General features: G+C 62.9%; 425 protein-coding genes, 4 tRNA genes, 1 other RNA gene, 4 pseudogenes and 1 riboswitch (2 of these 435 only partly in view). Of the genes and pseudogenes, 228 read left to right on the forward strand and 206 right to left on the reverse strand.

Annotated features, from left to right (window positions below; genetic code table 11):
• From D5400_RS00830 to D5400_RS00860, 7 genes are all read left to right on the forward strand, one after another.
• Positions 1-296, forward strand: the 3' portion of a protein-coding gene (locus tag D5400_RS00830) for a DUF2840 domain-containing protein (protein ID WP_126006738.1). The gene continues 199 nt to the left of window position 1, outside the view; 296 of the gene's 495 nt are visible here — the last part of the coding sequence; its start codon lies off the left edge, out of view; the stop codon is at positions 294-296.
• A complete protein-coding gene (locus D5400_RS00835; RefSeq protein ID WP_126006740.1) occupies positions 293-853 on the forward strand; it encodes a S26 family signal peptidase in 561 nt (186 codons plus the stop codon). Before D5400_RS00830 ends, D5400_RS00835 begins: the two co-directional genes overlap by 4 nt.
• A 35-nt stretch (positions 854-888) precedes the next feature.
• The gene (locus tag D5400_RS00840; RefSeq protein ID WP_126006742.1) at positions 889-1215 is read left to right on the forward strand and encodes a DUF736 domain-containing protein; all 327 of its coding nucleotides are present in this window, start codon (positions 889-891) and stop codon (positions 1213-1215) included.
• Between the two features lie 60 nt (positions 1216-1275).
• On the forward strand, positions 1276-2226 hold the full coding sequence (locus D5400_RS00845) for a lytic transglycosylase domain-containing protein (RefSeq protein WP_235897749.1): 951 nt from the start codon (positions 1276-1278) through the stop codon (positions 2224-2226).
• A 241-nt stretch (positions 2227-2467) separates the two neighbouring features.
• Positions 2468-4204: a relaxase/mobilization nuclease domain-containing protein gene (locus tag D5400_RS00850; RefSeq protein WP_126006746.1), complete on the forward strand. Its 1737-nt coding sequence runs from the start codon at positions 2468-2470 to the stop codon at positions 4202-4204.
• 150 nt (positions 4205-4354) lie between these two features.
• The gene (locus tag D5400_RS00855) at positions 4355-6412 is read left to right on the forward strand and encodes a conjugal transfer protein TraG (protein ID WP_126006748.1); all 2058 of its coding nucleotides are present in this window, start codon (positions 4355-4357) and stop codon (positions 6410-6412) included.
• A gap of 3 nt (positions 6413-6415) precedes the next feature.
• Complete coding sequence (locus tag D5400_RS00860; protein WP_126006750.1) at positions 6416-6832, forward strand: ribbon-helix-helix protein, CopG family; 417 nt, start codon at positions 6416-6418, stop codon at positions 6830-6832.
• Between the two features lie 109 nt (positions 6833-6941).
• Here D5400_RS00860 and lspA read toward each other — a convergent pair whose 3' ends face one another.
• Positions 6942-7433: a signal peptidase II gene (gene lspA / locus D5400_RS00865; protein WP_126006752.1), complete on the reverse strand. Its 492-nt coding sequence runs from the start codon at positions 7431-7433 to the stop codon at positions 6942-6944.
• A gap of 206 nt (positions 7434-7639) precedes the next feature.
• Here lspA and D5400_RS00870 point away from each other — a divergent pair, with 206 nt between their 5' ends.
• A complete protein-coding gene (locus D5400_RS00870; protein WP_235897751.1) occupies positions 7640-8245 on the forward strand; it encodes a transglutaminase-like cysteine peptidase in 606 nt (201 codons plus the stop codon).
• Here the strand turns inward: D5400_RS00870 and lnt are convergent.
• From lnt to D5400_RS21335, 4 genes are all read right to left on the reverse strand, one after another.
• Positions 8242-9774, reverse strand: a complete 1533-nt coding sequence (gene lnt / locus D5400_RS00875) for an apolipoprotein N-acyltransferase (RefSeq protein ID WP_245451597.1) — start codon at positions 9772-9774, stop codon at positions 8242-8244. The two genes, D5400_RS00870 and lnt, sit on opposite strands and share 4 nt — an antisense overlap.
• A gap of 80 nt (positions 9775-9854) precedes the next feature.
• Positions 9855-10583 carry a cytochrome c biogenesis CcdA family protein gene (locus D5400_RS00880; protein ID WP_126006758.1) on the reverse strand — a complete coding sequence of 243 codons (729 nt, stop codon included), beginning with the start codon at positions 10581-10583 and terminating at the stop codon, positions 9855-9857.
• Complete coding sequence (locus D5400_RS21030) at positions 10580-10750, reverse strand: hypothetical protein (RefSeq protein ID WP_161601181.1); 171 nt, start codon at positions 10748-10750, stop codon at positions 10580-10582. Before D5400_RS21030 ends, D5400_RS00880 begins: the two co-directional genes overlap by 4 nt.
• 87 nt (positions 10751-10837) lie before the next feature.
• Complete coding sequence (locus D5400_RS21335) at positions 10838-11386, reverse strand: hypothetical protein (RefSeq protein WP_205665502.1); 549 nt, start codon at positions 11384-11386, stop codon at positions 10838-10840.
• 414 nt (positions 11387-11800) lie between these two features.
• Between D5400_RS21335 and D5400_RS00890 the strand changes: the two genes are divergently transcribed.
• From D5400_RS00890 to D5400_RS00900, 3 genes are all read left to right on the forward strand, one after another.
• Positions 11801-13171: an Nramp family divalent metal transporter gene (locus tag D5400_RS00890; protein WP_126006760.1), complete on the forward strand. Its 1371-nt coding sequence runs from the start codon at positions 11801-11803 to the stop codon at positions 13169-13171.
• A gap of 494 nt (positions 13172-13665) precedes the next feature.
• Entirely contained in the window at positions 13666-14760 is a 1095-nt protein-coding gene (locus tag D5400_RS00895; protein ID WP_126006762.1) for a cell wall hydrolase, read from the forward strand.
• A 15-nt stretch (positions 14761-14775) separates the two neighbouring features.
• A complete protein-coding gene (locus D5400_RS00900) occupies positions 14776-15519 on the forward strand; it encodes a DsbA family protein (RefSeq protein WP_126006764.1) in 744 nt (247 codons plus the stop codon).
• 18 nt (positions 15520-15537) lie between these two features.
• Here D5400_RS00900 and D5400_RS00905 read toward each other — a convergent pair whose 3' ends face one another.
• The 7 genes from D5400_RS00905 to D5400_RS00935 form a co-directional block, all read right to left on the reverse strand.
• Positions 15538-16581, reverse strand: a complete 1044-nt coding sequence (locus D5400_RS00905; RefSeq protein ID WP_245451389.1) for a flavin-containing monooxygenase — start codon at positions 16579-16581, stop codon at positions 15538-15540.
• Positions 16582-16592: 11 nt separating this feature from the next.
• On the reverse strand, positions 16593-17156 hold the full coding sequence (locus D5400_RS00910; protein ID WP_126006768.1) for a L,D-transpeptidase: 564 nt from the start codon (positions 17154-17156) through the stop codon (positions 16593-16595).
• 33 nt (positions 17157-17189) lie between these two features.
• The gene (locus tag D5400_RS00915) at positions 17190-18062 is read right to left on the reverse strand and encodes a peptidylprolyl isomerase (protein WP_126006770.1); all 873 of its coding nucleotides are present in this window, start codon (positions 18060-18062) and stop codon (positions 17190-17192) included.
• Between the two features lie 11 nt (positions 18063-18073).
• Positions 18074-18706 (reverse strand): DsbA family protein, encoded by a 633-nt coding sequence (locus tag D5400_RS00920; protein ID WP_126006772.1) that lies wholly within the window; start codon positions 18704-18706, stop codon positions 18074-18076.
• Positions 18707-18775: 69 nt separating this feature from the next.
• The gene (locus D5400_RS00925) at positions 18776-19492 is read right to left on the reverse strand and encodes a L,D-transpeptidase (RefSeq protein ID WP_372493038.1); all 717 of its coding nucleotides are present in this window, start codon (positions 19490-19492) and stop codon (positions 18776-18778) included.
• A gap of 150 nt (positions 19493-19642) precedes the next feature.
• A complete protein-coding gene (locus D5400_RS00930) occupies positions 19643-19969 on the reverse strand; it encodes a hypothetical protein (RefSeq protein ID WP_126006774.1) in 327 nt (108 codons plus the stop codon).
• A 12-nt stretch (positions 19970-19981) separates the two neighbouring features.
• A complete protein-coding gene (locus D5400_RS00935) occupies positions 19982-20986 on the reverse strand; it encodes a L,D-transpeptidase family protein (protein WP_201744836.1) in 1005 nt (334 codons plus the stop codon).
• Positions 20987-21153: 167 nt separating this feature from the next.
• Between D5400_RS00935 and D5400_RS00940 the strand changes: the two genes are divergently transcribed.
• On the forward strand, positions 21154-21378 hold the full coding sequence (locus tag D5400_RS00940; RefSeq protein ID WP_126006776.1) for a hypothetical protein: 225 nt from the start codon (positions 21154-21156) through the stop codon (positions 21376-21378).
• A gap of 215 nt (positions 21379-21593) precedes the next feature.
• Here D5400_RS00940 and D5400_RS00945 read toward each other — a convergent pair whose 3' ends face one another.
• Together D5400_RS00945 and D5400_RS00950 are read right to left on the reverse strand one after the other, a co-directional pair.
• Positions 21594-22247, reverse strand: coding sequence for a transglutaminase-like cysteine peptidase (locus tag D5400_RS00945; RefSeq protein WP_126006778.1), 654 nt, complete (start codon positions 22245-22247; stop codon positions 21594-21596).
• A 152-nt stretch (positions 22248-22399) separates the two neighbouring features.
• Entirely contained in the window at positions 22400-22816 is a 417-nt protein-coding gene (locus D5400_RS00950; RefSeq protein WP_126006780.1) for a copper chaperone PCu(A)C, read from the reverse strand.
• A 187-nt stretch (positions 22817-23003) separates the two neighbouring features.
• Between D5400_RS00950 and D5400_RS00955 the strand changes: the two genes are divergently transcribed.
• Positions 23004-23417 (forward strand): MerR family transcriptional regulator, encoded by a 414-nt coding sequence (locus tag D5400_RS00955; RefSeq protein ID WP_126006782.1) that lies wholly within the window; start codon positions 23004-23006, stop codon positions 23415-23417.
• An 8-nt stretch (positions 23418-23425) separates the two neighbouring features.
• Here D5400_RS00955 and D5400_RS00960 read toward each other — a convergent pair whose 3' ends face one another.
• Together D5400_RS00960 and D5400_RS00965 are read right to left on the reverse strand one after the other, a co-directional pair.
• Positions 23426-23923, reverse strand: a complete 498-nt coding sequence (locus D5400_RS00960; RefSeq protein ID WP_126006784.1) for a hypothetical protein — start codon at positions 23921-23923, stop codon at positions 23426-23428.
• A gap of 56 nt (positions 23924-23979) precedes the next feature.
• Positions 23980-24963 carry an endonuclease/exonuclease/phosphatase family protein gene (locus tag D5400_RS00965; RefSeq protein WP_161601182.1) on the reverse strand — a complete coding sequence of 328 codons (984 nt, stop codon included), beginning with the start codon at positions 24961-24963 and terminating at the stop codon, positions 23980-23982.
• Between the two features lie 408 nt (positions 24964-25371).
• On the opposite strand from D5400_RS00965, the gene D5400_RS00970 reads away from it, so the two are divergent.
• From D5400_RS00970 to D5400_RS00990, 5 genes are read left to right on the forward strand one after another with little or no spacing between them, the layout of a single operon-like run.
• Positions 25372-27669 (forward strand): heavy metal translocating P-type ATPase, encoded by a 2298-nt coding sequence (locus D5400_RS00970; protein ID WP_126006787.1) that lies wholly within the window; start codon positions 25372-25374, stop codon positions 27667-27669.
• A gap of 43 nt (positions 27670-27712) precedes the next feature.
• Positions 27713-28264 carry a copper chaperone PCu(A)C gene (locus D5400_RS00975; RefSeq protein WP_235897755.1) on the forward strand — a complete coding sequence of 184 codons (552 nt, stop codon included), beginning with the start codon at positions 27713-27715 and terminating at the stop codon, positions 28262-28264.
• Positions 28261-28866 carry an SCO family protein gene (locus tag D5400_RS00980; protein ID WP_126006790.1) on the forward strand — a complete coding sequence of 202 codons (606 nt, stop codon included), beginning with the start codon at positions 28261-28263 and terminating at the stop codon, positions 28864-28866. The genes D5400_RS00975 and D5400_RS00980 overlap by 4 nt, the downstream gene beginning before the upstream one ends.
• 13 nt (positions 28867-28879) lie before the next feature.
• Positions 28880-29329 carry a disulfide bond formation protein B gene (locus tag D5400_RS00985; RefSeq protein ID WP_126006792.1) on the forward strand — a complete coding sequence of 150 codons (450 nt, stop codon included), beginning with the start codon at positions 28880-28882 and terminating at the stop codon, positions 29327-29329.
• The gene (locus D5400_RS00990; protein WP_126006794.1) at positions 29326-29973 is read left to right on the forward strand and encodes a DsbA family protein; all 648 of its coding nucleotides are present in this window, start codon (positions 29326-29328) and stop codon (positions 29971-29973) included. The genes D5400_RS00985 and D5400_RS00990 overlap by 4 nt, the downstream gene beginning before the upstream one ends.
• Before the next feature lie 22 nt (positions 29974-29995).
• Here D5400_RS00990 and D5400_RS00995 read toward each other — a convergent pair whose 3' ends face one another.
• From D5400_RS00995 to D5400_RS01010, 4 genes are all read right to left on the reverse strand, one after another.
• Positions 29996-30937: a cation diffusion facilitator family transporter gene (locus D5400_RS00995; RefSeq protein WP_235897757.1), complete on the reverse strand. Its 942-nt coding sequence runs from the start codon at positions 30935-30937 to the stop codon at positions 29996-29998.
• Between the two features lies 1 nt (position 30938).
• Positions 30939-31487, reverse strand: a complete 549-nt coding sequence (locus D5400_RS01000) for a hypothetical protein (RefSeq protein WP_126006796.1) — start codon at positions 31485-31487, stop codon at positions 30939-30941.
• Between the two features lie 911 nt (positions 31488-32398).
• The gene (locus D5400_RS01005) at positions 32399-34042 is read right to left on the reverse strand and encodes a winged helix-turn-helix domain-containing protein (protein ID WP_126006798.1); all 1644 of its coding nucleotides are present in this window, start codon (positions 34040-34042) and stop codon (positions 32399-32401) included.
• A 224-nt stretch (positions 34043-34266) separates the two neighbouring features.
• Positions 34267-35568 (reverse strand): cytochrome b, encoded by a 1302-nt coding sequence (locus D5400_RS01010; protein ID WP_126006801.1) that lies wholly within the window; start codon positions 35566-35568, stop codon positions 34267-34269.
• Between the two features lie 217 nt (positions 35569-35785).
• Between D5400_RS01010 and D5400_RS01015 the strand changes: the two genes are divergently transcribed.
• Positions 35786-36220 carry a MerR family transcriptional regulator gene (locus D5400_RS01015; RefSeq protein WP_126006803.1) on the forward strand — a complete coding sequence of 145 codons (435 nt, stop codon included), beginning with the start codon at positions 35786-35788 and terminating at the stop codon, positions 36218-36220.
• 28 nt (positions 36221-36248) lie between these two features.
• Here the strand turns inward: D5400_RS01015 and D5400_RS01020 are convergent, their stop codons facing one another.
• Positions 36249-36977 (reverse strand): heparan-alpha-glucosaminide N-acetyltransferase, encoded by a 729-nt coding sequence (locus D5400_RS01020; RefSeq protein WP_126006804.1) that lies wholly within the window; start codon positions 36975-36977, stop codon positions 36249-36251.
• A 146-nt stretch (positions 36978-37123) separates the two neighbouring features.
• On the reverse strand, positions 37124-37690 hold the full coding sequence (locus D5400_RS01025) for a class I SAM-dependent methyltransferase (RefSeq protein ID WP_126006806.1): 567 nt from the start codon (positions 37688-37690) through the stop codon (positions 37124-37126).
• A 713-nt stretch (positions 37691-38403) separates the two neighbouring features.
• Here D5400_RS01025 and D5400_RS01030 point away from each other — a divergent pair.
• Positions 38404-40356, forward strand: coding sequence for a M23 family metallopeptidase (locus D5400_RS01030; protein WP_126006809.1), 1953 nt, complete (start codon positions 38404-38406; stop codon positions 40354-40356).
• Positions 40357-40497: 141 nt separating this feature from the next.
• On the opposite strand, the gene D5400_RS01035 is transcribed toward D5400_RS01030, so the two are convergent.
• Positions 40498-40782 carry an HXXEE domain-containing protein gene (locus D5400_RS01035; RefSeq protein ID WP_126006811.1) on the reverse strand — a complete coding sequence of 95 codons (285 nt, stop codon included), beginning with the start codon at positions 40780-40782 and terminating at the stop codon, positions 40498-40500.
• A gap of 545 nt (positions 40783-41327) precedes the next feature.
• Between D5400_RS01035 and D5400_RS01040 the strand changes: the two genes are divergently transcribed.
• Together D5400_RS01040 and D5400_RS01045 are read left to right on the forward strand one after the other, a co-directional pair.
• The gene (locus D5400_RS01040; RefSeq protein WP_126006814.1) at positions 41328-42656 is read left to right on the forward strand and encodes an APC family permease; all 1329 of its coding nucleotides are present in this window, start codon (positions 41328-41330) and stop codon (positions 42654-42656) included.
• A 252-nt stretch (positions 42657-42908) separates the two neighbouring features.
• Positions 42909-44900, forward strand: a complete 1992-nt coding sequence (locus D5400_RS01045; protein WP_235897759.1) for a heme lyase CcmF/NrfE family subunit — start codon at positions 42909-42911, stop codon at positions 44898-44900.
• A 71-nt stretch (positions 44901-44971) separates the two neighbouring features.
• On the opposite strand, the gene tlpA is transcribed toward D5400_RS01045, so the two are convergent.
• From tlpA to D5400_RS21765, 3 genes are all read right to left on the reverse strand, one after another.
• Positions 44972-45637, reverse strand: coding sequence for a thiol:disulfide interchange protein TlpA (gene tlpA, locus D5400_RS01050; RefSeq protein ID WP_126006816.1), 666 nt, complete (start codon positions 45635-45637; stop codon positions 44972-44974).
• Positions 45638-45962: 325 nt separating this feature from the next.
• Positions 45963-46142, reverse strand: a complete 180-nt coding sequence (locus D5400_RS21760) for a plastocyanin/azurin family copper-binding protein (RefSeq protein ID WP_308206225.1) — start codon at positions 46140-46142, stop codon at positions 45963-45965.
• 6 nt (positions 46143-46148) lie between these two features.
• The gene (locus D5400_RS21765; protein ID WP_308206221.1) at positions 46149-46421 is read right to left on the reverse strand and encodes a cupredoxin domain-containing protein; all 273 of its coding nucleotides are present in this window, start codon (positions 46419-46421) and stop codon (positions 46149-46151) included.
• Positions 46422-46599: 178 nt separating this feature from the next.
• On the opposite strand from D5400_RS21765, the gene D5400_RS01060 reads away from it, so the two are divergent.
• The 12 genes from D5400_RS01060 to D5400_RS01115 all read left to right on the forward strand — a co-directional run bounded on the left by D5400_RS01060 (position 46600) and on the right by D5400_RS01115 (position 57472).
• Positions 46600-47481, forward strand: a complete 882-nt coding sequence (locus D5400_RS01060) for a LysR family transcriptional regulator (RefSeq protein WP_126006818.1) — start codon at positions 46600-46602, stop codon at positions 47479-47481.
• 196 nt (positions 47482-47677) lie between these two features.
• The gene (gene trbB, locus D5400_RS01065; RefSeq protein ID WP_126006820.1) at positions 47678-48688 is read left to right on the forward strand and encodes a P-type conjugative transfer ATPase TrbB; all 1011 of its coding nucleotides are present in this window, start codon (positions 47678-47680) and stop codon (positions 48686-48688) included.
• On the forward strand, positions 48685-49050 hold the full coding sequence (locus D5400_RS01070) for a TrbC/VirB2 family type IV secretion system protein (protein ID WP_126006822.1): 366 nt from the start codon (positions 48685-48687) through the stop codon (positions 49048-49050). Before trbB ends, D5400_RS01070 begins: the two co-directional genes overlap by 4 nt.
• Before the next feature lie 14 nt (positions 49051-49064).
• Positions 49065-49328 (forward strand): VirB3 family type IV secretion system protein, encoded by a 264-nt coding sequence (locus tag D5400_RS01075; protein ID WP_126006824.1) that lies wholly within the window; start codon positions 49065-49067, stop codon positions 49326-49328.
• Positions 49329-49335: 7 nt separating this feature from the next.
• Entirely contained in the window at positions 49336-51864 is a 2529-nt protein-coding gene (trbE, locus tag D5400_RS01080; RefSeq protein ID WP_126006826.1) for a conjugal transfer protein TrbE, read from the forward strand.
• A 2-nt stretch (positions 51865-51866) separates the two neighbouring features.
• Positions 51867-52643 carry a P-type conjugative transfer protein TrbJ gene (gene trbJ / locus D5400_RS01085; RefSeq protein ID WP_126006828.1) on the forward strand — a complete coding sequence of 259 codons (777 nt, stop codon included), beginning with the start codon at positions 51867-51869 and terminating at the stop codon, positions 52641-52643.
• Positions 52644-52656: 13 nt separating this feature from the next.
• Positions 52657-52926 carry a putative entry exclusion protein TrbK-alt gene (gene trbK-alt / locus D5400_RS01090; protein WP_126006830.1) on the forward strand — a complete coding sequence of 90 codons (270 nt, stop codon included), beginning with the start codon at positions 52657-52659 and terminating at the stop codon, positions 52924-52926.
• Positions 52923-54293 (forward strand): P-type conjugative transfer protein TrbL, encoded by a 1371-nt coding sequence (gene trbL, locus D5400_RS01095; RefSeq protein WP_126006832.1) that lies wholly within the window; start codon positions 52923-52925, stop codon positions 54291-54293. The genes trbK-alt and trbL overlap by 4 nt, the downstream gene beginning before the upstream one ends.
• Positions 54290-54979: a conjugal transfer protein TrbF gene (trbF, locus tag D5400_RS01100; RefSeq protein ID WP_126006834.1), complete on the forward strand. Its 690-nt coding sequence runs from the start codon at positions 54290-54292 to the stop codon at positions 54977-54979. Before trbL ends, trbF begins: the two co-directional genes overlap by 4 nt.
• On the forward strand, positions 54976-56016 hold the full coding sequence (trbG, locus tag D5400_RS01105; protein WP_126006836.1) for a P-type conjugative transfer protein TrbG: 1041 nt from the start codon (positions 54976-54978) through the stop codon (positions 56014-56016). Before trbF ends, trbG begins: the two co-directional genes overlap by 4 nt.
• Entirely contained in the window at positions 56013-57236 is a 1224-nt protein-coding gene (locus tag D5400_RS01110; RefSeq protein WP_126006838.1) for a TraB/TrbI/VirB10 family type IV secretion system protein, read from the forward strand. The genes trbG and D5400_RS01110 overlap by 4 nt, the downstream gene beginning before the upstream one ends.
• Positions 57233-57472: a DUF2274 domain-containing protein gene (locus D5400_RS01115; protein WP_126006840.1), complete on the forward strand. Its 240-nt coding sequence runs from the start codon at positions 57233-57235 to the stop codon at positions 57470-57472. Before D5400_RS01110 ends, D5400_RS01115 begins: the two co-directional genes overlap by 4 nt.
• Positions 57473-57518: 46 nt before the next feature.
• On the opposite strand, the gene D5400_RS01120 is transcribed toward D5400_RS01115, so the two are convergent.
• Positions 57519-58667: an AlbA family DNA-binding domain-containing protein gene (locus D5400_RS01120; protein ID WP_126006842.1), complete on the reverse strand. Its 1149-nt coding sequence runs from the start codon at positions 58665-58667 to the stop codon at positions 57519-57521.
• 319 nt (positions 58668-58986) lie between these two features.
• Here D5400_RS01120 and D5400_RS01125 point away from each other — a divergent pair, with 319 nt between their 5' ends.
• From D5400_RS01125 to D5400_RS01145, 5 genes are all read left to right on the forward strand, one after another.
• Positions 58987-59232: a type II toxin-antitoxin system Phd/YefM family antitoxin gene (locus D5400_RS01125; protein ID WP_126006844.1), complete on the forward strand. Its 246-nt coding sequence runs from the start codon at positions 58987-58989 to the stop codon at positions 59230-59232.
• A gap of 220 nt (positions 59233-59452) precedes the next feature.
• Entirely contained in the window at positions 59453-60463 is a 1011-nt protein-coding gene (locus tag D5400_RS01130) for an AAA family ATPase (RefSeq protein ID WP_126006846.1), read from the forward strand.
• 52 nt (positions 60464-60515) lie between these two features.
• Positions 60516-63059: a S8 family peptidase gene (locus tag D5400_RS01135; RefSeq protein WP_126006848.1), complete on the forward strand. Its 2544-nt coding sequence runs from the start codon at positions 60516-60518 to the stop codon at positions 63057-63059.
• A 41-nt stretch (positions 63060-63100) separates the two neighbouring features.
• On the forward strand, positions 63101-63946 hold the full coding sequence (locus D5400_RS01140) for an AbiJ-NTD4 domain-containing protein (RefSeq protein WP_205665503.1): 846 nt from the start codon (positions 63101-63103) through the stop codon (positions 63944-63946).
• A gap of 29 nt (positions 63947-63975) precedes the next feature.
• Positions 63976-64428, forward strand: a complete 453-nt coding sequence (locus D5400_RS01145) for a hypothetical protein (protein ID WP_126006850.1) — start codon at positions 63976-63978, stop codon at positions 64426-64428.
• A 215-nt stretch (positions 64429-64643) separates the two neighbouring features.
• On the opposite strand, the gene D5400_RS01150 is transcribed toward D5400_RS01145, so the two are convergent.
• Positions 64644-65933: an integrase arm-type DNA-binding domain-containing protein gene (locus D5400_RS01150; protein WP_126006852.1), complete on the reverse strand. Its 1290-nt coding sequence runs from the start codon at positions 65931-65933 to the stop codon at positions 64644-64646.
• Between the two features lie 342 nt (positions 65934-66275).
• On the opposite strand from D5400_RS01150, the gene D5400_RS01160 reads away from it, so the two are divergent.
• Positions 66276-66581, forward strand: a complete 306-nt coding sequence (locus tag D5400_RS01160) for a hypothetical protein (protein ID WP_126006854.1) — start codon at positions 66276-66278, stop codon at positions 66579-66581.
• A gap of 19 nt (positions 66582-66600) precedes the next feature.
• Here the strand turns inward: D5400_RS01160 and D5400_RS01165 are convergent, their stop codons facing one another.
• Positions 66601-67503, reverse strand: a complete 903-nt coding sequence (locus D5400_RS01165) for a LysR family transcriptional regulator (protein WP_126006856.1) — start codon at positions 67501-67503, stop codon at positions 66601-66603.
• A gap of 123 nt (positions 67504-67626) precedes the next feature.
• Between D5400_RS01165 and D5400_RS01170 the strand changes: the two genes are divergently transcribed.
• Entirely contained in the window at positions 67627-68703 is a 1077-nt protein-coding gene (locus tag D5400_RS01170) for a YeiH family protein (RefSeq protein WP_126006858.1), read from the forward strand.
• 15 nt (positions 68704-68718) lie between these two features.
• Here D5400_RS01170 and msrB read toward each other — a convergent pair whose 3' ends face one another.
• The 3 genes from msrB to D5400_RS01185 all read right to left on the reverse strand — a co-directional run bounded on the left by msrB (position 68719) and on the right by D5400_RS01185 (position 70815).
• Positions 68719-69231 (reverse strand): peptide-methionine (R)-S-oxide reductase MsrB, encoded by a 513-nt coding sequence (msrB, locus tag D5400_RS01175; RefSeq protein ID WP_126006860.1) that lies wholly within the window; start codon positions 69229-69231, stop codon positions 68719-68721.
• A gap of 319 nt (positions 69232-69550) precedes the next feature.
• Entirely contained in the window at positions 69551-70282 is a 732-nt protein-coding gene (locus tag D5400_RS01180) for an anti-sigma factor (protein WP_164527752.1), read from the reverse strand.
• On the reverse strand, positions 70279-70815 hold the full coding sequence (locus D5400_RS01185; RefSeq protein ID WP_126006865.1) for a sigma-70 family RNA polymerase sigma factor: 537 nt from the start codon (positions 70813-70815) through the stop codon (positions 70279-70281). Before D5400_RS01185 ends, D5400_RS01180 begins: the two co-directional genes overlap by 4 nt.
• A 172-nt stretch (positions 70816-70987) precedes the next feature.
• Between D5400_RS01185 and argB the strand changes: the two genes are divergently transcribed.
• Positions 70988-71881, forward strand: a complete 894-nt coding sequence (gene argB / locus D5400_RS01190) for an acetylglutamate kinase (RefSeq protein WP_126006867.1) — start codon at positions 70988-70990, stop codon at positions 71879-71881.
• Between the two features lie 19 nt (positions 71882-71900).
• Here argB and D5400_RS01195 read toward each other — a convergent pair whose 3' ends face one another.
• The gene (locus tag D5400_RS01195) at positions 71901-72905 is read right to left on the reverse strand and encodes a 2-hydroxyacid dehydrogenase (RefSeq protein WP_126006869.1); all 1005 of its coding nucleotides are present in this window, start codon (positions 72903-72905) and stop codon (positions 71901-71903) included.
• Between the two features lie 203 nt (positions 72906-73108).
• Here D5400_RS01195 and D5400_RS01200 point away from each other — a divergent pair, with 203 nt between their 5' ends.
• On the forward strand, positions 73109-73639 hold the full coding sequence (locus tag D5400_RS01200) for an SH3 domain-containing protein (RefSeq protein ID WP_126012563.1): 531 nt from the start codon (positions 73109-73111) through the stop codon (positions 73637-73639).
• A 60-nt stretch (positions 73640-73699) separates the two neighbouring features.
• On the opposite strand, the gene irrA is transcribed toward D5400_RS01200, so the two are convergent.
• Positions 73700-74143, reverse strand: a complete 444-nt coding sequence (gene irrA / locus D5400_RS01205; RefSeq protein WP_280988310.1) for an iron response transcriptional regulator IrrA — start codon at positions 74141-74143, stop codon at positions 73700-73702.
• Positions 74144-74405: 262 nt separating this feature from the next.
• Between irrA and fabA the strand changes: the two genes are divergently transcribed.
• From fabA to D5400_RS01225, 4 genes are all read left to right on the forward strand, one after another.
• The gene (fabA, locus tag D5400_RS01210) at positions 74406-74918 is read left to right on the forward strand and encodes a 3-hydroxyacyl-[acyl-carrier-protein] dehydratase FabA (RefSeq protein WP_126006871.1); all 513 of its coding nucleotides are present in this window, start codon (positions 74406-74408) and stop codon (positions 74916-74918) included.
• A 91-nt stretch (positions 74919-75009) separates the two neighbouring features.
• Positions 75010-76230 carry a beta-ketoacyl-ACP synthase I gene (gene fabB / locus D5400_RS01215; RefSeq protein WP_126006873.1) on the forward strand — a complete coding sequence of 407 codons (1221 nt, stop codon included), beginning with the start codon at positions 75010-75012 and terminating at the stop codon, positions 76228-76230.
• A 16-nt stretch (positions 76231-76246) separates the two neighbouring features.
• On the forward strand, positions 76247-77065 hold the full coding sequence (gene fabI, locus D5400_RS01220; RefSeq protein ID WP_126006875.1) for an enoyl-ACP reductase FabI: 819 nt from the start codon (positions 76247-76249) through the stop codon (positions 77063-77065).
• A 339-nt stretch (positions 77066-77404) separates the two neighbouring features.
• Entirely contained in the window at positions 77405-78802 is a 1398-nt protein-coding gene (locus D5400_RS01225) for a dipeptidase (protein ID WP_126006877.1), read from the forward strand.
• 13 nt (positions 78803-78815) lie between these two features.
• Here the strand turns inward: D5400_RS01225 and D5400_RS01230 are convergent, their stop codons facing one another.
• Both D5400_RS01230 and D5400_RS01235 read right to left on the reverse strand, forming a co-directional pair.
• A complete protein-coding gene (locus D5400_RS01230; protein ID WP_126006879.1) occupies positions 78816-79964 on the reverse strand; it encodes an acyltransferase family protein in 1149 nt (382 codons plus the stop codon).
• Between the two features lie 95 nt (positions 79965-80059).
• The gene (locus D5400_RS01235; RefSeq protein ID WP_164527753.1) at positions 80060-80875 is read right to left on the reverse strand and encodes a hypothetical protein; all 816 of its coding nucleotides are present in this window, start codon (positions 80873-80875) and stop codon (positions 80060-80062) included.
• Positions 80876-81070: 195 nt separating this feature from the next.
• Here D5400_RS01235 and D5400_RS01240 point away from each other — a divergent pair, with 195 nt between their 5' ends.
• The 9 genes from D5400_RS01240 (at position 81071) to D5400_RS01280 (ending at position 92271) form a co-directional block, all read left to right on the forward strand.
• Positions 81071-82735, forward strand: coding sequence for an alpha/beta hydrolase (locus D5400_RS01240; RefSeq protein WP_126006883.1), 1665 nt, complete (start codon positions 81071-81073; stop codon positions 82733-82735).
• A 335-nt stretch (positions 82736-83070) separates the two neighbouring features.
• Positions 83071-85347 (forward strand): transglycosylase domain-containing protein, encoded by a 2277-nt coding sequence (locus tag D5400_RS01245; RefSeq protein ID WP_126006885.1) that lies wholly within the window; start codon positions 83071-83073, stop codon positions 85345-85347.
• 232 nt (positions 85348-85579) lie between these two features.
• Entirely contained in the window at positions 85580-87505 is a 1926-nt protein-coding gene (gene dnaK / locus D5400_RS01250) for a molecular chaperone DnaK (protein ID WP_126006887.1), read from the forward strand.
• Between the two features lie 70 nt (positions 87506-87575).
• Positions 87576-88733: a molecular chaperone DnaJ gene (dnaJ, locus tag D5400_RS01255; RefSeq protein ID WP_126006889.1), complete on the forward strand. Its 1158-nt coding sequence runs from the start codon at positions 87576-87578 to the stop codon at positions 88731-88733.
• Positions 88734-88880: 147 nt separating this feature from the next.
• Complete coding sequence (gene pmtA / locus D5400_RS01260; RefSeq protein WP_126006891.1) at positions 88881-89477, forward strand: phospholipid N-methyltransferase PmtA; 597 nt, start codon at positions 88881-88883, stop codon at positions 89475-89477.
• A 21-nt stretch (positions 89478-89498) separates the two neighbouring features.
• On the forward strand, positions 89499-90080 hold the full coding sequence (locus tag D5400_RS01265) for an NADPH-dependent FMN reductase (protein ID WP_126006893.1): 582 nt from the start codon (positions 89499-89501) through the stop codon (positions 90078-90080).
• A gap of 70 nt (positions 90081-90150) precedes the next feature.
• Positions 90151-90894 carry an orotidine-5'-phosphate decarboxylase gene (gene pyrF, locus D5400_RS01270; protein ID WP_126006895.1) on the forward strand — a complete coding sequence of 248 codons (744 nt, stop codon included), beginning with the start codon at positions 90151-90153 and terminating at the stop codon, positions 90892-90894.
• A 34-nt stretch (positions 90895-90928) separates the two neighbouring features.
• On the forward strand, positions 90929-91222 hold the full coding sequence (locus tag D5400_RS01275) for a DUF1330 domain-containing protein (protein ID WP_126006897.1): 294 nt from the start codon (positions 90929-90931) through the stop codon (positions 91220-91222).
• A gap of 50 nt (positions 91223-91272) precedes the next feature.
• Entirely contained in the window at positions 91273-92271 is a 999-nt protein-coding gene (locus D5400_RS01280; RefSeq protein WP_126006899.1) for a complex I NDUFA9 subunit family protein, read from the forward strand.
• 43 nt (positions 92272-92314) lie between these two features.
• Here the strand turns inward: D5400_RS01280 and D5400_RS01285 are convergent, their stop codons facing one another.
• A complete protein-coding gene (locus tag D5400_RS01285; RefSeq protein ID WP_126006901.1) occupies positions 92315-93121 on the reverse strand; it encodes an undecaprenyl-diphosphate phosphatase in 807 nt (268 codons plus the stop codon).
• A gap of 173 nt (positions 93122-93294) precedes the next feature.
• On the opposite strand from D5400_RS01285, the gene D5400_RS01290 reads away from it, so the two are divergent.
• From D5400_RS01290 to D5400_RS01305, 4 genes are all read left to right on the forward strand, one after another.
• On the forward strand, positions 93295-93987 hold the full coding sequence (locus D5400_RS01290) for a glutathione S-transferase family protein (protein ID WP_126006903.1): 693 nt from the start codon (positions 93295-93297) through the stop codon (positions 93985-93987).
• A 97-nt stretch (positions 93988-94084) separates the two neighbouring features.
• The gene (gene queG, locus D5400_RS01295) at positions 94085-95281 is read left to right on the forward strand and encodes a tRNA epoxyqueuosine(34) reductase QueG (RefSeq protein WP_126006905.1); all 1197 of its coding nucleotides are present in this window, start codon (positions 94085-94087) and stop codon (positions 95279-95281) included.
• On the forward strand, positions 95281-96177 hold the full coding sequence (locus D5400_RS01300) for an SDR family NAD(P)-dependent oxidoreductase (protein ID WP_126006907.1): 897 nt from the start codon (positions 95281-95283) through the stop codon (positions 96175-96177). The genes queG and D5400_RS01300 overlap by 1 nt, the downstream gene beginning before the upstream one ends.
• Positions 96178-96262: 85 nt before the next feature.
• Positions 96263-96637, forward strand: a complete 375-nt coding sequence (locus D5400_RS01305) for a septal ring lytic transglycosylase RlpA family protein (RefSeq protein ID WP_126006909.1) — start codon at positions 96263-96265, stop codon at positions 96635-96637.
• Between the two features lie 15 nt (positions 96638-96652).
• On the opposite strand, the gene D5400_RS01310 is transcribed toward D5400_RS01305, so the two are convergent.
• The 7 genes from D5400_RS01310 to D5400_RS01340 form a co-directional block, all read right to left on the reverse strand.
• A complete protein-coding gene (locus D5400_RS01310; RefSeq protein WP_126006911.1) occupies positions 96653-98155 on the reverse strand; it encodes a globin-coupled sensor protein in 1503 nt (500 codons plus the stop codon).
• Between the two features lie 185 nt (positions 98156-98340).
• The gene (locus D5400_RS01315; RefSeq protein WP_126006913.1) at positions 98341-99996 is read right to left on the reverse strand and encodes an ABC transporter ATP-binding protein; all 1656 of its coding nucleotides are present in this window, start codon (positions 99994-99996) and stop codon (positions 98341-98343) included.
• Positions 99996-100850: an ABC transporter permease gene (locus D5400_RS01320; RefSeq protein ID WP_126006915.1), complete on the reverse strand. Its 855-nt coding sequence runs from the start codon at positions 100848-100850 to the stop codon at positions 99996-99998. Before D5400_RS01320 ends, D5400_RS01315 begins: the two co-directional genes overlap by 1 nt.
• Positions 100847-101797, reverse strand: a complete 951-nt coding sequence (locus D5400_RS01325; protein ID WP_126006917.1) for an ABC transporter permease — start codon at positions 101795-101797, stop codon at positions 100847-100849. Before D5400_RS01325 ends, D5400_RS01320 begins: the two co-directional genes overlap by 4 nt.
• Before the next feature lie 87 nt (positions 101798-101884).
• Positions 101885-103369, reverse strand: a complete 1485-nt coding sequence (locus D5400_RS01330) for an ABC transporter substrate-binding protein (RefSeq protein ID WP_126006919.1) — start codon at positions 103367-103369, stop codon at positions 101885-101887.
• Positions 103370-103409: 40 nt separating this feature from the next.
• Positions 103410-104723, reverse strand: coding sequence for an acetylornithine deacetylase/succinyl-diaminopimelate desuccinylase family protein (locus D5400_RS01335; protein ID WP_126006921.1), 1314 nt, complete (start codon positions 104721-104723; stop codon positions 103410-103412).
• Positions 104724-104792: 69 nt separating this feature from the next.
• Positions 104793-106031: a lytic murein transglycosylase gene (locus D5400_RS01340; RefSeq protein WP_126006923.1), complete on the reverse strand. Its 1239-nt coding sequence runs from the start codon at positions 106029-106031 to the stop codon at positions 104793-104795.
• 173 nt (positions 106032-106204) lie between these two features.
• Here D5400_RS01340 and D5400_RS01345 point away from each other — a divergent pair, with 173 nt between their 5' ends.
• Positions 106205-106885, forward strand: a complete 681-nt coding sequence (locus D5400_RS01345; RefSeq protein ID WP_126006925.1) for a DUF1236 domain-containing protein — start codon at positions 106205-106207, stop codon at positions 106883-106885.
• Between the two features lie 73 nt (positions 106886-106958).
• On the opposite strand, the gene recR is transcribed toward D5400_RS01345, so the two are convergent.
• From recR to ffs, 4 genes are all read right to left on the reverse strand, one after another.
• Entirely contained in the window at positions 106959-107564 is a 606-nt protein-coding gene (recR, locus tag D5400_RS01350; RefSeq protein WP_126006927.1) for a recombination mediator RecR, read from the reverse strand.
• 59 nt (positions 107565-107623) lie between these two features.
• The gene (locus D5400_RS01355; RefSeq protein ID WP_126006929.1) at positions 107624-107947 is read right to left on the reverse strand and encodes a YbaB/EbfC family nucleoid-associated protein; all 324 of its coding nucleotides are present in this window, start codon (positions 107945-107947) and stop codon (positions 107624-107626) included.
• A gap of 43 nt (positions 107948-107990) precedes the next feature.
• Positions 107991-109922, reverse strand: coding sequence for a DNA polymerase III subunit gamma/tau (locus tag D5400_RS01360; protein WP_425364896.1), 1932 nt, complete (start codon positions 109920-109922; stop codon positions 107991-107993).
• 179 nt (positions 109923-110101) lie between these two features.
• Positions 110102-110199: signal recognition particle sRNA small type (ffs, locus tag D5400_RS01365), an RNA gene on the reverse strand.
• Positions 110200-110302: 103 nt separating this feature from the next.
• On the opposite strand from ffs, the gene D5400_RS01370 reads away from it, so the two are divergent.
• Both D5400_RS01370 and nudC read left to right on the forward strand, forming a co-directional pair.
• Complete coding sequence (locus tag D5400_RS01370; RefSeq protein ID WP_126006931.1) at positions 110303-110707, forward strand: HIT domain-containing protein; 405 nt, start codon at positions 110303-110305, stop codon at positions 110705-110707.
• An 8-nt stretch (positions 110708-110715) separates the two neighbouring features.
• Entirely contained in the window at positions 110716-111669 is a 954-nt protein-coding gene (nudC, locus tag D5400_RS01375) for an NAD(+) diphosphatase (protein WP_126006933.1), read from the forward strand.
• A gap of 24 nt (positions 111670-111693) precedes the next feature.
• On the opposite strand, the gene D5400_RS01380 is transcribed toward nudC, so the two are convergent.
• Positions 111694-112593, reverse strand: a complete 900-nt coding sequence (locus tag D5400_RS01380) for a prephenate dehydratase (protein WP_126006935.1) — start codon at positions 112591-112593, stop codon at positions 111694-111696.
• Positions 112594-112605: 12 nt separating this feature from the next.
• Entirely contained in the window at positions 112606-113355 is a 750-nt protein-coding gene (locus tag D5400_RS01385; protein ID WP_126006937.1) for a 3-deoxy-manno-octulosonate cytidylyltransferase, read from the reverse strand.
• Positions 113356-113506: 151 nt separating this feature from the next.
• Between D5400_RS01385 and D5400_RS21770 the strand changes: the two genes are divergently transcribed.
• The 11 genes from D5400_RS21770 to D5400_RS01440 all read left to right on the forward strand — a co-directional run bounded on the left by D5400_RS21770 (position 113507) and on the right by D5400_RS01440 (position 125886).
• Positions 113507-115153: a c-type cytochrome gene (locus D5400_RS21770; protein WP_126006939.1), complete on the forward strand. Its 1647-nt coding sequence runs from the start codon at positions 113507-113509 to the stop codon at positions 115151-115153.
• A gap of 244 nt (positions 115154-115397) precedes the next feature.
• Positions 115398-117215, forward strand: a complete 1818-nt coding sequence (locus D5400_RS01395) for an extracellular solute-binding protein (RefSeq protein ID WP_126012572.1) — start codon at positions 115398-115400, stop codon at positions 117213-117215.
• Between the two features lie 4 nt (positions 117216-117219).
• Complete coding sequence (locus D5400_RS01400; protein ID WP_126006941.1) at positions 117220-119112, forward strand: extracellular solute-binding protein; 1893 nt, start codon at positions 117220-117222, stop codon at positions 119110-119112.
• A 42-nt stretch (positions 119113-119154) separates the two neighbouring features.
• Positions 119155-120258 carry a microcin C ABC transporter permease YejB gene (locus D5400_RS01405; protein WP_126006943.1) on the forward strand — a complete coding sequence of 368 codons (1104 nt, stop codon included), beginning with the start codon at positions 119155-119157 and terminating at the stop codon, positions 120256-120258.
• Between the two features lie 118 nt (positions 120259-120376).
• Positions 120377-121456, forward strand: a complete 1080-nt coding sequence (locus D5400_RS01410) for an ABC transporter permease (protein WP_245451506.1) — start codon at positions 120377-120379, stop codon at positions 121454-121456.
• Positions 121457-121512: 56 nt separating this feature from the next.
• Positions 121513-121755 (forward strand): type II toxin-antitoxin system VapB family antitoxin, encoded by a 243-nt coding sequence (locus tag D5400_RS01415; RefSeq protein WP_164527754.1) that lies wholly within the window; start codon positions 121513-121515, stop codon positions 121753-121755.
• Entirely contained in the window at positions 121752-122144 is a 393-nt protein-coding gene (locus D5400_RS01420) for a type II toxin-antitoxin system VapC family toxin (RefSeq protein WP_126006949.1), read from the forward strand. Before D5400_RS01415 ends, D5400_RS01420 begins: the two co-directional genes overlap by 4 nt.
• Positions 122141-123781 (forward strand): ABC transporter ATP-binding protein, encoded by a 1641-nt coding sequence (locus D5400_RS01425; RefSeq protein ID WP_126006951.1) that lies wholly within the window; start codon positions 122141-122143, stop codon positions 123779-123781. Before D5400_RS01420 ends, D5400_RS01425 begins: the two co-directional genes overlap by 4 nt.
• On the forward strand, positions 123778-124422 hold the full coding sequence (locus D5400_RS01430) for an NUDIX domain-containing protein (protein ID WP_164527755.1): 645 nt from the start codon (positions 123778-123780) through the stop codon (positions 124420-124422). Before D5400_RS01425 ends, D5400_RS01430 begins: the two co-directional genes overlap by 4 nt.
• Positions 124419-125390: a 2-hydroxyacid dehydrogenase gene (locus D5400_RS01435; protein WP_126006955.1), complete on the forward strand. Its 972-nt coding sequence runs from the start codon at positions 124419-124421 to the stop codon at positions 125388-125390. Before D5400_RS01430 ends, D5400_RS01435 begins: the two co-directional genes overlap by 4 nt.
• 55 nt (positions 125391-125445) lie before the next feature.
• Complete coding sequence (locus D5400_RS01440) at positions 125446-125886, forward strand: DUF1801 domain-containing protein (protein WP_126006957.1); 441 nt, start codon at positions 125446-125448, stop codon at positions 125884-125886.
• 12 nt (positions 125887-125898) lie between these two features.
• Here the strand turns inward: D5400_RS01440 and D5400_RS01445 are convergent, their stop codons facing one another.
• From D5400_RS01445 to D5400_RS01455, 3 genes are all read right to left on the reverse strand, one after another.
• Positions 125899-126747 (reverse strand): C40 family peptidase, encoded by an 849-nt coding sequence (locus D5400_RS01445; RefSeq protein WP_126006959.1) that lies wholly within the window; start codon positions 126745-126747, stop codon positions 125899-125901.
• Positions 126748-126756: 9 nt separating this feature from the next.
• Positions 126757-127104: a MarR family transcriptional regulator gene (locus D5400_RS01450; RefSeq protein ID WP_126006961.1), complete on the reverse strand. Its 348-nt coding sequence runs from the start codon at positions 127102-127104 to the stop codon at positions 126757-126759.
• A gap of 85 nt (positions 127105-127189) precedes the next feature.
• Positions 127190-128572 carry a leucyl aminopeptidase family protein gene (locus D5400_RS01455; RefSeq protein WP_126006963.1) on the reverse strand — a complete coding sequence of 461 codons (1383 nt, stop codon included), beginning with the start codon at positions 128570-128572 and terminating at the stop codon, positions 127190-127192.
• Between the two features lie 167 nt (positions 128573-128739).
• On the opposite strand from D5400_RS01455, the gene D5400_RS01460 reads away from it, so the two are divergent.
• The 5 genes from D5400_RS01460 (at position 128740) to D5400_RS01480 (ending at position 135175) form a co-directional block, all read left to right on the forward strand.
• Positions 128740-129564, forward strand: coding sequence for a tetratricopeptide repeat protein (locus tag D5400_RS01460; protein ID WP_126006965.1), 825 nt, complete (start codon positions 128740-128742; stop codon positions 129562-129564).
• Between the two features lie 72 nt (positions 129565-129636).
• Entirely contained in the window at positions 129637-131460 is a 1824-nt protein-coding gene (gene lepA, locus D5400_RS01465) for a translation elongation factor 4 (protein WP_245451391.1), read from the forward strand.
• A gap of 80 nt (positions 131461-131540) precedes the next feature.
• Positions 131541-132212, forward strand: a complete 672-nt coding sequence (locus tag D5400_RS01470; RefSeq protein WP_126006969.1) for a class I SAM-dependent methyltransferase — start codon at positions 131541-131543, stop codon at positions 132210-132212.
• A gap of 175 nt (positions 132213-132387) precedes the next feature.
• A complete protein-coding gene (locus D5400_RS01475) occupies positions 132388-133416 on the forward strand; it encodes a fatty acid desaturase (RefSeq protein WP_126006971.1) in 1029 nt (342 codons plus the stop codon).
• Positions 133417-133543: 127 nt separating this feature from the next.
• Entirely contained in the window at positions 133544-135175 is a 1632-nt protein-coding gene (locus D5400_RS01480; protein ID WP_126006973.1) for a BCCT family transporter, read from the forward strand.
• Between the two features lie 10 nt (positions 135176-135185).
• Here D5400_RS01480 and D5400_RS01485 read toward each other — a convergent pair whose 3' ends face one another.
• The 4 genes from D5400_RS01485 to D5400_RS01500 form a co-directional block, all read right to left on the reverse strand.
• On the reverse strand, positions 135186-136331 hold the full coding sequence (locus D5400_RS01485) for an aminotransferase class V-fold PLP-dependent enzyme (RefSeq protein ID WP_126006975.1): 1146 nt from the start codon (positions 136329-136331) through the stop codon (positions 135186-135188).
• Between the two features lie 35 nt (positions 136332-136366).
• The gene (locus D5400_RS01490) at positions 136367-137032 is read right to left on the reverse strand and encodes an amino acid ABC transporter permease (protein WP_126006977.1); all 666 of its coding nucleotides are present in this window, start codon (positions 137030-137032) and stop codon (positions 136367-136369) included.
• 79 nt (positions 137033-137111) lie between these two features.
• Complete coding sequence (locus tag D5400_RS01495) at positions 137112-137897, reverse strand: ABC transporter substrate-binding protein (RefSeq protein ID WP_126006979.1); 786 nt, start codon at positions 137895-137897, stop codon at positions 137112-137114.
• Positions 137894-138649, reverse strand: a complete 756-nt coding sequence (locus tag D5400_RS01500; protein ID WP_126006981.1) for a GntR family transcriptional regulator — start codon at positions 138647-138649, stop codon at positions 137894-137896. Before D5400_RS01500 ends, D5400_RS01495 begins: the two co-directional genes overlap by 4 nt.
• A 71-nt stretch (positions 138650-138720) precedes the next feature.
• Here D5400_RS01500 and D5400_RS01505 point away from each other — a divergent pair, with 71 nt between their 5' ends.
• Positions 138721-139458, forward strand: a complete 738-nt coding sequence (locus D5400_RS01505) for an SDR family NAD(P)-dependent oxidoreductase (RefSeq protein ID WP_126006983.1) — start codon at positions 138721-138723, stop codon at positions 139456-139458.
• Here the strand turns inward: D5400_RS01505 and D5400_RS01510 are convergent.
• On the reverse strand, positions 139455-140213 hold the full coding sequence (locus D5400_RS01510; RefSeq protein WP_126006985.1) for an N-acyl homoserine lactonase family protein: 759 nt from the start codon (positions 140211-140213) through the stop codon (positions 139455-139457). The genes D5400_RS01505 and D5400_RS01510 overlap by 4 nt on opposite strands.
• Positions 140214-140253: 40 nt before the next feature.
• Between D5400_RS01510 and D5400_RS01515 the strand changes: the two genes are divergently transcribed.
• From D5400_RS01515 to kynU, 3 genes are read left to right on the forward strand one after another with little or no spacing between them, the layout of a single operon-like run.
• Positions 140254-141417: an aminotransferase class I/II-fold pyridoxal phosphate-dependent enzyme gene (locus tag D5400_RS01515; RefSeq protein WP_126006988.1), complete on the forward strand. Its 1164-nt coding sequence runs from the start codon at positions 140254-140256 to the stop codon at positions 141415-141417.
• A gap of 3 nt (positions 141418-141420) precedes the next feature.
• The gene (locus tag D5400_RS01520; protein WP_126006990.1) at positions 141421-142521 is read left to right on the forward strand and encodes a cupin domain-containing protein; all 1101 of its coding nucleotides are present in this window, start codon (positions 141421-141423) and stop codon (positions 142519-142521) included.
• A gap of 23 nt (positions 142522-142544) precedes the next feature.
• A complete protein-coding gene (gene kynU / locus D5400_RS01525; RefSeq protein WP_126006993.1) occupies positions 142545-143738 on the forward strand; it encodes a kynureninase in 1194 nt (397 codons plus the stop codon).
• Positions 143739-143750: 12 nt separating this feature from the next.
• Here the strand turns inward: kynU and D5400_RS01530 are convergent, their stop codons facing one another.
• Positions 143751-144629 carry a DMT family transporter gene (locus D5400_RS01530; protein WP_245451392.1) on the reverse strand — a complete coding sequence of 293 codons (879 nt, stop codon included), beginning with the start codon at positions 144627-144629 and terminating at the stop codon, positions 143751-143753.
• Between the two features lie 143 nt (positions 144630-144772).
• Between D5400_RS01530 and D5400_RS01535 the strand changes: the two genes are divergently transcribed.
• The gene (locus D5400_RS01535; protein WP_126006995.1) at positions 144773-145483 is read left to right on the forward strand and encodes an SDR family oxidoreductase; all 711 of its coding nucleotides are present in this window, start codon (positions 144773-144775) and stop codon (positions 145481-145483) included.
• Between the two features lie 16 nt (positions 145484-145499).
• Here D5400_RS01535 and polA read toward each other — a convergent pair whose 3' ends face one another.
• Positions 145500-148517, reverse strand: coding sequence for a DNA polymerase I (polA, locus tag D5400_RS01540; RefSeq protein ID WP_126006997.1), 3018 nt, complete (start codon positions 148515-148517; stop codon positions 145500-145502).
• Between the two features lie 151 nt (positions 148518-148668).
• On the opposite strand from polA, the gene D5400_RS01545 reads away from it, so the two are divergent.
• The 3 genes from D5400_RS01545 to D5400_RS01555 all read left to right on the forward strand — a co-directional run bounded on the left by D5400_RS01545 (position 148669) and on the right by D5400_RS01555 (position 151427).
• Positions 148669-149337: a hypothetical protein gene (locus tag D5400_RS01545; protein ID WP_126006999.1), complete on the forward strand. Its 669-nt coding sequence runs from the start codon at positions 148669-148671 to the stop codon at positions 149335-149337.
• 26 nt (positions 149338-149363) lie between these two features.
• On the forward strand, positions 149364-149654 hold the full coding sequence (locus D5400_RS01550) for a hypothetical protein (RefSeq protein ID WP_126007001.1): 291 nt from the start codon (positions 149364-149366) through the stop codon (positions 149652-149654).
• A gap of 306 nt (positions 149655-149960) precedes the next feature.
• Entirely contained in the window at positions 149961-151427 is a 1467-nt protein-coding gene (locus tag D5400_RS01555; RefSeq protein WP_126007003.1) for an alanine/glycine:cation symporter family protein, read from the forward strand.
• A 35-nt stretch (positions 151428-151462) separates the two neighbouring features.
• On the opposite strand, the gene D5400_RS01560 is transcribed toward D5400_RS01555, so the two are convergent.
• The 14 genes from D5400_RS01560 to rimP form a co-directional block, all read right to left on the reverse strand.
• Complete coding sequence (locus D5400_RS01560) at positions 151463-151924, reverse strand: AAC(3)-I family aminoglycoside N-acetyltransferase (protein WP_126007005.1); 462 nt, start codon at positions 151922-151924, stop codon at positions 151463-151465.
• Between the two features lie 918 nt (positions 151925-152842).
• Entirely contained in the window at positions 152843-153709 is an 867-nt protein-coding gene (locus tag D5400_RS01565) for a hypothetical protein (protein ID WP_126007007.1), read from the reverse strand.
• Complete coding sequence (locus D5400_RS01570; protein ID WP_126007009.1) at positions 153709-154164, reverse strand: hypothetical protein; 456 nt, start codon at positions 154162-154164, stop codon at positions 153709-153711. The genes D5400_RS01565 and D5400_RS01570 overlap by 1 nt, the downstream gene beginning before the upstream one ends.
• 159 nt (positions 154165-154323) lie before the next feature.
• Positions 154324-154971, reverse strand: coding sequence for a DNA-binding transcriptional response regulator (locus tag D5400_RS01575; RefSeq protein ID WP_126007011.1), 648 nt, complete (start codon positions 154969-154971; stop codon positions 154324-154326).
• A gap of 252 nt (positions 154972-155223) precedes the next feature.
• Positions 155224-155469, reverse strand: coding sequence for a hypothetical protein (locus D5400_RS01580; protein WP_126007013.1), 246 nt, complete (start codon positions 155467-155469; stop codon positions 155224-155226).
• A 530-nt stretch (positions 155470-155999) separates the two neighbouring features.
• Entirely contained in the window at positions 156000-158123 is a 2124-nt protein-coding gene (pnp, locus tag D5400_RS01585; RefSeq protein WP_126007015.1) for a polyribonucleotide nucleotidyltransferase, read from the reverse strand.
• Positions 158124-158423: 300 nt separating this feature from the next.
• Entirely contained in the window at positions 158424-158693 is a 270-nt protein-coding gene (gene rpsO / locus D5400_RS01590; protein WP_126007017.1) for a 30S ribosomal protein S15, read from the reverse strand.
• A 202-nt stretch (positions 158694-158895) separates the two neighbouring features.
• Positions 158896-160608, reverse strand: a complete 1713-nt coding sequence (locus D5400_RS01595; RefSeq protein ID WP_126007019.1) for a sensor histidine kinase — start codon at positions 160606-160608, stop codon at positions 158896-158898.
• Positions 160609-160841: 233 nt separating this feature from the next.
• A complete protein-coding gene (truB, locus tag D5400_RS01600; protein ID WP_126007021.1) occupies positions 160842-161780 on the reverse strand; it encodes a tRNA pseudouridine(55) synthase TruB in 939 nt (312 codons plus the stop codon).
• The gene (rbfA, locus tag D5400_RS01605; protein WP_126007023.1) at positions 161780-162238 is read right to left on the reverse strand and encodes a 30S ribosome-binding factor RbfA; all 459 of its coding nucleotides are present in this window, start codon (positions 162236-162238) and stop codon (positions 161780-161782) included. The genes truB and rbfA overlap by 1 nt, the downstream gene beginning before the upstream one ends.
• Positions 162239-162368: 130 nt before the next feature.
• Positions 162369-165113 (reverse strand): translation initiation factor IF-2, encoded by a 2745-nt coding sequence (gene infB, locus D5400_RS01610; protein WP_126007025.1) that lies wholly within the window; start codon positions 165111-165113, stop codon positions 162369-162371.
• Between the two features lie 102 nt (positions 165114-165215).
• Complete coding sequence (locus D5400_RS01615; RefSeq protein ID WP_126012577.1) at positions 165216-165857, reverse strand: RNA-binding protein; 642 nt, start codon at positions 165855-165857, stop codon at positions 165216-165218.
• A gap of 59 nt (positions 165858-165916) precedes the next feature.
• The gene (nusA, locus tag D5400_RS01620; RefSeq protein ID WP_126007028.1) at positions 165917-167524 is read right to left on the reverse strand and encodes a transcription termination factor NusA; all 1608 of its coding nucleotides are present in this window, start codon (positions 167522-167524) and stop codon (positions 165917-165919) included.
• Positions 167525-167696: 172 nt separating this feature from the next.
• Positions 167697-168329, reverse strand: coding sequence for a ribosome maturation factor RimP (gene rimP, locus D5400_RS01625; RefSeq protein ID WP_126007030.1), 633 nt, complete (start codon positions 168327-168329; stop codon positions 167697-167699).
• A 327-nt stretch (positions 168330-168656) separates the two neighbouring features.
• Here rimP and D5400_RS01630 point away from each other — a divergent pair, with 327 nt between their 5' ends.
• Positions 168657-170492: an ABC transporter ATP-binding protein gene (locus tag D5400_RS01630; RefSeq protein ID WP_126007032.1), complete on the forward strand. Its 1836-nt coding sequence runs from the start codon at positions 168657-168659 to the stop codon at positions 170490-170492.
• Positions 170489-171319: a 4-hydroxy-tetrahydrodipicolinate reductase gene (dapB, locus tag D5400_RS01635; protein WP_126007034.1), complete on the forward strand. Its 831-nt coding sequence runs from the start codon at positions 170489-170491 to the stop codon at positions 171317-171319. The genes D5400_RS01630 and dapB overlap by 4 nt, the downstream gene beginning before the upstream one ends.
• Positions 171320-171341: 22 nt before the next feature.
• On the opposite strand, the gene D5400_RS01640 is transcribed toward dapB, so the two are convergent.
• Positions 171342-171554: a SlyX family protein gene (locus D5400_RS01640; RefSeq protein WP_126007036.1), complete on the reverse strand. Its 213-nt coding sequence runs from the start codon at positions 171552-171554 to the stop codon at positions 171342-171344.
• Positions 171551-171985, reverse strand: a complete 435-nt coding sequence (locus D5400_RS01645) for an acyl-CoA thioesterase (RefSeq protein ID WP_126007038.1) — start codon at positions 171983-171985, stop codon at positions 171551-171553. Before D5400_RS01645 ends, D5400_RS01640 begins: the two co-directional genes overlap by 4 nt.
• Positions 171986-172173: 188 nt before the next feature.
• On the opposite strand from D5400_RS01645, the gene D5400_RS01650 reads away from it, so the two are divergent.
• Genes D5400_RS01650 through deoA form a run of 7 tightly spaced genes read left to right on the forward strand, consistent with a single transcriptional unit; the run spans position 172174 to position 179092 of the window.
• Entirely contained in the window at positions 172174-173709 is a 1536-nt protein-coding gene (locus D5400_RS01650) for an ABC transporter ATP-binding protein (protein ID WP_126007040.1), read from the forward strand.
• 4 nt (positions 173710-173713) lie between these two features.
• The gene (locus D5400_RS01655; RefSeq protein ID WP_126007043.1) at positions 173714-174847 is read left to right on the forward strand and encodes an ABC transporter permease; all 1134 of its coding nucleotides are present in this window, start codon (positions 173714-173716) and stop codon (positions 174845-174847) included.
• Positions 174847-175809 carry an ABC transporter permease gene (locus tag D5400_RS01660; protein ID WP_126007045.1) on the forward strand — a complete coding sequence of 321 codons (963 nt, stop codon included), beginning with the start codon at positions 174847-174849 and terminating at the stop codon, positions 175807-175809. Before D5400_RS01655 ends, D5400_RS01660 begins: the two co-directional genes overlap by 1 nt.
• Before the next feature lie 4 nt (positions 175810-175813).
• The gene (locus D5400_RS01665) at positions 175814-176206 is read left to right on the forward strand and encodes a cytidine deaminase (protein WP_126007048.1); all 393 of its coding nucleotides are present in this window, start codon (positions 175814-175816) and stop codon (positions 176204-176206) included.
• A complete protein-coding gene (locus D5400_RS01670) occupies positions 176203-177000 on the forward strand; it encodes a purine-nucleoside phosphorylase (RefSeq protein ID WP_126007050.1) in 798 nt (265 codons plus the stop codon). The genes D5400_RS01665 and D5400_RS01670 overlap by 4 nt, the downstream gene beginning before the upstream one ends.
• Positions 177001-177002: 2 nt before the next feature.
• Positions 177003-177776 (forward strand): deoxyribose-phosphate aldolase, encoded by a 774-nt coding sequence (gene deoC, locus D5400_RS01675; RefSeq protein ID WP_126007053.1) that lies wholly within the window; start codon positions 177003-177005, stop codon positions 177774-177776.
• Positions 177773-179092, forward strand: a complete 1320-nt coding sequence (deoA, locus tag D5400_RS01680; protein WP_126007055.1) for a thymidine phosphorylase — start codon at positions 177773-177775, stop codon at positions 179090-179092. The genes deoC and deoA overlap by 4 nt, the downstream gene beginning before the upstream one ends.
• A 20-nt stretch (positions 179093-179112) precedes the next feature.
• Here deoA and D5400_RS01685 read toward each other — a convergent pair whose 3' ends face one another.
• The 9 genes from D5400_RS01685 to D5400_RS01725 all read right to left on the reverse strand — a co-directional run bounded on the left by D5400_RS01685 (position 179113) and on the right by D5400_RS01725 (position 188475).
• Positions 179113-179682, reverse strand: a complete 570-nt coding sequence (locus D5400_RS01685; protein WP_126007057.1) for a TIGR02281 family clan AA aspartic protease — start codon at positions 179680-179682, stop codon at positions 179113-179115.
• Between the two features lie 135 nt (positions 179683-179817).
• A complete protein-coding gene (gene upp, locus D5400_RS01690; RefSeq protein ID WP_126007059.1) occupies positions 179818-180447 on the reverse strand; it encodes a uracil phosphoribosyltransferase in 630 nt (209 codons plus the stop codon).
• 86 nt (positions 180448-180533) lie between these two features.
• A complete protein-coding gene (locus tag D5400_RS01695) occupies positions 180534-181691 on the reverse strand; it encodes an iron-containing alcohol dehydrogenase (RefSeq protein WP_126007061.1) in 1158 nt (385 codons plus the stop codon).
• Positions 181692-181700: 9 nt separating this feature from the next.
• Complete coding sequence (locus D5400_RS01700) at positions 181701-183083, reverse strand: aldehyde dehydrogenase family protein (RefSeq protein WP_126007063.1); 1383 nt, start codon at positions 183081-183083, stop codon at positions 181701-181703.
• A gap of 107 nt (positions 183084-183190) precedes the next feature.
• Positions 183191-184552 carry a glutamine synthetase family protein gene (locus tag D5400_RS01705; RefSeq protein WP_126007065.1) on the reverse strand — a complete coding sequence of 454 codons (1362 nt, stop codon included), beginning with the start codon at positions 184550-184552 and terminating at the stop codon, positions 183191-183193.
• Positions 184553-184647: 95 nt separating this feature from the next.
• Positions 184648-185715, reverse strand: a complete 1068-nt coding sequence (locus D5400_RS01710; RefSeq protein ID WP_126007067.1) for a TRAP transporter substrate-binding protein — start codon at positions 185713-185715, stop codon at positions 184648-184650.
• A 122-nt stretch (positions 185716-185837) separates the two neighbouring features.
• Positions 185838-187163, reverse strand: a complete 1326-nt coding sequence (locus tag D5400_RS01715) for a TRAP transporter large permease (protein WP_126007069.1) — start codon at positions 187161-187163, stop codon at positions 185838-185840.
• Complete coding sequence (locus D5400_RS01720) at positions 187160-187672, reverse strand: TRAP transporter small permease subunit (RefSeq protein ID WP_126007071.1); 513 nt, start codon at positions 187670-187672, stop codon at positions 187160-187162. Before D5400_RS01720 ends, D5400_RS01715 begins: the two co-directional genes overlap by 4 nt.
• Before the next feature lie 5 nt (positions 187673-187677).
• Positions 187678-188475, reverse strand: coding sequence for an N-formylglutamate amidohydrolase (locus D5400_RS01725; RefSeq protein WP_126007073.1), 798 nt, complete (start codon positions 188473-188475; stop codon positions 187678-187680).
• Positions 188476-188550: 75 nt separating this feature from the next.
• Between D5400_RS01725 and D5400_RS01730 the strand changes: the two genes are divergently transcribed.
• The 6 genes from D5400_RS01730 (at position 188551) to D5400_RS01755 (ending at position 194836) form a co-directional block, all read left to right on the forward strand.
• Complete coding sequence (locus D5400_RS01730) at positions 188551-189384, forward strand: MurR/RpiR family transcriptional regulator (RefSeq protein ID WP_126007075.1); 834 nt, start codon at positions 188551-188553, stop codon at positions 189382-189384.
• A 104-nt stretch (positions 189385-189488) separates the two neighbouring features.
• Positions 189489-190439, forward strand: a complete 951-nt coding sequence (gene rsmI / locus D5400_RS01735; RefSeq protein ID WP_126007077.1) for a 16S rRNA (cytidine(1402)-2'-O)-methyltransferase — start codon at positions 189489-189491, stop codon at positions 190437-190439.
• Between the two features lie 39 nt (positions 190440-190478).
• Positions 190479-190838: a YraN family protein gene (locus D5400_RS01740; RefSeq protein WP_164527989.1), complete on the forward strand. Its 360-nt coding sequence runs from the start codon at positions 190479-190481 to the stop codon at positions 190836-190838.
• A gap of 79 nt (positions 190839-190917) precedes the next feature.
• Positions 190918-191862 (forward strand): glutathione synthase, encoded by a 945-nt coding sequence (gshB, locus tag D5400_RS01745; RefSeq protein WP_126007081.1) that lies wholly within the window; start codon positions 190918-190920, stop codon positions 191860-191862.
• Positions 191863-192051: 189 nt separating this feature from the next.
• Entirely contained in the window at positions 192052-193584 is a 1533-nt protein-coding gene (locus D5400_RS01750; protein ID WP_126007083.1) for a YifB family Mg chelatase-like AAA ATPase, read from the forward strand.
• Positions 193585-193900: 316 nt separating this feature from the next.
• Entirely contained in the window at positions 193901-194836 is a 936-nt protein-coding gene (locus D5400_RS01755; protein ID WP_245451393.1) for a 5'-methylthioadenosine/S-adenosylhomocysteine nucleosidase, read from the forward strand.
• A gap of 25 nt (positions 194837-194861) precedes the next feature.
• Here D5400_RS01755 and phhA read toward each other — a convergent pair whose 3' ends face one another.
• Complete coding sequence (phhA, locus tag D5400_RS01760) at positions 194862-195704, reverse strand: phenylalanine 4-monooxygenase (RefSeq protein ID WP_126007085.1); 843 nt, start codon at positions 195702-195704, stop codon at positions 194862-194864.
• Between the two features lie 183 nt (positions 195705-195887).
• On the opposite strand from phhA, the gene D5400_RS01765 reads away from it, so the two are divergent.
• Positions 195888-196304: an Lrp/AsnC family transcriptional regulator gene (locus tag D5400_RS01765; protein ID WP_245451394.1), complete on the forward strand. Its 417-nt coding sequence runs from the start codon at positions 195888-195890 to the stop codon at positions 196302-196304.
• Positions 196305-196345: 41 nt separating this feature from the next.
• Here D5400_RS01765 and D5400_RS01770 read toward each other — a convergent pair whose 3' ends face one another.
• Together D5400_RS01770 and D5400_RS01775 are read right to left on the reverse strand one after the other, a co-directional pair.
• Positions 196346-197353: a cytochrome d ubiquinol oxidase subunit II gene (locus tag D5400_RS01770; RefSeq protein ID WP_126007089.1), complete on the reverse strand. Its 1008-nt coding sequence runs from the start codon at positions 197351-197353 to the stop codon at positions 196346-196348.
• Between the two features lie 11 nt (positions 197354-197364).
• Positions 197365-198759 carry a cytochrome ubiquinol oxidase subunit I gene (locus D5400_RS01775; protein ID WP_126007091.1) on the reverse strand — a complete coding sequence of 465 codons (1395 nt, stop codon included), beginning with the start codon at positions 198757-198759 and terminating at the stop codon, positions 197365-197367.
• Positions 198760-198968: 209 nt separating this feature from the next.
• Between D5400_RS01775 and D5400_RS01780 the strand changes: the two genes are divergently transcribed.
• On the forward strand, positions 198969-199238 hold the full coding sequence (locus D5400_RS01780; RefSeq protein WP_126007093.1) for a hypothetical protein: 270 nt from the start codon (positions 198969-198971) through the stop codon (positions 199236-199238).
• 133 nt (positions 199239-199371) lie between these two features.
• On the forward strand, positions 199372-200613 hold the full coding sequence (locus D5400_RS01785; RefSeq protein WP_126007095.1) for a DUF2254 domain-containing protein: 1242 nt from the start codon (positions 199372-199374) through the stop codon (positions 200611-200613).
• Positions 200614-200625: 12 nt separating this feature from the next.
• Here D5400_RS01785 and D5400_RS01790 read toward each other — a convergent pair whose 3' ends face one another.
• From D5400_RS01790 to D5400_RS01800, 3 genes are all read right to left on the reverse strand, one after another.
• Positions 200626-200835, reverse strand: a complete 210-nt coding sequence (locus tag D5400_RS01790; protein WP_126007097.1) for a hypothetical protein — start codon at positions 200833-200835, stop codon at positions 200626-200628.
• 238 nt (positions 200836-201073) lie between these two features.
• A complete protein-coding gene (locus D5400_RS01795; protein WP_245451395.1) occupies positions 201074-201652 on the reverse strand; it encodes a transglutaminase-like cysteine peptidase in 579 nt (192 codons plus the stop codon).
• 199 nt (positions 201653-201851) lie between these two features.
• Positions 201852-202655, reverse strand: a complete 804-nt coding sequence (locus D5400_RS01800; RefSeq protein ID WP_126007099.1) for an alpha/beta hydrolase — start codon at positions 202653-202655, stop codon at positions 201852-201854.
• Between the two features lie 185 nt (positions 202656-202840).
• Between D5400_RS01800 and infC the strand changes: the two genes are divergently transcribed.
• Together infC and D5400_RS01810 are read left to right on the forward strand one after the other, a co-directional pair.
• On the forward strand, positions 202841-203377 hold the full coding sequence (gene infC / locus D5400_RS01805) for a translation initiation factor IF-3 (RefSeq protein ID WP_245451508.1): 537 nt from the start codon (positions 202841-202843) through the stop codon (positions 203375-203377).
• Between the two features lie 111 nt (positions 203378-203488).
• Positions 203489-204115 (forward strand): methyltransferase family protein, encoded by a 627-nt coding sequence (locus D5400_RS01810; protein WP_126007103.1) that lies wholly within the window; start codon positions 203489-203491, stop codon positions 204113-204115.
• Positions 204116-204184: 69 nt separating this feature from the next.
• Here the strand turns inward: D5400_RS01810 and D5400_RS01815 are convergent, their stop codons facing one another.
• Positions 204185-205279 (reverse strand): alkene reductase, encoded by a 1095-nt coding sequence (locus D5400_RS01815; RefSeq protein ID WP_126007105.1) that lies wholly within the window; start codon positions 205277-205279, stop codon positions 204185-204187.
• A 409-nt stretch (positions 205280-205688) separates the two neighbouring features.
• On the opposite strand from D5400_RS01815, the gene rpmI reads away from it, so the two are divergent.
• From rpmI to D5400_RS01860, 9 genes are all read left to right on the forward strand, one after another.
• The gene (gene rpmI, locus D5400_RS01820; protein ID WP_126007107.1) at positions 205689-205889 is read left to right on the forward strand and encodes a 50S ribosomal protein L35; all 201 of its coding nucleotides are present in this window, start codon (positions 205689-205691) and stop codon (positions 205887-205889) included.
• Between the two features lie 37 nt (positions 205890-205926).
• On the forward strand, positions 205927-206328 hold the full coding sequence (rplT, locus tag D5400_RS01825) for a 50S ribosomal protein L20 (RefSeq protein ID WP_126007109.1): 402 nt from the start codon (positions 205927-205929) through the stop codon (positions 206326-206328).
• Between the two features lie 87 nt (positions 206329-206415).
• Entirely contained in the window at positions 206416-207333 is a 918-nt protein-coding gene (locus tag D5400_RS01830; RefSeq protein ID WP_126007111.1) for a BUD32 family EKC/KEOPS complex subunit, read from the forward strand.
• Positions 207317-208399: a phenylalanine--tRNA ligase subunit alpha gene (pheS, locus tag D5400_RS01835; RefSeq protein WP_126007113.1), complete on the forward strand. Its 1083-nt coding sequence runs from the start codon at positions 207317-207319 to the stop codon at positions 208397-208399. Before D5400_RS01830 ends, pheS begins: the two co-directional genes overlap by 17 nt.
• Before the next feature lie 6 nt (positions 208400-208405).
• Positions 208406-208639, forward strand: a complete 234-nt coding sequence (locus D5400_RS01840; RefSeq protein ID WP_126007115.1) for a DUF4160 domain-containing protein — start codon at positions 208406-208408, stop codon at positions 208637-208639.
• A complete protein-coding gene (locus D5400_RS01845) occupies positions 208623-208901 on the forward strand; it encodes a DUF2442 domain-containing protein (protein WP_126007117.1) in 279 nt (92 codons plus the stop codon). Before D5400_RS01840 ends, D5400_RS01845 begins: the two co-directional genes overlap by 17 nt.
• A gap of 3 nt (positions 208902-208904) precedes the next feature.
• A complete protein-coding gene (locus tag D5400_RS01850) occupies positions 208905-209300 on the forward strand; it encodes a GFA family protein (protein ID WP_126007119.1) in 396 nt (131 codons plus the stop codon).
• Between the two features lie 25 nt (positions 209301-209325).
• Positions 209326-211731 carry a phenylalanine--tRNA ligase subunit beta gene (pheT, locus tag D5400_RS01855; RefSeq protein WP_126007121.1) on the forward strand — a complete coding sequence of 802 codons (2406 nt, stop codon included), beginning with the start codon at positions 209326-209328 and terminating at the stop codon, positions 211729-211731.
• Positions 211732-211940: 209 nt separating this feature from the next.
• Positions 211941-213701, forward strand: coding sequence for a methyl-accepting chemotaxis protein (locus D5400_RS01860; RefSeq protein WP_126007123.1), 1761 nt, complete (start codon positions 211941-211943; stop codon positions 213699-213701).
• A 120-nt stretch (positions 213702-213821) separates the two neighbouring features.
• Here D5400_RS01860 and D5400_RS01865 read toward each other — a convergent pair whose 3' ends face one another.
• From D5400_RS01865 to D5400_RS01875, 3 genes are all read right to left on the reverse strand, one after another.
• Positions 213822-214820 carry a BMP family lipoprotein gene (locus D5400_RS01865; protein WP_126007125.1) on the reverse strand — a complete coding sequence of 333 codons (999 nt, stop codon included), beginning with the start codon at positions 214818-214820 and terminating at the stop codon, positions 213822-213824.
• Between the two features lie 302 nt (positions 214821-215122).
• Entirely contained in the window at positions 215123-215773 is a 651-nt protein-coding gene (gene msrA, locus D5400_RS01870; protein ID WP_126007127.1) for a peptide-methionine (S)-S-oxide reductase MsrA, read from the reverse strand.
• A 63-nt stretch (positions 215774-215836) separates the two neighbouring features.
• Entirely contained in the window at positions 215837-216151 is a 315-nt protein-coding gene (locus tag D5400_RS01875; RefSeq protein WP_126007129.1) for a hypothetical protein, read from the reverse strand.
• Between the two features lie 371 nt (positions 216152-216522).
• On the opposite strand from D5400_RS01875, the gene D5400_RS01880 reads away from it, so the two are divergent.
• Positions 216523-216612, forward strand: a tRNA-Ser gene (locus D5400_RS01880).
• Between the two features lie 89 nt (positions 216613-216701).
• Here D5400_RS01880 and D5400_RS01885 read toward each other — a convergent pair.
• A complete protein-coding gene (locus D5400_RS01885; protein ID WP_126007131.1) occupies positions 216702-217499 on the reverse strand; it encodes a phytanoyl-CoA dioxygenase family protein in 798 nt (265 codons plus the stop codon).
• 346 nt (positions 217500-217845) lie between these two features.
• On the opposite strand from D5400_RS01885, the gene D5400_RS01890 reads away from it, so the two are divergent.
• Positions 217846-219633: a gamma-glutamyltransferase family protein gene (locus D5400_RS01890; protein WP_126007133.1), complete on the forward strand. Its 1788-nt coding sequence runs from the start codon at positions 217846-217848 to the stop codon at positions 219631-219633.
• Between the two features lie 33 nt (positions 219634-219666).
• Here D5400_RS01890 and D5400_RS01895 read toward each other — a convergent pair whose 3' ends face one another.
• Positions 219667-221235 carry a phytoene desaturase family protein gene (locus D5400_RS01895; protein WP_126007135.1) on the reverse strand — a complete coding sequence of 523 codons (1569 nt, stop codon included), beginning with the start codon at positions 221233-221235 and terminating at the stop codon, positions 219667-219669.
• A 6-nt stretch (positions 221236-221241) separates the two neighbouring features.
• The gene (locus tag D5400_RS01900) at positions 221242-222033 is read right to left on the reverse strand and encodes a cyclase family protein (protein ID WP_126007136.1); all 792 of its coding nucleotides are present in this window, start codon (positions 222031-222033) and stop codon (positions 221242-221244) included.
• A 142-nt stretch (positions 222034-222175) separates the two neighbouring features.
• Here D5400_RS01900 and D5400_RS01905 point away from each other — a divergent pair, with 142 nt between their 5' ends.
• Genes D5400_RS01905 through D5400_RS01930 form a run of 6 tightly spaced genes read left to right on the forward strand, consistent with a single transcriptional unit; the run spans position 222176 to position 228893 of the window.
• The gene (locus D5400_RS01905; protein WP_126007138.1) at positions 222176-223744 is read left to right on the forward strand and encodes a phytoene desaturase family protein; all 1569 of its coding nucleotides are present in this window, start codon (positions 222176-222178) and stop codon (positions 223742-223744) included.
• A gap of 52 nt (positions 223745-223796) precedes the next feature.
• Positions 223797-225332 (forward strand): ABC transporter substrate-binding protein, encoded by a 1536-nt coding sequence (locus tag D5400_RS01910; RefSeq protein WP_126007140.1) that lies wholly within the window; start codon positions 223797-223799, stop codon positions 225330-225332.
• Between the two features lie 44 nt (positions 225333-225376).
• Entirely contained in the window at positions 225377-226387 is a 1011-nt protein-coding gene (locus D5400_RS01915; protein ID WP_126007142.1) for an ABC transporter permease, read from the forward strand.
• Entirely contained in the window at positions 226380-227231 is an 852-nt protein-coding gene (locus D5400_RS01920) for an ABC transporter permease (protein ID WP_126007144.1), read from the forward strand. Before D5400_RS01915 ends, D5400_RS01920 begins: the two co-directional genes overlap by 8 nt.
• A complete protein-coding gene (locus tag D5400_RS01925) occupies positions 227228-228109 on the forward strand; it encodes an ABC transporter ATP-binding protein (RefSeq protein WP_126007146.1) in 882 nt (293 codons plus the stop codon). The genes D5400_RS01920 and D5400_RS01925 overlap by 4 nt, the downstream gene beginning before the upstream one ends.
• Positions 228102-228893 carry an ATP-binding cassette domain-containing protein gene (locus tag D5400_RS01930; RefSeq protein ID WP_126007148.1) on the forward strand — a complete coding sequence of 264 codons (792 nt, stop codon included), beginning with the start codon at positions 228102-228104 and terminating at the stop codon, positions 228891-228893. Before D5400_RS01925 ends, D5400_RS01930 begins: the two co-directional genes overlap by 8 nt.
• 15 nt (positions 228894-228908) lie before the next feature.
• Here D5400_RS01930 and fdhD read toward each other — a convergent pair whose 3' ends face one another.
• Positions 228909-229688: a formate dehydrogenase accessory sulfurtransferase FdhD gene (gene fdhD / locus D5400_RS01935; protein ID WP_126007150.1), complete on the reverse strand. Its 780-nt coding sequence runs from the start codon at positions 229686-229688 to the stop codon at positions 228909-228911.
• 160 nt (positions 229689-229848) lie between these two features.
• Between fdhD and D5400_RS01940 the strand changes: the two genes are divergently transcribed.
• From D5400_RS01940 to trhA, 7 genes and pseudogenes are all read left to right on the forward strand, one after another.
• Positions 229849-232140, forward strand: coding sequence for an FdhF/YdeP family oxidoreductase (locus D5400_RS01940; protein WP_126007152.1), 2292 nt, complete (start codon positions 229849-229851; stop codon positions 232138-232140).
• Between the two features lie 126 nt (positions 232141-232266).
• A complete protein-coding gene (locus tag D5400_RS01945) occupies positions 232267-232998 on the forward strand; it encodes a helix-turn-helix transcriptional regulator (RefSeq protein WP_245451396.1) in 732 nt (243 codons plus the stop codon).
• Positions 232999-233106: 108 nt separating this feature from the next.
• Positions 233107-233751 carry an acyl-homoserine-lactone synthase gene (locus D5400_RS01950; RefSeq protein WP_126007154.1) on the forward strand — a complete coding sequence of 215 codons (645 nt, stop codon included), beginning with the start codon at positions 233107-233109 and terminating at the stop codon, positions 233749-233751.
• 39 nt (positions 233752-233790) lie between these two features.
• Positions 233791-234198 (forward strand): hypothetical protein, encoded by a 408-nt coding sequence (locus D5400_RS01955; RefSeq protein WP_126007156.1) that lies wholly within the window; start codon positions 233791-233793, stop codon positions 234196-234198.
• Between the two features lie 63 nt (positions 234199-234261).
• Positions 234262-234408: a hypothetical protein gene (locus D5400_RS21035; protein ID WP_164527756.1), complete on the forward strand. Its 147-nt coding sequence runs from the start codon at positions 234262-234264 to the stop codon at positions 234406-234408.
• 12 nt (positions 234409-234420) lie between these two features.
• Positions 234421-235787, forward strand: a pseudogene (locus D5400_RS01960) (PepSY-associated TM helix domain-containing protein).
• 118 nt (positions 235788-235905) lie between these two features.
• The gene (trhA, locus tag D5400_RS01965) at positions 235906-236562 is read left to right on the forward strand and encodes a PAQR family membrane homeostasis protein TrhA (RefSeq protein ID WP_126007158.1); all 657 of its coding nucleotides are present in this window, start codon (positions 235906-235908) and stop codon (positions 236560-236562) included.
• A gap of 9 nt (positions 236563-236571) precedes the next feature.
• Here trhA and D5400_RS01970 read toward each other — a convergent pair whose 3' ends face one another.
• The 7 genes from D5400_RS01970 to D5400_RS02000 all read right to left on the reverse strand — a co-directional run bounded on the left by D5400_RS01970 (position 236572) and on the right by D5400_RS02000 (position 244337).
• Positions 236572-237276 carry an FCD domain-containing protein gene (locus D5400_RS01970; RefSeq protein WP_245451397.1) on the reverse strand — a complete coding sequence of 235 codons (705 nt, stop codon included), beginning with the start codon at positions 237274-237276 and terminating at the stop codon, positions 236572-236574.
• A gap of 81 nt (positions 237277-237357) precedes the next feature.
• A complete protein-coding gene (locus D5400_RS01975) occupies positions 237358-238416 on the reverse strand; it encodes a tartrate dehydrogenase (RefSeq protein ID WP_126007160.1) in 1059 nt (352 codons plus the stop codon).
• Complete coding sequence (locus D5400_RS01980; RefSeq protein WP_245451398.1) at positions 238403-239506, reverse strand: isocitrate/isopropylmalate dehydrogenase family protein; 1104 nt, start codon at positions 239504-239506, stop codon at positions 238403-238405. Before D5400_RS01980 ends, D5400_RS01975 begins: the two co-directional genes overlap by 14 nt.
• Positions 239503-240903 carry an MmgE/PrpD family protein gene (locus D5400_RS01985; RefSeq protein WP_126007162.1) on the reverse strand — a complete coding sequence of 467 codons (1401 nt, stop codon included), beginning with the start codon at positions 240901-240903 and terminating at the stop codon, positions 239503-239505. Before D5400_RS01985 ends, D5400_RS01980 begins: the two co-directional genes overlap by 4 nt.
• 75 nt (positions 240904-240978) lie before the next feature.
• Positions 240979-241770, reverse strand: coding sequence for an SDR family NAD(P)-dependent oxidoreductase (locus tag D5400_RS01990; RefSeq protein ID WP_126007164.1), 792 nt, complete (start codon positions 241768-241770; stop codon positions 240979-240981).
• On the reverse strand, positions 241754-242881 hold the full coding sequence (locus D5400_RS01995) for an AbrB family transcriptional regulator (protein WP_245451399.1): 1128 nt from the start codon (positions 242879-242881) through the stop codon (positions 241754-241756). Before D5400_RS01995 ends, D5400_RS01990 begins: the two co-directional genes overlap by 17 nt.
• A gap of 31 nt (positions 242882-242912) precedes the next feature.
• Entirely contained in the window at positions 242913-244337 is a 1425-nt protein-coding gene (locus D5400_RS02000; protein WP_126007166.1) for an MmgE/PrpD family protein, read from the reverse strand.
• Positions 244338-244700: 363 nt separating this feature from the next.
• On the opposite strand from D5400_RS02000, the gene D5400_RS02005 reads away from it, so the two are divergent.
• The 3 genes from D5400_RS02005 to D5400_RS02015 all read left to right on the forward strand — a co-directional run bounded on the left by D5400_RS02005 (position 244701) and on the right by D5400_RS02015 (position 247788).
• The gene (locus D5400_RS02005) at positions 244701-245702 is read left to right on the forward strand and encodes a Bug family tripartite tricarboxylate transporter substrate binding protein (RefSeq protein ID WP_126007168.1); all 1002 of its coding nucleotides are present in this window, start codon (positions 244701-244703) and stop codon (positions 245700-245702) included.
• A 69-nt stretch (positions 245703-245771) separates the two neighbouring features.
• Entirely contained in the window at positions 245772-246239 is a 468-nt protein-coding gene (locus tag D5400_RS02010) for a tripartite tricarboxylate transporter TctB family protein (protein WP_126007170.1), read from the forward strand.
• A gap of 10 nt (positions 246240-246249) precedes the next feature.
• Positions 246250-247788 (forward strand): tripartite tricarboxylate transporter permease, encoded by a 1539-nt coding sequence (locus D5400_RS02015; protein WP_126007172.1) that lies wholly within the window; start codon positions 246250-246252, stop codon positions 247786-247788.
• A 156-nt stretch (positions 247789-247944) separates the two neighbouring features.
• Here D5400_RS02015 and D5400_RS02020 read toward each other — a convergent pair whose 3' ends face one another.
• Complete coding sequence (locus D5400_RS02020) at positions 247945-249567, reverse strand: rhodanese-like domain-containing protein (protein WP_126007174.1); 1623 nt, start codon at positions 249565-249567, stop codon at positions 247945-247947.
• Positions 249564-250511 (reverse strand): alpha/beta fold hydrolase, encoded by a 948-nt coding sequence (locus D5400_RS02025; protein ID WP_245451400.1) that lies wholly within the window; start codon positions 250509-250511, stop codon positions 249564-249566. Before D5400_RS02025 ends, D5400_RS02020 begins: the two co-directional genes overlap by 4 nt.
• Before the next feature lie 82 nt (positions 250512-250593).
• Here D5400_RS02025 and D5400_RS02030 point away from each other — a divergent pair, with 82 nt between their 5' ends.
• The 12 genes from D5400_RS02030 to D5400_RS02085 all read left to right on the forward strand — a co-directional run bounded on the left by D5400_RS02030 (position 250594) and on the right by D5400_RS02085 (position 266086).
• Complete coding sequence (locus D5400_RS02030; RefSeq protein WP_126007176.1) at positions 250594-251709, forward strand: mandelate racemase/muconate lactonizing enzyme family protein; 1116 nt, start codon at positions 250594-250596, stop codon at positions 251707-251709.
• 155 nt (positions 251710-251864) lie between these two features.
• Positions 251865-252815: a Bug family tripartite tricarboxylate transporter substrate binding protein gene (locus D5400_RS02035; RefSeq protein WP_126007178.1), complete on the forward strand. Its 951-nt coding sequence runs from the start codon at positions 251865-251867 to the stop codon at positions 252813-252815.
• Between the two features lie 78 nt (positions 252816-252893).
• The gene (locus tag D5400_RS02040; RefSeq protein ID WP_126007180.1) at positions 252894-253385 is read left to right on the forward strand and encodes a tripartite tricarboxylate transporter TctB family protein; all 492 of its coding nucleotides are present in this window, start codon (positions 252894-252896) and stop codon (positions 253383-253385) included.
• A 22-nt stretch (positions 253386-253407) separates the two neighbouring features.
• Positions 253408-254910: a tripartite tricarboxylate transporter permease gene (locus D5400_RS02045; protein ID WP_126007182.1), complete on the forward strand. Its 1503-nt coding sequence runs from the start codon at positions 253408-253410 to the stop codon at positions 254908-254910.
• A 4-nt stretch (positions 254911-254914) separates the two neighbouring features.
• Complete coding sequence (locus D5400_RS02050; RefSeq protein ID WP_126007184.1) at positions 254915-256288, forward strand: MmgE/PrpD family protein; 1374 nt, start codon at positions 254915-254917, stop codon at positions 256286-256288.
• Positions 256285-257040, forward strand: a complete 756-nt coding sequence (locus tag D5400_RS02055; protein WP_126007186.1) for an SDR family NAD(P)-dependent oxidoreductase — start codon at positions 256285-256287, stop codon at positions 257038-257040. The genes D5400_RS02050 and D5400_RS02055 overlap by 4 nt, the downstream gene beginning before the upstream one ends.
• Complete coding sequence (locus D5400_RS02060; protein ID WP_126007188.1) at positions 257037-258080, forward strand: AbrB family transcriptional regulator; 1044 nt, start codon at positions 257037-257039, stop codon at positions 258078-258080. Before D5400_RS02055 ends, D5400_RS02060 begins: the two co-directional genes overlap by 4 nt.
• A complete protein-coding gene (locus tag D5400_RS02065; RefSeq protein WP_126007190.1) occupies positions 258077-259246 on the forward strand; it encodes a mandelate racemase/muconate lactonizing enzyme family protein in 1170 nt (389 codons plus the stop codon). Before D5400_RS02060 ends, D5400_RS02065 begins: the two co-directional genes overlap by 4 nt.
• A gap of 154 nt (positions 259247-259400) precedes the next feature.
• Positions 259401-260882, forward strand: a complete 1482-nt coding sequence (locus D5400_RS02070; protein WP_126007192.1) for an MmgE/PrpD family protein — start codon at positions 259401-259403, stop codon at positions 260880-260882.
• A gap of 370 nt (positions 260883-261252) precedes the next feature.
• On the forward strand, positions 261253-262650 hold the full coding sequence (locus tag D5400_RS02075) for an HlyD family secretion protein (RefSeq protein ID WP_164527757.1): 1398 nt from the start codon (positions 261253-261255) through the stop codon (positions 262648-262650).
• A gap of 11 nt (positions 262651-262661) precedes the next feature.
• Positions 262662-264041: a hypothetical protein gene (locus D5400_RS02080; RefSeq protein ID WP_126007196.1), complete on the forward strand. Its 1380-nt coding sequence runs from the start codon at positions 262662-262664 to the stop codon at positions 264039-264041.
• The gene (locus D5400_RS02085) at positions 264023-266086 is read left to right on the forward strand and encodes a glycosyltransferase family 2 protein (protein WP_126007198.1); all 2064 of its coding nucleotides are present in this window, start codon (positions 264023-264025) and stop codon (positions 266084-266086) included. Before D5400_RS02080 ends, D5400_RS02085 begins: the two co-directional genes overlap by 19 nt.
• A gap of 4 nt (positions 266087-266090) precedes the next feature.
• Here D5400_RS02085 and D5400_RS02090 read toward each other — a convergent pair whose 3' ends face one another.
• Genes D5400_RS02090 through D5400_RS02105 form a run of 4 tightly spaced genes read right to left on the reverse strand, consistent with a single transcriptional unit; the run spans position 266091 to position 270641 of the window.
• The gene (locus D5400_RS02090; RefSeq protein ID WP_126007200.1) at positions 266091-266930 is read right to left on the reverse strand and encodes an HTD2 family dehydratase; all 840 of its coding nucleotides are present in this window, start codon (positions 266928-266930) and stop codon (positions 266091-266093) included.
• Positions 266930-268048 (reverse strand): CaiB/BaiF CoA transferase family protein, encoded by a 1119-nt coding sequence (locus D5400_RS02095; RefSeq protein ID WP_164527758.1) that lies wholly within the window; start codon positions 268046-268048, stop codon positions 266930-266932. Before D5400_RS02095 ends, D5400_RS02090 begins: the two co-directional genes overlap by 1 nt.
• A gap of 17 nt (positions 268049-268065) precedes the next feature.
• A complete protein-coding gene (locus tag D5400_RS02100) occupies positions 268066-269238 on the reverse strand; it encodes an acyl-CoA dehydrogenase family protein (RefSeq protein ID WP_126007204.1) in 1173 nt (390 codons plus the stop codon).
• Positions 269239-269252: 14 nt separating this feature from the next.
• Positions 269253-270641, reverse strand: coding sequence for an MmgE/PrpD family protein (locus D5400_RS02105; RefSeq protein WP_126007206.1), 1389 nt, complete (start codon positions 270639-270641; stop codon positions 269253-269255).
• Between the two features lie 127 nt (positions 270642-270768).
• Between D5400_RS02105 and D5400_RS02110 the strand changes: the two genes are divergently transcribed.
• From D5400_RS02110 to D5400_RS02120, 3 genes are all read left to right on the forward strand, one after another.
• Positions 270769-271686: a LysR family transcriptional regulator gene (locus tag D5400_RS02110; RefSeq protein ID WP_126007208.1), complete on the forward strand. Its 918-nt coding sequence runs from the start codon at positions 270769-270771 to the stop codon at positions 271684-271686.
• Between the two features lie 75 nt (positions 271687-271761).
• Positions 271762-272388: a ribonuclease D gene (locus tag D5400_RS02115; RefSeq protein WP_126007210.1), complete on the forward strand. Its 627-nt coding sequence runs from the start codon at positions 271762-271764 to the stop codon at positions 272386-272388.
• Between the two features lie 21 nt (positions 272389-272409).
• Complete coding sequence (locus D5400_RS02120) at positions 272410-272997, forward strand: deaminase (RefSeq protein WP_126007212.1); 588 nt, start codon at positions 272410-272412, stop codon at positions 272995-272997.
• Positions 272998-273087: 90 nt separating this feature from the next.
• Here D5400_RS02120 and rpsA read toward each other — a convergent pair whose 3' ends face one another.
• The 3 genes from rpsA to aroA all read right to left on the reverse strand — a co-directional run bounded on the left by rpsA (position 273088) and on the right by aroA (position 276955).
• Positions 273088-274794: a 30S ribosomal protein S1 gene (gene rpsA / locus D5400_RS02125; RefSeq protein WP_126007214.1), complete on the reverse strand. Its 1707-nt coding sequence runs from the start codon at positions 274792-274794 to the stop codon at positions 273088-273090.
• A 146-nt stretch (positions 274795-274940) separates the two neighbouring features.
• A complete protein-coding gene (cmk, locus tag D5400_RS02130) occupies positions 274941-275585 on the reverse strand; it encodes a (d)CMP kinase (protein WP_126007216.1) in 645 nt (214 codons plus the stop codon).
• Positions 275585-276955, reverse strand: coding sequence for a 3-phosphoshikimate 1-carboxyvinyltransferase (gene aroA / locus D5400_RS02135; RefSeq protein ID WP_126007218.1), 1371 nt, complete (start codon positions 276953-276955; stop codon positions 275585-275587). The genes cmk and aroA overlap by 1 nt, the downstream gene beginning before the upstream one ends.
• 231 nt (positions 276956-277186) lie before the next feature.
• Between aroA and D5400_RS02140 the strand changes: the two genes are divergently transcribed.
• From D5400_RS02140 to D5400_RS02150, 3 genes are all read left to right on the forward strand, one after another.
• Entirely contained in the window at positions 277187-277588 is a 402-nt protein-coding gene (locus D5400_RS02140; RefSeq protein WP_126007220.1) for a TIGR02300 family protein, read from the forward strand.
• Positions 277589-277705: 117 nt separating this feature from the next.
• Positions 277706-277781 (forward strand) — tRNA-Ala (locus D5400_RS02145).
• 188 nt (positions 277782-277969) lie between these two features.
• Positions 277970-278272 (forward strand): hypothetical protein, encoded by a 303-nt coding sequence (locus tag D5400_RS02150; RefSeq protein WP_126007222.1) that lies wholly within the window; start codon positions 277970-277972, stop codon positions 278270-278272.
• Between the two features lie 31 nt (positions 278273-278303).
• Here D5400_RS02150 and D5400_RS02155 read toward each other — a convergent pair whose 3' ends face one another.
• Complete coding sequence (locus D5400_RS02155; RefSeq protein WP_164527759.1) at positions 278304-279059, reverse strand: SDR family NAD(P)-dependent oxidoreductase; 756 nt, start codon at positions 279057-279059, stop codon at positions 278304-278306.
• A gap of 74 nt (positions 279060-279133) precedes the next feature.
• Positions 279134-279853: a FadR/GntR family transcriptional regulator gene (locus D5400_RS02160; protein ID WP_245451401.1), complete on the reverse strand. Its 720-nt coding sequence runs from the start codon at positions 279851-279853 to the stop codon at positions 279134-279136.
• Positions 279854-280120: 267 nt separating this feature from the next.
• Between D5400_RS02160 and D5400_RS02165 the strand changes: the two genes are divergently transcribed.
• The 9 genes from D5400_RS02165 to arsJ all read left to right on the forward strand — a co-directional run bounded on the left by D5400_RS02165 (position 280121) and on the right by arsJ (position 288425).
• Entirely contained in the window at positions 280121-281110 is a 990-nt protein-coding gene (locus D5400_RS02165) for an ABC transporter substrate-binding protein (protein WP_126007228.1), read from the forward strand.
• A gap of 121 nt (positions 281111-281231) precedes the next feature.
• On the forward strand, positions 281232-282059 hold the full coding sequence (locus D5400_RS02170) for an ABC transporter permease (protein WP_126007230.1): 828 nt from the start codon (positions 281232-281234) through the stop codon (positions 282057-282059).
• Positions 282056-282868, forward strand: coding sequence for an ABC transporter ATP-binding protein (locus tag D5400_RS02175; protein WP_126007232.1), 813 nt, complete (start codon positions 282056-282058; stop codon positions 282866-282868). The genes D5400_RS02170 and D5400_RS02175 overlap by 4 nt, the downstream gene beginning before the upstream one ends.
• 3 nt (positions 282869-282871) lie before the next feature.
• Complete coding sequence (locus D5400_RS02180) at positions 282872-283624, forward strand: ABC transporter permease (protein ID WP_126007234.1); 753 nt, start codon at positions 282872-282874, stop codon at positions 283622-283624.
• Positions 283625-283626: 2 nt separating this feature from the next.
• Positions 283627-284343: a fumarylacetoacetate hydrolase family protein gene (locus tag D5400_RS02185; RefSeq protein ID WP_126007236.1), complete on the forward strand. Its 717-nt coding sequence runs from the start codon at positions 283627-283629 to the stop codon at positions 284341-284343.
• 89 nt (positions 284344-284432) lie between these two features.
• Complete coding sequence (locus tag D5400_RS02190; protein ID WP_126007237.1) at positions 284433-285257, forward strand: sulfite exporter TauE/SafE family protein; 825 nt, start codon at positions 284433-284435, stop codon at positions 285255-285257.
• 77 nt (positions 285258-285334) lie between these two features.
• Positions 285335-286024, forward strand: coding sequence for a phosphatase PAP2 family protein (locus tag D5400_RS02195; protein WP_126007239.1), 690 nt, complete (start codon positions 285335-285337; stop codon positions 286022-286024).
• Positions 286025-286140: 116 nt separating this feature from the next.
• Positions 286141-287151, forward strand: coding sequence for an ArsJ-associated glyceraldehyde-3-phosphate dehydrogenase (locus tag D5400_RS02200; RefSeq protein WP_126007241.1), 1011 nt, complete (start codon positions 286141-286143; stop codon positions 287149-287151).
• A gap of 14 nt (positions 287152-287165) precedes the next feature.
• Positions 287166-288425, forward strand: coding sequence for an organoarsenical effux MFS transporter ArsJ (gene arsJ, locus D5400_RS02205; RefSeq protein WP_126007243.1), 1260 nt, complete (start codon positions 287166-287168; stop codon positions 288423-288425).
• A gap of 33 nt (positions 288426-288458) precedes the next feature.
• Here the strand turns inward: arsJ and D5400_RS02210 are convergent, their stop codons facing one another.
• Positions 288459-288857, reverse strand: a complete 399-nt coding sequence (locus D5400_RS02210; RefSeq protein WP_126007245.1) for a RidA family protein — start codon at positions 288855-288857, stop codon at positions 288459-288461.
• A gap of 130 nt (positions 288858-288987) precedes the next feature.
• Between D5400_RS02210 and D5400_RS02215 the strand changes: the two genes are divergently transcribed.
• A complete protein-coding gene (locus D5400_RS02215) occupies positions 288988-289578 on the forward strand; it encodes a TetR/AcrR family transcriptional regulator (RefSeq protein WP_245451402.1) in 591 nt (196 codons plus the stop codon).
• A 46-nt stretch (positions 289579-289624) separates the two neighbouring features.
• On the opposite strand, the gene bla is transcribed toward D5400_RS02215, so the two are convergent.
• On the reverse strand, positions 289625-290509 hold the full coding sequence (bla, locus tag D5400_RS02220) for a class A beta-lactamase (RefSeq protein ID WP_126007247.1): 885 nt from the start codon (positions 290507-290509) through the stop codon (positions 289625-289627).
• A gap of 148 nt (positions 290510-290657) precedes the next feature.
• On the opposite strand from bla, the gene D5400_RS02225 reads away from it, so the two are divergent.
• A complete protein-coding gene (locus D5400_RS02225) occupies positions 290658-291539 on the forward strand; it encodes a LysR family transcriptional regulator (protein WP_126007248.1) in 882 nt (293 codons plus the stop codon).
• A 3-nt stretch (positions 291540-291542) separates the two neighbouring features.
• Here D5400_RS02225 and D5400_RS02230 read toward each other — a convergent pair whose 3' ends face one another.
• The 7 genes from D5400_RS02230 to D5400_RS02260 all read right to left on the reverse strand — a co-directional run bounded on the left by D5400_RS02230 (position 291543) and on the right by D5400_RS02260 (position 298492).
• Positions 291543-292253 carry a glutathione S-transferase gene (locus tag D5400_RS02230; RefSeq protein WP_126007250.1) on the reverse strand — a complete coding sequence of 237 codons (711 nt, stop codon included), beginning with the start codon at positions 292251-292253 and terminating at the stop codon, positions 291543-291545.
• A gap of 41 nt (positions 292254-292294) precedes the next feature.
• On the reverse strand, positions 292295-293689 hold the full coding sequence (gene uxaC / locus D5400_RS02235; protein WP_126007252.1) for a glucuronate isomerase: 1395 nt from the start codon (positions 293687-293689) through the stop codon (positions 292295-292297).
• The gene (locus D5400_RS02240; protein WP_126007254.1) at positions 293689-294975 is read right to left on the reverse strand and encodes a TRAP transporter large permease; all 1287 of its coding nucleotides are present in this window, start codon (positions 294973-294975) and stop codon (positions 293689-293691) included. Before D5400_RS02240 ends, uxaC begins: the two co-directional genes overlap by 1 nt.
• Positions 294972-295472 carry a TRAP transporter small permease gene (locus D5400_RS02245; RefSeq protein WP_164527760.1) on the reverse strand — a complete coding sequence of 167 codons (501 nt, stop codon included), beginning with the start codon at positions 295470-295472 and terminating at the stop codon, positions 294972-294974. The genes D5400_RS02240 and D5400_RS02245 overlap by 4 nt, the downstream gene beginning before the upstream one ends.
• Positions 295473-295546: 74 nt before the next feature.
• Positions 295547-296527: a C4-dicarboxylate TRAP transporter substrate-binding protein gene (locus tag D5400_RS02250; RefSeq protein WP_126007258.1), complete on the reverse strand. Its 981-nt coding sequence runs from the start codon at positions 296525-296527 to the stop codon at positions 295547-295549.
• Positions 296528-296549: 22 nt separating this feature from the next.
• Positions 296550-297779 carry an AGE family epimerase/isomerase gene (locus D5400_RS02255; protein ID WP_126007260.1) on the reverse strand — a complete coding sequence of 410 codons (1230 nt, stop codon included), beginning with the start codon at positions 297777-297779 and terminating at the stop codon, positions 296550-296552.
• Positions 297776-298492 (reverse strand): GntR family transcriptional regulator, encoded by a 717-nt coding sequence (locus D5400_RS02260; RefSeq protein ID WP_245451403.1) that lies wholly within the window; start codon positions 298490-298492, stop codon positions 297776-297778. The genes D5400_RS02255 and D5400_RS02260 overlap by 4 nt, the downstream gene beginning before the upstream one ends.
• 117 nt (positions 298493-298609) lie before the next feature.
• On the opposite strand from D5400_RS02260, the gene uxuA reads away from it, so the two are divergent.
• The 3 genes from uxuA to D5400_RS02275 are packed head-to-tail and all read left to right on the forward strand — an operon-like array spanning position 298610 to position 302237.
• The gene (gene uxuA / locus D5400_RS02265; protein ID WP_126007262.1) at positions 298610-299827 is read left to right on the forward strand and encodes a mannonate dehydratase; all 1218 of its coding nucleotides are present in this window, start codon (positions 298610-298612) and stop codon (positions 299825-299827) included.
• Entirely contained in the window at positions 299824-301305 is a 1482-nt protein-coding gene (locus D5400_RS02270; RefSeq protein WP_126007264.1) for a mannitol dehydrogenase family protein, read from the forward strand. Before uxuA ends, D5400_RS02270 begins: the two co-directional genes overlap by 4 nt.
• Positions 301302-302237, forward strand: a complete 936-nt coding sequence (locus D5400_RS02275; protein ID WP_126007266.1) for a sugar kinase — start codon at positions 301302-301304, stop codon at positions 302235-302237. Before D5400_RS02270 ends, D5400_RS02275 begins: the two co-directional genes overlap by 4 nt.
• A gap of 24 nt (positions 302238-302261) precedes the next feature.
• On the opposite strand, the gene D5400_RS02280 is transcribed toward D5400_RS02275, so the two are convergent.
• Positions 302262-303122, reverse strand: coding sequence for a LysR substrate-binding domain-containing protein (locus tag D5400_RS02280; protein ID WP_126007268.1), 861 nt, complete (start codon positions 303120-303122; stop codon positions 302262-302264).
• Between the two features lie 98 nt (positions 303123-303220).
• On the opposite strand from D5400_RS02280, the gene D5400_RS02285 reads away from it, so the two are divergent.
• A complete protein-coding gene (locus tag D5400_RS02285; protein WP_126007270.1) occupies positions 303221-304531 on the forward strand; it encodes an aspartate aminotransferase family protein in 1311 nt (436 codons plus the stop codon).
• A 57-nt stretch (positions 304532-304588) separates the two neighbouring features.
• Here D5400_RS02285 and D5400_RS02290 read toward each other — a convergent pair whose 3' ends face one another.
• The 3 genes and pseudogenes from D5400_RS02290 to D5400_RS02300 all read right to left on the reverse strand — a co-directional run.
• A complete protein-coding gene (locus D5400_RS02290; RefSeq protein WP_126007272.1) occupies positions 304589-305845 on the reverse strand; it encodes a DUF5996 family protein in 1257 nt (418 codons plus the stop codon).
• Positions 305846-305904: 59 nt separating this feature from the next.
• Positions 305905-306837 (reverse strand): pirin family protein, encoded by a 933-nt coding sequence (locus D5400_RS02295; RefSeq protein WP_126007274.1) that lies wholly within the window; start codon positions 306835-306837, stop codon positions 305905-305907.
• Between the two features lie 248 nt (positions 306838-307085).
• Positions 307086-307976 (reverse strand): annotated as a pseudogene (locus tag D5400_RS02300) (LysR family transcriptional regulator); the annotation flags it as partial.
• 185 nt (positions 307977-308161) lie between these two features.
• On the opposite strand from D5400_RS02300, the gene D5400_RS02305 reads away from it, so the two are divergent.
• Entirely contained in the window at positions 308162-309889 is a 1728-nt protein-coding gene (locus D5400_RS02305) for a pilus assembly protein (RefSeq protein WP_164527761.1), read from the forward strand.
• Between the two features lie 63 nt (positions 309890-309952).
• On the opposite strand, the gene D5400_RS02310 is transcribed toward D5400_RS02305, so the two are convergent.
• The 4 genes from D5400_RS02310 to ugpB form a co-directional block, all read right to left on the reverse strand.
• On the reverse strand, positions 309953-311011 hold the full coding sequence (locus D5400_RS02310; protein ID WP_126007280.1) for a sn-glycerol-3-phosphate import ATP-binding protein UgpC: 1059 nt from the start codon (positions 311009-311011) through the stop codon (positions 309953-309955).
• Between the two features lie 2 nt (positions 311012-311013).
• The gene (gene ugpE, locus D5400_RS02315) at positions 311014-311862 is read right to left on the reverse strand and encodes a sn-glycerol-3-phosphate ABC transporter permease UgpE (RefSeq protein WP_126007282.1); all 849 of its coding nucleotides are present in this window, start codon (positions 311860-311862) and stop codon (positions 311014-311016) included.
• A gap of 3 nt (positions 311863-311865) precedes the next feature.
• Entirely contained in the window at positions 311866-312750 is an 885-nt protein-coding gene (ugpA, locus tag D5400_RS02320; RefSeq protein ID WP_126007284.1) for a sn-glycerol-3-phosphate ABC transporter permease UgpA, read from the reverse strand.
• A 107-nt stretch (positions 312751-312857) separates the two neighbouring features.
• Positions 312858-314171: a sn-glycerol-3-phosphate ABC transporter substrate-binding protein UgpB gene (gene ugpB, locus D5400_RS02325; RefSeq protein ID WP_126007286.1), complete on the reverse strand. Its 1314-nt coding sequence runs from the start codon at positions 314169-314171 to the stop codon at positions 312858-312860.
• 297 nt (positions 314172-314468) lie between these two features.
• On the opposite strand from ugpB, the gene D5400_RS02330 reads away from it, so the two are divergent.
• The gene (locus tag D5400_RS02330; RefSeq protein ID WP_126007288.1) at positions 314469-315440 is read left to right on the forward strand and encodes an ABC transporter substrate-binding protein; all 972 of its coding nucleotides are present in this window, start codon (positions 314469-314471) and stop codon (positions 315438-315440) included.
• A 259-nt stretch (positions 315441-315699) separates the two neighbouring features.
• Positions 315700-317205, forward strand: a complete 1506-nt coding sequence (locus D5400_RS02335) for an ABC transporter permease (protein ID WP_245451404.1) — start codon at positions 315700-315702, stop codon at positions 317203-317205.
• A 9-nt stretch (positions 317206-317214) separates the two neighbouring features.
• On the opposite strand, the gene D5400_RS02340 is transcribed toward D5400_RS02335, so the two are convergent.
• Together D5400_RS02340 and D5400_RS02345 are read right to left on the reverse strand one after the other, a co-directional pair.
• Complete coding sequence (locus tag D5400_RS02340; RefSeq protein ID WP_126007292.1) at positions 317215-318258, reverse strand: ABC transporter ATP-binding protein; 1044 nt, start codon at positions 318256-318258, stop codon at positions 317215-317217.
• Positions 318259-318430: 172 nt separating this feature from the next.
• Positions 318431-319510: a LysR family transcriptional regulator gene (locus D5400_RS02345; protein WP_245451405.1), complete on the reverse strand. Its 1080-nt coding sequence runs from the start codon at positions 319508-319510 to the stop codon at positions 318431-318433.
• On the opposite strand from D5400_RS02345, the gene D5400_RS02350 reads away from it, so the two are divergent.
• Positions 319476-320252, forward strand: coding sequence for an SDR family oxidoreductase (locus tag D5400_RS02350; RefSeq protein WP_245451406.1), 777 nt, complete (start codon positions 319476-319478; stop codon positions 320250-320252). The two genes, D5400_RS02345 and D5400_RS02350, sit on opposite strands and share 35 nt — an antisense overlap.
• Positions 320253-320451: 199 nt before the next feature.
• Here D5400_RS02350 and D5400_RS02355 read toward each other — a convergent pair.
• Positions 320452-320538: transfer RNA gene (locus D5400_RS02355), tRNA-Leu, on the reverse strand.
• A 905-nt stretch (positions 320539-321443) separates the two neighbouring features.
• Between D5400_RS02355 and D5400_RS21340 the strand changes: the two genes are divergently transcribed.
• The 9 genes from D5400_RS21340 (at position 321444) to D5400_RS02400 (ending at position 330240) form a co-directional block, all read left to right on the forward strand.
• Positions 321444-321908, forward strand: coding sequence for a DUF2325 domain-containing protein (locus D5400_RS21340; protein WP_205665556.1), 465 nt, complete (start codon positions 321444-321446; stop codon positions 321906-321908).
• Between the two features lie 227 nt (positions 321909-322135).
• A complete protein-coding gene (locus tag D5400_RS02365; RefSeq protein ID WP_126007298.1) occupies positions 322136-323437 on the forward strand; it encodes a polyhydroxyalkanoate depolymerase in 1302 nt (433 codons plus the stop codon).
• 147 nt (positions 323438-323584) lie between these two features.
• Positions 323585-324034, forward strand: a complete 450-nt coding sequence (locus D5400_RS02370) for a DUF2852 domain-containing protein (RefSeq protein ID WP_126007300.1) — start codon at positions 323585-323587, stop codon at positions 324032-324034.
• A 150-nt stretch (positions 324035-324184) separates the two neighbouring features.
• Positions 324185-324949, forward strand: a complete 765-nt coding sequence (locus tag D5400_RS02375) for a M48 family metallopeptidase (RefSeq protein WP_126007302.1) — start codon at positions 324185-324187, stop codon at positions 324947-324949.
• A 52-nt stretch (positions 324950-325001) separates the two neighbouring features.
• Positions 325002-325691 (forward strand): phosphoribosylanthranilate isomerase, encoded by a 690-nt coding sequence (locus D5400_RS02380; protein WP_126012610.1) that lies wholly within the window; start codon positions 325002-325004, stop codon positions 325689-325691.
• Positions 325688-326908: a tryptophan synthase subunit beta gene (trpB, locus tag D5400_RS02385; RefSeq protein WP_126007304.1), complete on the forward strand. Its 1221-nt coding sequence runs from the start codon at positions 325688-325690 to the stop codon at positions 326906-326908. Before D5400_RS02380 ends, trpB begins: the two co-directional genes overlap by 4 nt.
• 7 nt (positions 326909-326915) lie before the next feature.
• Positions 326916-327755, forward strand: a complete 840-nt coding sequence (trpA, locus tag D5400_RS02390; RefSeq protein WP_126007306.1) for a tryptophan synthase subunit alpha — start codon at positions 326916-326918, stop codon at positions 327753-327755.
• 102 nt (positions 327756-327857) lie between these two features.
• Positions 327858-328865, forward strand: coding sequence for an acetyl-CoA carboxylase, carboxyltransferase subunit beta (accD, locus tag D5400_RS02395; RefSeq protein ID WP_126007308.1), 1008 nt, complete (start codon positions 327858-327860; stop codon positions 328863-328865).
• Positions 328866-328896: 31 nt separating this feature from the next.
• A complete protein-coding gene (locus D5400_RS02400) occupies positions 328897-330240 on the forward strand; it encodes a bifunctional folylpolyglutamate synthase/dihydrofolate synthase (protein WP_126007310.1) in 1344 nt (447 codons plus the stop codon).
• Between the two features lie 59 nt (positions 330241-330299).
• Here D5400_RS02400 and trxA (D5400_RS02405) read toward each other — a convergent pair whose 3' ends face one another.
• The 12 genes from trxA (D5400_RS02405) to D5400_RS02460 all read right to left on the reverse strand — a co-directional run bounded on the left by trxA (D5400_RS02405) (position 330300) and on the right by D5400_RS02460 (position 347847).
• On the reverse strand, positions 330300-330623 hold the full coding sequence (gene trxA, locus D5400_RS02405) for a thioredoxin (protein WP_126007312.1): 324 nt from the start codon (positions 330621-330623) through the stop codon (positions 330300-330302).
• Positions 330624-330697: 74 nt separating this feature from the next.
• On the reverse strand, positions 330698-334231 hold the full coding sequence (gene addA / locus D5400_RS02410; protein WP_126007314.1) for a double-strand break repair helicase AddA: 3534 nt from the start codon (positions 334229-334231) through the stop codon (positions 330698-330700).
• A complete protein-coding gene (gene addB / locus D5400_RS02415; RefSeq protein ID WP_245451407.1) occupies positions 334228-337398 on the reverse strand; it encodes a double-strand break repair protein AddB in 3171 nt (1056 codons plus the stop codon). Before addB ends, addA begins: the two co-directional genes overlap by 4 nt.
• A 13-nt stretch (positions 337399-337411) precedes the next feature.
• A complete protein-coding gene (locus tag D5400_RS02420) occupies positions 337412-338152 on the reverse strand; it encodes a nucleotidyltransferase family protein (protein WP_126007318.1) in 741 nt (246 codons plus the stop codon).
• On the reverse strand, positions 338136-339659 hold the full coding sequence (gene tsaE / locus D5400_RS02425) for a tRNA (adenosine(37)-N6)-threonylcarbamoyltransferase complex ATPase subunit type 1 TsaE (protein WP_126007320.1): 1524 nt from the start codon (positions 339657-339659) through the stop codon (positions 338136-338138). Before tsaE ends, D5400_RS02420 begins: the two co-directional genes overlap by 17 nt.
• Positions 339660-339671: 12 nt before the next feature.
• Positions 339672-342218, reverse strand: coding sequence for a sensor histidine kinase (locus D5400_RS02430; protein WP_126007322.1), 2547 nt, complete (start codon positions 342216-342218; stop codon positions 339672-339674).
• A gap of 225 nt (positions 342219-342443) precedes the next feature.
• On the reverse strand, positions 342444-343868 hold the full coding sequence (gene ahcY / locus D5400_RS02435; protein WP_425364897.1) for an adenosylhomocysteinase: 1425 nt from the start codon (positions 343866-343868) through the stop codon (positions 342444-342446).
• A 147-nt stretch (positions 343869-344015) separates the two neighbouring features.
• Positions 344016-344303: an HPr family phosphocarrier protein gene (locus D5400_RS02440; RefSeq protein ID WP_126007324.1), complete on the reverse strand. Its 288-nt coding sequence runs from the start codon at positions 344301-344303 to the stop codon at positions 344016-344018.
• Between the two features lies 1 nt (position 344304).
• Positions 344305-344706, reverse strand: coding sequence for a PTS sugar transporter subunit IIA (locus D5400_RS02445; RefSeq protein ID WP_126007326.1), 402 nt, complete (start codon positions 344704-344706; stop codon positions 344305-344307).
• Between the two features lie 146 nt (positions 344707-344852).
• A complete protein-coding gene (locus tag D5400_RS02450) occupies positions 344853-345290 on the reverse strand; it encodes an HPr kinase/phosphorylase (RefSeq protein WP_245451509.1) in 438 nt (145 codons plus the stop codon).
• A gap of 5 nt (positions 345291-345295) precedes the next feature.
• Entirely contained in the window at positions 345296-347086 is a 1791-nt protein-coding gene (locus D5400_RS02455; protein ID WP_126007330.1) for a sensor histidine kinase, read from the reverse strand.
• A gap of 47 nt (positions 347087-347133) precedes the next feature.
• Positions 347134-347847: a response regulator transcription factor gene (locus D5400_RS02460; protein WP_205665505.1), complete on the reverse strand. Its 714-nt coding sequence runs from the start codon at positions 347845-347847 to the stop codon at positions 347134-347136.
• A 381-nt stretch (positions 347848-348228) separates the two neighbouring features.
• Here D5400_RS02460 and D5400_RS02465 point away from each other — a divergent pair, with 381 nt between their 5' ends.
• The 4 genes from D5400_RS02465 (at position 348229) to D5400_RS02480 (ending at position 352147) form a co-directional block, all read left to right on the forward strand.
• Entirely contained in the window at positions 348229-349839 is a 1611-nt protein-coding gene (locus D5400_RS02465; RefSeq protein WP_126007334.1) for a phosphoenolpyruvate carboxykinase, read from the forward strand.
• A gap of 106 nt (positions 349840-349945) precedes the next feature.
• Positions 349946-350377: an alternative ribosome rescue aminoacyl-tRNA hydrolase ArfB gene (gene arfB, locus D5400_RS02470; RefSeq protein WP_126007337.1), complete on the forward strand. Its 432-nt coding sequence runs from the start codon at positions 349946-349948 to the stop codon at positions 350375-350377.
• Positions 350370-351026, forward strand: a complete 657-nt coding sequence (locus tag D5400_RS02475) for an alpha-ketoglutarate-dependent dioxygenase AlkB family protein (protein WP_126007339.1) — start codon at positions 350370-350372, stop codon at positions 351024-351026. Before arfB ends, D5400_RS02475 begins: the two co-directional genes overlap by 8 nt.
• A gap of 44 nt (positions 351027-351070) precedes the next feature.
• Positions 351071-352147 carry a phosphatase PAP2 family protein gene (locus D5400_RS02480; protein ID WP_126007341.1) on the forward strand — a complete coding sequence of 359 codons (1077 nt, stop codon included), beginning with the start codon at positions 351071-351073 and terminating at the stop codon, positions 352145-352147.
• Here the strand turns inward: D5400_RS02480 and coaA are convergent.
• The 7 genes from coaA to hisB form a co-directional block, all read right to left on the reverse strand.
• A complete protein-coding gene (gene coaA / locus D5400_RS02485) occupies positions 352134-353126 on the reverse strand; it encodes a type I pantothenate kinase (RefSeq protein ID WP_126007342.1) in 993 nt (330 codons plus the stop codon). The two genes, D5400_RS02480 and coaA, sit on opposite strands and share 14 nt — an antisense overlap.
• Entirely contained in the window at positions 353123-353458 is a 336-nt protein-coding gene (locus tag D5400_RS02490; protein WP_126007344.1) for a phosphoribosyl-ATP diphosphatase, read from the reverse strand. Before D5400_RS02490 ends, coaA begins: the two co-directional genes overlap by 4 nt.
• 121 nt (positions 353459-353579) lie before the next feature.
• A complete protein-coding gene (gene hisF / locus D5400_RS02495) occupies positions 353580-354356 on the reverse strand; it encodes an imidazole glycerol phosphate synthase subunit HisF (protein WP_126007346.1) in 777 nt (258 codons plus the stop codon).
• Positions 354353-355096 carry a 1-(5-phosphoribosyl)-5-[(5-phosphoribosylamino)methylideneamino]imidazole-4-carboxamide isomerase gene (gene hisA / locus D5400_RS02500; protein WP_126007348.1) on the reverse strand — a complete coding sequence of 248 codons (744 nt, stop codon included), beginning with the start codon at positions 355094-355096 and terminating at the stop codon, positions 354353-354355. Before hisA ends, hisF begins: the two co-directional genes overlap by 4 nt.
• Positions 355093-355743 carry an imidazole glycerol phosphate synthase subunit HisH gene (hisH, locus tag D5400_RS02505; RefSeq protein ID WP_126007350.1) on the reverse strand — a complete coding sequence of 217 codons (651 nt, stop codon included), beginning with the start codon at positions 355741-355743 and terminating at the stop codon, positions 355093-355095. The genes hisA and hisH overlap by 4 nt, the downstream gene beginning before the upstream one ends.
• A gap of 2 nt (positions 355744-355745) precedes the next feature.
• Positions 355746-356231 (reverse strand): DUF2628 domain-containing protein, encoded by a 486-nt coding sequence (locus tag D5400_RS02510; RefSeq protein WP_126007352.1) that lies wholly within the window; start codon positions 356229-356231, stop codon positions 355746-355748.
• Positions 356232-356263: 32 nt separating this feature from the next.
• Positions 356264-356884, reverse strand: a complete 621-nt coding sequence (gene hisB, locus D5400_RS02515) for an imidazoleglycerol-phosphate dehydratase HisB (RefSeq protein WP_126007354.1) — start codon at positions 356882-356884, stop codon at positions 356264-356266.
• Between the two features lie 197 nt (positions 356885-357081).
• Between hisB and hslV the strand changes: the two genes are divergently transcribed.
• The 3 genes from hslV (at position 357082) to D5400_RS02530 (ending at position 360104) form a co-directional block, all read left to right on the forward strand.
• Entirely contained in the window at positions 357082-357642 is a 561-nt protein-coding gene (gene hslV, locus D5400_RS02520; protein ID WP_126007356.1) for an ATP-dependent protease subunit HslV, read from the forward strand.
• 56 nt (positions 357643-357698) lie between these two features.
• On the forward strand, positions 357699-359003 hold the full coding sequence (gene hslU / locus D5400_RS02525) for an ATP-dependent protease ATPase subunit HslU (protein WP_126007358.1): 1305 nt from the start codon (positions 357699-357701) through the stop codon (positions 359001-359003).
• A gap of 135 nt (positions 359004-359138) precedes the next feature.
• Positions 359139-360104 (forward strand): DUF1402 family protein, encoded by a 966-nt coding sequence (locus D5400_RS02530; protein WP_126007360.1) that lies wholly within the window; start codon positions 359139-359141, stop codon positions 360102-360104.
• A 5-nt stretch (positions 360105-360109) separates the two neighbouring features.
• Here D5400_RS02530 and D5400_RS02535 read toward each other — a convergent pair whose 3' ends face one another.
• Genes D5400_RS02535 through D5400_RS02550 form a run of 4 tightly spaced genes read right to left on the reverse strand, consistent with a single transcriptional unit; the run spans position 360110 to position 362874 of the window.
• The gene (locus D5400_RS02535; RefSeq protein WP_126007362.1) at positions 360110-360469 is read right to left on the reverse strand and encodes a helix-turn-helix domain-containing protein; all 360 of its coding nucleotides are present in this window, start codon (positions 360467-360469) and stop codon (positions 360110-360112) included.
• On the reverse strand, positions 360466-361059 hold the full coding sequence (locus D5400_RS02540; RefSeq protein ID WP_126007364.1) for a Smr/MutS family protein: 594 nt from the start codon (positions 361057-361059) through the stop codon (positions 360466-360468). Before D5400_RS02540 ends, D5400_RS02535 begins: the two co-directional genes overlap by 4 nt.
• Positions 361056-362156 carry a murein transglycosylase A gene (mltA, locus tag D5400_RS02545; RefSeq protein WP_126007366.1) on the reverse strand — a complete coding sequence of 367 codons (1101 nt, stop codon included), beginning with the start codon at positions 362154-362156 and terminating at the stop codon, positions 361056-361058. Before mltA ends, D5400_RS02540 begins: the two co-directional genes overlap by 4 nt.
• Before the next feature lie 7 nt (positions 362157-362163).
• Positions 362164-362874, reverse strand: coding sequence for a Tim44/TimA family putative adaptor protein (locus D5400_RS02550; protein ID WP_126007368.1), 711 nt, complete (start codon positions 362872-362874; stop codon positions 362164-362166).
• Positions 362875-363063: 189 nt separating this feature from the next.
• On the opposite strand from D5400_RS02550, the gene D5400_RS02555 reads away from it, so the two are divergent.
• Both D5400_RS02555 and secB read left to right on the forward strand, forming a co-directional pair.
• Entirely contained in the window at positions 363064-363624 is a 561-nt protein-coding gene (locus D5400_RS02555; protein WP_126007370.1) for an FxsA family protein, read from the forward strand.
• A 100-nt stretch (positions 363625-363724) separates the two neighbouring features.
• On the forward strand, positions 363725-364249 hold the full coding sequence (gene secB / locus D5400_RS02560) for a protein-export chaperone SecB (RefSeq protein ID WP_126007372.1): 525 nt from the start codon (positions 363725-363727) through the stop codon (positions 364247-364249).
• Positions 364250-364321: 72 nt separating this feature from the next.
• Here the strand turns inward: secB and dnaQ are convergent, their stop codons facing one another.
• The 5 genes from dnaQ to D5400_RS02585 are packed head-to-tail and all read right to left on the reverse strand — an operon-like array spanning position 364322 to position 367929.
• Entirely contained in the window at positions 364322-365017 is a 696-nt protein-coding gene (gene dnaQ / locus D5400_RS02565; protein ID WP_126007374.1) for a DNA polymerase III subunit epsilon, read from the reverse strand.
• Between the two features lie 19 nt (positions 365018-365036).
• Entirely contained in the window at positions 365037-365630 is a 594-nt protein-coding gene (gene coaE, locus D5400_RS02570) for a dephospho-CoA kinase (RefSeq protein ID WP_126007376.1), read from the reverse strand.
• Positions 365627-366472 (reverse strand): shikimate dehydrogenase, encoded by an 846-nt coding sequence (locus tag D5400_RS02575; RefSeq protein ID WP_126007378.1) that lies wholly within the window; start codon positions 366470-366472, stop codon positions 365627-365629. The genes coaE and D5400_RS02575 overlap by 4 nt, the downstream gene beginning before the upstream one ends.
• A complete protein-coding gene (locus D5400_RS02580; protein ID WP_126007380.1) occupies positions 366469-367068 on the reverse strand; it encodes a Maf-like protein in 600 nt (199 codons plus the stop codon). The genes D5400_RS02575 and D5400_RS02580 overlap by 4 nt, the downstream gene beginning before the upstream one ends.
• Positions 367069-367107: 39 nt before the next feature.
• Positions 367108-367929 (reverse strand): pyruvate, water dikinase regulatory protein, encoded by an 822-nt coding sequence (locus tag D5400_RS02585; protein ID WP_126007382.1) that lies wholly within the window; start codon positions 367927-367929, stop codon positions 367108-367110.
• Between the two features lie 419 nt (positions 367930-368348).
• Here D5400_RS02585 and hemE point away from each other — a divergent pair, with 419 nt between their 5' ends.
• From hemE to D5400_RS02625, 8 genes are all read left to right on the forward strand, one after another.
• Positions 368349-369356: a uroporphyrinogen decarboxylase gene (gene hemE / locus D5400_RS02590; protein WP_164527991.1), complete on the forward strand. Its 1008-nt coding sequence runs from the start codon at positions 368349-368351 to the stop codon at positions 369354-369356.
• Positions 369343-369882, forward strand: coding sequence for a protoporphyrinogen oxidase HemJ (gene hemJ, locus D5400_RS02595; protein WP_126007386.1), 540 nt, complete (start codon positions 369343-369345; stop codon positions 369880-369882). Before hemE ends, hemJ begins: the two co-directional genes overlap by 14 nt.
• A gap of 221 nt (positions 369883-370103) precedes the next feature.
• A complete protein-coding gene (gene rho / locus D5400_RS02600) occupies positions 370104-371369 on the forward strand; it encodes a transcription termination factor Rho (RefSeq protein WP_126007388.1) in 1266 nt (421 codons plus the stop codon).
• A gap of 42 nt (positions 371370-371411) precedes the next feature.
• Positions 371412-372728, forward strand: a complete 1317-nt coding sequence (gene mnmE, locus D5400_RS02605) for a tRNA uridine-5-carboxymethylaminomethyl(34) synthesis GTPase MnmE (RefSeq protein ID WP_126007390.1) — start codon at positions 371412-371414, stop codon at positions 372726-372728.
• A 35-nt stretch (positions 372729-372763) separates the two neighbouring features.
• On the forward strand, positions 372764-374644 hold the full coding sequence (gene mnmG, locus D5400_RS02610) for a tRNA uridine-5-carboxymethylaminomethyl(34) synthesis enzyme MnmG (protein ID WP_126007392.1): 1881 nt from the start codon (positions 372764-372766) through the stop codon (positions 374642-374644).
• Positions 374641-375255, forward strand: coding sequence for a 16S rRNA (guanine(527)-N(7))-methyltransferase RsmG (gene rsmG / locus D5400_RS02615; RefSeq protein WP_126007394.1), 615 nt, complete (start codon positions 374641-374643; stop codon positions 375253-375255). Before mnmG ends, rsmG begins: the two co-directional genes overlap by 4 nt.
• A gap of 20 nt (positions 375256-375275) precedes the next feature.
• On the forward strand, positions 375276-376061 hold the full coding sequence (locus tag D5400_RS02620) for a ParA family protein (protein WP_126007396.1): 786 nt from the start codon (positions 375276-375278) through the stop codon (positions 376059-376061).
• Between the two features lie 27 nt (positions 376062-376088).
• A complete protein-coding gene (locus tag D5400_RS02625) occupies positions 376089-376970 on the forward strand; it encodes a ParB/RepB/Spo0J family partition protein (protein ID WP_126007398.1) in 882 nt (293 codons plus the stop codon).
• Between the two features lie 26 nt (positions 376971-376996).
• Here D5400_RS02625 and holA read toward each other — a convergent pair.
• The 3 genes and pseudogenes from holA to leuS form a co-directional block, all read right to left on the reverse strand.
• A pseudogene (gene holA / locus D5400_RS02630) lies at positions 376997-378048 on the reverse strand (DNA polymerase III subunit delta).
• Positions 378026-378595: an LPS assembly lipoprotein LptE gene (lptE, locus tag D5400_RS02635; RefSeq protein ID WP_126007400.1), complete on the reverse strand. Its 570-nt coding sequence runs from the start codon at positions 378593-378595 to the stop codon at positions 378026-378028. Before lptE ends, holA begins: the two are co-directional and overlap by 23 nt.
• The gene (gene leuS / locus D5400_RS02640) at positions 378582-381200 is read right to left on the reverse strand and encodes a leucine--tRNA ligase (protein ID WP_126007402.1); all 2619 of its coding nucleotides are present in this window, start codon (positions 381198-381200) and stop codon (positions 378582-378584) included. The genes lptE and leuS overlap by 14 nt, the downstream gene beginning before the upstream one ends.
• A gap of 161 nt (positions 381201-381361) precedes the next feature.
• Between leuS and D5400_RS02645 the strand changes: the two genes are divergently transcribed.
• Positions 381362-382021, forward strand: a complete 660-nt coding sequence (locus D5400_RS02645; RefSeq protein ID WP_126007404.1) for a YggS family pyridoxal phosphate-dependent enzyme — start codon at positions 381362-381364, stop codon at positions 382019-382021.
• 190 nt (positions 382022-382211) lie between these two features.
• Complete coding sequence (locus D5400_RS02650; protein ID WP_126012616.1) at positions 382212-383552, forward strand: MFS transporter; 1341 nt, start codon at positions 382212-382214, stop codon at positions 383550-383552.
• Positions 383553-383558: 6 nt separating this feature from the next.
• On the opposite strand, the gene purH is transcribed toward D5400_RS02650, so the two are convergent.
• The 4 genes from purH to htpX all read right to left on the reverse strand — a co-directional run bounded on the left by purH (position 383559) and on the right by htpX (position 389414).
• Positions 383559-385175, reverse strand: coding sequence for a bifunctional phosphoribosylaminoimidazolecarboxamide formyltransferase/IMP cyclohydrolase (purH, locus tag D5400_RS02655; protein WP_126007406.1), 1617 nt, complete (start codon positions 385173-385175; stop codon positions 383559-383561).
• Between the two features lie 107 nt (positions 385176-385282).
• On the reverse strand, positions 385283-386968 hold the full coding sequence (locus D5400_RS02660; RefSeq protein ID WP_126007408.1) for a heparinase II/III family protein: 1686 nt from the start codon (positions 386966-386968) through the stop codon (positions 385283-385285).
• Between the two features lie 131 nt (positions 386969-387099).
• Positions 387100-388491 carry an RsmB/NOP family class I SAM-dependent RNA methyltransferase gene (locus tag D5400_RS02665; protein WP_126007410.1) on the reverse strand — a complete coding sequence of 464 codons (1392 nt, stop codon included), beginning with the start codon at positions 388489-388491 and terminating at the stop codon, positions 387100-387102.
• On the reverse strand, positions 388482-389414 hold the full coding sequence (gene htpX, locus D5400_RS02670; RefSeq protein WP_126007412.1) for a zinc metalloprotease HtpX: 933 nt from the start codon (positions 389412-389414) through the stop codon (positions 388482-388484). Before htpX ends, D5400_RS02665 begins: the two co-directional genes overlap by 10 nt.
• Positions 389415-389527: 113 nt before the next feature.
• On the opposite strand from htpX, the gene D5400_RS02675 reads away from it, so the two are divergent.
• From D5400_RS02675 to D5400_RS02685, 3 genes are all read left to right on the forward strand, one after another.
• A complete protein-coding gene (locus D5400_RS02675) occupies positions 389528-389752 on the forward strand; it encodes a DUF1674 domain-containing protein (protein ID WP_126012619.1) in 225 nt (74 codons plus the stop codon).
• A 188-nt stretch (positions 389753-389940) separates the two neighbouring features.
• A complete protein-coding gene (locus D5400_RS02680) occupies positions 389941-391320 on the forward strand; it encodes a TadE/TadG family type IV pilus assembly protein (RefSeq protein WP_126007414.1) in 1380 nt (459 codons plus the stop codon).
• Positions 391321-391693: 373 nt separating this feature from the next.
• Positions 391694-392284, forward strand: coding sequence for a YqaA family protein (locus D5400_RS02685; protein WP_205665506.1), 591 nt, complete (start codon positions 391694-391696; stop codon positions 392282-392284).
• 24 nt (positions 392285-392308) lie between these two features.
• On the opposite strand, the gene acs is transcribed toward D5400_RS02685, so the two are convergent.
• The gene (gene acs / locus D5400_RS02690) at positions 392309-394261 is read right to left on the reverse strand and encodes an acetate--CoA ligase (protein ID WP_126007418.1); all 1953 of its coding nucleotides are present in this window, start codon (positions 394259-394261) and stop codon (positions 392309-392311) included.
• 271 nt (positions 394262-394532) lie between these two features.
• Here acs and D5400_RS02695 point away from each other — a divergent pair, with 271 nt between their 5' ends.
• Positions 394533-395246 carry a DUF1013 domain-containing protein gene (locus tag D5400_RS02695; RefSeq protein WP_126007420.1) on the forward strand — a complete coding sequence of 238 codons (714 nt, stop codon included), beginning with the start codon at positions 394533-394535 and terminating at the stop codon, positions 395244-395246.
• Between the two features lie 134 nt (positions 395247-395380).
• On the opposite strand, the gene D5400_RS02700 is transcribed toward D5400_RS02695, so the two are convergent.
• From D5400_RS02700 to D5400_RS02710, 3 genes are all read right to left on the reverse strand, one after another.
• A complete protein-coding gene (locus D5400_RS02700) occupies positions 395381-396169 on the reverse strand; it encodes an SDR family NAD(P)-dependent oxidoreductase (RefSeq protein WP_126007422.1) in 789 nt (262 codons plus the stop codon).
• A 169-nt stretch (positions 396170-396338) separates the two neighbouring features.
• Entirely contained in the window at positions 396339-398276 is a 1938-nt protein-coding gene (locus D5400_RS02705) for a propionyl-CoA synthetase (RefSeq protein ID WP_126007424.1), read from the reverse strand.
• Positions 398277-398375: 99 nt separating this feature from the next.
• Positions 398376-403175 carry an NAD-glutamate dehydrogenase gene (locus tag D5400_RS02710; protein WP_126007426.1) on the reverse strand — a complete coding sequence of 1600 codons (4800 nt, stop codon included), beginning with the start codon at positions 403173-403175 and terminating at the stop codon, positions 398376-398378.
• A gap of 111 nt (positions 403176-403286) precedes the next feature.
• Between D5400_RS02710 and D5400_RS02715 the strand changes: the two genes are divergently transcribed.
• The 4 genes from D5400_RS02715 (at position 403287) to D5400_RS02730 (ending at position 405758) form a co-directional block, all read left to right on the forward strand.
• On the forward strand, positions 403287-403859 hold the full coding sequence (locus D5400_RS02715; protein ID WP_126007429.1) for a peroxidase-related enzyme: 573 nt from the start codon (positions 403287-403289) through the stop codon (positions 403857-403859).
• Positions 403860-403885: 26 nt separating this feature from the next.
• Positions 403886-404128, forward strand: a complete 243-nt coding sequence (locus D5400_RS02720; RefSeq protein WP_126007431.1) for a hypothetical protein — start codon at positions 403886-403888, stop codon at positions 404126-404128.
• A gap of 5 nt (positions 404129-404133) precedes the next feature.
• Positions 404134-405018 carry a pyridoxal kinase PdxY gene (gene pdxY, locus D5400_RS02725; RefSeq protein ID WP_126007433.1) on the forward strand — a complete coding sequence of 295 codons (885 nt, stop codon included), beginning with the start codon at positions 404134-404136 and terminating at the stop codon, positions 405016-405018.
• A 98-nt stretch (positions 405019-405116) separates the two neighbouring features.
• Entirely contained in the window at positions 405117-405758 is a 642-nt protein-coding gene (locus tag D5400_RS02730) for a carbonic anhydrase (protein ID WP_126007435.1), read from the forward strand.
• A gap of 15 nt (positions 405759-405773) precedes the next feature.
• Here the strand turns inward: D5400_RS02730 and D5400_RS02735 are convergent, their stop codons facing one another.
• The 7 genes from D5400_RS02735 to tesB all read right to left on the reverse strand — a co-directional run bounded on the left by D5400_RS02735 (position 405774) and on the right by tesB (position 413544).
• A complete protein-coding gene (locus D5400_RS02735; RefSeq protein WP_164527763.1) occupies positions 405774-406598 on the reverse strand; it encodes a lytic murein transglycosylase in 825 nt (274 codons plus the stop codon).
• A 200-nt stretch (positions 406599-406798) separates the two neighbouring features.
• Complete coding sequence (locus D5400_RS02740; protein ID WP_126007439.1) at positions 406799-407833, reverse strand: aspartate-semialdehyde dehydrogenase; 1035 nt, start codon at positions 407831-407833, stop codon at positions 406799-406801.
• A gap of 279 nt (positions 407834-408112) precedes the next feature.
• Positions 408113-409279, reverse strand: a complete 1167-nt coding sequence (locus tag D5400_RS02745; protein ID WP_126007442.1) for a winged helix-turn-helix domain-containing protein — start codon at positions 409277-409279, stop codon at positions 408113-408115.
• 102 nt (positions 409280-409381) lie between these two features.
• Positions 409382-410494, reverse strand: a complete 1113-nt coding sequence (leuB, locus tag D5400_RS02750; protein WP_126007444.1) for a 3-isopropylmalate dehydrogenase — start codon at positions 410492-410494, stop codon at positions 409382-409384.
• A gap of 227 nt (positions 410495-410721) precedes the next feature.
• Positions 410722-412095 carry an ammonium transporter gene (locus D5400_RS02755; protein ID WP_126007446.1) on the reverse strand — a complete coding sequence of 458 codons (1374 nt, stop codon included), beginning with the start codon at positions 412093-412095 and terminating at the stop codon, positions 410722-410724.
• 22 nt (positions 412096-412117) lie between these two features.
• On the reverse strand, positions 412118-412456 hold the full coding sequence (locus tag D5400_RS02760) for a P-II family nitrogen regulator (protein WP_126007448.1): 339 nt from the start codon (positions 412454-412456) through the stop codon (positions 412118-412120).
• A gap of 236 nt (positions 412457-412692) precedes the next feature.
• Complete coding sequence (gene tesB, locus D5400_RS02765; protein ID WP_126012622.1) at positions 412693-413544, reverse strand: acyl-CoA thioesterase II; 852 nt, start codon at positions 413542-413544, stop codon at positions 412693-412695.
• 116 nt (positions 413545-413660) lie between these two features.
• Here tesB and D5400_RS02770 point away from each other — a divergent pair, with 116 nt between their 5' ends.
• Complete coding sequence (locus tag D5400_RS02770) at positions 413661-414905, forward strand: ubiquinone biosynthesis hydroxylase (protein WP_126007450.1); 1245 nt, start codon at positions 413661-413663, stop codon at positions 414903-414905.
• A gap of 43 nt (positions 414906-414948) precedes the next feature.
• On the opposite strand, the gene D5400_RS02775 is transcribed toward D5400_RS02770, so the two are convergent.
• From D5400_RS02775 to D5400_RS02790, 4 genes are all read right to left on the reverse strand, one after another.
• Positions 414949-415143, reverse strand: coding sequence for a Trm112 family protein (locus D5400_RS02775; protein WP_126007452.1), 195 nt, complete (start codon positions 415141-415143; stop codon positions 414949-414951).
• A 23-nt stretch (positions 415144-415166) separates the two neighbouring features.
• The gene (locus tag D5400_RS02780; protein ID WP_126007454.1) at positions 415167-415841 is read right to left on the reverse strand and encodes an LON peptidase substrate-binding domain-containing protein; all 675 of its coding nucleotides are present in this window, start codon (positions 415839-415841) and stop codon (positions 415167-415169) included.
• Positions 415842-415937: 96 nt separating this feature from the next.
• Entirely contained in the window at positions 415938-416927 is a 990-nt protein-coding gene (gene trxA, locus D5400_RS02785; RefSeq protein WP_126007456.1) for a thioredoxin, read from the reverse strand.
• A gap of 58 nt (positions 416928-416985) precedes the next feature.
• On the reverse strand, positions 416986-417495 hold the full coding sequence (locus D5400_RS02790; protein ID WP_425364898.1) for a prolyl-tRNA synthetase associated domain-containing protein: 510 nt from the start codon (positions 417493-417495) through the stop codon (positions 416986-416988).
• Positions 417496-417729: 234 nt separating this feature from the next.
• Here D5400_RS02790 and D5400_RS02795 point away from each other — a divergent pair.
• Positions 417730-417804 (forward strand) — tRNA-Gly (locus D5400_RS02795).
• A gap of 139 nt (positions 417805-417943) precedes the next feature.
• On the opposite strand, the gene gcvP is transcribed toward D5400_RS02795, so the two are convergent.
• The 5 genes from gcvP to D5400_RS02820 form a co-directional block, all read right to left on the reverse strand.
• Positions 417944-420793, reverse strand: a complete 2850-nt coding sequence (gcvP, locus tag D5400_RS02800; RefSeq protein ID WP_126007460.1) for an aminomethyl-transferring glycine dehydrogenase — start codon at positions 420791-420793, stop codon at positions 417944-417946.
• 6 nt (positions 420794-420799) lie between these two features.
• Positions 420800-421162, reverse strand: coding sequence for a glycine cleavage system protein GcvH (gene gcvH, locus D5400_RS02805; protein WP_126007462.1), 363 nt, complete (start codon positions 421160-421162; stop codon positions 420800-420802).
• A 26-nt stretch (positions 421163-421188) separates the two neighbouring features.
• Positions 421189-422286 (reverse strand): glycine cleavage system aminomethyltransferase GcvT, encoded by a 1098-nt coding sequence (gene gcvT, locus D5400_RS02810; RefSeq protein WP_126012625.1) that lies wholly within the window; start codon positions 422284-422286, stop codon positions 421189-421191.
• Positions 422287-422513: 227 nt separating this feature from the next.
• Positions 422514-422612, reverse strand: a riboswitch (glycine riboswitch).
• A 109-nt stretch (positions 422613-422721) separates the two neighbouring features.
• On the reverse strand, positions 422722-425436 hold the full coding sequence (locus D5400_RS02815) for a methyl-accepting chemotaxis protein (RefSeq protein ID WP_126007464.1): 2715 nt from the start codon (positions 425434-425436) through the stop codon (positions 422722-422724).
• A gap of 35 nt (positions 425437-425471) precedes the next feature.
• Positions 425472-426671 (reverse strand): ABC transporter substrate-binding protein, encoded by a 1200-nt coding sequence (locus D5400_RS02820; protein ID WP_126007466.1) that lies wholly within the window; start codon positions 426669-426671, stop codon positions 425472-425474.
• Positions 426672-426959: 288 nt separating this feature from the next.
• Between D5400_RS02820 and D5400_RS02825 the strand changes: the two genes are divergently transcribed.
• Entirely contained in the window at positions 426960-427382 is a 423-nt protein-coding gene (locus D5400_RS02825; RefSeq protein WP_126007468.1) for a metallopeptidase family protein, read from the forward strand.
• Between the two features lie 22 nt (positions 427383-427404).
• On the opposite strand, the gene D5400_RS02830 is transcribed toward D5400_RS02825, so the two are convergent.
• Complete coding sequence (locus D5400_RS02830) at positions 427405-427611, reverse strand: DUF1737 domain-containing protein (protein ID WP_126007470.1); 207 nt, start codon at positions 427609-427611, stop codon at positions 427405-427407.
• Entirely contained in the window at positions 427608-428534 is a 927-nt protein-coding gene (locus tag D5400_RS02835; protein WP_126007472.1) for an HpcH/HpaI aldolase/citrate lyase family protein, read from the reverse strand. Before D5400_RS02835 ends, D5400_RS02830 begins: the two co-directional genes overlap by 4 nt.
• A 119-nt stretch (positions 428535-428653) precedes the next feature.
• Between D5400_RS02835 and D5400_RS02840 the strand changes: the two genes are divergently transcribed.
• From D5400_RS02840 to D5400_RS21040, 9 genes are all read left to right on the forward strand, one after another.
• Positions 428654-429778, forward strand: a complete 1125-nt coding sequence (locus D5400_RS02840) for an NAD(P)/FAD-dependent oxidoreductase (protein WP_126007474.1) — start codon at positions 428654-428656, stop codon at positions 429776-429778.
• 80 nt (positions 429779-429858) lie between these two features.
• On the forward strand, positions 429859-430110 hold the full coding sequence (locus tag D5400_RS02845; protein ID WP_126007476.1) for a hypothetical protein: 252 nt from the start codon (positions 429859-429861) through the stop codon (positions 430108-430110).
• 111 nt (positions 430111-430221) lie between these two features.
• The gene (gene leuD / locus D5400_RS02850; protein WP_126007478.1) at positions 430222-430827 is read left to right on the forward strand and encodes a 3-isopropylmalate dehydratase small subunit; all 606 of its coding nucleotides are present in this window, start codon (positions 430222-430224) and stop codon (positions 430825-430827) included.
• Positions 430828-430871: 44 nt separating this feature from the next.
• Positions 430872-431105, forward strand: a complete 234-nt coding sequence (locus tag D5400_RS02855; protein ID WP_199864404.1) for a DUF2798 domain-containing protein — start codon at positions 430872-430874, stop codon at positions 431103-431105.
• Between the two features lie 116 nt (positions 431106-431221).
• Positions 431222-434032 (forward strand): FtsK/SpoIIIE family DNA translocase, encoded by a 2811-nt coding sequence (locus tag D5400_RS02860; protein WP_126007480.1) that lies wholly within the window; start codon positions 431222-431224, stop codon positions 434030-434032.
• A gap of 100 nt (positions 434033-434132) precedes the next feature.
• Positions 434133-434813, forward strand: a complete 681-nt coding sequence (locus D5400_RS02865) for an outer-membrane lipoprotein carrier protein LolA (RefSeq protein ID WP_126007482.1) — start codon at positions 434133-434135, stop codon at positions 434811-434813.
• 99 nt (positions 434814-434912) lie between these two features.
• Positions 434913-435722, forward strand: a complete 810-nt coding sequence (locus tag D5400_RS02870; protein WP_126007484.1) for an exodeoxyribonuclease III — start codon at positions 434913-434915, stop codon at positions 435720-435722.
• Between the two features lie 86 nt (positions 435723-435808).
• Positions 435809-436492: an exopolysaccharide biosynthesis protein gene (locus D5400_RS02875; RefSeq protein ID WP_126007486.1), complete on the forward strand. Its 684-nt coding sequence runs from the start codon at positions 435809-435811 to the stop codon at positions 436490-436492.
• Between the two features lie 77 nt (positions 436493-436569).
• Positions 436570-436740, forward strand: coding sequence for a hypothetical protein (locus tag D5400_RS21040; protein ID WP_164527764.1), 171 nt, complete (start codon positions 436570-436572; stop codon positions 436738-436740).
• Positions 436741-436806: 66 nt separating this feature from the next.
• Here D5400_RS21040 and D5400_RS02880 read toward each other — a convergent pair whose 3' ends face one another.
• From D5400_RS02880 to D5400_RS02890, 3 genes are all read right to left on the reverse strand, one after another.
• Positions 436807-437154, reverse strand: a complete 348-nt coding sequence (locus D5400_RS02880; RefSeq protein ID WP_126007488.1) for a hypothetical protein — start codon at positions 437152-437154, stop codon at positions 436807-436809.
• Positions 437155-437225: 71 nt separating this feature from the next.
• Positions 437226-437684 carry a cyclic nucleotide-binding domain-containing protein gene (locus D5400_RS02885; RefSeq protein ID WP_126007490.1) on the reverse strand — a complete coding sequence of 153 codons (459 nt, stop codon included), beginning with the start codon at positions 437682-437684 and terminating at the stop codon, positions 437226-437228.
• 25 nt (positions 437685-437709) lie between these two features.
• The gene (locus tag D5400_RS02890) at positions 437710-438393 is read right to left on the reverse strand and encodes a response regulator transcription factor (RefSeq protein ID WP_126007492.1); all 684 of its coding nucleotides are present in this window, start codon (positions 438391-438393) and stop codon (positions 437710-437712) included.
• Between the two features lie 122 nt (positions 438394-438515).
• Here D5400_RS02890 and D5400_RS02895 point away from each other — a divergent pair, with 122 nt between their 5' ends.
• A complete protein-coding gene (locus tag D5400_RS02895) occupies positions 438516-439058 on the forward strand; it encodes a L,D-transpeptidase family protein (protein ID WP_205665507.1) in 543 nt (180 codons plus the stop codon).
• A 4-nt stretch (positions 439059-439062) separates the two neighbouring features.
• On the opposite strand, the gene D5400_RS02900 is transcribed toward D5400_RS02895, so the two are convergent.
• The 5 genes from D5400_RS02900 to tsaD all read right to left on the reverse strand — a co-directional run bounded on the left by D5400_RS02900 (position 439063) and on the right by tsaD (position 442634).
• Positions 439063-439734 carry a class I SAM-dependent methyltransferase gene (locus D5400_RS02900; RefSeq protein WP_126007494.1) on the reverse strand — a complete coding sequence of 224 codons (672 nt, stop codon included), beginning with the start codon at positions 439732-439734 and terminating at the stop codon, positions 439063-439065.
• Complete coding sequence (locus D5400_RS02905; protein WP_126007496.1) at positions 439735-440163, reverse strand: EVE domain-containing protein; 429 nt, start codon at positions 440161-440163, stop codon at positions 439735-439737.
• A 1-nt stretch (position 440164) separates the two neighbouring features.
• Complete coding sequence (locus D5400_RS02910) at positions 440165-440461, reverse strand: YciI-like protein (protein WP_126012634.1); 297 nt, start codon at positions 440459-440461, stop codon at positions 440165-440167.
• Positions 440462-440529: 68 nt separating this feature from the next.
• A complete protein-coding gene (locus tag D5400_RS02915; RefSeq protein ID WP_126007498.1) occupies positions 440530-441555 on the reverse strand; it encodes an NAD(P)H-dependent glycerol-3-phosphate dehydrogenase in 1026 nt (341 codons plus the stop codon).
• Positions 441552-442634 carry a tRNA (adenosine(37)-N6)-threonylcarbamoyltransferase complex transferase subunit TsaD gene (tsaD, locus tag D5400_RS02920; RefSeq protein ID WP_205665557.1) on the reverse strand — a complete coding sequence of 361 codons (1083 nt, stop codon included), beginning with the start codon at positions 442632-442634 and terminating at the stop codon, positions 441552-441554. The genes D5400_RS02915 and tsaD overlap by 4 nt, the downstream gene beginning before the upstream one ends.
• A gap of 97 nt (positions 442635-442731) precedes the next feature.
• Between tsaD and hemC the strand changes: the two genes are divergently transcribed.
• From hemC to D5400_RS02955, 7 genes and pseudogenes are all read left to right on the forward strand, one after another.
• On the forward strand, positions 442732-443661 hold the full coding sequence (gene hemC / locus D5400_RS02925) for a hydroxymethylbilane synthase (protein ID WP_126007502.1): 930 nt from the start codon (positions 442732-442734) through the stop codon (positions 443659-443661).
• A 4-nt stretch (positions 443662-443665) separates the two neighbouring features.
• The gene (locus D5400_RS02930) at positions 443666-444361 is read left to right on the forward strand and encodes a uroporphyrinogen-III synthase (RefSeq protein ID WP_126007504.1); all 696 of its coding nucleotides are present in this window, start codon (positions 443666-443668) and stop codon (positions 444359-444361) included.
• 79 nt (positions 444362-444440) lie between these two features.
• Positions 444441-445706: a COG4223 family protein gene (locus D5400_RS02935; protein ID WP_126007506.1), complete on the forward strand. Its 1266-nt coding sequence runs from the start codon at positions 444441-444443 to the stop codon at positions 445704-445706.
• A gap of 33 nt (positions 445707-445739) precedes the next feature.
• Positions 445740-447308, forward strand: a pseudogene (locus D5400_RS21450) (heme biosynthesis HemY N-terminal domain-containing protein); the annotation flags it as partial.
• 656 nt (positions 447309-447964) lie between these two features.
• Positions 447965-448423: a tellurite resistance TerB family protein gene (locus tag D5400_RS02945; RefSeq protein WP_126007510.1), complete on the forward strand. Its 459-nt coding sequence runs from the start codon at positions 447965-447967 to the stop codon at positions 448421-448423.
• Positions 448424-448431: 8 nt separating this feature from the next.
• Complete coding sequence (locus D5400_RS02950) at positions 448432-449199, forward strand: glutamine amidotransferase (protein ID WP_126012637.1); 768 nt, start codon at positions 448432-448434, stop codon at positions 449197-449199.
• An 83-nt stretch (positions 449200-449282) separates the two neighbouring features.
• Positions 449283-449573 carry a YggT family protein gene (locus tag D5400_RS02955; RefSeq protein WP_126007512.1) on the forward strand — a complete coding sequence of 97 codons (291 nt, stop codon included), beginning with the start codon at positions 449283-449285 and terminating at the stop codon, positions 449571-449573.
• Positions 449574-449686: 113 nt separating this feature from the next.
• On the opposite strand, the gene ppa is transcribed toward D5400_RS02955, so the two are convergent.
• The 4 genes from ppa to D5400_RS02975 all read right to left on the reverse strand — a co-directional run bounded on the left by ppa (position 449687) and on the right by D5400_RS02975 (position 455137).
• Positions 449687-450214: an inorganic diphosphatase gene (gene ppa / locus D5400_RS02960; protein WP_126007514.1), complete on the reverse strand. Its 528-nt coding sequence runs from the start codon at positions 450212-450214 to the stop codon at positions 449687-449689.
• A gap of 147 nt (positions 450215-450361) precedes the next feature.
• Complete coding sequence (locus D5400_RS02965; protein WP_126007516.1) at positions 450362-450868, reverse strand: GNAT family N-acetyltransferase; 507 nt, start codon at positions 450866-450868, stop codon at positions 450362-450364.
• Positions 450869-451122: 254 nt separating this feature from the next.
• Positions 451123-452955 (reverse strand): translational GTPase TypA, encoded by a 1833-nt coding sequence (gene typA, locus D5400_RS02970; RefSeq protein WP_126007518.1) that lies wholly within the window; start codon positions 452953-452955, stop codon positions 451123-451125.
• Between the two features lie 124 nt (positions 452956-453079).
• Positions 453080-455137: a M3 family metallopeptidase gene (locus D5400_RS02975; RefSeq protein WP_126007520.1), complete on the reverse strand. Its 2058-nt coding sequence runs from the start codon at positions 455135-455137 to the stop codon at positions 453080-453082.
• A gap of 131 nt (positions 455138-455268) precedes the next feature.
• Here D5400_RS02975 and D5400_RS02980 point away from each other — a divergent pair, with 131 nt between their 5' ends.
• On the forward strand, positions 455269-455513 hold the 5' portion of the coding sequence (locus D5400_RS02980; protein ID WP_126007522.1) for a MarR family winged helix-turn-helix transcriptional regulator. It continues 232 nt past the right edge of the window; only the first 245 of its 477 coding nucleotides appear in the window; it begins with the start codon at positions 455269-455271; its stop codon lies beyond the right edge, outside the window.

Genomic DNA, 455513 nt, shown 5'->3' on the forward strand with positions numbered 1-455513 from the left:
GCACGATCATCTCGCGCATCGACATCGTGCGCGCCGTAGCAAGTGGCGAGCCTTTCCAGACGCTCCCGTTCGTGCGACCGGGCGGCGACATTCTCTTGCGCATCACCGGCTGGCCGAAGGTCGAGGCGGTGCTGAAGGTGGTCGATGCGATCGAGGCGCTTGGCATCGACCCCGCCGATGTGGCGCCGGATCACTGGCGTCACATCTACAACCGCATCAGCGTCAACGAGCCGTTCCGCGTCTATTCCGCCGAGCAGCACCGTGCCTGGCTCCGGCGCCGCGAGGTGACGCGATGATCGCGCGCCGCGTGACGCTCATCACCATGATCGCAGGCGCGGTGCTGGTCGCGGCTCCGGCATGGCATCGGCCCGATCTGCGCTTCATCTGGAACGCATCGGCCAGCGTGCCGGTCGGCCTCTACCGCATCGTCCCGGCCGACCGCATCGAGGTCACGGACCTCGCCGTCGTCATGCCGCCCGACGAGCTGGCGGACTTCCTCGCCGAACGCGGCTACCTGCCGCGCGGCCTGCCGCTCATCAAGCGCGTGCTGGCACTCGCCGGAACCGAGGTCTGCCGGCACGACAGCACCATCACCGCCTACGGCGCGACCTATGGTGACGCTCGCGCGCTCGACACGCACGGCCGCCCGCTACCTGTCTGGCAGGGCTGCCGCACGCTCGGCGAAGGCCAAGCCTTCTTCATGAACTGGGACAGCCCGGACAGCTTCGACAGCCGCTATTTCGGGCCGCTCCCCGTCGCAACCATAGTCGGCCGGGCGGTCCCCGTCTGGACAACCGACGACCCCGATCCGGACGCGGAATCCTTCCGTGAGCCGGTCCCCGACGAGCCATGACGGCTCGTTCTCCAACCTCGCGAAAGGAACATCGCATGGCCCAGATCGGCACCTTCACCCGCAACGATGATGGCTTCTTTGGCCGCGTCCGCACGCTCAAGCTCGATGTAGAAGTCGCCATCCTGCCGGCCGAGGAATCGGATGCCGAGAACGCGCCCGAGCATCGCGTCTTCCTCGACGGGCAGGAAGTCGGCGCGGCCTGGGACCGCACCGGCGACAAGGCCGGAAGCTATCTGTCCCTGACTATAGACGATCCGTCCTTCTTCGAGCCGATCCGCGCGCGCCTGTTCGAGTCCGACACAAAGAAGGGCGCGTGGAACCTGCTCTGGACGCGCCGGAAGAAGAACGACGGCGAGGCATGACCGATCATGCGCTGCCATCGTTCTCGTCATCCTTCAAGCTCACTCTCCTTGATCGGTCGAATGCCGGTCACTCCCCTCGACCCGATCGTCCATCGGGCGGCCGTCGCGCGCAGCGGAGGTCAAGGGCGGCGGCCTGTTTTCCGGGTTTCGGTCATATCGCCCGACGATGCCCGTCCGGAAAATGTCGGCCGCCGGCGAAGCCTCGCCCTTGGCCGCAGCGAGCACGATGGCAGGCTTGTCGCGCATCGGGACGGCGGTGCCTGCGCTGCCGTCCCGACCCTCATGACGATGCTGTTCGCATGCGCCATGATCGTCGTCATGGTGGCTCCTGCGTCGGCCGAGCCGCCGCCCGGCGAACCGCTCCCGGCCACCGTCTCGGCCGCTCCGCGATCCGATCCGTGGGCGCCCCATGTCGCCGCGGCCGCCCGCCGCTTCGCCATTCCCGAGCGATGGATACGCGCGGTCTTGGCCGTCGAGAGCGTTGGCGATCCCGCCGCGCTCTCGCCAAAGGGCGCCATCGGCCTCATGCAGGTCATGCCTGCGACATGGGAGGAGCTGCGCGCGAAGCATGGCCTCGGCGCGGACCCCTGGCAGCCGCGCGACAACATCCTCGCCGGCACCGCATATCTGCGCGCGATGCACGACCGCTATGGCTCGGTCGACGCCATGCTGGCCGCCTACAATGCCGGCCCCGGCCGCTATGACGAGCATCTCGCGAGCGGCCGCGCGCTGCCGGCCGAGACTGTCGATTACGTCGCGAAAATCGCGCCGATGATCGACGGCACCGCACCGATCACACGCACGGCTGGTTCATCGTCATCGCCGTCATGGCGTCGCGCTCCGCTCTTCTTCACGCGCTCCACTGACCGCGATCACGACGATGCGGACGACTCCCTCCCTCTTTCCGGCCGACCTTCCGACGACCCGCCGATCGTCGATCTGTCGGCGCTCGTGCCACCATCCGACGGTCTGTTCGTGGAACGGCCGGCAAGGGAAGGAGATCGGCGTTGAAGATCGCATTTCCTCGCTTCGCGTGGTGCGCAATCGCAGGGATTGCGGTGCGCTGCGGGACAGCGGCACATCAGGCCGAAGGAGGGCGGGATAAAAAGCGGCACATCGCCGCTCGGTTGGGGTGTTGTTTCGCTTGCGCTTTTCGGGTTTCCGCGCACATCGCGGATCAGGCGCGCGAGGTGCGCGCCAAGATATTCTCCTGCGATTTCCGCGGAAACCGCACATCGCACAGGAAGCGGCCATGAGCCGGGACGACGACTTCCGCGTCCGGCCGGGCCGCATCCGTTCGAGCCGGGCGCAGCGAGCGAAGCCCTTCGTCGCCCAGGCGCTCGCCGCCGCGCAGAAGGCAGGCGGCCGTATCTCCCGCTCCGGCAGGATCACCTCCGGCAACGGCTCGCGCTTTGGCCGCGGCCGTGTTGCGAGCGTGCGCGCCAACCGCCTCATATCCAGCCGCTCGCGCGGCGCCATCATCAAGACACGCGTGGTCCGGCATAGCGCGCGCTCCGCGCCGCTCACCGCCCACCTCAACTATCTGCGCCGCGACGGCGTGACCCGCGACGGCGAGAAGGCGCGCATGTTCAGCCCGGAGACCGACGACGCCGACGTGAAGGGCTTCGCCGAACGCTGCGAGGACGACCGGCATCATTTCCGCTTCATCGTCTCCCCGGACGACGCGACGGAAATGTCCGACCTGAAAACCTTCACCCGCGATCTGATGGCGAAGATGGAAAAGGACCTCGGCACGAAGCTCGACTGGGTGGCCGTCGATCACTGGAACACCGGGCATCCCCATGTCCACGTCATCCTGCGCGGCCGCGCCGATGACGGCTATGACCTCGTGATCGCTCGCGATTATATAAAGGAGGGCATGCGCAACCGCGCGCAGGATCTCATCACCCAGGAGCTCGGCCCGCGCACCGATCTCGACATCCGCCGCGCGCTGGAGCGGCAGGTCGAGGCCGAGCGCTGGACCCAGCTCGACAGCCAGCTTGCCCGCGACACCAACAAGCATGGGATCATCGACGTTGCCCCGTCGCCGGACAGGCAGCCCGACGAGTATGTGACGCTGAAGGTGGGCCGGCTTCGGCACCTCGAACGTCTCGGCCTCGCCGAGACCATCGGTCCCGGCCAATGGATCATGGCCGACGACGCCGAAGCCACCTTGCGCGAGCTGGGCGAGCGCGGCGACATCATCAAGCGCATGCACCGTGCGCTCACCGAAAGCGGCATAGATCGCGGCCTGACTGGCTACGTATTAGCCGGCGAAGCCGGTCCGGAGCCGGTCCTCGGCCGGCTGGTCGAGCGCGGTCTGGACGACGAGCTGCGCGGCACCGCCTATGCCGTGATCGACGGTATCGACGGCCACACCCATCACATCCGCTTCGACGATCTCGACGCGGCCGGCGATTCCGCACCGGGCTCCGTCGTCGAGCTGCGCCGCTATGAGGATAGCGGTGGCTGGACCCGTACCGCACTCGCCGTCCGCGCCGACCTCTCGATCGAGGCCCAGACCACGGCGACCGGCTCCACCTGGATCGACCGCCAGCTTATCGCCCGCGATCCCCTCGACACCGGCGGCGGCTTCGGCCTGGAGGTGAAGCAGGCGATGGAGGCCCGCGCCGATCATCTCGTAGCCGAGGGCCTCGCACGGCGCGAGGGCCAGCGTATCGTCTTCGCCCGCAACCTGCTCGCCACGCTGCGCGAGCGCGAGTTGGACGCGCTCGGCCAGAAGCTCGCGGCCGAGACAGGCACGTCCTTCCAGAAGGCGGCCGCAGGCGAATACGTCGCCGGCACCTACCGGCAGCGTTTCGCGCTCGCCTCCGGCCGCTTCGCCATGATTGACGACGGACTCGGCTTCAAGCTGGTGCCCTGGACCCCATCGGTCGAGAAGCACATCGGCCAGCACATCTCCGGCGTTGCCCGCTCCAATGGCGGCGTGGATTGGTCGTTCGGACGCAAGCGCGGGCTCGGGCTATGAGCAACGGCCGCGTTTGTCAGCCGCAACCCGCAAGTATTTTCCGCACCTTCTACGACCGGCTTCGAGCTGCCCTCAACCCGCCATTGAAACCCGTGTGCAGCGTGTTCTTCTTCGCGCTCTTGGACCGAAACGCGAGGGAGTTTCGCTGCCTTGTCTGCAAGCCGCGTCATGTGGGGCCAGATCGTCGTGGTGTTCTCGATCGTGCTCGTCGCGGTCTGGTCCGCGACGCAATGGACGGCGTGGCGGCTCGGCTTTCAGGCTCAGCTCGGACAGCCCTGGTTCGAGATTGCCGGCCTGCCGGTCTATCCGCCACCGGCCTTCTTCTGGTGGTGGTATTTCTACGACGCCTATGCGCCGACCATCTTCTACGGGGGCGCCGGCATCGCAGCTTCCGGCGGGCTGATCGCCATCGCGGCCGCCATCCTCATGTCGATCTATCGCGCGCGCGAGGCGAAAGACGTCAGAACCTTCGGCTCCGCGCGATGGGCCGAGCGCAAGGAGATCGCGGCCGCCGGCCTACTCGGCGAAGATGGCGTCGTCCTCGGCAAGCTCGACCGCGATTATCTCCGGCATGACGGTGCCGAGCATGTCCTGTGTTTCGCCCCAACGAGAAGCGGCAAGGGCGTCGGCCTCGTGGTGCCGACGCTGCTCACTTGGCCGGGCTCCGCCATCGTCCACGACATCAAGGGCGAGAACTGGGATCTGACTGCCGGCCTGCGCTCCTGCTTCGGCCGGGTGCTCCTGTTCGATCCGACCAATGCGCAGTCTGCCGCCTACAATCCGCTGCTGGAGGTGCGGCGCGGCGAATGGGAAGTGCGCGACGTGCAGAACGTTGCCGACGTGCTGGTCGATCCCGAGGGAAGCCTTGAGAAAAGGAACCATTGGGAGAAAACCAGCCACTCGCTGCTCGTCGGTGCGATCCTCCACGTACTCTATGCCGAGAAGGACAAGACCCTTGCCGGCGTCGCCGCCTTCCTCTCCGATCCACTTCGGCCGATCGAGTCGACGCTGGCTGCCATGATGAACACGCCGCATCTTGGCGAGAAGGGTCCGCATCCCGTCATCGCAAGTGCCGCCCGTGAGCTGCTCAATAAGTCTGATAACGAGCGCTCCGGCGTTCTCTCCACGGCGATGAGTTTCCTAGGTCTCTATCGCGATCCCGTTGTTGCCGCCGTCACCGCGCGCTGTGATTGGCGCATCGCCGACATCGTGTCCGGAGAACGCCCGACCACGCTCTATCTCGTCGTGCCGCCTTCGGACATATCTCGAACCAAGCCGCTGGTTCGTCTCGTGCTCAACCAGATCGGGCGCCGGCTGACCGAGGAACTGCACGCCAGCGGCCGCCGCCATCGCCTGTTGCTCATGCTCGACGAGTTCCCCGCGCTAGGCAGGCTCGACTTCTTTGAATCGGCGCTTGCCTTCATGGCCGGCTACGGCATCAAGGCGTTCCTGATTGCGCAGAGCCTCAACCAGATCGAAAAGGCATACGGAGCAAACAACTCCATCCTGGACAACTGCCATGTCCGCGTCAGCTTCGCGACCAACGACGAGCGCACCGCCAAGCGCGTTTCCGACGCCCTCGGCACCGCCACCGAGATGCGCGCCATGCAGAACTATGCCGGCCACCGTCTCGCGCCGTGGCTCGGCCATCTCATGATCTCGCGCTCCGAGACCGCCCGGCCGCTGCTTACCGCCGGCGAAGTGATGCAGCTTCCGCCCGACGACGAGATCGTCATGGTTGCCGGCATCCCGCCGATCCAGGCGAAGAAGGCGCGCTACTATGAGGATACCCGTCTAACGGAGCGCCTCCTTCCCGTTCCCGCGAACCCCCGCGCAGGTCTTGTCCAGCGGCCGGACGACTGGTCGACGCTGAAGCCGATCGTCGCGCCGATCCCGGAGCAAGCAAATGTCACTTCCGCAAATGGTCTGGCTCCCCACGCTGCTGCATCGGCTGCGAATCGCGTGGCAAAGCCCCCCACCAATGGCAAACAGGACGACGACCCCGCCAATGCCGGCCTGCGCCGAGAACCGGGCCTTGAGCCGCACAAGGACATCGCGCCGGAACCGCCGAAGCCGCCCGTCAACGAGTTCGATCCCGATCCTGAAGAACCAGACGGCGAAGCAGCGGCCAACCAGACGCTCGTCCGCAACATGCGGCAGATGGCGCGGCAGGTTTCGATGGACCCCGGCGACGGCATGGAGCTTTGAGCTATGATTGAGCGACCCGACAAGAAGAAGCGCCTTTCCGTCTATCTCGATCCGGATCTCATGCGCCGGCTGGCCGACTTCGCCGATCGGCGCCAGCAATCCCGCTCGCTGATAGCCGAGGCGGCAATTGCCTCCTTCCTGTCACCTGACGCAGATGAGCGGCAGGAGGCCGCTATCGTCAAGCGTCTCGACCGGATCGACCGAAACGTCCAGCGACTTGAACGTGATCTAAACATCGTGAATGAGGCTTTTGCCATCTTCATCCGCGCTTGGTTGACCTCGATTGCACCGTTGCCTGACGCTGCACAGGTCGCCGCACGCGCGAAGGGCGGCGAGCGCTACGACAAATTCCTCGAGGCGCTCGGACGGCGCCTAGCTAGGGGGCCAAGTCTGAGGCAGGAGGTGCCAAATGATGGCTGACCGATACGGAATTCCTCTCTGCTTTTGAGGGTCGTTCATACGATTCGTCTTTCACGTCCGCCGTCTGTGGGTGCCTTACGAAGTTGCGTTCGGACCGGTCCTTACATCGCTAGATCAACGACGAAGTGGATCGATGAGAACAGAGGATCAGGATGATGGCTCCACCTACAATTGCCACGTCTGCGATGTTGAACGTCGGCCAGTGCCATGAGCCGGCATGGAGATCAATGAAATCTGTTACTTTGCCCCGCTGTGCGCGGTCGAACACATTTCCAAGCGCGCCACCGGTCATCAGGCCCAGAGCCGCGGTCGTAACGACGCGATGGGAGAAGATCATCCAGACCAGCAACACCATTACCAGCGCCACCGTCATCCAGATCACTAGGGTCAATCGGTCTCTCAAAAAATCCGAGAACAACCCGAAGCTGATGCCCTGATTGTAACTGAGCGTGATGTTCAGAAATGACGTGACGTAGATTACACGAGGCGGCTGCATTACTATTTCCACGATCACGGCCTTCGTAAGTTGATCGATCGCGAATGCCGAAAGGATGCAGATAAAGCCAACCAGAATGCGCGTTGTGTTGGTGCCTCGCATCATCGCAGTCTCCCGTGGTTTGTAGACCACATATCGCTCGCACCTCTAGTTAGCTGAGCTTCAAGGGGGCGGCTGAAGGTGTCTGTGGAAAAACAGTTCTCGGGAGGAGGCGCGCACTCACGAGAATGTTACGGTGCTGCAATGGACCTTACGGCCTATTGCCGTTAGGCCTTTGGTAACAAAGTTTAACCGATTAAGTGGGGGCTCCGATGGGGGCATTGTGTTGGTCGCTGGCGACCTTCGCTATCGTGCTGTCAACGCTTGCCTCGACTTCTACGGTCCAAGCGCACCCATCGCCGATGATCACCGGCGGTTTCACGTCACAACCGATCGGGCACTATGAGTTCTGCAAGCGCAAGCCGGCGGAGTGCTCCATCAGAACACGCGACTTCGGCACGTTGCCGATGTCGGAGGAACTGCTTGCTCGGCTGGAGCGTCTTACAGTCAAGGTCAATCAGGCGATTAAGCCGAAAAGCGACCTTGAGATATATGGGGTCGACGAGTATTGGACCTATCCTGTAGATGCTGGAGATTGCGAGGATTACGCGCTGGCGAAACGTCGCATCCTGCTCAAGGAAGGCGTCTCGACCTCGAATCTCCTTTTGACTGTACTTCGGCGGCCGAACGGCGAAGGCCATGCTGTACTGACCGTGCGAACGGACATCGGCGACGTGGTCCTGGACAATCTCACCGATGCGGTTCTGAACTGGGATGAAACCGAGTATCTCTATCTCAAACGGCAGGCGACAACGCACACAGGCCGGTGGGTCACGATCCGTGAAGGCGATGCTCCCCTTGTAGGATCCCTGCACTAGGGATTTGTTTCGCTCTTAATCACTGCGTCACGCCTCCTTCTCCGGCAAAACGCCCCAATGCCGATCACGAGACCGACGACAATCAAAGTCGGCATGTCACCAAGTTTGCTGTAGAGCGTACGCTGCGGGGTGGGTCCAGGCAGGGCGGCGTCGAAAGCCCCCTCGACCGCCAACGGCAGCATCTGCTGAATCCGGCCATAGCCATCGACGACCGCGCTGATCCCGCTGTTCGCGGCGCGGATCATGGGCAGGCCCGATTCAATCGAGCGGACTCTTGCCGAAAGAAAATGCTGGTAGGGTCCCGCCGATACGCCGAACCAGGCGTCGTTCGTGACGTTGAGTAGCCATCGCTCCTCATCGACCTTCGGCGACGGGAAAATCGCCTCATAGCAGATCAGCACTCGAAAGGGCGGTACTGCCGGAAGGGTCATTGGTGAGCTGACCGAACCCGGCACGTAGTCGATATCGCCTGCCGTGAGCTTGCTGATGCCGGGCAAGCTTTTGAAAGGCGTGAACTCGCCGAACGGCACCAGCCTGATCTTGTCGTAGTCGGCAACGACCTTGCCTGTATGATCGACGGCGAGCAGGCTGTTCAGCAGCCCCCCAACCTCAGCGGTGTCCCCGGGGACAGCTCGTACCGCGCCGAACAGCAGCAATCCTCCTTCGGGAATGCTCCCAAGTAGGGCTTCAGGCAACCTGACGACCTCGGAAAAGAGATACGGATAAGCCGTTTCCGGCCATACTACGACGCGTGGCCGCCCGGCAGCGCCCGATGTGCTGAGGTCATGCAGCTTCTGAAGGTTCCGCGTTGCCGCGTCTGGATCCCATTTTTGATCCTGCGGGATGTTCGGCTGGACGACACGGATTCGGGGACCGGCGCCATCGGCGGTTTCGGCGTTTGCGAGCCGGACCGCTCCGAAAGCCCAGAAGAACCCTGCCCCGAGCATGGGCACTACGAGCATCGTCACCGCCAGAGCCCATGGTCCGAGACGGTATCGTTCCGCGAGCGCCAAAGGAACCATGCATAGGGTCGCGGTGACGAAACCAACTCCGTGAACGCCGATCGCCGACATAGGCTGGAGCGTCGCGTCGCTGAAACCCCAGACATATCCTGTCAGGTTCCAGGGAAAGCCGGTGAAGAGGACGCCGCGCGCCATTTCGGCAAGGGTCCAGAATCCGGGAAGTATGAGAAAGACGGTCGGTCCGCGTCCGCCAAGATAGCGCGTTGCCGCGGCTGCGAATGCCGGGAACAGGGCAAGGAAGCCGGAAAGGCCCAGCACTGCCGGCCAGGCGAGTGCGCCGAACCGATCCGCGTCGACGAAAAAGCTCTCGGATATCCACCGCAGGCCGACTGCGAACTGGCCGATGCCGAAGCCCCAGCCGATCAGGAAGGCGGCACACGAGCCACGGGCGTGACGGATGAACAGGGCGAAGGCGGCAAAGCCGACCAATACGAGCGGCAGAACGAAGTACGGAGCAAAAGCAAGGGCCGTGAGCGCGCCCATCAACGCGCATACCGGGAGCGACACGGCCAATCCCGAGTCCGGATACGTTATCCGGCCAAGGCCGCCTTCTTCCGGTTCGATCGCCCCCCGGTCCGTCATATCAGTCAGCCGATATAGGCAAGTCCTGGAAAGCGCTCCAGAAGCCAGAACGCGATCAGCGTCATGCGGCCGGTCATCATCAGCACGCCCATCGTGATCATGATCGCGCCGGCGGTAATGTTGAGGACATGGCCGGCGTAGCGCGCCCGTTTCATGAAGCCGGCAACCTTCCCGAACGCGAGCGCGACGACCAGGAACGGGATACCGAGGCCGAGGCTGTAGGCGGCGAGGAGTACCGCCCCGCTTCCGGACGACACCGCGGTCATCGTCAGAATCGAGCCCAGAACCGGGCCGATGCACGGCGTCCAGCCGAAGGCGAAGGCGAGGCCGAGAGTGTAGGCGCCGGCGGGGCCGGATACGGCTTGCGGTCCTTCTACGCGGTAATCCTGCATCACGAAGGGAAGCCTGATGAGGCCGGTCATCATCAGGCCGAACAGGACCAGCAGGCCGCCGCCCACGAGGTTGGCTTCGAAGCTGTAGCGAAGCAGCAGGCCGCCGAGGAACTGCGCGCCCAGCCCGAGAATGACGAAGATCGTCGTGAACCCGGCGATGAAGAACATCGCTGACCAGACGATCCGCAACCGGTCGGCGAGCTGCGCCGAATGCGGATTCACGCCGCTGGACACGAACGAGAGATACCCCGGCACGAGAGGCAGGACGCAGGGCGAGACGAACGACACCGCGCCGGCCACGACTGCCGTTGCGAGACCGACTGCCGAGACGTCGATCGTCATTTCATGTCCTCTTCTTTCGTCGGATTCGGTGTGGACGAACTCAGTGCCCATACATGCTCTGGCAACATGAGGTTCAAGGCCGGATCGAGGCTTGTCCCGCGTGACATTGCGCCGCGCCGCTCGATCGAGGCCGGGGCGCGGGCATTGAGCCCGCGTTCGTCGTGCAAGTCTTCTATCTTGCCTCTATCGCAGCAGCGTGCGGATCGCGTTGTTGGCCAGTTCGATCACGACGACGAACAGGACGACGACGATCGTCAGCGTGGCGACCTTTTCTTACTGGAAGGTGCGGACATAGGTTTTGATGTAGAAGCCGATCCCGCCGGCACCGACGAGGCCGAGGATGGGGATTCCCGCAGGTTCATCTCGAAGCGGAAAAGCGTGTCGCGCACGATGTCGGGCGCGATCTGTGGCCAGGCGCCAAAACGCCCCCCTGGCCCGCCAGCTAGGCAGAGGTGATCTCGGCGTCGGCCATTGAACAGCTTTTTCAACGTGCAGACGAACGTCGTCAGTTCCTTCCAGGCGAAGTGGAATACCGACCCCGGTCCCTCGAACTTCCGATAGGGCTCGTCGGCATTGCCAGCGGCCTCCGGGTAGGCCGTGAGGTCTGCGCGCTCGCCTTCCGTTAGAGCGAGCCGGTATCGGCTGTCGAACCAGTCATCACGCTTGCGGGCGTCGGCAGCGAGCGTCATGGAAGTAGGGGAGCGGTGAAGCGGTTCCAGAGCCGGGGTGAGCGTGTCGTAGGCGCCGTAGCGCGCGTTTTGCCGTAACCACGCGTAGGAAAATCGGCAGCAGGCCAACCGCATGCACCCAGCGTGAAAGTTTCAGCTGAATCACTGTGTCGGATCGTCTTCAGTCGCACCCATATTGATTTAACGCAGTTGCGATTTCAGCAGAATGAAAATGCCGGATGCCGCGCGCGATATTCGGCTGAGTCGTGGCTAGTGACTACCTAGAACTGCTCACCCCTGCCATTGAGCGCATGGGCGCAAAGCTGTTGTCAATCATTCGTCCCCTCACGTTTATCGAGCCTTGGTCGCACCAAGGGTTACGGTACCCGACACGCCACAATGCTGAAGCGGGGGCAGCTCTTTTCGCTATCATCAAAGCAACCTTGCCGACGAGTGAGACCTTACTGCAACCTGCCATGACAAACGCATTGACGACTGTCAGCGATATATCTATCTTGCAATTGAAAATCATTCGCAACAGACAGCCATATGTCTTCTCCATCCTTGGATTCGGAACCCTCGTTGTCCGTGGCCGGCCACAATGGCTGGCGTCGCACCAGCCCGACGCCGTCACTCTCCGAAGTCTTTGGCTCGATCGTCGTGCCGCGTGGCAGCACGGTGTTCCGAAGGTTTCTCGCCTTCGTCGGCCCAGGCTATCTGGTCGCAGTCGGCTATATGGACCCCGGCAACTGGGCGACTTCGCTCGCCGGCGGCGCCAAGTTCGGCTACACGCTCCTGTTCGTGGCGCTACTGTCCAACGTAATGGCGATCCTGCTGCAATCGCTGTGCGCGCGCCTCGCCATCGCGTCCAGGCGCGACCTAGCGCAGGCCTGCCGGGATGCCTATCCGTCATGGGTGTCGTGGCCGCTGTGGATTTTCGCGGAGGCCGCGATCATCGCCACCGACCTTGCCGAGGTCATCGGCGTGGCAATCGGTCTCAACCTGCTGTTCGGTATCCCGCTCGAAATCGGCGTCTTCATCACCGCCGCCGACGTGTTTCTGATCCTGTGGCTGCAGAACCGCGGCTTCCGTTGGGTTGAAGCATTTGTCATCACGCTTCTGGCGGTCATAACCGCCTGCTTCTTCGTGCAGATCGCCATGGCCGATCCGGACTGGGCAGGTGTGATCGCAGGCTTCGCGCCCTCGACCGATATCGTGACCAATCCGGAGATGCTCTACATCGCACTGGGCATCATCGGCGCCACCGTGATGCCCCACAATCTCTACCTCCACTCCGGCATCGTGCAGACGCGCAACTGGGAGACGACGCCGGCACGAAGGTTCGAGGCGTTGCGTATGGCGACCTGGGATTCGACCATCGCGCTGATGTTCGCCCTGACCATCAACGCTTCTATCCTGATCCTCGCTGCGGCAACCTTTCACGCGAGCGGCAACACCGAGATTGTCGAGATCGATCAGGCCCATGCGCTGCTAGCGCCTCTGCTCGGCGGTTCGCTCGCACCGACGATGTTCGGCATCGCACTGCTGTGCTCCGGCCTAAACGCCACCGTGACCGCCACAATGGCTGGCCAGATCGTCATGGAAGGCTTCATCAATTTCCGTATCAGTCCAGTGCTGCGCCGGCTCGTCACACGCTCGATCGCGATCGTCCCGGCGGTCATCGTGATTTTGATATGGGGGAGTTCAGGCACCGGCCAGTTGCTCATCCTCAGCCAGGTCGTGCTGAGCTTCCAGTTGCCTTTCGCCATCGTGCCGCTGGTCATGTTCACCGCGAGCAAGGCCAAGATGGGCGACATGGTCGCCCCGCTCTGGCTGACCGCGCTCTGCGCGCTGATCGCCGTCACCATCATCGCGCTCAACATCAACCTGCTCTGGTCCGTGGCCGTGATAGGATGGTAGCCGCTTGCGCATTTTGACCGCAGTCAGAGGCACGGACCATCGGAGAATTCACGAGATCTGCGGCCTGGTGATACGTCTCGTCAGGCGACAACCCTGTCGGGCAACAAAAGTCGCCTGGAAAGACCCTGTTGACACCACATGCCGCCCGTAAGGCTGATCATCGGAAAATCTACGTACGCAGTGGTGCAGGATGGTCTACCCGAAACCTTCGAAAGTCGCACAATGGGAATTGTAGCGCGTAGTTGCACCCGCGAGTTCTGACCGGTGAGAATAGGGCTGAAGCCCCTACCTCATGATTATCGAACAATCGGCCGCGCTCCCAGCCGTTCATGTCGGTCTATAGCGGACAAGCCGACCGATTATCTCTCAAACAGACGCCCCGTGTGCAGCGTCTTAACCGATCATCAAGGTTAACAATTCATTTTGCTTCCGAGACCACCTCAGGAGATCGGTCGTTGTCGTCGAAGCAAAGCCAAGGCTCGGAATCCACTTCCATGGCCCGCCGAGGTCGGATTCTGGCAATCCTGTTTGCAAGCTCGCTGACCTTCGGGTTCGCGTCGCCGACCGCCATCCAGGACATGCGTTCCGAGCTTGCGACCGGCACTGTTCTCGTACAGCGCAATGGTGTTCGGGGTGAGGATGCATGCTCCCATCTTCGGACGCTCAGACTTGGGTCGGCTACTGGGGTGGAAACGTTTGCGACCGGGCCGTCCGCGAGCCGGAGCGGCGATTTCTCCGATAACGCCTCAAAGCGAGATCTTCTGCAAAGCCAGACCTCCGATTCAGGCAAAACGGCAACGCTTTCCGTAACCGCCTCGAAAGGCGTTTTCGATGGAACGAGGCTGGCTGCCATCCTCTTCTCGAGCCGCCTTGACGCTCCGGAGGGCTTGCGCGGCTTCCTGCCGGAGGCAGCTCCGGGTGTCCGGAACGCAATAACGATCCTTCACCGCGCGGAGACTCACCGGCTTGAGGGCGTGCCTCCGATCCTGGCGGATCTCGTCAGCAACGACCGTGCCGACGTTCTGGCGACCGCCTACGCTCCGAGCGATCCATACCACGCAACGTCCGCACCCTTCGATGCGCTGCTTGGCGGTCAGGACGCCGGCGGCCGCTTCGTTCCGCCCATGGCGGAGGGTGACCACCCGTGGATGAGGGTGCCACTTCCAAAGATGGTGTTCTCCGCCGCCGAGCAGAAGTGCCTCGCGACCGGAATCTATTTCGAGGCGCGCGGCGAGAAATCGAGAGGGCAGGCGGCTGTCGCCCAGGTAATCTTGAACCGGGTTAGGAACCCGGCTTATCCCGACACCGTCTGCGATGTGGTTTATCAGAATCAGCACATGCTCAACAGATGCCAGTTCTCGTTCGCTTGCGACGGAGTCCCTGACGTGATTTCGGATCGCCGGGCCTATCGGCTCGCAAAGGATGTTGCGCTTGCCGTCACCGCGGGTAAGATTTTCCTGCCGGAAGTCGCGTCGTCGACACATTACAACGCCACCTACGTCCATCCTAAATGGGCTCAGTCGATGGAACGGATGACGCAGATCGGCAAGCACATCTTCTATCGCACGTTCGGCGGGGGCTGGAGCTAGCGCGGTGAGGAACCGATGAGAATCAAATTGTTGCGTGTTGCGCTGGTCCGAACCTTCGCCATTCTCCTGATGGCGACCCCGGCGGCGATCGCAGAGACGATTGATCGCTCGGAGGTCGAGAAAATCGTCCGCGAGTACATTCTCGAGAACCCCGAGATAATCAAGGAAGCGTTGCTCGAACTTGAGAACCGCTCGCAGAAGGCGCAAGAAGAAGCCAGGGCGGAGACGATCCGGGCCGAGCAGGACGTCCTGCTGCGGAGCGCCGCCGATCTCGTCCTCGGCAATCCCGATGGCGATGTGACGCTGGTCGAGTTCTTCGACTTCAACTGCGGCTACTGCAAAAGAGCTTTTCCAGACATAAAGGCATTGCTGGCCGAGGATGCACAATTGCGTGTCGTCCTGAAGGATTTCCCCATCCTCGGTCCGGGATCCATCGAGGCTGCGAAAGTCGCCCTCGCCGTGAAACGCCTGGGCGACGACGCGAGCGCGCGCGATTTCCATGCCCGGCTGATGGCCATGCAGGGTCAGGCCAACGCAGGCCGAGCTTTGTCGCTTGTAGAGGAAATGGGTCTTGATCGCGCGCGTGTCGAGGCAGAGATGGGGTCTCCAGAGATCGAGACGGTCATCGCTTCGAACCTGGCGCTGGCTCAGCTTCTTGGACTGACAGGAACCCCATCGTTCGTCGTGGGCGAACGAATCGTCGTTGGCGCCGTGGGCAAGGAGCCGCTGGCGGAGGCCGTGCGATCGGTGCGTGAGTGATCGACCGGTCGGCCGCGCTCATCCCCCCCGATCAGCCAGAAGCCTCTGGACGACAAGCTCGGCGTCGGGTCCTGCTCCCATGATCAGCGCCGAAGCCCTGTTTCGCTGCCAGGGTCGCCCGACGAAATAAAGGCCCTTGACCGGCGAAACCCCGGCTTCGTGGCGGAAGGAACCGTCTTCATTCACGGCAAGAGGAACGTCGAGCCAGGAACTGTCGTCGCGGTAGCCGACCGTCCAGACGACGGTTCGGACCTCGGCCGAGCTTCCGTCCGAAAACCGCGCTGTCGTCTCGTCTGCATTCACGAGCCGCGGCGCGATCCGTATGTCCTTTCTTTTCAGGCTTTCGAGGCTGCGGTCACGGTCGGGGAAGGCGTCGGTTGCCCTGACCCTGCTGCCTAGCAAGGAGTCCGGCGATGCCGTCAAAGCGCCGGTAAGATGAAGCCACCACCAGATCGACTTTCCCAGAATGCGTTCGGGCAGCAGCTTTCGAGGCTTTCCGGTCGCCAGGATCACCGGTTGAGTTCTTCTGCACTCGACAGCAATGTCGCGGCCGCTCGCACCATCCCCCACGATCAGCACAGGGCCGTCCGGCAACTGGTTGGCGTTGCGGAAGATGTCGGTCGTCAAATGGAGCACATCGCTGCCGAACTTCCCGGCGACAGTTGGAATTCTGGGGACCTGGAAGGCGCCAGCCGCCACGATGATCTCGCTCGCTTGCCGCTTTCCGCCGTCCTCAAATGTCGCCTCGAAACGTCCATCGTCGAGCCTGGAAAGGCGAACAACCCGTCTTCCGGTTTCGACCGGCAGCTTCAGGCGCGACGCATAGGCTTCCAGATAGTCGGCGAATTCGTCCCGGTTGGAGTAGCCCTCGCGATTTCCGGAAAGCTCCAGTCCGGGCAGCGCACTGAACTGGCGCGGCGTGAACAGGGTCAGCGCGTCGTAGCGCGCCCGCCAGCTGTCACCGACGCGCCGGTTCGCATCCGCGATGGAATAGTCGGCGCCGGCCCGGGCCAGGTGGTACGCGGCCGCGAGACCCGCCTGCCCGGCTCCGATGACCAGCACCGATCTTTCCATCAAACCACCACGACCCGGGCGCCGAGCGGCACACGCTCGTAGAGCTCTTCCACATGCTCGTTCACCATGCGGATGCAGCCGTTGGATACGGCCTGACCGATCGTCCATGGCTCGGTCGTGCCATGGATGCGGTAGTACGTGTCGCGACCGTCGCGGTAGAGGTAGAGCGCGCGGGAACCCAGCGGATTGCCCGGCCCGCCGGGGACGCCATTCGCGTATCTCGCGTATCTCGCGGGATCGCGTCTGATCATGTTGGCGGTCGGCCGCCAGGCGGGCCACTTCGCCTTGCGTTCGATGATCGCGGAGCCGGAGAATGCGAGACCCGCCTTGCCTACGCCAATCCCGTAGCGTCGTGCCGCACCTCTGCCCTCGATCAGGTACAGGAACCGGTCCCGCGGGGCGACCACGATCGTACCGGCTGGCTGAGCGTATGGCGAGACGACGGTTTGGGGAAGAAAGCGCGGGTCGAGTTCGACCCTTCTGTGAGCCAGCGCCGCGGTCGGCAGTTGGACTGCCGACAGCGCTGCGATCAACCCTGTTGCGAACGATCTGCGATCCATCATGGTAAGCCCCTCAATAGCTGCTGAAGTGTGCGATCAGTGATCGTGCCCGTCGTCCGCCTGTGGCGGCGTGACGTCGGGAACGAGCTTTTCGACCTGGGCGGCGGCGCGTAGCCCCGCGAGAAGCCGTTGCTCTTCGGCGGACGCGAGCGCCTGCCGGATCTGCGGTTCGACCGTCTCGAATGCAGGCGGCGGCCGATTGCGTGCTTCCTCCAGCATCACGACATGGAAGCCGAAGGCGGTGGCGACCGGCGACCGGGTGAACTGTCCCGGTTCGAGCTCGGCCGCGGCCTCCTCGACTTCCGGCATGATCTCCCCTTCCGCGACGAAGCCGAGATCCCCTCCCTTTGCCTTCGACACCGCATCGATGGAGCGTTCCTGCGCTAGATCGGCAAAGGACTGCCCGGCTTCCAGCGCGTTGATGATGTCTGTTGCCTCGTCTTCGGTGCCCACGAGGATATGCCGCAACTTCCGTTCGGCCACGGTCGGAAAGCTGCCTACCTGGCCATCATAGGCGGCCCTTATCGCCTCGTCCGTCACCGCATCGGCCACGCGCTGCTCTATGAACACGGATCGAAGCGTCTGGGCCTCGAAGAACGCCAGCTGACGCTTGAACGCGTCCTGTTCCGTGACGTTTGCCTCGCGAGCGGCGTCGGCCACGATGCGCAGCTCGATGAGCGCGTTCACGAGAACGGAACGCCTGGCGTCTTCCGGCATCTGGCCGAGCTGGGGTCCATACATTTCTTCGGCGATTGCGAGATCGGCGGCCGTGATCTCCTGGCCGTTGACGCGCGCGACGACTTCGTCATCCTGAGCGTGAGCCAGTGGCGGCAGCATCGCCGCCATCATCGCAACCGCAACGAACCCTTGGACCTTCAGCCGGAAAGTGAGAGAGCGAATTCCCATCATGCGCCCTCCCCCTATTGGCCGCTCGCCGCGATCAGCGGATCGACGATCTCGCTGAAGCGGTCGATGCTGAGGACGCCCTTGTACATCTCGCCATTGACGAAGAAGGTCGGCGTCGAATCGACGCCGAACTCACGACCTGCTTCGAATACAGCCTGCACTTGCTGCTGCAGTTCCTCGTTCCGCAGGCATGCCTCGAAGGCGGCCTCGTCCATCCCGGTCATGCCCATGACGGCCTTGAGCGAGCCTGAGCCGTCGGAGGACCGCGCCCAGTTGTCCTGGGTCCGGTAGAGCAGGTCGATGGTGGCGTACCATTTGTCGTCGCCGGCGCACCTGGCCAGCATGAATCCGGCCGAAGAGCGCGGATCGAACGGGAACTCGCGCATGATGAAGCGGACCTTGCCCGTATCGACGTATTTCTCCTTGAAGGCGGGCCAGACATTCAGATGGAAGTTGCGGCAGTGGCCGCAGGTCAGCGACGCGTACTCGATCACGGTGACCGGAGCATCTTCCGGACCGAAGCTTTTTTCCGCGAGCGCTCCCGGCGCGAGCAGGTCTTCGGGAGTCGGTTGGGCAAGCGTCAGAGCTGGAAAGGCGGCCGCCGCTCCGAGAGCGGACAGGCCATATAGAACGTTTCGACGTTTCATGGTCGTTTCCTTTGGTGAGCTTCTACTTTGCAAGCTCTAGCCCCTGGAGGAGCAAGCGCTAATTTGGCGTCAGGCGATCGCTCTCGGACCGCTGCGCACGATGATTGGCGAGGGGATCGAGACACGATCGTAGAGGTCGATGATGTCCTGGTTGATCAGACGGACGCAGCCGCTCGACACCGCGCGCCCTATGGTCCAGTACTCGGGCGAGCCGTGCAGGCGGTAGAGGGTGTCCTGCCCGTTCTGGAAGATGTAGAGCGCCCGCGCACCGAGAGGATTGTCGAGCCCGGGCGGCTGGCCCCCGTTCTCGGCGCTGAATTCTTCCAGCTCGGGCTGGCGCGCAATCATCTCCGCCGGCGGGGTCCAGACCGGCCAGGGCCGCTTCCACTGGATGACCCCTTCACCGGACCAGGTGAACCCCGCCCGCCCGAGGCCGACGCCGTATCTCATCGCCTTGCCGTCGGGCAGAACCAGATAGAGGAAAAAGGACTGCGTATCGACGACGACGGTTCCGGGACGTTCGCCCGTCGGGTCGTCGACGAACTGACGGTAGAACTGCCGGTCGACCCTTCTCAGGTCGACGGCGGGGATCGGGAAATCCTCTTCCGGCATCGCCCGGTACATGGAGACGAAGGAGGGATCGATGCTCGGCGTTTCCGGCACCACCGCGACGGGCTGGATATCGGTGGTCGTGCAGCCGGCCAGCGTCAAGGATGCGGCCGAGGATGCGGCAAGGGTCAGGACTTGCCGTCGGGACAGGCCTGTGCGTGATGGTGTGGTTGTCAATGCTTTGCTCCCAATACGGTCGTGGTCCATTGCTCCCCGCGGAAAGCAATTGGTGAGGACGAATTGCGACCGTCTGGATCGGAGCCGCCTTTCCTCGGGGCTGCGCCCGAAGAAACTCGATCTCCTACCGGCCGTTTCGCCTGCTCGACGCTATTGGGGCGGTGGGACGATGATGGGAATGAAGGCGAACGTCAGGTCCTGCTCCCGGCCGTGTATCGACAGCAGGCCCGCGCTGGCAGCGTGGGGTGAAAGCCAGATCGTCAATCCGGCGCAGTGGTCATGGCATTTCGTCGTGGCGTGCGGCGACAGTGGCAACGCATCATCGTTGCTATCGTTCGGCAGTTCGGAACCGCCGCTGCCAGCCATGATCTCGGCCGTCGCGAACTCCTGAAACGACATCTTCGCAGCCACGGCCGTGGGCGCCGCCATATGGACGGCGACCATGAAAGCCAGGAGGAATGCGAGGAATCGGATCATCGTGCTGTCGTTCTATTCCCTGGGCGAATGCGGGTCTGCAAGCGCCGCGGAAGGCCGGCTGATAGGGACGGAGCTCAGCGACGTTCTTTTTGCCAGTGTTTGCTCGCCGGAACGCTCCAGAAGACTACGGAAGCTTGGGTGCATTCCGCCGTCGACATAAGCATGAGCGCTGAGCGCCGTGCCGTTCTCCACCATGCTCTGCATCGCGAGGAGGTCGGCTTCCGTCCTGCGAGCGACGACGGGGTCGTCCCCTTTCACCGCCGGCGGACAGGCGGCAAGAGGATCGCGCGGCTCTCCACCCTGGAACTCCATGTCGAAGACGTAGCGGCGGCCGCAGTGGGAGACCCTGGGCTGGCGCCGGGTGACTTCAAAGATATCGTAGCCGCGCTTCAGGTCGGTCCAGAAAGAGAAGTTCGGGTCGTCGCGATGCTTCGCCATGTTCTGGGCGGTCATTCGGAATGGAAACGCCTGCACCTGGAAAGCAGGCTGGCCGCCCCTGAGGGCCTCGCGGGCCACGGCGTAGATCTCGGCCACGCCCTCATCCGTCAGGGCGAAGCATCCCGACGACGAACAGGCGCCATGCACCATGAGCGCTTCGCCCGTGTAGCCGAGCGCCGCCTCGAGGCGGTTGGGATAGCCAAGGTTGAAGGAGAGGTAATACTGCGAGTTCGGGTTAAGCATGCCCGCGTTGACGTGGTAGAACCCTTCGGGGGCCTGGCGGTCGCCCTCTCGCGTCTTGGGTCCGAGTTTTCCGGACCAGCGGCACATGGGATAGGTCTTGAGCAGGGCGAACTGGCCGCTGCGGTCGCGCTTCCAGATTTCGAGCTCGCTTTCCTGCTTGAAGATCCTGACGAGGATCGGGGCAGAGGGCGACATGGATTTGCGCGACATTTCGGCAAGGAGGGCGGCAGGGATGGGCTGCGACGCCTTGTTGTCGACGTCGAGAACTGTCGACACGCACCCGCTCGCCAAAAGGGCAAGCAAAACGACCACGCCTATCCTTATCGCTTGCAACATGTTCGCGCTTTCATGATCCTTCGCGCCGATCCGACCTCGGGATCGAGCCGTAAGTTTGGGGCTATCATAGTTAAGAAGATGTTGCCCCTAACATGTTTGCGAGCGGCAAAGAACCGCAGCACGTTCGACTATCCGTCCTCGGGGGAGAGCCGATAAGAAGGACGGAATTGAGGCTGCGCCGCCTTGTCAGGGCTTTTTGGATTGAGGATGCGATGAATTCGCTGGAGCAGATGACCCTGGAAGAATCTCGCGATTTTGTACGCAGGAGAGCGCGCAAGAACCTGTTGGTCGTCCTTCTGCTCGTCGGCTTTGTCGGCGCTGTGTTCTTCGCCAGCTTCGGCCATATCCTGGGCGAGATGCGCCCGGCCCAGGTGGAGACCCAACCGGAATAGCGGAATAGTCACATAGGGTTGAGTGGCGTCGGGAAGCCGACAATGAAAGAGTGGACCGGCATTTGTCCAATTGCCGGTCCACCAATGTTTTTGCGCCTGGTCTCTCTGCTGGCTGCTGGTTCGACAGCCTATATCACCCTTGCCACCATCTTCTGGCTTGTGTGTATCGGGATCGGGCACAACAGGATGGAGATGCTCTATGGAACGACCGCGCTCTATCTCCTGACCCTGGCCGCCGCCGTGGAGGGCGCGTGGTTGTTGCCGGAGGATATCAGGAGATCGTCCTCGTTCATGAGGCTGACCCACTGGTTGAGATCCCGCTGGGATTGACGCTTGAGGAAGTAGATTCTCGCCTCGCTCCAAAGCAGCACCTTCTGCTCGAGATTGTCGAGGATGAAGTCGCCAAGGCTCGTCACGACGGTGAGCACGGCGTGTCCCCCGCCCTGGGCGTCGCGAGCCGTTGTCAGCAGCAACGCGCCGAGCGGATAGCCCATTTCATTGAGGCGCTTGCGCTTCAGCAGCGCGTAGTCCTCACAGTCGGCTGCCGTCGTAGGGTATTCCCAGAACTCCTCGACGCCGTAGATTTCCATGTCGGTGAGCGCCTTGATAGTGTTTACCTTCGTGTTGACCCTGACGATGTCGCTCCAGGCCGCACGCGTCAGCTCGATCATCGTGCCGGCCGGAGCGCGAGCGCATCGGTCTCGATATCGACGGCAATACTCGTAGTATCCGACCGGCATCGAGGTCGTACCGAACGTCGCCATGTTCCGTGCGTTGTATGGTTGGGTGGGGTTGAACTGTGACGCACTCGCCCATGCGGACGTGCAGAAAACCAGGAGCGCGAGTGCGCTCATCCAAAGCTTTTTCATTGTTTGACTCTCCCCGAAGTGATGGGAAGAAGCCTAGCGTAGAAACCTCAAAATCGAAGAAAATCAATGGCTTGTATTCGATTCAAACTCGCTGCAAATCGCAGCGGTTTTCGCAATCCTTCCTTTACCAGGATCGGCGGGCTTGCTGCACGTTAGTTCGCGCTACGATCGGCCTCGCCGTGCCGGTGGCTGGTCAGCCGATCGGAGCTCGGCACGAGATAGGCTGACACTTCCACTTCCTGGCCATCGTCGAAGATCAGCATCAGGCGTTGGCTTTCCGATTGGTCGATCGGAGACGCGGGATCGGCAAGCAGGAGGTGGATGCCGCCAATACGCATCTGCAGTTCGGCGTGCGCGGGAACCAGAAGCGGGCCGCCGACCGGCCCAGCCGCGTCATCGTCGGAATTGAATGGTGTACGCATCAACCTGATGTTTGCAAAGGCTTCGCTGCTCACCTTAGCGAGATAGGCGTGAGTATCCGTGCCGTTCCAGATCGTCAGGAAGCCTCTGGCCGGGGAGCCGTCACCATCAGCAATCAAGATCTCGGCATGTTCGACTGTCAGCGTCAAGAGCGATTGGCAGCCGGCGAGAAATCCCTGTGTACATCGCTTATGTCCCCTCCACGATTAGTGGCCGTGAACGTCCGTGATGAATCGGGCAAGGCTGTGAACCGCGCCCGCCTTCGGGATGCGGCAATTCGGCACTGTTGCGGGACACCGATTCATCCTTCAATATCTATAAGAGCTGGAGGTAATCATGCTGACGATCGGAGAGCTGTCGCGCGTCACCGGGGTGAAAGTTCCGACCATCCGCTACTATGAGCAGATGGGTCTGTTGATGGCGCCGGGCCGCTCGGGCGGCAATCAAAGGCGTTATGAGCCTGGCGAACGGGAACGGTTGTCCTTCATCAAGCACGCTCGCGACCTCGGTTTCACGATCGGGGCCATTCGTGAACTGCTCGAGCTGAGCGAGCATCCGGAACGGCCATGCGCGGATGCCGACAACATCGCGGTTCGTCAGCTGCAGATTGTCCGGGACAAGATTGCAAAGCTCAGGCCCCTTGAGCGCGAACTCGAACGCATCGCGACCCGATGCCACGGCGATCAGATCAGGGACTGTTACGTCATTCAGTCTCTGGCCAACCACGAACTGTGCTCGAACGAGCACTGAGAGTCGGCTTAGACCTCGGTCTCGTCATCGAACCGGCAGTAGTGCGCTACCCTGTCGGCAGGGCCGTTCGTCGAGGGCACGTCGCGAAGGATGATGGTGACGGCCGAGCTATCCTTTGGCGCCACGATCGAGCCGGATATCGTGATCGTCGGATGATCCTCCGGAACCAGCTCGAACGTCGTTTCGTCGCCGATCGTTGGGCCCAGGCGCAATGTCCCGGTATCGTAGTCCCCTTCCGCGGAGAACGTCGTTTCCATCCGGTCCTTTGTAAGGAAGAGATAGAACTCCAGCTCCGACCCGAAGGGTGCGCGGCCCCAGAGCCAAGCTTCGGCCTTTTCCAGTGAGGGCCCGACACGCGCGACGATGTCGTCGCAGTCCTGCGATGTAGGCGTGCCTTGCTCCGGATACCAGAGAAACACGCCGGTCGGAGGGCTCGCCAGGGCATGACCCGCACCGGCCAGCCACAAGGCAGCTCCGAACGCATGTACTGTCAGGCGCGGTCGCATCTCATGTTCCCACACAGCCGGCGCGGCTGTCCTTCGTTTTCGCTTTTAGGTGGTCGTCAATCCGGGATAACCACGCGCGCCACGACTGGCAGATGATTGGAGCCAAATTTCGACCCCAGGGTCAGATCCTCCAGCCCCAATGTTGGCGACAAGACGATGCGGTCGATTGGCGTGCCGATCTGCGTGAGCGACCAGAGACGTATGCTGAAGCGTGTCGGCAGCGGCCACCACCGGGATTCGGTCGTCCGGTATCCCGTCGAGGACAGGAAGTCGAGAAAGAACGGAGACCAGGGTGGCGTGTTCCAATCGCCGGCGACGACGACCAGAGCGTCCGACGGCTCCGACTTCACGGCTGCTTCCAGATCCCGAAGGTACGCGGCGCGCGCTTCCCAAGCGCGGGGGCTGCGCGGAGTCTGTGGATGGACTGCATAGAGAACAACCGTCCTCCCTTCGACCGACAGCTCGAAGCGCACGGCGAACCTGCCGTATGTGTCGCCGCTCTCGGGAAAGACCGTCCGTTCGTCGAGGATCGGGAACCGGCTGAGAACCTTCATGTCGGTGTTGCCGGCAAGGTCGCGGCTGCTTTCGAAGGGCCAGCGCCCTCTGGCGATCAACGTGTTCTGCCAGAACGGCCTCACCTCCTGCAGCACCAGGATATCCGCCTCGCCGACCTCGGGAAGCGCAAGAAAGGGACGCGGATCCAGATTGTCGACCAGGACATTGGCGGAGACCACGGTGAACGTCGTTCCCGCCGCCGCGGGCGCCGGCGGCGGGAGGAAAAGATAGGGAACGCCGGCAGCCAGAAGCGCGATTGCTCCCGCGATCTTCGTGGAGCGCCGAGGAAGCGCGAAGCCTATGACGAAAAGAATGACGCCCGCCACGAGAAGGTGGGGACGGATGAAGTTTGCCAGGTCTGCAGCCCATAGATTTCGGGATAGCGCTACGGATACGAACTGTGCCGCGGCAAAGGCGAGCTGCGCCAGCAGCAAGACGGCGAGGAAAAGCTTCGGCGTGCGGCCGCTGGCTGAAGAGAAGGGCACCGGTGTCGATCCTGCTGAAAGCGCCGCGAGGAGCAGATTATTTCTGCGGTGCAGGTTTCGGCCAATGGGGCAATCTGGCGCATGGGGCTAGCGACAGGTTGGAAGTCCCGCATGAATTCGGCGCTTGTTGCGCGGCGGCCCAAAAAGGGCAGGGAAAAAGCGTACAAGGCAGAGGTCCGTGCATACTCAAGGTCTCCACTCCTGCGAGGTGAACGAGCACCTCATGACCGAGCTGGCGCTGGCCTTGCTAGACACGGTAACGAAACATCGCGCCGGCTCCAGCCGAAGCGCGATGTACTGACGGGAAGCACACGGCAGAGCGGGAACTGAAAAATCTGAAATTTCCTCTTGATCCTCTAGCTGCTCTAGGTCGTATGGAATTGCTCCTGACATACAGGAGTGTAGATTATGACGGTCCCGCAACGCCAGACGCGCTTTCGAGTGGAGGGGATGGATTGCGCGAGCTGCGCGGCCAAGATCGAGACAGCCGTTCGCCGCATTCCGGCCGTGACAGATGTAGGAGTTTCGGTCGTCGCCGGCACGATGACGGTGACACACGGGCCGGAAACCGACCTCGACGGTGTCGCGCGCAAGCTCGGCAGCCTTGGCTACAAGGCGTCCCCCCTGACGCGAACCGGAGAGAAGGCGCCCGCCTCCGGTCATGTCCACGGTCCGGAATGCCGTCACGAGGGGCATGAGCATTCGCACGACAACGATCACCATGCGCATGGCGGCGGTAACGCGCATGACGGTGTCCCTCCATCCAGGGCCTCGAATGTGCCGACCGGCGACTCGCTTCACGGCATGCACGGGCATGACCATGGGCCGATCGACGGTCCGTGGTGGAGCACATCGAAGGCGAAGCTGACCATCGTCTGCGGCGCGGCGCTCGCCATCGCCTTCGGGCTGTCGCAACTCTTTCCGCAAACGCAACCCTGGGGCTTCATCATCGCCATGGCCGTCGGGCTCGTGCCGATCGCGCGCCGGGCGCTGTTCGGGGCGATGAACGGCAGCCCGTTCTCGATCGAGACGCTTATGACCGTGGCGGCGGTGGGCGCCGTCATCATCGATGCTGCGGAGGAAGCCGCAGTCGTCGTCTTCCTGTTCCTTGTCGGCGAACTGCTGGAAGGCATCGCAACGGGACGGGCGCGAGCGTCGATCCGTGCGCTCTCGAACCTGATGCCTAAGACCGCGCTGCTTGAAAGCGAGGGAGGCACACGGACCGTTCCGGCGGACAGCCTCACGGTCGGTTCGATCGTGATGATCCGTCCGGGCGACCGGGTGCCGGCCGACGGCGTCGTGCTTTCCGGCGAAAGCGCGGTAGACGAAGCGCCGGTGACCGGTGAGTCGGTCCCCAAGCGAAAGGAGGAAGGCGACAAGGTGTTCGCCGGCACGGTGAACCAGGAAGGGGTGCTGCGCGTGCGCGTCACGGCGGCCGCGGCAGACAACACGATCGCTCGCATCATTGCGCTGGTCGAGGAGGCGCAGGAATCGAAGGCTCCGACCGAACGCTTCATCGACCGCTTTTCCAAATACTATACGCCAGGCGTGATGGTCGTGGCAGCGCTCGTGGCTATCCTGCCGCCGTTGCTGGGCGGAGCCGAGTGGAACACATGGATCTATCGCGGTCTCGCGGTTCTGCTGATCGGCTGCCCGTGCGCGCTCGTCATCTCGACGCCGGCCGCAATCGCGGCTGGGCTTTCCGCCGGCGCCCGGCGCGGCCTGCTGATGAAAGGTGGAGCCGTGCTGGAGAACCTCGGTAAGGTCGACAGCGTGGCTTTCGACAAGACCGGGACGCTGACCGAGGGCAAGCCGAAGGTGACGGACATCGTCGGCATAGGGCGCGACGAGCGCGAGACACTTCGCCTCGCCGCGTCGCTGGAGGTGGGCTCAAGCCATCCGCTTGCGGTCGCGATCCTCGCAAAAGCCGAAGCGGAGAATGTGCCAGTGGTCGCGGCATCGGAGGCGGGCGCTGTTGGCGGCAAGGGCGTTGTGGGGACGCTCGATGGTGTGAAGCTGTTCTTCGCCTCGCCACGTGCGGCGGGCCAGCAGGTCATGCTCGACGAGGCCCTTACCACACGCATTGCGTCGCTCAACGACGAGGGCAAGACCGTGTCGGTGCTGTTGGCAGGCGGACAGGTCGCCGGTTTGATAGCCATGCGCGACGAGCCACGCGATGACGCGAAGGCCGGCATCGCCGCGCTGCGCGAGTTGGGCGCCGACTCTGTGATGCTGACGGGCGACAACCAGCGCACGGCCAAGGCGATTGCCGCCTCGCTCGGGATGGAAGCGCGCGCCGAGCTCTTGCCTCAGGACAAGCAGAAGATCGTCGGCGAGATGCGGGCGACAGGCTCGTTCGTCGCCAAGGTCGGCGACGGAATCAACGATGCGCCCGCACTTGCCGCCGCCGACATCGGCATCGCCATGGGAAGCGGAACCGACGTCGCGCTGGAGACCGCGGACGCAGCGGTCTTGCACGGTCGTGTCAAGGATGTGGCGAACATGGTCTCGCTCTCGCGCGCAACCATGAGCAACATCTGGCAGAACATCGTCATGTCGCTTGGCCTCAAGGCGGTGTTCCTCGTCACGACCGTCCTTGGCGTGACCGGGTTGTGGCCCGCGATCCTGGCCGACACCGGCGCTACCGTTCTGGTCACCGCCAACGCCATGCGCTTGTTGGCCTGGCGCGGCATTCGCGATGCCTGACACATACATGCGGCGATGTGCATCCTGTTCCTGCAAGGCGGAGATGGCGCAGAACGCCTCATGTCGAGTGCGATATGGAGTGGAAAAATTGTTCAATGCTAACAAAGCCGTCGCCATGGCGACGCTGTTCATGTCCAGCTTGCTGATTGCCTCGCCCGCAGCGGCGCACGACTTTTCGGTCGGCGACATTGCGGTCGGCCATCCGTGGTCGCGTCTCGCACCGGCCAACGCTCCGGTCATAGGCGGCTATCTGACGCTGACCAACACAGGGTCGCAGCCCGATACGCTGGTCGGCGGAAGTGCCACGATCGCCGAACGCGTCGAGATCCACGAGATGCGTATCGAGGACGGGGTGGCCCGTATGCGGCCTCTTCCCGCTGGGCAGGAGATAGCTCCCGGAGCGACGGTCGAGCTCCAGCCGGGCGGTACCCATCTCATGTTCATCAATCCTGAACGTGCGTTCTCGGAAGGCGAGCGCTTCGAGGTGACGCTCGAGTTCGCGAATGCCGGTGAAGTGGCCGTCGAGTTCGTGGTGCAAAGGAACCCGGGTGGAAATGCGGGACAAGAGGATGAACATGGAGGCCATGCGCCATGAGCTTTGTCAGGCTGTTCCGCATCGGCGTTTGGGTCGCAATCGCGGTGCTGGGCACGTACCTGGTGGTGTCGACGCAGATGACCGCGCAGCGCCAGCCTGTGGAAGCTTCGACCGGGGCAGCGCGTGTGGGCGGCCCGTTCTCGCTCGTGTCGCATGAGGGAGAGCGGGTGGACAATCAGTCGCTGGCGGGGCGTCCCTACGTCGTGTTCTTCGGCTTCACCCATTGCCCCGAGATTTGTCCGACGACGCTGTTCGAGCTGACCGACCTGATGGGCGAACTGGGCCCGGATGCAGACAAGCTTGAAGTCCTGTTCGTCACCGTCGATCCGGAGCGGGACACGCAAGACATGCTCGCCGGCTACATGACCTCCTTTGACAGCCGCATCACCGCGCTGCGGGGGACGGCCGAAGAGACCGAGGCCGCACTGAACGCATTCTCGGCCTACGCGGCAAAGGTGCCTCTCGAAGCCGGCCAGTACACGATGGATCACACGGCCGGCGTCTTCCTCATGCGCGGCGACGGCAGCTTCGGTGGCGTTCTCGACATGCACGAACCCCGCGAGACGAGGCTGGAAAAACTGCGCCGTCTCGCGAGCGCCTGACCGGGACTAGACGATGCTCGACAAGGTGTCCAACAAATCGGCTGAAGACTGGAATTCCTGGTGGCTGTTAGTGGCCTGGCTGATCGCGGCCGGGTCGACGCTGGCAGCCTTGTTCATCGGTGAGATCGTGGGGCAGACCCCGTGCAACCTCTGCTGGTTCCAGCGGGTGTTCATGTTCCCGCTTGCCATTGTGCTCGGCATCGCGGCGTTCAGGCTGGATGTCGGTATCAGGATCTACGCCTTGCCGCTGGTGGCAATCGGCGCTGCAATCGCGGCATTTCACTCGCTGGTGTACTTCGGCCTCATTGATGAGGGCATAACGCCGTGCGCCCGCGACGGCCCGTCCTGCTCGGGAGCCGACATGACCATTTTCGGCGGCGTGCCGCTGCCGCTCGTGTCGCTGCTCGCGTTCATCGCGATCGGCGGCAGTCTTGCCTTGTGCCGACCTGGAGTTTTCAAATGAACCGTCGACAGGTGACCATCCTATCCGTTGGATTGGCCGCAGGAGCAATCTTCGGGGCGTCAGCGCTCTACTACAACCGCGCGCGCAGCCTCGATCCGTCCGGCGCCGAAGCTCTCGTGCGGGAGCATTCTCCCGTTATGGGGCCACCGGATGCTCCTGTGACGATCGTGGAGTTCTTCGATCCCTCCTGTGAAGCCTGCCGGGCCTTCCATCCCCTCGTGAAGAACATCCTTGCGCAGTATCCCGATGACGTCAGGGTCGTGTTCCGGTACGCGGCCTTCCACGACGGGTCGGATCAGGCGGTCGGGATCATCGAGGCGGCACGACGGCAGGACCTCTTCGTCCCGGTGCTCGAAGCACTTCTTGACGCGCAGCCGGAGTGGGCAATTCATGGCAACCCGAACCTCGACCGCGCCTGGCAGGCCGCCGCCGCAGCAGGCCTCGACCTCGAGCGCGCGCGCGAAGACGCAACCACGGCCGAGGTCGCGGCTGTGCTGCGGCAGGATACCAGCGATGTCGACGCTTTGGGGGTCAGACAGACGCCGACATTCTTCGTAAACGGCAAGAGCCTTCAGTCCTTCGGGCCGCAGCAGCTGATTGATCTTGTCTCCGCCGAAGTGCGATCCGCTCGCGAGAGCGGATGAGCCATCCGGCTGTGGGGCCGGATCACTCATGATTGGATTTGAGTTCGCCCCGTGGGTCGACCTGCACGGTGACGTGGTCGATCGCATAGCGCTCCTTGAGCCAGGCCGAGACGAGCGGCGGGAGGCTGAGCGGATCCGTTCCGGTCGCCGGGCTGACATGGACTGTGGCGACGCTCGTCTCGTCCGTCAGCGTCCAGGCATGAAAGTGCCCGGCCTCGGCGATGCCCGGTACGCCGGCGAGCCCGCGCTCCGCTTCGATCGCGTCCACACCACGCGGAACAGCTTGCAGCAGGACGCGGATCGAATCCGAGACCAGGCTCCATGCGGATCTGACGACGAGCCCCGCCACCAGCACGGACAGGATGGGGTCGAGTATCGTCCATCCGGTCAGCATGATCCCGATCGCCGCAGCGATCGCGCCGACGGAGCCGAGCAGGTCGCCGATGACGTGCAGGAAGGCGCCCCTGAGATTGCTGTCGCCCTTGTTGCCCGACCAGAGGATCCAGGCGCCGGCGACGTTCACGCCCAGGCCGATCACCGCGACGATCAGCATCGGGCCCGCCAGAATCTCCACCGGCGCGTTGATGCGCTGCACGGCCTCCCACGCGATCCAGGCCACGAGCAGGAGCAACGTCGCGCCGTTGGCGAGCGCCGCCAGTACCCTTACCCGGTGGAAACCGTAGGTGCGTTGGGAGTCCGCCGCGCGCCGAGCGATGCGATAGGCGATCAGGGCGAGCAGCAGCGCGGCCGCGTCGGAGACCATGTGGCCCGCATCCGCGATTAGCGCGAGCGAGCCTGAGTACCAGCCGCCGATCGCCTGCACGATGGCGTAGCTTGCCGTGAAGATTAGTACGAATCGGATGCGCCGCTCGTTCGAAGCGGTCACGACCTGTGCGTGATCGTGGCCCTCCTCGTGCGCGTGCCCTTCATGGCCCGTCTTCGAGATCTCTGGATTGCCGGTCACATCAAGCTCCTTTGGAAAGACGCCACATGCCCCACCACGCTACAGGCGCGAGCAGCACGACGGTCGCCATGCCGGGAAAATAGGCAAAAGGCTCTGGGGTAAACCATGGGAAGACGATAAAGTGCGCGAGCTCCGTGATGCCCATGGCAGCGAATAAGGTCCAGGCGAGATAGGTGCCGAAACTGTACCCGCGGCTGACCAGGACGGGCATCAGCAGCCACGCTCCAACGGACAGCAGGACCAGCAGGATCACCTGCCAGGAAGCGGCTTCGGGCGTCACTATGCCGGTAATCTCCGCCAGCCTCTCGAAGAAGCCCATCGAGTATTCTTCGATGCGGTGAAGGGCGAAGAGCGCTAGTGCAAGAAAGTACGGGGTCCTGATCGCGGTGAAGGACGGGGTTGTCGGAAAGATCAGCCACAGCACGAACCCGCCGAGGAATCCGGAGGTGAAGATCAGCATCGTCCAGAAGCCGAAGGCGGAATAGCCAAGAACGAGAACCGCAACGGTGAAAAGGAATGCCGCTGTGACGGTCGTGGGATTGCTGGTCATGGCCGACCCCGCAACGCGGATGTTGAGGCTCGGAGGACTAAAGCCTGATCGGGCTTGTTCGCCCCGCGGGCCTTGAAAGTGTGTGACAACGCGGCATCGGTCGGAAGCGCGCAAGGGCCTCCGGTCTGCTGCTTTCTGAATGTGGTTTCGCGGAACATCGGCGGCTCACCTGATCCTGACTTGATTAAGACTGCATCCTCTAGCCGCTAGAGGAGCAAGCGAATTTTGCAGGTCGGAAAACTTCTGGGCCATTTCCGCTAGACGTCTTTTCGAGGGGCTCCTCATGGTTTGCGACATGGTGTTGGATTTTTGCCTCGCGCCGCCTGCCTCTCGCTCTCTCGGCGCAGAAGCAGTATTCGGCCTCGGCTAGCGGAACCTAGGAATTGTGCGGCTAACGAGAGAGCGAACTTCAAATAGTCGTGCAACAATTGGCCTCTAACAGTCTCCGCTTGAAACTTGGGGTAACGATGGGTGGGGTCATGTTGGAGGAGCAGAAGTTTGAATTTGTTGCCCAGGATGCGGGCACGCGTGTCGCGGCGGTCAGTCACGGGAGGGACATCTGGCTCTACAGGCTGCTTGTAAGATTGTGGAAAGCTCCGCTGCGTGCATGGCACAGGCGCTATTTGGCTTCCTTGAGCGACCGTCAGTTGTTGGATGCTGGCATCGATCTGACGCGTGCGGGCAGGGGCAGGGGCTCGGCCGCACGCCTCGATCCGAATCTCGAAGGTCTTCGGTAGTCTGCGTCACCGAAGTCACATCCTGCAGTCGTCGGACGGCGGGATAAAACATGCCCACTTAAAGGCGTGCCGCGAAGCTCGGTGCGCCTTCTTTTTGTGTTCTGTTTTCCCGCTCTCACTCGGAGCGTGATGTGGATCCACATAAGGATGGGCGCGGACGCCGGCTCTGCCGCCTCAAGCAAAGCGGTCGGGCAGGCGCGGATGCGTCACGACAAGCTCATCGGGAACAGCCGCCTTTCCGAAGCGCCGAACGACAAGCGTCAACAGGGTGCGAATGTCATTTTCCCTGTGCGCCGGATCGCTGAACAGCCGGGCCGATACGTAGCTCTGCCACTTCAGCAGCGCCGCCGCCTTTCCGCGCGAAAGCGTCATCGTCACCGCTTTGGCCCGAAGTGAAAGCTTCTCGGGATGCGAAAACAGCGGCTCGTACAGAAACATAAGGGCGGCGGACATGCGGTAGAGCTGCCGCTTGGCTTCGTGGAGGCGCTCGTAGTCCGACACCGCGCGCAACGCCTGAAGCTTGAGGGTGAGGGTGTAGAAATGCGTCTTCGAGCCCGGAGGCACGAGATTCAGCGCCTGATCGATGCAGCGCAGCGCAGCCTCGGTTTCGCCCGCGAACGCCCGGAACTGGCCGACGATCGCCAGCGATCCGGCCGCCGATACGCTGGAAGCGTAGGCTTCCTCGGATAACTCGCGTGCGAGGTCGAAATAGCCGCGCTGAAGGAAATGAAGCAGCTTGGCCGCCATAATGGCGTATTCCGGCTGGGACTGGATATGAGGCAGCGCCTCGAGAACCAGCGCCTCGATGTCGTTCTCGTCCTGGGGCCGGTCGTCGATGCCGTTCTGAAACAGATTGTAGCCGAACTGGATGTACTTCGAATGTATGTGCGTGGCATACATCACCTTGAGGGACGCATCGTCTGGGCTGTCCTTCCGCAGATGCCTGAGCCGAACCTCGTTCTCCTTCCATGCAGCCACGACCCGGCTCTCGTGCAGCGACACCAGTTTCTGAAGATGCCCGTCGCTGTCGGTCGGCACGCCGGGGCCGAGTTCCAGATGGGTTGAGGCCGATTGCATCAGCACCGGCAGCGGGAGATCATCCCCGACATACGTGGCCAATGACCGCCAGGTCTCCGCTAGAAGGAGCCTTGTCACCTCGGCGGCGGATCGTATGGAATGCGCTGGATCGTCATCTGGCACCATGACGCGGCGAACCGCCAATATCCGGCCTGAGCGAAATTGCCGCGTCGTGGCGACGCAATTCACCGCACCGCGTTCCTCGAAGAATGTCAACTCAACCGAAAGGGTAGGCATAGTATCGGTGAAGTCGGGTGCAGGCGGGCAATCCGGCGCAAGCATAACTCGCCGTTCGGGTGGTAATTCGGATCGGAACGCTCCGTGCAGATGTGACGCGAACCTCTCGGCAAGGGCGCGGCGGTCGTCGAGATTGTCGATTCCCTTGAGCGGGCCTACTATGAGATAGGCGGCCGCGTAGTTGGCATCGACGCTCGGAGCGCCACCGATCCAGACATAGCCTTCCCCATAGCGCGTCGCGATGAATCGCGGCTCGCGGGCGTTGTCCGAAAGCTTGCGGCGCAACCGATTGACCAGGAAATCGATGTTCCGGTCGCCATTGTCGGAGCCTGACCCTGTGACCGCATCCAGAATCTGATCGCGGGTCAGGATTCTGTTCGGATGCCGCACCAACACCGCGAGCGCCCGCTTCTCGGAGCGCGTGAATGAAATCCGTTTGCCGCCCGGCATTTCCACGAAGGAAAAATCTGGAGCAAGCCTTATGCTTACAGGTTTCTCGCCCACCTACCCCACCCAAGCGCGCCCAAAAACCGCGACGATCGCAGGAACACTATTTAACAATAGCAACTCCTCCCGCCAACAAACATTTCAAACAAGCCAACCGCGATAGCACAAAACTGCACACAACTCATCTTGGGTGTTGTTACGTCGAGCCGGCCCCTCAGCAGACTATGTGAGGAACCGTCGGAACAGTTCTTTGGAAGCGCCAACAGCAAATGTCTGAAAACTCAACTGGCCCTCTGCACCTGCTTGATCTTTTCCGGCTCGCTGATCGCATTGCCGGGTTCCTTACCAAGCACCGCCTCGGTGATCGAGTTGGGAACGCGACGAGGCGTCTCGAGAAGTCCCAGCAGCGGCATAACGATCAGAAAGAAGCCGAAATAGAACAGCGAAGAGACCTGCATCAACGGTATGTAGATGCCTTCCGCAGGCTTCGCTCCCAGCCACCCGAGGAAAAGGGCGTTGGCTGCGAAAAGCCAGAAGAACAACTTGTACCAGGGGCGATAGACCGCCGAGCGAACCTTTGACGTGTCGAGCCAAGGCACGAAGAACAGCACCGCAATAGCGCCGAACATCGCAAGCACGCCGCCGAGCTTTGCGTCGATAGGCCCGATGTTGAAAGTGACCGCTCTCAGGATCGCGTAGAACGGCAGGAAATACCATTCGGGAACGATCTTCGCGGGCGTCCTGAGCGGATCGGCCTGCACGTAATTGTCCGCATGGCCCAGATAGTTCGGAATATAGAAGACGAAGTATGCGAACACGATCAGGAAGATCACCATGCCGACCGCGTCTTTCGTGGTCGCATAAGGCGTGAAGGGCAACGTGTCCGTCTTGTGCTTGACCTCTATGCCTGTGGGGTTGGTCTGTCCGGTGACGTGCAGCGCCCAGACATGCAGGACGACCACGCCCGCAATCATGAAGGGCAGCAGGTAGTGAAGTGCAAAGAACCTGTTCAGCGTCGGACTGTCGACCGCAAAACCGCCAAGCAGAAGCTGCTGGAGCCACTCCCCGACCAAGGGGATGGCCGTAAAAAATCCGGTGATCACCGTCGCGCCCCAGAAGCTCATCTGCCCCCATGGGAGGACGTAGCCCATGAAGCCAGTAGCCATCATCAGGAGGTAGATGATGCACCCAAGGATCCAAAGCAGCTCGCGAGGAGCCTTGTAAGAGCCGTAGTACAGTCCGCGAAAGATGTGGAGATAGACGGCGATGAAGAAGAATGAAGCTCCGTTGGAATGCAGATATCGCAGGAGCCAACCTGAATTGACGTCACGCATGATCTTCTCGACCGAATCGAACGCCGTTGCGGTGCTCGCCGAGTAGTGCATCGCCAGCACGATTCCGGTCGCTATCTGGAGGACCAGCATCAGTGTCAGAATGCCGCCGAACGTATAGGCGTAGTTCAGATTGCGTGGAACAGGATAGGATACGAAGGAATCATGGATCAGTCGCGGAAGCGGCATGCGCGCATCGACCCAGCGGCCAATACCTGACTTTGGGACGTATCTGGATGGCGACCCCGACATTCTGTTCCCCTCCTTTGATCCGGTCGATCTCCGATCGTACAATCCGGAGTCCGTAACACCTCACGCTGCTTGAGCTTCAAGACCCTTCGAGACTTCTAGATGCGACAAATTTGTCCCCATGACATCGAGGCCCCAGCACAGGAGGCGAGATGGCGGGCACCTTGAGCATCATCTCAACCGTGCTACATCGGCGAAAAACAAGAGGACCGCAAAGACCATGGGCGCAAGGACTTACTCGATCGGCGAGGCAGCAAGAGAGAGCGGCGTCAAGGTGCCGACAATCCGCTACTACGAGGATATCGGCTTGCTAGGGAGAATCGCGCGCAGCGACGGCAATCGGCGCTTCTACGACCGGTCCGACGTCAGCCGCCTCTCCTTCATCCGCCATGCGCGTGAACTTGGCTTCGAGGTGGATGCGATCCGCACGCTGCTGAAATTGCAGGACGATCCCGACCAATCATGCGAGGCCGCTGACGCGATTGCAAAGGCGCGCCTCGACGATGTCGAGCGGCGCATCTCAAGCCTGAAACTGCTGCGCGTCGAGCTCAAGAAGATGATGCACGAATGCGCTTCGGGCCGGATCAGCGAATGTCGCGTCATCGAGATCCTCGCGGACAGCAGTCACCTTCACGGCAAACTCGTCGATCCTTGAACCAGGCTCGCGCAAGGGGGGGCAGCTTTCATCGTTGTGCAAGCCAGGACAGCGGCACGATGATCCCGAGGAGGATGGGCTGGTGCAGGAGGTAGATCGCGAGGCTGTGCCGCCCCATCCAGACGAGCAGACGTGCTGGCTTCCCGGCAGCGAGCAAGTTCGCGAAGCTGGTATTCAAGTCAGCTGACAGAAGCCACTTTGCCACGGCAACGCCCATCAGCGTCAGGCCGACCCACGGAAAGATCGGCACGAAATCGTTGCTTGGCGGCACCTGCTCCGCGAACCCGATCCAGGCCAGCCAGCGCGTGTCGAAGATCGTTGACCGCCAAAGCATCGGCATGGAGAAGACGGCGATGCCACCCAGGAGGCATGTCCATGCGCGTGCCCGCAGAAACAGCGTACCGATCAATGTGGCGGCGGCAATCGCGTGCAGGATGCCAAAGTAGATGAAGGTCCCCGGAAGGACATACCACGTCACAACCGTGATCGCAGCGGCCGACGCGGCGATCTTTGCCAGGCGTATGAAGTAGCTGGAAGGCTGAAAGCCGGCCCTGTCTGCCAATACGAGACCGACACCGACAAGGATCATGAAAGTGCCGGCAAGGCTACGTCCGAAGGCCAACCACAACGGATGGTTGGCGACGCCGGCGATAAAGCCCGTGAACTCCAGATCCCAGACGAAGTGGAAAAATACCACACCGGCGATAGCAGCGCCGCGGACGGCGTCGATAGCCCAGAGTCGCATGGAGTTCGTCATGCAATGCCTTCATCTAAGGTTCCACGGGACAGACTATAGGACCTCGACCTGCTTGAGGTTCAATTCCGATCTTGCTCACCGCAGCGAACTAAGATGCGGAGCTCGACCCACCATTGTCGCATGGCTCGCGCCCGGTTGGCCAACCCTCAACGACTGATCCGATAGACAGACGCGGGTGGAAAGTTGCGGAATTCCGTTCCGATCATCTCAACCTTCAAGTCAAGACGTCGAAGGACGCTTTCGGGAATTGGGCTTCGCCATCCATATGTGAATTGGTAAAAGCCCGCTTTCGGTTCCAGCAGCCTGAATGAGCCGGCAAGAATCCGCAGAACTTTGGAAGCCGGCATTGCCAGCAGCGGCAGTCCGCTGATGGCCGCTCCATGAAGCCTTGGTTGGGGGAGATTGCTCATGGATAGACGCGCAGCGTCGGCGCGCACGATCATCGCCCCGGGGTAGCGCTGCGCGAGAATGTCAGCAAACTCCTCGCCCAGCTCGACCAGGGTGAGTTCATTTTGCATTACGCCCCGGCGGATCAGCGCCTCCGTGAAAACCCCGGTGCCAGGGCCAAATTCGATTACCGGCCCGATCCCCGGGTGAACATGCCTGGTGATCAGTGCAGCGAGGTGCGCGCTCGAGGGGATGGCGGCACCGACGCGCAGCGGGTTGGCGACCCATGCGCGCAGGAAAGTTAGCCTGTCGGCCGATTGGGGCATTGTTTCGATCTCTCGCTGCCGGGTGAAGCCGCTCGCAGCCGGTACGGCCTCGAGGTTTCCCTGCGAATCAGCCAGTCAGTTGGATAGCCGCCAGATGTTCCCACCTCTAGCAGCATGAGGTTCAAGCCCTCGCTCGTGTCCGCAGGACGAAATCACGATCGACGGCCGTCAACCGAACTGCGCTGACGGGTACAGGGCACTGCGCGATGCAGGAAAGCTGTCGATGCGCATCATAGACTGGTTTTCGCTCTCGACCACAAAGTCGCGTCCCGCAATTCGAGGGCTCGTGGCGCACAAAAGTTGCCCAAGAGCTTCCGCCTCCCCACCGCCTAAAAGCGTGGGGGTTTCCTGATCCCCTATCGGGGACTCTAAAACAGGCACCAATTTGGCGGACTCTATGAGGAGCCCTACCACAATCATGGCATTGGCCAGGCCAGACGGTGATCGTCGATGGCGAATGGATCCGCAAAGTGCGCGGGCTGGAACCTCTGAACCGGTCGGGTCATATTCGAGCCTAATTCTCTTCATAGTCGGACTACAGAAAGCCGCGAACGAGGCCGTCGGTGCAGCCCCATAGGGGGCGTTCCAAGACAAGCAACATTTTTGCGGCGGGGAGGAGTTCCTCCTAGCGGGAGCGATACGCGTGTTGACCACGATGGTCTTCGCGCTATGAGAGACACTTGTGAAGGCCTGAGGGATAGCAGCCACAAAAAATGCCGTCTGTCGATGACCCCCTTGCTTCGTTAGGGAACGAACCTCCGTTGGTTGTCGGCGGCCGCACTAAGCCACCGGACCGGCGTGAAGTCTCGATCCGATGGCTATCGGGAACATTTCTGACCGGCGTCACCTCAAGTATCTTGATGGGCGTGGCGCTGTTTGCGGCCCTCGACGGTCGCGAAGTTCTTGCCACGCCGCCCGAGGTTCTAAGCCTGCTTTCAGCCGATTGGTCCAATGACAGCCAGTTGGCCACCAAGGCGGGTCGACTCGTTCCGCCGCGCAATCTGGCGAGTCTGACCGACCGCAGACGGATGGAACTGGCAACGATGACCCGGTCGGGCGACCGCGATGTGTTGCGCACGATGCCGTTTGTCCAGGCCCGGATGTCGCTGGCGGCCGGCCATGCGACGAGCCGCGCATATCCCGCCTTCGACGGCTTGGAGATTTTTGCCGAGGAAGGAGTCGCTCAACCCACTTCGAGCGCGGGCATCATCTACGGCGCCAGCGTCGAGAACGTAGTCCGTCTGCGAACGATCGATTTTCCTCTCGAGACCGACGTCTCCGACGCAAGTAGCGATTTGTCAGCCGAAGAGGTTGAGGTCGTGGTGCGCAATCTCAGTGCCCTCCTCACCGATGGCGACGTGCGGGTCGCGGCTCTCCATTTCGTTGACCCTGAGCGTTTCGGCAGTTCGCCGACCATAAGTGATCTGCAAGGGCCTACCGGCATTCGGATCGTGGCGGAGAATGCTTCGGTTGCTATCCGGGCAAGGAGCGGCGATCCCATCCTCGACTATGCTGAGGACGTCATCCCCTTTCATGCCGAAGGCGAAATTGAGGAAGCGCTGGAGCGGGCAGGCTACACAAGCGCTAATGCAGATGGGATGGCGTCGGCCCTTTCCACCATGCTAGGAACGCCGGTGCTGAAGGCTGGCAGCGTTCTGCGACTCGGTATCGAGGCGCGTCTTGGGGAAAGCCGCATCGTGCGCGCGAGCGTCTACGATGTAGATCGGCATGTGTCCACAGTCGCTCTCAACGATAGGCGGCAGTATGTGCCAGGAAGCGAGCCGGAGCCTAGCCCCGCGTTGCAGGCGGCTTTCGACACCACTCACCCGCCCGCTATGTACAGCCGCGAAGATCCACCAACCCTCTATGACGGAATTTACCGAGCCGCTTTTTCTCATGGGCTGACGCGTTCCATGACCCGAAAGCTGGTTCGGCTGCTCGCCGCCGATGCTGATCTTCAATCGCGTCTCAATCAAGCGGACAGCATCGAGGTCTTCTTTTCACAGCCTGATGGCGAGGACAACGCTACGCAAGAGTCGGAACTCCTGTTCGTGCGGGCCACCATGGGTGGTGCCGAGCGCGCATTCTATCGCTTTCAGATGCAGGACGGCACTATCGGCTACTTCGACGAGAGCGGGCGTAGTGCCCGGCAGTTTCTCCTCCGCAATCCGATTCCTAACGGGAGATTCACGTCTGGCTTCGGCAATCGACGCCACCCGATACTCGGCTACGCCCGCGCTCATACTGGAGTCGATTGGGCGGCCCCACGAGGCACGCCGATAATCGCTTCCGGGGACGGCGTCGTCGAACAGGCCGGCTGGAGTGGCGGCTATGGCCGTCAGACCATCATCAGTCACGCGAACGGCTATCAGACGACCTTCAATCACCAGGACAGGATCGCAGATGGAGTGGTACCAGGCGCACGCGTCCGGCAAGGCCAGATAATCGGCTATGTAGGCTCGACGGGCCTTTCGACCGGAAACCACCTTCACTACGAACTCATCGTCAACGACACCAAGGTGGACCCGATGCGAGTCCGTCTGCCGGCGGAGCGAATGCTCGCAGGAGATGAGCTGCAGGCCTTCCTGGCCGAGCGAGCGAGGATCGATGGAGCTCTGATTCTGGAACAAGCTCGCACAACGACTTCCATACGTGCTCCCGTCTAGCGGCAAAAAGTGTCGGAAGGAGCGGGAGTGCATACCGCGCTCCTACCGAAAAATCATACGAACAAAGAGCCGATCGCCAAGGCGGCAATCATCGTTCCGACTACGAGGGCCAGCGCGACCTCTCCCTTGCTTGCTCGCTCTTCACGGATGATCCATGTAAAAAAAGAGCGTCGCCGGAATCGCAACGACAGCGCCGGTGACGGCTCCGGGGGAGTATTCCGCGAACATTACCCAGGTGGCGAGGTGAAAGAAGGCGTTGACGAAAAACTGCCACTGAAAGGCCATCGTCAGCACGACCCACTGGGCAGCCCCCGCCCTCCACGCGCAGACCAGCACCAGGAGAAAAAGCGGTATGTGGTTCGCTGCGAAAGCCTCGGTGGTCTCCGGCCCGAAGTTCCTTGTGACCCAGGCCGCAAATCCGGGCAGCTCTTATAGCGTGTGAAGGACAAACACAATGTAAGGCAGGAGGAAAGGCAGTTCCCTGTAGCCGAAGCCGCTACCGCTTTTGTCGGACTGCGAAAGGTTGATGGTCGCCATTTTTCGACTCCTTTTGGCAAGGCGACGAAAGCTTCACTGAAACCGCCGAAGCCCTTGCGCGATGAATGCACTGCCGAGACTGCCTGGTAACCCCATCGCGATGGCATTCTGGTTGATCTACCTGTGACCAGCACACTACCGGGTACAGACATTGTGGCTCGGCTGCGATATCGAGAAGGCTAGCAGCTCTAGTCGCTAGAGGAGCAAGGGGGAATGTTCTATCGGGCACTCGGGCCCGGTAGGGTCGGGAACCAGCATAGAGATCTTGCCTTGACGCCGTGTCTCTCGCCGCGTGGTGAGACCCGATCCCTCGGCAGTTGTCGTTTTCGGTTGAACCTCTAGCAGGTCGAGGTCCTAGAAATCCACTGACCGTTTTGTCGGAAGCGCACGAACGGCGTTCGAGATATCCGATCGAGGCAAGGATGCGAGGAAAGATGTCGAGCAGCGGAAACGAGCATCCAGCGCTGGCCAAGTCGCTCGGCGTTGTACGGCTGTCGCTCTATGGAGTCGGCACGATCATCGGTGCCGGGATCTATTCCGTCATCGCGCCGGCGGCCGGGGCAGCGGGCGATGCCATCTGGCTGAGCTTCGTGCTTGCCGCCGTGATATCGGCATTTTCCGGCCTGTCCTATGCTGAAATCGCCTCGGCGCTTCCAGGTGCTGGTGCGGAACATAACTTCCTGCGTAAGACGTTTCCTTCGTTTCCGGCTCTGGCGTTCATGATCGGGCTGTTCATCGCCGTTCATGGCGCGGCTACCCTGGCAACGGTGGCGCTCACCTTCGGCAACTACGCGCAGACACTCCTTCCGTTTGCGCCCGTCATCGTTGCCATTGCGCTCATGGGCGTCGCCACGATGATCAATATTGCCGGGATCGGCAAGGCGGCTTTCGTCAGCGCGGCCCTGACCGTTCTCCAGGTTTCATGTCTCGTGGGCTTTGCACTGTTCGCCATACCATCTGGCAGCAGGAGCTTGCAGGACGTCTCGGTCTGGCCCGACAATCCCGCCGGCATCCTTCAGGGTGCGGCTATCCTGTTCTTTATCTACTCCGGCTACGAGCACATGGCTTCCCTCTCGGAAGAGGCCAAGCGTCCCGACCGCGATTTGTGGCGCGCTTTCATGATCGCGCTGGGCATCACCACCGTCGTCTACATGGCCGTGATCTTCGGAGTTCTGAGCCTGATGAGCGCCGACAGTCTTGCAGGTTCCCAATCTCCGCTCGCCGATGCGGCCGCGCAACTGGGCGGCTCTTTCGGCATGATCATCATCGCTGCCGCCCTCATCGCTACCGCGAACGCCGTCGTGAGTTCCTCGCTGTCGGGGAGCAGGCTCCTCTTCGGCATGGCCCGCGACGGCGATCTTCCCAGTCCCCTATCCAGAACCCTGGGCTTCAGTCGCAGCCCGTGGATCGCCGCACTGATCTATCTCGTGATCGCATGCGCCTTCGTAGCCGTCGGGGAAATCGCGTTTGTCGCAAGCCTGTCCTCGCTGGGAGTGACCCTTGTCTTCGCCGCGATCAATACGGCCGTGATCGTCCTGAGGTTTACACAGCCCGACCTCGAGCGGCCTTTCCGGCTGCCATCGATCGCGAACGTGCCGCCGACGGCGGTCCTGGGAGTGGTGACCTCACTCCTGCTGGCCACTCAATATGATTGGGCCGTCTATCTGACGTTCGCCGGCGTGTTCGTACTTGGCGCGGTGCCGTACGTGTTTATCCGACGGCGGGGAAGCGCGACAACGCGGGCGAGCGGTGGTGAACCCTAGAGCCGAGGCCGGTTGCCGGGACCTCAGCGACGTGGTCGGGCTCTTGCACCTCATCCTGCTAGAGGTTGCATAAAGGGCTTGGTCGGGTCGGCGACATCGGTTTGCTCCGCCATTCCTGGCTGTTGATCGGAGAAGGGAGTTGGCGTTGGCGAACCCGGTGCTCATGCGTACGGACCGCCCCGTCGCGGCGAAACGGTTTGCGCGCGCGATCTCCAACTGTATTGCCCCTCGGAGGCTGCTCGGGACATCGCCATGATTGTTGAGTTGGGACATTTCGCGCTCGTGCTGGCATGTGTTCTGGCCACGGTGCAATTCTTCATACCGTGGATCGGCACGCAACTGGGCGACGATCGCCTCATGGCCGTTGCCAGGCCGGCTTCGGTTGCGGTTTTCGGTTTCGTCGCGCTGTCGTTCGCCGCGCTCACGGCAGCCTATGTCACCTCGGACTTCTCCGTTCAGAATGTCTGGGAGAATTCGCATTCGCTGAAGCCGATGCTTTTCAAGGTCACCGGGGTTTGGGGAAACCACGAGGGCTCGATGCTGCTCTGGGTCCTGATCCTGGCATTCTTCGGCGCACTTGTGGCGTGGTTCAGCGACAATCTACCGGCCAGCCTGCGCACGAATGTACTGGCTGTGCAGGGTCTGGTCGGAGCCGCCTTCCTTCTGTTCATTCTCGCCACATCGAACCCGTTCGCTCGAATCAACCCCGCACCGATCGAGGGCCGCGACCTCAACCCGATCCTGCAGGACATCGGGCTCGCGATCCATCCACCACTGCTCTATCTCGGCTATGTCGGCTTCTCGGTCTGCTTCTCCTTTGCGGTCGCGGCGCTGATCGAGGGCCGTATCGATGCCGCCTGGGCGCGCTGGGTGCGGCCGTGGACCCTTGCGGCCTGGTTGTTCCTGACGGGCGGTATCGCGATGGGCTCCTACTGGGCCTACTACGAGCTTGGCTGGGGCGGCTGGTGGTTCTGGGACCCGGTCGAAAACGCCTCGTTCCTGCCGTGGCTGTCCGGCACTGCGCTTCTTCACTCGGCGATCGTGATGGAGCGGCGCTCGGCGCTGAAGATCTGGACGCTGCTGCTCGCCATCCTCACCTTCTCGCTGTCTCTGCTCGGCACCTTCCTCGTGCGCTCCGGCGTGCTGACCTCCGTCCATGCTTTCGCCACAGATCCGGCGCGCGGCGTCTTCATCCTGATGATCCTGATCGCCTTGATTGGCGGCTCGCTGGCGCTGTTCGCCGCGCGCGCTTCGACACTGACGCAGGGCGGGCTGTTCCACCCCGTTTCGCGCGAGGGCGCACTGGTGCTCAACAACCTGTTCCTGACCACGGCGGCGGCCACGGTGCTGATCGGCACGCTCTATCCGCTACTGATCGAGGCGGTCACCGGCGACAAGATCTCGGTCGGCGCGCCGTTCTTCAACCTCACCTTCATCCCCCTCATGATCCCACTGCTTCTGGCCGTGCCGTTCGGGCCGCTGCTGGCCTGGAAGCGCGGCGACCTCTACGCCGTGGCCCAGCGCCTCTACTTCGCCCTCGGCGCGGCGCTGCTGACGGCGCTCGTGGTCTTCTTCTTCGTGGAAGGCAAAGGGGCGCTCGCCGCATTCGGCGTCGGCCTTGCCGTCTGGCTGATGCTGGGCGCGCTGACCGATCTGACGCTGAAGGCAGGCATCGGCAGCGTGGGTGCGGCAGTGGCGTGGAAGCGATTCAAGGGCCTACCGCGCTCGGTTTACGGCACTGCTGCGGCACATTTCGGGTTGGGCGTGACGGTGCTGGGCATCGCCGCCGTCACCTCGCTTGAGATTGAGCGAATCGTCGTGATGCAACCCGGCGACACGATGCCGATCGCCGGATATACGTTGCGTTTCGATGGTATCGCGCCGCATCGCGGCCCGAACTTCACCGAGGAGCAGGGCCGCTTCGTCTATCTCGACAGCGATGGCCGGCAACGCGGCGAGATAGTCTCGTCCAAGCGTCTCTACACCGCGCGCCAGATGCCGACCACGGAAGCAGGCATCGCCACCCGCGGATTCAGCCAGCTCTACGTCTCGCTCGGCGACCCCACCCCCGATGGCGGCGTCGTGGTGCGCGTATGGTGGAAGCCGCTGGTGCTGCTGCTCTGGCTCGGCGGCGTGGCGATGATGGCTGGTGGCGCGATATCGCTGTTCGATCGTCGGTTTCGGGTCGGCGCGCCGAGTCGAAATCGGATCGCACTCGCCCGATCGGATGTCCCAGCGGAGTGACGGCGCCTGTGTCGCAGCAACTCTAGCTCGATATTCGCGCAACCGGCCAGGTTGGACAGCCTGACAGCAGTTCACATCGCAGCTTCGATAAGCCGCTTGGCATCGTCGCTGGCCCATTCGGCAGGGCCATTCATGTGGGCGAGAAGGCATCCCTCCTCGTCTACCAACAACGTAACCGGCAGGCCGATGGCGAGCCCTCGGCGCTTCAAGTTGTTGAAGAGCGCGAGCGTGGAGTCTCGATAATAGGTGAGCTCGTCGATGCCGATCTCTTGCAGAAAGGCCTTCGGCCTCTCATCGCCGCCGGTATCGAGGTTGACGGCCACCACTTCGAAGTCCGGGCCGCCGATCGTGGCCTGCAGTTCGTTTAAGGCGGGCATTTCTTCCCGGCAGGGCGCGCACCACGTCGCCCAGAGATTGATGAGCAGTGTCTTGCCGGCCAGCTCCGCGACAGTCATGGCAGCGCCATCAGGCCCGTTGAACGCGAGGCTGCTCATCGAAAGCGGAGGATCGGCCGGAAGCATCGCCGCCACCTCTCCTTGGGCAGCCTTGTCGACAGCCGCGATCTTGTCGTCACGCGCAGGGCAGCTTTGGGTCCGATCGGAGGCGGTGGCTGATTGCCGCCCGCTACCAAAAGGGCCACCGAACACGTAGACGCCGACTGCGCCGGCACTCATCCCGGCAAGAATTGCAGATGCCATCAACACTCCGGTCGGCAGGCGGAATTTTCCCTGTGCCATCTCTCGATCCGATAAGAAAGAGCGGGTCTCATCTCCATCATGAGTGTAAACGATCCTGGCTACCTGGATGTCAATGCGCTTGTTGCCGCCAGCAAGCGGGTCGGACGGGGCTGGCGGCGTCAACCGACGCTGAAAATCTGAGTGTACGCAAGACCTGGACTCTGGGAGCACCTTCACACACTCTGGCCGCCGGATTCGTGCTCCTGATTCTCCCGGTCGGCCTCCCAGATTCGAACGCAACAGATCGGGTATTCTATAGGAGCAGCAGAAGTCGCCTAGTTGGCGAGCGCAAATGGGGTTCGCCCCATCCACATATTCTTCTGCGCTAGGTGGTCGGAACGGCGGCTAGGAGCTCGTCAAAAAGTTGCTTGGCCCTGGGCGGATGCCTCACCGCTCCGGCCTCCTCTAGGTTGGTTGGGGCGCCCACTGAGATCAGCATCACCATCCCCATGCCATAGTGCGGCGTACATTTGACCCCATAGAGGCCTTCCCCTTCGAGGTTGATAGTGACCTACTCGTTGAGCTTGCTCTTGAAGGGCTTTGCGTCGGCAGGCAACATCCCCGCGATACTCTCGGCATTGTGGGATTTGTCGGTCGGAACGAAGGTGACGGTGTCACCGGGAGCGGCGGCGACGAAGTCGGGCTCATAGCGTCTCTCGAAGCTCTCCAGACCGACCATTTCAAGGTATCGGGAGACGACATTCATCCCCTTGTGACGCGCGCCGAACAGGATGTTAGGCGATGTCAACAGGGCCGCAGAACTGCCGAGTGATGCCGGGAGCATTCTCCTGCGTTTCCCGTCTGTCTAAGGGGGCTAATTCCTCGGGGCTCTTTCTAGTTCAACACAGCTTTGAAACTTGATGCTCAAGGGGCTTGAGGTTTTATCACTGCAAATCGACTTTCGGACCTGAGCACGCTTTTCGAAAGAAAAGCGCAGCGCATCAAACGTTGGAGGATAATCGGTGGAAGTGCGCCACCTCCGCTATATTGTCGCCACCGCCCGCAACGGTAGCTTCAGTGCCGCCGCGCACGAGCTCAACGTCAAGCAGCCGATCGTTAGTAAGCGCATCAAGGAACTGGAGAGCGAGTTGGGCGTCGTGCTGTTCGACCGTTCCACAGCCGGGGCGCGACTGACGCCGACAGGGGAGGAATTTGTTGTCGCGGCCCGACGCATCCTTGAAGAAGCCGAGCGGCTGGGCGAACATATGCGGGCGAGTGCTGCTGGCAAGCTCGGTCGAGTCGTCGTCGGGTTCTATAAGTCCCTTTCTACGGGAGGCTTCCGTACAGCTCTGCGTGGCTTCCGCCGATGTTATCCCAAGATCGAGGTCGAGTTGGTCGAGTCGCCGTTTGTCGAGTTATCGGCCGGCGTGCTTTCAGGCACACTCGATACCGCGATCATCCTCGGCGATGCCGGCAAGTGCGACACTCTGGAAACTGTGGCGCTCTGGTCGGATCAACTTGTGGTTGCCCTGCCGGAAAACCATCCGCTCGCGGAGAAGCCGGTCATCTATTGGCCGGAGCTGAAGCGCGAGCGCTTCATCATCACCCACCACGATCCCGGCCCAGACATCCGTGCCGTGCTGCTTCGCCACCTCGCCGCACCGTCCGACCACCCCGAGATCATCACTCGCCGCCTCAGCCGCGAAAGCCTGCTGAGCGAGGTCGCGGACGGCCAGGGCATCGCGCTGCAATGCGAATCCGCTGTCGGGCTTTCGGGCCTCGGCGTAGTGTTCCGCCCGCTGCACGACGGCAACGGGGCAACACGTCTCGGATACATCGCCTGCTGGAAGCCGGACAACATCAATCCCGTGCTGAAGACCTTCCTCGACGCCTTGAAGCCCTGAGCGTGATTCGGCCGGGCGGGCTTTTCCACGTGATCGACGCCAGATCGGCCGCCGCATGCTTCAAGTATTTTTTCGCTCGCCTACGACCGGCTACGAAATCGCAAATAATCTGGTTGCCCACCCATAGTTTGTGCCTTTCTTGATTGTCCCCGTCGCCATCCGACCGTGAGTGCGGATGGCCGGAAACGGGGGCGGAATGCCGGCGCATCGTCATCAGAATGAAGGCCAGAGCGCGGGATTGTCGCGAGGCGCGCGGATGCTGCGCACCGCGCTCGGCCCGGCCATCGCCCGCTATCTCGAAGACCCATCTATCGTCGAGGTGATGCTGAACCCGGACGGCCGCATCTGGGTCGATCGGCTGCGCGAGGGCCTCGTCGCCACCGGCGACATGCTGCTGCCGGCCGATGGCGAACGGATCGTGCGCCTGGTCGCGCACCATGTCGGCGCCGAGGTCCATCCCGGCAACCCACGCGTCTCGGCCGAATTACCCGAGACCGGCGAGCGCTTTGAGGGTCTTTTGCCTCCAGTCGCCACCGCGCCGGCCTTCGCCATCCGCAAGCCGGCCGTCGCCGTGTTCACCCTTTCTGACTACGTGGCCGCCGGCATCATGACCGCCACCCAGGCCGAGGTGCTGCGGCTCGCGGTCGAGAGGCGCAAGAACGTGCTGGTCGCCGGCGGCACCTCGACCGGGAAGACCACGCTCACGAACGCGCTGCTCGCCGAAGTCGCCAAGACCGACGACCGCGTAGTGCTGATCGAGGACACGCGCGAGCTGCAATGCGCCGCGCCCAACCTCGTGGCGCTGCGCACCAGGGAAGGCATCGCCTCGCTCTCCGATCTCGTGAAGTCGTCGCTGCGGCTGCGGCCAGACCGCATCCCGATCGGAGAGGTTCGTGGCAGCGAGGCCCTCGACCTGCTCAAAGCGTGGGGCACCGGCCATCCGGGCGGCATCGGCACCATCCACGCAAATACCGCGATCGGGGCGCTGCGCCGACTGGAGCAGCTCGTACAGGAGGCTGTGGTCACGGTCCCGCGTGCGCTAATCGCCGACACGATCGACCTGATCGCCGTGCTCTCCGGTCGCGGCTCGGCCCGCCGCCTCGCGGAGATCGCCCTTGTCGAAGGGCTCGATCCCGCCACCGGCGACTACCGCACCCTCCACGCAACGCTCGAAACCCCCAGCCCCACACAAGGAGACTCCGCATGACGACGAAGCCCGATCCGATCCGCAGCCTGCGCAGCCGGCTGCTTTCCGGCACGTTCCTGGACAGCCTCGGCACGGCCGGCATCACCGCCGCCGGGCTGCTCTACACCGCGCCCGCCTGGGCGGCCGGCTCCTCGATGCCGTGGGAGGAGCCGCTTCAGCAGATCCTCGAATCCATCGAGGGGCCGGTCGCCAAGATTGTCGCCGTCATCATCATCATCGTCACCGGCCTGACGCTCGCCTTCGGCGATACGGGCGGCGGCTTCCGCAAGCTGATCCAGATCGTGTTCGGCCTGTCGATCGCCTTCGCGGCCAGCTCCTTCTTCCTGTCCTTCTTCTCCTTCGGCGGCGGGGCGCTGGCGTGATGCCGGGATCGCTGATGGACGAGGACGTTCGCGGCTTCTTCGCGCCGGTCCACCGGGCGCTGACCGAGCCGATATTGCTCGGCGGCGCGCCGCGCGCCGTCGCAATTCTCAACGGCACGCTGGCCGGCGCGGTCGGTCTCGGCCTGCGGCTCTGGATCGCCGGCCTCGCCATCTGGGCGATCGGCCACTTCGCAGCCGTCTGGGCGGCGAAGCGCGATGCGCTGTTCGTCGACGTGGTGCGCCGGCACCTGCGCTACCCGACCCATCTCGGCGTGTGAGGCGGCCATGCTCAATCTCTCCGAATACCGCAAGCGTTCCGCCAGCCTCGCCGACTTCCTGCCCTGGGCGGCCCTAGTGGCGCCCGGCGTCGTCTTGAACAAGGACGGCAGCTTTCAACGCACCGCGCGCTTCCGCGGCCCCGACCTCGACAGCGCCACGCCGGCCGAGCTGGTCGGCACGACCGCGCGCTTGAACAACGCCCTGCGCCGGCTCGGCTCCGGCTGGGCGATCTTCGTCGAGGCGCAGCGCAATCCGGCGACCGACTATCCCGACAGCCGGTTTCCCGACAGCGCATCCGCCTTGGTCGACATCGAGCGCCGCGAGCAGTTCGAGGACAGCGGCGTGCTGTTCGAGTCGAGCTATTTCCTCACCTTCGTCTGGCTGCCGCCGGCCGAGGAAGCCTCCCGCATGGAATCCTGGCTCTACGAGGGCCGCGAGCGCAGCGGTGTCGATCCGTGGGAACTGCTCAAGGGCTTCGTCGACCGCACCGACCGCGTGCTCAATCTGGTCGAGGGCTTTGTCCCCGAGGCCGAATGGCTCGATGACGCCGAGACGCTCACCTACCTGCATTCCTGCATTTCCACGAAGCGCCATCGCGTCCGTGTGCCCGAGACGCCGATGCACCTCGACGCGCTGCTCGCCGACCAGCCGCTCGCCGGCGGGCTGGAGCCGCGCCTGGGCGGCTTCCATCTGCGCACGCTGACCGTGATCGGCTTCCCGACGACGACATTCCCCGGAATCCTCGACGACCTTAACAGGCTCGCCTTCCTCTATCGCTGGTCGACGCGCGCCATCATGCTCGACAAGACCGACGCGACCCGGCTGGTCACGCGCATCCGTCGCCAATGGTTCGCCAAGCGCAAGTCGATCGCGGCCATCGTCAAGGAGGTGATGACCAACGAGGCGTCGGTGCTGATGGACACCGACGCGGCCAACAAGGCGGCCGACGCGGACGCCGCACTTCAGGATCTGGGTTCCGATCAGGTCGGAGAGGCTTACGTCACCGCCACGGTGACGGTGTGGGATGCCGACCCGTCGATCGCCGACGAGAAGTTGCGCCTGATCGAGAAGGTCATCCAGTCGCGCGACTTCACCTGCATCGTCGAGGGCGTCAACGCCATCGAAGCATGGCTCGGCTCCATCCCCGGACAGGTCTATGCCAATGTCCGCCAGCCGCCGATCTCGACGCTGAACCTTGCCCACATGATCCCGCTGTCGGCGGTGTGGGCAGGACCGGCGAAGGACGAGCATCTCGACGCGTCGCCGCTGTTCTATGCGAAGACCGAAGGCGCGACGCCGTTCCGCTTCGCGCTCCATGTCGGTGACGTCGGCCACCTGATGCTGGTCGGGCCGACCGGCGCCGGCAAGTCGGTGCTGCTGGCACTGATGGCGCTCCAGTTCCGTCGCTATCCCGGCAGCCAGGTCTTCGTGTTCGACTTCGGCGGCTCTATCCGCGCCGCAACGCTGGCGATGGACGGCGACTGGCAGGATCTCGGCGGCTCTTTCTCCGACGACGCCGAGTCCTCCTCGGTCTCGCTCCAGCCGCTCGCCCACATCCAGCATACGCCGGAGCGGGCATGGGCCGCCGACTGGCTGGTCGACATCCTCGCGCGCGAAGGCGTCGCCATCACGCCGGAGGTGAAGGAGCACATCTGGACCGCGCTGACCTCGCTCGCCTCCGCGCCGCTTGAGGAACGCACCATCACCGGCCTGACCGTGCTCTTGCAATCCACTGCACTCAAGCAGGCGTTGCGGCCATACTGCATCGGCGGGGCGCATGGCCGGCTGCTCGACGCCGAGCACGAATATCTCGGCGCGGCAGAGGTGCAGGCGTTCGAGACCGAGGGGCTGGTCGGCACCAGGGCTGCGCCCGCCGTGCTCTCCTATCTGTTCCACCGGATCGAGGCCCGCTTCGACGGACGGCCGAGCCTGCTCATCATCGACGAGGGCTGGCGCGCTCTCGACGATGGCGGCTTTGCCGACAAGATCAAGGAATGGCTGAAGACGCTGCGCAAGAAGAATGTCAGCGTCGTCTTCTCCTCGCAGTCGCTCGCGGACATCGAAGCCTCGCCGATCGCGCCGGTGCTGGTCGAAAGCTGCCCGACCCGCATCTTCCTTGCCAACGAGCGCGCCATCGAGCCGCAGATCGCGACCGTCTATCGCCAGTTCGGCCTCAATGACCGCCAGATCGAGATCCTCGCCCGCGCCACGCCGAAGCGCGACTACTACTGCCAGTCCCGGCGCGGCAACCGCCTGTTCGAGCTTGGGCTGGGCCACATCGCGCTGGCGCTCTGCGCCTCCTCCGATAAGGCCGCCCACGCGCTGATCGACGAGCTGCTGCGCGACGGCTCGCGGCCTTACTTCCTCGAAGCCTGGCTCCACGCCAACGGCCTCGCCTGGGCGGCCGAACTCGTGCCCGAGCTTTCCAACGTCATCGACCGATCCGCAGTCACCGACGCGCCGATCGCCTCGCATGATACCGGCACGGCCGGCGAGACCGATCCCGTCCACCCGTCACCCGAACAGGAGGTTTGACCATGCCACACACCACTCGACACGCCCACCTTCGCCGCGCGCTCGCCGGCGCGATGGCGCTGTCGCTCGCCGCGCCCGCCATCGTCGCCGTCACCGTGCCCGCGCACGCGCAGTTCTTCGGCGGCCGCATCGTCTACGACCCGACCAACTACAGCCAGAATCTTCTCTCGGCCGCCCGCGCGCTGGAGCAGATCAACAATCAGGTGACGTCCCTCGCCAACGAGGCGCAGATGTTGCTCTACCAGGCGAGGAATCTCACCAGCCTGCCCACCTCCATGATCTCCGAGATCGAAGGCAATTTCTCGGAGATGAAGAGCCTGCTCGGCGAGGCGGAGCGGCTGGCCTACAGCGTGCAGGACATCGAGAGCCAGTTCTCCTCGACCTATCGCGACTTCGCCGGCGACAAGACCGGCGAGCAGCTTGTCGCCGCCGCCCGCGAGCGCTGGCAGCAGTCGCTTTCGGCCTACGAGCATTCGCTGAAGGCCGGCGCGACCGCCGTGGGCAATATCGACGGCACGCAGGCGCAGACCCGATCGCTGGTCGGCGCCAGCCAGTCGGCGGTCGGCATCCTTCAGGCGACCCAGGCAGGCAACGAGCTGCTCGCCGTGCAGGCGAGTCAGATCGCCGACCTGACCGCCATGCTGGCCGCGCAGGGTCGCGCCGAGGCGCTGGAGCAGTCCCGCCGCGCGGCTGCGCAGGAGCAGGCCCGCGAGCAGTTCGGCCGCTTCATGTCCGGCCGCGACTACAGCCCGTCCAGCGTGCGCATGTTCAACGACTGAGGACACGCACACGATGGACCTGAAGATCGCCGCCCGGATGATCGCCGTCCTCGCCATCGGCGCAGCCATGATTGCTGCCGTCGCTGCGCTGCGCGAGGCAGGCTCGGAGGATGACGCCCCCGCCACCCGCCTCCGTGATCCGGGCGGCGAGCCCGCCAATGCCGAGCTGGTCCGCTGCCGCGACCTCGGCATGGCGGCCGCCGACGATGCCGCCTGCAAAAGAGCATGGGTCGAGAGCCGCCGCCGCTTTCTGGAATCGTCCGGGGAGCGCGTCCGGCCATGAACGATGTCGGCGTCATCGACCGCTTCCTCAGCGTCTTCACCAGCTACATCGACTCCGGATTTGGCCTGCTCGGCGGCGAGGTGGCGTTCCTGACCACCACGCTGATCGTCATCGACATCACCCTTGCCGGCCTGTTCTGGGCCTGGGGCGCCGACGAGGACGTGCTTCAGCGCCTCGTGAAGAAGACCCTCTATATCGGCTTCTTCGCCTTCATCATTGGCAACTTCAACTGGCTCGCCAACATCGTCTTCGAGAGCTTCTCCGGTCTCGGCCTTCAGGCCGGCGGCGGCTCGCTCTCCGGCGCCGAGCTTCTCCAGCCCGGCCGCGTGGCACAGGTCGGCATCGACGCCGGCAATCCGATACTCGAGGCCGCCGGCGATCTCATGGGCTACCTGTCCTTCTTCGAGAACCTCGTCCAGATCGTCGTGCTGATGACAGCCTGGGCGATCGTGCTGATCGCCTTCTTCGTGCTGGCGATCCAGATCTTCGTGACCTTGATCGAGTTCAAGCTCACCACCTTGGCGGGGTTCGTCCTGCTTCCCTTCGCGTTGTTCGGCAAGACCGCCTTCCTCGCGGAAAAGGTGCTGGGCAACATCGTCGCCTCCGGCGTGAAAATCCTCGTGCTCGCCGTGATCGTCGGCATAGGCTCCGGCCTGTTCGGCGAGTTTACCTCCGGTTTCCCGCCCGAGCCGACCATCACCGACGCCATGTCGCTGGCGCTCGGCGCTCTCGCCCTGATGGGCCTGTCGATCTTCGGTCCCGGCATCGCGACCGGCCTCGTCTCCGGTGCGCCGCAGCTCGGCGCAGGCGCGGCCGTCGGCACCGGCCTGGCGGTGGCCGGTATGGGGGCGGCGGGCTATATGGGCGCGCGTGCGGCGGCCGGCGGTGGTGCTGCGGCGATCGGGGCTGGTGGGCGCATGTCGGCCGCTGCCGCACGCGGCGGCGCGCATCTCGCCGGCAGCACGTCGGCCGCCTACGGGCTGGCCGCCTCCACCTCCGGCCAGTCCGGCATGGGCGCCGTCGCCGCCGGTATCGGGGGTGTCGCCAAGGCCGGCGCGTCCGCCGCTGCTCAACCCGCCCGTCAGGCCATGTCGCGCGCGGCCGATGCCATGCGGTCCAGCTTCCGCTCCGGGCAAGCCGGCGCATGGACCGCCACCGGCGGCCAGTCACAAGTCGCCGGCATGGCGTCGGGCGCAGGCAGCGCCGCCGAAGCCGCCGCGCCTTCCGGACAGCCTGCATGGGCCGCGCGCATGAAGCGCGGCCAGACCATCAGCCACGGAACCACCGCGGCCGCCCATGCGGTCCGCTCCGGCGATTCCGGCGGCGGTTCCATGAACGTCTCTCTCAATCAGGACGACCGCGGATGAACCTCTTCAAACGACCAACCGTGCGCTATGCGCGCACGCCCGAACCCGAAACCCCATACAGACGAGCCGCTCAGGTCTGGGACGAGCGCATCGGCTCGGCCCGCGCGCAGGCCCGAAACTGGCGGCTCATGGCCTTCGGATCGCTGCTGCTCGCCGGGGGCTTTGCCGCAGCGCTCGTCTGGCAGTCGACGCGCGGGACCGTCGTGCCCTGGGTGGTGCAGATCGACCGCTTCGGCGAGGCCCAGGCGGTCGCCTCGGCCGTGGCCGACTATCGGCCGACCGATCCGCAGATCGCATGGCATCTCGGCCGCTTCATCGAGCAGGTCCGCGCGATTCCGGTCGATCCGATCATCGTGCGGCAGAACTGGCTGCGCGCCTATGAATACACCACCGATCGCGGCGCAATCGCGCTCAACGACTATGCCAGGTCCAACGATCCGTTCGCGCGCGTCGGCCGGCAGCAGGTTGCGGTCGAGATTTCGTCCGTCATCCGCGCCTCGCCGGATTCCTTCCGCATCGCCTGGACGGAGCGCCGATACGAGAACGGCCAGCTCGCCGCCACCGAGCGCTGGACCGCGATCCTGACCGTGGTGATCCAGCCGCCGCGCACCGCCGAACGCCTGCGGGCCAATCCGCTCGGCGTCTATGTCAACGCAATCAATTGGTCGAGGGAGATGGGATCATGATGGGGGCCTTGAGGAGAAGGACTTCGCTGCCGCTGGTCGTGCTGGTGACGGCGACGGCGCTCGCCGGCTGCGCCAGGAAGTATATTCCGCCGGAGATCGACTACGACGATGCCGCGCCGGCCGTGCTCACGGCCGATCCGCCCGGTCCGGTCCGCATCGTCGAGACGCCTAAGCCGCTTCCGCTTCCCGGCCAGTTGAAGCCGGTCGACGGAGCCGCGGCGAAGCCCGAGCCGGCCGATCCGCGCCAGCGTATCACCCAGGCCAACGAAGCCGCACGCATGCAGCCCGTCCGGGACGGCTTCATCAATGCCGTGCAGGTCTATCCGTATTCGGCCGGGGCGCTCTATCAGGTCTATGCCGCGCCCGGCCAGGTCACGGACATCGCGCTCCAGCACGGCGAGCAGCTCGTCGGCTCCGGCCCCGTCGCCGCAGGCGATACGGTGCGCTGGATCATCGGCGACACCGAGAGCGGCAGCGGCGATCGCCGCCAAGTCCATATCCTCGTCAAGCCGACGCGGCCCGATCTTCAGACCAACCTCGTCATCAACACCGATCGCCGCACCTATCACCTTGAGCTGCGCTCGACACCCTCAACCTATATGGCGTCGGTGTCATGGCAATATCCGCAGGACCAGCTCATCGCGCTGCGCCGCCAGAACGCGAGGGCCGCCCAGGTCCAGCCCGTCGCGAGCGGCGTCGACATCTCCAGGCTCAACTTCCGCTATGCGATCGAGGGCGACAGCGCCCCGTGGAAGCCGCTTCGCGCCTTCGACGACGGCTCCAAGGTCTATATCGAGTTCCCGTCCGGCATCGCTCAGGGCGAGATGCCGCCGCTCTTCGTCATCGGCCCGTCCGGCAACTCCGAGCTGGTCAACTACCGAGCCAACCAGAACTACTACGTCGTCGACCGGCTGTTCGCGGCGGCCGAGCTGCGCATGGGCGACAAGGAAGCGCAGCGCCGTGTCCGCATCGTCCGCACGGACGGCAGGCCGGCGGCGCGCCGTCCGGCGATCTTCGCCAGGGGAGAAGGGCGATGACCGACGCCCATACCTCTCCCGGCGGCGACATCCGCGCCGAGCTGCGCCTGCGGCCCGAGCCGCCGCGCGTCACCCGGCTTTCGCGCAAGGTGCTGATCGGCCTCGGCGGCGTCGCTTCCGTCGCGGTCCTCGGCGCGCTGGTCTGGGCGCTCGACACGAGCCGGCGCGGCGGACAGCAGCCTTCCGAGCTTTACAGCACCGAGAACCGCTCGACGGCGGACGGCTTGCAGAGCCTTCCCCGCGACTACACCGGCCTGCCGCGTCCTGACGTGCCGGAGCTAGGGCCGGCGCTGCCTGGCGATCTCGGCCGACCGATCCGCCGCGCGCAGGAGCAAGGAAGGCCGGTCGCGCCGCCGGCGATCCAGACCCCGCAGGCCGATCCGGAGGAGCAGCGCCGCCTCGCCGAGATCGAGGCCGCCCGCACCGCGAGGCTGTTCACCGACAGCCGCGGCGAGCGCGTGACGGACGGCCTGTCCCTCGGCACGAGGCCCGCCGTCGATCCGATGACCGGCCTGACCCTTCCGGCCGAGCCGCCTTCGCTCGATCCCGGCTCCGCGCAGAACATGCAGGACCGCAAGCTCGCCTTCGTGAACGCGGAGACGGACCGCCGCACCGTCAGCACCGACCGCGTGCAGGACAAGGCGTCGCCCTGGGTCGTTCAGGCCGGCGCCGTCATTCCCGCCGCTCTCATCACCGGCATCCGCTCCGATCTGCCGGGCCAGGTCACGGCACAGGTGACGGAGCATGTCTACGACAGCCCGACCGGATCGTACCTCCTGATCCCGCAGGGTGCGCGGCTGATCGGCCAATACGACAGCCAGGTCGCCTTCGGCCAGCGCCGTGTCCTGCTGGTCTGGAACCGCATCGTCATGCCGGACGGAACCTCGATCGTGCTGGAGCGGCTGCAAGGCACGGACCCGCAGGGCTTCTCCGGCCTTGAGGATCAGGTCGACTATCATTGGGGCCAGCTCTTCCGCGCGGCCGCGCTCTCGACGCTGCTCGGCGTCGGCACGCAGCTCGCCATCGGCGACGAGAGCGAGATCGCCCGCGCCATCCGCGAGAGCGCGCAGGACACCGCTTCCGACATCGGCCAGCAGATCGTCCGCCGCCAGCTCAACATCCAGCCGACGCTCACCGTGAGGCCCGGCTTCCCGGTCCGTGTGATCGTCCAGCGCGATCTTGTGATGCAGCCCTACGGCGCGGCGAGGGAGCCGTCATGACCAAGCTCAAGCTCTCCGCCATCCCCGACGACCGGCCGGTCAAGATCACCGTCGAGCTGCCGGCCGCCGTCCACCGCGATCTCGTCGCCTATGCGGAGATCCTCGCCCGCACCGCCGGCGAGACTGCCGCGCTCGATCCGGCGAAGCTGGTGGCGCCGATGCTCCAGCGCTTCATGGCCACCGACAAAGGATTCAGCAAGGCGAAGCGCACCGATCTGTCGCAGCGTTCCGCCTAGTGGTCTGGCTTCGGACGATACGCCATCAGTCGTCATCATGGAGCGCTCAGTCCTCGTTCGCGTCCGAGGAAGGTTGCATCAACGCAACGAAGTCCGACAGGCTAACCTCCGTCACCGGGCCGGCAACCTCAAACGGGTGTTCGATCAGTCGCGGGGTCGGTATTTCATTGGCCATGACACGAACCTGAACAAGATAACTGCCCGGACCTGATGGCAACAACGCCAGATCCTCCTCAGCGCGAATCGTCTGGCCCGGCCGTATCGTTCCCAATGCGACGTGTGCCACCGGCTCGCTGCCTCGCTCGTCAATGCTCACCCGCTGATTGGCATGCTCAAAGTTGGAGGTGATGTGGGCCAAATAGGAGGAGTCTGGCTCGTCGGGCATGTGGTCGGCGCGAAGCAGCGACACGGATTCACCCTCCGGGCAACGGCATGTCACTTCCAGGTGCGTGTCTCCGAGCGAGTATTCAGACTGATTTTCCAACGATAATCGAGCTTGTATTACTCTTCTCCAGCTCGAATGGTAGTATGCTCCGTCTCGCCAGTAGTTTTCATTGACGCTCAGGCCAGGAACGCGAAACATGCTGCTTCGATCTGGTTCGAGATCAGGCAAATCCTTTGGGAAAATCAGGAACTCTCTCTCAAAGGCATCCGGCAGCGGCTGGTTCTCCGGAGTCTGAAACGACAGCAAAATCTGGGCTTCAGCCCTCGCCGTATTGGCTGCTCCCATCATCGCGATCTCTCGGGGTGCAGCGATCGCAGTAGCGCTCCCCCGGCGCACATAGACCTCCTCCTTGGACAACTTGCCGTAGTTCTTCTTGAGGTAGAAAGGCCGTTGCTGTCTCGGAATAGAAATCACGGCGATATGCTTGCCATCGAACAACCGTTCCTCGTAACGGAAGTCGAGCTTGGTCTCCAGCTTCCCGTTCACGAACTCTTGGAGACGGGCATCATCAATCGCGCCCTCTGGAGCCAGTCCGACCACTTCCGCGGGATGCGGTGGCTTCTCCTTGAACCCCATCAGGATGTAGGCGGTTCCGATCCGATGCGCATTGGCCAGCGCGAGGATGTCCTTCAGAAGCTCCGACTTTTCGTCATCGGTGGCCTTGGCGAACGGATAACGCTCGGCCTTGTAGTCCAGATCGGAACCTTCGCCCTTGTAGCGCAATTCCTCAAGCAACACGTCGGTGAGCATCTGTCGTGTCCCCTAGTTCCCAAGTGCTACCCGTCAGCGTCAGGTGCGTTGTCGCCGGCGTCGTTCCAGTTCTGCCTTGCGAGCTTGAAGAACGTCTCGCCCAAGTCAGGTTGTTAGCACGAGCAAAAGGAGCGTAGAAAGTTCGGTGGCTGCTTAGGGCTCTATCGGGAGCGCCTCCACAATAATTCCGGCCTGCGGCAGGAAAACGCCGTCCCTGCCTTCCGACCCTCTGGCATGGAGAGCGGCGATGCGCTCTATAGATCGAAATTCCGCACTGAAATCTGAACTGATTTCAGTGCAGTCATTCGAGGGCCTGGCCATGCAGCGTATCGAAGCCGAGATCGCCGTGAGTGTCTCCGACCTTAAGAAGAATCCGAGTGCCATTGTCGATGGTGCGCGCGGCAGCGCGGTCGCGATCTTCAATCGCAACCGCGTCATGGCGTATATGGTGCCAGCCGGCACCTATGAGGCGATGATGGATGCGCTCGACGACCAGGCGCTTATCGAGATCGCGAAGGCGCGGGCCGGCGAGACGGGCGTGCCGGTCAACCTCGATGACCTATAGACTGGAGTTCCTGCCGTCGGCGCGGAGGGCAGATCAGCCGGATATGAACACCGCAACGGCGCCGGCGGTTTCCCGCCCGTAATAGCCGAATCCCCCAGCCTTCTATCCCGGTGACTCTGGCGTTTCCCGCCCTGTTCCGTTAGTGTTTTGTTCGCCTTTACCCCATCTTAGGCGGCGGTAGTCATTCTGAGTCCAGCCCAATCGAAGAAAGGAGGCGAGTATGTCGACCAAGCACCTTCTCGCGCTCCTGAACTCCCATATCGAAGGGGACGAGGAACAATTTCTCTCGATCGCGCTTCAGGTTGCAGCCCAGGAGGCCCGGCAGGGGCACACGGAACAGGCCGATAAGCTGAAGCGCCTCGTTCAGAAGGCGCGGGACCGGCAACGGAATGGAACGCCGGCCGGCGGACAAACGCCAATCCCGCTGGCCCGGCCGCGCGGCGAACTTCAGGGCCTCGTCGAGAGCAGCTATCCCAAGATCACGCTGGCGAGCATGGTGCTGGCTGACGATGTTCGTGCGCGCCTGATGCGGGTCGTTCGCCAGCAGCAGGAGCGGGCAACGCTTCGCGAGCATGGGCAAACGCCGACGACGCATATGCTGCTTGTGGGGCCGCCAGGAACGGGAAAGACCATGACGGCTTCGGCACTTGCCGGGGAACTGCGACTTCCCCTGTTCACGGTGAGGCTGGAATCCCTGTTCAGCCGCTATTTCGGCGAGACTGCCGGCAAGCTGCGGCTGCTGTTCGACCAGATCGCGCAGACGCGCGGTGTCTATCTCCTCGACGAGTTCGACGCCATCGGTGCCCGTCGCGGCGAACCGAACGACGTTGGAGAAATCCGGCGCGTGCTTAACTCAGTGCTCGCCTTCATGGAGGAACCCAACTCGACAGACAGTCTCGTCCTAGCCGCGACCAACCATGTTGAAATCCTCGACGAAGCGCTGGCACGTCGCTTCGACGAAGTGATCGAATATGCGCGGCCCGATGCTGCCGCCGCGCGGGCAATCATCGAACGTCGGCTCGGCAAGTTCAAGATTGCAGCCAAGTCCTGGTCCGAGCTTGCGCCCGCGCTCGACGGGCTGAGCCAAGGCGAGTTGGTGCGCGCCGCCGACGCCGTGGTCAAGGACGCCATTCTCGAAGACGCTGCAAAGGTGTCGGTCGAGGCTTTGCGCGACGCCCTGCAAAACCGTCAGACCCTCAAGGAGAAGTTCCGTCGACAGTCCCGCCTTTAGTGAATCTCTTCGGACCGGACGAAATGGAACGACTCATTTATGGTAGGGTCTTATGGTGGAGTCTGAAGACTATGGGGGGCGGAATCGCCCGCACATTTCGATCAATGCTTTCGCGGAAACGGCGGCTTACACCTACCCGTCCCGCAAGCAGGAGCGGAAGCCGCTCCGGGCCAACTATGCAGCCCATGCAGCAGCGTTGCTCGATCAACTCGACGCAGCCTTGGGTGAGCTGCCGGTAACCGATGCCGATGCGCGGCTGCCCGTCCAGGGTCTGAAGCCAGGCACGATCGTCGAAGTGACGACCCTTCCGCCGGCCGAAGGTTCGCGCGTCAAGGCGGTCAAAGTGCCGGCGACGCTGGAGTTCCCGACTCAGGATGTCGTCGTGCTCCGCTCGGAGCGAAACGACGATCGCACAGAAAGCGCGCTGCTCTTCGTGCCCGACGATACGCGCGCCTTTCTGCGCGGGAGGATCGAAGACTATGGGCGTGATCCCGGCAACCAGCGGCGCCCGGACCTGGAGAAATTCGAGTCCGTCGAAACCGTGCGCGCCACCGAGAGCCTTTCACTCTTCACCGGCGACGTCGATCTTGCTGCGCCCGACATCGTATGGTGGGAGCTTTGGGTTCGCCAGCCTGCGGCGATCTCCGATCGCCTCGCCGAACTGGCGCGCGGCGCGAATTTCGATGTCCATTCCGACCGGCTCATCTTCCCCGATACGACGGTCCTGTTCGTCCATGCAGCAGCCGGCGCGCTGTCTGCCTTCGCAGCGAAGGTGCCGGGCGCGCTCACCGAAATCAGGAAGGCGACAGGTTCGATCGAGCCGTTCCTTGATCGCGGCGATAACGGAATGGGCCAGCACGACTGGGTGGCCGAGCTTGCCGATCGCGTGATCCCGCCCGCAGGCGACGCACCGGCCGTATGCGCGCTCGATACCGGCGTTAGCGCCGCCCATCCGCTGATCGAGCCCGGACTGGCCGGCGCATGGGCCTACGACGTGGCCTGGGGAACGGACGACCATCATCCTGACGGCGGGCACGGCACGCCGCTCGCTGGTCTCGTCCTCTATGGCGATCTGGAGCCGCTCATGAACGGCAGCCAGCCGGTCACGCTCACCCATGCCGCGGAGTCGATGAAGCTGCTCCCTCCGCACGGTTTTCCGCCTACGAAACCGCCGAGCTACGGTGTCGTGACGCAAGGCGCCGTCGCGCTTGTCGAGATCGAGCGCCCCGGCATTCCCCGCAGCTTTTGCCTCGCCGCCACCGCAACCGATTTTCCGCCGGGCCGCCCCTCCACATGGAGCGGCGCGCTCGATCAGGTCGCCGCCGGATCAATGCCTGGTGATGCTGCCGACGACGTGCCGGCATCGGAGCGCCCGAAGCGTCTTGTCCTTGCAGCAACCGGCAATGTGTCGGGAGGAATGATGGTCAACGTCGTGCCCTCCCTGCCGCTCGAAGATCCAGCGCAAAGCTGGAATGCCCTGACGATTGGCGGCTTCACGCGCAAGGAGCAGGCTCCCGCGCCGCCGCCGGTCCTTGATCCCGTCGTTCCGGCCAACCATCGCAGCCCCTTCAGCCGCGGCTCGCAGTCGCTTCCCGACGACCTCACGCCGATCAAGCCGGAGGTGCTGTTCGAGGCCGGCAACATGCTTTCCGACGCCACCGGCTTCTGCGCCTGGGGACCGTCCGTCTCGCTGCTTGCGCCCGGATCGGACGTAGCCGCGGAGCCGCTGGTGCCGTTCTGGGCGACCAGCGCGGCGGTGGGGGTAGCCGGATACTTCATGGGTAGCCTGCACGCGGCGCTGCCTGGCCACTGGCCGGAAACGTACCGCGCGCTGGCAGTCGACTCCGCGCAATGGCCGCAACCGATCCGAAGGCGGTTCATCGGTCGCGGGGCGCACTGGAAGAGTGGGGCAAAGGCCGAGAAGCAGCAGCTCTTGCGCGAGTTCGGCTACGGCGTTCCCGACCTCGGGCGTGCGATCCTCTCCGCACGCAATGACGTTACCCTCGTCGCTGAAGCAGAAATCCAGCCTTTTGCGATCGGCACCGATGGCCGCAGCGGCGTCTTCAATGAAATGCACTTCTACGATCTACCCTGGCCGAAAGCGGCCCTGGAGAAGATCGAGAACGAGATCGTCGTCATGAAGGTGACGCTCTCCTACTTCATCGAGCCCAACATCACCGGCAAGGCCGCGACGCGGCCGGACACCTACCGATCGTTCGGGCTCCGCTTCGACATGAAAAAGCGCACCGAGACGAATGCCCGCTTCAGAAGCCGCATCTCCGCCAGCCAGGAAAAGGATGGCTCGGAAACTGAAGCAGAAGCGAGCTACTGGCTGCTCGGACCCAAGGCCATCCAGGCCGGCTCGCTCCATTGCGATCTCTGGCGCGGCCGTGCGATCGAGCTTGCCGGCCATGACGCCATCGCGGTCTATCCGGTCGGCGGCTGGTGGAAGTCGCACACAGGCCAGAAGCGGATAACGGACAAGGCGCGCTATTCGCTGGTCATCTCGATCTCTGCCGCGGGGCAGGCCGTCGACCTCTATTCGGAGATTGCGGCTCTCGTGGAGGTGAAGGAAATCGAAATCTCCATTGGCTGAGCCTCAAATAGTATCGAGACGGCGACCGAATTTTCAGCTACGTGGACAAGAGTCAGGTTCCGGTGCCGGGACACTTTCAGCTTTGCCCCGATCATATAACCTCAGTCATGTCACAGAGTTTTTCAGACCGCTACGGCTACAAGCCATCCGAACCCGACATCACCATCCGGGAAGACGCGCCGGATGACCTGCGATATGCCGTCGCGCAGATCGCCTTCAACGCAGGCTTGGCACCGAGTCAGATCAGGGATGTAGTTTGCAGCGTCCTCTTTGTCGCCCCTGACCGCAACAACTGGTCCGAATACCCGAACATCTGGGATGAGGTTCGATGGCAACTTGAGGACTGCGAATGGTTCAAGGTCTATGACATCGCCGAGCGGCTGCACCGCACCCTCCACTACCAGCAGGCCGACCAGTTTCGCGACGAGCTGAACGGGCTTTTCCGCGAGAAGGGCATCGGCTGGGAACTGAAAGATCACGAAGGCATCGTCTATCGTGGGAGTGCTCCATTTGCGGCCGCAACCGCCGACGCGGTTGAGGCCCTAACGGCAACCGGACGCCTGAGTGCGGCCTCCGAAATTCGTGAGGCATTGCGGGATATTTCCCGGCGGCCGACGCCGGACAGAACCGGCGCTATCCAGCATTCCATCGCAGCACTGGAATGCGTTGCACGCGACGTTGCGAAGCAACCCGGACTGACCCTTGGACGACTTCTACCGCGCCTCGGCCTTCCTCGACCGCTCGACGAGGCCGTCGAAAAGCTTTGGGGCTTCGCCTCAGAAAGGGCCAGGCATATCCAGGAGGGACAGCAGCTCGGGGACGATGAGGCGGAACTGGTCGTCAGCGTCGCCTGCGCGGTGTCGATCTTCCTTATCCATAGGAAATGACAACATCAGGCCGAGAGTCGGAGAGCAACATGCACGCGAAACTCAACGAACTCGCCTCTGAACTCTTCCGCACCTTCGCCCGCTTCGAATACGCACTTAAAGCCGCAGGCTTTCATAGGGGCGAGGGAGCGGCAGAGCCGAACTGGCGTTCGTTCGCGGAGTCCATCCCCGATCTGTTTGACAACATCAGCGAAGCGACGCTGAACGAGGCCGTCAGCTACATCCTCCAGCACCCACCGAAAAAGCAAGTCATCTCGGGAGGTGTTCTTGACTGGGCAGATGGAGTTCCTCAAACGGACCTCCAGTCTGACCGCATTCTGATCTATGTGCGGCGCGTCAGGAACAACCTCTTTCATGGGGGGAAGTTCAACGGCCACTGGTTCGCGCCTGAACGCAGCGAGGCACTCTTGAAACATTCCCTCGTCATTCTTCGTGCCTGTCTAGGGGCATCGCCAGACGTTCGACAGGCTTACGACAACTGAATGCTCGGGGCGCTTGCCCGGCGTGATCGACTGTCGCTATCCCCTTCAGGTTTCACTTTTTGGCCGATCCGCACCCGCAGCAATGCGTTGATCGTTCGAGTTTATTTTGCGAATTGCGTGAGAAATGGCCGATCTTGAACGCTAAGTTTCATCGCGGATCGCGGTGGTGGAGGACAGTGGCGCAACGCGCCACTCTGCTCCCCGGTCGGTGGCTCTCAGGCAGCCGCCTTCAACTCCTCGTCCGGCAAGACCGGCAAGGTGGCTACCTTCGCTTGGTGGAGCCAGCCCAGGTCCGGTCCCTCGTCCTTACCCTTCGCGCTGTCGATGATTACCTTCGAGATCCGCTCCTGCTGCTTGCGCAGATGGTCGCGCAGCAGGCTGTCGCGCGTGATGTAACCCGCGTTCACACCGGGCAGCGAATGGTTCATCAGAAGATGGATGTCCAGTTCCGACACCCCGGCCGCCTGCGCCAGCGTGCGGTAGCTCTGGCGAAGGTCGTTGCCCCACTTCGACAGCACGTCCCGCTCTTCCTTGTGCTCAATCAAATGCCCGCTGTCGCTGTCGGCCGGGAACAGCCAGAACTCGGCCTGGTCGGGATAAAGGATGCGGCCGGTGCGCATCGCCCGCAGGATGCAGCGGATCATCGGCCGCGATAGCGGAATGTCGAACGCCTTCTTCACCCCGCCCTTCGGCTTCGGGATGTGCAGCAGCCGGCTGCGGAAGTCGATGTGCTCGATCCGCACGTTCTTCAGCGCAGTCGGCCGCGAGCCGGTCAGAAGCGTCATCAGGTGGAACTCGCGGCGGATCGGATTCGTCAGCGCCGTCAGCTCCGCGAACCAGGACGCCATGTCGCCGGTGCCCATGCCGGTGTCGCGCCGCTGCTCGGTATTCCAGTCGATCGCCGTCACCGGATTGACCGGCGGCAGGTCGGGATTGGTCTTCCGTGCGTGGTTGTAGACCGCCCGTAGGCTTCGCATCGCGCCATTGGCGATGTAGGGACCGTTCTCCTCGCTGATCTTGTCGTGCCGCTCGGCAACCAGCTTCGGCTGCCGGCCGAGCTTAGCGAGCGGCTTGTCCAGCCAATCCTCGAACAGCCGCTCCATGTGGTCGCGATAGTTCTCGATCGTGCGCGCATCCCGTCCCTTGCGGACCATGTGGCCGTCCCGATACCGCTCCCACGCCTTGCGCAGCGTGACGGCGCCGGGCTTGATCTTCTGCTCTTCACCTGGCCGCTCGCCCCGCGCGATGGAGCCGATCTCGACCTTCGCTTTGCTGCGAGCCTCGCGCGTCGTCACGTCCCCGCACTCGCCGAGCTTCACCTGCGCGGCGAACTCCCGGACGCCATCGCGCCAGAACTCCCCCTGCGCCATAAAGGTCTTCTTCTTCTTTCCGACGAGCACGAAGAAGCCGGGAAGCTCGGTGTCGCGGACCTTGTATTGCTTGTCGGTAGCATAGGGCAGGCGCGCGATCGCCTTGTCGGTGAGAAGCTGCCGGTTATCGGCCATTTCGGGCATCCCAATTTTTAGTCTGGGTTTAGTCTGGGGAAGTGTCCGGCGAGAGTCATCGCGGTCAAACTACGCTAAAGCACGACCATCTACTAAAAATAGTAGCAAAATCAGTATCTTGTGTCAAGACGAAAAGTATGGTGACGTAGGCGCTCGGGCATTCCAATATGGCTGATTACATACTACGAATCTGGGGGTCAGAGGTTCGAATCCTTTCGGGCGCGCCATTTTGAAATTCTTCGATTGCTACGCATGTAGTCCGGTGTCTTATGCCGGAGGGCGCTCACCGGCATCCATCGGCGATACCGCCTTCCCAGCATCCGGACACTCAAGGGCTGATGCATGCCACCCCTGACGGCTTTCGTGCACAGTCGGCTTGCGGGAACCGCGCGCATCGAGACCGTGTTCTGGCGCGACATGATGCTGACGGGCACGAGCTTGACGCTGGCGACATTCGTCGCGGCCATGCTTTTGCTGGCGCAGGATTTTCCGACTGCGCTGGTGCTCGTGATCTACTTCATGACCATGCCCTACAACATCTTCATCACGATCGCCGTTTGGCGAGGCGCTGCGCAGGCCGGTGCAGCAGGCCAGATGTTCTATCGAGCGAGCGCCGCGCTCTGGCTCGTCGTCACGACGCTGCTGTGATTCGATTTCGGCCTTCCGGTCAGTGACCTGGCCGAGGGTCCGCCTCTTCCATCAGCAGTCTTTCCAATTCCAGCGTCGCGCGGGTGCGGTGGCGGTCGCTGTGGCGGATGACGAAGAACTGGCGTTCGGCGCCTTCGAGCGGCAGCATCGCCACGAGGCCCGCGGCGGATGCGGCCATGGCTGCACGCTTCGACAAGACAGTGGCGCTGCGCCCCGCCATGATCGCCGCCAGGACCGCTTCGTTGGATGGCAGATCCAACGTCACGGTGAGATCGTCGAGCGCACCACCCTTGTCGTCGAGCCAGTCCTCGAATTCGGCGCGCGTTCCCGAACCTTGTTCGCGAAGGATCCAGTCGCTCTCCTTCAGCCGGGCCAGGGGCAGATTTTGCGCGGTTGCAAAGGGATGACCCGGCGCAACGACGACGACGAGCTGATCGGTCGCAACCACTTTGGTGGTTAGATGCGGCCGCGCGACGGACGATTCGACGACGCCGAGGTCCGCCTTGCCTTCCATCACGGCGAGCGCTGCCTGCGTCGTGTTGGCGACAGTCAGCTCGATCGCCACGCCCGGGTGCCGCTCGTGAAAACGCACCAGCCGCTCCGGCAGCCAATAGCTCGCAACCGTCTGGCTGGAATGGATGCGAACGCGGCCTGTCGTGGTGTCGGCGACGTCGGCCAGCATCAGCGCGGCAGTCTCCGCCGCCGCCAGCACCGCCTCGGCCTGCGGCACCAGAAGGCGGCCCGTTTCCGTCAGCTCGATGCGGCGCCCGACACGATCGAAGAGCCGCACATCGTGGCGCGTTTCGAGCGCGGAGATGGCCGCCGAGACGGCAGATTGCGTCAGGTGAAGCGTCTGGGCTGCACGGGTCACGTGCTGATGGGTCGCCACCGCCAGGAATATGCGCAGCTGTTCGAGTGTCATGTGCTTCTCCCCCAGAACACAATAACAAGAAAAATCGATCGAACATACAAATACTATTTGATGGATCGATCGAATGCTGCGGGAGGATAAGGGGTGGTCGCAACTCTCGGACCAGCCCAGTCAATGTCGCCTGCACCTACGCCCACCGCTGCCGTCGCCACGCATCGCAAGAGAAGCTCGGCTCGACGCGGCGGATTGGTCGCGACAAAGCGCATCCTGCCGGGGCTGGCATTGAGTTTCGCCATTGCGGCGCTCGCCTACGGGGTCGTGGCCGCTTCCGGTCTGTCGTTTCTCAGCCCGCTGATCGTGGCGATCGTGCTTGGCATGGTGGGTCGCCTCATCATTAGGCCACCCATCGCGGCCGAGCCGGGGCTGCAATTCGCGCTTCGGACGGTGCTGCGCTTCGCGATCGTCCTGCTCGGCCTGCAGCTGACCATTGCGCAAGTCATTTCGGTCGGCGGGCGCGGCGTTCTCATCATCTTGGCCACGGTGATCGCCTGCTTTTTCTTCACCCGCCTGGCCGGGCGCCTGCTCGGTGTCGACCGGAAGCTGGCCGAGCTGATTGCCGCCGGCACGTCCATCTGTGGCGCCTCCGCCATTCTCGCCACGAACACCGTGACGCGCGGCAGCGACGAGGACGTCGCTTACGCGGTTGCCTGCGTCACGCTCTTCGGATCGCTGTCGATGATCCTGTTTCCGATGATCGCTGCGATGAGCGGGATGGGAAGCGACGATTACGGGCTTTGGACCGGAGCGGCGATCCATGAGGTGGCGCAGGTTCTTGCCGCGGCGTTCCAGGGCGGCGAGCAGGCGCTGGAAAGCGGCACGATCGCCAAGCTCAGCCGCGTGATGCTTCTCGCGCCGCTTGTGCTGTCGCTCGGCTATTGGGCCGCCTGGCGCGGGCGTGCGAGGCGGGATTTGAGTAGCGCGGAAGCGGCCGGGCCGGCACGGGTGCCGATGCCCTGGTTCGTGCTGGGCTTTCTGGCGATGGTGGCGCTGAACAGCGCAATTGCGCTGCCTGAGTCCGTCAGCACCGCCGCTTCAGCAGCAACGTCGATCCTTCTCGCCGCAGCGATGGCAGCGATGGGGCTGATGACTGACATCGGGAAACTGAAAGCCAAGGGGCTCCGCCCGCTTGCGCTGGGCGCAGTCTCCTGGGTCTTCATTTCCGTGACGGCGTTCGTACTGATTGCCGTCTGAAGTTGAGGTCTATCCTCAAGCGGGGGTAGTTTCGCCGGGTTTGAAGACGAGCGCGACGCCATTCAAGCAGTGCCGCTTGCCGGTCGGCTGCGGACCATCGTCGAAGATGTGGCCGAAATGCCCGCCGCAGCGGCGGCAGTGGCATTCGGTGCGGGTCATGAACAGCGAATTGTCGGCCTTGGTGCCGATGGCATCCGGCAGCGCGTCCCAGAAGCTCGGCCAGCCGGTTCCGCTGTCGTATTTCGTCGTTGAGGAATAAACGGGAAGATCGCAGCCGGCGCAGTGGAAGAGGCCAGCGCGCTTTTCGTCGTTCAGCGGGCTGGTGAATGGCCGCTCGGTCGCCTCCTCGCGCAGCACGGAGTACTGCTCGGCATTCAATAATGCGCGCCATTCATCCTCGGTCCGCGTGAACTCGAAGGTGCCTTCAGGGGCGGCATGGGCTTCCATGCGCCGCGTGATCGAGAAGCCGATGCCGGAGGCAATCGCCAGTGCGGCTCCGGAAAGCAAAAAATTGCGTCGCGTGATCATGATCACTCCTCTGCGGCCACGATTTCAGCCGCTGTGTTGAACTGAATATAGAGAATGGACCGCCAAATGGCGAATTACGCCTCTTCAACTGCGCGTGACGAGATCCGTGATCCTCGGGGGCGAAGGTCCCCTCCGCCATGCGTTGGAGTGCGTTGGGTGCTCACATGACGGAGGGTGCAGGCCGCGCCGCATCCGGACAGCATGGCAGCGGCGGACCTGATGGGGTTCGCGCTTGGATGTACGGGTGCGGTTTTCAGAAAGTTTCAGCCGCGTGCAGCAAATTTGTTCGGCCACCGCAGCTACCGGCATATTGCCCTGATCAGGGGCGCCGGACTTCACCGCTCGCGATCACCGGGCCGGTCGGCTGGCCCGTCGGCGAACCGCCCTGCGGCTCTAGGCTGACGGCCAGCACGGCGCCTTCGGAAAGCCGCGCGCGCATCGGCGCCTCGATCACCATGACGCCTTCTCCATCCCGCCCGACAACGCCGAGCGAGACGGGCGCGGCATCGGCCGTCTCGATCAGCCACAGTTCCATCACGCGCGCATCGTCGGCGCTCAGCGAGGCAGCCATCAACTGCATGCGCCCAGAACCGCCGTCATAATGGGCGACGAGATCGACCGGCGCGTCGCCAACCGCGGACAGCTCGGCAATCAAAGCGTTTGGGGCCTGTGCCGACCAGCTTCCCTGCCAAAGCAGTGCGCCGAGCGCGAGCACCGCGACCAGGGACGCCGCAGCCAGTCCCTGCCACAGTCCGACGGATTGCCAGAGAGATGCAAAGCGTCTCGGCCGTGCAGTTGGAACGCCGAAGATCCGGCCTTCGATGCGGGCGAACAGTTCGCGCGGCGGGGCAGACGCGGGAAGAGCGTCATCGATGGCGGAGAAATCCGCCTGCCAGCGGGCAACGCGTTCCGCAAACTCCGGATCGCGCGCGATGCGTGCCTGGAGCTCCCTGCGAAGTGCCAGATCCTGAACGCCGAGCGCGTATTCGCCGGCGAGCGTCTCGTCGTCGCCGTCCAACCTATCCGTGTCGTCGTCACCGGCCGCGTTCATCGTTCCAGGCATTCTCTCAGCTTGATGAGTGACCTGCGTAGCCAGGTTCGCATCGTGTTCAGCGGCACGCCATAATGGCGCGCCAGTTCTTCGTAACTCAAGCCCTCCACATAGGCCTTGAGCACCGCCTGGGCCCTGTCCTCCGGCAGCTCCTGCAGGCAATCTTCGATCCGCCGTCCCTCGCTGGCGGCCAGAGCCGCCTCTTCGGGATTGCGGGACGGATCGGCAACGGCGACCGCATCATCGATGTCGCGTGCAACCGGCTTTCGCGCCCTGATGACGTCGATCGCGTGGTTGCGGGCAATCGCCGACAACCACGTCATCCCTCCGGCGCGGCCGATCGCGAAACGGTCGGCCCGCTGCCAGATTTTCACGTAGACTTCCTGCAGTGCCTCTTCGGCCTCGGCCCGATCGATCAGAATACGCAGGCACACGGCAAAAAGTTTCGGACTGGTTTTGCGATAGAGCTCGGCAAAGGCTGACCGGTCGCGAAGAGCGACGCGAGCGATCAACGCTTCGATGTCCTGCGTCATTGCCTGGCCAGTTCCGTTTCCCGCACTTCTCTGATCTAGCGCAGATGCGGGTCATTAACACCCACATCGTGGCGCAAAGGCAGCGCAGCCCTTTGTGGCCAAGCACATTGCGGCAGAGGGGCAATCCGTCTAAAAGCCGGCAAACCTTAAGGGCACCCGAGAGCACGGCGACATGGCAGACAGCGAAAACAACAGCCAGATCAAAGCGGAACTGCTGTCGCAGGCACTGCCCTACATGCAGCGCTACGAGAACCGCACGATCGTCGTCAAATATGGCGGACATGCCATGGGCGACGCGGCGCTGGGCCAGGCTTTCGCCCGCGACATCGCGCTCTTGAAGCAGTCCGGCGTCAACCCGATAGTCGTTCATGGCGGTGGGCCGCAGATCGGCGCCATGCTGACGAAGATGGGCATCGAATCAAAGTTCGAAGGTGGCCTGCGCGTCACCGACCAGAAGACGGTCGAGATCGTCGAGATGGTGCTGGCCGGTTCGATCAATAAGGAAATCGTCGCCCTGATCAATGCCGAGGGCGAATGGGCCATCGGCCTGTGCGGCAAGGACGGGAACATGGTCTTCGCCGAGAAGGCCAAGAAGACCATCATCGATCCGGACAGCAACATCGAGCGGGTTCTCGATCTCGGATTCGTCGGCGAGGTGGTCGAGGTCGACCGCACGCTTCTCGACCTTCTGGCGAAATCGGAAATGATTCCCGTCATCGCGCCCGTCGCACCGGGCCGCGACGGTCATACCTACAACATCAATGCCGATACCTTTGCCGGTGCGGTCGCTGGCTCGCTCAATGCAACGCGCCTGCTGTTCCTCACCGACGTTCCGGGCGTGCTCGACAAGTCGGGCGAGCTGATCAAGGAACTGTCAGTCGCCGAAGCCCATGCGCTGATCGCCGACGGAACGATCTCGGGCGGCATGATCCCGAAGGTCGAAACCTGCATTCAGGCCATCGAGGCGGGCGTCGAAGGCGTCGTCATCCTGAACGGCAAGGTCGCCCATTCGGTGCTGCTCGAACTCTACACCGAACATGGCGCCGGCACGCTGATCGTGCGCTAATTCCAGCTTTCTGCTGAGATCAGTTGCGGCCCGGCAGCACCCTGTCGGGCGGCCGATGGCCGTCGACGAAGGCGCGGATGTTGATGATGACCTTCTCGCCCATGTCGATGCGACCCTCGACGGTCGCCGACCCCATGTGGGGTAGCAGCACGACGCGGCCGCTTTCCGCCAGCTTGATGAGCTTCGGATCGACGGCCGGTTCGTGCTCGAACACGTCAAGCCCTGCGCCTGCAATCGCGCCATCCTTCAGCGCCTGGATCAGGGCCGCCTCGTCGATGATCCCTCCTCGAGCCGTGTTGACGATGTAGGCGCCGGGCTTCATCAGCGCGATGCGTCGCGCCGACAGGAGGTGAAACGTCGCCGGCGTCGACGGGCAATTGACGGATACGATGTCGACGCGCGCCAGCATCTGGTCGAGGCTGTCCCAATAGGTTGCCTCGAGCTGGTCCTCGGTCTGCTGGCTGACGCGCCGGCGGTTGTGATAGTGGATCGACAGGCCGAACGCCTTTGCCCGGCGTGCGACCGCGGTTCCGATGCGGCCCATCCCGACAATGCCGAGCCGCTTGCCCCAGATGCGGTGGCCGAGCATCCAGGTGGGCGACCAGCCCTGCCAGGATCCATCGTCGGTCGTCAGGATCTGCGCACCTTCGGTCAGGCGACGGGGCACGGCAAGAATCAGCGCCATGGTCATGTCGGCCGTGTCTTCGGAGAGCACGTTCGGCGTGTTCGTGACGGTGATGCCGCGCCTTGCCGCAGCGTCGATATCGATATTGTCGACGCCATTGCCGAAATTGGCGATCAGTTTCAGATTCTCTCCGGCCTGCTCGATGATCGCCGCATCGATGCGGTCGGTCACCGTCGGCACCAGCACGTCGCTCTCGCGCATGGCGGCGACGAGTTCGGGCTGGGCAAGCGGGCGGTCCTCGATGTTGAGATGCGCATCGAACAATTCGCGCATGCGCGTTTCGACCGGATCCGGCAATTTGCGCGTAATGAAGACCTTAGGCCGCTTTCGGATCGCCATCTTGTATCAGGCCCCTTCTTGTTGAGAGCGCGTTAACCAAACTCAGCGACACTTTCTCCCTGGAACCTCGCTTCTACCAGACAGCCCGGCGATGACAAACAAAAGTCGGCGCCGTCTCGTGTCCGCCGCCCGCGGCGTCGGAGCACACCGGGAGCATGAGGCTCGATCGGCACCCTTGGGAGTTGAAAATCTTGCGTAAGTCGATGATTGCAAAACTTCTGCCCACGCTCGTGCTCACGCTGGCGATGACAGCAGGGGCGACGCTTGCGCAGGCTCAATCGGCCAACCGTGGAGCGAGCGGCTTGCCGCTGCCGCGGTTCGTCAGCCTCAAGGCCGCGAAGGTCAACATGCGCGTAGGCCCGGGGATCGATTACGCCATCTCGTGGCGCTACACCCGCTCCGGCATGCCCATGGAAGTCATCCAGGAGTACGACAACTGGCGCAAGGTCCGCGACGCGGAAGGCGCCGAGGGCTGGATCAACCAGGCGCTGCTTTCGGGCGAGCGCACCGCGATCGCCGCACCGTGGATGCGCAATCGCGGCGAGGACGTCTATGTCGAGATGTATGGTGATCGCGAAGCGCGTGGACGCCTCGTCGCCAAGCTCGCGCCCGGCGTCGTTCTGCGCGTCAATGGCTGCGATGGGAACTGGTGCGAAAGCACGGTCGATGGCGCATCGGGCTGGGTCTCGCAGCAGGAAATCTGGGGCGCCTATCCGGGCGAAGCCTTCCGCTGAAACGAAAAAGGATCGGCGCTTCGCGACGATCCTTGCAACCCCTGACCGCACCGGAACGGACTAAGTCTTTTTCCGCAGCCGGATGATCACGTCGACATGGGCGATTTCCATGCCCTCTGGTGGCTCCGGCAGATTGCCGACCTCGACATCGCCGGTGTCGATGTCCAGCACTTCGCTGTCGCCTTCGACGAAGAAATGGTGATGGTCCGACGTATTGGTGTCGAAATAGGTCTTCGCCGTTTCGACCGCGAGAACACGCAGCATGCCGGCTTCGGTGAACTGATGGAGCGTGTTGTAGACGGTCGCGAGCGAGACCTGAACGCCGGCGCGAACTGCTTCCTCGTGCAGATCCTCAGCCGTCAGATGGCGATCGCCCTTGGCAAACAGAAGCCCGCCCAGCGCAATGCGCTGCCGCGTCGGGCGCAGACCTGCATCGCGCAGGCGCACGTCGATCGAGCGCGTCGGGCAAGAGAAGGCTTCCATGGCATTCGGCGTCGCGGTCATGGCACTCATTATCAGGGTCAATCCTTGCTTAGGATATAACTTTTCCGGCAAGCGCATGCAATAGAGCCCACTTTGACGCGCATGGACACTGCGCCTGAATGCCTTGCGCACTGGTGCTTGAGATAAAGTTCGGTTAAGCGGTGGGCGCGAATTGCCGAGGGTTCAATCCCGCGGCAACGGTATGATAGGGTCGGCCGCTCCCGTCGAACTGACGTAGGGGAAGTTTTCGAGCGAGCGGCGCGCCGAGGAGATGCAAGCCTTCATGGATAAGAAATCCAGTTACGATTACGAGGACATCCTGCGATGCGGCCGTGGGGAGCTGTTCGGACAGGGCAATGCGCAGCTTCCGCTGCCGCCGATGCTGATGTTCGACAGGATCACCGAGATTTCGGAAACGGGTGGTGAGTTCGGCAAAGGCTTCGTGCGCGCGGAGTTCGACATCAAGCCGGATCTCTGGTTCTTTCCGTGCCACTTCCAGGGCGACCCGGTCATGCCTGGCTGCCTCGGCCTCGATGCGATGTGGCAGCTGACCGGATTCTTTCTCGGCTGGCTCGGCGAGCCGGGTCGTGGTCGGGCAATCTCCACGGGCGAAGTGAAGTTCACCGGAATGGTCACGCCCGAGACGAAGCTCGTCGAATACGGCATCGACTTCAAGCGCGTGCTGCGCGGCCGCCTCGTGCTTGGCATCGCCGAGGGCTGGCTGAAGGCCGATGGCGAGACCATCTACAAGGCCAGCGACCTAAGGGTCGGCTTGTTCAAGGACAAGAGCGCCTGAGACCAGGGCTTGGCGCGGGTGGAGCTGGCCTGTTTAAAGGGGTCAGTCCATGCGGCCAGTCCAGCGGACAGATGAAAAAAGGAATTTCCAGATGAGACGTGTGGTTGTGACCGGGCTCGGCATCGTGTCCTCGATCGGCAACGATCAGGAGGCGGTCACGCAGTCGCTTCGGGACGCCCGTTCGGGCATCTCCCGCTCGGAAGACTTCGCCGAACACGGCTTTCGCTGCCAGGTCTGGGGTTCGCCCAAGATCGACACGAGCGAGCTGGTGGATCGTCGTGCGGCGCGCTTTCTCTCCCAGGGCGGCGCCTGGAACCATGTCGCCATGCAGCAGGCGATCGACGACGCCGGGCTCGAACAGGGCGACATCACCAACGAGATGACCGGCATCGTGATGGGCTCGGGCGGCCCGTCCACCCGCACCATCGTGGAAGCGGCCGACATCACGCTCAAGAACGGCAGCCCCAAGCGCATCGGACCGTTCGCGGTGCCGAAGGCCATGTCGTCCACCGCTTCGGCGACGCTTGCCACCTGGTTCAAGATCCACGGCGTCAACTATTCGATTTCGTCGGCCTGCTCGACATCGGCGCATTGCATCGGCAACGCCGCCGAACTGATCCAGCTCGGCAAGCAGGACATCGTTTTCGCCGGCGGCCACGAGGATTTGCACTGGTCCATGTCGAACCTCTTCGACGCCATGGGCGCCATGTCGTCGAAGTACAACGACACGCCGGAATCCGCTTCGCGCGCCTATGACGCCAACCGCGACGGCTTCGTCATCGCCGGTGGTGCCGCCGTCCTCGTCATGGAAGAGCTGGAACACGCCAAGGCACGCGGCGCGAAGATCTATGCCGAACTCGTCGGCTACGGCGCAACGTCGGACGGCTACGACATGGTCGCTCCATCCGGCGAAGGTGCGGTGCGCTGCATGCGCCAGGCGTTGAAGACTGTCGACGGTCCCGTCGACTACATCAACACCCACGGCACATCGACGCCCGTCGGCGACAGCAAGGAGATCGGCGCGATCCGCGAAGTCTTCGGCGACAAGATCCCCTTCATCTCGTCAACGAAGTCGCTCACCGGCCATTCGCTCGGTGCGGCGGGCGCGCAGGAGGCGATCTACTCGCTTCTGATGATGCAGGCGGGTTTCCTCGGCAAGAGCGCCCATATCGAGACGCTCGATCCCGAGTTCGAAGGCATGCCGATCCTGACCGAACGCCGCGACGACGTGAAGATCGATCGGGTTCTATCGAACTCCTTCGGCTTCGGCGGCACCAACGCGACGCTGGTCTTCCAGCGCTACGAAGGCTGAAGGCAGGATCGATCGCATGAAGACCGACATCATGAACGGAAAGCGCGGCCTCATCATGGGGGTCGCCAACAACCATTCCATCGCCTGGGGCATTGCCAAGGCGCTGCGCGCTGCCGGCGCGGAACTTGCCTTCACCTATCAGGGCGATGCATTCGGCAAACGCGTGAAGCCGCTTGCCGCCGAGCTCGGCTCCGACATTCTTCTGCCGTGCGACGTGGAGCAGATCGAAACGGTCGATGCCGTCTTCGATACGCTGAAGGAAAAATGGGGCACGCTTGACTTCGTCGTGCACGCCATCGGCTTTTCGGACCGGAATGAACTGAAGGGACTCTATGCCGACACCACGCGGGACAATTTCTCCCGCACCATGGTGATCTCGTGCTTCTCCTTCACCGAAGTCGCCAAGCGCGCTGCGGCCATGATGAACGAAGGCGGCTCGCTTCTGACGCTCACCTATGCCGGCTCCACCCGCGTCATGCCCAACTACAACGTCATGGGTGTCGCCAAGGCAGCACTCGAGGCAAGCGTCCGCTATCTCGCTGCGGATTACGGCCCGAAGCAGATCCGCGTGAACGCGATTTCAGCGGGTCCGGTGCGCACGCTGGCCGGCGCCGGCATTGCCGATGCGCGGGTCATGTTCAGCTACCAGGCACGCAATTCACCCATGCGGCGCACCGTCACGATCGACGATGTGGGCTCGTCTTCGCTTTACCTTCTTTCGGACATGTCGCGCGGCGTGACGGGCGAAGTTCATTTCGTTGACTCGGGTTACCACATCACGTCGATGCCCGTGCTGGACGAGCTCAAGCGGCAGGACCCGGAAGAAAGCGAATAGGGTTCATCTGGAAGAGCAGCCAAGTAACGCGTAGTAAGCCACAGGCGTTCACGCACACGTTACCAATTTGTAATCTTCGTCATCCTTGAATCGCCATATTCCCAGAGCCAAATTGATGTCATCGGCAACACGAAATCTGCCGGTGTCCGGCTCTACTGGCTTGTCCCCCGCCACTGCCGGACATAGGGACAAAGGCCTCATCCCCCTCTCCGGGCCTTTGTCCGATCTATAGGAAGCCGTCGCGACACCGCCCCCCGTCGCGGCGGCTTTTCTTTTGGCCGGACGCGGCTATGGTCCCACGCAAATCAGTTGCTTTGAAATCCTGCGAGGATCCGTCCCATGTCCCTGTCCGCACCTGCGCTCGAGCGCGCCGACGCCAACCTTCCGGCAAGCCTGGAGCGTCTGTTCGATCTCATCCGCATCCGCTCCATCTCCACCGATCCTGCCTACAAGGACGAGTGCCGCAAGGCGGCCGCCTGGCTGGTCGCGGAACTTTCGGCGATTGGTTTCGACGCATCGGTGCGCGACACGCCGGGCCATCCGATGGTGGTGGCGCACAACAACGAAGCGGGTGAAGCTGCCCCGCATGTTCTTTTCTATGGCCATTACGACGTTCAGCCGGTCGACCCGCTGAACCTTTGGGAAAACGACCCGTTCGAGCCGGCCGTGCGCGAGGCGAAGTCGGGCCGCAAAGTCATCACCGGTCGCGGCGCCGCAGACGACAAGGGTCAGCTGATGACCTTCGTCGAGGCCTGCCGTGCCGTGCGCGAGACGGCCGGCAAGCTGCCGGTCCGCGTCACGATCCTGTTCGAAGGCGAGGAAGAATCCGGCTCCCCGTCGCTCAAGCCCTTCCTCGAAGCCAATGCGGCTGAGTTGAGGGCCGATTTCGCGCTCGTTTGCGACACCAATATGTGGGACGCGGAAACGCCGGCGATTTCGGCAGGCCTGCGCGGGCTCGTCGGCGAAGAGATCACCATCACTGCCGCAGACCGCGACCTGCATTCGGGCTATTTCGGCGGAGCGGCCGCCAATCCGATCCACATCCTCTCGTCGATTCTCGCCGAAATGCGCGATGCCGATGGCCGGATCACGATCCCGGGATTCTACGACGGCGTCGAGGAGACGCCTGACGAGATCAAGGCGATCTGGGACAAGCTTGGGCGTTCTGCCGAAGACTTCCTCGGCGAAGTCGGTCTGAAGAAACTTGCCGGCGAAAAAGGCCGCTCGGTGCACGAACTTACCTGGGCCCGGCCCACGGCGGAAGTGAACGGCATCTGGGGCGGCTACACCGGCGAAGGCTTCAAGACAGTCATCGCGGCGCAGGCGTCTGCCAAAGTCTCGTTCCGCCTCGTCGGCGCACAGGATCCGGCGAAGGTGCGCGCTGCATTTCGCAAATTCGTCGAGGAGCGCATTCCAGAGGATTGCTCCGTCAGCTTCCACGAGCATGGCGGCTCGCCGGCGATCCAGCTGCCCTATGATTCGCCGCTTCTGAACACGGCCAAGGATGCACTTTCGGGCGAGTGGCCGAAGCCTGCGGTGATGATCGGCATGGGCGGGTCGATCCCGATCGTCGGCGATTTCCAGAAGCTGCTCGGCATGGATTCGCTGCTGGTCGGCTTCGGTCTCGCCGACGACCGCATCCATTCGCCGAACGAGAAATACGAGCTGACATCGTTCCACAAGGGCATCCGGTCCTGGATCCGTATTATGGACGCGCTAGCAAACCAGCCGGCCTGAGCCGACGTTCGCCCTACTCTCCGGGAACCATGCGGTCGGCTTTTTGCCGGCCGCCCTCGTTTGAAAGCCTCGCCCAGGCTGGCCGCTCGAACAGGAAGCGGCCGAAGCCCGTCCACTGGACGATCATGTAGAAGACGATCGGGCCGCTGACCGCTGCGATCCAGACGAGCAGCGATATCGTGCCGACGTCCGTGATGATCCCGAGACGGATCAGGATGACGCGGGCGATCGCCATCGGCAGGAAGAAGGCGAGATAGATCACGATCGAGTGGGCGCCGATCCAGCGCAGCCCGTTGGCCCATGAAACCCGGGCGAGTAGGCCGGAGATCGCGATCACGGCCAGCGTGCCGATGCTCCCTGCCAACAGCGAGATGCCGGGAAGGTCGGCCCATTTCGGCGCCTTGTCTTCCCAAGTGAACGCCTGGGCGTAGCCTGCGAGTGCTGCGGGTGCGATCCCGAAGGCCAGTACCCCGTTCACCAGAGCCCAGACACAAAGCGCGCCGGCGGTCAGAGCCGAGTTGCGCGCGGTCCAGCCTTCGAAGGCGAACACCCGCGCCGCAAGCGCGTAGCCAGCGAAGAAATAGACGTATCGCGCGGCGAATTCGTCGAAGATCACGCTTCCGGTCGCGATCGGCATGATTTCCATAACCGCCGCCCAAGCGAGCACGAGCCAGACCGGCAGGCCCTTCACCAACCGGGTGAACAGGAAGAAGACCGGCAGGATATAGATGAACCACAGCGTGCCGAAGGGCTGCAAGAACGCCGTGAGATAGGCGCCGAGCGCTGCACCCGCCCCCTCTTCCATGGCGATGCCCGGGCCCTTGAATGCGAACTGGATGGTCAGCCACAGCACGTAGAAGTAAGCGAAGTGCACGACCTTCCGGTCGATGTAACGGCCCCACGGCGCATCGATGGTGCGCGCGAGAAACAGTCCCGAGATCAGGAAGAAGGCCGGCATGCGGAACGGCCGGCAGAATTCGACGACCGGGTGCAGCCAGCCGGGAACGCCCATCGCCGCCTCGACGCCGAGCACCGAGTGCATCATTACGACCAGCAGGATGGAAATACCCTTGGCATGGTCTACCCAGTCGACGCGGGTGGGCCAATCGACGCTGCCGGGCCCGTCGACGCGGGCAGGGTGCTGCGGTGCAGGGATCGTCATCTCGGTCGTCTCCAATCTGTGGAGCGACACTAACCTCGCGCCTCTTGGCAATTGCTAAAGGCGGGCGCCATGCGGCCCATCAACGATCTGTGTGGTTAAGGCACCGTTGCGGGGCTCGGGCGAATTGGAGCGGTCGTTTGAGGCCGCGGTGCTGCTGGGATCTCTGAAGCAGCCGGCGAAGCGGCCCGCGCTCGGGCAGCTGCACCCGAAGGCGGCATGGGAGGCCCGACGACTGGCGCGGGCTCGGATGTCCCAGTCGGGCGCGTCGTGGCAGGCGCGGGGTTGCGACGCACGCCTGCTGGCTGTTGCGGTGACGACGCTGCGGCAGCCGGCGTGGCCGGGGCCGCCGGGGCGATCCCAGGCGTGTTCGCGGCTGGAGAGGCCGGGGTGGCAGGCATCAGCGCAGCGGGGGTGGTCGGCGCCGTGGTGACTGGCGGGATCGTGGCTGGCCTGGTTCGGACCTGGCCCGGTGGGGGTGCGACCTCGCCGGGCGGCACCGGCGGCTCGTCTTCCTGGCCATCGAACCAAGCTCGCGCCCATTCCGGCACCGCGCATTCGTAGAGATAGGTGACCATCGAGGTTGCCTGTGCCTCGTTGTCGATTTCGGACACGAAGCGGCGCACGCCCCAGCGATAGCCGGCGCCGAGCGCATACTGGCCGACGCAGCGATAGACGCGCGTCTGAACCGAGAAGCTCTCGCGATACTCCCATAAGAAGCCAGCAAGGCGCACGGCGAGACCATAGCAGCCGGCAGTCGGGCCACAGGCGGTACTGAGCGAGGTTCCAAGCCGCTCCATGATGCCAGCCCGCTCGGCAGCCGGCAGGTTTTCCGGCTCGGTTTCGCCGGTCGACGCACAGGCGGACAAGGCGATACTGGTCGCCAGAAGCAAGGGAAGGGCAATCAGACGCACGGCGAGGCCTCGGGGCAAGAGCATGGTTTGCGGCGCGAAGGCACTCCAACCATAGCGCCCTCCTTGCCTGCGAATGGTGGCCATCGCGTGATCGCGCAACACCGATCTTGCCAAGGGCGACAAAATCGGCACGCTGCAAGGCCGGCCGATGAGGGGCCCATGTACTTGCTCGCAACGCTGCTCTAGTCCCACCCCATGCTCCAGATCCGTCGGACTTTCCTGCACGCTCCCTGCTCCACCGGCCTGATCGTCGGCACTCTGTTCTTCGCGGCCTCGCTGACGCCAAGCCTTTTGCCACGCGACTTTCTCATGCAGGGCATTCTCTCCGGGTGCTCCATGGCGGCCGGCTATGGAATCGGAAGCTTCGGGCGATGGCTCTGGTCCTATCTTGAATTGCCCGAGCTCGACGAGGACCGCACCCGCCGTGCGCTGCGCGTCGTCTCGGTGCTGTGCGGCATCGTGGCCTTCACCTATCTCTGGCTCGCCTCCGATTGGCAGAACGCCATTCGCCGGCTGATGGAATTGCCGCCGGTCGACACGGTCCAGCCCTTTCGCGTGGGCCTCATCGCGCTCGCCATCTTCGCGCTGCTGCTGCTTATCGCGCGCATCTTCAAGACGGTGAACCACATCTTCGCGCAAAAGCTGAAGAGCTTCATCCCGCGGCGGGTGTCGAACGTGCTGGGGCTCATTCTGGCGGCAGCGGTGTTCTGGGCGCTGGTCGACGGCGTGCTCTTCCGGTTCGGACTGCGCGCCGCTGACGCCTCGTTTCAACAGATCGATGCCCTCGTCGACGATGCCCTTGCGCGCCCGCAACTTGCTCTAAAGACCGGCAGCACGGCATCGCTCGTCACATGGGAGGATCTTGGGAACCGGGGCCGCGAGTTCGTCGCTACCGGGCCGAGCGCCGCGGAGATCGCGGAATTTACCGGCGACAGCGCCGTCGAAGAGCCCATCCGCGTCTTCGTCGGGCTGAATTCCGCCGAGACGATCGAGGAAAGGGCACGGCTTGCGTTTGACGAGCTGATCCGTGTCGATGCCTTCGAGCGCACCAACCTCGTCATCATCACACCGACGGGCACCGGATGGGTGGACCCCGCCGCCATGGATTCGCTCGAATATCTTCTGCGCGGCGACGTCGCCAGCGTTGCGGTTCAATATTCCTACCTCACGAGCTGGCTTTCGCTGCTCTTCGAGCCGGGTTACGGCGCAGACACGGCGAGCGCGCTTTTCGATCTGGTTTACGATTATTGGCGGCAACTGCCGGAAGATGGACGGCCGAACCTTTATCTCTACGGCTTGAGCCTTGGTGCCCTGAATTCCGACCTATCCGTCGATCTCTATGATGTGATTGGCGATCCTTTCCAGGGCGCCCTCTGGAGTGGCCCGCCCTTCTCGACCGCCACCTGGCGCAACCTGACGGCCGACCGCAATCCCGGCAGCCCCGCATGGCTTCCCAGGTTCCGGGACGGCTCGGTCGTGCGCTTCACCAACCAGACGAACACGCTCGACGAGGCGGAGGCCCCGTGGGGCCCGCTCAGGATCGTGTATCTCCAATATGCGAGCGACCCGGTCACCTTCTTCGATCCGCCGAGCGTCTACCGCGAGCCGTCCTGGATGCAGGCGCCGCGCGGCCCGGACGTTGCAGACGAATTCCGCTGGTTCCCGGTCATCACGTTCCTGCAACTGACCGTCGATCTCATGGCGGCGACCACCGCGCCAATGGGCTACGGCCACGTCTATGCGCATGAGCACTACATTGATGGTTGGATGGAGGTGACAGAGCCGCAGGGCTGGACGCCGGCGGACATCGACCGCCTGAAGACGTTCTTCATCGAGCAGAGGCAGGAAGCCGGCGACTAAAATTCGGGCAAGAAAAAAGCGGGGTCTGTCTAGAACCCCGCTTCCTCAACGATCAGCCGAGACTGCCAGTACATCCGTGGTCAATCCGTGCGGATCGTCAGCCGCGCACTCGACACCATCCAAAACCCGGCCCGAAGGCCGTACCCAGATCGTGGAGCGCGCGGCGTTGAGCCTGAAGTGGGGTGGGCTCTCTCGAATTACAAGAGGCGGCTCACGGGTTGGGTGACCCGGACCCTTAAGCAACGACGAAAGAGCATCCTTAACCCCACCTTAAATCGCCGCATTTTAGTTTCACAGGCACATTTCCCGCAGAAACATTTGAGTAGTTCGTTGCCATGGCCCCAAGACGCAGCACCAGCAGGCGGATCGAGCCGTCGCTCGAGGGCGCGCGGGCTTCTAGCGGGGGCCAGGGCGATTTTCGGGTGGAGCGCAATGACCGCGTGAGCGGTGGCGGGCGAAGCACTGTATCGCCCAAGCGCAGCGCCGCGTCGTCCAGCCGCAAATCAGGTGGCGGGGGCGGCAATGGTGGCGGCGGGCGGCGCGGCCGCAAGCCGCGGCGCGGCGTGTTCGGGATGATGCGCACGCTTGTCTACTGGTGCTTCGTTCTCGGCATCTGGGGCGCGCTCGGCGTCGGCGGCATCGTCGCCTATTATGCTGCGCAGATGCCCAACGCCTCGACCTGGAGCATTCCCGACAGGCCGCCGAATGTCCGCATCGTATCGGTCGGCGGCGAGGTTCTCGGCAATCGGGGCGCCACGGGTGGCGAACAGCGCGGCTTGTCCGAGATCTCGCCCTATATCCCGCAGGCGGTGATGGCGATCGAGGATCGGCGCTTCCAGAGCCATTTCGGCATCGATCCGATTGGCCTGGCGCGCGCCATGGTCACGAACCTGGTTGCCGGCGACGTCGTGCAGGGTGGTTCGACCATCACGCAGCAGCTGGCCAAGAACCTCTTTCTGACGCCTGAGCGCACGGTTGAGCGCAAAGTGCAGGAAGTGCTTCTTGCGCTCTGGCTCGAGCATGAATTCACCAAGGATCAGATCATGGAAATGTATCTGAACCGGGTCTATTTCGGCTCCGGCGCCTACGGCGTGGAGGCTGCTGCGCGGCGTTATTTCGACAAGACGGCCGACGAGGTCACGCTGGCCGAGGCAGCCCTCCTCGCCGGGCTTTTGAAGGCACCGTCGCGGCTTTCGCCGGCGCGCGATCCGCAGGCGGCGGAAGAGCGCGCCCAGGTGGTGCTGCAGGCCATGCGCGATTCGGGGTATGTCACTGACGCCGAAGTCACCACGGCCATGACGCAGTCGCCGACGCGCGCGCCGAGCTACTGGACGGGTGCTGAGCACTATGTCGCCGATGCCGTCATGGACCAGTTGACCGAGGTGATCGGCGCCGTCGAGACCGACCTGGTCGTGACCACCACGATCGATTCGCAGTTGCAGGATCTCGCAGAAGACGCCGTGGTCGACGCGATTTCCACGCGCGGCGGAGAGCTTGCCGTCACGCAGGGCGCGCTGATCTCGCTTGATGCGACAGGCGCGGTGCGCGCCATGGTCGGCGGTTACGACTACGCGAAGAGCCAGTTCAACCGTGTCACCGATGCGCGCCGCCAGCCTGGTTCGGCCTTCAAGCCCTTCGTCTATGCGAGCGCGCTGGAAATGGGGTTCGGCCCCTATTCGGTGCGCCAGGATGCTCCGATCCAGATTGGCAACTGGTCGCCGGAAAACTACGATCAGAAGTTCCACGGCCCGCTGACGCTCGCGCAGGCGCTGGCTCGCTCGACGAACACCATCGCCGCGCAGCTCGTCATGGAGACGGGACCGGAGAATGTCGTGGCGCTCGCCAACCGCCTCGGCATCAAATCCACGCTGACGCCGAACGCTTCGATTTCGCTCGGTACGTCGGAAGTGACCCTGCAGGAACTGACCGCGGCTTATGCGCCGATGATGAATGGGGGCTACAAGGCAGAGCCCTACATGATCGCGCGCGTCGAGACGCTGGACGGCGACCTCATCTATCAGCGCACAGCGACGCAGCCCGAGCGGGTGCTCGATGGCGATGTCGCAGCGATGATGAATGCGATGCTGGCCGAAGTGGTGCGTTCCGGCACCGGGCGCAATGCGCAGATGAGCGGTTGGCTTCCGGCCGGCAAGACGGGCACGACCCAATCGTTCCGCGATGCGCTTTTCGTCGGTTACACGAGCAATCTCGTGACGGGCGTGTGGTTCGGCAATGACGATGGGAAATCCATGAACCGGGTCACCGGCGGCGGGCTGCCGGCCGAAACCTGGCAGGCTTTCATGAGCGGCGCGCATCGCGGCGTTCCGGCGGCGCTGCTGCCCGGCGTCCGTCCCGATGGCGTGATCGATCAGGGGCCGGGATACGGCCCCGTGCCGCCGGACGGCATCGGCGACATCATCGCCGGCCAGGATGACCCCTCCGGCTGGGGCATCGACATTCTCGGCGGATCGGCGCGCGTCACCTCGCCGCGAATCAACGAAGGCGCCCCCATGCCGCCGGCTTCCGTCGGTGAAGGCAACTGGGACGCACAGCCGACGGGCGCCACGCAACCGCGCGCGACGACCCTGCTCGACCTCATCCTCGGCAACTGAGGCCACCAGAAGCCTTCTCGACCGACGCCTCGGCGTCGGCTTGAAGTGCTTGCATGTTGTCGCTCATCCAGCGCCTTGCAGTCTAAAAAACCCGTTCTTATATACGCCGAAACCTGCTTGGCTCTGCTGTTGACGCCAAGCTCGCCACAACCGAACACCAATCCCGCTAGGGGCCGTCGAACGGAACGCCACAGAGGGTCCGGACGGCTCGCTTCAAGGAGAGAGAAGAACAATGGCTAAAGTTATCGGTATCGACCTCGGAACCACGAACTCCTGCGTCGCTGTCATGGACGGCAAGGACGCCAAGGTGATCGAAAACGCGGAAGGCGCGCGCACGACGCCGTCCATGGTTGCTTTTTCCGATGATGGCGAGCGCCTCGTCGGCCAGCCGGCCAAGCGCCAGGCGGTGACGAACCCGGAAAACACGCTTTTCGCGATCAAGCGCCTGATCGGCCGCACCTTCCAGGATCCTACGACCCAGAAGGACAAGGGCATGGTGCCCTACAAGATCGTGAACGCTCCGAATGGTGACGCCTGGGTTCATGCCAGCGGCACCGACTATTCGCCCTCGCAGATCTCCGCGATGATCCTTCAGAAGATGAAGGAAACCGCTGAAAGCTATCTCGGCGAAAAAGTCGAGAAGGCCGTCATCACGGTTCCTGCTTACTTCAACGACGCCCAGCGCCAGGCCACCAAGGATGCTGGCAAGATCGCCGGCCTTGAAGTGCTGCGCATCATCAACGAGCCGACCGCTGCCGCGCTTGCCTACGGTCTCGACAAGAAGGACGGCAAGACGATCGCCGTCTACGACCTTGGCGGCGGCACGTTCGACGTGTCCATTCTCGAAATCGGCGACGGCGTCTTCGAAGTGAAGTCGACGAACGGCGACACCTTCCTCGGCGGCGAAGACTTCGACATGCGCCTCGTCGAGTACCTCGCAGCCGAGTTCAAGAAGGAACAGGGCATCGACCTGAAGAACGACAAGCTCGCCCTGCAGCGCCTCAAGGAAGCTGCTGAGAAGGCAAAGATTGAGCTGTCGTCCTCGTCGCAGACTGAAATCAACCTGCCGTTCATCACGGCCGACCAGTCGGGTCCAAAGCACCTGACGATGAAGCTTTCGCGCGCCAAGTTCGAAAGCCTCGTCGACGACCTCATCCAGCGCACCGTGGCTCCATGCCGCGCGGCGCTCAAGGATGCCGGCATGCAGGCAGGCGAAATCGACGAAGTCGTTCTCGTCGGCGGCATGACGCGCATGCCGAAGGTGCAGGAAGTCGTGAAGTCGTTCTTCGGCAAGGAGCCGCACAAGGGCGTCAACCCGGATGAAGTCGTCGCGCTCGGCGCCGCCATCCAGGCCGGCGTTCTGCAGGGCGACGTCAAGGATGTCCTGCTGCTTGACGTGACCCCGCTGTCGCTCGGCATCGAGACGCTCGGTGGCGTCTTCACCCGCCTGATCGATCGCAACACGACGATCCCGACGAAGAAGTCGCAGACCTTCTCCACAGCCGAAGACAGCCAGAATGCCGTCACCATCCGCGTCAGCCAGGGCGAGCGTGAAATGGCGGCCGACAACAAGCTGCTCGGTCAGTTCGATCTCGTCGGCATTCCGCCGGCGCCGCGCGGCGTGCCGCAGATCGAAGTCACCTTCGACATCGACGCCAACGGCATCGTCAACGTTTCGGCCAAGGACAAGGGCACCGGCAAGGAGCACCAGATCCGCATCCAGGCATCCGGCGGTCTGTCCGATGCCGATATCGAGCAGATGGTGAAGGACGCCGAAGCCAACGCCGAAAGCGACAAGAAGCGCCGCGAAGGCGTGGAGGCGAAGAACCAGGCCGAAAGCCTGCTGCATTCGTCCGAAAAGTCGCTCAAGGAATACGGCGACAAGGTCTCTGCCGAAGACCGGAAGTCCATCGAGGATGCGATCGCGGATCTGCGGTCGGCTCTCGACGCTTCCGAGCCCGACGCCGAAGCCATCAAGGCGAAGTCGCAGACCCTTGCCGAAGTGTCGATGAAGCTCGGCCAGGCCATGTATGAGGCCAGCCAGGCAGAAGCGGCAGCAAACGATGCCCAGCGCGATGCAGCGCAAGATGGGGATAACGTCGTCGATGCGGACTTCGAAGAGGTCAATGACGACGACGACAAGAAGAAGTCGGCTTAACTTCAACTGAGAGATCCCGGCAGCCCATGAGCGGCGGCCGGGATCGTCAGACGTGTGGGGCTGGCATTCAATGGCGAAAGCAGATTTCTACGAGACGCTCGGGGTCCAAAAAGGGGCCGACGAGAAAGAACTGAAAAGCGCCTATCGCAAACTTGCTATGAAGTACCACCCCGATCGCAATCCCGGCGATGCGGAGGCGGAGCGCAAGTTCAAGGAAGTCGGCGAAGCTTACGAGACGCTGAAGGATCCGCAGAAGCGGGCCGCCTATGACCGCTTCGGCCATGCCGCTTTCGAGCAGGGTGGTCCCGGTGGCTTCGGTGGTGGTGGCTTCGGCGGCGCAGGCGCCGGCGGCTTCTCCGATATCTTCGAAGACATCTTCGGCGAGATGATGGGTGGCGGCGGTCGCCAGCGTCGCTCTGGTGGCGGCGGAAGCGGTCGCGAGCGTGGTGCCGATCTGCGCTACAACATGGAAATCAGCCTCGAAGAGGCGTTCCATGGCAAGACCGCCCAGATCCGCGTCCCCTCGTCCATCCAGTGCGACAATTGTTCGGGCTCCGGCGCCAAGCCGGGCACGCATCCGACGACGTGCACCACCTGCTCGGGCAGCGGCCGCGTGCGGGCAGCGCAAGGGTTCTTCTCGATCGAGCGCACCTGCCCCACCTGCCAGGGTCGCGGGCAGACGATCAACGATCCCTGCCCGAAATGCTCCGGCCAGGGCCGCGTAACGGAAGACCGGTCGCTGTCGGTCAATATTCCGGCCGGCATCGAAGACGGCACCCGGATCCGGCTTGCGGGCGAAGGCGAAGCGGGGCTCCGCGGCGGGCCATCCGGCGACCTTTACATCTTCCTGTCGGTGAAGCCGCATGAGTTCTTCCAGCGCGACGGCGCCGACCTTTATTGCGCCGTGCCGATCTCGATGACGACCGCCGCACTTGGCGGCCAGTTCGACGTCGTGACGCTCGATGGGACCAAGACAAGGGTCAAGGTTCCGGAAGGCACGCAGTCCGGCAAGCAGTTCCGCCTGCGCTCCAAAGGCATGCCGGTTCTGCGCTCGCAGCAGTCCGGTGACCTCTATATTCAGGTTGCCATCGAGACGCCGCAGAACCTGACGAAGCGCCAGCGCGAGTTGCTGACTGAGTTCGAGCAATTGTCGTCGAAGGAGAATAGCCCGGAATCCTCAGGCTTTTTCTCGCGCATGAAGGATTTCTTCGATACGCTCAGCAATTGATTGCCGGCTGCTCCAGGCAGCCGGTCATCCATTGCGGGCCTGGCGGCTCGCTGTTACACCGGGCATGACCTTCCCTTAGGGAAGGTCATGCAGTGTTCTGAGGAGAGGCGATCCCTGGCTCTCCGCCAACGGGAAGAGGATATCGCCATGGTCGGCACTTTGACACGGAAACTGTCCAAGCGCTTCGATGACGAAATCCGGTTTTTCAAGGGATGGATGGATGGCCCCAAGGCTGTGGGATCGATCGTCCCGACCTCGGCCGTTACCTCCAGGCGAATGGCGAGTGTCATCGACACGACCTCCGGCCTTCCCGTTCTCGAACTCGGCCCGGGCACGGGCGTCGTCACCAAAGCGATCCTCGAGCGCGGCGTCTCGCCAAACAAACTCGTCTGCGTCGAATATTCGGATGATTTCGTCAGCCATGTCCGGCGGCTGTTTCCGGGCGTCAACGTCATCCAGGGCGACGCTTTCGATCTCGATTCCACGCTTGGACCGCTTGCCGATCAGACATTCGATTGCGTCGTGTCCGGCATTCCGCTTCTCAATTTTCCGATGCCCGAGCGCATCGCGCTGATCGAGGACCTTCTCGGCCGCATTCCAGCCGGTCGACCGGTCGTCCAGATCACCTACGGCCCCCGCTCACCCGTTGCGCCTGGGCGCGGCAACTACGTGGTCGAGAAGTTAGATTTCGTGGTGCGTAATATTCCGCCCGCCCATCTCTGGCTCTACCGCCGCCCGATCTGACCCCAGCACCTGCCTTCTGCGATGACCCCCAAGATCCTCGTTTTCCCCGGCTCCAACCGAGAAGGCTCGTTCAACGCGAGCCTCGCCGCCGCCGCCGCCCACGCCCTGACGGTGAAAGGGGCCGACGTGACGCGCATTTCGCTGGCCGACTATCCCCTTCCGATCATGGACGAAGACCTTCAGAAGCGTGACGGCGTGCCCGAGAACGCGTTGAAACTCGCTCGGCTCATCGCTTTACAAGACGGCCTCTTTCTCGCCTGCCCGGAATACAATTCGTCGATCCCGCCTCTGTTGAAGAACACGATCGACTGGGTCAGCCGCGTGTCGACCGATGCCGGACGGCCGCTTCGCGCCTGGCGCGGCCGTGTCGTTGCACTCGGTTCGGCGTCGGATGGTCAATTTGCCGGCATTCGCGGGCTCTATCACGTGCGCTCGGTGTTGATGAATGTTGGCGCGCAGATCGTCACCGAGCAGTGCTCGGTCTCGCGGGCGTCTACCGCCTTCACCGAGGACGGCCAGCTTGGCGACGAACGTAACGCGCGGATGCTGGACGCAGCCTGCCAGTCACTCATCGATCATTGCCGGGCAGTCGCAAACCGCTAGAGCCTTGCAGGGCAAGGCGACGCATGCCAGTAGAAGCCCAGTAAATTGCAGCCGGAATGGGCAACGCGCGATGTCAGCACCCAGCAGAAACCTCTCGACCGGCCCGGCCATCGCCGATCCGCGTGACAGGTTGATCGTCGGGCTCGACGTCCCGACGCTGAAAGACGCTGAAGCCATGGTCGCGACGCTCGGCGACACGGTTTCCTTCTACAAGATCGGCTACCAGCTGGTCTTCGCCGGCGGGCTGTCCTTCGCGAGAGACCTTGCGGCATCGGGCAAGTCGATCTTCCTCGACATGAAACTTCACGACATCGACAACACCGTTGCCAAGGGCGTCGAGAACATCGCTCAGATGGGCATGACGATGCTGACCGTGCATGCCTATCCTAAGGTGATGCGCGCTGCCGTCGACGCTGCCAGGGGCTCCGGCCTCTGCATTCTCGGGGTTACGGTGCTGACGTCCATGGACGAGGCCGACACAAAGGAAGCCGGCTATGCATTGTCGCCGGCAGACCTCGTCAGCCGCCGCGCGCAGCAAGCGGTCGACGCGAACATGGGCGGCATCGTCTGTTCACCGGCGGAGGCAAAGGCCGTGCGTGCCATTATCGGCCCGGACATGGCTTTGGTGACCCCCGGCATCCGGCCGGTTGGAGCCGAGGCCGGAGACCAGAAGCGGATCACGACACCAGCCGATGCCATTCGGGCCGGATCGAGCCATCTCGTGGTTGCCCGCCCCATCATCAAGGCAGACGATCCCAAGGCAACGGCAAGCGCGATCATCGCGGAAATTGCCGCCGCCAACAGGCAGCACTGAAAAACGATTAGCATTCAACGAGGAGGAAAAGACCATGGCCAAGGCTTACTGGATTGCACGCGTGGATGTGCGTGATGCGGAGCGCTACAAGGACTACGTTTCGACCGCCAAGCCGGCTTTCGAGCGCTATGGCGCCAAATTCCTGGTGCGCGGCGGCGATACCCATGTTCTGGAAGGCGGCGCACGCGCTCGCAACGTCATTATCGAGTTTCCTTCCGTGGCCGACGCCAAGGCGTGCTATGAAAGCCCGGAATATCAGGCAGCCGTAGCCATCCGTCAGGAAGTTGCCGATGCTGACATGATCGTCGTCGAAGGCTATGAAGGCTGATCGCCCGACCTAATTACACTTCATCATCGCATCCACGGGAACGCGCTCACATGACGACGATAATGCCCCATCCCAAGCTGGTTACCGTGTTTGGCGGCAACGGATTCGTCGGGCGTCACGTCGTTAGGGCGCTGGCCAAGCGTGGCTACCGGGTGCGCGTCGCCTGCCGTCGCCCGGATCTCGCCGGCCATTTGCAGCCACTCGGCGCGGTCGGCCAGATCATGGCCATGCAGGCCAATCTGCGCAATCGCCCGTCGATCGACCGCGCCGTCGAAGGCGCCGATCACGTGATCAACCTGGTCGGCATTTTGCACGAGAGCGGCCGCAACATGTTCGACCCCGTGCAGGCGTTCGGCGCTCGCGCGGTTGCCGAAGCTGCCCGGGCTGCCGGTATTCCGCTCAGCCACATGTCGGCGATCGGCGCCGATTCCCAGTACTGGTCCGACTATGCCCGTACCAAGGGCAAGGCGGAGGAGGCCATTCGCGAAATCAAGCCGGATGCGCTCATCGTCCGTCCGTCGATCATCTTCGGTCCTGAAGACAATTTCTTCAACAAGTTCGCCGACATGGCGCGTGTTGCGCCGTTCCTGCCGCTGATCGGCGGCGGCCATACGAAGTTCCAGCCAGTATACGTCGCGGATGTCGCAGAGGTCTTTGCACGTCACGTGGATGGATCAATCGAAGGCGGCCAGACGCTGGAATTGGGCGGTCCGGAAGTGCTGACCTTCCGCGAATGCCTCGAGACGATGCTCAAGGTGATCCAGCGCAAGCGCCGCTTCATCACCATTCCCTGGTATCCCGCAACGGTGCTGGGTGGCATCTTCAGCCATCTTCCGCTGATTACGCCGCCGATCACCGCAGATCAGGTCACCCTTTTGAAGCGTGACAATGTGGTCTCGGAAGCGGCGAAGCGCGAGGGGCGGACACTTGAGGGCGTCGGCATCAAGCCGACCCTGCTCGAGGTCATCCTGCCCACCTATCTTACGCGCTTCCGCGTCCAGGGCCAGTTCACCAAGCCCGACGGGCCGACAGCGCAGAAAAGCAACTAATTCTTTGAGGAACCGTCTCGCGGTTCCTCAAGATCGTCGGGACTTAAGCCGCCCACCAGAGGGCGGCGAGGCCTACCGTGCCGACAAGAATGCGCCAATAGGCGAATGGCGCGTAGCCATGGCGTGATACGAAGTCGAGCAGCGACCGTACGACCACGACAGCTGCAACGAACGCCGCCACGAACCCGACGGCGATGATGGTGAAATCGTCTGCGCTCAGGATGTCGCGGTTCTTGATGAGGTCGAGCGTGAAGGCGCCGGCCATGGTCGGCATCGCCAGGAAAAACGAGAATTCCGCAGCCGAGCGCTTGTCGGCACCATTCACCAGCGCGCCGACGATCGTCGCGCCCGAGCGCGACGTCCCCGGTACCATGGCGAGGCACTGGAAAAAGCCGATCTTCAGCGCAAGCGATGCCGGAAACTCCGCGACATTCGTGTAGCGCGGGGAAAGCGCCATGCGGTCCACCCAAAGCAGGATGAAGCCGCCGACGATCAACGACACGCAGATCACCACGGGCGTTTCGAACAGTACGGTCTTGATGAAATCATGCGCTAGAAAGCCGATACCGGCGGCTGGCAGGAAGCCGAGCAGCACGATCAGGACAAATCGGCGTGATTCGGCGCTTGTTGGCAAGGAACGGGCAATCCACCACAGGCGGTGGGAGTAGACGGTGAGGATGGCGAGGATCGCCCCCACCTGGATGAGCACCTCGAAGCTGTTGCCGGTGGAACTGAAGCCGATGGCGCGGCCTGCAAGCAGCAGATGTCCGGTCGACGATACGGGAATGAATTCCGTCAAACCCTCTAACAGGCCGAGCAGAAGCGCTCCGACAATCGTTTGTTCACCCATGCAAATGTCCTGTAGTTTTTTGGCCGGAAGTGGCGCCAGAAGTGACGAAAGAGGCGCCGGCTTGTCTTCGGTGGAGCGAGCCCCTATAGCTGCTTCGTCGGAAGCGTAGCCAGAAAAACATTAAAATTCGGGCATACCGACCTTTTCATGAGCTTTTGAAAGCCGTTTGCGTAATGCCGACACTCTACCACCATCCGATGTCGTCCGCTTCCCGGTTCATCCGTCTGGTGCTTGGCGAATACGGTTTCGAGTATGATCTGGTCGAAGAGCAGCCTTGGGAGGGCCGGCGCGAGTTTCTTGCGCTCAACCCCGCGGGCACGCTGCCGGTCTTTCTGGACGATTCCATGCGTTCGCTCTGCGGCGCGGTCGTCATTTCCGAGTATCTCGACGAGACGCATGGCGCACTGAAGCGCGACCGGCGGCTTCTGGCCGAAAACAGTTTCCAGCGCGCCGAGATCCGGCGGCTGGTGGAGTGGTTTCTGGTCAAGATGGAGCAGGACGTGACGCGCCACCTCGCCCGCGAGCGCGTCTTCAAGCTGCAGATGCCGACGGCGCAGGGCGGCGGGGCTCCGGATTCCAAGCTGATGCGCGCCGCGCGCGGCAATATCCGCCAGCACATGAAGTACCTCACCTGGCTCGCCGGCTCACGGCCTTGGCTTGCGGGCGACCGGCTGAGCTACGGTGACCTGGCGGCAGCGGCTTCGATTTCCGTCCTCGATTACCTTGGCGAGATCGACTGGAGCGAATTCCCCCAGTCCAAGGACTGGTACCAGCGCATCAAGTCCCGGCCGTCCTTCCGGCCGTTGCTCGGCGATCGCATCCGCGGCGTAACCCCTGCTTCGCATTACGCCGACCTTGATTTCTGACGCGGTCAAGCCTTGGATCGTCCGACCGTCTCACTAAATGAGCGTCAGGCACGCCGGCGGGGTGCGGTCGAGGCAACAAGCGAAGCGGCAGAACACGATGGCATCGCGCCTGGCCAATCGGCCATCGTCCAGCAACACGAATAACCTTGAGGCGACCGAGCTTGCTCGGCTTGTTCGTCAGGCCGCGCTTGAGGAAGGCTTCGACGCTGTGCGCATCGTTGCGCCGGACGCGATCGAGAGCGCAGCCGGACATCTTGCCAGCTTCATCGCCGAGGGTCGGCACGCGACCATGGACTGGATGGCGGAGACAGCCGAGCGGCGCGGCGATCCCCGTGTGCTCTGGCCAGATGTGCGCTCCGTCATCATGCTGGCGATGAACTACGGCCCGGAGCATGACCCTCTCGCCAATCTCGCATTTCCGGACCGGGCAGCGATCTCGGTCTATGCCCAGAACCGCGATTATCATGATGTCATCAAGGGCAAGCTGAAGACGGTCGCGCAGAAATTTGCCTCGCGGGCCGGCGCCGACGTCAAGGTCTTCGTCGATACCGCACCCGTCATGGAAAAGCCGCTTGCCGAAAAGGCTGGCCTCGGCTGGCAGGGCAAGCACACCAATCTCGTCAGTCGCAAATTCGGGTCTTGGCTGTTCCTCGGGTCGATCTTCACCACCGCCGAGCTCGTCGCCGACGAGGCCGAAAGCGACCATTGCGGCTCCTGCCGCGCCTGCCTCGACATCTGCCCGACCAACGCCTTTCCGGCGCCCTACCAGCTCGATGCGCGCCGGTGCATCTCCTACCTCACCATTGAGCACAAAGGGACGATCCCAGAGGAGTTTCGCCGGCCGATCGGCAACCGCATCTATGGCTGCGACGACTGCCTGGCCGTCTGCCCGTGGAACAAGTTTGCTGAGACGGCGCGCGAAGCCAAGCTCAAGGCGCGGGACGACCTGAAGGCGCCTTCCATCGCCGATCTGCTTGCGCTCGACGACACCTCGTTTCGCCAGCACTTTGCCGGCTCACCGATCAAGCGCATCGGGCGGGACCGTTTTGTCCGCAATGTGCTGATCGCTGCCGGAAACAGCGGCCTTGCCGAACTGTCGGCACATTGCGACCCACTTCTCGCCGATCCCTCGCCGCTGGTGAGGGCTATGGCTGTGTGGGCCACGGCCGAGCTCGCTGACGCGGGGACGCTGCGTCACAAGGCCGGACATCATCTCGAATCGGAAGCCGACCCCGTCGTGCGCGCCGAATGGACGCGCGCACTGGACCGGCAGACACTGCAGGAGACCATCTGATGAAACCCCGCTTGCTCATTTTCGGCGCCGGCTATTCCGGCCAGGCCATCGCGAAAGCTTTCAACGGGCGGGCCGAATGGATCGGCGGCACCACCCGCAGTGGCGGCAAGTTCGAGGCGCTGCGCTCGTCCGGCGTGGAGCCCTTTCTGTTCGACGGCACGACCCTTTCGGACGAGCTTGCGGCGGCGATGCAGACGACGACGCATCTCGTGCAGTCGATCGCGCCTGGCGAGATGGGTGATCCGCTGCTCGGCCTGATCGGCAACGATCTCAAGACTCACTTTCCCGCGTTGCGTTGGGTCGCCTATCTCTCGACCGTTGGGGTCTATGGAGACCATGAAGGGGCCTGGGTGGACGAGGCCTCCGACTGCCATCCGGTCTCCGATCGATCGATCATGCGTCTGACCGCCGAAACCGCATGGTCCGACGCGGGGGTAAGCGCCCATTTGCCCGTAGCGATCCTGCGCCTTTCCGGCATCTACGGGCCGGGTCGCAACGCCATTCTCAACCTGCAAAACGGCACCGCCAAGCGGCTGATCAAGCCTGGCCAGGTATTCAACCGCATCCATGTCGAAGACATTGCCGGGGCAACGCGCCATTTGATGGCGCACGAAGCGGCCGGGATCTTCAATGTGACCGATGATGAACCGGCGCCGCCGCAGGATGTCGTGTCGTTTGCTGCCGAATTGCTGGGCGTGCAACCGCCGCCGGAACAGGATTTCGGCACGGCGGAACTTTCTCCCATGGCACGTAGTTTCTATGGCGAGAACAAGCGCGTTTCGAACGTTCGATTGAAGGAAACTGGCTACGTTTTCCGCTTTCCCGATTACCGGACCGCGCTCCGCTCTTTAGCAAATACGGAAAGATTGGCCGGCAACCCTTTGCCGGCACAGTAATATTCCGATTCAGAGCGTGACCGGGCGTGCCCGGTTCTCGCCCCATTTGCCCCGTTCCTCGCAAGGGTCAACGGGGTAATTGTTTATGAAATTTCTAAAGGTTTCGGCCGCAGCAGCCGCTATCGCTGCGTTCGCACCCATTCTGCCGCCATCTTCGGGGAATGTCGCACAGGCCCAGGAACAATGCGGGCGCGCTTCATGGTACGCGCTCACATCCATGACCGCTTCTGGCGAACAGATGGATCCGGGCAAGCTGACCGCCGCTCACCGCAATCTGCGCTTCGGCACCAAGGTCCGCGTGATCAATCAGAACAATGGCCGTTCGGTCGTCGTGCGCATCAACGACCGCGGTCCTTTCATAAAGAACCGGGTCATCGACGTCTCCCGCGCGGCTGCCAGCGAACTTGGCTTCGTCAGCGCAGGTGTCACGAGCATCTGCTACCAGATCATCAGCAGCTGATACCGCCTCTGGTGATCAGGCCGCGAAGGAGCGGGGTCGGCGGCTAGCTGCCACCTGCTCGCGGGCGGCTTCGATACGGAACTGGGCCATCTGCTCGGTGAGGCGCACCGCCTCGCCTCTCAGCGCGTGGGTTTCGGCCGTTGTTTCTTCCACCATGGCTGCGTTGCGCTGCGTGATCTCGTCCATCTGATTGATGGCGCTGTTGACCTCGGCCAGGCCGGTCGACTGTTCGCGCGCGGCGGAAGCGATTTCCGTCACCAGCGCATTGATGTCCGAAATGCGCTGAATGATTGAGTTCAGGGCCTCGCCTGTGGAATCCACGAGCGTCACGCCGGAGCGCACCTGCTCGGACGAAATGGTGATCAGGCCCTTGATTTCCTTGGCCGCGGCGGCGCAACGCTGAGCCAGCTCGCGCACTTCCTGTGCGACAACCGCGAAGCCACGACCCGCGTCACCGGCGCGTGCTGCCTCGACGCCTGCGTTCAATGCCAGGAGATTGGTCTGGAACGCGATTTCGTCGATCACCACGATGATCTTGGCGATCTCATCCGACGAGGTCTCGATAGCCCCCATGGCACCGACCGCCTTGGCGACGACCTCGCCCGAGCGATCCGCTTCTTCCTTGGCCTTGTCCACGACGTGAGCAGCCTTTTGTGCGCTGGCCGCCGTCACCTTGACGCTTTCCGTCAACTGATGAAGCGCGGCGGAGCTTTCCTCCAGGCTCGCTGCCTGCTGTTCGGTGCGATGCGACAGATCGTCGGCCGCCTGGGAAATGCTGTCGGCGCCGATCGAGATCTGATCGGCTGCCCCGCGCGCATCCGATATCGTGCCTTTCAGGGACTGGACCGCGTTGTTGTAGTCGTTTGCCATCCCGCGGAAATTCTCCGGCAGATCACTGGGCATGTGGCTTTGCAGATCGCCTTCCGCCAGCGCCTGGAGCGCGCGGCCGAACGCGGCCATGGCGACTGACTGATCCTCTTCCGTCTTGAGCCGCGCCTCTTCGGCTGCCTTGCGCTCGTTTGCGAGCGTTTCGAGATAGACCGAGATGGCATAGTCCATGTCGAGGAGCGCGGCTTTCACCACGACGGCAATGTCGGCTGCAAGCGGCGCGCGGCCGGAGCGGCCAAAGCGCGACGGCCAGCGTTCCCGCACGATGCTGGCGATTAGATCCTCGATGACGAGCGCATAGCCGCCGATGTACCAGCGGGGCTCCAGTCCCAGTCTGGCATGGGCACGACCGACCTTGTTGACGCCATCCACATAGGACGCGTCATATTCGGCCTTCGCGATCACATCCCAATGGCTTTCCTGCCGCGCTTTCGCACCCTTCATCTGGCCTTCGTTCGAGAAGAACTGGCTGGTCTGCGGGGTGGCGCGAACCTTGTCGTAGAATTTCGCCATTGCGTCGCCGATCACTGCGGCGATGATCGGCTGCAGGCTCCGCATCCGATCGCGTGCGGCCTTGTCGATGCCAATGAAGTCCAAGCGCTCGTTGAGCGCGTCCGTGCCCTGTGCCATGCGGCATCCCCGAAACGACTGCGATGAGAAGACATATCGGACAGCCGATGGTGATTTCGTCGGCATCATGCACGCGGCGGGCCCCGAACCCAACCGCTGAAATCCACCCGCATAGGATGTAGTTGAGGTATTGCCGAAAACTTAATGGACATCGGCAGGAATTAGCCGAAACGGCCGTTCTGCCCTCATACCAAAGATGGTGGGGAAATTTGATCCAGATCAACACCTCGCGCTAAAAGTGCAGAACCGAGATCGGGCGCAGACGCCAGGAGCTCAGCCGTGTAAGGGTGTTTCGGCGACGCGAACACGTCGCCTGTCGGCCCTTCTTCCACGATCCGCCCGTCCCGCATCACCATCAGCCGGTCGGTGATCGTGCGCACCACGGAAAGATCGTGCGAGATGAACAGGTAGGACACCGATAGCCGGCTGGAGAGATCGGCAAGCAAATCGAGGATCTGGGCGCGGATCGAGACGTCGAGCGCGGAAACCGCCTCGTCCAGAATGACCAGCTTCGGCTCGACGATCAGCGCGCGGGCGATCGCGATACGTTGGCGCTGCCCGCCTGAAAACTCGTGAATGAAGCGCTTGCCCGCATCGGCCGCCAGACCCACCGCCTCCAGCACGGCACCGACCTTGCGGCGTCTTTCGAGATCGGAAGGCTTCTCGTTCAGGAGGTGCAGCGGCTCGGCGACCAGCCGATCCACACGATGGCGTGGATTGAACGAGCCATAGGGGTCCTGGAACACCACCTGGATCAGCCGCCGCTGATCGGCTGCGGGCGGCTTTCCGGGGTGCGCGAAGGGTTTGCCACGAAGCGTGATCTGCCCACCTTGCAGCACCTCCAGACCGAGCAGCGCACGTGCCAGCGTCGACTTTCCGCAGCCCGACTCGCCGACCAATCCGACATTCTCGCCCGGGAAGATGGCGAAGCTGACATCGTCGACGGCGCGCACGGTCCTGGCTTTGCCGGAGAACAGGCTATTCGGCCGGTAGTCGCGCACCAGATTGTCCACTTTCAGCAGCGGGATGTCTCCCTGTTGCGGCACATAGGCCCGCCTTTTCGGGACATGGCGCGAGGCAGCGAAAAGGCGTTGCGTATAGGGGTGCTGGGTGTGCTGAAAGAGGTCTGTCGTGTCCGCGCATTCGACGATCCGACCCGCCTCCATCACGCCGATTCGATCCGCCATGTCGGCAACGACCGCGAGATCATGGGTGATCAGCATGAGGCCGGCCCCGTCTTCGACCACAAGCGTCTTCAGGAGCTGAAGGATCTGCGCCTGGGTCGTCACGTCGAGCGCGGTCGTCGGCTCGTCCGCGATCAGAAGCTTGGGCTTCAGCGCGATGGCAATGGCGATCCCGACACGTTGGCGCTGGCCGCCGGAAAGCTCATGGGGGTAGCGGTCGAGCGGGAAACGGTCGCCCGGCAGCCCCACGCGCGCCAGCGTCTCTCGCGCGGTATCGAGCGCGTCCTTGCGGCTACGATCGGTATGGATGCGGATCGTTTCTGCGACCTGCTGGCCGATCGTGTGCAGCGGATTGAGCGCCGTCATCGGCTCCTGAAAGATCATGCCGATCTCGTTGCCGCGCAAATGGCACATCGTGTCTTCGGGCAGTCCGATAAGCTCGCGCCCGGCAAGTTTGATGCTGCCCGAGAGGAGGGCGCCTGCCGGCAGGAGGCGCATGGCGCTCATGGCTGTCAGGGATTTGCCGGACCCGGACTCTCCGACAAGACCGAAGATCGATCCTTGCGGGATGTCGAAGCCGACATCTTCGAGGATCGGGGTGCCGCCGATTGCAAGGTGCAGATCGCGGACTGCGAGAAGGGGCGGGCTGCCACTCATCAGCGCCTCACCGCTTCCATGCGCGGGTCGGTGAGATCGCGCAGGCCGTCGCCAAGCAGGTTGAGGCCGAGCACGGTCAGCACGATCGCCAGCCCCGGGATCAGGGCCAGCTGCGGCGCCAGCGCGATCATCGTCTGGGAGTCGGCAAGCATCCGGCCCCAGCTGGCGAGCGGCGGCTGCGCACCGAGGCCGACATAGGAAAGGCCTGCTTCGGCAAGAATGCCGAGCGAGAACTGGATCGTCGCCTGGACGATCAGCAGGTTCGCGATGTTGGGCAGAATGTGCTCGTAAGAGATGCGAACAGCGCCCTTGCCGGCGACCCGTGCCGCCATGATGAAGTCCCGCGTCCAGAGCGACAAGGCTCCCGCCCGCGACAGGCGCGCGAAGACCGGGATGTTGAAGATGCCGATCGCGACGATCGCGTTCACCGCGCCCGGGCCGAAGACGGCGGTGATCATGATGGCGAGCAGCAGCGCCGGAAAGGCGAAGACCAGATCGTTGAACCGCATGATGAGCTCGTCGATCCACCCGCCACGCCGTGCCGCCGCCCACAGACCGAGCGGCACCCCGATCACCATGCCGACGCCGACAGCGATCAACGCCACCGCGATCGATGTTCGGGCGCCCACCATGATCATCGACAACAGATCGCGTCCGTAATGATCGGTGCCGAGCCAGTTTTGTGGCGACGGCGGCAAGAGGCGGGCCGAAACGTTGAGCCGCGCGATATCGGCGGGTGTCCAGACGAGCGAGACGAGCGCCAGGCCGACGAAAATCGCGGTCAGGGTGGCGCCAAGGAGGAATGACGGATTGCGCAGGTACCGCCGCGGCCGGTGAGAATACGCCTCGCTCATAGCGTGCCCCGTCGCAGGCGCGGATCGATCAAGGCATAGGCGATGTCGACCAGGAAGGTGACGAGCGTGACGGCGAAGACCAGCAGAATCACCACGCTCTGCACCACGATCAGGTCACGCTGGGTGATGCCCTGGAACACCAGCCGGCCGAGCCCCGGCAGGAAGAAGACGTTCTCGATGATAATGGCACCGGCGAGCAGAAACGAGAACTGCAGGCCGATGATCGTCAGCACCGGGATCAGTGCATTCCTGAAGGCGTGCCGTCTGAGTGCCTGGCCGCGCGAAAGCCCCTTCGCACGCGCCGTGCGGATATAATCTTCACCCAGCGTCTCCAGCAGCGCGGAGCGCAGAACCCTGGCAAGGATCGATGCCTGCGGCAGGGCCAGCGCGATGGCTGGCAATGTCAGCGCCTTCATGGCCGGCACGAAACCCGCCTCCCAGCTTGGGAAACCGCCGGCGGAAAACCAGCGCAGCGTGACGGAGAACAAGAGCACCAGAAGCATCGCGAACCAGAAATTGGGCACCGCGATGCCGATCTGCGACAGCCCCATCACCGAGATGTCGCCTGCTCTGTTGTGCCGCTGCGCTGCGAACAGCGCCGCAGGTATCGCAATCACGATCGACAGCAACAGCGCCAGGAAGGCGAGCGGGAGCGACAGCCCGATGCGGTCGAGGATCAATTGCGAGACCGGAACGCGGTAGGTGTAGGACTGGCCGAAATCGCCGATCATCAGACCGCCGACCCATTCCAGGTAGCGCACGAGCAGCGGCCGATCGAGACCGAGTTCAGCCCGCAGCGCTGCGAGCGCCGCCGGGTCGGCATTCATGCCCATCATGAACTGGGCCGGATCGCCGGGCACGACGCTCATCAAAAGGAAGATGACGATGCTCGCGGCGACCATCGTCAGGGCAAGGACCAGAAGCCGGCGCGCGAGATATCTCAGCATGCGTGCCTGCCTCGAGGCCGCGCGACCCCGACCGCCAACCAGCCGTTAAAGGCGACGCCCGTCATCTTCGGCCCCCGGCGTCGTGCGCTACTCCTCCCAGTAAACGCCGGTCATGTCGTTTGCCTGGGTCGGGGCATTTTCCCACAGGCCCTTCAGCCGAGCGTCGGCGACGCCGGTCTTCGGCAACTGGAACAGGAAGGCATTCACGTAGTCGTCGGCGATCTGCTGCTGAGCCCGCTTAAGGATATCGTTTCTGGCCGCCTCGTCAGAGGTCTCATCCAGTTCCGCCATGATCGCTTTGAATTCATCGCTCTGGTAGCGGAAATAATAATCGTCGCGGGCATAGATGTTGATGTCCAGCGGCTCGGTGTGGGAGACGATCGTCAGTTCGAAATCGGCATTGGTGAAGACCTGCTCCAGCCATTGCGCCCATTCCAGCGTGACGATCTCCGCATTGATGCCAACCTCGCGCAGTTGGGAAGCGACGATCTCGCCGCCGCGGCGGGCGTAGGACGGTGGCGGCAACTTCAGCGTCACGTTGATGCCATCGGACAGACCCGTCTCTTCCAGAAGCGCGCGCGCGCGCTCCGGGTCGTAGTTCGACTGTTCCGTCAGATCGATATAGGCGGGATGGTGCGGTGCGAAATGGCTGCCGATCGGCGTGCCGTAGCCGAAGAGCGCGCCGTCGATCAGCGCCTGCCGGTCTATCGCATGGGCGATCGCCTTGCGCACGCGCACATCATCGAACGGCGCCTTGGAATTGTTGATGCCGAGGACCGTCTCGCCTTCCGTCGAGCCAATGATCACGGCAAAGCGCGGATCGGCCTCGAACTGCACCAGGTTTTCAGGCGCCGGAAAATTCGGGAAGGCATCGATATCGCCGGCCATCATCGCTGCGAAGGCAGCGGTCGGATCGGCGATGAACTTGAAGGTCACCGTTTCGAGCGCCGGCGCCTCGCCCCAATAGGTGTCGAACCGGGCAAGCGTGACGCTGTCGCCCTGAACCCAGTTTTCGAAGCGGAACGGCCCGGTACCGACCGGGTTGGTCGCGTTCGAACCGGCACTTTCCTCTGCGACGATCACCGCATCGCCCCAGGCCAAGTTGAACAGAAACGAGCCATTCGGTTCGCCGAGCGTCACCTCGACCGTCGCCGGATCGATCGCCTCGACGCTGGCGATGTCCTCGAACAGAACCTTTTGCGCATTGGTCGAATCCTCGGCCATGGCACGGGTCAGCGAAAAGACGACATCATCGGCATCAAATGCCGAGCCATCATGAAAAGTGACATTCTCGGCGAGCGTGAAGGTGTAGGTGAGACCGTCGTCCGAAATAGACCATTCGCGCGCAAGCGCCGGAACGATCGTGCCATCGGCGGCGAAGCGCGTCAGACCCTCGAACACGTTCGCATAGACCACCTCATCGATCGCAGCCGCGGCGCCCGCGGTCGGATCGAGGTTCGGCGGCTCCAGTTGCATACCGATCGTCGCGCCGGTTTCCTGCGCGCCGGCCAAGGCGGTCGATCCGAGAAGAAGCGCCGCAGCCGCGGCACCGATGGCGAAACGCTTGCTCATGATCGTCACTCCGTTGATCCCGCCGGCCTTGGCACGGGCGTCATTTTCCAACCTTAGCCGAAGCGGCACCGCCGGCAAGCAGGTCGCCGAGCGCTACCGCCATGATGGTCGCGCTTTCCACCATGTCGTCGATGCCCACATACTCATCCGGCTGGTGTGCCAGGTCGAGGATGCCCGGTCCGTAGGCGATGCAGTTCTTGAGCTTGCCGATGCGGTCGATGTGCTTCTGGTCATAGGTGCCGGGCGACACGACATAGACCGGCGGACGCTTCAGCACCGTCTCGATGGCATCGGCGACGGCCACGACCACGGGCGCATCGCGCTCGGTCATGGTCGGGCTTACCTGCCAGAGTTCCTTCAAGGCGTAATCGAAGTCCTTGCGGCCGGCCTTCAGACCCTCGAGAAGATCGACGATCTCGCCGCGCACCTCTTCGGCATTCTCCTCGATCAGATAGCGCCGATCCACCACCATGCGGGCCGAATCCGGCACGCAGGCCGACGGGAAGCCGGTGTAATCCGCTTCAGGCTCCGCCTGGCCGCCATGGAGCGAATTGATGTTCATGGTGGAGTTGCGCGCACCGTCCGGCACGACGGGCATGGACGTCGATTTGGCCGCGAGCTTGGGGAAGAGATCGTCCTCCATGGCGCGCATCACCGCCCCCATGTGGCGCACCGCGCAGTCGCCGAGAAACGGCATCGAACCATGAGCGATCCTGCCCTTGGTCTCGATCTCAGCCCACCAGACCCCGCGGTGCCCGAGGCAGACGCGGTCCTTGTTCAGCGGTTCGGGAATGATGACATGCTGGACGCGTTCGGGCGAGAAATAGCCTTTTTCGGCAAGCCAGGCGACGCCGCCATAGCCACCGGTCTCTTCATCGGCAGTGCCGGAAATCTCGATTGCCCCGGCAAAATCCGGGTTCTCGGCGATGAAGGCTTCCGCCGCGATGATCGATGCGGCAAGGCCGCCCTTCATGTCGCAGGCGCCGCGCCCGTAGACGCGCCCGTCCTTGACGACCCCGCCGAAGGGATCGACGGTCCAGCCCTTGCCCGTCTCGACCACGTCCGTATGGGAATTGAAGTGAACGCATTGGCCGGGCATACGGCCTTCGCGGCGCGCGACGATGTTCCAGCGCGGGTAGCGCGTGCTGTCGCCCGGAGTTCCTTCAGCGCGCAGCAACTGCGTTGCAAAGCCCGAGGCGGTCAGTCGCCTGTCCAGATAGTCGCAGATGTCGCGATAGTTTTCGCCGGGCGGGTTCAGCGTCGGAATGCGGATGAGGTCCTGAGTCAACGCCACGAGATCGGCGCGCATCGTCTCGATCCGAGCCGCCAGCCGCTCGGCGTTCCCGTTCCTCATGCTCACCCGCATTCAACTCCCGCATCACGTAGCGGCAGTTGAACCGAGGCAGCCTGCGATTGCAAGAACCTATCGGATGACCGAAACCAGATCGCGATCGGGAAAGCAGGTCGGCGCGCGCCCGGCGCGGGCCTGCCACTCACCGATCGATCGGCGCGTCTTGAAGCCGGGAAGGCCATCGGCGCCGCCCACATCATATCCAGCACCCTCGAGCGACCGCTGCATGGTGGCGATATCGGAGCGCAGCATCGTGCCGACATTGCCCCAGCTGCCGCGAAAACCGCCGGAGCCATAGGCAATGCGATCGCCGAGATTGCCGACGAAGAGAGCGTAGTTGTCGGAGTTGTTGTATTCCTTGAAGACGTAGAAATTCGGCGTCACGATGAATTCTGGGCCGTGCCGGCCGGCCGGCACCAGCATCATGCCCGCGCCGCGGCGCTCATGCTCGGGAAAGGCATTTCCGGAAATGCGGCTGATGCCTATCTGCTCCCATTCCGCAATCGTCCGCGCACGATCGGGGCCTTCCTGCGCGCAGGAGACGCCATCGGGTATCACCACCTCGAAGCCCCAGTCGCGGCCGCGTTGCCAGCCCTTCTGGGCAAGATAATTCGCGATCGATGCGAGCGCGTCGGGCACCGAGTTCCAGATGTCGCGGCGCCCGTCGCCATCGAAATCGACCGCATATTCCAGGTAGCTCGACGGCAGAAACTGCGGCTGGCCCATGGCGCCGGCCCAGGAGCTTTTCATCGCGGCCGGTGAAATATCGCCGCGTTCGAGGATTTGCAGAGCTGCGATCAGTTCACGGCGAAAGAGGTCCGGACGCGTGGACATGAAGGCCTTGGTAGCCAGCACCCGAATGGCCGAGTGCGGAATTGCCGCCTGGCCGAAGCCGGATTCACGCCCCCAGATCGCGACCAGGAAATGACCGGGAACACCATAGCGCGCCTCGATCTGCTGCAAGACCGGCTGATATCGCTGCGCAAGCGAACGGCCACTGGACGCGAGGCCCTGCAGGCTCTGTTCGGAGAAGTAAGCGGCGGGCGAGCGAAATTCCGCCTGTGACTGGCGCCGCTCTGCCGGCGGTGCGCTGCCCGGCGCCACGAGGTCCGGCAGGTCCCAATCAAGCGACACGCCACTGAATGCTGCTGCGAAGGTCTGGCCCGACACTCCTGCGCGCGCCGCCTCCGCGCGAATGTCGTTTTCCAGAAAGGTGCGGAACCGTGCTTCCGTGTCGCCGCGAGACTGGGCCGCAACTGAGGTCGCCAACGCCACCAAAGCGGCGAGTGCCGTCACAAATCTCAGGACCATGTGCTTCCCCCTCGAGCAACCCGAATCATCTTGCACGACCGTAACGAAGCGTGAAGGCGGACTGAAGGCGACAGGGAACGAAGCCGGATTCGGTTCGTTAAGGCGGCGTAGGGACACAAGAACAAAATCTCGTGAACAACAACAAGAACAACGCCACAAAGGAGTTCCTGATCATGACCACCCGTTTTACGAAAATCGCGTCCTCGACAATCGTCGGTGCCGCGCTGTTGGCATCCAGCGCCGCATTCGCACAAACGACGGCTTCGGCCACCGCTGACCTCAACATCCGTTCGGGCCCTGGCCCTCAGTTCCCGGTCACGGGCGTCATCAACACCGGTGAGCAGGCCACGATCAATGGCTGTCTCGAAGGCTCCAAGTGGTGCCAGGTGTCGGGTGCCGGCGGCGAAGGCTGGGCTTATTCCGACTACCTCACCGCTGACCTGTCGGGCGAGACCGTCGTCGTCACGGAGCGCTACCAGGATGTCGGCGTGCCGGTCACGACCTATGACGAAGGCTCCGCAACCGATGGCGCCGTCATGGGTGGCGCAACCGGCGCAGTCGCTGGCGCCCTTATTGGCGGTCCGATCGGCGCAGTCGTCGGCGGCGTAGCCGGCGCTGCCGCAGCCGGCACCACCGCTGGAGTCATTGATCCGCCGGAAACCGTCACGACCTATGTCACCAGCAACGCTGCAGAGCCCGTCTATCTCGAAGGCGAAGTCGTCGTCGGCGCACAGGTTCCGGACACTGTCGAACTGCGTGAAGTGCCGGACTACGAATATCGCTACGTGAACGTGAACAGCCAGCCGGTCCTCGTCGATCCGGCCAGCCGCCAGATCGTTTACGTCTATCGCTAAGCCGAACTAGCGGTTCTTGCGTCCAAATGCCGCCGCGGGTTCTCCCGTGGCGGCATTTTTCATTCGGAGTTGGCTAGAAGTTGGTGCGCGCACGAAGTGCCGCAGACAGCGTGCCTTCGTCGAGATAGTCGAGCTCGCCTCCAACGGGCACTCCGTGCGCGAGTCGGGTAATCTTTACGTCCATTCCGGCAAGGCGATCGGTGATGTAATGCGCCGTCGTCTGTCCCTCGACGGTCGCGTTGACGGCCAGCACGATCTCGACGATCCCGCCGGCTGCAACCCGCTCGACGAGCCCGGCGATATTCAGATCATCGGGCCCGATCCCGTCGAGCGGCGACAGCGTTCCGCCCAGCACGTGGTAAGCGACGTTCATGGCGCCGGCGCGCTCCAGCGCCCAGAGATCAGCGACATCTTCCACGACAATGATGACCGACTGATCCCGCTGCGGGTCCGCGCAGACCGCGCATGGGTCGGCGGTATCGACATTGCCGCAGCGCGAGCAGACGCCCACCTTGTCGCGCGCCACCGCCAAAGCATCGGCAAGCGGCGCGAGCAGCGGCTCCTTCTTCTTGATGAGATATAACGCCGCACGCCGCGCAGACCGTGGCCCAAGGCCCGGAATACGGGCCAGAAGCTGGATCAAACGTTCGATTTCGGGACCGGTGACGCGTTTTGCCATGGGCAGTTGTCTAGCCGATCACCGATTTGATGAATAGGCGGTCGAAGAGTGTGTCCGGCCTAAAAAGGCAGCTTCATGCCGGGCGGGATCGGCAGCCCGGCGGTCAGTTCCTGGGTGCGCTTCTGCAGTTCGGCCTCGGCCTTGCCCTTGGCGTCGTTATGGGCGGCAATGATCAGGTCTTCCAGGACTTCGATCTCCTCTCCCTTGAAGAGGGACGGGTCGACCTTCATGCCGAGCATGTGGCCCTTGCCGTTGAGCTTGACGGTCACGAGACCACCGCCCGCGGTGCCTTCCACCTCGAGCGCTGCAATCTCTTCCTGCAGGCTGCCCATCTTGTCCTGCATTTCCTTCAGCTTGCCCATCATGCCCATGATGTCGCGCATCGTATCGTCTCCATTCTTACACAGCCGTCACGGACGGCATCTTCTAGTCGTCGCCGGCCTCGTCGGCATCGGGGAGGATATCCCCTTCGGCGGATTGCGGCGCGATCTCCGCATCCGCTTCCCCTTCGGTCGATATGCGGACGTCGGTGATCCGCGCGCCCGGAAAGCGCGCAAGGATCGCGGCGACGTCCGGATCTTCCTTCGCATCCCGCACGAGAAGATTGCGCGCGCCGGTTTCCTGCTCGGCAAGCGTCGCCTCGCCCTCTTCGCGGCTCAGCATCACGATCCAGCGGCGGCCGGTCCATTTCTCCAGTGCCACGCTCAGATCGTTGAGGAAGGTCTTGGGAGCTTCGCCGCCGACCGCCGCCTCGATCCGGCCGGGCTCGATGCGAACCGGGCGTAACGCCGTCCGCAAAAGCACTTTCAGCCTTATGTCCCGGTTCTCGTCGGCAAGCGCCACGATTTCCGCAAGCGTGGTCGGCCCCGTCCAGTCGTCATCGTCGGATTGCTCGGCAGGCGTCGGCTCTGCTGCGGCGTTGCTTATGGGCTCTGGAGCGGATGCTTGCGCAGGCGCCTCCTGCCGCTGTGGCTCAGGCGTCGAGGCCACGGCCCGCAGGATCGCACCGTTCTGGCGCGGCTGTTGCTGCGGCAGGGTGCGCATCTGCGGCTGCGCGACCTGCAATGCCGCCGACGACGACGCGGATGCCCCGCCGCCGCTTGAGGGTCGGGAAGGCGCCGCGTCGGTTGTCCGGCCTTCCGCAGAAGGCTCGTCGGCGCGCTCCAATGCGCGACGCGCGGCATCTTCGGGAGATGGCAGGCTCGCCGCATGGGCAAGCCTGATCAGCACCATTTCCGCTGTCGCATAGGGCCGGTTGGACGCCTCTGTCTCGGTGATGCCTTTCAGCAGCATCTGCCACAGGCGCGACAGGACGGGCACGCCGAGACCAGCGGCAAAATCGGCGCCTCGTGTGCGCTCGGTTTCGGACAGGGAGGGATCGTTGACCGCTTCCGGCACGAATTTCAGCCGCGTGACCAGATGCGTGAAATCGGCAAGGTCGGTCAGCACCACCGGCGGATTGGCGCCGGCTTCGTATTGGCCTGCGAATTCAGACAGTGCCGCAGCGACATCGCCACGCGCGACATGCTCGAACAGATCGACGATGCGGCCGCGATCGGCAAGGCCGAGCATGGATCGAACGGCTTCCGCTTCGATCCGGCCGCCGCCATGGGCGATCGCCTGATCCATCAGCGACAGGCCATCGCGCGCCGATCCCTCGGCAGCACGGGCGATCATGGCGAGCGCCAGATCTTCGGCCGGCACGTCTTCGGCTTCGGCGACGCGTCGGAAATGATCGACGAGCAGGCCCACATCGATGCGCCGCAGATCGAAGCGCTGGCAACGGGACAGAACCGTGATCGGTACCTTGCGGATTTCGGTCGTCGCAAAAATGAACTTCACATGCGCCGGCGGTTCTTCCAGCGTCTTCAACAGGCCGTTGAAGGCCTGCGTCGACAGCATGTGCACTTCGTCGATAATGTAGACCTTGTAGCGCGCCGAAACGGGCCGATAACGCACCTGCTCGATGATTTCGCGTATATCGTCGATACCGGTATGCGAGGCAGCGTCCATTTCGATCACGTCGACATGGCGGCCTTCGATGATCGCGCGGCAATGTTCGCCGAAGACGCGCAGGTCGATCGACGGCTCATGCACGGTCTCGGTTTCGTAGTTCAGTGCGCGCGCCAGGATGCGTGCCGTGGTGGTCTTTCCGACACCACGCACGCCGGTCAACATATAGGCCTGGGCGATGCGGCCGGACTGGAAGGCGTTGGTGAGGGTCTGCACCATCGGCTGCTGGCCGATGAGATCGTCGAAATCGCGCGGCCGGTATTTGCGGGCGAGTACGCGGTACTCGCCGCCGTTCGCTTCGGCGGACGTGTCCTTGTCCCACATGCTGCGCTCGATGCCGCTCATCGGCCGCACTGCGTCCCGTCTGCACGGCGATCGATCGGTGCGGTCATGGCGTCTTCCGTCATCCTCGCTGGGGTGGCCGCCATCTTGGCCCTGCCGAGGCCCGCGCGTCAACGCGGGGGTGCGTTGCCTGGAGCCTCTTGAGCCACATGGTGCCGCAACTGCGCACCAGAGCGGTCAAGGTGGGAGGCTGGCACGATGACCCGTACCGTTCCTCGTTGGGGCTGCTTCCTTCCGGACCTGACCCGGTTGGCGAGTGGTTCGTCCACCACCAACCTCCCGGCCCGGATATCGTTCAAAGGCTTGCCAATTGCAAGGCGGCGCGCGAAAAATGCGGCAAGGCCGTTCGCACATCCGCGCGCGCCGGGCACGGAGTAACGCGTATGGCATCCTTCACGCTCGACGAGCGGCTCGAAAACGACAGCATCGCCATGGCAAGCCTTGGCCTGTGCCAGGTGCGGCTGATGAACGATGCGCGCTGGCCCTGGATCATCCTTGTGCCGCAACGCGACGGGATGAGCGAACTGCACGACCTCTCACCGCTCGACCAGACGATGCTGACCTTCGAACTCGGCATGGCTGGCAAGGCGCTGAAGGACGCGACGGGCTGTCTCAAGCTGAACATCGGCGCGCTTGGCAATCATGTGCGCCAGCTCCACATGCATGTGATCGCCAGGAACGAGGGCGACGAGGCTTGGCCGGGCCCGGTCTGGGGCGTCGGCACCCGCACCCCTTATGACAAAGAAGACGCCCGCAGCCTCATCGCCTCCATTCTTGCAAAGCTTTGACTGATCCCATGACATCTCTCTTCACCGGAACCGGCGCCGAGCCCAGCGCCCGCGTGGCCTTTGCCGGCAACCGGCTGCAGCGGCTTTCGGAAAAGCGGCCGGCAGGATGCCTCGAGGATGCGCTGTCGGCTCCCGAAACGCGCATCTTCGGCTTCATCGGCGGCAAGCTTCTGCTCGACACCCGGCAGGGAGAGCCGCAAGCGGGCCGTTCGCTCAGCGCCTTCGATGCGCTGTCGCCGGATCGGCCAAACGCCATTCTGCTCGGATACGACAAGGGTGTCGCGCAGGTCGCGATGCCGCTCAAGGCCGATGTCGAGACGCTGCCCGAAGGGCTTGAAGCACTGGCGCCGCGTGGGCTCTACCTGAAACATCTACTGCCGGACGAAACCGTCGGCATCGTCGCGCAGGGTGCGGCGATGGTGAACTGGACGCTTTCGTCGCAATTTTGCGGCGTGTGCGGCGGCCGAACCGTCAGCGAGGCCGGCGGCTACCGCCGTCGCTGCCCCGAAACGGAAGGCGGCTGCGGCACGACGCTTTTTCCGCGCACCGACCCCGTCGTCATCATGCTGGCCATCGACGAGACCGGGGACCGCTGCCTGCTTGGGCGCAGCCCCCATTTCCCACCGGGCTTCTATTCCTGCCTCGCCGGCTTTCTGGAACCAGGCGAAACCATGGAAGACGCCGTCCGGCGCGAAACCCACGAGGAGTCCGGCATCTCGGTCGGGCAGGTGCGCTATCACGCCAGCCAGCCCTGGCCGATGCCGCATACGATGATGGTCGGCTTCTATGCGCAGGCGCTGTCGATGGACATTGCCATGGACGGTGACGAGCTCGAGGACTGCCGCTGGTTCACGCGGCAGGAGGCCGTGCGCCTTTTAGAGCGAATCGAGGGCGAACTGACAACGGCGCCGGATGGCACCATCGCCAACCGGCTCTTGCGCGACTGGGTGGCGCGGAGCTAAGCCCGACCACTGCCGTTTGCGGCGCTATTTGGCCGTCGGGATCTGCACCTGCTCCAGTTCCTCTTCCGCCATCTGGGTGACGCGGAAAGGGTGTGCCGGGTAGACGCCGAGGATCTTGATCTCGCGCGAGAAGAAGGCGAGTTCCTCCAGCGCGCGGGCAAGATTGTCGTCGTCCGGGTGGCCCTGCACGTCGGCATAAAACTGGCTGGCGAAGAACTTGCCGCCGAGCTGATAGCTCTCGAGCTTCGTCATGTTCACGCCGTTGGTCGCGAAACCGCCCATCGCTTTGTAGAGCGCGGCCGGCAGGTTGCGCACCCGGAAGATGAACGTCGTTACCATCAGGTCGTCGCTGGACCCGCGAGGCGCCCACTGGGCTTCGCGCGACAGGACGATGAACCGTGTCACGTTGGTTTCGGTATCCTCGACATTCTCCGCGATGATCTTCAGCCCGTAGAGATCGGCTGCGAGCCTCGGCGCGAAGGCCGCCATGGTGGGATCGCCGCGCTCGACAACAAGCTTTGCCGCACCGGCCGTATCGCCGGCCACGACAGGCTTCCACTTGTTTTCGCGCACGATCCGGCGGCACTGGCCAAGCGCATGGATGTGGCTGTGCACCGTCTTGATGTCCGCCATGTCGGCGTCGGGCAGGACCATCAACTGAAAATGGATCGGCATGAAATATTCGCCGACGATGTGCAGCGAGGATTCCGGCAGAAGATGATGGATATCGGCGACACGACCGGCAATCGTGTTTTCGATCGGGATCATGGCGAGATCGGCCGCTCCGGCCTCTACAGCGGCAAATGCGTCCTCGAAGGTCGCGCAGGGCAGCGGTTCCATCTCCGGAAACATGTCGCGGCACGCCATGTCGGAATTGGCGCCGTATTCGCCCTGGAAGGCGATTTTGCCGGTGATATCGGTCATTGATTGTCCTTATCAGTCCTTGGCGAGCAGACGCCGCGCCTTTGCAAGATCCGCCGGGGTATCGACGCCGAGCGGAACCGTGTCGACGATCTCGACATCGATGCGCATGCCGGCTTCCAGCGCGCGCAACTGCTCGAGCTTCTCGCGCAGTTCCAGCGGCGAGGGTCCGAGCGCCACGAAACGGGTGAGCGCCTCGCGCCGGTAGGCGTAGAGGCCGACATGGTGATAGAGCGGACCATCACCATGGGGTGCCGTCGCGCGGGTGAAATAAAGTGCCCGAAGCCGGTTCGGCGCGATTTCGGTGCCAACGACCTTCACCACATTGGGATTGGTGCGTTCGTCGTCCTCGGTGATTTCGACGGCGAGCGTCGCGATGTCGACGGCTGGATCGTTGAGCGGCCGGAGCGCAGCGGCCACGCTCTCAGGATCGACGGTCGGCAGGTCGCCCTGCAGATTGACGATGCGTTTGATGCGACCTTCGGGATCCAGCGTCTGCAGCGCCTCGGCGATGCGATCGGACCCTGACTGATGCTGCGTGCCTGTCATGATGAAACGAAAGCCCGCAGCCTCCACCGCTTCGCGCACGTCATCGGTATCGGCGCAGACGGCGACAGGGCCGATTTTTGCTTCCATTGCCCGCATGGCAACCTGCACGATCATCGGCAGCCCTGCGATCGGCGCAAGCGGCTTTCCCGGCAGGCGGGTAGAGGCCATCCGCGCCGGAATGAGCACGATCGTTTCACCAGCTTCTTGTGTCGTCATGATTTCCCAGGCCGGAAAGGGCGAAAAAGTGTCAAAAAGTCTCAGGCGGGCTGCGACAAACAGTGTTGCAAGCCCTGTGCAAAAGACATAGGTTCCGCGCGAATTCAAGAAGGCCCCTGTCGCAAGGGCAGCGGCGCATCGGAGCTACGGAATGAACTCCTCCTATCTGAACATGGCCGCCGGCGCATTTCTCGGCACAGTCTTTGTCGTTATGTCGGTGTCGCTCGTGTCGGATGCGCTGTTTCACGCCGAAGCGCCCGAGCAGGAAGGCTTCGCGATCATCGTCGCCGAGGCCGAGACCGGCGATGGCGGCGGCGCTCCGCAGGCGACGCCGATCGCAAACCTGCTGCAAACAGCCGATGCCGCTGCCGGTGAGGCATCCTTCGCCAAATGCCAGGCTTGCCACACTGTTGACGAGGGTGGCGCAAACCGCGTCGGACCGAACCTCTGGGGCGTCGTCAACCGTCCGATCGCAAGCCACGAAGGCTTCAGCTACTCGGCCGCAATGACCGAATTCTCCGAAGGCGGCGAAGTGGTCTGGGACTACGAACACCTTGCCGGCTTCCTCGCCGCACCGCGCAGCTACATCCAGGGCACGGCGATGAGCTTTGCCGGCCTGACACGCGAAGACGAACTGGCCAACGTCATTGCCTATCTGCGCGAGCTTTCCAACGAGCCGGCACCACTGCCTGAGCCCGTCGAAGTCGCTGAAGCACCTGCCGCCGAAGGCGGCGAAGGCGAAGCAGCCGCTGCCGAGGGCAGCCCGGCTCTCGCGATGCTTGCCGATGCCGACGCTGCAAACGGCGAATCGATCTTCCGCCGCTGCGCCGCATGCCATGGCGTCGAAGAGGGTGGCGCCAACCGCGTCGGCCCGAACCTGTGGGACATTGTCGGCAACCCGGTCGCCAACAATGAAGGCTTCTCTTATTCCGCCGGCATGGTTGAATACAGCGAAGGTGGCGCGAAGACTTGGGAATTCGCCAATCTCGACGCGTTCATCCTTGCTCCGCGTGAAGAAGTTCCCGGCACGTCGATGAGCTTCGCCGGTCTCGCCAACGACAGCGACCGCGCCGACCTGCTCGCCTATCTGGCAACCCTGTCCAGCGAACCCGTCGCGCTGCCCGCAGCCGGTGGTGAAGCGGCGCCGGCCGAAGGCGAAGAAGCTCCTGCGGAAGAGGCCGCGCCTGCTGAAGGCGAAGAAGCAGCCGCTCCTGCGGAAGAGGCTGCTCCTGCGGACGACGCCGCTCCCGCACAGGATGCCGCGCCAGCGGAAGGCGAAGCCGCTCCGGCCGAAGAAGGCACCGCACCGACTGCAGAGCCCGCTGAAGAAGCTGCTCCGGCTGAAGATGCGGCTCCTGCAGAGGACGCGACTGAAGCCGCTCCCGCGGAGGACGCAGCCGCACCTGCTGACGAGGAAGCTTCGGCTGCCGGTGGCGCCGTCGCGCTCATCGCCTCCGCCGATGTGGCCCTCGGCGAAGAAGTCTTTCAGGAATGCGCAGCCTGCCATTCGGTCGATGAGGGCGGTGAAGCGATCGTCGGTCCCAATCTCTGGGGCATCGTCAACCGTGACGTCGCCGGCGTCGAAGGCTTCGAGTATTCCGAGAACTTCGTGAACTATGGCGGCGAAGGCGCTGTCTGGGACTACGCCCTGCTCGACCAGTTCCTCGCTGCACCGATGGAAGAAGTCGAAGGCACCTACATGGCCTATCCTGGCGTCGTGGAAGACGATCGCCGTGCTGCTGTGATTGCCTATCTGCGCACACTGGCCGACACGCCGGCCGAGCTGCCCGCCGAATAAGCGGACGCACATTTTACACGCTTCTAGAGCCGGGGCCATCGCTCCGGCTTTTTGATTCCAGCCCCCTGACAAAAATGGTCCTACGACAAGGCTTTGCTTCACGAGCGCGTGACAGTGCACAGCCTGTTCTTTGTCACAATTTTGCTTATTGTCGGGTTGGGCAACGCATGAGGAGACCTGCATGATTGCAGCCTGTGGCAAGACTTCAAGACAGCGCATCGCCTTCGTGGCTCTCGGAGCCGTTATGATGATGGCGAGTGCTGTTTCCCCCGTCGTCGCACAGGAGGATCAGGCACGGGAGTGGCGCCATGGCGCAGCCCTGATCGGTGAGCCGAAATACCCGGCCGATTTCCCGCATTTCGATTACGTTAACCCGGAAGCGCCGAAGGGCGGGACATTGCGGCTTTCGCAATCTGGCTCCTTCGACACGTTCAACCCGCTGCTTGCGCGCGGTGAACTGGCAACGGGCCTGAACCTTGTCTACGAAACGCTGATGGAGCGTTCGCAGGACGAAGCTTCGGCCGAATACGGGCTTCTCGCGGAAGCGCTGAGTTATCCCGAAGACTATTCCTCCGTCACATTCAGGCTGCGCGAAGGTGCGCGTTGGCATGATGGCGAACCGGTGACGACAGATGACGTCGTCTGGAGCTTCGAAAAGGCGGTCGAACTCGATCCGCAGATGCAGTTCTATTACCAGCATGTCACCGGCGCGGAAGCGGCCGGCGAGCGGGAGGTGACGTTCACCTTCGATGAGGCCAACAACCGAGAATTGCCGCAAATCGTGGGCCAGTTGCTCATCCTGCCGAAGCACTGGTGGGAAGGTGAAGGGCCCAACGGCCAGCCGCGCGATATCGGCTCTACCACTCTGGAGCCGCCGCTCGGCTCCGGGCCTTACCGGATCTCCTCCTTCAACCCGGGCGCCGACGTCACCTATGAGCGGGTGGAGGACTATTGGGGTGCGGACATACCGACGCGTGTCGGCACCAACAATTTCGATCGGATCAGCCACATCTATTTTGCCGACCGCAATGTCGAGTTCGAGGCGTTCAAGGCCGGAAATTTCGACTATTGGGTGGAGAATGCTGCCATTCGCTGGGAAACGGGCTACGATTTTCCGGCCGCCAATGACGGCCGCATCGTGCGCGAGGAGCTTGAAAACCCCTACCGCGCATCAGGCCAGTTGGTCGGCTTCATTCCCAATCTGCGCCGCGAAAAGTTTCAGGACGAGCGGGTGCGCCGGGCGCTGAACTATGCGTTCGACTTCGAAGAGCTCAATCGCACGATCTTCTTCGGCGCCTACGAGCGCGTGAACAGCTATTTCTTCGGCACGGAGCTCGCATCCTCCGGTCTCCCGCAGGGTGAAGAGCTGGAGATCCTGGAAACTGTCCGTGACCAGATCCCGGCGGAAGTTTTCGACACCGAATACACCAATCCGACGGGCGGCAATCCTCAGGCGCAGCGCGAAAACCTGCGCGAGGCTGTGCGCCTGTTTTCGGAAGCCGGCTATGAGATCCAGAACAACCGGATGGTGAACACCGAGACCGGTGAGCCCTTCTCGTTCGAAATCATCCTCAACGGACCGACGATCGAGCGCGTCGCCCTGCCCTGGAGCGAAAACCTGCGTCGCATCGGCGTTGCCGTCAGTGTCCGCACGGTGGAGCCATCGCAGTACATCAACCGGATCCGCTCGCGCGATTTCGATGTGATCTATGCCGGCTGGGGCCAGTCGCTTTCGCCCGGCAACGAGCAGTGGGAGTATTGGGGCGGACGCTCGGCAGAGCGCGAAGGTTCACAGAATTTCGGCGGCATCGCCGATCCTGGCATCGACGCCCTGATCCGCAAAATCGTCTTCGCCGACGACCGCGAAACGCTCATTGCTGCCACACGGGCGCTCGACCGCGTGCTTCTCGCGCATGACTACGTCATTCCGACCTACACGGCGCGGGCGGCACGCATTGCGTACTGGGACAAGTTCGCACGCCCCGAGCTTCTGCCGGAATATTCGATCGGCTTTCCCGATGTGTGGTGGTCGAAAGACGCCGAAGGCGGCAATGGGGGCTGAGCCGATGGCGTCCCGTGTCGATCGGCACACGCTGAACCGACGCCAGTTCCTCACGGGCGCCGCAGCCACTGCGGCGGTGATGTCGCTGCCGATCTCGATCAGCGGCGCCTTTGCCGCCAACCCGACGGGCCAGCGACTGCACGGTCTCTCCGCCTTCGGAAAACTGAAATACGCTCCGAACTTCACGCATTTCGGCTATGTGAACCCGCAGGCCCGCAAGGGCGGCCGGTTTCACACGGCAGTGGCGAACTGGCTCTACAATCAGAACCCGCAAACCTTCAACACCCTTAACACATTCGTTTTGGCTGGCGATGCGCCGCCGCGCATGAACATATGCTTCGACACGTTGATGGTTTCGGCGCTCGATGAGCCGGATGCTCTTTATTGCCACGCGGCCGAATGGGTCGAGATTGCCGAAGACCGCAACTCGGTTCGTTTCGGCTTGCGGGACGGTATCCTGTTCCATGACGCGACGCCGCTGAGGGCGGGGGACGTCGCCTTCTCGCTGCAATTGATCAAGGAGAGCGGGCACCCCGATCTTGCCTCTGCGCTCACCTCCATGGTCGGGGCAGAGGCGATCGACGAGCGTACCGTCGAGGTCGTCTATGACGGGCTGCAATCCGGACGGGCTATTCTGGCTCTCGCGTCAATCCCGATCCTGTCGCAGATCTATTACTCGGCTAACGAGTTTACTGCATCGTCGTTGCACGTGCCCGTCTCCTCCGGCCCCTACCGGCCGAGCCGGGTCGAGTCGGGGCGCTTCATCGAGTATGAGCGTGTGCCTGACTACTGGGCGGCGGACCTGCCGACAGGACGCGGCCTCGCCAATTTCGATGTGATCCGGATCGAGTTCTATGCGGAGCGAACGGCAGAGTTCGAAGCCTTCAAGAAGGGCGACATTCATTTTCGCCAGGAGTCCGTCGCACAGGTCTGGTCGACTGGCTATGATTTTCCTGCCTTCGCGGATGGCCGCGTGCTGAAACAGGAATTTCCACGCGAGTTGCGACCGACGATGCAGGCGTGGGCGCTGAACCAGCGACGGGAGCCGTTCGACGATATCCGAGTGCGCGAGGCGATCGGGCTCTGTTTCGATTTCGAGTGGACCAACGACAAGCTGTTCTACGGGGTCTACGCGCGCTCCCAATCCCCCTTCGAGAATTCCGAGTTCAAGGCCGAAGGCCTGCCGACAGGCGCGGAGCTGGAATTGCTGAATGGCTTGAAGAGCCCTCTGCCGGAGGGTGTTCTGGGCGAGCCGCGCGTGGCGCCGCTCTCGGATGGCTCAGGACGCGATCGAAAGCTTCTGCAGCGCGCCGTCGAGCTTTTGCGTGAAGCAGGCTTTGCGCAGCAAGGCGGCCGGCTCTTGCGCGACGGTCGGCCGATCACGCTCGAAATCCTGATTCAGGCAACGGTCTTCGAACGGCTCCATGCTGGTTTCATTCAGAACCTGCGCCGGATCGGTATCGATGCATCCCTTCGGCTGGTCGATTCTGCGCAGTACACAGCGCGGACGAACGACTACGATTTCGACATGGTTATGATGGCGGTCCAGTTTTCAGCCACGCCGACGGCTGAATCTTTCGAGACCTTCGTGTCGACCCGCTCGGCCGACATGAAAGGCATGCGCAATCTTCCGGGCGCCAAGGACGCGATTTACGACGAACTTCTCGACCACATGGAACGCGTGGAAAGCCGCGAAGAGCTGGTCACAGTGATGCGCGTGCTCGATCGGGTCTTGCGGGCGCGGCTCGACTGGATTCCAAACTGGTATTCGGCGAATCACCTCGTGGCCCATTGGGACATGTTCGGCTTCGTCGATCCGAAACCGGATTATGGTTGGCCGGTGGAACAGCTCTGGTGGTACGACCAGGAAAAGGCTCAGGCAATTGGCAGGACATAGCTCTGCGCGCCCTCACGGGCATTTCAGAGGGAACCGCATCTGATGGGCGCTTACATCGCGCGTCGCCTGCTTTTGATGATCCCGACGATCTTCGGCATCATGGCGATCTCATTTGCCGTCATTCAGTTTGCCCCAGGCGGGCCGGTCGAGCAGGTCATCGCCGACCTGACCGGCCAGGGCGATGGTCTGTCCGATCGCATCGGCGGCGGCAGCGGTGACCTCGGCGCGGGTCAGCAATTTTCCGGCAATGACGGAAGCTCGTCGCGCTATCGCGGCGCGCAGGGGCTCGATCCGCAGTTCATCGCGCAGCTCGAAGCGCAATTCGGCTTCGACAAGCCGCCGCTCGAGCGCTTCGCCACGATGATCTGGAACTATCTGCGCTTCGATTTCGGCAACAGCTATTTCCGCGACGTCTCGGTAATCGATCTCATCATCGAGAAATTGCCCGTTTCCATCTCGCTCGGCGTCTGGATCCTGCTTTTATCCTACATCATCTCCATACCACTCGGCATCAAGAAGGCCATGGAGGATGGTTCGCGCTTCGATGTGTGGACGTCCGGCATCATTATCGTCGCCTATGCGGTTCCGGGCTTCCTGTTCGGCATTCTTCTGATCGTGCTCTTTGCCGGCGGTTCGTTCTTCGACTGGTTCCCACTGCGTGGTCTCGTTTCGGATAATTTCGCCCAGCTCTCCTGGTGGGAGAAGATCATCGACTATTTCTGGCACCTGACGCTGCCGCTTCTGTCGCTCGCGCTCGCGGCCTTTGCCACGACGACGCTTCTGACCAAGAACTCGTTCATCGACGAGATCCGCAAGCAATATGTGACGACCGCGCGGGCGAAGGGCCTTTCGGAGCGCTCGGTGCTCTACAAGCACGTTTTCCGCAACGCGATGCTGATCATCATCGCCGGCTTTCCGGCGGCCTTCATCTCGGCCTTCTTCACCGGATCGCTGCTCATCGAAACCATCTTCTCGCTCGACGGCCTCGGTCGCCTCGGCTTCGAATCCGTCGTGCGGCGCGATTACCCGGTCGTGTTCGCGACGCTCTACATCTTCTCGCTCATGGGGCTCCTGATCGGGCTTCTGTCCGACCTCGTCTACACGTGGGTCGATCCGCGGATCGATTTCGAGCGGAGGGATGTCTGACATGAGCGTCACCCAGCCTATTCCGCCCGCCGAGCGCTCGGCGCCCGTAGAGACGCCGGGACCGGGCACCGATACGCCCGTCGCGCCTCCGCGTCCGCAGCGCGCATTTTTGTCGCCGATGAACCGGCGCCGCTGGCAAAACTTCAAGGCCAATAGACGCGGCTACTGGTCGATGTGGATCTTCCTCGTCGTGTTCGTGCTGGCCATGCTGGCCGAATTCATAGCCAACGATCGCCCGATCATCGCGTCCTACAATGGCGAGATCCTCTTTCCTGTCGTCGTCGACTATCCGGAAGAGAAATTCGGCGGCTTCCTCGCGCAGACAGACTATCGCGACCCCTTCATCCAGGAGGAGATCGAGGCAAATGGCTGGATGATCTGGCCGCCGATCCGCTATTCCTACCAGACGGCGAATTCCAACATCCCGCGCTCGGCACCGACCCCGCCATTCTGGATGATGAGCGAGAGCGAGCGTTGTTCGGCCTATCCGTTGGGACCGGACGATCCCAATTGCACGCTCGGCAACATGAACTGGCTCGGCACGGACGACCAGGCGCGCGACGTGAGCGCCCGCCTGATCTACGGGTTCCGCATCTCCGTGCTCTTCGGGCTCATCCTCACGGCGGCATCGGCCGTCGTCGGCGTCGCTTCCGGTGCCGTGCAGGGTTATTTCGGCGGCTGGACCGACCTTATCCTGCAGCGCTTCATTGAGATCTGGTCCTCGATGCCCGTGCTCTACATTCTCCTGATCATCGCCGCGATCCTGCCGCCGGGCTTCTGGATATTGCTCGGCATCATGCTGCTCTTTTCCTGGGTCGCCTTCGTCGGCATCGTGCGCGCGGAATTCCTGCGGGCGCGCAATTTCGAATATGTGAATGCGGCCCGTGCGCTCGGCGTGTCGAACACCACGATCATGTTCCGCCACCTGCTGCCCAACGCCATGGTCGCCACGCTCACCTTCCTGCCCTTCATCCTGTCGGGCTCGATCACGACGCTGACCTCGCTGGATTTCTTGGGCTTTGGCCTGCCCCCCGGCTCGCCATCGCTCGGCGAGATGATCGCGCAGGGACAGCGCAATTTGCAGGCCCCCTGGCTCGGCATCACCGCTTTCCTCGTCATATCTCTGATGCTCTCGCTTTTGATCTTCATCGGCGAAGCGACCCGCGACGCCTTCGATCCACGCAAGACTTTCCGGTAAGGAGGCTGAATGGTAGATTATAGGAACATTTCTACCATGGAGCCGGAACGATGGGCTTGAACATCAAGAACGAGAAAGTGGAGCGCCTTGCACGCCAGCTTTCGGTGCAGACGGGTGAAACCCTGACGGGCGCGATCGAAAAAGCTCTTGAAGAACGTCTGGCGCGGCTCAAGGAGAAGACAGAGGTTCAAGTGCGACTGCAACGGATTCGCGAGGTCACACGCAATCTTCCGCCACCACCGCCCGGCTTTACCAGCGACCATTCCGATCTCTACGACGAAGATGGTCTTCCGGTATGATTGTGGATGCATCGGCTCTTCTGGCCATCATTCTGGGCGAAGACGAAAAGGCTGAGTTCGAAGAAGTGCTCGCCGTGATGGACGGCGACCTTTCCATCTCTCCAGTCAATTACGTCGAAGCCTTCGTGCGGCTATCTCGTCTCGATCGACAAGACTGCATCATCGCATTGGACCATTTGATCGAGGCGGCCGGTATTCGAATTGAACCCGTGACCGAAGCCCATGCGCACCTCGCACGGCAGGCACACGTGACCTACGGCAAGGGCAATCATCCTGCGCGTCTCAATCTCGGCGATTGTTTCGCCTATGCACTGTCCAAGGCGGAACGCCTTCCGCTTCTCTTCAAAGGCGATGATTTTCGCCAAACCGACATAAAGGCAGCGCTTTGACAGCCGCGACCACCACCCCTCTCCTTTCCGTCCAGGATCTCTCCGTCGCTTTCCATCAGGAGGGCATCACCGTTCCGGCGGTCGATCACGTGTCGTTCGACATCCATGCTGGCGAAACGGTGGCGCTGGTCGGGGAGTCCGGGTCGGGCAAGTCGGTCTCCGCGCTTTCGGTTCTCAAACTTCTGCCCTATCCGGCCGCGAGCCATCCATCGGGACGGATCCTGTTCGATGGGCAGGACCTGCTGTCGGCGGATGCGAAGGCGCTGCGGCGCGTGCGCGGCAACGACATCACAATGATCTTTCAGGAGCCGATGACGTCGCTCAATCCGCTCCATTCCATCGAAAAGCAGATTGCCGAAATCCTGATGCTGCATCAGGGCATCCGCGAAAACGAAGCGCGGCCGCAGGTGATCGACCTCATGCATCAGGTCGGTATCCGAGAGCCGGAGAAGCGGCTTGAAGCGTTTCCGCATCAGCTGTCGGGTGGCCAGCGCCAGCGCGTCATGATCGCCATGGCGCTCGCCAACCGGCCGAAGCTGCTGATTGCCGACGAGCCGACGACTGCGCTGGACGTGACAGTTCAGGCACAGATCCTTGAGCTTTTGAAGTCGCTGAAGGACAAGCACGGCATGGCCATGCTGTTCATCACCCACGATCTCGGCATCGTGCGCAAGATCGCCGATCGCGTCTGCGTCATGACCAAGGGCAAGATCGTCGAGACGGGACCGACGGCGGAGATCTTTGCCAATCCGCAACACGACTATACGCGCCATCTGCTGGCGGCCGAGCCAAAGGGCCGCGCGCCGGCCTTGAACGAAAACGCCCCCGTCGTGCTTTCCGGCACCGGCGTGAAGGTCTGGTTCCCGATCAAGAAGGGCTTCCTGCGCAAGACCGTCGACCATGTGAAGGCGGTCGATGGCATCGATCTGGAACTGCGCGCCGGCCAGACGCTCGGCGTCGTCGGCGAATCCGGTTCCGGCAAGACCACGCTTGGCCTGGCATTGACGCGCCTGATCGCGTCGGAAGGACGCATCGGCTTCGTCGGCAAGGACATCAACGCCTTTTCCTTCGCCGAGATGAAGCCGCTGCGCAACCGCATGCAGGTGGTGTTCCAGGATCCCTACGGCTCACTGTCTCCGCGCATGTCCGTGGCGGAAATCGTGGCCGAGGGGCTTGCGATCCATGAGCCCAAGCTGTCCGCCAGCGAGCGTGACGCCAAAGTCGTCGAAGCGCTGCAGGAAGTGGGCCTCAACCCGGAAACCCGCTTCCGCTATCCGCATGAATTTTCCGGTGGCCAGAGGCAGCGCATCGCGATCGCCCGCGCCATGGTGCTGAAACCGCGTTTCGTCATGCTGGACGAGCCGACCTCGGCGCTCGACATGAGCGTGCAGGCGCAGGTGGTCGATCTGTTACGCGACCTGCAGAAGAAGCACGATCTGGCCTATCTCTTCATCAGCCACGATCTGAAGGTCGTGCGTGCGCTCGCCAACGAGGTGATGGTGATGCGCAACGGCAGGGTGGTCGAACGCGGCTCATCCGACCAGATCTTCGACAACCCGCAGACGGACTACACCAAGGCGTTGATGGCGGCAGCTTTCGGCATGGAGACCGTGGCCAGGGAAGCGGTGAACCAGTGACCGACACCGCGATCGACCTCAAGGACGGCGAAAGCCGCATCCGCATCGACGCGCGCGAGACGGTGTTTTCCAGCTTTCGCACCTATGATCTCGTCACCTTCGCGGAAGCCAACGAGGCGGCCGGTCCGGTGGAGCCGGATGACGGCGCACCGGTGCTGACGCGCGAGCTTCTCGTGACCCATCGCACCGCTGCCGTGCTGCCCTATGATCAGCGCAGCGGCGACATCATCCTGCTCCGGCAGTTCCGGCTCGCGGCGCATCTGCGCACCGGGCGCGGCATGATGATCGAGATCGTCGCCGGCGCCGTCGATGCCGGCGAAGACATCGAGGCTGCCGCCCTGCGCGAACTGACCGAAGAAACGGGTCTCGTCGCTGAAAGGCTGCACTGGGCGGCCGACTTTCTGCCGTCGCCGGGCATGTCGGACGAGTACGCCACGCTCTTCGTTGCGCCGGTCGATGCGACAGCGCTTCATGCGCAAGCCGGCACGGATGAGGACGAGACGATCTTCCCGTTTCGCGTCTCGCTCAAAGATGCCATTGCGGCTGCGGATGCCGGCCACATCACGAACGGTTTCACGCTCATCGCGCTTAACTGGTTTGCCCGCCACCACACCCGCTTCGTCGATCTTCGGGACGCATGATGGACACGTTACGCAAGGGTCGCATTCTCCTGTCGCTCACCGGCTGGTCGCCGGATGTCTGGCTCGAGACGCTACGCCATGAAGCACCCGATCGCGACATCGTGCTGGCTCCCGATCACGCGGCCGACCCCAACATCCACTATGCGGTCGTCTGGAAGCAGCCGCATGGTATCCTCAAGGACCTGCCGAACCTGAAGGCGATCTTTTCGATCGGCGCAGGCGTCGATCATCTCTTTCAGGATCCGCATGTGCCGGACGTGCCGATCGTCAGGGTCGTCTCGCCCGATCTTACGCTGCGCATGAGCGAATACGTCGTCTGGCAGGTGCTCGACCATCACCGGAAGGGCCAGGCTTATCGCGACCAGCAACGGCGTTGCGTCTGGCGTGAAGATCTCACCCAAAAGTCTGCGGACGAGGTCACTGTTGGCATCATGGGCCTCGGACATCTCGGGCTCGACGCGGCGACCAAGTTGCAGGCGCTGGGCTTTCGGGTAACGGGCTGGTCCCGCCGGCCGAAGGACGTGGCACCATACATCACCCTGTTTACCGGTGAAGCCCAACTCGGTGCCTTCCTCGGCTCCGCCGACATGATCGTCTGCCTGCTGCCGCTGACGCCCGAGACAGCCGGCATTCTCGCGGCACCGCTTTTCGCGCAGATGAAGAAAGCCGGACCGGACTTTGCCGGTCCGATCCTGATCAATGCCGGCCGCGGCGGATTGCAGAACGAGGCCGACATCCTGGCCGCTCTCGACTACGGTGCGCTGGCCGCTGCAAGCCTCGACGTCTTCGAGAGCGAACCGCTGCCTGCCTCAAGCCCGCTCTGGCATCATCCGCGCGTCACGATCACACCGCATGCCGCCGCTGCCTCGTCTCCCGCGAAGATCATCCCGCCGATGGTCGCGCAAATGAACCGCCACGATGCGGGTGGACCGCTCACCGACCTAGTCGACCGCACCGCCGGCTATTGATCCGCCGCGCGAGGACGATAAGCTGCCGCCAAGGGCCTCGACTGGATGCGCGACAATGGCAGACACCTCGCAAAAGTCGCCAAAAGCCGATGATCAACCCCGGCTTCTCTCAGGCGGCAATCCGCAAATCGCCAAGGGCTATGGTGAAGCCCCGGTGCAGGCCTATATCGCGGCGATGCCCGGCTGGAAGAGCGATCTCGGTCGGCGCCTCGATGCGCTGATCACTGAAACAGTCCCGGACGTGCGCAAGGCAGTCAAATGGAATTCGCCCTTTTACGGCGCGGATGATGATGGGTGGTTTTTAAGTTTCCACTGCTTCGCAAAGTACGTGAAAGTTGCATTCTTCCACGGCGCCTCGCTCGACCCCGTGCCGCCCGGCAAGTCCAAGCAGGCCAATGTACGCTATCTCGACATTCGCGAAGACGACACGCTCGACGAAGCCCAGTGTCGCGCCTGGGTAAAACAAGCCAGTGCGCTGCCGAGCGAGAGGATTTAGGTCCAGCTGTGTTCAGAGCACACGCCGCAGGTTCGTCGGCTGGCCGTAGACAGGACCGATCCGCGTGATCGCATCCGCCAGCGTCTCGCGGGCAACGGTCATCGTGTGCCCATTGGCGTGTATCACCGTTTCGGCGTCCTCAAGGATCGCGACATGGCCTTTCCAGAAGACAAGGTCGCCGCGTTGGCGCTGATCAAGGCTTATTTCGATGCCCAGACCGTCGGCCTGCATGTCGCTGTCCCTCGGCGCGGGCTTGCCTGCCATCATAAGTGTCATCTGCACCAGGCCGGAGCAGTCGATGCCGAAACCGGAGCGTCCACCCCAAAGATAGGGCGTTTCCAGGAAGCGTGCGGCCCAGGCCACGTGGTCCAGGGACGCAGTGCCGATCGGCGCTAGATGCGCGGCGATCACGGCCTGCCCGTCGTCCGTCAGCGCATACTGCGTGCCGCGCACCTCAGTTTCATCGGAAACCCTTAGCCGGCTTCCGATCGAAAGCTGGTCGACGATCGGTCGCTTCATGTCCGGTTCAACGTATCGATAGGTGCGCAGCGCCATCACCCAATGAGTCGGCGCTTCATCACTGCTGTTCTCGATCGCGCTTTCCGATATGTAGCCCACATAGCCGTCAAGCTCGGCGCGCACCCACGCGAAGCCATTCGCGCGGTCGAAGATTTGCACCCGCTCTCCCAGGAGCAACTGGCTATCGATCCCGACTTTGCCGTCGGGATGCGGCCTGAGATCGGCGAGCGGCACCGAAACATGCCCGGCGGTGCCTTTCGTGAAGGTCTCGGCCTCGACCAAGCCTTTCAGCCGCTCTTCGGCCAGGTCGGCGCGAAAGGCGTTCAGCCTTCGATCAAGCATGGCTTCGTCTCACCCTTCCAACTCGCGCCCGGATGCGACGATTAGGTCGCCCAGACACTCCAGATACAGCGCGCCCTTCACGGTGCGCTTGATTATCACGTTGCGCTTGTCGTCGTTGTCGCGGACGCGGTCGACCAGACCCATCTGTCCCATGCGATCAAGCGCACGAGTGATCACCGGCTTCGTCACATTGAGCGTTGCTGCCAGTCCGCGCACCGTATGCGGCGGCGCGACGAGGTAGATCTGGCTAAGGATCGCAAGCTGTCGCAGCGTCAGGTCCGGACCCGCCTCGCGCACCAGATCGACGCTGACGCGATGCCAGAGCCCGAGCGCTTCCGAAGCCCGCAACTGCAGCATCGTCCACCTCGCCCTTCTTCACGCCAGCGAGCCGGCTCGCTGCGATTTCCGTTCACAGTGCCCTGGCGACCCCGCCAACGGCCCGTCAGCCATAGCGTTTTTCGAGCAGCTGATACAGTGCGCGGATCGCCTGCGCTTCGCCGCCCATGGGCGACTGCGGCCGATCCTTGGGATTCCAGCCATAAATGTCGAAATGGACCCAGGAGCCTGGCCCCGCGACAAAGCGCTTGAGGAAGAGCGCCGCGGTGATCGAACCGGCAAAGCCGCCGGACGGCGCATTGTTGAGGTCGGCGACCTTGCTCGCGAGATCGCCATCATATCCCATGTGCAGCGGCAGGCGCCACAATGGGTCGGCCACCGTGCGCTGCGCCGCGTCGATGTCGGCAGCGAGGGTTTCGTCATCGGTGTAATAGGGTGGCAGGTCGGGTCCGAGCGCGACGCGGGCAGCGCCCGTCAGCGTCGCCAGGTCGATCAGAAGCTCCGGCTCGCGTTCGGAGGCCAGCGCCAGCGCGTCGGCGAGCACGAGGCGGCCTTCCGCATCGGTGTTGCCGATCTCCACCGTCAATCCCTTGCGGCTCGTCAGGATGTCGCCGGGGCGGAAGGCGTTGCCGGAAATGGCATTCTCCACCGCCGGCACGAGCACCGCCAGATCGATGTCGAGGCCCGCATCCATCAGCATGAAAGCGAGGCCCATGACATTGGCCGCGCCGCCCATGTCCTTCTTCATCAAGAGCATTCCGGAAGCCGGCTTGATATCGAGCCCGCCGGTGTCGAAACAGACACCCTTGCCGACCAGGGTCACCTTGGGTGCGCCCTCGCGGCCGTGGCGCAGCTCAAGAAGCCGCGGCGCATCCACGCTTGCCCGACCCACCGCGTGGATCATCGGGAAATTCTGCTCCAGAAGCGCGTCGCCCTTGATGACCGTGATCGCAGCACCGAACCGCTCGCCAAGGGAACGGAAAGCATCTTCAAGCTGCTGCGGTCCCATGTCGTTGGTCGGCGTGTTGATCAGGTCACGGGCCAGAAACGAGCCGGCAATCAGGCGCTCGATGCGCGGACCATCGACAGCGTCGGGAAGCGCCATCGAAGGCTGGTCGGCACCGTTGCCATTCGCACGGTATCTGTCGAAGCGATAGGATCCCAGCCCATAGCCGAGCGCGAAATCCTCGGCGCCATCTGCGGGGCCCGCGTAACGCCAATCGCCCTTCGGCAACAGACGGGCAATCTTGCCGGCTGCGAGCGGCAGCGGCTTGGCGCCCATGCCGACGAGGATGCCCGATAACGCGCCGTCCGGCCCCGGAACAGGCAACAGTGTTCCGGCATCCGCCTTGAAGCCCGCCCGGTCTGCCCAGTCGCTCGCATGCTGGGGCACATGGGAAGCGTCTGCGCCCTTGGCCAAAGGCCAAGCGGGCAACGCGTTCTCGGCAGGTGCGGAGAAAACGGGCTTGCGGTCGAAGGAAAACGTCACGTCTGAGCCTCGTGTGGAATGCCGCCAAGCGCTTGAGGGCGGCCTGAAGGGAATCGGCGTTAAGGAACGGTTAGGGTTAACAGATTATCTCTTTCAGTCGAGCAGCGCTGCAAATCGACCCCCTCGAATGTCAAGCGCTCCGCCATTCTGACGACGGGCGAACGACCATGAAAAACGCGACGACACGAGCTATTTCCGTTTCTCGAACCGCGCGGATTGGCGCCATTCTGGCGCTGGGCATCGCGCTTTCCGCTTGCGCGTCTGGCCGCGACCAGATGTCGACCGGCTCCATTCCCGGCGGCGATTCGCGCAAGCCCGTCGCTGCGATGAACACCGTCGAGATCGACGCCGCGACCCGGCGCGTCGGTACCGCCTACGAGCGGAACCCGCAGGACAAGTCGATCGGCATGAGCTATGCCAGCATCCTCAACATGAACGGGCGATCCGATCAGGCGCTGGCGGTCATGCAGCAGGTGGCCATCTCGCATCCTTCCGACAACGAAGTGCTTGCCGCCTTCGGCAAGGCTCAGGCTGCAGCCGGCGAATTGCAGCCGGCGCTGGATACGATCCGCCGCGCCCAGACGCCCGACCGGCCCGATTGGAAGCTGCTTTCGGCGGAGGGCGCGATCCTCGACCAGCTCGATCGGCCGCAAGAAGCACGCGCGCTTTATCGCAAGGCGCTCGACATCCAGCCGAACGAACCATCGGTCCTTTCGAACCTTGGCATGTCCTACCTGCTGAAGGGCGATCTGCCGGCGGCCGAAACCTACCTCAAGACGGCTGTTGCCCAGCCGGAAGCCGACAGCCGCGTGCGCCAGAACCTCGCGCTCGTCGCCGGTCTTCAGGGCCGCTTCGGCGAAGCGGAACAGATCGCTGCCGGTGAATTGGAACCGGCCCAGGCTGCCGCGAACGTCGCTTATCTGCGCAACATTCTCGCCCAGCAGAATGCCTGGGCCGATCTGGCCGACAGGGATGCCAGCGCGACGAACTGACGCCCTCGACTAGCCGCTACCAGCCGCGAGAATCCCGTTTCAATCGGACCTTTCCCGCGCTATATGCGCGCCATGACCAGATCCGTGAACGAAACGCCGCTTTCCCATATCCGCAACTTCTCCATCGTCGCCCATATCGACCATGGAAAGTCGACGCTCGCCGACCGTCTCATCCAGATGACCGGCTCGCTCGAGATGCGCGAAATGAAGGACCAAATCCTCGACGCGATGGATATCGAGCGCGAGCGCGGCATCACGATCAAGGCGAACACCGTCCGGCTCGAATATGACGCCAAGGACGGCGAGCATTACGTTCTCAATCTCATCGACACGCCCGGCCACGTCGACTTCGCCTATGAGGTCTCGCGGTCACTCTCGGCGTGCGAAGGCTCGCTTCTGGTCGTGGATGCCAGCCAGGGCGTGGAAGCGCAGACGCTCGCCAACGTCTACCAGGCGCTCGACAACGACCACGAGATCGTCACCGTCCTCAACAAGATCGACCTGCCGGCCGCCGAGCCGGAGCGTATCAAGGCGCAGATCGAGGAAGTGATCGGACTGGATACGGCGGACGCGGTCGAAATTTCCGCCAAGACGGGTCTCGGCGTCGAAAACGTGCTGGAAGCGATCGTCAAGCGCCTGCCCCCGCCGAAGGGTGGCGACCGCAACGATCCGCTGAAGGCGCTTCTCGTGGACAGCTGGTACGACAGTTATCTCGGCGTCATCGTCCTGGTCCGGGTGCTCGACGGGCACCTGAAGAAGGGCCAGATCATCCGCATGATGGGCACCGACGCCAAATACACCGTCGAGCGCGTTGGCGTGATCACGCCCAAGATGGTGACGGTCGAGGAACTTGGCCCCGGCGAGATCGGCTTCATCACCGGCTCGATCAAGGAAGTGGCCGACACGCGTGTCGGCGATACGATCACCGAGGACAAGCGTCCGACTTCGACGATGCTGCCGGGATTCAAGCCTGCGCAGCCGGTGGTCTTCTGCGGCCTGTTCCCGGTCGACGCCGCCGACTTCGAAGATCTGCGCGCAGCCATGGGCAAGCTTCGCCTCAACGATGCGTCGTTTTCGTTCGAGATGGAAAGCTCCGCCGCACTCGGCTTCGGCTTCCGCTGCGGCTTCCTCGGCCTGCTGCATCTCGAGATCGTGCAGGAACGCCTTGAGCGCGAATTCGATCTCGACCTGATCGCAACGGCACCGTCCGTTGTCTACAAGCTGTCGATGACAGACGGCACCGAGCGCGAACTGCACAATCCCGCCGACATGCCCGATGTGGTCAAGATCCGCGAAATCCACGAGCCCTGGATCCGCGCGACCATCCTGACGCCGGACGACTATCTCGGCTCGGTGCTCAAACTTTGCCAGGATCGCCGCGGCATCCAGGTCGATCTGTCCTATGTCGGCAATCGCGCCATGGTCATCTACGACCTGCCGCTGAACGAGGTCGTCTTCGATTTCTACGACCGGTTGAAGTCGCTGTCGAAGGGCTATGCTTCCTTCGACTACCAGATCACCGAATATCGCGAGGGGAACCTCGTGAAGATGCAGATCCTCGTCAACTCGGAGCCTGTCGACGCGCTGTCGATGATGGTGCACCGCTCGGCCGCCGAACGCCGCGGTCGGGAAATGTGCGAGAAGCTCAAGGATCTGATCCCCAAGCACATGTTTAAGATCCCGATCCAGGCTGCGATCGGTGGCTCGGTGATCGCCCGCGAGACGATCTCGGCACTGCGCAAGGACGTGACGGCCAAGTGCTATGGCGGCGACGCCAGCCGCAAGCGCAAGCTCCTCGACAAGCAGAAAGAGGGCAAGAAGCGCATGCGCCAGTTCGGCAAGGTCGACATTCCGCAGGAAGCCTTCATCGCCGCCCTGAAGATGAGCGATCAATAGCAGGCTCTGCCTGCACATTGGCGTCGATTTACAGAAGCTACAGCCAGCGGTAGTGTTTGCCCGGTATCGGGGAGACACTCATGGGCGATCGCAATCAGCTTCTGTTCGTCGAGCAGAATGCGTCGCTTTTCGACGGCCCGTTCCTCGAAATCGGGTCTCGCGACTACGGCGACACCCAGAATCTCAGGGCCTTGTTCTCTCCCAAAGGGCATTATATCGGCATCGATGCGCTCGAAGGCGCGGGGGTCGATCGCGTCGTCGACCTGACGCAGTCGATGGAGACGATCTCAGCTGCGCTTGATGGCAAGCGCTTCGGCACGATCTTCTGCATGAGCGTGATGGAGCATTGCCGGCAGCCCTTCGCCATGGCCGATGCGATCACACACTTGCTCAAGCCCGGCGGGGTGCTCTGTCTCTCGGTGCCGTTCGCCTGGCAATTTCACGGCTATCCGTCGGATTACTGGCGGTTCACCCATGAAGGCGTGAAGCAGCTTTTCCCGACACTGGTCTTCGACGAAAGCCTGGGACATGCGGCTTTGCGGGATGGCGAATTCAATCCGCTCGACACCGAGATCGGGAAAGTGGCGCTCAGCACCTCGCTGCAGCGCAAGGCAGGAAAAGCTGGTCGCGCCATGGGTGCTGGTTTCTTGAAGATGATCGGCCGAACTCCGGCTTTCGGCTGGGCTCTCGGGCATCCCTATCTGCTCGCGCCGACCATGATCAACATGATCGGGCGGAACCCGGCCGCCTGAGGCAGGGCTCGGACATCGATGATGTCAAAATATCGCAGGCCGCTTGTTTCGTTGCACCTCAGCCTGCAACGTCGTAAGAGCATTGGGTGTGGCGCGTCGCTTCGACGCGACTGGTCCGGTTAGCCCACATGCACTTCCTGCATGGGTTCAACTCCCGGCCGCGGTTGGAGTTTTCGTGAACATACGTCCTAACCATGAAGCGACTGCCGAGGCGCAGGCGCGCGCGTGGGCCAAAGTCCTCGCCCCCTATCGCAAACCTAATCCCGTGCGCAGCACCTATGAACTGGCCATCACGGCCATTCCGTTCGTGGCGCTGTGGGCGCTGACCGCGCTGGCCGTCACGCACGGCTATTGGTGGGGTCTCCTGCTCACCATACCGGCTGCAGGATTTCTGGTGCGACTGTTCATCGTCCAGCATGATTGCGGGCATGGCACGCTTTACCAGCGACGCAGCCTCAACGACTGGATCGGCCGCGTCCTCGGCGTCTTTACGCTGACCCCTTACGATTATTGGCGCAGGACCCATGCGGTTCACCATGCCACCGCCGGCAATCTCGACAAGCGCGGCATCGGGGACATCACGACGCTCACCGTTGCGGAATACCGTGCTCTGCCGTGGCTCGGGCGCCTGCGCTACCGGCTCTACCGCCATCCGGCCGTCATGTTCGGTCTCGGACCGGCCTGGCTCTTCATCTGCCAGTACCGCCTGCCCTTCGGGCTGATGCGGGCCGGCGTTCAACCCTGGACATCGACGCTCGCCACCAATGTCGCGATCGCCATTCCAGTTGCGCTGCTGATGTGGCTGATGGGCCCGATCGAGTTCCTGCTCGTGCAGATCCCGATCACCCTGATGGCGGCCACCGCCGGCGTGTGGCTGTTCTACGTGCAGCACCAGTTCGAAGAAACCCACTGGTCGGATGCCGAAGTGTGGAACTTCCAGAACGCGGCGCTGCATGGAAGCTCGCATTACGATCTTCCGGCCCCCCTGCGCTGGATGAGCGGCAATATCGGCATCCATCACGTGCACCATCTCTCGGCAACGGTACCGTTCTACCGGCTGCCTGAGGTGCTTCGTGACCACCCCCAATTGCACGACATCGGCCGCATTACATTTCTGGAAAGCCTCGCCTGCGTGAAACTCGTCCTTTGGGACGAAAACGCTCGGCGGCTCGTTTCCTTCCGGCAAGCGCGGGCTATCGCCTAAGGGCAAAACCCCCGCGTTCTCCGCCTTTCATCAGCATTTTCGGAACTGATTGTCCTTGAGCGCATTCTGAACCATGCGCGGCCACCTTTTGGCCGCAATCTCAGAACGTTCAAAGGGCAATTTTTCAATGGCTTCAGAGGTCAAAACTGGCCGGCTCGGTCCGTTTCCACATGTCAGCATTCCGGTCTTCTCGATCTCTGCAGGGCTGATCGTCGCGTTCATCCTGTTCGGGGCGCTCTTTCCCGAAACCTCGGGCGCGATCTTCCTCGGAGCACAGGCAGCCGTTGCCGATTATTTCGGCTGGTTCCTGATCCTCGTCACCAATCTCGCCGTTGCCGCAAGCCTTTATCTCGCCATCGGCCCTTACGGCTCGATCCGGCTGGGCGCGCAGACGGAAACCCCGCAATACGGGCTGTTTTCGTGGATCGCGATGATGTTTTCCGCGGGCATCGGTATCGGGCTGCTCTATTGGGGCGTCGCCGAGCCGCTGACGCACTTCTACGCGCCGCCGCTCCAGGAGGCTGAAAGTGTTGCCGCGGCCGAGCAGGCTATGGTCCTCTCCTTCCTTCACTGGGGCTTTCACGGCTGGGGCGTCTACTGCATCGTCGGATGCGCGCTTGCCTACTTTCACTACCGCAAGGGTCTGCCGCTCTCGATCCGCTCCGCGCTCTATCCAATCATTGGCGAGCGCATCTACGGGCCTTGGGGTCACGCGGTCGATATCTTGGCCGTGTTCGGCACGATGTTCGGCGTCGTGACCTCGCTCGGCCTCGGCGTCATGCAGATCAATGCCGGTCTCGATACGCTCTTCGGCATCGGCAACAACATCGTGGTCCAGTTGCTGTTGATCGCGTTCATCACCGGGCTTGCCACTCTCTCGGTTCTTGCCGGCCTCGATGGCGGCATCAAGCGTCTCTCGAACTTCAACATCCAGATGTCGTTCGTGCTGCTCGCCTTCATGGTGATCGCCGGACCGACGCTCTACATTTTCGACAGCTTCGTCGAAAACATGGGCAACTACATCAACGAGTTTATCTATTTCTCGTTCTGGTCAGAGGCTTACTCGGGCACCAACTGGCAGGTCGACTGGACGATCTTCTACTGGGCTTGGTGGATTTCCTGGTCGCCCTTCGTCGGCATCTTCATTGCGCGCATCTCGCGCGGCCGCACCATCCGCGAGTTCACGCTCGGCGTCCTCTTCGTGCCGGCAACGATCATGTTCTTCTGGTTCACGGCCTTTGGCGGCGTGGCCATTCAGATGGAGCTTGCAGGTGATCCGGGTTTGATCGCCGTGACGCAGGAAGCCTATGGCAATGCCATCTTCCGGCTGATGGAATTCTACCCGCTCACCGACATCATCACCGGCCTGCTCGTGATCATGATCGTGATGTGGTTCGTCACCTCGTCCGACTCCGCCTCTTTCGTCATCGACATGCTGACCGCCGGCGGCGAAGCCGATCCGCCGAAGGTCCAGCGGCTGTTCTGGGCAATTGCCGAAGGCGCGATCGCAGCGGTGCTGCTGGTCGCGGGTGGGCTCAGCGCGTTGCAGGCGGCGGCCGTCGTGGCCGGCTTCCCCTTCGCCTTCGTCATTCTTGTGATGATGTACGGCCTGATGCGCGGCCTCTCCCGCGACCACCTCGTGCTCTATCGCTACGAGCAGTGGTACGAGACGGAAAAGGAAGTGGAAGCCAATCTGCCCAAGGCCTACAAGGGCGAGGAAGCCCTTGGCGGCCCGCCGGAGCTGGCGAAGGGCACGTAAAGCCTATCGATCAGGAAAGATGGGTTCGCATGGCATCCACCAGCACTGCGACCCCGTCCATCGTCGTCACAGGACCAGGCGAGAAGCGCAGCAGCGCGTCCCGCCTGTCTGCGTATATGCCGCGATCGCGCAAGGTCGATAGCAGGCCCTCGGCGGTTTGGCTGTCCTCCAGACGGATCATCACGCTGCCGCCGCGCGCGTTGTCGTCGCGCGGGCTGACGAGGCTGAACGGCAGGCCCTCGATGCCGGCGAAGATGGCGTCTGACAGCGCCCGGTTGTGCGCAAGCAGCGCCTGCTGGTCCTGGGCCGCATGCCAGCGCATCGCAGGCAGGCTTGCAAGAGCAGAGACCACCGAGGGGGTGCCATTGTCGAAGCGGCGGATGTCGGATGCATAGTGGAACTTGTCCAGGTCCCAGGAAAACGGGTTTTCCTGGCTGAACCAGCCGCGAAACTCAGGCTCGCAGGCGGCGATCAACTCGCTCGCCACGTGAAGTATCCCCGCGCCCGGCGTGCCGCACATCCATTTGAGGCTGGTGGAGATGGTGAAATCCACAGCCGGTTCGTTGACGGAGAACGGCAGTAGCCCGGCGGCCTGCGTGATATCGACGCCAACAAGGCTACCCATCTTGCGGCCATGGGCGGTCAGCGCGGCAATGTCTGCGCGATGCGACGAGGTGGACGACACCCAGGTCAGGAGCGCCAGCCCGACGGTCTCGTCCCATTGGGCGATCACGTCCTCGTCTTCCACATAGGACGCGCCTTGGCGCAGCGGCACGGTCTCCAGCGAAAAGCCGAAGCGGGGTGCAAGCGCCGTCAGGAGGAAGTGCAGCGACGGGAAGCAGTCGCCTGCCACCAGGAGTTTGCGTCCTTTGAGATGCTTGCCCGGGAGTGCGCCGATCAACGCATAGAGCGCGGCGGTCACGTTTTCCGATGTCGTCACGGTGCCCTCGGGCGCGCCGATCAGGCGGCGCCAATGCTCGATGAACTCAGCGCGCCGACCCAGGATCGCGCTCCACTGGCCATCGTCCGGCGCACCCCAGACACCGGCAAACTCGGTCATCGCCGCGGCAATGTCCTCAGCCTTGCCGGGATACTGGCCGATCGAGTGATAGAGGAAATAGCCGGAGCCATCCTTTTCGAGGCGCTGAGCGGTCATGTGATGTCTTCAAGTCCCTGGGTGCTGGGTGGCGATCAATTCGTGCGGAAGCGGTTTTCGAGATAGGAAACGAGACGCACCGCCGGCAAAAGAACGATCAGATAGATGAGCGCGGCGGCGATCAGCGGCGATGGATTGGCGGTCAGCGCCTGCGCATCGGTCGCCTGCTTGAGCAGGTCCGGCATTGCCACCACGGAAGCGAGCGACGTGTCCTTTGCGATCGCAACCGAGTTCGATGTGTGCGGCGGAATGGCGATGCGAAACGCCTGCGGCAGGATCACCTTGATGATGATGATGCGAAACGGCAGCCCGAGCGATTCAGCGGCTTCCGTCTGACCCTTCGGAATCGCCTGGATGCCGGCGCGAAACACTTCCGCCGTAAAGGCGGAAAAGACGAGGCTGAGCGCCAGCACGGCCGAGACGAAGGGCGAGAAGCGCAGGCCCATGAAGGGCAGCGCGTAATAGATGAGGACGAGAAGCACGAGGATCGGGATCGCCCGGAACACGTCGATATAGGCGACGGCCAGCAGCCGGAACGGCTTGGCGGCATAAAGCCGGATCAGGCACATCAGGACCCCGGCGATCGCGCCGACCGTCAAGGTCGCGCCCGCCAGCGCCAACGTGTTCCAGATGCCGCGCCACAGCATCGGCAGCACGCGCATGATGACATCGATGTTGAGGAATGTGTCGACGAAACTCATGGCGGACCTTCGCGCTTGTCAGAGATCAAAAAGAAGCGGCCCGTCTGTTGCAACGGGCCGCCATGTCGCGAAATGCCGCTTACTCGGCGGTGGGAATTTCAAGCACCGTCACGGTCGAACTGTCGGCCGCAGGTGCTTCGCCAAGCCATTTCTCGTAGATTTCGGCGAGCGTGCCGTCTTCCTTGATCTCGCTGATGGCCGCGTTGATCGGCTCCAGCAGTTCGGAGCCCTTCGGCAGCATCAGGCCGTACTGGTCCCCAGTCGGGATCACTTCGGCGATGTTGAGATCAGGCATTTCCTTGGCTGCGAAGATGAAGCCCGTCACGTCGCCGATGGCGCCGGCAATGCGGCCTGCACGCACGTCGAGCAGCAGACCCTGCTGGTCCGGGTAGGTGCGCAGCTCGCCGAAACCGTATTCGGCCGTGTTGGCCTGGATCCAGGCATCGCCGGTCGAGGAGGCAATGGCGCCGACGGGCTCGCCAGCGAGATCTGCAAGGCTCGACGCGCCGTCAGCGAGGGACACGAGCGCGAGGTCCGCGTCGTAGTAGCCCTGCGTGAAGGACTGGCTCTGCAGGCGCTCCTGCGTGATCGTGATCGTGGAGATCGCAACGTCGATGCGGCCGGAAGCGGTGGCGGCGAACAGTGCCTGGAAGCCGAGGTCGGAGATCTCGAGGTCCATCTCGAGCCGTTCGGCGACTTCCGTGATCAGGTCGACTTCGAAGCCTTCGAACTCGCTCTGCTCGTTCTTGAATTCCCATGGCGGGTTCGACGGATAAGCGCCGACGGTGAGCGTCTCGGCGAATGCCGCTGCACCGGCTGTCAGGCCGAGTGCAAGGGTCGTTGTGGCAAGCAGCAGTTTCTTCATGTGACTTGTTCCTCTCGTTTGGCCTTTTTTTCCTTCACGCTCGCGCCGGCGATCGATCGAAAGACCTCCAGCGTGATCTCGACATGCAGGCGCAGCTTCTCACGCGCCACCGGGGCGTCGCGATCGAGAACGACCTGCATCAATTCCGTGTGGGCGGATACCGAATGTGCGCGGGACAAAAGCGCTTCGGTTTCCGGCGTGTGCTTCTCCGGGCCATGCGGGTTAATGGCGCGCGGATGGAAGAGAAGTGCCTGGTGGTGCAGCCGCAGTTGCTCTGCCGTCCGCACGAAAAAACGCTTCAGCCAGGACGAACGTCCGGCGGCGTGCAGTGCGATGTGAAACGCATCATGCGTCTCGTCCCACAGCTGGCGGGCGGCGACATCGACATTGCCCGCAGGTGGCGCAACCTGGGTGAGGCGATGATGGGCAGCAACAATGCCGCTTTCCCAATCGAGATCGCCATGGGCGATCGCATCTTCCAGAAGCGAAGTCTCCACGGTCAGGCGGGCGATTTCAAGATCTTCCAGCTCGGGCAGTGAGACAGGAGCGACGCGCCATCCACGGTTGGCGCTGCCGACGACCAATTGCTTCTCTTCAAGACGGGAAAGAGCCTCGCGCAACGGGGTGGCACTCACGCCATAGAGGCCCGAAAGCGCTGCGATGCGCAGCGGCTGACCGGGCGCGTGACTGCCGTTCAGAATGTCACGGTGCAGCATCTCGAAAGCCGCATCTGTCTTGGCCGAATACCCCATGACAAAAATCTTATTATATACAATCCGGCAAATCCACTATAATTATTGCCTGCAGCAAGGGAGATGTGTGGATGGCTGAAACGAGGATCGCGGTGGTTACCGGCGCCGCCGGAGGCATGGGGCGAGCGATCGTGGAAACCCTGCTGCAATCGGGCATGACCGTCGTCGGCCTCGACATCGACGGGAAGGCCGTGAAGGCGATGGAAGCGGCTTCAGAAGGCAATTTTGAAGGCCATCAGGTCGATCTGACGAAGGCCGATGCGATCGCGGAAGTGTTCGAGGCAATCGCCCAAAAGCACGGCGGCATCGACGCACTCGTCAACAATGCCGGCACGTGCCTCATGTCCGCCTTTCCGGACATTCCCGCCGACGAACTCGATCGTCAGATGTCGATCAACTTCTCGTCCGCGTTTCACTGCTCGCAGCAGGCCGTGAAGCTCATGGCCGGCCGGCCCGGCGTGCGCAAGATCGTCATGATCTCTTCGAACGGCGCCTACAATTTCGATGTGTTCGACCCGCCGCATTACCGCGCGAGCAAGGCGGCGATGGACACGCTGACGAAGGATCTCGCGCGCCGCTATGCCCGCGACAAGATCGCCGTCAATTCCATCGCGCCAGCCATGACCGAGACGCCGCTCTTCGGCGTCGTCAGCGAAGAGGTCCTCGAGAAGGCACTCGCAGCCATGCCGCATGGCCGCGCCATGCAGCCGAGCGAAATCGCCGCTTGGGTCGCCTTCCTGCTTTCACCGGCAGGCGACGTTTCAAGCGGCAATGTCATCATCCTCAATCAGGGTCGCGATGTTCGCTAAGCGTAGAATTCCGGCGATTTCTTCAGCTGCGGCCACTGCTCGGGCGAGTGGCCGTAAATGATCATCGCACCCTTCTCAGCCGCCAGACGCATCAACCGGTCGGCGCTTTCGATCGCAGCTGTCGGATCGTCGGCTGTATCGAAGCGCTCGTCGATTTCCGCCGGCCGCGAGATGGCATCGCCCGTCAGAAGCACCGGACCGGTCTCGGGCAGCTCGACGAGCAGGGCCAGCTGGCCGATCGTGTGGCCGGGGGCTGCCAGAACCTTGAGACCGGGGCCGAGATCGACGTCGCCATCGACCAGCATGTATTCGCGATCCGGCCAGTCGAGCGGCTTCAGCCCGCTCCAGTATATCGGCTTTTCAAGCGCGCGTTCTGCGGCCGACATGAGGATCGGGCGGCCGGGGAAATCGGCGATCCCGCCGACATGGTCGATATGGGTGTGCGTCATGACGAGGAGATCGACATCGTCCATCGCGACGCCGGCCTTGGCCAGTTGCGCCTTTGGCAGGTTCTCCTCGGTGAGCGAAAGCACGACGCCAAAGCTGCCAAGCTTGTCTTCGGCGCTGGAGGCCTCGATGTCATAGGCATACTTAGCCGGGAAACCGGTATCGACGAGAATGGTCTCGTCGCGGTCGGTGCGGATCAGAAAGCCGACGATCCCGATCACCCGGCCATTGGCATGGACCTTGAACAAACCGTAGTCGAGAACGGTCAGCGATACCGGCTTACCTTTGATATAAATTTCTGAATTCATTTAGTAATCTCCTCTTTCCGCCTAGTAGGTGCCGATCCGGATGAAAGTCAAGATTCACACGCTCTTTCAGTATCTGCTCGATACGACCGAGGCGGACCCGGAAGCGATCGTCGGCTTTTCGCTGGCGCGCTCGCCGAAGCTCGGCGACTTTCTTCCCGATCTCGATCCGGAACTATCGCTGGACTGGAACGGCAAGTCGTTCCGCGGGCTTCCGGCGCTCCGGGAGCATGTGATCGCGCAGGCCGGACTTCCCGGCATCTGCACGCCGGACGATGTCTTGATCACGGCGGGTGCAGCGGAAGCCAATTATCTCGTCATCCGCCAGTTGGTCGAGGCCGGCGACGAGATCGTTACGGAAGTGCCGGGCTGGCCGCAGGCCGCCGTTCTCGGCGCGGCCGTCGGGGCCACCATGCGCTTTGTCCATCGCCGCGAAGAGGATCAATGGCGCCTGCCGCTCGGTGAGCTGCGCGATGCGGTCACGCCGCGCACGAAGCTCATCTTCCTGTCGAACCCCAACAATCCCACCGGCCGGCTGATGGACGAGGCGGAGCTCGCCGAGATCGTCGCCATCGCGCGCTCGGTCGGTGCCTGGCTTCTCATCGACGAGGTCTATGCCGGGCTCGAATGGGAAGGCACACGCGCGCCAAGCATTGCGGGACTTTACGAGCGCGGCATCACGACCGGCAGCGTCTCGAAGGCGCTCGGACTCCAGGGCCTGCGCACCGGATGGATGATCTGCCGCGACAAGGACCTGATCATGGACGCCGTGATCCTGCGCGAAAACGCCAGCGAGATCATGAACGTCATGGGCGAGGCGATCGCCGAGATCGCGCTGCGTCCCGAGCGCCTCGGTCCCGCGCTAAACCGCGCACGCGCAGAAGGCCGCGCCAATCTCGATCGCCTTGACCGGTTCGTGGCGGATGAGCCGAAGCTTTCCTGGGTGCGACCGCAGGCGGGCCTGATCGGGCTAGCTCGTTTGGCAGACGGAATCGATTCTGACGATTTCGCGAGGCGCCTGCTTGCGGCCCCCTACCGCACCTTCCTTCTGCCTGGTTCCGCCTACGACATGCCCGGGCACATCCGGCTTGGTGTCGGAGGGGGCGAGAGTGTGCGGCTGGAGGACGGGCTTTCACGGGCCTCCCAGCTCTTGCAGGATTGGGATGCACCGGAACAGAGAAACCACAAACCATTGCGAGAGGCATGAGCCATGAGCGATACGCGTGCAGAAATGCGCCTTCCCACGAAGGACGTGCGCGACGACCTGCCCTTCTTCACCAAAGTGCTGAAGATGCGTCTCGATACGATCTTCCCGGCAGACGACCCCAAGGTCGCGGTGGTGTCCGGTCACGGACTGCGGCTCTGCCTCGATGCCCATTCGAACGAACCGCCCGGCACGATCCGCATCCTGACCGACGACCCGGATGGCTTCGCAGGCGGCGAGCGACGGCTGACCGCTCCGAACGGCACGCGGATCGAGATCGAACCGCTGCATGTACCGCTTGCGACGCCGACGACCGCGCATGATTTCGTGGTTCGCCGGCTCGCCGACCAGGCACCCTGGGTCATCGGTCGCGCCGGCATGCACTACCGCGATCTCGTGCCATCCCGTCTCGGCGGCTCGATCATTGCGAGCCACATCCGCATTCCCGATGGCGGCCCCGTGCCGGACATGGTGCATTACCACACCGTCGGCTTCCAGTTGATCTTCTGCTATCGCGGCTGGGTCGACCTCGTTTACGAGGACCAGGGCGAGCCTTTCCGGCTCGAAGCCGGCAATTGCGTCATCCAGCCGCCGGAAATCCGTCACCGCGTGCTTTATGCGAGCCCAAACATCGAGGTGATCGAGATCGGCGTGCCGGCGGAGCATGTCACGTCGATCGATCATTCCATGACCCTGCCGAATGGCCCGGCCAATCCGGACAGGCGGTTCCAGGGTCAGCGCTTCGTGCATCACAAGACGGCGGAAGCCACTTGGAAGCCGTTCCGGCTGCCGGGCTTCGTCGCCCGTGACACGACGATCGGCGAGAACACGCAGGGCGTCGCCGGCGTGCATGTGGCCAAGCGCGGCGAAGGCACGCCGGTCTTTGCGCGCCATGACAGCGACATCCTCTTCACCTTCGTCATGGATGGCGAACTGACGCTGGAGGCAGAAGGCCAGGAGACGCAGCGTCTCGGCGCCGGCGATGCTTTCGTGGTGCCGCCGGGCCTCGTGACCCGCTACGCCGATCCCTCAGACGACATCGAATTGCTGGAAGTTTCGCTTCCCGCCCGTTTCATCACCGACACAGAGGAAGCAGGCGCCGCCTGATTGGTGCGCCGGCTAAGGACCGCATGAGCGACTTCAACAAGACCCGCAGCGAATTTCATCTCCCCGAGGGCCTCATCTATCTCGACGGCAACTCGCTCGGCCCCCTGCCCAGGAAGGCAGCCGAACGGGTCGCCTCGACCATCACGGCCGAATGGGGGGACATGCTCGTCACCGGCTGGAACAAGGCCGGCTGGATGGCCAAGCCGACGGATATCGGCGACCGCATCGGCAAGCTGATCGGCGCGCCCGCCGGTACCGTCGTCATGGGCGACACGCTGTCGATCAAGGTATTCCAAGCGCTTGCCTCGGCGCTGCGGCTGCGGCCCGATCGCAAGATCATCCTGTCCGACACCGGCAATTTTCCCTCCGACCTCTATATGGCCGAAGGCCTGGTCGGGCTGCTGGGCCAAGACTACAGCCTGGAGACGGTCGCGCCGGAAGAAGTCGAAGGCGCGATCGACGAGACGGTTGCGGTGACCCTCATCACAGAGGTCGACTACCGCACCGGGCGCATGCACGACATGAAGCGGATCACTGAAAAGGCCCACGCGGCCGGTGCGCTGACCGTCTGGGATCTCGCCCACTCGGCCGGCGCCGTACCCGTCGATTTGACGGGCGCCGATGCCGATTTCGCCGTCGGTTGCACCTACAAATATCTGAACTCGGGCCCGGGCGGCCCGGCCTTCATCTATGTCAGGCCCGATCTTGCCGAAAGTGCGGAGCCCGCGCTTGCCGGCTGGCTCGGCCACGAGCAGCCATTCGCCTTCGACCAGAACTACAGGCCCGGCCGCGGCATCGAGCGGATGCGCGTCGGCACGCCACCGGTGCTGCAGATGGCTGCGCTCGAAGCGGCGCTGGATATCTGGGACATGACCACGATGGCCGACGTGCGCGCCCGCTCGATCGAACTGACGGAGCGCTTCATCGCCGGCGTCGAGGCCGCTTGCCCGGAATTGACGCTCGCGACGCCGCGCGAAGCAGCCCTGCGCGGCAGCCAGGTGAGTTTTCGTCACCCGGAAGGCTACGCAATCATGCAGGCCCTGATCGCGCGCAAGGTGATCGGCGATTTCCGCGCGCCGGACATCCTGCGCTTTGGTTTCACGCCGCTCTATATCGGCGAGGCCGAAGTGGAGGGCGCCGTGAAGATCATCGCGGAGGTCATGGACGGCAAGCTCTGGGACCGCGAAGAGTACAAGCGCCGCGCCCGCGTCACCTGATCGATTCGCCGGCTAACTTCTGAGCCAGACATAGATGCCGCTGCCGACGAGAAGACCGGCGCCGGCGATCATCGTCCATTGCAGCGGGTCCCCGAAAACGACGACACTGATCGTGGCGGCAGCCACGATCTGGGAATAGAGAAAAGGCGATAGCGACGAAGCCGGCGCGATGGCAAAGGCGCGCACGAGCAGGAAATGCCCGAGCGCGCCTAAACTTCCCATCGCAGCCATCAGGCCGATCTGCGGCAGGGTCGTCGTTTCCCAGACAAAGGGCAGCGCCAGCGAAAACAATACGGCGCCAACGCTGGTCGTATAAAAGAGTGTGGTCGACGCACCATCGTAGCGGCCGACAAGCCGCGTCAGCAGATAGAAGAACGCCAAAAGCACGGCTGCGCCGAGCGGGATCAGCATGGCGGCTTCGGCGCCGAAGCCGGGCCGGATGATCAGGAGAACGCCCAGGAAACCGACGACCACGGCGACGAGCTGGCGCGGCCCCACGCTTTCACCCAGGACCAGATAGGCCAGCAGCGTAACGAGCACCGGCGCGAAGAACAGCACCGCGGTCGCATCGGCAAGCGGCACATGGATCAGCGACGCGTAGAGAAGAAACGTCGTGGCGCACAGCAACAGCGCCCGCACCAATTGCAGGTCGAGACGCCGACTTTTCCAGAAGCCCGGCTTCGCGCGCAGTGCGAGCACCGTCATCACGATCAGCGTATGGAAGAAATAGCGACCCCACACCACCTGCACCACGGGCAGGTCGCCGGTCAGCAGTTTCGACAGGGCATCCATGCTGGCAAGCACGAAGGTTGAGCCGACCGTCAGGGCAATGCCGAGCAGGAGGCGAACCGGTCGGGCGTCGGGCGAGGCTGGGGGCGGAAATTGGGTCAAAGGTTTCTTCAAAGCAGTCCAGGGATCGCGGAACCCGTTTGCTCGGATCCGGCTTTTGGAGGAAGGGTGACCCTATCACCGTCTGAAAGCGCGGGCAGGTTCACCAGGCGAAAATTATTGAAGCAGTCGAAAGGAATTTCGGGATGATGAAGACGGCGATCGTCACCGGTGGCGCTTCCGGAATAGGCGCGGGCATCGTGCGTCAACTGATCGACGAAGACTGGGATGTCGTCGTCGCCGACCTCGATGAAGAGAAGGGCGCCGCGATCGTGGAGGAAACCGGATGTGATTTCGTGGCCTGCGATGTGGCGCGCGAGGACGACATCGTCGCGTTGATCGAGGGCGTGCAGGAACGCAGCGGCCGCATCGATGCCATCGTTTCCAATGCCGGCATCTCCGAGTTTGCTGGCCTTTCCGAACTGACGCTCGCCGACTGGAACCGGGTGATCGCAATCAACCTGACGGCCGCCTTCCTTCTCGCAAAACATGGCGAAGGGGCGCTGCGGCAAGCGAAAGGCGCCATGGTGCTGATCGCATCCACTCGGGCGCATATGAGCGAGAAGGACACGCACGCCTATTCCGCGACCAAGGGCGGGCTCGTCGCGCTGACCCACTCGCTGGCGATCAGCCTTGGGCCGGACGTGCGCGTCAACTGCATCTCGCCGGGCTGGATCGACGTTTCGGGGGCTAAGCTTTCGGCCGAAGATCACGCCCAGCATCCGGCCGGCCGCGTCGGCACGCCGGAAGACATCGCGCATCTTGCCGCCTACCTCCTGTCCGAGAAAGCCGGCTTCGTCACCGGAGCCGAGTTCACCGTCGATGGCGGCATGACGCGCAAGATGATCTACAGCTGAGCCACTCGACCGGCTGTCAGTGTGCCTCGCCCCAATTGTCGGCGGCGCGCGCATCCACCTTCAGCGGCACCTTCATGGAGAGCGCGGGCATGGCTGCGTTTTCCATGAGATCGGTGACGAGCTCGATCGTCTGGTCCACTTCCGCTTCGGGCACCTCGAAGATCAGTTCGTCATGCACCTGCAGCAGCATGCGGCCGGACAGGCTCGATTGTGCCAATGCCGGCTCGATGCGGATCATCGCCCGGCGAATGATGTCGGCAGCCGAGCCCTGGATCGGCGCATTGATCGCCGCGCGCTCGTTGAACGCCCGGACCTGAGGGTTCGATGAGCGGATTTCCGGGTAGTGCGCCCGGCGGCCGAAGATCGTTTCCACATAGCCATGCTCACGCGCAAACGCCTTGGTCGCATCCATATAATCGCGGATGCCCGGAAACCGCTCGAAATAGCGGCGGATGTAGTCGCTCGCCTCGGACCGCTCGATGGCGAGCTGGTTGGCGAGGCCGAAGGCGGAAATGCCGTAGATGATGCCGAAATTGATGGCTTTCGCCCGCCGGCGGACTTCCGACGGCATGCCTTCGATCGGCACGGAAAACATTTCCGACGCCGTCATCGCATGGATGTCAATGCCATCGGCGAACGCCTGGCGCAGCTGCGGAATATCGGCCACATGGGCGAGCACGCGCAGTTCGATCTGGCTGTAATCGGCCGAGACCAGCTTGTTGCCCGGTTCCGCGATGAAGGCCGTGCGGATCTTGCGGCCTTCGGCGGTGCGGATCGGGATGTTCTGCAGGTTCGGTTCGGAGGAAGAGAGCCGGCCGGTGGTCGTCGAGGCAAGCGAATAGGAGGTGTGGACGCGCTTCGTCTGCGGATGAATGTAACCCGGCAACGCATCGGTATAGGTCGATTTCAGTTTCGACAGCTGCCGCCAATCCACGATCTTGCGCGGCAGCTCGTGGCCGACCGCGGCCAGATCTTCGAGCACCTGCGCCGATGTCGACCACTGCCCGGTCTTCGTCTTCGAGCCGCCCGGCAAGCCGAGCTTGCCGAACAGGATTTCACCGAGCTGCTTGGGCGAACCCAGATTGAATTTCTCGCCGGCAAGTTCATAGGCCGCCGCCTCGTGGGCGCCCGCCCCTTGCGCAAATTCGCCGGACAGGCGCGACAGGATCTGGCGATCCACCGAGATCCCGCGCTCTTCCATGCGGGCTAGGACCGGCAGCAGTGGCCGCTCCAGCCGCTCGTAGACGTGCACGAGACCTTTGGCCACCAGCTGCGGCTTGATCGCGAACCAGAGTCTCAGCGCGACATCGGCATCCTCGGCGGCGTATTCGGTGGCCTTCTCGATCGACACGAAATCGAACGTCACCTGCCCCTTGCCGGAGCCCGCGACCTCCTTGAGCCCGATGGTCTTGTGGCCGAGCCAGCGTTCAGCCAGCGCATCCATGCCATGGCCGCCGGAGCCCCCGAAACTCGCCATGCCCGATTCGACGACATATGACATCAGCATCGTATCGTCGAACGGGCCGATTTCGACGCCGTAGCGCTTCATCAGCAGCCAGTCATATTTCAAGTCCTGGCCCACTTTGAGGATGGCCGGGTCTTCCAGCAGCACCTTCAGCCGGGCAAGCGCCTCGTCGAAATTCACCTGCCCTTCGGCGATGCCGCCGCCAAACATGTCGCCTTCGCCGGTACGGTGGGCAAGCGGCAGGTAGGCCGCCATGATATCCCTGCCGGAGGCATCCTTGCTGTTGCCGGCAACCGCGAGCGACACGCCGACGAGATCGGCCTGCATCGCATCCAGCGCATTGCTTTCCGTGTCGAAGGCGACGAGCCCGGTTTCACGGGCAATAGCGATGAAGCGGTCGAGCGTCTCCAGATCGGAAATGGTGACATAGGACGTTCGATCGATCGCGCTGGTTGCTGCCGTTTCGGCGCGAGTCTTTGCCAGCGCCTGAGGCGTCCAGGTCTCCGTCTTGGCGCTCAAGGAGGCACTTGCAACGGTTTGCTCCGAGCCGCCAGCTGCCTTTTGGGCCACCGTTGCTCCGCCCGAAGGCGCTGCTGCATCGCCCTTGTCGAGATCGGGTCCGTGGGCGTCAGCCCCCCACTGCACCTGGACATTGGACGGCTCGACGGCAGCCGCGTCTGTGCCGGTGGCTTCCGCGACCCGGCGCGTGAGCGACGTGAATTCCATCGCCTTCAGAAAACCGACGAGCTTCGGCCCATCCTGCGGATCGAGGCTCAATTCCTCGAGCCCGACATCGATCGGGGTATCGAGCTTCAGCGTGACGAGCTCGCGCGACAGCCGTGCCTGATCGGCGAACTGGATGATGTTTTCGCGCCGTTTGTTCTGCTTGATCTCGGACGCACGTTCCAGAAGCGTATCGAGATCGCCATATTCCTCAAGCAACTGCGCGGCCGTTTTCGGGCCTATGCCGGGGATGCCGGGAATGTTGTCTGTCGAGTCCCCGGTCAGCGACTGCAGGTCGATCATCTTTTCAGGCGGTACGCCCCATTTCTCGATGACCTCGGGAATGCCGATCTGCTTGTCCTTCATCGTGTCGTAGAGCGACACTTTAGGGGTAACGAGCTGCATCAGGTCCTTGTCGGAGGAGACGATCGTGACATCACCGCCCGCCTCGACAGCCAGCCGCGCATAGGTGGCGATCAGATCGTCTGCCTCATACCCTTCCTTCTCGATGCAAGGCAGGTTGAAGGCACGCGTGGCCTGACGGATCAGGCCGAATTGCGGGATGAGATCATCCGGCGGGGCGGAGCGGTTCGCCTTGTACTGATCGTAGAGCGTGTTGCGGAAGGTCTTTGAGGAATAATCGAAGATCACCGCGAAATGCGTCGGCGTGACGCCCACTTCCGTGTCGCGCGCCTCGACAAGCAGCTTCCACAGCATGTTGCAGAAGCCGGACACGGCGCCGACCGGCAGGCCATCGGATTTGCGCGTCAGAGGCGGGAGCGCATGGTAGGCCCGGAAGATGTAGCCCGAACCGTCGACAAGGAAGAGGTGATCGCCGTTTTTCATGCGCCGACGATTAGCGCGGCGACGAAAGCGAGTCTACACGGCGTCGCTTCGCCAACGCCGTTGTTGCGGCGCCCGGTGCCCATGCTTTCGACACACTCCATTGGAAAGTTCGCCTCCTACCGTGCAACCGACGCGTATTGGAGCCGACAAAATGTTCTCAGCCTTTGGCGACCTTGGCGCGCTGCGTGCTCCACTGGCTCTCGGCTATGCCGGGCTACTGGCTGCCTCGATCATGCCACTGCCGGCGGCCGCCCAGGACGCGCCAGCCACTGCCGTCATCACGAGCGACGAGGCCAAGGCCGCGCTTCCGGACGCCGAAAGATACCGGCTCGAAATTGAAAATGACGGGCTCAATGCGCAGCAAAGGCAGGACCTCGGCACGATGCTGATCGACACGATCGGAGATGCGCATTTCTTCGGTGCGATCTATGCGTTTCTGCCGGAAGGATCGAGGCAGCTCTCCATCCATCTGCGCCGGCAATTGCATTCGATGGAAGCGGCGGAAAAATCCGCACTGGCCGACTGCGACGCCGAACGGAGCGAAGGAGACTCCGAGTGCTACCGGATCGGCCGGATCGTGCCGGAGAACTGGAGCGACGACGACGGCTCGTTGCTGTCGCACGAAGCCACCTTTGCGTTTTCCCAGAATGTGGACGCGCTTGAGGGACCGAAGATCGTTGCACGATCCCGCAATACGACCGCTTGGGCCATGTGGAGCGGCGAGGATGTTCGCCAAAGAGCGCTGGACGAATGCAATGAAGCGGTCGAGGCCGGAGGGTTCGAACCGGATTGCGAAATCGTCATCGACGACGGCGCATGAGCGGCAATCATCCGGGGCGTGAGCCCATGGGGAATATCGAGCACCGCGCCGGCAATTCCCGTCAACCTGGGCACACGATCCCGGGCTTCGAAATTCTCGTGTGCTTCGCCGTCCTGATCGGTTGCATGGCTGCCGGGGCAGCTTGCTTTGCGCTTGGCGCTTTTGCCTTGCTGCAATGGGCGGAGGGCGATGCGCGCGGCGGCGAGATCCTGTTCCTGGGCTTTGCCGTTCTCACCGGCGCCGTCGTGGGGTGCCTGGCAGGCATTGCGTGGTCGGTGCGCTGGCTGTGGGGCCGGTGGCGGATTTCGAAAAGCTGACGGTCAATCCGCCGGCAACGCCCCGCCTGGCATGCGATAGGCTGTCCCGGCGAGTGAAAGCCGCCAACGGGCTGGCGCAGAATATCTACCAACAAGAGACGAGCATGGGCCGCTCGGTGACGAGCAAGGTTCAAAGTTAGTCCCTGACGGTTGCTTTGTGGCAGCCCCTCAGCCTCAATGGGATGAACGTCGCATCGTCCGCGGCGGTCAAACGAGCTTCCATTGGTCGCGCGTTCGTGCTGGAGGGAGGGGCGTTGCGATCGCATTTTGAAGGAGCGGCCCGCTCCAAGAGGGGATTTTGAGCTTATGGATCTGATTACCGGCTTTTTCGGTCTGATCGAGGACCTCACCTGGGGATGGGCGCTGATCCCCATTCTCGTGGTGTTCGGCGTGTTCATCACGGTGATGAGCGGCTTCGTCCAGATCGAATATTTCACCCGCATGTTCCGCGTGCTCTCGGGCAAGAACCAGAGCGGCGATCCGAATGCGATCAGCGCGCGCGAAGCGCTTCTGATCTCCGTCGGCGGCCGTGTCGGCGGCGGAAACATCGCGGGCGTGGCGGTCGCGATCACGCTCGGCGGACCGGGGGCGGTGTTCTGGATGTGGGCGATCGCGCTGGTCGGCATGGCGACGAGCCTCGTCGAAGCATCGCTGGCGCAGCTCTACAAACGCTCGAACGGCGACGGCACCTATCGCGGCGGACCGGCGAGCTACATCATCCACGGGCTCGGCCACCGCTACCGGTGGCTCGCCGTCGTTTACGCGATCTGCCTGATGCTCGCCTTCGCCTTCGGCTTCAACGCGTTCCAGGGCAACACGTTTGCCGGCGCGGTGAATGACAGCCTCGGCGTCGACCGGCTGTGGAGCGGCATCCTGCTCGCCATCATCACCGGCTTCATCGTCTATGGCGGCATCCGGCGCATCGCCAAGGTGGCGGACGTCATCATCCCGATCATGGCGTTCATCTATATCGGGCTGGCGCTCATCGTCATCGTGATGAACATCACGGAGCTGCCCGGCGTGATCTGGTCGATCATCGCCAATGCGTTCGGCCTGGAAGAAGCCGTCAGCGGCGGCGTGGGCGCAGCGCTGGCGCAGGGCCTAAGGCGCGGCCTCTTTTCCAACGAAGCCGGCCTAGGCTCGGCCCCGAACGTGGCGGCGACCGCCGATGTGCGCCACCCGATCAGCCAGGGCATCACGCAATCCTTCTCGGTCTTCATCGACACGATCATCATCTGCTCGTGCACGGCCTTCATCATCCTGCTCAGCCCCGTCTACCAGCCGGGCGCCGAAGGGATCGACGGGGTGGTGCTGACTCAGCAATCGCTGGTGAGCCAGGTGGGCAACTGGTCGCAGTATTTCCTGACCTTCGCGATCCTGCTCTTTGCCTTCAGCTCGATCATCTACAACTACTATCTGGGCGAGACGGCGCTGAAGGTGATGACGGGCGCACCGGCGGCGCTGCACGTGCTGCGGCTGGCGATCGTCGTGATCGTATTCCTCGGCGCGACGGCACCGGGCGCAACGGCGGTGTTCTTCTTCTCCGACCCGCTGATGGGCGTGCTCGCGATCGTGAACCTGATGGCGATCATGATGCTATTTCCCACCGCGCTGCGCGTGCTCAACGATTTCCGGGACCAGCTGAAATCGGGCGTGGACCGGCCGGTCTTCCGGCCGACGGCGTTCCCGGATCTCGACCTCGACCACGAAGCCTGGCCCTATGCCAAGGCGAACCCCGAGACGGTGGTGGAGAGCCGGCCGACGGGCGTCTGACGGCTCGACGACAGACCTGGTCGGCGGCGGCGCCTTCAGCCGCCGCCGGCTTTGACGGCGATGTCGAAATGCATGACGTCCTCGCGTGTGCCGAGCCTGGTGTAGAGCGCCACGGCCGGCTCGTCGCCGTAATCGGCCTGGACATAGACGACCCAGGCGCCGCGCTCAGCGCCGATCGCGCAGAGCCTTCCGATCAGAGCGGTGGCGACGCCCTGCCTGCGATGGGCCTCGGCAACCGCAAGATCGTAGATGTAGATTTCCGAGCGCTGCTGCTCGAACTTTTCGAGCTCATAGGCGACGAGACCGCCGATCACATCGTCCCCGTCCAAGGCCACCAGGGCATGCACGTGTTCGCGGGCGAGAAGCCGCGCGAGCCAGGCGTCGGCCGGCGGCCTGGACGCATAGCTTTCGGGATCGTCAAATTCCCGCGCGAAAAGGCCGTTCAGCTGGCGCGCGTGCGCCTCGTCACCCGCAGTGAGCCGCCTGATCTCGATCATCGATCACTCCGTTTCCTGTCGCCTGTCCGGTGCGCGGAGCGTAGCGCGGCCAGTCTTCGAGCGGGAGAGGCCGGCAGCGGAACAGGCCAAGAAGGAGGCCCATGCGGCTTTGCCCGGCGCGGCTTTCGCCGCCCGGGGGATGAAGCAGAATGGAGACGGGGCGCGCGAAGCGGGCCTCGATAGAAAAAGTAGGTGTGGCTCGCTTCGCGCGCCCCGCCCGACGTTTCACGGGACCCTCGTCCCTCTGGACCAGTCGACACCCTCTGCACCGTCGCCCTTTTGACGGGGACTTCATGCGGGACCGGACCTTCACGAGCGCATGATGGCGCACTTCAGGCTCCCGGCGGGATCCTTCATGCGGCTTCGCGCGCTCAGCCCGGATCGAACGCCTCTCCACCGGCCGCATCGCAGCTCACGGGGATCATCGCTCGCTTCCGCACCGACGGCTTGTATGGACACGGAGCCAAAGCCGGTCGTAGTGCCGGCGGAGGCGCTGTCGGTCCAGCTCCAGGCTGCGGGCACCGTTCCCCACAACCGGAAGCGCCGTCCCCCACCCGCACCCGGACGTCTCACGAATGCTTCCAACCGGCGGGGACGAAGGGAGTATGGCACGGGGCGGAGGGGCGGGGAAATTGGGGAGCAGTTATGACTGCTCACGACCCCATTGCGGTCGTTCCGCTCGGTCTTGCCTACGGCTTGAAACCCGCCGTTCGAAGGCATCAAATTTTCCCAAAAAATGCCACTGATTGGGAACCCCCAGCCGTTGTTACCGAGCACAGACGAGACAGAGATTCAAGTTGCCATCAAATATGATGTGCTAAAATTATCAACAGTCCGGCACGAAATATTCTAGACCCAAGGTACATCAGGTTCTGATTGCCAGATACAAATTCCGGCCGCATGATTTAATCAACACACTTATTCGAATGAATGAAGGGGCGCGGCCGGTCCCTGGAGGTCGCGAGCCAAGAGGAACGGCAAAGCCGCTTCTGTTCCAACCCGCTCTACCGTTTCAAAAAGCATTGACGTTGAAATCTCGCCAGCTTCGAACGCATTCATGCCGAGCGCGATTAGATCGAGATCGACAAGTTCCGCCGGCTTCATCATCATGCGCCAGTGGAATTCATCTGCGCGAGCAGCATCGATCAGGTCCCTGCGCCGGATCGCAGCCGCGAATACAGTGTCCAGATCACGCGAGTTTGCGTCGTTTGAGCCGAAGCGATCGAAAAGCTTCAGATAGCTGCCTACCGGCAGGCCGGAGAGGCCGATGGTCGCGCTCGCATTAACCTGTAGCCGTCTGAATGCTACTTCGCTGGCAAAATGCGTACGTTCGATCCGCCGACCGCGAAGCGCTTGGTAGAGGTTCAGCAACTGCTGAGGCGATTGGCGCGAATCTTTTTCGAAAGGCAATGTGCCTTCTTCCCTCACGCGACGAACGTCTGGGTCCTCCGTAAAGGAGCTATGACCGAAGCGCGCGATCATATCCTCAGCGGCGAAATCGCCGCGATGCACGCGCTCAGGACTAACTAGACTTTGTAGCATATAGCCAGCGAAGAGCCCGATCGACGCGAATTCTGCTCCAGCTTTCGCTAGCAGTTCGCTCGCGACCTCTTTCTGATCGAGCAGCAGGGCAATGATGCCGGCGTCGCGCCGCGCCGTCGCAGCGCAGGCCGTATCGAGCGGGCTTTTGCGCCGATCGTGCCAGTCCGCACGGTCGTTCAGGAAAATGATCCGCCGCCCCATTCGAACGCGATCAAGGCCGAGCTGCTCAGCATAGTCGGCCATCAGAAAAGGTCCCGGACATTGATGATCGGGGTCGGCGCAATGAAGCCGGGGTTGGAGAATGTTGCGGCCAGCGTCGTCCTGCCGTTTTTGCCGTCCCACCACTCCACCGACCTGATCTGATTGGCGGGAATATGAACTTTAGCCGTGATCTCACCCTCGAGCTGGAATGGCGACCAACGATGGTGGACGTTAAGATCTCGGATTTCTTCGGCAACGGCCGAGAGCGGAACAGCCGGATTGAGCGCCACGAGAACCCAGCCGTAGAAGAGTGCTCCTGGGTGCTGCCCGGCATCGGTCGCGAAGTCGAGCGCCGTAGTCAACGCCGAATAGACATGGTTCTGCGATAGTAGTGTGTCACGTTCCACGCAGCCGGAAGCAACGGAAATGAACGGTGTCTGCGAGCCGAAATTTGCGTAGTCGTGGATGTGCCGGTCGAGGTTGCTATCCGTCAGCACGGCGTCTATCTGACCCGGCGTGATTGCTCCACCGGGAATATTTCGCCACCAGTTTGATTGGATACCGCTTGCATTCTTGAGAAGGTCTTGCGCCGCTTGCCAGTCAAGCGCTCCTACCTCCCCAGATATCCCTTTCACGAACCACTGTATATACAACGATCAACTCCTTGATCGGCCGAGCGCGTCAAGAACAAGGTGTACCAACTCGTCTGGCCGATCGGTAATGCCAAATGCCGAAACCGGAGCCGGCCTGAGCGCGTGCGCAACATAAAAAACGAGCGGAGGGCTGTTGCGGACCTGTGCGAGATGGGCTGCAAAGCGCAGCCCCTCCTTCGCGGTGCCTTCGCGGTCGATGTCGGAAATGATGAGGTCAAATGTCACCTGCATGATGGCGGCTTCAGCGGCTGCGCTGGTTAGCTGCGTGTCGACGCGTGCGCCGACTTCCTCAAAGAGCTTGATCTCGTTACGGTTGTTGTCAGGGCGGTCATCGACCCAAAGTAGCCGCGAACCCTTGAGGAGAGCTTGCTGGCTGGATAGCCTTCGGGACGCCCTGCCGAGATCCGTAACTGGAATCTGCTGATGATGCGCTGCAGCGGCGCTTTCTATCGTAGCCTGGAACTCGATCGCGAAGCCGGCTGCGCCGACCTTGTGTACACGGCCGGCGAGCGCCTTGAGCCCTTCGCGCCCGATCCACAAGAGTATGATGATGACAACCGCGGCCCATATTACATGCGGGATCAGGCCGATAACCGGCGCCCAGTCAAACCCTACGGAGCTCGGCGCGGGACTGATGTGGATGTCAAGCATGGCACCAACCGAAGGCCTTCTGGGGTCAATAGTGAAGCAATTTAATATAGCATAAGCGCCAAAAGCCCCATGGTAATACAACCGAAGTTTGACGTGTTGTCACTGGGACCATTGTTTCTCGCTGACGGGCAGCTGAAGTGAGCCGCGAGAATGTCGCCGTGCAGCGGGTAGGGACGACCGCTCTCCCACCTCTTCAATCCGGAAGCGGACCGTCTGCAAGCCACCCCAATGCAGCCTGTCATCGTTACCCGCCTAACCCACCGCGCGGCGTAGTTCGGCGAGGCACGTCATGGCGTGGAACCGGTGGTCCTCGGCGTCTTCTCTTTCTTCAAGCAAGGCGCGCTGGAGCGTGAAGAAGGCGGCTTGGAAATTGCCGGCCGATCTTGTGAGCTCGGGTCGGCTCCTCAGGTCAACGATCAACCGGGTCAATGCGAGGTCCGTCCGGACATCCGGTTCTTCGACCACCGCCAGATAATCTGCAGCTTGGTCGAGCGTCATGCGCACACCACTCCATGCCGATATTTCAAGTCGGCGCGAAGTTACATGCAAATGCATTTTCTGCAACCGCTAGTTTAAGCGGATCGCTATAGCTTTTGGAAACACTTTGTTTCCGTGTCTAAGGGTACGCGACCAGCATCGCTGCAGACTTCGGGAGGCTCATTCCTGGCCTCAAGTTCAGCCATGGCGAGAAGGTGAGCCAACATCGGCTCGCGCGATTCGATCGCCAGTTTCCGCAATTCTACGAGCATTTCCGCGACATAAATGAGCTTCGGCGTCGCATTGGCCATGAACACAACCTTATCATGATGATTCGCTCATATAGAATCCAATCAACTAGAGATCGATTCAAGAACTGAAACTTTATTCAAAACATTTAAATTGGATAAAACGCAAAATGACCGAGTATTCTGTCGAATACCCCTAAATGTTTATGGGAAGACGACGGACACTTACGCTCCACCAAACAACAAAAACGGCCGCATCTTTCGATGCGGCCGCTTGCATTTCACCAAACCTGATCGGCTCGATCAGTCTTCCTGCTTTTCGCGTTCCTTGCCGGTCTCCTGGTCGACGACCTTCATGGAGAGGCGGACCTTGCCGCGTTCGTCGAAGCCCATGAGCTTGACGTAGACCTTCTGGCCTTCCTTGACGACGTCGGATGTCTTGGCGACGCGTTCTTCGGCGAGCTGGGAGATATGGACGAGGCCGTCGCGCGGGCCGAAGAAGTTCACGAAGGCGCCGAAATCGGCGATCTTCACGACCGTGCCTTCGTAGACGTGGCCGATTTCCGGCTCGTCGACGATGGAGTGGATCCACTTCTTGGCGGCTTCGATCTCCTTGCCGGAGGCCGATGCGATCTTGATCGTGCCGTCATCCTCGATGTTGATCTTGGCGCCGGTCTTTTCGACGATCTCGCGGATGATCTTGCCGCCCGAACCGATGACGTCACGGATCTTGTCGACGGGGATCTGCATCACTTCGATGCGCGGGGCGAACTCGCCCAGCTCTTCGCGGCTCGTCGTGAGGGCCTTGGCCATCTCGCCGAGGATGTGGATGCGACCGTCCTTGGCCTGGCCGAGCGCGATCTTCATGATCTCCTCGGTGATGCCTTCGATCTTGATGTCCATCTGCAGCGAGGTGATGCCGTTCTCGGTACCTGCGACCTTGAAGTCCATGTCGCCGAGGTGGTCTTCATCGCCCAGGATGTCGGAAAGCACGGCGAAGCGCTCGTCTTCCTTGATCAGGCCCATGGCGATGCCGGCGACGGGGCGCTGGATCGGCACGCCTGCATCCATGAGTGCGAGCGAGGTGCCGCACACGGTCGCCATGGAGGACGAGCCGTTGGATTCGGTGATCTCGGAGACGACGCGCAGCGTGTAGGGGAACTGCTCGGGCGCCGGCAGCATCGGACGGATCGCGCGCCATGCGAGCTTGCCGTGGCCGATTTCGCGGCGGCCGGGCGAGCCGATGCGGCCCGTTTCACCGACGGAGAAGGGCGGGAAGTTGTAGTGGAGCAGGAAGCGCTCCTTGTACATGCCCGTGAGTGAATCGACGTACTGCTCGTCTTCGCCGGTGCCGAGCGTGGCGACGACGATCGCCTGGGTCTCGCCGCGGGTGAAGAGTGCGGAGCCGTGTGTGCGCGGCAGCATGGAGACTTCCGACACGATCGGGCGGACGGTGGCGAGATCACGGCCGTCGATGCGCGACTTGGTGTCGAGGATGTTCCAGCGCACGATCTTTGCCTGGAGCGACTTGAAGACCGAGCCGATCTGCTCGGCGGTGTAGCGGGCTTCTTCGCCTTCGGCCGGCGCGAAATGCGCCTTGACCTTGGCCTTGACGGCATCGACCGCGGCGTAGCGTGCGGCCTTGTCGGTGTTCTTGTAGGCGTCGCGGAGTTCGGCTTCGGCGAAGGCGAGCATTTCGCTTTCGAGCGCCGAATGATCTTCGGCGGTGAAATCGCGCGGCTCCTTGGCAGCCACTTCGGCGAGCTTGATGATCGCGTCGATCACCGGCTGGAAGCCGCGATGGCCGAACATGACGGCGCCGAGCATCGTCTCTTCGTCGAGTTCCTGGGCTTCCGATTCCACCATGAGAACCGCGTCACCCGTGCCGGCGACAATCAGGTCGAGCTTGGATTCCGGCATTTCGTCGACGGTCGGGTTCAGGCGGTATTCACCGTTGATGTAGCCGATGCGCGCGCCGCCGACGGGGCCCATGAAGGGCACGCCCGAAAGCGTCAGCGCAGCGGAGGTGGCGACGAGCGCGACGACGTCCGGATTGTTCTCCAGGTCGTGCTGCATCACGGTGACGATGACCTGGGTGTCGTTCTTGTAGCCATCCGGAAAGAGCGGGCGGATCGGCCGGTCGATGAGGCGCGAGGTGAGCGTCTCGTTTTCGGACGGACGGCCTTCGCGCTTGAAGTAGCCACCCGGGATCTTGCCGGCGGCGTAGGTCTTTTCCTGGTAGTTGACGGTCAGCGGGAAGAAGTCCTGGCCGGGCTTCGGCTCCTTGGCGGAAACGACGGTGGCGAGCACGACGGTCTCGCCATAGGTGGCGATGACGGCGCCATCAGCCTGGCGGGCGACCTTGCCCGTTTCGAGGGTCAGCGTGCGGCCGGCCCATTCGAGTTCAACTTTGTGGTGATCGAACATGGAGTGTCCTTGATTGGCGGGGCGCGCGAGGCTCATCTGAGAACCGCAGCACCCGGCTTGGCGTTTATGACGCGCCACGGGCAAGACAACGGGAGGCTTGGTGTCCGGAAGGAAAACGGCGCGAAGCCGATGCAAGCATCCTGCAATCCTGCCCCATGACAGGTCGCTTATCACCCGCACCGACCTCTTGCCGGGCGGGGTAGACCGGACAGGCGGAGCTACAAAAGGCGCCGCCTGCCGAAAGTGCAAACCGGCGGATGGCCGTTCAACGAACAGCCCCGCCGGCTTCAAGCTCAAAGCCTAGCGGCGGATGCCGAGGCTGGTGATCAGCGTCTTGTAGCGCTCTTCGTCCTTCGACTTGACGTAGTCGAGGAGCGAACGGCGGCTGGAAACCATCTTGAGGAGACCACGACGGGAGTGGTTGTCCTTCTTGTGGCCCTTGAAGTGATCGGTCAGGTTGTTGATCCGCTCGGTCAGGATCGCGACCTGGACTTCCGGCGAACCGGTGTCGCCTTCCTTGATCGCGTATTGCTTGAGCAGTTCAGCCTTACGTTCGGCAGTGATCGACATCGGACAATCCTTTCTATCTATTGTTTGAGGATCTTCGGGACGCCTGCGGCCGGGATGTCGTCCAGCGGAGGCCATGACAAAACGCGAAGGTGGCAGAACCACCCGTCGCGCTGGCGTGCGTATAGGCTAAAACCGCCCATAAGGAAAGGGCGAAATGGCCGTGGCGCCTTGCGGGAAAGCGCAGCAGCGGGAGCTCACCCGCTCAGGCTTGCTCCTCGGAGCCATCGGCACGCAGGCGGTCGAGCGGGATGGCGAAGTGCCATTCGATGCCGTTTTCATGCAGGTTGCGCGTGATCTGAGCATCGAGCGTGCCGCCCATCATGCGCTCGAGCACGACGGAGCCGAAACCCTTGCGCTCCTGATCGGGCGAGATGTGAAGTTCCTTCACATATTCGCGCCAGGTGAGCGACAACATGCCCTCGCGGCGCCACCAGGTGATTTCGAGCCGGCTCTCCTCGTCCGCCAGCGCACCGTATTTCGAGGCGTTTGTGGCGAGCTCGTGCACCGCCATGCCAAGCGTCTGTGAGGCCTGCGCATCGACCATGACTTTCGGCCCGAGAAGCCGCACGCGCTCCGGATCGCTCGGCAGGAAGGGCTCCAGCTGGCTTTCCACCAGCGCGCGGAAATCGATGCCGCGGGCGGCGTTGGCGAGCAGCAGGTCGGTGGAGCGGGCAAGGCCGGTGATGCGGCGCCGGAAACTGTCGACGAATTCGTCGACGCTTGCGGCGTTCTTGGCGGTCTGGCCAACCATGGCGTTGATGACGGTGAGCTGGTTCTTGGAGCGGTGCGCCACCTCGCGCATCAGCAGGCGGATCTCGCTTTCGGCTTCGCTGCGATTAGAGGCTGCCTCGCTGAGCGCGGTCGACACGACGGCGAATTCACTGATCGGATGGGGCGGCTGCGGCACCGGCTGCCCGGCGCCCAGGAGCCGCGCGCTTTCAGACAGCCGCCTTGCAGAGCGCGTGACACGGCCAGCCACGAGCCAGGCGACGAAACCCGCCAAAGCGCCGATCGTCAATCCGCCGATCAGAAGAAGGGCGATCGAACGCATGATGGGTGCGCTGATCGTCGCCTTTGGGGTCCAGGCAACCACACTCCACTGGGTGAGCGCCGAGCCTTCCCGGATGATCTGGAAGGAATGGCCGTTCATGTCCACCTCGGTGATCCCTTGGCGGAAGTTTTCCTTGAAGGTGAAGGGCAAGGATCCACCGGCCGCAAGTGAAGGATCGGTCGAGGACAGCACGGTCTGCGTGCTGTCGACGATGGCGACCTGCCAAGCGGCTGGAAGACGGCCATCCTCGATCGCGCGGGCCAGGGAATCGGCGCCACGCGACAGAACGAGAAGGATGGGTTCGCGCCCCTCGCGGTTGACGGGCAGCGCAACGAAGAACACCCATGAAAGCGACGTCTCGCTGAAGAGCACGCCGGATACCGCAGAGGTTCGGTCCTGCAGCGCGCGGCGCAACGTCCTGGGATCACTAGCCGCGGGCAGCTGCACCCCATAGTCGGTGCGTGTGTTGAAGACCTGCCGCAGATCGCTGCCGACAACGGCAAGGTTCATCCCGCGGCCGATGAGTGCGCGGCGGCCGCGGTCGTGAAATGCTTCGAGATTGTCGGCCTGGAGCGTCGGATCTGTCGCCAGCACCCGTAGCGTCGTCAGCATGCCGGAGACTTCCTGCTCCACCACCTGAACGATCGAACGCGTGTTGGACTGGAAGATGGACTGAAGGCCTTCCTGCTGCACGGTGTTGGTGCGCACCAGAAGGTAGCCCGAAAAGAGAAGGGCTGGCACGAGGCAGATGAGGATCAGGAAGAAGAGATAGTCCGAGATCGGGCGCGAACGCAGCCGGTCCGTCGCTTTGGGATCCGCCTGCTCCGCCTTGGAAGGAGCGTTGTCTTCCACTGCCTGACTCATCAGCACGCAACCTGTATCAAGGCGCGCTTCTGACTGCTCAGCCGATGATGGGAAACAACTTCGAACATCTGATCCCGAGCCTTCTATGCGGCAGCGCGTTCTCGTTATTGTTCTTGCCGGAATGGCGGTCCCGGCACTTTATAGTTTCTCCTTCGGCCACCGGCCGAGAACGCTCCTGGCGTAGATAGGGGCGCCAAGTTGTCCAACTAGGCGCGCAACGTGTGAAATGGATTTCAGTTGCCGAAAACCCGGCGGGGACGAAACTCTCCTTGGCCGATTTCGCCGATTGCGACAAGACGACCGCGCGCCGTGACCCAGACATCGGCCTCATCGAGTGGCGCATCGCGGCCGCGCAGAATAATCGGGTTGCCCATGCGCAGCCGGTGCGCCTGATCGTCGGTGATCGCGACATGCGGCAGATTGGCGAGCGCTTCACCGGTGTCGATCAGGAACGCATCGAGCGCTGCCAGCCGCTCTGCATCATCCGCCATCTCTTCCAGCGCCGTCAGGTCGGCGAGAGGCACCATGTCTTCGTCTGAGAACGGCGCGACGCCGATGCGGCGCAGCTTGGCGATATGCCCGTAGCAGCCGAGATCGCGACCGAAATCGCGGGCAAGCGAACGCACATAGGTGCCCTTGCCGCATTCCACGACGAAGACGGCAAGATCGTCTTCAGGACAAGCGACCAGATCGAGGCGATGGATTTCCACTTCCCGCGACGCGATCTCGACCGTTTCGCCGCCCCGCGCGAGATCATAGGCACGGTTGCCGTCGATCTTGACCGCGGAATATTGCGGCGGGATCTGCTCGATCACGCCGGTATAGCGGGGCAGCAGGGCCTCAATGTCGGATTGTGCCGGGCGGAGATCGCTCGATTGCGTAATCTCGCCTTCCATGTCGTCGGTATCACGCTCGGCACCCCACCGCACGGTGAATTCGTAGATCTTGCGCCCATCCATGACGTAAGGGACCGTCTTGGTCGCATCGCCAAGCGCGATCGGCAGGAGGCCGGATGCCAAGGGATCCAGCGTTCCGGCGTGGCCGGCCTTTTGGGCCTTGAACAACCACTTGATCTTGGAAACGGCCTCTGTCGAGCCGAAATCCTCTGGCTTGTCGAGGATGATCCAGCCGGAAACGGGCCGACCCTTGTTCTTGCCGCGACGACCACCCATCAGTTCGACGACCCCTTGTCGGCATCGTCGGTGTCAGCGGCTGTGTCATCGCCATGATCGTCGGTCGTGCGATTGAGATCGCGGGCGACTTCCGGCGAGCGCAGAAGCTCATCGATTTTCTGATAGTTGTCGAAGCTCGTGTCGTCGCGGAAGCGGACTTCCGGCATGAATTTCATCTGGCGCAATGCCGGCGTGATGTGCTTGCGCACGGCGCGTGCATTGCGGTTGAGCGCCGCAACGAGTGCCGCGTGATCCTGCTGACCAAGCGGCGTGACGTAGGCGGTCGCGATCTTCAGATCATTCGACATGCGCACTTCGGAGATCGCGATAACGGTCGATTCGATCAGCGGATCGCGGATTTCATCGCGCTGGAGTACCTGCGTGATCGCGGCGCGGACTTGCTCGCCGACGCGCAGCATGCGCTGGGTGGGACCGGAGGAGGAATTTGTACGTGCCATGACTGATGCTTGTTCCGTTCAAACGGGAAAATCGATCGCGCGGCCGACCGTGGAGACGGTCTCTGCGAAAGGGAAGACGCGCCGGGTTGATTGTCCCGACGCGTCCTGATCCGGATCGATCGAACGACGACTAGAGCGTCCGCGTTACATGCTCGACGCGGAAGCACTCGATGACGTCGCCTGCACGAATGTCTTCGTAGTTCTGGAACGCCATGCCGCACTCCTGGCCGACCGGCACTTCGGACACTTCGTCCTTGAAGCGCTTGAGGGTCTTGAGTGTGCCTTCGTGAATGACGACGTTGTCGCGGATGAGGCGCACGCCGGCTCCACGCTCGACCTTGCCTTCCGTGACGCGGCAACCAGCGACCTTGCCGATCTTCGTGATGTTGAACACCTCGAGGATTTCGGCATTGCCGATGAAGGTCTCGCGGCGCTCTGGAGACAGGAGGCCCGACATGGCCGATTTCACGTCATCCACCAGATCGTAGATGATGTTGTAGTAGCGGATCTCGATGCCAGCGGCTTCGGCCGCATCGCGCGCCTGCTTGTTGGCGCGGACGTTGAAGCCGATGATCGCGGCGTTGGAGGCTTCCGCAAGCGAAATGTCGCTTTCGGTGATGCCGCCGGCGCCGGAATGCACGATACGGGCACGGACTTCGCTGGTACCGAGCTTGTCGAGCGTGCCGATAATGGCTTCGATCGAACCTTGGACGTCGCCCTTGATGACCAGCGGAAATTCCTTCAGCCCGGTATCCTGGAGCTGGGTCATCATCTGTTCGAGCGAACCACGCGAACCGGCCTGACGCGCGACTGCCTTTTCACGGGCAAGACGCTGGCGGTACTCGGAAATCTCGCGAGCGCGCTGCTCGTTCTCGACGACGGCGAACCGGTCTCCGGCCATCGGCGTGCCCTGCAGGCCGAGGATTTCGACCGGCATGGACGGACCCGCTTCCTTCACGACTTCGCCGCGATCGTTGACCAGCGCACGCACGCGGCCCCACTGGTCGCCCGCGACGATGATCTCGCCCGGATGCAGCGTGCCCTTCTGGACGAGGACCGTGGCAACCGACCCGCGACCGCGATCGAGCTTGGCTTCGACGACCATGCCCTCTGCCGTACGGCTCGTATTGGCCTTCAGGTCGAGAATTTCGGACTGAAGCAGGATCGCCTCGAGCAGCTTGTCGAGATTGGCGCCGGTTTTGGCCGACACTTCCACGTCGAGCACTTCACCGCCCATGGATTCCACGAACACCTCGTGCTGGAGGAGCTGCGTGCGAACCTTCTGGGGGTCGGCCGTCGGCTTGTCGATCTTGTTGATCGCCACGATGATCGGCACGTTGGCCGCCTTGGCGTGGCTGATCGACTCGATCGTCTGCGGCATCACGCTATCGTCGGCTGCGACCACAAGGATCGCGATGTCGGTTGCCTGCGCACCACGGGCACGCATGGCCGTGAAGGCGGCGTGGCCGGGCGTGTCGATGAAGGTGATCTTGTTGCCATCCTTCTCGACCTGGTAGGCGCCGATATGCTGGGTGATGCCACCGGCCTCGCCAGACACGACGTTGGCGTTGCGGATGGCGTCGAGCAGCGACGTCTTGCCGTGGTCGACGTGACCCATAATCGTGACGATCGGCGGGCGCGACGACAGATCGCCATCGACATCCTGCACGTCGAAGATGCCCTCTTCAACGTCCGACTCCGACACGCGCTTGACCGTGTGGCCGAATTCGGTGGCGATGAGCTCGGCCAGGTCGGCATCGATGATGTCGCCGGGCTTCATCATCTGGCCTTCCTTCATCAGGTACTTGATGACGTCGACCGAACGCTCCGCCATACGCTGGGAGAGTTCCTGGATGGTGATGGTTTCCGGCAGGATGACCTCGCGCTGGATCTTCTCGCGGGTCTCCTGCATCTGCGCGCGCTTGAACTTCTCCTGGCGGCGTCGCATGGCCGAGAGCGAACGACCGCGGGTCGAACCATCTTCGTCCAGAGCGCCCGTGAGGGTCAGCTTGCCACGGCGGCGTTCGCCGTCGGTCTTGGCGCGGGTCGGCTTCGGTGCTTCCACCTTGGCAGGACCTGCACCCTTGCGAGGGCCGGCGCGACCATCGTCATCGTCGGCATCGACCTTGCGGCCGATGCGGGCGACGGGAGCAGCCTCTTCCTTTTCCTTCTCCTTGACGGGAGCCGGACGCTTGCGCTCGCCGGATTCGGCGGAGAGGACCTTGGCTTCGGTCTCAGCCCGGTTCAACGCGGCCTGTTCCGCCTCAATGCGGGCCTGCTCGGCACGCTCGATGGCGAGGCGCTTGTCTTCCTCGGCGCGGCGACGGGCTTCGATCTCGGCCTGCTTGCGCTCCTCGATGTCGCGGATGCGCGCTTCCTCGAGTGCACGACGGCGGGCATCCATCTCACCGGCGGAAAGGTTGCCGGTGGAGCCAGGGCGCGGCCGCATCTGTGGAGCCGGACGCGGGGTCTCGAAGCGCTGCGGGGCCGAAGCCGGGCGCTGCGGTGCCGGACGCGGGGCTGCCGGACGCTGCGGCTGCTGCTGCGGCGTGGCGGCTGCCGGCGCTGGTGCCGCGGCGGCAGGCGCAGATGCAGGCGCAGGCGCTGCCGACGTCGAAGCTGCTGGTTGTGCCGGCTGCTGGGGCTGCGCTGCCGGGGCAGGAGCGGGTGCAGCCGGCGCCGCCTGTGCGGGTGCCGGCTTCACATCGTCTTCTGGGCGGTGAATGCGACGCTTGCGCGTCTCAACGACGACGGCCTTCGTCCGGCCGCGTCCCATTTCCTGCCGTACAGTGCCCTGGCTGCCGCCGGGACGCTTCAGAGTAAGGGTCGACTTGCTCGGTACGCTCAGGGTCTTGTCGTCTTTAGTGTCGCTCATTCCGTATCCGTTCCTTGGAAACAGAGATGCGCGACAGGGTTGGCGGCGCAGCGCTGTTTCGATCTATTCTCGACGGCGCGGGCTCATGCCGACGCCACACATCTATTCCAGTTCGCCATGTTCGGTCCCACCGTTGAGGGCCCCATCTGACGGCTTAGCCAAGCCGTGGCGGTAGCGATGGAGCAACTTTGCGCGCTTCACTACACCCTCACCGGCCTGTCCCGCAAGCGCTGCGGCATGGATTAACGCGCCTTCGCCCAAATGAAACGCCATCTCGTCGGCGCTGAGGAGGTGAAATGCCTCGATCGGCTCCAGGCCGACCTCGACCGCGAAATGGCGCGCCTGGCCGATCTTGCGCACGCCGTCCTCCGCAGCATCGGTGGCATGGAAGACCGCGAGCGCCTCGCCGGAGCGCACGGCCTTGTCCACCTTGGTGGCGCCGGAGACGAACTGGCCGGCCTTGCGGGCCATGGCCATCATGCCGAGCAGCTGATCGCGCAACAGGCGATCAAGCGTTTCCGGCATGTCCGGATCGACCGTCACCTCGGCCTTGAGCGCCTTCGCGAAAAGGCGCCGCTTCAGGGCGAGCGCGACGACATCGCGCTCGGGCGTGATCCAGCAGCCGCGGCCGGGAAGTCGCTCCTTCAGATCGGGAACGACGGTGCCGTCCGGAGCCGCAACGAAGCGGATCAGGCCTTCCGTCGGGCCGTTTGCGCGCGTGACGATGCACATGCGCTCGCTCATTGGCTCAACCTTTCCGGCCACGATCCGCTTTCCAGTCTCTTGCAAGGAGCCGCGCGGCCTCAGGCCTGCTCGGCACCCTCTTCGACGGCTTCTTCCGCACCTTCTTCGACCGCGATGTCGTCCTCGGTGATCCAGCCGGCAGCCAGACGCGCCTGGATGATCATCGCGTCGGCGTCAGCGCGGGACACTTCGAAATCCTTCAGGATGCCGTCGAACCGCTTGGTCTCGCCGTTCTTGCGCTCCGACCAGCCGACGAGGTCGTCGGCCGCACAGCCGGCGAAGTCGTCGAGCGACTTGATGTCGTTCTCGCCGAGCGCGACCAGCATTTGCGTCGTCAGGCCTTCGACCTGCTTCAGATCGTCAGAAACACCGAGCTCGACACGCTTGGCTTCGAGTTCGGCTTCCAGGCGATCGAGGTGCTCGCGGGCGCGGGTCTGCAGTTCCTGCGCGGTCTCTTCGTCGAAACCGTCGATGGACGCGATTTCGTCGAGATCGACATAGGCGACTTCCTCGACCTGGCTGAAGCCTTCCGATGCCAGCACCTGGCCGACCATCTCGTCGACATTGAGGGCTTCCATGAAGAGGTTCGAGCGCTCGACGAATTCCTTCTGGCGGCGCTGGCTTTCCTCTTCCTCCGTCAGGATGTCGATGTCCCAGCCGGTGAGCTGCGAGGCGAGGCGCACATTCTGGCCGCGGCGGCCGATGGCGAGCGAAAGCTGCTCGTCCGGCACGACCACTTCGATGCGCTCGGCATCCTCGTCGAGAACGACCTTGGCGACTTCGGCCGGCTGGAGGGCGTTGACGATGAAGGACGCCGGGTCGTGGCTCCAAGGGATGATGTCGATCTTCTCGCCCTGAAGCTCGCCGACGACCGCCTGGACGCGGCTGCCGCGCATGCCGACGCAGGCGCCGACTGGATCGATGGAGCTATCGTTGGAGATGACGGCGATCTTGGCACGCGAACCGGGATCACGCGCAACCGAGCGGATCTCGATGACGCCGTCGTAGATTTCCGGCACTTCCATGGTGAAGAGCTTGACCATGAACTGCGGGTGCGTGCGCGACAGGAAGATCTGCGGGCCGCGCTGCTCGCGGCGCACGTCGTAGACATAGGCGCGGACGCGGTCGCCATAGCGGAAGTTTTCCCGCGGGATCGTCTCGTCACGGCGGATGATGCCTTCGCCACGGCCGAGATCGACGATGACGTTGCCGTATTCGACGCGCTTGACGGTGCCGTTGACGATCTCGCCGACGCGGTCCTTGTATTCGTCATACTGCTTGTCGCGCTCGGCTTCGCGGACCTTCTGGACGATGACCTGCTTTGCCGACTGGGCGGCGATGCGGCCGAAATCCATGGGCGGCAGCGGATCGGTCACGAAATCGCCGAGCTGGATGTTCTCGTCGCGGTCACGCGCAAGTTCAAGGGCGATCTGGGTGGAATAGTCCTCGACCTTGTCGACGACGAGCAGACGGCGCTGAAGCTTGATCTCGCCCGTCTTCGGGTTGATGTCGGCGAGGATATCGGTCTCCTGGCCGTAGCGCGAGCGGGCAGCCTTCTGGATGGCGTCGGCCATCGCGTCGATGACGATCTCGCGATCGATCAGCTTCTCGCGGGCGACCGCGTCGGCGATCTGCAAGAGTTCGAGCCTGTTTGCACTGACTGCCATGGATATCTCCCTGAATGGGCGCCACCGAAGGCGCCGCTCGTCATTGCGGCCTTGAAGCCGTCAGATTTCGCTAGAGCAGTCTCGCTTTTCTTCGAATTGCTCAACCGCTCTAGCTATTTGATTTGTCGCGTTTCCGGACGGTGAACCGGTATCCACTTCACCTGGAAACGCTTTAGTTGTCGTCTGCGCCGTCGTCCTCGTCGGACTCGGGCGGATTGTTCTGGTTGGCTGCTCGCGCCGCCTTGGCGGCCTTGTCGGCCTGCAGCGCCTCGCGAATGAGTTCGTCGGTCAGGATCAGCTTGGCATCGGCCAGCGCGACGAACGGGATTTGAACCGTCGGCTCGTCGCCATAGCTCGCCTGGTCGCGCTCCATGAGGAAGCCATCTTCGCTCACCGATGCTATCTTACCACGGAAGCGCTTGCGATTGTCGACGAGCACCGAGGTTTCGACCTTGACGACATGGCCCTGCCAGTTGGCGAAATCGGCGCGGCGGACCATCGGGCGGTCGATGCCGGGCGAGGACACTTCCAGGTGATAGGCCTTGTCGATCGGATCATCGACATCGAGCGCGGGCGACACGGCGCGCGACAGCGCCTCGCAGTCTTCGACCGTCATCGTGCCATCGAGCCGCTCGGCCATGATCTGCAGCGTCAGCCCGTTCTGGCCCGACAGCCGCACGCGCACCAGGCGCATGTCGAGAGAACGCACCACGGGCTCCACGATCGCGGCGATGCGCGCATCGGTGCCCGTTTCGGTGATCAGGCGGTCTTCGTTCGGATCGAATAGTGTTTGCGTTTCAGTCATGCCTGCCAGTCGCTCGCGCGGCGCGCCGCAGACTGGTCGGGTCGGCGGCTGCCGATGGAAACAAAAAAGAGCGGGCCCCGGCAGGAACCCACTCTTGCTCGTATGACCAAGAATTTTGACGACTAGATAGTCTTCTTCGCCCGGAGACGCAAGAGTTTTCCGCGCGGGCAACGGCCGACCAGCCGACCATGTTGGCCACGCTCTTCGCCGCGGTCGTTGGCGCAAGCCGTGGCAGCGCTGCAATAGGCAAAGCGGGACCAAGCGTCTATAGACCCCGGCAATGCTTAGCGAACGGCCACAGTCTCCAGGGTGCGAACCGACAACCGCATGACAGAACCGACCAAAAAGCGACGGCTCGATCCCGACACCGTCATGGGGATGCTGAAGCGCATCCTTTCGGAGAACGGGCGCGACTACGTTCGTGACTACGTGTTCGCGGCCATCTGCCTGGCGATCGTGGCGGCGACGACGGCGTTTACGGCCTGGATCATGGAAATCGTGATCAACGAGGCCTTCGCCAATCAGCGCGCCGACGTCGTCTGGCTCATCTGCGGCTCGATCTTCGCAGCCTTCCTGCTGCGCGGCCTCGCCTCCTACGGGCAGGCCGTGCTACTGGCCAAGGTCGGCAACAATCTGGTCGCACGCTACCAGAAGCGGCTCTTCGACCAGCTGATGGCGCTCAGCGTCGGGTTTTACAGCGACAACCGCTCCGCACAGATCGCCGCGCAGATCAGCCAGAACGTCATCGGCATCCGCGATGTCCTGAACCTGACGATCACGTCGCTTGCGCGGGACCTCCTGACGCTCGTCGCGCTGATCGGGGTCATGCTGTCGAAAGACTGGCTCTTGACGCTGATCGTCTTCACCGTCGCGCCGCCGCTTCTCCTGGCATTGCGCTATATTTCGAAGCGGCTGAGGAGCGCCACGCGCGATGCGGTGGAGCTGAACAGCAGCGTTCAGGCCGCCATGCAGGAAACTGTCCAGGGCATCACCATCGTGAAATCCTTCACCATGGAAGACGTGCTCAGGGTGCGGATGAACCGGCTGATCGATGCGGCCGAAGGGCGGGCGAACCGCATCATCCGGCTGACGGAGCGGACCTCGCCGCTGACCGAAACGCTTGCCGGCCTCGCGATTTCGGGCGTGCTCGCCTATGCGGCGTTCCGGTCGATCTATGGCGACGTGCTTCCGGGCGCGTTCTTCGCCTTCGTAACGGCGCTGCTTCTCGCCTACGAGCCCGCCAAGCGCCTGGCGCGGCTGCAGGTAAGCCTCGAGCGGGCCGTCGTGAATGCCCGCATGATCTACGAAATCCTCGACATCCAGCCGCAGCAGGCCGATCGTCCCGGCGCCAAGCCGCTCATGATGGGCAAGGGCGAGGTGGTGCTCGAAGGGGTCAACTTTTCCTATCAGCAGGGCGATCCGATCCTGCGCGACGTTTCGTTCACGGCGCATGCCGGGAGAACGACAGCGCTCGTCGGGCCTTCCGGCGCCGGGAAGTCCACGGTCATCAGCCTCGTGCCGCGCTTTTACGATCCAGAAGCAGGCCGCATCCTGATCGACGGGCAGGATATCGCCGACGTCACCAAGCAGTCGCTGCGCGCCGCGATCGCCTATGTCTCGCAGCAGCCTTACCTGTTCGAGGGCTCGATCCGCGACAATATCCGCTATGGCCGGCCGGATGCGACGGATACCGAGATCGAGGAAGCGGCGCGCCGGGCGAATGCTCATGATTTCATCCTGACCCAACCGCGCGGCTACGACACGCCGGTCGGCGAAAACGGCATCACGCTTTCGGGCGGCCAGCGCCAGCGGCTGTCGATTGCCCGCGCGCTGGTGCGCAACGCGCCGATCCTGCTTCTGGACGAGGCGACGTCCGCGCTGGACACGGAATCGGAAGCGCTGGTGCAGCGGGCGCTGGAGACAGCGATGCAAGGCCGTACCGTCATCGTCATTGCGCATCGCCTTTCTACCATCGCACGCGCCGACAAGATCGTCGTCATGCAGGCGGGACGCGTGGCCGAGGAAGGCCGCCACGACGATCTGGTCACTAAGACCGACGGGATCTATGCACGCTTCCACAACATGCAGATGCTGGGCATCGACGGCTTCGACGAGAGCGACGCCCTGCCCCAGCCGGTCAGCAGCAAAGGGCAGATGTCATGAGCGATATGAAGGACCTGAAGCTCGTCGTAGCCGGTGCAGGCGGACGCATGGGTCGCGCACTGATCCAGAGCATCGATGCCATTCCGGGCGTTGTGCTCGTCGGCGCATTCGACCGGCCGGGCGCCGCCTCGATCGGCGCTGACGCCGGCCAACTGGCAGGCCTTAGCGCCAATGGCGTGATCGTCACCGACGATCCGGGAGCAGCGCTTGGCGGGGCCGATGGCGTTCTGGATTTCACGGCCCCGGAAGCGACAGTTGCGCTGGCGCGCCGCGCTTCGACCGCGGGGCTCGTCCACATCATCGGAACGACGGGATGTTCCGACGAGGACGAGGCGGCCATTCGCGACGCGGCGGCCGGTGCGCGGATCGTCAAGTCCGGCAATATGAGCCTTGGCGTGAACCTGCTCGCCGTGCTGGTGGAAGACGCGGCCCGCGCGCTCGAAGCGGCCGACTGGGACATCGAGGTGCTGGAAATGCACCACCGGCACAAGGTCGATGCGCCATCAGGCACCGCATTGCTGCTCGGCCAGGCGGCCGCCCACGGACGGGCGATCGACCTTGCTGAAAAGAGCGTGCGGGTGCGCGACGGGCACACGGGCGCGCGGCCCGAAGGCACGATCGGCTTTGCGACGCTGCGCGGCGGTTCGGTCGTCGGCGAGCACACGGTGCTGATCGCCGGTGAAGGAGAGACGATCGAGCTGACGCACAAGGCGACCGATCGGGCGATCTTCGCGCGCGGCGCAGTGAAGGCCGCACTTTGGGCCAGCCGTCAGCAGCCGGGGCTCTATTCGATGATCGACGTGCTGGGGCTCAAGAGCCACAATTGATCAGAGGCGCAACGGCGTTGCTTCAGTAGTGCGGCGGCTTGGTCACGGGCACGGGGCCATGGCTCTGCTCTTCGAGCGATAGAAAACGCTGGGCGATCGCCTCGACCTGGCGCGTCAGCCGGTTGGTGACCTGGTACTGCCTGGCGAGTTCATCCGACAAATCCTCGATCGTCTTCGCCTGGTGCGCGGCGAGTTCTTCCAGCGCGGTCAGGCGGTTTTCAAGATCGGCGCTCATAGCGAAATCTCCTCAAGGATGGTCCGCCAGCGCGCATCGAGCGGCTGCGGTCTGCGGCTTTCGCGATCCACATAGACATGGGTAAACCGGCCCTGTGCCGCCTCGATGACATCATCGCCGCGAAAGAGGCCGATGCGGTAGGTGACGGACGACGTGCCGATGCGCGTGACGGCGATGCCGGCCGTCACGCGATCGGGAAAAGCCATCTCGCTGAAATAGTTGCAGCCTGTCTCGACAACCAGGCCGACAACTTTGCCACGATGAATATCGAGGAGGCCCTTTTCGATGAGCCAGCCGTTGATGGCCGTGTCGAAGAGCGCGTAATGCACGACATTGTTCATGTGCCCATAGGCATCATTGTCGGCCCATCTTGTCTGCAACGGTCGGAAAAGGCGGTAGTCCTCGCGCCGCCGCGGTTCGGCTCTCTGCATGAATTCACCCGATCGTGAGCGGTTTTACCTTGCCTCGGCCCGGCTTGATCGATACCGGGCCCGTGCGCTGCACAACTGGACTTTATGCGAAGAACTGTCGAGAGTGGCAAACCTCTCCTTGCGCAGCAGGCAGCGCTCAGCAAGATGGCGATAATCCTGACGACCAAAGCGGTTTGGCCAAGGCGGACATGAACGAAACAGCGATCGAACTTATCGGCATCAACAAGCGCTTCGGGCTTGTGCATGCCAACAAGGACATCAGCCTGAAGGTCCGCAAGGGCACCATTCACGGCATCATCGGCGAGAACGGCGCAGGCAAGTCGACGCTGATGTCGATCCTCTACGGCTTCTACGAGGCCGATAGCGGCGAGATTCTCGTCGACGGCACCAAGCGCAAGATCAGCAACCCGAATGAGGCGATCGCCGCCGGCATCGGCATGGTGCACCAGCACTTCATGCTGGTCGACAATTTCACGGTGCTCGAGAACATCATGCTCGGCGCCGAAGACAGCGCGATCCTGAACAAGGGCATTGCGCGGGCCCGCGCCGAACTGAAGCGGCTGGAGCGCGACTATGCGCTGGAAGTCGACCCAGACGCGGTGATCGAGGAACTGCCGGTCGGTCTGCAGCAGCGCGTGGAAATCCTGAAGGCGCTCTATCGCGGGGCGGAAATCCTCATCCTCGACGAGCCTACCGGCGTGCTGACGCCGCCGGAAGCCGACCATCTCTTCCGCATCCTCGGCCAGCTCAAGGACCAGGGAAAGACGATCATCTTCATCACGCACAAGCTGCGCGAGATCATGGCGATCACCGACGAGGTGTCCGTCATGCGCCAGGGCGAGCTGGTCGGCACAAGGCAGACGGCAGAAACTTCGGTGGAAGAACTGGCGAGCCTGATGGTCGGCCGCCGCGTTCTGCTGCGCGTGGAAAAAGGCCCCGCCAATCCGGGCGAAGTGAAGCTTTCGGTGCGCAATCTCACGGTCAAGGATTCGCGCGGCGTGACGGTGGTCGACAATGTGTCGCTCGACGTGGGCGCCGGCGAGATTGTCGGGATCGCGGGCGTTGCCGGCAACGGCCAGTCGCAGCTGCTGGAAACGATCGCCGGCATCCGCACGGCATCCGGCGGCGAGGTCTATCTCAACGGCAAGCCGGTCGACATCTCGGGCAAGGCGGACCCTGCGGAACTGCGCCGCCGCGGCCTTGCCCATGTGCCGGAAGACCGGCACCACATGGGCCTGATCCTGGAATTCGAGGAGGCGGAAAGCGCCATCCTCGGCTACCACGACCAGCCCGACTATCTGAACGGGGTATTCCTCAACGTCGACGCGATCCGCAAGGATGCAGAGGCGAAGATCAAGGCCTATGACATCCGCCCGGCTAATGCCCGGCTGAAGACGGCCAATTTCTCCGGCGGAAACCAGCAGAAGGTGGTGCTCGCGCGCGAAATCGAGCAGGACCCGGATGTGCTCATCATCGGCCAGCCGACCCGCGGCGTCGATGTCGGCGCCATCGAATTCATTCACAAGCGCATCATCGAGATGCGCGATGCCGGCAAGGCCGTTCTCCTCGTCTCCGTCGAGCTCGACGAAATCCGGGCGCTCTCGGACCGCATCCTCGTGATGTTCGCCGGCCGCATCGTGGGCGAGCGCGACGGCGAAGCGGGCGAAGACGATCTCGGCCTGCTGATGGCGGGCATCGAGGAAGACCGGGAGGCGGCGGAGTAGTTTAATGGCCACCCCATATGCAAAGCTTCCGGGATGGGTGGAATATGTCCTCATCCCGCTCATCAATCTGATCGTCGCCTTCGCGGTCGCAGGTCTCGTCGTGCTTCTGGTCGGCGAAAGCCCGATCCGGGCGGCGACGCTCCTCGTCGATGGCGCCTTCGGCTACGGTGAAGGCATCGGCTACACGCTCTATTACGCGACGACCTTCATCTTCACCGGGCTGGCAGTCGCGGTCGCATTTCACTGCAAGCTCTTCAACATCGGCGGCGAAGGCCAGGCCTATATCGGCGGCATCGGCGTGGCGCTCGCCTGCCTGACCTTCGACACGATCCTGCCCTGGTACCTGACCTTCATCGTGGCGACGATCGGCGCGGCGCTGTTTGGTGCGGCATGGGCGTTCATTCCTGCCTATCTGCGCGCCAAGCGCGGCAGCCACATCGTCATCACCACGATCATGTTCAACTTCATCGCGTCGAGCGTGATGATCTATCTCCTCGTCGAGGTGATGAAGCCGGCCGGCACCATGTCGCCGCAAACGCGCACCTTCGGCGAGGGCGGGCAGCTGCCGCAGCTCGACTGGCTGATGGCGATCTTCGGGCTCGATATCGGCGGCGCGCCGTTCAACGTGTCGTTTCTTCTGGCGCTCGCCGCGGCCGTCTTCGTCTGGGTGCTGATCTGGCGCACGAAGCTCGGCTATGAAATCCGCACCATGGGATTCTCGGAAAAGGCCGCGCGCTACGCCGGCATCAAGGACAGCCGGATCATCATCATCGCCATGCTGATCTCCGGCGCGCTTGCCGGCATGATGGCGCTGAACCCGATCATGGGCGAGCAGGGCCGCATGCAGCTCGATTTCGTCGCGGGCGCCGGCTTCGTCGGCATCGCGGTGGCGCTGATGGGCCGTTCGCACCCGGCCGGCATCATCCCGGCGGCGATCCTCTTCGGCATGCTCTACCAGGGCGGCGCCGAGATCTCGTTCGAAATGCCGGAAATCTCGCGCGACATGATCGTCATCATCCAGGGCCTCGTGATCCTCTTCGCCGGCGCATTGGAAAACACCTTCCGGCCGGCCATTTCGCGCTTCTTCGGCGCCAGGGCGGCCAAGACGAAGCCTGTAAGCGTGGGGAGTGCCGGCTGATGGATATTGTCGTTCTCACCATCGAATCCACCATCCGGCTGTCGGTGCCGCTGCTGCTTGCGGCGCTCGCCGGCCTGTTTTCGGAACGGTCGGGCATTTTCGACATCGGGCTTGAAGGCAAGATGCTCGGCGCGGCCTTTGCGGGCGGCGCCGCGGCGGCGGTTTTCTCCTCCGCACTGATGGGGCTTTTGGCGGCGCTCGTCGTTTCAGTCGCGCTGTCGCTCGTGCACGGCTACGCCTCGATCACGCAGCGCGGCAACCAGATCGTTTCGGGTGTCGCCATCAACTTCATCGCCATGGGCACGACGGTTATCCTCGGTCAGGCGTGGTTCGCGCAGGGCGGCCGCACGCCGGCGCTTTCGGGCGATGCACGCTTCACCACGATCGACCTGCCGTTTGCCGAAGCGCTTGCCGACGTGCCTGTGATCGGCACGATCTATTCCGACATCCTGTCGGGGCATTTCTGGCTGACCTATTTCGCCTTTGCCATGGTGCCGTTTGCCTGGTGGGTGCTCTACCGCACGCGCTTCGGCTTGCGGCTCCGGGCCGTCGGCGAAAACCCGGGCGCGGTCGACACGGCGGGCATCTCGGTGACCTGGCTGCGCTACCGGGCCGTGATCTGCTGCGGCATTCTCTGCGGCTTTGCTGGTGCCTATCTCTCCATGGCGCTGACGGCCGGCTTCGTGAAGAACATGACGGCCGGCAAGGGCTATATCGCGCTCGCCGCCCTGATCTTCGCCAAGTGGCGGCCAGTGCCGATCATGTATGCCTGCCTGCTCTTCGGCTTCCTCGACGCCATGGGCATCCGCATGCAGGGCCAGCCGCTGCCGATTATCGGACCGGTGCCGGTGCAGTTCATCCAGGCCCTGCCCTACATCTTGACGGTGATCCTGCTTGCGGGCTTCATCGGCAAGGCCGAGCCGCCGAAGGCCGGCGGCGTCCCTTACGTGAAAGAAAGATAGACCGATGGCTGAGGATCTGTTCCTGGCGGCCCGCGATGCCATGGCGCGGGCGCATGCTCCCTATTCGAAGTTTCCCGTCGGCGCAGCGATCCGCGCTACGGACGGCAAGATCTACGCCGGGGCGAACATCGAGGTGATCTCGTATCCCGAGGGCTGGTGCGCCGAAACGACGGCGATCGGCCACATGGTGATGGCCGGTGCCGGCAAGATCGCCGAGGTCGCCGTGATTGCGGAAAAGATGGCCAAGTGCACGCCCTGTGGCGGCTGCCGCCAGCGGCTTGCGGAATTCGGCACGCCGGCGACGAAGGTCTATCTCTGCGACGATACCGGCGTGGTGGAGACGGTGACGCTCGCCGATCTTCTGCCGATGGCGTTCGAGACCGAGGTCCTGAAGTGAGATACGCGGCCGAAATCCTCAATGAGAAGCTCGGCGGACTGAAGCCGAAGGTCGCGATCGTGCTCGGCTCTGGGCTCGGCGGCCTCGTCGATGCGCTGGAAGGCGCGGTGTCGGTGCCCTATGAGGCACTTCCCGGTTTTCCGCGCGGGGGCGTTTCGGGCCATGCCGGCCGGCTCGTCGGCGGCAAATTGTCCGGCACGCCGGTGCTCATGCTGGCTGGACGGGTCCACTATTACGAAAAGGGCGACGCCGACGCGATGCGGCCGGCGTTGGAAGCGCTGAAGGCGCTCGGCATTACGACGCTGATCCTGACCAATGCCGCCGGTTCGGTGCGCGAGGACATGCCGCCCGGCTCGGTGATGCGGATTTCCGACCACATCAATTATTCGGGCCTCAACCCGCTGATCGGCGAGGAAAGCGATGCACGCTTCGTCGGCATGACGAGCGCCTATGACGCGGAACTCGGCGCGGCAATGCAGGCGGCGGCGGAAAGCGTCGGCGTGACGCTGCATGAGGGCGTCTACATGTGGTTTTCGGGCCCGAGCTTCGAGACGCCGGCGGAAATCCGCATGGCGCGCATCCTCGGGGCGGACGCCGTCGGCATGTCGACCGTGCCCGAAGTAATTCTCGCGCGCTTCCTTGGATTGAAGGTGGCGGCGGCGTCCGTCATCACCAATCTCGGGGCCGGCATGACCGGTGGCGAACTCAGCCACCAGGAAACCAAGGACATGGCGCCGATCGGGGGCGAACGCCTCGGCCGGGTGCTGAGCGAACTGTTGCGGAAAGAGAACTGACCATGGCCGAAGAGATGAAGACCGAGGCCGCACGGGCGCTTTCCATGCTCGATCTGACCGACCTGACAGACCACTGCACGCAGGACGCGATCGACGCGCTCTGCCGCGACGCCTTTATCGGCGACGATCATGCAGCAGCAATTTGCATCTGGCCGCGCTTCGTGGCGCAAGCGCGCGGCATTCTAGGCCCGGACAGTGCCGTGAAGATCGCGACGGTGGTGAATTTCCCGTCCGGCGACATGGCCATTTCGGATGTCGTGGCGGAAACGGTGCAGGCAATCGCGGACGGCGCTGACGAGATCGATCTCGTCATTCCCTATCGCGCGCTGCTTTCGGGCGACGAGAGATCCGTTTCGGCAATGGTGGAGGCGATCCGCGAGGTGTGTGCCGAGCCGGTGCTGCTGAAGACGATCCTCGAGACGGGCGAGCTCGTCGATCCGGCGCTCATCCGTCGTGCATCGGAACTTGCGATCGAGGCACGCGCGGACTTCATCAAGACCTCGACCGGCAAGGTGCCGGTGAACGCGACGCCGGAAGCCGCCGAGATCATGGTGAGCGCTATCAAGGCGAGCGGCCAGCCGGTTGGCTTCAAGGCGGCCGGCGGCGTGCGCACGGTTGAGGATGCTTCGCGCTACCTCGCTCAGGCGGAATGGATCATGGGTGAAGGCTGGCCGACACCCGCCACCTTTCGCTTCGGCGCATCGGGCCTTCTTGGCGACATCCGCGCCAAGCTGACGGGCGGGACTGCCGCAGGCGGAGCGGAGGCTTCCTATTGAGCCTCCTTCCGCAGGAATTCATCCGCCGCAAACGCGACCGCCAGACGCTGGATGAAAAGGACATCGCCGCCTTCGTTGCCGGGATCACCGACGAGACGATCACCGAGGGCCAGATTGCGGCCTTTGCAATGGCCGTCTTCTTCAACGGGCTGTCGCGCGACGAGACGGTAGCACTGACGCTTGCCATGCGCGATTCGGGCGACGTTCTGGCCTGGCCGGACATCGACCGGCCCGTCTCGGACAAACATTCCACGGGCGGCGTCGGCGACAATGTCTCGCTGATGCTTGCGCCGATCCTGGCTGCCTGTGGCGTCGCGGTGCCAATGATTTCCGGCCGCGGGCTCGGCCACACGGGTGGCACGCTCGACAAGATGGAATCGATCCCCGGCTATTCGGTGATGCCAGACAACGCGCTGTTCCGACGCACGGTGGACGAGGTGGGCTGCGCCATCATCGGCCAGACCGGCAGGCTCGCGCCTGCGGACAAGCGCTTCTACGGCATCCGCGACGTGACGGCGACGGTGGAATCGGTGCCGCTGATCACCGGCTCGATCCTGTCGAAGAAACTCGCCGCCGGGCTCGGCTCGCTGGTGCTCGACGTCAAATGCGGCAACGGCGCCTTCATGGACGACCCGAAGAAGGCCGAGACGCTGGCGCGCTCGCTCGTCGATGTCGCCAATGCCGCAGGCCTTTCGACCAGTGCGCTGATCACCGCGATGGACCAGCCGCTGGCGTCCGCCGCCGGCAACGCCGTGGAAGTGCGCAATGCCGTGGACTTTTTGACTGGCGCGCATCGCGACGCACGGCTCCTCGACGTGACGCTGGCGCTTGCCGCCGAGATGCTTCTACGCTCGGGCCGTGCTGCCTCTCACGGCGAAGCGGCAGACCTTGCCCGCGATGCGCTCGACAGCGGCGCTGCGACGGAGAAATTCCAGGCCATGGTGACGGCGCTCGGCGGGCCGGCTGATTTCGTCGAGGCGATGGACCGGCACCTGCCGAAAGCCGCAATCGTTCGCGATATCGCAGCCCCACAGGCAGGAACGGTGCTCGGCATCGACACGCGCGGGGTAGGCCTTGCAGTCGTGACGCTCGGCGGTGGTCGCAGGCGCGCGGCCGATGCGGTCGATCACGCCGTCGGTCTCGACGAGCTCGTCGGGCTCGGCACGGTGCTTCAAGAGGGTGATGCGATCGCCCGCGTGCATGCGCGCACCGAAGATGAGGCCGCGGAGGCCGAAGCCGCCGTCATCGCCGCCTACCGGATCGGCGAGGGCGAAGCCGCGATCAACGATGCGGTGATGATGCGGATCGCCGACTGAACGGCTGTTCGCCGTCTGAACTAGTTGACCAGCAGAAGCTCGCCATCGGCGACCTGGAAGCTTTTGAGCTTATTCAGGAAGCTCATGCCGATCAGATTGACCGAGATGTTCTGGTCCTGCAGGACGAAGGCTTCCACGTCTTCCACGCGCAGCGAGCCGACCTCGACATGGCTCAGCGTGACCTTCGCCGCCTTGGTCTCACCATTGGCCGTCTGCACACCGTAAACGAAATCGGACGGCGACAGGGCAACGCCCAGGCGGCGTGCGGTCGACTGGTTGACCGCCACATAGGTTGCACCGGTATCGATGAGGCCTTGAAGCGGCGTGCCGTTCACGCGGAAATTGCCGGTGAAATGGCCTTTTTCATCCGCGATGAGGCGGATGCTGCGGCCGGCCGCATAGCTTGCCTGATAGGTGGGTTTGACGGCAGGCGCTGTGACGCTGTCCTGCACGCGCGCCAGATCACCGACGGCCGATTGAGCCTCAGCCGCCTGCCGATCGGCCAGCCGCCCCTGGAACTGGGATGCATAATGGGGAATGGCGGCCACGACGCTTGCGCCGACGACTGTCCAGACGACCAGTTTGAGCATGCTTTTCCGCCCCTGAAAATTGCTGGGGCCAGCACATCATGCCATCGATAAGAAGGCACTAACGCAGCCGCCTCTATCGCCGACCACCTGCGATCGGAGTCAACGGAGCGTAAAGCGCGGTCGACGGATTTGACGCTATTTCGTGCCGTACATGCGGTCGCCGGCGTCGCCGAGGCCGGGGACGATGTAGCCTTTTTCGTTGAGGTGGCTGTCGACCGAGGCCGTATAGATCGGCACGTCGGGGTGAGCTTCCTGAAAGTTCCGGATGCCTTCGGGCGCCGCGAGCAGGCAGAGGAAGCGGATGTTGCGCGCGCCGCGCTCCTTCAGCTTGTCGATGGAGGCGATGGAGGAATTGCCGGTCGCAAGCATCGGATCGACGACGATGACGAGACGGTTGACCACGTCTTCCGGCGCCTTGAAGTAATATTCGATGGCTTCCAGTGTCTCATGGTCGCGGTAGACGCCGATGTGGGCGACGCGGGCCGATGGCACGAGATCGAGCATGCCTTCGAGCAGGCCGTTGCCGGCGCGCAGGATCGAGGCGAAGACGAGCTTCTTGCCCTCAAGCTTCGGCGCCTGGATTTCCATCAGCGGCGTCTCGATCGTCTCCATGGTGAGTTCGAGATCGCGCGTCACCTCGTAGCAGAGCAGCGTCGAGATCTCGCGCAGCAGCCGGCGGAAGCTTGCCGTCGACGTGTCCTTTGAGCGCATGATCGTGAGTTTGTGCTGCACCAGCGGGTGATCGATGATGGTGACGCCGTCCATGGCTTTGGCCCTTCCTTCGTGCGCGCTCGTCTGGCTGCTTTAAGACACAGAAAGGCGGCCGGCGACAAGGGCGCCGGCCGTTTCGCTCACAGGCTGCCGTCGACGGCGCGGTCGAAGATCGAAAGCGCGCGCTCACGCGTCAGCTCGATCGGGTTGCCGCCGGCGGTCGGATCGACGATCGCCATGTCGGCGATCTGGTCGCGCTTGTCGGTGCCCACCTTGAAGTCGCCGAGCGTGTGCGGCACGTCGAGCGTCTTGCGCAGCTTGAGAACGGCGTCGAGGAAGGCATCGAAGGAGGCTTCCATGCCGAGGAAGGCCGCCAGTCTTGCGATCTTATCCTCGATCGCTGCGCGGTTCTCGACGAGCACATAGGGCATGAAGACGGCATTGGTCATGCCGTGATGGGTGTCGTAGAGCGCGCCGACCGGGTGGGACAGCGCGTGGATGCCGCCGAGACCCTTCTGGAACGCCGTGGCGCCCATGGCGGCCGCGCTCATCAGATGACCGCGCGCCTCGATGTCGTTCGGGTTGGCGGCGACCTTCTCGAGATTTTCGAAGACGAGGCGCATGCCTTCGACCGCGATACCTTCGGCCATCGGGTGGTAGCCGGGCGCGCAATAGGCTTCGAGGCAGTGCGCTAGCGCATCGAAGCCGGTGCCGATGGTGATGAAGCGCGGCATGCCGACGGTGAGCTCGGGATCGCAGATGACGATCTTCGGCATCATCAGCGGATGGAAGATGACCTTCTTGGTGTGGGTCGTCTCGTCGGTGATGACGCCGGCGCGGCCGACTTCGGAGCCGGTGCCGGCAGTGGTCGGCACGGCGATAATCGGCAGGATGCCGGCCGGATCGGCGCGGGTCCACCAGTCGCCGATGTCCTCGAAGTCCCACATGGGCCGCGTTTGGCCGGCCATGAAGGCAATGACCTTGGCCGCATCGAGGCCCGAGCCGCCGCCAAACGCGATGACGCCGTCATGGCCGCCTTCGCGCAGCACCTTGATGCCGGCTTCGACATTGGCGGCGATGGGGTTCGGCTTCACGTCGGAAAAGAGAGCGCAGGGGATGCCGGCATCTTCCAGGATCTTCAGCGTCGATTGCGTGACCGGCAGATTGGCAAGGCCCGCATCCGTCACGAGAAGCGGCTTCGATATGCCGCTCGCCTTCAGCGCGTCGGGCAATTCGGCGATGCGACCGGCGCCGAAACGGACGGCGGTGGGGTAGTTCCAGTTGGCTTTGACGGTCATGTCTTGAACTCAGATCTGCTTGAGATGGAAGGATTTCGGTTGGGTCAGCATCTGGTAGCCGATCTCCGACAGCGCGCCGCCCTTGCCGGTGTCCTTGACGCCCGTCCAGACGAGCGCGGGATCGAGATAGTCACAGCGATTGGCAAAGACGGTACCGGTTTCCACGCGCGCGCCGAGCCTTGCGGCGGCATCGAGATCGCGTGTCCAGATGGAGGCGGTGAGACCGTAAGGGCTGTCATTCATCAGCGTGACCGCCTCCTCGTCGTCGGCGACCTGCATGATGCCGATGACCGGGCCGAAGCTCTCCTCGCGCATCACCGCCATCTGGTGATCGACGTTGGAGAGGACCTGCGGAGCGAGATAGGGCGAGCCTTCGCGATCGCGCTCGTCGTGGGTATCGAGATGCGTGACCGCGCCCTTGCGGATCGCTTCGGCCGTCTGGCCGCGCACGTGATCGGCGAACGAACCGCGCGCCATGGGGCCGACGACGGTGTCGGCATCGAACGGGTTGCCGAGCTTCCAGCCCTTGGCGCTTGCGACGAACCGCTCCAGAAATTCCGGATAGAGCGCGCGGTCGACATAGATGCGCTCGATGCCGCAGCAGCTCTGGCCGGAATTGAAGAAGGCGCCATCGACCAGATTGTCGACCGTCTTGTCGAGATCGGCATCCGCGCGAACGAAGGCCGGATCCTTGCCACCGAGTTCGAGGCCGAGCGTGGCAAAGGTGCCGGCCGCGGCCCGCTCGATCGCGCGGCCGCCCGCGACGGAGCCGGTGAACACGATGTGATCGATGCGGCCCGAGCCGATGAGCTTCTCGGTGTCGCGGTGGCTGAGGACGAGGTTCTGGAAGAGCCCCTTCGGCAGGCCGGCGCGGTCGGCGGCAAGCTGGAAGCGCTCGCCCACCAGCAGCGTCTGGCTCGCGTGCTTCAGGATGACGGCGTTGCCGGCCATCAGCGCCGGGACTATGGAATTGACAGCGGTGAGGTACGGATAATTCCACGGCGCGATGACCAGCGCCGTGCCCACGGGTTCGCGCGCGATATGGCGGATGAAGCCCGGCTTTTCCGGCAGGTCGATCGGCGAAAGCGCCTTTTCGGCAATGGCGATCATATGGCGGGCGCGTTCCTCGACGCCGCCCTTCTCACCGCCATAGCGCACCGGCCGGCCCATCTGCCAGGCGAGTTCCGGCACGATCTCTTCGTTCATGGCGATGAGCGCGTCGGCGAAATGCGTCATGATCTTGGCGCGTTCGCCAAGCGTCGTCTCACGCCAGGCCTTCCGCGCGGCCAGTGCCGCTTCGACGGCGCGCTCGATCGCGGCCGGCTCGGCATAGGGCCGCTCGGCGTAGACGGAGCCATCCACGGGTGAAATCAGCTTGACCAGTTCGGTCATGGACAGTGTTCCTTGCCAGCAGAAAGCGCGGGCCGCGCCGCGCGAAAGAGTGCCGATTGCCTTATTCCGATGTCGGGCGCGCTCCAAGGGGTGGCGCGCAACAGTTTTCAACACCGCTCGAAACCGCGCTTGATTTCCCAATCGGTCACGCGGCGATCGTATTCGAGCTGTTCCCAATCGGCGGTGTGGGCGTAGTGGGAGATCACCTGTTCGCCGAGCGCATCCTTCAGCATGGAGGAACCGCGGAAGGCGGCGATGGCGGCGCGGAGCGTCTTCGGGATTTCCGGCAGTTTCTCGCCGCTATAGGCGTCGCCCGTATAGGGCGGTTCGAGCTCAAGTTCGTCCTCGATGCCCTTGAGGCCGGCGGCGATCATTCCCGCATAGGCGAGATAGGGGTTCAAGTCGGCGCCGCCGATGCGGCACTCGATGCGGATGCCCTTGGTGTTTTCGCCGCAGAGCCTGAAGCCCGCCGTGCGGTTGTCGCCGCTCCAGATCGCCTTGGTCGGCGCAAACGTGCCGGCCTGGAAGCGCTTGTAGGAATTCACATAGGGCGCAAGAAGCACGGTGATGTCGGCAGCATATTTAAGCAGGCCCGCCACATAGTGCTTCATCAGCTTCGACATGCCGAGCTTGTCATTCTCATCGACGAAGGCGTTCTTGCCGTCCTTCGCGAGCGACATGTGGACGTGGCTCGACGAACCGGCGAGCCCGTAATCCCACTTGGCCATGAAGGTGACGGCCTTACCCTGGGCATAGGCGATTTCCTTGATGGCGTTCTTCATCACGACGTGCCGATCGGCCATGGTCAGCGCGTCGGCATAGCGGACGTTGATCTCTTCCTGGCCGGGGCCCCACTCGCCCTTGGAGTTTTCGATCGGAATGCCGGAGGCCTGCAGCTTGCGGCGGATCTCGCGCATCACCGGCTCTTCCTTGGTGGTCTGGAAGATGTGGTAGTCCTCGATGTAGTAGCCGGCCGTCTTGAGGCCGCGAAAACCCTTCTCGTGGATCGTGCGGTAGTCCTCGTCGAAGAGATAGAATTCGAGCTCTGAGGCGAAGTTTGCCATAAGGCCCAGCGCATCAAGCCGCTCGAGCTGCGTCTTCAGGATCGCTCGCGGAGAATGCGGAACGGGGTCGTGATGGTGGTGGTCGACGAGATCGCACAGAACGATCGCGGTGCCCTCCAGCCAGTGCGCCTTCATCAGTGTGGCGAGATCCGGCTTCATGACGAAATCGCCGTAGCCGCGCTGCCAGTTGGCGACATCGTATCCGGGCACCGGCTCCATATCGATGTCGTTGGCGAGCAGGTAGTCGCAGCCATGGGTCTCGTCGAGCGCGCCTTCGACGAAGAATTCCGCCTGGAAACGCTTGCCGATCAGGCGGCCCTGCATGTCGGGGAAGCAGACGAGCACGGTGTCGATGTCGCCCGACTTGATGTCGGCCTTCAGCGTTTTCAGATCATAGGCGGCCATCGGCACTCTCCCTCACGCGTTTCCGGTCGGTCTTTTTGATTTGCGAGACCCGGCGGCCTCGACAGAAGCCGCCGGGTCGATCGTCGTCACGTCTGTCAGGTGTAGCGGTACGGTGCGCCTGCGTTGCGCATCGTCTCGGCGTAGTTCTTCAGGATTTCCACGACGCGGGCGCTGCGCTCGCTTTCCTGGGCCACCTCGTCCCAGAAGACGAGCGCCTCGTCTTCGACGCGCTTCCACTCCGCTTCCGGAATGGTGGTGAGCTCCAGCTTGCCGCCGGTCGTGCGGTAGTGCGCCTCGCCCCACCAATACCAGTGCTGGCGATAGTAGTGGGAGCTGTCCATCGCCATGTTGAAGAGCGTCTTCAGATGCTCCGGCAATTCGTTCCAGCGATCGGTGTTGGCGAAGAACGAGCCGGCCCAGGCGCCGTTGATGTTGTTGGTGAGGTAGTACTGGGTCACATCCGCCCAGCCGACCGTGTAGGCTTCGGTTGCGCCGCACCAGGCGACGCCATCGATTTCGCCCGTCTGGATCGCGACTTCGATGTCTTCCCAGGGCAGCGTGACCGGCACGACGCCGAAGCGGGTGAGGAAGCGCCCGCCCGTCGGGAAGGTGAAGACGCGCAGGCCGTTCAGATCATCGACGCTGCGGATCGGCTTGGTGGTGACGAAGTTGCAGGGATCCCACGCACCGGCAGACAGCCAGGTGACGCCTTCGATCTCGCCGTAAGCTTCTTCCCAGATTTCCTTCAGGCCGTACCAGTTCCAGAGCACCGGCACGTCGAGGCCGTAGCGCGATGCGAACGGGAAGTAGGCGCCGAAGACCGAGACATCGACCGGCGAGGCCATGGAATCGTCGTCCGACTGGCAAGCATCGATCGTGCCCCGCTGCACGGCGCGGAAGAGTTCGCCCTGCGGCACGAGCTGGTCGGCGGTGAAGAGTTCGATGACCATTTCACCGTTGGCGGCCGTGTTGAACGCATCGATTGCCGGCTTCACCACATGCTCGGCGAGTGCCGGGCCGGCATAGGTCTGCAGGCGCCAGCGGATCGGGCTTTGCGCCCTGACGTAGGGCGCGGCAAGCGTGGAGGCCGATACGCCCCCGGCCGTCACCAGACCCGCCCGCTTGATGAATTGTCGCTTGGTGAACTTCGAATTGTCACTCATGTCGATTTTTCCCTCTTTCGGTTCCTGATCTTTTCGCCGCCCGTTCGTCGGACAGTCATTTGCCGTATCTCGTTGTCGTGCCTCGTCGGTGTCAGTCCTCTCCGTTGGTCCTCAACTTCGCGTCAGCGGGCGGACCAGAGGCCCGGCAGCCAAAGCGCAATTTCGGGGAAGATCATCAGGATGACGATGGTGAGCACCATCAGCCCGACGAAGGGCACGATCGATCGATAGATGTCGGCAAGCGTGATCTCTGGCGGCGCCATGGCGCGCATCAGGAAGAGATTGTAGCCGAAAGGCGGGGTGATGTAGGCGATCTGGCAGGTGATCGTGTAGAGAATGCCGAACCAGATGGCGTTGAAATCAAGCCCGATGACGAGCGGGATGTAGAGCGGCGCGACGATGACGAGCATGGCCGTATCGTCGAGGAACATGCCCATCACCACAAACGACAGGAGCATGAGAATGAGGATCGTCCAGCGGTCCAGCTCCCAGGTGTTCAGGAGCAGGTTTTCGATGGCGCGCACGGCGCCCAGCCCGTCATAGACCGCGCCGAAGCAGAGTGCGGCCAGGATGATCCAGAGGAACATGCAGGAGATGGTCAGCGTGTTGCGCGTTGAATCGTCGATGACCTTCCAGGTGAGCTTTCGCGACACGGCGGCGGCCAGTACGGCCAGGAGAGCGCCGACGGCGGAGCTTTCCACCAGGCTCGTGACGCCGCTGATGAAGAGGCCCATCATGGTGCCGAAAACGACCAGCGGCAGGAAGCCCGCTCCGAGTAGGCGCATCTTCTCCGATTTCGTGATGGCCGCGCGCTCTTCCGCAGGCATGGCGGGCGCAAGCTCCGGCTGGAGGCGGCAGCGGACATAGATGTAGATGCAGAAAAGCGTCGCCATCAGAAGCCCGGGCAGGATGCCGGCGAGCCAGAGCTGCAGCACGGGCTGGCGCGCGATCATAGCGTAGAGCACGAGCACGACCGAGGGCGGGATGAGGATGCCGAGCGAGCTGCCGGCCTGGACGACGCCGGTGACCATGACCTTGTTGTAGCCGCGGCGCAGAAGCTCCGGCAGGGCGACCGTCGCCCCGATCGCCATGCCGGCGACAGACAGGCCGTTCATGCAGGAAATCAGCACCATGAGCCCGATCGTGCCGAGCGCCAAGCCACCGCGCATGCCGCCGAACCAGACGTGGAACATGCGGTAGAGATTGCTGGCGATGCCGGATTCGGAAAACACGAATCCCATGAAGACGAAGAGGGGCACGGTGATCAGCGGATACCAGTTCAGCACCTGAAAGGCTGCGTTGAACGGTAATTCCGACGAGCCCTGCCCCCACAGCCAGAGTGCTGCCGCCGCGCCGACGAAGCCGATGACGCCGAAGACGCGCTGCCCGGTCAGGAGCAGAACCATCATGGTGGAGAACATGAAGAGCGTGATCAGTTCCGAGCTCATGCGATCGGCTTTCCGCGTGCCATGGCGACATCCTTGAAGAAGGACGAGATCGCCTGCAGCAGCATGAGGAAGATGCCGAGCGTCATGATCACCTTGATCGGCCACAGGGGTGGCGCCCAGGACGTGTAGTTCTTCTGGCCGTATTCGATGGAATAGGCCGTGCTCGACAGGCCGCCCATGAGCAGGACGCCAAGATAGAAGAGCACGAACAGAATCGTGAAGGCATCGGTGACGGCCCGCTTCTGCGGCGTCAGCTTGCTGTAGAAGAGGTCCATGCGGACATGGCCGTCATTCTGCATCGTGTAGGCGCCGCCGAGCAGATAATAGGCCGAGAGCACGAACTGGCTCATCTCCAGCGACCAGTTGACCGGCGTGCCGATGATGACGCGCGAGAGCGTGGAATAGAGTAGGATCGCGGCCAGCACGAAGAGCAGGTACATGGCGAAGCGGCCGACGACCCTGTTGATGGCATCGACCACCCGGACAAAGGCGCGGATCGGCTTCGGCATCCCGGTCACGCCTCCCTTTGACGCGCGGATTGCGCAGCTGGCTCTGCGCGATCGGCAGCGCCACTTGCATGGGCGGCGTGCAGTGCGCGTCCGAGCCGACCGGCCCAATCGGCAACGCCCGCGGGATCGGCGATCTCGTCATTTCGGATTTCGACCATGACGGCGGCAAGGCCCTTCGCATCGCCGTGCTTTTCGAGCGTCAGCGTGACGCCGTTCAGCGCCGCGTAGGGCTCGTTCCACCCGACATTCAGCGTGGGGTCGTCCGCCGCCAGAGCATCGGCGACGGCGCGGGTGAAACGGGTATCGACGCCGTGGATCAGCCCGATCGGCCAGGGGCGCGGCACGCCGTGATAGACCGGCGTGAAGGAGTGCATGCAGACCAGAACGGTTTCCTGTCCTCTCGCCAAACGCTTCGCGATCACCGCGTCGATCGCCTCGTGGAAGGGCCGGTGATAGGCATCGATGCGGAACTGGCGCTCCTGCGGATCGAGGTTCTCATTGGCGGCGATGCGGGTGCGTTCCGACAACGTCCAGATCAGATCCGGCGCATCGAGATCGCGGTTGCAGTCGATGATGAGACGCGACACGGTCGACTGGACGAGCGGCGCATCGAGCGCTTCGACCATAGCGAGGCTGACCGCCTGCGCGCCCGGATCCCAGGCGATGTGGCTCTTCAGTTCTTCAGGTGTGAGGCCGAGCGTTCCGTAGCGTGCCGGCAGCCGGTTCGAGGCATGGTCGCAGACGAGTACGAAGGGCGAAGACCCTTCGGCATTCACGACGTCGACGGCTTTCTCGGTGGACATGCCCCAACACCCCCTTTACTGGTACAGTAATTCGGGAAACCGAATATGTGTCAACACTGAAACGAGAATTTCAGAATGGCGGTGAGCATTCCGGCGACGGTCGAGACCACCGTTCATGCCACGATGGACGCACTGACATCCGCCGAGAAGCGCGCAGCGCGGACGCTGCTGGCGAATTATCCGACGATCGGGCTTGCGCCGGTTGCGGAATTCGGCACAGCTGCAGGTGCAAGTGCCGCAACGGTGTTGCGCTTCATTTCCAGGTTGGGCTTTCGCTCCTATCCGGATTTTCAGCGCGCGCTGCGCACCGAACTGGACGAGCGCACGAAATCACCGCTGCAGCGCAGTTTCGAGGTGCCGCGCCAGGAGAGCGAGCGGTTTCTCGATCGCTTCTTCGAGCAAACCGCGGAGATCATGCGGGCGACGGCCGAGCGCATTCCCGCATCCGAATTCGAGGCCGCATCCCGCAAGCTCGCCGACAGCCGCAATGCATGTCATCTCGCCGGCGGCCGCTTCACCGACGCGCTCGCCATGTACATGGAAGCGCATCTCAGGCGCGCGCGGCCCGGCGTGCGCAGGCTTGACGGGCGGATCGCCAACCGGGCCGACCAGTTGCTGGACATCAAGGCGGGCGATGTTGTCGTGCTGTTCGACATGCGCCGCTATGACGACGATTTGCTCGAAACCGCACGCCAGCTGAAGGCGGCGCGCGCTTTCACCATTCTCATGACCGATGAATGGATTTCGCCGATTTCGCGCTTTTCCAAGATCGTGCTGCCGTGCCGGGTCTCGATCGACCGCATCTGGGACGCGAACACCGCCATGTTCGCGCTTGTGGAGGCGCTGATTGCGCGGACCACCGAATTGTCCTGGAAGACCGCCGAAAGCCGCATTCGCGTCGGCGACTGAGCGCGCCGCGCCGGGTCGTAAATGCCTTTGGGCTTGCGCGCCGGCCTTGCGATAACGCAGAACCACTGTCTATGGCCTGCGGGTCTGCAGGCGAAGGATGAGACATGGCGCGACCAGACGAGAGCGGCCCCGCAGACACCGACCTTACAGACAGCGAAGCCGCGACCCGCGACGGCAGGTCCGCGCCCGCCTTCACCATCGGCACGACGGAGATCAAGGCGCGGCCGGTGGAGCCGGCGCTCTATCTCGTTTCTACGCCGATTGGCAATCTGGGCGACATCACGCTGCGCGCGCTGGAAACGCTCGCCTCGGCAGATTTGCTCGCTTGCGAGGACACAAGGGTAACCCGCGTCTTACTGGAGCGCTACGGCATTCGCCGCCGGCCCTTTGCCTATCACGAGCACAATGCGCAAGCCGCCGGCGAGCGGCTGATGGCGGCGCTCGATGCCGGGCAAAGCGTGGCCCTGGTTTCCGATGCCGGAACACCGCTCGTTTCAGACCCGGGCTTCCGATTGGTAGAGAGCGCACTTGCCGCGGGCCACCGCGTGGTGCCGATACCCGGCGCTTCGGCACCGCTTGCGGCGCTGACCGCTTCCGGCATGCCAAGCGACAGCTTTCTCTTTGCCGGCTTTCTGCCGCAGAAATCGAAGGCGCGCCGCGACAGGCTCGGCGCGCTGCAGCGCATGCCCGCCACGCTGATCTTCTTTGAATCACCCCACCGGATCGCAGATGCTCTTGTCGATGCGGCCGAGGTTCTGGGCGAAAACCGTCCGGCCGCCGTTTGTCGCGAGCTGACCAAGACGTTCGAGGAGACGCGGCGGGGCACGCTTGGCGAACTGGCTCAGCACTATGCTTCCTCAGGCAATGTGAAAGGCGAGATCGTGTTTCTGATCGCGCCCTTTGAGGAGGAGGCCAGCGACATCGATCCGCAGGCGCTGCTCGACGATCTTGTGCGCACGATGCCACCGGCGAAAGCCGCGACGGAAGCTGCGAAACTGACGGGCCTGCCGCGCAAGGACCTCTATGCGCGGTTGCTCGAGATGAAGAAGGGCTGAAGGCCGATGCGCGCTCCGCGTGAGCGGCGGGAGCAGCCGATGTCGCGGCAGGAAGCCGAGCGGCGCGGTCATCTGGCCGAAGCGCTCGCTGCGTTCTCGCTGCAGCTTCGCGGCTACAGGATCCTCGCGCGGCGCCACAGGACGCGGCTCGGTGAGATCGACCTGATCGTGAAGCGCGGCGCCCTCATCGCCTTCGTCGAAGTGAAGGCACGGAGCGACGAACGCGCGGCGATCGACGCGGTCTCCCATACGACGGCGACGCGGATCCGCAGTGCGAGCGATCTCTGGATTACGGCACAGATGAAGCGCGGCGTCGATCTCTCCCGCGTTTCCTATCGCTACGACATCGTAGCGATCATGCCGTGGCGCTGGCCCCGGCACTTCGCCGACGCGTTTTGAGATCAGCACCACTGGACAGTTGCGCTTAAGGGCACCCGCGCACTATCTGAACGACAAAGCAAAGCAGGGACAACCGAGAATGGCGAAGTCATTGAAAGTGGCGGTCCAGATGGACCATGTGCAGTCGATCAACATCGAAGGCGACTCCACCTTCGCCATGTGCCTGGAAGCGCAGGCGCGGGGCCACGAGCTCTATCATTACACGCCCGACCTCTTGACGCTGCGCGACGGGAAGGTGTTTGCCCGCATCGAACCGATGACGGTGAAGGACGAGAAGGGCGCGCATTACACGCTGGGCGATCCGGTGCGCACCGATCTTTCCACCATGGACGTGGTGCTCTTGCGCCAGGACCCGCCTTTCGACATGGCCTATATCACCTCGACGCACCTCCTGGAGCGCATCCATCCGCAGACGCTCGTCGTCAACGATCCGGCCTGGGTGCGCAATTCGCCCGAGAAGATTTTCGTAACTGAGTTTCCGGACCTGATGCCGGAAACGCTGATCACCCGTGACTGGGCCGAGATCCGCGCGTTTCGCGAGGAAATGGGCGACATCATCCTGAAGCCACTTTACGGCAATGGCGGCGCCGGCGTGTTCCACCTGGCGGAAGGCGATCGCAACCTCTCGTCGCTCTTGGAAATGTTCAACCAGATGTTCCGCGAGCCGATCATCGCGCAGCGCTACCTGCCGAAGGTGCGCGAAGGCGACAAGCGCATCATCCTCATCGACGGCGAACCGGTCGGCGCCATCAACCGCGTGCCGGCCGAGCACGACAGCCGCTCCAACATGCATGTGGGCGGCAAGGCGGTGAAGACGGAGCTGACCGATCGCGAACGCGAAATCTGCGCACGCATCGGGCCAGCCTTGCGCGAACGCGGCTTCATTCTCGTCGGCATCGACGTGATCGGCGACGTCATGACCGAGATCAACGTCACCTCGCCGACCGGCATCCGCGAAGTGCGCAAGTTTGGCGGTGCCGACATTGCTGCTCTGATGTGGGATGCGATCGAAAAGCGCCGCTGACCACCACCGTTTGTTCCGCCACTGCAACCGCGCAGACCAGCTGTGACGTGCGATGAGTTGCAATCGCTCCGAAAACGTTCTTGTTTTATTCTTTCTGCTATGTCAAGTTGCATGGCCGGCGAATAAAACATGAAGTTGTTGGAGCCGATGCGATAGACCCTATCGGATCGTTTGGAGAGGCGGTGCAGGATGGTCAGTCGCGTCAGGACGGTGTCGTTCCAAGGTATCGAGGCGGTTCCCGTCGACGTGCAGGCGATGCTGGCGCCGGGCAAGATCGGCATGCATATCGTCGGGCTGCCCGACAAGGCGGTTGCGGAAAGCCGCGAACGCGTCCAGGCGGCGCTGCATGCCTCGGGTCTTGCGCTGCCCGCCAAGAAGATCACGCTGAATCTCGCACCTGCGGACCTGCCGAAAGAGGGAAGTCATTTCGATCTGCCCATCGCGCTGGCGCTGATGGCGGCGCTGGGTGCCATCCCTGCCGATGCACTGGATGACTACGTCGTTCTTGGCGAGCTGTCACTCGACGGCACGATTGCGCCCGTCGCGGGTGTGCTGCCGGCGGCGATCGGCGCGAACGCGCTCGGCAAGGGCCTGATCTGCCCGGCCGAAAGCGGCCCGGAAGCGGCCTGGGCGGGCGCCGACATCGACATTCTTGCGCCGCGCAGCCTGATCGCGCTCGCCAATCATTTTCGCGGCAGCCAGGTGCTGTCGCGGCCGGAACCCGCATTGCATCAACCGGCAATTGGGTTGCCGGATCTTTCCGATATCAAGGGCCAGGAAACGGCAAAACGCGCGCTGGAAGTGGCCGCTGCGGGCGGGCACAACCTCTTGATGGTCGGGCCTCCCGGGTCCGGCAAGTCGATGCTTGCGGAACGTCTGCCCTCGATCCTGCCGCCGCTGCCGCCGGCAGAACTGCTGGAAGTGTCCATGGTGCATTCGATTGCCGGGAAGCTCGCCGGCGGCAAGCTTTCGGATCGTCGGCCGTTTCGCGCACCGCATCACTCAGCCTCCATGGCGGCGATGGTCGGAGGCGGGTTCAAGGCGCGGCCGGGCGAGATGTCGCTTGCCCATCATGGCGTGCTGTTTCTCGACGAGTTTCCGGAATTCACGCCGCAGGTCCTCGACAGCCTGCGCCAGCCGCTGGAGACGGGCCAGTGCGTGATCGCGCGGGCGAACCACCGGATCAGCTATCCGGCCCGCATTCAGCTCGTGGCGGCGATGAACCCCTGCCGCTGCGGGATGGCCGGAGAACCTGGCCACGTTTGCGCGCGCGGTCCGCGTTGCGCGGGCGACTATCAGGCACGCATTTCCGGCCCGCTGATGGACAGGATCGATATCCGCATCGACGTGCCCGCCGTATCAGCCGCCGATCTCATCCGCCCGACCGTCGCGGAGACGAGCGCGACCGTTGCGGAGCGGGTGGCACGGGCGCGTGACCTGCAGCGCCATCGCTACGGCGAACTTGGCGTTACCGGCGTGACTGCCAACGCACAGTGCCCGACTGCACTGGTGGAAACCGTTGCGGCGATCGACAGCGCGGGGCGCGCGCTTCTGTCGGAGGCGGCCGAGCGCATGGCCTTTTCGGCCCGCGCCTATCACCGCATCCTCAAGGTCGCGCGCACGCTGGCCGATCTCGATGGCAAGCCGGCAGTCGGCCGCATTCACCTGGCCGAGGCAATTTCCTACCGGGTGATGGCGGAGCGGACGAGCATGGCTGCTTGAGCTTCTGACGGGCGATCGGACGTTAATCTGAAGCTCGGTGCACGACCAGGCGGCCGATTTCCAAATGGCATGCCAGCAGCCAATGGCTGGAGCAGAACGCCGGCGAGGGAGGGGCAAGAGTTGCGCTCGACACTGTCGAAGCCTGCACTGCGCGGGGTCGAAGGTTCCGTTGCGCTGGGAGCAGCGACCGGGTCGTTGCCGATGGCAATCAGAAGGGAAGATCGTTGAGGATCGACTTGCGCTGCTGCGGCGTTAGGGCTTGGTTGGGATCATCCGCCCAAACTTGCCGCACACTCTTAATTCGGAGCGTCCCATCGTGAAGTCTGTCCTGCGCACTGCCCTGATCCTGACATCTCCGCTCATGGCACTTGCTGCGTTGCCATCGACCGCCGCTCTCGCGCAGGACCCCCAGACCCTCGACGAAGCGCCGCGCACGGCCGTCGTCTCAGCCTTCGAGCCGGAGTGGCTGGCGCTGCAGGAGGCGCTGATCGAGCGCGAAGAGCATGAGATCGCAGGCGTCGAGTTCGTCACGGGGCGCATCGAAGGGCGCCGCGTCGTTCTGTTTCTGAGCGGCGTCAGCATGGTCAATGCGGCGATGACGGCGCAGATCGCGATCGATCATTTCAACCTGAGGGAGATCGTCTTTTCCGGCATCGCAGGCGGTGTCGATCCGCAGCAATCGATCGGCGACGTCGTCGTGCCGGAACGCTGGGCGCAATATCTGGAAGCGGTGTTCGCGCGCGAAACCGATGAGGGCTTCACACCGCCAAGCTTCATCGAGACGCCGTTTCCCAATTACGGGATGATCTTTCCACGCGAGGTGGATGTCGCGCGCGCGGGTGGCGAGATGGAAGAGCACTTCTGGTTTCAGGTCGATGGCGCGCTGTTCGAAACCGCGCGTCAGCTCACAAACGCCGTCACGCTGCAACTGTGCACCAGCGACGACACCTGCCTCAGCGAGCAGCCGACCATTCGCGTGGGCGGCAGCGGCGTCTCGGGCCAGGCATTTGTCGATAACGGCGCCTTCCGCGACTATGTGTTCGAGACCTTCGGCGCCAATGTGCTCGACATGGAGAGTGCGGCCGTCGCGCATGTGGCCTACGCCAACGACGTTCCCTTCATCGCGTTTCGATCGGTATCGGACCTCGCCGGTGGCGGTCCGAGCGAGAACGAGATGGCGACCTTCATGCAGATCGCGTCCGACAATTCGGCCCGCGTGGTGCGGGCCTTCCTCGCCGCCCTGCCCGAGTGACGAGGCGTTTTCAGCCGGTTCAAACCTACCGACGCAGCGTCGACGGATCGATGGCCTTTTCGCCAGCGTATCTGGCGATGATCCCCGCGATGTCGGCGTCGCGCATGGCCTGGCGCAGGGCCTCGAAAGACGGCAGCACGAAATAGGCCCGCTGGAAGCTGTCGATCTCGTAGCCCGTGCGCATGATGGTTTCGATGTCCATCGGAACGTGGTTCGCGTCCGGGCTCTCGAGCGCGAAGCGCAACTCGGTTGCCGAGGACATCAACCCGGCTCCGAAGGCCTTCAGCGGCCCGCCCTCTTCCTGGATCAGGCCGTATTCCGCCGTGTACCAATAGAGCCGCGTGATCATCTCGTCGCCGCCGGCAGCCATCAGTGACAGCGCCGTTTCACCATACATCTGCATGAAATCGGCAAATTCCGGCTGCATCAAGATCGGCACATGGCCGAAAAAGTCGTGAAACATGTCGGGCTCGACGATGTAGTCCAATTCGTCGCGGCTGCGGAGCCAGTCCGTGACGGGAAACCGGCGCTCGGACAGATGCCTGAAGAAGGGCTCAGCCGGGATGAGCCCCGGCACCGCGACCAGCGTCCACCCGGTGGCAGCGGATAGCCTGCGGCTGACTTCGGCGAAGTCCGGGATGTCGTCAAGGATCACGAGCGCTTCGAGGCCTGCGAGATAGGAGTGGTGGGCAAGCTCCTGCGTCAAGGCGCGCTGCCGATCGGCGAGCGTCTTCCACACGGCGCGGTCTTCGTCATCATAGGCGTCGACGTCCTGGGTAACGGTGAAATCGTCTCGGCAACGGGCATAGTCGCCGCGCATGCCGGCTGCGGCGCATTCGGCAGCGTAGGTTTCGACATTGATCGACATGATGGCGCTCCTCCAAGCTTACACCTTGTCATTCTAGCGCCGCTGCTGGAGTGTTTTCCGGCTGACTGGACCAACGAAGGAGGAGGTTGAGTGAAAGAGCCCAAAAAATCACCGAAAGCGGGGGAGATCCACCTCGACCGGTTCGAGGTCAGAATGCTTGATCACCTTCAGAGGTCCGGCCGCATGCCGACCACCGAGCTAGCGGCCGCGGTCGGGCTTTCCGCCACGCCCTGCGCACGCAGGCTGGAGGCCATGATGGAAAGCGGGGTGATCGAGGGCTTTGGCGCCCGGCTCGATCGCCGCAAGATCGGGCTTTCGGTGGAAGTGTTCGTGCTGGTTCGGCTTATCAGCCACAGTGATCAGTCACCGGACAGGTTCGTCACCAAGGTCGAGGCGATGGAGCCGGTGATTGCCTGCTGGGCGCTGACGGGGGACCATGACTTCATGCTGCAAGCGGTACTGCCGGACGTGGAAGCGCTCAATCGCTTCATTGCCGAGGACCTGATGCGCATCGAGGGGGTGCGGGACGTGCGCACCAACCTTGTGCTGCGCAACATCAAGGGGCCGGGGCCGCTGCCGCTTTCCCACCTCGCCGAATGATCCCCCGGCGAGGTGGGACGTCTATTGGCCGACGTGCCGAGTCAGTCGTATTTAAGCTCCGTCGCCTTCCCCCGGAAGATACGGTAGGCGAGGATCGTGTAGCCGCCGATGGTCGGTAGCACGATGGCCGTGCCGACGAGGATGATCATCAGGCTTTCCGGAGCGCTTGCCGCTTCGTAGATCGTCAGCTGATCCGGCACGATATAGGGGTAGAACGAGTAGGCGAGCCCGGCGAAGCCGAGCGTGAAGATCGTCGCCATCGCCAAGAAGGGCACCAGCGCATAGGAATCATCCGGCCGCGGCAGCTTTGCTGTCAGGAACCAGAGGCCGGCGAAGACGGCGCCCGTCAGAAGCGGAAGCGGTGCCAGGAGATAGATTTCCGGCGTCGTGAACCATTTGTCGAAGATGCGGGCCGAGGCGAATGGCGTCGCGATGGAGATCATCGCCATGCCGGCCGCCGTCAGGAGCAGGCACATGCGCATCCAGATGACGGCCTTTTCCTGCAGCTGGCCTTCCGTCTTGTAGATCAGCCAGGCTGCGCCGACAGCGCCGTAAGAGGCCGCGAGGCACAGGCCGACAAGCGCTGCAAAGCCCGCCGATGCCCAGCTGAGATCAAGCCCCAGCACGTAGATGCCGAGCATGTAGCCCTGAGACAGCGACGACATGACGGAGCCGATGAAGAACAGGAGGTTCCACATCCACTTCGACTGCGCGCTGACCTTGGAGCGGAAGTCGAAGGCAATGCCGCGCAGGACAAGACCGACGAGCAGCACGAAAACCGGCAGGTAGAGCGCCGTCAGGATGATGCCGTGCGCGATCGGAAAAGCCACCAGCAGAAGGCCGATCGACAGGACGAGCCAGGTTTCGTTCGCATCCCAGAACGGGCCGATCGAGGCGATCATCGTGTCCTTCTCGTCGTCGGTGCCGAAGACCGAGAGGATGCCGATGCCGAGATCGAACCCGTCCAGGATGACGTAGACGAGGATCGAAATTCCCATCAGGCCCGCGAAGATCAGGGGCAGGATGACGTCAGGTTCGTAGCCAAACATCCAGTCCGCTCCTATTCCGCCGGCTGCAGGGCTTCGCCTGTCGCCTTGCCCATGGAGACGCTGTCGCCGCGCGGATCCGGGTCTTTTTCGATGTTGCCGTAATGGGCGCGGATCGCGAGCTTGTAGAGCACGGTCAGGTAGACGACGATCAGCACCGCATAGAGCGCGAGATAGGTTGCAAAAGTGAGGGCCACATGGGCGCCCGGCACGGGGGCGACGGCTTCGGCGGTCGTGACCACGCCCGAGACCAGCCAGGGCTGACGGCCGATCTCGGTCGTGTACCAACCGGCAAGCGTTGCAATCCAGCCCGAGAAGGCCATACCGGCGAGCACGAAAGCCATCGGCTTGTTGATGTCGTCGCGACGCCACAGCATCCAGGCCGCCGCCCAGGAAACGACCAGCATCAGCATGCCGACGCCAACCATGACGCGGAACGAGATGAAGAGCGGCAGCACAGGCGGGTGCTCCGCCGTACCATCTTCGGCGACGAAGTCGTTGAGGCCCGGCACGACGCCATCGGCATGGTGCTTGAGGATGAGCGACGCGCCGCTCGGGATGCCGATCTCGAAGTGGTTTTCACGCGCCTCCTCGTCCGGCAGAGCGAAGAGAACAAGCGGCACATTGCCCCGCGTTTCCCAGTTCGCTTCCATGGCCGCGACTTTCTGCGGCTGATGTTCCAGCGTGTTCAAGCCGTGCATGTCGCCGGCGAAGATCTGCACCGGGATCAGGATCGCGCCAAGGTAAACGCCGGTGCGCAGCGCCTTATACATGGGCTCGGAGCGATCGCCGTAGATCCAGCGCAGCGCCGAAAGGCCGGCCATGAGGAAGGCGACGGTCAGGCCCGAGGCGAGCAGCATGTGCACGAAACGGTACGGCATGGACGGATTGAAGATGATGGCGAACCAGTCGGTGGCATGCGCCACGCCGTCGCGCATCTCAAAGCCCTGCGGCGTGTGCATCCACGAGTTCAGCGCGATGATCCAGAAGGCCGACATGGTGGTGCCGAAGGCCACGAGGAAAGTCGCCAGCGTATGGATACGGCTCGACACGCGAGAAAAACCGAAGAGCATGATGCCGAGGAATACGGCCTCAAGGAAAAACGCCGTCAGCACTTCATAAGCGAGCAGCGGACCGGCGACATTGCCGACGGTTTCCATGAAACCGGGCCAGTTCGTGCCGAACTGGAAGCTCATCGTAATGCCGGACACGACGCCAAGCGCGAAGGACAGTGCGAAGACCTTCACCCAGAAGAAATAGGCTTTCATCCAGGCGTCATCGCCGGTCCGCTCATAGCGCCACTTGAAGAACAACAGCACCCAGCCAAGCGCGATCGTGATGGTGGGAAAGAGGATATGGAAGGAGATGTTCGCAGCAAATTGCATGCGCGACAGGATTAATGCGTCCATTGTCTTCTCTCGTTTTTTCTTTCTCTCCTCACCGCAGCCTGAAAATTAAGCGATGGGGCCGAGGGCGCCAGTGTCGATACTGTCGCACGGCGAGAATGTCGCACAGCTGCCTAACGTTTCCTATCGATCTCCGTGGGTGCCGACATGCTTTCTGGCAACCCGGCTTCGGGTTATGCTCATCGTCCTGCGATGCATAGTGGAGGACGACGATGGCGATCTATCTCATCGGCTACGAGGGACGCACCGAACGGCCCTATGATCAGTTGCAGGAGGCGATAGATCGCGAAGGCGGCGTGAAACTGATCGATGGGCTCTGGGCGCTCGATGTGGAGAAGGATGCGACCGAACTGCGCGACTGGGTCCACACCTTCATGGACGACGTAGATGCCATCTTCATCGCGCAGATGCGCGCCGGCAGCCATTGGGCCAGCCGTCACCTCAAATCGAGCGCCAATGACTGGCTGAAATCCCGCCTCTAGCAACTTTCCGCGGCCCTCGTCTCTCCACTCACAAGACTTGCAGATGCATCCTTGGCGGTGCAGATGATGGCGACATTCGGAACACTTCCATGATCGGATCCGGCGTGCCGGCCGACAATCGACGGCAGACGCAATGCGGAAATGGCAATGGAAGCTGAGACGCCTGTTCGAGCGGCTCTGGGTGCGGGCGGTTCTCTACTCAATTCTGGGCCTGATCACGGCCTTCGCGGCGGTCGTTCTCGATCCGCTGATTCCCGACGGCTTCGAGGATGCCGTGGGCGCAGGCGCGATCGATACGATCCTCAACATTCTCGCAACGAGCATGCTGACGATTACCACGTTCTCGCTGACGACGATGGTGACCGCCTTCACCGCATCCACGCAGGACGTGACGCCGCGCGCAACCCGCCTCTTGATGGCGGATACGACCACGCATTCGGTACTCGCGACCTTTATCGGCACGTTTCTCTACAGCCTGGTCGGCATCATCGTTTTGTCGATGGAGGCCTATGGCAGCGGCGGGCGGGTCGTTCTGTTCGCCGTGACGATTTTGGTCATCATCATCGTCATTGCCGCGTTGCTGCGCTGGATCGACCATCTGACGCGCCTTGGGCGGGTCAATGAAACGACGAGGACGGTGGAATTGGCGGCGCAGGACGCGTTGCAGGCCTATCACCGCGCCCCAACCATGGGTGCCGTGGAAATTGCCGATGATGCCGTGCCCCAAAGTGCGACGCGCATCTTGGCGGATGACATCGGTTATGTCGGTCACGTCGATATGCAGCAGCTCGAAACCGTCGTTGCCGAAGCAGGGGCCATCGTAACCATTCTGGCGCGGCCCGGCACGTTCGTTCACACGGCAGAGCCACTTGTCGCCGTAATTTCGGGCAGTGTCGATGCAGACGAGGTCCGTGCCGCCTTCACCATCGGGCGCGAGCGGACCTTTGAAGAAGATCCCCTCTTCGGGCTGGCGGTGCTTTCGGAAATCGCGTCACGGGCGCTCTCGCCCGGCATCAACGATCAAGGCACGGCGCTCGACGTTCTGGGCCGAGGGGTTCGGCTGATCGCCATGTGCTCCGACAAGATCGACGAAGCTGCCGACGCGCCCGAGTTTCCCCATCTTCGGATGACGCGGCTGCCGATCGTCGAATTCCTCGACCATCTGTTTACGCCAGTCGCGCGCGACGGCGCCGAAAAATTCGAAGTTCAGGTCAAGATTCAAAAGTCGCTGGCAGCACTGATCGCAATGGACGAGCCGCTGTTTGGGGCTGCGGCACGCCATGTCTCTCGTGTATCTTTGGATCGGGCGGAGGCTACACTGACGAGTGCAGACGACATAGCTCGTGTGCGAAAGGCGGCGGCGCCGCTCAGCTGAGCGGAAAGGCCATCAGCAGCCGGAATGACGGTCGCGGTTGGAACTCCGCTGGACATTCGCCATCTCGGCAGCATCCATCTTGCGGAGCAGGTCCACCATTGCGTCAGGAGTTCCCTCCGGGACGCGGAACGAGTCCATGCCGGCGAGAAGGCGCCGGTTCGGGCTCGTCTGGATCTGGTGAAGGACGACGTCTTCGAGACGCAGCCCACGAACATTGCTCATTTGGTTGTGCCGCCTTGGGATTGTTACTCGACAAACACCAGCCGATTGGATTGGTTCCACCGATCCACAACAGTTTGGCAGACAAATTGTCGCTGGTGGAACCGCGGCGTCTATTCTAATCGCCCAGGCGTCAACGTTTCGTAAACGCATTCGAAATCAAGCAGATAGTTTTGGCGCCATCCGCTGAGGTGCTGCGGCGGGCACAAGCTGCGCCCGCGGAAAACCTGCGTCGCTTCGACTACTGAAGCGCGCCGACCAGGACGTCGGTGGAGTTCTCGATCGAAACCCAGCGACCGGTGTGGAAGGACGCCTGGCGCTTGAGGAAGACGTAAGATGTTTCGCTCCAGAGCTGCACCTCGTCGGAGAGGTTATCCAGAACGTAGTCGCCCTTGGACGTCCGCAGCGTAAGAACGGCGTGCCCCTCGCCATCGGCCTTGCGGACGACAGTGATGAGGAGATCCGAAGCGGAGAAGCCGCGCTCCATCAACATCAGGCGCTTCAGAAGAGCGTAGTCTTCGCAATCGCCTTCGAGATCGGGATAGGACCAGTGCTCTTCGATGCCGTGCATTTCCATGTCGGTGCGGGGCACGATAGTGCTGTTCACCGCGAGGTTGACTTCCCGCACGACTTCCCAGCCGTAGTCAGTGATATCCGGCGCACGGCTGGCCGTGGTGCGGATGGCGCATTCCGAATAATGCCGGCGACAGAAATCGTAATGACCGATAGGCTGTGACGTCAAAGGGCCGGTGATCATCGACCGGGACGGCTCGGCCTCGGCGTTTGCCGACGGCAGGGCCAGGGAAACGAAGCCGGCCATGGCAATGGCTGCTCCAATTCTCGCAATCGTCAGCACCGTTGGTCGCCCCGCCTCAGCATCATCGTTAACAAACAGTTAAAATTGGTGATGATGCAAAGTCAATCGGGCCAACCCCCGCGATTGCAGTTATGGTTACCGGCCAAGCTTGGTTGTGTCTTCAGCGCTACAGTTCGTCAGGACGTGGTTTCGTGATCGCCTCTCAATGGCCGCCGGCGATGAGATCGTTGAGCGCCTTCAGCATTCGGCCGATATCGGCCGGGCGCGACAGGCGATGGTCGCCATCGCGTACCAGGGTAAGGACGACATCGTCTGCCGGGAGGTGTTCCATCAGCCGCAAGGCGTGGGCATAGGGCACATCCGGGTCCTGCATTCCCTGAATGATCGTGACAGGACATCCGGTGTCGATGACACCATTCAGAACGCTGTTTGCACGGCCATCCTCGATCAGAGCACGGGTGTAGACATTCGGGTCCGGGCCGTAGGGTGTCGGTTCCTCGAAACGGCCTTTTTCGGAAAGATCCGCGCGTTGGGCATCGGTGAGGCCAGGCTCGATGAGTTCGGCGGTGAAATCAGGCGCCGGTGCGAGAAGAAGCATGCCTGCCAAACGGCCCGCATCACCGCGTTGCTTCAGGGCCTTTGCCATGAGAAGTGCAATCCAGCCGCCCATGGACGAGCCGACCAGGATCTGAGGTCCGGTCGTGTGCTTGTCGAAGACGGCGAGCGCCTCCTCCAGCCAGCGTGAAATCGTGCCGTCTTCGAACGCGCCGCCCGACGCACCATGTCCGGAATAGTCGAAGCGCAAGCATTCCAGCCCCTCGCGCGTGGCATAGCCGTCGAGTTCGAGCGCCTTGGTGCCGCTCATGTCGGACCGGTAGCCACCGAGCCAGACGAGGCCGGGACGATTGTGGCCGCCGAGCCCCGGCCGAAAGGCGACCGCGATGGTGCGTGCCTCATCACCCTCGCCGACGACGAGTTCCAGTCCCTTAGATGTATGCTCCTGCATGTCGATTTCCTTGCTGGTGGCATTTTCGGGGCAATTGACGGCAGAATCACCGCGCGTGGATGCTATTTCTGACTGGGCGTGCTATTGACTCAAAGCAAGCGATAACGACATTGCGGGCAATTCCGGCGATTTCGTCTTCGCAGTACATTCAGCCACAGGTTCAACAGTTCGAGGAGAACACGACCATTCGCAGACCGTTCAGAGCGCCGCCGCCAACCAAGGATGGACCGCGGGCCAATGAGGAAATCCGGGCAAGCCAAGTTCAGTTGATCGATGCCGAAGGCAATAACCGCGGAATAGTGCCCATCAACGAGGCGCTGGAGATCGCGGCGGAAGCCGGCCTTGACCTCGTCGAAATCTCACCCAATGCCGAGCCTCCCGTCTGCAAGGTGCAGGACCTCGGCAAGCTCAAATACGAAAAGCAGAAAAAAGCCGCCGAGGCGCGCAAGAAGCAGAAGACCGTCGAGGTCAAAGAAATCAAGATGCGCCCGAACATCGACACGCATGACTATGACGTGAAGATGCGCGCCATGAACCGCTTCTTCGAAGAAGGTGACAAGGTGAAGGTGACGCTGCGTTTCCGTGGTCGTGAAATGGCGCACCAGGAACTCGGCATGCGGCTTCTTCAGAAGGTCAAGGAACAGACCGCCGAAATCGCCAAGGTCGAGGCCGAGCCCAAGCTCGAAGGCCGACAGATGATGATGGTTCTCGCACCGCGCTAAATCTAGCCCGTTGCTCCGTTCAAGCTCCCCGTGCCAGATGGCCCGGGGAGCTTTTTCATTTCGGGAGCCGGCTGATTTCGACGTCCCTTCCGGCTTGTTGACGGGCAATTCATGGACCAGACCACGCAGGAACGCGGCAAGCTTCAGAACTTCCAGCGCATGCGCAGGCTCGTATTGGCGCTTATCATCGCTGCATTGGTGATCGCGCTGCTCTTCGTGCGCTCCGCATGGGGCGAAGAAGGGCATGAGTTCATCGAGGCGATCGGGATCGGCACGATCGCAGCCGGCATTCTCGGCCGCATGTGGTGCACGCTCTATATCGGCGGCAGCAAGGCCTATGCGATCGTGACGGCCGGCCCTTACTCGATCAGCCGCAATCCACTCTATCTGTTTTCGTCGATCGCAGCGTTCGGCGTCGGGGCGCAGACGGGAAGCCTGACCGTGGCGTTTGTTTTCCTGATCGGATGCGCACTCGCCTTCCACGTGGTGATCCTGCGCGAGGAGCGGTTTCTGCTGCCTGCCTTCGGCGAGCCCTATCGCGCCTATCTCAATCGCGTGCCGCGCTTCCTGCCGCGCACGCTTAAAGTCGTCAACGAAGAGAGCCTCGTGGTGCAGCCGGCCCGGCTCTATCGCACGTTCATCGACGGCATGGTCTTCTTCGTGGCGATGCCCGCGCTCGAGATCGTCGAGTGGCTGCAATCGAGCGGCGTGCTGCCCGTGGTGCTGCGGCTCTACTAGCCAGGACGAGAAAAGGGCGCCGCTTTCGCGACGCCCTTCCATCAGTCACCGATAGGCAGTGCCGCGTGGTCAGGCAGCCTTTTCACGATCGAGCGTTGCGAAGGGATAATCGATGTAGCCCTTGGCGCCGCCGCCGTAGAACGTGTCGGTGTCCTGCGCGTTGAGTGGCGCACCGGTGCGGAAGCGTTCCGGCAGGTCCGGATTGGCGATGAATGGCTTGCCGATCGCGACCGCATGGGCATAGCCGTCGGCCACGACCTTGGCGGAGCTTTCTGCGTCATAGGCGCCGTTCGCGATATAGAAGCCGGTCCAGTTCGGGCGCAGCTTCTTGATCAGCTCTTCGCCCCCTTCACTGCCGTGGCCAAAGCGCTCCACAATGTGGAGATAGGCGAGCTTGCGCTGATCCAGCGCCTTGTAAAGCGCCGAGAATAAGGCTTCCGGATCGCTGTCGGAAATGTCGTTGGAATCGCCACGGGGTGACAGACGGATGCCGGTGCGATCGGCACCGATTTCCTTCACGACCCGGTCGACCACTTCGAGCGTGAGCCGCGTGCGATTCTCGATTGAACCACCATAGACGTCGTCGCGCTTGTTGACGCCGTCCTGCAGGAACTGGTCGAGCAGATAGCCATTGGCGGAATGCACTTCCACGCCGTCGAAGCCGGCCTGGATCGCAAGCTTTGCGGCGTGGGCATAGTCTTCGATCAGCTGCGGGATTTCGCTGAGAGCCAGGGCGCGCGGCTTGGATGTCGATTCGAAACCATTCGCCGTGAAGGTCTTGGCATCGGCAGCGACATCGGTCGAGGAGACCGGCGCGTCATTGTTCGGCAGGAGCGAGGAATGGCTGATGCGGCCCACATGCCAGAGCTGGCAGAAGATGCGGCCGCCATTGGCGTGAACCGCATCGGTGATGCCGCGCCATGCGGCGACGTGCTCGTCGGTGTAGATGCCGGGCGTATCGATATAGCCCTTGCCGTAGGGCGAAATCTGGGTCGCTTCGGAAATCAGGAGTCCGGCAGAAGCGCGCTGGCCGTAATAGGTCTCGGCCATGGCGTTCGGCGTGCCGTCGGATTTCGCGCGGTTGCGGGTCAGGGGAGCCATGAAAATGCGGTTCGGGACGTTCAGGGCGCCGAACTGGATCGGTGTGAACAGCGTGTCTGCCATAGGGTCTGGTCCTTCATTCTTGTTCAGCGGCCAAGTGGGAGGATGCCGCGATTGCCTGCCTCAGATAGGTCGTGCACGATGAAATACCACCGGTTCACCACCGCAAAATGACGAACTCTGCGTGTGCCAATCGCGCTGCAACCTCTTGCGTCATAGCCCCACTCCCGGTATATGGCCGCGTCCGAACAGTCCGGCAGGGCATGCCGTGTCTGTTCCGAATGCTTGTGTGAGGCCGGGTCGTCTCCGGTTCGCACAGATCACCAACCAAGCGTTCCGCAGGGGTCTTGGGCAGCCATTTCACGATGGCGAACATGACCCTCGTTTGCTTCGGCGAACCAGAGTGCGGGAAGCGCTGCATCACGGGGCTTGAACGGCAATGCCGGTCGAAAGCCTCACAAAGGAGAGCAAAATGCCCAAGATGAAGACGAAGGCATCCGCCAAAAAGCGGTTCAAGATCACGGGTTCCGGCAAGGTTCTCGCAGCTGCTGCCGGCAAGCGCCATGGCATGATCAAGCGGTCGAACAAGTTCATTCGCGACGCACGCGGCACGATGGTCCTTTCGGACGCCGACGCCAAGATCGTCAAGAAGTTCCTGCCGAACGGTCTCTGAGACCTTCGCCCCGACCGAGATTTAAGGAGATCACACCATGGCACGCGTGAAAAGAGGCGTCACTTCGCACGCCAAGCACAAGAAAGTCCTGAAGAAGGCAAAAGGCTTTTACGGCCGCCGCAAGAACACGATCCGCGCAGCTAAGGCTGCCGTCGATCGTTCGATGCAGTACGCATACCGCGACCGCAAGAACCGGAAGCGCAATTTCCGCGCTCTCTGGGTCCAGCGCATCAACGCAGCCGTTCGCGAGCACGGCCTGACCTACGGCCGCTTCATCGATGGCCTGACCAAGTCCGGCATCGAAGTCGACCGCAAGGTGCTGTCCGACATGGCCATCCACGAGCCGGAAGCATTCGGCGCGCTGGTTGCAGCAGCCAAGAAGGCGCTCGAGTATCTGAAAGACACGACGCCGAACGCATTTGAAAGCGCTGTCCGCTAAGCCAGCGCCTTCACGATACCATTCGCCTGAAGGAACCCGCGCTGGCTGACCGGCGCGGGTTTTTTCGTTTCTGGAGCATGCATAACGATGCGCAACACCCGCACAGAGGATGAGATGTCACCGGAAGGTCTGCGCGACCTTCTGGCGCTGCTTGCTTCGTCGCGCGGCGAGCGCATCGGCCGTGCCGTGGTCGATGGCGAGACTGTATGGGTCAAGCGCTACGATGCCGAAAGCCGCCCGCTCGGCAAGCGGCTGCATGGCTGGGCGACGCCCCTGATGCCGAAGCCATTCCTGCGGTCGTCCAGATTGTTGAAGCCACACGCCCAGGTCGATCGCGAGCAGCGCAAGATGGAGGCCTTCCAGCGTGCAGGCTTCATCACCGCCGGCCTTGTCTACCGCAAGGGGCCGATCCTGGTGCTGCGCAACGGCCCGCCGACGCTGCTTTCGCTGGTGGAAGGGGCAGCCACTGCTGCCGACAGCCACCGGCTGCTGAGAGGCGGCGGCGAGGCGCTTGCCCGGGCGCACCGTCTCGGGCTTTGCCACGGGCGGCCCCATCCGCGCGATATGTTCCACGACGGCAAGAACTGGGGCTTCATGGACTTCGAGGAAGAGCCGGAAGCAGTGATGCCGCTTGCCGAAGCGCAGGCGCGCGATGCCTTTCTCTATCAGTTCGGGGTCGTTGCTCTGTCGCGCGATACCGAAACGCCGCAAAGCGTGCTTGACGCCTATCGCGCCGGGGCGCCTGCCGCCACTTGGGCGGCGCTCGACAGGCTCATCGCCTTCTTCAAGCCGCTGCAGCGGGTTGGCGAAGCGATGGCGAAGGTTCACCGAGGTGGCGACCTCGATCGGTTCCTGCGAGCCATGGCCGTGTTTTCGGCACCGACAGCCGCGACGGCGTCATCGAAGCCCTTGGAGGCCGGGGCGCTTTCTGATTTAAGACCCGCCGAAGAAGGCCGGCCCGAGCGGCCGCCAACATGCAGGACCCAGGATGAGCGACATCGTTGAATTGGAAGAGACGATCCTTGCCCGGATCGCCGAAGCAGATGACGAACAGGCGATCGAAGCCGTGCGCGTCGCGGCGCTCGGCAAGAAGGGCTCGATCTCCGAAAAGCTGAAGACGCTCGGGGCCATGAGCGCTGAAGAGCGCCAGACCATGGGCCCGGCGATCAACGGGCTGAAGACACGCGTGACGGATGCCATTGCGGAGCGCAAGCAGCATCTGAAGGCGGCGGCCATCGAGGCGCGGCTTTCGCGCGAATTGCTCGACGTGACGCTGCCGGTGCGGCCATCCCCAACCGAGATCGGCCGCATCCACCCGATCACCCAGGTGATCGACGAGATCACCGCGATCTTCGCGGACATGGGCTTTTCGATCGCCGAAGGTCCGGACATCGAGACGGACTACTACAATTTCACGGCGCTGAACTTCCCCGAGGGTCACCCGGCCCGTGAGATGCACGACACGTTCTTCCTGAACGCCGCCGAGGGCGAGGAGGCGAAGGTGCTGCGCACGCACACCTCGCCCGTGCAGATCCGCACTATGGAGACGCAGAAGCCGCCGATCCGCATCGTCATCCCCGGCAAGACCTACCGCCAGGACAGCGACGCAACCCATTCGCCGATGTTCCACCAGGTGGAAGGCCTCGTCATCGACAAGACGGCCAACATCGCCAACATGAAGTGGGTGCTGGAGGAATTCTGCAAGGCATTCTTCGAAGTGCCACAGGTGAAAATGCGCTTCCGGCCATCCTTCTTCCCCTTCACCGAGCCGTCGATGGAGGTCGACATCCAGTGCGACCGTTCCGGTAGCGAAGTGAAGTTCGGCGAGGGCACGGACTGGATGGAGATCCTCGGCTGCGGCATGGTGCACCCGAACGTGCTGAGGGCCGGCGGGCTCGATCCCGACGAGTACCAGGGCTTTGCCTGGGGCATGGGCATCGACCGCATCGCGATGTTGAAATACGGCATGCCGGACCTGCGCGCTTTCTTCGACGCGGATGTGCGCTGGCTCAACCATTACGGCTTCCGCCCGCTCGATATGCCGACGCTGTTTGGCGGGTTGAGTGGGTGACGGCGAATGCCGACTGTTCTCATCGAGTCGGGATTTCGCTTTCACTTCTTCTCGGGCGACTGGAACGAGCCGCCGCATATTCACGTCGATGCCAAGGGCATGCGCGCAAAAATATGGCTCCGCGACCTCAAAATATCGAAACGCGGCGGGTTCAGCGACCCTGACATGCGGCGTATCATGCAAATTGCCACCGAGCACCAAGAGCAGTTTCTGGAGGCCTGGAATGAGTTCTTCGCCTGATTATCCCGAGAAGGATCGCCCGATCGAAGCTTGGTGCGATCTTCACGACCTTCACGTGAAGCTGAAGGACGGCCGTCAGGTCTCGACGCCGCTCTGGTGGTATCCGCGCCTGCTCAGCGCAACGCCAGCGCAGCGGAACAATGTCGAGCTCATGCTCGATGGCATCCATTGGCCAGATGTCGACGAAGACCTTTCGGTTGACGGCATGTTGCAGGGGCGCAGGGCGCCCGGCGCCGTTCCGCCTTCGGTGGCGGCGGAGTAACGCATGGCTCACGCGGGATCATGCCGGTGCGCACGCGTTGCGGTGGAGACGAAGGCTGAGCCGTTTCGGCGCGCCTATTGCCATTGCCGCGATTGTCGCAAGCAGACGGGCGCGCCCGTAATGGCCTTTGTCGGTTTCATGGATGACGCGCTGACCTGGTTCGGCACGCCGAAATCCTATCGCTTCGGCGGCGTGGAGCGTCTCTTCTGCGGCGATTGCGGCAGCCAGATCGGCTATCGCGACGAGCGGCTTTCAGGTCGCGTCTACCTGGCGCTCGGCTTCATGGACGATCCGGAGGCGCACCCGCCGACCTTCCACGCCTTTAGCAAGCGGCAGATGCCGTTCGTCGTGATGGACGATCATCTGCCGCGCTTCGACGACTTTCCGCCCGAACGCTGATTTCTCCCTTGATGGACCCCGAACAATGAAATTCACACTCTCCTGGTTGAAGGACCACCTCGACACGGATGCGCCTCTGGAGCGCATCGTCGAGATGCTGACGGCGATCGGCCTCGAGGTCGAGAACGTCGACGACAAGGCGGCCCTCAAGCCATTCGTGATCGCCAAGGTTCTGTCGGCGGAAAAGCACCCCGACGCCGACAAGCTGCGCGTGCTGATGGTCGACACCGGGTCCGGCGATCCGGTGCAGGTGGTCTGCGGCGCGCCGAATGCGCGGGCGGGCCTCATCGGCGCCTTTGCTGCACCCGGCACCTATGTTCCCGGCATCGACACGACACTCGCCGTCGGCACGATCCGCGGTGTCGAAAGCCGCGGCATGATGTGCTCCGAGCGCGAGCTCGAAATGTCGGATGCCCATGACGGCATCATCGACCTGCCGGACGATGCGCCGGTCGGCACGACCTTTGCGAGCTATGCGGGTCTCGACGATCCGGTCATTGAGATCGGTCTGACGCCGAACCATCCGGAAGCGACCGGGGTTGCCGGCATCGCGCGCGATCTCGCCGCCGCCGGGCTTGGCACGCTGAAGACGGCCCCGATCGCAACCGTGGACGGCGAAGGCCCTTGCCCGGTGAAGGTGCGCATCGATGCATCCGAGCTCTGCCCGGGCTTCGCCCTCCGGCTGGTGCGTGGCGTGAAGAACGGACCGAGCCCCACCTGGATGCAGAAGCGCCTTCTGGCGATCGGGCTTCGGCCGATCAATGCGCTGGTCGACATCACCAATTACATCACCTTCGATCGCGGCCGGCCGCTGCACGTGTTCGATGCGGCGAAGGTTGCAGGCGACCTCGTGGTGCGGCGCGCGGCAAATGGCGAGCAGATGCTGGCGCTCGACGAGCGCACCTATACGCTCAACAGCTCCATGTGCGTGATTGCCGACGACAATGGCGTTGAATCGCTTGCCGGAATCATGGGCGGCGAGCATTCGGGCTGCGACGAGACGACGACCGACGTGCTGATCGAATCGGCGCTGTGGGATCCGATCACCATCGCCAAGACAGGCCGCTCGCTCGGCATCATCACCGATGCGCGCTATCGCTTCGAGCGTGGCGTGGATCCGGAATTCATGGTCCCCGGCCTTGAGCTTGCGACGCAGTTCGTCACCGAAATCTGTGGCGGCACCCCGAGCGAGGCCGAAATCGTCGGATACCAGACGCCTGAGCGGAAAAGCATCCGCTTCCCCTTCTCCGAAGTGAAGCGGCTGACGGGCATCGACGTCGCGCCAGACGATGCGACCGGTATTCTGACCCGTCTCGGCTTCGAGGTTCAGGGCGCGGGCGATACTGTCGACGTGCTGGTGCCCACTTGGCGGCCGGACGTGGATGGCAAGGCCGATCTCGTCGAAGAAGTGATGCGCATCACGGGTGTCGACCAGATCGCCCCGCAGCCGCTGCAGAGCCATGGCGCCGTCAATGGTCGCATCCTGACGACGCTGCAGATTCGCACGCGGCTTGCGCGCCGTACGCTTGCGGCGCGTGGCATGCTGGAAGCCGTCACCTGGTCGTTCATCCCCGAGGCCCATGCCAAGGCCTTCGGTGGCGGACAGCCATCGCTGAAGCTTTCGAACCCGATCGCGGCCGACATGTCGGACATGCGTCCTTCGCTGCTGCCCGGCCTCATCGCTGCCGCCCAGCGCAATGCGGATCGCGGCATCGGCGACGTGGCGCTCTTCGAAGTCTCCGGCACCTATGAAGGCGACGGCCCCAACGACCAGCGTCGCGTTGCAGGCGGCGTTCGCCGTGGTACGGCACGCTTCACCGGCACGGGACGCCATTGGGACGGCGCCGCCAAGCCCGTCGGCGTGTTCGATGCGAAGGCAGATGCAATCGCGGTGCTGGAAGCTGCCGGAGCGCCGGTCGACAAGCTGCAGATCGAACCCGGCGGCCCTTCCTGGTACCATCCGGGTCGCTCGGGCACGATCAAGCTCGGCCCGAAGATGGTGCTCGGCACGTTCGGCGAGTTCCACCCGCTGGTCCTGGAAACGCTCGACGTTTCCGGCGCGCTTGCCGGCTTCGAAGTGTTCGTCGACGCCATTCCCGAGCCCAAGCGCAAGGCGACGCGCACAAAGCCCGCATTGACGCTATCGCCGCTGCAGGCAGTCAAGCGTGACTTCGCCTTCGTCGTCGACAAGGCCGTGCGCAGCGCCGACATCCTGAAGGCCGCTTCGGCGGCGGACAAGAAGCTGATCGCAGGCGTGACGGTGTTCGACCTGTTCGAAGGGCCGTCCCTCGGGGAAGACCGCAAGTCTGTCGCAATCGAAGTTTCGATCCAGCCGACGGACCGAACACTGACGGACGAAGACCTCGAGACCCTGACCTCCCGTGTCGTCGATAACGTCACCAAAGCGACCGGTGGCACGCTGCGCGGCTGATGATAGCTACGGAAGGGCGTTCGTCCGAATGCCCTTCACTTCAAGCTGTTGAAGACTTCGATTGTTCTTTTCGATTTCTTTTCAAATTGCTCGATTTTTCTCCATGGAAAATAGTTGTTGTGCCATGGCGAAGTCTCGCCATCGTCAAGTATCGGATTATTAATCCTGCCGGCAGCATTCTTCGGCCCTAAGCTCTACCGGGGTCGCCGATGCTTCGTCTGCCTTTTGCCAATTCACGCGCAATACAGCACTACGCCGCCATATCCGCCTCACATGCCATCATCTGGTTCCGGCCGGATGGCTTGATCCAGGGCGCCAACGACAATTTTCTTGCCGCTCTCGGCTATCAGTTGGATGAGATCGTCGGCAACCATCACCGGATGTTCGTGGAACGCTCGGTGACCGAAAGCGCCGACTATCTCCAGTTCTGGCGCGACCTTGCCGCCGGCAAGGCGCAGCGTGGGCAGTTCCGCCGCATTTCGAAAGCGGGCAAGGATGTGTGGATCGAGGCGTCCTACGATCCGATTTTCGCCAATGGCAAGGTCGTGGGTATCGTGAAGATCGCCGCCGACATCACGACCACCAAGATCGCCTCGCTGCACAACGAGAACCTCTTGCGCGCGCTGGAGCGTTCGGTTGCGGTGATCGAGTTCGAGCCCGACGGCACGATCGTCGATGCCAATGCAAGCTTCTGCAAGACGCTCGGCTATGGGCATGAAGAGATCGTCGGCAAGAAGCACAGCATTTTCTGCGACCCGGACTTCGTTACGAGCGGCGCCTATGACAGTTTCTGGACGCGGCTTCGCGCCGGCGAATTCTTTTCCGATACCTTCAAGCGGATCGGCAAGAATGGCCGCGAGGTCTGGATCCAGGCGACATACAACCCGGTCTACAACTCGCGCGGCGCCATCTATCGGGTGGTGAAATTCGCGACCGACGTGACCGAACGGATGAAGTCCGTCAGCACGCTGAGCGTCGCGATCGGCGATCTTGCCCAAGGCGACCTGACATCACAGGTGACACGCGCGCTCGACCGCTCGATGGAGACCACGCGCACGGATTTCAACACGGCGGTCGGTCGGCTTGCGGCGGTTATCGGTGAAATCGCGGAGAATGCGCGCGACATCGCCCAGACAGCCAATGAAATGATGGACAATTCCGGTTCGATCGCCAAACGAACCGAGCAGCAGGCGGCGGCGCTGGAGGAAACATCCGCCGCGCTGGAAGAAATCACCCAGACCGTGACAGATGCCAGCCGCCGCGCCTCCGAAGCCGGAGAGATCGTTCGCGAGACACGCACGTCGGCGGAGGAGTCCGGGCTGGTCGTGCGGGATGCGGTGGCAGCGATGGACCAGATCGAGCAATCGTCGCGCGAAATCTCCAACATCATCAGCGTCATCGACGAAATCGCCTTCCAGACCAACCTGCTGGCGCTGAATGCCGGCGTCGAAGCGGCTCGTGCCGGGGAGGCCGGCCGCGGTTTCGCGGTCGTTGCGCAGGAGGTGCGTGAACTCGCGCAGCGCTCGGCAAAGGCCGCCAAGGAAATCAAGGCACTGATCGGCACCTCGTCGGCGCAGGTGAGGACCGGGGTGGAACTGGTGGACCGGACTGGCAAGGCGCTTGAGAAAATCGTCGAGCGGGTGCGCGATGTCGATCAGAACGTGGCTGCCATCGTCGAAGCAAGCCGCGAACAGGCGATCGGCATCCGCGAGATCGGCCAGGCCGTGCACCAGCTGGACCAGAGCACCCAGCAGAACGCCGCAAGCGTGGAAGAGCAAAATGCGGTGAGCAACCAGCTTGCCGAGCGTGCCGTGACGCTTGCCGGGCTTCTCGGTCAGTTCAAGACCGGACAGACAGCCGCAGCGGCTGCGACGACGCCCCGTGTGCGCATCCCGGCTCCAGCGCATGCCGCGTCCGTTGCGCCAATGCGCAAACGCGCCGCCAATGCAGGCCAGTGGGAAGAGTTCTGACAGCCACCAAAGCCGGCGAAACCGTTCGCGAGCCGGCAATAAAAAAGGCCCCGTCATGCGGGGCCTTTTCGCGTCTTTGAAAGAGAAGGAGATCGAGCTTCGATCCCCCTCTATCGCATATCAGTAAGGGCAGCTGTCGTCCGACATGTAGTCGTGGACTTCGATGTCGCCGGCGATGATCGCAGCCTTGGCCTCTTCCACGGCGGCTTCCATTTCGTCGGTGATCAGGTCGGCGTTGTTCTCGTCGAGCGCGTAGGCGACGCCGTCTTCGGCAAGACCGAGCGAGGTCACGCCGTAGTCGAACGAACCGTTCATCGCATCGGTGAAGGCATCGTAGACGGCAACGTCTACGCGCTTGACCATCGAGGTCAGCACGCTGCCCGGGTGCAGGGCGTTCTGGTTGGAATCCACGCCGATGCCCAACGCGCCTTCATCGGCTGCTGCCTGTAGCACGCCAACACCGGTGCCGCCGGCTGCGTGGTAGACCACGTCCGCGCCCTGGCTGATCTGCGAGCGGGTGATTTCAGCGCCGCGCACGGGATCGTTCCAGGCTTCGGGCGTCGTGCCGGTCATCGCCTCGATGACAGTCGCGCCTTCGGTCGTTGCCTTCACGCCGCCGACATAACCGCAGGCGAAGCGACGGATGAGCGGCACGTCCATGCCGCCAACGAAGCCGACCGTGTCCGATTCAGACGCCAGCGCGGCGAGAACGCCGACGAGGTAGGAGCCTTCCTGTTCCTTGAAGACCACCGAACGCACATTCGGCAGGTCGACCACGGCATCGATGATGGCGAAATCGGTGTCCGGATTTTCTGCAGCGACCGATTCCAGAACGGCTGCCCAGTTGAAGCCGGCCATGACGATCGGGTTGTTGCCATCGCGGATGAAGCGGCGAAGCGCCTGCTCACGCTGTGCGTCGTTCTGGATCTCGAACTCGCGGTATTCGACACCGGTTTCGGTCTTGAACTGCTCGGCCCCAGTGTAGGCGGCTTCATTGAAGGATTTGTCGAACTTGCCGCCGAGATCGTAGATGATGGCCGGCGTAAAGTCTGCGTCCTGCGCCATCGCGGTCGAGGCCATGGCCGCGAGCGCAAAGAGGCTGATGAGCGTGCGCTTCATTATCGTTCACCCTGTGCTTGTCTTTTCGGTTGTCACTTCAAGCCCCGGTCCTTGGCGGACAGGGCGCCCCGACGGGCTGGCCTTCGTGCCAGGTTCCCGTTCTGCGGCGATCCTTGCATGCTGGCCCGGAAGAATCACGCAGAATTTGACCAGTCGGATAATTTTTGCAGCAGGGCTTTAACGGCGCCCGAGGAAGGCGCCGCCAGGATATCAGGTGCTCGTGTCAGCCCTTAACGAGCCAACCATCCTAGGTGTTTCTGTGCAGATGTCGAAGGCCCAGCGCTAGAAAAGCGCCGAGACGGTCAACCGCCCACGCAGGCGACGCCCGTGCCGCGCAGGCCGCAATAGCCGCCGGGATTCTTGGCGAGATATTGCTGATGGTAGTCCTCGGCAAAATAGAACGCGCCGGCCGGAGCGATCTCGGTGGTGATCTTTGACTTCAGCCCGGCATCGGTCAGCGCCTGCTGGTAGCGATCGCGCGAAGCCTTTGCCGTCTCAGCCTGCGCGTCGCCGACCGTGTAGATCGCCGAGCGGTAGGTCGTGCCGATATCATTGCCCTGGCGCATTCCCTGGGTGGGATCGTGCTTCTCCCAGAAAACGCGCAGCAAATCCTCGTAGCTCACGATCTTCGGATCGTAGACAACGAGCACCACTTCCGTGTGTCCTGTCTGGCCTGTCACCGTCTCATGATAGGTCGGGTTCGGCGTGAAGCCGCCGGCATAGCCGGCAGCCGTCACATAGACGCCGGGCATCTTCCAGAAGAGCCTTTCCACGCCCCAGAAGCAGCCCATGCCGAAATAGGCCATCTCCAGGCCTTCCGGATAGGGCCCCTTCAGCGGCTTGCCGTTGACGAAATGCGTCTCGGCCGTCGGAATGGGCTCGGCACGGCCAGGCAGCGCTCGGTCGGCCTCGGGCATCGCGGTCTTCTTGTTGAACATGTCGATCAGAAACATCGTTTCATTCTCCGCGTCACGGACGCGAAGCCGCGCCCTCTTCGCCCAAGAATATAGGAGGTTTCAGCGCGGATTGAAGCGGCGCTTGGCCGGCCGGTAGGCCAAAAGATGCAAAAGGAAGGCGAGTGCGAGAAGCACGATGCAAGCCGGCTGGCCGAGAAACAGTGGCAGGACGAACGATGCCGCGCCCTGCGGAAGATAGGTGACGAACGCACCTTCGAGCGCCGCAAGCGTCGACGGGCTCACATCTTCCCAAGCGGCGCTGAGTGGCGTGAGCACGACTGCATCGGCGGCGATCGACTGGATGGCGTCGATCGCGCCGGCCATCACGCCGAGCACCAAGGCGATCAATGCCAATATTCTGAGCAAGATGCGCATCAGATGCTGACCCCAGGCCGGCCCCGCCCCCGATGGCGAAGCATGCGTATACCGCCGCTGTCATAGAATGCGCCTCGCCTGCCCGCAAGCGCTGGCCGAAACGCGCCGAGGATCGGCATCATACAAGGCCCGAGTGCGTATCTTCGCCATCGAAAAAGCGACCGATACGGCCTTACAGCATTTCTTTGACGCAAGGCGCAAAACCCTGCCTTGCCCCCTTGTGCCGCAATCCGTCTTGGCTATAGTGCCGCCCGGTTCGGACGGTCCAAGCGACCCCTCCAGCACTCGTCGTTCAAGCGATGAAAAACCGAAGGTGCCCCAAAGGCATCACGCTTCAGCATACGGCGTTCTTCGCCTTTGCCGACAGCAACGGAGAGATGGCCGAGTGGTCGAAGGCGCACGCCTGGAACGCGTGTAGGCGGGTAACCGTCTCGAGGGTTCGAATCCCTCTCTCTCCGCCATATTTGCCCTCTCTCCACCACCGCGATCTTCCCGTTCAGCGAACTCGCCGAAGGCTCTCGGGCTGTGGGAACTGTCACAGCCATTGCCTTCAAACCTGGCGCTCCATCCCTATTGCCCTGCGGATGGCTATCTGCACCGCAGACGGTGGCTGCGACGAGTCGAACTCGGCCTTCGGCAGGAGCGGAGGCTGGGCCATAAAGCGGGGCTTTGACCCTCGATGCGGCTGGGCGGAGTGGACGAGGAATGGGTGGCAGAGATAGACCGTTCCGGCCTCGCCGGTCGCCAGCACTTCTTCGCAGTCGGATGTCGACGCAAATCCATCGGCGGCAAGTTCGCCAAGGGTGAGACCACCCGCTCCGGCCGGGAGCAACTGCCTGGCGATCGCGCGGTGCGAGCCTTTCCTGATCTTGGTGGGCGCATCCGATTCCCCGACATCGGAGAAGAGAAACAGCATGAGCAGGGCCCGGCCGCTGCTTTTCACATTGACCCGCCACTGCATGAAATCCGGGTTGTCGGTGCCGAAACTCGCATCGACATGCCAACCCGCGTCTCCCGGATCGTTCGGCGACGGGAAGCGTACGGGAAAAGTGCCAAGACCCTCGGGCTTCAGCCAGCGGCCCTCGCCCACGAGCGCATCGTAGGCGGCATGCAGGAGCGGCGTGTTGGCAGCATCGACGAAAGGCACGCCGGTCATGAAGCCTAAGCGGACGACAGGCTGTGTCCATGCCTCGGGCGCGTCAGGGTCAAGCCCCATCGCGCTCCAGAGCTGGTCCCGCCCCTTCGAGGCAAGGGTGCCATCGAAGGCACCGTCGAGCTTGATGTAACCGTCTTCAATGAATTGCGCGATCTGAGCCCGGCTCAGACCGGAATGAGACGCTTGCGACATTCGATCCTTTTCCAAACAGCCTTCGCGCGGGACAGGCCGGACATGACTTTACGAGGCATCTGGATGCCCGACGACTGTGTGCCGTCCGTTCAGCGGGAAGAATGCGGACTGAAACATCATAATGGCGCGTGTTTGGCAGCCATATCGTTTCCGGGCAAGAGATCCGCAAACAAGGCCGGAGGCGCTTCTCATGCGGGGAACATCGCCAACGCTATTCAAGCCGCTGGGACGCATGTCCCAGCCGTCCGGCAGCAGGGCTGGCGGTCCGAAATCGACGCCCAGCCATGGACAGAGGCTGGCTCCCGTCCCACAAGGCGGGTTCACGAGGAGCGGAGGCGCCATTTCTATGTCCATGTTCACCACTCGCCCGGAAATCCTGGGCACGTTCGGCGTCGTTGCCTCGACGCACTGGATCGCGTCGGCGGTCGGCATGCGCATGCTGGAAATCGGGGGCAATGCCTTCGACGCAGCCGTTGCGACGGGCATGGCTCTGCAAGTGCTCGAGCCGCATCTGAACGGACCGGGTGGCGACCTGCCGGCGGTGATCTATTCGGCGCGGAAGGACAAGGTCGAGGTCATCTGCGCGCAGGGTCCGGCACCGGCCGGGGCGACGATCGAACACTATACGCGCGAGGGGATGGATATCATTCCGGGCGACGGGTTGCTCGCAACCGTCATCCCCGGCGCTTTCGATGGATGGATGACGATGCTGCGCGATTATGGTCGGCTCAGCCTGCGCGAGGTGATGGAGCCGGCGATCCACTACGCCGAGCATGGCCATCCCGTTCTGCCGCGCGTGGCCGCGACGATTGCGGGGATGACGGATTTTTTCCGCGAGAAATGGCCGACCTCGTACGAGACCTGGCTGCCTGGCGGGCACGCCCCTGCCGCGAACGACATCGTGCGCAATCCCGTGCTTGCCGAGACGTGGAAGAAGATCGTCGCGGAGGGCGAGGCGAAATCGGGCCGCGAAGAGCAGATCGAAGCCGCGCGCGACGCTTTCTACAAGGGGTTCGTCGCCGAGCGCATGTCCGATTGGCTCAAGACCGCCGAAGTGAAGGACGCGAGCGGTGCGCGCCACAGGGGCGTGCTGACGGCGGACGATCTTGCCAATTATCGTGCAACGATCGAGGCGCCCGTTACCTACGACTATCATGGCTGGACCGTTGCCAAGACGGGACCCTGGGGCCAGGGGCCGGTGCTCCTTCAGTCGCTGGCGATCCTCAAGGACATCGATCTTGCGGGAATGGCCACGGGCGGTGCGGATTTCGTGCATCATGTGGTCGAGGCGATGAAGCTCGCCTATGCCGACCGTGAAGTCTATTACGGCGACCCGGACTTCGCGTCCGTGCCGCTCGATCATCTGTTGTCCGACGGCTACAACGAAGAGCGCCGGAAGCTGATCGGCGCGACAGCCAGCCGTGACCTGCGCCCCGGTCGTGTTCCCGGTTTCGACGCGCAGCACGATGCGACCATGGCGCTTCTTGAAGCGATGAGCCCGACGGGACAGGGTGTCTACGAGCCGACGATGGCGCATCTCTCCGAAAAGCGTGGCGACACGGTGCATATCGATGTCATCGACCGGGAAGGCAATATGGTGTCGGTCACACCATCGGGTGGCTGGCTGCAATCCTCGCCAACCATTCCCGGCCTCGGGTTTTGCCTGAATTCGCGGGCGCAGATGTTCTGGCTGAAGGACGGCCTGCCCACCTCGCTTGCGCCCGGCAAACGCCCGCGCACGACGCTGACGCCTTCGCTGGCGCTGCATGAAGGCCGGCCCGCAATGGCCTTCGGGACGCCTGGAGGCGACCAGCAGGACCAGTGGCAACTCGCCTTCTTCCTGCGCCACGTGCATCACGGGCTCAATCTGCAAGAGGCGATCGACCTGCCGCTCTTCCACACCACGCATTTCCCGAGCTCGTTCTATCCTCGCTCGCGGCAGCCGGGACACATCATGGTGGAGGAGACGATCGGCGCAGAGACGCTCAACGATCTCAAGGCACGCGGCCACGAGATCACCGCCGCCGAACCGTGGAGCATCGGTCGCCTTTCGGCTGCGAAGCGCGACAAGAGCGGCCTGTTGCGCGCGGCGGCGACGCCACGGCTCATGCAGGCCTATGCGATCGGGCGATAGACGCCTGGTCGCCCCGCGGCAACGCTTTCGCAGCTACTTCGCGATGCGATTGGCGACAAGAAAGCCCGACCCGCCCGACAGGCCCGGCCCCGGGTGCGTGGACGCGCCGACGTGGTGCAGATCCTTGATGCCGGTCGCGTGGTTGACGGACCCGGGAAGCGGACGCCAGACGAAGAACTGATCGATCGTCGCCGCACCGCCATAAGGATCGCCGCCGACGAGGTTGACGTTGAGCGCTTCGAGATCGGCCGGGGAATAGGCGCGGCGCTTCAGCACGATCTCGTCGAAATTCGATATGTGACGCCTGAGAATCGCTTCGATGCGGTCGGCGAAGGCCTCGCGCGTCGCATCCGACCAGGTACCGTCGGTCGCAATTTCACCGGCTGCATCGCCCTTGATGGAGCGTGGTGCATCGGGGATCTGGATCCAGAGGATCGCCTTGCCATCGGGCGCGCGGGACGGATCGAGCGCTGCGGGTTGACCGACGCAGATCGTCGGCGTTCCCGGCAGCATGCCGCGCAGCGCTTCGTTGTGCGACTTGGAAACGGCATCGATGCCGTCGGTAAAATGGATGAGTGCCACCTTGTCGAAGCCCTCGGTGGTCCAGCGCGGTGCTGCATCGAGGGCATAGTGAAGCTGAAAGTTGCCGCGCCCGTGGGTGAAGGTCTTCACCGCGTCGCGGGCGGGCGGCGGCGCATCATTGCCGAGCAGCGGGCCGTAAAGCTTGCCCGGCGCAACGGAAGCGATGACCGAGCGCGAGGCGCGCAGTTCTTCACCGTTCGAAAGACATACGCCGACCGCTCGCCCGTTCTCGACGAGGATGCGGGTCACGTCGGCGCCGGTGCGCACCGTGCCGCCGCGTTCCTGGATCAGACCGCGGAAGGCTTCAGCTGCCCTGCCAGCGCCGCCCTTGACGATCGGCGCGCCTGCCGCTTCGAGCGCGAAGGCGACGATCTTGCCCATCTGGCCGGAATAGGCGTCGTCGGGGGAAAGCCCGCAGTGGAGCGTCCAGGGCGCAAGAAGCGCCTGCAACTCGGGCGCCTGGTAGCTGGAGCCGAGCCAGCGGCGCGCCGGCATCAGCGCTTCGCCGAGATAGGCGAGAAGGGCACGCGGACCGCGCTTCCACGCTTCGCGCGCAATCAGTGTCGCGGTCTGCCGGCTCCACAGTTCGCCGCCGAGCAGGCCGAAGAGCAAGGGCGCGTTGGCTTCGATGCCGGTAACGTCGGCCTTGTAGGCAGCCCCGTCGCCGGGAGACAAGCGGTCGAAGGCGGCGATATTGCCTGCGCGGTCTGTCGTCAGGATTGCGCCTGAACCATCCGGACGGATGACGCCAGTCGGGTGCGGCGTGTGGCAGAATTCAAGCCCGTGTCGGGCGAGATCCTGACCAAGCGCGGCATGGGCCGGACCGGTCAGGAAGAGGACGAAGGTGGCCGCCATCACATCATGGGTAAAGCCCGGCAGCGTGGCTTCGGTTGACAGCATGCAGCCGCCGACATGGTCCGCCCGCTCCAGCACGAGGACCTTGTGGCCCTTGCCCGAGAGCATGGCGGCGGCCGTAAGCGCATTGATGCCGCTGCCGATGATGATGTGATCGGCCACCATCGTCGTTCAGTGCTTCGCGACGAGCGCGAGCGCGCGGATCGGGCTTCCCGTGCCTTCCGCAATCTTCAGCGGCGCGGCGATCAGGACGGCGCCCTTTGGCGGAAGCTTGTCGAGATTGCAGAGGCTGGCGAGACCGTACTTGTTGGCCTTGTGCAGGAAGTTGTGCGCCGGGAATGGTGGCTCCATGCCGCCGGCACCGCCCGCATCGGTGCCGATGCACTGGGTGCCCCAGCCGATAGCGCCCTTTTCAAGAATATAGGCGATGCAATCGGGTGTCGGTCCGGGAGAGTGCGGGCCATTCTCGTCCATGTTCAGGAAGGTATCTTCCGAACCGTTGCGCTTGTCCCAGTCGGTGCGCATCACGACCCATTCGCCGGGCTTGATCTCGCCGTGTTTGGCTTCCCAGGCCTTCACGCCTTCGGCGGTGAGCAGGAAGTCCGGATCGGCTTCGGTCTCGGCCGAGCAGTCGATGACGTTGACCGGGGCCACGAAATTCTGCGGCTTGATCGTGTCGGTGTAGCCGTCGGCAAAGTCCTTGCCGGTAATCCAGTGGTGCGGCGCATCGAAATGGGTGCCGGAATGCTCGCCGATCTTCAGCCAGTTCCAGGCCCAGAAGGGACCGTTCTGGTCGTATTCCGAGATCTTGTGAATTTCGATCTTCGGCGTGTCCTTCGCCAGTTCCGGCGGCAGCTTCAAGAGCGGGGTATCGGGTCCGAGCGGTGCGGAGAGGTCGACCACCTCCACCTTGCCACTCAGGAGAAGCCCGGCCAGTTCGCCCAATGTATCGGCAGCAGACATCTTCACTGTTCTCCTCTTTGTCAGCGACGGTCGCAACCTTCGCCTCTTTTCCATACGCGCGAAACAAATTTCGCAGGCGCTTCGGCGAGACTAGACGGAAGTAAATGCATCTGCAAATATCTTGATCGGGGATGGTGCCGACATGACTGATGCTGATGCCCTTATCATTGGGGCTGGACACAACGGACTGGCCTGCGCGGCGCACCTCGCCGCAAAGGGTTGGAAGGTCGCCGTTTTCGAAACGGCAGATCGGCCGGGCGGAGCTGTCAAAACGCAAGAGCTGACCGCACCCGGCTTCAAGCACGATATCGCGGCGATGAATCTCAGCCTGTTTGCGGGTTCGGCCTTCCACAGGGCCTATGGCAGCGAGCTTGCCGAGCACGGACTGGCGTTCGCCCCGGTGTCGCGGCCTTTCGCATCCATCTTCCATGATGGCAGCTGGCTCGGCGTTTCGACCGATATGGACGAGACGCTCGGCTGGATCCAGGCGCGATCGCTCAAAGATGCGGAGACATGGAAGACCCTCGTCGCGGGCTTTCCCAAGCGCGCCGATAGCCTGTTCTCGCTGCTTGGCAGCCCGATGAAGAAGCGTGCAATTGCACGTAATTTTCTTGCAGCGTTTCGCCGCGAAGGTGTCGGCGGCGGGTGCGAGCTGCTTCGGTTTCTCCTGATGTCGCCCCGCGCCTGGCTCGACGAGACGTTCGAGAGCGCGGAGATGCGCACGATGCTCGCCGCCTGGGGCATGCATCTCGACTTCGCGCCCGATGTCGCAGGCGGCGCGCTCTTTCCCTATCTCGAGGGCATGGCCAACCAGAGCTTCGGCATGGTGATCGGCAAGGGCGGCGCCGAAACGATGATCACGGCGCTCACCCGGATGATCGAGAAGCGGGGCAGCCAGGTGCACTGCAATGCGCGCGTGGAACGCATCGAGACGAGTGGTGGCAAAGCCACCGGCGTGGTGCTCGCAGACGGTCGGCGGTTTGCCGCCAGACGTGCCGTGATCGGGTCGGTGGCGCCCAAGGCGCTCGCACATCTGCTGCCGGAAGGCAGTGGCGACAGGAGCTTCGATGCGAAGATGGCGGCGTTTCGCCATGCGCCCGGCACGATGATGCTGCATCTGGCACTCGACGGGCTGCCGGACTGGTCGGACGCCGAACTCCAGCGCTTTGCCTATGTGCATGTGGCGCCAGACATGGACATGATGGCGCGCGCCTATGCGGATGCGACCGCTGGGCTTCTGCCGCGTGAGCCGGTGCTCGTCGTCGGCCAGCCGACGACGGTCGACCCCTCCCGCGCACCCGATGGAAAGCATGTGCTCTGGGTGCAGGTGCGCATGGTGCCCGCCATCATCGAGGGCGACGCGGCCGGCGAGATCGAAGCGCGCGACTGGGACAGCGTGCGCGAGATCTATGCCGAACGCGTGCTCGACATTCTCGAACGCTATGCGCCGGGACTGCGCGGCAAGATCATTGGCAAAACGGCCGTGTCGCCGCTCGATCTCGAACGCGGCAACGCCAATCTCGTCGGCGGCGACCAGATTTGCGGCAGCCACCATCTTGCACAGAATTTCCTATTCCGCCCGGCCCCGGGCTTTGCCGACTGGCACACGCCCGTCGGCAATCTGCATCTCGTCGGCGCGGCCACCTGGCCGGGTGCGGGCGTCGGTGCCGGGTCGGGCTACATGCTCGCCTGCCAGCTGGCAGGCCAATGAGTGCCAAAGAATGCCGCGCAAACAAGCGGCCAAACACAGGGGAACTGAACCGATGATCACGCATCCCAACAGACGCACTTTGTTGAAGCTTGCCGGCGCAAGTGCCGCGCTCGCAGGCTTCAACCTGCCGCTCTCGGCCTTCGCTCAGGAAGCCAACGAGCTTGTCATCGCCTATAACGTCAACCTGCCCTCCTGGGACCCGACGGTCGGCCCCTCGGCGGTCAACCCGACGATCCAGGGTTTCTACCAGTCCGTCTTCGACATGTTCATCCATCAGGATCCGGACCTCAGCTTCAAGCCCGGACTGATCACGGAGTGGGGCTGGAACGACGACAATTCCAAGATCTTCATGGTCGTGCGCGAAGGCGTGAAGTGGCACGACGGCAGTGACTTCAGTGCGGAAGACGTCGTCTGGTCGCTGGAGCGCGCCGGCAAGGCCGAGACGGGCAACCCGATCCAGTTCACCTGGTCCAAGATCGGCAATTTCACCATCGACGGAAACCGCATCGAAGCCGACGTGCTGGAGTTCGACCCGACCATCTTCAAGTGGATGTCGTTCCTCACGGGCTATGTTCTGCCCAAGGCCTATTTTGAAGAAGTCGGCGCGGATGGCTTCGAGGCGAAGCCCATCGGCACCGGCCCCTATATGGTCGAGAGCTATGAGCGGAACGCCTTCGTGCGCCTCAAGGCCAACCCGGATTACTGGAACGGCGCGCCCGCTTTTGAGGCGGTAACGATCAAGTTCGTGACCGATGCGGCGAGCCGCGTGGCGGAAATCGAATCCGGCAATTCCGACGTGACGCTTGAAATTCCCTACGAGGAATATGACCGCCTGACGGGTGGCGAGTTCGAAGGCGTGGCCGAGCCGATCTCCGACATCGCCATGATCTTCCTGAACGACGTCGAACCGATGCTCGACAAGAATGTGCGACTTGCCGCGCACATGGCGATCGACAAGCAGCTTCTCATCGACCGGTTGCTGAGCGGCTACGGCGTGCCGATCAGCACGCTGCAGACGCCGGAATACATCGCCTACGATTCCTCCATCGAAGTGGCCTATGACGAGGAAGGCGCCAAGGCGCTGCTCGCGGAATCCGGCTTCTCGCCCGAGAACCCCGTGCGCTTCAAGATCCAGACGACGCGCGGCTTCAAGCCCAAGGACTACGAGATGATCCAGGCGATCGTCGGCATGTGGCGCCGCGTCGGGATCGAGGCGGAGATCGAGGTGTATGAGATCGCGCAGCATTTCGAACTGCGCGCCGCCGATCAGCTTGCACCGGCGGCCTTCTACAACTGGGGCAATGCGGTGGGCGATCCGACGACGTCGACCGGCTTTGCCATGTTCGGCCCGAGCCCGCATTCGGTCTGGGATGGCCAGGACCTCATGGATCGCATCATCCCGCTCTGGGGCGAGGCGGACGAAGAGGCCCGCATTCAGGGCTGGAAGGATGTCGATCGCTTCATCGCCGAGGAAGGCCTCGTCATCCCGCTCATCCAGTATGTCCAGCCGATCGTCTACCGTCCCGGCCTGACGGTGACGGCGCATGCCTCCGGTGCGCTGCTGCCGCAGCTGATCGGGCAGGCGTGAGCGGACTTTTCCTGATGATCAAGGCCGGCGCGCTGGACTGATCCATGCCCATCCTTCGCGTCGTCCTTTCGCGCTTTCTCACCACGCTGATCACACTGATCGGCGTGGCCATCATCGTTTTCGTCGTGGTGCGTGTCGTGCCCGGCAATCCCATCGCCATGATGCTGCCGCCAGGCGCAAGCGCTGCCGATATCGAGCGGTTGAGCGCGCTCTACGGGCTCGACAAATCCATCTTCGAGCAGTTCACGATCTGGTTCGGCAATGTGCTTCAGGGCGATTTCGGGACGTCGATCTCCACGCGCCAGCCGGTGCTCGATCTCGTTCTCGGCCGGTTGCCGGCAACACTCGAACTCAGCCTCATGGCGCTGATCATCGCGGTGATCCTCGGCATGGGTGCCGCGATCATCGGAACGCGCTACCGCGGCCGCCGCACGGAGACGGGTGTGGATCTTGCCAATGGCATCGGCCTTTCGGTGCCGGATTTCCTCTGGGGGCTGCTGCTGATCATCCTGCTCGGCGTCGTCTGGCCGCTTTTCCCGATTTCCGGCCGTGTATCGCCGCGTCTTGACCTACCGTTTTCGACCCAGTTCTATTTGATCGAGAGCATTTTCAGGCTGCGCTTCGATCTGACCGGCAATCTGCTGCGCCACATGTTCATGCCGGCCTTGGCACTTGCGCTGCCGCTCGCCGCGATCATCGCGCAGTTGCTCAAACAATCGCTGAAGGAAACGGTCAATCTCGATTACGCGGTGCTGGCCCGCACGAAGGGCTACTCTGAAACGCGCGTGATCCTGTCCGAGGCCCTGCCCAATGCGCTACTGCCGACGCTGACGCTGATCGGGGTACAATTCACCTTCCTCATCGGCGGCACTGTGATCATCGAGCGGCTCTTTTCCTATGAAGGACTCGGCAACATGGCGGTCGATGCGGTGATCAACCGGGACCTGCCGCTGATCCAGGGTATCGTCATCCTCTTCGCGCTGATCTTCACGGCGATCAATCTTCTCGTCGACATGACCTATGCGTTCCTGAACCCGAGGCTCCGCCATGCTTGACGGGCGCGGTGCGGTCAAAAGGCGGGCCGGTGCACGGCTCTGGCTCTCGGGCCTGTGGCTGGCGATCGTTGCGCTTGCGGCAGTCTTCGCGCCGCTCATCGCGCCGCACGATCCGCTGATGCAGGATCTCCTCTACGGGCGGCTGCCGCCCTTCTGGATTGCGGGCGCGGAACCCGGCTACCTGCTCGGCACGGACAGTCTCGGCCGCGACGTGCTTTCACGGTTGATCCACGGCGCGCGCATCGCGCTGATCGTCGCGCTTGTCGCCGGCATCGGCACCTGTCTCATCGGTTCGACGCTCGGGCTGATTGCCGGCTATTATCGCGGCTGGGCGGACCGGATCATCAGCCGGCTGGTCGACATCTGGATGGCGTTTCCGCCGATCCTCTTCGCCATTCTTCTCATCGCCGTCATCGGCACCGGGCTCACCTCGGTCATCGTTGCGATCGTCGTCATCGACTGGACGCGCTTCTGCCGGGTGGTGCGCGCCGAGACGCTCAACCAGTCGCAGATGGACTATGTGCACAGCGCCCGCATTGCCGGCTTCACGCGGATGAAGACGATGCTTTCGGAGATCCTGCCCAACGTGCTGCCGACGATCATCGCGCTGCTCAGCCTGGAAATGGGGATCGCGGTGATCGTCGAGGCGATCCTCTCCTTCGTCAATCTGTCGATCTCCACCGACCAGCCCACCTGGGGCGGCATGATCGCGGAGGGACGCCTGAGCATCCACCAGGCGTGGTGGGTGCTGGTCTTTCCGCTGATCGCGTTATTTCTCACCGTCCTCTCCTTTGCCCAGTTCGGCGAGGGACTGAAGGACCGCTTCGATCCGGTGCTTCGATGAGCGGCGGCTATCTCACCATCCGCAATCTGTCGGCCGTGCTGCGCGATACGGGCGAGCGCGTGCTGCGCTCCGTCGACATCGATCTTAAGCCCGGCACGATCCGCGGGCTCGTCGGGGAAAGCGGTGCCGGCAAGAGCATGATCGGCAAGGCCGTGCTTGGCGTGCTGCCGAAGGCGCTGAAGGTCGTGGAAGGTGAGATCCTGATCGACGGGCAGGACCTCCTGAAGCTGAAGGACACGGACCGGCGGCGGCTGATCGGCGCATCGACCGCGCTCATTCCCCAGGACCCGCTGACCGCGCTCAACCCCTCGCGCCGGATCGGGCCGCAGATCACCAATCGGCTGGTCGACATTCTTGGCTGGACGCGCCGCGCCGCCGAAGTGCGGGCGCTGGAAGTCCTGGAAGAGGTGCAGATCGCCGACCCTGCGCGCGTCATGCGGCAATATCCACACGAGCTCTCAGGCGGCATGCGCCAGCGCATCCTGATCGCCTCGGCCTTTGCGGCTGAGCCGAAGCTCATCATCGCCGACGAGCCGACGACGGCTCTCGATGTGACGGTGCAGAAGCAGATCCTGAAGCTCATTTCCAACCTGCAGGCGCGGCATGGCACGGCGCTGCTTTTCGTGACGCACGATCTCGGCGTGGTGGCGAAAATCTGCGACAGCCTCAGCGTGCTTTACGGTGGCAAGGTCGTGGAGGACACGGACGTCGCCTCGTTCTTCAACGGCCCGCGCCATGCCTACGGCCGGGCGCTTCTTGCAGCGACACCGCGGCACACGGACCCGGATGCATCGCTCCTGCCCGTGCCCGACGACGTGATCGCAGCCGTGCGCGGCGAGATCAGCGACGCTGATCGCCAATGGGTGCGCCATGACTGACGCGCTCTACAGGATCGAGGGGCTGTGGGTGGAGGTTGCCGACCAGACCCGCAAACCGCTTTTCGGCGCAGCACCCCGCTTGCGCATCCTCGATGATATTTCGTTCTCCATCGAACGGCGCAGCGTGCTCGGCATTGTCGGTGGCTCGGGCTCGGGCAAGACCACGCTTGGACGCACGCTGGTGCGGCTTGTCGAGCCAACGGCGGGAACGCTGATTTTCGACGGGGAGGATGTGACGCATCTTTCCGACGATGCGATGCGACCGCTTCGGCAACGCATTCAGTTGATCTTTCAAGACCCGATGTCGGCGCTCAATCCGCGGCTGACGATCGGCCGGATCATCGCAGCGCCTCTGCGCGCGAAGACCAGCGATCCCCGCGTTGCGGAAGCGCTGGACCATGTGGGACTGCCGCGCGGTTTTGGCGGGCGTTATCCGCACGAGCTGTCCGGCGGGCAACGCCAGCGCGTCGGCATCGCGCGGGCAATTGCGCTCCGTCCGGATTTCATCGTTGCCGACGAGATCGTTTCCGGCCTCGACGTGTCGTCGCAGGCGCAGGTGCTGACGCTTTTGGCTAACCTGGTGAAGGACCTCGGGTTGACCCTTGCCTTCATCAGCCACGATCTGTCCGTGATCCGAAGATTGTGCGACCGGGTGATCGTGCTGCAGACGGGGAAGATCGTGGAGGACCAGCCGGTGGCGCAGCTCTTCACGTCGCCTTCCCACGACTATACGCGCCAGCTTCTCAACTCCATCCCGGAGCCTGATCCGTCGCAACGCTGGTGATGCAGCAACACGTCTTTAGTCGCTGATGCGGTGGGCGTTCGCGTAAATCTCGATGTCGCCGTGGTTGAAGGCCGCCAGGGTAAGGCCGGCTGCTTCGGCAACCGTTACTGCGGCGCGGGTTGGGGTCGACATCGCGATCAATGCCGGAATGCCGCTGATCACGCATTTCTGCACGAGATCGACCGAGATACGGCTCGTGATGATGACGGCACCGGCGGCGGTTTCGATACCGCAGCGGAACATCGCGCCGCAGAGCTTGTCCAGCGCATTGTGTCGGCCGACGTCCTCGCGCGCGAGCAGGATGCCGAGACCGGGATGCATGAAGCCGGCTGCGTGCAGCCCGCGCGTTTCATCCCTCAGCGGCTGGTGGACGCGCAGTTCCGCGCGCGCTTCGTGTATGGCGGCAACGCTGAGGCGGACACCGCCGGCCTCCATCCTTGGCAGTGGGCGCATGGCTTCCTGCAGGCTGTCGATGCCGCAGAGACCGCAGCCGACCGGTCCCGCCATCTTGCGGCGGCGCGCGCCAAGGTCGGCGGCACGCTCGGCTTTCAGCCAGAAGCGTGCTTCGATGCCGTTGTCATGCTGCAGAACATCGAACCAGTCGACGTCGTCAGGACTTTGGATGAAGCCTTCCGACAGCGCGAAGCCCCAGGCGAAATCCTCCACGTCGCGCGGCGTCGCCATCATCACGGCCTGGCTGGAGCCGTTGCAGGTGATCGAAACGGGCACCTCATCCGGCAATGATGCGAGCACGTCGCGTGGATAGGTGTTGCTGAGGCGGCTTGCTGCTTCCATTTCGCGGGCTCTCCAGACGTCCGCCCTGCATTGGGCCATGCAGGCATAATCTGGCGTTACCGGTCCGGTTCCAGCCCGTTCGCACTTTTCTGCCCGCTGCGATGCATCTTTTAAACGGCCCACCCGTTGCGCCTGAGTAGCAAACAACGCGGATGCATTCATGACCAGCAAGGCCGAAGCGCACGACGACCTGCCCAAAGAGAGCGGACCCGCCGGAGGCTGGGGCTCGCTGCGCAGCATCGCCCGTATCACCGGCATGAGCGACCCGTCGTCGGATGCGCTCCAAACACTTTGGCGGCAGAACAAACCCGGTGGCTTCATGTGCGCCTCCTGTGCCTGGCCAAAACCCGCCAATTACCGCGCCTTCGAATTTTGTGAGAACGGGGCGAAAGCGACGCTCTGGGAATCCACGAAAGATCGCTGCACGCCGGACTTCTGGAATGATCACACCGTCACCGAATTGCTCAGCTGGAGCGACCACGATTTGGAGAAGACCGGGCGGCTGACGCATCCGCTGCGCTACGACGCCGCGAGCGACCGCTATGTGGAAACGAGCTGGGCGGATGCCTTCGCTGCCATCGGCTCGGCGCTTGTAGACCTTCCGAAAGACGACGTGGTTTTCTACTCGTCCGGCCATGCGGGGCTGGAGGCATCCTATCTCTGGGCGCTGACGGCGCGGCTCTACGGCAACAACAACCTGCCGCAGTCCTCCAACATGTGCCACGAAACGACCAGCGTTGGCCTGACCGAGGTGATCGGCTCACCGGTTGGCACCATTATCTGGGAGGACCTGGAGGAGACCGACTGCCTTTTCTTCTTCGGGCAGAATCCCGGTACAAATTCCCCGCGCTTCCTTCATCCGTTGAAGGAGGCCAAGGAGCGGGGCGCGAAGATCGTCACGTTCAACCCCGTGCGGGAGCAAGGGCTCATCTCCTTCGTCAGCCCGCAGGATCCGGTCGCCATGATCACTGGCAAGGAGACCAAGATCTCCAACCAGTATCACCAGTTGCGGGCCGGCACGGACATCGCGGCGATCCTCGGGCTTTGCAAGGCAGTCATCGAGGCAGACGATGCGGCTCGAGAAACAGGCGCCGCCCCGGTCATCGACTGGCCATTCATCGAGGAGCACACCAACGGCTTTGCGGCTTTCGTCGACTTCGCGCGGTCGCAGCCATGGGCAGCGATTACATCGGCGTGCGGGCTGACGGAAGAAGCGCTGCGTGATGCAGCGCAGATCTATATGGAAGCCGAGCGCGTCATCGGCGTTTACGGCATGGGTCTCACCCAGCACACCCACGGCGCCGACAATATCGGCATGCTCGTCAACTTCCTCATGCTTCGCGGCAATATCGGCAAGCCGGGTGCAGGCTGCTGCCCGGTGCGCGGCCATTCCAACGTGCAGGGCCAGCGCACCGTCGGCATTGCGGAGAAGACCGCGCTGATCCCCATGGATCGGCTGCGCACGCTTTTCGATTTCGATCCTCCCGAGAAGGACGGGACGCATATCGTCGACGCGGCGGAAGGCATCATTGCAGGCAGGATCAAGGCGACCTTGTGCCTTGGCGGAAACCTCATGCGAGCGCTGCCCGAGACCGACCAGTTGGAGCAGCACTGGCGCGCCCAGGACCTGACCGTCATGGTCTCCACCAAGCTCAACCGCAGCCATCTTTATCCCGGCAAAGCGGCGTTTATTCTGCCGTGCCTCACGCGGGGCGAGAAGGACGAACAGGCGTCGGGGCCGCAATACATTTCCGTCGAAGACAGTTTCTCGATGATCCACGGTTCGATCGGCAAACAGGAGCCCGCTTCGACAGAACTGAAATCCGAGCTCGATATTGTCGCCTCGATCGCTGAAGTGATCACCGAGCCGCATCCCAAGCGTCCGTGGCGCGATTGGGTCGCAGATTACAGCCGGGTGCGCGACCTGATCGAAGCGACCTATCCGGACGATTTCAAAGACTATAATCAGCGCCTGAACACTCCTGGCGGTTTCTGGCGCGGCAATCCGGCGCGCGACCGTATCTGGGAGACCGACAGCGGGAAGGCCGAGTTCACCGTGCCGGAAAAGCTCAACGCATTGGGCTTCGACGATGCGGAAGGTCGCTTCACACTGATCACGATGCGGTCCAACGACCAGTTCAACACCACGATCTACGGTTATTCGGATCGGTTCCGCGGGATCGAAGGCACGCGCGACGTGCTCCTGATCAACGAAGCCGACATGCAGCGCGAGGGGCTGGCGAAAGGCCAGATCGTGACGCTCGTCAGCGATGCGGACGATGGCATCTCCCGTCGGCTTCCCGGGCTCGAGGTCATTCCGTTCGACCTCCCGCTCGGCACGATCGGATCCTACTATCCGGAATGCAACGTGCTGGTCCCGCTCAGCCTGCATGACCGCACATCGAAGACACCCGGCTCGAAGGGCGTGCCGGTGAAGATCGAGAAGGCCTGACAACCGGCTACGCGCATCGATTGCAAAATGCGCGTGCACGCCTCCAACACGCGATGATCTCTCGACTTGCCGCAGGCAATACGTACAATTGTACGTATTAAGATCCTTCCAAGCTGTGGGGCATGCGTGGCCGGAACTGAATCTGCGCTATCGGTGCGCACAGCGCAGGACGTGCGCCTTGCGGAAACGGTCGACGATGCCGTGCACGCCTTGCGCAGCCATTTCGGTTTCGACCATGCGACCTACCATCTCGGCTACACGATCGACGCCGTCATCGACGCGCCCTTCGTCAAGAGCACCTACTCGGATGCATGGATGGGGCGCTATATCCTGAAGCGCTACGTCAATGTCGATCCGGTGGTGCAGCACGGGTTTCGCCGGCAGTTGCCGTTCTTCTGGAGCGAGTTGCCGATGGCGCCTCAGGCGATGGAATTGATGCAGGATGCCATGGCGCACGGCGTCGGCACCGAGGGCTACACGATCCCGATCATCGATCGCGTGCGCCGGCGGGCGCTTCTGTCCTTGACGACGACGCAACTCGATACCGCGCCCTTTCGGCAGATTGTGGAGGCGGAGCGGACCGCGCTCGCCGAGCTTGCGTTCCTGATCCACGAAAAGGCGATCGGCGAACTCCATGGCTCGGATCCGCTGCCGGCGCTCGCTGCCCGCGAGCTCGAATGCCTGACCTGGAGCGCGGAGGGTCGCACATACAAGGAGATCGCACGCCAGCTCGACATCTCCGAACACACCGCACGCGCCTATCTTCGATCGGCCCGCCTGAAGCTCGGATGCGGCAGCATCGCCGAGGCGGTCGCCAAGGCAATCCGGTTCAATCTCATCGAAGAAAACAACGCCTAAAACGATACGTACATCGGTACGGACCGCAGCTGGCGGCACGCTCTGTGCGGATTTTCCAAGCGGCGCTCGAATGTCACCTTTGTTTCAAATTGAAACAGGGGCAGCACAATGTTTCGGATACTTCAGGCACCATACCGGCCAGCTGATGCGGATCTGCTCGATCAGATGTACCGGCTGCGCAAACGCGTGTTCATCGATCAGCTCGGCTGGTCGCTGCAGCATTGCTCCGCCGGGCTCGAACGCGATCGCTACGATGGGATGGATCCGGTCTATATCGTGTGGATCGACAAGCGAACCGGGACTCTCCTCGGCTCGACGCGCCTGATGCCGACGACCGGCCCGACGCTTCTCTACGACGTGTTCAGCAAGACCTTTCCCGATGCCGCGTGCCTTGCGGCGCCGGGCATCTGGGAGGCGACGCGGACATGCGTGGACTGCGAGGCGATCGCTGCGCTACGGCCGGACATCGCCGCGAGCGATGCTTTCGCGACCATGTGTCTTGCGATCATCGAATGCGGGCGCGCCCACGGCATCCACACGATCGTTTCCAATTACGAGCCGCACATGAAGCGGGTCTACCGCCGGGCGGGGCTGCAACTGGACGAGGTGGGGCGGGCGGATGGCTATGGCAGGCTGCCGGTCTGCTGCGGAATTTTCGATATCTCCCCGCCTGTGGAAGCCGCTGTGCGCGAAAAGCTCGGGCTGCCCGCACCGCTTTTTGCACCCATCGCTCCCGAGCGCGCCGCTGCCTGAAGCCGCGCATATCTGATGACTGTCGCGCAGCGTTGTGGCATGAAATATCTCATGGGGATGAACTGGAAAAGCGCGGAGAGAACGGCGAGGCGGCTGATCGGCAGCCTGCTTCTCGGCTATCTCTTGTTCTTCCAAGGCCTCGTCACGAGCTACGCTCAAGCGACGATGCTGGGCGGGCCGGATCCGGCCACCATCATCTGTTCGGTGCACGAAGCCGTCGTCGACGGTGAGCCGCACCCTCTGCAGGATCTCGACCGGGACTGCTGTTCCACGCTTTGCCAGGCGGCCTGCGCGACCGGCGCAGGCCTTCCTGGCGCTGACGCTCCCTCATTCGCGCTTCCGGTGCTGCCGGGACTGATCCATGCCCTGAACGCCGCGCCGCAGGCGCCGCCCAGCCACTACGGCCTCGTCTCAAAGGCCCGGGCACCTCCTTCTTTCTCCGCGTGATGTTTCCGGCGGCCGGCTGTTTTGCAGCGGCTGCCTTTTTCTTGCACATCCTCGGAGATTTCCATGAAACCGACCCTTATCGGGCAGGCGGCGCTGCATGTCCGCCATTCGATGACCCGTTCCACCCTCCTCGTCACGGCCAGCAGTCGCGGCGCCAATCGCACCCGATGCGACAAGGCCGTTTCCGCTCCTGCGGCCAGCCGCGTCTGACGGGAGAGATCGATGACCGACACGACCTTCAGCGCGGCCGCACAGCCATCGCGTTCAGCCGATCTCTATCGCGCCGTCTGGCGCTGGCATTTCTATGCGGGGCTCTTCGTCCTGCCCTTCATGATCACGCTCGCCGTAACCGGCGCGCTTTATCTTTTCCGCGACGAGCTGGATGCGATCATCCATCCCGACATGAAGCGGGTGGCGGTTCAGGAGACCATCAATCTCTCCGCGCCATCGGCCTTGATCGACGCGGCGCTGGCGGCCTATCCGGGCACTGCGGTGAAGTTCACCGATCCGGCACGTCCCGATCAGTCGGCGGAAATCACCGTCAACACAGACGGCGGCGAGCGCCTGGCGGTTTACGTGAACCCCTATTCGGCCGAGGTGATTGGCGCGATGTCGGATCGGGGTACGGTCATGTGGACTGTGCGCTATCTGCACAGCCTGCGCTATTTCGGCCCGGTGGCACGCGGCATCATCGAGATCGTCGGCGGCTGGACCATCCTGCTCGTCGGCACCGGCATTTTTCTGTGGTGGCCGCGCGGCAAGTCACGGGGCGGCGTCGTCACCGTGCGGGGAAAGCCGAAATCGCGCACATTCTAGCGCGACACCCATGCGGTCACCGGCATTTTCGTCGGCTTCTTCATCGTGTTCCTCGCGCTCACAGGCATGCCCTGGTCGAATGTCTGGGGCGGGAAGGTCAATGAATGGGCGAACGGCAACAATTTCGGCTATCCGGCAGGCGTGCGTGTGGCCGTGCCTATGTCGGACGAGCATCTGCACCATATGGGCCAGACAAGCTGGTCGCTTGAACAGGCGCAGGTGCCCGAAACCGCCGAGCCCGCCGATGGCGCCCCTCGATCGGCATCGACCGCGCGGTCGAGACGTTCGAGCGGCTTGGGCTTCATGCCGGCTATGCGGTGAACATTCCCGCGACACCCACGGGCGTCTTCACTGGCTCGGTCTACCCGGACGATCTTGCGCAGCAGCGCGTGGTCCATCTCGATCAATATACGGGCGAGCCGCTGATCGACATGAGCTATGCGGATTACGGCCCGCTCGGCAAATGGCTGGAATTCGGGATCAACGTGCATATGGGCCAGCAATTCGGCCTCGCGAACCAGATCCTGTTGCTTGCCGTCTGCTTCGGGATCGTCGCCATGGCTGTCTCGGCCGGCGTGATGTGGTGGAAGCGTCGACCGAGTGGCGGGATCGGCGTACCGCCCATGCCGGCTGACAGACGGGCATTCCGCGGGCTGATTGCCATTCTCGTCGTGGGCGGCATTCTCTTTCCCCTGACCGGATTGTCGCTCCTGGTGATGCTCGCTCTCGATTGGACGTTCATGCGCATCAGAGGCCGCCCCGTCATACGCTGAATTCGACGCGGCCGGTGGGTGGCTGACGCAACCTTCCGGCCGGTCACCTGTTCCCCGTCGCGGCTTGACGCTCGAACAAAAACGAGGCACCCGAAACGTGGAAGCGCGGAGGGAGTGCATGTCGGCCAGCCACCAACAGAACGAGCGCGATCACGCAGCCTATCTGGCGGATGGCGCCGTCCATGCCGTCGGTCTCGCGGCAGGCCTGATCGGCGGTGCCGCACTGGTGGTGATTGCGCTTCGCCACGCCGACGCGCTCCATACGGCAGGTGCAGTCATCTATGTGGCGAGCCTTCTCGCCTCCTTCGCCGCATCCGCCGCCTACAACATGTGGCCGAATTCCCCGGTGAAGGCGCGGTTGCGCAAGCTCGACCACGCAGCGATCTATGCACTGATCGCTGGGACCTACACACCGTTTGCGCTGCAGATCGATACGGTGGGCAACTGGCTGCTCGTCTGGATCTGGGGGCTCGCGGGCCTTGGCATCCTGATGAAGGTCATCTCCATCGGCCGCTTCGACAAACTGTCCGTGCTGCTCTATCTCGCGCTGGCATGGAGCGGGGTACTGATCTTCGACGACATGATGGCGACGCTCGGGCCGCAGGTCGTTTCACTAATCGTCATCGGCGGCCTCATCTATTCGGCCGGGGTCATTCTCTATCTCTGGCAGGGACTGCGCTTTCAGCGCGCGCTCTGGCACCTGTGCGTGCTGGTCGCTGCGGGCTTCCATTTCTCCGCAGTGACGGTGGCCATCACCGGACTGAGCAGCGCCTGAAAATCCCGATCAGGACTCGACGGGCGGGTCCAGTGCCTCCAGCGTCGAGCGGAAGCGGATCTTCGAACGCTCCACATGGCGGAAGAACGCTTCCTGCGCACGTTCGCGGTTGCCGGAAGCAAGCGCATCCACCATTTCGCGGTGCTCGCGGTTGGACACGGACAGGCCGCCGGCCTGAACGAGACCCCTTGCACGGGCAAGGTGGAGCTTGTTCACGAAGCTCTTATATTCCTTGACCAGCGTCTCGTTGCCGGTCGAGGTGACGAGGTAATCGTGGAAAGCGAGGTTGACCGGGTAATACTGATCGAAATCCTTGCCCGCGGCGATCTCGTCCATCTGATCGAGAAACGCGTTCAGCCGCGTCAGGATCTGGTCCGTGACGAGATCGGCAAGAAGTCGGCCGGCCAGCCCGAAGACCGCAGCGCGGACGTCATAGATCTCCAGCGCTTCCTTGGCGGAAACCGAGCGCACGAAGACACCGCGGTTGCGGATGATGTCCACCAGACCCTTGGCCTGCAGGCTGCGCGTTGCCTCTCGCAGCGGACCGCGGCTGGTGCCGAAGCGGGTCGAGATCTGGATTTCGTTCAGCCGCTCGCCTGGTTTCAGCTCTCCGGTGAGGATGAGATGCTCGAGCTCACGCTCGAGCACTCCCGTCAGCGAAGACGTGCGCAAAACCATCAGGTCGCTACTGTCCGTCTTCATCTGCTGATACATGATCGCTGCCCTTCAACCGATATTCAATTGTAGGCAATAAACATCGGTCGCGTAAGCTGCAACTGATATCGCAGCCGGTTGTCAGCCGAGCGCCTCCAGTAACGCTTCCGTGACCGCCTGCGTATTGGCCTGTCCGCCCATGTCCGGCGTGAACGGTCCCGACGCGCTGATCGTCTCGATCGCCGCCATCAGCTTGTCCGCTGCGGCCTTTTCGCCCAGATGCTCGAGCATCATCGCGCCCGTCCAGAACGCACCGATCGGGTTCGCGATGCCCTTGCCCATGATGTCGAAGGCCGAACCGTGGATCGGTTCGAACATGGACGGGCTCTTGGCCGACGGATCGATGTTGCCGGTCGCCCCATTACCGAGACTACCCGTCAGTGCCGAAGCAAGATCGGACAGGATGTCGGCATGGAGGTTCGTGGCGAGGATCGTATCGAAATTGCCGGGCTTCGTCACCATCATGGCGGCCATGGCGTCGACGAGTTTCCAGTCGACGTCGAGCTCTGGAAATTCCTTCAGAACATCGCGGCAGACTTCGTCCCACAGCACCATGCCGTGACGCTGCGCGTTCGACTTGGTCACCACAGTCAGCCGCTTGCGCGGCCGCGCCATCGCCGTTTCGCAGGCGAAGCGGCAGATGCGTTCGACACCAGCGCGGGTAAAGATCGCGACATCCATCGCGACTTCGATCGGCAGTCCCGAATGGGCACGACCGCCGACGCCGGCATATTCGCCTTCGGAGTTTTCACGCACGATCACCCAGTCGATCTGCTCGCCGAGCTCCTTACGCAGCGGACCGACCGTGTCGCCGAGCAGCTTTGTCGGCCGCACATTGGCGTATTGGTCGAGTCCCTGGCAGATGGCGAGCCGCAATTCCCAAAGCGTGATGTGATCGGGAATGTTCGGGTCGCCAACGGCGCCGAAATAGATGGTGTCGAAGGCTTTCAGCTGTTCGACGCCATCCTTCGGCATCATCTCACCGGTGCGACGATAGTAGTCGGAGCCCCAGTCGAAGCGCGTGACCTCAACCGAAAACCCTTCGCTCTTCGCCAGCTTCTCGATGACGGCGACACCGGCTTCGATGACCTCCGGCCCGACGCCGTCGCCGCCGATCGCTGCGATCTTATGCGTGCGCATGCGCCTCTCCCATGCCCTTCAAAATGCCGTCGATCATCTGGCGCTGGGTACCCGTGCCGCGAATATCCGGCGTGCGGGTGGCAGGATCGGACAGCGCCTGGTCGATGCCGGCTTTCATGATGCGCGACATTTCGAGCGCCGAATCGATCTTGTGGTGGTGGCCCATCCAGTCGAACAGCATGCGTGTGGATTCGATCATCGCGAAAGGATTGGCGATCCCCTTGCCGGCGATGTCCGGCGCGGAGCCGTGGGTCGCCTGCGCCATCGCGATCGAGCCGCGACCGATGCAGAGGCCCGGCGCCATGCCGAGACCGCCGACGAGACCGGCCGCTTCGTCCGTCAGGATGTCACCGAACATATTGGTGGTGACGATCGTGTCGAAGCTTTGCGGATCGCGCACGAGGCGCATCGCCATCGTATCGACGATCACCTCGTTCACCTCGACGTCGGGGAAGTCCTTCGCGACTTCGTAGCAGCTATCGACGAACATGCCGCAGCCGAGCTTGTAGACCGTGTTCTTGTGCACGAGCGTCAGCTTCTTGCGGCGGGAGCGGGCGATCTCGAAGGCCGCACGGGCAACCTTGGACGAACCCTCGACCGTGATGACGCGCACCGAGATGGTGACGTCATGCGTCGGGCGGAACTCGCCGGATCCCATCACGACGTTGCGGTCGGGCTGGAAGCCTTCGTTGTTCTCGCGCACGATCACCATGTCGATGTCGTCATGCAGGCAGCCGATGCCTGGGAAAGACCGTGTCGGGCGAACGTTTGCGAAGAGATCGAAACGCTTGCGCAGGATCGGATGCGGATTGATGGCTTCCGGCACCTTCGGATATTCGCGGTGACCGATCGGGCCGAGAATGAAGCCGTCGAGCTGGCCTAGCGTTTCCAGCGTGCCGTCCGGCATCGTGTGGCCGTGCGTATCGAGCGCACGACGGCCGATCGGCACGTCGATCCACTCGATCTGCATGCCGGAGGCGGCTGCGGCCGCCTTGGCGATCTCGACCGAAGCCGGCACCACTTCGTGGCCGATGTCGTCCCCTTCCAGGATACCGATGCGGAGGGATGACTTCTTCTGCACGTCACTCATTCTGCTGCTGCCTTTGCTTCAGCCGAGCCGGGAACGCTGGCGCGTGCGACTTCGGCGGCATCCTTCAGCTCTTCCAGCTTCCAGGATGTCTCGAGGAGTTTCTTCGTTACGGCATCACCGACGACGAGCGCCGACTGAACCGTGAACTTGTGATCGATCTGCTGATCCGTGAGCGGCACTTCCATGGAGCCGATGGCACGTTCCACATGCTTGGACACGGTCGAGCCGTCTTCGAATGTGACGAGGATGTCGACCGAGGCCTCGTGGCAGTTCTTGTCGGCGGTTGCCTTGGTCTTGTCACGCAGCGCGATGATTTCCGGGTCACGCACGAGTTCGTCCGTGAAGGCCGTCGGTGCGCCATCGCCCTTCAGCAGGGCTGCGGCGGCGGCGTGGTAGACCGAGAACTTGCCCTCCAGGCCCGTCTTTGGATCGGTCTTGCCGGTCAGTTCGAGCACCAGCGGGTGTGTCGTCAAAGCGACCGACTTGATCTGGCGGATCTTCTCGTCGCCAAGCTCTTCGCGCAGCTGCACGCAGCCGTCGATGGTCGGGTGGATGACGATGCCGCAGGCAAACGGCTTGTAGCTGTTCAGTGCCGATTCCCAGCGGGTGCCGAGGTCGTCGACGATCTCGGAATAATCCTGCTTGTCGGACATGACGCTGGCGAAGCCGCGGGGCGCTTCGATAGCGCGCTCGGAGCTGTCGTAGTTGGCTTCGGCGAGGAGCGCCGCAAACATGCCGTTCTGGGCGGCGCGGCCGGGGTGGAAACTCTTGGTCATGGTGCCGAACATTTCGCGGAAGCCGGACGACTGCGTGGCTGCAAGACCGAATGCCCAGCGCATCTGCTGCGCGTTGAGGCCAATGACCTTGCCGACCGCTGCCGCCGCACCGAAGACGCCGGCCGTGCCGGTGATGTGCCAGCCGCGATCATAGTGGTGCGGATAGACCGAGTTGCCGATGCGGCACTCGACTTCGACGCCGATGATGAGTGCAGTCAGAAGATCGTAGCCGGAGATTTCGCGGGTTTCGGCCAGCGCGAGAAGTGCCGAGGCGACGGGGCCGGCAGGGTGGATGATCGTCTTCAGGTGCGTGTCGTCATAGTCGAGCACGTGCGAGGTGATGCCGTTGACGAGCGCGGCATGCAGCGCATCGAGCTTTTCCGTGCGGCCGATGACCGTCGAGGTCGCCTTGCCCGAGAAGGGTGCGATGGCAGCCAATGCGCGATCGGCCGTTTCGTGGCTGGCGCCGCCGACGGCGCAGCCTACCCAGTTGACGAAGGTGCGCAGGCCTTCGCGGCGCACTTCCGGCTGGATGTCGGATCCTTTGATGTTGACGACCCAATCGGCAAGGATCTGGGTGACCTTCGGGGTGCCGGGAGCAGCTTCCTGATGCAGGCTCATTGTTGTTTTCTCCTAAGCTTTGTTCTTATGCGCTTCCGGGCGGCGAACCTGCGTCCACTTCGCCGAATGCGCTGGTTAGAGCAGACCGCGGGCGATGCCGCCGTCGACATTGATCGTTTGCCCGGTGACGTAGCTGGCGCGCGGGCTCGCAAGCCAAACGACCATCGTTGCCACTTCCTCGGCCGTCGCAAAGCGACCCAGCGGAATGTCCTTGGAAAAGTCCTTGAGAACCTCTTCGCGCGAGCGACCCTCGTCGGCCGACATCTTGTCGGCGCGCTTGGTCCAGAGCGGCGTCAGCGTGCGACCGGGTGCAACGCAGTTCACGCGGATCTTGCGATCGGCGAGTTCGGCGGCGAGCGTCTTCGTCAGACCGAGCAGGCCGGCCTTGTGGACGTTGGAAACGATCTGATGCTGGTACGGCATCTTGGAGGCCGCAGCGCCGAGCGTCACGATCGCCGGGTTCTCGCCCTTCTCCAGAATTGGCAGCAGCGCACGGATGGCGCGCACCGTGGAGAGAATGTTGAAGGTGTAGTTGCCGAGCCAATCCTCGTCGGTGAGATCCTCGAAGGATGACCGGATGGAGCCGCCGACGGCGGTGACCAGCACGTCCAGCGCGCCCCAGCGCTCGGTGACCGAAGCGGCCAGTTCGTCGCCAGAACCGGTCTGCGTGACATCGCAGACAAGCGTTGCCGGCTTCAAGCCGACGGCGCCCTCGATGGCCGCTGCGGATGCGGCGAGGTTGTCGGCGCTGCGCGATGCGATGACGACATCCGCGCCCTCGCCCACCATCAAGGATGCAGACGCCTGGCCAATACCATAGCTGCCGCCGACGATGAGCGTGCGACGCCCATTATACTGAAGGTCCAACGGTCCCTCCCTTCAATTTGAGATACAGCTTGAACACGAGGAGCACGGTCGACGACACGACGGCGATCCTCAAAACATGGAATGCGGTGACGACCTCGGCCTCCAGGTGCATCACTTGCGCCGTCAGAACCATTTCGGTCACGGCGGCAGGAGCGAGCGACAGGAAGCTTGTCGTGAAGGGCAGGTCGGTCGTCAGCGTCAGGACGAGCGCTCCAAACGCGGCGCAGCCGATCATGAAGATCGAAACCAGCACCGCAGCGAAGGTGACGCGCGGCAGTGCTGCCAGAAGGTCGCGCTTGAACTGGCAGCCGAGCCAGGTGCCGAGCATGATCTGCGCGATGACGATCAGGGTCGGCGGAATGGTGACTGTATAAAGACCGAGCACGCCGATGATGATGCCCATCAGGATCGGCCCGACGAGCCACGGGTTCGGCAGTGGCGTGGGCTTCAGCAGCCGCGCCATCAGATAACCGAGGAGCAGAGACAGGCCGACCAGCAGCCAGTTGGACCCTGCCGAGGCGGCATCGGGCGCGGTGCCGTGCTCGCCGAAGATCACGACGAGGAACGGCACGATGGCGACGACGCCGGACACGCGCAACGCGTGGACCACGGCGACCGAGCCTGCCGCCCCGCCATATTCCTTGGCGACCGTTGCCATGTCGGCCACGCCGCCGGCTGCTGTCGCGAAGAAGGCGGTGACGTTGTCGACCTTGGCGAGCGGCTTGAACAGAAACGCCGCCGCCATGGTGAAGGCGATGACATAAAGCGTGCCGGCGATCATGGCCGGCAGCAGGCCTGCCATGGTGGCAAGCACCGCAGGCGTGAAACGCATGCCGACGGCGACGCCGATCGCCACCTGCCCCAGTTCACGGCCCATCGGCACGAGGGCCGATTCAAAGCCCATGATCGAGAAGGCGGCGAGCGCGAAAAACGGCCCCAGCATGAAGGGCAGGGGCATGTTGACGACGTCCGCCAGAAACCCGGCGGCCGTCGCTATTGCATAGGTCAGGACGAGCAGACCCCACCAGCGCGGCTGGCGATAACGCTTGACCCCACCGGGCTTGCCGCCCGGTGTGGAACGCGCCGCCACGTCTTTGCTGGCATCGAGCACGGGATGCTTCCTGTCCGTTCGAGTGGCAGCGTCAGTTGCTGACGAGCGCCATCAGTCCGCGGATATCGGACAGCTTTTCGAACTCGGCGACGACGCCGACGACTTCCTTCGCCTTGCCCTGATCCCAGCGTGCGAACTCGGCGCATTCGAGGAACTTGGCGGCGACTTCGTCGTAGCTCATCGGGTTGGCCGGGCTGCCCTTGCCGAAATCGGCGAGACCCGAAATCGTGCGGCCATCCTTCAGCTTGATGTCGATATAGGTCGTCATCAGGTGGTAGCCGGCGGCTTCGGCGCGATCGTCGACCACGAAATTGACCTTCTCGATCATCGCCTTGACGTCGTCACGCAACACGACTTCGTCGGTGAACTCGTTCAAGCCGGCGCGGCCTTCGAGCAGCAGGATCGCCATGCAGAATTCCATGGAGAACTTGGCCTGCAGCTCGTTTTGCGGACGGTGATGGATGAGCGCGTTCGGCATGTTGTGATTGGTGCCGATGCGGACATGCTCGACGTCCGCCGCCTTGATGCCGTGCTCCTTGATGAGGCGCAGCATCTCGGTCATGCCCGGATGGGTAAGCGAGCCCGACGGATGGGGCTTGATCGACACGCCGGGGCTGTCGAAGGTCCATGGGTTGCCGAGCTTGCCGGAAATCGCATTGTGATCGTAGCCGCCGCCTGCAGCGGAGAAGAAGCCGCGCGGTGCTTCGAGAATCGTCGGCGCAGCGGTCCAGCCATAGGAGGCGAACTGCGCGGCGACGATGCCGCTTTCGGACGAACGGCCAGCGTGGAACGGCTTGGTCATCGTGCCGAAGTTTTCGCGAAGGCCGGCAGACTGGCTGCCTGCCATCGACAGCGCACGCAGGAGCTGGTCGAGATTGAGGCCCATCAGGCGGCCGGCGGCCGAAGCAGATGCATAGGTGCCGCAGGTGGCCGTCGCATGGAAGCCGGTCTGATAGTGGCGAGGATTGATCGCTTCGGCGATCTTGCACTCGACTTCGACACCGATGTGATAGGCGAGCATGACGTCTGCACCCGTCGAGCCGAGCGTCTCGCCCATGGCAAGCGCGGACGGGAGGGCGGGAGCGGTCGGGTGCGTCAACAGACCGTAGACGCGGTCCTTGGCGACGGCGAGCTGCGTGTCGTCGTAGTCATCGGCATGGATGCCGACGCCATTGGCGAATGCAGCAAACCGTGGCGCGACCTTGCGGTTGGAACCGATGACGGTTGCCGAGCCGCTTCCGGCACCGAGATCGTCGAGATGCTGGCGGACATATTCGCCCGACTTCGCAACCGAACCGGAGAGCGCCAGACCGAGACCGTCGAGAATGGATTTCTTGCCGTTTTCGATGACAACGGCAGGAAGATCGGCCAGCTTCGCGTTCTTGACGAATTCGGCGACTTCGAGTGTGAGCGACGCGCTCTCGATCGGGGCGGTCTTTGCGGCTGCTGCAGTCATCTTCAGATGTCCTCCCTAGCAATTTCCTGGATGAACCGGGAGCTCGCGACGGTGCCGCCCGAGCCCCATCTGGTCTCGGGCGGCAACAAACGTGAGTTTCTGTCGATTGTCAACAACTTGACGCGGGTTCCCTGCCGATGGCGGTATCCATTCCGCCGGAGCACCTGCATTACCCTACAATCTTGGGGTAGAAAGTCGTTGTCGTGCTGATGTTGCGACGCGTCAAAGCGATATTGCAGCGCAATCTGAAATATTGTTGACAGTCGACTAATGGGGCCATAGCTTCTCGAACGGCTTTGGGAGGATGACCATAAGGCCCGGGCCCCTGAAGGCAAAGAGCTGGAACAGCTCAGGAGGACAACAATGAATTCCAAGTTTTCTCGTCGTAACGTTCTGAAAGTCGCCGGTGGCGGCGTGGCGATGGCTGCTCTCGGCATGCCGTCGATCCTGCGCGCCCAGGGCAGCTTTCCAGATCGCCCCATCAACATCGTCGTGCCGTTCGATACGGGCGGCTACAACGACCGTCTCGCACGCGCGTTCGCGCCCTTCCTGCAGGAAGCGCTTGGCCAGCCGCTGACGATCATCAACCGCGGCGGCGCTGGTGCACTGCTCGGCCACACCTTCTTCCTGCAGCAGCCGGACGATGGCTACACGATCCTGTGCACCTCGGCTGCCCCTTATCTTCCGCTGAACATCCTGACGCAGAATGCGCAGTTCGCGCTCGACGACTTCTACATGGTCAACCTGCCTTCGCAGGACTACACGCTTCTGGCGTGCAGCTCGGATTCCGACATTCAGACTATCGACGACGTGATTTCGCGCCTCAAGGAAGACCCGACCAGCCTGTCGGTCGGCCTCCAGCCAGCCTCTGCAGATCTCGTCAACTTCAGCATCCTTTGCGAAGCGAACGACATCGACATGGCAGCCACGCGTATGGTCACCTATGATGGCGGCGGCCCTGCGCGTAACGCCGTTGCCGGTGGAGTCGTCGATATTGGCCTTGTCGGCGGTGAAGGCTTCCTCCCGCTCGCAGAGCAGATCCGTCCGCTCCTGACATTCGACAGCCGCCAGCGCGACAATTGGGAAGGCGCGATCGTCACCGACGTGCTCGGCGCCGAAGCTGATTTCGTGGTCGGCTCGCAGCGTGGCTGGGGCCTGCACGGCTCGATGCAGGAATCCAATCCGGAAGTTTTCCAGATCCTCGTCCAGGCGATCGAGACGGCTTCCAAGAATCCGGCAGCAATCGAAGCCCTCACGACCCAGCAGCTTGCAACCGACTGGTACGGACCGGAGGAGTCCAACCAGATGCTCGCACGCACCTCTGCGGTCATGGAGCAGTATATCGACCTGCTCCAGGGTCAGTAATCATCTGCAACTTCATCGAGAGCCGTCCGCATCTGCGGACGGCTCAGTCGTATCAGAGAGAGGATTCCGATGAGCACCAAACCGGGACGGAGGATCGTGTGGGGCCACCTGCTGCTCTTGACCGTCATAGTTGGCGTGGTGATTGCCTATCTGCTTGACGCCCGCGGCGTATCCACGCGCGTCAATAACCTGCTGCTCGTGCAGCCAGCCGCCATTCTCGCACTCATCCTGGCAGCTCTGGTGCTGCCCGGCATCTTCCCCCAAAGGGGTTCTCCGGACGAGGACGAACTACCGAAGGAAACAACGGGCGATCTCCTGCGCGTGTTCGCGCTGATCGGTGCCTTGGCCTTTCTGGCATTCTCGCTCGAAACCATCGGCTTCGACATCGCGACGTTCATCTTCATGGTGGTCGCTTTGGCCATCTGCGGCGAACGACGTATCTGGGTGAACCTCCTGTTCAGCGCGGTCTTCACCGTTTTCCTGATCTATGGATACGGCACGATCACGCCATTCCCGTTCCCGCTGACCATCCTGTGAGTATGGCGCCATGATCGAAATGTCCTCAGTCTATGGAGCATTCTCGCTCCTTTCGTCCGACATCAACGCCTGGCTCTACCTGCTGCCGGGACTGGTCATCGGTCTGGTGTTCGGCGCAATGCCAGGCATCTCCATCACCATGGCCATGGCATTCGCGCTGCCGGCCACGCTCTACATGGATTTCCTGCCGGCAATCGTGTTCCTGACCGCCATCTATACCGGGGCAGGCTTCGGCGGTTCCGTTCCCGCGGTGCTCATGGGCATTCCCGGAACATCTTCGGCCGTCGCAACAACGTTCGACGGTTACCCCATGGCCCGCAAGGGCCAGCACAACCAGGCACTCGGCGTTGCGCTCGCGTCATCCGTCTTCGGCTGCCTGCTCAGCTACGTCTTGCTCTTCTTCCTGATCGCCCCGGTGTCCAGCGTCGTGCTCAAGCTCGGCCCGCTGGAAATGTTCGCCGTGGCCGTCTGGGGCATGCTGCTTCTGGGCTCGCTCGCCGGTGCTCACATCAGCCGTGGTCTGCTGGCCGGCGTTTTCGGCGTGCTGCTCGGAACCGTCGGCATGAACACGGCAGGCTTCATCCGTGGCACCATGGGCGTTCCCTGGTTGCTGGACGGCGTGCCGCAGATCCCGGCGATGATGGGTCTGCTCGCAGCCAGCCAGCTCATCGGACTGATCAACACGACCTATCTCATCGAAGACGAGAGTTCGCGAAAGATCAGTTTCTCGAAGATCGTCGACGGACTGAAGCTGACCTTCACTTATCCGATGATCATCATCCGCGGCTCGGTGATCGGTGTCGTGATCGGGGCCATTCCAGGCGTCGGCTCTTCGATCTCCAACCTTCTTTCCTATTCGGAAACGAAGCGGAATGCACCGGATGGAGATACGTTCGGCCAGGGCAACCCCAAGGGCGTCATCGCGGCGGAATCCGCGAACTCCTCGTCGGAAGGCGGCGCCATGGCGACGATGCTGGCGCTCGGCATTCCAGGCGGGGGCGCCACCGCGATCCTGCTCGCGGCCTTCGCGATGCACAACATCGTCGGCGGCCCGAGCTTCATCGCCAACAACAAGGATATCGTCTACGCGGTCATCTTCTCGAACTTTGCGCAGGCGATCCTCCTGCTCTTCGTCGGTCTCGGCTTCGTCTATGTGGCCAGCTACGTGGTTCGGGTCCCTCTCCGGTTCCTGATCCCCAGCGTTCTCGTCGTGTCGACTTTCGGTGCCTATGCCATCGAAGGCAGTGCGGCGGGGCCGATCACGCTGTGGATCTTCTCGGTGCTTGGCTGGGCCATGGTGCGCTACGGCTATCCGGTCGCAGCCGCCGTCGTCGGTCTGCTGCTCGGCAGCCTGCTCGAAGGCAATCTGCTGCGCACGAACCAGATCAGCGGCGGTGACTTCATCAGCTACGGTCTGGAACGCCCGTGGGCGCTTCTGATCTTCGCGCTGATGATCGGCTCGATCATCATGCAGGCGGTCTCCAAGCGCAAGAAGCTGAAGCAGGCTGCCGAAAACTCCGAATCGCGATCGGCATCCGAAGCAAGCTGATCTTTCAACTCTGCCGGCGCGCCCGACCCCGGCGCGCCCTTCTCCACCCGGCCGTTTCGACGGCCGGGTTTTTTGTTTCTGTCGGCAAGAACAGCGCACGAAAAACCCGCCGCGGACTGCATCCTGCGGCGGGTTGGGAGAACCGAAAACGGGGCTTCAGGCGTTTGGCGAGGTGATGCGGTAGGCCGCCTTCTCGACATCGTCCATCTGCGCGATCAGGCCAGTCTCCCATGCGAGATAGCGGCGCGAGGCTTCCAGATTGTCGTCGTGGCGGTCGTGCACAAAGAAGAGATGGTCGATGGCGTCTGCATCCGACGGTTCGTCCGGCGTTCCAACAACAGACGCGCCGGCTTTCACTAACGCCGCATGGCCGCCTTCGATGACGCTGACATCCTTCACACCTGCCTTGCGCAGATCCTCCGCAGCCCAAGCGGCGGCTTGGATGTCATCCGCAACGAGATAGGCGCTTTTGCCGGCGAGTGCCGTCGCCAGGCGTTCTGCGCGCGGGCGGACCAGCCAGCGTGCGCCCTCGACATGGGCCTTGCGGTAATCGAGCGAGCCGCGCATGTCGACGAGGATCGCCTCGCCCAAAGCCACGCAATATCGAGCGCGCACCGGATCGATGGTCGTCAGCGGCGGCGGCTTAGGAGATTTGGGGCGGGCCTTGAACGCTTCCAACGAATTGAGGCGCTTGAGCGTTGCGCGCATCGCTTCGTCGAGCAGGCAGATGTAGGGCTCGTAGCCAAGCTGATGCAGCCAGAAAGCCGCCAGTGCGGCACGCATGCCGCCATCGTCCAGGAGGATAATGCGCGAATTGCGCACCGCCACCCATTGATCCGTGGCCTGAACCAGCTGGCCCGAAAGGGCATGGACGCTTCCCGAGATCGGATCGGCCATTGCTTCCTCGGTCGAGCGGACATCGAGCAGGTACGTCGTCACTTCGGGCTCCGCGAGAAGCGTTTCGACGCGAACCGGAGCGGTAAGTTCCAAGCCATATGTGCCGGCAAGCGTCATAGCGGTTTCGCGGCTCTTGTCCCGCTGGGCATCGGTGAGCTCAGGATAAGGCGCCGCGCTGTTGCCACGCTCCAGCTTGCCGCCGGAAAGCGCCCAGCCCTGGGTGCCATTCTCCAACGCCATGACGGGCCCTGCGTGGCCGGCAAGCATGACGCCGATCGCGCCGATGATGCCGCGCGTGCGGCCGGCGCAGGTGATGACGATCGGTGTTTCACCTTCGGCGATGACGGGGAGCCGATGCGCGAGTTCGCCGTTCGGCAGGCACTCGGCGCCCGGCACGCGCATCTTGGCATATTCAACGGGCGGCCGTGCGTCGTAAAACCGGAACGGGCGATCCTCGGCCTTCCAGGCAGCAAGGTCTTCCGGTTTCAGCATTTTCGGGTGCCATACGCCCTCGGCAATTTCGCCGAGCACCTTGGAGGGAACGTTGACTCCTTTGTAGACGGGGAAGCCGGCCGCCGCCCAGGCGGGCATGCCGCCTTCGATCAGGGCGACATCGCTGTAGCCCATGTCCATAAGCCGCGCGCCGGCGCGTTCCGCTATGCCGTCGCCGTCATCGACAATGACGATCGGTGCGGTGTGGCGCGGTACGAGATCGGGTGCGCGGGCCTCAAGCCGGGAATAGGCGCAGGGGATGGCGAAGAGCGCGTGCCCCTCGCCGAACTGCCCCGCTTCGCGCACGTCGAGGAAGGCAATTTCACCCGGGCCGTGAATTTGTCGACGCGCTTCTTCCGCGCCGAGGCGCTTGACGGTGCCTGACCTCATGCGGCGCTTTCCGGCTCGTAGTGCGGCTTGCGGCCTGTGAAGAAGTCGAAGAACAGCGGATAGATGATGTCCGGCCTATGCTCTGCCGGATAGTGGCCCGTCGGCACGCCGAAGCCCATGACATCGTCGGCCCACTCGCTCCAGGCTTCGACCGGCTTGAAGTGGCGGCCGCAATGGCTGTTCGTGCCCCAGATGACCATCACCGGGCACTCGATCTTGCGCTTGCCGTATTCGGCCGTGTCCATCGCGAGATCGAGCGTCACTGTCGCGCGGTAGTCCTCGCAGACCGAATGGATCTGCTCCGGCGTCGTGCAGCGCACATACTCCGCCATCGCCTCCTTGGTGAATATCTCGAGGCCGACGCCCTTCTTGTTGAGCTTGTAGTGGATGTAATAGTCGAGATCGGCGCAGATCAGCCGCTCCGGGAACGGCGCCTTCTGCGCCATGAAGAACCAGTGATAGCTCTCCAGGCCCCAGCCCATGGAGACATTGGTCAGCACATGATGCGTCGGCACGATGTCGAGCGCACAGAGACGCTCCACGCGCTGCGGCTGGTCGAGCGCCATGCGGAAGCCGACGCGGGCGCCACGATCATGCCCGGCGATCTGGAAACTGTCGAAGCCGAAATGGTCCATGACATCGAAATTGTCCTCGCCCATGGCGCGGAACGTGTAAGCCGCGTGATCCTCCCCGCCATCGGGTTTTGAGCTGTCGCCGTAGCCGCGAAGGTCGGGGGCGATCACGGTGAAGGACTTGGCGAGCGTCGGCGCGACCTTGTGCCAGCTGACATGCGTCAGGGGATTGCCGTGGATCAGAAGCAGCGGCGGCCCCTCGCCACCGATGGCAACATGAATTTCTGCGCCTCGCGTCTTTACCTTCTCGACGCGGAATCCCTCCATCAAGCGGTTCGACTGGACGAGCGTCGGCAAAACATCCTGATTCATGATCACTTCCTCCCATTTTGTCGATTGTCTACAATAATGAAGTCGGCTAGACAATGGCGCAGATGACAAAGGGAGGTGCGTCATGATCATTCAAGACATCAAAGCCAGCCTGCACGGCTTCTCGATCGAGATTCCGCTTCTCGAGGGTCGCGTCGAAGGGTACGGCCGCGAGGAGCAGACGCACTTCGTCTTTTGCCAGGTGGAGACCGATGAAGGCATCGTCGGCTACGGCCTGACGGGACATTTCCTTTCGCGAGCGGTGATCGTGGCGCTGGAGAAACACATCCTGCCTTGCGTGAAAGGCATGGACGTCCGCGATCTCGAAAAGATCCATCAGCGCGTCTGGCAGAAGCTCAACCCGCGCGCCATGAGCGGCACGATCTCGATGGCGCTGTCGTGCCTCGACATCGCGCTCTGGGACATCATCGGCAAGAAGGAAGGCCGCTCGATTGCCGCGATGCTCGGCGGCGCCCGCACCGAGGTGCCCTGCTACGTCACCTTCGGCTTCCCGCAATACGACATCGATCTTCTCGGTGAAGCCGCCAAATTGCATGTCTCGAACGGCTTCAAGGCCCTGAAATCGGTCGTTGCGGTCGACAAGGGCGGCTGGCGCGAGGATGCGCGCCGCGTGAAGGCGATCCGTGATGCCGTCGGTTCCGAGATCGACCTGATGATCGACGCCAATTACCTCTTCAACCCGGTCGAGGCCAAATATCTCTGCCGTGAGATCGAGGACTGCGGGATCACCTGGTTCGAGGAGCCGCTGACGCAGAACGATGCGCGCGCGCTTGGCGATCTGCGTCGACACACGAAGATTCCCATCGCTGCCGGCCAGATGGAAGGCCATCGCTGGCGCGTGCGCGAATTCGTCGAGCACCAGTCGCTCGACATCCTGCAGCCGAACGTGACCTATTGCGGCGGCTATACAGAGGCGCGCAAAATCGCCCACCTCGCGCAGATCTACAACATGCCGATCGCCAATGGCGGCGGCTGGCCCTTGTTCAACATGCATCTGCTTGCCGGCATGATGAATGGCTGGATTGTGGAGTGGCATCTGGGCATGGTCGCCGTCGGCGAGATGATGTTCACCGATGCGCCGAAGCCGGTGAACGGCATGATCAAGATCCCCGAGCGGCCGGGCCTCGGCCTTACTCTAAACGAGGATGCGTTCCGCGAGACGCGGGTCGCGCTCGACTGATAGCTCTGGCCGAAATAAATTGTTGACACTTAACAATTGCGGGGCCTAGTCTCCGCCAGGCTTTGGGCGACTGTAGAGGGTGATCCCGAAGACCTGCCAAGAACGGCTTCGTCCGACGGACGATCCATGTCCGTCGGCACTCTGGGAGGATTGTCATGACACGACTGCCACTTTACGCGGCGGCCAGCGCCGCGTTCATCCTGAGCGGCGCAGCCGTTCAGGCACAGGAATACCCCGTCGACACGGTAACGCTCATCACGCACTCCAGCCCCGGCGGCGGCAGCGACGTGTTCCTGCGCGAACTGTCGCGCTATCTCGCGCCCTATCTCGGCGCCAATGTGATCGTCGAGAATGTCAGCGGTGGTTCGGGTGCATCGGCCATGGCGCGGCTTGCACAGGCCCCGGCGGACGGCTCGATCTTCTACGCAACGACGCCGACCTTCATCTACACGTCGCTGCTTTCCGATCCGGAGTACAAGTACACGGATCTCGAGCCGCTGGTGAACTTCTTCATCGATCCGGAAGTCATCTACACGGCTGCCGACAGCGAGTTCGAGACACTCGAAGACGTGATCCAGTATGCCCGCGACGGTCGCGGCCAGTGGGGCGCGGCGAACCCGGCATCGCTGGAGCGCCAGGCGCTGGAACAGCTGAAAGCCGCTGCCGACGTCAATGCGGCCGTCGTGACCCATGAAGGCGGCGGCGACCTGATGATCAACGTGCTGAACGGCACGCTGCAGATCGGTGTCGGCGAAGTCCAGGAAATCCAGTCGCAGCTGGAAGCCGGCGAGCTTCGCCTGCTTGCAACCTTCAGCGACGAGCGACTCGACGCATTCCCGGACCTGCCGACGGTTGCTGAAAGCGGCTACGACGTGATCGTCCGCAAGTTCCGCGGCCTTGCAGGCCCGCAGGGTCTGCCGGACGACGTCGTCGCAGCATGGGAAGCCGCCACGCAGGCCGTGCTCGAGGACGAAGAATATAAGGCGGCTTACGAAGCCAACAACCTTCGCGCCGAGTTCATCGGCCATGACGACTATGTCGCCTTCATCGAACAATTCGGCACCGAAACGTCGACGTTCCTGAAAGATACAGGCGTCATCGAATAAGCCATTTGGCTTTTGGAGCGGCGCCTTTCGGGGCGCCGTTCTTTTTTCCAGTTCCTGCTTCCAGGGTGTGAGACCGTCATGTTGACCCGAGATTTCGTCGGTGGTGTCGCGACCATCGTGATCGGTGCCGTTTACCTGTACTTCGCCTATCAGCTGCGCGTCAGCGCGCTGGACGACAGCATGGGTCCCGGTGGCCTGCCGCGCATCTACGGATGGCTGCTCGTCGGCCTGGGAGCGGTCCTGATCATACAAGGCGTTTTCGCGCGAAGGCTTGCCGCACCGGCTGGAGCCGAGCCCGTCAAAGGCGAGTGGGAAGGACAGGGGCGCAAGATCGCCTACGCGTTCGGACTGCTCGTGATCGCGATGGGCTATATCTTCATCGTCGAAAGCGTCGGCTATCTGATGTCCATCGGACTTCTGATCATCACGACCGCGCTTTATCTCGGCGCCGGCTTCTCGGGCCGCCTAATCGGCATCGGCCTCTTCGGAGCCGTCTTCCTCTACGCGATGTTCGTCACCCTGCTGGGCGTGCGCATGCCGGCCGGCGTGCTCGCGCCGCTTGGGCTTTGAGAGCGATTAAGGACGACTGACCATGGAAACGATCGCACTCACGGCTGCCTATCTTCTGGATTGGCACATTCTTCTCGCAGCGCTGGCAGGCGTCACCTGGGGCATCATGGGCGGCGCGCTGCCGGGGATCTCGCCGTCTATCACGATGGCGCTGCTCCTGCCCTTCACCTATACGATGGACCCGACCGGCGCGATCGTGCTGCTCGCCTCCACCTATATCGGCGCGGAATATGGCGGCTCGGTGCCTGCCATCCTCATTCGCACGCCCGGCACCAATGCGGCCGCGGCGACCGTCATCGACGGTTACGAGATGAACAAGCAGGGCAAGGCGGGGCTGGCCCTCGGCATTTCGCTGATCTCAGGCTTCTACGGCAGCATGTTCGGCCTCGCCATGCTCATGGCACTTTCCGGGCCATTGGCGCTGGTGGCGCTCAATTTCACGCCGATGGCCTACTTTGCGCTCGGCATTCTCGGCTTGTCCGTCATTGCGACACTGTCCGGCGAAAACCTGATCAAAGGTTTCATTGCCGCCATTCTCGGCCTGATGATCGCAACCATCGGCAGCGATCCCGTCACCGGTGGCACCCGCTTTACCTTCGGCTCCTCTGAACTGCTCGGCGGCATCGAGCCGGTGATGATCATGGTGGGACTCTTCGCCATGAGCGAACTTCTCATCCAGGCATCCAAGCGCGGCGCCGATGAGCGCGTGACGTCGCGGCCGCGCATTCAGTTTCCGGACTGGAAGCTGACGAAGCGCCTGTTCCCGGCGCAGATGATCGGCAACGGCATCGGCACCTTCGAAGGCGTCATGCCCGGCGCCGGCGGTACGATCGCCTCCTTCATGGCGTACAACGAGGCGCGTCGCTGGTCTAAACATCCGGAAGAATTCGGCAAGGGTTCACCGGAGGGCATCGCCGCACCGGAAACCGCAAACAACACCGTTGCCGAAACCGCGCTCGTCCCGCTGCTCTCCTTCGGCATTCCAGGGTCGAACTCCACCGCCATCCTGCTCGGCGGCTTCCTGATCCATGGCATCGTGCCCGGCCCCATGCTGTTCGAGCGCTCCGGCGAAGTGGTCTACGGGCTCTATGCCGGCCTTTTCGCAGCTATTATCGGCATGGTCATCATGGGCTTCCTCATGCTGCCGGTCTGCATCTGGCTCGTGAACCGGCCGCGGCCTTATCTCAACGCCTTCATCCTGGCGCTGATCCTGTCGGGCATCTACTCGATCCACAACGAGACCTTCGATCTCGGCATCATGCTGGCAGCCGGCGTGCTCGGGTTCTTCATGCGCATGCTGCGCTTCCCGTTCCTGCCGACCGTGCTCGGCCTCGTGCTCGGCTATCTGGTGGAAAGCAACTTCCGCCGCTCGCTGGTGCTGTCAGGGGACGATTTCATGATCTTCGTCGATGACCGGATTTCGCTCAGCCTTCTGCTGCTCGCCTTCCTGTTCATTGCCGGCTCGATCGGCAAGCACGCCTACGACGCCTTCTTCCGCAAGCCCAAGACCGTTTCCGAAAGCTGATACCATGAAGCACGACACACCGACCCAATCCGTCTCCGAGCGGCTCGCCGCCTGGGGCGTCTCGATGAGCCCCGAAAGCCTGTCGGACGCAACGCGCACCAAGAGCCGGGACATTCTCGTCGACATCGTCGGGCTCTGCGTCGCCGCGCGGCACACGGACTATGTCGCCGCGACCAAGGCGGCGTCGGAGCCGGGCGACCACATCGTGATCGGTCATGGCGAGCGGGTGTCGGCATCGAGTGCGGCGCTGATCAATGGCACGGCCGCGCATGGCGAGGATTTCGACGACACGTTCGAGGGCGGACCGGTGCATTCGGGCGTCGTCATCGTTCCCGCACTGCTCGCCGCCGCGCAGAAATACAAGCTCGGAAACGACCGGGTGATGCTGGGCATCGCAGCCGGCACGGAACTGCTCTGCCGGCTGGCGCTGACGCTGCCGAAGGCAGTGCACAAGGCAGGCTTCCATCCGACCGCGGTTCTCGGCACCTTCGCTGCCACCTTCGGAATCGCGGTTGCACGTGGCGCCGACGAGAAGACGATCGTCAACGCTCTCGGCATCGCCGGCTCCACCGCGTCCGGCATCATCGAATATCTCGGCGACGGCAGCTGGACCAAACGCATGCATCCGGGCTGGTCGGCGCAATCGGCGCTGCGGTCCTTCGCGATGGCCGAGGCCGGCTTCTTCGGCCCGCGCATGGTCTTCGAAGGCACCCATGGTGCGTTCAAGACGTTCGCACCGTCGATCGAGCCGAAGACCGACAAGCTGTTCGAGGGGCTCGGCGAGACCTTCGTGATGGATACGATCACCTTCAAGCCCTACCCGTGCGGCACGATGGTGCAGCCCTATATCGACGCCGCCATGAAGCTGCGCGCAAAGAACGTGAAGCTCGACGGCATCAAGCGGATCGTCTGCAAGACGGCCGAAGGCATCGTGCACCGCCTCTGGGAGCCGATCGAACTGAAGCGTCGCCCGCCGACGGCCTATGCGGCGAAGTTTTCGACACCCTTCGGCGTCGCGCTCGGTCTTGCCCGCGGCCATGCCGATCTCGGCGATTTTACGGATGATGCCATCCAGGATGCCGAACTTCTGCGGCTTTGCGCTCTCGTCGATTTCGAGATCGACCCGAACAATCCCTACCCGGCCGCCTACACCGGGCATGTGCGGATCGAATACGAGGACGGCAGCATCGAGGAGGCCGATCAGGGCCATATGCGCGGCGGTTCGGAAGAGCCCCTGACGCGCGAAGAGATCGATGGGAAGTTCCGTGCCAACGTCGCCTTTGGCGGCCACGAGGATGCCGAAGCCCTGCTCAGCGCCTGCAATGAAATCGGCGCGATGAAGGGTGGATACGAACTGATTGTGGAGCTTGCGAAATGACCACTGAAGACCTGAAGGGGCGCGTCGCGCTCGTCACCGGCGCCTCGCGCAACATCGGTCGCGCGATCGCGGTCGCGCTCGCCTCGCGTGGTGCCGACATCGTCGTGCATGTTGCGCGCGACACCAATGCCGGCGCCGAAACCGTCGCCGCCGTGGAAGCGCTCGGGCGCAAGGCTGAGCTGCTTTCCGGCGATCTGTCCGACCCTGAAACGGCACGCAGCGTCGTCGCCGATGCAGCCGCTGCCTTCGGCCGCTTGGACATCGTGGTCAACAATGCAGCAATCCGGCCCGAAGCGGCCTTCGGCGACATCACCTTTGCCGATTGGCGGCAGGTGATGGGCGTTGCGCTCGATGCGGTGTTCCTCGTCAGCCAGGCAGCACTGCCGCATCTCGAAGCGAGCGACCAGGCGGCGATCATCAATCTCGGCGGCTTGACCGGACACACCGGTGCTGCGCACCGCGCCCATGTCATCACCGCGAAAGCGGGCGTCGTCGGGCTCACCAAGGCCATGGCGCACGAACTGTCACCGAAGGGCATCACCGCCAACTGCGTGGCGCCGGGCCTGATCGATACGAAGCGCGTTTCTAACGATGGCGCGGCGCCGAAACATCACGATACGCGCAAGACGCTGGTCGGGCGCCGGGGCACACCGGAAGACGTGGCCGAAGCCGTCGCCTATCTTGCCGGACCAGCCGGACGCTACATCACCGGCGAAACGCTGCATGTGAATGGTGGCACCTACCTTTCATGACCCTTTCCGCCAACCTGCAGCTCGCGGGGGGCATCCTCGCCTCGGCCATCTGCGGGTGGCTCGCGTCGCTCACGGGGATCCCGCTGGCCTGGATCCTCGGTGCGATGGCGGGAAGCGCGATCTACGCGAACACCATCGGGCTTGGCGGCAAAACGAAATATGTGCGGCGGCTCGGACAGCTCCTGATCGGGGCTGCAACGGCCGCCGTCCTTACACCGAACATCCTCGGCGAGCTTCTCTCCTATTTCCCGGCAATGGTGGCGGCCGCCATCGTCGCCAATGCGCTCGGCGTGCTGCTGGCCTTTCCGCTGGCGAAGATCGCCAATGTCGATCGCAAGAGCGCGCTTCTGTCAACGCTGCCGGCCGGCATGTCCGAGATGGCGTCGCTCGCCCGCGAAACCGGCGCGCAGGCCGACGTGGTCATGGTCGTCCACACGTTGCGCGTGGTGATGATCGTCGTGCTGGTGCCGTTTCTCTTCGGGATCGACCGCAGCGCCGTGCAGGCAACGATCGATCCATCGGCGAGCATTATCGCGCTTTTCGCCTGCCTCGTCGGCGGGCTTGTCCTGTCGATCGTCACGTCAAAGCTCGGCGTTCTCAATCCATGGGTGATCATGCCCATGGCCGTCGGCATCGTGCTCGTCTCCTTCGAAGTCTCGATCGCCCAGATGCCCTGGGGTGTGCTGGTCGTTGCGCAGATCCTCATCGGCTTCTCGCTCGGCGCGCGGCTGAAGAAGGAAGATTTCGCCCGGGTGCCGCGCGCAGCGCTTGCCGCGGTCATCTGCAGCGGCGGGCTGATCGCGATCATGATCTTTGGTTTCGTGCCGATCCTGCAGCTCTTCGTCGATGAGAGCCCTATATCTCTTGCCCTCGGCGTCGCGCCCGGCGGTCTCGGCGAGATGATCGCTTCGGCCAAGGCACTCGGCGCTGCCTCGGCCATAGTCGCCGGTTTCCAATTCACGCGATCCTTCCTCACCAATGTGATCGCGCCACCCCTCCTCATTCGATTTGCCGCCAACACGAAAGGCCCCAACACATGAAAATCGTCGACATCCGCGAAGCGGTCGTCTCGATCTCCTCGCCCATCCGCAATGCGTTCATCGACTTCTCCAAGATGACGGCGAGCGTCGTGGCGGTGGTGACCGACCAGGTGAAGGACGGCAAGCCGGTCGTCGGCTACGGCTTCAATTCCAACGGGCGTTACGCGGCAAGCGGGCTGTTGAACGAACGCTTCCTGCCGCGCCTGCGCGAAGCCGCTCCCGAAAGCCTGATCCGCGACGACGGCACCAATCTCGACCCGCACAAGATCTGGGCGACGATGATGGTCAACGAGAAGCCCGGCGGGCACGGCGAGCGCTCGGTCGCCGTTGGCGTCGTCGACATGGCGGTGTGGGACGCGGTCGCCAAGATCAACGGCGTGCCGCTCTACAAGCACCTCGCCGATACCTATGGCGATGGCACGCACGACGATTCGGTCTTCGTCTATGCCGCGGGCGGCTACTACTATCCCGGCAAGGACGACAGCCAGTTGCAGGATGAAATGCGCCGCTACCGGGCCATGGGCTACGAGGTGGTGAAGATGAAGATCGGCGGCGCACCGCTCGACGAAGACATCCGCCGCATCGAGGCCGTTCTGGAAGTGGTCGGCGAAGGCAAATATCTCGCCGTCGACGCCAATGGCCGCTTCGACCTGGAAACCGCGCTTGCCTATGCGGAGGCGATGAAGCCCTACAACCTCTTCTGGTACGAAGAGGCGGGCGATCCGCTCGACTATCACATCCAGAACGAGCTCTCGAAGGTCTACCCGGGCCCGATGGCGACCGGCGAGAACCTCTTCTCGCACCAGGATGCCCGCAACCTCGCACGCTATGGCGGCATGCGCCCGGATCGCGACTGGCTGCAGTTCGACTGCGCACTGTCCTATGGCCTCGTCGAATACATGCGAACGCTGGAGGCCATCGGCAAGGAAGGCTTCTCCAGCCGGAACTGCGTTCCGCATGGTGGGCACCAGCTGTCGCTGAACATCGCAGCCGGCCTGAAGCTTGGTGGCAATGAAAGCTATCCGGAAGTGTTCAAGCCGTTCTGCGGCTTTGCCGACGGCATCAAGGTCGAGAACGGCCGCGTCGGCCTGCCGGACGCACCCGGGATCGGCTTCGAGCAGAACTCGGCGCTGATTAAGGCGATGCGAGACGCCACCAACACCTAGAGCAATTTCGCTTTTCTTCGAATCGCTCAATGACTCTAGGTCTTTGATTTGTCGCGTTTTCCAACGGTGAACCGGTAACCACTTCACCTGGAAACGCTCTAAGCGGGCGACTTGACCGCACATCACAAGACGTCAGAATAAGGGAGGAAACCCCATGAGCACCCCCGCGCGCAAGCCTGACACGCAGGCTGTCCAGAGCGCCGATCCGCATGCGCATCTTGCCGGCCTGACCAAGGCCGCCGCATCATTCGTCGCCAAGCACCGCTTCGAGGATCTCAACGACGAGACGCTCCGCATCGCGCGGCGCTGCGTCCTCGACGGCCTGGCCGTTGCGCTCGCCGGATCCGAACAGCCGGGCATGGCGCCGCTTGGCGCCTATATCGACAGCCTTGGCGGCACGCCGCAGGCGCGGTTGATCGGGTATGCGTCGCGCAAGGTGCCAGCGCACCTTGCCGCACTCTGGAGCGCAACTGCCGGCCACGCGATGGACTGGGACGACACGCAACTCGCCGAAGGTCCAGGCCGGCCCTACGGCCTCCTGATGCATCCGACCATGCCGCCGCTGGTTGCGGCGCTGACCATGGCGGACCTCGTCGCCGGCGAAACGGGCACACCGGTCGACGGCAAGACGTTCCTGACGTCCTTCACGGCTGGCTTCGAGGTGGGCTGCAAGATCGCCGAGGCGATCAACCCAGACCACTACATGCGCGGCTTCCATACGTCCGGCACAATCGGCACCTTCGCGGCCGCCGCAGCGGCGGCCAAGATGCTCGGCATGAACGAGGAAGACGTGGCAAAGACCCTCGGCGTCGCTGCTTCCATGGCTTCCGGCATTCGCGCGGGCTTCGGCACGATGACAAAGCCGATGCATGTCGGCCGCGCCGCGGAAAACGGCATCACAGCGGCTCTTCTCGTGCGGCACGGCTTTTCGGCCAATCCGGAAGCGCTCGACGGTCGCTGGGGCTATCTCGCCATTGCCGGACCGGGCGGCGAGCCGGCGCTGGTCAACCACAAGTTCGGCAAGCCCCACACGATGGAAAGCCCGGGCGTCTCGATCAAGCCGTATCCATCGGGCGTGCTGACGCATCCGAGCATGGATGCACTTCTGTTCCTGATGCGCGAGAACGGGCTTGAGGCGAAAGACGTCCAGTCCGTGAAACTCAAGGCAGGCAGCAACGTTCTCGGCCCGATCCGCTTTCGCATTGCGCGCACCGAACTCGAGGGAAAGTTCTCCTTCGCGTTCCTTTTGACGGCGATCATTCTTGCCGGTCGTGCCGGCAAGGCGGAATTCACCGACGAGTTCGTGTCATCGGCAGCCTCACAGGACATGCAGGCCCGCATCGAGACCGAGTTCGATCAATCCATCGAGGATATGGGCTGGGATCGCATCCGCTCGAAGATCGAAGTCACGACGACCGATGGCCGGGTCATCGAGCGTTGGGCGGACGAGAACTATCGGGGCAGCCCACACAACCCGCTCTCCGATACGGAGCTCGAAGGCAAGTTCCGCGACTGCGCCGAAGGCCTCATCGACGAGGCACGGATGCAGCGGGTGTTCGACACCGTCTGGTCGCTGGAGAACAGCACGGATGTCGGAGCGATCTTCGACCTGCTCGACTGGAACGCCACGCGCTAGACCAGCAAAAGTTGAAGTGTAACGATTGACCCGGCTGATATTTCATCGGCCGGGCCACTGGCGTTATGTTCTAGCGGTCTGCGGCAGACGCCGCCTGCCGCACAATAAATCATCAGAAAGTGCCTTTTATTGCAACAGAACGCACTTATTGCACCCGATATAAAGCTGGCAGTACATGATCGATACATGGCAGCAATCGGCGATTGCATGGATTCTTTGTATAGTCAGACCTTGGTCCGCTTTACCGCAAGTTAAAAAACGATTAATAGCTCGCGAGAAGCGGAGCGCTGCTGCTCAGACCCGCCAAGAGGTCCCGCTTGGAAACGCCTTTCAATTGGCCTCGGATGATTCGAGACGGAGATTGAAAGATATGACGAGTCCTCAAATCGGAGCGATGTCCGACCACCGCGTTTTAGGTGTCGCGCGTGCTTTCGGCTTCATCTTCGCTGGAGCGCTGGTTTCAACCATGGCGTTCGCCATGATCCCCAACCAGTTCTTCATCGTCTCCGAAAAGGCGGTGGTGAACGCTCCCGTCAACCTCATCACTTCGCCGATATACGGGCGCATCGACGATATACGGCTTGAAGTCGGGGCTGCAGTCCAGCCTGGCTTCGTCGCCGCCGTCATGTCGAACCCGAACCAGGACCAGACCTCCGTGGTCGGCCTGCGGTTGGAAAAGCTCGACATCGAGGAACGGCTGAACAACGAACTGGCGGCGCTCGATCAGCGCCGCGACCGCCTGACACTGATCGACGTGCAGATCGCCGACGTCAAACGCGGAGCGCTCGAAGAACTTGCCTCCATCGTCGAAAGCGCCAACTCGAACGTGCAGTATTTCCAGGCGAAGGTGAACGAGCAACAAGCCCTCGTCGACCGCCAGCAGACCCTGCTCGACCGCGGCGTCATCAAGCCCGAAAGTATGGCTCCACTGCTTCAGCAAAAGGCGGCTGCCGAATTCGAGTTGCAAGGCGCCCAGGGGGAACTGAAGCGGCAGGAGCTGCTGCGATCGCTCTTCGAACAGGGTATCTTCACCGGCGGGCAGAGCGCGACCAACATCTTGTCGCTGGAACTGCAACGCAAGACGCTTGCCGTGGACGTGGAAGAAGCGGAAACCGAAATCAGCCAGATGCAGCGCCGGCTGGCTGAACTGACGCAGTTGCTGGATGGCGAGCAGAACCGTCTTGGCGGCATTGGCGCCGCCGAAGTGAAGGTCGAAGCATCCGGCCAGGTGGTCAGTGTCGAAGCTGCCTATGGCGACTTCCTGACACAGGGCCAGCCGATCGCCCGTTCGCTCGATTGCAACGAAGCCTTCGTCGCCGCCGTCTATTCGAGCCGCGATGTGGCCGATATCGAGATCGGCACGCCGTCGCTCGTCAACATCCGCAGCATCGGCCAACAGCGCCACGGCCGCGTCTCCAAGATCGTGCGCTATTTCGGCAAGGGCGGAGAGGATCGCTATTTCGAAGAGCTTCCGGAAGCGGAAGGGCACGAGGTTTATGTGCTCGTCGAGCTCGACAGCGAAGCCGAAGACGGCGAGGGCGCCGGTCTCGTCGAGACCGATCAGTCCAAGTTCTTCGGCTGTCATGTCGGCGAGGACGTCGTCGTTTCGCTCGGCGAGCCGATGATCGAAAAGCTGGTGCGCTACTCCACGGACGTGGCGGCACTTGTCGGTCCCTATCTCGGCCTCGACACCGTTTTGAGCACCGCGCAGGCATCCGACGACCCACAGGACGCCACCACCGCTACCGTGGCACGCGTCACCTACTGAGGCGATGACCGATGGCGCCGAGGGCACCACTTCAGCCGCGATCCTGGCTGCACTCGCCCGCTGTGCGGGCCGCGCAGGCAGGCGCCGGACTTGTGCTCTGCGCGATGATCGCTTCTCCTTTCACCAACTCGGCTCGCGCCCAGGAGCCACTCGATGCCGGTTCGTCGATGCGGGAGCAGGTGGCATGCTCCGCCTGCGCCGCACTCGAAGCGATGATGCCGGCTGGTGAGGGACCGTTCTTCTACCGCAGCTTCGAGCCGGCCAATGCGGGATCGCGGCTGCATCCCTCGCTCGAAAACACGGCATTCACCTACGATAATGCTCTTGCGGCGATGGCTCTTTACGCGTGCGACCGCGCTGAAAAGGCCCGCCGCGTGGTCGACGCGCTGATCGTCGCCCAGGCGACCGATCGGCATTATAGCGACGGACGACTGCGCAATGCCTACCGATCCGGACCGGTCTCGCAGGCCGAAGAGAGCATCCTCCTGCCGGGCTATTGGGATGCCGGCGCGAACCAGTGGATCGAGGACGGCTATCAGGTCGGCTCGGCGACCGGGAGCACTGCCTGGGGTGCGCTCGCGTTTCTGACGGCTTTCGCCGAAGAGAACGAGCCGGTTTTTCGCCAGGCGGCCGTAGACGTCATGGCGTGGGTGAACACGCAGACGCGCGATCCGCTGGGCAAAGGCTATTTCGGTGGCTTTTTCGGCCATGAACCCGCGCCGCAATTGCAGACCTGGAAGTCGACCGAGCACAATATCGACGTCTATGCCGCCAATCGCTGGCTGGAGGATCTGGATGGCGGCGCTCAATGGGCGGAGGCGGCCGAAAGCGCCGATGTTCTGCTGGAAGCCATGTGGCGACCGGACACAGGCAGCCTTCACATCGGCACCCTCCCCGACAGCGACGCGCCGAACCTGACGAGCTCCGGCCTCGACGCGCAGCTCTGGGCACCGATCGGCACTGACCGCTTTGCCGATCGCACCGACGAGATCATGGCCTGGACCGAAGACAATCACGGCATCGGCGAAGGCACTGTGTCGGGTTTCGACTTCAACGACGATCGCGATGGGATCTGGCTGGAGGGTACCGCGCAGGCGGCGCTCACCTACCGGCTCACCGGCGCCGCAGAGAAGGCCGAGCCGCTGTTCGCGACGATCGCGGAGAATTTCGCACCCAACGGGCTCGTCTACGCGACGGCGGACGAGGAGCTGACGACGGGCTTAAGCGTCGGGCCGGCGTCGGAGCCGGGCGATTTCAAATATTACCGCTTGCCGCATGTCGGCGCGACGGCGTGGGCGGCGCTGGCCGCGCTCGACTGGAATCCCTTCACCGGGCGCAGGGAGAGCGCCGCAACACCCTTGGAGCCTCCTGCATGTCTCCCGAAACCGTAACGCTCAGCGACGCGGGTCTCTTTTCCCTCATCGCGGCCGCGCTCGTTCTCGCCTGTGCCTTTCTGCTGGACAGCAACAAGACGCTCGATCGCGTCGTCTTCGGCAGCATCGTCATCGTGATGATCGGCAACTACCTGCTGTTTCGCATCTCAGACACGCTGCCACAGTTCGAGTGGAGCGCCTATGCGATCTGGCCCCGCATCTATCTCGCCTTCGAAACGATCATCGTTTTCTACACGATCCTCTCCATCGTGTTCTTCTTCAAACGCAGCGACCGGACGGCCGAGGCGAACGAGAGCCAGCACAGGCTCGAAGAGGCCGCAGGGCGTGGCGAAGCGGTGCCGGGCGTCGACGTCTTCATCTGCACCTACAACGAAGATCTCCTGATCCTCGAACGCACGATCCTTGCGGCAAAAGCGATCGATTATCCGAACTTTACCGTCTACGTGCTCGACGATGGCAATCGCGACTGGCTCGGCGCGTTCTGCGCGAAGGTCGGGGTGCACCACATTACGCGGGCCGACAACAAGGGCGCCAAGGGCGGCAATCTGAACAATGGCCTGGCACGATCGGCCGAGATCTCCAACGCGCCCTTCGTCCTGATCCTCGATGCCGATTTCGCGCCGCAGTCGCCCATTCTCAAACGCACCGTCGGCCAGTTCGCCGATGAGACGATCGGCGTCGTGCAGACACCGCAGTTCTACTACAACGCCGATCCGGTGCAGCATAACCTGCTCGCCAAGGATGCATGGGTCGACGACCAGCGCATCTTCTTCGACGTGATGCAGCCTTCGAAGGATGCCTGGGGTGCTGCCTTCTGCGTAGGAACGTCCTGCGTCGTGCGGCGCAGCGCGCTCGATCTTATCGGCGGCATGCCGCATGAGACCGTGACGGAGGATATCCACCTGACCTACCGGCTGCTGCAGAAGGGGCTGAAGACACGGTGGCTGAACGAGCGCCTGTCGGTCGGCCTGTCTGCCGAAAGCCTGTCGGGCTACATAACACAGCGCTGCCGCTGGTGCCTCGGCACGATCCAGGTGGCACTTTTGAAAGACGGGCCATTCCGCGGGTCGGGCTACAGCTTCACCGCCAGACTGCACTATTTCCACGGCCTGCTCTTCTGGTTCTGCCGGCCGTTCATCCTGATGCTGCTCGCGGCCCCCATCCTCTATTATTTCATGGGGCTGCCCGCGATCCTGATGGAGCCGGCCGCGTTCTTCCTCTATGCGCTGCCGACGGTCGCCGGGATGTGGATCTTTCATGCCTGGGTGTCGGGGCGACGCTCGCTGCCGCTCTTTACCGAAGTGTCGCAGATGGTGGTTGCCCTGCCGATCACGGTCGCAATCGCCCATGCGATTGCCAGGCCTTTCGGCCGGCCGTTCAAGGTGACGGCCAAGGGCGAGGACCGCAGCAAGGTGCAGGTGATCTACCCGCTTGCGCTGACCTTCTTCGCGATCATCGTCTTGACCTTCATCGGCATGCTGCGCGGTCCGATCCTCAACACCCACAACGACCTCGATGCCTTCTCGATCGCCTGGGGACTGATCGTTATGGTCTACGCGTTCGTCTCGCTGCTCGTCTGCATCGAGCTGCCACGCCCGGCTGCAGAGGACGTGCGCTTTCCGCTCAACCGCACGACCAGGATTGCGATCCCCGGCATGACCGAGATGGGCCGTGTCACGAGCATATCGCCCTTCGACGCTGTCCTTCAGCTCGACCGGGGCGCTCTTTCTGAAAAATCGACGGTGGGGGACACGATGTGGTTTTCGCCCTTCGATGGGCTGATCCTGGCGGGGCGGGTGCTGGAACGTGCCGCCGATGCCAATACCATTCGTGTGGAGATCGTCGCCGCCTGCGAGCGCAGCGGCGCCGTCACCTACGATGCGGCGGAAGTCCGCCACATCGTGATCGGATGGCTCTTCAGTAAAACCCCGATCAATGTCGCGCCGGTGGCGTCGCTCGGTCGGGCACTCGCCAGCTTGCTGCGGCGCATGTTCGGGCGCGCCGCCACCCTGATCAGGACGGCTGCGCCATCGACGCCGTAGGCGATCAGAAAGTCGCCGTCGCCTGCATGGTGGTGCGCCCCTGATGATCCGCGCACCACAGATCGAAGCCCTTCTCCGTCGGGTCCGCATTCACCGTGAAGATCGCGCCGTGGAACAGGGGCGATACGCCACGGTAATCGAAGGTGGCGACCGGGCGTGCCTCTGCCAGCTTGGCGGCGAGATGCAGCATCAATGTCGCCTGCAACGGGCCGTGGACGACGAGGCCGGGATAGCCCTCCTCGCTGCGGGCATAATCGACATCGTAATGGATGCGATGGCCGTTGAAGGTGAGCGCCGAATAGCGAAACAGCAATGTCGTCGTCGCATCGACCGAAATGCTGTGGACGCCAACGCGGGGCTCGACCGGCACGGGGGAAGGCTTTGCGGCGTCCATCGGGCGATAGACGATGTCCTGGCGCTCCGCTACCGCGACCTCGCCACCGGCGATGATGTCGTGGGCGACGGTGACGAAGACCAGTTCGCCGCTGCGACCCGTCTTGTGGACGATGTCGGCAATGCGCGACCGGCGCGTCACCACATCGCCGGGCTTCAGCGGCCGCAGGAACGTCATCGCCCCGCCTGCCCACATGCGGCGCGGCAAGGGAACGGGCGGCAGGAAACCCCCGCGCGCCGGATGACCGTCCGGCCCCAGGCCCTCAGGCGCCACGGCCTGCGGTGCGAGGCACCAGTGGATGGCGAGTGGCGCAGCCTCCGGCTCAGGATGCAGCCCATGGCCGATTGTCGCCTCGAAGCGCTCGATCAGCGCCGGCGTCACGGTTTCGACCTGCGCTTCCTTGCGCCCGATCCAGCCACGCAGATGATTCATGTCGATGGCTTGGCTCATCAGTCGGCTCCTTCGGCAAACTCGGCCCGGACAGTCTCGGTATCGCGGCCAAGCTCGGGAACCGGGCCACCCTTTACCCGCCGCCGGACGGGCGACGCGACCGGCTCGAACGCGCCGCCCGGTACCACACCATCGACCCGGCGCAAGGCCGGATGAGCAGCGAGATCGGCGACGGTCGAGACCTTCGACCAGGCCAGCGCGTTTGCTTCGAGAAGCGCGATCGCTTCGCTGCGCGTCATCGCGCCGAACACCTGATCGAGGATGGCGCCGAGCTCGCGGCGATGTTCGACGCGTGTCGGGTTGTCGCGGTATCTCGGATCGTCGACGAGGTCCGGCCGCTTGAGAACGGCGGTGCAGAGCCGCTTCCACTCGCCGGGGTTCTGCACGACGATGACGATCTCTCCGTCCGAGCAGGCGACGCTGTTATAGGGGAAGATCGCCGCGTGGCTGAGGCCGGTGCGAGGCGTCGCCCGGCTGGCATAGACATGGTGAAAGAGCGGCACGCTCATCATGTCGGCCATGGCGGCGAACATGTCGATCTCGATGGCCTGCCCCTTGCCGGTCTGGGAACGCTCGATCAGCGCCTCGAGGATTGCCGCGTGGGCGTTCATGCCGGTCTGCACATCGGCCAGCGAGACGCCGACCTTGACCGGCGTGTCCGCGGTTCCGGTAACGGCGCAGATGCCGGCTTCCGCCTGGATCAGCATGTCGTAGGCGCGCATGGCGGCATAGTCGCTGTCCTGCGGATAGCCGACGATGTCGAGCGCGATCAGGCGGGGATGGCGCGCGACGAGGTCCTTCGCGCCGAGACCGAGGCGCTCGGTCGCGCCGGGCGCCAGGTTCTGCACGAAGACGTCGGCCTTCCCGATCATGCGTTTCAAGAGCGCGAGATCGGCCGGGGCCTTGATATCGAGAACCGTGCTTTCCTTGCCGCGGTTCAGCCAGGCGAAATAGGCGCTCGTGCCATGCACCGCCTTGTCGTAGTGGCGCGCGGTCTCGCCCTCGGCCCGTTCGACCTTGATCACCCGCGCGCCCGCATCCGCCAGGCGCTGGGTGCAGGTGGGCGCAGCGACGGCCTGTTCGATGGATACGACCAGCAAACCTTCGAGCGGCAGCATGGAACCTCCCTCAGCCATCAGTAGGAGCGCGGCATGCCGAGAACATGCTCCGACACGTAGCTGAGGATGAGGTTGGTCGAGATCGGCGCCACCTGGTAAAGCCGCGTTTCGCGGAACTTGCGCTCGACGTCGTATTCCTCGGCGAAGGCAAAGCCGCCGAAGGTCTGGACGCAGGCTTCGGCCGCGGCCCAGGACGCTTCCGCCGCCAGCATTTTCGCAATGTTGGCCTGCTCGCCGCAATCCTCGCCAGCCTCGAACCGGCGCGCTGCTTCATGCACCATCAGTTCGGCCGCGCGCATCTCAGCATAGGCGCGGGCGATGGGGAACTGGATGCCCTGGTTCTGGCCGATCGGCCGGCCGAAAACGCTGCGCTCATTGGCGTAGCTCGACGCCTTGTCGATGAACCATTTTGCGTCGCCGATACATTCGGCCGCGATGAGGATGCGCTCGGCGTTCATGCCCGAGAGGATGTAGCGGAAGCCTTTGCCTTCCTCGCCGACGAGGCTTGTCGCCGGCACCACGACATCGTCGAAGAACACTTCTGTCGTTGAGTGGTTCATCATGGTGCGGATCGGCTTGATCGTCATGCCGGCTTTCAGCGCCTCGCGCATGTCGACGATGAAGACCGACAGGCCATCGGTGCGCTTCGTCACCTCTTCCTTCGGCGTCGTGCGGGCGAGAAGGAGCATCAGGTCGGAGTGCTCGGCGCGCGAGGTCCAGACCTTCTGGCCGTTGATGACGTAGCGGTCGCCTTCTCTTCGGGCAAACGTCTTGATCGAACTCGTATCGGTGCCGCTGGTCGGCTCCGTCACGCCGAAGGCCTGGAGACGCAGCTCGCCGGATGCGATGCCCGGCAGGTAATTCTCCTTCTGGGCCTCGCTGCCGTGCCTGAGGAGCGCACCCATGATGTACATCTGCGCATGACAGGCGGCACCGTTGGCGCCAGCGCGTTGCACTTCCTCCAGGATCGCCGCGGCGGCGGAGAGCGGCAGGCCCGAGCCGCCGTAATCTTCCGGGATCAGAACCGACAGATAGCCGGCATCCGACAGCGCCTTCACGAAGTCGGTCGGATAGGCGTTTTCACGGTCCAGCTTGCGCCAGTATTCCGGCGAGAACGTCGCGCAGAGCCGGCGCACGCTCTCCCGGATCTGGGTAATCTCTTCGCTTTCCGGCAGGTCCTTGATCGTCATGAGATGCGTCTCCCTCAGCCGGCCGCCAGCAGCGGCCCCAGTCTGTTCAATTCGCCGATCGCCCAGAGGCGCGGCATAAGCTTCGTCATCTCCGCCGGGTCGGCGGCATTCGAGAACCGGGCAAGCCCGATCACTTTCGCCTCGATTTCGTCGCGGCTCAGCGTGTTGCCGGGATCTCCCTTGGGCTCATCCACGCGCGCATCGACGGTTCGCCCTTCTCTCGTCACAATGCGCACTTTGCCGATCCAGCGCGCCGGGTAGGCACCGTCCACCTCCGGGTCGAGCACCATCGTGACGCGCGCGCGGAAATCCGCGACATCGGCGCGATCGAACATCTCGTCGAACTCCGTCATGCCGGCGCGGCCATGGGCGGCGATGAGACCGAGCGTCGTGCCCATGGAGAACTTTGCCTGGTGAACGCTTTTCGGCGTCACGACCGGACCGAGGACGTCGATCGCGCCCTGATGCACGAAGGCCGTGACGGACGCGATATCGGCCATGGCGAGCTTCTGCTCGGTCATCGCTTTCAGAAGCGCGTCGGCCGCAGGGTGGGTATGGCGGCAGGAGGCGTGGAACTTGAAGGAGGTTTCGGCGATGGCAAAGCGGGATCCCAACCGGTCGACGAGGCGGCGCGGATCGGCGTCGCTCGACATGCCGGCGGCAAGCCCTTGCGCGCCTTCCAGAATGCGGGTCGCCCCGGTGAAGCCGTCACGGGCGAGATAGGCAGCCGTCAGTCCGTTTGCGGCGGCCTTGGCCGTGTGAAGCGGTTTGGAATCGGCGCCATCCCGCAGGAATTCCCAGAGCCCGGCGGCCTGCGTTCCGGCAGACCCGAATGCGTGGTTCATTTGAGCCGGCGTCAGGCCGAGCAAGCGGCCGGCGGCAGCAGCGGCGGCAAATGCGCCGGCCGTGCCCGTCGTATGGAAGGTCTTGTAGTGCGACCGGCCGAGAAACTCGCCGACCCGGATCCCAACTTCATAGCCGGCTATCGATGCCGCCAAAAATTCCTTGCCCGATGCGCCGCTTGCCTGTGCGACGGCGAGCGCAGCTGGGAACACGACAGCCGCCGGATGGAATACGGAGGCATTGTGGACGTCGTCCTGCTCGGCGACATGGGAAGAGGCGGCGTTGACCATGGCGGCGAAGAGCGGCGACGTCCGGCCGCGATCAATCAGCGTCTCGCACGGACCATCGGCTGGACCCATCGACTTCGCAAATGCGGCGATTGTCTCGACCGGCGCAACACCTTTTCCTGCAAGTGCCGAACCGACCCAATCGACGAAAAGATCTTCCGTCCGGGCGACGATATCGGCAGGCACGGCATCGAGATCGAACTCCGACGCGAAAGCGGCAAGCGTCGCGCTTTCGCCGGCGCCGTTTGCTGCCCTGGTATCGTACGCTGTCATGGTGACCATCCTCCGTAGCGACGACTGCTAGCAAGCCCATGCGCGGCAAGGCAATTCGGCATTGCCAAAGCCCGGCTTTGCCTGCATCGAAAGGGCAGTTGCCAAGCGGCGCGAAGTTCGGAGCCTCATGTCCCTACCGCGATACGATCTCACCGACCTCAGGCTCTTCATCCACGTGGCGGAAGCCGGCAATCTGACCCGCGGCGCGGAGCGGAGCCATCTGTCGCTCGGCGCAGCGAGCCTGCGCATCAAGAACCTCGAAGAGACGCTTGGCACGCCGCTGCTCAGGCGCATGAGCCAGGGGGTGGAGCTGACGCGGGCCGGTGAGACATTGCTTGAGCATGCGCGCGCAATCCAGCGCCAGACGGAGCGGCTGCATGGCGACCTGCAGGCCTACTCCACAGGCCTCAAGGGTCGGGTCCGCATCTTTGCCAACACGACGGCGATCACGGAAATCCTGCCGGCGGCGCTCGGCGCCTATCTCGTTCATCATCCTATGGTGGATGTGGACCTCGAGGAGCGGCTGAGCCCGGAAATTGCACGCGCCGTCGCCGACGGTGTGGTGGATATCGGCATTCTGGCCGGGACCGTGCCCGCCGAGGGTCTGGAGATGATCCCGTATCAGCGCGACCGGCTCGTGCTGGCGACACCGCTCGGCCATGCTCTGGCCGGTCTTGATGAGATCGCCTTCGCACAGGCGATTGCCGAGAATTTCGTGCTGCTCCATGCGGGAAGCGCCATCCACGGCTTTGCCGAGCAGATCGCCTCCGACATGGGCACGAGCTTGTCCATCCGGATACGCGTATCGGGCTTCGAAGCCATGTGCCGCATGATCGAGGCAGGTGTCGGTGTCGGCCTCATTCCAGAGACGGTGGCGCGAAGGCTCTCGAAGAGCCACGATATCGCGCTGGTTTCGCTTTCCGACGATTGGGCGACGCGCGAACTGAAAATCTGCCTCAGAGACCGCAACGAGCTGCCGGTCTTCGCGCGCGACCTCGTCGACTTCCTGATCCGCCACAATGCCGAGATGTCCCCGCGGGCCTAGGTTCCTCGTTTGCCACTTCGGACCAGCGTCGCTATAGGCTGAACGCTGACCAACACGGCAGGGCAAGAGGATCATATGGCTGGCAATATCAGGCTGCATCGCGGCGACATCTCGATCGAGGATGCGGCCCGCTATACCGGCGCGATCGCGATCGACACCGAAACGCTCGGCCTCGTGCCGCGCCGCGACCGGCTCTGCGTCGTGCAGCTTTCGCCGGGTGACGGCTCGGCCGACGTGATCCAGATCGCGGCCGGCCAGAAAGAAGCGCCGAACCTCGTGGCGCTTCTCGCCAACCCCGCGCTGCCGAAGATCTTCCATTTCGGGCGCTTCGATATCGCCGTGCTGTTCAACGCTTTCGGCGTCACCTGTGCGCCGGTGTTCTGCACCAAGATCGCTTCGCGGCTGACGCGCACCTATACGGACCGTCACGGCCTGAAGGACAATCTGAAGGAGCTGATGGAGGTCGATATTTCCAAGCAGCAGCAGTCCTCCGATTGGGGCGCCGAGACGCTGACGGACGCACAGCTCGAATATGCCGCCTCCGACGTGCTTTATCTGCACGGCCTGAGGGACAAGCTGAGTGCCCGGCTCGAACGGGACGGACGGATGGCGCTTGCGGAGGCGTGCTTCGAGTTCCTGCCGACACGCGCGAAGCTCGATCTCATCGGCTGGGAAGAAACCGACATCTTCGCCCATAGCTGATCCGACGGACAGGAGCCGGTCATGAACGGGAATGGTCTGGCCAAGCGGCTTCTGGATGTAATCGAGAACGACATCCTGCCGCTGACTGAGCGCGGCGTTGCCGACGGCAACAAGGTCTTCGGCGCGGCGATCCTGCGCAAGTCGGATCTGTCGCTCGTCATCGCCGAAACCAACAACGAAACGGAAAATCCGCTCTGGCACGGCGAAGTTCACACGCTGAAGCGCTTCTACGAGATGGCGGAGACGCCGCCGACGGGCGAGCTGATCTTCCTATCGACGCACGAGCCCTGCTCGATGTGCCTGTCGGCGATCACCTGGGCGGGCTTCGACAATTTCACCTATTTCTTCAGCCACGAGGATTCGCGCGACAGCTTCTCCATCCCGCACGACCTGAAGATCCTGAAGGAAGTGTTTCGGCTGGAGCCGGGGGGCTACGCGCGCGACAATGCGTTCTGGAAATCGGCACCGATGGCAGCGCTGATCGCGGCTGCGCCCGAGGCCGAGCGTGCCGCACTGGAAGAGCAGGCTGCCCGAATCACGGAGCGCTATGCTGCCCTTTCCGCGCGCTACCAGGACGGCAAGGCCGACAACGCCATTCCGCTGAACTGAATTTTCGCCTTACCGAAGCTGAAATGAAAAAGGCCCGCGAAGATCGCTCTTCGCGGGCCCTTTGATTTCGAATGGTCTAACGGCCGAGGCTTACTTGTCGTCGCCCTGCTTCTTGAGCGCGGCGCCGAGAATGTCGCCCAGCGAAGCGCCCGAGTCGGACGAACCGAACTGTGCGACGGCTTCCTTCTCTTCTGCGATCTCGAGAGCCTTGATCGACAGCGTGATCTTGCGATCGCGCTTGGAGAAGTTGACGACGCGTGCGTCGAGCTTCTGGCCAACCGAGAAACGCTCCGGACGCTGATCGTCACGATCGCGAGCGAGGTCGTTGCGACGGATGAACGATTCCAGGTTCTCGTGGTCGACGAGGCGGACTTCGAGGCCACCATCGGTCACTGCGGTGACTTCCGCGGTGACGACGGCATTCTTGCGCAGGTCGCCGGAAGCGGCAGCATCGCCAACCGCATCACGGCCGAGCTGCTTGATGCCGAGCGAGATGCGTTCCTTCTCGACGTCGACGTCGAGAACCTGGGCCTGAACCATGTCGCCCTTGTTGAACTCCTCGATGACCTGCTCGCCCGGACGGGACCAGTCGAGGTCGGAGAGGTGAACCATGCCGTCGACATCGCCGTCGAGGCCAATGAACAGGCCGAATTCGGTCTTGTTCTTGACTTCGCCTTCGACGACCGAACCGACTGGGTGCTTCTGAGCGAAGACATCCCACGGATTTTCGAGCGTCTGCTTGAGGCCGAGCGAGATGCGGCGCTTCTGCGGGTCGACTTCGAGAACGACCACGTCGACTTCCTGAGTCGTCGACAGGATTTTGCCGGGGTGAACGTTCTTCTTCGTCCAGGACATTTCCGAGACGTGGATGAGACCTTCGATGCCCGGCTCCAGCTCGACGAACGCACCGTAGTCGGTGATGTTCGTGACGGTGCCCGTGATGCGCTTGCCGGTCGGGTACTTGGTGCCGATGCCATCCCACGGATCCGCCTCGAGCTGCTTCATGCCGAGCGAGATGCGGTGCGTTTCCTGGTTGATGCGGATGATCTGGACCTTGACGGTCTGGCCGATCGACAGGATTTCCGTCGGGTGGTTCACACGGCGCCATGCCATGTCGGTGACGTGCAGCAGGCCATCGATGCCGCCGAGATCGACGAACGCACCGTAATCGGTGATGTTCTTGACGACGCCTTCAACGACCTGACCCTCTTCGAGGTTCTGGACGATTTCCGAACGCTGCTCGGCACGCGACTCTTCGAGAACCGTGCGGCGCGAAACGACGATGTTGCCGCGGCGCTTGTCCATCTTGAGGATTTCGAAGGGCTGCGGGTTGTGCATCAGCGGCGTGACGTCGCGGATCGGACGGATGTCGACCTGGCTGCGCGGCAGGAAGGCAACAGCGCCGTCGAGATCGACCGTGAAGCCGCCCTTGACCTGGTTGAAGATGACGCCTTCGACACGCTCGCCGGCCTCGAACTTGACTTCGAGCTTGACCCAGCTTTCTTCGCGACGCGCCTTTTCACGCGACAGGACTGCTTCGCCAAGCGCGTTTTCGATGCGCTCGACATAGACTTCGACTTCGTCGCCGACCTTCATCTGGCCGTCGCGGCCCTTGGCGCCGAATTCCTTCAGCGGGACGCGGCCTTCGACCTTCAGGCCGACGTCGATGATGGCCATGTCCTTCTCGATCGCGGTTACGGTGCCCTTGGCAACGTAGCCTTCCGCGAGATCATTACCGCCAAAGGATTCTTCGAGGAGGGCTGCGAAGTCCTCCCGCGTGGGGTTTGCTACTGACATTGAGTGCTCCTGGTGACCGGGCCGCAATCTTCATGCTGGCCTGGCACGCGCCGGTATCTTGTGTTGCGATCATTCCAGGAGTGACCTGGCCTCGTCGCCCGAAAGCGGTGGCCAATGATCCGGCGCGGTGGTCTCTCGCGGAATGCTTAACTCGGTTTCTTGCGCGCCAAGGCCTCGTCTATGAGAATTTGGGCGGCGCGAAACGCGGCCTCTATACTCATTTCCGACGTATCGAGCAAGTGCGCGTCGTCGGCAGGGCGCAGCGGCGAATCCACACGGCCCATGTCGCGGGCATCGCGGCGGCGGATGTCGTCCAGCACGTCGTCATAGGAAAGGTTGCCGCCCGACTTGCCGATCTCCTCGAAACGGCGCCCGGCACGTACGCCGGGCGACGCCGTCACGTAGAGCTTCAGCTCCGCGCCGGGGCAGACCACCGTGCCAATGTCGCGGCCGTCGAGCACGACGCCGGGCTCGCGGATGGCAAACCGGCGCTGCGCTTCGACCAGCGCGCGGCGCACTGCCGGCATAACGGCCACCTTCGACGCGGCCTCGCCGATCTCATGCGCGGCGAGCACAGAGCGATCGAGCGCGCCGAGATCCACTTTGTCGGCCTGCTCCGCCGCCAGCGTCTCGTCGTCGAGCGGCAGGCCGGCGTCGAGCAGCGCCTTGGCGGTTGCGCGATAGGTCAGGCCGGTATCGAGATGGTGGAAGCCGTAACGTTCGGCGATCTTGCGGGCGAGCGTTCCCTTGCCGGAGGCGGCCGGGCCATCGATGGCGATCGTGAACCCCATCAGGCCGGCTCCTCCACGCCACATTCGATCGTGGCGCCGAGACCCGCCATCAGATCCATGAATTCCGGAAAGCTCGTCGCGATCATGCGCGCATCGTCGACTGTGACAGGATGTTCGCTGGCAAGCCCCATGACCAGGAAGCTCATGGCAATTCGGTGATCGAGATGCGTCGCGACCGCATCGCCACGGGCCGAGCCGATGCCCCTGCCCGACGGCGTGCCGCGCACGGTCAGGATCGCCTCGCCTTCGGTGCAGTCGACATTGTTAAGACGAAGCCCGGCGGCAACGGCCGCCAGACGGTCGCTTTCCTTGACGCGCAACTCCTCGATGCCATCCATGACGGTTTCGCCCTCGGCAAAGGCCGCCGCGACGGCAAGCACGGGATATTCATCGATCATCGAGGCAGCGCGTTCCGGCGGCACGACGACACCCTTCAGCTCGGAATGGCGCACGCGCAGATCGGCAACATCCTCGCCACCGGCAGAACGTGCATCGAGAATGTCGATCCTGCCGCCCATCTCGATCAGCGTGGTGATCAGGCCCGTGCGCGTCGGGTTCATGAGCACATTGAGGATGGTAATGTCGGAGCCCGGCACCAACAGCGCCGCGACGAGGGGGAACGCCGTCGAGGACGGATCACCCGGCACGTCAATGACGCAGCCTTTCAGTTTCGGCTGACCTTCGATGCTGATGTGGCGGGTTCCGTCTGCGTCCGTCTCGATGTCGAGCGACGCGCCGAATCCCGCTAGCATCTTTTCTGTATGGTCCCGCGTCATGATCTTTTCGGTCACCGTGGTGACACCGGGTGCGTTGAGCCCGGCGATCAGGACCGCGGACTTCACCTGCGCCGAGGCCATGGGAACGGTATAATGAATGGGTGCTGCCATGCGCGGGCCGCGCAGCGTGACAGGCAGCTTGCCGCCTTCGACCGATTTGACCTGCACGCCCATAAGCTTCAGCGGATCGAGAACACGACCCATCGGCCGCGCCGAGAGGGACGCGTCGCCGATGAAGGTCGTTTCGAAATCATAGGTTCCAGCCAGCCCCATGGTCAGGCGGCAACCGGTGCCCGCATTGCCGAAATCGAGCGGCGCCTTTGGCTCGAGCAGGCAGCCATTGCCGGTGCCCTCGATGATCCAGGTATCGCCTTCCTTGCGGATGGAGGCGCCCATTGCGCGCATGGCGTTGCCGGTCGCGATCACATCCTCGCCTTCGAGCAGGCCTGTGATCCGCGTTTCACCTGCGGCGAGACCGCCGAACATGAAGGAGCGATGGGAGATCGATTTGTCTCCCGGAATTCGCACGGTGCCCGAAAGCGGTTCGGAACGTCGCGCCGTTGCCGGGATTGCGCCTTGGCTGCCATGTGCCATCGTGGATCGACCTCTTATCTGCGAATGCCGGTCGCGCGATATCACAGGGCAGCGCGAGCGTCATCCGCCGATCGATCAAAATAAGGGCCGGCAAAGGCTTGGAAACCGGCGGTAGATAGGCTTTGACACGGCGTAGCAACATGATTATGGGGACCGCACATCGCAAATCGACGGGCCGGTCTCTCAAGCCGGCTGACTGGCGACAGTCCCCAATCCATCGAGAGGTTCGCCGTGGCAAAGCCCGAACTTGGAACGAAACGCGTCTGTCCCGAAACAGGCCGTAAATTCTACGACCTGAACCGCGATCCGGTCGTGTCGCCCTACACCGGCAAGAGCTACCCGCTGTCCTATTTCGAAGACACCGCCGTTGCGAAGGTGGTCGAGGCGGAAGAGGAAGAGGACGTAAAGGAACTGGATACCGAAGGCAACGAAGCGGAAACCGTGCCGCTGGAAGATGCCGACGGCGATTCCGCTGAGAAGGACGACGATCTGCCTGACCTGGACGGCGACGAGGAAGAAGTCGAAATCGACGACGATGACGACGACACCTTCCTGCCGGACGACGACGATGATGACGACGACGACATGAGCGACCTCATCGGCGGCGCGAACGAAGACGAAGACGAAAGCTGATCTCAAGGCTTTCGAAACATCTCACGGGATGTTCAAGAAATTCGACGAGGTCATCTTGATCTCGTCGGAAACCGGACGTAAGAAGCCGTCCACGAGCCGCCGCGGCGGTTTCGAAATGGGGCCATAGCTCAGCTGGGAGAGCGCCTGCATGGCATGCAGGAGGTCAGCGGTTCGATCCCGCTTGGCTCCACCAACCTCCGGTTTATTTAGAAATCGGTAGGCAATCCCACGTAATCCACAGCCTCTCTGTATTCCGGCCACTTGACCGCGCTTCGTGGCGGCTCCATCGTCGCACAAGCTTGAAGCGGTACTGTCGCCATCGACAGCGATGACAGGACCACCATCGCATCACAGGTCGTTTTGTTGGGAGACGGCACTGGCATGAGAGTGTTGATCGATCGTCAAGTTCGCTTGATCGGCGCCCGGTTCGCGATTCGCGAGGGCGAGCCCGCAGGCGCGAGCCTCGAGGTCAGGGTCGCCGCGCGGCTCATACGAAGAATCTGCAGGCCCATCCGCGATCCGGTTTCGGCCGAAGCGATGCGCACCACGCTGATGGACGCTTTTGCCAATCTCACCGCAGCGATCGCTCTCGGGTTAGAGCACGAAAAGATCGCCGTCATGGAAAACGAGTTCATTGCGCTCGTGATCGAGACCCAGGCCCGCGCCAAGCGGGACATGCACTAGCTTTCTCGAATCAATTCTTTGGAACTGCGTCTCAGCGCATCAGGATGCCGCCATTGATGTCGATGGTAGCGCCGGTGACGAAGCCGGCCGCATCCGATGCGAGATAGACCGCGAGTGCGCCCACTTCCGACGGGTCGCCGAAGCGCTTCAGCGGCACCTGTGCCGCGACGCGGGCGACCCGGTCCGGCGGTGCGAGCGCCGTCTGTTCTGTCTGGATCGGGCCCGGCGCAATGGCGTTTACGGTGACGCCGCCTTCCGCAAAAAGCTGAGCAAGATAGCGGGTCGCACCGATGATGCCGGCCTTCGACGTTGCGTAGTGCAGGCCCTGCACCCCGGGGCCGCCGCGCTGGCCAGCCACGGAGGTCATGTTGATGATGCGGCCGAAACCGCGCTCCATCATTCCCGCTGCCATCACCTGCGCCGTCAGGAAGTGCGAGCGCAGATTGACGGCCATCAGGTCGTCCCACTCGTCGATCGAGAGATCGAAGAAATCGGTGGCGCGCGTGAGCGCCGCGTTGTTGACGAGGATCTCGACTGGGCCGAAGCGCTCCTCGCAGATGGCAGCAGCTCTTTCGATCGACGGTTTGGCGCGCACGTCGATCGCGACCGCGGCCGCATCATCGCTTTGCAACTTGGCAACGACGCCTTCGACCTTTGCGACATCGATATCGGCGAAGATCACGCGATGACCGGCACCATGGAGCGCTTTGGCAATGGCAGCGCCAAGCCCCTGCGCCGCTCCGGTGACGAGAGCGACGCGTCGCACAGTTGCTTCACCATTCGTCATTGCTCGGTCCGATCTGGCAGGCATTCAATTGCGGGCGGTTTGCGACCCGGCGGCGAGCGGGTGCGACGGCGATCTCAACGCGGGAGACCGCGTTCCATGAGATTTCGCTCCACTGCGCGAAGATGCAGGTACATCTCGCGCCCCGCACCTTCGATGTCGCGCTTTTCGATCGCCTCGATGATGCGGTCGTGCTCGGCGAAGGAATGGTGCGTTTCCGGTGGACGGTCCGTATTGGTGCGCAACATGCCCCAGACGACGGCGCGGCGCACGGCGTTCAGCGCATCGAAGAGCGCCAGCAACAGCCTGTTTCCGCTCGCTTCCGCGATCCGGCGATGCAGCTCGTTGTCGGCCGTCTCGTATTGCCGCCAGGTGGCTGCCTGGTGTGTGCGGTTGACGCAGCGGCGCAGCGCATCGATGTCGACCGATGTCGCGTTGAGCGCAGCTTCGCGCGCGATCAGCGGCTCGATGAGAAGCCGCGTGCGCATGACTTCGGCGGGATTTGTCTGACGATCGATCTCGGCAAGGCTCATCACCTCGATCGCGCGCGATCCCGTAAACGTGCCCTTGCCGACATGGCGCCAGAGCTGGCCTTCTGCCTCCAGTGTTGCCAGTGCCTTGCGCAGGTCGCCGCGAGATACGCCAAGGATCTCGGCCAGCTCGCGTTCTGCCGGCAGCTTTGTATCCGGCGGAAAATCGTGCCGCGTCAACCAGGCGCGCAACTGCACCAGGGTTGCACCGTTCGCGTCTGCCGCCGGATCATGCTTGCCGTCAATGTCGCTGAACTGGCCGTGCAAATCGCTCTCCCGGCGGTTTGACCAATCTTGGATTGGTTCAGACATGACGCATCGCTCTGGCGTTGTCAATCAATCTGCTGAGCGCCGTCTAACGCTGCAGTGCCGCAAGTCTGTCGTAAAACCCTGCTTTCAGGCCCGACAATACCGTCGTACGATGCTGCTTGACGCTCAACCAATTCGGTGATTTGATTTAACCAATATCCGGATTGGCCAAGGTTGGAGGACCTGCTGCCGGATTGAGATCGTCATGTCACGGGAGGAAACCACATGATCAAGCGCAGTCTCTTGAAATCCGCAGCCGCAGCCTGTCTGGCCACGGCATCGATCGTCGGACTGTCGGCCGGCGCTCACGCCCAGACCGGCGAGCCCGTACGGGTCGCCATGGGCGACATTGCCAGCATCGAGAGCCTCGGCCTGCTGATCGCCATGGAGCGCGCGAAGGAGCGCGGCGTTCCGATGGAACTCACCTTCTTCAACTCCGAAGACGTCGCCACGCAGGCCGTCGTCGGTGGCCAGGCCGATATCGGCGTCGGCGCGCCCTACGCCTTTATCCAGAATTCCAATGCTCCGATCCGCATGTTCTACCAGATGAGCACGCTGCTCTTCTTCCCGGTCGTCAACACGGAAGTCTACCAGGATTGGGCAGACCTCGACGGCCAGGAAGTCACCGTCCACTCGCGCGGATCCGGCACCGAAGCGCTGATGCGCCTGATGGAGCAGCAGCACGGCATTACCTATTCCGGCATCTCCTATGTTCCGGGCGCCGAGGTGCGCGCGGGCGCGCTGCTGCAGGGCACGATCAACGCATCGATCGTCGACAGCTCGGCCTTCCGTCTCCTGGAGCAGCAGGGCGGCGGCAAGTTCGCCCGTCTCCCGCTCGACGGCGTCAATGCCACCGACGAAGCGCTCTATGCCAATGCCGACTTCCTGAACGAGCGCGAGGAAGACGTTTCGATCTTCGTCGAAGAGATGCTGCGCACCTGGAACGAGATCAACGAGAATCCGGGTATCGTCGCGGAACTTCGCACGCAGTACGACCTCCTGCCGGACCTGCCGGAACAGGCGGTCGCAGAGATCACCCCTTACTTCACGGAATCGGCTGAAAGCGGCGTGTTCCCGACCGATGGCGGCACGCCGGAAGACGTGACCGACGATCTCGAGTTCCTCGCGGCTGCCGGGCAGGTGGACGCGCCGGAAGGCGATGTCGACGAAAGCATGTACTGGGATTTCGATCCGCTGAACGCGGCCAAGAACTGAGACTGAGCCTGCCCCCTCGCGCCACCCGCGGCGCGAGGGGTTCCTGACCGCGGCCATGGTCGGCGCAAACCGACCGCTTCGTCTCCGCGGTTGATTTTTGGAAACGATCACAGGTTCATCCATGTCTTATTCACCGACCGCCCAACCGGCCTTCGCCGGCCCCCGGCGCGACGCTCCGACGATCTGGAGCCGCATCGGCGAAGTGACGCTCTTCTGGAAAATCCTATCGGTGGTGATCTTTGCCGCGCTTTGGGAATATGCCGGACGGACGGGCTTCAATTTCTCCTTCCCGACCTTCACCGCGACCGTTTCGGCCTTCTTCGAAATGGTTGCCGATGGCTCCATGGGTGCCGCCTATCTGCGCACGCTCGAACCGCTCGTCATCGGGCTCTCCTTCTCGCTGATCGTCGGCATTTCCGCCGGGGTGGCCATGGGCCTGCGCCGCGACGTGGAATGGTTCACGCTGCCGGTCTTCATCGTCATGCAAGCCGCGCCTATGGCGGCGCTGATCCCACTCATCACCTTCGTCTATGGCATCGGCCTGGCGTCCAAGGTGCTTGCCGTTGTCATGCTGTCGCTGCCTGTCATCGCGATCAACAGCTACAAGGCCGTGCGCAACGTGCCGCCATCGCTCGTGTCCATGTGCCATTCCTTCATGGGCAACCGCCGCCAGCAGATCTTCCAGATCGTCATTCCGGCGGCGAGCCCGATGATGTTCGCCGGCTTGCGGCTCGGCGTTGCCGAAGGCTTCTCGGGCGTCGTCCTGGCCGAGCTCCTCATCACGCCGACCGGCATCGGCGACCTCATCACCTACCACCGGTCGGTCGCCAATTTCGCCCACATGTACGCGACGATCGCGTCGATCGTGCTGTTCGCGATCATCGCGGTCAGCACCCTTCAATGGATCGAGGCCAAGCTGTTCAGGCCTGAAAAGCGGAGTTCGAAATGAGCCTGGCCCTTGCAAAGACATACGAGGAACCAACGCCCGTGACCAAGCCCTCAAACCCCATCATCGAAGTGCGGGGGGTGTCGAAGGTCTACGGCAATGACGTGGTCGCCCTCGACAATATCAACATCGCCTTCGAAACCGGCCATTTGACCAGCCTTCTCGGCCCATCGGGCTGCGGCAAGACCACGCTGCTCAAGATCGTTGCCGGCCTGTTGCAGCCGACCGCCGGCGAAGTGCTCGTGAAGGGCAAGCCGGTGACCGGCCCCGGCCCGGAGCGCGCCTTCGTGTTCCAGGATTTCGCGCTGATGCCATGGGCAAGCGTGATGGACAATGCCGCCTTCGGCCTGAAGATGCAGGGCGTGCCGCGCTCGGAGCGTGAGGACAAGGCCCGGCACTACATCGCCGAGGTCGGGCTTGCAGGCTTCGAGAAGAAGTACCCGCACGAGCTTTCGGGCGGCATGCGCCAGCGCGTCGGGCTTGCCCGCGCGCTCGCCGTCAATGCCGACGTTCTTCTCATGGACGAGCCTTTCTCGGCCGTCGACGAGCAGACCCGCCGCAAGTTCCAGGAGGATCTCTTCCGCCTGCGCGAGGTCGAGAAGAAGACGTTTCTCTTCGTCACCCACTCCATCGAAGAAGCCGTCTACGTCTCCGACCGCATCATCATGCTGTCGCCGCGCCCCGGCCGCATCTCGGAAATCATCGATCCGGCGATCCCGAAGGGCATCAACCCGGACGATCTGCGCCGTAACGACGTCTACCTGGATACGGTCGAGCAGATCTGGCAGGGCATCCGGAAATATGTGGAGTAGGTCATGACACTCTTCGGGTTCAAAATGCCCAAGATGGCCTCGCTCCTCGTCTGGGTGATGATCTGGGAAATCATCGGCCGCTTCGAACTGGTGATGCTGTTTCCGCCGTTCACGGAAGTGCTCGCCGCGCTTGGCGACGTCGTGACGTCGCGCAGCTTTGGTGCGGCAATGCAGATCACGGTGCAGTCCTATCTCGGCGGGCTGGGACTAGCGATTGCGATCGGCATTCCGCTCGGCTTCCTGATGGGCCTGGTGCCCGCGGCCGACAAGATGCTGAACATGTGGGTGAACACCTTCCTGTCGGCTCCGCTTTCGGCACTCGTGCCGGTGTTCATGATCCTCTTCGGCCTCGGCACGCCGACCGTCATCGTCACGGTCTTCATGTTCGCGGTCTGGATCATCGTTCTCGATACCCGCGCCGGCGTGCTCAGCATTTCGCCGTCGCTCATGGAAATGTCGCGCTCTTTCGGTGCCTCGCGCGCCGAGCGCTTCAAAATGGTGCTTCTGGCAGCACTGCCCGAAATTCTGGCCGGCATCCGGCTTGGCATGATCCGCGGCGTCAAGGGCGTCGTCATCGGCCAGCTTCTGGTCTCGATCATCGGTGTCGGCGCGCTGTTCCAGCTGTACCAGCAGAACTTCCTCATGGCCCACTTCTGGGCCCTGGTGTTGATCCTTTTCACCATCGCGCTCACTCTTGCGGAACTCGTTGCAAAGCTTGAGAAGCGTGTCGAATACTACGCAGGAGTCAGGAGTTGACCATGTCAGAAAGTGCATTGAAGAAGCCGGCGGAACAGACCTATGTGGTCTCTCCTCCCGAAATCGTCGCCCTGCCGGTCGAAGGCAGCGATGAGCTCTTCCCGATCAACCGCGTCTTCTGCATCGGCCGCAATTACGCTGCCCATGCCGTCGAGATGGGCCACGACCCGGACAAGGAACCTCCGTTCTTCTTCTTCAAGTCGCCTTCCAACGTGACCTACGGCGAAGACTTCCCCTATCCGACCAAAACGTCCGACGTGCACCACGAGATCGAACTCGTCGTCGTGCTGCACAAGGGTGGCAAGGACATCTCGGTCGATAGCGCGCTCGACCTTGTCTACGGCTACGGCGTCGGCCTCGACATGACCCGCCGCGACCTTCAGGGCGAAGCCAAGAAGCTCGGCCGTCCGTGGGAAGTCGGCAAATCCTTCGAGAAGTCCGCACCCTGCGGCGCCATCGTTCCGGCATCGAAGATCGGCCATCCGACGGAAGGTGAAGTGACGCTCGACGTCAATGGCGAGCGCCGCCAGACCGGCGACCTCAACCAGCTGCTCTGGAAAGTTCCGGAAATGATCTCGATCCTTTCGGAGTATTTCGAGCTGCAGCCGGGCGACATGATCATGACCGGTACGCCGTCCGGCGTCGGTGCCGTCAACAAGGGCGACACGATGGTCGGCAAGGTTGCCGGCGTCGGCGAGATCACCGTCAAGGTTCTCTGAGACGCGACCGTCTTTCAGGCTATAAGGGCGGCGCGACTGCGCCGCCTTTTCTTCTTCATCCTCCCACACTTCTTCCCAGGACCCCTTCCATGCTCGACGTTGGCCTGACCGAAGCGCTCACGCTCATCGGTATCCTTGTCGTCACCGGTGCGATCGCCGGTATCATCTCCGGCCTGCTCGGCGTCGGCGGCGGCATCGTCATCGTGCCGGTCCTGTTCTTCGTCTTCATCGGTCTCGACATCGAGGAAGAGGTGCGCATGCATGTGGCGGTGGGCACGTCGCTCGCGACGATCATCTTCACGGGGTTCATGTCGGCGCGGTCGCACTGGAAGAAGGGCAGCGTCGATACGGATCTTCTGAAACGCTGGGGCCCGGCGGTCGCCTTCGGCGTCATCGTCGGCACCGTCATCGGCGGCAATGTCTCGGGCGAAGTGCTGACCATCGTCTTCGCCGTGGTTGCCGCACTCGTTGCCATCAATATGGCGTTCAAGCCTTCAGAAGCTTCCCAGAAGCGCGAGATGCCGAAAAGCCCGCTGAAGGAGCTTCTCGGAACGATCATCGGTCTATTCTCGGTGATGATGGGCATCGGCGGGGGAACGCTTTCGGTACCGATCCTGTCCTTCTTCGCCTATCCCATCCGCAAGGCGGTCGGTACTGCGTCGGCGATCGGCCTCATCATCGCAATTCCGGGCACGATCGGCTACATCTGGTTCGGTCTCGGCGTCGAAGACCTGCCGCCATTTTCGCTCGGCTACGTCAACCTCGCCGGCCTGATCGCGATCATTCCAGCATCGATGCTGACCGCACCGCTCGGCGCGCGCATCGCGCATTCGATCTCGCCGGCAGCTTTGCGCTACTGCTTTGCAGCGTTCCTGGCGCTGACCAGCATCCGCATGATCACGAGCGTGCTTTAACGCTTCCTTGACGGCGGTCGGCAATCATCGGGCTCGTTCTCGCGGGCTCTTGGCCCCGCCGGCATGGTGATGGCGCTTTGCGAAACTTATCCCTGGCGCTTGCGCTTCTCGTGTTCATCCTCGCGACGCTGGAATTTCTGGCGAACGTCCACGCGGTCGACCGCATCCTTCTCTTCGGCCTGCCCGATCCCTTCGGCGCCATTGAGGGAGAGGGCAGGATCGCATCCCTCGCCTGGAGCTTCACGGCACTCGGCAGTCCGGAAATCGTCGCGAGCTTCGCAGCCGCCATGCTCGCCTATGCAGTGCTGGCGCGCCATTTTTCGGCCGCCATCTTTCTGATCGTCGGCATCGCCGGAGGCGCTGTTGCCGGCTATGTCGCCAAGGCCGCTTTCGCCTGGCTGCGCCCGCACCATCTGCCCGGCTCCTATTCCATGCTGCATACGAGCTTTCCCTCGGGGCACGCGCTGCTTGCGGCGCTGCTCTTCGGCTCGATCGCGGTGTTTGCGATTCGCGCCACGCCCTACCGACTGCCCAAAATCTGCGCTCTGGGCGCAGCGATCGGTCTGACGGTTCTGGTGGGACTAAGCCGCATCTATCTTCGAACGCATTGGCCGAGCGACGTGATTGCGGGCTGGGCCTTCGCCTATCTCTGGCTGTCTCTCGCGACTGCGGTGAGCTTCGGAGCGCTGTCATCGGCTTCAACCGCCGTCTTCCGCTCTCGGTCGAACGCCGTTGCCGAGGGTGACGATCCGCCGTTGCGCCATTAACGGCGGCTTGCCCAGCGGCAATAATTCGTCTATTCGGGAATTATGGATATGATGTTGGACGGCTTCCGCTGGTCCGGCATCCTCATCGACATCTCGAAAAAACGGATCCGGCAGCCATGACCCGCATCGCATTGAACGGCCTCGGCCGCATCGGCAAACTCGTCCTGCGGGATCTGATCGACACTGGCGCCGGTGGTGACATCGTTCTCGTCAACGACGCCATGGGCGACGCTGCGCAGCACGCGCTTCTCATGGAGTTCGACAGTGTCCATGGACGCTGGAACGTGCCGATCGCGCATGATGACGACCATCTCATCCTGGACGGCAAGCGGATACGGCTGACCCGGGAAAAGACGATCGAGGCGCTGCCGCTCGCCGAACTCGGCATCGATCTCGTGATCGACTGCACCGGCGTCTTCAAGACGGCGGCGAAGGTCGAGCCCTATCGTTCGGCTGGCGCAAAGAAGGTCGTCGTATCCGCGCCGGTGAAGGATGGCGGTGCGCTGAACCTCGTCTACGGCATCAACCACGATCTCTACGACAAGGATCAACACTGGCTGGTGACGGCCGCGAGTTGCACGACGAATTGTCTGGCCCCGGTCGTGAAGGTCATCCACGAGGCGATCGGCATTCGCCACGGCTCGATCACCACGATCCATGACGTGACAAACACCCAGACGATCGTCGATCGGCCGGCAAAGGACATGCGCCGCGCACGGTCAGCCCTGATGAACCTGATCCCCACAACGACGGGCAGCGCAACCGCGATCACACTGATCTACCCGGAACTCAAGGGACGCCTGAACGGGCATGCGGTGCGGGTGCCGCTTCTCAACGCATCGCTGACGGACTGTGTCTTCGAGGTCGAGCGTCCGACGACGGTGGAGGAGGTGAACGCCCTGTTCAAGGCCGCCGCCGACGGGCCGCTCAACGGCATCCTCGGTTTCGAAAGCCGACCTCTGGTCAGCTGCGACTACACCAATGATCGCCGCTCCGGCGTGATCGATGGCCCTTCCACGATGGTCGTGAACGGCACGCAGGTGAAGATCTATGCCTGGTACGACAATGAGTGGGGTTATGCCTGCCGACTGGCGGATATCGTCCGGATGATGGCAGGCTCGATGTGAGCGCCGCTCGTCCCATGCGTGCCTATGTTGCCGTCACGGCGTCCTACTGGGCATTCATGCTCTCGGACGGCGCGCTGCGCATGCTGGTGCTATTGCACTTCAACGGCCTCGGCTTCACGCCGATTCAATTGGCGTGGCTCTTCCTGCTCTACGAAGTCGCGGGGATCGTCACCAATCTCTATGCCGGGTGGCTTGCCGCGCGCTTCGGCCTCGCGTCGACGCTCTACGCCGGGCTTACGCTGCAGATCCTGGCGCTCGTCGTTCTAACACAGCTGGATCCCGCCTGGGGCGTTGCCGCCTCCGTGGCATTCGTCATGGCCGTGCAGGGCGTGTCAGGCGTCGCCAAGGACCTGTCGAAAATGTCGTCCAAATCCGCGGTCAAGCTGCTCGCGCCCCAAGGCGACGGCACGTTGTTCCGCTGGGTCGCGCTTTTGACGGGCTCCAAGAACGCCGTCAAAGGGCTCGGCTTCTTCCTTGGCGCGGCACTGCTCGCACTCGCCGGGTTCGAAGCCGCAATCTGGGCGATGGCCGCGATCCTGCTCGTCATCCTCATCGCCGTCGCTCTCTTTCTACCGCCCGGCCTGCCGGCAAAGGACAAGAGCGCCAAATTCGGGGCCTGGCGTTCGTCCGACCCGCGCGTCAATAGGCTGTCGCTTGCCCGCATGTTCCTGTTCGCCGCGCGCGATGTCTGGTTCGTGGTCGGCGTGCCGATCTATTTCCAGGCCGTGTTGTCCAATGGGACCGACGAAGGCCGGCGCTGGGCCTTCTTTGTGATCGGTGGGTTCCTTGCTGCCTGGATCATCCTTTATGGATTCGTGCAGGCGGCAGCCCCGCGCATTCTCAAGGCCGCAACACTTTCGGAGGCAGAGGTCGCCCGCAAGGCCGTCTGGTGGGCCGGGTGCCTCGTGCCGATCCCTCTCGTCCTCGCCGCCAGCGCCTGGCTATCAGGCGAGCCTGCCCCTTGGCTCACCGTCTTCCTGATCGGCGGTCTGTTCGCGTTCGGCTACGTGTTCGCGATCAATTCCGCGGTGCATTCCTATCTGATCCTCGCCTTCGGTGACGCCACGCGCATCACGCGTGACGTCGGCTTCTACTATATGGCGAATGCCGCGGGCAGGCTTCTCGGAACGCTGCTCTCCGGCCTGAGCTATCAGGCCGGCGGATTGCCGCTTTGCCTCGCCACGGCCGGCGCCATGGCTTTCTTGAGCTGGCTGGCTGCGCGCCGGCTGGTGAATGAGCCGCCGGCCATCTCTCCCGTGAGTTTGCCCCAGTGACGCCATTGGCTGAAGAAGACGTGCAGTTGGCGATCAGGCCGCTGCCGGAATGCGGGCAATGACCTTGATTTCGAAGTCGAACCCGGCGAGCCAGTTCACACCGATCGCCGTCCAGTTCGGATAGGGCTTTTCCGGAAAGGCCTCGAACTTCAGCGCGAGAAAAGGCTCGAACTGGGTTTCGGGATCGGTGTGGAAGCTCGTCACGTCGACGACGTCGTCGAAGGTTGCGCCCGCCGCTGCCAGCGTCGCCTTCAGGTTCTTGAACGCCAACCGAACCTGGGCTTGGTAATCAGGCTCGGGCGAGCCATCGTCCCGGCTGCCCACTTGACCCGAAACGAACAGGAAGTCGCCGGACTTGATGGCGGGCGAATAGCCGTGCGCGTCGTAAAGCTGGTGACGGCCGGCGGGATAAACGGGTTCACGAACAGTCATGGGTCAAGGCCCTTTCAAAATTGGGAGCTTCCCAAGGGAAGCTGCTTTCATATACGTTACGTATGCAAAATGTTGACATACGCGCCGTATGTCAAGCCATGCTTCGAATTTGGATTTTGCGAGGATGGGAATGACGGGGAAAAGCCGCGCCGCGATGATGGAAGAGACCCGTGCCAAGCTGATTTCGGCCGGCCGCAAGGCCTTTGCCGAAAAGGGATTTGCCGATGCGTCGATGGACGATCTGACGGCGGATGCCGGGCTTACGCGCGGCGCGCTCTATCATAATTTCGGGGATAAGAAGGGCCTGTTGGCCGCGGTGGTGGCGCAGGTCGACGGCGAGATGGCGGCGAAGGCAAGACAGGCCGCGTCCGGTGCCGAGGATACCTGGGCTGCCCTGGAGGCCGAAGGAGCTGCCTATATCGAGCTTGCGCTCGATCCCGAAATCCAACGCATCGTGCTGCTCGACGGCCCAGCGGTTCTCGGCGACCCGTCGGCGTGGCCAAGCCAGAATGCCTGCCTTGCAGAAACCCGGCGGGCGCTGCTCGCGCTGGCCGAGGAGGGCCGGCTCAAACCCGTGGACATCGAAGCCGCGGCACGATTGCTGAACGGCGCGGCCTTGAACGCGGCTCTCTACGTCGCCGCCAGCACCGATCCCAAAAAGATCCTGCCCCGCACCGTCGAAGCCTTCAAGGCACTGGCGCGGGGTTTTCTGGCTACGTAGGCCTCGTCTTACGGATGACAGTCAGGTTCAAGCGGGACGTGTTGGTTCAGCGCGCTTCGATCAGCTCGACGATTGCTGCACCGATCTCCGTCACGGCAGCATTGCGGGCCTGAAAGTCAGCCGTCGTGCCGGAGAGATAGATCGAGACCACATAGGGCGTTTCATCGGGTGGCGTGACCATGGCCACGAGATTGCGCGTCCGGTTGCCGCTGCCGGACTTGTCTGCCACCAGCCAATCCTCGGGCGTGCTTGCGCGCAGCAGCGCGCCCGTCACACCCCCGATGCTCATCCATTCGATCAGTTGTGCTTGTGACGCAGGGGACAAGCCGTCGCCGAGCAGCATCGTTTCCCAGCTCGCCGCCATGGCAGCGGGTGTCGTGGTGTCCCGTGGATCTCCTTCGGCAAAGGAGTTCATCTCCGGCTCCAAGCGGTCAAGCCGGGTGACGCTGTCGCCGAGGCTGCGCATGAAGGCAGTGACCTCCTGTGGCCCGCCGAGTCGACTGATCAGCAGATTGGCGGCCGTGTTGTCGCTCATGTCGAGCGTCGCCAGGCACAGCTCTCCGATCGTCATGCTTTCTCCGACACGGGTCTCCGCCACGGGCGCATAGTCAAGAATGTCCGACGCCTCAATCTCGAGTGTCTCCGTGAGTGCCAGCTCTCCCATCTCGGCGCGCTGAAGGACCGCGCCGCACAGCACGGATTTGAAGGTGCTGTTCATCAGGAACCGCTCGTCTTCCCGGTGCGCCCACTGCCAGTCCGAGCCGCTGTCACGCACCACGATTCCGACGCGGGCATCCAAGTTTTCCTCGATCGTCGAGACGACCTCCTGAAGCCGCGCATCGGCATCTTGGGCATTGGCCGCCCCGGCAAACAACAAGCCCATGGTGAAGGCGGCAATGGTTGTCTGTAAGACAATCGAACGTGGCGTCATCGGCAGTTTCCCTCATCTGGTCGCAAAATGTGCATCGCTCTTATCGGCGCGGTGCATCAGATAAACTGATGGCGAATGCATAGACCGCGCTCTAAAACAGTGGCAGACGACAAATTCTTCGATCTGCCATGAGCTCAGGTAATACCCGATGTATCGTCACGACATTCCGCTCAACGCCTTGCGTGTGTTCGAAGTCGCGATGCGGCAAGGGAGCTTCACGCGTGCCGCCATCGAACTGCGTGTGACGCAGGCGGCCGTCAGCCATCAGATCGCGCGGCTGGAGGACATGCTCGGCACGACGCTCTTTCGCCGCACATCGCTCGGGCTCTTACCGACGGAAGAAGCCTCGGCGCTGTTTCCCGTTCTTGAGCACGGGTTCGATACCATGGCGCGCGCGCTCGATCGCGTGCGGGGCAAGCACCACATCGAGGTGCTGCAGATGGGTGTGGTCACGACATTCGCGCTGGGCTGGCTGATGCCGCGGATCGGGCATTTCAACGAGGCGCATCCGGAGATCGATCTGCGCATCTCGACCAACAACAACCGCGTGGAGATCACGCGCGAAGGCCTCGACATGGCCATTCGCTTCGGCGCCGGATCATGGACCGGACTGGAGGCGGAGCCGCTGCTTGCCGCGCCGATGACGCCGCTCTGTGCACCCGATGTTGCAAAGCGCCTGCGTGTTCCGGACGACCTTACCCGGGAGACGCTGCTGCGCAGCTATCGCAAGGACGAGTGGGAGCAGTGGTTCGAGGCAGCCGGCATAGCCTGCGCGCCGCTCAACGGCCCGGTGCTCGACTCCTCGATTGCCCTTGCCGAGCTGGCAGCTGATGGTTTCGGCGTGGCGCTGCTGCCCTCCGCCATGTTCAACCGACAGATTGCAACCGGTCGTCTCGTGCGGCCATACGATGTGGCGGTTTCAGCGGGCTCCTATTATCTCACGCGCCCGGTGGGGAAGGCGGTGACACCTGCGATGGCCAGTTTCGCCGCATGGCTGCGATCGGAGCTTTCCGATGCAAGCGACGCCTAACTTTCATCCATTCCTGGACGTGAGGACCGACGCCATGGAGGCCCCGATTTGGCCGCCTGCATAATCGTCGCCATAGGCGCTCCGGGTTTGCTGGTTGAGTTTCACCAGTGCCGGGTGGGATGACACCCTGCGCGACAAGGCCAAGGTGTGCGGCGCCGTCTCCGCCAGCATCTTCTCGATCCGGTCGAAGCGATCGGCGATCGTGGTCCAGAGCGTTGCCGTGACGATGTCGGCGATCCCCGGAGCGGACCCGCCAAGCAGATATCCGTCATCGGCCGTCAGGCCGTGCTTTGTGCCCAGCACTTCCCAGAACGTCATCCATTTGCACAAGCGGGGGATGAAATCCTGCCACCGCTCTTCGGTCCACATGGCCTGGCCGCCATTGAGCGTCAGCTCGTCGATCACGTCATTGGCGTCGTTGACCACTTTCATGGTCAAGGCGCGCAACTCCGGCGTCTTTGGCAGAAGATCCAGTTTCTCGCCGAGATAGAACACGATCGCGGGCATCTGGGAGACCGCGAAGCCACTTTCGCTGTCGATGAGAACCGGAGGGCCCATGAAGGGGACCGGCATGTCGACGACATTGGCGTCCATCAGTTCCGCGATCGCGGGTTCATCCCACTCGGTCCATTCCACGCCGGCATGGGCAAGGATCGCGCGCACGAACTGGCCGCGAAACGGCACCGACCAATACAGAAGCTCATAGGAGGCCACGGCACGTCTCCGTCTCGTCTGGCGTGAAGCGTTTCGAGCGCTCAGCCTAACCGATATGCCTTCCTTGCCAAACCCGCCGCGAGATCCTGCGCGATCGCAAAGGCCTCGTCTTCCTCCATGCGGTGCGACGTGACCAGTTCGGCCAAGAAGGCGCAGTCGGTCCGTCGCGCGACATCGTGGCGTGCCTGGATCGAGGTGATGGCGCGTGTGTCGTCGTTGAAACCGGCCGTGTTGTAGAAGCCCGCCGTCTCGGTGACCTGCTGACGATAGCGACGGATGCCTTCGAAGCTGTCGTGGAACCACCAGGGCGGGCCGAGCACGAGTGACGGCCACGCACCGGCAAGCGGTGCGAGTTCTCGCGTGTAGGTCGTCTCGTCCAGAGTGAAGAGGATCACCCGTAGCTGAGGCTCCAGACCCACCGCATCGAGCATCGGCTTCAGCGCTTCGGTGAAGCTGACAGGAACCGGGATATCGAAACCGCGGTCACGCCCATAGTCGGCAAGAACGGAGCGGGAGTGGTTGCGGTGCGAGCCGCAATGGAGCTGCATGACCATGCCGTCTTCGGCAGACATGCGCGCCATCTCGGTCAGCATCTGCGCACGGAAGAGTTCCGCCTCGCCCGTGCCCAGGCGTCCGGTGCGGGCACGGTCGTAAAGGCTTGCGGCTTCGTTCTGCGGCATGTCGGCGGTGCGCGGCGTTGCATGTCCGTGGTCCGTCGCCGTGGCGCCCAGTTCCCGGAAGACAGCCCGGCGCGCACGGTGTGCGTCGAGATAACCGGCCCATGTCCCGGTCGACATGCCCGAGACTTCTGCCAGCTTTGCCAGGTTATCCGCGAAGCCGGGCTGGTCGGGGTCCGTCACCGCATCGGGGCGATAGGTCGGCACGACGCGCCCGTGCCACGCAGACTCGCGGATCTGTCGGTGCCATTGCAGATCGTCCAGGGCACCATCGGTCGTTGCGATGACCTCGATGTTGAAGCGGTCGTAGAGCCCGTGAGGCCGGAAGCGATCCTCCTGCAACACGGACTGAATACGCTCATAGGCGGCATCGGCGGTTTCCGATTGAAGTCGCTCCGAGAACCCGAAGACGTTCTCCAAAGCATGCTCGATCCAAAGCTTGGAGGGCGTGCCGGCGAAGAGATGGAAGTTCGATGCGAAGGTACGCCAGATGGCGCGCGGATCGGTTTCGGCCCCCTGCCCGATGCCGAGCGCCTCGAACGAGACGCCTTGGCTGACGAGCATGCGGGTGACGTAATGGTCCGGCGTGACAAACAGCGTCGCCGGATCGCTGAATGCTTCGTTCGTCGCCCACCAGCGCGGGTCGGTGTGACCGTGCGGAGAGACGATCGGCAGGTCGGCGACCGTCTCGTAGAGCGCACGGGCGATGCCGCGCGTGGCCGCGTCGGTCGGAAACAATCGGTCGGGATGAAGCGCCATTACATCAGCCAGTTGGGGAGGAACAGGACGATCTCTGGAAACAGGATCATGATCGCGACGAGCAGGAGGACCGCAAGCGCGAGCGGAATGAGTTCGATCGAATAGTCCTTGTAGGAACAGTTCAAGATCCCGCAGACCGCGAACATGGACACGCCGAAGGGCGGCGTCATTCCGCCGAAGGTGACGAGCGTCATCATCACCAGTCCGAAATGCACGGGGTCCACGCCTGCGGCCGTGACGACCGGAACGAGGATCGGGGTCAGCAGCATGACGAGAACCGTCGCTTCCACCAGCATGCCGAGGACGAGCAGGAAGCCGGCGATGACAAAGAGAAGCACCGTCGGGTCCGAGAGCGTCGTCAAAGCCACTTCGGCGATCGACTGCGGCACGCGCTCGAAGGTGATGACGTAGCCGAAGGTACCGGAGAAGAGGATGATCAGCATGATCATGCCGATATCGTTGATGCTCTTCATCATGGCGTCGATGCAGCCGGCGATCGTCATCTGTCGGTGAATGAAAAAGCCGACGATCAGCGCATAGGCGACGGCGAAAGCGCCCGCTTCCGACGGCGTGAAATAGCCGAAACGGATGCCGACGAGGAGCCAGATGGGAAACATGACCGCCCAGAAGCTCTTGCGGAATTCCTGGCCCACTTCGCGCAGCGTCGGGTAACGATCGTTGATCGGCTGGTAGTCACGCTTCACGGCCACCATCCAAGTCGTGGCCATCAGCACGATGGTCAGCAAGACGCCAGGCACGACGCCGGCGATGAACAGACGGCCGATCGAGACTTCCCCAAGATAGCCGTAGAGGATAAGCCCGAGGCTTGGCGGCAGCGTCGCGGTGATGAGGCCGCCGACGGACAGGATGGCAGCGGTGAACCCGCGGCTGTAGCCCTGCTGGATCATCGGGTTTCCAAGGATGCGCGCCTGCATGGCGGCATCGGCGACTGCCGAACCCGAAATGCCGCCCATCAGCGCGGAGAGGATGAGCGTCGACTGCGCGAGCCCGCCGCGCATCCAGCCGGCAACTGTTGTCGCCAGCGCGACGAGCCGCGGCGTGATGCCCGCGCTGTTCATCAGATTGCCGAGCAAGATGAAAAGTGGCACCGCCAGAAGCGGGAAGGACTGGCTTGCGGCCACGATGCGCTGGACTGCCGTGCTTTCCGGCAGAAAGACCGAGGGCAGAAGGAAATAGCTGGAGCCGGCAATGCCGATCGCAAAGGCGACGGGCATGCCGAGGATGATCAGGCCAAGAGCAGCCGCGAGGATCAGAGCGGAGATCATAGGACGCCTTCCTTGGCCTCTTGAGTGGGCTCGTATGACGCAATGAGCCCCTTGGCCCAGAATCGACGAATGAACGAAATGGCTAAGAGAGCCGAGCCGACGGGCAGGGCGAGCGTGACGAGGCCGTAACTCAGCCCGGAGGCACCAAGCGTGCGCTGCCAGTTACCAACTGAGAGATCGAAACCGAGCTTGGCGACGAAACCCAGGAAGACGAGCATCAGCAGCAGGTTGAAGCCAGCAACCCAACGGCGTAGCGGCACCGGCAAGATATCGGGGAGTGCGGAAACGCGGATGTGTTCGCCATGCTTGGCCGTCAGATCGGCGCCGACCATGCATGTCCAGATCAGAAAGAGCTGTGCGAATTGCGGACCGGACGTGATCGGCGTGCCGATCGACCGACCGATGGCCGTTAGCAAAACGGCCAGAACCGTCGCGGCAAGCAGCGCGAGCGCGAGCACGAGCTCGATGCGGTCATAGATCTTCCAGAATACGGACATCGGAGCCTCGCTGCCCATCGTAGGAGTCGTTCGGGCGGTCCTGACGACCGCCCGAAACTCAGGTCAAATCCGTCTTACTGGGCGGACGGGAGGTAGGGCTGCAGAGCCTCGCGGGCTTCCACCAAGCCGACTTCCTCGTAGACGGAGGCCGTCGCTTCGCGGAAGGGTGCCATGTCGACTTCGTTGAAGGCGACGCCTGCCGCTTCCATTTCGGTCTGCACTTCGCCGAGGCGCTCGACGGTCATGCGCGTGGCCTCGTCGCCGGCTGCCTTCAGCTCTTCGTCGATGATCGTGCGGATGTCTTCCGGCAGCGACTCCCACCAGGCTTGCGACGTCGCCAGGCCCGTGAAGAGCTGGATGTGGTTCGTCAAGGCGATGTTGGTCGCGACTTCGTGGAGCTTGATGCCATAGGCGCCGGTCAGCTGCGCTTCAGCGCCATCGATCGCGCCGAGCTGGAGCGCCGAATAGACTTCGGACCACGCCATAGGCGCTGCCGTCGCACCCATGGATTCGACCGTCGCGATCCAGCTTGGTGCATCGATGGTGCGCACGCGCACGCCCGAGAGGTCTGCCGGCGCGGTGATCTCCTTCTTGGTGATCATCTGACGCGTGCCCTGGAACCAGTTGTAGTTCAGGAGGCGGATGCCGGAGCTTTCCGCGAGCTCTTCGACCCATTCGCCATAGACGGGGGAATCGGTGATCGCTGCGTATTGCGTGTAGTCGTCGACGAGGTATGGCGCGGCCAGAATGCCGAGCTCGGCGTGTAGAGGTGCCAGGCGACCGGCATCGACGAGCGCTGCGATCGGCGCACCGTTGCGGATCTGCTCCAGAACGTCGTTATCTTCGCCAAGCTGCGAGCTCGGGTAGATCGTGACATCGACGCGACCCTCGGAGCGCTCCTCGATGCGCTGTTCGGCACCCTGCATGGCAATGACCAGCGGGTCCTGCAGCGTCTGTGACGTTGAGAGGTTGAGCGAGAATTCCTGTGCCGAGACGACGCCCGCTACGAGAGCGAGCGCAGTTGTCAGTCCAAGTGTCTTCAGTGTGACGTTCATGATCGTTCCTCCTTGATCATTCTCAGTGATTTTCAGCCGTCGGGGACGGGAGCGGCGTCAGCGTCCAGAGGCCCGCGCGGGCGCCTTCCGTGACGAAGATGGTCACGTGATAGAGCAGGCGGCTCAAGGCCTCGGACCAGACAGGTCGGCCATCAGCATCGAGACGGTTGACCCAGACGGGCAGACCGGTTGCTGCAGCCGGCGCAAAGAAATGGCGAGCCAAGGTCGATACGAGGCCGCGTGCGCGCATTGCATCACCGGTGTCAGCAAGGCGCGCGGCGTAGAATTTGCCGGCTTCCGTCAACGGCCAAAGAAGATGCGTGTTCTCGGTGACCTGACCTCGAGCATCGAGCGCATCGAAGGGAAGGCCTTCCAAGGGACCGGAGCGAGGTGCCAGCCCATGCCGCTCGACGAAGGCGATCATCGGGTCGGCCAAGGATCGCGCATCGTTCACGCCGGCCAGATCGGCGTAGCGATGAAGCAGCCAGGCCCATTCATACTGATGACCCGGCTCGCGCCGCTCGCCATCCGTTCCGGCCAGGGGCTGCAGGTCATGGCCGACGAATTCGCGCACCGCGCCCGTCGCTTCATCGATGAAAAAGCGACGGCCGATTTCGAGCATGGCTTCCGCGCGTTCCAGCCAGACGCGATCGCCGGTCATCTCGAACGCCTGCAACAGCGCCTCGAACATGTGCATGTGCGGGTTCTGGGCGCGCAGATCGCCAGGCTTGGCGCCCGCGGCCGCCATGACATCGTCTTCCCAGAGCGCACCGGTGCCGGGATCGGTCAGGCGCTGCGAGGTGAAGTCCCAACATTCGTCGATCCGGTGTTGCGACACCGCATTAGGTGCGGCCTTCCGCAGGGTCACGAGTGCCAGGAGCACGAAGGACTGATCGTAGGTTCGGCGAACCTGAGACGTCGGATCGGCCAAGGGCTGGCCGTCGCGCGAAACGCTGAACCGGTAACCGCCGTCCGCGTCGCGGAGGTGCCCATCGAGAAAGCGGTACGTATCGATCGCCGCATCGAGCAATCGCTGGTCGCCGGTGGCAAGATGAAGATGAGCGAGGGTGAACGCGATGCGCGCATGAACCAGCGTGGTCTTTGCATCGCCTTCTACCGGGCGACCATCGAGGGCGAGACGATCGACGATGCCACCATGCACCTGGTCACGCGCAAGCTGCAGCCAGCGCGGCACGAAAGACGAAGCGAAGTTGGCGACGTCGAATGGGGCGATGGGGACCACGACACTCATGACGCTTCAACGCGTTCGTCGAAGAAGGCAGGCAGGGCGGCGATCACCGCTGGGAGATCGTCGAGAATCTGCCGCAGATGAGACCGCATCGCACCTTCGGCGCCATCGCCGTCGCCATTGCGGATCGTCTGGACGACATCTTCGTGCTGCGAAAGCAACTGGCGCAACGGAAACTGCTTGGCGCTCAGATGACGCACGCGGTCCATCTGCGTCTTCAGCGGCTGCAGAATATCCCAGCTCGCACCCTGCCCCGCTTCAGATGCCAGCAGCCGGTGAAACCGTTCGTCGAGCTGGATGAATGTCGCGGGGTCGTCGTCCTCGACGGTGGCGCGCTGGCGGAGGATCAGGTCGTCCAGCTCCCGCAGAAACCCTTCTTTCGGCCGCGCCGCGAGAATCCGGACGATGTCCGCCTCGACGGCTTCGCGCACGAACCGGGCGGACATGACGGCGGCAACGTTGATCTGGCTGACATAGGTGCCGCGCTGCGGCCGGATCTCGACCAGGCTTTCCTCGGACAATTTGATGAAAGCTTCGCGCACCGGCTGGCGGCTGACGGCATAGGACGCCGCGACATCCACTTCGGAAAGCCGCGTGCCCGGTACGAGGTCACCCTTCACGATACGCTCACGCAACAGGCGATAGAGACGCGGGCCAACAGGCTGCCCTCGTTCCTCGTCACGTGTTTGCAGTGCCGATGCGTCTCGCAAGTTCACGGCGATCTCCTCCGCGCCAAGCAATGAACCATACTACCATACTAGTCAACATCAAAGCGTGGTGCTATCTGATGACGGGGTCGCCGTTGGGCGGCTGACTATGCAGGAGGAGCATTCATGCGGCAGACTTGGCGCTGGTTCGGCCCGAAGGATCGGGTCTCTATCGACGATATGATGCAGGCCGGCGTCGAAGGGGTCGTATCCGCTTTGCACCACGTCCCGACCGGGTCGGTCTGGACGCCGGACGAGATCGAGAAGCGGCAGTCGCTGATTGCCTGCATGAAGGACGGCGCCCCGTCGGGACTTGCCTGGGAAGTCGTCGAAAGCCTGCCTGTTTCCGAGGACATCAAGAAGCAGACTGGGGATTGGCGCGCGCATATCGATGCCTGGCGCACCTCGCTGAAGCACCTGCATGCGGCTGGCATCGAGACCATCTGTTACAATTTCATGCCGGTGCTCGACTGGACGCGCACCGAGCTTGCGCATCGGCGCCCGAACGGCGCCACCTGCATGCGCTTCGACCTGATCGACTTCGCGGCGTTCGACATTCACATCCTGAAGCGGCCAGGGGCGAGCGACGATTTCAGCGACGCCGTCGTCGAGAATGCCGGCCGTCGCTTTGCTGCCATGGACGATGCCACGCGGGCGAAGCTTGCCGACAACATCGTTTGCGGATTGCCGGGCGCCGCGGAAAGCTTCACGCTCGACGACATTCGCGATCATCTCGCGGGCTACGCTGTGCTTGGCGAAGACCGCCTGCGCCAGAACCTCATCGATTTCCTGTCAGAGGTCGCGCCGCTTGCAGAAGAACTTGGCATGCGGCTTTGCTGCCACCCGGACGACCCGCCCTTCGCTCTGCTCGGACTGCCGCGCATCATGTCGACGGAAGCGGACTATCGCGCCATTCTCGATGCGGTCGATCTGCCGTCGAATGGCGTGACGCTGTGCTCGGGTTCGCTCGGTGCGCGCCCCGACAACGACCTGCCAAAGATGATGGAGGCGCTCGGCGATCGGGTGCATTTCCTGCATCTGCGCAATGTGACGCGCGAAAGCGACGACATCGCCGGCAGCTTCTTTGAAGACGAGCATCTGGGCGGCAGCACGGACATGGTCGCTCTCATCGCCGCGGTGGTGCGCGAGGAGCGCAAGCGGCGGCAGGCCGGGCGACGCGACGTATCGATCCCGTTCCGGCCCGATCACGGCCAGGAGATCCTCGACGATTTCGAACGCAAGGCACAGCCCGGCTACCCGGCGATCGGCCGGCTGAAGGGGCTTGCCGAACTGCGCGGCATCATGACGGCGCTGACCCACGAGCACGAAGGGCTTCGGGCATGAGCGGTGGAGACCCACGGCCGCGGCTTGCAAGCTTGTCGGACGTCGCTGGATCGGCCCGGCTTCCAACCTACCAGCCGGACGATCACGGCATGGGGATCGTGCATCTCGGACTTGGCGCTTTTCACCGGGCACACCAGGCGGTCGCGACCGACGACGCGCTCGCGGCGGCAGGTGGCGACTGGCGCATCTGCGCTGTCAGCCTGCGCAGCACGGCACTCGCGGAGGCGCTTGCGCCGCAGAACGGGCTTTACACCCTGATCGAACGCGGCACCGAGGGCACACGCGCCCGCGTGATTGGATCGCTTTCGCAGGTCATCGCCAACGATCCGGTCTCGACGCTTGCTGCGCTGTGCGACACGGCGGTCAAGATCGTGACCCTGACGGTGACCGAGAAAGGCTACGGTATCGACCGTGCCAATGGCGGACACGACCCCTCGCATCCGGCCGTCGCGGCGGACCTTGATTCTCCGGAAACGCCGTCCGGCGTTCTTGGGCTGCTGACTGCTGCGCTCAAGCTGCGCCGCGATGCCGGCATCGCGCCCTTCACCGTTCTATCCTGCGACAATCTTCCGGAAAACGGACAGCTCCTGCGCGGTGGCGTCATCGGTTTTGCCCGCGCCGTAGACACCGAACTCGCTGACTTCATCGCGGCGGAGGTGGCGTTTCCATCGTCCATGGTGGACAGGATCACGCCGGCAGCAACCGATCAGACGCTGGCCGATGCGGCGACGGCGACGGGCTGCGTCGACCTTGCGGCGGTGGAGACAGAACAATTCAGCCAGTGGGTCATCGAGGATCACTTTCCGCAGGGTCGACCAGCCTGGGAGGCCGGTGGTGCGATCTTTGTGGCGGATGTTACGCCGTTCGAGCGCGCCAAGCTCACCATGCTGAACGGCACCCATTCGATGCTGGCTTATGCGGGCTTCCTCTCCGGGCACCAGTTCGTCCGCGACGTGATGGGCGACACCGCGCTTGCGGCGCTCGTCCGGCGGCATCTGCAAGCCGCCGGCCAGATTCTGCCGCCCTTGCCGAGCTTCAACATGAAGGCCTATGCCGCCGCGCTCGCGGACCGCTTCCGCAATCCCGCGATTGCCCATGCGACCTATCAGATCGCGATGGATGGCACCGAGAAACTGCCGCAGCGGATCTTTGCGCCGGCAATCGCCGCTCTCGATGCCGGGCAGCCGCTGCGCCCATTCGCATTCGCGACCGCGGCGTGGATGCGCTACACGCTGGGTGTCAGCGACGCCGGTGAGCGCTATGCGCTGCGCGATCCCCGCGAAGACGAAATCAGGCGCCTCATTCAATCCGTGCCGCGCGATGCAAAGACCATCCGCACCGCCTTGAGCGGCATGCCGAACTTCATGCCAGCGCAGCTTGCACGATCCGAAGTTTGGAATGATGCCGTAGACGATTGTCTCGATGCGATCCTGACCCAAGGCATGCCTGCCGCAATCCTCGCAGAGGCGAGCCGATGAGTTCGAAACTGTTTCTCGCCATCGGCGAGCCTATGGTGGAGCTGAGTGGCGCAGGCGAGAGCGATGCCGATCTTTGGCGGATGGGCTTTGCGGGAGACGTTCTCAATACGCTCTGGTACACGCGTGCCGCTCTTCCCCTAGACGGCGCCGGAGGTTGGCGCACAGCACTTCTCACGCGTCTAGGCAGCGATCCATTTTCGTCGAAACTGCGCGGCTTTCTGGATGACAACGGGATCGACACCGCATTCATCCAGACCGACGAACAGCGCAGCGTCGGCCTCTACGCCATCAGCCTGTCAGAGCATGGAGAGCGCAGTTTTTCCTATTGGCGGTCGCATTCGGCGGCGCGCCGCCTGGCTGATGATCGGAACGCGCTTTCGGACGCGATCACCTCTGCCGACGTCGTCTATCTTTCCGGTATCACGCTGGCCATCCTGCCGGACGAGGGACGCCAGAACCTTCTCGAAGAAGCGCGGGCTGCACGTCAACGCGGCCAGTGCATCGTCTTCGATCCCAACATCCGTCGCCGGTTGTGGGACGATGTCGAGACAATGAAACACTGGCTTTCCCAAGCCATGGCAGTCGCTTCGATGGGCCTGCCGAGCTTCGACGACGAAGCCGATCTCTGGGGCGACGCCACGTTGGACGACTGCCTCTCCCGCTGGCAAGAGTCCGGTTGTGGTGAGGTCGTCGTCAAGAATGGCGGTGGCGACATGGTGGCAGCCGAGACTGGGAAACCGGTCGAGCGGCTCGCGGTGAAGCGCGAAAAGCCAGTCGATACCACGGGCGCCGGCGATGCTTTCAACGCGGGCTACATCGCCGCCCGGCTGGGTGGGAAAGTCCTTCGTCAGGCCATGCTTGACGGACATGCGATGGCAAGCCTTGTCATTGCGGTGCCCGGTGCTCTGATCCCGATGGCGCAGCTGATCTGAACAGGTTCGATCTCCTCGCCGAGACTACGATGTCTTGTGCAGTCCCGGCAGAGCGGCCCGGATATGGGCACCCAGCGCCCGTGCCGCCGACGATGGGCGCTGCTCGGAGAACTCGAGCGCCACGCCGATGGTGGGAAGTGGTGGCAGGCCTCTCGATACGACATGAAGGTCGGGCGGGACGGCGGATCGCGTCAGCACGCTGATCGCGTGACCGGAACGGGCGATTGCGATCAGGCCCGCGAGACTGTTGCTGGCAAAGGCAATTCTGTATCGCCGATTGACCGCGCCCATCGCATCGCAGGCGGCGCGATAGTCGAGGCTGACGGGAGCGGACAGCGCCAGCGGTATGACCGCATGGTCGACAATCGCCGGATCTGCCTCACTCGCCACCCAGACGAAACTCTCCTTGCGGATCACCTCGCTGCTTTCGGGGTCCGCCACCGAGACCAGCGCGATGTCGAGCTGGCGGCGATGCAGCAGCGGCCGCAGATCGGACGTCGGCGCACAGACCATGCGCAGTTCGATGTCGGGGTGCAGCGCGCAGAAATCCCTGAGAAGCTCTGGCAGAAAGGCGATGGAATAATCCTCCGGGCATCCAAGGCTGACCGAGCCCCGGATCGTCGTTCCGCCCATGTCGGCCCAGACCTCATCCTGCCTTGCGAGCAGCGCCTCGGCATGGACCAAGAACTTTTCGCCCGATGCCGTGAGCCTGACACCCGATCCGCTGCGATGGAAAAGCGTGTGGCCGACCTGATCCTCAAGCCGGTGCATCTGCATACTGAGCGCCGACTGGGTGCGTCCCACTTCAAGCGCTGCGAGGCTGATCGAACCAGTGCGCGCAACGATGCTGAAGCTGCGAAGCAAGGCAAGGTCGAGAAGCCGCATGCCATCAATCCGGTTGATACCGGGTTGAAGCAATATCAATTTGCCTCAAGCCGCAAGCAAATCTAGCTCTGGACGCTTCTCTTGCCGAGGATGCTGCCATGTCTCTCAACAATGATCCCGCCTTCTGGAGTGCCGCGAAAAAGCATGTGACGCGCTACGGGCCGAGTTTCGAGACGGTGATCATCGAACGGGCCGAAGGCAGCCATGTCTATGATGCGGACGGTCGGGCAATCCTCGATTTTACCTCCGGCCAGATGAGCGCCGTTCTCGGCCATACGCATCCCGACATAGTGGCGACCGTCGACCGGCAGATGAAATCGGTCGCCCACCTCTTCAGCGGGATGCTGTCGCGCCCGGTGGTCGATCTAGCGACCCGCCTGGCCGCACTCGCGCCCGGTCTCGATCGCGTGCAGTTGCTGACGACCGGGGCGGAATCGAACGAAGCGGCCATTCGCATGGCCAAGCTGGTCACCGGCGGGCACGAAGTCGTCGCCTTTGCTCAGAGCTGGCATGGCATGACGGGCGCTGCGGCGTCGGCGACCTACAGTGCCGGCCGTCGCGGTTACGGGCCGGCGACGGCGGGCTCGTTCGTCATCCCTGCCCCCAATTCCTATCGCCCGCGCTTCACCCATGCGGATGGATCGAACGACTGGCAGGCAGAGCTCGACGATGCGTTCGATCTGATCGACAGGCAGTCGACGGGGGGCCTCGCGGCGTTCATCGCCGAACCGATCCTGTCGAGCGGCGGCATTCTCGAGCTTCCGCTCGGCTATCTCGCGGCTTTGAAGCGCAAATGCGAAGAGCGCGGCATGCTGCTGATCCTCGACGAGGCACAAACCGGCGTCGGGCGTACCGGCCACATGTTCGCCTTCCAGCGCGACGGCGTGACGCCGGATATCCTGACGCTGTCGAAAACGCTCGGCGCCGGCCTGCCGCTTGCGGCCGTCATGACGACGGAGGCGATCGAGCAGAAGGCCTTTGAGAAAGGGTTTCTCTTCTACACCACCCATGTTTCAGACCCGCTGCCCGCGGCAGTCGGCGTAACGGTTCTCGACGTGGTCGAGCGCGACGGGCTGGTGGAGCAGGCCGTGAAGCAGGGCCAGCGACTGAAGGATGGGCTGCTCGCCCTGCAACAACGTTTTGAGTGTGTCGGCGACGTGCGTGGTCGCGGGCTGCTGCTCGGGCTGGAAGTGGTTGCCGACCGGCAGACGAAATCGCCCGGCTTCGAGCTTGGTGCGCGGGTGATGGAAGAGGCCATGAACCGGGGGCTCAGCATGAACATCGTCAAGCTGCCCGGCATGGGCGGGGTATTCCGCATCGCTCCACCGCTGACAGTGTCGGATGATGAGATCGATCGCGGGCTGGCCATCATGTCGGACGCGATCGAAGCGGCCTCTGCGACGCGCTGAAGCCACCCCGGGTCCGGACGAGCTGCACGCGCGGCGCGGGTTGCAGTCGTCCAGTCGCTAGGAGGTTTTCAGCACGTCGTGCCATTCCGTATGGCGCTCGAACTGCGCTTTTGCGAAAGGGCAAAGCGGGATGATCTTGATGTTGTCCCGCCGCGCATCCTCGACTGCCTGGCGCACCAGACGCTCGCCGACCTTGCGTCCCCGCAATGCCGAGGGCACTTCGGTATGGTCTATGATGATGAGGCGTTCACCGGCGCGGCTATAGGTCATCTCGGCCTCGGTCCCGCCGATCACCAACAGATATCGCCCCTTCGATCCACCATCCTCGCGCTCGACCTCGCCTTCGTCGAGAGCGGGCGATTTCGCCTCCGAGCGCTCGGCATCGTGCGGGCGTACCTTGCGCGGCTTGCCCGGCGCGCATTCGAGCAGATCACGGTCCCAGCCGCCGAGATCGGCGGCGGCTTCATAGGTCGAAGTGAGAAAGCCGAGCAGCGCTTCGTCGGGATCATCGGCCGAACGCACCGCATCGTAAGGCAGGATGAACTCCGACAGGCCTTCGTGCCAGAACGCAGAGTCAGGCTTTACCGCAGCGCTGCGGTAACCGCCCGAAGCGGGATACGCATAGGCGTAGAAGGCGGGATAATCGATACCGCCGCCGCCCGGCCAGAACCCTGCGGAAGAGACTTCACGATCATAGGCTTCCTGCGCCACGTCGTTCGGAAGCGCCGGCACGCCACCGGGATGGAGGGGCGCGCGGCGGCCTGAAAAGCGGGTGACGGCGAGATCGAAACTGCCCCAGAAGAGATGAACTGGGCTCGATTTTCCCAGGAAGGATGTGCGGAACCGGTTGAAGACACTGTCGACGGCCATGAGCGCCCGGTGAAACCGCTCGACCGCCTCGCTGTCATAGGGGCGGTCGCGGTCGTCTTCCCGAAACGGCACCGGATAGGGCACCTCGTTCGGCTGGCCGTTGAAGGTCGGCGTGCCGCCCAGTTCGGATACCAAGGCGACGAATTTCGCGTGAAATGCCGCAATGGTCATCGGGCCGAGCTCGAACGATGACCGGCGGCCTTCGCCACAAGTGCCGATGATCCTATGCTCGCGGAAATCGAACCGGATCTCGATGCCGGGACCATCCGGGATCATGCCCGTCGTCAGGCCGGTTGGCGTCACATAGGAGGTTGCGTTCCAGGAGTGGTTGATCCAGGGCGTGTGCGCCAGCCGGTACTTCCCCACGATCTGAAGATAGAGATGCAGGGCGGAGCAGGTATCGCGCCAGCTGAGATAATCGAGTTCCGGCCATCTGTCGTTCATTGGATCTCTTTCCGTACAGTCGTGCAGCTTCGATGCCAGTCCGGCGCGCAAGTCGGCTTTTACGGCAGCGGGATGTATTCGTCGCGATCATCGGCAGGCAGGTCGAAGCGGCCGCTGCCCCAGTTTCCGGCCCGCCAATCCGCCTTTGCCTCCTCGATGCGCTCCCTGGACGAGGCCACAAAATTCCACCAGATGTAACGCGGCCCGTTGAACGTCGCGCCGCCGAGTATCATCAGCCGTGCGCCTAGCGGTCCCGCGGCGACCGTGATCGCGTCACCCGGCCTGAAGACCATCATCTGCGACGCCTCGTAGTGCTGGCCGGCAATGAGGATCGACCCCTCGACGATGTAGATGCCGCGATCCTCGTGCTCGTTCGGCAACGGCAGCCGGCTTCCCGGATCGAGCTTCACATCCGCATAGAAGGTCTCGGAAAACATCTTCGCGGGAGCAGACGCGCCATAGGCGTCGCCGAGAATGAGGCGGACGGAGATGCCCTTGTCCTCGATCATCGGAAGACTTTCCTTGGCGTGATGCTCGAATGTCGGCGCCGTGTCTTCGACGTCCTCGGGAAGTGCCAGCCAGGTCTGGATGCCGAACAGGCCGTTCGGCCCTTTGCGGGCTGCCTCCGACGTGCGCTCCGAATGAGTCACGCCGCGCCCGGCAACCATCCAGTTCAGCGCGCCCGGCTGGATGATCTGGTCGGCGCCGGTGCTGTCCCGGTGATGAAAATCGCCTTTGAAGAGATACGTCACCGTGCCGAGGCCGATATGCGGATGCGGCCGCACGTCGATCCCCTGCCCGGTCAGCAGTTCCGCCGGCCCCGCCTGATCGAAGAAGATGAAGGGGCCGACCATCTGCCTTTTGGGCGCGGGAAGCGCACGGCGCACTTCGAAACCGCCGAGATCGCGCGAACGCGGAATGATCAGGGTCTCGATCGCATCGAGCCCGACCTCGTCGGGGCAACCGGGTTCAAGTGCGGGATTCCAGCTCATAGGCGCCATCCTCTTCGTGCAGGGCCTAAACCCTCGTTGCCATGACGGGCGGATCATATCGGCCCGCACCGGAAGCGGCGCTCAAGATATCCTGCCGCCCTGCCTTGCACTACCGGTGGATGCGTCCCGCCACTAGGTCCGGATTGCCGTCAGCTGTGTTGCAGAAAGTGGAACGCGGTTCATGATCCTGGCGCCGCGCGTCTCTTGCCGCGAGCGACGGCGGCGCTCTCAGCTTGGTGCGAATCTTTCTGGTCGAGACCCCAGAGCTGCGGGTTGCGCTCGAAATGCGCGATCAGCATTTCGGTCAACACACGAATCTTGCGCGCCGGATGCTGACCGGGTGGACGGATGACATAAGCACCCGCAGGCGGTGGCGGATAGCCGGTCATGATCGGTACGAGCGCGCCGGACGAGACGTAGTCAAACGTGATGCAGTCCGGAAGCCAAGCGATGCCGAGGCCGGCCGCAGCGGCAGCGGCGAGCGCCGTGGCATTGTCAGCCTTGAACCTGCCCTGCGGCTGCACAGAGACGATCTTGTCTCCGTCCATAAGCTGCCAGGTTTCAGTTCCCTGCATGACCGCTTCGTGGGTTGCGATGTCCTCCAGCCTTTCCGGTGCGCCACGCGCCCTGATGTAGTCGGGACTGGCGACCAGTCGCCCATAGATCGGGCCGACGCGCTTGGCGACCAAATTGGAATCCGGGAGATAACCGACGCGGATCGCGCAATCGAAACCTTCAGCAATGAGGTCGACGAACCGATCGCTATAAGATGCATGGATGTGCAAGGCCGGGTGTTGAAGCGCCATGTCGGCGATTACGGGCGCAAAGTGCGTTGGGCCAAAGGTCAGGGGCACTGCAACTCTCAACCGGCCGCGCAGCTCCCCGGCAGGAATGATCGCCTCCCTCGCCAAGTCGATCTCCGCGCTGACCCTTGCTGCATGGTCTCGAAACGTCATGCCTGCGTCGGTCAGCGCGGCACCCCTCGTGGTGCGCGCGACAAGTTGGGCGCCGAGTGCCGATTCCAGCCGCAGCAGGCGTCGACTGACGATGGACTTGGAGATACCGAGCCGTCGCGCCGCTGAAGAGATCCCGCCTGCGTCGGCAACCTCCACAAATGTCCGAATGTCCTCGATGTCCACTGCGACGCTCCCCGTCTCGCAACAAATTGCCCACAACCATCATCCGTTTCTCTAATATAAGAACGTCTAATGCGATCACGAAAACTTTACCACATGCAACGTGGATTTATTTTCCTGCCTTCGAATTAAGCAAACTCATAAGAATTAAGCGGAGGGTGGCCGTTCTTCATTTTGTGAGAACAGCAATGACCAGAACCTTCCTGAACGATCGAAGCGGCAACTTTGCAATATTTGCTGCGTTCGCACTGCCCGTTACTCTCGGCGCAGCCGGTCTTGGCGTCGACGTCGTTCACATGCGCTCCGTGGTTTCAGAGGTGCAACAGATCACCGATGGCGCCGTTCTCGCCGCGACGCGCAGAGCGATGAGCGACAGCGAGCGCAAACAAGTGTTCGAAGATCACCTGCGGTCGCATGTGGCACCTAACGCTTCCTACAAGGTGCTGAACGCGGAATTGCGCAGTGTCGAAGGCACCAACCACATCGAAGTCACGGGAGACGTCACGCTCGCTGTCGACACGTTCTTCCTTCACAACGCCCGTAAGGAACCAGCGCGGGTAATCGCGGCCGCTTACCAATCCACCAAGGCTGTCGAAATCGGGCTCGTGCTCGACAACACCGGATCGATGGGACAGGAGGGCATCGACACTCTCAAGAGTGCTGCTCTCGGTCTGCTGGGCGTCGTGCAAGATGGCGCTTCCGCCGGCAAGGACATCCGCGTCGCAGTCGTTCCCTTCGTTACTGCCGTCAACATCAAGGGTGAAGGCTTTGATCCGATCTGGATCGATGATGAGGGCGAGTCCCTCTACAATGGCTGGACCTTTCTCGACGAAGACGAGCGTGAGCGTCGTGGCGAAGGCCTTCCCACGGACTGGGAAGACAACGCGGCGCGGTCTGGGGGTGGTGACGATGACGATGACGACGACGACGACGACGATGATGATGATGACAACGACGAGAAAGCCTGTGGCAATCAAGGGCAACGCGACCAAGCCAAGGCTTTGAGAGATGCCTGTCGTCAGCAGCGGCTTGCTAAGCTGGAGTATCCGCACCAGACGGCATTGTTCAGTGTGTCCGGCACGCAGTGGAAAGGATGCGTCGAAGCGCGTCCCTATCCGCTCAATCTCGGGCTCGAGCCACCACGCTCCCGGGATCCCGATACGCTTTTCGTTCCCTATTTCGCACCCGACGAACCGGGAACCGCAACCCTGGACGGGGGGAACGATTCCACCAAGTTCAACAATTCCTGGCTGAACGATGTCGTGGACGGCAGCACGGCCGAGGTTCAGCGTTCGGCGCTCAAATACATCGATCCGGAGGTGCGGCGGGTCGAAGAGGCCAAGTCTCTCACCCGCGGGCCGAACCGCGCTTGCCCGACGCCCATCGTTCCCCTTTCGCGGGATATGGCCAAGGTGCGCGCCGGGATCAACGCCATGCAATTCTGGAACGGCTCCGGTACGAACATCGCGGAAGGACTGGCCTGGGGGTGGCGGGTGATGACCCCGGGCGCGCCCTACACACAGGCTGCTGCGATCGACCCGGCGAGCACCTCCAAATTCATCGTGCTCATGACAGACGGACGCAACGTGTCCTTCGGCTCCAGCAACACGATGAACAAGTCGGATTACGGATCCTACGGCTTCCTGGCAGACGGGCGAATTGCCGGTGCCAGCACCTCATCGAGTGCCGAAAAGACGCTGAACAATTGGACGCTGAAAATCTGCGAAGACATCAAGGCGCAGCAGATCGAGATCTTCACCGTGCTCTACAAGGAAACGGACACCAACGTTCAGAAGATGCTGAAGCAGTGCGCGACCAAGCCCGGCAATTTCTACATGGCCACCAAGACGGCAGGGCTCATCAGCGCTTTTGGCGACATCGCCCGGCAGATGTCGCCGCTCCGCCTGATCCGGTAACGGCGGCATGGCAAACCTTGCCGATGGAGGAACCGGTCCATCGGCAAGACGGCTCTCGTGACCTCAGGGAAGTCGTTTGCCGGTGTCTGCCGCAAAAACATGCAGCAAAGCCGGATCGATGCGCGCTTCCATCGTGTCGTCCAGTTCGCCATCGATCGGCGCCGAGACCACGATGCGGTCGCTGCCGAGATGTCCATGCACCAGGCGGCTTGGGCCCAGTTCCTCGACATAGGCGATCCGGACCGGAAGCCCCTGCGGCTCGCCCGTGCGGCGCGCGAGGGTCAGGTCTTCCGCTCTCATTCCGATGGTCAACGGACCCTGTGGCAGCGAACGCCCGGCCAGCGGAATCGTCGCGTCGGACAGGCGAAGGCCGTTGCCGTCGCGGGTGGCGGAGATAAGGTTCATCGCCGGCGAGCCGATGAAGCTTGCGACGAAGGTGGATTGCGGATGGCGGTAGATTTCGAGCGGGGTCCCGATCTGCTCGATGCGTCCCTTGTTGAGCACGACGAGACGATCCGCGAGCGTCATCGCCTCGAGCTGGTCGTGGGTAACGTAGACCGAGGTCGTCGCAAGGCGTCTCTGCAGCAGCTTGATCTCGCCACGCATCTCGACACGCAGCTTCGCATCGAGGTTCGACAGCGGCTCGTCGAAGAGGAACGCCGCAGGTTCGCGCACGATGGCGCGTCCCATAGCCACGCGCTGGCGCTGACCGCCGGAGAGCTGACGAGGCTTGCGATCGAGATATTCGCCGATCTGCAGGATGCGGGAAGCCTCGGCGACGCGCCGCTCGATCTCCGCCTTGGGCGTGCCGCGGTTCTTCAACCCGTAGGCCATGTTCGCACGCACCGTCATGTGCGGGTAAAGCGCGTAGTTCTGGAACACCATGGCGATGTCGCGCTCTGCCGGTTCCTTGTCGTTGACCACGCGGCCGGCGATGGAGACGGTGCCGTCCGTGATCGTCTCGAGACCCGCGATCATGCGCAGCAGGGTCGACTTTCCGCATCCCGACGGACCAACCAGAACGACCATCTCGCCGGTTTCGATGGCGAGGTCGATGCCGGACACCGCTTCCGCGCCACCGGGATACACCTTGCGCAGGTTTTTGAGTTCAATCGCCGACATGGCTATTTCTCCGTCTCGACGAGGCCCTTCACGAAGAGCCTCTGCATGCAGATGACGACCAGCACCGGCGGCAGCATTGCGAGCACGACGGTCGCCATCACCGTGTTCCATTGCGGGTAGCTGTCGGCCACGTCGGCCATGCGCTTGATGCCCATGACGACGGTGTAATAATCCGAGCTCGTCGTGATCAGCAGCGGCCAGAGATACTGGTTCCAGCCATAGATGAAGAGGATCACGAAAAGCGCGGCGATGTTGGTGCGCGACAGCGGAAGCAGGATGTCGAAGAAGAACTTCATGGGACCTGCTCCATCGACGCGTGCGGCTTCCATCAATTCGTCCGGCACCGTCAGGAAGAACTGCCGGAACAGGAACGTTGCCGTCGCGGACGCGATCAGCGGGATCGACAGGCCCGCGTAGGAATTGAGCATCCCCAGATTGGCGACCACCTGGAATGTCGGCACGATCCGCACTTCGACCGGCAGCATCAGCGTGACGAAGATCGCCCAGAACGCGAGTGCGCGAAACGGGAAGCGGAAATAGACGATCGCGAAGGCGGAAAGCAGCGAGATGACGATCTTTCCGATGGCGATCGTCAACGCCATGATCAGCGAGTTCGTCATCATCAGGCTGATCGGCGGAATTCCGGAGGTCGAGACGCCCGATGACAGCACCTGCCGGTAGTTCTCCACGGCATGGGGTCCCGGCAGCAGCGGGATGATGCCCGACATGAAATCGGTCGGTCCATGGGTGGAAGCGATGATCGCCAGATAGACGGGAAACGCGACGAGCGCCACGCCGGCAATCAGGACGAGGTGCGCGGTAAGCTTCAGGAGCGGCCGGTTCTCGATCATCGGTCAGTACTCCACGCGCCGTTCGATGTAGCGGAACTGGATGAAGGTGAAGACCGTCACGATCGCCATGAGGATGACCGACTGTGCTGCCGACGAGCCGAGGTTCAGGCCGATGAAGCCATCGTCGAAGACCTTGTAGACGAGTATGTTCGTCGCCTGGTTGGGACCGCCTTCGGTGGTCGCGTGGATCACCGCGAACGTGTCGAACATCGCGTAGACGACGTTGACCACCACGAGGAAGAACGTCGTCGGCGACAAGAGCGGCAGCGTGATGGTGAAGAAGCGCTTGATCGGCCCCGCGCCATCGATCGCCGCGGCCTCCGTCAACGAGCGCGGAATGGCGTGCAGCCCGGCAAGGAAGAACAGGAAGTTGTAGGAGATCTGCTTCCAGCTCGAGGCGATCACGACGAGGATCATCGCGTCGGTGCCATCCAGGCCATGGTTCCAGTTATAGCCCGCCTGGCGCATCAGATAGGACAGGATGCCGATCGTGGGATTGAACATGAACCACCACATGACGCCTGCAACCGCCGGCGCGACGGCATAGGGCCAGATGATGAGGGTGCTGTAAGTCTGCTGACTGCGGATCATGCCATTGGCGGCGACAGCCAGCGCAAGGGCAATGACGATGGACAGGACGGCGACGCTCGTTGCGAAGACAGCCGTGACCGCCATGGAGTTGAGGTAACTCGCGCTCTGGAAGAGCCGCGTGTAATTGTCGAACCAAATGAACTGCGTCGAGAAGCCGAACGCATCTTCGCGAAGAAAAGACTGGCGAAACGCCTGTGCTGCCGGCCAGAGAAAGAAGATCGCGGTCACGGCAAGCTGCGGCGCCAACAGCATGTAGGGCAGCGCCCGATTGGAAAAGACTGTCCGCTTGCTTTGCATCGATCAACCGGGATTGACGGGCAGGAACCCGTAAGGAACGGTGCAGGCGGACCGATGGAATCGGCCCGCCTGCAGGTGACAGGTTGAAGCCTTGGGCCTCAAACGGTTCAGCCGTTGATTTCTTCGAACTCGCGGATCAGCTCGTTGCCCCGCTCCACGACAGCGTCGAGCGCTTCTTCAGCGGTCTTGCTTCCGGCCAGGAGCGCCTGGAATTCCTCGTCGATGATCGTACGGATCTGGACGTAGTTGCCGAAACGCAGGCCCTTGGAGTTTTCGGTCGGCTCGTTGAGCGTGATCTGCTCGATCGAGACGTCGGAACCCGGGTTTTCAGCGTAGAAGCCCTGCTCCTGGCCGAGATCATAGGCAGCCTGCGTGATCGGCAGGTAACCGGTTTCCTGGTGCCACTTGGCCTGAACTTCCTGCGACGACAGATAGGAGAAGAAGTCGGCTACGCCGGCATAGTCTTCTTCTGCCTTGCCCTGGAGAACCCACAGCGTCGCACCGCCGATGATCGAGTTCTGCGGAGCGCCTTCGACGTCCTCGTAGTAGGGCAGCATGCCGTAGCCGACTTCGAAGTCGGTGGCATTTTCGACGACACCGGCGCGCGAGGCAGACGAATTCATGTAGATCGCGCATTCCTGAGCGTAGAATTTCGGCGGGGCATCATCACCACCGACCGGGCCGCCATACTGGAAGATGCCTTCCTGCTGCCAGCGGGCCAGGTTTTCCCAGTGACGGGTCTGGACGTCGCCATTGACGGTCAGTTCGGTGCCGAGTCCGCCGAAACCGTTTTCCAACGTGCCGATCGGCTGATTGTGCCAGGCCGACAGGTTTTCCAAGTGGATCCAGGAGATCCAGCCGGAGGTGAAGCCGCAGGTGGCTGCACCCGAATCGATGATCTGCTGGGAAAACTGCTCCAACTCTTCCCAGGTGCGCGGCGGCTGCTCGGGGTCGAGACCGGCTTCTGCGAAAACGTCCTTGTTGTAGTAGACGATCGGGGTCGACGAGTTGAACGGCATCGACAGCATGTTGCCATCCGTGTCGGTGTAGTAGCCGACGACCGAAGGCAGGAAGTTGGCGGGATCGAAGTCCTCGCCGGCGTCCGCCATCACTTCGTAAACCGGATAGACCGCGCCTTCGGCAGCCATCATGGTGCCGGTGCCGACTTCGAAGACCTGGACGATATGCGGCTGCTCGTTGGCGCGGAACGCGGCGATGGCTGCCGTCATCGTCTCGGGATAGGTGCCCTTGTAGGTCGGCACGACCGTGTGCTCGTCCTGGCTCTCATTGTAATCAACGACGATGGCTTCGAGCTTCGCGCCCAATTCGCCACCCATGGCATGCCACCACTGGATTTCCGCGGAATTGGCTTGCGTCATGCTGGTCGACAGCAGCAGTGCTGCCAGAAGTGCTTTCTTCATGGTTCTCTCCTGGACCCTGCGCGCCGAGACAGCCGGCGACGCTGGGGCAGCGATAGAGCCGAAGCATGACAGTGAGTTGAACCTGAAATGACGCTTGGATGACAGTGCAACCGCAAGCCGAGACGCTACTTGGCCGTGTCTGCAAAACCGCATTCGTCACCCGCGCCGCTGCCCGCATGCTCTTCATGGCGATCACCACCGCAGCGTCACGCAACCGTTATAGAGCGCCACTAGAAGGGCCGCAGTCGAACGGGGCGCGGCTGCCGGCTGTGCCCCTTGCACAACGGAGCTTTGAACATGCGCACACTTCTCGCCGCCCTGGTGCTTGCCGCCGCATCATCGTCCGCTCTCGCAGCCGAGGGCACGCTCGTTCTCTACACAAGCCAGCCGAACACGGATGCGCAGCAGACCGCCGATGCCTTCATGGCAAAATATCCGGACGTGACCGTCGAGTGGGTGCGCGACGGCACGCCGAGGATCATGGCGAAGCTGTCGGCCGAGATCGAGGCCGGCCAGCCGCAGGCAGACGTGCTTCTCATCGCCGATATCGTCACGATGGAAGGTCTCAAGGCCGATGGCCGGCTTCTCGCATTTCCCGAAGCCGAGATCGAAGGGATCGACGAAGCGCTTGTCGACGCCGACCGCACCTATTTCCCGACGAAGCTGATCACCACCGGCATCGTCTACAACACCAACGCACCGATGGTTCCGACGAGCTGGCTCGATCTCACCAAGCCGGAGGCGGCGAACATGATCGCGATGCCGAGCCCGCTGACATCGGGTGCCGCGATGATTCATACCGTGACGCTTACCGGAAACCTGGACAATGGCTGGGATTTCTACAGTGCGCTGGCTGAAAACGGTGCGCAGGCATCGGGCGGCAATGGCGACGTTCTGCAGGCGGTCTCGGGCGGCGACAAGCTTTACGGCATGATCGTCGACTTCATGCCCATCCGCGAAAAAGCCAAAGGCGCGCCAGTGGAGTTCGTGTTCCCGACCGAAGGCGTCTCGGCCGTCACCGAGCCGGTCGCCATTTTGTCGACCACACAGAACCCTGAGGCTGCCAAGGCCTTCGTGAACTTCCTGCTCTCCGAAGAAGGTCAGTCGCTCGCGGTTCAGCAGGGTTACATTCCTGCCCGGGCCGACGCAGGCCTGCCGGAAGGGTACCCGGACCGGTCGACCATCAACGTGCTTCCCTATGACGCCGCTGCCGCTCTTGCCGACGACGCTGCGAACAAGGAACGGTTCTCCGAACTGATGGGCCAGTAGGACTTTGCCGAGGGCAAATGCCTGAACTTTCACACAGCCTGTCCGGCCAAGCCGCCGCCCCGCTCGCACATCGCCTGCGGGGGCGGCAATCGCCAACAGGGTTGGGCCGCGCATCGCGGCCCTCTTTGTCATCAGCGTCATCCTCGTTCTCGGCCTCCTGCCGATCGCGAGAATCATCCTTGCCGCGATTGCGCCTGGGCTGGTCTTCGATCTCTCGATCATCGGCGAGCAGTGGACACGCGCCACCACGTTGCGCGCCATGTGGAACACGCTCGACACGGCCTTCTTCGGCGCCGTGATCGCGCTCCTGATCGGCGGGCCTTTCGCCTTTGCGGTGGCGATGACCGATATGCCGACGCGGCGCTCACTCGGCTTCCTCCTGCTTCTGCCGCTGATCATCGCACCGCAGGTGACCGCGCTCTCCTGGCTGCACATGACCGGCCCGTCCAGCACGCTTCTCAACATGCTGGGGATCGCGCCGGCGCCCGGAACACCGAACCCGATCCTCGGTCGACAAGGCATCATCCTGCTCTTCGGCGTCCAGCACGCGCCGATCGTCTTCATCACGCTTCGTGCCGGCCTGGTCGGGCTGCCGGGCGACCTGATCGAAGCCGCACGCGCCTCTGGTGCAACTCCGTTGCGCGCATTCTACACGATCGTTCTTCCCCTGATGCGGCCGTGGATCGCTGCAGCCGGCGCACTCGCCTTCGTGTCCGGCATCGGCAATTTCGGCATCCCCGCGCTTCTGGGACTGCCCGTCAATTATCTGACCTTGCCCACGCTCATCTATCGCCAGATGTCGAGCTTCGGGCCTGGCGTCCTGCCGCAGATGGCAAGCCTGTCGGTTCTCATCGGTGTGCTCGCCCTTCTCGGGATCCTCGCGCAATCCTTCGCGATGCGCGGGCGCACGACCCGTTACGGTCAGGGGCGAGCGGCACGGATCAGCCTGGGGCAATGGCGCTATCCCGCTGCAGGCCTCGCATGGCTGCTTTTGACAGTCGTGCTGCTGATGCCGGCCCTTGCGCTGTTGACCACATCGTTGGTGCCCGCCTTCGGCGTTCCGCTGACCCTACAAACCATGACCCTCGCCAATTTCGAAGAGGTCCTGCTGCGGCAGGCATCGACGATCCGGGCGTTCCAGAATTCGGCGATGCTGGCGGGTGCTGCGGCGTTGATCCTGGCCGCAGTCGCCCTTCCGATCGCCATCGTGCTGGAGCGGTTCAGCACGCCGTCACGCCGGATCCTGCAAGGCATCGCCGAGCTGCCCTATGCGCTGCCGGGTATCGTGCTTGCCATCGCCTGCATCCTGCTGTTCCTGCGGCCGCTGCCACTGATCGGCAGTCTTTACGCCACGGCTTGGATAATTCTCATCGCCTATCTCATGCGGTTCCTGACCCTCGCCATGAAGCCAGTGGCCAATGCCGTAACGCGCATTCCGCTCGAGTTCGACGAGGCGGCGGCGACCTGCGGGGCCTCGCCGCTGCGCCGCGTCGTGACCATCACGGCACCGCTCGCCGCGCCGGCCGCCGCGGCTGCTGCGCTCTTGGTGTTCATGAGTGCCTTCAACGAGCTCACCGTCTCGGCGCTGCTGTGGTCGAGCCGCAACGAGACGCTCGGTGTCGTTCTGTTCAGCCTTCAGGAAGCGGGGCTCGGTCCGCAGGCTGCCGCGATTGCCGTCGCGACGGTCGTCGTCGTCGTGGCCTTGCTCGCCGTGCTCGACCGGCTGGCGACCCGTTTGCCACAAGGTGTGCTGCCCTGGCGTTGAGCCTTCGCCTCAGCGCGGAATGATCCAGGCATCCGACACAGCGATCTGAACGTTCGCACCCGGCACGGGCGGCTCTGCGCAATCGACCACGACATGCTCGCGTTGACCGGGGATCTCGAGAGAGACTTCAAAAACCGGCCCACGATATATTGTCGACACGACGCGCGCCGGTATGCCCGTTTCGGCGAGCGACAGGGCCTCGGGGCGCAGCAGAACGCGCACCTTCGGCCCGCTCACCGAATCGGAGCAGCGCGCGGAAATGCGGTGTCCACCGATCTCGATGTCCGCCCCGCCTTCACCGCCCGAGTGCCATGTCGCATCGAGGCGGGCTCCGCGGCCGACGAAGCCTGCCACGCTTTCATCAATCGGGGCGCGATAGATCTCGGTCGGGGCCGCGCATTGCAAGATGCGCCCATCCTTCATGACGGCGATGCGATCGGACAGAGCGAGCGCCTCCGACTGGTCGTGCGTCACATAAACCATGGTTGCGCCTAGGCGGCGGTGAATGTCGCGGAAGGCATCGACCATGGTGGCACGCAGATGCATGTCGAGATTGGCGAGCGGCTCGTCGAAGAGAACGATCCGCGCCTCTGCCACCACGCAGCGCGCGAGCGCCACGCGCTGCCGCTGGCCGCCGGACAGTTCTTCGACGCGCCTCTTCCCGAAGCCGGCGAGACCCACTGTCTCCAGAACTTCGGCAACCCGCCGCGCGCTCTCGGCACCCGACACGCCACGGGTCGCAAGCGGATAGGTGATGTTCGATTCTACGTCCATATGCGGCCAGAGCGCGTAGGACTGAAACACGACGCCAACGCCGCGCCGTTCTGGCGGCACCTGGCGCTCCCGATCGGCAACCGTCTGCCCGTCGAACTTGATGGTACCCTCATCGGGTTTGTCGAAACCCGCAATCAGCCGCAGCATCGTCGTCTTCCCACAGCCCGACGGCCCCAGCAACGAGGTGAAGGATCCGGCAGGCAGATCGAGGCTAACCGTGTCGAGCGCGCGCTCGGCTCCGAAGCGGCGGGTAATGCCGGCAAGACTGATGTGAACCATCAGCGCTGCTTGCCAGCCTTTTGTGACAGTCGAGCGACGGGGTTCACCTGGGCGTTGAAATGGTCAGCGCCATGACAGGGCCCGGACTAGCGCAATCTGGACCGAAAAGAAGCGAAGTAAATCTTACACAGCAAGAAGCCGCCGGAACGAACGCAGGTGGTTTATTGGCTGGCTACTGGCGGCGGATTTCGAAGATCAGAGCGCGCAGCGTAACCGAAGTTGCGCGCTGTTTTGGATAGTAAAGGCAAATGCCGGGGAACGATGCGCACCAGTCGTCGAGCACCGCCACCAGCCGTCCGGCGATCAGATCAGCTGATGCCGCCTGTTCGGTAACGTAGGCAAGGCCGCAGCCGAGACGTGCAGCCTCCAGCGCCAGCGTGTTGTTGCCCAGGATCAACCTTCCGGTGACCGGAACAGTTATTTCGTGACCCTTGCTCGCGAACTCCCATTGGATCAGCCGGCCAGACGGCCTGCGGGCGCGTATGCAGGCGTGATCCAGGAGATCAGCAGGGCGCTGCGGTGCGGGGACCCGCTTCAGATAATCGGGCGCGCCCACGACGATGAATCGCTGATCAGGCCCAACCGGCACTGCAACCATGTCGCGTGGCACATCCTCGGTCAGGCGGAGCCCCGCGTCAAAACCATGGGCCACAATGTCGGAGAGCTGGCCATCTTCCACAAGATCGATTTCGACACCAGGATACCGCCACTGCAGACGCGCGATGACCGGCAGCAACAGCGCAAGTCCTGATCCAGAGCCGTTGATGCGCAGCAATCCACCCGGCTCGGCGCGTCGTGCCGTCATTTCGGTCATCGCGCTCTCGATCTCGCGAAGAGCGGGCGTGGCACGTGCGAGAAAGGCGGCCCCGTCTTCCGTTAGCGCTACGCTGCGGGTGGTGCGGTTGAATAGCCTCACACCCAGACGTGTCTCTAGCCCGGCCACCTGACGGCTGAGCGTCGAAGGTGGCAGATCCAGCCGCATTGCTGCCGCGCGAAAGCTGCCTTGCTCCACGATTTCAACCAAGAGCCGGATCTGCGACAGGGTCATATCAGTCATTGTACCGTCCGATGCACCACTTGATGCCGAATTATATCGATTATCGGACGGAAATCCCGGTTGTAGGTAGAGGGCAGGCTGAGAAAAAGGATTACCCATGACCATTGCATCACGAACTGTCCTGATTACCGGCACGTCCTCCGGCTTCGGAGAAGCCACCGTGCGCCGCTTTGCAGCCGCGGGTTGGAACGTCATCGCTACTCTGCGCAACCCGCCCGCTGCACCTGACTTCCCAAAGAACGTGCTCGTGAAGCGATTGGACGTGCAGGATCGGTCGAGCATCGAGATGGCTATTGCCGAGGGTACCGCGCAGTTCGGCAGTATCGATGTTCTTGTGAACAATGCGGGCTTTGGCCTCCACGGCTTCTTCGAGACCACACGACGCGAGAAGATGCTGCAACAGTTCGAGGTCAATGTCTTTGGACTGATGGATGTCACGCGTGCCATCCTCCCGCAGATGCGTGCACAGCGGCATGGCGTGATCTTGAACGTGACCTCGGGCGCTGGTGTGTTCGGACTGCCGATGATCTCGCTTTATGCCGCGTCGAAATTCGCCGTTGAGGGATTCTCGGAAGCCTTAATGCATGAGGTCGCGCCATTCGGCATAGCCGTAAAGCTCACCGAGCCCGGTGGGGTTCGGGAAACCCGCTTCGGGCAGCGCGCCGGCGCCGAGGCGTCAGGAGCCCTGGACATTGCGGACTACGCGCCGTTGCAGGAGCGTGCAACTGCGGTGTTCGCCGCGATAGCGGATAGCCGCAGCCATGGCACCTCGGACGAAGTTGCTGAAGTCATCGTTGCTGCAGCTACCGATGGTAGCACGCAATTGCGCTATGTCGCGACCGACGGCATCAAACCTTGGGTCGAAGCCCGGCGCAAGAATGGCGAGGACGCTTACATCGAAACGATGCGTGCGGCGGTCGGATTGGGAGCGCTCTAGATCGCAGGGCTACATTTGCGGTTAATGGCACGCTGGACGAGGTTCGATGTCGATTGGAAGTGAGATCCGCGCATCCAACGTGCCGGAGCGGAGCATTAGGGACTTGTGAAAGTGTCGCATCGATGCGGCTGTAAAAGGTATTTACAGCTTGAACCGTCAGACTTCGATATCTCGGGAAATCAAGATGTTAACATCTTGCTGGTGCCCAGAAGAGGACTCGAACCTCCACACCCTTGCGAGTACCAGCACCTGAAGCTGGCGCGTCTACCAATTCCGCCATCTGGGCAACTGGCGCCGATGTAAGGGGCGCAGGTTGCACTGTCAACGGCTTTTCTCGGCAGTGCGCAACAACCGACTGCCTTGATCATCCGTGGATAACATGACTATTGTAGTCATGTTTTTAATCTTGGTCGTCGGAGATGAAGCATGTGTGCGGGTTGCAGCGGAGCGGGGCGGGACAGTGCGCCCAGGGTCGGAGCCCGGCTGCGGCTGTGGGCGTTTGAGGACTTGGCGCACTGCCCCGTGATCGGAACGTGCCTGACACACGCGGATCTCACACGCATCGCAGCATCGCTGCGGCTTGTCTTCCCGAAAGACGCGCAGGACTACGACGTTCACGGCCATTTCGTGCGTGCGGCCACGGCAGACACTGCAGAAGCACGCGCCGTTTCGAAGCTGCTCGACGAGCGGCATGCGGGGCTCTTGCGGCGCGTTCGGCGCGAACACTGCCAGGAAGCGCTGCTTCGGCTCTGGAACGAGATGAAAGGTGACGGGCGGATCGCCGGAGGGTTCTGGGCCTTCATGACCTCGACCAATGTGGGCACCGCATTGCGCGGCCACATCTTCGGCGAAGTGCATATGCTTTCGCACCTGATGGGCAGCGCCAGCCGGCGCCAGAGCGAGGAAAGCGCACGCCTGAAAGCGGAGCTCGAGGATGTGCGCATGCGGGCGAACCGGCAGGAAGCCCATGCGCGCCAGACCGTGCTCGAGCGTGATGCGCAGATTGCCCAGCTGGAAGACGCGCTGGTGGAAGCCCAGCGGGCCCTTGTCTCCAAAACGGCGAATCACCCGACGGAGACGAAAGAAGCCGCAGGCACCTTTTCACCTGCCCGGCGCCAAAAGCTCGAGCGGGCACTCACGGTCTCTCGGGGCCGCGCGCGGGCGGCCGAAGCGGAAGTCAAGCGGTTGAGAATGGCTGCCGAAGCGCGCGGTCGCGCACCGACGCCCGCGGCCGAGCCGCAAAAACCATTGCCGGCACACACGCCGCTGCGTCCGATGGCGCGTCTTCAAGGGCTGAACGTGCTCTATGTCGGCGGGCGAAACGGCCAGGCGCACCATCTTAAGGCGCTTGCGGAGACATTCGGCGCGCATTTCCACCACCATGACGGTGGTCTGGAGGATGCGGTGACGCGGATCGACGACGTCCTGCCTTCGATCGACTGCGTGTTCTGCCCGATCGACTGCGTCAGCCATGATGCGTGCCTGCGCGCCAAGCAGGGCTGCAAGAAGCTCGGTAAGTCCTTCGTGCCGTTGCGCAGTGCGAGCCGCGCATGCCTAAGACATGCCCTCGTTTCGATGATCGGCTCCGATGATCCTGCCGACCCATCTGCCACAGTCGGGCGGAACCCTACGCAGAACCCCGGCGTTTACGCCTAAAGTCCAGTGCGACAATGTTGCAGAGCAGCAAAAGCGTGCTAACCTCTTTTTACACAATCGCTGTCATAAAGACTTTCACGAACCGGGATCAGCGGTGCATTGGAGCGGAGGCTCAGGCCGAAGCTTCCTTTTAAGGGCTGGGTGGAATAGCGGGCGGCGGGAAACCGCCGAGCGAGCGAGAGCCTGAAACACCTCTGCGGCCGGGTCCTCAACAAGGGCTCTCGCCAATGTTCTATCAGTTCTACGAAATGGGCCACGCTGCTGTCGCGCCATGGCGTGCCGCGGCGGATGCGATGAAGATCGCCTATCAGAACCCGCTCAATCCGCTGTCGCACACTGCATTCGGGCGCGCCGTCGCTGGCGGCATGGAAGTGTTCGAGCGCACCACCCGTCGCTACGGCAAGCCGGAATTCGGCTTAAAGACGACCAGCCTCAACACCGGACGCGTTTCGGTACACGAGAAGGTCGTCTGGTCGCGCCCCTTCTGCAATCTCATTCACTTCGAACGCGCGCTGCCGGCCAATCACCGCCCTGATCCCAAGATCCTCATCGTGGCGCCAATGTCGGGCCACTACGCGACATTGCTGCGCGGCACTGTGGAAGCCCTGCTGCCCAAGGCAGAGGTCTACATCACCGATTGGATCGACGCCCGGATGGTGCCGGTCACCGAAGGGCATTTCGATCTCGACGACTATATCGACTACGTCATCTCGATGCTGCATGCGCTCGGACCGGATACCCATATGATGGCGGTCTGCCAGCCGTCGGTACCGGTGCTTGCGGCTGTGGCGCTGATGGAAGCGCGCGGCGATACGATGGCGCCGTCCTCGATGACGCTGATGGGTGGCCCGATCGACACGCGCCGTAACCCCACCGCCGTCAACCAGCTTGCGCAGGACAAGCCGCTCTCCTGGTTTGCCGACAATGTCGTCATGCAGGTGCCGTGGCCGCATCCGGGCTTCGGGCGCGATGTCTATCCGGGCTTCCTGCAGCTGTCCGGCTTCATGTCGATGAACCTCGACAAGCACATGAACGCGCAGAAGGACTTCTTCTGGCACATGGTGCAGAACGACGGCGATTCGGCCGAAAAGCACCGCGAATTCTACGACGAGTATCTCGCCGTGATGGACCTGACGGCGGAATTCTACCTGCAGACGGTTGATACCGTGTTCATCAAGCACGCGCTGCCGAAGGGCGAGATGATGCACCGCGCCGAGCGCGTGGATTGCAGCCAGATCCGCAACGTGGCGCTTCTCACCATCGAGGGCGAGAACGACGACATCTCCGGCATCGGCCAGACCGAGGCGGCGCAGACGCTGTGCAGCAACATTCCCGACACGATGCGCCACCACTACATGCAGCCGAAGGTCGGCCATTACGGCGTGTTCAACGGCTCGCGTTATCGGGCGGAGATCGCGCCGCGCATTCTCGATTTCATGCGCACCCATTCCGCTGCCAACCGCAAGGCAGCTGCCGCGAAGACGAAATCGCCCGTGCGCAAGGTCATCCAGGGCGGCAAGACAAGCTGAGACCCCGCCTTCTTGACGAAAGTCGATAACGTCTTTCGATAGTTAGCGGATTCGCAGGGGCGTGTTCTTGAACCGCCACAATCTTTTCCCCAACTCGAAGTGAAGGGGCGGCAAGGGTGCCGTTCTTACACAACGACGAGGAAAGAGATGACCACTTCCCATGTGCATGCCGCTTCGGCCAGCAAGCCGGTGATCCGGCCTGAATGGACGCCCGCGACCATCGCGCTGATGGTGCTCGGTTTCATCGTTTTCTGGCCGCTGGGCCTGGCCATGCTCGCCTACATCATCTGGGGCGACAGGCTTCCGGCACTGAAGCGCGATGTAAACAAGGCGACAGACAGCATGTTTTCGACATTCTCGCGGGCAACCGGCACCGCACGCACACCGACCGGCAACGTTGCCTTCGACGACTGGCGCTCGGCTGAGCTGAAGCGTCTCGACGAAGAGCGCGCGCGCCTGGAAGCCATGCGCGACGAGTTCGAGGATTATGCCCGCGAGCTGCGCCGCGCAAAGGATCAGGAAGAGTTCGATCGCTTTATGGCTCACCGCCGCACCACATCCGGCGAGCGCAGCGGTCCAACGATCGACGCGGCGTAACCGAGAAGACGGTCGCCTCATTCGGTTCAAGCTTCCCCTGCCCCATCCGGTGACAAGACCGTAACACCGCGTCTGCGGCGCCTCGCGAAAGCGGGGCGCCGTTTCTCTTTTCCAGGCCCCGCTCTGCACGAATCATCTAGACTGGACAGCATGTTCAAGGCGCTTTCCCCATTGTTGCGCGGCCGCAAGCCAAAGCCTCGACAAGCGCTTCGCGAGGTGCGGGTGCATGATCGCGTTCTGCCTCTCGTCATCGCAGAGCATGGCCGCAGCACGCGCCTGACATTGCGCATCGAGCCGGGTGGTCGCGGTTTGAAGGTCACCGTGCCGCCGGGCGTCCCGGCGAGCGAGATCGACCGCTTCATCGAACGCCAGCAAGGGTGGCTGATGACGCGGCTTGCCCGATATCCGGCTGGGTCATCGATCGTCGACGGCGGTCAGATCAGCCTGCGCGGCGTGGACCATGTGATCCGCGCAACCGGAAAGGTGCGAGGCCGCACCGCATCTGTCGTCGAAAATGGCCGGGCCTTTCTCGATGTCGGCGGTGAGCCCGAACATCTGTCGCGCCGCATCCGCGATTTTCTCAAGAAGGAAGCACGGCAAGATCTAACCGACGCGGTCGCTCGCCATGCCGGAACACTGAAAAAGCGCCCAGGAAGGATCACGATCAAGGACACCCGCTCGCGCTGGGGTTCGTGTACGTCTGACGGCAACCTCGCCTTTTCCTGGCGCATCGTCATGGCGCCGCCCCATGTCATCGACTATCTCGCAGCTCACGAAGTGGCGCATCTCGCCGAGATGAACCACGGTCCGCAATTCTGGTCGACCTGTCGCGCGCTCTGCGCCGAAACCGATGCTGCTCGGGCCTGGCTGAAACGGCATGGCACGCTTCTGCACGCGGTCGACTTCGGCGCGTGAACGACACCCCGCCGGCCTCGACTCCGGCGTCTTTTCGTGGCACCTGACCGCGATGGACATCCAGGTCAAAATCTGTGGCCTTTCCGACGACACCGCGGTCAGGGCAGCGCTCGACGGCGGCGCAAGCCATATCGGCTTCATTTTCTTTCCGCCTAGCCCGCGGCATGTGAGCATCGAAGCGGCTCGCGCGTTACGGGCCCCGGCGCGCGGCCGCGCGCTTGCGGTTGCCGTCACGGTCGATGCCGACGACGCTCAGCTGGACGAGATCGTGTCGGTCATGGAGCCGGACGTTCTCCAGCTTCACGGCAAGGAAGGCCCCGAGCGCGTGCGCGCGGTCAAGGCCCGATACGGTCTGCCCGTGATCAAGGCCTGCTCGATCCGCGACGCCGGTGACGTCGATGCAGCGCTCGCCTACCGCTCGGTGGCCGACCGGCTGCTCCTCGACGCCAAGGCGCCGGCAGGATCGAAACTCCCGGGCGGCAACGGCGTCAGCTTCGATTGGGGGCTTCTTGCCACGCTTGACGAAGGCGTCGATTACATGCTTTCCGGTGGGATCACGATCGGCAATGTCGACAATGCGCTGAGCGTGACACATGCCCGCGCGCTCGACGTCTCCTCTGGTGTCGAAAGCGCTCCGGGCGTAAAGGACGCTCAACTGATCTCGCAGTTTCTCCGAACGGTCGATGAGCGCGGACATGGCGCGCGCAGTCCGGCTGAGGTCGGGCAAGGGAGTTTCTCATGAACCAGCTTCTGAAGCCGAATTCCTTCCGGGCCGGCCCGGACGAGGACGGTCGTTTCGGCATCTTCGGCGGGCGCTTCGTCGCCGAAACGCTGATGCCTCTGATCCTGGACCTGCAGGACCACTGGACCAATGCCAAGACCGATCCAGCCTTCAAGCAGGAGCTCGACTGGCTGAACACCCATTATATCGGTCGTCCGAGCCCGCTTTATTTCGCCGAGCGGATGACGGAAGAACTCGGCGGCGCGAAGATCTATTTCAAGCGCGACGAGCTGAACCACACGGGCAGCCACAAGATCAACAATTGCGTTGGACAGATCCTGCTCGCCAAGCGCATGGGTAAGACCCGCATCATCGCCGAGACCGGTGCCGGCCAGCACGGTGTGGCAACGGCAACGGTTGCCGCACGCTTTAACCTGCCCTGCATTGTCTATATGGGCGCAACCGACATCGAGCGGCAGGCACCGAACGTCTTCCGCATGAAGCTTCTCGGCGCCGAAGTCCGCCCCGTCACGTCGGGCAACGGCACGCTCAAGGATGCGATGAACGAGGCGTTGCGTGACTGGGTCACCAATGTCGACAGCACCTATTACCTCATCGGAACCGCGGCCGGACCGCACCCCTACCCGGAAATGGTGCGCGACTTCCAATCGGTGATCGGGCGCGAAACGCGCGAACAGATGCAGGAGCGCGAAGGTCGCCTTCCCGACATGCTGGTCGCTGCCGTCGGCGGCGGATCGAACGCGATCGGCCTGTTCCACCCGTTCCTCGACGATCCGACGGTTCAGATCGTCGGTGTCGAAGCGGGCGGCAAGGGCCTCGACACGAACGAGCACTGCGCTTCGCTGACGGCCGGTGCGCCGGGCGTGCTGCACGGCAACCGCACCTATCTGCTGCAGGACAATGACGGGCAGATCGAGGAAGGTCATTCGATTTCCGCCGGCCTCGATTATCCCGGCATTGGCCCGGAGCATTCCTGGCTGAAGGACAGCGGCCGCGTCGAGTACGTTGCCATCACGGACCGCGAGGCGCTGGATGCGTTCCAGTTCCTCACCCGCGTCGAAGGCATCATCCCGGCGCTGGAACCCTCCCACGCGCTGGCCGAAGTGATGAAGCGGGCGCCGAAGATGGACAAGGAGCAGATCATCGTCATGAATCTGTGCGGGCGCGGCGACAAGGACGTATTCACCGCCGCCAAGGCCCTTGGCGTGGAGCTTTGAGGACGCAATGACCGCACGCATGGACCAACGGTTTGCCGATTTGAAGGCTGAGGGGCGCCCGGCGCTCGTCACCTATTTCATGGGCGGTGACCCGGACTACCAGACTTCGCTCGACATCATGAAGGCGCTGCCGCGCGCCGGTGCGGACATCATCGAGCTCGGCATGCCGTTTTCCGATCCGATGGCGGATGGCCCAGCAATCCAGATGGCCGGACGCCGTGCGCTCGATGCTGGCCAGACGTTGGCGAAGACGATCGATCTCGCCCGCGCCTTTCGCGAAACCGACCAGAAGACGCCGATCGTGCTGATGGGCTATTATAATCCGATCTACCGCTACGGCGTCGAGCGCTTCCTGGACGATGCGCTGGAAGCGGGCATCGACGGGTTGATCGTGGTCGATCTGCCGCCGGAAATGGACGACGAGCTTTGCCTGCCGGCGCTCGCCAAGGACGTCAATTTCATTCGCCTGGCCACACCGACGACGGATGCCAAGCGCCTGCCTATGGTGCTGCGCAACACGTCAGGCTTCGTCTATTACGTGTCGATGAACGGCATCACCGGCTCAGCGTTGCCCGATCCCTCGGGCATCGGTGAGGCTGTCACCCGCATCAAGCAGCATACGAATCTGCCCGTTTGCGTCGGCTTCGGCGTGAAAACGGCCGAGCATGCGCGCCGGATCGGCATGGCGGCCGACGGCGTCGTCGTCGGCACGGCGATCGTCAACCAGATTGCGAACACATTGGACGCGCAAGGTCGCGCAAGTGCAGACACCGTCGAGAGCGTCGCCACACTGGTGCGCGGTCTCTCGACCGGCGTGCGCACCGCGCGTCTGGACGCGGCCGAATAGGCTTCCCATATCGGAAGCGACTTCGCGTAATTTGTCGCGTTTCCGACGGTGAACCGATATCCACTTCACCTGGAAACGCTCTAGACTTCAGGAGCCATTCGCTTGAACTGGATCACCAACTACGTCCGGCCGAAGATCAACTCCATGTTCGGTCGCCGCGAGGTCGCCGAGAACCTCTGGATCAAGTGTCCGGAAACCGGCGAGATGGTCTTTCACAAGGATCTCGAGAGCAATCAGTGGGTCATCCCGTCCTCGGGATACCACATGAAGATCTCGGCCAAGGCCAGGCTCGGCTATTTCTTCGACGATGGCGCGTATGAGCTTATTCCGGCGCCCAAGGTGCCACAGGACCCGCTCAAATTCCGCGACACGAAGAAGTATGTCGACCGGCTGCGCGAGCATCGGACGAAGACCGAGCTCGACGACGCGATCGTCGCAGGCATCGGTAAGGTCAGCGGTATCGAGACCGTCGCCTGCGTGCACGATTTCAACTTCATCGCAGGCTCGCTCGGCGTCGCCGCCGGTGAGGCGATCATCGCCGCCTTCGAGACGGCCGTGAAGCGGCACTGCCCGCTGGTGATGTTCCCGGCCTCCGGCGGCGCCCGCATGCAGGAAGGCATCCTGTCGCTGATGCAGCTGCCCCGCACGACGGTTGCTGTCGAAATGCTGAAAGAGGCAGGCCTTCCCTACATCGTCGTTCTCACGAACCCGACGACGGGTGGCGTTTCTGCCTCCTACGCCATGCTCGGAGACGTGCATCTTGCCGAGCCGGGTGCCGAGATCGGTTTCGCCGGCCGCCGCGTCATTCTGCAGACCATTCGCGAGCAGCTGCCGGAAGGCTTCCAGACTTCGGAGTACCTGCTCGAACACGGCATGGTCGACATGGTTACCCACCGCCACGACATCCCGTCGACCGTCGGACGGCTCTTGCGCATGATGCTCAACCAACCGGCGCTCGAAAAGCCGGAGGCCTCGGCGACCGGTAACGGCATCACGCTCAACGGCACCGGCGGCAGCGACCCGATCGTGCAGATCCTGGATGATCCCGGCACACGGGCGAAGCCCCCGTTGGTCGACGCGCGCCGTGAGGCCACGCCGGCGGCAAACTGAGCCGCCCGCCGGACGCCCGAGGAGTGCATTCATGACGACGGCACCGGCTGAGACCGCAGCCCAGGAAATCGACAAGCTTCTCAGCCTTCATCCCAAGGGCTTCGATCTGTCGCTCGACCGCATTCGCGCGTTGCTCGACAAGCTCGACAACCCGCAAGACAGGCTGCCGCCGGTCATCCATATCGCCGGCACCAACGGCAAGGGCTCGGCATCCGCCTTCTGCCGCGCGATCCTCGAAGCCGCTGGGCTTCGCGTTCATGTCCATACATCGCCGCATCTTGTGCGCTGGCACGAGCGCTACCGCATGGCCGGACAGGACGGCGAACCCGGCGCGCTGGTCGATGACGCCGTTCTCGCCGATGCGGTGCGCCGCGTTGCCGAAGCCAATGGCGGCGCGACGATCACGGTATTCGAGATCCTCACGGCCGTGACCTTCGTTCTTTTCTCCGAACATCCGGCCGATGTGGCTATCATCGAGGTCGGTCTCGGTGGCCGCTTCGATGCGACGAATGTGATCGCCAAGCCCGCCGTTTCGCTGATCATGCCGATCTCGCTCGACCATCAGGCCTATCTCGGCGACCGCGTGGAACTCATTGCCGCGGAAAAGGCGGGCATCATGAAGCGCGGCTGCGCCGTCGTCATCGGACATCAGGAAGAGGATGCGGCACGCGAGACGCTCGTCGCGATTGCCGAGCGGCAAGGCTGCCCGACCACGATCTTCGGGCAGGATTTCTTTGCCCATGAGGAGCATGGCCGGCTCGTCTACCAGGATGAATTCGGCCTTGTCGACCTGCCGCTGCCGCGGCTCGTCGGCCGGCATCAATATGCCAATGCCGGGGCCGCCATTCGCGCGGTGAAGGCCGCCGGGTTCCTCGTCGACAACGACGCGATCGAAAAAGGGCTGACAGGCGTCAAATGGGCCGGGCGCATGCAGCGGCTGACCGAGGGCCATCTGCTCGACCCGCTCCCGAAGGGCAGCGAGCTTTGGCTGGACGGCGGACACAATCCCGGTGCCGGCCAAGTGATTGCCGAAGCCTTTGCCACGCTGGAAGAACGCAACCCCAGGCCGCTTTATCTCGTCGTCGGAATGCTTTCGACGAAGGACCCGATCGGCTATTTCAGTGCTTTCAAGGGCCTGGCGAAGTCGGTCTTCACCGTCGCGATCGCCAATTCGGACGCGGCTCTCGATCCGCTGGTGCTCGCCGACGACGCGATCGATGCGGGCCTCACGGCAGAGCCGGTTTCGGACATCGTCGATGCGCTCGACCGAATCGGTGGTCTCGCAGGTGGAGAGATCGCGCCGCGCGTGCTGATCGGTGGCTCCCTCTATCTTGTTGGCGAAGCGCTTGAACTCAACGGCACGCTTCCGGACTGATGACACGAAAAATGCCCGGCTCTTTCGAACCGGGCATCGAGACTTCAATATTCCTGAGATCAGGAAACGGCGCCGGAAATCCAGGATGACAGGGCCGTCTTCGGCGATGCGCCAACCTTGATGTCGGCAACTTCGCCGCCCTTGAACATGGCGAGCGTCGGGATCGAGCGCACGCCGTACTGGGCTGCCAGTTCCGGATTGTCGTCGATGTTCAGCTTGGCGACCTTCACGCGGCCGGCCATCTCATTGGAGATCTCTTCCAGGCTCGGTGCGATCATCTTGCAGGGGCCGCACCATTCGGCCCAGAAATCGACCACGACCGGCTCTGCGCTGTCGAGAACCTCGGCCTGGAAATTCGTCTTGTCGACTGTGACGGTTGCCATCAAGGCACTCCTTCATCGCGTTTTCGTTGAGCTCAATGTGCGCATCGGCGCCCAAGCTTTCAACGTGCGGTATCTCATTTTGTCGTGAGTTCGGCAATCGCCGCTTCAAGCACGCTGTTCGGAAGGGCGATGATGGACGGCGCCTGCGTGTATACCAATGCGGCGGAGATGTGCCGGCCTGGATAAAGCGGCGCGATCAGGTCGCGATAAAGCGCCATCTGCGCGCGATGAGCGAAAGACACATCCTCAAGGCGCTCGATTGCCGGCCTGTTCGTCTTGTAGTCGACGATCAGAACCCGATCGGGAAGCACCACCATGCGGTCAAGCCGCCCGGATACGACGTGATCGCGCCCACTCAGGCGCATGGTGCCCATGACGGAGACCTCGGCCCTGCTGCCCGGCGCGAATACCTCGGCAAACTGCGGATCATCCAGGATCGAGAGCGCCTCGGCAGCCAACCCACTCGCTGCTTCCTCGTCCAGATGCGGCGCGGCACGCTCGATATAGCGATAGGCTGCGGCTTCGCGGTCTTCCGCCTCGATCGCCGGCAGCATCTGCAGCATGCGGTGCATCATGCGGCCGCGCTCAAGTCCTTCGGCTGCGCCCTTGCCGGCGCTGTCCGAGCGATCGAAGAGCGGCGAGCGCACGGATCCGCCCTCGCTGGCGCCGTCGATGATGGCACTGGCACCGGATGGAACGAGCGGTCGCGGCGGGCGTGCGGGCAGCGGTAGGGGCCGCTGTAGCACCAGAGGCAGGTCGCGCAAGGCGTCCGAAGCAGACGATTGCTCCGCATCCTTATGGGTCACCGGCTCCAATTCGCCGCCGAAACTCAGTCCGGCCCACTGCTGATCGCCGGCTGAGAACTCGATCTGTCGCGCCTTTTCGCTCTTCGATAGCGCGCTCGCGACCATCGAATGCCAGTGCGCTCCGCTTGGCGCGTTGATGCCGTGATAGCCGCACACGACCAGACGGTCGGCGGCGCGGGTCAACCCGACATAGAGCAGGCGGCGATATTCTTCTTCGGCGGAGGCTTCGAGCGACTGCCTGATCGCCCGCGTTACGCTGTTTTCGTAGTCCTTGCCGGGCACCCAGAGGATCGGCTCCGGCCCCTCGCCCACCATTTCGCGCAGTTTCGGGACATGCGTTGCCTGCACCGCCGCACCGCCGGAATCGACCAGAAACACGATCGGCGCTTCGAGACCCTTGGAGGCGTGCACGGTCATCACGCGCACCTCGTCGCGTCCCTGCTCCATCTCCCGCTTGATCTCAGGCGACTGAGCCTGCAGCACGGCAAGAAAAGCCTCGAGGCCGGGCAGGCCGGTACGTTCATGGTCCAGCGCAAAGGACAGGAACTCATCCAGCAGATCCGCTGCTTCGTGGCCGAGCCGCGCCAAGAAATCCGCTCGCACGCCGCCGGGACCGAGCAGTTCGGCATAGAAATCATGCACCGACAGGTCGCGCGCGGTCTGCCGCCAATGCTCAAGTCGCGCAAATGCGCGATCAAACGGCGAGACCTGCCGGTCGGCGTGCTCGCGCAGGGCATCGAAGACACCACGGTTGCCGGGCCGGCCGTGGCAAAGCGCAAACAGATCGTCTTCCGAGAGGCCGAACAGCGGCGATTTCAGCGCTGCCGCAAGGGCGAGATCGTCGTCCGGCAACACGATCGCACGACCGAGCGCGACCAGATCCTTCACCGCAATATGATCGGCGAGCTTCAGCCGATCGGCGCCGGCAATCGGCACTGTCGGGCTCTTCTTCAACTCCCGCGACAGTGCGTTGACGAAGCCGTCACGCTTGCGGACCAGGACGAGGATGTCACCCGCAGCGATGGGGCGTCGCCCCTTCTTGGTCATGATCGTTTCGCGCCCGACCCACTGGCGGATCGTCCCAGCGACACGGCGAGCGAGCTGCGCCTTCGGGTCGCTTTCCGGCGTGTCGTCGAAGGGTGCGGTCCAGTCCTCGTCGTCGAGGCGCTTTTCCTTGCCGATCATCTCCCAGAGATCGACCCGTCCGATATCACCGCCCCGCGCCGTGCTGTGCTTGATCAGCTCGTCGTCGGCGCCGAGCCCGCGCTTGTGATCGGCTTCGGCGAAAACAGCGTCCACCGCATCCAGAACATCCGCCGTGGATCGGAATGATTGACGCAGCGCCACGGTCTCGAATTGCCGGGCCGACGCCGTCGCTCGGCTTGCCGCATGCCGTCCCTCTTCGCGGAACCGCTCGGGCCGCGCGCCTTGAAAGGAATAGATCGACTGCTTCTCGTCGCCCACGGCAAAGAGGGTACGCGGGACCCGCTGCTGTTCTTCGCCGGCAAAGAATTCCTCGGCCAGTCGCCCAACGATAGCCCACTGCCGAGGGCTCGTATCTTGCGCCTCGTCCACCAGAATGTGGTCGATACCCTGGTCCAACTTGTAATGGACCCAGGCGCTCGCCCCCTTTTCGCTGAGAAGCGCGGTCGCGCGCTCGACCAGATCGTCGAAATCCAGCCGGCCGCGCTGGCGCTTCAGCCGGTCGTAGTCCGAGAGCAGACGCGCGGCCAGAACATGCGCAGCTTTGGTCAATTCGAGCATGCGCCAAAGGGCGAGGCGATCCTTCACCGCCAAGACCTGCGCTGCGGCGGACGCCAGTCGCTCTTCGATGTCGGGGATCGCGGCGGTGATGTCCGCGCTCGCGATATTGCGGGTGGAACGCGGCGAGCCGTCCTTGGTCAGGAAACACTGGACCAGAGCCGCATAACGCTCGGTGGGCGCCTGTAGTGCTGCGGACTTCAAATTCTCGACGAACTTCTTCGGCGAAGCGGCCTTACCGGAGCGGGCGACGCTGTCGAACAGATCAAGCAGATGGGCAGGAAAGGCTTCCAGCGGCCAGGCGTGCCCCGCGATCGCCTCTTCCGTCTCGTGGGGATCGATTCCGGTTCGCCTGTACAGTTCCGTGTCGATGCCCGCGCCGGCACGGGCCGCATCGTGGAAACGGCCGACCAGCGTTCGCTGGCGGATCAGGCTGTCCAGCAATTCATCCAGCCCGAACTCGCCGACGGCTTCCAGGATGCGCTGGAAGCCAGCGGCGAGATGCTCCTCGGTCTCGATCGTCGTTGCGCTCAGCAGGGAGCGGCGGGCCTCGGCAAGAAGCGTGGCGGATTCGCCGTCATCCATCACCTCGAAATGCGCGGCAACGTTGGCTTCCAGCGGAAACTGGTGCAGTAGCGCCTCGCAGAATGCGTGGATGGTCTGGATTTTCAGGCCGCCGGGGGTCTCAAGCGCTCTTGCAAAGAGACGGCGTGCCGCGCCGAGCTTGATCGCATCGGGCATCTGCCCTTCCAGCTTGTGCAACTCCGTTGCCAACGCTTCGTCGGATAAGGACGTCCATTTCGACAGGCGCGAAAAGACGCGGTTCGACATCTCGGCAGCCGCAGCCTTGGTATAGGTGAGGCACAGAATGCCCGAGGGACGTGCGCCGGCGAGAAGCAGCCGGATCACGCGCTCGGCCAGCACATGTGTTTTGCCCGAGCCGGCATTCGCCGCCACCCAGGCGGACGCGCGAGGATCGGAGGCGCGCGCCTGCTGCCGTGAGGTCCAATTGAGATCGTAGAGGGTCTCCGGCTCGCTCATGCTTCACCTCCCTCTTCATCGTCCGCGTCGCCATTGGCCCACTCGGCGACACGCGCGAGATGGTCGTACTCGCCTCCATAGTCGCGGGCCTTGGCGGGAATGATGCGTGAAGCGAACCCACGCCGGCCGGTTTGGAGCACAGCTATGAAGCCGGCTAACCGATCGAGCGACTGCATGCCGAGATCGGCCGCGCTCATATGGGTCCCGTCATCGGCGGAATTGGCACTGCGGCGGTCCTTGCCCTCCAACTCATCGACCAGCAATCGGTCGGAAGGCTTGAGGCGCACATATTTCAGTGAGTTCGGGGTTCGTGGGCCGACGCGCTTGAAGCCACCATCGAGAAGGGCTGCGGCTTCAAGCGGCAATTGCGGATCGAGAAGACTGCGCGCCTGCTTGCGCGACGGCTCCGTGCCCGACTTGAAATCGATGATATCGACGGTGCCATCTTCGCGCAGATCCACGCGGTCGGCTATGCCGGACAAAAGCACGCCGGTCTGCCGAACCGGGATCTCCGCGTGCAGCTCCGTATGGCGCTCGGCAATCTCTCCGTTTCGCTGCCGCTCCCATTCGAGCCAGTGGCGCGCCACGTGATCGAAGCGCGGGCGCCACAGGACCTCGACATGATGCGGCAGGCGCTGGGCGGCGAAGCACTCGTCGGCAATGCTTTCCAGCAGCAGATCGGCATCGGGATGATCGATGTCGGGGCAGCGGCTGATGAAGGTTTCCAGAACCTCGTGATAAAGCGTTCCCCGCTCGGCCACGCCCGGATCGCGAATGAGCTCGGCCAGGGGGTCGAGACGGAGCACCTTGCGGGCATAGATTGCGTAGGGATCACGCCGCAGCGTCTTCACTTCGCTGAAGGAGTAGCGCTTGGGCTGGGCTTCCAGGGGCGGACGCGGTTCTGGCCGTGATGCCTGCGGCACGGGCTCGCGGTGATCGAGAAGCGCTGCCTGCGCAAGTATCTGGGCTCCGCGCAGGCGCATCGCAGCCGCCTCGGTCTCACCCGCAACCGCAAGCAGCCGTTGCAGCCAGCGCGAAGCGACGGTCGGCGCGCCGCCGGAGCGGGTCGATCGGCTGAGAACGACGTTTTTTGCCCCGAGCGCCATCTGAAAATCATGGGCAGCCAAGCCGATCCGGCGTTCGGGCGGCTCAAGCCCGATCGACGCCTTCATCGGTCGCGACAGAAACGGATCCTGGCCCGGCCGCTGCGGCCAGGAGCCTTCGTTCAAGCCAGCAAGCAGCAGCGTGTCGACATCCTGCAGCCGCGCCTCGAGCGCGCCCCAGATGAAGATGCGCGGGTGAGCCGTCACATCCGGCTTCACGATCTCGCCGGCGAGAAACGCGGCTGCAATATCAGCCCAGTCGGTGCCGTCCGCAGAGATTTCAGCACGCGCCGCGATGAGATCGGCAAAAAGTCCTGCCAGTTTGCTCCCCGCCTCGCCGCCCCAGAGATTGCCGAGTTCGCCCCGATCATCGGCAGCGACGCCTTCCAGCACCCGCGCGGTCAACTCCGCCCATTGCGCAATCGTCAGCCGTCCAGGAGCGGCATCGGCGCGGCGGCTGGTCAAGAAGCGTGCGAAGCGGCCGGCAAGCGGCGCCACCGCCGCTTCCACGCGCAGCGTCATCACGCGGGCGGCCGCAACGTCCTCATCGGAGATGCGACGTCGCCATGCAGGCTGGTGTCGGCGCTCCGACCGGGTCGTAGCCTCAGCATCCAGCAGTGCCGTCAACGCAGTGACATCGACATCGCCAAGCGTGCCACGCAGGGCAATGCGCTCGAAGATGCTGGCTGCCCGGCGCTTTTCATCAGGCTCCATGCCGAAGCGGGCCAGCGGATGGCCGAGCAGCGCCGTCAGCGCGACCGGATCGCCGGGTTCCATGACGGTATCGAGCAAGAGCCGCAGCAACGTGCCTTGGGGCGTCGAGGACAGCGGCAAGCCGCCGGAATCGTTCGCTTCGATACCGAAACGGCGAAGCTCGATCGACACGCGGCGGGCGAGATTGCGATCCGGGGTGACGAGCGCCACGCGCTGTTTCGGATTTTCCGCCGCCAGCCGCATCGCCACGGCCAGCGCCGTCGCTTCTTCGCGTTCGCCGCCTGCTTCGATGACCGTCACGCCTGCGAAGGCGGCAGGATCGACCGCGCCGACCCCGTGCCAGTGATCGGTGGCCTGGGCGGGCAGAAGCGCCGTTGAAACCAGCCGGTTCCGCGCGGCGATCGTGTCGGATATATCGCCGAGCGGCGTCACCATCTCACGCGCAGCGTCGAGCCGGTCGAGGAGACGGCTGAGACCAAATTGAGGATGCGCTGCGACCGCCGGGTCGGACAACAGCCCGGCCTCTCCGCCGACCAGCGGCCAGATGTCATCCGCAATGCCGAGATCGAGGCCGGGAAAGATGACGGCGCCGTGCTCCAGCGTCGCAATGGCGGCAATGAGGTCTGCCGTCGCCGGGATCGAGCCGGTCGACCCGGCGACGATGACGGGCCCGTCTGGCGGATTGGCAAGCATGCGCGCGATTTCGGCCGACATCGCTGCGTTGCGGTGCAGCGCCGGATCGGAACGGCTGAGTTCTCCAAGCCGCGCTGGCCAGAAGCTGCGGGCGATCTTCATGAATTCGAGCGTGAGCTGCCACCAGGTGCCGAAATCCGCCGCCTCCAGCGCATCGAGCGCCGCCCAGTCGCCGCCATGCGTGCCCATTGCATCGATGAGATCGCGCAGATCGCGCGCCAACCACACCGCATCGGCGGGCGTTGCCGGCACGACCAGCGAATCGAAGCGGCCGTCGCCAAGGGCTGCCGGCAGTGCCGCTTTCCAGCGTTCAACGAGGCTTGCGAGCTCCAACACCGCCTCGACGGAGCCGATCGGGGGCGCGAGATCGAGTGTCGCGGGCATCTCGGCATCGAAAAAGCCGCCATCCTCATCCAGTTCGCCGAGCGCCTTCAACGTCGGCAGGATGGCGCTGCCCGTTCCGACGACATCTACGAATTCGGAGCGCAACGACCGCACGGCGCGCCTTGTGGGGAGGTAAATCGTCGCGCGCGCCAGCGACAGCGGATCGTTCGGGTCATAGCGGAAACCCGGCACGAGATCGCCGGCACAAAGGCTCTCGGCGAGGATGCGCAGGAGCGGCGCACCGGGGGGAATCGTGAAGAGACGCTTCTGCATGGTTGCAGCCATATCAGCGGGTGGCAGAAAAATCCGCAATGACGGCTTCGGCCGCGCCGATTGCTTCGGGTGTGCCCACCGTCAACCAGTGACCCTTTAGCCGGATTCCATGCAGCCGGCCCGCTGCTATCGCCGCGTCGAAAAACCGGTTCAACGAGAACGGTTCGCGCGGAGCATCGCCTAGCAATCGCGGATGCAGGATCATTGCGCCGCAATAGATCAGCGGATCGGCCAGTCCCTCGCGGTAGCGGGACAGCCGGCCATTGGCCTGCATAACGAAATCGCCGCCGGCCTTTTCGTGACCGGTGCTCTGGCTCGGTTCGGCCGTGAGCATCAGCATGTCCATCGTGTCCGGGTCGAAGGCAGACCAGAGACGGGCGATGTTGGTGTCGTTCGCATCGCTCGGCTCGAGCCAGAAACTGTCGGCATTGAGAAGAAGGACGGGCGCCTTGCCGAGCAGGTGGGCAGCCTTCACCACGCCGCCACCGGAATCCATCAGGTGGTCTCGCTCGTCTGAAATCGACACCCAAGGCGTGAGCGGCGCAAGATGCGCTTCCATTTGATCGGCGAGATGATGGACGTTGACGACGACCTGGTCGACGCCATCAGCCTTGAGGAGATCGATGAGATAGTCGATCATCGGCCGCCCAGCGACAGGCACGAGCGGCTTCGGCGTGCTCAATGTCAGCGGACGCAGGCGCGTGCCGAGCCCTGCGGCCAGGATCATCGCGCGCTTTTCAAGCCTGTCGGTCATCGCCAGCACCTGAACCGAAAACGCCTGCGGTCTCGTACCACGACCGCAGTTCCGCCAGATCGGGGTGGCGCAGCGCTTCGGCCACATAGCTGCGCATGCGCGGCAGATGGCGAAGATAGCCCGGCTTGCCGTCCCGCTGCTTGAGGCGAACGAAGATGCCAAGGATCTTAGAGCCGCGCTGCGCCTGCATCAGGGCAAGCGCCCTGCGGAATGCGGGCTCATCGAATGGTCCCAGGCCGTGCCGCGCCGCGACATAGGCAGCGACCAGCCGATCCGCCATCGGCTGTTCGATCGTGACGCGGGCATCCTGCACGATCGACGCCACATCATAGGCCGTCGGTCCCAGCATCGCGTCCTGAAAATCGATGATGCCGAGCCTGTCGACCCGTTCGCGATCGCCGCGCCAGATTAGGTTGGGCGAATGGTAATCGCGCAGGACGACATGAGCTTCGCTGCCCTCCAGCGAGGCAACCGCTTGGCGCCAGAGGGTGATGTAGTCCTCCCGCTCGGTGGCAGAGGGCGGCGTTCCGCGCTCATGCGCCAGATACCAGTCCACCAGAAGCTCGACTTCGATCTGCATCGCGCCAAGATCATAAGCCGGCAAATGGTATGTCTCGCTGCCGACGGGCAGGGCACCGGGAACGGGGGTAACGTGCAGCTGCGCGAGGGCCTCGACGGCGGCAGTGTAGCGTTCCTCGATCGGAGCGCCCGACGGGTCCAGCAAACCTTCCGATCCAAGGTTCTCGACGATGAGGAAACCCTGCTCCAGGTCGTCAGCTCGGATGTCGGGCGCGCTGAAACCTTTGCTCTTCAGCCATTTCGCCATGGCGACGAAGGGTCGAACGTCCTCAGCGAGATGCGCAATGCGCGAATAAGGCTTGCCATCGCGGATGATGGGTCCATCGGGCTGGGCGGGGGCGTTCATCAGGATGAACGGTGAGGCGCCATCGGCGACCAGACGTTCATAGGCCCGGCTCGAAGCGTCTCCGAGCAGGAAGCGTCGCTGAACCCCTTTAAAGCCCGATGCATCGAGGAAGGCCCGCGCCGCCAGCGTCCGATCGATCCGTGCGATAGTCTGGTCGGGAGCCCGGATGTGCACGGTTCGCGCGTCGGCCGTTTCGCCTTCCGCGATCGTCAGATGGATGGCACGTTCCGGAAGCATATTTCCTGCGCGCTCAGGCCACTCGACCAGCACGACACCGGTCGCGACGGCTTCGTCGAAACCGAGTTCGGCGAGTTCATCGGGGTCCGTGATGCGGTAGAGATCGAAATGCGCGATCGTCAGGCGCAGCTCGTAGGATTGAACCAGCGTAAAGGTCGGGCTCGGCACGTCGAGATCAGGATCGTCCGCAACCGCGCGGATCAGGGCGCGCGCGAAGGTGGATTTGCCGGCGCCCAGTTCGCCCGACAGCGCAAGTACGTCGCCGTTTCGCAGCATGACCGCGATGTCTTCGGCGAGCCGCTCGGTCGCCCGTTGGTCGGCGAGATGAAGGAGCCTTTCGCCCATGCGCCTGCTTCTCTATTCCGCTGCCACGGTTTCGAGCCGGCTTCCGGCGGGCAGGCGGCAGATGATCGTCGTGCCGCGTCCTTCGACGCTGTCCACCTCGACGCGGCCGTCATGCAGGCTGACGAAGCTGTCGACGATGGAGAGACCGAGGCCGGCGCCACGACGACGACCGCCCGAGCCATGGCTCTCGAACCGCGAAAAGATCGTCTGCAGCATGTGCGCTGGGATGCCGGGACCCTGGTCAGACACCGAGAAAACGATGTCGCCGGCCTCGCGGCGGCAACGCAACTGGATCTGCGATCCCTCCGGCGCGAAATTCGCGGCGTTGCTCAGGAGCTTGGAGAGGATCTGGCGCACCCTCTGCCGATCGGCGACGAAGGTGCCCGGATGGGCGGGGGCGTCGACGGCGAGCGTCAGATCGCCCTCCTTCAGCCGATCGCTCATCAGGCTCGCCGCCTCGTCGAGAAGTTCGGCAATGTCGATCTCGCTGCGCTCCAGCGTCATGATGCCGGCATCGACCGTGGCGAGATCCAGGATGTCGTTGACGATCATCAAAAGCACGGAGGAGGACGTCGCGATGTGCTCCACATACTCGGCCTGCTTCGGATTGAGCGGCCCCGTCGTTTCGGTACGAAGCAGGTCGGCGAAACCGATGATGTTGGTAAGAGGGGTGCGCAACTCGTAGGAGACGTGCTTGACGAAGTCGTTCTTCAGCGCGTCCGCCTTGCGCAGCGCGTCGTTCTTCTCGGTCAACGCCTTTTCGACGCGCGCGCCATCCGTCACGTTAACGAAGGTGAGCATGGTCTGCGCGTTTGGCAGCGGCACGACGGCGTAATCGAGGATCAGCCCTGTCTTGAGATCGAAGCGGCCGGAATAGCTGCGGCGCTCTTCATCCAGACTGGTGATGATGGCCGAGAAATTGCGCCAGCCATCGTCTTCAGGATAAGCCGGCTCACAAACACGCGTGATGGTGCTGATATGCGTGCCGGGCTGCGCCTCGGCTTCGCCGATGCCCCAGAGAACGCGGAAGGCGGGGTTCGACAGCTTCAGCCGGCCATCGGCACCGAACACACACACCGCTTCGGCAAGATGATCGATGGTCTCGCCCTGCACCTTCACGAGCGTGTTGTAGCGCTGCTCCAGATCGACCTGCTCGGTGAGATTTTCGAAGACCCAGGTGGCTCCGCCCTGTGGGTGCGCCGTCGCGAACACGTTCAGCGTGCGGCCATCCGGCAGGTACCAGAAGTTCTGCTGCGGCTCGACGCTCTGATAGACGGCGAGCATCTGGTCCTTCCAGTCGCGCCAGGAGTGCTGCTCCGGCAACTTCCCGTCGACCCGCAGACGCTCCAGGAATTCCGCGTTGCCCGGCCGCGTCTCCAAGAAGGGCGTTTCGAGCCCAAACAGCTTCTGGAACGCCTGGTTGTAGAACTGCAGGCGCTGTTCGCGATCGAAGATCGCAACGGCTGTGGCCAAATGGTCGAGCGTCTCGGAATGGCTGCGCAGCGTGCGGGCAAGTTCCTCGCGCACGGCCTCGACATCGCTGATGTCGCTCGCCATGCCGGCCACGCCCATCGTCGAGCGCGCTTCCACCACGTCGTAGATCGTCCGGTTGCCGCGCACTACCGTCGACAGCTTGTCGGCAAAGGGGCGATCGGGCGTCGCTGCCATTCGGATGCGCTCGCGCTGGTGCGTGCCGATCAATTCGAGTTCGCGGCGCACCGCGTCTTCGCCATCCACGGCCTCGACAGCATGTGCATAGGCGCTGTTCACCCACAGAAGCCGGCCATCGGCCTGGCGGACCCAGAAGGGTTGGTCGATCGCATCCAGCACGTTCTGGATCGTTTCCATCGTCGTGGCCAAGCGGTCACGCTCGGCCTTCAGCGATGCGAGTTCTGCCCGCAGGTCTCCCAGCGCGAGGAACCGCACGAAGGCGCGGCCACCGGAAACGCGGCCTTGCGCCTCGAGCAGCTGGCCGCGCTGCGTCTCGATCACCACGTCGAAGGTCTCGCCACGAGCGCGCAAGAGATCAACCGCGTTTTCAAGCAAGGCGGCGGACTTCGCCTCCAGCCAGCGCCCGAAGGCGAGGAACGCGGCACGGGTTTCAGGCGCGCCTGCCTCGGTCGGCAGGTCTCCAAGAAGAACGGCGGAATTGTCATCGCCGTCCCAGACGATGATCCGGCGATCCTTGTCGACGATCAGCGCGTCGTAGCGGTCGATCTGTGTGGTGGCATCGCCGAGCCGGACCTTCAGCTCGACATTCTCGGCTTCGATCTTTGCCTTTTCGCGGATGAGCCAGATGGCAGACAGAAGCGCGGCCGAGACCGCGCCGATGACCGTTGCGCCACCGACGACGTCGATGGATGACAGCGCCCAACCGAAGGGGAGCGGGATCGCTTCCGCCGCAAACGCCAGATCCGGCGCCACGATCAATGCGGAGCTACCGGCGAAAGAGCTTGTCCAGATCGGTTTGCGCAAGTATCCGCGCGATGCGGCCGGTCGTGTTCCGTCATCCGCACTCCCATCGTCAGGCGCACTTTGTGTCCCGTCAGACCCCGACATTCGTCGTCCTCTCCGCAGCCCGGTGGACCGGCCTTCCACTGAAATGAAAGAGCCCCATCACGCGGGACCCGTCGCGGCGCCCCAGTTGTCCCCATGAAGCGCGCGCGAATCGTATGGTTAAGGGTACCTTTTCGCTGAATCGCCGAAAAGGCCGGAGCACCAAAAAGTAAGGCCGCGCCCTTTGGAAGGCGCGGCCTTGATCGGCTCAGGTCGGGAGACTGAGGATCAGTAGCGGTAGTGTTCCGGCTTGAACGGGCCGGTCTGCGACACGCCGATATAGTCGGCCTGCTCGGATGACAGCTCCGAAAGCGTCGCGCCGAGCTTGGCGAGATGGAGCTTGGCGACCTTCTCGTCGAGGTGCTTGGGCAGAACGTAGACTTCGTTCTGATACTGCTCGCCACGCGCGTAGAGTTCGATCTGTGCCAAGACCTGGTTGGTGAACGAGGCCGACATGACGAAGGACGGGTGACCCGTCGCGTTGCCGAGGTTGAGCAGGCGGCCTTCCGACAAAAGGATCATCCGCTTGCCGCCCGGGAACTCGATCATGTCGACCTGGGGCTTGATGTTGTCCCACTTGAAGTTCTTGAGCGCAGTGACCTGAATTTCGTTGTCGAAATGGCCAATGTTGCCGACGATCGCCATGTCCTTCATCTCGCGCATATGCTCGAGGCGAATGACGTCCTTGTTGCCGGTGGTCGTGATGAAGATGTCGGCCGTCGAGGCGACATCCTCGAGCGTGACGACCTCGAAGCCGTCCATGGCAGCCTGCAGTGCGCAGATCGGGTCGACTTCCGTAACCTTGACGCGAGCGCCGGCGCCTTTGAGCGAGGCAGCCGAGCCTTTGCCCACATCGCCATAGCCGCAGACGACGGCAACCTTGCCGGCCATCATGACGTCGGTGGCGCGGCGGATGCCGTCGACCAGCGATTCCTTGCAGCCGTACTTGTTGTCGAATTTCGACTTGGTGACGCTGTCGTTGACGTTGATCGCGGGGAAGGGCAGCAGGCCCTTCTTCTGCAGCTGGTAGAGGCGGTTCACGCCGGTGGTGGTCTCTTCCGTCACGCCCTTGATGGCGTCGCGCTGGCGGGCAAAGAAACCCGGCGTGGCGGCGAGGCGCTTCTTGATCTGCGCGAACAGGATCTCTTCTTCTTCCGAACCCGGGTTTGAAAGCACGTCCTCGCCGGCTTCAGCGCGGGCGCCGAGCAGGATGTACATGGTCGCATCGCCGCCATCGTCGAGGATCATGTTGGAGGTGCCGCCATCGGTCCACTGGAAGATGCGGTCGGTGTAGTTCCAGTAGTCTTCGAGCGTTTCACCCTTGACGGCGAAGACCGGCACGCCGGTTGCGGCGATCGCCGCTGCGGCATGATCCTGCGTCGAGAAGATGTTGCACGATGCCCAGCGGACTTCGGCGCCGAGAGCCGTGAGCGTCTCGATCAGCACCGCAGTCTGGATCGTCATGTGAAGCGAACCCGTGATACGGGCGCCCTTCAAAGGCTTGCTCTCGCCGAATTCCTCGCGGCAAGCCATCAGGCCCGGCATCTCGGTTTCGGCAATGGTGATTTCCTTGCGGCCGTAGGCTGCAAGCGACATGTCGGCAACGAGGAAATCGTCACCCTGGGCAGACTGCGTCTTGATGGCTGTGCTCATCGTCATCTCCGAAAGCGCGTCGAAGGCTCGCATGCGTGCAAGCCCAGTGACGGCAAAATAGCGTCATGGGCGCCCCATATCAGGGATCGGCGCCCCCATCAACTCACATATAAAGATTTCTTTATGTCGTTATGCGCTGAAAAGGGATCAGCACTCTTCGCCAAAGCGGTCGGCGACGAGATCCGCCAGAGCTTCCAGAGCCTGTGCGGCTTCGGGGCCGCTGGCTTCGACCGCGATTTCACAGCCGGGGCTGGCCGCCAGCATCATCAGGCCCATGATCGAGGTTCCGCCGACGCTGACGCCGTCCTTGCTGACGACGATCTCGGCGTCGAAACGCTCGACGGTCTGGACGAATTTTGCGGAGGCGCGCGCATGCAGGCCGCGCTTGTTCACGATCGACAGCGTTCGCTTCAACGGCTGGTCGATGGTGCTCATATCATTTGCCACTGAGGATACGGCTCGCGACATTGATGTATTTCCGGCCCGCATCCTGCGCCTCTTCGAGCGCCCTTTCCATGTTGCCATCGACCCGAACGCCGGCAAGCTTGATCAGCATCGGCAGGTTGACCCCGGCGATGACTTCGATCCGTCCGCCATCCATGACCGAAATCGAGAGATTGGAAGGCGTTCCACCGAACATGTCGGTCAAAATGATGACGCCCGACCCATTGTCTGCTCGGCCGACGGCGTCGACGATATCGAGGCGGCGCTGATCCATATCGTCGTCAGGACCGATACAGACGGTCTCCACCGACGCTTGCGGGCCGACAACATGCTCGAGCGCATGCTTGAACTCTTCCGCAAGCTTGCCGTGGGTGACAAGCACCAAACCGATCATCAAATGAGGGCTCCCGTCATTCTTTCATTATCGCGGCACGCATCACATGCCCCGGAGCGTCGGCGCAAATCTTGTCGAGCGACGGCGTGAGTGCAAGCGCAAAAAAGTCACATAAAGCCGTCGAATGGCTGAATCGTTACCGGCTACTACCCAAATAGGCCCAAAGATGTCGCAAGGGTTGCAATCGCAACGGCCGGCTCGCCGTATCTGAGAGGATGGATCGGGAGCGAGACGCCGTCCTGGAACGTCATTCGGGCCTCTTCCGGCACCCGCTCGGGGCCCAGCGGCGCCAGCACATGGTGCAGGACGGCACTTTGAATATGCGGAAGCGGAACGACGCCCGTTCCGCGTATCTCGATCAGTCCGGCGATCGGTGCGGGCGCGCTCGCGATCACGCGGCCGGCCTTCACGGTGATCCAGAGCCGATCATCGGCGACCAGCCTCGCGAATGTGCCGTTTGAGGAACAGGCATGGATGATTGCCAGCGCCAATGCGCTCTTGCCGGAGCCTGAAGGGCCGGTGATGAGCAGGCCGACTTCTCCCACGACGACAGCCGTTGCATGAATGTTGACGGCGGCGTCCACTGCGCTCAACGCGGTTCGGCAGGCAGTCGGATCAGGAAGCGGGCGCCCTTGATCGGACCGTCCTCGGTGTCACGCATGTTCTCGGCCGTCAGCGATCCGCCATGGACTTCGACGATCTGGCGGCTGATCGACAATCCCAGGCCGGAATTCTGGCCGAAATCCTCGCCTGCCGGGCGGTCCGTATAGAAGCGCTCGAAGATCCGGTCGATATCTTCGGCCTGGATGCCGGGCCCGTTGTCTTCCACGGTCACCCGATACCAGTCGCCCTTGCGGTCGATGGTCACCAAGATCCTGCCATCCTGATCGGGCACGAACGACCGGGCATTCTCGATGAGGTTCGTGACCACCTGACCGAGCCGCAGATCGTGACCGTGAACGATCGCCGCATTGCGCTGGGCCTGATCGAGTTTGACCGCAAGATCGATGCTGACCTGCTTGGCATTGGCATGGGCATGGCGGGCGAGCTCGACCAGTTCGGTCAACAGCTTCACCAAATCCACCCGTGATGCGTCCTGGCGCGTAAGTTCGGCATCCAGCCGCGAAGCATCCGAAATGTCGCTGATCAGGCGATCCAACCGGCGCACGTCGTGCTGGATGATTTCCAGGAGACGTTTCTTGTTCTCGTCCGTGCGGGCGAGCGGCAATGTTTCAACCGCGCTGCGCAACGAGGTCAGCGGGTTTTTGAGCTCGTGGCTGACATCGGCGGCGAAGCGCTCGATGGCGTCCATACGGTCGTAAAGGGCATTCGTCATGTCGCGGAGCGCGACCGACAGGTTGCCGATCTCGTCCTGCCGATCGGAAAAATCCGGGATCTCCTCGCGTGCCCGGGCACCACGCTTGACGCGCACAGCTGCAGCGGAAAGACGGCGGAGCGGATTGCCGATGGTGCTGGCGAGCAGCAGGGAAAGGACAATGGATACGGTGGCCGCCACCGCGAAAATGCGCACGATCGCCAGCCGCTCGGCATGCACGATCTTGTCGATATCGCCGGCCTGCGTGGACAGAAGCAGCACGCCAAGGACCGCACGGAAGCGCTGCACCGGCACGGCGACGGACACGATCAACTCGCCCTGGTCGGTGACGCGCACCACGGCGCCGCGCCCACCGGTCAACGCATTGACGACTTCGGGATAGATAGATCCGTCACCGCCCGGCTCTTCGCGATAGGTCGGCAGATTGCGCTGCTGGAGGAGACGGTTCACGCCATTGCCGATGCGGCCGAAAAAGCCTCCATCATCGGGCGAAACCGGTGGCAGGTCGTAGCGCAGCACCTGACCGCTCGAATAGAGGAAGCGGGAATCCAGGATGAGGTTGGCTTCGCCGTCATAGATGCGCGCACGGGTGCGCGTCGGCGAAATCAGCCGTCGAAGCACCGGTGCCACGCGTTCTGGATTGATGGGAAAATCGAGGTTCTCATCCAGCGAATTGGGCGCAATGCTTTCGCCGGCCTGCAATTCGAGCAGCTTCTCCGGATCGATGGTGATCGAATTGGTCTCGACCGTTGCCGAACCGGCAATCGCGCCGGCGATGATCTCACCCTGTGTTAGAAGACTTTCGACACGCGCGTCGATCAGGCCTTCGCGGAACTGGTTGAGATAAAGAATGCCGAAGACGAGGACGAGCAGACCGGCGAGGTTCAGAAAGAGGATGCGCCTGGTGAGGCTCGAAAAGACGATATTGCCAAAAACGCGCCGGATCAGCGTGAAGGGCAGGCTGAATGGTCGCGGGGCAGCGCGGCGCGGCCTGGCGGTCGCCCCGGACGGTCTGGTGCCGCCTTGCTGCGTTTCAGCGACCATGGCCGGTCGTCGTGCCTTTCATCCTCGCCCCCCAGATCTCAACGATGTCAGGCAGGCGTTTCGCGGAAGCGGTAGCCGACGCCGTAAAGCGTTTCGATCATGTCGAAACCGTCATCGACCATTTTGAACTTCTTGCGCAAGCGCTTGATGTGGCTGTCGATGGTGCGATCATCCACATAGACCTGCTCATCATAGGCGGCATCCATCAATGCGTCGCGACTTTTCACAACGCCGGGGCGCTGGGCGAGCGACTGGAGGATCAGAAACTCCGTGACGGTCAGCGTTACGGGCTCGTTCTTCCACGTGCAGGTATGCCGTTCCTGATCCATGATTAGCGAGCCGCGCTCCAGCGTCTTCGACGTGACTTGTCCGGGCTTTGCGGCGGCGGCGAGCTCGCGGCTGCTTGCGCGGCGCAAAACTGCGCGGACGCGCTCGACCAGAAGCCTCTGGGAGAAGGGCTTGGTGATGAAATCGTCGGCGCCCATCTTCAAGCCGAAGAGCTCGTCGATTTCCTCATCCTTGGAAGTGAGAAAGATGACGGGGATGTCGGACTTCTGGCGCAGGCGGCGCAGCAGCTCCATGCCATCCATGCGCGGCATCTTGATATCGAAGATCGCAAGCTGCGGTGGCCGGGCCAATAGTCCATCCAGCGCGGATGCCCCGTCGGTATAGGTCTCGACGCGGTATCCTTCCGATTCGAGCGCGATCGATACGGAGGTCAAGATATTCCGGTCATCATCGACAAGCGCGATGGTCTGCATTGGCAAAGTCTCCGTTGACATCCGGCGCGTCCCTTAGGCTGATTTCAGGTTGCTCGAAGCCCCACCCGCCCCGCGGCTCGCCGCGCGCCACACACGCGCAAACCAACCGTCTGCGCTACATGGGTATGAAGTAAGAACAAAGTGTGGCACGCCCGCACTCGCATGTCACCCGCGGCTTTTCATGCGGGCAGTGCCGCACTGCAGATCGTGGGGATGAACAACGAGCGATACAAACGATTTAAACTGTGGGTGACAATTTTAAATCGATTAATACTCTGATATTATTGCGAAATTACTGTTTCTTCGTGTTGCGTTGTCTCAGTGCTGACACTATGGTCCGGCTCCATTCAATCCGCCCCGCAAGCCAGGAGCAGGTGACATATGAAGCAGATCGGACGGCGCAATCAGGCCACCGACATTGCGACGATCGGATTTTCCGATGTCGCCAGCGTGCATTACAATCTGCCAGAAGCGGCTCTCTACGAGCACTCGATCGCGCGCGGCGAAGCCGAGCTGACGGTTCACGGTGCGCTCAGAGCTTTGACCGGCCAGCACACGGGCCGCTCGGCCAAGGACAAGTTCATCGTCCGTGACGAGCACACCGATGGCGTCATCTGGTGGGACAACAACAAGGCCATGTCGCGCGATCATTTCGATGCGCTACATGCTGATTTCCTCGCGCATGCCAAGGATATGGATCTCTTCGTCCAAGACCTCGTCGGTGGCGCCGATGCGGAAAACCAGCTGCCGACGCGCGTCGTCACGGAATATGCCTGGCATTCGCTCTTCATCCGCAATCTGCTGATCCGCCCGGCCCCTGAGACGCTGGATGATTTCCAGCCGAAGCTGACGATCATCGACCTGCCGAGCTTCCAGGCCGATCCCGAGCGGCACGGCTCGCGATCTAGCACAGTGATTGCCGCGGACCTGACGCGCGGCATCGTGCTCATTGGCGGAACGTCCTATGCGGGCGAGATGAAGAAGTCCGTCTTCACCGTTCTCAACCACCTCCTGCCCGCCAAGGGCGTCATGCCGATGCATTGCTCTGCGAACACCGGCCCGGCCGGCGACGCAGCGATCTTCTTCGGCCTTTCCGGCACCGGGAAGACGACGCTCTCTGCCGATCCGGCCCGCGTTCTCGTTGGTGACGACGAACATGGCTGGGGCGAAAACGGCATCTTCAATTTCGAAGGCGGCTGCTACGCCAAGACGATTCGTCTCTCACGCGAAGCCGAGCCGGAGATTTATGCAACGACGGAGCGTTTCGGCACGGTGTTGGAAAACGTCGTGCTCGACGAGCAGCGTCGTCCTCAGTTCGATGACGGATCGCTGACGGAGAACACCCGCTGCGCCTATCCGCTGCACTTCATTGCGAATGCAAGCTCGACGGGCACTGCGGCGCATCCGAAGAACATCATCATGCTGACGGCGGACGCCTTCGGCGTGCTGCCTCCCATCGCTCGGCTGACGCCGGCGCAGGCGATGTATCACTTCCTCTCGGGCTACACCGCAAAGGTTGCCGGCACCGAGAAGGGCGTGACCGAACCGGAAGCCACGTTCTCGACCTGCTTCGGCGCGCCCTTCATGCCGCGCCACCCTTCTGAATACGGCAACCTGCTGCGCGAACTGATCTCGCGCCACGGCGTGTCCTGCTGGCTCGTGAACACCGGCTGGACCGGCGGTGCCTATGGAACGGGCTCGCGCATGCCGATCCGCGCGACCCGTGCACTTCTCGCTGCCGCGCTCGACGGATCGCTCAACGAGGCAAGCTTCCGGACCGATCCGAATTTCGGCTTCGAAGTGCCGCTCGCCGTCCCCGGCGTCGATGCAACGATCCTCGATCCGCGCCGCACCTGGGCCGATGGCGACGCCTATAACCGGCAGGCCGAGAAGCTCGTTTCCATGTTCATCGCCAATTTCGAGAAGTTCGAAGAACATGTGGGCGGCGACGTGCTGGGGGCGGCACCCCGGCTTCCCATGGCGGCCGAATAAGCCACGCTTCTCTTGCTACGGAAGGCCCGCGACCCGGAATGGTCGCGGGCCTTTGTTTTTGCGGTCGCCATCTTTTCTTTTTCTTGGCCGCAGCGCACATGAGGACATGGCCAGCGACGACCTCATCATCACACGTTCGATCACCATCAAAGGGTGGGAGCTGACGGAGCAGTTCATCACCTCCGCCGGCCCTGGCGGACAGAACGTCAACAAGGTCGCCACCGCGGTTCAGTTACGGTTTAATGCCGCAAACTCGCCCTCGCTCACGGACCGGGTGAAGGAAAACGCGCTGAAGCTCGCCGGGCGCCGCGCGACCAAGGATGGCGATATCGTGCTGGAAGCAAACCGCTTCCGGACCCAGGAGCGGAACAGGGAAGATGCCCGGGACAGGTTGCGGGAGCTCATTGCCAAGGCAGCCGAACCGCCCCCACCACCGCGCAAGAAGACGCGACCTGGGCGCGGCGCCATCGAGCGCCGCCTGAAAGCGAAGTCGGAGCGCGGCTCGATCAAGAAGATGCGCGGCAAAGTGGATGATTGAGGCATCGTCGGAACGGGATCGCATTCCGGAAGGCTTCCGCTACCTCCCTGCCTATCTGACATTGGACGATCAGCGGGCGCTTCTGGAAGACATTCGACGCGTCGTGGCACAGGCACCGCTCTACGTGCCGCGCATGCCACGCACCGGCAAGGCGCTGAGCGTGCGGATGACGAACTGCGGCGACCTTGGCTGGATGACGGACCAGGCCGGTGGCTATCGCTATCAACCCAACCATCCTGCGACTGGCAAGCCGTGGCCGGCGATCCCTGAGGTGCTTCTGGATCTGTGGCGTGATCTCTCAGGCGCCGATTTTCCGCCGGAAGCCTGTCTCGTCAATTTCTACGACGCGGATGCGCGGATGGGATTGCACCAGGACAAGGACGAGCAGAATCTCGAAGCACCAGTCCTTTCCATCTCTCTCGGCGACGATTGCCGCTTCCGGATCGGTGGACCAGTACGCGGCGGCCCTACGGCGTCTCTCAAGCTGAACAGCGGTGACATCGTCGTGCTCGGCGGACGCGCCCGCCTCGCCTATCACGGCGTCGACCGCATCTACGCCGGCACCTCGACGCTCCTGAAGAACGGCGGGCGGATCAATCTGACGCTGCGGCGGGTGACGGCAGCAGAGGCTTCCGGAACCGGGAGTTAACGCTTGGGCTGTAATCTCGCGGGCAGACCCAGCGCGAGCCTTCCATGTCCACGATCGAGAGCCTAGCGACCAAGACGCCTTTGCGAATGCCGGCACGGTTTCTGATCGGCGAGAACGCCCCGATCCTGCTGATCATCGCACTGCATGGGGCGGCGGTTCTCGCCGTTCGGGACTGGATCGGATACGACGGGCTCGCGCACCCGCTTTATTTCCAACAGTGGACCACGCTCTACCTCGTGATGTGCCCGATCCTGATGATCGCCGGCATCCTGTTCATGATCGTCCACCGCACGAACGACTGGCACGAGAGGCGGCTTCTGCTGCAGCAGGCGACGTCTGCAAATCGTATCGCGACATTCACGTCCGGCCTCGTGCTGTTGATGGCACTCATGCTCTTCATGGGCAGCTTCACGACGTTCAAGACGATGATGCCGACGCTTCGTGGCGGCTTCCTCTATGATCGCGCGCAAGCCGATTGGGATGCCTGGCTGCATTTCGGGCATGAGCCGTGGACGTTGATGCAGGGATGGCTCGCGAGCGACTGGATTCGCCAGGCGATCGAATTCAACTACAACGTCGTCTGGTTTCTGGTGTGCTTTCTGCCGTTGTTCTGGATCGCGGTTTCGCCGCGCGCTTCGGCCATTCGCACACGCTATTTTGTCTGTTTCACCCTCAGCTGGATCGTGATCGGCAATCTGCTGGCGCTCGCGTGGATTTCGGCAGGGCCTGCTTTCTACCACCACGTGACCGGCGATATGGAGCGCTTCGCCGGCCTCTTGGCCTTCATTGCCCAAGGCGAAGGGTCCGCTCATTCAGCCGCACGTTTCCAGGACTATCTCTGGTCGACCTATACGCGCGGAGATATGGCGTTCGGAACGGGCATTTCCGCCTTTCCCAGCATGCATGTCGGGCTTGCTGCGCTGAACGCGGTCTTTCTCTTCGACTACAGCCGCAGACTTGGCGCCATTGCCTTCGCCTATCTTGGGCTGGTTCTGGCAAGTTCGGTCTATCTCGGATGGCACTACGCCATCGACGGGTATGTCTCGATCCTCGTCGTTGTCGCGCTCCATCTCGCCCTCAAGGGGATCGAGGGGCGCTCCTCCCGGATCAAAGCTTCCTGAGCGCCACCTGTTCGATCAGGTGGTTCTCGCCCTTCTTGAGGATCAGGTCCGCGCGGGGGCGGGTGGGCAGGATGTTTTCGCGCAGGTTCTTCAGATTGATGTTTTGCCAAAGGCCTTCCGCCACGGCGCGTGCGGCGTCTTCGGAAATCGTGACATAACGGTTGAAGAATGACTCGGGGTTTTTGAACGCCGTTTCCCGCAGGCGCATGAAGCGTTCCACATACCATTTGTGGATCAGCTCTTCAGGCGCATCGATATAGATCGAGAAATCGAAGAAATCGGAGACGAAGGGCACGATCTTCCCGTCTTCCGGCAAGGCGCGCACCTGCAGCACGTTGATGCCCTCGAAGATCAGGATGTCCGGGCGGTCGACCGTCTGGAACTCGCCCGGCAGTACATCGTAGGTTAGGTGCGAATAGAGCGGCGCCTGGACGTTTGGTTGTCCCGCCTTGATCGCCGACAGGAACCGCAGCACCTGGCCGATATCGTAGCTTTCTGGAAAGCCCTTGCGGTCCATCATGCTGTCGCGCCGTAGCGTCGCGTTCGGGTAAAGAAAGCCGTCTGTCGTCACCAGATCGACCTTGGGGCTCGACGGCCAGCGTTTCAGAAGCTCTTGGAGCACGCGGGCCGTGGTGGATTTGCCCACCGCAACCGATCCCGCAATGCCTATGACGAAGGGTGTCTTGGTCGTGTTCTGCGCGTTGAGGAAGTGCGTTCGCTGCTTGAACAGCAGTTGTGTCGCCTCGACATGCGCAGACAGAAGCCGCGATACAGCAAGATAGATGCGGCTGACTTCATCGACGTCGATCGGATCGTTGAGGGATCGAAGCCGGCCGATCTCGTCGGCTGTCAACGTCAGCGGCGTGTCGGCCCTGAAACGCGACCATTCCTCGGCGGAGAAGATGCGATAGGGCGAATAGGTGCCCGGTCTGAAATGATCGAGGCCGATATCCTCGCCAAAGCCCGTATCGCGCTTCATCGCGGCGAGGCGCTCCCGGCGCGATCGGCCTTCTCCTGAAGGCCGGATTTTCCGGTGCGGCGCTCGAGTTCCGCCATGATCTCGGCGAGCGGAATATCGGCAATTTTCAGGACGACGAGCAGATGGTAGAGTAGATCCGCGCTTTCCCCGACCAGTTCCGCCCGATCCTGGCCAACGGCCGCAATCACCGTTTCAACCGCTTCCTCGCCAAGCTTCTGGGCGGCCTTTTCACGTCCTTTAGACACCAGTCGGGCCGTCCAGGATTCGTCAGGCGAGGCTGCTGCGCGTTCCGCCACGATCGCTTCCAGCCGGGAAAGATCGAAACCACTCATACGTCACTGTCCCTGCCCAAAAGCCGCCTCGGGTCATGTCGCGTTTCCTGAAAACGCGCAATCACTCTCGGATCTTCGTTCGTCGCGTTTTCAAACCGTATCCACTCCATTTGGCAACGCTCTAGTCAAGCCGCACCGCGATGCCGGCGGCGGCCATGTGGCGCTTGGCTTCATCGATGGTAAACGTGCCGAAATGGAAGATCGAAGCCGCGAGCACCGCCGTTGCATGTCCGTCGCGGATCCCTTCGACCAGATGGTCAAGCGTTCCGACCCCGCCCGACGCGATGACGGGTGCCCGCACGGCGTCCGCTATGCTTCGGGTCAAGGCGATATCGAAGCCGCTCTTGGTGCCATCCCGGTCCATGGAGGTCAGTAGCAGTTCGCCCGCGCCACGGTCGACCATGTCGATGGCGAATTCGATGGCGTCGATGCCGGTTTCCTTGCGCCCACCGTGGGTGAAGATTTCCCAGCGCGCTTTCTCGTCAGGCCCAGAGACCTTCTTGGCATCGATCGCGACGACGATGCACTGATTTCCGAACTTGTCGGCCGCTTCGTTGACGAAGGCGCGGTTGTTCACCGCTGCCGTGTTGATCGACACCTTGTCGGCGCCGGCGAGCAGCAATTTCCGGATATCGGCGACAGCGCGAACGCCGCCGCCGACCGTCAACGGCATGAAGCATTGCTCGGCCGTGCGGGCGACGACGTCGAAGATCGTCTCGCGGTTGTCGGAGGATGCAGTGATATCGAGAAAGCAAAGCTCATCGGCACCCGCCGCGTCGTAGGCCTTTGCCGCTTCCACTGGATCGCCCGCGTCGATCAGATCGACGAAATTGACGCCTTTGACGACGCGGCCGTCCTTCACGTCGAGGCAGGGGATGACGCGAGACTTGAGGCTCATTTGCCGGATTCCTTAGCCGACTTCAAAACGTCGAGGGCCTCGGCTGGATCGAGCCTTCCATCGTAGAGTGCCCGTCCCGTGATCGCACCTTCAAGGCGCGCCGCGTCCGGCATTGTCATGCGGACGACATCGGCGATGGAAGCGAGCCCACCGGATGCGATGACCGGAATGGAGACCGCGTCGGCCAGTTCCAGCGTGCTGTCCCAATTGATGCCGGTCAGAATGCCGTCCCGGTCGATATCGGTGTAGATGATCGCCGCGACGCCGGCGCCTTCGAACTTGCGGGCAAGCTCGATCACGCCGAGTTCGGAGGCTTCCGCCCACCCTTCAACGGCAACCTTTCCGCCCTTGGCATCAATGCCGACGGCGATCTTGCCGGGGAAGCGCTTGCAGGCTTCAATCACGAGTGCCGGATCACGCACGGCAACTGTGCCGAGGATGACGCGGGCGAGTCCCTTGTCGAGCCAGGCCTCGATCTGCTCGATCGTGCGAATGCCGCCGCCAAGCTGCACCGGATTGTCGGTGGCCTTCAGAATGGCTTCCACAGCAGCACCATTGACGCTCGATCCGGCGAAAGCGCCGTCGAGATCTACCACATGGAGCCACTCGAAGCCCTGGTCCTGGAATGCCCGGGCCTGTGCGGCCGGGTCGGTGTTGTAGACCGTCGCCTGCGCCATATCGCCAAGCTTCAGACGCACGCACTGACCCTCTTTCAGGTCGATGGCAGGAAAAAGGATCATGGGGCCCAACGCAGGAAATTGGCGATGAGAGCGAGGCCGAGTGTCTGGCTCTTTTCGGGGTGAAACTGGGTGCCGGCACGATTGTCGCGCGCGACGATCGCAGTCATCGCGCCTCCATAGTCGGTGGTCGCGACGACGTCTTCCGGACGGCTGGCGGCAAGGTGATAGGAGTGCACGAAATAGGCGTGCAGCCCGTCGCGCCCGGTCGGGATGCCGGCGAGCAGCGGGTGGTCGCTGCGCTGATCGATGGTGTTCCAACCGATCTGCGGGATCTTCAGAGCGGGATCGCTGGGGCTCATCTCGACGACGTCGCCCGCAATCCAATCGAGGCCGTGCGTCACGGTCTTTTCCAGCCCGCGGGTCGACATGAGCTGCATGCCGACGCAAATGCCGAGGAACGGTCGGCCGTTTGCGATGACAGCTTCGTCCAGCGCGTCGCACATGCCGTCGACGGCAGCGAGACCGGCCGCACAGTCGGCGTAGGCACCGACGCCGGGCAGCACGATGCGATCTGCGTGCCGAACGATGTCCGGATCGGCCGTGAGGTGGATGTCAGCGGCAAGTCCTGCCTCACGAGCGGCGCGCTCGAAAGCCTTCGTGGCCGAACGCAGATTGCCGGAGCCATAATCGATGATCGCGACCTGCATGGTCAGCGCACTCCATTCCATTCAAACATGCCGAAGCTCTCCTCTGGCCTCTGAAAGCCGGGTTTCGTGCCAACGGGCCTTTTCTCACGCACATCCGGTTCAGTTTTGTCCACGGAACCAGTCGCTGCGGGCCTGGCGAAGAAAACTTCTTCGGCCTCATCAAGCGAAGTTGCGTCGACCAGGGCATCCATCGTCCAGCCACGCGCTTCCAGCTTCGATGCACGCAGCCGGTTGCCCTCGAGACCGGCATAAAGCGATGTCGCAACCGACAGCGCAAAGCCAGTGGCGAAGGTATCGCCTGTTGCCATGAGCCAGTTGGTGACGGCAGTGACAAGAAAAAAGACCCCTGCCCACAACCACATGCGGTGCCAGAGGAACCAGAAGACCGGGAAGATGAAGGCGAGCGGCGCAAAGCCATCGCGAATGAAGCGCGTCTCGATCCCGTCCGGGTCGCCGCCCGGCGGCGTCATCACCACGAAGGTTTTCATTCGGTCATCTCTCTTCGTCGAGCAGCGATCGCTTAGACGAGAATGCCCTTGGTGGACGGGATGCGGTCGGCCGCGCGCGGATCGATCTCCATCGCAGTCCGCAACACGCGCGCAACCGCCTTGAAGCAGGTTTCAGCGATATGATGGCTGTTGGCGCCCGCGAGATTGGTGACATGCAGCGTGATGCCGGCATGCTGGCTGAACGCCTGGAAGAACTCTCGCACCAGCTCGGTGTCGAAGTTGCCGATCTTTTCGGTCGGAAAGGTTACGTTCCAGACGAGAAACGGGCGGCCGGAAACGTCGATCGCGGCGCGGGTGAGCGCTTCGTCCATGGCAAGATCGAGCGAGGCATAGCGCGTGATGCCCTTGCGGTCGCCGAGCGCTTTCGAAAACGCCTGGCCGAGCGTGATGCCGGTATCCTCGACGGTGTGGTGATCGTCGATGTGCAGATCGCCTTTCGCCCGCACTTCGATATCGCTCATGGAGTGTCGCGCCAGCTGGTCCAGCATGTGATCGAAGAAGCCGACGCCGGTCTCCATCGAGGCCCGTCCGGTCCCGTCGATGGCGACACTCACCGAAATGTCGGTTTCGTTCGTCTTGCGTGCGATGCGGGCGCTGCGACCTTCGCTCACGCCCCTGTCCTTCGATGCCATGCTCAAGCTCCGCCGGGAATATGCGCGCTGCATATCAGGCCACTTGTAAAGAATCCAGAACAGGCCGCCGTTCCGGCCCCAATTGCAAAGGCTTCAGCGCTTCTTACATAAGACCTCGAATTCCATTGGCGGCTCGCGGCCGATGTTCTCCGGACCGGTCGAGCCCATTTCTCCCGACGTTCAAGGACTGAATTTTCATGAGCGATCACGATCCCTACGGCACGATGCATGCCACCACGATCATCACCGTGCGCAAGGGCGGACAGGTGGTGATGGCCGGCGACGGCCAGGTCAGCCTCGGCCAGACCATCATGAAAGGCAATGCGCGCAAGGTGCGCCGGCTCGGCAAGGGCGATGTCATCGCCGGATTCGCCGGTGCCACGGCCGACGCCTTTACCCTTCTGGAACGCCTCGAAGCGAAGCTCGAGCAATATCCCGACCAGCTGATGCGCGCCGCAGTCGAGCTCGCCAAGGACTGGCGCACCGACCGCTATCTGCGCCGGCTGGAGGCGATGATGCTCGTCGCCGACCGATCCGTAACCCTTGCGATTACCGGCAATGGCGACGTTCTCGAGCCGGAGCACGGCACGATCGCGATCGGATCAGGCGGCAACTATGCCTTCGCGGCCGCACGGGCGCTTATGGACACGGACCTTGGCGCCGAAGAGATCGCGCGCAAGGCGATGAGCATCGCCGGTGATATCTGCGTCTACACCAATGGCAATGTGGTGGTGGAGCTTCTGGACGACGCGGCCTGAGATCTCTCGGCCACTCACCCCGCTCCACGCATTGCACAGCACAGGACATATTCTCAATGACCGTTTTTTCTCCGCGCGAGATCGTTTCCGAGCTCGACCGGTTCATCATCGGACAGAACGATGCGAAGCGCGCCGTTGCCATTGCACTGCGCAACCGCTGGCGCCGCCAGCAGCTCGATGAGAGCCTGCGCGACGAGGTGATGCCGAAGAACATCCTGATGATCGGACCGACAGGCGTCGGCAAGACCGAGATCTCGCGCCGTCTGGCGAAGCTCGCCGGCGCGCCCTTCATCAAGGTCGAGGCGACGAAATTCACCGAAGTCGGCTATGTCGGCCGTGACGTGGAGCAGATCATCCGCGATCTGGTCGAGGTCGGCATCGGCCTTGGTCGCGAGCGCAAGCGTCAGGAAGTGAAAGCAAAAGCCCACCTTTCCGCCGAAGACCGGGTTCTCGACGCACTTGTCGGCTCGACAGCTTCGCCGGCGACGCGCGACTCGTTCCGCAAGAAGCTGCGTGAAGGCCTGCTCGACGACAAGGAAATCGAGATCGAGGTGGCCGATACCGGGTCGGGCATGCCGCTCGATATCCCTGGCATGCCGGGCGCCAACATTGGCGTGCTCAACCTGTCCGACATGCTCGGCAAGGCGATGGGCAAGCGCACCAAGAAGATCAAGACAACCGTCAAGCAGTCCTACCAGCAACTGATCGAAGACGAGGCCGACAAGCTGATCGACGACGAGCAGATCGCGCGTGAAGCGGTGCGGGCCGTGGAGAATGACGGCATCGTCTTCCTCGATGAAATCGACAAGATCGCCGCCAAGAACGGTGGGATGGGTGCGGGCGTGTCCCGCGAAGGCGTGCAGCGCGACCTTCTTCCGCTGGTCGAAGGCACGACGGTCGCCACCAAATACGGGCCGGTCAAGACTGACCACGTGCTCTTCATCGCGTCCGGCGCCTTCCACGTCTCGAAACCCTCGGACCTCTTGCCGGAATTGCAGGGGCGTCTGCCGATCCGCGTCGAGCTGCGGGCACTGACGAAGGAAGATTTCCGCCGTATCCTGACCGAGACGGAAGCCAGCCTGATCAAGCAATATGTTGCGCTGATGGGCACCGAGCAGGTGGAACTCAGCTTCACCGACGATGCCATCGATGCGCTGGCAGGCGTCGCGGTCGATCTCAATGCAAGCGTCGAGAACATCGGCGCCCGGCGGCTGCAGACGGTGATGGAACGCGTGCTCGACACGATCTCGTTCGAGGCACCCGACCAGTCCGGCACAACGTATGTGATCGATGCCGACTATGTTCGCAAGCATGTGGGCGATCTGGCGAAGAACACCGATCTGTCGCGCTACGTTCTCTAGCCCAGCTGGCCATTGTGGCGATTCGGCACCGCGTGGATACTTTCGTTCACGCGGTGCTCTATTCGGCTGCGATCCATCTCGACATCAAGGATCGCTCGTCGCTATTCATCGCCTATTCTATGAGGGCTGAAAGCGATGATTCCCGGCGGCTGGACACATGTCTTCTGCTTGACGGTGGGGCTTCTTGTTGCTGCGCTTCCGGCGCAAGCGGCCGGACGGCCGGTGCCTGAAGGAAACCGCTTCGCCGAACAACCGGCCGTGCCGGGCGCATCGAGCCGCCGGACATCCGGGCTCAACACGACGTTCGAAGCAAAATACCGTCGGATTTACGATCTGCTCGCTTCTGACGAGGGTCTGCGCACAAAAATCCGCTCGGCAGGCCGTGCTTACGGCATCGACCCGATCCACATTGTCGGTGCGCTGGTTGGCGAACACACCTACAATGTCGACGCCTATGATCGGCTCCAATCTTATTACGTAAAGGCCGTCGCTTACGCCGGCGAACGCTTCTCATTCGGCTACAAGGGCGAAAACGTCCTCACCTTCGTCGCCCGCGAGCCTTTTGCCCATTGCGGCGAGCTGACCGGCTCCTACGCGCTCTGGTCCTGCCGCGAACGCGTCTGGGACAACGTCTTTCGCGGCCGCACAGTTGAAGGCGCCCGCTACCCGAACGATCGGTTCTCGGCCGTCTTCTTCCAGCCTTTCTTTGCCGGCCAGACCTTCGGCCTCGGTCAGATCAATCCGCTGACGGCGCTGAAGATGTCGGATCGCGTCAACAAGGTTTCGGGCTATCCGAAACTTCAGGCGGATGATCCCATCGGGGTCTACCAGGCGATCATGGATCCCGACCGGTCGCTCGCCTACATGGCTGCAATCCTCGCCTCGTCCATCGAGGTCTATAAGCGCGTCGCCAATTTCGACATTTCGACCAATCCAGGCATCACCGCCACGCTCTACAATGTCGGCGATCCCGATCTGCGCGCTGCCGTTCTTGCCCGCCGCAATGGCGGTGGCGGTCGTCATCTGCCTGAAGAGAATTATTACGGCTGGCTGGTGAACGATCGGCTGGAAGAACTGCGGACGTTGTTCCCCGAAAGCTGAGCCTATCAGCGTTCGATCTGGTCCAGCAGTGCACTCAAGGTGGCGAGCTCCTTCTCGCTCATCTGCGGCAGCAGATGCGCCAGACGGTTGGCGATCTCGGTTTTCTGCTGAGACAGACCGCTCGTTTCGAGCTTTATCTTCGGATCCGACAGGTAGGCGAGGCGCTGCAGTTCTTCGGCCTCGTCCCAGATGATGTTGAAGAAGCCGATCACCTTCTGCACGAATTCCCAGCTCGGGCGACCCCGGTGGCCGTGCTCGAGCGCCGACAGGTAGGCCGGAGAGACGCCGATCGCTTCCGCCATCGCACGCTGTGTGATGCCGCGCTCGGTGCGCATCCGCCGCATGGCGGCGCCGAACGGCGTCATGGCGCAGGCCTGCGCTTCTTCAGGCGGAGATAGATGGCGCCCTCGCCGCCATGGCCGCGCGCCGCCTGCTCATAGCCGGACACATAGGGGCGAAAATCCGGCTGGGTCAGCCAGTGGGGCACAGCACGCTTCAGCGCGCCTTCACTGCCGAACGACGCACCCTTGCCGGTGATGACGAGCACATGGCGCAGGCCATCCGCATAGGCCCGCCCGAGAAAGCCGAGCAGCCTCATATGCGCGGCCGATTGATCGAGCCCATGCAGGTCGATCGTCGCGTCGATCGGCAGTCGCCCGCGCGCGATCTTGCGATGAACGGGGCGCTCGATCGGGTGCAGCGAGGCGGCAGGCTGTTTCGCCTTTCGGGTCTCTTCGACCGGTGATTCGCGGAACGACGCTGCCAACGCCTTGCGCATACCTTCCGTCACTTTGGCAGGCTCAGGCGGCTGTACGCTATTTTCCGAGACTTTCGGCGCGAGATCGGCGCTGCTGCCGAGCAGGCTCTCCATCCGACCGGGCATGGGACGCGCGGTATTCGCCACCTTGTTCCAGAGCGCGTTTTCACCGCGTGTCAGCTTGCGCCCCTTGCTCATAGGCCGAGCCTCGTCGCAGCCGGGCGTGGAACGAGGATGTGGAAAGTCGCGGCGTGCTTGATGGCTCCTGCTTCACTGCCTGCAACTGAGCCCGAGCCTGTGAAGATGTCGGCGCGCGCAGGACCGATGATCGCTGAGCCCGTATCCTGCCCAATCATCAATCGACAGAACGGCTTAGGGCCATCCACGTGGGTCAGGTTCTCGGCATTGATGAAGAAAGGCGTGCCGAAAGTATGAATTTCTCGATCCACGGCGATCGACCGACCCGCCGTCAAAGGCACCTTGGCAGCGCCGATCGGGCCACGGGTCGGATCGATCTCGGGCTCCTCCCGGAAGAAGATGAACGACCGATTCTGCCAGAGGATTTCATCCAAGCGCTCGGGATTTGCGGCCAGCCACTGCCGGATCGTATCCATCGTCACCGATTTGGCGTCGATTTCACCGAGGTCGATCAGGACGCGACCGATGGCCGTGAAGGGATGACCGGACTTGCCGTCGAAGGTGATGCGCGTAACCGTGCCGTCCAGAAAGACAAGCCGGGCCGATCCCTGGATATGCGTGAAAAAGACATCCACGCGGGAACGGGCCCAGGCGATTTCGAGATGTCGCCCCGACAGCGCACCACATTCGATCGATTTACGATCGGCGAATTCTTTGAGACCCTCGGGATTCTGCTTTGCCCAGGTGATACCGGCAGCCTGCAGTGAGGGCGCTTCGCCAGCTTCCAGCTGCCGCAGTTCGGGTGGGCGCTTCAGGAAGGGAAACCGGAACTGGGCATCCGGGCGGCGCGAAACCTCGACCTCGGGCTCGTAATAGCCCGTCAGAAAGCCGCTGTTCTGGTTGCCGATCCGGCAGGGAAGGAAATGCTGCTCGAAGAAATGGCGTGACGCGCAGGGCTCATCGGAGAGATGATCGAGTGCTGCGATGGCCGGCATGAAATCCGTGGTTTCGATGCCGAGCGATCCGGTCCGATACGGCTTTTGAGAGGATTTCAGGTGGCGAGCGCATGCTCGAAACGCCGAGAGGGCGGCACGATGATCATCGGCCGCCCACCCTGCAATGTCCTCGAAGCGAGCCGGATGAAGAACCGCCGGCATGGCGCCGTTAGGCGTCGGCTTCGGTGGCGATGAGCTTCCAATTGGGGTCGCGCGACCGCGTATCACGGGCAAAGGTCCAGACATCATTGACCTCACCGACGCTCTCGGCGTCACCATCGACGACCTTGCCATCCTTATCATGGGTCACGGAGATGAGCTGGCTGACGAGGCGCAGCGTCACCGCCGACTCAGAGCCTTTCAGCTCCGCCTGGACGATTTCAGCCTTTTCGACGCCGACGAAGGAGGATTTCACCGTTTCGCCGCGCGATTCGCGCTCGTTGATCGCAGCGACGAAGCCTTCATAGACTTCGCGGGACAGGAGGTTCTTCAGCGTCTTGCGGTCGCCGTCGGCGAAGGCCGTGACGATCATTTCATAGGCGATCTTGGCGCCTTCGACGAATTGCTTTGGATTGAAGGCAGGATCGGCTGCGGCGATCTCACGCAGGCCGGCATTCAAATCCGTGCCGGGCTTCGCATAAGCATCCACCGCCTCGAATCCGCCTTCGGCGCGCGGCGTGTCGCGGCGCGGCAGGCTGACGACCTTGCCATCGTCTGCGATGTCCGTGCCAGCGGGCGCCTTGGCACCTTCGCGCTTGGTGTAGGGATCGAATGGCTGGCGCTCATTGCCCGTTCGACGACCGAGCACACTGCGCAGCTGCAGAAATATGATGACTGCCGCCACGAAAAAGAAAAATGTCACGAAATCAAAGGAGCCCATTGCGCCTGCTGCCGATCGGGTGTGTGCCTGCCGCCCCATATAAGGCCCAGGCGGGGATCATTCAAACTCCGTACATTCAAATTGCGACATGGGGCCACCATATTGGGGCCGATTGTTGCGACGGTCGATGTATGAGGCCTGTCGAAACTGTAGTGTATCGGTGTCCACTCAAGGATCAATGGCTGTCACATGGCGTTCTCTCTCGTGCCTTTCATGCTTTTGGCCATGCCGATCGCGGAAATCTCCGTCTTCATCCTCGTCGGAAGCCAGATCGGGCTCTTGCCGACGCTTGGCCTGATCCTCGTCACCGCCATCATCGGATCGGTTCTGTTGCGCGTCCAAGGGTTCGGGATCGTGCGTCGCATCTCGGAAGAAGCGCGCGCTGGTCGCGTGCCGGGCCGGGAGCTCATTCACGGCGTCATGATCGTCGTTGCCGGCGTGCTTTTGCTCACGCCCGGCTTCATCAGCGACACGATCGGCTTCCTGCTCTTCGTTCCAGCGGTTCGGGATTTCGGTTGGCGTCTCGTCAAGGACCGGATTGTTGTGGTGGGTGCGGGTCTCGGAGCGGGCATGGCCGCCGGGATGCGTGGCCAGGCGAGGCATTCGGGCGATGAGCAGAGGCCTTATGGTGCGCAGCCGCGTGGCCGCACCGTCATCGATCTGGACGAGGACGATTTCAGCCGCGAGCCATCACCGGATTCCCCGTGGCGGGACGATCAGGACGGTCGTGGCGGCCCGAAAAGCCACTGATTGTGCGCTTTGAGTTGTCACCCGGCGGTTGAAGTGATAGCCACGCCGGGATTTTTAAGGGCTGCCGTCGGGCAGTTCGACGGACAAACGGGGAAGAACGATGGCCGAGGAAACAAAGAATTCCGATGGAGCCGCAGCACCAGCGGCAGCCGACAAGGCAAACGGCGCAACGCCGACCTTGAACGTGGTTTCGCAGTACATGAAGGACCTTTCCTTCGAAAATCCGTCCGCGCCGCGCAATGCGGGTCAGCGCGGCAAGGCGCCGTCCATCAACATCAATGTCAACGTCAACGCCAATCCGCTCTCGGAAACCGAGTATGACGTCGTGCTAACGCTGAATGCGACGGCAAAGGATGGCGACACGGTCGTCTTCAACGCCGAACTCGTCTATGGCGGCATCTTCCGCCTGCAGGGCTTCGCCAAGGAGCACATGTTGCCGCTGCTCTTCATCGAGTGCCCGCGCATGCTGTTCCCGTTCGCCCGCCAGATCATTGCGGACGCAACGCGCAATGGTGGTTTCCCGCCGCTGATGATCGACCCGATCGATTTCGCGCAGATGTTCCAGCAGCGTATGGCCGCCGAGCGGACCCGTGCGGCGAGCGCTCCGGCGCCTCAGGTTAACTGACCGCAACGATGATCAGCCTTCCCCGATCGGCCTGATGGGGGAAGGCTTTCAGACTGATTTCCGGAACACAATCTATCGCAGAACGCGCCACAACGCGTTCTTGCCGAGCCTTTCGACCAGGCGTGCATGCGCTGCCTGCTCCATCTCTGTCAGCCGTGACGGCAGCGGGCGCTCGCGCACCATGACGGAGATGTCGATCTCGACGGATCTCCCTCCACCATTGTTGCCAAACTCGATTTCCAGACCAAGCGCCGTCTGACGGCCGCCGATCATCTCGATATAGACTTCGGCCAGGAGCTCAGCGTCGAGCAATGCGCCGTGCTTGGTGCGGTGGCCGTTGTCGATGTTGTAGCGCCGGCACAGTGCATCCAGCGAGTTCGGACCCATCGGATGGCGTCGGCGCGCGAGCACCAGCGTATCGAGGATCTGTTCGCGCCCGATGGGAGCGATCCCGATGCGCTCGAATTCGGCGTTGATGAAGCTGATGTCGAATGTCGCGTTGTGGGCGATCAGCGTCGCATCGCCGAAGAATTCCTGCAGTTCACCCGCGATCTGGGCGAAAGTCGGTTTGCCCGCCAGGAATTCGTCGGTGATCCCGTGCACCTGCAGCGCATCCGGATGGACGGGGCGTCCCTGCGCATTTATGTAGACGTGGAAACTCCGGCCTGTCGGAAAATGGTCGATGAGCTCGAGACATCCGATCTCGATGATGCGATCGAGCCTGAAATCGAGGCCGGTCGTTTCCGTATCGAAAATGATCTCGCGCATCACGCTCTCCATCCGCGTCTCATGCGGGTTGTCCGGTCAGTTCAAGAATGATCGCCTCGACCCGCTGCTCCGTCGCGGCCAGGCCTTCGCCGGTCTCGATGATGAAATCGGCACGGGCGCGCTTTTCGGCATCCGGCACCTGCCGCGCGAGAATAGAGGCGAACTTCTCCTCCGTCATGCCGGGCCGGGCCATGACGCGCGCCTTTTGCACATCTTCCGGACAGGACACCACGGCAATGCGATCGACATCAGCATCGCCGCCACTTTCGAAGAGCAGCGGCACATCCAGAAGGACGAGCGAATGGCCCGCGGCTTTCTGCTCGCTGAGAAACGCTTCCCGCTCGCGTCGGACAAGCGGATGGACGATCGCTTCCAGTTTTTGCAGCGCCTCGCGGTTGCCGAGAACCTTCTGCGCCAGGACAGTCCTGTCGATGACCCCGTCAGCGCTCGTTATGCCTGGGAACGCGGCTTCCAGCATGGGCACGGCCTGGCCGGCATAAAGCTCGTGAACGACAGCGTCGGAATCGAAGACAGGTACGCCGCGTGCGGCAAACATTGCCGCGGTCGTCGATTTCCCCATGCCGATCGAGCCTGTTAGACCCAGCTTGATCAATGTTTCGACTCCAGATCTGCGATCACCAGATCCCGGACCTCTTCGGTCACGTCGGGGCGCAGTCCGAACCAGCGTTCAAAGCCCGGAACAGCCTGGTGCAGCAGCATGCCGAGCCCATCGACGATCGGCAGTCCCTGGGCTTTCGCCTCCTTCAGAAACGGCGTCATCAGCGGCGCATAGACGATATCGGTGACCACGGCGCCGGGACGCATGCTGGTGAAATCAATGGATGGGACGTCCGAACCGTCGAGACCCAGAGCGCTGGTGTTGACGAAAAAATCCGCGCTCCGGACGAGCGAGGAAAGCTCTTCCATCCCGTGGGCAGCTGCTTCGGGACCGAACAGGCCAGCGATCTCCCTTGCCCTTTCGACCGTGCGGTTGACGATATCGACCCGGTCGAACCCGCGTTCGACCAGCGCGTCGATCACCGCGCGACTTGCGCCGCCCGCGCCGAGCACCACGGCTCGCTCACCGCGATCCCAGCCCGGCGCGCGCTGATCGAGATTTGCCAGAAACCCATAACCGTCGGTGTTCGTGAGATGCAGGCGCCCATCGACGCGCCAGAGCGTGTTTCCGGCACCGAGCCGTGCCGCGACCGGATCGATCTCATCGGCACCCCGCATGGCGGCTTCCTTGTGGGGCATCGTCACATTGCCGCCGACGAAACCCGCTTCGCCGCTTCGCAAGCGGTCCAGGAATCCCGAGAAATCATGCTGAGCGACGTCGAGCGCTTCATAGGAGCCGGCGATGCCATGCTTCTTGAGCCAGTGGCCATGGATGATCGGCGAGCGGGAATGCCCGATCGGGTGTCCGACGACGAAGGCGGCAGGCGGCGTGGTCATCCGTCGATCGCCCCGACCCGGCGCAGCTCTGCCAGAAGCGGCAGCAAGGGTAAACCGACGATGGTGAAGTAATCACCCTCGATCTTTTCGAAGAGCTGGATGCCCCTGCCCTCCAGCTGATAGGCGCCGACGCTTTTCAAAGCGATATCGCCGACAGCAGCAAGATGCCGTCCGATGAAGCCGGGATCGAGGTCGCGCATCGTCATGGCTGCCGTCGACATATGACGCCACACCGCCTCGCCATCTCGCGCCAGCACAATCGCGGAATTCAAGAAGTGCGTCTTGCCGGAGAGTTTCAGCAGATGCCGGCGCGCCCCCTCCATGTCGTCGGGCTTGTGAAAGACTTCATCGCCCAGCGACAAGGTCTGGTCGGAACCGATGACCCATGCGCTCGGCGAACGCTCGCTCACATCTACGGCCTTGGCTTCGGCAAGCACCAGTGCGACATCTTCCGGCGACGCACCGCTATCGGCAAGTGGCGCTTCCAGCGCGCGCTCATCGACCTCGGCAGGCTTGATATCGAAAGTAACGCCGGCGTTTTCCAGCAATTGGCGGCGAAATGGGCTCGAAGACGCCAGAATTATGGGTGCAGCCATGGCCGAGACAATCCTTGCAAATGATCGATGGTTCGAGCGCTAACGCGCCTTGCCGCGCAAGGCAAGAATCGCGGCGGCCGTCTCCTCGATCGACTTTCGAGTCACGTCGATCATCGGCCAGTTCCTGCGCAGGCAAAGGGAGCGGGCGTGTTTCAGTTCTTCGGCGATCGTCGCGCGGTCGGTGTATATTTCTGAGTTGTATCCTTGCGCGTTGCCGAGCATGCGGTTTAGCCGCACCTGCGCGATGCGTTCGGTGGACGCAATGAGCCCGACGATCAGCGGCTTGCGCGCCTGGTCGAGCGCCGGCGGCAAGGGATTGCCCGGCACGATCGGGAAGTTGGCGGTTTTCACGCCGCGGTTGGCCAAATAGATGCTCGTCGGCGTTTTGGACGTGCGGCTGATCCCCACGAGAACCACATCGGCTTCTTCGTAATCGGTGATGATCTGACCGTCGTCATGATCCATCGTGTAGTTCAGCGCATCGATCCGGCGAAAATATTCCGCGTTCATCACATGCTGGGCACCGACGCGGCGCCGCGACGGAGCTCCCAGATAGGACTGGAACACCGTCATGATCGGCTCGAGCACGGAAACGCTCGGAACGCCCATTTCCCGGCACCTTGTGTCGATCATGGAGGACAGGTCCTGATCGACGATCGTGTAGAGCACGATGCCCGGCGCACCATCGATCGCGTCAAGCACAGCACCCAGCTGCTTGCGGTTCCGAATCAGCGGATAAACGTGCTCCAGCACCTGAGCGTCCTGGAACTGCGCAGACGCAGCTCTGCCGGCCGCCATTAGGGTTTCACCGGTCGAGTCCGAAATCAGATGGAGGTGAAAGTAATTTTTCGGCTGATCCACACGATTCACTGAGGGCTGTTGATGACTGTTGATGACTTTCGGAATGATGATCGCGGTGTTCTCAGGCCGGTATGAACTGCCGACTTGTCCACAATGAGCACTGCGGGGACGGCCTTTCACGGTCAATGTCACGCTGCGGGGAATCGGGGGACGCGTCAACACACCATCCACAGCTTAACCAAAAGGGATCAAGGCTGTGTTTCGCCGCAAAATGCTGAAATGTCATCGCTTTTTGGGGTGTCCACATTGCAAAGCGAATCAAGTGATTCCAGTGTGCGGCACAGATGGCTTCCACGCTTCTTGTGGAGAAGATGTTGACCAAAACTAATCCCTGGAACACACCGACTCTAAGAAGAAGAATCCATTTCAAAGAATCCTTTATTTAAGGAAGAGGAGACGCCGTGACCGACCGAAAGGTGCTGCGCGTTCTGGCAGGAGAGACTATCAGCCCACCGCCGATCTGGCTGATGAGACAAGCGGGACGCTATCTTCCGGAATATCGGGAGACACGGCTGAAGGCGGGAAGCTTCCTCGATCTTTGCTACACGCCCGAATACGCTGTCGAAGTGACGCTGCAGCCGATCAGGCGGTACGCATTCGATGCTGCGATCCTGTTCTCGGACATTCTCGTCATTCCCGATGCCTTGAAACGTGGTGTGCGCTTTGAAGAAGGGCGAGGGCCCTTGATGGAGCCGATCGATGCCGATGGCATTGCCGCGCTTACTCCGGAAGGCGTGATCGACCACCTGGCCCCGGTATTCGAAACGGTACGGCGTTTGAGAGCCGAGTTGCCGGCCGAGACGACCCTGCTCGGTTTCTGCGGTGCGCCTTGGACGGTTGCGACCTACATGATCGCGGGGCATGGAACGCCTGACCAGGCACCGGCACGATTGTTCGCCTACCGCGAACCTGCCGCATTCGCGCGACTTCTGGACCTGCTGGCCGACATATCTGCCGACTATCTGTGTGCACAGATCGAAGCTGGCGCCGACGCGGTTCAGATCTTCGACTCCTGGGCCGGTGTTCTGGGAGAAGCCGAATTCGAAGCCTTTGCGGCTCGCCCCGTCCGCCGCATCGTCGACCAAGTTCGGGCACGTCATCCGCAGGCGCGTATCATCGCTTTCGCAAAAGGTGCCGGCGCCCTTCTGGAGGGTTACCGCAAGCGCACCGATGCGGACGCGATCGGTCTCGACTGGTCGGTGCCGCTGTCTTTCGCCAAGCGGCTTCAGGAAGAAGGTCCGGTTCAGGGCAATCTCGATCCGATGCGCGTCGTTGCGGGCGGGAAGGCTCTGGATGAGGGGATCGATGCCATTCTCGATGTTCTCGGCAATGGGCCGCTGATCTTCAATCTCGGTCATGGCATCACGCCGCAGGCCGATCCTGCACATGTGACGCAGCTGGTGGAGCGGGTGCGTGGTCGGACCTGAGGCTTCAGCCGCCGCCGGTCGTAAAGCGCGCCGCAGAGCCTACACGGCCATCGCTGTGCTTCTTTTGAGCGTGGTTCTCGTCTTCTGGTGGCGGCCGGCCAGTCTCGATCTCTGGATCAAGGCGGCGCATGTGGTGGCGGTAATATCCTGGATGGCCGGGCTGCTCTATCTGCCGCGGCTCTTCATCTACCATACCGATGCCGAGATCGGATCTGTCCAGTCGGAAACCTTCAAGATCATGGAGGAGCGGCTTCTCAAGGTGATCATGCGTCCTGCGATGATGATCTCCTGGGTGCTTGGGCTGTGGCTTGCCTATTCAAGCTTCGCCTTCTCGGGTGGATGGTTGTGGGCGAAGATTGCCGCGGTCGTCGCACTGACTGCCATTCACGTTCGCTTCCTCAAGGCCTGGAAGAGCTTTGCTGCCGACCGACGGGAACACACGGCACGCTATTGGCGGATCATGAACGAGGGCCCGACGCTCCTGATGATCGCCATCGTCATTCTCGTAATCGTGAAGCCTTTCTAAGCCTCAAGAGCGGTTTCCGAGCTTCCCATTCGCGTCTCAATTGACGTGCGGCGACAAGCCGCTTGCGTGGGGGCAGGGGAATCGCTATTTTCGCGTCAACTTCTCCTCGGCATCGCGTTGACGTCCCCGGCGACAGGCTCCACGGAGCGCACACGCCTCTTCATTCCCGACGCGCCGCCCCCTCCATCATTTTTTAGTTTTCCAGTCATCCCGGATACTCCATGCAAGAAATGAAGCTGCAAGAGCTCAAGAGCAAATCACCGACCGATCTTCTCGCTTTCGCGGAAACGCATGAAGTCGAGAACGCGAACGTCATGCGCAAGCAGGAGCTGATGTTCGCCATCCTGAAGAAGCTTGCGGCGCAGGATGTCGAGATCATCGGCCAGGGTGTGGTCGAGGTTCTGCAGGACGGGTTCGGCTTCTTGCGCTCGGCCAACGCCAATTATTTGCCCGGTCCGGACGACATCTATATTTCGCCCTCGCAGCTGCGTCGCTTCGCGCTCAAGACCGGCGATACGGTAGAAGGGCCGATCCGTGGACCCAAAGAAGGCGAGCGCTATTTCGCGCTGCTCAAGGTCAACACGATCAATTTCGAGGATCCCGAAAAGATCCGCCACAAGATCCACTTCGACAATCTGACGCCGCTTTATCCCGACGAGCGGTTCAAGATGGAGCTCGATGTTCCGACCTCGAAGGATCTGTCGCCGCGCGTGATCGATCTCGTCGCGCCGCTCGGCAAGGGCCAGCGCGGGTTGATCGTTGCGCCGCCGCGCACGGGTAAGACCGTGCTTCTGCAGAACATCGCACATTCGATCACGGCCAACCATCCCGAATGCTACCTGATCGTTCTCCTGATCGACGAGCGGCCGGAAGAAGTGACCGACATGCAGCGCTCGGTGAAGGGTGAAGTCGTTTCGTCAACCTTTGACGAGCCGGCAACCCGCCACGTGCAAGTGGCTGAAATGGTTATTGAAAAGGCCAAGCGCCTCGTAGAGCATGGGCGCGATGTCGTCATTCTGCTCGATTCGATCACGCGCCTTGGCCGTGCCTACAACACCGTCGTTCCGTCCTCGGGCAAGGTGTTGACCGGTGGTGTGGACGCGAACGCCCTCCAGCGGCCGAAGCGCTTCTTCGGCGCCGCCCGTAACATCGAGGAGGGCGGGTCGCTCACGATCATCGCCACTGCGCTGATCGACACCGGCAGCCGCATGGACGAAGTGATCTTCGAAGAGTTCAAGGGCACCGGTAACTCGGAAATTGTTCTGGACCGCAAGGTGGCCGACAAGCGCATCTACCCGTCCATGGATATCCTGAAGTCCGGTACGCGTAAGGAAGACCTCCTTGTGTCGCGCCAAGACCTCCAGAAGATCTTCGTGCTTCGCCGTATCCTGGCCCCTATGGGCACGACGGATGCGATCGAGTTCCTGATCGACAAGTTGAAGCAGACTAAGAACAACGCGGACTTCTTCGATTCCATGAACACGTAGTCGGCTTACGTCCGATACGCGCTTGGCGATGTGGAGCGGTAATTGACCGATCCCACCACAGACACGATCGTAGCTTTGGCGAGCGGCGCACTCCCCGCGGGTGTCGCCGTTCTTCGCGTTTCAGGACCACATGTTCGATTCGTTCTCGAAACGATGTGTGGTGGCGTGCCCGAGCCGCGAATTGCCCATCTTCGATCGATTCGGAACCGAAACGGAGAGCTCCTGGACAAGGGCATCGTTCTACATTTCCAAGGGCCTAAGTCCTTTACTGGTGAGGACTGCGCCGAATTTCAGGTCCATGGAGGAAGGGCAATTGTTTCTGCAATTCTGGCGGAATTGGCTAGTCTCCCGAGAGTTCGTCTCGCGGAACCGGGCGAGTTCACCCGTCGGGCATTTGAAAACGGCAGGATGGACCTCACTGAAGCCGAGGGCCTCGCCGATCTCATTGCGGCGCAGACGGAAATGCAGCGGCGCCTTGCCGTTACTCAATCTGAAGGGGGCCTGACGCGGCTTTATGCTGGCTGGGCGCGTCGACTCCTGCATGCGCGAGCGTTGGTTGAGGCCGATCTTGATTTTGCCGACGAGGACGACGTCCCTGGATCAGTTGCGGATCGCGTCTGGAGCGACATGGCGGAACTTCGTGTTGAGATGGAGCGCCACCTCGCAGAAGCCAGCATTGGCGAACGCATTCGCGATGGTTTTAAGGTTGTGATCGTCGGCCCACCGAACGTAGGGAAATCAAGCTTGCTGAACGCGTTGGCGGCGCGTGATGTCGCAATCGTGTCTTCCGAGGCGGGAACAACGCGCGATCTCATTTCTGTTGATGTCGATTTGGGCGGATACGCCGCGACGATTACCGACACGGCGGGTATCAGAGAGACAGATCATGGCGTCGAGCAGGAAGGCATTGCCCGCGCGCGAAGGGCCCTGGCAACGGCTGACCTTGTCTTGAACCTCTCCGATTGCGGAGTGTATGTGACTGATGCCCCGGCAGCAGTGCCGGAAATCCGCGTCCGAACGAAATCTGACTTGAACACGGGCGTCCCTTTTCTCAGCGACGTAGCAATTTCGGTAGCTACAGGTGATGGCGTTGACGCTTTGATTGAGTTGTGTAGATCAAGACTGAGCAGCTTAGCGAATTTTTCCTCCTTTGCTCTTCCGACACGACTTCGTCATCGACAACATCTAAGGCAGGCACTCGAGTGCCTGACTTTCGCCGTGAGCGAGTCTCACATGCCGATAGAGCTTCGGTCTGAGGAGCTTCGGCTGGCGAGTGATGCGCTCGGTCGCATCACGGGCCGTGTGGACGTGGAAGACGTGCTGGATGTCATCTTCAGCTCGTTCTGCATCGGGAAATAATCGTGACTCACGTGAAACACTGAGGACTGGTGGAGATGGATCGACTTTCCGCGTTCGACGTCGTCGTCATTGGCGGGGGGCATGCCGGTTGCGAAGCTGCCGCGGCCTCGGCGCGCTTGGGCGCCGTTACGGCGCTGCTCACTCTGGCAGCTGACAAGATCGGCGTTATGTCTTGCAATCCTGCGATCGGCGGCCTGGGCAAAGGACATCTCGTTCGCGAGGTCGATGCTTTGGACGGCTTAATGGGTCGCGTGGCGGACCAGGCCGGCATTCAGTTTCGCATGCTCAACCGCAAGAAGGGGCCGGCGGTGCGCGGACCTCGCACGCAAGCCGATCGCAAGCTCTATCGCGAAGGGATGCAGCGAGCCCTCAAGGATCAGAGCAACCTATTTGTTGTTGAGGGAGAAGCTGACGATCTTCTGGTCGCCGACGGACATGTGACCGGAGTCGTCTTGGCTGATGGCCGGACGATCCGCTGTCGGGCTGTCGTCTTGACGACGGGGACCTTCCTGCGTGGCGTCATTCATATTGGCGATCGCCAGTTTGCAGCGGGACGAATGAACGAGCAGCCCTCACTCGGTCTCTCTAAGACGTTGTCGATATTTGGCTTTAAGCTCGGAAGGCTCAAGACGGGGACGCCGGCGCGCCTTGATGGGCGCACGATCGACTGGGCCAGCATTGATCGTCAGGAAGCTGATGCTGATCCCGTGCCGTTTTCCTTCATGACAGATCGGATTACGATTCGCCAGATTGCATGCGGCGTCACGCGGACCACAAAGCAGACGCATGACATCATCGAGACGAACATCAAGCGCTCAGCGATGTATTCGGGGAACATTTCCTCGGTCGGGCCCCGATATTGCCCGTCCGTCGAAGACAAGATCGTCCGCTTCGCTGACCGGGAAAGCCATCAGATCTTCTTGGAGCCCGAGGGTCTCGATGACCACACGGTCTACCCCAATGGAATTTCGACGTCTCTCCCAGAGGATGTCCAGGCGGCTTTCATAGCCACCATTCCAGGCCTGGAAAAAGCGAAGATACTGCAGCCGGGTTATGCGATCGAGTATGACCATATAGATCCGCGCGAGCTTCATCAGACGCTCGAGACCAAGCGTTTATGTGGGCTGTTTCTCGCCGGACAAATCAACGGAACAACGGGCTACGAGGAAGCCGCCGCTCAGGGTTTGGTAGCCGGACTGAACGCGGCGCGAACCTCGGGAGGGACCGACGGGGTGACGTTCAGCCGCGCGGACTCATACATTGGTGTACTTATCGATGATCTGACGACACGAGGCGTTTCGGAGCCCTACCGTATGTTTACTTCGAGAGCGGAGTTCAGGCTGTCTTTGCGAGCTGATAATGCCGATGCACGGCTGACGCCAATGGGCTTGCAGCTAGGATGTGTATCGCCCAACCGTCGGGACCGATTTGATCAGTGGACGAACCGTCTGGATAAGGCGCGTGACCTTTTGAAGCGAACAGTGCCCAGCAGGTCACAGTTGGAAGCGATGTCGATTTCACCCCGGCGCGACGGAGCGCAGAAGTCGGTGTTCGATCTGCTTTCGCATCCAGAGACAAAACTCGAGGCTTTTGAAAAGGCGATTCCATCCCTGGCCGCCATTCCTGGCGAGCTGCGCGAAACTCTGGAGATTGAAGCCGTCTACTCAGTCTATCTTGAACGACAAGCGTTGTCGGCTTCTCAGCTTCGTCGGGAAGAGGAACGCGCCATACCGACCGATTTTGACTACGCCTCGTTGCCCGGCTTGTCGAACGAGCTGAAGCGCAAGCTGTCAATGTCAAAGCCTCTGAGCATCGCGCATGCTAGCAAGATTGAAGGCATGACACCTGCAGCCATCGCGCTCATACTCTCCAAGCTCAAGCGTCGAACGACCGCAGAAGAGGCTTTATCAGCGTGAAAGTCGATCATAGTGATCTTCGTGTTTCACGTGAAACAGTGGACAGGCTAGCGATTCTTGTTGACTTGCTACAGCGCTGGCAATCGCGGATCAATCTTATTGGCCCGTCTACGGTGGATGATATTTGGTCCCGTCACATCCGTGATTCGATCCACGTATATCATACGCAGCCCGCATCGTTTCGGTGGGCTGATCTTGGTTCGGGCGCCGGCTTCCCTGGACTTGTGACGGCTATCTGCCTTGCGGAACAGGATCGTGGCCACGTACACCTCATTGAAAGCAACTCCAAGAAAGCTGCGTTTTTACGGGCAGCCATACAGGCCACTGGGGCGCGCGCAACCGTGCACGCTGACCGTATCGAAGCTGCATCGCTCAAGATCGAGCGGCCTGATGCCGTTTCGGCGCGTGCACTGGCTTCGCTGTCGGACCTATTGCAGCTGACGGAGGCCTGGATTTCGGAAGGAACAGTTGCCTACTTCCACAAAGGTCGGGATTACCGCAACGAGGTCGAGGCAGCTCGTGGCGCTTGGGAATTTGATCTGGTAGAACATAAGCAAGACCGGAACGATGAATCGGTCTTGCTGGAGATCAGTGGCCTCCGTCGCCGCTGAGCGGCACTTGCGGAGCTGACATGCTGAATCGGATCATCACCATTGCGAACCAGAAGGGTGGCGTCGGCAAAACGACGACCGCCATCAATTTAGCGACGGCCCTAGCGGCGATCGGCGAGAATGTCCTTGTGATCGATCTTGATCCCCAAGGCAATGCGAGCACGGGACTTGGCATCGAGCGGAAGGAGCGTCGGCTCTCAAGCTATGACCTGCTGACGAATTCTGCGACGTTAGAAGAGATCGTCGTACCGACGGCTGTTCCCAATCTGTCGATCGTGCCATCGACAATGGACCTGCTCGGTGTTGAGATGGAAATCTCGTCAGCCTCCGACCGTGTGCTGCGCGTAAAGAAGGCGCTGCAGACCGATGCCGCTCGCCGCTACAGTTATGTCCTGATCGATTGCCCGCCGTCGCTGAACCTTCTGACCATCAATGCCATGGTTGCCGCTCACTCTATCTTGGTTCCGCTGCAATGCGAGTTCTTTGCGCTGGAAGGTTTGAGCCAGTTGCTCGAAACCGTCGGCCAAGTCAGACAGACACTCAATCCAGCGCTTGATATCCAGGGGATAGTGCTGACCATGTATGATGCGCGCAACAACCTCGCCCAACAGGTGGTGGCCGACGTGCGCGAGCATCTGGGGGACAAGGTTTACACCACACTCATCCCTCGCAATGTGCGTGTTTCTGAAGCGCCGTCCTATGGTAAGCCGGCTATCATTTACGACCTCAAATGCGCTGGTAGCCAGGCTTACTTGCAACTGGCCTCTGAGGTTATCCAGCGCGAGCGTCGGCGGCGGGCCGCTTGATTGTCCGGATTGTCCAAGGAAGACATGATGAGTGAAGACACTTCAAAGAGACGCCTCGGCCGCGGATTGGCCGCCTTGATTGGCGAGATGGATCAGCCTGAAACAACGGCACCATCGCGTGCGAAAGCCGACAGTTTCGTTCCGATCGAGCATGTAACGCCGAATCCTAATAACCCTCGCCGCCAGTTTGATCCGGACGATCTCAAGGACCTCGCGGCGTCGATCAGCCAGCATGGTGTCGTGCAGCCTGTCGTCGTGCGCACGCGCGGGGCAGGGCGCTACGAGATCATTGCTGGTGAGCGGCGTTGGCGCGCATCGCAGCAGGCTGGGCTGGTCGAGATCCCAGTCATCGTTCGCGATGTGGACGACCGTACAGCGCTTGAGTTGGCGATCGTCGAGAACGTTCAGCGCGCCGATCTTAATCCATTGGAAGAAGCGCAGGGATATCAGCAGCTTATCGCGGAACACGGCTATACGCAGAACGATCTCGGCGACATCATCGGCAAAAGCCGCAGCCATGTTGCCAACAGTCTTCGGCTGTTGAAGCTGCCTGAAATCGTGCGGTCGATGCTTGCCGGTGGTCAGCTGTCATCGGGGCATGCGCGCGCCATCGCGGCGACGTCGGATCCAACCAAGCTGGCGCGCGAAATCGTCAGCAAGGGCCTGTCCGTTCGAGATGCAGAGCGCCTGGCCCAGAAAGATGCCGAAATCGGTGGTGCCGAAAGCGAGCCAACAAGAGCGGCTGCATCGAAGGACGCCGATACTCTGGCGCTCGAGCAGTCCTTGTCCAACGTGCTCGGTTTGAAGGTCGAAGTCAGCCACAAGTCACGCGGCGGCCATATCCGCATCGATTACAAGTCGCTGGATCAACTAGATGAGCTTTGCCGGCTGCTGGGCGCCAGAAGCTAATTTGCCGGCAAACTGACTAAGGATGATTAAGCGCGTTGCAAGCGAGCGGCGCGGGCCGATCGCACTGCCAGCGCTAGAAGTGCCTGCCTCGCGATCGCGTCCTCCAGCGCTGGCCGGCGCCGCGTTTCAAGGATAGCGGCCTGCAGGTGCGTGAGAGCCTGGCCGATCGCATCCATTCGCCAAGCGGCAAGCGCCTTCTCCAGGGCCGGCTTTCGCCGGAAATGCACGCGCCGACCTTGTTCTGCAACCACATTGCCGACGGGTTTGCCGTCCTGCTCGACCGAGGCCCGCATCGTTTCGAGAGCCTGGAACTGGCGTAGACAGCTTTGCAGGGCGAGGAAGACCGATGTCTTCGATGCCATGATCCGCCGCAGCGAAAGATCGAGCGCTTCGACGTCTCCCAACAACACTGCATCCACGGCTGCATCCACTGATAAAGCGGAGGCATCCCCTATCACCGCAAGGACGTCCTCTTCCTGGACGACGTCCTTGCCTTGGGCGTAGAGGGCAAGCTTCTGGATCTCGCCACGCGAGGCCAGGCGGTCACCGCCGATGAGGCTCGCGAGGAGTTCTCGTGCGGCCGAGGTCAGGCGTAGTCCTGCCGCCGACATCTCGCTGTCGATCAGCTCGTTTACGCTCCGCCCTTCATCGGCGTAGCAAGGCACGGCAAGCCCGGATTTCGCCTCCTCAACGAGTTTTCGAAGTCCTGTGCCCTTCTTGAGATCGCCGGCTTCGATGAGAACGAGGCAATCGTTGGGGGATTGTTTGCCAGCTCTCCGACCGCTTCCAGAACGCCGCGGTCGTTACCGGCACCCAGCAGCCGGACGAGCCGCAACCCGCCGAAGAGGCCGATGGCGCGCGCCTCGTCGACCAAACGGCCGGGATCGGAATTCACCGTACCCGCGTCTAGCCTCACGGCCGAAAAGGGATCGTCGGCATCAACTTTGCTCGCCGCAACCAGATTGCCCGCACGTTCAGCCACCAGTCCGCGATCGGGCCCATAAATCAGCACGATTGGCTGCGGGGGGAGGCCCTTGGCAATCAGGCGTTCGAATTCATGCGCCTTGATTTGAGCCACGGGCTGCCTCTGTCGTCAGGAACAGCGCGAGATCGGCTCTGAGGCGCTCTGCCAGCTCCCGCGCAGCACGATTTTCCGCATCCCGCGCGGCGCGTATATCGGCAAAGCCCTGCTCAAAACGGTCGTAGCTCGTTGTGACCGCTTGCCGGCGAAGAGCCACGACGTCCCCGGTTGCCGAATCCGTGATCTGGTATTCGGCGCGCACGGTCAGGTTCTGACCTGTTGCCCGACCATCGATCGGGTTGCGCAGAATCCCAACGTCGCTGCGGGTAACCGTGAGGTCAACGCGGTAGCGCGCGTCGGCTGGCTGCCCAGCGCCGCCGTGAAGCAGGAAGATCAGTTCGTTGCGAAGCTCCTGGCCGACCCGATCGTCAGCTGCCTCGATGATGATGTCTGCTGCCGGGCGGGCGGCCATGTCGTAACCGGGCGTCGACCGATCAGCATAAAGCGGCGTGACCTGGCAAGCGGAAAGCCCGAGGCACAGCGCCCCAGCTGTGAGGCGAAGAACAGGCCGGCCGATCGCACGGCGGATGTCAGACAACGACATTCACGATCCTCTGGGGAACGATGATGATTTTCCTAGGCTCGTTTCCAGCCATGGCTGCTTGTACGAAATCGAGCGCCAGCACGGCGGCTTTCACGTCATCTTGCGAGGCTTCTCGCGCGATTGTCAAATCGCCCCGCTTCTTGCCGTTGATCTGGACAGGCAGGAGGATTTCATCCTCCACCACCAGTGCAGGGTCGAAGTCCGGCCAAGCCGCCATGGAAACCATGCCGTCGTTTCCAAGCGCTGACCAGCACTCTTCGGCGAGGTGAGGGGTCATCGGTGCAATCAGGTGGACCAGGATTTCAACGGCCTCACGGCAGGCAGCCAGCATCTCAGGCTCCGCACCGCCCTTGGCGACCGACTGCAGCGGGACGGACAGAGCATTGGTCAGCTCGTAAATGCGCGCAACAGCCTTATTGAAGCTGAGACGTTCAAGATCTTCACCAACGGCTTTCAGCGCCTTGTGCGCGGCACGCGATACTTCGAGAGCAGGGCCAGAGGCGCCAGCGGTAGGCGCAATGCCCGATAGTGCCGGTGCCGATTCCTGCACCAGTCTCCAGACACGCTGGACAAACCGATGGGCGCCCTCGACGCCTGATTCGGTCCAGATGACATCGCGCTCAGGTGGTGAGTCCGACAGCATAAAGAAGCGCGCGGTGTCGGCGCCGAACGAGGCGATGATGTCGTCCGGATCGACGACGTTCTTTTTCGACTTCGACATCTTCTCGATCGAGCCGATCGTCAGCGCTTCGCCCGTTTCGAGATGGGTTGCGCGGCGGCTGCCCTCGACATCCTCGATCCGAACATCGGCAGGGGCCACCCAGCCGGCTTCACCCTTGTAGGTTTCGTGCACGACCATGCCTTGTGTGAACAAGCCCTTGAACGGCTCGTCCAGATCGAGATGGCCTGTCGCCTTCATCGCGCGGGTGAAGAAGCGCGAATAGAGAAGGTGCAAGATCGCGTGCTCAATGCCGCCAATATATTGGTCGACAGGCAGCCAGGCATTCGCCGTCTGGGGCTCGGTCGGCGCATCGGCGCGGGGCGCGGTGAAGCGGGCGAAATACCAGGAGGAATCGACGAAGGTGTCCATCGTGTCGGTTTCGCGACGCGCATCGGCACCGCATTGCGGGCAGGACACGTGGCGCCATGTGGGATGGCGGTCGAGCGGGTTGCCCGGCTTGTCGAAATTGATGTCGTCCGGCAGCTGCACCGGAAGGTCCGCCTTCGGCACCGGCACGACGCCGCACGCTTCGCAGTGGATCACGGGAATCGGGCATCCCCAGTAGCGCTGGCGCGAAATGCCCCAGTCGCGCAGGCGGTAGTTCAGCTTGCGTTCCGCCTGCGGCCGGCCGTTGATCTCCCTCTCGGCCAGTCGCTGTGCGACCTCCTCGAATGCTTCGTCAGGCGTCATGCCGTCGAGGAAGCAGGAGTTGATCATCACACCTTCGCCCGTGTAGGCCGTTTCGGTGATCTGGAACGACGCGGCGTCCGCATCCTTCGGCATCACCACCGGGGTTACCGGCAGACCGTAGCGATTGGCGAAATCGAGGTCGCGCTGGTCGCCGGACGGGCAGCCGAAGATCGCACCGGTGCCGTAATCCATCAGCACGAAGTTGGCGACATAGACCGGCAGCGTCCACGACGCGTCGAAGGGATGTTTCACGTGAATCCCTGTCGGGAAGCCCTTCTTCTCCGCAGTCTCAAGCGCAGCCAGCGAAGTGCCCGCACGTCGGCACTCCTCGCAGAAGGCTTCAAGTTCGGGGTTCGACGCAGCAGCCTGGCGCGCAAGCGGGTGATCCGGCGAGATCGCCATGAAGGACGCACCAAACAGCGTGTCGGGTCGCGTCGTATAGACTTCGAGCTCCGTCGCGCCTGCGGGCGCCGTTGCAGGGTCGATCTCCCAGCGGATGACGAGACCTTCGGACTTGCCGATCCAGTTCTTCTGCATGGTCCGGACCTTTTCCGGCCAGCGATCGAGACCGTCGAGCGCCGTCAGCAGGTCCTCGCTGAAATCGGTGATGCGGAAGAACCACTGCGTCAGCTCGCGCTGCTCGACGAGGGCGCCCGAACGCCAGCCACGGCCGTCGATCACCTGCTCATTGGCCAGAACCGTCTGGTCGATCGGATCCCAGTTGACCTTGGACTCGCGGCGATAGACGAGGCCCTTCTCCAGAAAGTCGAGGAAGAGATGCTGCTGGCGCTGATAATATTCCACGTCGCAGGTCGCAAATTCGCGGCTCCAGTCAAGCGACAGGCCCATCGATTTCAGCTGGCGCCGCATCGTGTCGATGTTCTGGTAGGTCCATTCCTTGGGATGAACCTTGTTCTGTATGGCAGCGTTCTCGGCCGGCATGCCAAACGCGTCCCAGCCCATCGGGTGCAGCACGTTGAAGCCGCGCGCTCTTTTATAGCGGGCAACGACATCGCCCATGGCGTAGTTGCGCACGTGACCCATGTGGATGCGCCCAGAGGGATAGGGAAACATCTCAAGCACGTAGTATTTCTCGCCGGCAGCATCATCCTTCGTTTCGAAGACCTGATCTTCGGCCCAGCGCGCCTGCCATTTCGGCTCGGTTTCGCGTGGATTGTATCGTTCGATCGCCATGGCTGCCTTGGAATTCCGGAACTGTCGGGAGTTGGGTGTGGGCGGGACCTTCACCATGAAACCCCATGATCGTCAACCATTCCAGCGCTCTCCACGCGCGCGGCGGCATTGCCGTGGTCGGCGCGCCGCGCTAGGTGCTGGTCGCAATCAGGGAGAGAGATGTGAGCGCAGTCGATAATCTGGCCGCCATCAAGCAGAAGATCAGCCGCGCTGAACGCAAGGCGGAGCGAGAAGCTGGCGACGTTGAGCTGGTGGCCGTCAGCAAGACATTCGAGGCGGAGGCCATTCGCCCGGTGATCGAAGCAGGACAGCGGGTGTTCGGCGAAAACCGTGTTCAGGAAGCGCAAGCCAAGTGGCCTGCGCTGCGAGCAGAGTTTCCCGATCTGGAACTGCATCTCATCGGGCCGCTGCAATCCAACAAGGCGGCCGATGCTGTGGCGCTGTTCGACGTGATCGAGACGGTGGATCGTGAAAAGATCGCGGCGGCTCTGGCTTCAGAATGCGCCAAGCAAAACCGGCAGCTTCAGTTCTACGTCCAGGTCAATATCGGCGAGGAGGAGCAGAAGGCGGGCATCTCCCCGATCGAGACGCTGGCGTTTGTCGAGCGCTGTCGCGACGTCCACAAGCTCGACGTGGTCGGGCTCATGTGCATTCCGCCGGTGGACGAAGCACCAGGCCCTCATTTCGCGCTGCTGCGAAAGCTGGCGCGGGAAGCCGGGGTCGAGAAGCTTTCCATGGGCATGTCCGCGGACTTCGAGATTGCGATCGGTTTCGGCGCAACCAGCGTGCGGGTTGGTTCAGCGATCTTCGGGACCCGCTGAACCCGGAAAAATCCTGTGATGCCTCCGACACCGTTGCATGCCATAAACGGGCAAAGCGATTGGATTGGGGGAAATCGATGGGTCGTTTGCGGGAAGGTCTGTCGCTTCATGCTCGCGCGGGCGCACTGTCGTGAGCGTTGTTTCTGAGGCAGTCTCGGAGAGCGAGCGCAAGCGCGGCATCTATGGCTGGATGGGATTCGACTGGGCGGCGCAGCCCTTCTTCACCGTCGTCATCACCTTCATCTTCGGCCCCTATTTCGTCTCGCAACTCGCGGACGACCCCGTGCGCGGGCAGGCATGGTGGGGCTACGCGATTGCGTTCTCGGGCTTGCTGATCGCCGTTCTCTCGCCGGTGCTCGGTGCCATTGCGGACCAGACGGGTGCGCGCAAGCGATGGATCGCAGCTTTTGCCTGCGTGAAGATCGTGGCGCTGGTTCTGCTATGGAACGCGGAGCCAGGCTCCGCCCTGATCTATCCGTTCCTGCTGATCGTCATCGCTTCGATCGCCGCGGAATTCTCGATCGTCTTCAACGATGCGATGATCCCGAGCCTCATGACCAGTCGGGAGATCGGGCGTTATTCCAATATCGCCTGGGGCCTCGGTTATCTGGGCGGCATGCTCGTTCTCATCTGCGTCGTCGCTCTCATGGCGGCGTCCGAGGAAACCGGGCTGACGCTGATCGGCCTGCCGCCGATCTTCGGGCTTGATCCTGCTGCAGGCGAAGCCGCCCGCGCTACCGGTCCGCTTGCCGCTGTCTGGTACCTCGTTTTCATCCTGCCGATGTTCCTGCTGACGCCGGACACGCCGCAAGTCAAACCACTGGGCGGCGCCGTCCGCGACGGATGGAGCGATCTCAAGGCAACTTGGGGGGAACTGCGCGAGCGCAAGGCGATCCTGAGGTTTCTGGTTGCCCGCATGATCTATCAGGACGGCGTCAACGGGCTCATCGCGCTTGGCGGGACCTTTGCTGCGGCGATGTTTGCGTGGCAGACGACAGAGATCGGCGTTTTCGGCATCATCCTCAACGTCGTCGCGATCTTCGGTTGCCTGGCGGCAAGCCGTCTCGATCGAACCGTCGGTTCGAAGGTGCTGGTGATCATCTCGCTGGTCTGCCTGACGATCGCCTGTATCGGCATCGTCTCGACCGGACCCGGCTTTACGCTTTTCGGCTGGTGGCAGCTCGGGCTGGAGGATTCCGGCGGGCTCTTCGGCACGCCGGCGGAGAAGGCTTACATCTTCTTCGGCCTGCTGATCGGCGTCGCCTTCGGTCCGGTGCAGGCCTCGTCGCGCTCGTTCTTCGCCCGATCGGTGACGCCCGAGGAAGCAGGGCGCTATTTCGGGCTCTACGCTCTTGCGGGCCGCGCGACGTCGTTCCTTGCGCCCTTCACCGTGGCGACGGTCACCGCACTCAGCGGCTCGGCGAGGCTCGGCATGGCGACGCTGGTGCTGTTCCTCGTGGTCGGGCTCGCGATCTTGGTCGCGACGCCCTATCCCGCCAACAAGCCGGTGCCGCCATCCCGTCCCCTGTGACGGGGGTTAGTGCCGGAAGTGGCGCACACCGGTGAAGACCATAGCGATGCCGGCCTCGTCGGCTGCGGCAATCACCTCGTCGTCGCGCATGGAGCCGCCCGGCTGGATCACGGCCGTTGCACCGGCTTCGATCGCCGTCAGCAGACCATCGGCGAAGGGGAAGAAGGCATCTGACGCCACTACCGAACCACGGGTCAGCGGCTCGGGCAGGCCAAGCACTTCGGCGGCATCAATGGCTTTGCGAGCGGCGATGCGCGCGGAGTCGACGCGGCTCATCTGACCCGCACCGATGCCGACGGTCGCGCCGTGCTTTGCATAGACGATTGCATTCGATTTCACGTGCTTGGCCACCCGGAAGGCGAAGCGCAGATCGGCCAATTCGGTTTCGCTCGGTGCCCGCTTGGTGACGATCTTGAGGTCCATTTGATCGACAAGCGCATTGTCGCGGTTCTGGACGAGCAGACCACCGGCTACGGATCGAACCGTCATGCCGGCAGCGGCAGGATCGGCCAGCGCGCCGGTTGTCATGAGCCGCAGGTTCTTCTTTGCGGCGACGATCGCCATCGCTTCTTCCGTGGCGGATGGCGCGATGATCACCTCGATGAAGATCTCCGTAATCGCGCGGGCAGCTTCCGCATCGAGCTCGGTGTTGAGCGCGACGATGCCGCCGAATGCCGATGTCTGGTCGCAGACGAGCGCCTTTCGGTAGGCTTCCAGCGCTGACGGACCGACGGCCACGCCGCACGGGTTGGCGTGCTTGATGATCGCGCAGGCCGGGCCGGACGCAGCGGCGAACTCGCTGACGAGCTCGAAGGCAGCATCGGTATCGTTGATGTTGTTGTAGGAGAGCGCCTTGCCCTGGTGCAGCGTCGCGGTAGCAACGCCGGGGCGGTGCTCGCCGGTGACGTAGAAGCCAGCCTGCTGGTGCGGGTTCTCGCCGTAGCGCATGACGGTCTTCAACTTCCCGGCAAACGACCGGTGGCGCGGGGCAGGGAGGTCGAGGGCCTCAGCGAACCAGCCCGAGATCGCCGCATCATAGGCGGCGGTGCGGGCATAGGCCTTGGCTGCGAGTTCCTTGCGGGCAGCAAGCGGCAGCGCGCCGGAGTGTGCCTCCAGGCCTTCCAGAACTGCGCCATAGTCTTCCGGGTCGGTGACGATCGTCACATAGGCATGGTTCTTCGCCGCGGCGCGGATCATGGCGGGGCCGCCGATGTCGATGTTCTCGACGCTCGTCTCGTAATCGGCGCCCTTCGCGCGCACCTCTTCGAACGGATAGAGGTTGATCACGGCCAGATCGATCGGAACGATGCCATGCTTTTGCATCGCCTCGGCGTGCTCGGCGTCGTCACGGATCGCCAGAAGTCCGCCATGCACGCCGGGATGCAGCGTCTTCACGCGGCCGTCCATGATTTCCGGAAAGCCGGTGACATCGGACACGTCGCGCACGGGCAGACCAGCCTCTGCGATCGCACGGGCCGTTCCCCCCGTCGACAGCAGTTCGACGCCGAGTTTCGAGAGCGCGGTCGCAAATTCGATCAGGCCCTGCTTGTCGGAGACCGACAGCAATGCGCGACGAATGGTGACGAGGTCCGGCGCCGGAACGCGCTTCGATGAAACGGCCATTTTGATCAATCCCCTTGGAGCCGGAACGCGGGAGGGTCTTCCGGCGAATTCGGGGGTCGCCTAGCACAGCATGGCGCGAGAGGAAACGCTTTGGCGGCAGCCGGCGGTCAAACCAGCCGGGTCATCGTCCATTGAACTTCAGGTGTTTGGCCAAGCCGCATCGTGACAGTGATCTGGGACGAGCGTCGCGGACCGGTGATGTCGGCGAGATAGATGCTGTCTTCGACCGCAGGTTTCGTTTCCACGCATTCGAACGTCCAGCGTTCTCCGTCGGGTGCCGTCAGGAGAACGTTGCCGCTCGACGCCTGGTTGATCGCAATCTTCGGATGGATGTGGAAGCGTGCGACCGCTACACGCTTGTCGGACGGCTCCGGATCCTTGTCGCCGCGCCGCAGAATACGATCGCGGCCGACAATCCGCGCGCCGTCCGGCGAGAGGCGGATTTCCCGCTCGTGATAAAGGCCGAACCGGGCGAGATAGCCATCATGCCGGGCAACGAAGCCCTGGTTGCCCGTGTCGCTGTCGATGCGCTCCAGCGAGACGGTGCGGATGCCGCCGATCATGATGGGTCCAAGAAAGCGCGACTGCGACTGCCGGCTGGAGGAGGTGTCCTGAACGACAACAGTCGAATGCGCAGCGGTGGAGCGCGCCAGCGACTGGAATTCGCGGCTTGCCGCAACGGGCATGCCGGAATTGACGATGAAGCGGTTGCGGCCGGATGACATTTCGAAGGCGAGACAGCCCGCGTGCGCCCGTGTCGACAGGATGCCGGGCGGTGGGCTGCCCGTATCGGCGATGACGACCGTCGGTCCGCATTCGAGACGCTGGTAACCGAGATGCGGCGCGGCCTTGAAGGTACGGCCGGTGCTTTCGTCATAGCGCAATACGCACAGCAATCGGTCGGCGGACACCGATGTCGCGCCGTTGAAGAGTGCCAGCTCGCCATTCGAGTGCCGGAAAAAACGCAGTGCCGGAAACATGCGGTCGATCGCGGGGATCAGCTTCTTCGGCAAAGTCTGGCCGAGATTGATGTAGGTCTGGCGCAGCGGCAGCAGGTCGCACAGCAGGTCGAGCGCGACTTCGGGCGAGCGCGAGACATGCCCGCCATCGGCGAGGATCTGCCAGTCGAGTTCGAGGTCGAGGTTTTTTGCCGCTGTCCGGATGGCGGCGGGGCTTGCCGGCATCGCGAGTGTCGCCATCGCCAGGGCGATGCGCACCTTCAGGCGCGTTTCGCCATTCGGCGTGGTCGGCGCGATATGGCGCAGATAGCGGACCTGGAACGCGAGGCTTTTCAGGAAGCGCCGGTAGAAGCCGTGATCGGACCCTTTGAGAACCACGGTGGAATGGGACATCCAGGCGAGCACACGCTCGGCCATGATCTCCGGCCGCCAGCCGGCGCCATCGACCCGCCGTCCATGGATCGTGATCCACTCGTCGACCAACGCGCGCGCGTTGGAGAAGGCAAGCTCGGTGTTGGCGGCACGCAGATGCCGAAGCCAGCGGAACGAATGCAGCCGCTCGGCGAATTCTTCCGACGGAAGGTCCACGATAAAGGGGGAGTCGCCGTAGGTCTCGAAGACCTGACCTGCCAAGGGGAACCGGCCTGCGTAAATTTCGTCTGCGATGTGGCGGTCTGCCATGCGCAGATCGGTCGGCGCAACGATCAGCCGATCGGGAGTCATGCCGGCAAAACGGAATGCGGTCACCCTGCCGAGGGCGACGCGCCGGTAAAAGCGACGCCAGACCTCCTCAGCGTAGAGACGCAGCGAACGCCGCGTGTCTGAAAGTGCCAATGTCAAATCGACCCCGTGACCCTTGCATCAGGCCGGATTGGCCAAGTGATTCTCATGCATAGCGAGTCTGAGGGCAATTCGTTAAAACAAATGACAAAATTGCCGGAGATCGGCGGCGCAGATGGTCAAATTCAGCGACGACGCAGGATTGCGGCGAAAAATCCGTCGAGGCCGGACGTTTCCGGCGTGTCGCCCTGCATCATGGCTGGGGTCGTTCGGAAAAAGCCTTCCTTCGTGATCGCTTCCTCGAGACCCGGCCAGTCGGTCGGGTCGACCGCGACCAGTTCCACATCGTCGCGCTTGGCGAGGCAGGCCTTCATCAGTGTCTCGCCCTCGGACGGGTCGAGCGAGCAATTGGCGAAGACAAGTTTGCCGCCGGACTTTACGAGACCGATCGCCGCGTCGAGCAGGTCGGCCTGCAGGGATGCGAGTTTGGCGACGTCTTCGGCCGACTTCGTCCACGGCACGTCGGGATGGCGGCGGATCGTGCCGGTGGACGAGCAAGGCGTATCGAGGAGCACTGCATCGAATGTTCGATTGCCGGCTGTCTTGCGAAAATCGCCCACGATCGTTTCGACCTTCAAGCCTAACCGATCCATGTTTTCGCCAAGACGGCGCAAGCGATTGGCAGAGAGATCGAACGCCGTGACCTTGCCGCCGCCGGCTGCAAGCTGCGCGGTCTTGCCGCCCGGGGCTGCGCAGAGGTCGGCGACCGCAAGGCCTTCGATATCGCCGAAGAGCCGAGCGGGGATGGATGCGGCCGCATCCTGAACCCACCAGGCGCCTTCATCGAAGCCTTCAAGCTCAGGGATCGCACCGTGGGCTGCGGGGAGTCGAACGCTGCCGGTGGCAACGACGATGCCGCCGAGGCGCTCGGCCCAACCTGCCGCATCGGATTTCACCGTCAGGTCGAGCGGTGGAGCAAACCGGTGCGCGTCCAAAATGCGCCTGGCATGCTCTTTTCCATAGTGGCTTTGCAGCATGTCGACCAACCAGGGCGGACCGCCCGCCGCCTGGTCCTTGACCTGCTCGAGCACGGCCTGTCCTTCACGCGACAGGCGGCGGAGGACGGCGTTCGCGAGGTTTGCGAAGCGGCGGCTGCGGGGGTCCGCATGAGTCTGTTCCACCGCGAGATCGACGGCGGCACGATCGGGAATGTCCAGGAAGAGAATCTGCGTGGCGGCTACGATCAGGATGTGACGCAGCGAGCGCGCACCATCGGGCAGCTTGCGATCGACCATCGCATCGATGGCCGCGTCGAGGACCGGCAGGTTGCGCAGCGCGGTCAGCAGGATGGCGCGCACAAGCGACTGATCGGCCGGCGGCAGGGCGCGATAGGTCGCGTTGCCGTTTTCAGGCTCGAGCAAACCATCAAGCGAGATCGCGCGATCGATCACTGCGCCCAGCAGACGCGTCGCGGCCTGGCGCGTTGCGAGACCGGGTTTCTGGTTCGAAGGCTGTGCGTGCGTCGACGTTTCCTGGCGTTTGAGCGGCTGGCCGGCCTTACCGGCGCTCAAGACCACGGACCTCTCGGCGTCGAGGACGGCCCGTTATCCCATGGTCCGCGGCGGGCGCTTTGCATGGTTGCCTGGGCCGGCGCGCTGCCACCCATCTCCTGATGCAGCTGCTCCAGCGCTGCGATGCGGTTTTCCGTAGCCGGGTGGGTCGAGAACAGGCCGTCCATGCGCTGGCCGTTCAGCGGATTGATGATGAACATATGCGCGGTGGCCGGGTTGCGCTCGGCGTCTTCGTTGACGACGCGCTTTGCACCACCGGCGATCTTGCGCAGGGCAGAGGCGAGCCACAGCGGATTGCCGCAGATTTCGGCGCCGCGCTTGTCGGCGGAGTATTCGCGGGTACGGCTGATTGCCATCTGCACCAGCATCGCAGCGAAGGGCGCGACGATCATGGCCAGCAGCACGCCGATGATACCGAGCGGGTTGTTGCGGTTGTTGCCGAAGAAGAACGCGAAATTGCCCAGCATGGAAATCGCGCCGGCGAGCGTCGCGGTGATGGTCATGATGAGTGTGTCGCGGTTCTGCACATGGGCAAGCTCATGCGCCATGACGGCTGCCACTTCCTCATGCGATAGGCTGTTGAGCAGCCCGGTGGTTGCCGCGACGGCGGCGTTTTCGGGGTTTCGGCCCGTGGCGAAGGCGTTAGGCTGCGGGTTGTTGATCACGTAGACCTTCGGCATCGGAAGGCCCGCATTTTCGGCAAGCCCCGCGACCATGCCGTAGAACTCCGGAGCCGTACGCTCATCGACCTCCTGAGCGTGGTGCATGCGCAGCACCATCTTGTCGGAGTTCCAGTAGGCGAAAAGGTTCATGCCCATGGCAACGACCAGCGCGATCAGCATGCCGTTCGTGCCGCCGATCAGAAGCCCGACGCCCATGAACAGCGCAGTCATGAAGGCAATCAGCATCGCGGTACGAACAAGGTTCATCGTTATCGGCTCCGTTTGCTGCCGGCTCGCCGGGCTTTTCCCGGGCGTCAGGCGCCTCTATATGTGAGGAGCCGGCCAAGTCACGTCAATATTCTCAGCATGAAAGCCGAATGATGACCGAATCCGCTGAAAATCATGAAGTTGCTGCAGAGCAGATCATGCCGAAGGAAGAGCGTCGGCCGCTCACGGAAGCGGCCAAGCGCGCTCTTGCCGAAGCGGAGGAACGCCGGGCGAAGGCGCGTGAACTGCAACAGCCTCGCGAAATTGGCGGACGCGGTGGCCTCGATCCGGCGCGTTTCGGCGATTGGGAGATCGATGGCCGGGCGATCGATTTCTAGATCTCTCTCGATATTTCAAATTGTCGCAAAAGCATTGCCGCCCCACTAAGCTTGTGAAGCGAAGCTCAGGCGCCGTTACATCTCGCTTAACCTTGCTTGCCCGAGGATAGCGTTCGATCACGGGACAGTTGGGCAGCGCCAAATCAGCTGTGTTCCGATGGTCGACGGATTATCTCGGAGCAGCGCCGATGCTGAACTTGCTTTCTCACTATCGCCGGTTTGCCAAGGACGAAGCGGGCAACATTGCGATCATGTTCGGCTTGACTGCCGTCGTGCTTCTCACGGCAGGCGGGCTCGCCGTCGAGGTCTCCCGCGCGATGACGGAGCGCAGTTCCATGGCGAACGCGCTGGATGCGGCGGTGCTTGCAACGGCCCGGTCGATCTCGCTTGGCGAGATCACCCGCGCCGAAGCCGAAAATTACATGAACGCGATGTTCGCCGCCAATTTGAACGTTTCGGCCGAGGAGGTCGCCGGCTACCGGATCGAGAATATCCAGTTCAACGAAACAACGAAGACGCTGTCGGCCAATGGCACGCGCGACTTTGATACGATGTTTCGCTTCTTCGGCGAGAACAATGCACTGACGCTGCGCACCAATTCCGCAGCACTCTACGGCACGACCTATGTGGAAGTGGCGATGACGTTTGACGTCACCGGCTCCATGGGAGGCGCACGGCTGCGCGACCTCAAGAAGGCGGCAACAGAGGGCGTGACGCTTCTCTTAGGTGATGGAGAAAGCGAGACGGTTCGCGTCAGTTCGGTGCCTTACGCCGAGGCGGTCAATGCGGGCAGTCTGGCGCGGTATGTCTTTCCGGACGATGGAGGAGCCAACACGGCACCGCTGCGGTTCGGTGATTTCACGACGATGATCGAAAGCGGGCAGCGTCCCGCCGGACTCTCGCCTTCTGCGAACCTCTCGGGGTCTGGTCCTCTTGCAAAAGACACGTGCGCCACGGAGCGCAAGGGTGACTACGCGGTTATGCCGGATGGGCCGGATCGCGCCATGGTCAATCGCGACGACCGTCTTTCGTCGTGCCCGACCGTCGCGCTGATCCCGCTGACGAACGATAAAGACCGTCTGACGTCATCGATCGCAACCTTCACGGCCAAAGGAGTTACTGCCGGCCAGATCGGTATCCAATGGGCCTGGTACATGCTTGCGCCGGAATGGGCAGACTATCTTCCGGAAGGATCGAAGCCTCGTGATCCCGCGACCAGTTCGGACACGGTGAAGAAATACGCGATCATCATGACCGATGGCGAGTTCAACACCGCGTTCTCGGGATCCAACCGGCAGCTCCCGCAGGGCCCGCAGGAGCGTGAGGCTGTCCGCGCCACCAATCAGGCCCTGGCACTCTGCAAGGCGATGAAGGAAGATCGCATCACGGTCTTCACCATCGGCTTCGGGCTCCGCGACGGGACACGCGCCATGAACATGCTGCGCGATTGCGCAACCCCGCAGGATGGCGCCATCCAGTATTTCTACAGTGCCACGACGGGTGCTGACCTCACCGCCGCCTATACCGAGATCAGCCGCACCATTCAGTCGCTTCGTCTCGTCCGCTGACATCCGGCCAAAAAAGAACCGCCCCGATCGTGATCGGGGCGGTTCGGTTTGGCGTGACTCGCATCCGCCGCGGCGCCGTCGGCCAGCCTATGGTCCGGCCGGCACCGCTTATGTCCTGCCGATCAACGGGAAGGCTGCTCCCCGTGGCGACGATCCACCAAAGCCTCGCGACGGATACCAAAATCACTCGACATCGGATCACCTCCTTTCGTTTCGTTGCACATGAAAAGGAATATGGGTCGCTTCCGCTCCCGTGGCAATGGCCCTTGTCGAAGGAACCTTTATCGCGGGTCGCCATTTCGCCGCGGTTGCTTTCCATGGTCCTTGCGGGCGAGACGAAAGCCCGGGGCGCGTGCATGGAGTGGCTTATCGGATGAAGAACAAGGTCGAGGACTGGCTGGAGCGGCTTGCGCGTTCACGCCACGAGAAAACGCTGCTCTTCGGGGCCTCTTTCGCCGAAACGGTCATCGTTCCGATCCCGATCGAGCTGATTCTCGTGCCCTATATGGCGATCCATCGCGCGCGCATGTTCTGGCTCGCCACCATCGTGCTGGCCGGATGTCTCGCGGGGGCGCTTTTTGGCTATCTCCTCGGCTATCTCTTCTTCGAGACAGCCGGCCGCTGGGCTATCGAAACCTTCGGCTGGCAGGCCGGCTACGCCGAGTTTCTCGAGCTTTTCCAGAACCACGGCTTCTGGGCGATCATCGCCGTCGGCATCATCCCCATCCCATTCCAGATCGGGATGCTGACGGCAGGCGCTGCGGGCTACTCGCTGCCGCTCTTTCTGCTGGCAGCGTTCATTGCGCGCGGTGTGCGCTATTACGGTCTGGCCCTTATCGTCTATCTGGTCGGCGAGCACGTGATCGATGCATGGCGCCACAACCGACGCGCCTTGCTGGTCGGTTGTGGCGTTGCTGCAGGCCTGCTCTTAGCCGGCTATTACGGCTACAAGCTTTGGTGGTAGCCGGATTCCGGAAAGCCTGACGGATCAGACCTTCCGGTTTTCGCGGTGCTCGATCAAATCGTCGACGACGGCCGGATCGGCGAGCGTCGACGTGTCGCCGAGCGCACCGAAATCGTCCTCGGCGATCTTGCGGAGAATACGGCGCATGATCTTGCCCGAGCGGGTCTTGGGCAGGCCCGGCGCGAACTGGATCTTGTCTGGTGACGCGATCGGCCCGATCTCGTTGCGCACGTGCTTGACGAGATCCTTCTTCAGCTCATCGCTCGGCTCCACGCCGCCCATGAGGGTCACGTAGCAATAGATGCCCTGGCCCTTCACGTCGTGCGGATAGCCGACGACCGCCGCTTCGGACACGGATTCATGCGCAACCAGCGCCGATTCCACTTCGGCGGTGCCCATGCGGTGGCCGGAGACGTTGATCACGTCGTCGACGCGGCCGGTAATCCAGTAATAGCCGTCGGCATCGCGGCGGCAGCCGTCACCGGTGAAGTACTTGCCCTTGTAGGCGGAGAAGTAGGTCTGGATGAAACGCTCGTGGTCGCCATAGACCGTGCGCATCTGACCCGGCCATGAATCGGCGATGCAGAGATTTCCGTCCGTCGCGCCTTCCAGGACCTTGCCCTCGGCATCGACGAGCTCGGGCTTGACGCCGAAGAAGGGCAGGGTCGCCGAACCCGGCTTGAGGTCGATCGCGCCGGGCAGCGGCGTGATGAGAATGCCGCCGGTTTCGGTCTGCCACCAGGTGTCCACGATGGGGCAGCGCTTGTCGCCGACAATGTTGTAGTACCACTCCCAGGCTTCGGGGTTGATCGGCTCGCCGACCGAGCCCAGCGTGCGCAGCGACTCGCGCGACGTCTTCGTAACATGGTCGTTTCCGGCGCCCATCAGCGCGCGGATCGCCGTCGGTGCGGTGTAGAAGATGTTGACCTGGTGTTTGTCGACCACCTCCCAGAAGCGGGCGGGCGACGGGTAGTTCGGCACGCCTTCGAACATCAGCGTCGTCGCGCCGTTCGCGAGCGGGCCGTAGACGATGTAGGAGTGACCGGTGACCCAGCCCACGTCCGCCGTGCACCAGTAGATGTCGCCATCATGGTAGTCGAAGACGTATTCGTGAGTCATCGAGGCGTAGACGAGGTAGCCGCCCGTGGTGTGCAGCACGCCTTTGGGTTTGCCGGTGGAGCCAGACGTGTAGAGGATGAAAAGCGGGTCTTCCGCATTCATCTGTTCCGGTTCGCATGTCGCGGATGCCTTGGCGACGGCTTCCTCATAGGCGATGTCGCGGCCTTCGTGCCAGGCCACATCGGCGCCGGTGCGCTTGACGACCAGCACGTTGGCGACGTCTGCGCCCTGCTTCTTGGCAATCTCGATCGCCTTGTCGGTGTTGACCTTGAGCGGCACTTTCTTGCCGCCGCGCAGACCCTCGTCAGAGGTGATGATGAAGGTCGAGGCGGCGTCGACGATGCGGCCGGCCAGTGCGTCGGGCGAGAAGCCGCCGAAGACGATCGAGTGGATCGCGCCGATGCGGGCACAGGCCAGCATCGCATAGGCCGCTTCCGCGATCATCGGCATGTAGATGGTGACGCGGTCGCCCTTCTTGACGCCATTGTCCTTCATGACGTTGGCGAGCCGGCAGACGGCGTCATGCAGTTCGCGATAGGTGATCTTCTTGTCGTCGGCCGGGTCGTCGCCTTCCCAGATGATCGCGACCTGATCGCCGCGCTTGTCCAGATGCCGGTCGATGCAGTTGTAGGAGACGTTGGTCAGGCCGTCTTCGAACCACTTGATGGAGACATCGCCCTCGAAGCTGGTGTTCTTGACCTTGGTGTAGGGCTTGAACCAGTCGATCCGCTTGCCGTGTTCGGACCAGAACGCTTCCGGATTGTCGATGCTCTCGGCGTACCATTGCTCATAGGTCGACCGGTTGATCTTGGCACGCGCTTCCGCATCCTGGGGTACTTTGTAGACGGCAGCGGACATGAACAATCCTCCTTGATCCTCGGCCATGCGCTCTCACGCATGTCGTCCTCCGGGCCGGACATGCCGACCTCTTCCTGGCGGCATTCATAACATCTCGAGGGCACCCGGCAATTAGACGAAGGGTTTGCGGCCGGATGGCGCAGCACAGGATCAATTGCAATCGCAGCCGAAGGCGCGTATAGACCTCGTCATTCCCGGAAATTGTGGTCAGTACACCCAATCCCGCGGCGCGTTCCCTGAAAAGAGCGCGGACGATAGAAGGATCACATCCATGGCTCAACAACTGCTCATGCCGAAAGCGACAGCCGTCTGGCTCGTCGACAACACGGCGCTCTCCTTCGACCAGATCGCCCAGTTCTGCAAGATGCACCCGCTGGAAATCAAGGCGATCGCCGATGGCGAATCGCACCAGGGCATCAAGGGACTCGATCCGGTCCAGACCGGCCAGCTTTCGCGCGAGGAAATCTCGAAGGCGGAAGCCGACCCGAACCACAAGCTGAAGCTCGCAGACCCCAAGGTTCGCGTTCCGGAAGCAAAGCGCAAGGGACCGCGTTACACGCCTGTGTCCAAGCGTCAGGATCGTCCGAACGCTATCTACTGGCTGGTGCGCAACCACCCGGAACTGAAGGATGCGCAGGTTTCGCGCCTCGTCGGCACGACGAAGTCGACGATCGAGCAGATCCGCAACCGCACTCACTGGAACTCGGCCAATCTGACGCCGATGGATCCGGTGACGCTTGGCCTGTGCACGCAGATCGATCTCGATCTCGAAATCGAACGCGCCAACAAAGGCCGTCCATTACCGTCTGCGGCAGCCGACGAGACCCTGGCGCCGACGAGCGAGACGGAAAAGCTGGGCTTCGGTGCCGGCAACGATCGCGAGGAAGAAGAGAAGGAAATCGACGCCGAGGCCGTCTTCGCCAAGCTGAAGTCGCTGAAGCGCGAGACCCCGGAAGAAGACGAAGAAGACGATTATCGCCGCTGATCGTCGGTCACGGACCACATAGAAACGCCCGGCCTCGTGCCGGGCGTTTTTCGTTATGAATCAATCTCGCGGCATGGAACCCTTGCATCGCATTCCCGAACGGTGAATCGGTTCCCACTTCACCTGGGAATGCTTCAGTCTTCCTTCGGCGTGACCGTATAGTTCAGCGGAAGGCGGCCGCCATCGGCGTAAATCGTCTGGCCGGTGATGTAGCTGGCATCGTCGGACGCCAGAAAGGCTGCGACAGACGCGATTTCGCTTGGATCGCCGATGCGGCCGAGCGGCGTGCGCGACAGGATGCGCTTCTTGGCTTCCTTGTCGTTGGCAACCGCAGACAGAAGATCCGTCATGATCGAACCTGGGCCAATCGCATTGGCGCGGATGCCGTAAGGCGCGAGCGATAGCGCCATCACCTTGGTGAGCTGGCTGACGCCGCCCTTGGACACCGAATAGGGCACCTGGTTGGGAATGGCGAAGGTGTCGTTGATGGACGACATGTTGACGATCACACCCGGCTTGCCGCCGGCTTTCACCCGCTCGACGAAGTGACGCGCAACGATCTGGCCGCAGAGAAATGCGCCTTTGAGGTTCACGCGTATGACGCGGTCAAAATCGGCTTCCTCGATATCGAGGAAATCGGCCGAGTGTACGATGCCGGCATTGTTGACGAGGATGTGGATGTCGTCGAACGCATCGAGCGTCGCGGCGACGAGATTGTGCACGTCGAGCCGCTCGGCCACGTCGGCTGCGACGAACCGGATCTCGCCGAGGCTCGACAGTTCCTGCTCGGCGGCGTGGCCGGCCTTCTCGTCGATATCGGCGATGACGACCTTTGCGCCGTCTGCCAGGAACCGCTTGGCGATCGCAAGGCCAATGCCCTTCGCGCCGCCGGTGATGATCGCGATCTTGCCGTCGAGGGCCATGGTCTCACTCCTTGACCTTAGAGCAATTTCGCTTTTCTTCGAATCGCGCAGTTGCTCTAAGGCATTTTTGTTTATCGCGTTTCCTGACGGTGAACCGGTACCCACTTCACCTGGAAACGCTCTGAAGTCGCGGACATTGGACCCGTCACGGCTTTGAGGTCAATTGCGGTCAGCCGTCATTTCCCTCACGAAATGCCTTGCCGACGCGATGCTCTTTCAGCACGGCCGCGATTTCGTCGAGGATCGCCGGATCGTCGATCGTGGCCGGGATCTTCCAGTCCTCGCCGTCGGCGATCTTCTGGAGCGTTGCGCGCAGGATCTTGCCAGAGCGCGTCTTGGGCAAACGTTTGACCTGGAAGGCGTTCTTGAACGCGGCCACCGGCCCGATGCGATCGCGCACGACTTTGACGACACCGGCGGCAATTTCCTCGGGTGATTGCTCGACGCCGTTGTTGGTAACGAAGAAACCGACCGGGATCTGGCCCTTCATGTCGTCCGCGATGCCGATGACCGCGCATTCGGCGACATCGGGGTGCGTTGCGATCGCCTCTTCCATGCCGCCGGTCGACAGCCGGTGGCCGGCGACATTGATGATGTCGTCGGTGCGGGCCATGATGAACAGGTAGCCGTCTTCGTCGATGTAGCCGGCGTCGGCGGTCTTGTAGAAGCCCGGGAACTCATCGAGATAGGCCTTGTGAAAGCGCTCCGGCGCGTGCCAGAGCGTCGGCAGGGCACCTGGCGGCAGCGGCAGTTTCACCACGACATTGCCGAGCGTGTTCGGTCCCAGTTGCCTGCCGGTGTCGTCGACGATTTGGACATCGTAGCCGGGCAGCGGCACGGAGGGTGAGCCCAGTTTCACGGGCAACTGGCCGAGGCCGACGGGGTTGCCAACCATCGGCCAGCCGCTCTCCGTTTGCCACCAATGGTCGATCACTGGAACTTTCAGCGCATTCTGGGCCCACTGGATCGTGTCCGGATCGGCGCGCTCGCCGGCAAGGAAGAGCGTGCGGAACTTGGACAAGTCGTAGCGGCCGACATGCTCGGCCTTCGGGTCGTCCTTGCGGATGGCGCGAAAGGCGGTCGGCGCCGTGAAGAGCGCGACCACGCCGTGCTCGGCAATCACGCGCCAGAACGTGCCGGCATCGGGTGTCCCGACCGGCTTGCCTTCAAAGAGAATGGTCGTGTTGCCGTGCAGCAGCGGCGCATAGACGATGTAGGAGTGGCCGACGACCCAGCCGATATCAGAGGCGGCCCAGAATACTTCGCCGGGCTTGACGCCGTAATGGGCGTGCATCGACCAGTGCAGCGCGACCATGTGGCCGCCATTGTCGCGCACGACACCCTTTGGCTGGCCGGTCGTGCCCGAGGTGTAGAGGATGTAGAGAGGGTCTGTCGCTTCGACCGGCACGCAGGGCACGGCCTCGGCGTTCGCCCGTGCGGTGGCCATCAGGCTTTCATAGTCGAAATCGCGGCCTTCGGTCAGTTCGCAGCTCAGCTCTCCGCGCTGGAGCACGATGCAGCTTTCCGGCTTTATGCGCGCCATGGCGATCGCGGCGTCGAGGAGCGGCTTGTAGGCGACGATGCGCCCGGGCTCGAGGCCGCAGGATGCGGTGATGACGAGCCTGGCTGCGCAATCGTCTATCCGCGTCGCCAGTTCGTTGGCGGCAAAGCCGCCGAAGACGACCGAGTGGACGAGACCGAGCCTTGCGCATGCGAGCATCGCCATCACGGCTTCCGGGACCATCGGCATGTAGATGATCACCCGATCGCCTGCCTTGAGGCCCCGGTCACGGATGATTGCTGCAAGCGCGGTGACCTCGGACAGCATCTGCGCATAGGTGATCGCGCGTTTGCGGCCGGTGATTGGGCTGTCGTAGATCAGTGCGTTCTGGCTGCCGCGACCGGCGGCAACGTGACGGTCGAGGCAGTTGTGGCAGGTGTTGGTGGTGCCGCCGACGAACCAGCGCCCATAGGCGCCGGCATCCGGATCGAATACTTTCTCCGGATCGCTGAACCAGTCGATGGCCGTGGCCGCATCGCCCCAGAATCCTTTGGGGTCGCTCTGCCAGCGCTGATAGACGGCGTGGTAGCTGCTGCTTTCGGCCATGATCGATCCTCCCGGGCGCGGGCGTTCCTCCCATCCGCGCATCCGCCAAGGATTAGCGAAGCACGAAGTTCACCGCAAACCCGACGATGGATCGAGCCGTCACGCCCCTGCCGGCTGGCGGCCCTGGGGAGCGACATCCGACAGCATGCCCGCCGCCACCGTCAGGCGCGACATGTCGAAGGCACTGTCCTCGGCCAGAGCCATGATCTGGTCGCGCAGGCGCTCCACGCGGATGCGATCGCTCGCGATCCACGCCTCGACGGGGTTCCTGTCGTCCGCAAAACCCGAAATCGCTGCGGTCGTGATGCTGCGTCGCGCCGCATGGATGGCATTGAGATTGCGGGCAAGCGCCAGCGTCGCGTAGCGATCGCGGTCATCAATGCGCAAGGCTGCCGCCTCGATGCGACCGATGCGGAAAATGTCGTTGACCGCGAAGAACTGGCGGGACGCCTTCTTGAGGTCGACGCCGCAGGCTCGCGCAATCTCCTCGATCTCCGGCACGAGCACGAGTGTCTGCAGCAGGGCTAGGTCGCGGGCGAGATCGGCGGGAGCGCCGATCTGCTCGAAACTCTCGCGCTGCCCGACGGTCTCCTCGCGCAGGAAGGGAGAGAGCGCCTGCTCGATCGTCGGTTTCAATGCGCGGGCAGCATCGCGGATTGCGGCAACCTTGTCGCTGAGCGGCTGGCTGCGATCCATGCCGCGCAGGATGCGCCCTGTAGCCATCGCCAGCGCGAAACTCACTGCTGCATAGAGCGTGTTCTGATCCTTGCCGTCGATCTTGCCGTCCAGCGCATCGATGCGGTCGTAAAGTGCCTCGAGTTCCAGCCCGTCGCGGGCAATGACGAAGGCGCGCACGACATCGCCCGGCATCGCACCACCGATATCCGCGAACATCGACACGAAGGCCGGGCCGCCGCGGTTGATCACGGCGTTCGCAAGCTCCGTCGCAACGATTTCCTCGTTGAGGCGATGCCCCGCGATCTCGTCGGCGAAGTCCCGCTGCATGCGTTTTGGGAAATAGGATTTCAGCGTTGGAATGAAATAGGCATCGGCGGGCAGGCTGCTTGCCATCAGGTCGTCGAAAAGGCCGATCTTCGCATAGGAGAGAAGCACGCCGATTTCCGGCCGCGTCAGCGGCTTGCCGTTGCGCTGGCGTTCTTCGAACAGCTGCCGGTCCGGCAATGTCTCCACCTTGCGATCGAGCCGACCGGCGCGTTCCATGCCGTCCATGAGTTCAGCAAGCTGCGGCGAGGCATCGGCGCCGGCGCGTTCCTGAAGCGAGATCGCGAGCGACTGCAGATAATTGTTTCGCAGCACCAGACGCGCGACGTCATCTGTCATGGAGACCAGCAGACGGTTGCGATCGGTGCGGGTCAGCTTCTCCTGCCGCATGGCCGACGCAAGCGCGATCTTGATGTTGACCTCGACGTCGGACGAATTGACGCCTGCGGAATTGTCGATGGCATCGGAGTTGCAGCGGCCACCAGCAAGCGCATAGGCGATGCGGCCGCGCTGCGTGACGCCGAGATTGGCGCCTTCGCCGATCACCTTGGCGCCGACCTCCGTTGCCGCGATGCGGATCGCATCATTGGCGCGGTCGCCCACATCCGCATCGTTTTCTTCGGCTGCTTTCACATAGGTGCCGATGCCGCCGAACCACAAGAGATCGACCTGTGCCTTCAGGATTGCCGTCATGATCTCCGGCGGCGAGGCGATGGTGGTCGCAAGGCCGATGGCGCGGGCGGCTTCCGGGGTCAGCTTCACCGACTTCTCGCTGCGGGAGACGATCATGCCGCCCTTGGAGAGGCGGGCGCGGTCGTAGTCCTGCCAGCTGGACCGCGACAGGTTGAAGAGACGCTGACGCTCGTTGAAGCTCGCCGCCGTGTCCGGATCCGGGTCGATGAAGATGTCGCGGTGGTCGAAGGCGGCGATCAGTCGGATGTGCTTGGATAGCAGCATGCCGTTGCCGAAGACGTCGCCGGACATGTCGCCGACACCTGCGACCGAAAACGGTGTCGACTGGATGTCGATGTTCATCTCGCGGAAATGGCGTTTGACCGTTTCCCAGGCGCCGCGCGCGGTGATGCCCATCTTCTTGTGGTCGTAGCCGGCGGAGCCGCCCGACGCGAAAGCGTCGTCGAGCCAGAAGCCCTGTTCCTGGCTGATCGCATTGGCCGTGTCCGAGAAGGTGGCCGTGCCCTTGTCGGCTGCGACGACGAAATAAGGATCGTCGCCATCGTGGCGGACCACGTCCTGGGGCGGCACGACGGCATCGCCGTCGATATTGTCGGTCACCGACAGAAGGGTGCGGATGAAGGTCTTGTAAGCGGACTTGCCCGCTTCGAAGATCGCATTGCGATCGCCCGTCTCCGGCAGGTGCTTCGGGAAGAAGCCGCCCTTTGCGCCAACCGGCACGATGACCGCGTTTTTCACCTGCTGCGCCTTCACGAGGCCGAGCACTTCGGTGCGGTAGTCTTCCGGACGGTCCGACCAGCGAAGGCCACCGCGTGCGACAGGCCCGAAGCGCATATGAACGCCTTCCACCTCCGACCCGTAGACGAAGATTTCGCGGAATGGTCGCGGCGCAGGGGCAGCATCGAGCGCGCGTGGATTGACCTTGAAGGCGAGCGTCCGGCGAGGCTCACCGTCCTCTTCGATCTGAAAGTAGTTGGTGCGCAGCGTCGCCATGATTGCGTTTTCGTAGCGGCGCAGGATACGGTCGTCCTCAAGCCGCGCGACGGCTTCCAGCGCCGTTGCGATCTTCTTGCGCAGGACAGCCACCTGCTTTTCGCGTCTATCGAGCGCCTGGTCGAGCGCAAAGCGTGCCTCGAAGAGCTGATAGAGCAGGGAGGCGATCTCGGGGTAGCGGCCGAGCGTACCGGCGATATAGGTCTGGGAATAGGCACTGCCGAGCTGTCGCAGATAGCGCGCATAGGCGCGCAGCACGACGACGCGGCGTGCATCGAGCCCGGCGCCAAGCACCAGCATGTTGAAGGCATCATTGTCGACGTCGCCGTGCCAGGCCTTCAGGAAAGCATTCTCGACCATGTCGAGGCGCTCGCCGGTCGGTGCCTGCCCACCGGCTGCGGGTGCGAGCTCCATCTCGTGAAGAACCACAAGCGCGGGCTCGGCCCCGTGGGCCTGGACGCGAACATCGAAGGTGCGCTCGCTGATCACGCGGAAACCAAGATTCTCCAGAAGCGGCACACGACGCGACAGCGCGACAGCCTCCTGCGCATGGAAGATCTTCAGCGTCATGCGGTCCGGATCGCCCTCGCGGCTCGCCATCAGGTCGATCGCGATGCCACCCGGCTTCGTGCACCTCAAGATGCGATCGAGATCGCCGAGCGCCTCGGAAGGGGTGAACCGTTCGCGGTAGGCCTGTGAGACGTCGAGCCTTGGAGCATCGGGTGCCTTCTCCATCGCGAACCGGTCTTCCCAGCGCGTGACGATGGTGCGGATATCCTGCTCGAGCTTGTCCTGCGCCACGCGAGGCGTCTTGCCGCCGCGGCGGCCGATGATGAAATGCACGCGGGCGAGATTGCCCTCGGGAAAGGCTGGATAATAGGCGGAAACGTGCCCGTCGAAGCGTTCGGCCAAGGCGGCGCCGATACGCTCGCGAACGTCGGAATCATACTGGTCGCGCGGAACGTAGACGATCACCGACACGAAGCGGTCGAACCGGTCGATGCGCGCAAGCACGCGCACGCGCGGACGGTCGGACAGCTCGTTGATCTGGACGCAGTAATCCACCAACGTATCGATATCGATCTGGAAGAGGTCGTCGCGCGGGTAGGATTCCAGCGTGTTGAAGAGCATTTTGCCCGAATGGCTTTCGGGGTCGAAGCCGAGCTTGTCGACGACTGCCTCGACCTTGGTGCGCAGGAGCGGAATTTCGGTGACCGAGCGGGTATAGGCGGTGGAGGTGAAGAGCCCGACGATGCGCAGCTCGCCGCTGACCTCGCCCGCCTCGTCGAAGAGCTTGACGCCGATATAGTCCATGTAGGCGCGGCGGTGCACCTGCGAGCGGGTGTTGGCCTTGGTGACGATCAGCCAGTCCGGGCCTTCCAGAAACGCCACGATTTCAGGCGTCGTCGTCACGTGATCCTTGCCCAGGCGCAGGACGCGCATGTCCGGATCGGCGAGGATGCCGATGCCGTCTTCGGCCGCGCGCTCCACCTTCGCCTCGCCGCTATCGGCGGAATAGACGTAGTCGCGCATGCCGAGGAAGGTGAAATTGCCTTCCCGTAGCCAGTCGAGGAAGGCGAGCGCTTCGCGTCGTTCGTCGGCCCTTGCCGTGGTCTTGGCGCGCTTCATGGTCGCCATGGCGCGCTCGAGCTTGTCGAGCATGGGGCGCCAATCGCCGACCGCAGCGTGAACCTGGTCCAGCACCTCACGCAAATTCGCGATCAACCGTTCCGCCTCAGCGGAGGAGAGGGCGGGCAGATGAACCTGTATATGGCTGACGCGCTTGTCCTGTGGGCAGTCGGACGTCCCGGTGACGAGCTGGATGCGGTCGAGGTTTCTCGTGTCGAGGATCGGGTGCACGGCAAGGAACAGCGTGCGATGGCTGGCCGCGACGGCGCCGATCACCGAGTCGTAGAGAAAGGGCATGTTGCGATCGGTGACGGAAAGCACCGATACGGCCTGGCCCTCGACGCTGAGGCCTTCCGGGTTCGCGATCGTGATCCGTGCCGCGTGATCCTCGAAAGCCGCGATCTCGCTTCGTGCATGGATCGCCATTGCTGCCAGATCCGCATCCGAATAATGCGCGAGATCGTCGCTTGCCGCGCGTCCGTAAAGCACGACCGGATCAATGAAAGGTTTCTCCTGCGCATCCAGGACGAGCTTGATCGCGGCGAGCTTGCGGTCGCGCTTCGGATTCTTGCGGAAGGCCAATTCGAATTCTCCCCAGATTCGGCAGTCGAGCGCGCGCCCTTGTGTTTGGCGGGAGCCTAGCAGATGAATTGTGCCGACAAAGTGTGAAGAGATGAAAAAGCGGAGGCTAAAATGGCTGAAACTTCGCAGAAAGTGACGGCGCTTGACCTGCCGATGGCGGATCTGGGTCCAGAAACGCAGGCCTTCTTCGAAAAGTGCGTCGATAAGATCGGTTTCGTACCGAATGTGCTGATCGCCTATGCCTTCGATGAGAAGAAGCTGCGGCTGTTCAGCGAGTTCTACAACGACCTGATGCTTGGCCCATCTGGCCTCTCCAAGCTCGAGCGCGAGATGATCGCGGTGGCAGTTTCGGCAGTGAACCACTGCCACTACTGCCTGGTCGCGCATGGCGCGGCGGTGCGGCAGCTTTCAGGCGATCCAGTCTTTGGCGAAGAAGTTTCCACCAACTACCGTGCGGCTGTCATGACGGAGAAGCAGAAGGCGATGCTCGACTTTGCGGTCAAGCTGACCGAGATGCCCGACAAGATCGAGGAAGCCGATCGCAATTTCTTGCGCGAGAATGGCTTTTCGGATCGCGATATCTTTGACATCGCTTCGGTTGCGGGTTTCTTCAACATGTCGAACAGGGTTGCGGCGGCGACCGATATGCGTCCCAATGCCGACTATCACGCGCTGGCACGCTGAAGGCGCACCGAAAGGGAGCTGTTTCCATGCGGGACGATGACAGAGAACGCCGTCAGGCGAAGCGCGATCTCGATCGCCTCGGCAGCGAAGGCGGCATCTTCGGATCGCCTGCCATGAAGAGCAAGGCGCGTTCCGTGCGCGACCATTTTGCAGCCGGCGACGCGGACCAGACCGACCCGATCGAGGTGGCGGCCACCCGAACCGGGCGCATCCTCGCCGTCGTGGCATTCGTCCTGCTTGCTCTCTGGCTCGTCTCCGCCTACGCGTGATTTCCATGTCCAGCGACGTTCCAGTCGACCGCAAGGCGGTCATTGTCATTTCGAGCCACGTGGTGCGCGGATCAGTCGGTAACCGAGCGGCTGTGTTTGCGCTGGAATCGCTCGGCCACCCGGTCTGGGCGCTGCCGACGATCATCCTGCCGTTTCATCCCGGCCATGGTCCTTCGACGCGTTATCCGGTCGAAGCGGACGCTTTTTCGAGGATGATCGACGATCTGATCGCTTCTCCCTGGCTCGGTGAGGTCGGCGCCGTGCTTTCCGGTTATCTTGGCTCGGCCGATCAGGCGCGTCCGATCGCCCGGCTGGTGGAGGCGGTGAAGGCGCGGTCGCCCGAAGCCACCTATGTCTGCGACCCGGTGATGGGTGATCTCGGCGGGCTCTACGTGCCGGAAGCCACCGCAACCGCGATCCGCGACATCCTCATGCCGCTTGCGACGATCGCCACGCCGAACCGCTACGAACTCGCGCACATGGCGGGTGCGACCCTCGACGACAACACCGCGATCATGGAAGCGGCGCTCTCGCTTGGGCCGAAACGTGTGCTGGTCACTTCCGCGGTGCCCATGATGGCGGGCGGCATCGGCAATCTGCTTCTGACCGACCGACACGCCTTTCTGGCGGAACACCGCGCAATCGAACAACCGCCGAACGGCCTTGGCGACCTGCTGGCTGCTGTCTTCCTGTCACGTCTGATGAGCGGTGACGGCGACGAGAAGGCGCTCCAGGCCGCAACGGCGTCGGTCTTCGAGGTGCTTGCCCGCACAGTGAAACGTGGTGCGGACGAACTCACGCTGGAGAGCGACGCCAGCTCGCTTGTTCGGCCGATGGCGCTGGTGCACATGCGCCGCCTCGTGCATCCGGCCCAGCGACGAAGGCTCTAAATCGTCGCGACGATCTAGACCGGCAAGATGGCGGTGCGTTAGAACGCGCTCGTCGTTCCGGACACCGCATTCAAGCAATCGCGTGGATCAACACAATCATGACGCAGTTTCCATCTGAGCTATTGGGCGGCTACCGCAGTTTCATGGCGGGGCGCTATACCGATGAACGCGACCGCTATCGCAAGCTTGCCGAATCCGGGCAGAAGCCGAAGACGATGGTCGTGGCCTGTTGCGATTCCCGCGCGGCGCCCGAAACCATCTTCGACATGGGCCCCGGCGAACTCTTCGTCGTGCGCAACGTAGCCAACCTCGTTCCGCCCTATACGCCCGATGGCGAGCACCACGGCACGTCGGCAGCGCTCGAATTTGCCGTTCAGGCGCTCAAGATCCGCGAAATTCTAGTGCTCGGGCACGGGCGCTGTGGCGGCATCCAGGCGGCGCTCAATCCGGAGAGCGAGCCGCTCTCGCCCGGCGATTTCATCGGCAGCTGGATGGGGATGCTGAAGCCGGTCGCAGACGCGATGCTGAGCTACACGACGATGACGGCCGGAGAGCGCCAGACGGCTCTCGAGCGCGTCTCGATCCGCAATTCGATCAACAACCTCAGGACCTTCCCATGCGTGAAGATCCTGGAAGACCAGGGCCGGCTGAAACTGCACGGCGCCTGGTTCGATATCTCGACCGGGGAGTTGTGGGTCATGGACCCGCAGACCGGGGACTTCCACCGCCCCGATCTTTGATCGTTTTCTGACGGCTCAGCCGTCGATCCGCTGCGCGATGATCGCGATCGCCTGCTGATAGACGGTCGCGGCATTCCAGGCCTCGATGGCGCGGAAGTTGGGTTCGCCCTGCTGGTAGCCGGCACCGGGCTGCCAGCCATGCGAGCGGAGGAAATTGGCGGTCGAAGCCAGCGCGTCGGCACGAGAATTGATCAGGTCGCGACGGCCATCGCCATCGGCATCCACTGCGTAAAGCACGTAGTTGGACGGCAGGAACTGCGTCTGGCCCAGTTCGCCATGGCCGGCACCGCGCATCTGGCCGGGTGTCAGCTCGCCGCTCTGGACGATCTGCAGGGCGGCGTAGAGTTCACGCTTGAAGAAGTCCGACCGGCGGCAATCGTAAGCAAGCGTGGCGAGCGCGGACATGGCGCTCTGGTCGCCCATGAAACGCCCGAAGGCGGTTTCCATTCCCCAGATCGCGATGATCACGCCGGACGGGACGCCATAGCTGCGCTCGATCGAGGCGAACAGGTTGGCGTTCTGCTCCTTGTGGCGGCGTCCCTGCGAAACGATCGCGTCGGCGCCACGCTTCTGCATGAACTCGTCGAGCGAAAGTCGGAAGCTGCGCTGGTTGCGGTCGAGCGAAATAGTCTGCGTCGCGTAGGTCAGGCCGGAGAACGCCGTCTGCAGTGTTTGCGCCTGGATGCCATTGGCCTGCGCTTCGGCCGAAAAGGCGTTCACCCAGTTGGAGAAACCGGAGGCATCGTTGCCGCAGGTCTGAGCCTGGGCCGTGCCTGCCAGGGCAAGGCTCATGACGCCTGCTGCAAGCGCGCCGAGATACCGCTTCAAAATAACGCGCATGTGGTCCGTCTCCGTTCTGGAAAAATCCGCTGAGGCCATGCTTGGCTGAGGCCGCCAGCGTGCTTACCCAGCGTTGCAAGCTTCAAAGCCTCCAACCGACGCTAAGCGAGGAGGGTTAAGAATTCTCTGCCGCTCAACAAGCGAAAGGCCCGGCGTTAATCCTGGCCGGGCCTTTCCCAATCGTCAAAGATCTAGTGTGCTCACGCGGCGCGCTGGCGTGGCTTGACCAGGCCGCGATTGACCAGAAGCTCCGCGATCTGGATCGTGTTCAAGGCAGCGCCCTTGCGCAGATTGTCGGATACGACCCAGATATTGAGGCCATTCTCGATGGTCGGATCCTCGCGGATGCGCGAAATGAACGTGGCGTCTTCCCCGGCGCACTCATACGGTGTGATGTAGCCACCGTCCTCGCGCTTGTCGATGACCTGGCAACCCGGCGCTTCGCGCAGGATGTCGCGCGCCTGATCGGCTGTGATCTCGCTCTCGAACTCGATGTTGACGGCTTCGGAATGGCCGATGAAGACCGGCACGCGCACGGCGGTGCAGGTGACCTTGATCTTCGGATCGAGCATCTTCTTGGTTTCCGCGACGACCTTCCACTCTTCCTTGGTGGAACCGTCATCCATGAACACGTCGATGTGCGGGATGACGTTGAAGGCGATGCGCTTGGTGAACTTCTTGCTCTCGATCGGGTCGGCGACGAAGACGGCGCGCGACTGGTTGAAGAGCTCGTCCATGCCTTCCTTGCCAGCACCGGACACCGACTGATAGGTGGAGACAACGAGCCGCTTGATGCGCGCAACGTCGTGCAACGGCTTCAGCGCGACGACGAGCTGTGCCGTGGAGCAGTTCGGGTTGGCGATGATGTTCTTCTTGCGGAAGCCTTCGATCGCATCCGGGTTCACTTCCGGCACGATCAGCGGCACGTCGGCGTCGTAGCGCCAGGCCGACGAGTTATCGATGACGACGCAGCCCTGCGCGCCGATCTTCGGCGAGTACTTCTGCGAGATCGTGCCGCCGGCGGACATCAGGCAGATGTCGGTGTCGGAGAAATCGTAGTTCTCGAGGTTCTTGACCTTCAGCGTCTTGTCGCCGAACGACACTTCCGTGTTCACCGAACGGCTGGATGCCAGCGCCACGACTTCGCTGACGGGGAACCCGCGCTCGGCGAGGATGTCCAGCATTTCGCGGCCGACGTTGCCGGTGGCTCCGGCGATGGCGATCTTGAAGCTCATGATCAGTCAAATCTCCTGTCTCTTCTTCGGCGTCGGGCGTGAAAGCCCGATCGAACCGACCTGACCGGAAGAGCACGGACAGGTCGGACATGGCGAAAGTCCCCCACCGAGGTTGCCAAGACGTTGGCGTCAGACCCTGAGCGCGCCGATCGCCGTCTCTCGCCTGGAGACACGGTTGCCCCGTCGCGCGGGCTGAATGACCTCGGAAAGTGTGTCGTTCTACACCGGTTCAGACAGGAGTCAAATGCGCGGCGGCTCGGCCGGACGCGGCGGAGAGCCTCAATCCGGCGGATCCACGGCCTCGTCGTAGGCCAGCTGAAACCGCTCGAAACGCCCGAGGGCTTCATCGATGATCGGCTTTTGGCGCTCAGGATCGGCCGCATCCGTCCAGACCCAGTTCTGGATGAGCAGTCTGTTCTGCTGCCGATCGGCCTTCAGGTCGATCGCCGCGACGATCTCATCGCCGCACAGGACCGGCAGGGCGAAGTAGCCGAGCTTGCGCTTTTCCTTGGTGACGTAGGCCTCGAACAGATGGTCGTAGCCGAAGAAGGCGGCGGTGCGCTTGCGCTGGATGATCAGGGGATCGAACGGCGAGAGGATGTGCGTGAGTTCGGGTGTCGGCGGCAGCTGCTCGATCGTTTCCGGTCTCGCCCAGTAGACGGTCTTGGCGTCACCTTGGATGGAAACACCGACGAGTTTTCGGGCACGCACCCGCTGCTCGATCCTCTGCGCAACCGCGGCTTTTTTCGGCGCGGCGAGGTAGCAGATGGAATCGAGACTGACGATGCCCTGCGCAGTCAGCGAACGGTCGATCAGGTAGTCGATGATCTGATTTTCCGTGGCAGGGCGTGGGGCTCGCTCCCAGCCGAAGTGCCGCTCCATCAGGTCGTAGGTCTTCACCATGCCCGTGCGACCCGCGATCGCCAGGCGGCCATTGTAGAAGCCCCTCTGCAGCGCCTTCTTCGACGGCTTGCGGCTGGCCCAGAGATGCTCCTTCTCGACCGGCTCTTCGTCGATGTCACGGATGGACAGAGGCCCCTCGCGGCGGACGCGGGCGATCGCCTTTCTCAGCTCCTCGGGCGCAACGCCTGACGACCAGCGCACCGGGTTGTCTCGATGGTCCTTCATTGCGGGCAAGAAGAACTTCAGGTCGCGCGTCGGCACGTAGGACAGGGCGTGCGTCCAGTATTCGAAGACGGTCTTGTCGACGGATTGGGCGACCGCGAGATCGCGGCGGCGATAGCGCGGTATCCGATTGAAGAGGATGTGATGGTGGCAGCGCTCGATCACGTTGATCGTGTCGATCTGCACGTAGCCGAGATGCTCGACGGCGAGGCGCACCGCCTCGGGGCCGACACCGAAAGGCTCGGCGCGATCGAGCTTCTGCGCGCTGATCCAGCAGGCGCGTGCTTGGCGCTGAGACAGTTGAACCGGGCGTCGTGCCATCAGGTCCGGGCCCTGGCGGGGCTACGAACTGGGCCTCTGAAAATGCGAATGGCCGGCAGTGACTGTGTCATGCCGGCCATTCTGGTCAGATTAAGCGCTGGATCAAGCGGCCAGGGCTTTGAACTCCGCGAGAATGGCGTCGCCCATTTCGACGGTCGAAACGGTCGGTGCGCCCTTTTCGGCGATGTCCGGCGTGCGGATGCCCTTGTCCAAGACGTTCGCGATCGCCTTTTCCAGGCGGTCGGCTTCGGCGATCATTTCGAACGAGTAGCGCAGGCACATGGCGAAGGAGGCGATCATCGCGATCGGGTTTGCCTTGCCCTGCCCGGCGATATCGGGTGCCGAACCATGAACGGGCTCGTAAAGCGCCTTGCGCTTGCCGGTCTTGCCATCGGGAGCGCCGAGCGATGCGGAGGGCAGCATGCCGAGCGAGCCGGTCAGCATCGCGGCGACGTCGGACAGCATGTCGCCGAAGAGGTTGTCGGTGACGATGACGTCGAACTGCTTGGGCCAGCGAACAAGCTGCATGCCGCCGGCATCGGCCAGCATGTGGGTCAGCTCGACGTCCGAATGGTGTGCCTTGTGGTAGGCCGTGACGACGTCATTCCACAGGACGCCCGACTTCATGACGTTGCGCTTCTCCATGGAACACACCTTGTTGTTCCTGGTGCGCGCGAGGTCGAAGGCGACGCCGGCGATGCGCTCGATCTCGTAGGTGTCGTAGACCTGCGTGTCGATGGCGCGCTTCTGGCCGTTGCCGAGATCGATGATCTCCTTGGGCTCGCCGAAATAGACGCCGCCGGTGAGTTCGCGGATGATGAGGATGTCGAGGCCCTCGACCACTTCCGGCTTCAGCGAAGAGGATTTCGCAAGCGCCGGGTAGCAGATGGCGGGACGCAGGTTCGCGAAGAGTTCGAGATCCTTGCGCAGGCGCAGAAGGCCGGCTTCCGGGCGCACATCATAGGGCACGCTGTCCCACTTGGGGCCGCCGACGGCGCCGAACAACACGGCATCCGCTGCCGTTGCCTTTTCCATGTCCGCTTCGGAAATGGCCGCGCCATGCGCGTCGTAGGCGCAGCCGCCGACCATGCCTTCGTCGGTTTCGAAGCCTGCGCCGAGCTCATCGTTCATGTAGGTGATGAGCTTGCGGACTTCGTTCATGGCTTCCGGGCCGATGCCGTCGCCTGGCAGAAGGAAAAGGGTGCGGTGCGCCATGAAAGTGGATCTCCTCGAATTGTTGTGAAGCTTTGCTAATCGCACAGGCCTGAGCACGCAAGAGGATCGGTCAAGCTCAGGTGTAAAATCGTCTACAGTTTACAGACCTGAGTCCGTGAAGGCAGCGCCATAAAAAAGGGCCCGCTTGAAGCGGGCCCAAGGTGTGGATGCCTGAGCATCCGACGGGATCAAGACCTGCCCAGCCAGCCGGCCGGGCAGGAAGAGTGTCAGCGAACGAATTCCGGGTAGGCTTCGACACCGATTTCGGCCTTGTCGAGACCCATCTGCTCTTCTTCCGGCGAGCACCGCAGGCCCATCACGGCGTTGAGGATCAGCCAGACGATGGCCGAGGTGACGATCATGAAGATTGCGACGATGACGATCGGCACGATCTGGCCGGTCAGCGTTGCGTCCGGGTTCGTGAAGAGAACCGCGATGGTGCCCCAGATGCCAGCGAAGAGGTGGACCGGGATAGCGCCGACGACGTCGTCGATCTTCAGCTTGTCGAGGAACGGAACAGCAAAGACCACGATCACGCCACCGACGGCACCGATCAGGATCGCTGCACCGAGCGACGGTGTCAGCGGCTCGGCCGTAATGGAGACCAGACCGGCAAGCGCGCCGTTCAGGACCATCGTGATGTCGACCTTCTTGTAGATGATCTGCGTCAGGAGAAGCGCAGCCACGGCACCGCCGGCGGCACCCATGTTGGTGTTGGCGAAGATGCGCGAGACGTCGGCAACGTCGGAGACGGAGCCCATGGCGAGCTGCGATGCGCCGTTGAAGCCGAACCAGCCCATCCACAGGATGAACGTGCCGAGCGTGGCGAGCGGCATGTTGGAGCCCGGCATCGGGTGAACGCCGCCTTCATACTTGCCCTTGCGTGCGCCGAGGATGATGGCACCGGTGAGGGCTGCCCAGCCGCCGACCGAGTGGACGACCGTCGAGCCTGCGAAGTCGAGAAAGCCGAACTGCGTGTCGAGGAAGCCACCGCCCCATTTCCAGGAAGCCTGGATCGGGTAGAGGAAGGCCGTGAGGACGATCGTGAAGATCAGGAAGGGCCACAGCTTGATGCGTTCTGCGAGCGTGCCCGAAACGATGGACGCGGTCGTGGCGCAGAACATCAGCTGGAAGAAGAAGTCCGAACCGGTGGAGGCGTAGCTCAGGTCGTCGGTGGCTTCCGGCGCGACGCCGACAGCTTCGAGAACGGCAACGCCGAAGGCGCCGAGATAGCCGCCCGTTTCATCGGTGCCGATGGACCAGCTGCCCAGCGGGTACATGAGGTTGTAGCCGACGAGATAGTACATGATCGCCGCGATGCCGAAGAGCGCGACGTTCTTCGTCAACTGCATCGACACGTTCTTGGAGCGGACGAGGCCAGCTTCGAGCATGGCGAAGCCTGCCGCCATCCAGAAGACCAGGAAGCCGCCGATGAGGAACAGCAGCGAGTTGAAGATGAAGACCGTGTGCTCGCCGACGGGCGCAGCGGCCTCGACGACAGCTTCCGCCGCGGGTTCTGCGTCCTGCGCGAAGGCCGGAAGCGCGATCATGACGGTCGCGAGCGCGGCGGTCCGGAGAATGGAGTGCTTTGAGAATGTCATTGGTTGAGTTGCCCCTTGAACCCTACAGCGCTTCGGCATCGGTTTCGCCGGTGCGGATACGCACGGCCTGATCGATTCCGTAGACAAAAATCTTGCCGTCGCCGATCTGACCGGTCTTTGCGGCGGTCGCGATTGCTTCGACGGTGCGGTCCACCAGGTCGGCCGCAACTGCGATCTCGATCTTCAGCTTCGGCAGGAAGCTGACGGCATATTCGGTGCCGCGATAGATTTCGGTGTGTCCCTTTTGCCGGCCGTAACCCTTCACTTCCGTGACGGTCAGGCCCTGGATGCCGACAGCGGTGAGGGCTTCACGCACCTCGTCCAGCTTGAACGGCTTGATAATGGCCATCACAATTTTCATGCGGTTTTCCCATCTTTGCGGTTCTGGTGGCTCAATGAGCCTCCGAAAACGGCCATCGACTGCAGTGCCCCCACAGCGGTGACTCGGCTCCATGGATTCAAGGGCCGTGCCAACTGGCTCAGAATTGTGCAACCCATTGAATCGATGGGCAGAAAACAGAAGGGGCGGAGATCGTGTGACCTCCACCCCGCGGTAGACGACTAAAAAATGTGCAAAATCCGAAAATTGACGAAACTTTAATCGTCTCGGCGCCGGATGAGTCCTTCTTGGGCAACCGAGGCTATCAATTGGCCATCCCGACCGTAAAGGCCGCCGCGCGTGAGGCCGCGGGCGCCCGAGGCATTGGGACTGTCTTGGGTGTAAAGCAGCCAGTCGTCGAGAGCGCTCTGGCGATGAAACCACATGGCGTGGTCGAGGCTCGCGACCTGCAGGTTCTTGTCGAAGATCGAGTGGCCATGGGCAAAGAGCGATGTATCGAGAAGCGTCATGTCCGACAGATAGGCGAGCACCGCAGCCTGCAGCGCGCGATCGTTCGGCACCGGGCCTGTCGTCCTGATCCAGACATCCTGCTTGGGCGCGAGCTTCTCCCTAGAGACATAGTGAACGAGCGAGACCGGCCGGATCTCGATCGGGCGCTCGCGTTCCCAGTAACGGCGAATATTTTCTGGCGCGCCCTTGAGGAACTGCTCCTTCAGTTCCTTTTCGCCCATCAGTTGTTCCGGCGGCGTGATCTTCGGCATGTCGAACTGATGGTCGAACCCGTCTTCATCCGTCTGGAAAGAGGCTGACAGGGAGAAGATTGCCTTGCCGTGCTGGATGGCGACAACACGCCGCGTGGTGAAGCTCGAGCCGTCGCGGATGCGATCGACCTCGTAAATGATCGGCACGGACGGATCGCCGGGGCGCATGAAGTAGGCGTGGAGAGAATGCACATGGCGCTCGGCGGCAACGGTGCGCTGTGCTGCGACAAGCGCCTGGCCGATCACCTGGCCGCCGAAGACGCGCTGCCAGCCAACCTGCGGGCTGCGCCCGCGATAAAGGTCGTGTTCCAGCCGCTCCAGGTCGAGGATCGACAGCAATTCTTCCATGGCACGTGACAATGAACTCTCCAGGCAAGGCTTAAAACAGGGGCCAGATTGCCTATATCCTCCCAATAGGCAAGGGACGCCCCGGCGAAGGCCGGCCAATGCAAAGGGGTACCAGCATGTCGCAACCGCACACGCGCGAACGCTTCGATATCGTCGTCGGAGGCGCCGGCTATGTCGGCCTGGCGACAGCCGTGGCGATCAAGGCGTCGGCGCCGGAGCTTTCGGTGGTGGTGGTGGATGCAGCACCTGAAAATGCCTGGCAGCGCGACGAACGGGCCTCTGCAATCGCTGCTGCGGCAAGCCGCATGCTGGATCATCTCGGCATCTGGAGCGCGCTCTCCGAACATGCCGAGCCGATCCGCGACATGATCGTTACAGATTCGCGCAATGGCGACGAGATCAGGCCGGTTTTCCTGACTTTCGACGGTGAAGTCGAACGGGGCGAGCCTTTCGCGCACATGGTGCCGAACAAGGAATTGGTGAAGGCGCTGCGATCGCGCGCCAAGGACCTCGGCGTCGATGTCCGGCAAGGCTTGAAGATCACCGATGCACGCGAAGAAACCGACCTCGGCGTGCGTGCGGTGCTTCTGTCGGACGGTGACACGATCACCGCACGGCTGGTCGTTGCGGCCGATGGATTGCATTCCGGCCTGCGTGCTATGGCCGGAATCAAGACCGTCAGCTGGAAATACGGCCAGTCAGGCATCGTCACCACGGTGCGGCACGAGCGCCCGCACAATGGCCGCGCCGAGGAGCATTTTCTGCCCGCCGGACCGTTCGCCATCCTGCCGCTGAAGGACAATCGATCGTCGCTCGTCTGGACCGAGCGCACCGACGAAGCTGATCGGCTGGTGGCGGAAGACGATTTCGTTTTCGAGGCGGAACTGGAGCGGCGCTTCGGTCACAAGCTCGGCACCATCAGTCTCGCCGGCGGACGCCGCGCTTTCCCGCTGGGTCTCACGCTTGCGCGCGATTTCGTCGTGTCGCGCATGGCCCTGGTGGGTGATGCGGCGCACGGCATCCACCCGATCGCCGGGCAGGGTCTCAATCTCGGCTTCAAGGATGCGGCTGCGCTGGCTGAAACCGTGGTCGAGGCATCCCGCCTTGGACTTGATATCGGCTCGGTCTCGGTTCTGGAGCGGTATCAGTCGTGGCGACGTTTCGACACGTTCCAGATGGGCGTGACGACCGACGTGTTGAACCGGCTTTTTTCTAACGACGTGACGCCGCTGCGTATGGTGCGCGATGTCGGTCTCGGTCTCGTCGACCGCATGCCGAAGCTCAAGAGCTTCTTCATCAAACAGGCTGCCGGACTGTCCGGCGAAGGCGCGCCGCGGCTTCTGCGCGGGCAAGCCATCTGAATGTTTGGAGCGAGGGTAGCGGCATCCGACGGTTGGGAGAACGTCAATCCGTCAGCTTGCGTGCCTCGGAGACGAGCATGATCGGGATACCGTCGCGGATCGGATAGGCGAGTGACGCCTTCTTCGAGATCAGCTCGCCTGCCTGCTCGTCGAGATCGAGGTTGGACTTGGTCAGCGGGCAGACCAGCAATTCCAGAAGCTTGAAGTCGAGCTTTGGCGTCGTGGGATCATCATCCATGGCCGGCACCCTTCATCCAACGCTTACTGCAGAACACCGTCATAATCGTCCGAGGCGCGCGCAAGCGCAATTTCGGTGATGGCGACGAGTGTGTCGGCCCGTGTCTTCAGGTCGGGGGCCTCAAGCAGCGCCTGCTTCTCCGGCGGCCCGTAAGGCGACATCATCGACATGGAATTGACCAGCGTCGTGTTCGAGGCACGCTGCACGCTCTGCCAGTCCACTTCGAGCTGGTTGGCATCGAGATAGGACTTGAAGCTTGAGAGAAGGGCCGCGCGATCGACGCTGTCGGCTGTTTCATCGGGCGCCAGATCGCTCAGGAACGGTGCGATACGGAAGGTGCGATACGGCTTGCGGGAAACGACCTCTTCGATCAGGCGCGTGCGGCACACACCGATGAGCGACACGATGTAGCGTCCGTCACCGGTTTCGGAAAAGGACACCACCCGGCCGATGGAGCCGACCGCGCACAGGCCCGACTGCGCATCCGAAGTTGCGCCCGGGCGTTCGAATTCGGGCTGAACGATACCGACCAATCGATTGGTCGCCATCGCATCGTCGAACATGGCGAGATAACGCGGCTCGAAAATGTTGAGCGGCATCTGTCCGCCGGGCAGGAGCAGTGCGCCCGTGAGCGGGAACATTGCTACAGAATCCGGCAGATCCTTCTCGGTGCGGTAGTGGGCGTTGCCAGCCTGCATGGCGTGGAGCGGCCTTTCATGAACAGAGACTAGAGATGTGGCGTTCTGCCGCCCAATCTCAAGTGGCTCCCCCTCAAATCGGCCGGCAAAGCTGCATCACGAGAACAAAATGGACGACAGCTTGCGGCGGGCCGCCAGCGTTGCCGGATCCGTCGGGCCCCAAGCCTCGAACAGCGCCAGCAATTCGCGCCGGCCGCCATCGTCGCGCCAGCTCCGGTCGGCCTTCATGATGGCCAGCAGATGATCGGCGGCTTCGTTCCGCTGCCCACGGATGCTGAGGATCTTTGCGAGGTCGAGCCGTGCTTCGAAATCCTTGGGATCTGCTGCAATGCGCGCTTCGAGCAGCGACGGATCGCCGAGCTTCGCCACCTCGGCCTCGAGCGCCAACCGCGCGAGTATCTTCGCCACGTCCGGATGGGCGCGTGCCTTTTCGTCCAGTGCGCCGAGAAGCTGTTCGGCTTCCTGCGTGCGACCGGCGGCAATCATGCACTCGGCCATGCCGGCCTGAGCGGCAACATTATCTGGCGCATGCTGCATGATGGCGGCGTAGATCTGTGCTGCACCCTGAATATCGCCGGCATCCAGCCGTTCGCGCGCCTGGTCGAGAGCGGCCTGGATCTGGGCGGCCTCATCGTCCTTGCCGCCACCGGCGCCGACGATCTTGTCGATGAATGCCTTCAACTGGCTCTCGGGCATCGCGCCCATGAAGCCATCGACTGGCTGTCCGTTGACGAAAGCGAACACCGCCGGGATGGACTGCACGCCCATCTGGCCGGGGATCGCCGGGTGCTCGTCGATGTTCAACTTGACGAGCTTCACCTTGCCGCCCGCTTCGCGCACGACCTTTTCGAGCACCGGCGTCAGCTGCTTGCAGGGGCCGCACCACGGCGCCCAGAAGTCGACCAGCACCGGCTGCTTGCGCGATTCCTGCACGACATCGGCCATGAACTTAGCCGTCGTCGTGTCCTTGATGAGATCACCGGCGGCATTGGCTGCGGACGTCTGGCCCTGATCGCCGAACGTCACATTCATGGTGGGTTGCCCGCCTTGGCCGGAGGTCAAAAAAGTGTTGTCGCTGTCGGTCATCTTTGGGCTCCGGAATGAAAGGCGTGGATCGGGCCTGATCTGCCCGCAAAATCGGCATTCAGCTTGAAAGTTTCAAGATCAGCGGGTCGTGGTCGCAGTCCTGCAGGTAACGGATGAGATCGGCGCTGCTCAGCGATGTCGTTGCATCGTTGGAGAGCGGATGGGCATTGATGGTGTCGTTTTTCATCAGCGCGGCGTCCAGCACGACGGTGACCACTCCTTCGCGATCGTTGAGCGCCGCGAGAGACGTGACCGAGCCCGGCTCGACGCCCAGATACTCCATCAGTGCGTCTGGCTTGCCGAAAGACACGCGGCCGCTCGCGCCGATCAGGCCATGCACCTGCTTCAGGTCCACCTCGGCCGTTTCCTCGAGCACAAGCAGGAAGTAGCGCCCCTTCTTGTCCTTCACGAACAGGTTCTTGGTGTGCGCACCCGGAATGTCGTCGCGCAGCGCCTGGGCTTCGGCGACGGTGAAGACCGGTGCATGGCGGCGCGTCTCATGCGTGATTGACAGGCGGTCGAGCCGCTCGAACAATGCCCGTTGCGCCTCGGTCCACTCGCTCATCATCCGCCTCCAGTCTCGCTTCCTGCCTGTGGTGCTGCTTCATATGGCGCCTTGGACTGAGAGGCAAACGTTGGCCCGGGCGAGATGCGCGAGCTCGCGCCAGGCGCTGGAAAATTTTGAAAGGCCCACGCGATTTTGCCTGTTGCAATCTGCAGCGGCTTGCGTCATACAGCGCCGGTCGACGCGCCAAGCGCTTCGACATCGCGGTCCATCGTCACCCCCGGACCATGCGATTGAGCGGGTGTAGCTCAGGGGTAGAGCACAACCTTGCCAAGGTTGGGGTCGAGCGTTCGAATCGCTTCACCCGCTCCAATTTCTCTTCGATCGTTCAGTTATGCAGCTTCCACCGTCTGATCGGTGGGAGGTTTTGGCGTTTCTGTTTTCCCGAGGCTTCCATATGCAAAAGCCGGCGCTAAGCAGCGCCGGCCTCGTTGCCACAAGCGTTCGTTCGCTACTCCGCCACTTCCAGATATTCGCTCACCGGCGGGCAGGAGCACATCAGGTTGCGGTCGCCGTAGACGTTGTCGACGCGGTTGACGGGCGACCAGTATTTGCCGACGCGGAAGGAGCCGGGCGGGAAGCAGGCCTGTTCGCGGCTGTAGGGGCGGTTCCACTCGCCGACGAGATCTTCCACCGTGTGCGGCGCGTTCTTGAGCGGGTTGTTGTCCCGGTCGAGGCCGCCTTCCTCGATGTCCTTGGCTTCGCGGGCGATGGCGAGCATCGCTTCGCAGAACCGGTCGATCTCGGCCTTGGTTTCCGATTCGGTCGGCTCCACCATCAGCGTGCCGGAGACGGGCCAGCTCATGGTGGGGGCGTGGAAGCCCGAATCGATCAGGCGCTTTGCCACATCCTCGACGGTCACGCCGGCCGATTGCTGCAGCGGTCGGGTGTCGATGATGCACTCATGGGCGACGCGGCCCGCCTTCGACTTGTAGAGCACGTCGAACGCGCCTTCGAGCCGCTTGGCGATGTAGTTGGCGCTGAGGATCGCGACCTTCGTCGCCTGGGTCAGGCCTTCGCCACCCATCATCAGGCAGTAGCTCCACGAAATCGGCAGGATCGAGGGTGAGCCGAAGGGCGCTGCCGAAACGGGGCCGTGGTCGCCGCCGTTCTGCGGATGGCCCGGAAGATAAGGGATCAGATGCGCCTTGACGCCAATTGGGCCCATGCCCGGACCACCACCGCCATGGGGAATGCAGAAGGTCTTGTGCAGGTTGAGGTGGCTTACATCTGCGCCGATGTCGCCTGGCCGGGCAAGACCGACGAGGGCGTTGAGGTTGGCACCGTCGAGATAGACCTGGCCGCCATGCTCGTGGGTGATGGCGCAGATGTCGCGCACCGTCTCCTCGAACACGCCATGCGTCGAGGGATAGGTGATCATGCAGGCGGCAAGGTTTTCCGAGTGCTGCTCGGCCTTCGCGCGGAAGTCCTCCACGTCGATGTCGCCATTGTCGGCGGCTGCGACGACGATGACCTTCATGCCGACCATCTGCGCCGACGCCGGGTTGGTGCCATGCGCCGAGGTCGGGATGAGGCAGACGTCGCGGTGGGCGTTGCCGTTCGCCAGATGATAGGCGCGGATCGTGAGAAGCCCCGCATATTCGCCTTGCGCGCCGGAGTTCGGCTGCATGGAAATCGCGTCATAGCCGGTGATCTGGCAGAGCTTCTGAGACAGATCGTCGATCAGGTGGCGGTAGCCGAGCGCCTGATCGGCCGGCACGAAGGGGTGCAGCTCGGAAAATTCCGGCCAGGTGATCGGCAGCATTTCCGCCGTCGCGTTCAGCTTCATCGTGCAGGAGCCGAGCGGAATCATCGAGCGGTCGAGCGCCAGATCCCGGTCCGACAGCCGGCGGATGTAGCGCGTCATCTCGCTTTCGGCGCGGTTCATGTGGAAGATCGGATGCGTCATGTAATCGGACTTGCGCAGGTGCTTGTCCGGAATGCGCCAGCCCGCCTTGCCATCCGCCTTCATCTCGCCGCCGAAGGCGCGCCACACGGTTTCGATCACGCCGGGCCGGGTGCGTTCGTCGAGCGTTATGGCGATGCGATTTTTGCCGAGCGGCCGCAGATTGATGCCGGCTTCGAGCGCGGAGCGGATGATCGCGCCTTGCAGGCGGCCCACATCGACGCTGATCGTGTCGAAGAACACGTCCTGGTCGATCGCGTATCCGATCTTTTCCAGCCCTTCGGCCAGCATCACCGTGCGCTCGTGCACGCGCTGCGCGATCGCCTTGATGCCGAGCGGACCGTGGAAGACGCCGTACATGGAGGCCATCACCGCGAGCAGGACCTGCGCGGTGCAGATGTTGGACGTCGCCTTCTCGCGGCGAATGTGCTGTTCGCGCGTCTGCAGCGCCAGGCGATAGGCGCGGTTGCCGCGCGCATCGACCGAAACGCCGACGAGCCGGCCGGGGATCGACCGCTTGTATTGATCTTTCACGGCCATATAGGCGGCGTGCGGGCCGCCATAGCCCATGGGCACGCCGAAGCGCTGGGTCGAACCGTAGGCGATATCGGCGCCCATTTCGCCCGGTGTCTTCAGGAGCGCGAGCGCAAGCGGATCTGCTGCGACGATGGCGATCGCGTTCTCGCCGTGCAACTTCGCGATCACGTCGGTGAAATCGCGGACCTGGCCGTTGGTGCCGGGATACTGGAAGATCGCGCCGAATACCTGCGCGGGATCGAGATCGCTCATGGGATCGCCGACGACGACGTCCCAGCCGAGCGGTTCGGCGCGGGTGCGCACGACGGCGATCGTCTGGGGATGGCATTCTGCATCGACGAAGAAGGTCGTCCTCTTCGACTTGGAGACACGCTCGGCCATGGCCATTGCTTCGGCGGCAGCCGTCGCCTCGTCCAGAAGCGATGCATTGGCGACATCGAGGCCGGTCAGATCGCAGACCATCGTCTGGAAGTTGAGCAGTGCCTCGAGCCGGCCCTGGCTGATTTCCGGCTGGTAGGGCGTGTAGGCCGTGTACCAGGCGGGGTTTTCCAGAATGTTGCGCTGGATGACCGGCGGCGTGATGGTGCCGTGGTAACCCTGGCCAAGCAACGAGACCAGGTTGCGGTTCATGTTGGCGGTCTCGCGCAGCCGGTCCAGCGCCTCGCGCTCGGTCATCGGCGCGCCCCAGGCGAGCGGCTCGGCCTGGCGGATCGCCTTCGGAACCGTTTCGTCGATCAGGGCATCGAGGCTTTCCGCGCCCACAACCTTCAGCATCTCGGCCATTTCTTCGGGCGAGGGGCCGATATGGCGGCGGTTGGCGAAATCGTAAGGCTGGTAGTCGGTGCGCTTGAACGTCATGGCGTTTTATCCAATCAGCTTTTCGTAGGCGTCCTGGTCGAGCAGGCTGTCGGCGGCGGACGGATCTGCGAGCTTCAGCTTGAACATCCATCCGGCGCCCGTAGGGTCGGAATTGACGAGAGACGGATCGTCGACGATCGCCTGGTTTACCTCGGTGATCTCGCCGGCGAGCGGCGCGTAGACTTCCGATGCGGCCTTGACCGATTCGACCGTTGCGGCATCGCCACCCTTCTCGAAGCTCGCGCCGACATCCGGCAGCTCCACGAAGACGAGATCGCCGAGCTGCTCGGCGGCGTGGTTGGTGATGCCGACGGTAGCGGTATCACCTTCGATCTTCAGCCATTCGTGGTCTTCAGTGAATTTCAACATGATGCTGTTCCCTGGATGCTCGGTGATTATCGTTTGTAGGTTTGGGTGACGAAGGGTAGGGGCGAGATGACGACCGGGAGCCGCTTGCCGCGCACTTCGGCATAAAGCTTCGTGCCAGCATCGCTTGTCTCGGTCGGAACGAGCCCCATGGCGATCGGGCCGTCGACGCTCGGGCCGAAACCGCCGGAGGTGACGCGGCCGATCGGCTCGCCGCCTTCTGCCTCTGCAAAAAGCGAGGCTCCATCGCGCACGGGAGCACGGCCTTCCGGCTTCAGGCCGACGCGACGGCGCGGTGCGCCGTCATCCAGCTGCTTGAGGATAATGTCGGCACCGGGAAAGCCGCCTGCGCGCTCGCCGCCGGTGCGGCGCGGTTTCTGGATCGCCCATTCGAGGCTTGCCTCGACGGGTGTCGTCGCCTTGGTGATGTCGTTGCCATAAAGGCAGAGGCCGGCTTCGAGACGTAGCGAATCGCGGGCGCCGAGTCCGATCCAGGCGCCGTCCTCGTTCTCCAGCAGTCGCTGGGCAAGTCCGGGCGCATCGGAGGCGGCGACGGAGATCTCGAAGCCGTCCTCGCCGGTGTAGCCGGAGCGGGAGACGATCGCGGAGATGCCAGCAAGGTTCGCATCACGCACATCCATGAACACCATATCGGCGATGGCGGGATCGAGCGCTGTCAGCACGTCCGCGGCTTTCGGACCCTGAAGTGCCAGCAGGGCCCGGTCGTCACGCACGCGCACCTCGCAGCTTTCGCCCAGATGCTTTTCGAGATGGGCGATATCATCCGCCTTGCAGGCTGCGTTGACGACGAGAAAAAGATGATCGCCCCGATTGGCCACCATCAGATCATCGAGGATACCGCCATTCTCGTCGGTGAAGAGCGCGTAACGCTGTCGGCCGGACTTCAGCGCGAGGATCGAAACGGGGACAAGGGTTTCCAGCGCACGCATCGCGGTTTCGACCGTGCCGTCCTTAGGGTGAAGTTCAACCTGGCCCATATGGGACACGTCGAACAGACCCGCCTTCTGGCGCGTGTGGAGGTGTTCGCGCATGACGCCGGTGGCGTATTGGACGGGCATGTCGTAGCCCGCGAAGGGGACCATGCGCGCGCCGGCGGCCACATGCATCGCGTGAAGCGGGGTCTTCAAAAGGGGTGCTGCTGCGTCGCCCAAGCGTCATCTCCGGACTGCGCCGGAAGCCTTGATCCCGAAAAAGGGCGGCAAGGCTCATACGACCGGCGTCGGTTCTACACGAAGGCGGGAATGCCTTCGACACGACGCCCCCTCTGTCCCTTTGCCTGAGATTGTTATCCCTTCGGCGGACGCTGCAACGAGCGCCTCTCTCCAGAGTCTGTCGGTACCCGATGGTCCTTTTGCCTGAGAGTTTCCGGGGGCGATTGCTCCTTCGGCACCGGCGCTCCCAAGCGGGGTCCGGCTTCTCCCATCGAGTGGCCGCACGTTATGCGAAACCGACGCAAATGCAAGAGCGGATGACGCAAACGGGCGGGCGATCCGCGATCGCCCGCCCGCAGTATTTTTCAAGCTTGCCGCTTCGGCTGTCGTTCAGGCTGCGCGGCGCTGTGTGCTGCGGGCCGGTGCGTCGATGACGAACTGGGCGACGAGCTCGCGCAGTGCTTCGGCCTCGCCGGCCAGCGTGTGCGTCGCGGCGGTGGTTTCTTCCACCATCGCGGCGTTCTGCTGGGTCATCTGGTCCATGTGATTAACGGCGTGGTTGATCTCGCCGAGACCCGCAGACTGCTCGCGGGCGGCCGTCGCGATGGTCGCCACTGCGGCGTTGACCTGAACGACATGCTGCTCGATCTCGCTCAGCGCATCGCCTGTGGCGCGGACAAGCTTCACGCCGGCATCCACTTCCGTGCCGGAGCGGTTGATCAGTTCCTTGATCTCCTTGGCCGCGCCGCTTGCACGGCCTGCCAGATCGCGGACTTCCTGAGCTACGACCGCGAAGCCGCGCCCAGCATCTCCGGCGCGCGCGGCCTCGACCCCGGCATTGAGTGCAAGAAGGTTGGTCTGGAAGGCAATCTCGTCGATGACGCCGATGATGCGGGCGATCTGGCCCGATGCATCCTCGATGCGGGCCATCGCCGCGATGGCATCCTCGACCACCACGCGGGAGCGCTCCGCGCCGGCCTTGGCTTCGTCTGCCATGCGGCGGGCGTTGTCGGCCTGGGTGGACGAATTGCGCACTGTCGCAGTGATTTCCTCGAGCGCCGCTGCGGTCTCTTCGAGCGATGCGGCCTGCTGTTCAGTGCGGCGCGACAGGTCATCCGTGCCGGCCCGCATTTCGGCGGATGCACTGCTGATCGAGTGTGCGTTCTCCCGCACCATCTCCAGCGTCTCGCTGAGCTTGTGCATGGAGCTGTTGAAGTGCAGCCGCAGGCTTTCGAGGCTCGATACGAAAGGCTCGTCGATGCGCACGGAGACATCGCCTTCGGCAAGCCGCGCCAAGCCCTCGCCGAGGGCATCGACGGCGATCTGCGTCACCCGGGCATTCTCCGCCTTCATGCGCTCCCGCTCTTCGCGGTTTGCCTCGCGTTCGGCACGCGTGCCTTCGGCTTCCGCTTCCATCCGGGCTTTCTCGATCGCGTTTTCGCGGAAGACACCCAGTGCGCGGGCCAGCTGGCCCAGCTCGTCGCTGCGGCCGGCATGGGCGATCGTCACGTCAAGCTTGCCATCGGCAAGATCGCGCGTCGCACCGATCAGGCTGGTCAACGGGCGGGCGATACCGCGCGAGATCACGAAGTAGCCGATGAGGCCGGCCAGGAGTAGCACCGCCGCGCCAAGCGTCATGAGAAGGTAGCCGCGGGCCTGAAGGCTTTCGGCCAGTGCGGTGGAGTCGGCCGCAATTGCAGCGCGGCGCGTATCCACGACCTGCGCAATCAGTCCGTTCATCGCCACGGTGTCGGTGAAGACCGTGTCGACGATCATGCCGACCTCTTCGGTGATGGCGAGCTGCTGGCCGCGCAGTGCGATCAGGCCGTTGTTGCTGTCGGCGAATGTCTGCAATTGCGGCAGCTGCCCGGCGTCATCGGAATAGCCGGTTGCCTGCATCTTGGTGCCGAGCGTCAGGAAGAGGCCGAGCGCACGATCCTGCAGGCGGCGGATGGCCTCGGGATCGTTGGTCAGCGCGCCCTGAACGATGAGCGCGGTAAATTCGCGCAGCGTGGAGATCATCTCCAGCGTCTCTTTGAGCTGCTTCACCTGAATGTCGACCAGCTCCGTGATGGTCGCCGTGCTGCGCTCGACAGCGCGTTCGCCGCCTATCGTAAGATCAAACAGCATGTCGTCGACGGCATCGATCAGCGCCAGGTCGACCGAATGACCGACATCGATCAGCTGGGACATGAAGCGGCGCGTTGCTGGGGAACCGCTGGCGAAAAGCGGGTCACGGCGCATGGTGCGCGCGGCCGTCGGCATGTCGGCCAGCATGGTGAGCTCGGCTTCGATCGGCGGCAGATTGCCCGATGCCTGCAATTGTTCGATGAGAAGCTTCAGGCGGTCCGAGGCGGCGATCATGCGATCGTCGAAGGTGCGTGCAAGCGCGCCGTCTTCGGTCAGAAGGTAACCAGATGTCGCCGCGCTGGTGGAGCCGGCTTCGATGCGCAGGCTGAGCAGGCGGCGGAAGGTCTGCATGTCCTCATTGAGGATGCCGCCGATGACGTCGCTTGCTTCCACTGCCGCGGATTCGCCGTCGAAGATCAGCGTGTAATAGGCATCGTCGGCAAGCGGCTGGAGCGCCAGCGCAAGGCTGTCATGGAGCGCGAACAGTTCGACGAGGCGTCGGTCGCGTTCTTCGCGGATGACGATGTTCTGACGCGTCAGGCCGTCGAGCTCATCCAGATTGGCTTCGAAAGCCTGTGCACGCTCGCGCAGCTCGACGACCGCAGGCGCGCTGTCGGCTGAACTGCCCTGGGCTTCCGCGCTGGAGATCAGCGTGCCGACCGCGGCAGTGAGGCGCTCGAATGCCTCTGTGCGTTCGGTTTCTTCTTCGGCGTTGATGAGCTGCGATGACGCAATCGTCACGTCAGTGCTGAACGTGGCCAGTTCGCCGGCACTGATGACCTGCGGAACCTGCTCTTCGTTGAAGCGCTTGAATTCCGATTGTGCGCCCTGGAACGACACGACGGCGATGCCGATCGCCACGACGGTGAGCGTCGAGATGCCGGCGACCGCGGCCGTCAGCTTGCCGCGCACGCCGAGGCCACCACGTCGCTTCGCGGCGGCTGACACTGATTTGGTCTCGTTGTGAGTTGCCATGATTCTGGTTCCTGATGGAGTGTCGGGCAAAGCGATCAGCTTTGCGGGCCGGCGAGCGGGCGAAACGCACCGTCAGGGCCGATTTCGGTCAAGAAGACGTCGTCCAGGCCCTGATTGTCTTCAGGACCGAACTGCAGCGTGAGGCCATCCATCTCGAAGCTGCCGCGCTTGCGGATGCCGTTCAGGAACGCTTCGCGCGTCGGCTCGGGGCCGGCTTCCTCGATCGCCATCGCTGCGAGGCGGCCGGTGATGTAACCTTCCAGGCTGACGAAGCTCGGCTTCGCTTCGCCATCCACATTGGCAAGCGCTGCCTGGTAGGCCGCGATCAGCGGGTTGGTTTCGTCCCACGGGAAGGGGACCACCTGCGAGACGATGACGCCTTCGCCTTCACCGTCGAGCGCGGAGGCGAGTGCATCGGAGCCGACGAAGGAGATGTTGACGAATGTCGGGTCGAAGTCGATCGACCGGGCCACCTTCACGAATTCCGCGATCGGCAGATAGGCACCGACCATCACGACGGCCTGTGCGTTCGCTTTGCGCAGCTCCAGCAGCGCTGCCTTCACGGCCGTCGTGTTGCGCTGGTAGGTGCCGCGCGCCACTAGCTCCATTTCGCGGCGTTCCAGGGCGGCGACCGCGCCGCTCAGGCCCGCACGACCAAAGGCGTCATCCTGGTAGAGTATGGCGATGCGCTTCAGCTTGCGCTCATCGACGAGAAGCTTCATCCAGGTTTCGGTCTCGGCGTCGTAGGACGCCCGAATATTGACCACGTTGGCGAGCTTCGGATCGCGCAGGAAGCCGGCGCCGGTGAAGGCGCCGATGAAGGGGACGTTGGTTTCCATCGCGATCGGCTGCGTCGCGGCCGATGTGGGCGTGCCGACCGGCCCGATCAGGCCGAAGACCTTGTCCTGGCCGATGAGGCGCCGGACCTCGTCGATGGATCGCGCCGGTTCATAATGATCGTCACGGCTGATCAGCTCGAGCTGTCGCCCGTGCACGCCGCCGGCGGCGTTGACTTCCTGAAATGCGGCCTGAATGCCGAGTTGCATGCCCAAGCCGAGAGCACTGGCCGGGCCATCGAGCGGCGCCGCCTGGCCGAACACGATCCGGTCGGCGAAAACACCGTCTTCGCGGTTTTGCACTGCTTCCTGTGCGAAACTGGTGGTCGAGGCGAGCAGCGCTGTCGTAAATAAGGCTGCAATGGTCCGTCCGCCGCCAAGGCGCCGTGCATGCGACATGTAATCCCCCGAGGATTGCGTGTGTACAGCATCCCGGGCATGCCGGAGTGTCGACAAACAATCATGTATTCGGAGAGCCCACACCTTCCGAAGCCGACCGCACTATTGAATAAAATGCATCCTAAAAAAGATTAAACGCCGCACCCACGAATTGACATGGATCAGTTTTGCTCTTCACGCGAGCATTGTTGGCTCGGCTTGGTCGTCGCGTCGAGCAATGTCGCGCAGCGCTTTGCCTCTCGCACTGCACGCTGCAATCGCCTATATGGCCCGAAAGAAAGGGTACCGATGGCGGAAATGGACCAAACGAACGACTGGACGAGGGCTTATGCGCCTTCGCTGGCGGAATTCGAGTCACTGGCACGCGAGGCGTTTGCACGCCTGCCCGACGAGTTCCGTGCTCTGACCGGCGACGTGATTATCCGGCTGGACGACTTTCCGTCAGACGAAATCTTCGAGGACATGGCGCTCGAGACCCCGTTCGACCTGCTTGGGCTGTTCGAAGGCCGCGGTGTCGGCGAGCGCTTTTCGCTGGAAACCGGCGAGTTCCCGAACCGCATCACGCTCTATCGTCGTCCCATTCTCGATTATTGGGCGGAAAACGAGGAAACGCTCGGCGACATCATCGCCCACGTCCTCATCCACGAGATCGGCCACCATTTCGGCCTCAGCGACGACGACATGGAACGGATCGAAGAGACGGTCGACTGACCGGTCGACCCACAGCTGGCCGTCATTGCTCGCCGAGCTTCATCTCCGGGACGTAGTCGACGCCTTCGACTTCCTTGTAGACTGCCTGCGCGCATTTCATGGTCTTCGTTTCCGCGTCGAAGGCATAGGCCGGCGAGCCGCTGAGCAGCCAACCCTTATTCAGTGCCGCCGTCACCTTGTGGCAGAAGCTCGCGTCATCCGGTCCGGTCAGCAGTCGATAGAGTTTCATGTCCGTGCTCCCTTGCGCGCATCAATTGCGTCAGCCTTGGTCAAAAGGCGTCGGGCATCGGTCAGATGCAGCCGCTCCACCATCCGCCCATCGATATTGATGACGCCTTTGGCCGCGTTTGCAGGCTGGTCGAACGCCATGACGATGCGTTCCGCATGCTGTCGCTCGTCAACGCCGATGCCGAAGGCGTCGTTGGCTGCCGCGATCTGGGCCGGGTGGATCAGCGTCTTGCCGTCAAAACCCATGTCGCGGCCCTGGTGGCACTCGTCCGCGAACCCTGCCGTGTCGCGGAAATCATTGTAGACGCCATCGATCACATCGAGCCCGAAGGCGCGCGCGGCGAGCAGGATCTGCATCAGCCAAGGCACGAGATAGGGCCGGCCCTGAGTGACGCGAACGCCGGTGTCCTTTGCGATATCGTTCGGCCCGACGACGAAGCAATCCAGCCGTGAACCGTAGGTTCTGGCCGCAGCGGCAACATGACCGGCATTCATGATGCCTTTCGGCGTTTCGATCATGGCCCAGAGCCGCATCGTCTCGGGTGCGTCGGTCTGGTCGAGCGCGGAGGCGGCCGCCTGGATCGCCGCCGGCTCCTCGATCTTGGGAAGCAGGATCGCGTCGACGTCGCCTGCGCGGGCGGCCAGCAGGTCTTCCGTTCCCCACTGCGTATCGAGCCCGTTGATGCGGACGATGCGCTCGCGGCCCTGCAGGTCGAGGTCGCGCAGCACCTGCCGCATGTTCTCCCGCGCCGCATCCTTCTGGTCTGGCGCGATGGAGTCTTCCAAATCGAAGATCACGACATCGAAGTCGAGCGTCGGCAGCTTGGCGATGGCACGCTCGTTGAGCGCCGGCACATAGAGAACGCTTCGGCGCGGACGGACGGGACGGGACGGCTGCTGTTCGGAGGCGGAGCGATTTGACATGGCGCTGTTTTGCCTTTCAGGCTGCAGCCACGCAAGAGCTTGAGCGAGCACCCGTGATTCTTCCGACGAGCACTTCCCCGTCATCCCGTTTCGACATTGTCATCGCCGGCGGCGCAATCATGGGCAGCATGGTTGCACTTTTCCTGCGGGAGGAAGGTTTTACCGGGTCCATCGCCATTGTCGAGCCCGATCCCACCTACTCGAAGGCATCGACCACGCTTTCGGCCGCCTCTATCCGCCAGCAGTTCTCCGAACCCGAGAACATCGCGCTGTCGCTGTTCGGGCTGGACTTCATCCGCGGCCTCGTCGATCGCTTCGGGCCCGACGCCGATGTGGGGTTGACGGAGAACGGCTACCTCATTCTCGCAAGCGCCGAGGGTCAGGCGCAGATCGAAGCCAACCATGATGTCCAGAAGGCCGCAGGTGCCGATATCGCACTCCTGAACTCGGCCGAGCTCGCTGCGCAGTTCGATTGGTTGAACACAGAAGGGCTGGCGGCGGGCGGGTTCGGGCGGAGCGGCGAGGGCTGGTTCGACGCGCATCGGTTGCTGGCAATCATCCGGGGCGAACTCCGGCGTCGCAATGTGGCCCTTCTGCATGCGCGGATCACGGGGGTCGAGGCGAAAGGTGGTCGTGTGCAGACGTGCCGCCTGGATGACGGGGCGGAGCTTTCCTGCGGCGCGCTGGTGAATGCGGCCGGTCCGTCAGCCGGAAGGTTGGCGGGGCTGGCTGGCATCGATCTTCCGGTGGAGCCGCGCAAACGCACGGTGTTCGTTTTTTCGGCCCGCACCATGTTGCCGGCGATGCCGCTGACCGTCGATCCGAGTGGCGTCTATGTCCGGCCGGAAGGCAGCCTCTTCATCACTGGAACGACGCCGCCCGGCGACGCGGCTGCCGAGGCCGATGATTTCGAGCCGGATTATCATCTCTTCGACGAGATCATCTGGCCCGCGCTCGCCCACCGCATCCCCGCGTTCGAGGCGATCCGTTTCGAGCGTGCCTGGGCGGGTCATTACGAATACAACACGCTCGACCAGAACGCGGTGATCGGCCCGCATCCCGAGATCGCGAATTTTCATTTCATCAACGGATTCTCGGGCCACGGCCTGCAGCAGGCGCCGGCTGCTGGGCGGGCAGTCGCGGAAATGATCGTGCATGGTGCCTATCGCACGATCGACTGCCGCGCCTTCGGATACGAGCGCATCGCGGCCGGACGACCGTTTCTGGAGCGCAATGTCATTTGACATGTTCGTGAGCGCCGCTGCCATTGAAGCGCCTTGATTGCAGCTCCACATTGGCTGTGTTGAAACAGGATACCCAATCGATGGACACGCTGCGCAACGCGATCCAAACCGTCATCGGCCTCACGCTGGCCGTTGCATCCTTCGCCATCATGGCCGCACTCGGCCTCGCCTTCGTCGGCATCGTGCTGGTCGTCGGCTTGAGCACCGCGCTTGCACTCAAAGTGTTCGGATCCAACCAGGCTCGCCCCGTGATGGCCCGCACGCAGAATGCGCGCCGCAATCGCGAGCCGCGCATCTGGAACGACGGCCGCGGGACGATTATCGATCAGTAAGCCGTACGCGCTCCGCGGTTCTCTCTCGCGAAGCGCCAGCGACGTCATACCTCTTCATTTTCCGGCCGGGCTTTGCTAAAGCGGGCCGGAATTGAAGCGGAGATCAGTCCTTTGGAAAAGTTCGACAAGCTCACCGGTGTCGCGGCGCCACTGCCGATCGTCAATATCGACACGGACATGATCATTCCGAAGGACTATCTGAAGACCATCAAGCGCACTGGTCTCGGTACCGGACTGTTTTCGGAAATGCGCTACCTGGAAGACGGGTCCGAGAATCCGGATTTCGTCCTGAACAAGCCAGCCTACCGCAATTCGAAGATCCTCGTCGCGGGCGACAATTTCGGCTGCGGGTCCTCGCGCGAGCACGCGCCCTGGGCGCTCGCCGACTTCGGCATCCGCTGCATCATCTCCACGAGCTTCGCGGACATCTTCTACAACAACAGCTTCAAGAACGGCATTCTGCCGATCGTCGTCTCCAAGGACGAGCTCGAAAAGCTGCTTGACGATGCCGAGCGCGGTTCGAATGCGACGCTGACGATCGATCTTGAAGCCCAGGAAATTCGCGGCCCGGATGGCGGCGTCATCCGCTTCGAGATCGATTCCTTCAAGAAGCATTGCCTGCTCAACGGTCTCGACGATATCGGCCTGACGATGGAACGCGCTTCGGCGATCTCCGGTTACGAATCCAAGCTCGCCGACACCCGTCCCTGGGCCTGACCAATGGTGCGGCCCTTCGGTGTCGAAGCAGAAGGGGTCACACGGTGACTCCCTTCGTTCCGCGCTGGGCCGCCCCCATCCTGTTTGCCGTCGTGGTCACCTGCATCATGACGTGCATCGTCTCCGGCATCTCGACCGTTTCGGCGGTCGGGTTGTCCGATCCGAGACTCGGAGCCCTCTGGTTCCAGGCATGGATCCCATCGTGGCTCGTGGCCGCCCCGATCATGACCGTCGTCGCGCCGCTCGTCAGGGGCGCCATCCAGCGCATGACGCTCTAGCGCGTCCGACCTTCCTCCCAATGCTTCCAAGACGTGAGTTAAGCGGCCATTAACCATGGCGCGGCTAGTGTTTGCCCGTAATTTGCGCCAATTGCGGCGCGCAATGCGGGTGTGGCATGCGACGAGCAATCGAAGTTGAAAACGGCAGTTTCGGCGGACGCGGACGTGAAAGACCGGGATACAGCCAGCTGGCTGCCCGGCAGAATCAGCGATCGATCTTTCGCGTTCCGCCACTTCTGAAAACACCGTTGCGCATCACCGGCGCGCTGACGATCGTCGCTCTCCTTGCTTTCGCCGTCGGCGCATTGGCAACCTGGAACGTCAACGATCCGAGCTTCTCCTATGCCCATGGCGGGCGCCCCACCAATGCGCTCGGCTTTGCGGGTGCCGCTTTCGCCGATATCGGCATGCAGTTCTTCGGTCTCGGCGCCGTCTTTGCCATGATCGCCCCTGTCTTCTGGGCCATTTTCCTCTTTCGCGGCGTACCGCTGGTGCCGGTCTTCCGGCGGATGGTCGCATGGATCATCGGCGCGGCTCTCTTCTCCGCCGTGCTCGCCTGCGTCACGCCGCCGGCTCACTGGCCATTGCCCACGGGCATTGGCGGTGTTTTCGGCGACATGATTCTGCGCGTCCCCGCCTCCCTGATCGGCGGCTTTCCTTCCGGCATCTATTCCGTGCTGATCGGGCTGGTGCTCATCGGTCCTGCAGTCTGGCTCTCCATGTATGCCGCCGTGCTGGTCGATCGCCGCGACGTCTTCGATGCCGACGAGGAGGATGATCTCGTCGAGGACGACATCGAGGACGACGATTTCGAGCCGGAAAGCGGCCGCCTGCTCGCGCTCGGTGCGATGGCACATTGGTGGTATTCCATGCGGGCTACGGCGCGCCGGATCAGCGGTGGACGCATCGGGAAAGACCGAGGCCGTGACGAATTCGAAGAGCCTTACGATTTCAACGACGATACCTTCGTGACCCTGGATGGCCGTCGCGAACCGGAATTGGCGGAAGCACCTGTCGTCAAGCGCCGCATAGCGCCATCGATCGAACTCGATGACCGTATCGACAACGACGACGACGCGCTCGATTTCGCGCCGGCGCCGAAACGCCGCACGCCTGCCCGGCCGATCGAGCCCTCGTTCGAGGAGCCTATGGCGATTGACGAGGATGACAGCTATCTCGATGATCGTCTGCACGCCGTTGACGACGACGCTGAGGATCTGGATGACGGCATGGTCGAGCCCGACTGGGCGCCGGAGCCTCGCCGCCAGCCTGCCCGCACGGTTGCAGCCCCCGCTCCCACCCCGGTACAGATGCCGCAGGCAGCCCGTGCCCCGGTGCCTGTCGAAAAGGTGCGTAAGCCCGTCCGCATCAACCGCGAAGCGGCGGCAGAGGGCAGCGACGGGTTCGACATGCCGTCGCTCGACCTGCTGAACGAGGCCAAGAACCTCGGTCGCGATGCGAGCCTCTCCGACGAGATTCTCGAGCAGAATGCGCGCATGCTGGAAGGCGTGCTGGAGGATTTCGGCGTTAAAGGCGAGATCATCCAGGTAAAGCCCGGCCCGGTCGTGACACTGTACGAATTGGAGCCTGCGCCAGGCATCAAATCGTCACGCGTCATCGGTCTTGCCGACGACATCGCCCGCTCGATGAGCGCGATCGCGGCCCGCGTGGCCGTCGTGCCGGGGCGCAACGCCATCGGTATCGAATTGCCGAACGCGCGTCGCGAGACGGTCTATCTGCGCGAAATCATCGCCAGCCGCGATTTCGAACAGTCCAAGGCCAAGCTTGCGCTTGCGCTCGGCAAGTCGATCAACGGCGATGCCGTCGTGGTGGACATCGCGAAGATGCCACACGTGCTCGTCGCCGGTACCACCGGCTCGGGCAAGTCGGTCGCCATCAACACGATGATCCTGTCGATCGTCTACCGCATGTCGCCGGAGAAGTGCCGGTTGATCATGATCGACCCGAAGATGCTCGAGCTTTCCGTCTATGACGGGATACCGCATCTTCTGACACCGGTGGTGACAGATCCGAAGAAGGCCGTCGTCGCGCTCAAATGGACCGTCCGGGAGATGGAAGAGCGCTACAAGAAGATGTCGAAGATCGGTGTGCGCAACATCGATGGCTTCAACCAGCGCGTCGAGCAGGCCCTGAAGAAGGGCGATACCATCTCGCGCACCGTCCAGACCGGCTTCGACCGCGAGACCGGCGAGGCGGTCTACGAGACGGAAGAGTTCGCGATGGAGGCGATGCCCTACATCGTCGTCATCATCGACGAGATGGCCGACCTGATGATGGTCGCCGGCAAGGAGATCGAAGGCGCGGTGCAGCGGCTGGCGCAGATGGCGCGTGCTGCCGGCATTCACGTCATCATGGCGACGCAGCGTCCGTCGGTGGACGTCATCACCGGCACGATCAAGGCGAACTTCCCGACCCGCATCTCCTTCCAGGTCACGTCGAAGATCGACAGCCGCACCATTCTGGGCGAGCAGGGCGCCGAACAGCTGCTCGGCATGGGTGATATGCTCTACATGGCCGGCGGCGGGCGCATCCAGCGCGTGCACGGGCCGTTCGTTTCCGACGAGGAAGTCGAGGACGTCGTGGCGCATCTGAAGGCGCAGGGCGTGCCCGAATATCTCGACGCGATCACGGAAGACGACGAGGACGGCGAAGGCGGCGGCGGTGGCGGTCCGGCAGGGACATCGAATCTTGAAGGCTCGGACGACCCTTACGACCAGGCCGTCGCCGTCGTTCTCAGAGATGGCAAGGTGTCGACGTCCTACATCCAGCGCCGCCTGGGGATCGGCTACAACCGCGCGGCGTCGCTGATCGAGCGCATGGAAAAGGAAGGGGTCATCGGTCCCGCCAACCATGCCGGAAAGCGCGAAATCCTGGTGCCGACCGAAGACGACATTTCCGGTCGGTGACGGCGCTCCAAGCGTGTTGGGTGCGGCATTCTCGCCGCACGAGGAACCGACATAGTGGCGCCGCAGTTGATTGGGAAAAAACGCTTCGTAGGAGAAGACGATGACCACAAGACTCGAAGCAGGAACAAACACCAGCGCCCGCTCGCGGCGCTCCGTGCTGAAGGGCGCAGTCGGCCTGCTGGCCATGGCGCTCGTGGCGATGCCGATGGCAGCCGCCATTCCGACCCCTGCAGCAGCGCAGGACAGCCAGATCGCCCAGCAGATCGCGAACCATTTCGCCTCGATCCGCACGATGACCGGTGACTTCGTTCAGTTCGGCCCACGCGGCGAACAGACCGGCGGGACCTTTCACATCGCCCGGCCCGGCAAGATGCGGTTCAACTACCAGGAGCCGTCGCCGATCCGCGTGATTTCGGACGGTGACTCGGTGGTGATCGGAAACCAGAAACTTGGCACTTGGGACGTCTATCCGCTGAACAGGACGCCTCTGGCGCTTCTTCTGTCGGAAAGCATCGATCTGTCGGCATCGAACGTCGAGTCGGTCAACCAGCAGCCGGATCTGATCACCATCGTCATGTCGGACAGTTCTATGTTCGGCAATTCGAAGATCACCATGATGTTCGACCCGAACACCTATGATCTGAAGCAGTGGACGATGTTGGACGCGCAGAACAAGGAAACGACGGTGATGATCATGAACGTTCGCACCGGCGTCGATTTTGCCGCGAACGTCTTCGATGTGCCCTATGATCAGCTGCGCGGACGCGGCACGCAGCGTTAAGGTCTGTTTGCGCCATTTGAGCGCGCCAAAACTTCCGCCATTGCCTCGAAGGCAAGGTGCACGATACATCCCCGGCATCATCTGCCGGGGATTTTTTCTTTGTCGTTTTCGATTGCCACGTGGAACATCAATTCCGTCCGCCTGCGCCTGCCTCTCGTGGAAGCCTTTCTCGAAAGTCACCGTCCGGATGTCCTGTGCCTGCAGGAGACGAAATGTCCGAACGACGCGTTCCCCTTCAAACGTCTGCGCAAGCTCGGCTACGAGCACATTCTCGCGCACGGGCAGAAGGGCTATCACGGCGTCGCGACGCTCTCGCGCACCCCGATCCTCGCCGAAGAACGAATGGATTTCGGCGATGTGGGCCATGCCCGGCATGCCTCCTGTGTCATCGCGGCGGGCGCCAAGCGCATCCGGATCCACAATTTCTACGTCCCGGCGGGCGGAGACGAGCCCGACCCCGAGATCAATCCGAAATTCGCGCACAAGCTCGCTTATCTGGCCGAATTGAAGCTGGTGCATGCCGAGCGGGAACGGGAAGAGGGCATATCCTCCGTCCTTGTAGGTGATCTCAACATCGCGCCGCTTGAAACCGATGTCTGGTCGCACAAGCAATTGCTGCGCGTCGTCAGCCATACGCCGATCGAAACTGAAGGACTGCTGCTGGCCCAAAGCTCAGGTGCATGGACCGATCTGATGCGCGTGCACATCCCGCCGGAGGAGAAGATCTTCACCTGGTGGAGCTATCGCGCCAAGGATTGGGAAGCGTCGGACCGCGGGCGCCGGCTGGATCATATTTGGTCGTCGGCCGATCTCGTCGAGAACCTCACGCGGATCGATGTGCTGCGCGAGGCGCGCGGCTGGGACCGTCCATCAGATCACGTTCCGGTCATCGCCCATTTCGATCTCTAGACAATCGCCCGCATAGCGCTCTACGGGCAACAACCACCGATCTCGTTCGTTCATCATCTATCGCACATCATCGAAAGCGCAATCATTTGAACGAGGCAGGACATGAGGACCGAGCGGGCGAAGGCTCAGACGCGGGTGCGGGCGCGGGTGCAGAAGACTGCGGCACGCTCGCAATGGACGATGACAACCCTCTGCAATCCATCGTCACCTGTGTTCGGGCGGCTGGCGATGGTGACGTCGTCTCAATTGCGGATATCGTCACTGCGCTCGGTCGCGCATCCTTTGCGCCGCTCTTGCTGGTGCCAGGCCTGATCATCATCAGTCCGTTGAGCGGCATTCCGGGGCTCTCATCGATCGGCGGCTTCATCATCGCTCTGATCTCGGTGCAGATGGCCCTGCAGCGCAATCATGTCTGGCTGCCGCGATGGATCCTGAAGCGCGAGGTTGGGCGCGATCGGCTGAACCGGGCACTGGACTTTATGGAACGGCCGGTGCGCTTTGCTGACAGGATCACGCGCCCGCGCGTGGAGTTGCTCGTTCAGCCGCCTCTCGCTCTCATCCCGCAGTTCCTGTGCGTCGCGTGTGGTGCGGCGATGCCGTTCTTCGAGCTCGTACCGTTCTCCTCGTCCCTGCTGGCCACGGCCGTGACGCTGTTCGCCACGGCACTCGTCACCCGGGACGGGCTTCTGGCCCTCTTCGGCTATATCGTTCTGGGAGGCGGAGGCTCGGCGCTGTTCCTCTTTGTCGGTAACGCCGTGGAAGCGATGTAAAATCGGCTCTTATTTAAGCGACAGCGCAACATCATGCGGGCCCATGCGTTATCCCTCCAACCAAGGAGGCTTACAAAATGAACGATTCCGAAAAGACGAAAAACCCCGCCAAGGAAAGCCTGGAAGAAGAGCGCAAGCACCAGGATACCGACGACAATCTGGAAGAGGGTCTGGAAGACACGTTCCCTGCCAGCGACCCCGTTTCGGCCACGCAGCCGAAGAAGCACAAGGGAAATGGCGACACGTAAGATCGCCAATCAGGATAAAAAAAAAGGGCCTCGTTCGGGGGCCCTTTTTCGTTAGATGCCGTCAGCTCAGTCGGCGTCTTTGTCCACCGGACGTGGATCGACTTCCGGATCGGCGCTCTCATCCGGGTCTGCGCCCTCATCGATCTCATCTTCAGCTTCGATGTCGCCCTCTACGCCGATCTGACCGGAGCCGCCGACTGGATCAGGCAGTTCCTCGACATGAAACCCATCGACGCCTGCCGGCACTTCTTCCAGTTCCTCATCGGCATAGGGACGGTTGCCCTGCAGGCGGCTTTCCTCGTTGCCTGGCTCGTCGCTATAGGGCCAGCCCTCGTCGATGTCGCGTTCGGTGTAAGCCTTGTAATCTTCCTTGCGCGTCGTGTGTTCGCGCTCGCCTTCTGGCCGGTCTGACATGTTCGTCTCCATGGTCATTTTCATGAACAGGAAACGCGGAGCTCGGTGGTTTGTTCAGCCCGTCCGCTCAGCTAGCCGTCAAGGCGTGGCGACAGGGCGCTCAGATCGTCGATCAGGCGCTGAAGATTGGTTTCGATACGGCGCTGCATGATTGTCCCGAGTTCGGGATATTCCTCGATCATGCGGTTGAAAAGCGGACGCGTGATGCGGATCACCTCGGAAGATTCCGCAGCGACAGCCGTGGTCTTGCGCTCCGTCAGCGAAATCAGCGCCAACTCGCCAAGAAGTGTCCCCGGCCTGGCTGCGCCGAGCTTGATCGTCCGGCCCTGATGATCGGTGCGCTCGAGATCGAACGCACCACTCGCCACCGCATAGGCACAATCAGCCGCGGAGCCTTGCCGGAAGAGCACCTGGCCCGCGGGAATGCGGCGCCGCTCGGCACCGAACGCAACCAAGCGCAATTGTTCGTCGCTGAGATCGCCGAAAATCGGCACATCGCCCAAGATCGTGATGTCGTCTTTCAGGGACATGGAGCGATGCTTGTCCTTGAGCGCATCACGGGACGATCTTGTATCCGCCGCTCTCCGTCACCAGGATTTCGGCGTTGGATGGATCGCGCTCGATCTTCTGCCGCAGGCGGTACACGTGGGTTTCGAGCGTGTGCGTCGTCACGCCGGAATTGTAGCCCCAGACTTCCTCCAGCAGCACATCGCGCGTCACCACCTTCTGATCCGCACGGTAGAGGTAGCGGATGATGGCCGATTCCTTTTCCGTCAAGCGGATCTTGCCGCCGTTCTCGTCGGTGAGGAGCTTCTGGCTCGGCTTGAACGTATAGGGCCCGACGGTGAAGGTGGCATCTTCACTTTGCTCGTGCTGGCGCAACTGCGCGCGGATACGGGCGAGGAGAACCGCGAAGCGGAAAGGTTTGACGACATAGTCGTTCGCGCCGGATTCCAGACCGAGAATGGTGTCGGAATCGGTATCGTGACCCGTGAGCATGATGATGGGGGACTTGAAGCCGCCCTTCCGCAAAAGCTTGACCGCTTCGCGGCCATCCATGTCCGGCAGGCCGACGTCCATGATGAGGAGGTCGACGGACGCGTTGCGCGCCGTATTGACGCCCTTGGTGGCAGTCGGCTCTTCCAGGAGTTCAAATTCCTCGCAGAGCGCAAGCTGCTCCTTCAAGGTCTCGCGCAAATCCGTATCATCGTCGACGATCAGGATGGTGCGTGAGGTCATGGGGCAGCTCCTGTGCTCGGTTTGCGCATCAGTGCGCAACGCCGAATGTTTAGGCGCTTTGCCTTCGCCTTCAAAGTGGTAAATGTGATCGCCGATCCTCCAGACCGCCGAGACACTGCAAATTGATAGGTCCGTTATCGCCATCCATCGTCACCGTGCGTCGCAAGCCGGGTGCGCACAGTCGCGGTCTTCTATCGGTCGGAGGCGGCAGCGTCGTCTTCCATGTTGCGCTCGGCAAGGGCGGCATCTCGGCCTTGAAGCGCGAAGGCGATGGCGCCACGCCGCGCGCCGAAATGGCAATGCTGCATGGCTATTGGCGCACCGACAAGGGGCCGCGTCCCGAAACCGCGCTGCCCATGCAGCCCATTCGCCACGACGCCGGCTGGTGCGATGCGCCCTGGCATGCGGCCTACAATCGACCGGTAAGGCTGCCATTCCCGGCAAGCGCTGAAACGATGCGGCGGACGGACGACCTTTACGACATCGTCCTCGTGCTCGACTGGAACATTGCCAGCCGCCAGGCAGGCCGCGGCAGCGCCATTTTCATGCATCTCGCTCGGCCGGGCTACCTGCCGACGGAAGGCTGCATTGCGCTGGCGCGTCGCGACATGCTGCGGTTGCTGCGATCGGTATCTTCGTTGACGCGCGTTGCGGTGATCGGCTGAACCGTTAAGCCGTCGCGCGAAAGCGATAGACGCTGGTGCGTTTCACTTCGGAATCCTCAAGCGCCGTCAGCACCGGCACCTCATAGGTGGCCAGTGTCTGGAGATGATCGGCGGGCTTGTAGCTGCGGCCGGGATCGCCGACGAGAACGGTGGCGCCGCGCGCTGCGAGAGCTTCAAACCAGGGCAGGATCGCCTGCGTCATCGCGCGATCGTAGAAGACGTCGCCTGCGAGGACGACATCCCAGCCCTCGTCCAGACCGACCAACTCCCGCGACGTGGTCTCCATTGTGAGATGGTTGAGAGTGGCGTTGAGCTTGCAGGCGCTGAGCGCCCACTTGTCGGTATCGACGGCCACAACTTGGTGCGCACCCGCTTTCAGCGCCGCGATCGCGACTATGCCGGAGCCCGTCGCAAAATCCAGCGCGGTCTTGTCGGCGACGCATTCCGGATGGTCGAGGATGTAGCGCGCGAGCCCCTGGCCGCCGGCCCAGGCAAAGGCCCAGAATGGCGGCGGCAGGCCGATGGTGCCGAGTTCTTCCTCGGTCTTCAGCCAGAGATCGTGGGCTTCCGTCGCCAGATGCAGCGCGATCTCCGGCACATGGGGCGGGCGGGTCACACTGGTGTTTTCGCGGATGAAGCGCTCGGCGATCAGGTCGGGATCGGCCGCGCTTTCCATTCAGCGCGGCGGCTTGTCGAGCCCGCCCATGCGGCAGACTTCCAGATATTCGTCATCCGTCACCGGCTGCACCGAAAGGCGCATCGATGTTACGAGAGACATCTGGGCCAGCTTCGGATTGGCCTTCACGTCCTTCAGGGTCACCGGCTTCGGCATGTCGCACACGGCGCGGATATCGACGCATTCCCAGCGAGGATCGTCGATCGTCGTGTCGGGATGGATCTCGCTGCAAACCTCGACGATGCCGACGACTTCAAGACCTTCGTTCGAATGATAGAAGAAGCCTTTGTCGCCGACCTTCATGGCGCGCATGTTGTTGCGGGCCTGGTAATTGCGGATGCCATCCCACTGCTCGCCCTTGTCGCCGCGGGCCTTCTGCATCTCCCACGACCATTTGAACGGCTCAGACTTGAACAGCCAATATGCCACGTCAGCGCGCCTCCGGCGGATTGAACGTCCAGTTCCAGGGCGTTATCTCGACGGTCTCGAACAGGCCGGCCTTGGCATAAGGGTCTGCGGCGGCAACGGCTTTGGCTTCGGCAAGGTCGGCGCATTCGAAAATCAACAGGCTGCCGAACGGCTTGCCGTCTTCGGCGAGCAGCGGTCCAGCGATTTTCAGGACGCCGTTCGCGTTCAATGCATTGAGATGCTCGACATGGGCGGGACGCGTATCCAGCCGCAATTGCAAGGCGCCGGGCTTGTCCCGGCAGATGGCGGCGAAATACATCGGCATACTCGCGTTCGTTGACAATCGGGCTTGAGTGTCGCGCTCATTCGCCCGAGAGGATCGATCCGTCAAGTCTTGGGGCCTTGGTCGAAGGTCGCGTCCTCGTTGCGAAGCGGGCGACGCATCAAGTCTTCCGTCGCCTGTCCGACGGTCAACCGTCCCTCGATGACATCAGACACCGCTGTTGCGATCGGCAGTTCTATGCCGGCCCGGCGCGCGAGATCGCAGGCGACTGCGGCCGTGAAGGCGCCCTCGGTGAGGGGCTGGCCTGGTTTCGAGAGCTCCTTGGGAGGCACCCCTTGGCCGATGGCGCGCCCGAAGCGAAAATTGCGCGACTGGTCGCTGGTAGCGGTCAGCACCAGGTCACCAAGGCCGGAGAGACCCGCGATCGTCTCCGCCTTTCCGCCAAAGGCCGCGGCAAACCGCGTCATTTCAGCAAGACCACGCGCGATGAGCGCGGCGCGGGCGGACTGGCCGAGTGCGGCGCCATCGACGATGCCGGCTGCAATGGCAAGCACGTTCTTCAGCGCGCCGCCGATCTCGACGCCGGCGACATCGCCGCTCGCATAGAGCCTGAATGTGTCACCGGAAAGCGCGGCGGCTGTCGCCTCGGCCCTTGCGCGATCGCTGGAAGCCAAAGTCATGGCCGTTGGCAGGCCATTTGCCATGTCGGCCGCAAAGCCGGGGCCCGAAAGAACCGAAATCGGCAGGCCGGGCGCAGCTTCGGCAGCCACTTCTGACAGGAAACGATGCGATGCGCGCTCGATGCCCTTGGCGCAGATGACGAGCTCGCACTCAGGTCCGACATGCGGGCGCAGGGTCTGGATCATTTCACCCTGCGCTTGGGCCGGCACGGCAACGAGGATGCGGCTGGCGTGGCCGAGTGCGGTGAGGTCATTGCGCAACTCGATGCGCTCCGAAAGGACTACGCCCGGCAGAAATCGGGCGTTCACTCGCGTGTCGCGCATGTCCGTGACCTGCGCGGCATTGCGCGCATAAAGCACGAGTGGTTCGGAGCGGCTGCGGGCGAGCGTGCAGGCCAGCGCCGTTCCAAATGCTCCGGCGCCGACGATCGCGAGATCGGGCCCGCTCATGCTTTCGCCCCGCGGCGACCGGAGCCGATGCGGACCTCGGCGCTCTCGTCGAGCGGCCAGCGCGAGCGGGGTGCGACATCGTCCGTAACTGCCGGCAAGCCCAGCGCCAGCCGCTCGGCGCCGGCCCAGGCGATCATTGCCGCATTATCGGTGCAAAGCTCGATCGGCGCCGCGATCAGGCGAAATCCATGACGATCGGTCAGCGAAGCGAGAGCGGTTCGGATCGCGCGGTTTGCCGCGACGCCACCGGCAACCACCAGCGCGGGTGTATCGATCTCGGGGAAATCAGCCCGAAACCTTTCGAGGCCGCGCGAAAGGCGTTCCTCCAGCGTGTCCGTCACGGCCTTTTGGAACGAGGCGCAGAGATCGGCGACGTCTTCTTCCGAAAGCGGAGCATGTTTGGCGGCCTGCTGGCGCACTGCGGTCTTCAGGCCGGAAAAAGAGAAATCGAGGCGCTCTTCGCCGCGCATCGGCCGGGGCAGATCGAAACGGAGGGGATTGCCGCTTGCTGCGCGCCGTTCCACTTCGGGCCCACCGGGATAGGGCAGGCCGAGGAGTTTCGCCGTCTTGTCGAATGCTTCGCCAAGCGCATCGTCGATCGTGGTCGCCAGCCTGCGGTAATCCCCGACGCCGGCAACGACCAGAAGCTGGGTGTGCCCGCCGGAAACGAGCAGCAGCAGATAAGGGTCCCGGATCCCGTCGGTGAGGCGCGCCGTCAGCGCGTGGCCTTCGAGATGATTGACGGCATAGAGTGGCTTGCCCGTTGCCGCCGCGATCGCCTTGCCGGTCATCAGCCCGACAATCAATCCGCCGATCAGACCTGGACCGCTGGTGGCTGCGATTGCGTCGACGTCATCGAACGTCGTCTCGGCGCGGGCAAGCGCTTGCGAAATGATGCCGTCCAGCGCCTCGACATGGGCGCGTGCCGCGATTTCCGGTACGACGCCGCCGAAAGGGGCGTGCTCGTCGAGCTGGCTCAAAACGACGTTGGAGAGGATGTCGCCCGAGCCGTCAGGATTGCGGCGCACGAGCGAGGCGGCAGTTTCGTCGCAGCTCGTTTCGATGCCGAGAACAACAATGGAATTTGCCATGATGGGGCTTCGTCGACTTTGAGCTGGCGATTGCAGGGGCTCGCAATCCCGTTTACCTGTCGTGCGGTAACATGGACGGAGAGGCATGCGAAAGAGACAATACCGCATCGGTACGCGTGGCGGCCCGCTCGCGCTCAAACAGGCCCATGAACTCAAGGGTCGCCTGATGGCGGCACATGGGCTTGACGAAGACTGTTTCGAGATCGTCGTTCTGTCGACGAAAGGCGACCGCATTACCGATCGGCCGCTGTCGGAAATCGGCGGCAAGGGCCTCTTCACGCTTGAGCTCGAAGAGCAGTTGTCCGACGGCAGACTCGATCTCGCAGTGCACTCCTCCAAGGACATGGCGACGAAGCTGCCGGATGGGCTTTATCTCTCGGCGTTTCTCGAGCGCGAGGATGTGCGCGACGCCGTGATTGGCCGAACGGCACCTTCCATCGAGGCGCTGCCGGAAGGCGCAATCGTCGGATCGTCGTCGCTCAGGCGCCAGGCGCTCATCCGCCGTTTGCGGCCCGACCTCAACGTGATCACCTATCGCGGCCTCGTCGAAACCCGGTTGCGCAAACTGGCCGAAGGCCAGGTGGATGCGACGCTGCTCGCATTCGCCGGTCTCAAGCGGCTCGGCATGGAGGAGGTCGTCACGCATCTTCTCGATGTGGAAAGCTTTCCGCCCGCGCCGGGCCAGGGCGCGATCTGCGTCGAAAGCCGGATCGGCGACGGCGAAGTCGCGCAGCTGGTGGAGCCGGTCAACCACGCTGCGACGCATGCAGCACTTCTTTGCGAGCGGGCCTTCCTCAAGGAACTCGATGGCTCCTGCCGCACGCCGATTGCCGGGCTGGCGCAACTCGTCGATGGCACGCTGACGTTTTCAGGCATGATCCTGAAGCCCGATGGCAGCGAGGCACACGAGATCAGCGCTGAGGGAGACCCGGTGAAGGCCGTCGATCTTGGTACGGAAGCCGGGCGCACCGTTCGCGAGCGCGCCGGAGCGGATTTCTTCGCCGACTGGGCCTGAAGCCTTGCGCGTCATCGTCACCCGCCCGGAGCCCGGACTGTCACGCACGATGACGCGGCTCGACGAGGGGTACGATGCGGTCGCATTGCCGCTGACACGCGCTGTCACGCTCGTCGATGGCGTGAAGGCGGCGCAGGGAATACTGCCAGACTTTTATGTGGCGACCAGTGCCGCGGCGCTCGATGCTGCGAGCGAGGCCCTCGATCGTTCCCTGCGCATCTGGACCGTCGGGCCGGCCACGGCAAAGCGTGCTCGAAAGGCCGGGTTCTTGGATGTTCGGCAGGGACCGGGCGAAGGCCAGGGGCTTGCGCGTTCAATCATCGAAGCTGAAGCGGCTGACCTCAAACTTCTCTATCTCGCCGGCCGCGAACGCACCGCTGGTTTCGAAGACATTTTGAAAGCGGCGGGTCGTGTGATCGATGTCGTGGAAGTCTACGATGTCGAGCCGATCGACCATGGCACCGACGCGATCTCCGCTGCATTCGCGGCCAATCCGGCGGTCATGCTGTATTCGGCAGGAGCGGCGCGTGCGCTCGCCAAACAGGTGCATCATGAGACCCCGATCATTGCGGTCTGCATGAGCGAAAACGTCGCGGCTGCATTGCCGGAATATTGGCGCAGGACATGCGTGGTTGCCGCGACTCCGAACGAAGATGGAATGGTCGCTGCGCTGGGCCTCGTTCGGAACCAACGCAGATAAATGCCGTTTATGCATTTCAGTCTCCCCCTTGTCCGTTCTATGATCGGCCCCTTATTTTAGTGACCGATGAGGATTGCCCATGGCCAAGCCCGTGCAGCGCCGCCGTTCTGCCAAATCTGCCGACCAAGTTGCCGGTGCCGACACGTCGCCGATAGTTGCGCAAGCGACCGCCCCGACCGAAGCTCTGCGCGCGGCCGAACACGTCAAGGCAGTCGATCTTAAGCGGTCGCAATCGGGGACGACCGCGCGCTCGGCAATTCCGGCTTCAGCGGGCACCTCTTCTGCACCTGCGGCGTCGGCCAAACCTGCGCCGTCCACATCGCAGGCATCAGCCACGACGCGATCGAGTGCTTCGACGGCTCCAGCCGCGGCTGCACAGCGCAAGTCGGGTGGCGGGACGATGGGTCACGGCATCGCGGCAGTCGTCGGCGGTCTCGTTGTGCTTGCCGGTCTTGGCGCCTATCAGATGCTGTCGCCGAGAGATGGCGCCGATACAGGCCAGGCGGAGACAGTCGCTTCGCTCGAGGCACAAGTTGCGGAACTGCGCGACGGCGTTGCCGCCTTGACGGAAGCTGCAGGCACCGGCGAACCGGTCGACGACACCGCGTTGCGCGATGAACTCACCGCGCTGGGAGAGCGCATCGCCGCTATCGAGACTGCTGCCACCGAAAACACCTCCAACGACGCCGCGGAAGCCAATGCCGCTGCGCTCGATGAGTTGCGGACAGCTTTGGCTTCTGAGCAGGAAGCTCGGGAGGGCCTGGCAAGCGAGGTCGCAAGCCGCCTTGAAGCCATTGAGGCAGAGGTCGCCGACACATCTGCCGAAGAGCGCGCGGCGCTGGCATTTGCCGCGGCATCCCTGAAGAGCGCGATCGACCGCGGCGGTGCCTTCTCTGCTGAACTCGACGCCTTTGCCGATATCGCGCCGGACAATCAGGCGGCAGAGAGCCTGAGGCCTTTTGCGGAATCGGGTCTGCCGACGCGCACCGCGCTCGCCGAGCAATTTCCGGATGTGGCGCGTGAAATGCTGCTCGCGATCAATGTCGGCTCGCAGGATGCCGGCGTTCTCGATCGTCTCATGTCGAGCGCGCTTTCCGTCGTGACCGTTCGTCCCACTGGCAACGTCGAAGGTGGAACGCCGGTGGCACGGATCGCGCGCATGGAAGCCCGCATCAGCGAGGGTGATCTCGCTGCGGCGTTGACCGAATGGGAAGCGTTGCCAGAACCCGCAAAGGCGGTTTCCCAAGATTATGCCGAACAACTGCGCGGTCGTGCCGAGGCCGACCAGATCACCGATGCCGCGCTGACCTCGGCTTCGGAAGCTATTTCTGCCGAAACCAACTAAGCGCGTGCCAAAAACAAACGTCGGGAGCCGTCCATGATCCGCATCTTGTTCTTCGTCGCTGTCATCCTGGCGCTTGGCCTGTGCTTCGCCTGGCTTGCGGATCGCCCAGGCGAGATGATCCTGATCTGGCAGGGCCAGCGCGTAGAAATGTCGCTGATCGCCGGGATCACCGGCTTCTTCCTGGCGCTGGCAGCAATCGTCTTCCTGCTGTGGCTGGTGCGCACGCTGTTTTCTTCGCCGCATCGCGTCAGCCGCTATTTGCAGAACCGTCGTCGCGACAAGGGCTACAATGCTCTGTCGCGCGGTCTCATCGCAGCCGGCGCCGGTGATGCCGCGCTCGCCAAGAAGATGAGCCGCCGTACCCGCACGCTGATCGACGCCGACAAGGAGCCGTTGATCCACGTTCTCGAAGCGCAGACATACATGATCGAAGGTCGCCATGACGATGCGCGGGCGAAATTCGAAGCGATGTCGGAAAAGCCCGAGACCCGGGCGCTCGGTCTGCGTGGGCTTTATCTGGAGGCTCGACGTCTTGGTGCATCCGAAGCCGCTCACCAGTTCGCCGAGCGTGCGGTGGAGAAGGACCCGCAGCTCTCCTGGGCCGGCCAGGCAGCGCTGGAATATCGCACCAAGGACGGACAGTGGGACGACGCCATCCGTCTGCTCGACAAGCAGCGGCAGGCACGCACGATCGAGCGGAGCGAAGCGGACCGCAAGCGCGCGGTCCTGCTGACGGCCCGGGCCATGAGTGTGCTGGAATCCGATCCGCGGCGGGCGGCTTCGGATGCCCAGGAAGCGTTGCGTTTGGCGCCAACACTGGTGCCTGCCGCTGTCGTCGCGGCCAAGGCACTCTTCCGTCAGAACGATCTGCGGCGCGGCTCACGCATCCTGGAAAAGTCCTGGAAGCACAGCCCGCATCCGGAAGTCGGCGCGACCTATGTGCGTGCGCGCGTCGGTGATTCCGTTCAGGATCGGCTGAAGCGGGCGCGCAAGCTCGAAGCGTTGAAGCCCAATCATCTGGAATCGCTGACGCTCGTCGGACGCGCGGCGCTCGATGCGCATGACCATACTCTGGCGCGTCAGCGCGCCGAGGCTGCGCTGCGTATCTCGCCGCGCGAAGGGCTCTATCTCCTTCTCGCCGATATCGAAGAAGCTGACACCGGCGATCAGGGCCGCGTCCGCCACTGGATGGCGCAGGCACTGCGCGCTCCGCGCGATCCGTCCTGGACTGCAGACGGCTACGTCTCCGACCAGTGGGCTCCGCTGTCACCAGTTACCGGCAAGCTGGACGCATTCGTCTGGAAGGTTCCGGTCGAGCAGTTGTCGGGGCCTGAGCTCGAGGCTCAGACATATTCGGTGAAGGATGCCGAGCTCGCTCTACAGACCGTTCCGCCGGTCGCCAAGCCAGAGCCGACCGCACCCGTCCAGCCATCGCGCGCGACGGCAGAACAGAAGCCCGTAGAGGCTGGCGCAGCCAAAGCGGCGCCTGCACCCGCGCCAAGCGTAGAAGCCGCGAAGCCGTTGGAGCAGCGCGTTGCCAATGACACCACGATGGGCGGGCCCCGGTCCGAGGCCGCCGCTCCTAAACCCGCATCCCCTGAGATGAACCCGGCCGACAGGGGCGCTGTGATCATCCCGCTGCAATCGACCAAGGACACGCCGAGCAGGCGTGACGACGTCGTTGCCGCCGCGCCCGTGGCCGAAACATCGACGCCAACGCCAACCGCCGATCAGAACACATCGGGATCGACGCCGTGGTTTCGCCGCAAGCCGGTGGTGAGCGAGCCGACGGGTCGCGCCATTGGAGAGCCGGCTGAGAAATTGCCGGAGGCAGAGCCTGCGCCGCGTGGCGAGGCATCGTCTGATCCTTCTGCGCCCGCGGACAAACCGCAGACAGCGGCACCGGCGCCACAGGCGACGGTGAGACCCGTCGTCGTTGAGAGCGCAGCCACGACCCACGGAACGGCTGAGCCGAAGACGTCACGACCACCCGCACCACCGCGCCCCCGTGTGGTCGACACGACGGATGCTGCCAAGTCGGAAAGGGAGCGGGAAGAGCGCTTCCTGACCCAGCGAATCGACGACCCGGGGGTTCGCAAAGGCGAGACTTCCGAGGAGCGCAGCAAGTCTCAGTCTTCGCGCTTCCGCCTGTTCTAGGACCAGCGCGTTCTGCCCGGATCAAACAGGCGTGTCACTGTGACGCGCCTGCAACAGTCAGCGCATTGCGCGACTCACGCCGATCTGTCGTTATTGGGGTTATGCTCGAGCGTCTCCAAAAGCTGTTTCAATCCGTCACCCACAGTGAGCGTGCCTCGCGCCAGCTGACGCGCGACGATCCTCGCGTGGCAGCGGCGGCGTTGTTTTTCCATGTGGTCGACGCGGATGGAGACGTGCGCCCGAACGAGCGCAAGAAGCTTCGCGATGTCGTCGCTGCAGCCTACGATCTCAAGGGCAGCGAATTGGATGCCGTGTTGAAGGCCGGCCAAAAGGCTGACGACGAGGCTGTCGATCTCTACGCATTCACCAGCGTGCTCAAGCGGTCGCTGGACGAAGATCAACGGATCAATTTCATCGAGCTTCTCTGGGAGGTGGTGTACGCCGACGGCGAGCGCCATGAACTGGAGGAAAATGTCGTCTGGCGCATCGCCGAACTTCTCGGCGTTTCCACCAGACAGCGAGTGTGGGCCAGACAACGCGTGGAAGGCGAGCAGGACTGATGAACTTCATGTCTGGACGACAGGGTTTTGGATCGCGGGAATTCGATCCCGCACCGCGCATCCTCGTCCTGCTGCACCAGGAGCGGTCGAGCCCCGGGCGGGTCGGTCTGATGCTGGAGCAAGCCGGATTTGCGCTGGATATCCGCCGGCCGGTTCTGGGCGACCCGCTTCCCGATACGCTTGAGCGCCATGTCGGGGCGATCGTCTTCGGTGGCCCGATGAGCGCCAATGACGAGGATGAGGGTATTCGGCGCGAGATCGAGTGGCTGAAGGTTCCTCTGTCGGAAAACAAGCCCTATCTTGGCATCTGCCTCGGTGCGCAGCTCCTCGTTCGGCACCTCGGCGGCAAGGTCGAGGCACATCCCGACGGGCTGACGGAAATTGGCTGGTATCCGTTGCGGCCGACGCCGGAAGGGGCCGCGCTGATGAACTGGCCGTCGATGGTCTATCACTTCCACCGGGAAGGCTTCGACCTGCCGCGTGACGCGACGCTGCTTGCAACGGCCGATGATTACGAGAACCAGGCCTTCCGCTTCGGGGAGAATGCCTGGGGTGTCCAGTTCCACGGCGAACTGACCCAGGCCATGATGCACCGCTGGGTGGTGCACGGGGCGCATCGCTTCGACCTGCCAGGCGCACAGCAGGGTCGGGATCACCTGCACGGGCGCATGATCCATGACGGACCTCTGCGTGCATGGCTCGCCGAGTTCCTGTCGATGATCTTCATGCGCCGGCTCGATCGCGAAATGGGCGCCATGGCGGCGCGCCAGGTTTAAGCGCCTATCGGTGCGGCAGCAGCGCACTTGCCGGGCAAGTTCGGAGTGGCTACATCTCGGCCAGCCCGCAACGGAGAGTGAGAATGATAGCCGTCTTCCAGACCATCGATCTGGCTTTGAGCATCTACACCTGGATCATCATCGGCAGCGCCATCTTCTCGTGGCTCTATGCGTTCAACGTGGTCAATTCCAACAATCGCTTCGTCGCGATGGTGGCGGAGTTTCTCTACAAGGCGACCGAGCCGGCGCTTCGGCCGCTGCGGCGCATCCTGCCTGATCTCGGCGGTCTCGACATTTCGCCGATCGTGCTCCTGCTCATCATCTTCTTCATCCGTTCCTTCATGTGGAACACGATCGCTCCCGCGCTCGTCTAAACGGCGTGCCGTGCCGGCCTTGGCCGGTCAGGGGTTGAGAGATACGGAAAAGGGCCGCCGCATCCCGGGATGCGGCGGCCCTTTTCGTGATCACAAACTGGACGAGGCGAGACTTACTTCCGGCCGCGCTCAATGGCTTCGGTGATGAAGCGGCGGGCGGCATCGGCGCCCTGCCAGTCTTCGACGCGAACCCACTTGCCGGGTTCCAGATCCTTGTAGTGCTCGAAGAAGTGCTGGATCTGCTGCAGCGTGATTTCCGGCAGGTCGGTGTGGTTCAGCACCTTCTCGTAGCGCTTGGTGAGCGCCGATACCGGAACGGCGATGATCTTTTCATCCTTGCCGGAATTGTCTTCCATCAAGAGCACGCCGATCGGGCGCACATTGATGACGCAGCCGGGGATCAAAGGGCGCGTGTTGCAGACGAGCACGTCGATCGGGTCTCCGTCTTCCGAAAGCGTATGCGGCACGAAGCCGTAATTGCCCGGATAGGTCATCGGCGTGTGCAGGAAGCGGTCCACGACCAGCGTACCGGATTCCTTGTCCATCTCGTACTTGATCGGCTGCCCGCCAACGGGAACTTCGATGATGACGTTGATGTCTTCAGGCGGATTGTTGCCGATGGCGATGGCGTCGATGCGCATGTGAACTCTCTTGTTGGAGGCAGGCTTTGCCGGGGAAATACCGGCAATCACGCGCCAAAGCAACTGTGGCACCCGAGCGCGCCTCTGCTCGGCTCAAGGGTGCGCTGAACATGCTGTGTGGGCCGCCCTTGAACCGGGCGGCAATGGCTACGGCCAGATGAACGCGATCTTACCGAGGCGTTTGCCGTCGAAGGTTTCGGTGCCTTCGGCCACGTCGCGCCCGCCGCTTTGGCGGTAGAACTGCACGGCGCGATCATTGTCTTCGAGCGTCCAGACGACGACGCCGCGGCAGCCCAGCGACGACAGAAGCCGTCGTGCTTCGGTAAAAAGCCGCTTGCCGAGCCCGATGCCCTGATATTCCGGGCGAAGGTAAAGCTCGTAGATCTCGCCTTCCTGCGGCAGGGCAGGCGCTCGGTTGAGGCCAAGCGTTGCATAGCCCGCGACCGTTCCGCCGACATCGAGCACGAGAATGCTGGTCGAGCCATTGATCGCGCGCGTCCACCATTTCACGTTTCGGCGCTCCATCATGGCCCGCAGCGTCTTGAAGGGGATCAGTCCGGAATAGGCATGCGCCCACGCGGAGCGGTGCGTTTCGGCAATCGCCTGGGCGTCGTCGGGTGTTGCAGGACGGACATCGATGGAAAGCGTCTTCATGGCACGAATCCTATCGCTTCGGATTCCGCCGACGAAGCGCCTCGGGGAGCAGACGGGGCATCGCCCACAGCTCATTTGGTCCGACGACCCGAAACAAGTTTAACGCTTCATTAACGTTTTCGGCAAGAGACACGGGTGTCCGGTTTTGGTGCTGGCAGTCGCTCCGAAACGGCACAGCGCGCAGCCAGAAACAAAAAGGGCGGGGATGCGATCGCTCGCATCCCCGCCCTGATTCGCAGTCGATTTGTTCTAAATTACGCGGCGCCAGCGGCGGCCGAACGCGACTTCTCGAAGCGCTTGCGCTCGTTGGAATCGAGATACATCTTGCGCAGGCGGATCGACTTCGGCGTGACTTCGACGAGTTCGTCGTCCTGAATCCAGGAGAGTGCACGGTCGAGCGTCATCTTGATCGGCGGGGTGAGCTTCACGGCTTCGTCCTTGCCCGAGGCGCGCATGTTGGTGAGCTTCTTGCCCTTCAGCACGTTCACTTCGAGGTCGTTGTCGCGGGTGTGAATGCCGATGATCATGCCGGCATAGACCTTCTCGCCGGCATCGATGATCATCGGGCCGCGGTCTTCCAGGTTGAACATGGCGTAGGCGACGGATTCGCCCGCTTCGTTGGCGAGCAGCACGCCCTGAACGCGGCCGGCAATCTCGCCCTTGTAAGGCTGGTAGGAGTGGAACAGCCGGTTCATGATGGCCGTGCCCCGCGTGTCCGTCAGAAGCTCCGACTGGTAGCCGATCAGGCCGCGCGTCGGTGCGTGGAACACGAGACGCACACGGTTGCCGCCAGACGGGCGCAGCTCGACCATATCGGCCTTGCGCTCCGACATCTTCTGCACGACGACGCCCGAATGTTCTTCATCGACGTCGATGACGACTTCTTCGACCGGCTCGAGCATCTGGCCGTTCTCGCCCTTCTGCATAACGACGCGCGGACGGGATACGGCAAGCTCGAAGCCTTCGCGGCGCATGGTCTCGATGAGGACGGCGAGCTGCAATTCGCCACGGCCGGAGACGTAGAACGAGTCCTTGCCTTCGGCTTCCTCGATCTTCAGCGCGACGTTGCCTTCGGCTTCCTTGAAGAGGCGATCGCGGATGACGCGGCTCGTGACCTTGTCGCCTTCGGTGCCGGCCAGCGGGCTGTCATTGACGATGAAGGACATGGTGACGGTCGGCGGATCGATCGGCTGCGCCTGCAGCGGCTCGTTGACGGCCGGGTCGCAGAACGTATCGGCGACCGTGCCCTTCGACAGGCCAGCGATGGCGACGATGTCGCCCGCCTTGGCTTCTTCGATTGGCTGGCGCTCAATGCCGCGGAACGCGAGGATCTTGGAAATACGGCCGGTCTCGACCGTCTTGCCGTCGGCAGCCAGTACCTTCACGGCCTGGTTCGGCTTGATGGAGCCGGAATGGATGCGGCCGGTGATGATGCGGCCGAGGAACGGGTTGGCTTCGAGCAGCGTGCCGATCATGCGGAACGGACCTTCGCCGACGGTCGGTTCGGGCACGTGCTCCATGACGAGGTCGAGAAGCGGTGCGAGACCCTGGTCAGACGGACCTTCCGGCGCGGTGTTCATCCAGCCGGCGCGGCCGGAGCCGTAGAGAATGGGGAAGTCCAGCTGCTCGTCATTGGCGTCGAGCGCGGCGAAGAGGTCAAACACCTCGTTGACGACTTCTTCTGCGCGACCATCGGGACGATCGATCTTGTTGATCGCCACGATCGGGCGGAGACCGACCTTCAGCGCCTTGCCGACCACGAATTTCGTCTGCGGCATCGGGCCTTCGGCAGCATCGACCAGAACGATCGCGCCATCCACCATGGACAGAATGCGCTCGACCTCACCGCCGAAGTCGGCGTGACCCGGCGTGTCGACGATGTTGATGCGGTGGCCCTTCCACTCGATCGACGTCGCCTTGGCAAGGATCGTGATGCCGCGTTCCTTTTCCAGGTCGTTGGAATCCATCATGCGCTCTGCTGTGCGCTGGTTCTCACGGAAGGAGCCGGATTGCTTGAGGAGCTCGTCGACGAGCGTGGTCTTGCCATGGTCGACGTGTGCGATGATCGCGATATTGCGCATGGTCATGGGAATGTCTCGGAATTGTGGGGCGCATGGATATGAGCGCCAGCCTTCATTTGGCGCGCTCATACATGGTTTTTCGCAAATGCGAAAGGGGCGCGCGCCGATCAGCGTGCTGCCCCCGTCGAGATCAGGCCGCGTCGGAGGCCAGCCCGCGCTTCCTGAGCAGGGCCTCAGGCGTCGGCAGACGACCGCGGAAGGCCGTGTAGGTTTCTTCGGGATCCACCGCGCCGCCGGCCGAATAGACATGCGTGCGCAACCGCTCCGCCATCGCGGCATCGAAGGCGTCGCCGGTTTCCTCGAAGGCCGAGAAGGCGTCGGCATCGAGCACTTCCGACCACATGTAGGAATAATAGCCGGCAGAATAGCCGTCGCCCGAGAAGATGTGCAGGAAATGCGGGCTGCGATGGCGCATCTCGATGGCTGCCGGCTTGCCGATGGCCTCAAGGCTTGCCGCTTCGAATGCAGCAGGGTCTTCGACGTCCGCGGCCGTGTGGTAGGCCATGTCGATCAACGCCGAGGCCGTGTATTCCACCGTCGCAAAGCCCGCATTGAACCGGGCGGCCGCCAGGACCTTGTCCAGGAGCTGCTGCGGGATCGGCTCGCCCGTTCGATAATGCACGGCGTGCTTGCGCAGGATCTCCGGCACGGTCAGCCAGTGCTCGTAAAGCTGCGAGGGCAGCTCCACAAAATCGCGCGAGACCGACGTTCCCGATACGGAAGGGTAGGTCACGTCGGACAAGAGCCCATGAAGCGCGTGGCCGAACTCGTGGAAGAGCGTGCGCGCGTCGTCCAGCGACAGAAGGGCCGGAGACCCTTCACGCGGCTTGGCGAAATTCATGACGTTGTAGATGAGCGGCAGCTGCCCGCCTTCCAGCCGGTGCTGGCTGGCAAAGGCGCTCATCCAGGCGCCGGATCGCTTCGAGGACCGTGCGAAGTAATCCGCCAGGAAGATGCCGATCGTTTCGCCGGAGCGGTTTTTGACGGCAAAGGTCCGGACATCCGGGTGGTAGACCTTCACGCCCTCGAGACGCTCGAAGTCCAGGCCAAAAAGTCGACTGGCGACATCGAAAGCGGCCTCGGCGATGCGATCGAGCTGGAAATAGGGTTTCAGCTCCTCTTCGGTGAAATCGAAGCGCTGACGCCGCAGCTTTTCGGCATAGTGGCGCCAGTCCCAGGGCGCGATGGGTTCGTTGTTGCCTTCGGCGGCGGCGATGTCTGCAAGCGCCGCCTCCTCATCGGCCGCGTGGCGAACGGCCGGTTCCCAAACCGTCTGCAACAGCGCGTTCACCGCGTCGGGGTTCTTCGCCATCGTGTCTTCGAGCTTGTAGGCGGCGAAATTCTCGTAGCCGAGCAGCTTTGCCTTTTCAGCGCGCAGCTTGAGGATTTCGGCGATCAGCGGACGGTTGTCGGTTTCGCCCGGGTTTTCACCGCGTGCCGTCCAGGCCTTGAATGCCGTTTCGCGAAGGTCGCGTCGTTCCGAGAAGGTCAGGAACGGTTCGATGATCGAGCGCGACAGCGTGACGGCGTAGCGTCCATCGGCGCCACGATCGCTTGCCGCCGACGCCATGGCGTCGCGCACGAAATCCGGAAGGCCATCGAGATCGGTTTCATCGAGAAGCAGCTGCCAGGACTGTTCGTCGGCAAGCACGTTCTGCCCGAAACGCGCACCAAGGGTCGCCAGGCGCTCATTGATCGCGGCGAGGCGGGTCTGGTCTTCTTCCGCAAGGTTGGCGCCGGATCGCACAAAGCCTTTCCAGCTTCGCTCCAGCACGCGGAACTGCTCGGTGGTGAGATCCAGCGTCGATGCTCTCCGGAAAAGGGTGTCGATGCGCTGGAACAGCGGCTTGTTCATCGCGATGCGCGAATAATGCCGCGACAGTTGCGGCGCGATCTCGCGCTCGAGCTCCTGAATGGCCGGGTTCGTATGGGCGCCGGCGCGGTTGAAGAAGAGTGCCGAAACCCGCGACAGGCCTTTACCGGCCAATTCCAAGGCTTCGATCGTGTTTTTGAAGGTCGGCGCTGCCTCAGACTGAGCAATCGCCTGGATTTCCGCGTCATGCGCCGAAAGGGCCGCGTCGAAGGCCGGGCGGAAGTCGTCGTCCTCGACCGCAGCAAAATTGGGGAGCCCGTAGGATCCGGACCAGTCAGAAATGCGTTCAAAGGCGATCGGTGAAGCGGCGGTCATGCGCGTATCCAGCTTTGAGAATGCGTTGAACAGCGATGTAATGATGATGTGATCGGAAGCAAGCGGCAGGCGGCTTGCGAAAGCGCATGCCGGATAATAAGTAAGGCTTACTTTTATCGCAGGAAAACCCCATGTCGCGCACAGTCGATCCGGATTCCCTTGGCTTCGTCATCACCGATGTCGGCCGTCTTCTCAGGGCGGCGGTCGAAAAAAGCATCGTTCTCAACGGCACGGACATCACGCCAGGAGAAGCCCGGGCTCTGATCCATATCGCTGCGCTCAACGGCGGCCGCCAGACTGTGCTGGCGGAACGCCTCGGGGTGGAGCCCATGACGGTCTCCGGCTATGTCGACAGGCTGGAGCAACGTGGCCTGGT

Source organism: Georhizobium profundi (assembly GCF_003952725.1).
Lineage (GTDB): Bacteria > Pseudomonadota > Alphaproteobacteria > Rhizobiales > Rhizobiaceae > Georhizobium > Georhizobium profundi.

What these genes read in the sequence shown, in the direction of transcription:
- D5400_RS00835 (WP_126006740.1), top strand. Translation starts at nt 293, where the DNA reads ATGATCGCGCGCCGCGTGACGCTCATCACCATGATCGCAGGCGCGGTG.
- D5400_RS00840 (WP_126006742.1), top strand. Translation starts at nt 889, where the DNA reads ATGGCCCAGATCGGCACCTTCACCCGCAACGATGATGGCTTCTTTGGC.
- D5400_RS00845 (WP_235897749.1), top strand. Translation starts at nt 1,276, where the DNA reads ATGCCGGTCACTCCCCTCGACCCGATCGTCCATCGGGCGGCCGTCGCG.
- D5400_RS00850 (WP_126006746.1), top strand. Translation starts at nt 2,468, where the DNA reads ATGAGCCGGGACGACGACTTCCGCGTCCGGCCGGGCCGCATCCGTTCG.
- D5400_RS00860 (WP_126006750.1), top strand. Translation starts at nt 6,416, where the DNA reads ATGATTGAGCGACCCGACAAGAAGAAGCGCCTTTCCGTCTATCTCGAT.
- lspA (WP_126006752.1), bottom strand. Translation starts at nt 7,433, where the DNA reads ATGATGCGAGGCACCAACACAACGCGCATTCTGGTTGGCTTTATCTGC.
- D5400_RS00870 (WP_235897751.1), top strand. Translation starts at nt 7,640, where the DNA reads ATGGGGGCATTGTGTTGGTCGCTGGCGACCTTCGCTATCGTGCTGTCA.
- D5400_RS00880 (WP_126006758.1), bottom strand. Translation starts at nt 10,583, where the DNA reads ATGACGATCGACGTCTCGGCAGTCGGTCTCGCAACGGCAGTCGTGGCC.
- D5400_RS21335 (WP_205665502.1), bottom strand. Translation starts at nt 11,386, where the DNA reads ATGCGGTTGGCCTGCTGCCGATTTTCCTACGCGTGGTTACGGCAAAAC.
- D5400_RS00890 (WP_126006760.1), top strand. Translation starts at nt 11,801, where the DNA reads ATGTCTTCTCCATCCTTGGATTCGGAACCCTCGTTGTCCGTGGCCGGC.
- D5400_RS00895 (WP_126006762.1), top strand. Translation starts at nt 13,666, where the DNA reads ATGGCCCGCCGAGGTCGGATTCTGGCAATCCTGTTTGCAAGCTCGCTG.
- D5400_RS00900 (WP_126006764.1), top strand. Translation starts at nt 14,776, where the DNA reads ATGAGAATCAAATTGTTGCGTGTTGCGCTGGTCCGAACCTTCGCCATT.
- D5400_RS00910 (WP_126006768.1), bottom strand. Translation starts at nt 17,156, where the DNA reads ATGATGGATCGCAGATCGTTCGCAACAGGGTTGATCGCAGCGCTGTCG.
- D5400_RS00915 (WP_126006770.1), bottom strand. Translation starts at nt 18,062, where the DNA reads ATGATGGGAATTCGCTCTCTCACTTTCCGGCTGAAGGTCCAAGGGTTC.
- D5400_RS00920 (WP_126006772.1), bottom strand. Translation starts at nt 18,706, where the DNA reads ATGAAACGTCGAAACGTTCTATATGGCCTGTCCGCTCTCGGAGCGGCG.
- D5400_RS00930 (WP_126006774.1), bottom strand. Translation starts at nt 19,969, where the DNA reads ATGATCCGATTCCTCGCATTCCTCCTGGCTTTCATGGTCGCCGTCCAT.
- D5400_RS00935 (WP_201744836.1), bottom strand. Translation starts at nt 20,986, where the DNA reads ATGTTGCAAGCGATAAGGATAGGCGTGGTCGTTTTGCTTGCCCTTTTG.
- D5400_RS00945 (WP_126006778.1), bottom strand. Translation starts at nt 22,247, where the DNA reads ATGAAAAAGCTTTGGATGAGCGCACTCGCGCTCCTGGTTTTCTGCACG.
- D5400_RS00955 (WP_126006782.1), top strand. Translation starts at nt 23,004, where the DNA reads ATGCTGACGATCGGAGAGCTGTCGCGCGTCACCGGGGTGAAAGTTCCG.
- D5400_RS00960 (WP_126006784.1), bottom strand. Translation starts at nt 23,923, where the DNA reads ATGCGACCGCGCCTGACAGTACATGCGTTCGGAGCTGCCTTGTGGCTG.
- D5400_RS00970 (WP_126006787.1), top strand. Translation starts at nt 25,372, where the DNA reads ATGACGGTCCCGCAACGCCAGACGCGCTTTCGAGTGGAGGGGATGGAT.
- D5400_RS00975 (WP_235897755.1), top strand. Translation starts at nt 27,713, where the DNA reads ATGGCGCAGAACGCCTCATGTCGAGTGCGATATGGAGTGGAAAAATTG.
- D5400_RS00980 (WP_126006790.1), top strand. Translation starts at nt 28,261, where the DNA reads ATGAGCTTTGTCAGGCTGTTCCGCATCGGCGTTTGGGTCGCAATCGCG.
- D5400_RS00985 (WP_126006792.1), top strand. Translation starts at nt 28,880, where the DNA reads ATGCTCGACAAGGTGTCCAACAAATCGGCTGAAGACTGGAATTCCTGG.
- D5400_RS00990 (WP_126006794.1), top strand. Translation starts at nt 29,326, where the DNA reads ATGAACCGTCGACAGGTGACCATCCTATCCGTTGGATTGGCCGCAGGA.
- D5400_RS01000 (WP_126006796.1), bottom strand. Translation starts at nt 31,487, where the DNA reads ATGACCAGCAATCCCACGACCGTCACAGCGGCATTCCTTTTCACCGTT.
- D5400_RS01010 (WP_126006801.1), bottom strand. Translation starts at nt 35,568, where the DNA reads ATGTCGGGGTCGCCATCCAGATACGTCCCAAAGTCAGGTATTGGCCGC.
- D5400_RS01015 (WP_126006803.1), top strand. Translation starts at nt 35,786, where the DNA reads ATGGGCGCAAGGACTTACTCGATCGGCGAGGCAGCAAGAGAGAGCGGC.
- D5400_RS01020 (WP_126006804.1), bottom strand. Translation starts at nt 36,977, where the DNA reads ATGACGAACTCCATGCGACTCTGGGCTATCGACGCCGTCCGCGGCGCT.
- D5400_RS01025 (WP_126006806.1), bottom strand. Translation starts at nt 37,690, where the DNA reads ATGCCCCAATCGGCCGACAGGCTAACTTTCCTGCGCGCATGGGTCGCC.
- D5400_RS01030 (WP_126006809.1), top strand. Translation starts at nt 38,404, where the DNA reads ATGCCGTCTGTCGATGACCCCCTTGCTTCGTTAGGGAACGAACCTCCG.
- D5400_RS01040 (WP_126006814.1), top strand. Translation starts at nt 41,328, where the DNA reads ATGTCGAGCAGCGGAAACGAGCATCCAGCGCTGGCCAAGTCGCTCGGC.
- D5400_RS01045 (WP_235897759.1), top strand. Translation starts at nt 42,909, where the DNA reads ATGATTGTTGAGTTGGGACATTTCGCGCTCGTGCTGGCATGTGTTCTG.
- tlpA (WP_126006816.1), bottom strand. Translation starts at nt 45,637, where the DNA reads ATGGCACAGGGAAAATTCCGCCTGCCGACCGGAGTGTTGATGGCATCT.
- D5400_RS21765 (WP_308206221.1), bottom strand. Translation starts at nt 46,421, where the DNA reads ATGCTCCCGGCATCACTCGGCAGTTCTGCGGCCCTGTTGACATCGCCT.
- trbB (WP_126006820.1), top strand. Translation starts at nt 47,678, where the DNA reads ATGCCGGCGCATCGTCATCAGAATGAAGGCCAGAGCGCGGGATTGTCG.
- D5400_RS01070 (WP_126006822.1), top strand. Translation starts at nt 48,685, where the DNA reads ATGACGACGAAGCCCGATCCGATCCGCAGCCTGCGCAGCCGGCTGCTT.
- D5400_RS01075 (WP_126006824.1), top strand. Translation starts at nt 49,065, where the DNA reads ATGGACGAGGACGTTCGCGGCTTCTTCGCGCCGGTCCACCGGGCGCTG.
- trbE (WP_126006826.1), top strand. Translation starts at nt 49,336, where the DNA reads ATGCTCAATCTCTCCGAATACCGCAAGCGTTCCGCCAGCCTCGCCGAC.
- trbJ (WP_126006828.1), top strand. Translation starts at nt 51,867, where the DNA reads ATGCCACACACCACTCGACACGCCCACCTTCGCCGCGCGCTCGCCGGC.
- trbK-alt (WP_126006830.1), top strand. Translation starts at nt 52,657, where the DNA reads ATGGACCTGAAGATCGCCGCCCGGATGATCGCCGTCCTCGCCATCGGC.
- trbL (WP_126006832.1), top strand. Translation starts at nt 52,923, where the DNA reads ATGAACGATGTCGGCGTCATCGACCGCTTCCTCAGCGTCTTCACCAGC.
- trbF (WP_126006834.1), top strand. Translation starts at nt 54,290, where the DNA reads ATGAACCTCTTCAAACGACCAACCGTGCGCTATGCGCGCACGCCCGAA.
- trbG (WP_126006836.1), top strand. Translation starts at nt 54,976, where the DNA reads ATGATGGGGGCCTTGAGGAGAAGGACTTCGCTGCCGCTGGTCGTGCTG.
- D5400_RS01110 (WP_126006838.1), top strand. Translation starts at nt 56,013, where the DNA reads ATGACCGACGCCCATACCTCTCCCGGCGGCGACATCCGCGCCGAGCTG.
- D5400_RS01115 (WP_126006840.1), top strand. Translation starts at nt 57,233, where the DNA reads ATGACCAAGCTCAAGCTCTCCGCCATCCCCGACGACCGGCCGGTCAAG.
- D5400_RS01120 (WP_126006842.1), bottom strand. Translation starts at nt 58,667, where the DNA reads ATGCTCACCGACGTGTTGCTTGAGGAATTGCGCTACAAGGGCGAAGGT.
- D5400_RS01125 (WP_126006844.1), top strand. Translation starts at nt 58,987, where the DNA reads ATGCAGCGTATCGAAGCCGAGATCGCCGTGAGTGTCTCCGACCTTAAG.
- D5400_RS01130 (WP_126006846.1), top strand. Translation starts at nt 59,453, where the DNA reads ATGTCGACCAAGCACCTTCTCGCGCTCCTGAACTCCCATATCGAAGGG.
- D5400_RS01135 (WP_126006848.1), top strand. Translation starts at nt 60,516, where the DNA reads ATGGTGGAGTCTGAAGACTATGGGGGGCGGAATCGCCCGCACATTTCG.
- D5400_RS01145 (WP_126006850.1), top strand. Translation starts at nt 63,976, where the DNA reads ATGCACGCGAAACTCAACGAACTCGCCTCTGAACTCTTCCGCACCTTC.
- D5400_RS01150 (WP_126006852.1), bottom strand. Translation starts at nt 65,933, where the DNA reads ATGGCCGATAACCGGCAGCTTCTCACCGACAAGGCGATCGCGCGCCTG.
- D5400_RS01160 (WP_126006854.1), top strand. Translation starts at nt 66,276, where the DNA reads ATGCCACCCCTGACGGCTTTCGTGCACAGTCGGCTTGCGGGAACCGCG.
- D5400_RS01165 (WP_126006856.1), bottom strand. Translation starts at nt 67,503, where the DNA reads ATGACACTCGAACAGCTGCGCATATTCCTGGCGGTGGCGACCCATCAG.
- D5400_RS01170 (WP_126006858.1), top strand. Translation starts at nt 67,627, where the DNA reads ATGTCGCCTGCACCTACGCCCACCGCTGCCGTCGCCACGCATCGCAAG.
- msrB (WP_126006860.1), bottom strand. Translation starts at nt 69,231, where the DNA reads ATGATCACGCGACGCAATTTTTTGCTTTCCGGAGCCGCACTGGCGATT.
- D5400_RS01180 (WP_164527752.1), bottom strand. Translation starts at nt 70,282, where the DNA reads ATGAACGCGGCCGGTGACGACGACACGGATAGGTTGGACGGCGACGAC.
- D5400_RS01185 (WP_126006865.1), bottom strand. Translation starts at nt 70,815, where the DNA reads ATGACGCAGGACATCGAAGCGTTGATCGCTCGCGTCGCTCTTCGCGAC.
- argB (WP_126006867.1), top strand. Translation starts at nt 70,988, where the DNA reads ATGGCAGACAGCGAAAACAACAGCCAGATCAAAGCGGAACTGCTGTCG.
- D5400_RS01195 (WP_126006869.1), bottom strand. Translation starts at nt 72,905, where the DNA reads ATGGCGATCCGAAAGCGGCCTAAGGTCTTCATTACGCGCAAATTGCCG.
- D5400_RS01200 (WP_126012563.1), top strand. Translation starts at nt 73,109, where the DNA reads ATGATTGCAAAACTTCTGCCCACGCTCGTGCTCACGCTGGCGATGACA.
- irrA (WP_280988310.1), bottom strand. Translation starts at nt 74,143, where the DNA reads ATGACCGCGACGCCGAATGCCATGGAAGCCTTCTCTTGCCCGACGCGC.
- fabA (WP_126006871.1), top strand. Translation starts at nt 74,406, where the DNA reads ATGGATAAGAAATCCAGTTACGATTACGAGGACATCCTGCGATGCGGC.
- fabB (WP_126006873.1), top strand. Translation starts at nt 75,010, where the DNA reads ATGAGACGTGTGGTTGTGACCGGGCTCGGCATCGTGTCCTCGATCGGC.
- fabI (WP_126006875.1), top strand. Translation starts at nt 76,247, where the DNA reads ATGAAGACCGACATCATGAACGGAAAGCGCGGCCTCATCATGGGGGTC.
- D5400_RS01225 (WP_126006877.1), top strand. Translation starts at nt 77,405, where the DNA reads ATGTCCCTGTCCGCACCTGCGCTCGAGCGCGCCGACGCCAACCTTCCG.
- D5400_RS01230 (WP_126006879.1), bottom strand. Translation starts at nt 79,964, where the DNA reads ATGACGATCCCTGCACCGCAGCACCCTGCCCGCGTCGACGGGCCCGGC.
- D5400_RS01240 (WP_126006883.1), top strand. Translation starts at nt 81,071, where the DNA reads ATGCTCCAGATCCGTCGGACTTTCCTGCACGCTCCCTGCTCCACCGGC.
- D5400_RS01245 (WP_126006885.1), top strand. Translation starts at nt 83,071, where the DNA reads ATGGCCCCAAGACGCAGCACCAGCAGGCGGATCGAGCCGTCGCTCGAG.
- dnaK (WP_126006887.1), top strand. Translation starts at nt 85,580, where the DNA reads ATGGCTAAAGTTATCGGTATCGACCTCGGAACCACGAACTCCTGCGTC.
- dnaJ (WP_126006889.1), top strand. Translation starts at nt 87,576, where the DNA reads ATGGCGAAAGCAGATTTCTACGAGACGCTCGGGGTCCAAAAAGGGGCC.
- pmtA (WP_126006891.1), top strand. Translation starts at nt 88,881, where the DNA reads ATGGTCGGCACTTTGACACGGAAACTGTCCAAGCGCTTCGATGACGAA.
- D5400_RS01265 (WP_126006893.1), top strand. Translation starts at nt 89,499, where the DNA reads ATGACCCCCAAGATCCTCGTTTTCCCCGGCTCCAACCGAGAAGGCTCG.
- pyrF (WP_126006895.1), top strand. Translation starts at nt 90,151, where the DNA reads ATGTCAGCACCCAGCAGAAACCTCTCGACCGGCCCGGCCATCGCCGAT.
- D5400_RS01275 (WP_126006897.1), top strand. Translation starts at nt 90,929, where the DNA reads ATGGCCAAGGCTTACTGGATTGCACGCGTGGATGTGCGTGATGCGGAG.
- D5400_RS01280 (WP_126006899.1), top strand. Translation starts at nt 91,273, where the DNA reads ATGACGACGATAATGCCCCATCCCAAGCTGGTTACCGTGTTTGGCGGC.
- D5400_RS01285 (WP_126006901.1), bottom strand. Translation starts at nt 93,121, where the DNA reads ATGGGTGAACAAACGATTGTCGGAGCGCTTCTGCTCGGCCTGTTAGAG.
- D5400_RS01290 (WP_126006903.1), top strand. Translation starts at nt 93,295, where the DNA reads ATGCCGACACTCTACCACCATCCGATGTCGTCCGCTTCCCGGTTCATC.
- queG (WP_126006905.1), top strand. Translation starts at nt 94,085, where the DNA reads ATGGCATCGCGCCTGGCCAATCGGCCATCGTCCAGCAACACGAATAAC.
- D5400_RS01300 (WP_126006907.1), top strand. Translation starts at nt 95,281, where the DNA reads ATGAAACCCCGCTTGCTCATTTTCGGCGCCGGCTATTCCGGCCAGGCC.
- D5400_RS01305 (WP_126006909.1), top strand. Translation starts at nt 96,263, where the DNA reads ATGAAATTTCTAAAGGTTTCGGCCGCAGCAGCCGCTATCGCTGCGTTC.
- D5400_RS01310 (WP_126006911.1), bottom strand. Translation starts at nt 98,155, where the DNA reads ATGGCACAGGGCACGGACGCGCTCAACGAGCGCTTGGACTTCATTGGC.
- D5400_RS01315 (WP_126006913.1), bottom strand. Translation starts at nt 99,996, where the DNA reads ATGAGTGGCAGCCCGCCCCTTCTCGCAGTCCGCGATCTGCACCTTGCA.
- D5400_RS01320 (WP_126006915.1), bottom strand. Translation starts at nt 100,850, where the DNA reads ATGAGCGAGGCGTATTCTCACCGGCCGCGGCGGTACCTGCGCAATCCG.
- D5400_RS01325 (WP_126006917.1), bottom strand. Translation starts at nt 101,797, where the DNA reads ATGCTGAGATATCTCGCGCGCCGGCTTCTGGTCCTTGCCCTGACGATG.
- D5400_RS01330 (WP_126006919.1), bottom strand. Translation starts at nt 103,369, where the DNA reads ATGAGCAAGCGTTTCGCCATCGGTGCCGCGGCTGCGGCGCTTCTTCTC.
- D5400_RS01335 (WP_126006921.1), bottom strand. Translation starts at nt 104,723, where the DNA reads ATGAGGAACGGGAACGCCGAGCGGCTGGCGGCTCGGATCGAGACGATG.
- D5400_RS01340 (WP_126006923.1), bottom strand. Translation starts at nt 106,031, where the DNA reads ATGGTCCTGAGATTTGTGACGGCACTCGCCGCTTTGGTGGCGTTGGCG.
- D5400_RS01345 (WP_126006925.1), top strand. Translation starts at nt 106,205, where the DNA reads ATGACCACCCGTTTTACGAAAATCGCGTCCTCGACAATCGTCGGTGCC.
- recR (WP_126006927.1), bottom strand. Translation starts at nt 107,564, where the DNA reads ATGGCAAAACGCGTCACCGGTCCCGAAATCGAACGTTTGATCCAGCTT.
- D5400_RS01355 (WP_126006929.1), bottom strand. Translation starts at nt 107,947, where the DNA reads ATGCGCGACATCATGGGCATGATGGGCAAGCTGAAGGAAATGCAGGAC.
- D5400_RS01360 (WP_425364896.1), bottom strand. Translation starts at nt 109,922, where the DNA reads ATGAGCGGCATCGAGCGCAGCATGTGGGACAAGGACACGTCCGCCGAA.
- D5400_RS01370 (WP_126006931.1), top strand. Translation starts at nt 110,303, where the DNA reads ATGGCATCCTTCACGCTCGACGAGCGGCTCGAAAACGACAGCATCGCC.
- nudC (WP_126006933.1), top strand. Translation starts at nt 110,716, where the DNA reads ATGACATCTCTCTTCACCGGAACCGGCGCCGAGCCCAGCGCCCGCGTG.
- D5400_RS01380 (WP_126006935.1), bottom strand. Translation starts at nt 112,593, where the DNA reads ATGACCGATATCACCGGCAAAATCGCCTTCCAGGGCGAATACGGCGCC.
- D5400_RS01385 (WP_126006937.1), bottom strand. Translation starts at nt 113,355, where the DNA reads ATGACGACACAAGAAGCTGGTGAAACGATCGTGCTCATTCCGGCGCGG.
- D5400_RS21770 (WP_126006939.1), top strand. Translation starts at nt 113,507, where the DNA reads ATGAACTCCTCCTATCTGAACATGGCCGCCGGCGCATTTCTCGGCACA.
- D5400_RS01395 (WP_126012572.1), top strand. Translation starts at nt 115,398, where the DNA reads ATGATGATGGCGAGTGCTGTTTCCCCCGTCGTCGCACAGGAGGATCAG.
- D5400_RS01400 (WP_126006941.1), top strand. Translation starts at nt 117,220, where the DNA reads ATGGCGTCCCGTGTCGATCGGCACACGCTGAACCGACGCCAGTTCCTC.
- D5400_RS01405 (WP_126006943.1), top strand. Translation starts at nt 119,155, where the DNA reads ATGGGCGCTTACATCGCGCGTCGCCTGCTTTTGATGATCCCGACGATC.
- D5400_RS01410 (WP_245451506.1), top strand. Translation starts at nt 120,377, where the DNA reads ATGAACCGGCGCCGCTGGCAAAACTTCAAGGCCAATAGACGCGGCTAC.
- D5400_RS01420 (WP_126006949.1), top strand. Translation starts at nt 121,752, where the DNA reads ATGATTGTGGATGCATCGGCTCTTCTGGCCATCATTCTGGGCGAAGAC.
- D5400_RS01435 (WP_126006955.1), top strand. Translation starts at nt 124,419, where the DNA reads ATGATGGACACGTTACGCAAGGGTCGCATTCTCCTGTCGCTCACCGGC.
- D5400_RS01440 (WP_126006957.1), top strand. Translation starts at nt 125,446, where the DNA reads ATGGCAGACACCTCGCAAAAGTCGCCAAAAGCCGATGATCAACCCCGG.
- D5400_RS01445 (WP_126006959.1), bottom strand. Translation starts at nt 126,747, where the DNA reads ATGCTTGATCGAAGGCTGAACGCCTTTCGCGCCGACCTGGCCGAAGAG.
- D5400_RS01450 (WP_126006961.1), bottom strand. Translation starts at nt 127,104, where the DNA reads ATGCTGCAGTTGCGGGCTTCGGAAGCGCTCGGGCTCTGGCATCGCGTC.
- D5400_RS01460 (WP_126006965.1), top strand. Translation starts at nt 128,740, where the DNA reads ATGAAAAACGCGACGACACGAGCTATTTCCGTTTCTCGAACCGCGCGG.
- lepA (WP_245451391.1), top strand. Translation starts at nt 129,637, where the DNA reads ATGACCAGATCCGTGAACGAAACGCCGCTTTCCCATATCCGCAACTTC.
- D5400_RS01470 (WP_126006969.1), top strand. Translation starts at nt 131,541, where the DNA reads ATGGGCGATCGCAATCAGCTTCTGTTCGTCGAGCAGAATGCGTCGCTT.
- D5400_RS01480 (WP_126006973.1), top strand. Translation starts at nt 133,544, where the DNA reads ATGGCTTCAGAGGTCAAAACTGGCCGGCTCGGTCCGTTTCCACATGTC.
- D5400_RS01485 (WP_126006975.1), bottom strand. Translation starts at nt 136,331, where the DNA reads ATGACCGCTCAGCGCCTCGAAAAGGATGGCTCCGGCTATTTCCTCTAT.
- D5400_RS01490 (WP_126006977.1), bottom strand. Translation starts at nt 137,032, where the DNA reads ATGAGTTTCGTCGACACATTCCTCAACATCGATGTCATCATGCGCGTG.
- D5400_RS01495 (WP_126006979.1), bottom strand. Translation starts at nt 137,897, where the DNA reads ATGAAGAAACTGCTGCTTGCCACAACGACCCTTGCACTCGGCCTGACA.
- D5400_RS01500 (WP_126006981.1), bottom strand. Translation starts at nt 138,649, where the DNA reads ATGGGGTATTCGGCCAAGACAGATGCGGCTTTCGAGATGCTGCACCGT.
- D5400_RS01505 (WP_126006983.1), top strand. Translation starts at nt 138,721, where the DNA reads ATGGCTGAAACGAGGATCGCGGTGGTTACCGGCGCCGCCGGAGGCATG.
- D5400_RS01510 (WP_126006985.1), bottom strand. Translation starts at nt 140,213, where the DNA reads ATGAATTCAGAAATTTATATCAAAGGTAAGCCGGTATCGCTGACCGTT.
- D5400_RS01515 (WP_126006988.1), top strand. Translation starts at nt 140,254, where the DNA reads ATGAAAGTCAAGATTCACACGCTCTTTCAGTATCTGCTCGATACGACC.
- D5400_RS01520 (WP_126006990.1), top strand. Translation starts at nt 141,421, where the DNA reads ATGAGCGATACGCGTGCAGAAATGCGCCTTCCCACGAAGGACGTGCGC.
- kynU (WP_126006993.1), top strand. Translation starts at nt 142,545, where the DNA reads ATGAGCGACTTCAACAAGACCCGCAGCGAATTTCATCTCCCCGAGGGC.
- D5400_RS01535 (WP_126006995.1), top strand. Translation starts at nt 144,773, where the DNA reads ATGATGAAGACGGCGATCGTCACCGGTGGCGCTTCCGGAATAGGCGCG.
- polA (WP_126006997.1), bottom strand. Translation starts at nt 148,517, where the DNA reads ATGAAAAACGGCGATCACCTCTTCCTTGTCGACGGTTCGGGCTACATC.
- D5400_RS01545 (WP_126006999.1), top strand. Translation starts at nt 148,669, where the DNA reads ATGTTCTCAGCCTTTGGCGACCTTGGCGCGCTGCGTGCTCCACTGGCT.
- D5400_RS01550 (WP_126007001.1), top strand. Translation starts at nt 149,364, where the DNA reads ATGGGGAATATCGAGCACCGCGCCGGCAATTCCCGTCAACCTGGGCAC.
- D5400_RS01555 (WP_126007003.1), top strand. Translation starts at nt 149,961, where the DNA reads ATGGATCTGATTACCGGCTTTTTCGGTCTGATCGAGGACCTCACCTGG.
- D5400_RS01560 (WP_126007005.1), bottom strand. Translation starts at nt 151,924, where the DNA reads ATGATCGAGATCAGGCGGCTCACTGCGGGTGACGAGGCGCACGCGCGC.
- D5400_RS01565 (WP_126007007.1), bottom strand. Translation starts at nt 153,709, where the DNA reads ATGGCCGACTATGCTGAGCAGCTCGGCCTTGATCGCGTTCGAATGGGG.
- D5400_RS01575 (WP_126007011.1), bottom strand. Translation starts at nt 154,971, where the DNA reads ATGCTTGACATCCACATCAGTCCCGCGCCGAGCTCCGTAGGGTTTGAC.
- D5400_RS01580 (WP_126007013.1), bottom strand. Translation starts at nt 155,469, where the DNA reads ATGACGCTCGACCAAGCTGCAGATTATCTGGCGGTGGTCGAAGAACCG.
- pnp (WP_126007015.1), bottom strand. Translation starts at nt 158,123, where the DNA reads ATGTTCGATCACCACAAAGTTGAACTCGAATGGGCCGGCCGCACGCTG.
- rpsO (WP_126007017.1), bottom strand. Translation starts at nt 158,693, where the DNA reads ATGTCGATCACTGCCGAACGTAAGGCTGAACTGCTCAAGCAATACGCG.
- D5400_RS01595 (WP_126007019.1), bottom strand. Translation starts at nt 160,608, where the DNA reads ATGAGTCAGGCAGTGGAAGACAACGCTCCTTCCAAGGCGGAGCAGGCG.
- truB (WP_126007021.1), bottom strand. Translation starts at nt 161,780, where the DNA reads ATGGGTGGTCGTCGCGGCAAGAACAAGGGTCGGCCCGTTTCCGGCTGG.
- rbfA (WP_126007023.1), bottom strand. Translation starts at nt 162,238, where the DNA reads ATGGCACGTACAAATTCCTCCTCCGGTCCCACCCAGCGCATGCTGCGC.
- infB (WP_126007025.1), bottom strand. Translation starts at nt 165,113, where the DNA reads ATGAGCGACACTAAAGACGACAAGACCCTGAGCGTACCGAGCAAGTCG.
- D5400_RS01615 (WP_126012577.1), bottom strand. Translation starts at nt 165,857, where the DNA reads ATGAGCGAGCGCATGTGCATCGTCACGCGCGCAAACGGCCCGACGGAA.
- nusA (WP_126007028.1), bottom strand. Translation starts at nt 167,524, where the DNA reads ATGGCAGTCAGTGCAAACAGGCTCGAACTCTTGCAGATCGCCGACGCG.
- rimP (WP_126007030.1), bottom strand. Translation starts at nt 168,329, where the DNA reads ATGACTGAAACGCAAACACTATTCGATCCGAACGAAGACCGCCTGATC.
- D5400_RS01630 (WP_126007032.1), top strand. Translation starts at nt 168,657, where the DNA reads ATGACAGAACCGACCAAAAAGCGACGGCTCGATCCCGACACCGTCATG.
- dapB (WP_126007034.1), top strand. Translation starts at nt 170,489, where the DNA reads ATGAGCGATATGAAGGACCTGAAGCTCGTCGTAGCCGGTGCAGGCGGA.
- D5400_RS01640 (WP_126007036.1), bottom strand. Translation starts at nt 171,554, where the DNA reads ATGAGCGCCGATCTTGAAAACCGCCTGACCGCGCTGGAAGAACTCGCC.
- D5400_RS01645 (WP_126007038.1), bottom strand. Translation starts at nt 171,985, where the DNA reads ATGCAGAGAGCCGAACCGCGGCGGCGCGAGGACTACCGCCTTTTCCGA.
- D5400_RS01650 (WP_126007040.1), top strand. Translation starts at nt 172,174, where the DNA reads ATGAACGAAACAGCGATCGAACTTATCGGCATCAACAAGCGCTTCGGG.
- D5400_RS01655 (WP_126007043.1), top strand. Translation starts at nt 173,714, where the DNA reads ATGGCCACCCCATATGCAAAGCTTCCGGGATGGGTGGAATATGTCCTC.
- D5400_RS01660 (WP_126007045.1), top strand. Translation starts at nt 174,847, where the DNA reads ATGGATATTGTCGTTCTCACCATCGAATCCACCATCCGGCTGTCGGTG.
- D5400_RS01665 (WP_126007048.1), top strand. Translation starts at nt 175,814, where the DNA reads ATGGCTGAGGATCTGTTCCTGGCGGCCCGCGATGCCATGGCGCGGGCG.
- deoC (WP_126007053.1), top strand. Translation starts at nt 177,003, where the DNA reads ATGGCCGAAGAGATGAAGACCGAGGCCGCACGGGCGCTTTCCATGCTC.
- D5400_RS01685 (WP_126007057.1), bottom strand. Translation starts at nt 179,682, where the DNA reads ATGCTCAAACTGGTCGTCTGGACAGTCGTCGGCGCAAGCGTCGTGGCC.
- upp (WP_126007059.1), bottom strand. Translation starts at nt 180,447, where the DNA reads ATGGACGGCGTCACCATCATCGATCACCCGCTGGTGCAGCACAAACTC.
- D5400_RS01695 (WP_126007061.1), bottom strand. Translation starts at nt 181,691, where the DNA reads ATGACCGTCAAAGCCAACTGGAACTACCCCACCGCCGTCCGTTTCGGC.
- D5400_RS01700 (WP_126007063.1), bottom strand. Translation starts at nt 183,083, where the DNA reads ATGACCGAACTGGTCAAGCTGATTTCACCCGTGGATGGCTCCGTCTAC.
- D5400_RS01705 (WP_126007065.1), bottom strand. Translation starts at nt 184,552, where the DNA reads ATGGCCGCCTATGATCTGAAAACGCTGAAGGCCGACATCAAGTCGGGC.
- D5400_RS01710 (WP_126007067.1), bottom strand. Translation starts at nt 185,715, where the DNA reads ATGAGTGACAATTCGAAGTTCACCAAGCGACAATTCATCAAGCGGGCG.
- D5400_RS01715 (WP_126007069.1), bottom strand. Translation starts at nt 187,163, where the DNA reads ATGAGCTCGGAACTGATCACGCTCTTCATGTTCTCCACCATGATGGTT.
- D5400_RS01720 (WP_126007071.1), bottom strand. Translation starts at nt 187,672, where the DNA reads ATGCCGAAGCCGATCCGCGCCTTTGTCCGGGTGGTCGATGCCATCAAC.
- D5400_RS01725 (WP_126007073.1), bottom strand. Translation starts at nt 188,475, where the DNA reads ATGTCCACCGAGAAAGCCGTCGACGTCGTGAATGCCGAAGGGTCTTCG.
- D5400_RS01730 (WP_126007075.1), top strand. Translation starts at nt 188,551, where the DNA reads ATGGCGGTGAGCATTCCGGCGACGGTCGAGACCACCGTTCATGCCACG.
- rsmI (WP_126007077.1), top strand. Translation starts at nt 189,489, where the DNA reads ATGGCGCGACCAGACGAGAGCGGCCCCGCAGACACCGACCTTACAGAC.
- D5400_RS01740 (WP_164527989.1), top strand. Translation starts at nt 190,479, where the DNA reads ATGTCGCGGCAGGAAGCCGAGCGGCGCGGTCATCTGGCCGAAGCGCTC.
- gshB (WP_126007081.1), top strand. Translation starts at nt 190,918, where the DNA reads ATGGCGAAGTCATTGAAAGTGGCGGTCCAGATGGACCATGTGCAGTCG.
- D5400_RS01750 (WP_126007083.1), top strand. Translation starts at nt 192,052, where the DNA reads ATGGTCAGTCGCGTCAGGACGGTGTCGTTCCAAGGTATCGAGGCGGTT.
- phhA (WP_126007085.1), bottom strand. Translation starts at nt 195,704, where the DNA reads ATGTCGATCAATGTCGAAACCTACGCTGCCGAATGCGCCGCAGCCGGC.
- D5400_RS01765 (WP_245451394.1), top strand. Translation starts at nt 195,888, where the DNA reads ATGCCGACCACCGAGCTAGCGGCCGCGGTCGGGCTTTCCGCCACGCCC.
- D5400_RS01770 (WP_126007089.1), bottom strand. Translation starts at nt 197,353, where the DNA reads ATGTTTGGCTACGAACCTGACGTCATCCTGCCCCTGATCTTCGCGGGC.
- D5400_RS01775 (WP_126007091.1), bottom strand. Translation starts at nt 198,759, where the DNA reads ATGGACGCATTAATCCTGTCGCGCATGCAATTTGCTGCGAACATCTCC.
- D5400_RS01780 (WP_126007093.1), top strand. Translation starts at nt 198,969, where the DNA reads ATGGCGATCTATCTCATCGGCTACGAGGGACGCACCGAACGGCCCTAT.
- D5400_RS01785 (WP_126007095.1), top strand. Translation starts at nt 199,372, where the DNA reads ATGCGGAAATGGCAATGGAAGCTGAGACGCCTGTTCGAGCGGCTCTGG.
- D5400_RS01790 (WP_126007097.1), bottom strand. Translation starts at nt 200,835, where the DNA reads ATGAGCAATGTTCGTGGGCTGCGTCTCGAAGACGTCGTCCTTCACCAG.
- D5400_RS01795 (WP_245451395.1), bottom strand. Translation starts at nt 201,652, where the DNA reads ATGGCCGGCTTCGTTTCCCTGGCCCTGCCGTCGGCAAACGCCGAGGCC.
- D5400_RS01800 (WP_126007099.1), bottom strand. Translation starts at nt 202,655, where the DNA reads ATGCAGGAGCATACATCTAAGGGACTGGAACTCGTCGTCGGCGAGGGT.
- D5400_RS01810 (WP_126007103.1), top strand. Translation starts at nt 203,489, where the DNA reads ATGGACCAGACCACGCAGGAACGCGGCAAGCTTCAGAACTTCCAGCGC.
- D5400_RS01815 (WP_126007105.1), bottom strand. Translation starts at nt 205,279, where the DNA reads ATGGCAGACACGCTGTTCACACCGATCCAGTTCGGCGCCCTGAACGTC.
- rpmI (WP_126007107.1), top strand. Translation starts at nt 205,689, where the DNA reads ATGCCCAAGATGAAGACGAAGGCATCCGCCAAAAAGCGGTTCAAGATC.
- rplT (WP_126007109.1), top strand. Translation starts at nt 205,927, where the DNA reads ATGGCACGCGTGAAAAGAGGCGTCACTTCGCACGCCAAGCACAAGAAA.
- D5400_RS01830 (WP_126007111.1), top strand. Translation starts at nt 206,416, where the DNA reads ATGCGCAACACCCGCACAGAGGATGAGATGTCACCGGAAGGTCTGCGC.
- pheS (WP_126007113.1), top strand. Translation starts at nt 207,317, where the DNA reads ATGAGCGACATCGTTGAATTGGAAGAGACGATCCTTGCCCGGATCGCC.
- D5400_RS01840 (WP_126007115.1), top strand. Translation starts at nt 208,406, where the DNA reads ATGCCGACTGTTCTCATCGAGTCGGGATTTCGCTTTCACTTCTTCTCG.
- D5400_RS01845 (WP_126007117.1), top strand. Translation starts at nt 208,623, where the DNA reads ATGAGTTCTTCGCCTGATTATCCCGAGAAGGATCGCCCGATCGAAGCT.
- D5400_RS01850 (WP_126007119.1), top strand. Translation starts at nt 208,905, where the DNA reads ATGGCTCACGCGGGATCATGCCGGTGCGCACGCGTTGCGGTGGAGACG.
- pheT (WP_126007121.1), top strand. Translation starts at nt 209,326, where the DNA reads ATGAAATTCACACTCTCCTGGTTGAAGGACCACCTCGACACGGATGCG.
- D5400_RS01860 (WP_126007123.1), top strand. Translation starts at nt 211,941, where the DNA reads ATGCTTCGTCTGCCTTTTGCCAATTCACGCGCAATACAGCACTACGCC.
- D5400_RS01865 (WP_126007125.1), bottom strand. Translation starts at nt 214,820, where the DNA reads ATGAAGCGCACGCTCATCAGCCTCTTTGCGCTCGCGGCCATGGCCTCG.
- msrA (WP_126007127.1), bottom strand. Translation starts at nt 215,773, where the DNA reads ATGTTTCTGATCGACATGTTCAACAAGAAGACCGCGATGCCCGAGGCC.
- D5400_RS01875 (WP_126007129.1), bottom strand. Translation starts at nt 216,151, where the DNA reads ATGCGCATCTTGCTCAGAATATTGGCATTGATCGCCTTGGTGCTCGGC.
- D5400_RS01885 (WP_126007131.1), bottom strand. Translation starts at nt 217,499, where the DNA reads ATGTCGCAAGCGTCTCATTCCGGTCTGAGCCGGGCTCAGATCGCGCAA.
- D5400_RS01890 (WP_126007133.1), top strand. Translation starts at nt 217,846, where the DNA reads ATGTCCATGTTCACCACTCGCCCGGAAATCCTGGGCACGTTCGGCGTC.
- D5400_RS01895 (WP_126007135.1), bottom strand. Translation starts at nt 221,235, where the DNA reads ATGGTGGCCGATCACATCATCATCGGCAGCGGCATCAATGCGCTTACG.
- D5400_RS01900 (WP_126007136.1), bottom strand. Translation starts at nt 222,033, where the DNA reads ATGTCTGCTGCCGATACATTGGGCGAACTGGCCGGGCTTCTCCTGAGT.
- D5400_RS01905 (WP_126007138.1), top strand. Translation starts at nt 222,176, where the DNA reads ATGACTGATGCTGATGCCCTTATCATTGGGGCTGGACACAACGGACTG.
- D5400_RS01910 (WP_126007140.1), top strand. Translation starts at nt 223,797, where the DNA reads ATGATCACGCATCCCAACAGACGCACTTTGTTGAAGCTTGCCGGCGCA.
- D5400_RS01915 (WP_126007142.1), top strand. Translation starts at nt 225,377, where the DNA reads ATGCCCATCCTTCGCGTCGTCCTTTCGCGCTTTCTCACCACGCTGATC.
- D5400_RS01920 (WP_126007144.1), top strand. Translation starts at nt 226,380, where the DNA reads ATGCTTGACGGGCGCGGTGCGGTCAAAAGGCGGGCCGGTGCACGGCTC.
- D5400_RS01925 (WP_126007146.1), top strand. Translation starts at nt 227,228, where the DNA reads ATGAGCGGCGGCTATCTCACCATCCGCAATCTGTCGGCCGTGCTGCGC.
- D5400_RS01930 (WP_126007148.1), top strand. Translation starts at nt 228,102, where the DNA reads ATGACTGACGCGCTCTACAGGATCGAGGGGCTGTGGGTGGAGGTTGCC.
- fdhD (WP_126007150.1), bottom strand. Translation starts at nt 229,688, where the DNA reads ATGGAAGCAGCAAGCCGCCTCAGCAACACCTATCCACGCGACGTGCTC.
- D5400_RS01940 (WP_126007152.1), top strand. Translation starts at nt 229,849, where the DNA reads ATGACCAGCAAGGCCGAAGCGCACGACGACCTGCCCAAAGAGAGCGGA.
- D5400_RS01950 (WP_126007154.1), top strand. Translation starts at nt 233,107, where the DNA reads ATGTTTCGGATACTTCAGGCACCATACCGGCCAGCTGATGCGGATCTG.
- D5400_RS01955 (WP_126007156.1), top strand. Translation starts at nt 233,791, where the DNA reads ATGAAATATCTCATGGGGATGAACTGGAAAAGCGCGGAGAGAACGGCG.
- D5400_RS21035 (WP_164527756.1), top strand. Translation starts at nt 234,262, where the DNA reads ATGAAACCGACCCTTATCGGGCAGGCGGCGCTGCATGTCCGCCATTCG.
- trhA (WP_126007158.1), top strand. Translation starts at nt 235,906, where the DNA reads ATGTCGGCCAGCCACCAACAGAACGAGCGCGATCACGCAGCCTATCTG.
- D5400_RS01970 (WP_245451397.1), bottom strand. Translation starts at nt 237,276, where the DNA reads ATGTATCAGCAGATGAAGACGGACAGTAGCGACCTGATGGTTTTGCGC.
- D5400_RS01975 (WP_126007160.1), bottom strand. Translation starts at nt 238,416, where the DNA reads ATGCGCACGCATAAGATCGCAGCGATCGGCGGCGACGGCGTCGGGCCG.
- D5400_RS01980 (WP_245451398.1), bottom strand. Translation starts at nt 239,506, where the DNA reads ATGAGTGACGTGCAGAAGAAGTCATCCCTCCGCATCGGTATCCTGGAA.
- D5400_RS01985 (WP_126007162.1), bottom strand. Translation starts at nt 240,903, where the DNA reads ATGAGCCTGCATCAGGAAGCTGCTCCCGGCACCCCGAAGGTCACCCAG.
- D5400_RS02000 (WP_126007166.1), bottom strand. Translation starts at nt 244,337, where the DNA reads ATGACTGCAGCAGCCGCAAAGACCGCCCCGATCGAGAGCGCGTCGCTC.
- D5400_RS02005 (WP_126007168.1), top strand. Translation starts at nt 244,701, where the DNA reads ATGAATTCCAAGTTTTCTCGTCGTAACGTTCTGAAAGTCGCCGGTGGC.
- D5400_RS02010 (WP_126007170.1), top strand. Translation starts at nt 245,772, where the DNA reads ATGAGCACCAAACCGGGACGGAGGATCGTGTGGGGCCACCTGCTGCTC.
- D5400_RS02015 (WP_126007172.1), top strand. Translation starts at nt 246,250, where the DNA reads ATGATCGAAATGTCCTCAGTCTATGGAGCATTCTCGCTCCTTTCGTCC.
- D5400_RS02020 (WP_126007174.1), bottom strand. Translation starts at nt 249,567, where the DNA reads ATGAGGTCAGGCACCGTCAAGCGCCTCGGCGCGGAAGAAGCGCGTCGA.
- D5400_RS02025 (WP_245451400.1), bottom strand. Translation starts at nt 250,511, where the DNA reads ATGAATCAGGATGTTTTGCCGACGCTCGTCCAGTCGAACCGCTTGATG.
- D5400_RS02030 (WP_126007176.1), top strand. Translation starts at nt 250,594, where the DNA reads ATGATCATTCAAGACATCAAAGCCAGCCTGCACGGCTTCTCGATCGAG.
- D5400_RS02035 (WP_126007178.1), top strand. Translation starts at nt 251,865, where the DNA reads ATGACACGACTGCCACTTTACGCGGCGGCCAGCGCCGCGTTCATCCTG.
- D5400_RS02040 (WP_126007180.1), top strand. Translation starts at nt 252,894, where the DNA reads ATGTTGACCCGAGATTTCGTCGGTGGTGTCGCGACCATCGTGATCGGT.
- D5400_RS02045 (WP_126007182.1), top strand. Translation starts at nt 253,408, where the DNA reads ATGGAAACGATCGCACTCACGGCTGCCTATCTTCTGGATTGGCACATT.
- D5400_RS02050 (WP_126007184.1), top strand. Translation starts at nt 254,915, where the DNA reads ATGAAGCACGACACACCGACCCAATCCGTCTCCGAGCGGCTCGCCGCC.
- D5400_RS02055 (WP_126007186.1), top strand. Translation starts at nt 256,285, where the DNA reads ATGACCACTGAAGACCTGAAGGGGCGCGTCGCGCTCGTCACCGGCGCC.
- D5400_RS02060 (WP_126007188.1), top strand. Translation starts at nt 257,037, where the DNA reads ATGACCCTTTCCGCCAACCTGCAGCTCGCGGGGGGCATCCTCGCCTCG.
- D5400_RS02065 (WP_126007190.1), top strand. Translation starts at nt 258,077, where the DNA reads ATGAAAATCGTCGACATCCGCGAAGCGGTCGTCTCGATCTCCTCGCCC.
- D5400_RS02070 (WP_126007192.1), top strand. Translation starts at nt 259,401, where the DNA reads ATGAGCACCCCCGCGCGCAAGCCTGACACGCAGGCTGTCCAGAGCGCC.
- D5400_RS02075 (WP_164527757.1), top strand. Translation starts at nt 261,253, where the DNA reads ATGACGAGTCCTCAAATCGGAGCGATGTCCGACCACCGCGTTTTAGGT.
- D5400_RS02080 (WP_126007196.1), top strand. Translation starts at nt 262,662, where the DNA reads ATGGCGCCGAGGGCACCACTTCAGCCGCGATCCTGGCTGCACTCGCCC.
- D5400_RS02085 (WP_126007198.1), top strand. Translation starts at nt 264,023, where the DNA reads ATGTCTCCCGAAACCGTAACGCTCAGCGACGCGGGTCTCTTTTCCCTC.
- D5400_RS02090 (WP_126007200.1), bottom strand. Translation starts at nt 266,930, where the DNA reads ATGAGCCAAGCCATCGACATGAATCATCTGCGTGGCTGGATCGGGCGC.
- D5400_RS02095 (WP_164527758.1), bottom strand. Translation starts at nt 268,048, where the DNA reads ATGCTGCCGCTCGAAGGTTTGCTGGTCGTATCCATCGAACAGGCCGTC.
- D5400_RS02100 (WP_126007204.1), bottom strand. Translation starts at nt 269,238, where the DNA reads ATGACGATCAAGGACCTGCCGGAAAGCGAAGAGATTACCCAGATCCGG.
- D5400_RS02105 (WP_126007206.1), bottom strand. Translation starts at nt 270,641, where the DNA reads ATGACAGCGTACGATACCAGGGCAGCAAACGGCGCCGGCGAAAGCGCG.
- D5400_RS02110 (WP_126007208.1), top strand. Translation starts at nt 270,769, where the DNA reads ATGTCCCTACCGCGATACGATCTCACCGACCTCAGGCTCTTCATCCAC.
- D5400_RS02115 (WP_126007210.1), top strand. Translation starts at nt 271,762, where the DNA reads ATGGCTGGCAATATCAGGCTGCATCGCGGCGACATCTCGATCGAGGAT.
- D5400_RS02120 (WP_126007212.1), top strand. Translation starts at nt 272,410, where the DNA reads ATGAACGGGAATGGTCTGGCCAAGCGGCTTCTGGATGTAATCGAGAAC.
- rpsA (WP_126007214.1), bottom strand. Translation starts at nt 274,794, where the DNA reads ATGTCAGTAGCAAACCCCACGCGGGAGGACTTCGCAGCCCTCCTCGAA.
- cmk (WP_126007216.1), bottom strand. Translation starts at nt 275,585, where the DNA reads ATGGGGTTCACGATCGCCATCGATGGCCCGGCCGCCTCCGGCAAGGGA.
- aroA (WP_126007218.1), bottom strand. Translation starts at nt 276,955, where the DNA reads ATGGCACATGGCAGCCAAGGCGCAATCCCGGCAACGGCGCGACGTTCC.
- D5400_RS02150 (WP_126007222.1), top strand. Translation starts at nt 277,970, where the DNA reads ATGAGAGTGTTGATCGATCGTCAAGTTCGCTTGATCGGCGCCCGGTTC.
- D5400_RS02155 (WP_164527759.1), bottom strand. Translation starts at nt 279,059, where the DNA reads ATGACGAATGGTGAAGCAACTGTGCGACGCGTCGCTCTCGTCACCGGA.
- D5400_RS02165 (WP_126007228.1), top strand. Translation starts at nt 280,121, where the DNA reads ATGATCAAGCGCAGTCTCTTGAAATCCGCAGCCGCAGCCTGTCTGGCC.
- D5400_RS02170 (WP_126007230.1), top strand. Translation starts at nt 281,232, where the DNA reads ATGTCTTATTCACCGACCGCCCAACCGGCCTTCGCCGGCCCCCGGCGC.
- D5400_RS02175 (WP_126007232.1), top strand. Translation starts at nt 282,056, where the DNA reads ATGAGCCTGGCCCTTGCAAAGACATACGAGGAACCAACGCCCGTGACC.
- D5400_RS02180 (WP_126007234.1), top strand. Translation starts at nt 282,872, where the DNA reads ATGACACTCTTCGGGTTCAAAATGCCCAAGATGGCCTCGCTCCTCGTC.
- D5400_RS02185 (WP_126007236.1), top strand. Translation starts at nt 283,627, where the DNA reads ATGTCAGAAAGTGCATTGAAGAAGCCGGCGGAACAGACCTATGTGGTC.
- D5400_RS02190 (WP_126007237.1), top strand. Translation starts at nt 284,433, where the DNA reads ATGCTCGACGTTGGCCTGACCGAAGCGCTCACGCTCATCGGTATCCTT.
- D5400_RS02200 (WP_126007241.1), top strand. Translation starts at nt 286,141, where the DNA reads ATGACCCGCATCGCATTGAACGGCCTCGGCCGCATCGGCAAACTCGTC.
- arsJ (WP_126007243.1), top strand. Translation starts at nt 287,166, where the DNA reads ATGCGTGCCTATGTTGCCGTCACGGCGTCCTACTGGGCATTCATGCTC.
- D5400_RS02210 (WP_126007245.1), bottom strand. Translation starts at nt 288,857, where the DNA reads ATGACTGTTCGTGAACCCGTTTATCCCGCCGGCCGTCACCAGCTTTAC.
- D5400_RS02215 (WP_245451402.1), top strand. Translation starts at nt 288,988, where the DNA reads ATGACGGGGAAAAGCCGCGCCGCGATGATGGAAGAGACCCGTGCCAAG.
- bla (WP_126007247.1), bottom strand. Translation starts at nt 290,509, where the DNA reads ATGACGCCACGTTCGATTGTCTTACAGACAACCATTGCCGCCTTCACC.
- D5400_RS02225 (WP_126007248.1), top strand. Translation starts at nt 290,658, where the DNA reads ATGTATCGTCACGACATTCCGCTCAACGCCTTGCGTGTGTTCGAAGTC.
- uxaC (WP_126007252.1), bottom strand. Translation starts at nt 293,689, where the DNA reads ATGGCGCTTCATCCCGACCGATTGTTTCCGACCGACGCGGCCACGCGC.
- D5400_RS02240 (WP_126007254.1), bottom strand. Translation starts at nt 294,975, where the DNA reads ATGATCTCCGCTCTGATCCTCGCGGCTGCTCTTGGCCTGATCATCCTC.
- D5400_RS02245 (WP_164527760.1), bottom strand. Translation starts at nt 295,472, where the DNA reads ATGTCCGTATTCTGGAAGATCTATGACCGCATCGAGCTCGTGCTCGCG.
- D5400_RS02250 (WP_126007258.1), bottom strand. Translation starts at nt 296,527, where the DNA reads ATGAACGTCACACTGAAGACACTTGGACTGACAACTGCGCTCGCTCTC.
- D5400_RS02255 (WP_126007260.1), bottom strand. Translation starts at nt 297,779, where the DNA reads ATGAGTGTCGTGGTCCCCATCGCCCCATTCGACGTCGCCAACTTCGCT.
- uxuA (WP_126007262.1), top strand. Translation starts at nt 298,610, where the DNA reads ATGCGGCAGACTTGGCGCTGGTTCGGCCCGAAGGATCGGGTCTCTATC.
- D5400_RS02270 (WP_126007264.1), top strand. Translation starts at nt 299,824, where the DNA reads ATGAGCGGTGGAGACCCACGGCCGCGGCTTGCAAGCTTGTCGGACGTC.
- D5400_RS02275 (WP_126007266.1), top strand. Translation starts at nt 301,302, where the DNA reads ATGAGTTCGAAACTGTTTCTCGCCATCGGCGAGCCTATGGTGGAGCTG.
- D5400_RS02280 (WP_126007268.1), bottom strand. Translation starts at nt 303,122, where the DNA reads ATGCGGCTTCTCGACCTTGCCTTGCTTCGCAGCTTCAGCATCGTTGCG.
- D5400_RS02285 (WP_126007270.1), top strand. Translation starts at nt 303,221, where the DNA reads ATGTCTCTCAACAATGATCCCGCCTTCTGGAGTGCCGCGAAAAAGCAT.
- D5400_RS02290 (WP_126007272.1), bottom strand. Translation starts at nt 305,845, where the DNA reads ATGAACGACAGATGGCCGGAACTCGATTATCTCAGCTGGCGCGATACC.
- D5400_RS02295 (WP_126007274.1), bottom strand. Translation starts at nt 306,837, where the DNA reads ATGAGCTGGAATCCCGCACTTGAACCCGGTTGCCCCGACGAGGTCGGG.
- D5400_RS02305 (WP_164527761.1), top strand. Translation starts at nt 308,162, where the DNA reads ATGACCAGAACCTTCCTGAACGATCGAAGCGGCAACTTTGCAATATTT.
- D5400_RS02310 (WP_126007280.1), bottom strand. Translation starts at nt 311,011, where the DNA reads ATGTCGGCGATTGAACTCAAAAACCTGCGCAAGGTGTATCCCGGTGGC.
- ugpE (WP_126007282.1), bottom strand. Translation starts at nt 311,862, where the DNA reads ATGATCGAGAACCGGCCGCTCCTGAAGCTTACCGCGCACCTCGTCCTG.
- ugpA (WP_126007284.1), bottom strand. Translation starts at nt 312,750, where the DNA reads ATGCAAAGCAAGCGGACAGTCTTTTCCAATCGGGCGCTGCCCTACATG.
- ugpB (WP_126007286.1), bottom strand. Translation starts at nt 314,171, where the DNA reads ATGAAGAAAGCACTTCTGGCAGCACTGCTGCTGTCGACCAGCATGACG.
- D5400_RS02330 (WP_126007288.1), top strand. Translation starts at nt 314,469, where the DNA reads ATGCGCACACTTCTCGCCGCCCTGGTGCTTGCCGCCGCATCATCGTCC.
- D5400_RS02335 (WP_245451404.1), top strand. Translation starts at nt 315,700, where the DNA reads ATGTGGAACACGCTCGACACGGCCTTCTTCGGCGCCGTGATCGCGCTC.
- D5400_RS02340 (WP_126007292.1), bottom strand. Translation starts at nt 318,258, where the DNA reads ATGGTTCACATCAGTCTTGCCGGCATTACCCGCCGCTTCGGAGCCGAG.
- D5400_RS02345 (WP_245451405.1), bottom strand. Translation starts at nt 319,510, where the DNA reads ATGACGTTCCAACCCGCGGCTGCAAAGCGGCGCACGGTGGCTTCTCCG.
- D5400_RS21340 (WP_205665556.1), top strand. Translation starts at nt 321,444, where the DNA reads ATGGCTGCCGAAGCGCGCGGTCGCGCACCGACGCCCGCGGCCGAGCCG.
- D5400_RS02365 (WP_126007298.1), top strand. Translation starts at nt 322,136, where the DNA reads ATGTTCTATCAGTTCTACGAAATGGGCCACGCTGCTGTCGCGCCATGG.
- D5400_RS02370 (WP_126007300.1), top strand. Translation starts at nt 323,585, where the DNA reads ATGACCACTTCCCATGTGCATGCCGCTTCGGCCAGCAAGCCGGTGATC.
- D5400_RS02375 (WP_126007302.1), top strand. Translation starts at nt 324,185, where the DNA reads ATGTTCAAGGCGCTTTCCCCATTGTTGCGCGGCCGCAAGCCAAAGCCT.
- D5400_RS02380 (WP_126012610.1), top strand. Translation starts at nt 325,002, where the DNA reads ATGGACATCCAGGTCAAAATCTGTGGCCTTTCCGACGACACCGCGGTC.
- trpB (WP_126007304.1), top strand. Translation starts at nt 325,688, where the DNA reads ATGAACCAGCTTCTGAAGCCGAATTCCTTCCGGGCCGGCCCGGACGAG.
- trpA (WP_126007306.1), top strand. Translation starts at nt 326,916, where the DNA reads ATGACCGCACGCATGGACCAACGGTTTGCCGATTTGAAGGCTGAGGGG.
- D5400_RS02400 (WP_126007310.1), top strand. Translation starts at nt 328,897, where the DNA reads ATGACGACGGCACCGGCTGAGACCGCAGCCCAGGAAATCGACAAGCTT.
- trxA (WP_126007312.1), bottom strand. Translation starts at nt 330,623, where the DNA reads ATGGCAACCGTCACAGTCGACAAGACGAATTTCCAGGCCGAGGTTCTC.
- addA (WP_126007314.1), bottom strand. Translation starts at nt 334,231, where the DNA reads ATGAGCGAGCCGGAGACCCTCTACGATCTCAATTGGACCTCACGGCAG.
- addB (WP_245451407.1), bottom strand. Translation starts at nt 337,398, where the DNA reads ATGCAGAAGCGTCTCTTCACGATTCCCCCCGGTGCGCCGCTCCTGCGC.
- D5400_RS02420 (WP_126007318.1), bottom strand. Translation starts at nt 338,152, where the DNA reads ATGACCGACAGGCTTGAAAAGCGCGCGATGATCCTGGCCGCAGGGCTC.
- tsaE (WP_126007320.1), bottom strand. Translation starts at nt 339,659, where the DNA reads ATGGGCGAAAGGCTCCTTCATCTCGCCGACCAACGGGCGACCGAGCGG.
- D5400_RS02430 (WP_126007322.1), bottom strand. Translation starts at nt 342,218, where the DNA reads ATGTCGGGGTCTGACGGGACACAAAGTGCGCCTGACGATGGGAGTGCG.
- ahcY (WP_425364897.1), bottom strand. Translation starts at nt 343,868, where the DNA reads ATGAGCACAGCCATCAAGACGCAGTCTGCCCAGGGTGACGATTTCCTC.
- D5400_RS02440 (WP_126007324.1), bottom strand. Translation starts at nt 344,303, where the DNA reads ATGAGCACCATCGACCAGCCGTTGAAGCGAACGCTGTCGATCGTGAAC.
- D5400_RS02445 (WP_126007326.1), bottom strand. Translation starts at nt 344,706, where the DNA reads ATGATCGGTTTGGTGCTTGTCACCCACGGCAAGCTTGCGGAAGAGTTC.
- D5400_RS02455 (WP_126007330.1), bottom strand. Translation starts at nt 347,086, where the DNA reads ATGGTCGCTGAAACGCAGCAAGGCGGCACCAGACCGTCCGGGGCGACC.
- D5400_RS02460 (WP_205665505.1), bottom strand. Translation starts at nt 347,847, where the DNA reads ATGCAGACCATCGCGCTTGTCGATGATGACCGGAATATCTTGACCTCC.
- D5400_RS02465 (WP_126007334.1), top strand. Translation starts at nt 348,229, where the DNA reads ATGAAGCAGATCGGACGGCGCAATCAGGCCACCGACATTGCGACGATC.
- arfB (WP_126007337.1), top strand. Translation starts at nt 349,946, where the DNA reads ATGGCCAGCGACGACCTCATCATCACACGTTCGATCACCATCAAAGGG.
- D5400_RS02475 (WP_126007339.1), top strand. Translation starts at nt 350,370, where the DNA reads ATGATTGAGGCATCGTCGGAACGGGATCGCATTCCGGAAGGCTTCCGC.
- D5400_RS02480 (WP_126007341.1), top strand. Translation starts at nt 351,071, where the DNA reads ATGTCCACGATCGAGAGCCTAGCGACCAAGACGCCTTTGCGAATGCCG.
- coaA (WP_126007342.1), bottom strand. Translation starts at nt 353,126, where the DNA reads ATGAAGCGCGATACGGGCTTTGGCGAGGATATCGGCCTCGATCATTTC.
- D5400_RS02490 (WP_126007344.1), bottom strand. Translation starts at nt 353,458, where the DNA reads ATGAGTGGTTTCGATCTTTCCCGGCTGGAAGCGATCGTGGCGGAACGC.
- hisF (WP_126007346.1), bottom strand. Translation starts at nt 354,356, where the DNA reads ATGAGCCTCAAGTCTCGCGTCATCCCCTGCCTCGACGTGAAGGACGGC.
- hisA (WP_126007348.1), bottom strand. Translation starts at nt 355,096, where the DNA reads ATGATCCTTTTTCCTGCCATCGACCTGAAAGAGGGTCAGTGCGTGCGT.
- hisH (WP_126007350.1), bottom strand. Translation starts at nt 355,743, where the DNA reads ATGCAGGTCGCGATCATCGATTATGGCTCCGGCAATCTGCGTTCGGCC.
- D5400_RS02510 (WP_126007352.1), bottom strand. Translation starts at nt 356,231, where the DNA reads ATGAAAACCTTCGTGGTGATGACGCCGCCGGGCGGCGACCCGGACGGG.
- hisB (WP_126007354.1), bottom strand. Translation starts at nt 356,884, where the DNA reads ATGGCATCGAAGGACAGGGGCGTGAGCGAAGGTCGCAGCGCCCGCATC.
- hslV (WP_126007356.1), top strand. Translation starts at nt 357,082, where the DNA reads ATGAGCGATCACGATCCCTACGGCACGATGCATGCCACCACGATCATC.
- hslU (WP_126007358.1), top strand. Translation starts at nt 357,699, where the DNA reads ATGACCGTTTTTTCTCCGCGCGAGATCGTTTCCGAGCTCGACCGGTTC.
- D5400_RS02530 (WP_126007360.1), top strand. Translation starts at nt 359,139, where the DNA reads ATGATTCCCGGCGGCTGGACACATGTCTTCTGCTTGACGGTGGGGCTT.
- D5400_RS02535 (WP_126007362.1), bottom strand. Translation starts at nt 360,469, where the DNA reads ATGACGCCGTTCGGCGCCGCCATGCGGCGGATGCGCACCGAGCGCGGC.
- D5400_RS02540 (WP_126007364.1), bottom strand. Translation starts at nt 361,059, where the DNA reads ATGAGCAAGGGGCGCAAGCTGACACGCGGTGAAAACGCGCTCTGGAAC.
- mltA (WP_126007366.1), bottom strand. Translation starts at nt 362,156, where the DNA reads ATGCCGGCGGTTCTTCATCCGGCTCGCTTCGAGGACATTGCAGGGTGG.
- D5400_RS02550 (WP_126007368.1), bottom strand. Translation starts at nt 362,874, where the DNA reads ATGGGCTCCTTTGATTTCGTGACATTTTTCTTTTTCGTGGCGGCAGTC.
- D5400_RS02555 (WP_126007370.1), top strand. Translation starts at nt 363,064, where the DNA reads ATGGCGTTCTCTCTCGTGCCTTTCATGCTTTTGGCCATGCCGATCGCG.
- secB (WP_126007372.1), top strand. Translation starts at nt 363,725, where the DNA reads ATGGCCGAGGAAACAAAGAATTCCGATGGAGCCGCAGCACCAGCGGCA.
- dnaQ (WP_126007374.1), bottom strand. Translation starts at nt 365,017, where the DNA reads ATGCGCGAGATCATTTTCGATACGGAAACGACCGGCCTCGATTTCAGG.
- D5400_RS02575 (WP_126007378.1), bottom strand. Translation starts at nt 366,472, where the DNA reads ATGACCACGCCGCCTGCCGCCTTCGTCGTCGGACACCCGATCGGGCAT.
- D5400_RS02580 (WP_126007380.1), bottom strand. Translation starts at nt 367,068, where the DNA reads ATGGCTGCACCCATAATTCTGGCGTCTTCGAGCCCATTTCGCCGCCAA.
- rho (WP_126007388.1), top strand. Translation starts at nt 370,104, where the DNA reads ATGCAAGAAATGAAGCTGCAAGAGCTCAAGAGCAAATCACCGACCGAT.
- mnmG (WP_126007392.1), top strand. Translation starts at nt 372,764, where the DNA reads ATGGATCGACTTTCCGCGTTCGACGTCGTCGTCATTGGCGGGGGGCAT.
- D5400_RS02620 (WP_126007396.1), top strand. Translation starts at nt 375,276, where the DNA reads ATGCTGAATCGGATCATCACCATTGCGAACCAGAAGGGTGGCGTCGGC.
- D5400_RS02625 (WP_126007398.1), top strand. Translation starts at nt 376,089, where the DNA reads ATGAGTGAAGACACTTCAAAGAGACGCCTCGGCCGCGGATTGGCCGCC.
- lptE (WP_126007400.1), bottom strand. Translation starts at nt 378,595, where the DNA reads ATGTCGTTGTCTGACATCCGCCGTGCGATCGGCCGGCCTGTTCTTCGC.
- leuS (WP_126007402.1), bottom strand. Translation starts at nt 381,200, where the DNA reads ATGGCGATCGAACGATACAATCCACGCGAAACCGAGCCGAAATGGCAG.
- D5400_RS02650 (WP_126012616.1), top strand. Translation starts at nt 382,212, where the DNA reads ATGGGATTCGACTGGGCGGCGCAGCCCTTCTTCACCGTCGTCATCACC.
- purH (WP_126007406.1), bottom strand. Translation starts at nt 385,175, where the DNA reads ATGGCCGTTTCATCGAAGCGCGTTCCGGCGCCGGACCTCGTCACCATT.
- htpX (WP_126007412.1), bottom strand. Translation starts at nt 389,414, where the DNA reads ATGAACCTTGTTCGTACCGCGATGCTGATTGCCTTCATGACTGCGCTG.
- D5400_RS02675 (WP_126012619.1), top strand. Translation starts at nt 389,528, where the DNA reads ATGACCGAATCCGCTGAAAATCATGAAGTTGCTGCAGAGCAGATCATG.
- D5400_RS02680 (WP_126007414.1), top strand. Translation starts at nt 389,941, where the DNA reads ATGCTGAACTTGCTTTCTCACTATCGCCGGTTTGCCAAGGACGAAGCG.
- D5400_RS02685 (WP_205665506.1), top strand. Translation starts at nt 391,694, where the DNA reads ATGAAGAACAAGGTCGAGGACTGGCTGGAGCGGCTTGCGCGTTCACGC.
- acs (WP_126007418.1), bottom strand. Translation starts at nt 394,261, where the DNA reads ATGTCCGCTGCCGTCTACAAAGTACCCCAGGATGCGGAAGCGCGTGCC.
- D5400_RS02695 (WP_126007420.1), top strand. Translation starts at nt 394,533, where the DNA reads ATGGCTCAACAACTGCTCATGCCGAAAGCGACAGCCGTCTGGCTCGTC.
- D5400_RS02700 (WP_126007422.1), bottom strand. Translation starts at nt 396,169, where the DNA reads ATGGCCCTCGACGGCAAGATCGCGATCATCACCGGCGGCGCGAAGGGC.
- D5400_RS02705 (WP_126007424.1), bottom strand. Translation starts at nt 398,276, where the DNA reads ATGGCCGAAAGCAGCAGCTACCACGCCGTCTATCAGCGCTGGCAGAGC.
- D5400_RS02715 (WP_126007429.1), top strand. Translation starts at nt 403,287, where the DNA reads ATGGCTGAAACTTCGCAGAAAGTGACGGCGCTTGACCTGCCGATGGCG.
- D5400_RS02720 (WP_126007431.1), top strand. Translation starts at nt 403,886, where the DNA reads ATGCGGGACGATGACAGAGAACGCCGTCAGGCGAAGCGCGATCTCGAT.
- pdxY (WP_126007433.1), top strand. Translation starts at nt 404,134, where the DNA reads ATGTCCAGCGACGTTCCAGTCGACCGCAAGGCGGTCATTGTCATTTCG.
- D5400_RS02730 (WP_126007435.1), top strand. Translation starts at nt 405,117, where the DNA reads ATGACGCAGTTTCCATCTGAGCTATTGGGCGGCTACCGCAGTTTCATG.
- D5400_RS02735 (WP_164527763.1), bottom strand. Translation starts at nt 406,598, where the DNA reads ATGCGCGTTATTTTGAAGCGGTATCTCGGCGCGCTTGCAGCAGGCGTC.
- D5400_RS02740 (WP_126007439.1), bottom strand. Translation starts at nt 407,833, where the DNA reads ATGAGCTTCAAGATCGCCATCGCCGGAGCCACCGGCAACGTCGGCCGC.
- D5400_RS02745 (WP_126007442.1), bottom strand. Translation starts at nt 409,279, where the DNA reads ATGGCACGACGCCCGGTTCAACTGTCTCAGCGCCAAGCACGCGCCTGC.
- leuB (WP_126007444.1), bottom strand. Translation starts at nt 410,494, where the DNA reads ATGGCGCACCGCACCCTTTTCCTTCTGCCAGGCGACGGCATCGGCCCG.
- D5400_RS02755 (WP_126007446.1), bottom strand. Translation starts at nt 412,095, where the DNA reads ATGACATTCTCAAAGCACTCCATTCTCCGGACCGCCGCGCTCGCGACC.
- D5400_RS02760 (WP_126007448.1), bottom strand. Translation starts at nt 412,456, where the DNA reads ATGAAAATTGTGATGGCCATTATCAAGCCGTTCAAGCTGGACGAGGTG.
- tesB (WP_126012622.1), bottom strand. Translation starts at nt 413,544, where the DNA reads ATGGAAGAATTGCTGTCGATCCTCGACCTGGAGCGGCTGGAACACGAC.
- D5400_RS02770 (WP_126007450.1), top strand. Translation starts at nt 413,661, where the DNA reads ATGTCGCAACCGCACACGCGCGAACGCTTCGATATCGTCGTCGGAGGC.
- D5400_RS02775 (WP_126007452.1), bottom strand. Translation starts at nt 415,143, where the DNA reads ATGGATGATGATCCCACGACGCCAAAGCTCGACTTCAAGCTTCTGGAA.
- D5400_RS02780 (WP_126007454.1), bottom strand. Translation starts at nt 415,841, where the DNA reads ATGCAGGCTGGCAACGCCCACTACCGCACCGAGAAGGATCTGCCGGAT.
- trxA (WP_126007456.1), bottom strand. Translation starts at nt 416,927, where the DNA reads ATGACCGACAGCGACAACACTTTTTTGACCTCCGGCCAAGGCGGGCAA.
- D5400_RS02790 (WP_425364898.1), bottom strand. Translation starts at nt 417,495, where the DNA reads ATGATGAGCGAGTGGACCGAGGCGCAACGGGCATTGTTCGAGCGGCTC.
- gcvP (WP_126007460.1), bottom strand. Translation starts at nt 420,793, where the DNA reads ATGACGTTCAAGCGCACCGACTACCAGCCTTACGATTTCGCCAACCGC.
- gcvH (WP_126007462.1), bottom strand. Translation starts at nt 421,162, where the DNA reads ATGTTGAAATTCACTGAAGACCACGAATGGCTGAAGATCGAAGGTGAT.
- gcvT (WP_126012625.1), bottom strand. Translation starts at nt 422,286, where the DNA reads ATGCATGTGGCCGCCGGCGCGCGCATGGTCCCCTTCGCGGGCTACGAC.
- D5400_RS02815 (WP_126007464.1), bottom strand. Translation starts at nt 425,436, where the DNA reads ATGGCAACTCACAACGAGACCAAATCAGTGTCAGCCGCCGCGAAGCGA.
- D5400_RS02820 (WP_126007466.1), bottom strand. Translation starts at nt 426,671, where the DNA reads ATGTCGCATGCACGGCGCCTTGGCGGCGGACGGACCATTGCAGCCTTA.
- D5400_RS02825 (WP_126007468.1), top strand. Translation starts at nt 426,960, where the DNA reads ATGGCGGAAATGGACCAAACGAACGACTGGACGAGGGCTTATGCGCCT.
- D5400_RS02830 (WP_126007470.1), bottom strand. Translation starts at nt 427,611, where the DNA reads ATGAAACTCTATCGACTGCTGACCGGACCGGATGACGCGAGCTTCTGC.
- D5400_RS02835 (WP_126007472.1), bottom strand. Translation starts at nt 428,534, where the DNA reads ATGTCAAATCGCTCCGCCTCCGAACAGCAGCCGTCCCGTCCCGTCCGT.
- D5400_RS02840 (WP_126007474.1), top strand. Translation starts at nt 428,654, where the DNA reads ATGGGCAGCATGGTTGCACTTTTCCTGCGGGAGGAAGGTTTTACCGGG.
- D5400_RS02845 (WP_126007476.1), top strand. Translation starts at nt 429,859, where the DNA reads ATGGACACGCTGCGCAACGCGATCCAAACCGTCATCGGCCTCACGCTG.
- D5400_RS02860 (WP_126007480.1), top strand. Translation starts at nt 431,222, where the DNA reads ATGCGACGAGCAATCGAAGTTGAAAACGGCAGTTTCGGCGGACGCGGA.
- D5400_RS02865 (WP_126007482.1), top strand. Translation starts at nt 434,133, where the DNA reads ATGACCACAAGACTCGAAGCAGGAACAAACACCAGCGCCCGCTCGCGG.
- D5400_RS21040 (WP_164527764.1), top strand. Translation starts at nt 436,570, where the DNA reads ATGAACGATTCCGAAAAGACGAAAAACCCCGCCAAGGAAAGCCTGGAA.
- D5400_RS02880 (WP_126007488.1), bottom strand. Translation starts at nt 437,154, where the DNA reads ATGTCAGACCGGCCAGAAGGCGAGCGCGAACACACGACGCGCAAGGAA.
- D5400_RS02885 (WP_126007490.1), bottom strand. Translation starts at nt 437,684, where the DNA reads ATGTCCCTGAAAGACGACATCACGATCTTGGGCGATGTGCCGATTTTC.
- D5400_RS02890 (WP_126007492.1), bottom strand. Translation starts at nt 438,393, where the DNA reads ATGACCTCACGCACCATCCTGATCGTCGACGATGATACGGATTTGCGC.
- D5400_RS02900 (WP_126007494.1), bottom strand. Translation starts at nt 439,734, where the DNA reads ATGGAAAGCGCGGCCGATCCCGACCTGATCGCCGAGCGCTTCATCCGC.
- D5400_RS02910 (WP_126012634.1), bottom strand. Translation starts at nt 440,461, where the DNA reads ATGTATTTCGCCGCCATCTGCCGGGACAAGCCCGGCGCCTTGCAATTG.
- D5400_RS02915 (WP_126007498.1), bottom strand. Translation starts at nt 441,555, where the DNA reads ATGAGCGGGCCCGATCTCGCGATCGTCGGCGCCGGAGCATTTGGAACG.
- hemC (WP_126007502.1), top strand. Translation starts at nt 442,732, where the DNA reads ATGCGAAAGAGACAATACCGCATCGGTACGCGTGGCGGCCCGCTCGCG.
- D5400_RS02935 (WP_126007506.1), top strand. Translation starts at nt 444,441, where the DNA reads ATGGCCAAGCCCGTGCAGCGCCGCCGTTCTGCCAAATCTGCCGACCAA.
- D5400_RS02945 (WP_126007510.1), top strand. Translation starts at nt 447,965, where the DNA reads ATGCTCGAGCGTCTCCAAAAGCTGTTTCAATCCGTCACCCACAGTGAG.
- D5400_RS02950 (WP_126012637.1), top strand. Translation starts at nt 448,432, where the DNA reads ATGTCTGGACGACAGGGTTTTGGATCGCGGGAATTCGATCCCGCACCG.
- D5400_RS02955 (WP_126007512.1), top strand. Translation starts at nt 449,283, where the DNA reads ATGATAGCCGTCTTCCAGACCATCGATCTGGCTTTGAGCATCTACACC.
- ppa (WP_126007514.1), bottom strand. Translation starts at nt 450,214, where the DNA reads ATGCGCATCGACGCCATCGCCATCGGCAACAATCCGCCTGAAGACATC.
- D5400_RS02965 (WP_126007516.1), bottom strand. Translation starts at nt 450,868, where the DNA reads ATGAAGACGCTTTCCATCGATGTCCGTCCTGCAACACCCGACGACGCC.
- typA (WP_126007518.1), bottom strand. Translation starts at nt 452,955, where the DNA reads ATGACCATGCGCAATATCGCGATCATCGCACACGTCGACCATGGCAAG.
- D5400_RS02975 (WP_126007520.1), bottom strand. Translation starts at nt 455,137, where the DNA reads ATGACCGCCGCTTCACCGATCGCCTTTGAACGCATTTCTGACTGGTCC.